The sequence below is a fragment of the Paractinoplanes abujensis genome (genome assembly GCF_014204895.1).
In the GTDB taxonomy this organism is placed as follows: Bacteria; Actinomycetota; Actinomycetes; order Mycobacteriales; family Micromonosporaceae; genus Actinoplanes; species Actinoplanes abujensis.
In genome coordinates this window covers 6,130,345-6,591,717 of the sequence record NZ_JACHMF010000001.1, presented here as the reverse complement: position 1 = coordinate 6,591,717, position 461,373 = coordinate 6,130,345, and the positions used below count along the sequence as shown (strand labels likewise).

At 70.4% G+C, this 461,373-nt stretch carries 416 protein-coding genes, 2 tRNA genes, 2 pseudogenes and 5 riboswitches (2 of these 425 cut by a window edge); of the genes and pseudogenes, 246 read left to right on the top strand and 174 right to left on the bottom strand.

Annotated features, from left to right (window positions below):
- The 3 genes from BKA14_RS30155 to BKA14_RS30145 form a co-directional block, all read right to left on the bottom strand.
- Positions 1–118, bottom strand: partial view of a hypothetical protein gene (locus tag BKA14_RS30155; protein WP_184954186.1) — the 5' portion only. 116 nt of this gene lie to the left of the window's left edge; only the first 118 of its 234 coding nucleotides appear in the window; it begins with the start codon at positions 116–118; its stop codon lies beyond the left edge, outside the window.
- A 62-nt stretch (positions 119–180) separates the two neighbouring features.
- Positions 181–609 (bottom strand): large conductance mechanosensitive channel protein MscL, encoded by a 429-nt coding sequence (gene mscL / locus BKA14_RS30150; protein ID WP_184957044.1) that lies wholly within the window; start codon positions 607–609, stop codon positions 181–183.
- Positions 610–723: 114 nt separating this feature from the next.
- Positions 724–1,077, bottom strand: coding sequence for an STAS domain-containing protein (locus BKA14_RS30145; RefSeq protein WP_184954185.1), 354 nt, complete (start codon positions 1,075–1,077; stop codon positions 724–726).
- Positions 1,078–1,237: 160 nt separating this feature from the next.
- On the opposite strand from BKA14_RS30145, the gene BKA14_RS30140 reads away from it, so the two are divergent.
- Genes BKA14_RS30140 through BKA14_RS30115 form a run of 6 tightly spaced genes read left to right on the top strand, consistent with a single transcriptional unit; the run spans position 1,238 to position 6,799 of the window.
- Positions 1,238–2,086 carry an STAS domain-containing protein gene (locus BKA14_RS30140; RefSeq protein WP_184954184.1) on the top strand — a complete coding sequence of 283 codons (849 nt, stop codon included), beginning with the start codon at positions 1,238–1,240 and terminating at the stop codon, positions 2,084–2,086.
- A gap of 1 nt (position 2,087) precedes the next feature.
- On the top strand, positions 2,088–2,507 hold the full coding sequence (locus tag BKA14_RS30135) for an STAS domain-containing protein (RefSeq protein ID WP_184954183.1): 420 nt from the start codon (positions 2,088–2,090) through the stop codon (positions 2,505–2,507).
- Positions 2,504–2,908 carry an anti-sigma regulatory factor gene (locus BKA14_RS30130; RefSeq protein ID WP_184954182.1) on the top strand — a complete coding sequence of 135 codons (405 nt, stop codon included), beginning with the start codon at positions 2,504–2,506 and terminating at the stop codon, positions 2,906–2,908. Before BKA14_RS30135 ends, BKA14_RS30130 begins: the two co-directional genes overlap by 4 nt.
- Positions 2,905–3,936 (top strand): ATP-binding SpoIIE family protein phosphatase, encoded by a 1,032-nt coding sequence (locus BKA14_RS30125; RefSeq protein WP_184954181.1) that lies wholly within the window; start codon positions 2,905–2,907, stop codon positions 3,934–3,936. Before BKA14_RS30130 ends, BKA14_RS30125 begins: the two co-directional genes overlap by 4 nt.
- Positions 3,933–5,273, top strand: a complete 1,341-nt coding sequence (locus BKA14_RS30120; protein ID WP_184954180.1) for a sensor histidine kinase — start codon at positions 3,933–3,935, stop codon at positions 5,271–5,273. The genes BKA14_RS30125 and BKA14_RS30120 overlap by 4 nt, the downstream gene beginning before the upstream one ends.
- Entirely contained in the window at positions 5,270–6,799 is a 1,530-nt protein-coding gene (locus BKA14_RS30115) for a SpoIIE family protein phosphatase (RefSeq protein WP_184954179.1), read from the top strand. The genes BKA14_RS30120 and BKA14_RS30115 overlap by 4 nt, the downstream gene beginning before the upstream one ends.
- An 82-nt stretch (positions 6,800–6,881) precedes the next feature.
- Here the strand turns inward: BKA14_RS30115 and BKA14_RS30110 are convergent, their stop codons facing one another.
- Entirely contained in the window at positions 6,882–8,960 is a 2,079-nt protein-coding gene (locus tag BKA14_RS30110) for a S9 family peptidase (protein WP_239093431.1), read from the bottom strand.
- Between the two features lie 170 nt (positions 8,961–9,130).
- Here BKA14_RS30110 and BKA14_RS30105 point away from each other — a divergent pair, with 170 nt between their 5' ends.
- The gene (locus BKA14_RS30105) at positions 9,131–10,249 is read left to right on the top strand and encodes an FAD-binding oxidoreductase (RefSeq protein WP_239093430.1); all 1,119 of its coding nucleotides are present in this window, start codon (positions 9,131–9,133) and stop codon (positions 10,247–10,249) included.
- A gap of 365 nt (positions 10,250–10,614) precedes the next feature.
- On the opposite strand, the gene BKA14_RS30100 is transcribed toward BKA14_RS30105, so the two are convergent.
- Together BKA14_RS30100 and BKA14_RS30095 are read right to left on the bottom strand one after the other, a co-directional pair.
- On the bottom strand, positions 10,615–11,226 hold the full coding sequence (locus tag BKA14_RS30100; protein WP_184954177.1) for a dihydrofolate reductase family protein: 612 nt from the start codon (positions 11,224–11,226) through the stop codon (positions 10,615–10,617).
- Positions 11,227–11,630: 404 nt separating this feature from the next.
- A complete protein-coding gene (locus BKA14_RS30095; protein WP_184954176.1) occupies positions 11,631–13,718 on the bottom strand; it encodes a SpoIIE family protein phosphatase in 2,088 nt (695 codons plus the stop codon).
- A gap of 63 nt (positions 13,719–13,781) precedes the next feature.
- Here BKA14_RS30095 and BKA14_RS30090 point away from each other — a divergent pair, with 63 nt between their 5' ends.
- Positions 13,782–18,188 (top strand): HAMP domain-containing protein, encoded by a 4,407-nt coding sequence (locus BKA14_RS30090; protein ID WP_184957042.1) that lies wholly within the window; start codon positions 13,782–13,784, stop codon positions 18,186–18,188.
- A 22-nt stretch (positions 18,189–18,210) separates the two neighbouring features.
- Positions 18,211–18,759, top strand: a complete 549-nt coding sequence (locus BKA14_RS30085; protein ID WP_184954175.1) for a response regulator — start codon at positions 18,211–18,213, stop codon at positions 18,757–18,759.
- 7 nt (positions 18,760–18,766) lie between these two features.
- Here the strand turns inward: BKA14_RS30085 and BKA14_RS30080 are convergent, their stop codons facing one another.
- From BKA14_RS30080 to BKA14_RS30070, 3 genes are read right to left on the bottom strand one after another with little or no spacing between them, the layout of a single operon-like run.
- Entirely contained in the window at positions 18,767–19,114 is a 348-nt protein-coding gene (locus BKA14_RS30080; RefSeq protein ID WP_184954174.1) for a thioredoxin family protein, read from the bottom strand.
- A complete protein-coding gene (locus BKA14_RS30075) occupies positions 19,087–19,479 on the bottom strand; it encodes a MerR family transcriptional regulator (protein WP_184954173.1) in 393 nt (130 codons plus the stop codon). The genes BKA14_RS30080 and BKA14_RS30075 overlap by 28 nt, the downstream gene beginning before the upstream one ends.
- A gap of 58 nt (positions 19,480–19,537) precedes the next feature.
- Positions 19,538–19,864, bottom strand: coding sequence for an STAS domain-containing protein (locus BKA14_RS30070; protein ID WP_184954172.1), 327 nt, complete (start codon positions 19,862–19,864; stop codon positions 19,538–19,540).
- A gap of 146 nt (positions 19,865–20,010) precedes the next feature.
- Between BKA14_RS30070 and hemL the strand changes: the two genes are divergently transcribed.
- The 6 genes from hemL to ccsB are packed head-to-tail and all read left to right on the top strand — an operon-like array spanning position 20,011 to position 25,957.
- Positions 20,011–21,360: a glutamate-1-semialdehyde 2,1-aminomutase gene (hemL, locus tag BKA14_RS30065; RefSeq protein ID WP_184954171.1), complete on the top strand. Its 1,350-nt coding sequence runs from the start codon at positions 20,011–20,013 to the stop codon at positions 21,358–21,360.
- Positions 21,357–22,013: a histidine phosphatase family protein gene (locus BKA14_RS30060; RefSeq protein WP_184954170.1), complete on the top strand. Its 657-nt coding sequence runs from the start codon at positions 21,357–21,359 to the stop codon at positions 22,011–22,013. The genes hemL and BKA14_RS30060 overlap by 4 nt, the downstream gene beginning before the upstream one ends.
- Positions 22,010–22,570: a TlpA disulfide reductase family protein gene (locus BKA14_RS30055; RefSeq protein WP_184954169.1), complete on the top strand. Its 561-nt coding sequence runs from the start codon at positions 22,010–22,012 to the stop codon at positions 22,568–22,570. Before BKA14_RS30060 ends, BKA14_RS30055 begins: the two co-directional genes overlap by 4 nt.
- Positions 22,570–23,370, top strand: a complete 801-nt coding sequence (locus BKA14_RS30050) for a cytochrome c biogenesis CcdA family protein (RefSeq protein WP_184954168.1) — start codon at positions 22,570–22,572, stop codon at positions 23,368–23,370. Before BKA14_RS30055 ends, BKA14_RS30050 begins: the two co-directional genes overlap by 1 nt.
- Complete coding sequence (resB, locus tag BKA14_RS30045) at positions 23,367–24,989, top strand: cytochrome c biogenesis protein ResB (protein ID WP_184954167.1); 1,623 nt, start codon at positions 23,367–23,369, stop codon at positions 24,987–24,989. The genes BKA14_RS30050 and resB overlap by 4 nt, the downstream gene beginning before the upstream one ends.
- Positions 24,989–25,957: a c-type cytochrome biogenesis protein CcsB gene (gene ccsB / locus BKA14_RS30040; protein ID WP_184954166.1), complete on the top strand. Its 969-nt coding sequence runs from the start codon at positions 24,989–24,991 to the stop codon at positions 25,955–25,957. Before resB ends, ccsB begins: the two co-directional genes overlap by 1 nt.
- On the opposite strand, the gene BKA14_RS30035 is transcribed toward ccsB, so the two are convergent.
- A complete protein-coding gene (locus tag BKA14_RS30035) occupies positions 25,958–26,854 on the bottom strand; it encodes a hypothetical protein (RefSeq protein WP_239093417.1) in 897 nt (298 codons plus the stop codon). It lies immediately after the preceding gene.
- Positions 26,855–26,968: 114 nt separating this feature from the next.
- On the opposite strand from BKA14_RS30035, the gene BKA14_RS30030 reads away from it, so the two are divergent.
- From BKA14_RS30030 to BKA14_RS30000, 7 genes are read left to right on the top strand one after another with little or no spacing between them, the layout of a single operon-like run.
- Positions 26,969–28,429, top strand: coding sequence for a menaquinone biosynthesis decarboxylase (locus tag BKA14_RS30030; RefSeq protein ID WP_184954165.1), 1,461 nt, complete (start codon positions 26,969–26,971; stop codon positions 28,427–28,429).
- The gene (gene mqnP / locus BKA14_RS30025) at positions 28,426–29,322 is read left to right on the top strand and encodes a menaquinone biosynthesis prenyltransferase MqnP (RefSeq protein WP_184954164.1); all 897 of its coding nucleotides are present in this window, start codon (positions 28,426–28,428) and stop codon (positions 29,320–29,322) included. The genes BKA14_RS30030 and mqnP overlap by 4 nt, the downstream gene beginning before the upstream one ends.
- Before the next feature lie 31 nt (positions 29,323–29,353).
- Positions 29,354–29,866 (top strand): SigE family RNA polymerase sigma factor, encoded by a 513-nt coding sequence (locus tag BKA14_RS30020; protein ID WP_184954163.1) that lies wholly within the window; start codon positions 29,354–29,356, stop codon positions 29,864–29,866.
- Positions 29,847–30,896: a hypothetical protein gene (locus BKA14_RS30015; protein WP_184954162.1), complete on the top strand. Its 1,050-nt coding sequence runs from the start codon at positions 29,847–29,849 to the stop codon at positions 30,894–30,896. Before BKA14_RS30020 ends, BKA14_RS30015 begins: the two co-directional genes overlap by 20 nt.
- A gap of 40 nt (positions 30,897–30,936) precedes the next feature.
- Positions 30,937–31,461: a SigE family RNA polymerase sigma factor gene (locus BKA14_RS30010; protein ID WP_184954161.1), complete on the top strand. Its 525-nt coding sequence runs from the start codon at positions 30,937–30,939 to the stop codon at positions 31,459–31,461.
- Positions 31,448–32,602, top strand: a complete 1,155-nt coding sequence (locus BKA14_RS30005; RefSeq protein ID WP_184954160.1) for a hypothetical protein — start codon at positions 31,448–31,450, stop codon at positions 32,600–32,602. Before BKA14_RS30010 ends, BKA14_RS30005 begins: the two co-directional genes overlap by 14 nt.
- A 16-nt stretch (positions 32,603–32,618) precedes the next feature.
- Positions 32,619–33,257, top strand: coding sequence for a UbiX family flavin prenyltransferase (locus tag BKA14_RS30000; RefSeq protein ID WP_184954159.1), 639 nt, complete (start codon positions 32,619–32,621; stop codon positions 33,255–33,257).
- On the opposite strand, the gene BKA14_RS29995 is transcribed toward BKA14_RS30000, so the two are convergent.
- On the bottom strand, positions 33,230–33,505 hold the full coding sequence (locus tag BKA14_RS29995; protein ID WP_030442123.1) for a BldC family transcriptional regulator: 276 nt from the start codon (positions 33,503–33,505) through the stop codon (positions 33,230–33,232). The two genes, BKA14_RS30000 and BKA14_RS29995, sit on opposite strands and share 28 nt — an antisense overlap.
- 212 nt (positions 33,506–33,717) lie before the next feature.
- On the opposite strand from BKA14_RS29995, the gene BKA14_RS29990 reads away from it, so the two are divergent.
- Positions 33,718–34,167 (top strand): Lrp/AsnC family transcriptional regulator, encoded by a 450-nt coding sequence (locus BKA14_RS29990; RefSeq protein ID WP_133873606.1) that lies wholly within the window; start codon positions 33,718–33,720, stop codon positions 34,165–34,167.
- Positions 34,168–34,229: 62 nt separating this feature from the next.
- Here BKA14_RS29990 and BKA14_RS29985 read toward each other — a convergent pair whose 3' ends face one another.
- The 3 genes from BKA14_RS29985 to BKA14_RS29975 all read right to left on the bottom strand — a co-directional run bounded on the left by BKA14_RS29985 (position 34,230) and on the right by BKA14_RS29975 (position 37,592).
- A complete protein-coding gene (locus BKA14_RS29985; RefSeq protein ID WP_184954158.1) occupies positions 34,230–34,880 on the bottom strand; it encodes a putative glycolipid-binding domain-containing protein in 651 nt (216 codons plus the stop codon).
- A gap of 89 nt (positions 34,881–34,969) precedes the next feature.
- Positions 34,970–36,907 (bottom strand): DEAD/DEAH box helicase, encoded by a 1,938-nt coding sequence (locus BKA14_RS29980; protein WP_239093415.1) that lies wholly within the window; start codon positions 36,905–36,907, stop codon positions 34,970–34,972.
- 298 nt (positions 36,908–37,205) lie between these two features.
- A complete protein-coding gene (locus tag BKA14_RS29975) occupies positions 37,206–37,592 on the bottom strand; it encodes a hypothetical protein (protein ID WP_184954157.1) in 387 nt (128 codons plus the stop codon).
- A 793-nt stretch (positions 37,593–38,385) separates the two neighbouring features.
- On the opposite strand from BKA14_RS29975, the gene BKA14_RS29970 reads away from it, so the two are divergent.
- Positions 38,386–38,796: a hypothetical protein gene (locus BKA14_RS29970; protein ID WP_184954156.1), complete on the top strand. Its 411-nt coding sequence runs from the start codon at positions 38,386–38,388 to the stop codon at positions 38,794–38,796.
- A gap of 15 nt (positions 38,797–38,811) precedes the next feature.
- On the top strand, positions 38,812–39,201 hold the full coding sequence (locus BKA14_RS29965; protein WP_184954155.1) for a hypothetical protein: 390 nt from the start codon (positions 38,812–38,814) through the stop codon (positions 39,199–39,201).
- Between the two features lie 584 nt (positions 39,202–39,785).
- On the opposite strand, the gene BKA14_RS29960 is transcribed toward BKA14_RS29965, so the two are convergent.
- Positions 39,786–41,486 (bottom strand): C40 family peptidase, encoded by a 1,701-nt coding sequence (locus BKA14_RS29960; RefSeq protein WP_239093413.1) that lies wholly within the window; start codon positions 41,484–41,486, stop codon positions 39,786–39,788.
- Positions 41,487–41,764: 278 nt separating this feature from the next.
- Between BKA14_RS29960 and BKA14_RS29955 the strand changes: the two genes are divergently transcribed.
- From BKA14_RS29955 to BKA14_RS29930, 6 genes are all read left to right on the top strand, one after another.
- Positions 41,765–42,433, top strand: a complete 669-nt coding sequence (locus BKA14_RS29955; RefSeq protein WP_184954153.1) for a hypothetical protein — start codon at positions 41,765–41,767, stop codon at positions 42,431–42,433.
- Between the two features lie 25 nt (positions 42,434–42,458).
- On the top strand, positions 42,459–42,887 hold the full coding sequence (locus BKA14_RS29950; RefSeq protein WP_184954152.1) for a hypothetical protein: 429 nt from the start codon (positions 42,459–42,461) through the stop codon (positions 42,885–42,887).
- 14 nt (positions 42,888–42,901) lie between these two features.
- Positions 42,902–43,213, top strand: coding sequence for a DUF4229 domain-containing protein (locus tag BKA14_RS29945; protein WP_184954151.1), 312 nt, complete (start codon positions 42,902–42,904; stop codon positions 43,211–43,213).
- Positions 43,214–43,254: 41 nt separating this feature from the next.
- Positions 43,255–43,312, top strand: a riboswitch (cobalamin riboswitch).
- Between the two features lie 133 nt (positions 43,313–43,445).
- Positions 43,446–44,381: an ABC transporter substrate-binding protein gene (locus BKA14_RS29940; RefSeq protein ID WP_184954150.1), complete on the top strand. Its 936-nt coding sequence runs from the start codon at positions 43,446–43,448 to the stop codon at positions 44,379–44,381.
- Entirely contained in the window at positions 44,378–45,451 is a 1,074-nt protein-coding gene (locus BKA14_RS29935) for a FecCD family ABC transporter permease (protein WP_184954149.1), read from the top strand. Before BKA14_RS29940 ends, BKA14_RS29935 begins: the two co-directional genes overlap by 4 nt.
- Positions 45,451–46,212, top strand: coding sequence for an ABC transporter ATP-binding protein (locus BKA14_RS29930; protein ID WP_184957039.1), 762 nt, complete (start codon positions 45,451–45,453; stop codon positions 46,210–46,212). Before BKA14_RS29935 ends, BKA14_RS29930 begins: the two co-directional genes overlap by 1 nt.
- Here BKA14_RS29930 and BKA14_RS29925 read toward each other — a convergent pair.
- The 5 genes from BKA14_RS29925 to BKA14_RS29905 form a co-directional block, all read right to left on the bottom strand.
- Positions 46,209–46,958: a VOC family protein gene (locus tag BKA14_RS29925; protein ID WP_184954148.1), complete on the bottom strand. Its 750-nt coding sequence runs from the start codon at positions 46,956–46,958 to the stop codon at positions 46,209–46,211. The genes BKA14_RS29930 and BKA14_RS29925 overlap by 4 nt on opposite strands.
- Before the next feature lie 50 nt (positions 46,959–47,008).
- Positions 47,009–47,749 (bottom strand): ABC transporter permease, encoded by a 741-nt coding sequence (locus tag BKA14_RS29920; RefSeq protein WP_184954147.1) that lies wholly within the window; start codon positions 47,747–47,749, stop codon positions 47,009–47,011.
- Between the two features lie 61 nt (positions 47,750–47,810).
- On the bottom strand, positions 47,811–48,695 hold the full coding sequence (locus BKA14_RS29915; protein ID WP_184957303.1) for an ABC transporter ATP-binding protein: 885 nt from the start codon (positions 48,693–48,695) through the stop codon (positions 47,811–47,813).
- Positions 48,696–48,705: 10 nt separating this feature from the next.
- The gene (locus BKA14_RS29910; protein WP_184954146.1) at positions 48,706–49,020 is read right to left on the bottom strand and encodes a winged helix-turn-helix domain-containing protein; all 315 of its coding nucleotides are present in this window, start codon (positions 49,018–49,020) and stop codon (positions 48,706–48,708) included.
- Positions 49,017–49,649 (bottom strand): transporter, encoded by a 633-nt coding sequence (locus BKA14_RS29905; RefSeq protein WP_184954145.1) that lies wholly within the window; start codon positions 49,647–49,649, stop codon positions 49,017–49,019. Before BKA14_RS29905 ends, BKA14_RS29910 begins: the two co-directional genes overlap by 4 nt.
- A gap of 319 nt (positions 49,650–49,968) precedes the next feature.
- Here BKA14_RS29905 and BKA14_RS44415 point away from each other — a divergent pair, with 319 nt between their 5' ends.
- Positions 49,969–50,394, top strand: a complete 426-nt coding sequence (locus tag BKA14_RS44415) for a GNAT family N-acetyltransferase (protein WP_239093412.1) — start codon at positions 49,969–49,971, stop codon at positions 50,392–50,394.
- A gap of 34 nt (positions 50,395–50,428) precedes the next feature.
- Here the strand turns inward: BKA14_RS44415 and BKA14_RS29895 are convergent, their stop codons facing one another.
- Entirely contained in the window at positions 50,429–52,432 is a 2,004-nt protein-coding gene (locus BKA14_RS29895; RefSeq protein WP_239093410.1) for a HelD family protein, read from the bottom strand.
- A 188-nt stretch (positions 52,433–52,620) separates the two neighbouring features.
- Between BKA14_RS29895 and BKA14_RS29890 the strand changes: the two genes are divergently transcribed.
- From BKA14_RS29890 to BKA14_RS29870, 5 genes are all read left to right on the top strand, one after another.
- A complete protein-coding gene (locus BKA14_RS29890) occupies positions 52,621–53,217 on the top strand; it encodes an ArsR/SmtB family transcription factor (RefSeq protein WP_184954144.1) in 597 nt (198 codons plus the stop codon).
- Positions 53,218–53,260: 43 nt separating this feature from the next.
- A complete protein-coding gene (locus BKA14_RS29885) occupies positions 53,261–54,481 on the top strand; it encodes an MFS transporter (protein WP_184954143.1) in 1,221 nt (406 codons plus the stop codon).
- Positions 54,478–55,329: a menaquinone biosynthetic enzyme MqnA/MqnD family protein gene (locus tag BKA14_RS29880; protein ID WP_184954142.1), complete on the top strand. Its 852-nt coding sequence runs from the start codon at positions 54,478–54,480 to the stop codon at positions 55,327–55,329. The genes BKA14_RS29885 and BKA14_RS29880 overlap by 4 nt, the downstream gene beginning before the upstream one ends.
- A 58-nt stretch (positions 55,330–55,387) precedes the next feature.
- A complete protein-coding gene (locus BKA14_RS29875; RefSeq protein ID WP_184954141.1) occupies positions 55,388–56,848 on the top strand; it encodes an LPXTG cell wall anchor domain-containing protein in 1,461 nt (486 codons plus the stop codon).
- Between the two features lie 62 nt (positions 56,849–56,910).
- Positions 56,911–57,747, top strand: coding sequence for a class I SAM-dependent methyltransferase (locus BKA14_RS29870; protein ID WP_184954140.1), 837 nt, complete (start codon positions 56,911–56,913; stop codon positions 57,745–57,747).
- On the opposite strand, the gene BKA14_RS29865 is transcribed toward BKA14_RS29870, so the two are convergent.
- A complete protein-coding gene (locus tag BKA14_RS29865; protein WP_184954139.1) occupies positions 57,736–58,623 on the bottom strand; it encodes an AraC family transcriptional regulator in 888 nt (295 codons plus the stop codon). The two genes, BKA14_RS29870 and BKA14_RS29865, sit on opposite strands and share 12 nt — an antisense overlap.
- A gap of 115 nt (positions 58,624–58,738) precedes the next feature.
- Between BKA14_RS29865 and BKA14_RS29860 the strand changes: the two genes are divergently transcribed.
- A complete protein-coding gene (locus BKA14_RS29860; RefSeq protein ID WP_184954138.1) occupies positions 58,739–59,512 on the top strand; it encodes an SDR family NAD(P)-dependent oxidoreductase in 774 nt (257 codons plus the stop codon).
- Between the two features lie 3 nt (positions 59,513–59,515).
- On the opposite strand, the gene BKA14_RS29855 is transcribed toward BKA14_RS29860, so the two are convergent.
- Positions 59,516–60,469 carry an aldo/keto reductase gene (locus BKA14_RS29855; protein WP_184954137.1) on the bottom strand — a complete coding sequence of 318 codons (954 nt, stop codon included), beginning with the start codon at positions 60,467–60,469 and terminating at the stop codon, positions 59,516–59,518.
- Positions 60,470–60,622: 153 nt separating this feature from the next.
- On the opposite strand from BKA14_RS29855, the gene BKA14_RS29850 reads away from it, so the two are divergent.
- The gene (locus BKA14_RS29850) at positions 60,623–62,212 is read left to right on the top strand and encodes a beta-1,3-glucanase family protein (protein ID WP_184954136.1); all 1,590 of its coding nucleotides are present in this window, start codon (positions 60,623–60,625) and stop codon (positions 62,210–62,212) included.
- Between the two features lie 358 nt (positions 62,213–62,570).
- Complete coding sequence (locus BKA14_RS29845) at positions 62,571–63,224, top strand: Type 1 glutamine amidotransferase-like domain-containing protein (protein WP_184954135.1); 654 nt, start codon at positions 62,571–62,573, stop codon at positions 63,222–63,224.
- Here BKA14_RS29845 and BKA14_RS29840 read toward each other — a convergent pair.
- The 3 genes from BKA14_RS29840 to BKA14_RS29830 form a co-directional block, all read right to left on the bottom strand.
- The gene (locus BKA14_RS29840) at positions 63,170–63,649 is read right to left on the bottom strand and encodes a cytidine deaminase family protein (protein WP_184954134.1); all 480 of its coding nucleotides are present in this window, start codon (positions 63,647–63,649) and stop codon (positions 63,170–63,172) included. The genes BKA14_RS29845 and BKA14_RS29840 overlap by 55 nt on opposite strands.
- A gap of 513 nt (positions 63,650–64,162) precedes the next feature.
- Complete coding sequence (locus BKA14_RS29835) at positions 64,163–64,993, bottom strand: SWIM zinc finger family protein (protein ID WP_184954133.1); 831 nt, start codon at positions 64,991–64,993, stop codon at positions 64,163–64,165.
- A 1-nt stretch (position 64,994) separates the two neighbouring features.
- Positions 64,995–68,033, bottom strand: coding sequence for an SNF2-related protein (locus BKA14_RS29830; protein ID WP_184954132.1), 3,039 nt, complete (start codon positions 68,031–68,033; stop codon positions 64,995–64,997).
- A 424-nt stretch (positions 68,034–68,457) separates the two neighbouring features.
- On the opposite strand from BKA14_RS29830, the gene BKA14_RS29825 reads away from it, so the two are divergent.
- The 19 genes from BKA14_RS29825 to nuoN all read left to right on the top strand — a co-directional run bounded on the left by BKA14_RS29825 (position 68,458) and on the right by nuoN (position 89,234).
- Positions 68,458–69,195: a TetR/AcrR family transcriptional regulator gene (locus BKA14_RS29825; protein ID WP_184954131.1), complete on the top strand. Its 738-nt coding sequence runs from the start codon at positions 68,458–68,460 to the stop codon at positions 69,193–69,195.
- A gap of 33 nt (positions 69,196–69,228) precedes the next feature.
- Complete coding sequence (gene mqnC / locus BKA14_RS29820) at positions 69,229–70,470, top strand: cyclic dehypoxanthinyl futalosine synthase (RefSeq protein ID WP_184954130.1); 1,242 nt, start codon at positions 69,229–69,231, stop codon at positions 70,468–70,470.
- A gap of 281 nt (positions 70,471–70,751) precedes the next feature.
- Entirely contained in the window at positions 70,752–71,447 is a 696-nt protein-coding gene (locus tag BKA14_RS29815) for a demethylmenaquinone methyltransferase (RefSeq protein WP_184954129.1), read from the top strand.
- 57 nt (positions 71,448–71,504) lie between these two features.
- The gene (locus BKA14_RS29810) at positions 71,505–71,774 is read left to right on the top strand and encodes a hypothetical protein (RefSeq protein ID WP_184954128.1); all 270 of its coding nucleotides are present in this window, start codon (positions 71,505–71,507) and stop codon (positions 71,772–71,774) included.
- Between the two features lie 98 nt (positions 71,775–71,872).
- Positions 71,873–73,168 carry a geranylgeranyl reductase family protein gene (locus BKA14_RS29805; protein WP_184954127.1) on the top strand — a complete coding sequence of 432 codons (1,296 nt, stop codon included), beginning with the start codon at positions 71,873–71,875 and terminating at the stop codon, positions 73,166–73,168.
- 70 nt (positions 73,169–73,238) lie between these two features.
- Positions 73,239–73,604, top strand: a complete 366-nt coding sequence (locus BKA14_RS29800; RefSeq protein ID WP_184954126.1) for an NADH-quinone oxidoreductase subunit A — start codon at positions 73,239–73,241, stop codon at positions 73,602–73,604.
- Positions 73,605–73,610: 6 nt separating this feature from the next.
- Complete coding sequence (locus BKA14_RS29795; protein WP_184954125.1) at positions 73,611–74,282, top strand: NuoB/complex I 20 kDa subunit family protein; 672 nt, start codon at positions 73,611–73,613, stop codon at positions 74,280–74,282.
- Positions 74,279–74,974 carry an NADH-quinone oxidoreductase subunit C gene (locus BKA14_RS29790; RefSeq protein WP_184954124.1) on the top strand — a complete coding sequence of 232 codons (696 nt, stop codon included), beginning with the start codon at positions 74,279–74,281 and terminating at the stop codon, positions 74,972–74,974. The genes BKA14_RS29795 and BKA14_RS29790 overlap by 4 nt, the downstream gene beginning before the upstream one ends.
- On the top strand, positions 74,971–76,296 hold the full coding sequence (locus BKA14_RS29785) for an NADH-quinone oxidoreductase subunit D (protein ID WP_184954123.1): 1,326 nt from the start codon (positions 74,971–74,973) through the stop codon (positions 76,294–76,296). Before BKA14_RS29790 ends, BKA14_RS29785 begins: the two co-directional genes overlap by 4 nt.
- Positions 76,296–77,375, top strand: coding sequence for an NADH-quinone oxidoreductase subunit NuoE (nuoE, locus tag BKA14_RS29780; RefSeq protein ID WP_184954122.1), 1,080 nt, complete (start codon positions 76,296–76,298; stop codon positions 77,373–77,375). Before BKA14_RS29785 ends, nuoE begins: the two co-directional genes overlap by 1 nt.
- The gene (nuoF, locus tag BKA14_RS29775; protein WP_184954121.1) at positions 77,372–78,688 is read left to right on the top strand and encodes an NADH-quinone oxidoreductase subunit NuoF; all 1,317 of its coding nucleotides are present in this window, start codon (positions 77,372–77,374) and stop codon (positions 78,686–78,688) included. Before nuoE ends, nuoF begins: the two co-directional genes overlap by 4 nt.
- A complete protein-coding gene (locus BKA14_RS29770) occupies positions 78,688–81,171 on the top strand; it encodes an NADH-quinone oxidoreductase subunit G (RefSeq protein WP_184954120.1) in 2,484 nt (827 codons plus the stop codon). The genes nuoF and BKA14_RS29770 overlap by 1 nt, the downstream gene beginning before the upstream one ends.
- Positions 81,168–82,535 carry an NADH-quinone oxidoreductase subunit NuoH gene (gene nuoH, locus BKA14_RS29765; protein ID WP_184954119.1) on the top strand — a complete coding sequence of 456 codons (1,368 nt, stop codon included), beginning with the start codon at positions 81,168–81,170 and terminating at the stop codon, positions 82,533–82,535. The genes BKA14_RS29770 and nuoH overlap by 4 nt, the downstream gene beginning before the upstream one ends.
- A 1-nt stretch (position 82,536) precedes the next feature.
- Positions 82,537–83,184, top strand: coding sequence for an NADH-quinone oxidoreductase subunit NuoI (gene nuoI, locus BKA14_RS29760; RefSeq protein WP_184954118.1), 648 nt, complete (start codon positions 82,537–82,539; stop codon positions 83,182–83,184).
- The gene (locus BKA14_RS29755) at positions 83,184–83,927 is read left to right on the top strand and encodes an NADH-quinone oxidoreductase subunit J (protein WP_184957036.1); all 744 of its coding nucleotides are present in this window, start codon (positions 83,184–83,186) and stop codon (positions 83,925–83,927) included. The genes nuoI and BKA14_RS29755 overlap by 1 nt, the downstream gene beginning before the upstream one ends.
- Positions 83,924–84,223 carry an NADH-quinone oxidoreductase subunit NuoK gene (nuoK, locus tag BKA14_RS29750; RefSeq protein WP_184954117.1) on the top strand — a complete coding sequence of 100 codons (300 nt, stop codon included), beginning with the start codon at positions 83,924–83,926 and terminating at the stop codon, positions 84,221–84,223. The genes BKA14_RS29755 and nuoK overlap by 4 nt, the downstream gene beginning before the upstream one ends.
- Before the next feature lie 12 nt (positions 84,224–84,235).
- Entirely contained in the window at positions 84,236–86,161 is a 1,926-nt protein-coding gene (nuoL, locus tag BKA14_RS29745; RefSeq protein WP_184954116.1) for an NADH-quinone oxidoreductase subunit L, read from the top strand.
- A complete protein-coding gene (locus BKA14_RS29740) occupies positions 86,158–87,699 on the top strand; it encodes an NADH-quinone oxidoreductase subunit M (protein WP_184954115.1) in 1,542 nt (513 codons plus the stop codon). Before nuoL ends, BKA14_RS29740 begins: the two co-directional genes overlap by 4 nt.
- Positions 87,700–87,701: 2 nt before the next feature.
- Positions 87,702–89,234: an NADH-quinone oxidoreductase subunit NuoN gene (nuoN, locus tag BKA14_RS29735; protein WP_184954114.1), complete on the top strand. Its 1,533-nt coding sequence runs from the start codon at positions 87,702–87,704 to the stop codon at positions 89,232–89,234.
- Between the two features lie 111 nt (positions 89,235–89,345).
- On the opposite strand, the gene BKA14_RS29730 is transcribed toward nuoN, so the two are convergent.
- The gene (locus BKA14_RS29730; protein WP_275412400.1) at positions 89,346–90,380 is read right to left on the bottom strand and encodes a polyprenyl synthetase family protein; all 1,035 of its coding nucleotides are present in this window, start codon (positions 90,378–90,380) and stop codon (positions 89,346–89,348) included.
- A 156-nt stretch (positions 90,381–90,536) separates the two neighbouring features.
- Complete coding sequence (locus BKA14_RS29725) at positions 90,537–91,724, bottom strand: MFS transporter (protein WP_184954113.1); 1,188 nt, start codon at positions 91,722–91,724, stop codon at positions 90,537–90,539.
- Positions 91,725–91,876: 152 nt separating this feature from the next.
- Here BKA14_RS29725 and BKA14_RS29720 point away from each other — a divergent pair, with 152 nt between their 5' ends.
- Both BKA14_RS29720 and BKA14_RS29715 read left to right on the top strand, forming a co-directional pair.
- Positions 91,877–92,671, top strand: coding sequence for an IclR family transcriptional regulator (locus BKA14_RS29720; RefSeq protein ID WP_184954112.1), 795 nt, complete (start codon positions 91,877–91,879; stop codon positions 92,669–92,671).
- Between the two features lie 88 nt (positions 92,672–92,759).
- Positions 92,760–93,479: an anti-sigma factor family protein gene (locus tag BKA14_RS29715; protein ID WP_184954111.1), complete on the top strand. Its 720-nt coding sequence runs from the start codon at positions 92,760–92,762 to the stop codon at positions 93,477–93,479.
- A 15-nt stretch (positions 93,480–93,494) separates the two neighbouring features.
- Here BKA14_RS29715 and rarD read toward each other — a convergent pair whose 3' ends face one another.
- From rarD to eccE, 4 genes are all read right to left on the bottom strand, one after another.
- Positions 93,495–94,436, bottom strand: a complete 942-nt coding sequence (rarD, locus tag BKA14_RS29710) for an EamA family transporter RarD (RefSeq protein ID WP_184954110.1) — start codon at positions 94,434–94,436, stop codon at positions 93,495–93,497.
- Between the two features lie 51 nt (positions 94,437–94,487).
- Positions 94,488–94,925 carry a GNAT family N-acetyltransferase gene (locus BKA14_RS29705; RefSeq protein WP_239093406.1) on the bottom strand — a complete coding sequence of 146 codons (438 nt, stop codon included), beginning with the start codon at positions 94,923–94,925 and terminating at the stop codon, positions 94,488–94,490.
- A 59-nt stretch (positions 94,926–94,984) separates the two neighbouring features.
- The gene (locus BKA14_RS29700; RefSeq protein ID WP_184954109.1) at positions 94,985–95,365 is read right to left on the bottom strand and encodes a phage holin family protein; all 381 of its coding nucleotides are present in this window, start codon (positions 95,363–95,365) and stop codon (positions 94,985–94,987) included.
- Positions 95,366–95,470: 105 nt separating this feature from the next.
- Positions 95,471–97,312 carry a type VII secretion protein EccE gene (gene eccE / locus BKA14_RS29695; protein ID WP_239093404.1) on the bottom strand — a complete coding sequence of 614 codons (1,842 nt, stop codon included), beginning with the start codon at positions 97,310–97,312 and terminating at the stop codon, positions 95,471–95,473.
- A 257-nt stretch (positions 97,313–97,569) separates the two neighbouring features.
- On the opposite strand from eccE, the gene BKA14_RS29690 reads away from it, so the two are divergent.
- The 4 genes from BKA14_RS29690 (at position 97,570) to BKA14_RS29670 (ending at position 102,500) form a co-directional block, all read left to right on the top strand.
- Positions 97,570–97,962 carry a WXG100 family type VII secretion target gene (locus tag BKA14_RS29690; RefSeq protein ID WP_184954107.1) on the top strand — a complete coding sequence of 131 codons (393 nt, stop codon included), beginning with the start codon at positions 97,570–97,572 and terminating at the stop codon, positions 97,960–97,962.
- Between the two features lie 19 nt (positions 97,963–97,981).
- Entirely contained in the window at positions 97,982–98,278 is a 297-nt protein-coding gene (locus BKA14_RS29685; protein WP_184954106.1) for a WXG100 family type VII secretion target, read from the top strand.
- A gap of 341 nt (positions 98,279–98,619) precedes the next feature.
- A complete protein-coding gene (locus tag BKA14_RS44410; RefSeq protein WP_239093402.1) occupies positions 98,620–102,138 on the top strand; it encodes an SseB family protein in 3,519 nt (1,172 codons plus the stop codon).
- Positions 102,135–102,500, top strand: coding sequence for a UCP033725 family protein (locus BKA14_RS29670; protein WP_184954105.1), 366 nt, complete (start codon positions 102,135–102,137; stop codon positions 102,498–102,500). Before BKA14_RS44410 ends, BKA14_RS29670 begins: the two co-directional genes overlap by 4 nt.
- On the opposite strand, the gene BKA14_RS29665 is transcribed toward BKA14_RS29670, so the two are convergent.
- From BKA14_RS29665 to acs, 3 genes are all read right to left on the bottom strand, one after another.
- Positions 102,497–103,420 (bottom strand): alpha/beta fold hydrolase, encoded by a 924-nt coding sequence (locus BKA14_RS29665; RefSeq protein ID WP_184954104.1) that lies wholly within the window; start codon positions 103,418–103,420, stop codon positions 102,497–102,499. The genes BKA14_RS29670 and BKA14_RS29665 overlap by 4 nt on opposite strands.
- A gap of 93 nt (positions 103,421–103,513) precedes the next feature.
- Positions 103,514–104,011 (bottom strand): hypothetical protein, encoded by a 498-nt coding sequence (locus BKA14_RS29660; RefSeq protein ID WP_184954103.1) that lies wholly within the window; start codon positions 104,009–104,011, stop codon positions 103,514–103,516.
- A 100-nt stretch (positions 104,012–104,111) separates the two neighbouring features.
- Positions 104,112–106,097, bottom strand: coding sequence for an acetate--CoA ligase (gene acs, locus BKA14_RS29655; protein ID WP_184954102.1), 1,986 nt, complete (start codon positions 106,095–106,097; stop codon positions 104,112–104,114).
- 214 nt (positions 106,098–106,311) lie between these two features.
- On the opposite strand from acs, the gene BKA14_RS29650 reads away from it, so the two are divergent.
- Positions 106,312–107,043: a Fic family protein gene (locus tag BKA14_RS29650; RefSeq protein WP_239093400.1), complete on the top strand. Its 732-nt coding sequence runs from the start codon at positions 106,312–106,314 to the stop codon at positions 107,041–107,043.
- A 69-nt stretch (positions 107,044–107,112) separates the two neighbouring features.
- On the top strand, positions 107,113–107,586 hold the full coding sequence (locus BKA14_RS29645; RefSeq protein ID WP_239093398.1) for an SCO5741 family PH domain-containing membrane protein: 474 nt from the start codon (positions 107,113–107,115) through the stop codon (positions 107,584–107,586).
- Between the two features lie 404 nt (positions 107,587–107,990).
- On the opposite strand, the gene BKA14_RS29640 is transcribed toward BKA14_RS29645, so the two are convergent.
- Positions 107,991–108,800 carry an HAD family hydrolase gene (locus tag BKA14_RS29640; RefSeq protein ID WP_184954100.1) on the bottom strand — a complete coding sequence of 270 codons (810 nt, stop codon included), beginning with the start codon at positions 108,798–108,800 and terminating at the stop codon, positions 107,991–107,993.
- Positions 108,801–109,139: 339 nt separating this feature from the next.
- Positions 109,140–109,502, bottom strand: a complete 363-nt coding sequence (locus BKA14_RS29635; protein WP_184954099.1) for an STAS domain-containing protein — start codon at positions 109,500–109,502, stop codon at positions 109,140–109,142.
- 216 nt (positions 109,503–109,718) lie between these two features.
- Here BKA14_RS29635 and ssd point away from each other — a divergent pair, with 216 nt between their 5' ends.
- The 7 genes from ssd to BKA14_RS29600 all read left to right on the top strand — a co-directional run bounded on the left by ssd (position 109,719) and on the right by BKA14_RS29600 (position 114,443).
- Positions 109,719–110,789: a septum site-determining protein Ssd gene (ssd, locus tag BKA14_RS29630; RefSeq protein ID WP_184954098.1), complete on the top strand. Its 1,071-nt coding sequence runs from the start codon at positions 109,719–109,721 to the stop codon at positions 110,787–110,789.
- Positions 110,786–112,009, top strand: coding sequence for a TadA family conjugal transfer-associated ATPase (locus BKA14_RS29625; RefSeq protein WP_438861914.1), 1,224 nt, complete (start codon positions 110,786–110,788; stop codon positions 112,007–112,009). The genes ssd and BKA14_RS29625 overlap by 4 nt, the downstream gene beginning before the upstream one ends.
- Complete coding sequence (locus BKA14_RS45245) at positions 112,006–112,725, top strand: type II secretion system F family protein (RefSeq protein WP_184954097.1); 720 nt, start codon at positions 112,006–112,008, stop codon at positions 112,723–112,725. Before BKA14_RS29625 ends, BKA14_RS45245 begins: the two co-directional genes overlap by 4 nt.
- The gene (locus BKA14_RS29615; RefSeq protein WP_184954096.1) at positions 112,722–113,462 is read left to right on the top strand and encodes a type II secretion system F family protein; all 741 of its coding nucleotides are present in this window, start codon (positions 112,722–112,724) and stop codon (positions 113,460–113,462) included. Before BKA14_RS45245 ends, BKA14_RS29615 begins: the two co-directional genes overlap by 4 nt.
- Before the next feature lie 116 nt (positions 113,463–113,578).
- On the top strand, positions 113,579–113,707 hold the full coding sequence (locus BKA14_RS29610) for a DUF4244 domain-containing protein (protein WP_221478191.1): 129 nt from the start codon (positions 113,579–113,581) through the stop codon (positions 113,705–113,707).
- Entirely contained in the window at positions 113,704–114,063 is a 360-nt protein-coding gene (locus BKA14_RS29605) for a TadE family type IV pilus minor pilin (protein ID WP_438861913.1), read from the top strand. The genes BKA14_RS29610 and BKA14_RS29605 overlap by 4 nt, the downstream gene beginning before the upstream one ends.
- Positions 114,060–114,443, top strand: coding sequence for an Rv3654c family TadE-like protein (locus tag BKA14_RS29600; protein ID WP_184954094.1), 384 nt, complete (start codon positions 114,060–114,062; stop codon positions 114,441–114,443). Before BKA14_RS29605 ends, BKA14_RS29600 begins: the two co-directional genes overlap by 4 nt.
- Before the next feature lie 31 nt (positions 114,444–114,474).
- Here the strand turns inward: BKA14_RS29600 and BKA14_RS29595 are convergent, their stop codons facing one another.
- The gene (locus BKA14_RS29595) at positions 114,475–116,793 is read right to left on the bottom strand and encodes a DEAD/DEAH box helicase (RefSeq protein ID WP_184954093.1); all 2,319 of its coding nucleotides are present in this window, start codon (positions 116,791–116,793) and stop codon (positions 114,475–114,477) included.
- 132 nt (positions 116,794–116,925) lie between these two features.
- Between BKA14_RS29595 and BKA14_RS29590 the strand changes: the two genes are divergently transcribed.
- From BKA14_RS29590 to topA, 6 genes are all read left to right on the top strand, one after another.
- Positions 116,926–117,282, top strand: a complete 357-nt coding sequence (locus BKA14_RS29590; RefSeq protein WP_184954092.1) for an STAS domain-containing protein — start codon at positions 116,926–116,928, stop codon at positions 117,280–117,282.
- Complete coding sequence (locus tag BKA14_RS29585; protein WP_184954091.1) at positions 117,279–117,719, top strand: ATP-binding protein; 441 nt, start codon at positions 117,279–117,281, stop codon at positions 117,717–117,719. Before BKA14_RS29590 ends, BKA14_RS29585 begins: the two co-directional genes overlap by 4 nt.
- 274 nt (positions 117,720–117,993) lie before the next feature.
- Entirely contained in the window at positions 117,994–120,327 is a 2,334-nt protein-coding gene (locus BKA14_RS29580; protein WP_184954090.1) for a sodium-translocating pyrophosphatase, read from the top strand.
- 91 nt (positions 120,328–120,418) lie between these two features.
- Positions 120,419–120,949: a hypothetical protein gene (locus BKA14_RS29575; protein WP_184954089.1), complete on the top strand. Its 531-nt coding sequence runs from the start codon at positions 120,419–120,421 to the stop codon at positions 120,947–120,949.
- Position 120,950: 1 nt separating this feature from the next.
- Positions 120,951–121,826, top strand: coding sequence for a hypothetical protein (locus BKA14_RS29570; RefSeq protein ID WP_184954088.1), 876 nt, complete (start codon positions 120,951–120,953; stop codon positions 121,824–121,826).
- 239 nt (positions 121,827–122,065) lie between these two features.
- Entirely contained in the window at positions 122,066–124,894 is a 2,829-nt protein-coding gene (gene topA, locus BKA14_RS29565; protein ID WP_184954087.1) for a type I DNA topoisomerase, read from the top strand.
- Here the strand turns inward: topA and BKA14_RS29560 are convergent, their stop codons facing one another.
- Entirely contained in the window at positions 124,895–126,196 is a 1,302-nt protein-coding gene (locus BKA14_RS29560) for a D-arabinono-1,4-lactone oxidase (RefSeq protein ID WP_184954086.1), read from the bottom strand. It lies immediately after the preceding gene.
- A 114-nt stretch (positions 126,197–126,310) separates the two neighbouring features.
- On the opposite strand from BKA14_RS29560, the gene BKA14_RS29555 reads away from it, so the two are divergent.
- Positions 126,311–126,940 carry a TetR/AcrR family transcriptional regulator gene (locus BKA14_RS29555; RefSeq protein ID WP_184954085.1) on the top strand — a complete coding sequence of 210 codons (630 nt, stop codon included), beginning with the start codon at positions 126,311–126,313 and terminating at the stop codon, positions 126,938–126,940.
- A 4-nt stretch (positions 126,941–126,944) separates the two neighbouring features.
- On the opposite strand, the gene BKA14_RS29550 is transcribed toward BKA14_RS29555, so the two are convergent.
- A complete protein-coding gene (locus BKA14_RS29550) occupies positions 126,945–128,150 on the bottom strand; it encodes an amino acid deaminase/aldolase (protein ID WP_184954084.1) in 1,206 nt (401 codons plus the stop codon).
- A gap of 192 nt (positions 128,151–128,342) precedes the next feature.
- Here BKA14_RS29550 and tmk point away from each other — a divergent pair, with 192 nt between their 5' ends.
- The gene (tmk, locus tag BKA14_RS29545) at positions 128,343–130,589 is read left to right on the top strand and encodes a dTMP kinase (RefSeq protein ID WP_438861950.1); all 2,247 of its coding nucleotides are present in this window, start codon (positions 128,343–128,345) and stop codon (positions 130,587–130,589) included.
- A 14-nt stretch (positions 130,590–130,603) separates the two neighbouring features.
- On the opposite strand, the gene BKA14_RS29540 is transcribed toward tmk, so the two are convergent.
- The 4 genes from BKA14_RS29540 to BKA14_RS29525 are packed head-to-tail and all read right to left on the bottom strand — an operon-like array spanning position 130,604 to position 135,837.
- Complete coding sequence (locus BKA14_RS29540; RefSeq protein ID WP_184954083.1) at positions 130,604–131,866, bottom strand: CHAT domain-containing protein; 1,263 nt, start codon at positions 131,864–131,866, stop codon at positions 130,604–130,606.
- Positions 131,863–132,162, bottom strand: coding sequence for a hypothetical protein (locus tag BKA14_RS29535; protein WP_184954082.1), 300 nt, complete (start codon positions 132,160–132,162; stop codon positions 131,863–131,865). Before BKA14_RS29535 ends, BKA14_RS29540 begins: the two co-directional genes overlap by 4 nt.
- Positions 132,159–134,309 (bottom strand): hypothetical protein, encoded by a 2,151-nt coding sequence (locus BKA14_RS29530; RefSeq protein ID WP_184954081.1) that lies wholly within the window; start codon positions 134,307–134,309, stop codon positions 132,159–132,161. Before BKA14_RS29530 ends, BKA14_RS29535 begins: the two co-directional genes overlap by 4 nt.
- Positions 134,310–134,316: 7 nt before the next feature.
- The gene (locus BKA14_RS29525; RefSeq protein WP_184954080.1) at positions 134,317–135,837 is read right to left on the bottom strand and encodes a hypothetical protein; all 1,521 of its coding nucleotides are present in this window, start codon (positions 135,835–135,837) and stop codon (positions 134,317–134,319) included.
- 585 nt (positions 135,838–136,422) lie between these two features.
- On the opposite strand from BKA14_RS29525, the gene BKA14_RS29520 reads away from it, so the two are divergent.
- Entirely contained in the window at positions 136,423–136,896 is a 474-nt protein-coding gene (locus tag BKA14_RS29520) for a hypothetical protein (protein WP_184954079.1), read from the top strand.
- 381 nt (positions 136,897–137,277) lie between these two features.
- Here BKA14_RS29520 and BKA14_RS29515 read toward each other — a convergent pair.
- Positions 137,278–137,354: transfer RNA gene (locus BKA14_RS29515), tRNA-Thr, on the bottom strand.
- Positions 137,355–137,498: 144 nt separating this feature from the next.
- Here BKA14_RS29515 and BKA14_RS29510 point away from each other — a divergent pair.
- Entirely contained in the window at positions 137,499–139,160 is a 1,662-nt protein-coding gene (locus tag BKA14_RS29510) for a metallophosphoesterase (RefSeq protein WP_221478183.1), read from the top strand.
- Here BKA14_RS29510 and BKA14_RS29505 read toward each other — a convergent pair.
- On the bottom strand, positions 139,157–139,993 hold the full coding sequence (locus tag BKA14_RS29505) for a PSP1 domain-containing protein (RefSeq protein WP_184954077.1): 837 nt from the start codon (positions 139,991–139,993) through the stop codon (positions 139,157–139,159). The genes BKA14_RS29510 and BKA14_RS29505 overlap by 4 nt on opposite strands.
- 162 nt (positions 139,994–140,155) lie before the next feature.
- On the opposite strand from BKA14_RS29505, the gene BKA14_RS29500 reads away from it, so the two are divergent.
- Complete coding sequence (locus BKA14_RS29500; protein ID WP_184954076.1) at positions 140,156–141,946, top strand: hypothetical protein; 1,791 nt, start codon at positions 140,156–140,158, stop codon at positions 141,944–141,946.
- Between the two features lie 568 nt (positions 141,947–142,514).
- On the opposite strand, the gene BKA14_RS29495 is transcribed toward BKA14_RS29500, so the two are convergent.
- The 3 genes from BKA14_RS29495 to BKA14_RS29485 are packed head-to-tail and all read right to left on the bottom strand — an operon-like array spanning position 142,515 to position 143,837.
- A complete protein-coding gene (locus BKA14_RS29495; protein ID WP_184954075.1) occupies positions 142,515–143,123 on the bottom strand; it encodes a hypothetical protein in 609 nt (202 codons plus the stop codon).
- Entirely contained in the window at positions 143,123–143,509 is a 387-nt protein-coding gene (locus BKA14_RS29490) for a hypothetical protein (protein WP_184954074.1), read from the bottom strand. The genes BKA14_RS29495 and BKA14_RS29490 overlap by 1 nt, the downstream gene beginning before the upstream one ends.
- 1 nt (position 143,510) lies before the next feature.
- Entirely contained in the window at positions 143,511–143,837 is a 327-nt protein-coding gene (locus BKA14_RS29485; RefSeq protein ID WP_184954073.1) for a YbaB/EbfC family nucleoid-associated protein, read from the bottom strand.
- Positions 143,838–144,000: 163 nt separating this feature from the next.
- Here BKA14_RS29485 and BKA14_RS29480 point away from each other — a divergent pair, with 163 nt between their 5' ends.
- Positions 144,001–145,194, top strand: coding sequence for a DNA polymerase III subunit delta' (locus tag BKA14_RS29480; RefSeq protein WP_184954072.1), 1,194 nt, complete (start codon positions 144,001–144,003; stop codon positions 145,192–145,194).
- Positions 145,195–145,319: 125 nt separating this feature from the next.
- Here BKA14_RS29480 and BKA14_RS29475 read toward each other — a convergent pair whose 3' ends face one another.
- Both BKA14_RS29475 and BKA14_RS29470 read right to left on the bottom strand, forming a co-directional pair.
- Complete coding sequence (locus BKA14_RS29475) at positions 145,320–145,862, bottom strand: type 1 glutamine amidotransferase domain-containing protein (protein WP_184954071.1); 543 nt, start codon at positions 145,860–145,862, stop codon at positions 145,320–145,322.
- A gap of 42 nt (positions 145,863–145,904) precedes the next feature.
- Positions 145,905–146,363, bottom strand: coding sequence for a DUF2231 domain-containing protein (locus BKA14_RS29470; protein WP_184954070.1), 459 nt, complete (start codon positions 146,361–146,363; stop codon positions 145,905–145,907).
- Between the two features lie 618 nt (positions 146,364–146,981).
- Between BKA14_RS29470 and BKA14_RS29465 the strand changes: the two genes are divergently transcribed.
- The 5 genes from BKA14_RS29465 (at position 146,982) to BKA14_RS29445 (ending at position 149,821) form a co-directional block, all read left to right on the top strand.
- Positions 146,982–147,434: a DUF6232 family protein gene (locus tag BKA14_RS29465; RefSeq protein WP_184954069.1), complete on the top strand. Its 453-nt coding sequence runs from the start codon at positions 146,982–146,984 to the stop codon at positions 147,432–147,434.
- Between the two features lie 146 nt (positions 147,435–147,580).
- A complete protein-coding gene (locus BKA14_RS29460) occupies positions 147,581–148,522 on the top strand; it encodes a helix-turn-helix domain-containing protein (RefSeq protein ID WP_184954068.1) in 942 nt (313 codons plus the stop codon).
- A 54-nt stretch (positions 148,523–148,576) separates the two neighbouring features.
- The gene (locus tag BKA14_RS29455; protein WP_184954067.1) at positions 148,577–148,771 is read left to right on the top strand and encodes a DUF397 domain-containing protein; all 195 of its coding nucleotides are present in this window, start codon (positions 148,577–148,579) and stop codon (positions 148,769–148,771) included.
- A gap of 241 nt (positions 148,772–149,012) precedes the next feature.
- Entirely contained in the window at positions 149,013–149,216 is a 204-nt protein-coding gene (locus BKA14_RS29450; protein ID WP_184954066.1) for a DUF397 domain-containing protein, read from the top strand.
- Positions 149,217–149,272: 56 nt separating this feature from the next.
- Entirely contained in the window at positions 149,273–149,821 is a 549-nt protein-coding gene (locus tag BKA14_RS29445; protein WP_184954065.1) for a DUF6226 family protein, read from the top strand.
- On the opposite strand, the gene BKA14_RS29440 is transcribed toward BKA14_RS29445, so the two are convergent.
- Complete coding sequence (locus BKA14_RS29440) at positions 149,775–150,893, bottom strand: geranylgeranyl reductase family protein (RefSeq protein ID WP_184957029.1); 1,119 nt, start codon at positions 150,891–150,893, stop codon at positions 149,775–149,777. The two genes, BKA14_RS29445 and BKA14_RS29440, sit on opposite strands and share 47 nt — an antisense overlap.
- 43 nt (positions 150,894–150,936) lie before the next feature.
- On the opposite strand from BKA14_RS29440, the gene BKA14_RS29435 reads away from it, so the two are divergent.
- From BKA14_RS29435 to BKA14_RS29415, 5 genes are all read left to right on the top strand, one after another.
- A complete protein-coding gene (locus BKA14_RS29435; RefSeq protein ID WP_184954064.1) occupies positions 150,937–151,497 on the top strand; it encodes a sugar O-acetyltransferase in 561 nt (186 codons plus the stop codon).
- Complete coding sequence (locus BKA14_RS45240) at positions 151,494–152,063, top strand: TetR/AcrR family transcriptional regulator (protein WP_184954063.1); 570 nt, start codon at positions 151,494–151,496, stop codon at positions 152,061–152,063. The genes BKA14_RS29435 and BKA14_RS45240 overlap by 4 nt, the downstream gene beginning before the upstream one ends.
- Entirely contained in the window at positions 152,060–153,310 is a 1,251-nt protein-coding gene (locus BKA14_RS29425; RefSeq protein ID WP_184954062.1) for an MFS transporter, read from the top strand. Before BKA14_RS45240 ends, BKA14_RS29425 begins: the two co-directional genes overlap by 4 nt.
- A 488-nt stretch (positions 153,311–153,798) precedes the next feature.
- Positions 153,799–154,038, top strand: a complete 240-nt coding sequence (locus tag BKA14_RS29420; RefSeq protein ID WP_184954061.1) for a hypothetical protein — start codon at positions 153,799–153,801, stop codon at positions 154,036–154,038.
- Between the two features lie 15 nt (positions 154,039–154,053).
- Positions 154,054–154,587 carry a GNAT family N-acetyltransferase gene (locus BKA14_RS29415; RefSeq protein ID WP_275412401.1) on the top strand — a complete coding sequence of 178 codons (534 nt, stop codon included), beginning with the start codon at positions 154,054–154,056 and terminating at the stop codon, positions 154,585–154,587.
- Here BKA14_RS29415 and BKA14_RS29410 read toward each other — a convergent pair.
- Positions 154,577–155,065, bottom strand: coding sequence for an NUDIX domain-containing protein (locus BKA14_RS29410; protein ID WP_184954059.1), 489 nt, complete (start codon positions 155,063–155,065; stop codon positions 154,577–154,579). The two genes, BKA14_RS29415 and BKA14_RS29410, sit on opposite strands and share 11 nt — an antisense overlap.
- A gap of 13 nt (positions 155,066–155,078) precedes the next feature.
- Positions 155,079–155,981 carry a non-homologous end joining protein Ku gene (ku, locus tag BKA14_RS29405; protein WP_184954058.1) on the bottom strand — a complete coding sequence of 301 codons (903 nt, stop codon included), beginning with the start codon at positions 155,979–155,981 and terminating at the stop codon, positions 155,079–155,081.
- A 96-nt stretch (positions 155,982–156,077) separates the two neighbouring features.
- On the opposite strand from ku, the gene ligD (BKA14_RS29400) reads away from it, so the two are divergent.
- From ligD (BKA14_RS29400) to BKA14_RS29380, 5 genes are all read left to right on the top strand, one after another.
- Entirely contained in the window at positions 156,078–157,028 is a 951-nt protein-coding gene (ligD, locus tag BKA14_RS29400) for a non-homologous end-joining DNA ligase (protein WP_184954057.1), read from the top strand.
- On the top strand, positions 157,018–157,923 hold the full coding sequence (gene ligD / locus BKA14_RS29395; RefSeq protein ID WP_184954056.1) for a non-homologous end-joining DNA ligase: 906 nt from the start codon (positions 157,018–157,020) through the stop codon (positions 157,921–157,923). The genes ligD (BKA14_RS29400) and ligD (BKA14_RS29395) overlap by 11 nt, the downstream gene beginning before the upstream one ends.
- 154 nt (positions 157,924–158,077) lie before the next feature.
- The gene (locus BKA14_RS29390; protein WP_184954055.1) at positions 158,078–158,218 is read left to right on the top strand and encodes a hypothetical protein; all 141 of its coding nucleotides are present in this window, start codon (positions 158,078–158,080) and stop codon (positions 158,216–158,218) included.
- 73 nt (positions 158,219–158,291) lie between these two features.
- The gene (locus BKA14_RS29385) at positions 158,292–158,636 is read left to right on the top strand and encodes a PadR family transcriptional regulator (RefSeq protein WP_184954054.1); all 345 of its coding nucleotides are present in this window, start codon (positions 158,292–158,294) and stop codon (positions 158,634–158,636) included.
- The gene (locus tag BKA14_RS29380) at positions 158,633–159,034 is read left to right on the top strand and encodes an HAAS signaling domain-containing protein (RefSeq protein WP_184954053.1); all 402 of its coding nucleotides are present in this window, start codon (positions 158,633–158,635) and stop codon (positions 159,032–159,034) included. The genes BKA14_RS29385 and BKA14_RS29380 overlap by 4 nt, the downstream gene beginning before the upstream one ends.
- On the opposite strand, the gene BKA14_RS29375 is transcribed toward BKA14_RS29380, so the two are convergent.
- Both BKA14_RS29375 and BKA14_RS29370 read right to left on the bottom strand, forming a co-directional pair.
- Entirely contained in the window at positions 159,031–160,692 is a 1,662-nt protein-coding gene (locus BKA14_RS29375; protein WP_184954052.1) for a DNA repair helicase XPB, read from the bottom strand. The genes BKA14_RS29380 and BKA14_RS29375 overlap by 4 nt on opposite strands.
- A 122-nt stretch (positions 160,693–160,814) precedes the next feature.
- Positions 160,815–163,244: a helicase-associated domain-containing protein gene (locus BKA14_RS29370; RefSeq protein WP_184954051.1), complete on the bottom strand. Its 2,430-nt coding sequence runs from the start codon at positions 163,242–163,244 to the stop codon at positions 160,815–160,817.
- A gap of 288 nt (positions 163,245–163,532) precedes the next feature.
- Between BKA14_RS29370 and BKA14_RS29360 the strand changes: the two genes are divergently transcribed.
- Together BKA14_RS29360 and BKA14_RS29355 are read left to right on the top strand one after the other, a co-directional pair.
- A complete protein-coding gene (locus tag BKA14_RS29360) occupies positions 163,533–164,156 on the top strand; it encodes an HAD family hydrolase (RefSeq protein ID WP_275412399.1) in 624 nt (207 codons plus the stop codon).
- A gap of 50 nt (positions 164,157–164,206) precedes the next feature.
- Positions 164,207–164,593 (top strand): cold-shock protein, encoded by a 387-nt coding sequence (locus BKA14_RS29355; protein WP_184954049.1) that lies wholly within the window; start codon positions 164,207–164,209, stop codon positions 164,591–164,593.
- Positions 164,594–164,599: 6 nt separating this feature from the next.
- Here BKA14_RS29355 and BKA14_RS29350 read toward each other — a convergent pair whose 3' ends face one another.
- The 3 genes from BKA14_RS29350 to BKA14_RS29340 form a co-directional block, all read right to left on the bottom strand.
- Positions 164,600–165,412, bottom strand: coding sequence for a 1,4-dihydroxy-6-naphtoate synthase (locus BKA14_RS29350; protein ID WP_184954048.1), 813 nt, complete (start codon positions 165,410–165,412; stop codon positions 164,600–164,602).
- A gap of 71 nt (positions 165,413–165,483) precedes the next feature.
- Complete coding sequence (locus BKA14_RS29345; RefSeq protein WP_184954047.1) at positions 165,484–166,110, bottom strand: futalosine hydrolase; 627 nt, start codon at positions 166,108–166,110, stop codon at positions 165,484–165,486.
- Positions 166,110–168,080 carry an MFS transporter gene (locus tag BKA14_RS29340; protein ID WP_184954046.1) on the bottom strand — a complete coding sequence of 657 codons (1,971 nt, stop codon included), beginning with the start codon at positions 168,078–168,080 and terminating at the stop codon, positions 166,110–166,112. Before BKA14_RS29340 ends, BKA14_RS29345 begins: the two co-directional genes overlap by 1 nt.
- Before the next feature lie 87 nt (positions 168,081–168,167).
- On the opposite strand from BKA14_RS29340, the gene BKA14_RS29335 reads away from it, so the two are divergent.
- Positions 168,168–169,016, top strand: a complete 849-nt coding sequence (locus tag BKA14_RS29335; RefSeq protein WP_184954045.1) for a DUF3027 domain-containing protein — start codon at positions 168,168–168,170, stop codon at positions 169,014–169,016.
- Here BKA14_RS29335 and BKA14_RS29330 read toward each other — a convergent pair.
- Complete coding sequence (locus BKA14_RS29330) at positions 169,007–169,219, bottom strand: DUF2530 domain-containing protein (RefSeq protein WP_184957027.1); 213 nt, start codon at positions 169,217–169,219, stop codon at positions 169,007–169,009. The genes BKA14_RS29335 and BKA14_RS29330 overlap by 10 nt on opposite strands.
- Positions 169,220–169,353: 134 nt before the next feature.
- Between BKA14_RS29330 and BKA14_RS29325 the strand changes: the two genes are divergently transcribed.
- The 4 genes from BKA14_RS29325 to BKA14_RS29310 all read left to right on the top strand — a co-directional run bounded on the left by BKA14_RS29325 (position 169,354) and on the right by BKA14_RS29310 (position 173,229).
- Positions 169,354–170,817, top strand: a complete 1,464-nt coding sequence (locus BKA14_RS29325; RefSeq protein WP_438861912.1) for an NCS2 family permease — start codon at positions 169,354–169,356, stop codon at positions 170,815–170,817.
- A 71-nt stretch (positions 170,818–170,888) separates the two neighbouring features.
- Positions 170,889–171,335, top strand: coding sequence for a MarR family winged helix-turn-helix transcriptional regulator (locus BKA14_RS29320; RefSeq protein ID WP_184957026.1), 447 nt, complete (start codon positions 170,889–170,891; stop codon positions 171,333–171,335).
- Between the two features lie 68 nt (positions 171,336–171,403).
- Entirely contained in the window at positions 171,404–172,720 is a 1,317-nt protein-coding gene (locus BKA14_RS29315) for an MFS transporter (RefSeq protein WP_184954043.1), read from the top strand.
- A gap of 59 nt (positions 172,721–172,779) precedes the next feature.
- A complete protein-coding gene (locus BKA14_RS29310; RefSeq protein ID WP_184954042.1) occupies positions 172,780–173,229 on the top strand; it encodes a hypothetical protein in 450 nt (149 codons plus the stop codon).
- 341 nt (positions 173,230–173,570) lie between these two features.
- Here BKA14_RS29310 and BKA14_RS29305 read toward each other — a convergent pair whose 3' ends face one another.
- Positions 173,571–174,221 (bottom strand): DUF4241 domain-containing protein, encoded by a 651-nt coding sequence (locus BKA14_RS29305; RefSeq protein WP_184954041.1) that lies wholly within the window; start codon positions 174,219–174,221, stop codon positions 173,571–173,573.
- A gap of 326 nt (positions 174,222–174,547) precedes the next feature.
- Here BKA14_RS29305 and BKA14_RS29300 point away from each other — a divergent pair, with 326 nt between their 5' ends.
- Complete coding sequence (locus tag BKA14_RS29300; protein WP_184954040.1) at positions 174,548–175,357, top strand: metallophosphoesterase; 810 nt, start codon at positions 174,548–174,550, stop codon at positions 175,355–175,357.
- Positions 175,358–175,684: 327 nt separating this feature from the next.
- On the opposite strand, the gene BKA14_RS29295 is transcribed toward BKA14_RS29300, so the two are convergent.
- The 4 genes from BKA14_RS29295 to BKA14_RS29280 form a co-directional block, all read right to left on the bottom strand.
- The gene (locus BKA14_RS29295; RefSeq protein ID WP_239093425.1) at positions 175,685–176,278 is read right to left on the bottom strand and encodes a 2'-5' RNA ligase family protein; all 594 of its coding nucleotides are present in this window, start codon (positions 176,276–176,278) and stop codon (positions 175,685–175,687) included.
- Between the two features lie 107 nt (positions 176,279–176,385).
- Positions 176,386–177,468 (bottom strand): septation protein SepH, encoded by a 1,083-nt coding sequence (gene sepH / locus BKA14_RS29290; RefSeq protein ID WP_184954039.1) that lies wholly within the window; start codon positions 177,466–177,468, stop codon positions 176,386–176,388.
- Between the two features lie 253 nt (positions 177,469–177,721).
- On the bottom strand, positions 177,722–178,849 hold the full coding sequence (serC, locus tag BKA14_RS29285) for a phosphoserine transaminase (protein WP_184954038.1): 1,128 nt from the start codon (positions 178,847–178,849) through the stop codon (positions 177,722–177,724).
- Complete coding sequence (locus BKA14_RS29280) at positions 178,846–179,952, bottom strand: citrate synthase 2 (RefSeq protein WP_184954037.1); 1,107 nt, start codon at positions 179,950–179,952, stop codon at positions 178,846–178,848. The genes serC and BKA14_RS29280 overlap by 4 nt, the downstream gene beginning before the upstream one ends.
- A 210-nt stretch (positions 179,953–180,162) precedes the next feature.
- On the opposite strand from BKA14_RS29280, the gene pdxH reads away from it, so the two are divergent.
- The 7 genes from pdxH to BKA14_RS29245 are packed head-to-tail and all read left to right on the top strand — an operon-like array spanning position 180,163 to position 185,965.
- Positions 180,163–180,789, top strand: coding sequence for a pyridoxamine 5'-phosphate oxidase (gene pdxH, locus BKA14_RS29275; RefSeq protein WP_184957024.1), 627 nt, complete (start codon positions 180,163–180,165; stop codon positions 180,787–180,789).
- The gene (locus BKA14_RS29270; protein WP_184954036.1) at positions 180,786–182,087 is read left to right on the top strand and encodes an MFS transporter; all 1,302 of its coding nucleotides are present in this window, start codon (positions 180,786–180,788) and stop codon (positions 182,085–182,087) included. The genes pdxH and BKA14_RS29270 overlap by 4 nt, the downstream gene beginning before the upstream one ends.
- 10 nt (positions 182,088–182,097) lie before the next feature.
- Positions 182,098–183,018, top strand: a complete 921-nt coding sequence (locus BKA14_RS29265) for an aldose 1-epimerase family protein (RefSeq protein WP_184954035.1) — start codon at positions 182,098–182,100, stop codon at positions 183,016–183,018.
- Between the two features lie 6 nt (positions 183,019–183,024).
- Positions 183,025–183,639: a nitroreductase family protein gene (locus BKA14_RS29260; protein ID WP_184954034.1), complete on the top strand. Its 615-nt coding sequence runs from the start codon at positions 183,025–183,027 to the stop codon at positions 183,637–183,639.
- A 56-nt stretch (positions 183,640–183,695) separates the two neighbouring features.
- On the top strand, positions 183,696–183,989 hold the full coding sequence (locus tag BKA14_RS29255) for a type II toxin-antitoxin system VapB family antitoxin (RefSeq protein WP_184954033.1): 294 nt from the start codon (positions 183,696–183,698) through the stop codon (positions 183,987–183,989).
- Entirely contained in the window at positions 183,989–185,155 is a 1,167-nt protein-coding gene (locus tag BKA14_RS29250) for an acyl-CoA dehydrogenase family protein (RefSeq protein WP_184954032.1), read from the top strand. Before BKA14_RS29255 ends, BKA14_RS29250 begins: the two co-directional genes overlap by 1 nt.
- Before the next feature lie 42 nt (positions 185,156–185,197).
- The gene (locus BKA14_RS29245; RefSeq protein ID WP_184954031.1) at positions 185,198–185,965 is read left to right on the top strand and encodes a DUF4230 domain-containing protein; all 768 of its coding nucleotides are present in this window, start codon (positions 185,198–185,200) and stop codon (positions 185,963–185,965) included.
- 68 nt (positions 185,966–186,033) lie between these two features.
- Here the strand turns inward: BKA14_RS29245 and BKA14_RS29240 are convergent, their stop codons facing one another.
- Positions 186,034–186,216 carry a PspC domain-containing protein gene (locus BKA14_RS29240; protein ID WP_438861911.1) on the bottom strand — a complete coding sequence of 61 codons (183 nt, stop codon included), beginning with the start codon at positions 186,214–186,216 and terminating at the stop codon, positions 186,034–186,036.
- A 235-nt stretch (positions 186,217–186,451) separates the two neighbouring features.
- Between BKA14_RS29240 and BKA14_RS29235 the strand changes: the two genes are divergently transcribed.
- From BKA14_RS29235 to BKA14_RS29205, 7 genes are all read left to right on the top strand, one after another.
- A complete protein-coding gene (locus BKA14_RS29235) occupies positions 186,452–188,284 on the top strand; it encodes a DUF5941 domain-containing protein (RefSeq protein WP_184954029.1) in 1,833 nt (610 codons plus the stop codon).
- Entirely contained in the window at positions 188,281–190,434 is a 2,154-nt protein-coding gene (locus tag BKA14_RS29230; protein WP_184954028.1) for a bifunctional glycosyltransferase/CDP-glycerol:glycerophosphate glycerophosphotransferase, read from the top strand. Before BKA14_RS29235 ends, BKA14_RS29230 begins: the two co-directional genes overlap by 4 nt.
- Before the next feature lie 133 nt (positions 190,435–190,567).
- A complete protein-coding gene (locus BKA14_RS29225) occupies positions 190,568–191,869 on the top strand; it encodes an ABC transporter ATP-binding protein (protein ID WP_184954027.1) in 1,302 nt (433 codons plus the stop codon).
- Positions 191,870–192,003: 134 nt separating this feature from the next.
- A complete protein-coding gene (locus BKA14_RS29220; RefSeq protein ID WP_184954026.1) occupies positions 192,004–192,864 on the top strand; it encodes a hypothetical protein in 861 nt (286 codons plus the stop codon).
- A gap of 91 nt (positions 192,865–192,955) precedes the next feature.
- Positions 192,956–193,426, top strand: a complete 471-nt coding sequence (locus tag BKA14_RS29215; RefSeq protein WP_311776116.1) for an ATP-binding protein — start codon at positions 192,956–192,958, stop codon at positions 193,424–193,426.
- A gap of 103 nt (positions 193,427–193,529) precedes the next feature.
- Positions 193,530–194,270 carry an HAD family hydrolase gene (locus BKA14_RS29210; RefSeq protein WP_184954024.1) on the top strand — a complete coding sequence of 247 codons (741 nt, stop codon included), beginning with the start codon at positions 193,530–193,532 and terminating at the stop codon, positions 194,268–194,270.
- 58 nt (positions 194,271–194,328) lie between these two features.
- Entirely contained in the window at positions 194,329–196,692 is a 2,364-nt protein-coding gene (locus BKA14_RS29205; RefSeq protein ID WP_184954023.1) for a glycoside hydrolase family 65 protein, read from the top strand.
- A gap of 61 nt (positions 196,693–196,753) precedes the next feature.
- Here BKA14_RS29205 and BKA14_RS29200 read toward each other — a convergent pair whose 3' ends face one another.
- Positions 196,754–197,785, bottom strand: coding sequence for a coiled-coil domain-containing protein (locus tag BKA14_RS29200; RefSeq protein WP_184954022.1), 1,032 nt, complete (start codon positions 197,783–197,785; stop codon positions 196,754–196,756).
- A 3-nt stretch (positions 197,786–197,788) separates the two neighbouring features.
- Positions 197,789–197,921, bottom strand: a riboswitch (cyclic di-AMP (ydaO/yuaA leader).
- A gap of 211 nt (positions 197,922–198,132) precedes the next feature.
- Positions 198,133–198,269: riboswitch (cyclic di-AMP (ydaO/yuaA leader) on the top strand.
- A 3-nt stretch (positions 198,270–198,272) separates the two neighbouring features.
- Here BKA14_RS29200 and BKA14_RS29195 point away from each other — a divergent pair.
- A complete protein-coding gene (locus BKA14_RS29195) occupies positions 198,273–199,325 on the top strand; it encodes a coiled-coil domain-containing protein (protein ID WP_184954021.1) in 1,053 nt (350 codons plus the stop codon).
- A 26-nt stretch (positions 199,326–199,351) separates the two neighbouring features.
- Here the strand turns inward: BKA14_RS29195 and BKA14_RS29190 are convergent, their stop codons facing one another.
- Together BKA14_RS29190 and BKA14_RS29185 are read right to left on the bottom strand one after the other, a co-directional pair.
- Entirely contained in the window at positions 199,352–200,125 is a 774-nt protein-coding gene (locus tag BKA14_RS29190) for an ABC transporter ATP-binding protein (protein WP_184954020.1), read from the bottom strand.
- Entirely contained in the window at positions 200,118–201,014 is an 897-nt protein-coding gene (locus BKA14_RS29185) for an ABC transporter permease (RefSeq protein ID WP_184954019.1), read from the bottom strand. The genes BKA14_RS29190 and BKA14_RS29185 overlap by 8 nt, the downstream gene beginning before the upstream one ends.
- Positions 201,015–201,193: 179 nt before the next feature.
- Between BKA14_RS29185 and BKA14_RS29180 the strand changes: the two genes are divergently transcribed.
- Together BKA14_RS29180 and BKA14_RS29175 are read left to right on the top strand one after the other, a co-directional pair.
- The gene (locus tag BKA14_RS29180) at positions 201,194–201,790 is read left to right on the top strand and encodes a TetR/AcrR family transcriptional regulator (RefSeq protein WP_239093393.1); all 597 of its coding nucleotides are present in this window, start codon (positions 201,194–201,196) and stop codon (positions 201,788–201,790) included.
- 87 nt (positions 201,791–201,877) lie between these two features.
- The gene (locus BKA14_RS29175; protein ID WP_184954017.1) at positions 201,878–202,210 is read left to right on the top strand and encodes a hypothetical protein; all 333 of its coding nucleotides are present in this window, start codon (positions 201,878–201,880) and stop codon (positions 202,208–202,210) included.
- Between the two features lie 3 nt (positions 202,211–202,213).
- Here BKA14_RS29175 and BKA14_RS29170 read toward each other — a convergent pair whose 3' ends face one another.
- Complete coding sequence (locus BKA14_RS29170) at positions 202,214–203,452, bottom strand: MFS transporter (protein WP_184954016.1); 1,239 nt, start codon at positions 203,450–203,452, stop codon at positions 202,214–202,216.
- A 73-nt stretch (positions 203,453–203,525) separates the two neighbouring features.
- Between BKA14_RS29170 and BKA14_RS29165 the strand changes: the two genes are divergently transcribed.
- Both BKA14_RS29165 and BKA14_RS29160 read left to right on the top strand, forming a co-directional pair.
- The gene (locus BKA14_RS29165) at positions 203,526–204,527 is read left to right on the top strand and encodes a LacI family DNA-binding transcriptional regulator (RefSeq protein WP_184954015.1); all 1,002 of its coding nucleotides are present in this window, start codon (positions 203,526–203,528) and stop codon (positions 204,525–204,527) included.
- Positions 204,528–204,558: 31 nt separating this feature from the next.
- The gene (locus tag BKA14_RS29160) at positions 204,559–205,110 is read left to right on the top strand and encodes a hypothetical protein (RefSeq protein WP_184954014.1); all 552 of its coding nucleotides are present in this window, start codon (positions 204,559–204,561) and stop codon (positions 205,108–205,110) included.
- Between the two features lie 31 nt (positions 205,111–205,141).
- On the opposite strand, the gene BKA14_RS29155 is transcribed toward BKA14_RS29160, so the two are convergent.
- Complete coding sequence (locus BKA14_RS29155; protein ID WP_184954013.1) at positions 205,142–206,698, bottom strand: GGDEF domain-containing protein; 1,557 nt, start codon at positions 206,696–206,698, stop codon at positions 205,142–205,144.
- A gap of 54 nt (positions 206,699–206,752) precedes the next feature.
- On the bottom strand, positions 206,753–207,466 hold the full coding sequence (locus BKA14_RS29150) for a TetR/AcrR family transcriptional regulator (protein ID WP_184954012.1): 714 nt from the start codon (positions 207,464–207,466) through the stop codon (positions 206,753–206,755).
- Between the two features lie 88 nt (positions 207,467–207,554).
- On the opposite strand from BKA14_RS29150, the gene BKA14_RS29145 reads away from it, so the two are divergent.
- The gene (locus tag BKA14_RS29145) at positions 207,555–209,207 is read left to right on the top strand and encodes an MFS transporter (protein WP_184954011.1); all 1,653 of its coding nucleotides are present in this window, start codon (positions 207,555–207,557) and stop codon (positions 209,205–209,207) included.
- Here BKA14_RS29145 and BKA14_RS29140 read toward each other — a convergent pair.
- Together BKA14_RS29140 and BKA14_RS29135 are read right to left on the bottom strand one after the other, a co-directional pair.
- On the bottom strand, positions 209,204–209,614 hold the full coding sequence (locus BKA14_RS29140; protein ID WP_184954010.1) for a rhodanese-like domain-containing protein: 411 nt from the start codon (positions 209,612–209,614) through the stop codon (positions 209,204–209,206). The two genes, BKA14_RS29145 and BKA14_RS29140, sit on opposite strands and share 4 nt — an antisense overlap.
- Positions 209,608–210,081, bottom strand: a complete 474-nt coding sequence (locus tag BKA14_RS29135; RefSeq protein ID WP_239093390.1) for a cysteine dioxygenase — start codon at positions 210,079–210,081, stop codon at positions 209,608–209,610. Before BKA14_RS29135 ends, BKA14_RS29140 begins: the two co-directional genes overlap by 7 nt.
- Before the next feature lie 1,201 nt (positions 210,082–211,282).
- Here BKA14_RS29135 and BKA14_RS29130 point away from each other — a divergent pair.
- The 3 genes from BKA14_RS29130 to BKA14_RS29120 all read left to right on the top strand — a co-directional run bounded on the left by BKA14_RS29130 (position 211,283) and on the right by BKA14_RS29120 (position 213,796).
- Entirely contained in the window at positions 211,283–212,380 is a 1,098-nt protein-coding gene (locus tag BKA14_RS29130; RefSeq protein ID WP_239093388.1) for a neprosin family prolyl endopeptidase, read from the top strand.
- 187 nt (positions 212,381–212,567) lie between these two features.
- Positions 212,568–213,089 (top strand): sigma-70 family RNA polymerase sigma factor, encoded by a 522-nt coding sequence (locus BKA14_RS29125; protein WP_184954007.1) that lies wholly within the window; start codon positions 212,568–212,570, stop codon positions 213,087–213,089.
- Positions 213,086–213,796 (top strand): anti-sigma factor family protein, encoded by a 711-nt coding sequence (locus BKA14_RS29120; protein ID WP_184954006.1) that lies wholly within the window; start codon positions 213,086–213,088, stop codon positions 213,794–213,796. Before BKA14_RS29125 ends, BKA14_RS29120 begins: the two co-directional genes overlap by 4 nt.
- Here BKA14_RS29120 and BKA14_RS29115 read toward each other — a convergent pair whose 3' ends face one another.
- The 6 genes from BKA14_RS29115 to BKA14_RS29090 all read right to left on the bottom strand — a co-directional run bounded on the left by BKA14_RS29115 (position 213,797) and on the right by BKA14_RS29090 (position 224,782).
- Positions 213,797–214,810, bottom strand: coding sequence for an ABC transporter permease (locus tag BKA14_RS29115; protein ID WP_184957023.1), 1,014 nt, complete (start codon positions 214,808–214,810; stop codon positions 213,797–213,799).
- Positions 214,811–214,812: 2 nt separating this feature from the next.
- Positions 214,813–215,781 carry an ABC transporter permease gene (locus tag BKA14_RS29110; protein ID WP_239093387.1) on the bottom strand — a complete coding sequence of 323 codons (969 nt, stop codon included), beginning with the start codon at positions 215,779–215,781 and terminating at the stop codon, positions 214,813–214,815.
- Positions 215,771–217,294, bottom strand: coding sequence for a sugar ABC transporter ATP-binding protein (locus BKA14_RS29105; protein WP_184954005.1), 1,524 nt, complete (start codon positions 217,292–217,294; stop codon positions 215,771–215,773). The genes BKA14_RS29110 and BKA14_RS29105 overlap by 11 nt, the downstream gene beginning before the upstream one ends.
- Positions 217,295–217,358: 64 nt before the next feature.
- Positions 217,359–220,097, bottom strand: a complete 2,739-nt coding sequence (locus tag BKA14_RS29100; protein ID WP_203722655.1) for an AbfB domain-containing protein — start codon at positions 220,095–220,097, stop codon at positions 217,359–217,361.
- Between the two features lie 145 nt (positions 220,098–220,242).
- Complete coding sequence (locus tag BKA14_RS29095) at positions 220,243–221,325, bottom strand: ABC transporter substrate-binding protein (protein ID WP_184954003.1); 1,083 nt, start codon at positions 221,323–221,325, stop codon at positions 220,243–220,245.
- Between the two features lie 160 nt (positions 221,326–221,485).
- Positions 221,486–224,782 (bottom strand): ATP-binding protein, encoded by a 3,297-nt coding sequence (locus tag BKA14_RS29090; RefSeq protein ID WP_184954002.1) that lies wholly within the window; start codon positions 224,780–224,782, stop codon positions 221,486–221,488.
- Positions 224,783–224,977: 195 nt separating this feature from the next.
- On the opposite strand from BKA14_RS29090, the gene BKA14_RS29085 reads away from it, so the two are divergent.
- Together BKA14_RS29085 and BKA14_RS29080 are read left to right on the top strand one after the other, a co-directional pair.
- Positions 224,978–225,601 carry a helix-turn-helix transcriptional regulator gene (locus tag BKA14_RS29085; protein WP_184954001.1) on the top strand — a complete coding sequence of 208 codons (624 nt, stop codon included), beginning with the start codon at positions 224,978–224,980 and terminating at the stop codon, positions 225,599–225,601.
- Between the two features lie 16 nt (positions 225,602–225,617).
- A complete protein-coding gene (locus BKA14_RS29080) occupies positions 225,618–226,646 on the top strand; it encodes a S66 peptidase family protein (RefSeq protein WP_184954000.1) in 1,029 nt (342 codons plus the stop codon).
- A 21-nt stretch (positions 226,647–226,667) separates the two neighbouring features.
- On the opposite strand, the gene BKA14_RS29075 is transcribed toward BKA14_RS29080, so the two are convergent.
- Entirely contained in the window at positions 226,668–228,152 is a 1,485-nt protein-coding gene (locus BKA14_RS29075) for an MFS transporter (protein WP_184953999.1), read from the bottom strand.
- Between the two features lie 237 nt (positions 228,153–228,389).
- Between BKA14_RS29075 and BKA14_RS29070 the strand changes: the two genes are divergently transcribed.
- A complete protein-coding gene (locus BKA14_RS29070; RefSeq protein WP_239093383.1) occupies positions 228,390–229,406 on the top strand; it encodes an NADPH:quinone reductase in 1,017 nt (338 codons plus the stop codon).
- Here BKA14_RS29070 and BKA14_RS29065 read toward each other — a convergent pair.
- The 6 genes from BKA14_RS29065 to pseB are packed head-to-tail and all read right to left on the bottom strand — an operon-like array spanning position 229,384 to position 235,628.
- Complete coding sequence (locus BKA14_RS29065; protein WP_184953998.1) at positions 229,384–230,397, bottom strand: PseG/SpsG family protein; 1,014 nt, start codon at positions 230,395–230,397, stop codon at positions 229,384–229,386. The two genes, BKA14_RS29070 and BKA14_RS29065, sit on opposite strands and share 23 nt — an antisense overlap.
- Before the next feature lie 2 nt (positions 230,398–230,399).
- Positions 230,400–231,125, bottom strand: a complete 726-nt coding sequence (locus tag BKA14_RS29060) for a cytidylyltransferase domain-containing protein (RefSeq protein WP_184953997.1) — start codon at positions 231,123–231,125, stop codon at positions 230,400–230,402.
- Positions 231,122–232,618 (bottom strand): class I SAM-dependent methyltransferase, encoded by a 1,497-nt coding sequence (locus tag BKA14_RS29055; protein ID WP_184953996.1) that lies wholly within the window; start codon positions 232,616–232,618, stop codon positions 231,122–231,124. The genes BKA14_RS29060 and BKA14_RS29055 overlap by 4 nt, the downstream gene beginning before the upstream one ends.
- The gene (locus BKA14_RS29050) at positions 232,615–233,475 is read right to left on the bottom strand and encodes a hypothetical protein (protein WP_184953995.1); all 861 of its coding nucleotides are present in this window, start codon (positions 233,473–233,475) and stop codon (positions 232,615–232,617) included. Before BKA14_RS29050 ends, BKA14_RS29055 begins: the two co-directional genes overlap by 4 nt.
- A gap of 3 nt (positions 233,476–233,478) precedes the next feature.
- Positions 233,479–234,597 carry a DegT/DnrJ/EryC1/StrS family aminotransferase gene (locus tag BKA14_RS29045; protein ID WP_184953994.1) on the bottom strand — a complete coding sequence of 373 codons (1,119 nt, stop codon included), beginning with the start codon at positions 234,595–234,597 and terminating at the stop codon, positions 233,479–233,481.
- Positions 234,597–235,628 (bottom strand): UDP-N-acetylglucosamine 4,6-dehydratase (inverting), encoded by a 1,032-nt coding sequence (gene pseB, locus BKA14_RS29040; protein ID WP_202993944.1) that lies wholly within the window; start codon positions 235,626–235,628, stop codon positions 234,597–234,599. The genes BKA14_RS29045 and pseB overlap by 1 nt, the downstream gene beginning before the upstream one ends.
- Before the next feature lie 142 nt (positions 235,629–235,770).
- On the opposite strand from pseB, the gene BKA14_RS29035 reads away from it, so the two are divergent.
- From BKA14_RS29035 to BKA14_RS28995, 9 genes are all read left to right on the top strand, one after another.
- Positions 235,771–236,016 carry an acyl carrier protein gene (locus tag BKA14_RS29035; RefSeq protein ID WP_184953992.1) on the top strand — a complete coding sequence of 82 codons (246 nt, stop codon included), beginning with the start codon at positions 235,771–235,773 and terminating at the stop codon, positions 236,014–236,016.
- Entirely contained in the window at positions 236,009–236,746 is a 738-nt protein-coding gene (locus BKA14_RS29030) for an SDR family NAD(P)-dependent oxidoreductase (RefSeq protein ID WP_184953991.1), read from the top strand. Before BKA14_RS29035 ends, BKA14_RS29030 begins: the two co-directional genes overlap by 8 nt.
- Positions 236,743–237,972, top strand: a complete 1,230-nt coding sequence (locus BKA14_RS29025) for an AMP-binding protein (protein ID WP_239093381.1) — start codon at positions 236,743–236,745, stop codon at positions 237,970–237,972. Before BKA14_RS29030 ends, BKA14_RS29025 begins: the two co-directional genes overlap by 4 nt.
- Positions 237,969–239,006, top strand: coding sequence for a LuxE/PaaK family acyltransferase (locus BKA14_RS29020; RefSeq protein ID WP_184953990.1), 1,038 nt, complete (start codon positions 237,969–237,971; stop codon positions 239,004–239,006). The genes BKA14_RS29025 and BKA14_RS29020 overlap by 4 nt, the downstream gene beginning before the upstream one ends.
- Positions 239,003–240,190, top strand: a complete 1,188-nt coding sequence (locus BKA14_RS29015) for an acyl-CoA reductase (RefSeq protein ID WP_184953989.1) — start codon at positions 239,003–239,005, stop codon at positions 240,188–240,190. The genes BKA14_RS29020 and BKA14_RS29015 overlap by 4 nt, the downstream gene beginning before the upstream one ends.
- A gap of 5 nt (positions 240,191–240,195) precedes the next feature.
- On the top strand, positions 240,196–242,538 hold the full coding sequence (locus tag BKA14_RS29010) for a hypothetical protein (RefSeq protein ID WP_184953988.1): 2,343 nt from the start codon (positions 240,196–240,198) through the stop codon (positions 242,536–242,538).
- Between the two features lie 65 nt (positions 242,539–242,603).
- Positions 242,604–243,938 carry a sensor histidine kinase gene (locus tag BKA14_RS29005; protein ID WP_184953987.1) on the top strand — a complete coding sequence of 445 codons (1,335 nt, stop codon included), beginning with the start codon at positions 242,604–242,606 and terminating at the stop codon, positions 243,936–243,938.
- Positions 243,939–243,950: 12 nt separating this feature from the next.
- Positions 243,951–244,595, top strand: a complete 645-nt coding sequence (locus tag BKA14_RS29000; RefSeq protein WP_184953986.1) for a response regulator — start codon at positions 243,951–243,953, stop codon at positions 244,593–244,595.
- Positions 244,596–244,666: 71 nt separating this feature from the next.
- On the top strand, positions 244,667–246,838 hold the full coding sequence (locus tag BKA14_RS28995; RefSeq protein ID WP_184953985.1) for an MMPL family transporter: 2,172 nt from the start codon (positions 244,667–244,669) through the stop codon (positions 246,836–246,838).
- On the opposite strand, the gene BKA14_RS28990 is transcribed toward BKA14_RS28995, so the two are convergent.
- Complete coding sequence (locus tag BKA14_RS28990) at positions 246,835–247,470, bottom strand: GNAT family N-acetyltransferase (protein WP_184953984.1); 636 nt, start codon at positions 247,468–247,470, stop codon at positions 246,835–246,837. The two genes, BKA14_RS28995 and BKA14_RS28990, sit on opposite strands and share 4 nt — an antisense overlap.
- 399 nt (positions 247,471–247,869) lie before the next feature.
- Between BKA14_RS28990 and BKA14_RS28985 the strand changes: the two genes are divergently transcribed.
- Together BKA14_RS28985 and BKA14_RS28980 are read left to right on the top strand one after the other, a co-directional pair.
- Entirely contained in the window at positions 247,870–248,709 is an 840-nt protein-coding gene (locus BKA14_RS28985; RefSeq protein WP_184957019.1) for a hypothetical protein, read from the top strand.
- On the top strand, positions 248,709–250,574 hold the full coding sequence (locus BKA14_RS28980; protein ID WP_184953983.1) for a class I SAM-dependent methyltransferase: 1,866 nt from the start codon (positions 248,709–248,711) through the stop codon (positions 250,572–250,574). The genes BKA14_RS28985 and BKA14_RS28980 overlap by 1 nt, the downstream gene beginning before the upstream one ends.
- Positions 250,575–250,610: 36 nt before the next feature.
- On the opposite strand, the gene pseI is transcribed toward BKA14_RS28980, so the two are convergent.
- A complete protein-coding gene (gene pseI, locus BKA14_RS28975) occupies positions 250,611–251,639 on the bottom strand; it encodes a pseudaminic acid synthase (RefSeq protein ID WP_184953982.1) in 1,029 nt (342 codons plus the stop codon).
- Positions 251,639–252,091, bottom strand: a complete 453-nt coding sequence (locus tag BKA14_RS28970; RefSeq protein ID WP_184953981.1) for a GNAT family N-acetyltransferase — start codon at positions 252,089–252,091, stop codon at positions 251,639–251,641. The genes pseI and BKA14_RS28970 overlap by 1 nt, the downstream gene beginning before the upstream one ends.
- A gap of 170 nt (positions 252,092–252,261) precedes the next feature.
- Between BKA14_RS28970 and BKA14_RS28965 the strand changes: the two genes are divergently transcribed.
- Together BKA14_RS28965 and BKA14_RS28960 are read left to right on the top strand one after the other, a co-directional pair.
- The gene (locus tag BKA14_RS28965; RefSeq protein ID WP_184953980.1) at positions 252,262–254,523 is read left to right on the top strand and encodes a putative bifunctional diguanylate cyclase/phosphodiesterase; all 2,262 of its coding nucleotides are present in this window, start codon (positions 252,262–252,264) and stop codon (positions 254,521–254,523) included.
- Entirely contained in the window at positions 254,516–254,962 is a 447-nt protein-coding gene (locus tag BKA14_RS28960; RefSeq protein WP_184953979.1) for an NUDIX hydrolase, read from the top strand. Before BKA14_RS28965 ends, BKA14_RS28960 begins: the two co-directional genes overlap by 8 nt.
- On the opposite strand, the gene BKA14_RS28955 is transcribed toward BKA14_RS28960, so the two are convergent.
- The 3 genes from BKA14_RS28955 to BKA14_RS28945 form a co-directional block, all read right to left on the bottom strand.
- Positions 254,930–255,100, bottom strand: coding sequence for a hypothetical protein (locus tag BKA14_RS28955; protein WP_184953978.1), 171 nt, complete (start codon positions 255,098–255,100; stop codon positions 254,930–254,932). The genes BKA14_RS28960 and BKA14_RS28955 overlap by 33 nt on opposite strands.
- Entirely contained in the window at positions 255,082–255,561 is a 480-nt protein-coding gene (locus BKA14_RS28950) for a hypothetical protein (RefSeq protein ID WP_184953977.1), read from the bottom strand. The genes BKA14_RS28955 and BKA14_RS28950 overlap by 19 nt, the downstream gene beginning before the upstream one ends.
- A gap of 104 nt (positions 255,562–255,665) precedes the next feature.
- A complete protein-coding gene (locus BKA14_RS28945) occupies positions 255,666–257,903 on the bottom strand; it encodes a putative bifunctional diguanylate cyclase/phosphodiesterase (RefSeq protein WP_239093379.1) in 2,238 nt (745 codons plus the stop codon).
- Between the two features lie 265 nt (positions 257,904–258,168).
- Between BKA14_RS28945 and BKA14_RS28940 the strand changes: the two genes are divergently transcribed.
- The 7 genes from BKA14_RS28940 (at position 258,169) to BKA14_RS28905 (ending at position 265,358) form a co-directional block, all read left to right on the top strand.
- Positions 258,169–258,930 carry a DeoR/GlpR family DNA-binding transcription regulator gene (locus BKA14_RS28940; protein WP_184953975.1) on the top strand — a complete coding sequence of 254 codons (762 nt, stop codon included), beginning with the start codon at positions 258,169–258,171 and terminating at the stop codon, positions 258,928–258,930.
- A 56-nt stretch (positions 258,931–258,986) separates the two neighbouring features.
- The gene (locus tag BKA14_RS28935; RefSeq protein ID WP_184953974.1) at positions 258,987–260,339 is read left to right on the top strand and encodes an ABC transporter substrate-binding protein; all 1,353 of its coding nucleotides are present in this window, start codon (positions 258,987–258,989) and stop codon (positions 260,337–260,339) included.
- The gene (locus BKA14_RS28930; protein WP_184953973.1) at positions 260,340–261,269 is read left to right on the top strand and encodes a carbohydrate ABC transporter permease; all 930 of its coding nucleotides are present in this window, start codon (positions 260,340–260,342) and stop codon (positions 261,267–261,269) included.
- Entirely contained in the window at positions 261,266–262,081 is an 816-nt protein-coding gene (locus BKA14_RS28925) for a carbohydrate ABC transporter permease (RefSeq protein ID WP_184953972.1), read from the top strand. Before BKA14_RS28930 ends, BKA14_RS28925 begins: the two co-directional genes overlap by 4 nt.
- Positions 262,078–263,067 (top strand): zinc-dependent alcohol dehydrogenase family protein, encoded by a 990-nt coding sequence (locus tag BKA14_RS28920; protein WP_184953971.1) that lies wholly within the window; start codon positions 262,078–262,080, stop codon positions 263,065–263,067. The genes BKA14_RS28925 and BKA14_RS28920 overlap by 4 nt, the downstream gene beginning before the upstream one ends.
- 53 nt (positions 263,068–263,120) lie before the next feature.
- The gene (locus BKA14_RS28915) at positions 263,121–264,659 is read left to right on the top strand and encodes an APC family permease (protein ID WP_184953970.1); all 1,539 of its coding nucleotides are present in this window, start codon (positions 263,121–263,123) and stop codon (positions 264,657–264,659) included.
- A gap of 390 nt (positions 264,660–265,049) precedes the next feature.
- Positions 265,050–265,358, top strand: coding sequence for a hypothetical protein (locus BKA14_RS28905; RefSeq protein ID WP_184953969.1), 309 nt, complete (start codon positions 265,050–265,052; stop codon positions 265,356–265,358).
- 4 nt (positions 265,359–265,362) lie between these two features.
- On the opposite strand, the gene BKA14_RS28900 is transcribed toward BKA14_RS28905, so the two are convergent.
- On the bottom strand, positions 265,363–265,896 hold the full coding sequence (locus BKA14_RS28900; RefSeq protein ID WP_184953968.1) for a hypothetical protein: 534 nt from the start codon (positions 265,894–265,896) through the stop codon (positions 265,363–265,365).
- A 93-nt stretch (positions 265,897–265,989) separates the two neighbouring features.
- Here BKA14_RS28900 and BKA14_RS28895 point away from each other — a divergent pair, with 93 nt between their 5' ends.
- Positions 265,990–266,427 carry a MarR family winged helix-turn-helix transcriptional regulator gene (locus BKA14_RS28895; protein ID WP_184953967.1) on the top strand — a complete coding sequence of 146 codons (438 nt, stop codon included), beginning with the start codon at positions 265,990–265,992 and terminating at the stop codon, positions 266,425–266,427.
- A gap of 1 nt (position 266,428) precedes the next feature.
- Here BKA14_RS28895 and BKA14_RS28890 read toward each other — a convergent pair whose 3' ends face one another.
- On the bottom strand, positions 266,429–267,028 hold the full coding sequence (locus BKA14_RS28890) for a TetR/AcrR family transcriptional regulator (RefSeq protein WP_184953966.1): 600 nt from the start codon (positions 267,026–267,028) through the stop codon (positions 266,429–266,431).
- 80 nt (positions 267,029–267,108) lie between these two features.
- On the opposite strand from BKA14_RS28890, the gene BKA14_RS28885 reads away from it, so the two are divergent.
- From BKA14_RS28885 to BKA14_RS28865, 5 genes are all read left to right on the top strand, one after another.
- Positions 267,109–268,323, top strand: coding sequence for an MFS transporter (locus tag BKA14_RS28885; RefSeq protein WP_184953965.1), 1,215 nt, complete (start codon positions 267,109–267,111; stop codon positions 268,321–268,323).
- A gap of 86 nt (positions 268,324–268,409) precedes the next feature.
- Complete coding sequence (locus BKA14_RS28880) at positions 268,410–270,029, top strand: alpha/beta hydrolase (protein ID WP_184953964.1); 1,620 nt, start codon at positions 268,410–268,412, stop codon at positions 270,027–270,029.
- Between the two features lie 237 nt (positions 270,030–270,266).
- On the top strand, positions 270,267–270,854 hold the full coding sequence (locus BKA14_RS28875) for a TMEM165/GDT1 family protein (RefSeq protein WP_184953963.1): 588 nt from the start codon (positions 270,267–270,269) through the stop codon (positions 270,852–270,854).
- Positions 270,855–270,864: 10 nt separating this feature from the next.
- Positions 270,865–271,809 (top strand): cyclase family protein, encoded by a 945-nt coding sequence (locus tag BKA14_RS28870; RefSeq protein WP_184953962.1) that lies wholly within the window; start codon positions 270,865–270,867, stop codon positions 271,807–271,809.
- Positions 271,810–271,898: 89 nt separating this feature from the next.
- A complete protein-coding gene (locus tag BKA14_RS28865; RefSeq protein ID WP_184953961.1) occupies positions 271,899–272,591 on the top strand; it encodes a tetratricopeptide repeat protein in 693 nt (230 codons plus the stop codon).
- A gap of 3 nt (positions 272,592–272,594) precedes the next feature.
- Here BKA14_RS28865 and BKA14_RS28860 read toward each other — a convergent pair whose 3' ends face one another.
- Genes BKA14_RS28860 through BKA14_RS28850 form a run of 3 tightly spaced genes read right to left on the bottom strand, consistent with a single transcriptional unit; the run spans position 272,595 to position 275,394 of the window.
- On the bottom strand, positions 272,595–273,638 hold the full coding sequence (locus BKA14_RS28860) for a lysylphosphatidylglycerol synthase transmembrane domain-containing protein (protein WP_239093377.1): 1,044 nt from the start codon (positions 273,636–273,638) through the stop codon (positions 272,595–272,597).
- Between the two features lie 32 nt (positions 273,639–273,670).
- Positions 273,671–274,870, bottom strand: coding sequence for a TolB-like translocation protein (locus BKA14_RS28855; RefSeq protein WP_184953960.1), 1,200 nt, complete (start codon positions 274,868–274,870; stop codon positions 273,671–273,673).
- Positions 274,867–275,394: a SigE family RNA polymerase sigma factor gene (locus BKA14_RS28850; protein ID WP_184953959.1), complete on the bottom strand. Its 528-nt coding sequence runs from the start codon at positions 275,392–275,394 to the stop codon at positions 274,867–274,869. The genes BKA14_RS28855 and BKA14_RS28850 overlap by 4 nt, the downstream gene beginning before the upstream one ends.
- 363 nt (positions 275,395–275,757) lie before the next feature.
- Here BKA14_RS28850 and BKA14_RS28845 point away from each other — a divergent pair, with 363 nt between their 5' ends.
- Both BKA14_RS28845 and BKA14_RS28840 read left to right on the top strand, forming a co-directional pair.
- On the top strand, positions 275,758–277,047 hold the full coding sequence (locus BKA14_RS28845) for an NAD(P)/FAD-dependent oxidoreductase (protein WP_184953958.1): 1,290 nt from the start codon (positions 275,758–275,760) through the stop codon (positions 277,045–277,047).
- Positions 277,048–277,148: 101 nt separating this feature from the next.
- Positions 277,149–277,871 carry a LamG-like jellyroll fold domain-containing protein gene (locus BKA14_RS28840; protein WP_184953957.1) on the top strand — a complete coding sequence of 241 codons (723 nt, stop codon included), beginning with the start codon at positions 277,149–277,151 and terminating at the stop codon, positions 277,869–277,871.
- A 36-nt stretch (positions 277,872–277,907) separates the two neighbouring features.
- Here the strand turns inward: BKA14_RS28840 and BKA14_RS28835 are convergent, their stop codons facing one another.
- Genes BKA14_RS28835 through BKA14_RS28825 form a run of 3 tightly spaced genes read right to left on the bottom strand, consistent with a single transcriptional unit; the run spans position 277,908 to position 283,063 of the window.
- Entirely contained in the window at positions 277,908–279,758 is a 1,851-nt protein-coding gene (locus BKA14_RS28835) for a fibronectin type III domain-containing protein (protein ID WP_184953956.1), read from the bottom strand.
- Positions 279,759–279,816: 58 nt separating this feature from the next.
- Complete coding sequence (locus BKA14_RS28830; protein WP_184953955.1) at positions 279,817–280,935, bottom strand: hypothetical protein; 1,119 nt, start codon at positions 280,933–280,935, stop codon at positions 279,817–279,819.
- A 7-nt stretch (positions 280,936–280,942) separates the two neighbouring features.
- Positions 280,943–283,063, bottom strand: a complete 2,121-nt coding sequence (locus tag BKA14_RS28825; RefSeq protein ID WP_184953954.1) for an alkaline phosphatase family protein — start codon at positions 283,061–283,063, stop codon at positions 280,943–280,945.
- 126 nt (positions 283,064–283,189) lie between these two features.
- Here BKA14_RS28825 and BKA14_RS28820 point away from each other — a divergent pair, with 126 nt between their 5' ends.
- Positions 283,190–284,404: a glycoside hydrolase family 18 protein gene (locus BKA14_RS28820; protein WP_239093375.1), complete on the top strand. Its 1,215-nt coding sequence runs from the start codon at positions 283,190–283,192 to the stop codon at positions 284,402–284,404.
- Here BKA14_RS28820 and BKA14_RS28815 read toward each other — a convergent pair whose 3' ends face one another.
- Positions 284,405–285,250 carry an SDR family NAD(P)-dependent oxidoreductase gene (locus BKA14_RS28815; RefSeq protein ID WP_184953953.1) on the bottom strand — a complete coding sequence of 282 codons (846 nt, stop codon included), beginning with the start codon at positions 285,248–285,250 and terminating at the stop codon, positions 284,405–284,407. It lies immediately after the preceding gene.
- A 24-nt stretch (positions 285,251–285,274) separates the two neighbouring features.
- Here BKA14_RS28815 and BKA14_RS28810 point away from each other — a divergent pair, with 24 nt between their 5' ends.
- The gene (locus BKA14_RS28810; protein ID WP_184953952.1) at positions 285,275–286,231 is read left to right on the top strand and encodes a Dyp-type peroxidase; all 957 of its coding nucleotides are present in this window, start codon (positions 285,275–285,277) and stop codon (positions 286,229–286,231) included.
- Here BKA14_RS28810 and BKA14_RS28805 read toward each other — a convergent pair.
- The 4 genes from BKA14_RS28805 to BKA14_RS28790 all read right to left on the bottom strand — a co-directional run bounded on the left by BKA14_RS28805 (position 286,228) and on the right by BKA14_RS28790 (position 288,676).
- Positions 286,228–286,854 carry an HAD-IA family hydrolase gene (locus BKA14_RS28805; protein ID WP_239093373.1) on the bottom strand — a complete coding sequence of 209 codons (627 nt, stop codon included), beginning with the start codon at positions 286,852–286,854 and terminating at the stop codon, positions 286,228–286,230. The genes BKA14_RS28810 and BKA14_RS28805 overlap by 4 nt on opposite strands.
- A 66-nt stretch (positions 286,855–286,920) precedes the next feature.
- Positions 286,921–287,571: a hypothetical protein gene (locus BKA14_RS28800; RefSeq protein WP_184953950.1), complete on the bottom strand. Its 651-nt coding sequence runs from the start codon at positions 287,569–287,571 to the stop codon at positions 286,921–286,923.
- A gap of 52 nt (positions 287,572–287,623) precedes the next feature.
- Positions 287,624–288,283, bottom strand: a complete 660-nt coding sequence (locus tag BKA14_RS28795; RefSeq protein WP_184953949.1) for a DedA family protein — start codon at positions 288,281–288,283, stop codon at positions 287,624–287,626.
- Between the two features lie 42 nt (positions 288,284–288,325).
- Complete coding sequence (locus tag BKA14_RS28790) at positions 288,326–288,676, bottom strand: DNA polymerase ligase N-terminal domain-containing protein (RefSeq protein WP_184953948.1); 351 nt, start codon at positions 288,674–288,676, stop codon at positions 288,326–288,328.
- Positions 288,677–288,745: 69 nt separating this feature from the next.
- Here BKA14_RS28790 and BKA14_RS28785 point away from each other — a divergent pair, with 69 nt between their 5' ends.
- Together BKA14_RS28785 and BKA14_RS28780 are read left to right on the top strand one after the other, a co-directional pair.
- Positions 288,746–289,933, top strand: a complete 1,188-nt coding sequence (locus BKA14_RS28785; RefSeq protein ID WP_184953947.1) for an MFS transporter — start codon at positions 288,746–288,748, stop codon at positions 289,931–289,933.
- A 23-nt stretch (positions 289,934–289,956) separates the two neighbouring features.
- Entirely contained in the window at positions 289,957–291,558 is a 1,602-nt protein-coding gene (locus BKA14_RS28780) for a glycoside hydrolase domain-containing protein (RefSeq protein WP_184953946.1), read from the top strand.
- A gap of 273 nt (positions 291,559–291,831) precedes the next feature.
- Here BKA14_RS28780 and BKA14_RS28775 read toward each other — a convergent pair whose 3' ends face one another.
- Complete coding sequence (locus BKA14_RS28775) at positions 291,832–292,647, bottom strand: RNA polymerase sigma factor SigF (protein ID WP_184953945.1); 816 nt, start codon at positions 292,645–292,647, stop codon at positions 291,832–291,834.
- Between the two features lie 337 nt (positions 292,648–292,984).
- On the opposite strand from BKA14_RS28775, the gene BKA14_RS28770 reads away from it, so the two are divergent.
- From BKA14_RS28770 to BKA14_RS28760, 3 genes are read left to right on the top strand one after another with little or no spacing between them, the layout of a single operon-like run.
- Positions 292,985–293,398 (top strand): ATP-binding protein, encoded by a 414-nt coding sequence (locus tag BKA14_RS28770; RefSeq protein ID WP_184953944.1) that lies wholly within the window; start codon positions 292,985–292,987, stop codon positions 293,396–293,398.
- Between the two features lie 29 nt (positions 293,399–293,427).
- Positions 293,428–293,763, top strand: coding sequence for an STAS domain-containing protein (locus BKA14_RS28765; RefSeq protein ID WP_184953943.1), 336 nt, complete (start codon positions 293,428–293,430; stop codon positions 293,761–293,763).
- A gap of 9 nt (positions 293,764–293,772) precedes the next feature.
- Positions 293,773–294,996, top strand: a complete 1,224-nt coding sequence (locus tag BKA14_RS28760; protein ID WP_184953942.1) for an SLC13 family permease — start codon at positions 293,773–293,775, stop codon at positions 294,994–294,996.
- 149 nt (positions 294,997–295,145) lie between these two features.
- On the opposite strand, the gene BKA14_RS28755 is transcribed toward BKA14_RS28760, so the two are convergent.
- Together BKA14_RS28755 and BKA14_RS28750 are read right to left on the bottom strand one after the other, a co-directional pair.
- On the bottom strand, positions 295,146–296,069 hold the full coding sequence (locus tag BKA14_RS28755; RefSeq protein WP_184953941.1) for an intradiol ring-cleavage dioxygenase: 924 nt from the start codon (positions 296,067–296,069) through the stop codon (positions 295,146–295,148).
- 450 nt (positions 296,070–296,519) lie between these two features.
- Positions 296,520–298,070, bottom strand: a complete 1,551-nt coding sequence (locus BKA14_RS28750) for a cation:proton antiporter (RefSeq protein WP_184953940.1) — start codon at positions 298,068–298,070, stop codon at positions 296,520–296,522.
- Between the two features lie 44 nt (positions 298,071–298,114).
- Positions 298,115–298,215, top strand: a riboswitch (ZMP/ZTP riboswitch).
- An 18-nt stretch (positions 298,216–298,233) separates the two neighbouring features.
- Here BKA14_RS28750 and BKA14_RS28745 point away from each other — a divergent pair.
- The 3 genes from BKA14_RS28745 (at position 298,234) to BKA14_RS28735 (ending at position 303,445) form a co-directional block, all read left to right on the top strand.
- Positions 298,234–299,658 (top strand): glycine hydroxymethyltransferase, encoded by a 1,425-nt coding sequence (locus BKA14_RS28745; protein ID WP_184953939.1) that lies wholly within the window; start codon positions 298,234–298,236, stop codon positions 299,656–299,658.
- 68 nt (positions 299,659–299,726) lie between these two features.
- Positions 299,727–300,797 (top strand): L-dopachrome tautomerase-related protein, encoded by a 1,071-nt coding sequence (locus tag BKA14_RS28740; RefSeq protein WP_239093372.1) that lies wholly within the window; start codon positions 299,727–299,729, stop codon positions 300,795–300,797.
- A 20-nt stretch (positions 300,798–300,817) separates the two neighbouring features.
- Positions 300,818–303,445, top strand: coding sequence for a DEAD/DEAH box helicase (locus BKA14_RS28735; protein WP_184953937.1), 2,628 nt, complete (start codon positions 300,818–300,820; stop codon positions 303,443–303,445).
- Here BKA14_RS28735 and BKA14_RS28730 read toward each other — a convergent pair.
- Complete coding sequence (locus BKA14_RS28730) at positions 303,442–304,281, bottom strand: fumarylacetoacetate hydrolase family protein (protein ID WP_184953936.1); 840 nt, start codon at positions 304,279–304,281, stop codon at positions 303,442–303,444. The genes BKA14_RS28735 and BKA14_RS28730 overlap by 4 nt on opposite strands.
- A 53-nt stretch (positions 304,282–304,334) precedes the next feature.
- Here BKA14_RS28730 and BKA14_RS28725 point away from each other — a divergent pair, with 53 nt between their 5' ends.
- From BKA14_RS28725 to BKA14_RS28715, 3 genes are all read left to right on the top strand, one after another.
- Entirely contained in the window at positions 304,335–305,099 is a 765-nt protein-coding gene (locus BKA14_RS28725) for an IclR family transcriptional regulator (protein WP_184953935.1), read from the top strand.
- A gap of 142 nt (positions 305,100–305,241) precedes the next feature.
- Positions 305,242–306,672, top strand: a complete 1,431-nt coding sequence (locus tag BKA14_RS28720; protein ID WP_184953933.1) for an extracellular solute-binding protein — start codon at positions 305,242–305,244, stop codon at positions 306,670–306,672.
- Complete coding sequence (locus BKA14_RS28715; RefSeq protein ID WP_184953931.1) at positions 306,669–308,591, top strand: ABC transporter permease; 1,923 nt, start codon at positions 306,669–306,671, stop codon at positions 308,589–308,591. Before BKA14_RS28720 ends, BKA14_RS28715 begins: the two co-directional genes overlap by 4 nt.
- A 4-nt stretch (positions 308,592–308,595) precedes the next feature.
- Here the strand turns inward: BKA14_RS28715 and BKA14_RS28710 are convergent, their stop codons facing one another.
- The 3 genes from BKA14_RS28710 to BKA14_RS28700 all read right to left on the bottom strand — a co-directional run bounded on the left by BKA14_RS28710 (position 308,596) and on the right by BKA14_RS28700 (position 311,445).
- A complete protein-coding gene (locus BKA14_RS28710; protein WP_184953930.1) occupies positions 308,596–308,925 on the bottom strand; it encodes an immunity protein CdiI family protein in 330 nt (109 codons plus the stop codon).
- A 652-nt stretch (positions 308,926–309,577) separates the two neighbouring features.
- Positions 309,578–310,813: a L,D-transpeptidase gene (locus BKA14_RS28705; RefSeq protein WP_184953928.1), complete on the bottom strand. Its 1,236-nt coding sequence runs from the start codon at positions 310,811–310,813 to the stop codon at positions 309,578–309,580.
- A gap of 140 nt (positions 310,814–310,953) precedes the next feature.
- Entirely contained in the window at positions 310,954–311,445 is a 492-nt protein-coding gene (locus tag BKA14_RS28700; RefSeq protein ID WP_184953926.1) for a metallophosphoesterase family protein, read from the bottom strand.
- A 372-nt stretch (positions 311,446–311,817) separates the two neighbouring features.
- On the opposite strand from BKA14_RS28700, the gene BKA14_RS28695 reads away from it, so the two are divergent.
- Positions 311,818–314,046 carry a discoidin domain-containing protein gene (locus tag BKA14_RS28695; protein ID WP_184953925.1) on the top strand — a complete coding sequence of 743 codons (2,229 nt, stop codon included), beginning with the start codon at positions 311,818–311,820 and terminating at the stop codon, positions 314,044–314,046.
- A gap of 117 nt (positions 314,047–314,163) precedes the next feature.
- On the opposite strand, the gene BKA14_RS28690 is transcribed toward BKA14_RS28695, so the two are convergent.
- A complete protein-coding gene (locus tag BKA14_RS28690; RefSeq protein WP_203722652.1) occupies positions 314,164–315,138 on the bottom strand; it encodes a LacI family DNA-binding transcriptional regulator in 975 nt (324 codons plus the stop codon).
- A 131-nt stretch (positions 315,139–315,269) separates the two neighbouring features.
- Between BKA14_RS28690 and BKA14_RS28685 the strand changes: the two genes are divergently transcribed.
- Genes BKA14_RS28685 through BKA14_RS28675 form a run of 3 tightly spaced genes read left to right on the top strand, consistent with a single transcriptional unit; the run spans position 315,270 to position 318,098 of the window.
- Positions 315,270–316,304 carry a substrate-binding domain-containing protein gene (locus tag BKA14_RS28685; RefSeq protein WP_239093371.1) on the top strand — a complete coding sequence of 345 codons (1,035 nt, stop codon included), beginning with the start codon at positions 315,270–315,272 and terminating at the stop codon, positions 316,302–316,304.
- A 1-nt stretch (position 316,305) separates the two neighbouring features.
- Positions 316,306–317,328, top strand: coding sequence for an ABC transporter permease (locus tag BKA14_RS28680; RefSeq protein ID WP_184953923.1), 1,023 nt, complete (start codon positions 316,306–316,308; stop codon positions 317,326–317,328).
- The gene (locus BKA14_RS28675) at positions 317,325–318,098 is read left to right on the top strand and encodes an ATP-binding cassette domain-containing protein (protein WP_184953922.1); all 774 of its coding nucleotides are present in this window, start codon (positions 317,325–317,327) and stop codon (positions 318,096–318,098) included. The genes BKA14_RS28680 and BKA14_RS28675 overlap by 4 nt, the downstream gene beginning before the upstream one ends.
- Positions 318,099–318,138: 40 nt before the next feature.
- Here BKA14_RS28675 and BKA14_RS28670 read toward each other — a convergent pair whose 3' ends face one another.
- Entirely contained in the window at positions 318,139–318,357 is a 219-nt protein-coding gene (locus BKA14_RS28670) for a hypothetical protein (RefSeq protein WP_184953920.1), read from the bottom strand.
- Positions 318,358–318,643: 286 nt separating this feature from the next.
- Between BKA14_RS28670 and BKA14_RS28665 the strand changes: the two genes are divergently transcribed.
- Entirely contained in the window at positions 318,644–319,777 is a 1,134-nt protein-coding gene (locus BKA14_RS28665; RefSeq protein WP_184953918.1) for a hypothetical protein, read from the top strand.
- Between the two features lie 4 nt (positions 319,778–319,781).
- On the opposite strand, the gene BKA14_RS28660 is transcribed toward BKA14_RS28665, so the two are convergent.
- Positions 319,782–322,751 (bottom strand): trypsin-like peptidase domain-containing protein, encoded by a 2,970-nt coding sequence (locus BKA14_RS28660; protein WP_184953917.1) that lies wholly within the window; start codon positions 322,749–322,751, stop codon positions 319,782–319,784.
- An 8-nt stretch (positions 322,752–322,759) separates the two neighbouring features.
- On the bottom strand, positions 322,760–323,227 hold the full coding sequence (locus tag BKA14_RS28655) for a CU044_2847 family protein (RefSeq protein WP_239093423.1): 468 nt from the start codon (positions 323,225–323,227) through the stop codon (positions 322,760–322,762).
- Positions 323,228–323,390: 163 nt separating this feature from the next.
- Between BKA14_RS28655 and BKA14_RS28650 the strand changes: the two genes are divergently transcribed.
- A complete protein-coding gene (locus BKA14_RS28650; protein ID WP_184953915.1) occupies positions 323,391–324,113 on the top strand; it encodes an NUDIX hydrolase in 723 nt (240 codons plus the stop codon).
- Positions 324,114–324,180: 67 nt separating this feature from the next.
- Here BKA14_RS28650 and rhaI read toward each other — a convergent pair whose 3' ends face one another.
- From rhaI to BKA14_RS28620, 6 genes are read right to left on the bottom strand one after another with little or no spacing between them, the layout of a single operon-like run.
- A complete protein-coding gene (rhaI, locus tag BKA14_RS28645; RefSeq protein WP_184953913.1) occupies positions 324,181–325,347 on the bottom strand; it encodes an L-rhamnose isomerase in 1,167 nt (388 codons plus the stop codon).
- Positions 325,344–325,676: an L-rhamnose mutarotase gene (locus BKA14_RS28640; RefSeq protein WP_184953912.1), complete on the bottom strand. Its 333-nt coding sequence runs from the start codon at positions 325,674–325,676 to the stop codon at positions 325,344–325,346. The genes rhaI and BKA14_RS28640 overlap by 4 nt, the downstream gene beginning before the upstream one ends.
- A gap of 5 nt (positions 325,677–325,681) precedes the next feature.
- Positions 325,682–326,758, bottom strand: coding sequence for a rhamnose ABC transporter substrate-binding protein (rhaS, locus tag BKA14_RS28635; RefSeq protein WP_239093367.1), 1,077 nt, complete (start codon positions 326,756–326,758; stop codon positions 325,682–325,684).
- A gap of 22 nt (positions 326,759–326,780) precedes the next feature.
- Positions 326,781–327,770 carry an ABC transporter permease gene (locus BKA14_RS28630; RefSeq protein WP_184953910.1) on the bottom strand — a complete coding sequence of 330 codons (990 nt, stop codon included), beginning with the start codon at positions 327,768–327,770 and terminating at the stop codon, positions 326,781–326,783.
- The gene (locus tag BKA14_RS28625; protein ID WP_184953909.1) at positions 327,763–328,785 is read right to left on the bottom strand and encodes an ABC transporter permease; all 1,023 of its coding nucleotides are present in this window, start codon (positions 328,783–328,785) and stop codon (positions 327,763–327,765) included. The genes BKA14_RS28630 and BKA14_RS28625 overlap by 8 nt, the downstream gene beginning before the upstream one ends.
- A gap of 34 nt (positions 328,786–328,819) precedes the next feature.
- Positions 328,820–330,508: an ATP-binding cassette domain-containing protein gene (locus tag BKA14_RS28620; protein WP_239093364.1), complete on the bottom strand. Its 1,689-nt coding sequence runs from the start codon at positions 330,506–330,508 to the stop codon at positions 328,820–328,822.
- Between the two features lie 285 nt (positions 330,509–330,793).
- Here BKA14_RS28620 and BKA14_RS28615 point away from each other — a divergent pair, with 285 nt between their 5' ends.
- A complete protein-coding gene (locus BKA14_RS28615; protein WP_184953908.1) occupies positions 330,794–331,828 on the top strand; it encodes a LacI family DNA-binding transcriptional regulator in 1,035 nt (344 codons plus the stop codon).
- 820 nt (positions 331,829–332,648) lie between these two features.
- Here BKA14_RS28615 and BKA14_RS28610 read toward each other — a convergent pair.
- The 4 genes from BKA14_RS28610 to BKA14_RS28595 form a co-directional block, all read right to left on the bottom strand.
- Complete coding sequence (locus tag BKA14_RS28610; protein ID WP_184953907.1) at positions 332,649–333,059, bottom strand: roadblock/LC7 domain-containing protein; 411 nt, start codon at positions 333,057–333,059, stop codon at positions 332,649–332,651.
- 114 nt (positions 333,060–333,173) lie between these two features.
- Positions 333,174–333,794, bottom strand: a complete 621-nt coding sequence (locus tag BKA14_RS28605) for a hypothetical protein (RefSeq protein ID WP_184953906.1) — start codon at positions 333,792–333,794, stop codon at positions 333,174–333,176.
- 5 nt (positions 333,795–333,799) lie between these two features.
- A complete protein-coding gene (locus BKA14_RS28600; RefSeq protein WP_184953905.1) occupies positions 333,800–334,246 on the bottom strand; it encodes a hypothetical protein in 447 nt (148 codons plus the stop codon).
- Positions 334,243–334,614 carry a hypothetical protein gene (locus BKA14_RS28595; RefSeq protein ID WP_184953904.1) on the bottom strand — a complete coding sequence of 124 codons (372 nt, stop codon included), beginning with the start codon at positions 334,612–334,614 and terminating at the stop codon, positions 334,243–334,245. The genes BKA14_RS28600 and BKA14_RS28595 overlap by 4 nt, the downstream gene beginning before the upstream one ends.
- A 410-nt stretch (positions 334,615–335,024) precedes the next feature.
- Between BKA14_RS28595 and BKA14_RS28590 the strand changes: the two genes are divergently transcribed.
- From BKA14_RS28590 to BKA14_RS28555, 8 genes are all read left to right on the top strand, one after another.
- A complete protein-coding gene (locus BKA14_RS28590) occupies positions 335,025–337,055 on the top strand; it encodes a bifunctional aldolase/short-chain dehydrogenase (RefSeq protein WP_184953903.1) in 2,031 nt (676 codons plus the stop codon).
- Positions 337,055–338,380: a rhamnulokinase gene (locus BKA14_RS28585; protein WP_184953902.1), complete on the top strand. Its 1,326-nt coding sequence runs from the start codon at positions 337,055–337,057 to the stop codon at positions 338,378–338,380. Before BKA14_RS28590 ends, BKA14_RS28585 begins: the two co-directional genes overlap by 1 nt.
- Before the next feature lie 4 nt (positions 338,381–338,384).
- Positions 338,385–339,122 (top strand): (Fe-S)-binding protein, encoded by a 738-nt coding sequence (locus BKA14_RS28580; protein ID WP_184953901.1) that lies wholly within the window; start codon positions 338,385–338,387, stop codon positions 339,120–339,122.
- Positions 339,119–340,528, top strand: coding sequence for a LutB/LldF family L-lactate oxidation iron-sulfur protein (locus tag BKA14_RS28575; protein WP_184953900.1), 1,410 nt, complete (start codon positions 339,119–339,121; stop codon positions 340,526–340,528). Before BKA14_RS28580 ends, BKA14_RS28575 begins: the two co-directional genes overlap by 4 nt.
- A 92-nt stretch (positions 340,529–340,620) precedes the next feature.
- Positions 340,621–341,214 (top strand): LutC/YkgG family protein, encoded by a 594-nt coding sequence (locus BKA14_RS28570; protein WP_184953899.1) that lies wholly within the window; start codon positions 340,621–340,623, stop codon positions 341,212–341,214.
- Positions 341,211–342,626, top strand: a complete 1,416-nt coding sequence (locus tag BKA14_RS28565; protein WP_184953898.1) for an L-fucose/L-arabinose isomerase family protein — start codon at positions 341,211–341,213, stop codon at positions 342,624–342,626. The genes BKA14_RS28570 and BKA14_RS28565 overlap by 4 nt, the downstream gene beginning before the upstream one ends.
- Before the next feature lie 45 nt (positions 342,627–342,671).
- Positions 342,672–343,463 (top strand): SAM-dependent methyltransferase, encoded by a 792-nt coding sequence (locus BKA14_RS28560; RefSeq protein WP_184953897.1) that lies wholly within the window; start codon positions 342,672–342,674, stop codon positions 343,461–343,463.
- Positions 343,464–343,473: 10 nt separating this feature from the next.
- Entirely contained in the window at positions 343,474–344,037 is a 564-nt protein-coding gene (locus tag BKA14_RS28555) for a DUF1707 SHOCT-like domain-containing protein (RefSeq protein ID WP_239093362.1), read from the top strand.
- Positions 344,038–344,079: 42 nt separating this feature from the next.
- On the opposite strand, the gene BKA14_RS28550 is transcribed toward BKA14_RS28555, so the two are convergent.
- Together BKA14_RS28550 and BKA14_RS28545 are read right to left on the bottom strand one after the other, a co-directional pair.
- Positions 344,080–344,781 (bottom strand): LamG domain-containing protein, encoded by a 702-nt coding sequence (locus tag BKA14_RS28550; protein ID WP_239093360.1) that lies wholly within the window; start codon positions 344,779–344,781, stop codon positions 344,080–344,082.
- Positions 344,782–344,785: 4 nt separating this feature from the next.
- Positions 344,786–345,931: a hypothetical protein gene (locus BKA14_RS28545; protein WP_184953896.1), complete on the bottom strand. Its 1,146-nt coding sequence runs from the start codon at positions 345,929–345,931 to the stop codon at positions 344,786–344,788.
- Positions 345,932–346,014: 83 nt separating this feature from the next.
- Here BKA14_RS28545 and nhaA point away from each other — a divergent pair, with 83 nt between their 5' ends.
- From nhaA to BKA14_RS28525, 4 genes are read left to right on the top strand one after another with little or no spacing between them, the layout of a single operon-like run.
- A complete protein-coding gene (gene nhaA, locus BKA14_RS28540; protein ID WP_184957011.1) occupies positions 346,015–347,190 on the top strand; it encodes a Na+/H+ antiporter NhaA in 1,176 nt (391 codons plus the stop codon).
- Positions 347,191–347,226: 36 nt separating this feature from the next.
- Positions 347,227–349,149, top strand: coding sequence for a putative bifunctional diguanylate cyclase/phosphodiesterase (locus BKA14_RS28535; protein WP_239093359.1), 1,923 nt, complete (start codon positions 347,227–347,229; stop codon positions 349,147–349,149).
- Entirely contained in the window at positions 349,146–350,024 is an 879-nt protein-coding gene (locus tag BKA14_RS28530) for an ABC transporter substrate-binding protein (RefSeq protein ID WP_184953895.1), read from the top strand. The genes BKA14_RS28535 and BKA14_RS28530 overlap by 4 nt, the downstream gene beginning before the upstream one ends.
- Positions 350,025–350,070: 46 nt before the next feature.
- Positions 350,071–353,130 (top strand): M4 family metallopeptidase, encoded by a 3,060-nt coding sequence (locus tag BKA14_RS28525; protein ID WP_184953894.1) that lies wholly within the window; start codon positions 350,071–350,073, stop codon positions 353,128–353,130.
- Here the strand turns inward: BKA14_RS28525 and BKA14_RS28520 are convergent.
- The 5 genes from BKA14_RS28520 to ahcY are packed head-to-tail and all read right to left on the bottom strand — an operon-like array spanning position 353,127 to position 359,432.
- Positions 353,127–354,704: an ABC transporter permease gene (locus tag BKA14_RS28520; RefSeq protein WP_184953893.1), complete on the bottom strand. Its 1,578-nt coding sequence runs from the start codon at positions 354,702–354,704 to the stop codon at positions 353,127–353,129. The genes BKA14_RS28525 and BKA14_RS28520 overlap by 4 nt on opposite strands.
- Positions 354,701–355,597, bottom strand: a complete 897-nt coding sequence (locus BKA14_RS28515; protein ID WP_184953892.1) for an ABC transporter ATP-binding protein — start codon at positions 355,595–355,597, stop codon at positions 354,701–354,703. The genes BKA14_RS28520 and BKA14_RS28515 overlap by 4 nt, the downstream gene beginning before the upstream one ends.
- Complete coding sequence (locus BKA14_RS28510; RefSeq protein WP_184953891.1) at positions 355,594–356,199, bottom strand: TetR/AcrR family transcriptional regulator; 606 nt, start codon at positions 356,197–356,199, stop codon at positions 355,594–355,596. Before BKA14_RS28510 ends, BKA14_RS28515 begins: the two co-directional genes overlap by 4 nt.
- Before the next feature lie 44 nt (positions 356,200–356,243).
- Positions 356,244–357,908 (bottom strand): Na+/H+ antiporter, encoded by a 1,665-nt coding sequence (locus BKA14_RS28505; protein WP_184953890.1) that lies wholly within the window; start codon positions 357,906–357,908, stop codon positions 356,244–356,246.
- Between the two features lie 48 nt (positions 357,909–357,956).
- Positions 357,957–359,432, bottom strand: a complete 1,476-nt coding sequence (ahcY, locus tag BKA14_RS28500) for an adenosylhomocysteinase (protein ID WP_184953889.1) — start codon at positions 359,430–359,432, stop codon at positions 357,957–357,959.
- Positions 359,433–359,711: 279 nt separating this feature from the next.
- On the opposite strand from ahcY, the gene BKA14_RS28495 reads away from it, so the two are divergent.
- From BKA14_RS28495 to BKA14_RS28480, 4 genes are all read left to right on the top strand, one after another.
- Positions 359,712–361,064: a HAMP domain-containing protein gene (locus BKA14_RS28495; RefSeq protein ID WP_184953888.1), complete on the top strand. Its 1,353-nt coding sequence runs from the start codon at positions 359,712–359,714 to the stop codon at positions 361,062–361,064.
- 291 nt (positions 361,065–361,355) lie between these two features.
- Positions 361,356–362,345 (top strand): LacI family DNA-binding transcriptional regulator, encoded by a 990-nt coding sequence (locus tag BKA14_RS28490; protein WP_184953887.1) that lies wholly within the window; start codon positions 361,356–361,358, stop codon positions 362,343–362,345.
- An 81-nt stretch (positions 362,346–362,426) separates the two neighbouring features.
- The gene (locus tag BKA14_RS28485; protein WP_184953886.1) at positions 362,427–362,756 is read left to right on the top strand and encodes a YciI family protein; all 330 of its coding nucleotides are present in this window, start codon (positions 362,427–362,429) and stop codon (positions 362,754–362,756) included.
- A 4-nt stretch (positions 362,757–362,760) separates the two neighbouring features.
- Positions 362,761–363,894, top strand: a complete 1,134-nt coding sequence (locus BKA14_RS28480; RefSeq protein ID WP_184953885.1) for an RNA polymerase sigma factor — start codon at positions 362,761–362,763, stop codon at positions 363,892–363,894.
- Here BKA14_RS28480 and BKA14_RS28475 read toward each other — a convergent pair.
- The 5 genes from BKA14_RS28475 to BKA14_RS28455 form a co-directional block, all read right to left on the bottom strand.
- A complete protein-coding gene (locus BKA14_RS28475) occupies positions 363,874–364,566 on the bottom strand; it encodes an SDR family NAD(P)-dependent oxidoreductase (RefSeq protein WP_184953884.1) in 693 nt (230 codons plus the stop codon). The two genes, BKA14_RS28480 and BKA14_RS28475, sit on opposite strands and share 21 nt — an antisense overlap.
- 11 nt (positions 364,567–364,577) lie before the next feature.
- Positions 364,578–365,798, bottom strand: a complete 1,221-nt coding sequence (locus tag BKA14_RS28470; protein ID WP_239093357.1) for an EAL and HDOD domain-containing protein — start codon at positions 365,796–365,798, stop codon at positions 364,578–364,580.
- Between the two features lie 7 nt (positions 365,799–365,805).
- Entirely contained in the window at positions 365,806–367,020 is a 1,215-nt protein-coding gene (locus BKA14_RS28465; protein ID WP_184953883.1) for a CehA/McbA family metallohydrolase, read from the bottom strand.
- Positions 367,021–367,104: 84 nt separating this feature from the next.
- Positions 367,105–368,298: a CehA/McbA family metallohydrolase gene (locus BKA14_RS28460; protein WP_184953882.1), complete on the bottom strand. Its 1,194-nt coding sequence runs from the start codon at positions 368,296–368,298 to the stop codon at positions 367,105–367,107.
- 39 nt (positions 368,299–368,337) lie between these two features.
- Positions 368,338–369,177, bottom strand: a complete 840-nt coding sequence (locus BKA14_RS28455) for a hypothetical protein (RefSeq protein ID WP_184953881.1) — start codon at positions 369,175–369,177, stop codon at positions 368,338–368,340.
- Between the two features lie 135 nt (positions 369,178–369,312).
- On the opposite strand from BKA14_RS28455, the gene BKA14_RS28450 reads away from it, so the two are divergent.
- From BKA14_RS28450 to BKA14_RS28440, 3 genes are all read left to right on the top strand, one after another.
- Complete coding sequence (locus tag BKA14_RS28450) at positions 369,313–371,301, top strand: glycosyl hydrolase family 28-related protein (protein WP_184953880.1); 1,989 nt, start codon at positions 369,313–369,315, stop codon at positions 371,299–371,301.
- A gap of 105 nt (positions 371,302–371,406) precedes the next feature.
- On the top strand, positions 371,407–372,294 hold the full coding sequence (locus tag BKA14_RS28445) for an NAD-dependent epimerase/dehydratase family protein (protein WP_239093355.1): 888 nt from the start codon (positions 371,407–371,409) through the stop codon (positions 372,292–372,294).
- A gap of 36 nt (positions 372,295–372,330) precedes the next feature.
- On the top strand, positions 372,331–373,758 hold the full coding sequence (locus BKA14_RS28440) for an aminotransferase class I/II-fold pyridoxal phosphate-dependent enzyme (RefSeq protein ID WP_184953879.1): 1,428 nt from the start codon (positions 372,331–372,333) through the stop codon (positions 373,756–373,758).
- A 12-nt stretch (positions 373,759–373,770) separates the two neighbouring features.
- Here BKA14_RS28440 and BKA14_RS28435 read toward each other — a convergent pair whose 3' ends face one another.
- On the bottom strand, positions 373,771–374,097 hold the full coding sequence (locus tag BKA14_RS28435; RefSeq protein ID WP_184953878.1) for a Uma2 family endonuclease: 327 nt from the start codon (positions 374,095–374,097) through the stop codon (positions 373,771–373,773).
- A gap of 124 nt (positions 374,098–374,221) precedes the next feature.
- On the opposite strand from BKA14_RS28435, the gene BKA14_RS28430 reads away from it, so the two are divergent.
- Both BKA14_RS28430 and BKA14_RS28425 read left to right on the top strand, forming a co-directional pair.
- Positions 374,222–374,785 carry a hypothetical protein gene (locus BKA14_RS28430; RefSeq protein WP_184953877.1) on the top strand — a complete coding sequence of 188 codons (564 nt, stop codon included), beginning with the start codon at positions 374,222–374,224 and terminating at the stop codon, positions 374,783–374,785.
- A complete protein-coding gene (locus BKA14_RS28425) occupies positions 374,775–375,479 on the top strand; it encodes a beta/alpha barrel domain-containing protein (protein WP_184953876.1) in 705 nt (234 codons plus the stop codon). The genes BKA14_RS28430 and BKA14_RS28425 overlap by 11 nt, the downstream gene beginning before the upstream one ends.
- Before the next feature lie 851 nt (positions 375,480–376,330).
- On the opposite strand, the gene BKA14_RS28420 is transcribed toward BKA14_RS28425, so the two are convergent.
- A complete protein-coding gene (locus BKA14_RS28420) occupies positions 376,331–379,315 on the bottom strand; it encodes an AAA domain-containing protein (RefSeq protein ID WP_184953875.1) in 2,985 nt (994 codons plus the stop codon).
- Between the two features lie 1,753 nt (positions 379,316–381,068).
- On the opposite strand from BKA14_RS28420, the gene BKA14_RS44390 reads away from it, so the two are divergent.
- The 6 genes from BKA14_RS44390 to BKA14_RS28395 all read left to right on the top strand — a co-directional run bounded on the left by BKA14_RS44390 (position 381,069) and on the right by BKA14_RS28395 (position 384,743).
- Positions 381,069–381,203, top strand: coding sequence for a hypothetical protein (locus BKA14_RS44390; RefSeq protein WP_260416581.1), 135 nt, complete (start codon positions 381,069–381,071; stop codon positions 381,201–381,203).
- A gap of 464 nt (positions 381,204–381,667) precedes the next feature.
- On the top strand, positions 381,668–382,273 hold the full coding sequence (locus tag BKA14_RS44385; RefSeq protein WP_239093353.1) for a glycine-rich domain-containing protein: 606 nt from the start codon (positions 381,668–381,670) through the stop codon (positions 382,271–382,273).
- Positions 382,274–382,413: 140 nt separating this feature from the next.
- Entirely contained in the window at positions 382,414–383,154 is a 741-nt protein-coding gene (locus BKA14_RS28410) for a phosphotransferase (protein ID WP_239093351.1), read from the top strand.
- A 174-nt stretch (positions 383,155–383,328) separates the two neighbouring features.
- Positions 383,329–383,404: transfer RNA gene (locus BKA14_RS28405), tRNA-Arg, on the top strand.
- A gap of 74 nt (positions 383,405–383,478) precedes the next feature.
- Complete coding sequence (locus BKA14_RS28400; protein WP_239093349.1) at positions 383,479–384,027, top strand: SigE family RNA polymerase sigma factor; 549 nt, start codon at positions 383,479–383,481, stop codon at positions 384,025–384,027.
- Positions 384,024–384,743, top strand: a complete 720-nt coding sequence (locus BKA14_RS28395; RefSeq protein WP_184953872.1) for a hypothetical protein — start codon at positions 384,024–384,026, stop codon at positions 384,741–384,743. Before BKA14_RS28400 ends, BKA14_RS28395 begins: the two co-directional genes overlap by 4 nt.
- A gap of 54 nt (positions 384,744–384,797) precedes the next feature.
- Here the strand turns inward: BKA14_RS28395 and BKA14_RS28390 are convergent, their stop codons facing one another.
- Positions 384,798–385,514, bottom strand: a complete 717-nt coding sequence (locus BKA14_RS28390; protein WP_184953871.1) for a hypothetical protein — start codon at positions 385,512–385,514, stop codon at positions 384,798–384,800.
- 115 nt (positions 385,515–385,629) lie between these two features.
- Between BKA14_RS28390 and BKA14_RS43320 the strand changes: the two genes are divergently transcribed.
- Positions 385,630–386,190 carry a response regulator transcription factor gene (locus tag BKA14_RS43320; RefSeq protein ID WP_203722648.1) on the top strand — a complete coding sequence of 187 codons (561 nt, stop codon included), beginning with the start codon at positions 385,630–385,632 and terminating at the stop codon, positions 386,188–386,190.
- Here BKA14_RS43320 and BKA14_RS28380 read toward each other — a convergent pair.
- The 4 genes from BKA14_RS28380 to BKA14_RS28365 are packed head-to-tail and all read right to left on the bottom strand — an operon-like array spanning position 386,150 to position 392,280.
- Positions 386,150–387,487, bottom strand: a complete 1,338-nt coding sequence (locus BKA14_RS28380) for a helix-turn-helix domain-containing protein (RefSeq protein WP_184953870.1) — start codon at positions 387,485–387,487, stop codon at positions 386,150–386,152. The genes BKA14_RS43320 and BKA14_RS28380 overlap by 41 nt on opposite strands.
- Before the next feature lie 4 nt (positions 387,488–387,491).
- The gene (locus BKA14_RS28375; RefSeq protein ID WP_184953869.1) at positions 387,492–389,135 is read right to left on the bottom strand and encodes an ABC-F family ATP-binding cassette domain-containing protein; all 1,644 of its coding nucleotides are present in this window, start codon (positions 389,133–389,135) and stop codon (positions 387,492–387,494) included.
- Positions 389,136–389,142: 7 nt separating this feature from the next.
- A complete protein-coding gene (locus BKA14_RS28370; RefSeq protein WP_184953868.1) occupies positions 389,143–390,393 on the bottom strand; it encodes an MFS transporter in 1,251 nt (416 codons plus the stop codon).
- 33 nt (positions 390,394–390,426) lie between these two features.
- On the bottom strand, positions 390,427–392,280 hold the full coding sequence (locus tag BKA14_RS28365; RefSeq protein ID WP_184953867.1) for a YcaO-like family protein: 1,854 nt from the start codon (positions 392,278–392,280) through the stop codon (positions 390,427–390,429).
- A 287-nt stretch (positions 392,281–392,567) separates the two neighbouring features.
- Between BKA14_RS28365 and BKA14_RS28360 the strand changes: the two genes are divergently transcribed.
- A complete protein-coding gene (locus BKA14_RS28360) occupies positions 392,568–394,385 on the top strand; it encodes an MBL fold metallo-hydrolase (protein ID WP_308441607.1) in 1,818 nt (605 codons plus the stop codon).
- 83 nt (positions 394,386–394,468) lie between these two features.
- A complete protein-coding gene (locus BKA14_RS28355; RefSeq protein WP_184953865.1) occupies positions 394,469–396,058 on the top strand; it encodes a multinuclear nonheme iron-dependent oxidase in 1,590 nt (529 codons plus the stop codon).
- 256 nt (positions 396,059–396,314) lie between these two features.
- On the opposite strand, the gene BKA14_RS28350 is transcribed toward BKA14_RS28355, so the two are convergent.
- Positions 396,315–399,203: an EAL domain-containing protein gene (locus BKA14_RS28350; RefSeq protein ID WP_239093346.1), complete on the bottom strand. Its 2,889-nt coding sequence runs from the start codon at positions 399,201–399,203 to the stop codon at positions 396,315–396,317.
- Between the two features lie 340 nt (positions 399,204–399,543).
- Between BKA14_RS28350 and BKA14_RS28345 the strand changes: the two genes are divergently transcribed.
- On the top strand, positions 399,544–401,157 hold the full coding sequence (locus BKA14_RS28345; protein WP_184953863.1) for a chitinase: 1,614 nt from the start codon (positions 399,544–399,546) through the stop codon (positions 401,155–401,157).
- Here BKA14_RS28345 and BKA14_RS28340 read toward each other — a convergent pair.
- Genes BKA14_RS28340 through BKA14_RS28330 form a run of 3 tightly spaced genes read right to left on the bottom strand, consistent with a single transcriptional unit; the run spans position 401,154 to position 405,080 of the window.
- Positions 401,154–401,522 (bottom strand): cell division protein CrgA, encoded by a 369-nt coding sequence (locus BKA14_RS28340; RefSeq protein ID WP_184953862.1) that lies wholly within the window; start codon positions 401,520–401,522, stop codon positions 401,154–401,156. The genes BKA14_RS28345 and BKA14_RS28340 overlap by 4 nt on opposite strands.
- Positions 401,519–402,328, bottom strand: coding sequence for an ATP-binding cassette domain-containing protein (locus tag BKA14_RS28335; RefSeq protein WP_184953861.1), 810 nt, complete (start codon positions 402,326–402,328; stop codon positions 401,519–401,521). Before BKA14_RS28335 ends, BKA14_RS28340 begins: the two co-directional genes overlap by 4 nt.
- Entirely contained in the window at positions 402,318–405,080 is a 2,763-nt protein-coding gene (locus BKA14_RS28330; RefSeq protein WP_184953860.1) for an ABC transporter permease family protein, read from the bottom strand. Before BKA14_RS28330 ends, BKA14_RS28335 begins: the two co-directional genes overlap by 11 nt.
- 122 nt (positions 405,081–405,202) lie before the next feature.
- Between BKA14_RS28330 and BKA14_RS28325 the strand changes: the two genes are divergently transcribed.
- Positions 405,203–405,961 carry a DUF899 domain-containing protein gene (locus tag BKA14_RS28325; protein ID WP_184953859.1) on the top strand — a complete coding sequence of 253 codons (759 nt, stop codon included), beginning with the start codon at positions 405,203–405,205 and terminating at the stop codon, positions 405,959–405,961.
- On the opposite strand, the gene BKA14_RS28320 is transcribed toward BKA14_RS28325, so the two are convergent.
- A complete protein-coding gene (locus BKA14_RS28320; RefSeq protein WP_184953858.1) occupies positions 405,954–407,675 on the bottom strand; it encodes an ABC transporter ATP-binding protein in 1,722 nt (573 codons plus the stop codon). The genes BKA14_RS28325 and BKA14_RS28320 overlap by 8 nt on opposite strands.
- Positions 407,676–407,736: 61 nt before the next feature.
- Here BKA14_RS28320 and BKA14_RS28315 point away from each other — a divergent pair, with 61 nt between their 5' ends.
- The 3 genes and pseudogenes from BKA14_RS28315 to BKA14_RS28305 all read left to right on the top strand — a co-directional run bounded on the left by BKA14_RS28315 (position 407,737) and on the right by BKA14_RS28305 (position 409,601).
- Entirely contained in the window at positions 407,737–408,306 is a 570-nt protein-coding gene (locus BKA14_RS28315; RefSeq protein WP_239093345.1) for a TetR/AcrR family transcriptional regulator, read from the top strand.
- A gap of 109 nt (positions 408,307–408,415) precedes the next feature.
- Positions 408,416–408,988, top strand: a pseudogene (locus tag BKA14_RS28310) (leucine zipper domain-containing protein); the annotation flags it as partial.
- A 43-nt stretch (positions 408,989–409,031) separates the two neighbouring features.
- Positions 409,032–409,601, top strand: a complete 570-nt coding sequence (locus BKA14_RS28305) for a hypothetical protein (RefSeq protein ID WP_184953855.1) — start codon at positions 409,032–409,034, stop codon at positions 409,599–409,601.
- Between the two features lie 27 nt (positions 409,602–409,628).
- Here BKA14_RS28305 and BKA14_RS28300 read toward each other — a convergent pair whose 3' ends face one another.
- The 3 genes from BKA14_RS28300 to BKA14_RS28290 form a co-directional block, all read right to left on the bottom strand.
- Entirely contained in the window at positions 409,629–410,375 is a 747-nt protein-coding gene (locus BKA14_RS28300; protein WP_184953854.1) for an ATP-binding protein, read from the bottom strand.
- 130 nt (positions 410,376–410,505) lie between these two features.
- Entirely contained in the window at positions 410,506–412,287 is a 1,782-nt protein-coding gene (locus BKA14_RS28295; RefSeq protein WP_184953853.1) for a sensor histidine kinase, read from the bottom strand.
- Positions 412,284–412,976: a response regulator transcription factor gene (locus BKA14_RS28290; RefSeq protein WP_184953852.1), complete on the bottom strand. Its 693-nt coding sequence runs from the start codon at positions 412,974–412,976 to the stop codon at positions 412,284–412,286. Before BKA14_RS28290 ends, BKA14_RS28295 begins: the two co-directional genes overlap by 4 nt.
- Positions 412,977–413,068: 92 nt before the next feature.
- On the opposite strand from BKA14_RS28290, the gene BKA14_RS28285 reads away from it, so the two are divergent.
- The 3 genes from BKA14_RS28285 to BKA14_RS28275 are packed head-to-tail and all read left to right on the top strand — an operon-like array spanning position 413,069 to position 415,937.
- A complete protein-coding gene (locus BKA14_RS28285; RefSeq protein ID WP_184953851.1) occupies positions 413,069–414,118 on the top strand; it encodes a peptidoglycan-binding domain-containing protein in 1,050 nt (349 codons plus the stop codon).
- Between the two features lie 26 nt (positions 414,119–414,144).
- The gene (locus BKA14_RS28280; RefSeq protein WP_184957005.1) at positions 414,145–414,777 is read left to right on the top strand and encodes an ABC transporter ATP-binding protein; all 633 of its coding nucleotides are present in this window, start codon (positions 414,145–414,147) and stop codon (positions 414,775–414,777) included.
- A complete protein-coding gene (locus tag BKA14_RS28275) occupies positions 414,774–415,937 on the top strand; it encodes an ABC transporter permease (protein WP_184953850.1) in 1,164 nt (387 codons plus the stop codon). The genes BKA14_RS28280 and BKA14_RS28275 overlap by 4 nt, the downstream gene beginning before the upstream one ends.
- Here BKA14_RS28275 and BKA14_RS28270 read toward each other — a convergent pair.
- Positions 415,934–416,518 carry a hypothetical protein gene (locus BKA14_RS28270; RefSeq protein ID WP_184953849.1) on the bottom strand — a complete coding sequence of 195 codons (585 nt, stop codon included), beginning with the start codon at positions 416,516–416,518 and terminating at the stop codon, positions 415,934–415,936. The two genes, BKA14_RS28275 and BKA14_RS28270, sit on opposite strands and share 4 nt — an antisense overlap.
- Before the next feature lie 218 nt (positions 416,519–416,736).
- The gene (locus tag BKA14_RS28265) at positions 416,737–417,519 is read right to left on the bottom strand and encodes a polysaccharide lyase family 7 protein (protein WP_184953848.1); all 783 of its coding nucleotides are present in this window, start codon (positions 417,517–417,519) and stop codon (positions 416,737–416,739) included.
- A gap of 124 nt (positions 417,520–417,643) precedes the next feature.
- On the opposite strand from BKA14_RS28265, the gene BKA14_RS28260 reads away from it, so the two are divergent.
- A complete protein-coding gene (locus tag BKA14_RS28260) occupies positions 417,644–418,084 on the top strand; it encodes an SRPBCC family protein (RefSeq protein ID WP_184953847.1) in 441 nt (146 codons plus the stop codon).
- Here the strand turns inward: BKA14_RS28260 and BKA14_RS28255 are convergent.
- From BKA14_RS28255 to BKA14_RS28245, 3 genes are all read right to left on the bottom strand, one after another.
- Positions 418,074–418,784, bottom strand: coding sequence for an NAD-dependent epimerase/dehydratase family protein (locus BKA14_RS28255; RefSeq protein WP_184953846.1), 711 nt, complete (start codon positions 418,782–418,784; stop codon positions 418,074–418,076). The two genes, BKA14_RS28260 and BKA14_RS28255, sit on opposite strands and share 11 nt — an antisense overlap.
- 116 nt (positions 418,785–418,900) lie before the next feature.
- The gene (locus BKA14_RS28250) at positions 418,901–420,028 is read right to left on the bottom strand and encodes a Gfo/Idh/MocA family protein (RefSeq protein WP_184953845.1); all 1,128 of its coding nucleotides are present in this window, start codon (positions 420,026–420,028) and stop codon (positions 418,901–418,903) included.
- A gap of 9 nt (positions 420,029–420,037) precedes the next feature.
- The gene (locus tag BKA14_RS28245; RefSeq protein WP_184953844.1) at positions 420,038–420,628 is read right to left on the bottom strand and encodes a copper resistance CopC family protein; all 591 of its coding nucleotides are present in this window, start codon (positions 420,626–420,628) and stop codon (positions 420,038–420,040) included.
- Between the two features lie 127 nt (positions 420,629–420,755).
- Between BKA14_RS28245 and BKA14_RS28240 the strand changes: the two genes are divergently transcribed.
- The 10 genes from BKA14_RS28240 to BKA14_RS28195 all read left to right on the top strand — a co-directional run bounded on the left by BKA14_RS28240 (position 420,756) and on the right by BKA14_RS28195 (position 432,228).
- A complete protein-coding gene (locus BKA14_RS28240) occupies positions 420,756–422,054 on the top strand; it encodes a DedA family protein (RefSeq protein WP_184953843.1) in 1,299 nt (432 codons plus the stop codon).
- Between the two features lie 6 nt (positions 422,055–422,060).
- Positions 422,061–423,245, top strand: coding sequence for a sensor histidine kinase (locus tag BKA14_RS28235; protein WP_184953842.1), 1,185 nt, complete (start codon positions 422,061–422,063; stop codon positions 423,243–423,245).
- Entirely contained in the window at positions 423,233–423,877 is a 645-nt protein-coding gene (locus BKA14_RS28230) for a response regulator (protein ID WP_184953841.1), read from the top strand. Before BKA14_RS28235 ends, BKA14_RS28230 begins: the two co-directional genes overlap by 13 nt.
- A 117-nt stretch (positions 423,878–423,994) precedes the next feature.
- Complete coding sequence (locus BKA14_RS28225) at positions 423,995–424,711, top strand: ABC transporter ATP-binding protein (RefSeq protein WP_184957004.1); 717 nt, start codon at positions 423,995–423,997, stop codon at positions 424,709–424,711.
- Positions 424,712–424,716: 5 nt separating this feature from the next.
- Complete coding sequence (locus BKA14_RS28220) at positions 424,717–426,867, top strand: ABC transporter permease (protein WP_184953840.1); 2,151 nt, start codon at positions 424,717–424,719, stop codon at positions 426,865–426,867.
- 16 nt (positions 426,868–426,883) lie between these two features.
- Positions 426,884–428,260: a M14 family zinc carboxypeptidase gene (locus tag BKA14_RS28215; protein ID WP_184953839.1), complete on the top strand. Its 1,377-nt coding sequence runs from the start codon at positions 426,884–426,886 to the stop codon at positions 428,258–428,260.
- 88 nt (positions 428,261–428,348) lie between these two features.
- The gene (locus BKA14_RS28210) at positions 428,349–429,359 is read left to right on the top strand and encodes an iron-siderophore ABC transporter substrate-binding protein (RefSeq protein WP_184953838.1); all 1,011 of its coding nucleotides are present in this window, start codon (positions 428,349–428,351) and stop codon (positions 429,357–429,359) included.
- A gap of 6 nt (positions 429,360–429,365) precedes the next feature.
- On the top strand, positions 429,366–430,391 hold the full coding sequence (locus BKA14_RS28205; protein WP_184953837.1) for a FecCD family ABC transporter permease: 1,026 nt from the start codon (positions 429,366–429,368) through the stop codon (positions 430,389–430,391).
- Entirely contained in the window at positions 430,388–431,419 is a 1,032-nt protein-coding gene (locus BKA14_RS28200) for a FecCD family ABC transporter permease (protein ID WP_184953836.1), read from the top strand. Before BKA14_RS28205 ends, BKA14_RS28200 begins: the two co-directional genes overlap by 4 nt.
- Positions 431,420–431,421: 2 nt before the next feature.
- Positions 431,422–432,228: an ABC transporter ATP-binding protein gene (locus BKA14_RS28195; protein ID WP_275412398.1), complete on the top strand. Its 807-nt coding sequence runs from the start codon at positions 431,422–431,424 to the stop codon at positions 432,226–432,228.
- A gap of 19 nt (positions 432,229–432,247) precedes the next feature.
- On the opposite strand, the gene BKA14_RS28190 is transcribed toward BKA14_RS28195, so the two are convergent.
- The 3 genes and pseudogenes from BKA14_RS28190 to BKA14_RS45610 form a co-directional block, all read right to left on the bottom strand.
- Positions 432,248–432,487 carry an Rdx family protein gene (locus tag BKA14_RS28190; RefSeq protein ID WP_239093343.1) on the bottom strand — a complete coding sequence of 80 codons (240 nt, stop codon included), beginning with the start codon at positions 432,485–432,487 and terminating at the stop codon, positions 432,248–432,250.
- A 50-nt stretch (positions 432,488–432,537) separates the two neighbouring features.
- Positions 432,538–432,702: a BBE domain-containing protein gene (locus BKA14_RS45615; RefSeq protein ID WP_369076728.1), complete on the bottom strand. Its 165-nt coding sequence runs from the start codon at positions 432,700–432,702 to the stop codon at positions 432,538–432,540.
- Between the two features lie 323 nt (positions 432,703–433,025).
- Positions 433,026–433,424, bottom strand: a pseudogene (locus tag BKA14_RS45610) (FAD-binding oxidoreductase); the annotation flags it as partial.
- A 232-nt stretch (positions 433,425–433,656) separates the two neighbouring features.
- Between BKA14_RS45610 and BKA14_RS28180 the strand changes: the two are divergent.
- On the top strand, positions 433,657–433,992 hold the full coding sequence (locus BKA14_RS28180; RefSeq protein WP_184953835.1) for a hypothetical protein: 336 nt from the start codon (positions 433,657–433,659) through the stop codon (positions 433,990–433,992).
- Here the strand turns inward: BKA14_RS28180 and BKA14_RS28175 are convergent.
- Positions 433,989–435,425: a DHA2 family efflux MFS transporter permease subunit gene (locus BKA14_RS28175; protein WP_239093341.1), complete on the bottom strand. Its 1,437-nt coding sequence runs from the start codon at positions 435,423–435,425 to the stop codon at positions 433,989–433,991. The two genes, BKA14_RS28180 and BKA14_RS28175, sit on opposite strands and share 4 nt — an antisense overlap.
- Before the next feature lie 77 nt (positions 435,426–435,502).
- On the opposite strand from BKA14_RS28175, the gene BKA14_RS28170 reads away from it, so the two are divergent.
- Positions 435,503–436,186, top strand: coding sequence for a TetR/AcrR family transcriptional regulator (locus tag BKA14_RS28170; protein ID WP_275412397.1), 684 nt, complete (start codon positions 435,503–435,505; stop codon positions 436,184–436,186).
- On the opposite strand, the gene BKA14_RS28165 is transcribed toward BKA14_RS28170, so the two are convergent.
- Positions 436,176–438,092 (bottom strand): hypothetical protein, encoded by a 1,917-nt coding sequence (locus BKA14_RS28165; RefSeq protein ID WP_184953832.1) that lies wholly within the window; start codon positions 438,090–438,092, stop codon positions 436,176–436,178. The two genes, BKA14_RS28170 and BKA14_RS28165, sit on opposite strands and share 11 nt — an antisense overlap.
- A gap of 88 nt (positions 438,093–438,180) precedes the next feature.
- On the opposite strand from BKA14_RS28165, the gene BKA14_RS28160 reads away from it, so the two are divergent.
- Positions 438,181–439,368 (top strand): MFS transporter, encoded by a 1,188-nt coding sequence (locus tag BKA14_RS28160; protein ID WP_184953831.1) that lies wholly within the window; start codon positions 438,181–438,183, stop codon positions 439,366–439,368.
- 831 nt (positions 439,369–440,199) lie between these two features.
- Here BKA14_RS28160 and BKA14_RS28155 read toward each other — a convergent pair.
- Positions 440,200–440,736, bottom strand: coding sequence for a class I SAM-dependent methyltransferase (locus BKA14_RS28155; RefSeq protein ID WP_184953830.1), 537 nt, complete (start codon positions 440,734–440,736; stop codon positions 440,200–440,202).
- 133 nt (positions 440,737–440,869) lie between these two features.
- Here BKA14_RS28155 and BKA14_RS28150 point away from each other — a divergent pair, with 133 nt between their 5' ends.
- From BKA14_RS28150 to BKA14_RS28140, 3 genes are read left to right on the top strand one after another with little or no spacing between them, the layout of a single operon-like run.
- Positions 440,870–441,439 (top strand): TetR/AcrR family transcriptional regulator, encoded by a 570-nt coding sequence (locus BKA14_RS28150; protein ID WP_184953829.1) that lies wholly within the window; start codon positions 440,870–440,872, stop codon positions 441,437–441,439.
- 54 nt (positions 441,440–441,493) lie between these two features.
- Entirely contained in the window at positions 441,494–442,498 is a 1,005-nt protein-coding gene (locus tag BKA14_RS28145) for a zinc-dependent alcohol dehydrogenase (RefSeq protein ID WP_184953828.1), read from the top strand.
- 4 nt (positions 442,499–442,502) lie between these two features.
- Positions 442,503–443,696 carry an NAD(P)/FAD-dependent oxidoreductase gene (locus BKA14_RS28140; RefSeq protein ID WP_184953827.1) on the top strand — a complete coding sequence of 398 codons (1,194 nt, stop codon included), beginning with the start codon at positions 442,503–442,505 and terminating at the stop codon, positions 443,694–443,696.
- On the opposite strand, the gene BKA14_RS28135 is transcribed toward BKA14_RS28140, so the two are convergent.
- On the bottom strand, positions 443,693–444,592 hold the full coding sequence (locus tag BKA14_RS28135; protein ID WP_184953826.1) for a LysR family transcriptional regulator: 900 nt from the start codon (positions 444,590–444,592) through the stop codon (positions 443,693–443,695). The genes BKA14_RS28140 and BKA14_RS28135 overlap by 4 nt on opposite strands.
- Before the next feature lie 70 nt (positions 444,593–444,662).
- Here BKA14_RS28135 and BKA14_RS28130 point away from each other — a divergent pair, with 70 nt between their 5' ends.
- Complete coding sequence (locus tag BKA14_RS28130; RefSeq protein WP_184953825.1) at positions 444,663–445,025, top strand: YybH family protein; 363 nt, start codon at positions 444,663–444,665, stop codon at positions 445,023–445,025.
- A 15-nt stretch (positions 445,026–445,040) separates the two neighbouring features.
- Here the strand turns inward: BKA14_RS28130 and BKA14_RS45235 are convergent, their stop codons facing one another.
- Positions 445,041–445,712, bottom strand: coding sequence for a LysM peptidoglycan-binding domain-containing protein (locus tag BKA14_RS45235; protein ID WP_184953824.1), 672 nt, complete (start codon positions 445,710–445,712; stop codon positions 445,041–445,043).
- A 1-nt stretch (position 445,713) separates the two neighbouring features.
- A riboswitch (cyclic di-AMP (ydaO/yuaA leader) is annotated at positions 445,714–445,857 on the bottom strand.
- A gap of 168 nt (positions 445,858–446,025) precedes the next feature.
- Between BKA14_RS45235 and BKA14_RS28120 the strand changes: the two genes are divergently transcribed.
- Positions 446,026–447,264, top strand: a complete 1,239-nt coding sequence (locus tag BKA14_RS28120) for a saccharopine dehydrogenase family protein (RefSeq protein WP_184953823.1) — start codon at positions 446,026–446,028, stop codon at positions 447,262–447,264.
- 130 nt (positions 447,265–447,394) lie between these two features.
- On the opposite strand, the gene BKA14_RS28115 is transcribed toward BKA14_RS28120, so the two are convergent.
- Entirely contained in the window at positions 447,395–448,030 is a 636-nt protein-coding gene (locus tag BKA14_RS28115) for a TetR/AcrR family transcriptional regulator (RefSeq protein WP_239093335.1), read from the bottom strand.
- 202 nt (positions 448,031–448,232) lie between these two features.
- Here BKA14_RS28115 and BKA14_RS28110 point away from each other — a divergent pair, with 202 nt between their 5' ends.
- From BKA14_RS28110 to BKA14_RS28100, 3 genes are all read left to right on the top strand, one after another.
- Entirely contained in the window at positions 448,233–448,841 is a 609-nt protein-coding gene (locus tag BKA14_RS28110) for a GNAT family N-acetyltransferase (protein ID WP_184953822.1), read from the top strand.
- Positions 448,842–448,884: 43 nt separating this feature from the next.
- Positions 448,885–449,952: a DNA glycosylase AlkZ-like family protein gene (locus BKA14_RS28105; protein WP_184953821.1), complete on the top strand. Its 1,068-nt coding sequence runs from the start codon at positions 448,885–448,887 to the stop codon at positions 449,950–449,952.
- Positions 449,953–450,124: 172 nt separating this feature from the next.
- Positions 450,125–450,472, top strand: coding sequence for a DUF3040 domain-containing protein (locus BKA14_RS28100; RefSeq protein WP_308441605.1), 348 nt, complete (start codon positions 450,125–450,127; stop codon positions 450,470–450,472).
- 371 nt (positions 450,473–450,843) lie between these two features.
- Here BKA14_RS28100 and BKA14_RS28095 read toward each other — a convergent pair whose 3' ends face one another.
- From BKA14_RS28095 to BKA14_RS28075, 5 genes are all read right to left on the bottom strand, one after another.
- Positions 450,844–452,082 (bottom strand): bifunctional glycosyltransferase family 2/GtrA family protein, encoded by a 1,239-nt coding sequence (locus tag BKA14_RS28095; RefSeq protein WP_184953819.1) that lies wholly within the window; start codon positions 452,080–452,082, stop codon positions 450,844–450,846.
- Positions 452,083–452,213: 131 nt separating this feature from the next.
- On the bottom strand, positions 452,214–454,376 hold the full coding sequence (locus tag BKA14_RS28090; protein WP_184953818.1) for an ArnT family glycosyltransferase: 2,163 nt from the start codon (positions 454,374–454,376) through the stop codon (positions 452,214–452,216).
- Between the two features lie 83 nt (positions 454,377–454,459).
- A complete protein-coding gene (locus BKA14_RS28085) occupies positions 454,460–455,593 on the bottom strand; it encodes a 3-deoxy-7-phosphoheptulonate synthase (RefSeq protein ID WP_184953817.1) in 1,134 nt (377 codons plus the stop codon).
- Positions 455,594–455,715: 122 nt separating this feature from the next.
- Positions 455,716–457,233, bottom strand: a complete 1,518-nt coding sequence (locus BKA14_RS28080) for a sensor histidine kinase (protein WP_203722636.1) — start codon at positions 457,231–457,233, stop codon at positions 455,716–455,718.
- Position 457,234: 1 nt separating this feature from the next.
- Positions 457,235–457,972 (bottom strand): response regulator transcription factor, encoded by a 738-nt coding sequence (locus BKA14_RS28075; protein WP_239093333.1) that lies wholly within the window; start codon positions 457,970–457,972, stop codon positions 457,235–457,237.
- Positions 457,973–458,102: 130 nt separating this feature from the next.
- Here BKA14_RS28075 and BKA14_RS28070 point away from each other — a divergent pair, with 130 nt between their 5' ends.
- On the top strand, positions 458,103–458,348 hold the full coding sequence (locus BKA14_RS28070; RefSeq protein ID WP_184953815.1) for a hypothetical protein: 246 nt from the start codon (positions 458,103–458,105) through the stop codon (positions 458,346–458,348).
- 101 nt (positions 458,349–458,449) lie between these two features.
- On the opposite strand, the gene BKA14_RS28065 is transcribed toward BKA14_RS28070, so the two are convergent.
- A complete protein-coding gene (locus BKA14_RS28065; protein ID WP_184953814.1) occupies positions 458,450–460,627 on the bottom strand; it encodes a hypothetical protein in 2,178 nt (725 codons plus the stop codon).
- Positions 460,628–460,757: 130 nt separating this feature from the next.
- On the opposite strand from BKA14_RS28065, the gene BKA14_RS28060 reads away from it, so the two are divergent.
- Both BKA14_RS28060 and BKA14_RS28055 read left to right on the top strand, forming a co-directional pair.
- Complete coding sequence (locus BKA14_RS28060) at positions 460,758–461,132, top strand: tetratricopeptide repeat protein (RefSeq protein ID WP_184953813.1); 375 nt, start codon at positions 460,758–460,760, stop codon at positions 461,130–461,132.
- Positions 461,129–461,373, top strand: partial view of a Smr/MutS family protein gene (locus tag BKA14_RS28055; protein ID WP_133873293.1) — the 5' portion only. The gene runs 40 nt beyond the window's last position; 245 of the gene's 285 nt are visible here — the first part of the coding sequence; the start codon lies at positions 461,129–461,131; the stop codon falls past the right edge of the window. Before BKA14_RS28060 ends, BKA14_RS28055 begins: the two co-directional genes overlap by 4 nt.

The window sequence follows — 461,373 nt, the reverse complement described above, 5'->3', positions numbered from 1 at the left end:
CTTCGGCCCCGCCCGCGCGCTGCTCCACGTACCACTGGTCGCCGCTGACCCGCAAGTAGACGTCCTTGCGGGCCGAGCGGCCCCACTTGCCGTTCCACCAGTGTTTACGCTGCTCCATCGGGGCAGCGTATCGAACATCTGTTCGAGTGGTGCGGACCGGGGATGATCTTTTCTAGAAAGTCACTGCTGGTGGCGCCCGGGCGTGTCGCCGTACCCGCGGTTCTGGCCCTGCTGGGCCACCAGCGCGTCGCGGATCTGGGTCAGCAGCACGATGTCCTCAGCGGGGGCCTTCGGCGGCGGCTCCTCACCGCGGCGACGACGCTCGGCCAGGATGTTCAGCGGCAGGACGACGAAGAAGTAGAGCACCGCGGCGGTGATCAGGAACGTGATCAGCGAGTTGAGGAACGTGGCGTAGTCGAACGGGACCTTGTTGACCGTGAAGGTGCCGGCGCCGACGCCGGATCCGCCGCCCATGAGCTGGATCAGGGGTTTGATGAAGCCGTTCGTGAAGCCGGTCACGACTCCGGTGAACGCGGCACCGATCACGACGCCGACCGCGAGGTCGACGACATTGCCCCGCATGATGAAGTCTTTGAAGCCCTGGAAGATCTTGTTCACGAAGCTCTCCTGCGCGCGCCCTGAGGAATCTTTACGGCCGCAGGTGCCCACGACCGGTCGGCGACAAACTACGCCGATCGGGACGACCCTGGAAGGGCGTGGGGGTCAGTCGAGCGCGGGCTCCTGAGCGCTGACCGCCTCGTCGACCGAGGGATAGGTGCGCAGCACCTCGACCAGGCCGCTGACCTCGAGAATGCGCAGAACTCCGCGCTGCGGGGCGGCCAGGCGGACCGTGCCGCCGGCGTCGTCGGTGCTGTTCTTGGCGCGGACGAAGACCGAGAGCCCGGTGGAGTCGCAGAACGACACCTCGGCCAGGTCGAAGACCAGACGGGTGCGCCCCTTCTCCAGCAGGTCGCTGATCTGGTCCTGAAGCTGTGGCGCGGTGGCCATGTCGAGCTCGCCCGCGACCGACACGACGACCATGTCGGCGCGCTGTTCCGTTTGTACCGTCAGAGACATTCAGGACCTCCAGTTATGAGCTGAACGGTACTCCAAGAGGTATGCCGCCCGCAGAACGGGGAACCCCCCGGGCCGGTTATTTGGCTCGCGGCAAGTATTTGACCTCGCGATGGTAAAGTCCCGCCCGTTGCAGGCACGACTCAGGTATCAGGAGGCAGCGGTGACGCTGAGCGCGGATGAGGCGGCCCGCTTCGCCACACTGCTCGAGGAACATGAAGAAGTCCTGGTCACGGCCTGGACCGACCGGGTGGCGACCTCGCTGCGCGGCCGGCTGAGCCGCGCCGAGCTGCAGCGGCAGACCTCCGAGCTGAGGCGTGCCTTCGAGCAGGCGCTGGCCGGCTCCGCTCCGGATCTGGGCGCCGAGTCCGCGGGTGAGTTGCGGGCCCAGCTGGCCGAGCTCTCCGCGACCCGGGCCCGGCAGGGTTTCAGCACCACCGAGACGGCGGTGAGCGTGTTCGCCCTCAAGGAGGCGGTGCTGGGCGTCCTCGACGACAACGACGCCACGATGCTGCGGGATTACGTGGCCTTCTCCTCGTTCGTCGACGAGGCGGCGCTGTTCACGTTCGACAGCTACGTCCGCGTACGGGAAGAGTTGATCGCCGATCAGGCCGAGCAGTTGCTCGAACTGTCGACGCCGGTCGTCAAGCTCTGGGAGGGCGTGGTCGCCGTCCCGCTCGTCGGCACGCTCGACTCGGCCCGGGCCCAGGTGGTCATGGAGCGGCTGCTGCAGACGCTGGTCGACACCGGCTCGCCGTACGCGATCATCGACATCACCGGCGTGCCGGCCGTCGACACCCAGGTCGCGCAGCACGTCCTCAAGACCGTGGTGGCCGCGCGGCTGATGGGCGCCGACTGCATCATCTCCGGCATCCGCCCGCAGATCGCTCAGACGATCGTCGCTCTCGGCATCGAGTTCGGCGACATCGCCACGAAGTCCTCGCTGGCCGACGCCCTGCGCTACGTGCTGGCGCAGACGGGCAAGGTACCGACCGGCAAGAAGGGCCGCTGACGTGGAACGGGTTCCGATCCTCAAGATCGGCGACATCCTCCTCGTCTCCATCCAGATCGACATGGAGGACCAGGTCGCCCTGCAGTTGCAGGAGGACCTGGCCGACCGGATCGTGGCGACCGGCTGCCACGGCGTGATCATCGACATCAGCGCGCTCGACATCGTCGACTCGTTCGTCGGCCGGACGCTGGCCACGATCGCCGCGATCTCGAAGGTGCTCGACGCCGACACCGTGGTGGTCGGCATGCGCCCGGCGGTGGCCATCACCCTGGTCGAGCTGGGGCTGTCGCTGCCCGGCATCCGCACGGCCCTCAACGTCGAGCTCGGCATGGAGCTGCTGGCCCGCGAACGCAGCGAGGACGACGAGGAGCCGGCGGACGAGGGTGACGACATCGAGACACCCGCGGTAACCACGCCGTGAACGACCAGGCCCAGCGGATCGAGGTCGTGTCCGACCAGGACGTCGTTCGGGTCCGCCAGCTCGTGCGTTCGCTCGCCGTCGCGGTGAAGCTGTCGCTCGTCGACCAGACCAAGCTGGTCACCGCGGCCAGTGAGCTGGCCCGCAACACACTGGTCTACGGCGGGGGCGGCTCGGTCGAGGTGGCTTCCGTCGACAACGGCCGGCGTAAGGGCATTCGTATTGTTTTCGCCGACCGGGGGCCGGGCATCGCGGATCTCGACCTGGCCTTCACCGACGGCTACACCACCGGCGGCGGGCTGGGGCTGGGCCTGAGTGGGGCGCGGCGGCTGGTCGACGAATTCGACATCGAGACCGCCGTCGGCGAGGGTACGAGCATTACCGTGACCAAGTGGTGCCGATGAGCGGAGACGCGGTGGCGTCGCTACCCGAGGGGCTTCTCGACGCGGGAGTCTGGTTCCGGGTGGAGGCCGCCCCGACTGCTTCCGCCGTACGGCGGCAGGCCGAGCGCCTGGCCATCGAGCTGGCATTGCCCGAGCGCCGCATCGCCGACCTTTCCATCGTGGCCGCTGAGGCCGCCGGAAACTTGGTCAAGCACGCCGACCAGGGCGTCCTGTTGCTACGCCCGGTGCGTACGGGTGGTCAAGCCGGCGTCGAGATCGTCGCGGTGGACAGCGGCCCCGGCATGGCTGACCTGGCGCATTCCTCCAGCGACGGGCAATCCACAGCGGGCACCCTCGGTATCGGGCTGGGCGCCATCACCCGGCAGGCCACGTGGTGTGACATCCACTCCGTGGCGGGCAGGGGCACCGTGCTCACCGCTCAGGTCTGGCCCGCCGACCCGCCTGCCCCTTTCTGGGCGGCCGGACTGACCCGTCCGCTCACCGGGGAAACGGTCAGCGGAGACGCATACGCCGTGCGCGATGCCGACGGCCGTCGCCAGGTGATGATGTGTGACGGGCTGGGCCACGGCGGCCTGGCCGCAGCAGCTGCCTACCAGGCGGTCCGTGCGTTCACCGACGCCCCGGCCGTCCCGCCGGCCGCCGTGGTCGAGATTTTGCACCGCAAGCTCAATCACACCCGGGGCGCCGCCGTCGCCGTCGCGGAGCTCGACCCCGACGCGGGTCTCGTCCGCTACGCCGGCCTGGGCAACATCACCGGCACCGTGATCTCGGCGTACGGGCCGCAGCGGGGCATGGTTTCGCTGCCCGGGATCGCGGGTCATCAGCGCCGCCAGATCCGGGAGTACGACTATCCGATCGCGCCCGACGCGATTGTGCTCATGCACTCCGACGGCGTCGCCGATCGCTGGAGCCCGGCCGACTACCCGGGGCTGATGACCCACTCGCCGTTGGTGATCGCGGCGACTGTGCTGCGCGACGCGGGGGTGCGTCGCGACGACGCCGGTGTGCTAGTGGCTCGGTTGCCATGATTGAGCAGCCGCTGCTGAAGATGCGGCTGCGCGTGCCGCAGGACGTCTTCCTGGTTCGTCAGCTCGCCCGGGAGGTGGCCCGCGAGGTAGGTCTGGAACAGCAGGACCAGACCCGCATCGGGACCGCCCTGAGCGAGGTGAGCCGGGTGGTGCTGAGCGGGGACGCCGATACCGATGTGACGTTCGCAATCGGTCCCGAAGGGGTATCCACGGTTTTACGGGTGTCGGTGGAACGTCCAGGGATCGAGGCGGTCCGGCTCCGCCACGAGTTGGGACATGTCGGCCGCCTGGTGGACAAGATGGAGGTCGAGGACGGTGCGAACGGTACGGTCGTCTGGATGGCTCGACGTCTGCCCGCAAGCGCATCGCGTCTGACCCCGGAACGGCTGGAGGAGATCCGTGCCGGGTTGGCCCGTCACGTCCCGGGAAGCCCGTTGGACGAGCTGAACGTGCAGAATCAGCAGTTGATCGCCGCGCTGGACGAGGTGCGGGCGCAACGCGACGAGTTGGCCCGGCTCAACGCGGAGCTGGAGGAAACCAACCGGGGCGTCATGGCCCTCTACCACCAGCTCTCCGAGGAGCTGGAGGAGACCAACCGCGGCGTGGTCGCGCTGTACGCCGAGCTCGACGAGAAGTCCGAGCAACTCGCCGCGGCCAGCGAGGCCAAGAGCCGGTTCCTGGCCAATGTCAGCCACGAGCTGCGGGCCCCGGTGACCGCGGTCATCGGGCTCAGCCGGCTGCTGGGCGACGAGTCGTCCGACCCCCTGACCACCGAGCAGCGACGTCAGGTCGACTTGATCCGCGGCTCCGCGAGCGACCTGCTGACGCTGGTCAACGACCTGCTCGACCTGGCCAAGGCGGAGGCCGGCCGGATCGAGCCGCAATGGGAGCAGGTCGACCTGAAGGCCGTGTTCGGCCAGCTCCGGGGCACGTTGCGACCGCTGGCGACCCGGCCCGAGGTCGACTTCGTCGTCGACGAGCCGGCCGTGGCCACGATCCGCTCCGACGAGGTGCTGCTGACCCGGGTGCTGCGCAATCTGCTGACCAACGCGCTCAAGTTCACCGCCGAGGGCGAGGTGCGGCTGACCGTGCGCCCGGCCGACGACGATCTCGAGTTCGCCGTGACCGACACCGGCACCGGCATCCCCGTCGAGCTGCACGAGCGCGTGTTCGAGGAGTTCTACCAGGTGCCCGGCAGCAAGGCGCTCAGCGGCAAGGGCACCGGGCTCGGTCTCCCGTACGCACGCCGGCTGGCCGGCATCCTGGGCGGCGCGCTGCGGGTCGACTCCACTCCCGGCGAGGGGAGCACCTTCACCCTGAGGCTGCCGTCGTCATGAGGAAAGAGACGGTCCTCGTCGTCGACGACAGCGCGACCAAGCGTTATCTGCTGGTCAGCTGGCTCACCCGGGCCGGGTTCACGGTCAAGCAGGCCGAGACGGGCGGCGAGGCGCTGAGCATGCTGCCGGGCTCCGACGTCGAACTGGTCGTGCTCGACGTCAAACTGCCCGACATGAGCGGTTTCGACGTCTGCGAGAAGATCAAGACCGATCCCGCGTACGGGTCCCTGCCCGTCGTCCACGTGTCGGCGCACGCCGTCGACGTCGTCGACCGCACCCAGGGCCTGAATCGCGGCGCCGACGCGTACCTGGTCGAGCCGATCGAACCCGACGAGCTGATCGCCACCGCCCAGGCCGTGCTGCGGTACTACTCGGCTCGGCGGCGCGCCGAGTCGCTGGCCGCGCGGATGGTGCGGCTGGCCGAGGCCACGCTGGCCATCAACACCTCGGACACCCTCCCGGCCCTGCTCGAGGCAGCCGCGACCGGCGCGGTGGAGATCTTCGGCGGGCCCGTGGTGGTGCTGGCCGAGGGCGCGGAGGGCAAGGGCATCGCGGCGGCGGGCGCGCCTCCGGCCGTACGGGAATGGGCTTTGCCGGAGGAGACGGTCGCTGTCGGGTCGCTGGTGCGCACCGATGACGCCGCCGCGTGGGCCGGTGTCGAGTGGCCCGAGGGTGAATCGGTGGCGGTGGCCGCGGCCCGGCTCCGCCACGACCGCCCGCCGGTCTATGTGGCTGTGCCCTCCAGCAGCCAGAACCCGGGCTTCCCGGTGCTGCGGCAGCTGTCCCAGACGGTGGCCGCCGCGGTCGAGGCGCAACGCTCGTACGACGAGGAGCACCGGATCGCGGTCACCCTGCAGCGCAGCCTGCTGCAGTCGCATCTGCCCGACGTGCCCGGCCTGGAACTGGCCATGCGCTACGAACCGGCCGGCGCGCAGACCGAGGTGGGTGGCGACTTCTACGAGCTCACGATGCTCGACGGCCGGCTGCTGGTGGCCATCGGCGACGTGGCCGGCCACTCCCTGCACGCGGCCACGGTGATGGCCGAGGTGCGGCACGCCGTACGCGCGTACGCCGTCGAGGGGCACCCGCCGGGCCGGGTGCTGACGCTCGTCAACAACTTCATGCGGACCGTGCTGCCCGCCGACTCGGCCACGATCTGCCTGCTGACGCTCGAACCCGCGACGGGTCAGGTGCGGATGGCCAGCGCCGGTCACCTGCCCCCGCTGCTGCACACCGCCGAGGGCGTACGGTTCCTGGAACCGCACGGGCCGCTGCTCGGCATCAACGCGCCCCGTCCCGCCGACCTCGAGTTCGTGCTGCCGGCGGGCGGGACGCTCGTGCTCTACACCGACGGTCTGGTCGAGCGGCGCGACGCCGACATCGACGTGGGCCTGGAGGCGCTGGCCACCGCGTCCGGCACGGTCGAGCCGAGCCTGGACGCGTTCTGCCGGCGCCTGATGACCGAGCTCGGCGGCGCCGGGCCACAGGCCGACGACATCGCCGTCGTCGCCCTGCGCCGCCGATAGGGCTCAGTAGATCCCTGAGTACTGCTGGAAACCGGAGCCGACCACGGCGTTGTAGCCGAGCCGGCACGAGGGCCCCGCGGAGCTACGCGCGCTGCAGCACGTCGAGCACCCAGGCCAGCACGAACGCCTCCTCGCGCCAGGAGTCGTAACGGCCGCTGGGACCGGAGTGCCCGGCGCCCATCTCGGTCTTGAGCAGGTAGTCACCGTCGGGGGCGACCGCGCGCAGCCGGGCCACCCACTTGGCGGGCTCGTGATAGAGCACGCGGGTGTCGTTGAGCCCGCCCATGACGAGCAGCCGCGGATAACTCACCTTCGCGACGTTCTCGTACGGGCTGTAGCCCTTCATGTAGGCGTAGACCTCGGCCGACTCGATCGGGTTGCCCCACTCCTCCCACTCGGTGACCGTGAGCGGCAGCGAGGGGTCCAGGATGGTGGTGAGCGGGTCGACGAACGGCACCTCGGCCACGATGCCCGCGAAGGCCTCCGGGGCCAGGTTGGCGATCGCGCCCATCAGCAGGCCGCCGGCCGACGCGCCCCGGGCCACCAGCAGCTCCGGCGACGTCCAGCCGCTCCGGCTGAGCGACTGGGCGCACGCCACGAAGTCGGTGAAGGTGTTGCGTTTGGTCAGGGTCTTGCCCTGCTCGTACCACTGGCGGCCCATCTCGCCGCCGCCGCGGATGTGCGCGATGGCGTAGACGACGCCCCGGTCGAGCAGCGACAGGCGCGGGATCGAGAAGTACGGGTCGATGCTGGCTTCGTACGACCCGTAGCCGTAGAGCAGCATCGGCGCCGGGCCCTGCTCGCGCACGCCCTTGCGCGCGACGATCGAGATCGGCACCTTCGTGCCGTCGGGGGCGGTTGCCCACTCGCGGAACTGCTCGTAGTCCTCCGGGTTGTAGCCGCCCAGCACCGGCTTCTGCTTGCGCAGCACCATCGAGCGGGTGTTGAGGTCGACGTCGAACACCGAGCCGGGCGTGATCATCGACGTGTATCCGATGCGGACGGTCGCCGTGTCGTACTCGGGGTTGTCGCTGAGGCCCACCGCGTAGAGGGGCTCGGGGAACTCCATCTCGTACGAGTCGGTGCTGCCGTCGGTGATCACCCGTAGCCCGGTCAGCCCGGCCCGCCGCTGCGAGATCACGATGTGCCTGGTGAACGCGTCGACCGACTCGAGGCGGGTGCCCGGCTCGTGCGGGATCATCTCGACCCAGTCGCCGGGGGCGTCGGCCGACGTCCACGAGAGCGCGAAGTCCTCCGCGTCGCGGTTGTGCAGAATGAGGAAACGGTGGCCGTGGTGCTCGATCGAATACTCCACGCCCTGCACCCGCGGCGCGATCACCAGAGGCTCGGACGTGGGGGAGTCGGCCGGCAGCACGCGCACCTCTGACGTGATCTTGCTGCCGGACTCGATGACGATGAACTTCTCGCTGCGGGTCAGGCCGACGCCGACCCAGAAGCGCTCGTCCGCCTCCTCGTGGACGAGCACGTCCTCGCTCGCCGGGCGGCCGACCGTGTGCCGCCAGACCCGATACGGCCGCCAGGCGTCGTCGACGGTGATGTAGAACAGCGCGCTGCCGTCGGCGGACCAGGCCGACCCGTACGACGTGTCGGGCACCTCGTCGGGGTAGAGCTCACCCGTACGCAAGTCCTTGATCCGCAGGGTGAAGCGCTCGTCGCCGCTGTAGTCGGTCGAGTAGGCCAGCAGGTTGCCGTCGACGCTCACGTCGAATGCGCCCAGGGCGAAGAAGTCGCTGTCGCCGGCCAGCTCGTTGCCGTCGAGCAGCACCTGCTCACCGGGCTGATCGGTGGTCGACGGCGGATCGGTCCGGCCCGGCTCGACGGGGACCCGGCACTGGATGCCGTACTGCCGGCCCTCGACTGTGCGCGTGTAATACCAGTAGTCGCCCTTACGCGACGGCACGCTGAGGTCGGTCTCGAGGGTGCGGCCCTTGATCTCGTCGAAGATCGTGCCGCGCAGGCCGGCCAGGTGGGCGGTCGCCTTCTCGGTCCAGGCGTTCTCCGCCTCGAGATAGGCAGTGGTGCGCGGATCCTTCTTGTCGGCCAGCCAGGCGTATTCATCGGTCACGGTGTCGTCGTGAAAGGTGCGCTCGCTGGGCACCTGAGCGGCCGAGGGCGGGCTGTCCGGAATCTGGATCGTCACGCGCCCTAGGTTACCGGTCCGGTTTCCCCACCTTCCGGAGTTCTTGCGCTCGCAGACCGCGCTTGTTCGAACACGTGTACGATATGCCAGAGTGGACGATCTTCGGACCGTTCGATCAGCCGCCGTCGACGTTGGGGAATCGGGCTGTGCCATCGCCTTCGCAAGATCCAGTGCTCGCCGCGCTTGTGGACATCTGCGGTCCGGACTACGCGCGCACCGCCCGGTCGATCGACACGGTCAGCGGGCGCCGGGCCGGTCACGTCGCGGTGCCGGCCACGGTCCGTTCGGTGGCCGACGTGCTGACCATCGTCGCCGAGCGCGGTCTGAGCGCCCTCCCCCGGGGCAGCGGTTCCAAGGTTGACTGGGGTGTGCCCCGGCCCGGCGTCGACGTGCTGATCGACACCGGCCGGCTCAGCGGCATGTGGAATCACCAGGTCGGGCAGGCCACGGCCGAGGTCGCGACCGGCACCCCCGTACGGGCTCTGCAAGCGGCACTGGCCCTGCAAGGTCAACGGCTCCCGGCCGACCCGCCGTCCCGCACCGCCACGGTCGGGGGCATGCTCGCGGTCAACGAGTCCGGCCCGCTGCGCTACCGGTTCGGCACCCCGGCGGAATACGTGAACAGCGTGGCCTACGTCGATCGCGGCGGCCGTGTCGCCGAGTCCGACGGGGAGGACGGCCGGCCCGGTCTGGCCGAGATCGACGGCGTGATCACCGCGGCCACACTGCGCCTGGAACCGTTGCCGCAGGCCCGCCGCTGGGTCGGCGTCGCCGTGCCCACACCGCTGCAGCTGGGCAAACTGGTCGGCGCGGCCGAGGAGCTCGAGCCCAGCGCGATCGAGGCCGACCTGCCCGCCGACGGTCAGGGCGGCACGCTGGCCGTGCTGTTCGAAGGGCAGGAAGCTGCCGCCGTCGACCAGGCGTCCCGGCTGGCCGCGGCGTGGGGTTCCGGCGCCGTGGTCACCCCGATCGCGCCGCCGTGGTGGGGTCTCTATCCGTTCCGCCGCGACGACGTGGCCCTGCGGCTCTCGGTCTCCGCGACCGACCTGCCGGCGGCGCTGTATGCCCTGAGCGACACGGTCGGTGGGCCGGTGCCGGTGCGCGGCTCGGCCGGCCTGGGCAGCGTCCACGCGGTGCTGCCGGGCACACTGCCGCCGTCGCGCCTCACCGCGATCGTCGAAAGCGTTCGCCACGTGCTGCTGGCCCGCAACGGCCGGGCCGCGATCGTCGCGGCCCCACCCGAACTGGCCCACGAGGTCGAAATGGCGGGCCGCTACGAGTTCTTCTGACGGCCTCCGCGCCGCGTCTTCCCTGCGCGTGGCCAACCCCGGCTTTTCCGCGCGTGGTCAACCCGGCCTTCCTGAGCGCGGTTGACCCGGCTTCCGCGCGGGGGTGATCTGGCTTACTGCGCGCGGTTGACCCGGCTTCCGCGCGGGGTTGATCTGGCTTACCGCGCGCGGTTGACCCGGCTTCCGTGGGGGTGTTCGTCCGGCTTCCGCGCGGGGTTGATCTGGTTTACCCGCGCGCGGTTGACCCGGCTTCCCGGCGCGATAGTTCGTCCGGCTTTTCCGCGCATGATCAACACCCCTCCTCGCATGATCAACCCGAGGGGGCGGTGAGCGGGCGGCACTGAGGCAGGCCGGCCGGCGGCGGGTCAGTGCAGGACGGCGTAGCGGTGCTCGGTGGCGGCCGGGTGGCGGCCGGGGACGGGCTCGCTGCCGACGGCGTAGGTCAGGTAGGCGAAGCGGCCGATCTGCGCGGTGCCGGTCAGGGCCAGGTGCTGGGCGGTCAGGTGGCGGGGCAGCAGGGGAGCGCCGCCGCCCAGCACCACCGGGGCGATGCCCAGGATGATCTCGTCGAGCAGGCCCTGGTCGACGAACTGGCCGACCAGGTCGCCGCCGCCCACCAGCCAGACGTTCTTGCCTTTGGCGGCCACCAGCATCGCCTCGTGGACGCGCTTCACGTCGCCGCTGACCATGAAGACGTTGGCGTCGGGCACGAGCGGCAGTTCACGGTTGGCGAAGACCCAGCACGGGATGTCGCCGTACAGGTCGTGCCAGTTCTGCGGCTGGGCCAGCACGTTGTCGTTCTCGAGCACCCACTCGTAGGTGGTCGCGCCCATGGCGAACGCGCCGACACCCGCGAAGAAGCCGCCGAACGGGTTCTCGTTGCCGCCGTCGACGTCGAAGAGCCACTCCAGCGAGTTGTTCTCGTCGGCGATATAACCGTCGATGCTCGTCGCCGTGTAGTACTGAGTTTTCGCCATGACAAACACCATGCCACGAAATAAACGCAGAAAAGGGGCGAATCGGAGGGCTTGGGTCGGGGGTCACGAGCCGGGAGGTCGGACGTTTTCACGGGCCCGGCGGCGCGGGTCGGGCTGGGAAGCCGGAGAGCGCGGCGGCGGTTGGGCTGGGGAGGTGGAGGGCGCGGCGGCGGTCGGACCGGGAGGACGAGAGCGCGGCGGCGGTCGGACCGGGAGGACGAGAGCGCGGCGGCGGTCGGACCGGGAGGACGAGAGCGCGGCGGCGGTCGGACCGGGAGGACGAGAGCGCGGCGGCGGTCGGACCGGGAGGACGAGGGCGCGGCGGCGGTCGGACCGGGAGGACGAGGGCGCGGCGGCGGTCGGACCGGGAGGACGAGAGCGCGGCGGCGGTCGGGCGGAGGTGGTCAGGCGTCGTTGCGGAGGACCAGGATCGCGATGTCGTCGCGGGGTTCCTCGACCGAGAAGTTGATCGTGGTGGAGCGGAGGCGGGCCGCCATGACTTCGGCGGAGTAGCCGGCCAGGGGGCCCGCGGCGTCGCGCAGGCGGGCGGTGCCGAAGAGTTCGCGGCCGCGGCGGCGTTCGGTGACGCCGTCGGTGTAGAAGATCAGGGAGTCGCCGGGTTGGAGGCGGACCGCGACGTCGGGTGAGGTGATCGATTCGAGCAGGCCCAGCGCCGTGCCGCCCTCGCCCACGAACGCCGTCTTGCCGTCCGCGTGCACCAGCACCGCCCGGTCGTGGCCGGCCAGGTGCAGGCCCACGTCGAGCACACCGCCCTGGGAGCGGGTCACCGAGGCCATCGCCAGCGTGCAGTAGCGTCCGCCGCCCCGCTGCACCAGCGTCTTGTTGACCCGGCAGAGGATCTCGACCATGGGCTTGCCGTCGTCGACCAGGATGCGAATCACGTCGCGGACCAGGCCGGTCACCGTGGCCGCCTGCACACCTTTGCCCGAGACGTCGCCGACGACCACGATCCAGCTGTCGGGACCTGCGGGCACCACGTCGTAGAAGTCGCCGCCCACCTCGGAGCCGGTCGGCACGTATTCCGCGGCGAACCCGATGCCTTCGACCTTGGGCAGCGCCGGGGGCAGCAGGGAGGCCTGAAGCGTACGGGCGACCTTGTGCCTCTCGTCGTGGATGCGCGCGTTGTCGATGGCCAGGGCCGCGCGCCGGGCCACGTCTTCGAGCACGTTGACCTCGTCGGCGTCGTGCCGGATGCGGTGGTGGCGGCCGACGGCCAGCGTGCCGAGCCGGGTGCCCCGGGCCACCAGCGGCACCGCGAACCCTTCGGTCGGCGCGCCCAGCATCACCTGTGTGCCGAGGCGGGAGGCCTCTTCGAGCCGGGTCAGGATCGAGTCGGGCCCGGTTTCGGCCAGGGTCTCGTGCAGCTGCGGAAGCGCGGACTCGTCGGTGTGGGTGGCCGCCGCGAGCTGCAGCCGGCCCCACGCGTCGGTCGTGTGCACCGCGCACCACTGGCCGAGCCGGGGCACCACCAGCTGCGGGATCAGCGCCATGGTGAGGTTGACGTCGAGCGACTGGGCGAGCAGTTCGCTGGCCTCGGCCAGGAAGGTCAGCCAGGTCTGCCGGCGCAGGTCGGTGCGGCGCAGCCGGTCGTTCTCCAGATGGAGCGAGAAACGCTCGGCGACCAGGGTGGCCAGCGGCTGGGCGAAGCCGATGGGGGAGGCGTCGAGCTCGAGCTCGCCCGAGTAGGGCCGCTGGACGGTCAGCGGCACCCGGATCGTGTCGGCGTCGTCGCGCGGGGCCCGGCCGTAGCGGGCCAGCAGGTGGCGGCCGCCGCCGTCGCCCCGGTCGAGCCGGATCACCCCGCCCGCCGCACCGGTCAGCCGGGCCAGCTGGGCCAGCAGGTCGGCCGCGAACTCGGCCACCCCTTCCTCGGAGTGCCGTTCGGGGTTGACCTGCAGCAGCATCGTGAGCGCGCCGACGCTGGGCGTGTCGTCCTCGATCACTGTGGCCACGGCCGGCACCACCGCGCCGGCCCGGTCGGTCGCTTCGGCTTCGAGGCGGAACCACACGCCTTTGCCGGTGCCTTCGTGCACGGTGCCCCACCGGCTCGCGAAGTGGTCGACCAGCAGCAGGCCGCGTCCGCGTTCGGCGACCTCGCCGATGTCCACGCTTTCGTTGCGCGGACCCACGGCCAGTTGCTCGACCGGGCCGGGCGCGAAGTCGGTGACCGTCACGGTGAGCCCGGTGGTGTCGGCGCGAACCTCTATGTCGAGCTCGGTGTTGGCGTGAACCACCGCATTGGTGGAAAGCTCGGTGGTCAGCAGCAGTGCCTCGTTGAGGAGGGATTCGAGCCCCGCCTCCTCGAGGACCGAGCGCACCAGCGCGCGTGCAGCGGCCGGGGTCCGCCGGTCGTTGGGCAGCCGGACGCGCCGGACGAGCCCACCCGCCGGGGTGTCCGAGATCGCATCGGCCACTGACACGCATGCATCCTCTCCTGTAGGTGGGCCCGTGCACAAAGTCGTCTCTCGCATTGACCCGGTCGAGCGAGAGAGGATAGGGAGCCCACGCCGGATGGACAGCGAGTGAGGACCAGCATGACCGCGGCCAAGGAAGCCAGCGTCGGCATGCCCGACGACACCGCCGTGCTCGGTGAACTCGCCGAGGCTCTGCGGCGTGTTCGCCGTGGCGATCTCAAGGTTCGGCTGCCCCGCCGCAGCGGGACGGCCGGTGAGGTCGCCGATGCGTTCAACGAAGTGGTGTCGCTGCAGGAGCGGCAAAATCTCGACCTGCGCCGGATCAGCCGCATCGTCGGCCGCGACGGCCGGCTCACCGAGCGACTCGACGACGAGGGTCTCGACGGCGCGTGGGCCGACAGCGTCCGGTCGGTGAACTCGCTGATCGACGACCTGGGCCGGCCGACCACGGAGATCTCCCGGGTCATCGTCGCGGTGGCCGAGGGTGACCTCTCGCAGCACATGGCGCTGGAAATGGACGGGCGTCCCCTTCGCGGTGAATTCCTGCGCATCGGCCGCACGGTCAACACGATGGTGGATCAGCTGTCGTCGTTCGCCGACGAGGTGACCCGGGTGGCCCGCGAGGTGGGCACCGAGGGCGAGCTGGGCGGTCAGGCCGACGTACGCGGGGTCGCGGGCACCTGGAAGGACCTGACCGACTCCGTCAACACCATGGCCTCCAACCTCACCCATCAGGTGAGATCCATCTCACAGGTTGCCACCGCGATGGCTCGCGGCGATCTGTCCCAGAAAATCACGGTCTCCGCCCGCGGCGAGGTGGCCGAGCTCTCCGACACGATGAACGGGCTGACCGACACCCTGCGGCTGTTCGCCGAGCAGGTGACCCGGGTGGCCCGCGAGGTGGGCACCGAGGGCAAGCTGGGCGGCCAGGCCGAGGTGCCCAACGTGGCGGGCACGTGGAAGGACCTCACCGACTCGGTGAACTCGATGGCCTCCAACCTGACGAGCCAGGTGCGCAACATCGCCCAGGTGTCGACGGCGGTGGCCAAGGGCGACCTGTCGCAGAAGATCACGGTGGCCGCGCAGGGCGAGATCCTGGAGCTCAAGGACACCGTGAACACGATGGTGGACCAGCTGTCGAGCTTCGCCGACGAGGTCACCCGGGTGGCCCGCGAGGTCGGCACCGACGGCCGGCTGGGTGGTCAGGCCCAGGTGCGCGGCGTCTCCGGCACGTGGCGCGATCTCACCGAGAACGTGAACCAGCTGGCCGACAACCTCACCGACCAGGTCCGCAACATCGCCCAGGTGTCGACGGCGGTGGCCAAGGGCGACCTGTCGCAGAAGATCACGGTTGACGCCCGCGGCGAGATCGCCGAGCTCAAGAACACCGTGAACACGATGGTCGACCAGTTGTCCAGCTTCGCCGAGGAGGTGACCCGCGTGGCCCGCGAGGTGGGCTCGGAGGGCAAGCTCGGCGGTCAGGCCCAGGTCAAAGGCGTTTCCGGTACGTGGCGCGACCTCACCGACAACGTGAACTACATGGCGTCGAACCTGACGAGCCAGGTCCGCAACATCTCGTCGGTCACCACGGCGGTGGCCAAGGGCGACCTGTCGCAGAAGATCACGGTCGACGCCCGCGGCGAGATCCTGGAGCTCAAGTCGACCGTCAACACCATGGTCGACCAGCTGTCGAGTTTCGCCGACGAGGTCACCCGCGTGGCGCGTGAGGTGGGTACGGAGGGCAAGCTCGGCGGGCAGGCGCAGGTGCGGGGCGTGGCCGGCACGTGGCGCGACCTGACCGACAACGTCAACTCGATGGCCTCCAACCTGACCGGCCAGGTGCGCAACATCGCCCAGGTGTCGACGGCGGTCGCGAAGGGCGACCTGTCGCAGAAGATCACGGTCGACGCCCAGGGCGAGATCCTGGAGCTCAAGAACACCGTGAACACGATGGTCGACCAGCTGTCGTCGTTCGCCGACGAGGTCACCCGCGTGGCCCGCGAGGTGGGTTCCGAGGGCAAGCTGGGCGGGCAGGCGCAGGTGCGGGGCGTGGCCGGCACATGGCGCGACCTGACCGACAACGTCAACTACATGGCCTCCAACCTGACGGCCCAGGTGCGCAACATCGCGTCGGTGACCACGGCCGTGGCCAAGGGCGACCTGTCGCAGAAGATCACGGTCGACGCCCGCGGCGAGATCCTGGAGCTCAAGGACACCGTCAACACGATGGTCGACCAGCTCTCCAGCTTCGCCACCGAGGTCACCCGGGTCGGCCGCGAGGTCGGTGTCGAGGGCAAGCTGGGCGGCCAGGCGCAGGTCAAGGGCGTTTCCGGTACGTGGCAGGACCTCACCGACAACGTGAACCAGCTCGCCTCGACGCTGACGATCCAGCTGCGTGCGATCGCCGAGGTGTCCACCGCCGTGACCCGCGGTGACCTGACCCAGAGCATCGCGGTCGAGGCGCAGGGCGAGGTCGCCGAGCTCAAGGACAACATCAACCAGATGATCGTCACGCTCCGCGAGACGACCAAGGCCAACGCCGAGCAGGGCTGGCTCGACTCCAACCTGGCCCGCATCGGTGGCCTGCTGCAGGGCCAGCGTGATCTCGGCGAGGTCTGCCGCATGATCATGACTGAGGTCACCCCGCTGGTGGACGCTCAGCTCGGCGCGTTCTTCCTGGTCGACAACGAGCAGGCGGTCATGCGGCTGCGGCTCGCGGCCTCGTACGGCTATGTCGCCCGCAACCACGAGGTGACCTTCGGGCCGGGCGAGGGCCTGGTCGGCCAGGCCGCCGTCTCGCGCCGCACGATCCGGGTCCGGGCCACCCACGACGGCATCCTGACCATGCGCTCGGGGCTGATGTCGATGCCGCCGAACGACCTGGTCGTGCTGCCGGTGCTGTTCGAGGGCGAGATGCTCGGCGTGATCGAGTTCGCGTCGGTGGCGGCGTTCTCGGGCCTGCATCTGACGTTCCTCGAGCGGCTCGTGTCGACGATCGGCGTCGCCCTCAACACCATCCAGGCAAACCGCCGTACGGAGGAATTGCTCTCCCAGTCCCAGCGGCTGGCCCGCGAGATGCAGGATCAGTCGGCCGAGCTGCAGCGCACCAACGCCGAGCTGGAGGACAAGGCCCAGCTGCTGAGCGAGCAGAAGGCCAACATCGAGACCAAGAACCGCGAGATCGAGCAGGCCCGGCGGGGCCTGGAGGAGAAGGCGCAGCAGCTCAGCCGGGCCAGCGCGTACAAGTCGGAGTTCCTGGCCAACATGAGCCACGAGCTGCGCACCCCGCTCAACTCGCTGTTGCTGCTGGCCCGGCTGCTGGCCGACAACAACGACACCAACCTGACCGAGAAGCAGATCGAGTTCGCCCGCACGATCCACAGCGCCGGCTCCGACCTGCTCTCGCTGATCGACGACATCCTCGACCTGGCCAAGATCGAGGCGGGCCGGATGGACGTCGAGCCCGACCAGGTCGACTTCGAGGGGGTCCGCAGCTACGTCGAGCAGGCGTTCGCGCCGCAGGCCAACGAGAAGAACCTCGAGTTCCGGGTCTGGCTGCAGCCGGGGCTGCCCGAGTCGATCCTCACCGACACCCAGCGGCTCCACCAGATCTTGCGCAACATGCTGTCCAACGCGGTCAAGTTCACCGACAGCGGCTCGGTCACGCTGAGCATCTTCGGCGCCCCGCCCGAGACCGACTTCGAGGTGCCCGCGCTGGCCGCGGCCCGGCAGGTGATCGCGTTCGCGGTGACCGACACCGGCATCGGCATCAGCGACGAGAAGCTGGCCATCATCTTCGAGCCGTTCCAGCAGGCCGACGGCACGACCACCCGCAAGTACGGCGGCACCGGCCTGGGCCTGTCGATCAGCCGCGACCTGGCCGCGCTGCTCGGCGGCACGATCGTGGTCTCGTCCCGGCCCGGTGAGGGCTCGACGTTCACGCTCTACATGCCCGACGCGCTCAGCGCCGAGGCCATCCCGCCGCTGAGCCTGCCCACGCTGCCCACCAGCACGGTCGTGGTGCAGCCGGCCCCGGCCCCGATCGACATGCCACTGATGGAGATGCCGGTGCTGCACCAGAGCCCCGCGCTCGAGGGGCACGTGGTGAGCCCGGCCAGCCGGCAGCTCGACGGCGCGACCGTGCTGATCGTCGACGACGACGTGCGCAACGTCTTCGCCCTGACCAGCGCGCTGGAGATGCACGGGCTCAACGTGCTGTACTCCGACAACGGGGTCGACGGCGTACGGCTGCTGGCCGAGCACCCCGAGGTCGACATCGTGCTGATGGACGCGATGATGCCCGACCAGGACGGCTACGAGACCACGCGCGGAATCCGGCGCAATCAGCGCTTCCAGGATCTACCGGTAGTCTTCCTGACGGCGAAGGCGATGCCCGGCGACCGGGAGTCGGCGCTCGCGGCCGGCGCCAGCGACTACATCACCAAGCCCGTCGACCTCGACGAGCTGATCGAGCTGATGGCCCGCTGGGTCAACGCCGACAAGACCACGGAGCCGGATCTGGGCTGATAGGTCCACGGAGGGGAGCACAGTGGCGGAGCGCGCGAAGGCCCTGCTGGTCGACGACCGCAAGGACAACCTGCTCGCCCTGGAGGCCATTCTCCAGGGCCTGCCGGTGACCGCGGTGGCGGTCGAGAGCGGCGAGGCGGCGCTCAAGCAGCTGCTCACCGACGACTTCGCGGTGATCCTGCTCGATGCCCAGATGCCCAACATGGACGGCTTCGAGACGGCCGGGCACATCAAGCGGCGCGAGCGCACCCGGCACGTGCCGATCCTGTTCCTCACCGCCGCCGACCGCGACGCCCAGCTCGCTCTGCGGGGCTACGCGGTCGGCGCGGTGGATTATCTGACCAAGCCGTTCGACCCGTGGGTGCTGCGGGCCAAGGTCAGCATCTTCGTCGACCTGTGGAACAAGACGCAGCAGCTCAAGGCCCAGTCCGAGGCGTCCCGCGAGCGCGAGTCGCAGTGGCAACGGCTCACCGACACGGTCGACGAGGCGGCCCGGGTGCTGCGGTCCGGTGGCGACAACGCGGCCGCCGAGGCGCTGGCCCTGCTGGAGAAGGCCCGCTGGGGCACCTAGGGCCTGGTCAGACGTTCGCGTACGGGGTGAGGACCTCGGCCAGCACGTGCCGTAGCACCGATTTCGGGCGCGCTCCCACGAGTGTCCTGGTCACCGAGCCGTTCTGAAAGATCAGCAGGGTCGGCAGGGAGAGGATCCGGTGCGCGCGGGCCGTCTCCGGGTTCTCGTCGGCGTTCAACGTCGTGATCAGCAGCCGCCCGGCGAACTCGGGCTGCAGCTCGGCCAGCGTGCGCGCCATCGGCCCGCAGGGTGGGCACCACTCGGCCCAGACGTCGACGGCGACCGGGATCACCGATCCGCGTACGGCCTCGGCAAAGGTGGCATCGGTCAGGGCGGGCAGATCTGTGTCTGGCATAGCGGCGACTCCCGTTGTTCGACGGCGTGGTCCAACTGGGTGCGCAACTGCTGCCGGAGCTCGGTCAGCTGCCCGATGTAGCCGTCCACTTCGGCCAGCTTACGGCGCAGCACCAGCACCGAGTCGGGGCACACGTGACCCGACTCGTTCCCGGCTCGCAGGCACGCGACGAAGGGACGGATGTCCTCGAGGCCGAAACCGGCCGCCAGCAGCGAGCGGATCTCGTGCACCACGCGCAGCTCGGCGTCGTCGTACTGGCGATATCCGTTCGCGTCACGGCCGGCCTGCACCAGCCCGTGCTGCTCGTAGTAGCGCAGCGTGCGCGTGCTCGTGCCGGCGCGCGAAGCCAACTCCCCGATCAACATCCCGGTGCCCCCTCGTCGTCATCCGACGGTAGGCATTGACACCGGCGTCAAGGCAACCTCAGGCGGTGCTGCTGATCATCAGGGCGCTGCGCAGGCCCGTGATGTCGAGCACTCGCAGCAGGAAGTCGCCGACGTTGGCCAGGGACAGGACGGAGCGGGCATGCTGGGCCTTGCGGCTGAGCACGACGAGGGTGCCAAGACCCTGGGAATCGCAGAAGGTGACCCCGGCCATGTCCAGCACGATGCGGGCCGGTGGCTCGGTCAGCACCTCGTTGACCAGCGTCGACAGGTTGGTGACCGTGAGCACGTCGATTTCCCCGGCGAGGTGGAAGGTGACCTCGTCGGGTGCGTGCTCAACCGTGATCGACAGCTCGGGTCGTTCCACTCGGTCAGCCTATCGCCTGTGCGCATGTTCGGCCTGTTGGGCTCGACCGTATCGGGGCGATCCCGACATCACCGATTGCTGCTTTCGACCATCGGAGGGTGATGTGAGGAACCCTCTTGAGATTCTTGCCGGACCGCGCTGACACAATGGGAGCCGCTGTGACCACCTCATACCGCGCCGAGGGCCTCCCCTACCCGGAGGACGCCCCGGTCTCTCAGGCCCTGTTCGACCGCGCCCAGGCCATCGTGCCGGGCGGGGTCAATTCACCCGTGCGTGCGTTCCGAGCGGTCGGCGGCACGCCCCGATTCATGGCGCACGGCAAGGGCCCATGGCTCACCGACGCCGACGGCCGCCGCTACGTCGACCTGGTCTGCTCGTGGGGCCCGCTGATCCACGGCCACGCGCACCCCGAGATCGTCGCCGCCATCCAGGCCGCCGCCTCGCTCGGCACCAGCTTCGGCACCCCCACCGCGGGCGAGGTCGATCTGGCCGAGGAGATCGTCCGCCGCACCGCCGTCGACGAGGTCCGCCTGGTCAACTCGGGCACCGAGGCCACCATGACGGCGATCCGGCTGGCTCGCGGCTACACCGGCCGCTCCAAGATCGTGAAGTTCGCCGGCTGCTATCACGGCCACGTCGACGCGCTGCTGGCCGCGGCCGGCTCCGGGGTGGCCACCCTGGGCCTGCCCGACTCGCCTGGTGTCACCGGCGCGGCGGCCGGCGAGACCATCGTGCTGCCGTACAACGACGTCGCCGCCGTCGAGCAGACCTTCCGCGAGCAGGGCGGCGAGATCGCCGCGATCATCACCGAGGCCGCGGCGGGCAACATGGGCGTGGTCGCCCCGCGCGACGGTTTCAACCAGCGGATCGCCGAGATCGCCCACGCGGCGGGCGCCCTGCTGATCGTCGACGAGGTGATGACCGGTTTCCGTGTCTCGGCCGGCGGCTGGGCCGGGCTCGACCCGGTCGACGCCGACCTGTTCACCTTCGGCAAGGTCATGGGTGGTGGGCTGCCCGCGGCGGCGTTCGGCGGCCGTCGCGAGATCATGTCGCGGCTGGCCCCGGCCGGCCCGGTCTATCAGGCCGGCACGCTGTCGGGAAACCCGCTGGCCTGCGCGGCCGGGCTCGCCTCGCTGCGGCTGGCCGACGACGCGACGTACAAGCGGCTCGACGAGCTCTCGGCCACCGTGGGCGCGCTCGCCTCCGACGCGCTGACCACCGCGGGCGTCCCGCATCGGCTCTCGTTCGCGGGCAACATGTTCTCGATCTTCTTCACCGAGTCCGAGGTGGTCGACTACGAGTCGGCCAAGACTCAGGACGCGGGCGCGTTCAAGGGGTTCTTCCACGCGATGCTGGCGCGCGGCGTCTACCTGCCGCCGAGCGCCTTCGAGTCGTGGTTCGTCTCGACCGCGCTCGACGAACAGGCGCTCGAGCAGATCGCTGCCGCCCTGCCCCACGCGGCGCGGGCGGCCGCAGCGGGGGGAGCAGCAGCGTGAGTGAACCGACGAGGACGACCGTGCACGTGCTGCGGCACGGCGAGGTCTTCAACCCCAACAAGATCCTGTACGGCCGGTTGCCCGACTTCCATCTGTCGGAGCTCGGCGTGCAGATGGCCAAGGCGGCGGCCGAGGCGCTGGCCGAGCGTGACATCACGCACGTGGTGGCCAGCCCGCTCGACCGGGCGCAGGAGACCGCGGTGCCGATCGCCGGCGAGTTCGACCTCGAGATCGCCACCGACTCGCGGCTGATCGAGAGCGCCAACTACTTCGAGGGCAAAAAGGTGTCGGTCGGCGACGGCGCGCTCACCAACCCCCGGCACTGGTGGGTGCTGCGCGACCCGATCACCCCCTCCTGGGGCGAGGCCTACCTGGTCATTGCCCAGCGCATGTTTGCCGCTGTGCAGGCGGCCCGGGTCGCCGCCGAGGGGCACGAGGCCGTCTGCGTCTCGCATCAACTGCCGATCTGGACGCTGAGGCGCTATATAGAGAAGAAGCGTCTGTGGCACGACCCGCGCCGCCGGCAGTGCGGCCTGGCCAGCCTGACGTCGTTCCGCTTCGAGGACTCCAAGGTCGTCGGGATCGACTATTCCGAGCCCGCCGCCCACCTGGTGGCCCTCTCCGCGACTGCCAAGACCGCCAAGGGAGCTTGACCATGCGCCGCCTCGCCGCAGTCCTGGCCACCGCCGCCGTCACGGCCGGTGTCCTAGCCGGATGCGGAGGGGAGAACTGGACCGACAAGTGCGCGACCGTCAACGGCGTGGTGGAGTGCGCGCCCGACAAGCGCACGGCGGTCAAGCCGGTCAGCGGCGAGCTGCTCGACGGCGGGTCGTACGACCTGAGTCAGGACAAGGGCAAGGTCGTGGTGGTCAACTTCTGGGGGTCGTGGTGCGCGCCCTGCCGGGCCGAGGCCGACGACCTGGAGAACACCTACCAGGCCACCAAGGACAAGAACGTCACGTTCCTCGGGGTCAACTCGCGTGACGACAAGGACGCCGCCCGCGAGTTCGAGCGGGGCCGGGTGACCTACCCGAGCCTCTACGACTTCGAGGGCAAGATCGGCCTGCAGTTCGACGGGACCAGCACGGCCATGCCGTCCACGCTGATCATCGACCGGCAGGGCCGGATCGCCGTCGCGATCCGGCAGGCCACGACGCTGACGCAGCTCAAGCCGCTGGTGGAAAGGGTGGCCGCGGAGGGGACCGGCTGATGGGCGAGAGCTTCGCCGGAATCGCCGGCACCGGACCTCTGCTGCTGGCGATCGGGGTGGCCGCGCTGGCCGGTCTGGTCAGCATCCTCTCCCCGTGCGTGCTGCCGCTGCTGCCGGGCTATCTGTCCTATGTGACGGGCCTGGCCGGTTCCGATCTCGACAACACAGATGACACGCCCCCTTCCGGCGGCGGTGTGCAGACCCTGACCCGGTCAAGGGTGGCCGGCAAGGGCCGCGTGCTGGCCGGAACGAGCCTTTTCGTGCTCGGCTTCACAGTGGTTTTCACCCTGCTCACGACGGCGGTGGCCAACCTCACCTTCCTCGTTCGCCATACCGACGTGCTCAACATCGTGCTGGGCGTCCTGATCATCGGGCTGGGGGTGGCGTACCTGGGCTGGATCCCCGGTCTGCAGCGCGAGGCCCGCTTCACCCGGCTTCCGGCCGCGGGCCTGCTGGGCGCGCCGGTGTTCGGGGCGATCTTCGCGTTCTCCTGGATCCCCTGCGTGGGCCCGACGCTGGGCGCGGTCATGCTGCTCGCCTCGACGACCGGGCAGACCGACCGCGCCGTGATCCTCGCGGTGGCGTACAGCCTGGGTCTGGGTCTGCCGTTCGTGCTCTTCGGGCTTTTCTTCCGCAAACTGCTGGGGGTCTTCCGCGCGGTCCGCCGCAACAGCCGCTGGGTCACCCGGATCGGTGGGGTGCTGCTCATCCTGGTCGGGCTGGCCCTGGTCACCGGCGGGTGGGACCACTTCATGGTGTGGCTCAAAGTCACCTTCAGCTTCGGGGAGACCCTGCTGTGACCGTCACCGAGGAGCGCCGGGCGCCCGCGTCGACGCCACCGCCCCGCCTGCCCCATCGGCTCTGGGCGCTGCTGCGCAACTCGTGGCGGCAACTGACCAGCATGCGTACGGCGCTGGTGCTGCTCTTCCTGCTGGCGATCGCGGCCATCCCGGGCTCGGTCTTCCCGCAGCGCTCGGTCAACGCGGAACGGGTCTCGCAGTATTACCAGGCCCACCCCGATCTGGCTCCCTGGCTGGAACGGCTGGGCGGTTTCTCGGTCTACGCCTCGCCCTGGTTCGCCTCGATCTATCTGCTGCTGTTCACGTCGCTGATCGGCTGTGTCGTGCCGCGGCTGCTCGACCACGTGCGCGCGCTGCGTCAGGCCCCGCCGGACGCACCCAAGCGGCTGGACCGGCTGCCCCAGAGCTCCCCGCGGTGGTCACGGGCCGGCGCGCCGGCCGAGGTGGCCCGCGGCATCGCCACCGGCCTGCGCCGCCGCCGGTTCCGCACCAAGCTGCGGCAGCGCGAGGACGGCAGCTGGACGGTCTCGGCCGAGAAGGGCTACCTCAAGGAGACCGGCAACCTGCTGTTCCACACCGCCCTGCTGGCCGTGCTGATCGGCGTGGGGTTCGGCCACTGGTACGGCTGGCACGCCAACCGGATCCTGATCAGCGGCAACGAGCTGGGCTTCTGCAACACCCTGACCCAGTACGACGACTCCACCCTCGGCCCGCGCGTGCACCCCGCCGACCTGCCCGACTTCTGCCTGCGGCTGAGCGACTTCGACGCCTCGTTCCAGGACACCGGCCAGCCCAAGAGCTTCTCGGCGACGGTGCAGGTCAGCCAGGACAACGGCCCGTACGAGACCCGCAAGTTCACGGTCAACGACCCGCTGCGGCTCGACGAGGCGAACGTCTACCTGCTCGGCCACGGGTACGCGCCGGTCCTGAAGTACACCGACCGCTACGGCGTCGCACAGACCAAGGTCGTGCCGTTCCTGCCGATCGACGCCATGCAGACCAGTGAGGGCGTCGCGCAGTTCCCCGACGTCAACATCGACCCCAAGACCGACAAACGGGACCCCGCGCTGCAGGTGGGCTTCGAGGGGATGTTCCTGCCGACCGCGCCCACCGACGGCACCGCGCGCTCGATCTTCCCGGCCGAGAACAACCCGATGCTCTACCTCAGCGCGTACCGCGGCGACCTGGGGCTCGACGTCGGCACACCCGGTTCGGTCTACTCGCTCAACCAGTCGCAGATCGCGAGCGGCGACCTCAAGAAGGTCAGCGGAGACCGGCCGTACGCGCTCAAGCTGGGCGACACGTGGACCCTGGAGGACGGCAGCAAGCTCGAGTTCATCGGCACCCGGCCGTTCGCCACGCTGTCCATCCGGCACGACCCCACGCAGACGCTGGCCCTGGCGGGCGCGGTGATCGGGCTGCTCGGCCTGATGCTCTCGCTGGGCGGTCACCGGCGGCGGGTGTGGTTCACCGTGCAGGAGAATGCCGGCCTGACGGGTTCGCCCGCAGAGTCCGGCGGTACGTTGGTCACGGCCGGTGGCCTGCCGCGCACCGACTATCCCGGTTTCGCAGACGAGTTCAAGGCCCTGGTGAAAGCCGCCGAGGAAGGAACGCCCTGATGGCGGAGTTGTCGAATCAACTGATGGCGGCGGCTGTCCTGCTCTATCTGGCCGCGATGATCTGTTACGCGGGGGAGTACGCGTTCGGCAAGCGCAGCCGCATCGGCCGCGCCGCCGTGCGCCCGGCCAGGCAGCTCGTGGGCTCGGGAGCCCCGGTCGACGAGGTCCCGGACGACGTGGAGCCGCCCGTCACCACGAAGCGCGACCGCGGCGAGCTGGTCGGCCGGATCGCCGTCGGACTCAACGTCGTCGCCGTGCTGCTGCATCTCGGCGGCCTGGTCACCCGCGGTGTCGCGGCCGACCGGATGCCGTGGGGCAACATGTACGAGTACATCCTGGCCACCACGTTCATCGCCTCGGCGGTGTGGATCGGCATCGTGCTCGCCCGCCCGGCCGTGCGTCACCTGGGCCTGTTCGCCGCGCTGGCGCTGGTCGTCATGCTCGGCGCGGCCAGCATGATCGCCTACACCCCGGTCGGCCCGCTGGTGCCCGCGCTGCACTCGTACTGGTTCATCATCCACGTGTCGACGATCATCATCGGCTCCGGCATCTTCCTGATCGGTGCCGTGCCGGCCGCGATGTTCCTCATCCGCGACGGGTACGACCAGGGCAAACGCAAGTTCCCGTACACGCTGGGCAAGCACGTGCCCAACGCGGTCGCCCTGGAGCGTCTGACGTTCCGCCTGCACGCGTTCGCGTTCCCGCTGTTCACCTTTGGCGCGCTGATCGCGGGCCCGATCTGGGCCGAGGCCTCCTGGGGCCGCTACTGGGGCTGGGACCCCAAGGAGGTCTGGGCGTTCATCTCCTGGATCGTCTACGCCGGTTACCTGCACGCCCGGGCTACACCCAGCGTCAAGCGCCGGGTGGCGACCTGGATCGCGCTGGTCGGCTTCGTGACCATGCTGATGAACCTCTTCGGCGTCAACCTGTTCTTCGAGGGCCTGCACTCGTACGCCAACGCCGGCTGATCAGGCCCGGCCCGGGCGGTCGCAGTCGCCGGCCGTCCAGGTGTCGTAACGGGTCAGCCAGTCCAGGCAGAACCCGCCGGCCAGCTCCCGGCGGGCCGGGTCGGAACCGGTCAGCGTGGGCACGTCGTCGCGCCAGAAGCGGGTCGGCCCACCGCCGCCCGGCTGGAGCCGCACGTTGTCGACGGTCACCGGCGGCACGTCGATCCGGCCCGGGCGGCTCGGGTCGACGTGCACCTCGACGTACTGCTCGATCGTCGCGGTGGCGCCGAGCGGCAGCCGCTGGGCGGTGAGCAGGTTCCACCGGTTGCCCCACCACAGCCACGCGCTCCACACGCCGTCGGAGTCGGCGTGCAGGTCCAGCCACACCTTCTCGCCCGGCCGCACCGCGTACTGGTGATAGAACTGCCACGTCTTGGTGTTGGTGTTGAACGTGTAGATCTTCTGCTTGCCCGCGTCGGCCCAGCCCGTCTCGGCCCAGCCCGCCTCCAGCCACGCGATGGTGCCGCGGCCCATGTTGCGCTTGACCATGAAGCGGGCGGCGACGAAGTCGTACGTGCGGGACCGGATGGAGCCGTCGACGACCGTCATCCGCCCGGAGACGCCGGCCCATTCGCCGCCGGTGTTGGCGCCCAGGTGGTGGTAGCCGCTCGGGGTGAAGCCGGGCTCGCCCCGGCGGGCGATCCGCGCGCCGGACTCGAGGATGTGACCCGTGGCCCGGCAGGCTCCCGGGCTGGCCGGTCCGGCCGGGTGGACCGGGGGCCGGGTCGACTTCTTTGCGGGCGGGCAGGCCGGCAGCTGTGTCCGAGGTCCGGGCGCCGACACGGCGGGGCTCGCACCGGCCAGGGCGGCGATCAGGCCTGCCATCGCGCACCACAGCACCGCGTTCCGGATCTTCACCTGCACCTCGCCTGCCGCTTGGGAATACCGCTCACTCAACGCGAATCGGACATCGTGAGTGACGGTGATCGCCCGCGCGCGGAATTGTCGGAGGGGTGCGCGAGACTGGTTGTCATGGCGCCTCGTGGGTTTCCCTATGAAGATCTGCAGAGCTTTCTCGACGCCCTGGAGGCGGCCGGAGAGTTGCGGAGGGTGAGCGTTCCGGTCGACCCCACGCTGGAAATCAGCGAAGTGGTGACACGCACCGTTCGCGAGGGCGGCCCGGCCCTGCTGTTCGAGCGGCCCACCCGCGGCTCCATGCCGTTGGCGATCAACCTCTTCGGCACCGAAAAGCGGATGGCGATGGCCCTCGGGGTCGAAAGTCTTGACGAAGTGGGCGACCGCATTGGTGCGCTGACCAAACCGGAGCTTCCGGTCGGTTGGTCCGGCATTCGCGAGGGCCTGGGCAAGGTGCTTCAGCTCAAGTCGTTGCCGCCTCGCAAGGTCAAGACGGCGCCCTGTCAGGAGGTCGTGCTCTCCGGCGACGAGGTCGACCTCGGCCTGCTGCCCGGCCTGCAGATCTGGCCCGATGACGGCGGCATCTACCACAACTTCGGGCTCACCCACACCAAGCACCCCGAGACCGGCAAGCGCAATCTCGGGCTCTACCGCCTGCAGCAGCACTCGAAGAACACGCTCGGCATGCACTGGCAGATCCACAAGGACTCCACGGCCCACCACGCCGTGGCCGAGCGGCTCGGGCAGCGCCTGCCGGTGGCCATCGCGATCGGCTGCGACCCGGTGGTGAGCTACTCGGCGAGCGCGCCGCTGCCCGCCGACATCGACGAATACCTGTTCGCCGGCTTCCTGCGGGGTGAGCGGGTCGAGATGGTCGACTGCCTGACCGTGCCGCTCCAGGTGCCGGCTCAGGCCCAGATCGTGCTGGAGGGTTATCTGGAGCCCGGTGAGCGGCTGCCCGAGGGCCCGTTCGGCGACCACACCGGCTTCTACACCCCGGTCGAGCCGTTCCCGGTGCTGCACATCGAGACCATGACCATGCGGAAGAAGCCGATCTACCACTCGATCATCACGTCGCAGCCGCCGCAGGAGGACCACGGTCTGGGCAAGGCCACCGAGCGCATCTTCCTGCCGCTGATCAAAATCCTGATCCCCGACATCGTCGACTACGACCTGCCGTCGGCCGGCGTCTTCCACAACTGCGCGATCATCTCGATCCGCAAGCGTTACCCCAAGCACGCGCAGAAGGTGATGAACGCGGTCTGGGGTGCCCACTCGCTGGCGATGACCAAGCTGGTCGTGATCGTGGACGAGGACTGCAACGTCCACGACTACAACGAGGTCGCGTTCCGCGCCTTCGGCAACGTCGACTACAGCCGCGACCTGCTGCTCACCGAGGGCCCCGTCGACCACCTCGACCACGCTTCCTACCAGCAGTTCTGGGGCGGCAAGGCGGGCATCGACGCCACCCGTAAGCTGCCGGCGGAGGGCTATTCGAGAGGCTGGCCCGAGGAGATGACGATGACGCCCGAGGTGATCAGCCTCGTGGACAAGCGCTGGAAGGAGTACGGCATATGACAGCGGTCGCGGCGGTGCCCGAGAAACCCGGCAAGGTCAAGGCGTTCCTGCGCCTGGTCGCGATCGAGCACTCGGTGTTCGCGCTGCCGTTCGCCTACCTGTCGGCCTTCGTCGCGCTCGACCGGCTGGGCACCGGCGTCCACTGGCTCGATCTGCTGCTGATCACTGTCGCGATGGTTTCCGGCCGTACGTTCGCCATGGCGGCCAACCGCATCCTCGACCGCAAGATCGATGCCCTCAATCCCCGGACGCAGAACCGCGAGCTCGTCACCGGCGCGGTCTCCTTGCGCACGGCGTGGACGGGCGCCGCGGTCTCGCTGGTCGTGCTCTTCGCCGCGGCCGGCCTGCTCAACCCGCTCTGTCTCGTGCTGTCGCCGCTCGCCGTGATCCCGCTGGTGATCTATCCGTACGCCAAGCGGTTCACGAACTTCCCGCACTACGTGCTGGCCCTGGCCCAGGCGGTGGCCCCGGTCGGCGCCTGGCTCGGCATCACCGGCACCTTCGACGGCTCCGGCCCGGCCTGGCTGCTCGGTGTCGCCGTCGGCCTGTGGATCGGCGGCTTCGACATCATCTACGCCTGCCAGGACGTCGAGGTCGACCGCAAGATCGGGGTGCATTCCACCCCGGCCCGGTTCGGCGTCCGCACGGCCCTGCACATCTCCACCGTCACTCACGTGGTGACCTTCGCGCTGTTCGTCTGGTTCGGCCAGGTGGTGGGTCTGAGCTGGCTCTGGTGGGTCGGCCTGGTGCTGACGGCGGCCGCGTTCATCTATCAGCACATCGTCGTCACGCCGAACGACCTGTCGAAGGTCAACCGGGCCTTCTTCACGGCCAACGGCTTCGTTGGCATCGCGCTGTTCGTCTTCGCCCTGCTCGATCTGATGCTGTTGTAACGCCGGCCCCCGTGCCGTCCGTCTAACTCAGGTGAGTGACAGAGACGCCGAGTTCCGGGACTTCGTGACCGCCCGGCTCGACCCGCTGCGCGCGCTCGCCTACCTGACGTGCGGCGACTGGCAGGTGGCCGAGGACGCCGCCGTCACCGCCCTGAGCAAGCTCTATCTGCGGTGGGGCAAGGTCGACCACCCCGAGGCGTACGCCCGCACGATCGCCGTGCGGGCGGCCATCGACGAGACCCGGCGGCCGTGGTGGCGACGCGAACAGTCGCACGGCGACGCCCTGCCCGAGCTGCCGGTGGACGGCGAGCAGCACGAGATCGACGAGCGGCTGCGGATCCGGCAGGCCCTGAGCCGGTTGCCGGTGAAACTGCGTGCGGTGCTGGTGCTGCGCTATCTCGAAGAGCTGAGCGTGCAGGAGACGGCGGCCGCGCTTCGCTGCCCCGAAGGCACGGTGAAGGCGTACACGTCGAGGGGCCTGGAGGCGTTGCGGGAAATCCTGGACGAGCGGAAGGAGGGGCGACGTGCGTTCCGACATGGGTGAACTGCTGGACGAGGCCGCGCGGGGGGCACCGCCGTTGCGCCACGACGCCGACTCCGTGCTGCGGGCCGGCCGGGGAAGGAAGCGCCGCCGGAACGCGAGCTGGGCGATCGCGGCCGTGGTGGCGGTGACCGCCGCGATCGGGGTGCCCCAGCTGGCCCGCCGTGAGCAGGCGCATCCGGTCACGCCGGCGCCGGTCCCGACCGTAGTCACCACGCCGGCCCGGGGCGCGCTGATCCCGTTCGTCACCCGCTTCCAGGGCTACGAGGCGGCGGGCTTCCGGGTGGCTGATCCCGAGGCTGTGACCACGTCGTCGACCGAGGCCACGGTCTCGTTGGCCGCCAGCAGGCGGAGCGAACGGATGGGGCTGGCGGTTTACGGGCCGGGCACCGACCCGGTGGCCCGCTACCCGGGTGCGAAGATCACCGCCGCCGCCCCCATCAACGGCCGCCGGGCCTTCTTCCTACAGCCGGCCGGGGCCGGTGACCGGGATCGCTTCCTCTTCTGGGAGTACGCCGACGGGCTCCTCGCGCGGCTGGTGCGGGCCCGGACGGAGACTTCGGACCTCGACATGCGCAAGGTGGCCGAGGGGTTCCGGCTGGGCCCGGAGAGGCCGGTGACGGTCCCGTTGCGGCTCGGCTATGTGCCCGCCGACTATCGGCTGGTCGGTGTCTCCGGCCCGCACCGGAACGTGCTTTTCGAGCATGTGGATCGGGCGGCTGCGCGGATGGCGACGCCCGACCACGACCGTGACGTCCGGTACACGGATACCATCCACAAGGATCTGTTCGTCCAGTTGATCGGCGCCTCCCCGGGCACCGATCCGGACCCGGCCCGGGTGACGTGCAAGTTCGACAGTTGCTTCCGCACGGTGGCCGGCGGCCGGTATCACCTCATGGTCGGCGGCGGCCGCGGACTGGCGGACAACCGCCGGATGCTGGAGTCGATCACCATGGCCGACTTGAACGACCCGGCCACCTGGATCCCGATCAACCAGGCCATGCCCGAGTCGGTTCAGCTGCGGGTGCCGTGACGGGTGTAACCGTTCCTCGCATGGGCTCCGTCTAACCCGCGTGAGCAACCACGAGGCCGAGTTCCGGGAGTTCGTCGGGGCGCAGATAGAGTCGCTGCGCGGGCTGGCCTACCTCACGTGCGGCGACTGGCAGGTGGCCGAGGACGCCGTTCTCGCGGCCCTGGCCCGGCTCTACGTGAAGTGGGCGCGGGTCGACAACCACGACGCCTATGCCCGTACGGCGGTGGTCCGTGCGGCGATCGACGAGACCCGCCGGCCGTGGTGGCGGCGCGAGCAGTCGCACAGCCACGCCATGCCCGACGTCCCGGCGCCCGATGTGATCCCGCACGCCGACGACCGGGTGCACCTGCGCCGGGCGCTCCTGCAGGTGCCGGTGAAACACCGGGCCGTGCTGGTGCTGCGGTTTCTGGAAGGGCTCAGCGTCCCGCAGACCGCGGCCGCGCTGCGCTGCCCCGAGGGGACGGTCAAGGCGTACACGTCCCGGGGCCTCGAGACCCTGCGCGGCATCTTGGGCGTCGAGCCCGATCTCGACGAGCGGACGGAGGCGCGCCATGAAGCTGTCTGACCTGCTGGAGGGAGCACCTCCGGCGCGATACACCGTCGACGACTTCGTCGCGGCGGGCCGCCGGCGCAAGCGGCGCCGGAACGCCGGGTGGGCGATCGCGGCCGTGGTGGCGGTGGCCATCGCGATCGGGGTGCCGCAGATCCTCACCCGGCCTCAGGCGCATCCGGTCACGCCCGCGCCGACGCCGACCCGGGCCCTGAACCGGCTTTTCCAGACCTATAAAGTCGGGCCGCTCACGGTCGGCGACCCGGAGTGGGTGGGGGTCAACAACCAGACCACCTACATCGGCCGGGACCGGCCGCCAGGCCGTCCGCTGCGCGCCGTCGGCATCCTCGACGTCTACCGTCCCGGCTTCGAGCCCCCGCGCACCTGGACGGAGAAGGTGACGCCGACCGCCCCGATCGGCGGGCGGCCGGCCTTCTTCGCCTCCGCCCGGCCGGGTCCGGACAACGGGATCTGGAAACCGGTGCGGGTGCTCGTCTGGAAGTACGCCGACAACGCGACGGCCGTGGTCACGGCGTACGACCGGTATCTGGGTCTCAGCGAAGCCGAGATGCGCGCGGTCGCGGCCAGGTTCGCGCTGCAGGCCACGCCGCAGCCGATCCGCCAGCGCTACACCGTGGGCTGGACACCGCCCGGTATGCGGCTGGCCGCGGTCGAATACTCGATGCGGGGCAACGCGTCGGTGGTGTTCGTGCCGGACAAGGCGAGCACCCGTTTCGTCAGCACCGCACTCGACCACCAGACCGCCGGGTTCCTCTACAACCTCGACACGAAGAACCGGAACTTCGGCCCGGTCGCGGTCCCGCCGGACGGGATGGTCATCGACGTCATGAGCGGCGGGAGCAGCGAACGCGGCCCGGATCCGGAGTGCGGGCCCAACGAATATCAGGACGTCTTCGCCACTGATGCGTCATGGTCGAGGCAATGTCGCGTGCAGGCCGAACCCATTCCCACCGACAGATCGGGCAGCCTGTCCAACGGGATGATGATGACCGTCCGCGCCGGTGATGCGGTCTCACTGGATCAGTTGCGACAGGTCGCGGCGTCGATCCGCCCGGTCGGCCCGCCCGAACGAACGGATTCGTGGACGCCGTCGGTGGAGGCCTTCCCCACTTCCGCCCAACTGCCGCGCGACTAGGGGGCACACTTGAGGCATGCGTGAACCGTGGGTCGTCGGTGTCTCTGGAGCCTCGGGCACGCCCTACGCCAAGGCCGTGCTGACCGGGCTGCTGGACGCGGGCGAGGCCGTCGACCTGGTGATCTCCAGGGCGGCCCGGCTCACCATTCTCGACGAGACCGGCGCCACCGTACGGGATGCGCACTGGAAGGACGACGTCGGCGCGTGGCTGGGCCGCGACCTGGGCGACCTCACGTACTGGCCGGCGGGTGACCTGGCGGCCGGGCCGAGCAGCGGCTCGTATCCGGCCCGGGGCATGGTCGTGGTGCCGGCCAGCACAGCGGCGTGCGCGGGCATCGCCATCGGGCTGTCCAAGGATCTGCTGCAGCGCGCGGCCGAAGTGAACCTCAAAGAGCGCCGACGCACGGTCATCGTGCCGCGAGAGACGCCGGTTACTCGCAGTCACCTGGAGCACCTGATCGCCCTGCACGACGCCGGAGCGGTCGTGCTGCCCGCCAGCCCCGGGTTCTACGGCTCCGGGGCGCAGGCCACGGCGCAGCAGCTCATCGACTTCATCGCGGGCAAGGCGTTGGACGCCATGGGTGTGGAGCACACGCTCCTGACCCGGTGGAAGGGCGAACTCAATGCTCAGCGCAACCCGTTGGGCGGGCCGTAACCCATGCCCGGGTTCGTCGGACCCGCGTTGCGTGGGCGGTTGGCCGCGTCGTCCTCGCGCATCTCCTCGACCACGCCGTCGCCCTCGAGCAACGCGCGCACCTCGGATTCACGGAATCGACGATGGCCACCCGGCGTGCGAATGCTGCCGATACGTCCGGCTGCGGCCCATCGCGTGACTGTCTTCGGGTCGACGCGGAACAGCGCGGCCACCTCGCCTGGTGTGAGCAAGCGATCTCCAGTGTCCACAGCCCCCTCCTCGCGTCGGTCAGTTGGAGCGGCCGTGATCACGGTGAGTGTCGGCGTGCTCGATCGGGACGTAAAGCCATTAGAGCATTGCCCCGGAACCGAGTCCCTGGAATGCGGAAAAAGCCCTAATTGCGACAGTGATCGTTATCCTGCCGCCCATTCGTCGCTACCGGGCGTGAGTGGCGTTCTGCCACCCGTTTAGGGTCATCACCATGGACTCCATCGACCTACGGCTGATCGACCTGCTACGGGACAACGCCCGCTCGTCGTACGCCGAACTCGCGCGCAAGGTCGGGCTCTCCGCGCCGGCCGTGCACGAGCGGGTGGGCAAACTCGAGGCGGCCGGCACCATCCGCGGCTACCGCGCCGAGGTCGACCACGAGGCGCTGGGGCTGGGTGTGACCGCGCTGATCGGCATCATCGAGGACTCGGGCGCCGACACCGACGACGTGCTGGCCGCCGTGCGGGCCATGCCCGAGGTCGAGAGCTGCTACTTCATGGCCGGTGTGGAGTCGTATCAGCTGACCGTGCGGGTCGGCACGATCGCCGAGCTGGAACAGCTCATCGTGCGCATCAACCGCACGCCCGGCGTCGCCTCCACCCGTACGGCCATCGCGCTCTCGACGAAATGGGAGAACCGCCCGCAGCCCGGCATCGGCTGAACTTCCGCGTTCCGGCCCGCGGGCATCGACGATCGGGCACCCTGAGGAGGCTCGTACGTCGCTCAACCGGCCCGCTGCGGACCCGGGTCACCCGCCCGCGCCGCCAGGCCCGGATAGTCCACCACGAAGCCGTCCTCGTCGATCGACAGGTCGGCGCTGAACGTCTCGTTCGCGAACCGCACCCGGCCCGCGCCGAGCGCGGTGTAGATCTGGTCGGCCTGCACCACCTCGAGGCTCGGCAGCAACACCCAGGCCACGCTGAGCCGATGCGCGACACCGATCTCGTCCCCGGCCGCCGTGTGCAGCCCGAGCCGGCGGATCGGCAGCGTATTGGTCAGCGGGGAACCGCCCAGATCGACGTCGAACGCCCCGTACAGCAGGTCGGGATCCTCGGTGCCGGGCAGGCCCGCGCCGGCGTGACCGGCCGACGAGAGCACCTTGTCGAGGTCGCCCCGCTCGGCCGTCGTGACCCGCCAACGGCCCGCCGCCAGTTCGAGGCGCACCCCACGGCTCCAGCCCGCGCCCTCGGCCGAGACGTCGAAGAAGCCGGTGGCCCAGTCGGGACCGGTGCGCAGCTCGTAGCGGCAGGTGTAAGGGATCGGGTCGACCGCGAGCGCCGTGCCGCTGGCGTAAAGACCGTCAGCCGTGTCGGCCAGCACGTGCTCGGAGCCGGCGGTGTCCTTGCGTTGCCAGAACAACGAGGAGGGCAGCATGCCTCCTGTCTACCCTCGCGGCCCCGCGGTGAAAAGCCGAACGCCCGGCACCTCCACGTGAGGGCCGGGCGTTCGTTTGCTGCCGTACGTCAGTAGCTGCGCGCCGGGCGGGCGGTGCCGAAACGGCCCGAGGGGCCCTCACGACGGTCGTTGCGCTGGTTGGTGTCGCGCCGGAAGCCACCGGTGCGCTCGCCGTTGCGGCCGAAACCACGCTCGCCGCGCGGGCGGTCACCCTGGCCGCCGCTGTGGCCGCCGCCGAAGCCACCGCGGTCGCCGCCGCTGTAGCCACCGCGGTCGCCGCCGGCGTAGCCACCGCGATCGCGGTCGCCGCCGAAGCCGCCCCGCTCGGGACGGTCACCGTACGAACGCTGAGGACGGTCGCCGTAGCCCCCGCGCTCCGAGCGGTCGCCCGTCGGGCGGTCGCCGTAGGAACGTTGCGGACGGTCACCGGCGGGGCGGTCGTCGAACGAACGCTGCGGACGGTCACCGTAGGAACGCTGCGGACGGTCACCACGCGGGCGGTCACCGTACGAGCTGCGCGGGCGGTCGCCGTACGAACGCTGCGGGCGGTCGCCGAAGCGGCCCCGCGGCCGGTCGCCACGCTCGCGGCGGGGCTCCGGCTCGTCGACCACAGGCACACCGCTCGGCTCGCGGGCGCCGGTGATCTCGATCAGCTTCTCGTCGCCGTTGCGCACCCGCGTCTCGGCGGGAGCCACACCGGCCTTCGACATCATGGCCTGCGTGCTGCGGCGCTGCTTGGGCAGCACCAGCGTGACGACCGCGCCGGACTCGCCGGCCCGGGCGGTGCGACCGGCCCGGTGCAGGTAGTCCTTCGGGTCCTTGGGCGGGTCGACGTGCATCACCAGCGAGATGCCGTCGACGTGGATGCCGCGGGCGGCCACGTCCGTCGCCACGAGGACGCTGGTGCGGCCCTCCTTGAACTCGGCGAGCGTGCGCGTGCGAACCCGCTGCGTCTTGCCGCCGTGCAGGCCACCGGCCCGGACGCCGACCTGCCGCAGCTGCTCGACCAGCCGGTCGACGCCCATCTGGGTGCGGGCGAAGACGATCGTCTTGCCGGCCCGGTTGGCAATGGCCGCGGCGATCGGGAACTTGTCGTGCGGCGGGATCAGCAGCAGGTGGTGATCCATGGTGGACACGCTGGCCTCGGCCGGGGCCGTGGAGTGCGTGACCGGGTCGTGCATGAACCGCTTGACCAGCGCGTCGACGTCGCCGTCGAGGGTGGCCGAGAATAGCAGTCGCTGCGCGTCCGCCGGCGTCTTGGCCAGCAGCTCGGTGACCTCGGGCAGGAAGCCCATGTCGGCCATCTGGTCGGCCTCGTCGAGCACCGTGATCTCGATGTCGTCGAGCTTGCAGGCGCCCCGCTCGATCAGGTCACCGAGGCGGCCGGGGGTGGCCACCATGACCTCGACGCCACGGCGCAGCGCGTCCATCTGCCGGTCGTACGGCACGCCGCCGACCGCGGTCTTCAGGAAGACGCCGACCGAGCGGCCCAGCGGCATCAGCGCGTCGGCGACCTGCATCGCCAGCTCACGGGTGGGCACCAGGATCAGAGCCTTGGGGTGGTGCGGGCGAGCCCGGCCGCCCTGGGCCACGCGGGCCAGCAGCGGCAGACCGAACGCCAGGGTCTTGCCGGAGCCGGTCTGACCGCGGCCCAGAACGTCCCGCCCCGCCAGCGCGTCGGGCATGGTCGCGGCCTGGATCTCGAACGGCGTGGTGATGCCCTCACGGCTGAGGACGCGCACCAGCTCGGCCGGCAGGCCCAGCTCGGCGAAGGTCGGCACGGCGACGGGGGCCTCGGCGGGCTCCTCGGTCTCGTCGGACACAGTCTCGTCGGCCGTGATCTCGGCGGCTGCGGTCTCGACGGTTTCGGCCTCGGCGGCCGGGGTGTTCACGGCCTCGGTCTCGACAGCCGCGGTCTCGGCGGCGTCGGTCTCGGGGGTCTGCTCATCGGTGGAACGGGGCTCGAAGACGGACGGGAACGTGCTGGCATCAGCGAAAGTGGTCAAGAGAACCTCTCTACGGGGGCGCATGCTCGCGAATGGCCCGCCGCGGCTACCAGGAGCCGGCTGCTGTAAAACCCGCAAGAACGCCCGTGGCGTGCGCCGCAAGGGCACGCCGCGTCAATAACTGTCATAAGTGTACGGCTCAACGTTTTGCGCGCCGACCGCATTCCACGCCGGTAGTGGGCAGGCTCACCGCACAAGTGACACGCGGCACGACACCCCGGAGGCGCAAACCCGACCAGCTTAGGGTCACTCAGCGCTACAGACAAATTTCCCGGTACGGGTCACAGTCCGCCCGCGACTACGAGAAGACCCCGCCGATCCAATCGCTGAACGAGCTCCCCGCGGTCAGCAGGAACACGATGCTCACCGTCACGAGCAGGCCCAACACCACCAGCATGGCGATCGCGACCTTGAGGTTGCTGCGCTTGCGGTCGACGACCTCGTCGTGCCAGCCCTGGGCCAGGATGTGTCCGGTAAGTGACCCGGAATTCTCCACAGGGTTGGTGGAAACGGGCATTGTCGTGTCGATCGTCTCGTAACCGCCGGTGCCGTAAAGGGTGCCCGGCTGCATCTGCCGCGGTACGGCCACCGTCGGCTCGGGGTCGAAACCCGGTGGGTACGCGGGGGCGCCACCGGCCTGCGGGGCCGGGCCCGTCGTCGTCGAACCCTTGACCGTCGAACCCACGGCCGTCGGACCCGACGAAGCCGGGGCCGTCGAAGCCGGCGTTGTCACCGGCCCCGGCCGCGTCTCGGGCTCACCGAACGACCGAGGCGAAGTCGCACCGAACGGCGCGGTCTTCGCATCCGCCCCGACGACCCCGAACGGAGTGGTCGCGGCGGGCGAACGCCCACCCGTCGCGGGCGGCACGGTGTACGACGGCAGCCCGCCCTGGATCATCGGCGGCGGCGGCACGATCGGCTGCGGCGGCCCGGGCACCGGACTCGGCCCGGGCGGCCCCGGAACCGGACTCGGCCCGGGACCGGGCGGAACCGGCGACGGGTCAGGCCCCGGCGGCACAGGCGAAGGACCCGGACCCGGGGGTGTCGGCGCCGGGCCAGGCCCCGGCGGAACCGGACCGGGCGGCGTCGGGCTGGGCGCAGGGGGCCGGCCCGGGCCGGGCGGCGTCGGCGCGGGGCGGGGAGCCGGGTTCGGGAACGGGCCCGGAGTCGGCGCCGGGAACGGGCCGGGCGCCGGCGGGGCCGGGAACGGGTCCGGTGGCTGGATCGGGTCGGGCTGCCCCGGCGCGGGGCTGGTCGGCTCCGGCCGCGACGGCGGGACCGGCACCGGAGCGGGCCGCTGCGGCTCGCCGGGCTCCGGTTCGCCGGGTTCGGGCCGGCCGGGCTCGGGGTCGGTGGGCGGCGGATCGCCGGGCTCGGGCCGCGACGGCTCGGGCTCACCCGGCTGCGGCTCGGCGGGCTTCGGCTGATCGGGCCGCGGGTCGGACGGCTTGGGGTCACCCGGCTCCGGCGTCGGCTCGGTGGCCCGCGGAACCGAGACCCCGGTCGGCGGCGGCGTGACCCGGGCTCGGGCGACAACCGAGCGGCTCCCCTGCCCGGCCTCGGGCGGCGCGGATGCGGGCTTTACCGCGGCCGACGCCGACGTAGCCGGCGAAGTCGACGCGGCCGAAGACGACGCGGCGGCCGAAGCAGACGTGGCCGACGAAGCCGGTGTGACGGGCGACGCTGGTGTGGCAGGCGACGCTGCTGTGGCCGGCGATGCCGGTGTGGCCCGCGACGCTGGTGTGGCGGGGGATGCTGGCGTGGCGGCGGATGCCGGCGGGGCCGATGTGACTACCGGGGCTGAAGGGACGGCCGAGACCGGGGCGGAGGCGACCGCGGTGGGCTTGACCACTTTGGCGCCGGCGTCCTCAGCGGACTTGCGGCCGTAGAGCTTGGCTTCGCCCGTGCCCCAACCGGCGGCGCGGGCCGCGCCGGCCGACTCGGGGCTGATCGAGCCGGGCACGGTGGCCCGGGCCGCGCCGGTGCCCAGCGTGGTGGGCAGGCGCCGGCTCTCGCCGTCGACCCGCTCGGGCACCAAGTCGGATGCGGGGCTGACCGGCCGGGCCGACCCGACAGCCCTGCTGCCCGCCGGAGCGCCCGAGGTGGGAGCGCTGGACAGGGGAGCGCCGGAGGACCGTTCGGAGGTGTCGGAGTCAGGTGTCGCGTCGCCGGAGGCGGGGGAGCCAGGAGTCGCGTCGCCGGAGGTTGAAGAGTCAGAGGCCGGGTCACCGGAGGCCGGGCGGCCGTATGTCGAGCTCCCCGATGTCGAGCCGCCGGATGTGGGGCGGCCGTAGGGCGGGCTGTCAGGCGTCGGGCTGCCGGGAGTCGGGCCGTCGCCGTCGGATGTGGTGCTGCCGGGGGTCGAGCTGCCGGATGTGGGGCGGCCGTACGTCGAGCCGCCGGGGGTCGGGCCGCCGGAGCCGAGGCTGCTGAAGAGGGGCTTGGGTGCTTCGGCGTCCGACGAGGGGGAGCTGGAAGCGTCGGAGGCGGGGGCCGCCGAGACCGGCGCCGAAGCCTTGATCGTGCCGGAGGCGGGTTGCGGGGCCGCCCACAGGGCACCCGGGGCGGGCGGCGGTGGTGGCGCGTATCCGTCCTGGTCGCCCGCGAGCGGCCGCGCAGCGGGCGGCTTCATGCCGTCGCTGTCCGGTGTCGCCTGCCGCTCGTCCATGGATCCTCCCGACCGCCGCGTGCCGACGGGTTCGGTCGTCGGGCGCTGACCATAACCGTGCCATATCCGTGCGCGTCAGCACACCCGGCATCAACCGGACCATGCCCTCGGCCCGGCACTGACCACCGGAAAGGCGAAATTTGAACGCCCGCGGTTGATCACCATCCGGACCGGGACGACCGAAAGGGACTATCGGGGACCGACCGCCTGTCAGGAGCCGGAAGCGGACGCTGAGGCCGTCCGGCTGCTCGGCGACTCGGCGGCGGTGGCCGAACTCGTCTTGCTCGGCGTGTTGGTCGCGCTGCTCGTGTTGGTCGCGCTGCTCGAGTTCGAGCCGCCCGAGTTGGAGCCGCCGCCCGACGGTGAGCTGCCGGAGTTGGAGCCGCCCGAGTTGGAGCCGCCGCCCGAGGGTGAACCGCCGCCGGTGCTCGACCCGCCGCCGTTGGACGGCGGGTTCGTCGTGGCCGGCGGGTTGGTGGCGGGCGGCGGGTTGGTCGCCGGAGGCGTGGTGGCCGGCGGAGTGGTGGCCGGCGGGGTAGTGGCCGGTGGTGTGGTGGCCGGCGGCGTCGTCGCGGGAGGCGTCGTGGCCGGCGGAGTGGTGACCGGCGGGGTCGTGCCCGGCGGTGGGGTCGTCTTGGGCGGCGTGGTGGTGCCGGGCGCGGTCGTCCGGGGCGGCAGGGTCGGGATGTTCGGCGGCGTGGTCGGCCGGCCCGGGGTACCGGGGTTGCCCGTCGGGTCGGGGTCGGGCGCGCCCAGCTCGGGACCGGGCACGATGCCTTCGATCGAGCCGAAGATGCGGGTGGCCTGGAACAGCCGCGACCAGCGGACCGGCGTCAGGCGCACGTTCAAGCCGGTGCGCGGGGCCTCGACCATCATGCCGTTGCCGGCGTACATGGCGACGTGGTGGATGCCCCGCCAGCTGTTCGAGTGGCTGAAGAACAGCAGGTCACCGGGGAGCAGCGAGTACCGCGAGACGACCTTGTTGCGGGTCTGCCAGTACTGGTCGCGGGAGACGCGAGTCAGCTGGAAACCGACCGAGCGGTACGCCGCGTACATCAGGCCGGAGCAGTCGTACTCGTCCGGGCCCTCCTCGGACCACACGTACGGGTCGCCACGCTGGGCGAGGGCGAACTGCAGCGCCTGCAGGGCCCGCGTGTCGGCGCCGCGGCCCGCCTCGGCGCCGGCCAGGTAGTCCTGCCCGAGGGCACTGTCGACCCCGGCCTGGCTGGCCTCGGCCGCGGCCAGTTCGTCGGCGTGAGCGAGCTCGAGGCGCTGCTGGGCGGCCTGCTTCTGGGTCAGGGTGCTGTTGAGCTTGGTGTATTTCGCGGCCAGTTCGGTGTAGCGCGTGGCGCTCAGCGACTGCTCGTCGAGGGCCAGCTGCGTGGTGATCTGGGCCAGCTCGATCTGGCGGGCGATGGCCTGCCGAGTGTCGTCGCCGCGCTGCAGACGGGCCAGGTCGCCGAGGCCGGACAGCCCGCCGAGCCCGCCGGGCGGCGCCGCGGCGGCGTCGATCACGGCCTGGGCGGCTGCTTCGGAGGCGGCCGTCTGCGCCTGTTGCAGCACCGTGGCCGCCTGCTTCACCTTCTGCTCGGCCGCGGCTCGCTGGTCACGGGCCAGGTCGCGATCCTGCCCGACCACGATGAGCTGGTCGCCGAGGGTCGCGATCGCGTTGCGGCCCTTCTCGATCTGCTGCAGCGCCGGGCTGGCGGCGGCGCCGGCCAGCGACGCGGTCGGAGTGGGGGTCGGTGCCTTCTGACCCGGGAGCGCGAGGGTGCCGAGCGCCATCGGCCGGGCGCCGACGTCGGGCACCGTCCGGCTGAGCAGGTCTTGCGGCGCGGCGGCCGGGTCGGCCAAAGCGGGCAAAGGCTGGAAAAGGGCAGCGATGGTGGCGGCGACGGCAGAAATCACCACAGGGCGCCACCATGGACGCGCGCTGCGTGATCGCCGGACCCCAACTCGTGCTGTCGCCATGTGCTCCCCGTCCGCCGCGACGCCGGGCGCCGCATGCCGTTCCCCCTAAAGGCATACCTCACACTGAACACACCTGTCGATTGATCGAAGGTGAAAGAAGGCTGGGAATCCGGCTAACAACCGCGTGACCTGCACCTCCGCCACGAGCGGGCAAATCAAGATCATCCAGGGCGGGGACGTACCCTCGACGGCGAGGCGGTGGAGAAGGGGTGCGACACATGGATGCCGGACGCAAGCGCGAGCTCGAGACCAAGGTCTATGCGGGCGAGCGGCTCACCCGGGAGGACGGCGAGGCGCTCTTCGCGTGCGACGACCTGGCGTGGCTGGGCCGGCTGGCCCACCACCGGCGCACTGAGCTCAACGGCGACCGGGTGATGTTCGCGGCCGACCTTGATCCCGCGGCCGAGCTCGCCGGTGAGTCGGCGCTCGCGGCCCTTCTTCCGTACGGGAAGAACGACGACCACAAGCAGCGTGTCGACCGCCTGATCGGGCTGCGCGAGCAGCAGGACGCGACGGGTGGCCTGCTGGTGCTCATCCCGGTGCTGCACCAGCCCGAGTCGGGCGACCACACCGAGACGGCGGCGCCCGCGGAGTCGCTCAAGACGTTCGCGGTGGCCCGGCTGCTGGCCGACAACGTGCCGCACGTGAAGTCGCTGTGGGCCAACCACGGACTGTCGGTGGCTCAGCTCACCCTCAACTTCGGCGCCGACGACCTCGACGGTTCGCTTGCGGACGCCGGCGTCACCCGCGACGACCTGCTCGAACTGATCTGGGACGCGGGTTTCCGGCCGGTCGAGCGGGACGCGCGCTACGAGGTCGTCCGCGAGCACGACCAGGCGCCCGCGCTGGCCGCGCGACGCAGCGAGCCGCAGCAGGTCTGGGCCTGAGCCGAGCGCGTAGTCTGCACTTGTCATGACGGACACGAAGAGCGAGCGCCGGCCGCGCCGCGACCCCAGTGGACGCCTGGCCACCATCGGTGACCTGATCGGCACCGCGCTGGCCGGGCTGGTGACCGGGGCCGTCCTGCTGCTGATCCTCGAGGCGATCCTGTCGCTGACCCGGGTGTCGGAGTTCGGCGACACCAGCGGCTGGCTGGCCATCATCCTGCCGGTGTGGCTGTTCGTCGAGGAGTTCCGGGCCGAAGGCTTCGGCGCCTCGCGCGTGGTGGTCGCGCTGCTGGGGGTCGGTTTCGCGGTGGCCGGCGGCATGACTGTCGCCGGGCTCGCCGCAACCCAGTTCCCGACCCTGGTCAGCGGGCTGGCCGGGGCCGCGGGCTTCACCGTCGTCTATTGCCTGATCTGGTTCTACGGCCTGCGCTGGCTGAACGACCGTGCGGGCTGATTCGGAGTGAAGAGATGAGTCCCGCGATCAAGTACACGCTCGGGCGGGTCGGCCTGTTCGCCGTCGTCCTCGGGCTGCTCTCGTTCTTCCCGCTCAACCTGCTGGTCGCGGGCATGATCGCGATCGTCGTGTCGGCCGTCGCGTCGTACTTCCTGCTCGCCAAGTGGCGCAACCAGATGAACGAGCAGCTGGTCAGCGTGGCCAGCCGCCGCTCGGCCGAGAAGGCGCGGCTGCGGGCCGCCCTGGCCGGCGACGAGGAGGCGGCCGCCGAGGGCGACCGGGCCGGGGCGAACAGGGTGGAAGAGAAGCCCGCCGACCGCACGTGACCCCGCGGTGGGTTAGCGTCGGAGGGACCGCGTTCAGCGAAGCCGGTGCGAGTCCGGCGCTGTCCCGCAACTGTGTGGCCCGGTAAGGGCCGAGCCAGGTCGCCTGGACGCCGGTCGCGAACCAGCGCTCCCGGGGAGGGGCGCCTCGCGGACGGACCGCCCCCCGAGGCCTCGTCGGCGAAGCACCCGGCCGACGACCGTCGGCATCGCACCCGGCCGACCGGAGGACCTCATGAAACGCGTGCTCACGGCTGCCTTGGCGGCCACCACCCTGCTCGTCGCGGGCGCCTGCGGCGGTAACGACGACACCACCGAACCCTCGGGCACCACACAGTCGAGCGCGTCCGCCGCCGCTTACCCCGTGACCGTGGGCGACCTGACGCTGGACCAGCAGCCCCAGAAGATCGTCTCGCTGAGCTCGACCGCCACCGAGATCCTTTTCGCGATCGGGGCCGGTCCCCAGGTCACGGCGGTCGACGACCAGTCGAACTATCCGGCCGACGCGCCCAAGACCGACCTGTCCGGGTTCAAGCCGAACGCCGAGGCGATCGCGGCCAAGGACCCCGACCTGGTGATCCTGTCCAACGACATCGACAAGATCGTGTCGCAGCTGGACAAGCTCAAGATCCCGGTGTTCGTGGCCTCGGCGACGACCGACCTCGACGGCACCTACCAGCAGATCGGGCAATTCGGCAGCCTGACCGGGCACACGGCCGAGGCGGACGCGCTGAGCGCGAAGATGACCGCGGACATCGACAAGATCGTCAAGGACGTGCCGCCGCGCAGCACGCCGCTCACCTACTACTACGAGCTCGATCCGACCCTCTACAGCGTCACGTCCAAGACGTTCATCGGCTCGATCTTCGCGAAGTTCGGTATGACCAACGTGGCCGATGCCGCCGACCCGGACGGCGCCAAGGGCGGCTATCCCCAGCTGTCGCAGGAGTCGCTGGTCAAGTCCGACCCCGACACGATCTTCCTGGCCGACAGCAAGTGCTGTCAGCAGTCGCCGCAGACGGTGGCCGCGCGCAAGGGCTGGAGCACGGTCACCGCGGTGAAGAGCAATCAGATCTACGCGCTCGACGACGACATCGCCTCCCGCTGGGGTCCGCGCACCGTTGACCTGGTGCGTGCCATCGCCGACGCGGTGGCCAAGATCCCCGCGTGACGGCGACGCTCCCTCGCCCCGTACGGCCGGCCGGCCTGCGCGCCGGTTGGCTGGCCGGTGGGGTCGTCGCGGTGCTGGTCGCGCTGATCGCCGGGCTGGCGTTCGGATCGGTGTCCTTGCCGCCCGGTGGCGTCGCGATCGAACTGCTCAACCTGATCCCCGGTGTTCACCTGCACAGCGGCCTGACCGAGCGTGAGGTGGCCATCCTCACCGAACTGCGGCTACCCCGAGTGGTGCTCGGCCTGCTCGTCGGCGGCCTGCTGGCCCTGGCCGGCGCGGCCTACCAGGGTGTCTTCCGCAACCCGCTGGCCGACCCGCATCTGCTCGGGGTGGCGGCCGGCGCGGGCCTCGGGGTCACCGCGGTGATCGCGCTGCGGGCCGGGGCCACCGGCGACGCCACGGCCGACCTGCCGATCGGGGTGCCGGTCGCGGCGTTCGCGGGCGCGTTGCTGGCGGTCGCACTGACCTGGCTGCTCGGCGCGGCCGGGGGCCGGGACCGCTCGCCCGCCACGCTGATCCTGGCCGGGGTGGCGGTGTCGTCGTTCCTGGCCGCCGGACAGACCTACGTCATGCAGCAGAACGTCGACACGCTGCGCGAGGTCTACTCCTGGCTGCTGGGCCGGCTGGCCACCGCGGGATGGCACGACGTGTTGATCGTCCTCCCGTACGCGGTGGTGACCGCAGTGATCGTGCTGGCCCAGCGGCGTGAACTCGACGTGCTGACCGTCGGTGACGAGGAGGCGAGCGGTCTGGGACTGCACCCGCAGCGCAGCCGTTACCTGCTGATCGTGGCGGCCTCGCTGGGCACCGCGGCCGCCGTCTCGGTCTCCGGCCTGATCGGCTTCGTGGGCATCGTCGTCCCGCATATCATGCGCCTGCTGGCCGGGCCCAGCTACCGCTCGATCCTGCCGCTCTCGGTCCTGTTCGGCGGGGCGTTCCTGGCCCTGGCCGACCTGCTCGCCCGTACGGCCGGCGGTCAGGCCGAGATCCCGATCGGGGTGGTCACTGCGTTCTTCGGTGCGCCGTTCTTCATCGTCGTGCTGCGCCGCAGCCGGGCGGGCACGTCGTGATCAGCGCGCGGGATCTCCGCGTACGGCTGGACGGGAATCTGATCGTGGACGGCGTCGACCTCGACGTGGCCCGCGGCGAATGGGTCATGGTGATCGGCCCCAACGGCGCGGGGAAGTCGACGGCGTTACGTGCGATCGGTGGTCTGCTGCCGTTCACCGGCCGCGTCGAGCTGAACGGCCGGCCGGTCGACACGCTGCACCGCCGCGAGCGCGCGAAGACGATCGCCACGGTCAACCAGACGCCCACGGTCCCGCCGGGTATGCGGGTGCTCGACTACGCGCTGCTCGGCCGCACGCCCTACATCCCGCCGCTGGGCCGGGAATCGGCCGCCGACCTGGCCGCCGTTCAGGAGGTGCTGGAGTCGCTGGACGTGGCGCAGTTCGCTGGGCGGCGGCTCGAAACGCTCTCGGGTGGTGAACGGCAGCGTGTCTTCCTGGCCCGGGCGCTTGCTCAAGGCGCGGGCATCCTGCTGCTCGACGAACCCACCAGCGCCCTCGACATCGGCCACCAGCAGGAAGTGCTCGAACTGATCGACCGGCTGCGGGCCGAGCGGGGGCTGACCGTGCTGGCCACGATGCACGACCTCTCCGTGGCCGGCGAATACGCCGATCGCATGGTGCTGCTGGCCGAGGGGGCCGTGGTGGCGGCGGGGACGGCCCGCGAGGTGCTGACCGAGGAGAACCTGGCCAAGCATTACCGGGTGCGGGTGCGCATCATCGAAGGCGAACACGGTCCGCTGGTGGTGCCCGTACGGGGTTAGCGGTTGCCCGCGAGAACCGCGAACCAGCCGCCCTGCGCGTCGGCCAGCACGGCGTACCGGCCGATCGGAAGGGACGTCGGCGGGCGCACGACCGCGCCGCCCAGCGCCAAGGCCCGGTCGGTCGCCGCGTCGCAGTCGGGCACCGCGAAATAGACCGTCCAGTGCGGACCGACGTCGTCGTGCCACTCCTCGGGGAGCATGGGCTGGATGCCGCAGACCGGCGTCTCATGCACCTTGGCCACCACGTACGGGATGCCCGACATCGAACTGTTGCGGAACTGCCAGCCGAACACCGCCTGGTAGAACGCCATCGAGCCGTCGAGGTCGCGCGTGTTCAGCTCGTTCCAGGTGAGCGCGCCCGGCACGTCGAACAGCTCCGCGCCGCGCATCGTGCCCGGCTCCCACACGCTGAACGGCGCGCCGCCGGGGTCGAGGAAGGCGGCCATCCGGCCCTGGTCCTGCACGTCGAACGGGGGCACCAGCACCTTGCCGTCGGCCGCGGCGACCCGGGCCGCGACCCCGTCGGCGTCGTCGGTGCCGATGTACGTGCTCCAGGCGGTGGGCTGACCCACCCCGTAGAGCGGGCCGGCGCCGGCCACCGGCCGCCCGTTGAGCAGGAACGTGATGTAGTCACCGGCGATGTCCGACGTCCACCCGAACAGCGCGGTGTAGAACCTTTCCGCGTCCACGGGGTCGGCGGTGCCGAGATCGACCCACGTAGGTGATCCGGGAGTCGATGGGGTCATTGCCGAATCGTTGCACCGCGCACCTTTGGACGGGCTTAAGTGTCGTTGTTCTAGCTGAACCGCCGACCCTCGTCGCGTCGATAGGCCCATACGGCCACCCAACCTAGGGCGATCGTCCAGCCCACAAGCGCGGCGATTGCCCCCAAATCGGAGGGAAAGTCGCCGACGGCGGCCCACATGAGCCGGGCCGCGCCGCCGGTCGGCAGGTAGGGCGCGAGGTCCTCGACGAAGCCGGGCGCCAGGCCGGGACCGGTCATCAGGCCGCCCAGGAACGCCAGCGGGAAGAACAGCAACTGGGCGACGACGATCGCGGCCTTCTGCGGCATCGCATAGCCGATCGCCAGTCCCATCAGGATGAACGGGATCGCGATGACCACCACGGTGCCCGCGGTCAGCAGGAACTGCGCCGGCGTCACCGTGGCCTCGGTCAGGAACGCCGCGATGAGCACGACCGGCAGCAGCGAGACGAACATCAGCGTCAGGCCGGCCAGGATGCGCCCGGCGAAACGGGGCAGGGCGCCGGCGGGCAAGGAGCGCACGTACGGATCCCAGGGTTGCGCCCGGTCCTCGGAGACGCCGACACCGTGTTGGAACAGGTTGGTCGACATCACCGAGAACGTGATCATCGAGGCGGTCGCGGCGGTGGCGTACTCCGCGTTGTCCCCGACGAACGGCACGACGAACGCCAGCATCGCCGCGGACGGGAAGAAGGCGCTGCCGAACAGGGCGATCGGGATGCGGGCGGTCTCGAGCAGCTGAAACTTGGCGTGCGTGAACGCGAGGGTGGTCAATCAGAACTCCAAGTCTTCAGTCCGCTCAAAGGGGCGGCTGGTTGGGGTGGTCGGACGGGCCTCAGGCGGCGGTGGGGGCGTGGTCTTCGGTGATCGTCAGGAACGCCTCCTCCAGCGAGGTCGGGCGCACCTCCAGATGAGCGAAAGGCACCTCGTACGCGACCAGGTCGCGCACCAGGCGGTCGGCGTCGGCGGTCAGCAGGTGCAGCCGGTCGCCGTCGCGCTCGGAACTCGCGATGCCGGGCAGGTCGGGCAGCGAGCCGGCGAGGTCGAGACTGACCCGGTGGACGGCGACCAGACCGCGCACGGCCTCGACGCTGTCGTCGGCCAGCACCCGGCCACCCCCGATCACCACCACCCGCCGGGCCAGCGCCTCGATCTCCTCCAGGTAGTGGCTGGTCAGCACCACCGTGCCGCCGCCGGCCTGGAAGGAGCGGATGCCGTCCCACAGGAACCGGCGGGCCTGCACGTCGAGCCCGGTGGTGGGCTCGTCGAGGAACACGATGCGCGGCCGGCCGACGAACGCCAGCGCGACCGCGACCCGGCGCTTCTCCCCGCCGGACAGGCCACCGGTCTGCCGCCGGACGAGCTCGGACAGCCCGAACCGGTCGAGCAGCTCACCCTTGGGCAGCGGATCGTCGTAGTGAGCGGAGACGAAATCGACCACCTCGCCGACCCGCAACGAGGCGGGCAGCCCGGTCTCCTGTGGAGTGACGCCCAGGTGGCGGCGGCTCTGCGGCAGCCGCGGGTCGCCGCCGAGCAGCTCGACCGTGCCCGCGGTGGGCCGTCGCAGGCCGGTCAGCAGGTTGACCAGGGTGCTCTTGCCGGCTCCGTTGGGGCCGAGCAGGCCGACCAGCTCACCCGCCTCGACCTCGAAGGTGACGCCGTCGAGGGCGAGCTTGTCGCCGTAGCGGCGGGTGACGTCGAGCGCGCGGGCCAGGATCACGACTGTCCTCTCAAGGGTTGAGCAGCGCGCGCAGCGCCGCCGTGTAGTCGTCGAAGGCGAGCCGGCCGCGGCGGGTGAGCCGGACCAGGGTGGCCGGGGTGCGGCCCTGGTGGGTCTTGGTGACCTCGACATATCCCGCGTCCTCGAGCTTGCGCAGGTGGACGGAGAGGTTGCCGGCGGTCATCCGCAGCGACTCCTGCAACTGCGGGAAGGTGACGCGGTCGTCCTCGCGCAGCACCGAAAGGGCCGAGACGACGCGCAGCCGGGCCTGGGCGTGGATCACCGGGTCGAGCTCGGTGACCAGCGGTTCGGAGTTGTCGCTCATCGCAGGCGCAGCCAGCCGATCAGGCCGGCCGCGATCATGCCGCCGCCCCCGGCCACGGCGACGATCAGCGCGTGCCAGCCCGGGCCGATCAGGATGCCGGCGATGTTGACGACGCTGGTCCAGGCGCCGAGGACGAACATGTCGCGGTCGTTCCAGATCGCGGCACCGGCCATGTGGAGCGCGCCGGTCAGCGCGACCATGCCGCCGGCCCACAGCAGGCCCGCCTTCTCCTCCGGCAGCACGTCGCTGAACTGCGCGAACAGGATCGAGAAGGCGGTGAACGCGACCGACCAGCTGACGCCGTACATCGCGCCCTGGCGGGTGCTGGGCCCGGAGATCCGGCGGCTGACCCGGCTGCCCGCGAAGCCGGTGGTGATGCCGGCCGCGACCATGAGCAGCGCCAGGACGAGCAGCGGCAACCAGTCGGGCAGGTCGACCAGGACCCGGCCGTCGGGGCCGAAGCGCAGGAAGAACAGCGTGAAGCCGACGAGCCAGGCGATGCCCCACGGCCAGAACATCATGCGGGGGTCGGGCGAGAGGTCACGGCCGAAGTTGTGGCGCTCGCGCTCGATCAGGGCCAGGGACTCGGCCGGGTCGAGCGGAGGGGCGTCGTCGTCGATCGGGGTCATGCAAAGAACTTTACCGCACAAAGTCAAAGAAGTTTGTGCCATAAAGTTGACGGGTGGGCGGGCGGGCCGGCCGCGGCGTCGGCACGTGGCGGGTCGAGTCGCGTCGGGCTCTGGCGGGGCGGTTCGACGGGCCGGGCGGCGGTTGACGGAGCGCGTCGGATTGGGGCGGGTCGTGGCGGGGCTGGGCGGGGCAGGTCGTGGCGGGGCGGTTCGACGGCCGGGGCGGCGGGCGACGAGACGGGTCGGGCTGTGGCGGGGCGAGGTGGGCCGGGATGGCGGCGGGGCGGCGTGGTCGAGGGCGGCGGATACGCTCGGGGGCGTGTCCAGTGTGATCGTGGGGGCGGCCGAATCTTCGCAGCTCAGTGATGTTCTGCGGTTTTGGCTGACCGCCGCTGAGAACGAGGGGCGGCCTGCCGACACGCCTGCCGCCCTGGCTGCCCTGCACCTGCGCGATCCCGATGCGCTGATCGTTGCGCTCGACGGTGAGCGCATCGTCGGCACTGTGATCGCCGGGTGGGACGGGTGGCGCTGCCACCTCTACCGGCTCGCCGTTGCCCCCGATCGGCGTCGCGAGGGCATCGGCGCGGCCCTGGTCGAGGCGGCCGAGCGACGCTTCCGGGCCCTCGGTGGCACCCGGGTCGACGCGATGGTGCTCGACGGCAACGAGCGGGCCCACGCGATCTGGGCCGCGCGCGGCTACCACCGGCAGGACGACTGGTCGCGCTGGGTCAAACCGCTGCGCTGAGCGGCATGGAAGACGGGGTCAGAACGGAGCGGGGTCAGGCCGCGGTGTCGAGCGGCGAGGGCAGTGGTTTCGCGTGGATGACCGAGAGCCGGGACACCGCGCGGGTCAGCACGACGTAGAGCCGGTTGAGACCGCGCGGTTCGGCGGCGACGATGTCGGCCGGTTCGTGCACGATCACGTGGTCGTACTCGAGGCCCTTGACCATCGTGGCCGGCACCACCGTGACCCGCGCCTCGGAGTCGACGTCGTCGGCTGTCGCGTGGTCGACGCCGGCCGCTGTGAGGTGGCCGCGCAGCCTTTCGACCGCCGCGTCGGCTGCGATCACCGCCACCGAGCCTTCGTGGGTCAGCGCCGCGGTCACCTCGGCCAGGGTCTCGGTGTCCAGGTCAGACGGGTCGGCCACGGGCGTCAGCACCAGATCGCCGTCGCGGCGCAGCGACACTGCCTCGGGCACGTCGACGCCGAGCGCGGGCAGCAGGCGGTTGGCCAGTTGGACCACGGAGGCCGGCACGCGGAACCCGACGGTCAGCGGCACCACCACGGCTTCCGGCTTGCCCAGGTGGTTCAGCGTCTCGCGCCATTCGGCGGCGGCCCACGGCGCGGTGGCCTGGGCCAGGTCGCCCAGCACGGTGATCGACCCGTGTTCGCTGCGCCGGGCGATCGCGCGGGCCTGCATGGGGGAGAGGTCCTGGGCCTCGTCGACCACCACGTGCCCGAAACTGGTCTCGCGTTCCAGCAGCCCGGCCGCCTCGTCGATGAGCACCAGGTCGGCCGGGCTGAACTTGGCCGACTTGACGGTCTTGGGCGGCTTGGCCCAGCGGACGGCAGCACGTTCCTCGTCGGTGAGCAGACCCTCGGGCGGGTCGGTGAGCACCTCGGCCACCAGCTGTTCGGGGGTGACGGCGGGCCACGCGGCCTCCAGGAACTCGGTCACCGGGCCGATCTTGCTCATCTTGCGCAGCCAGCCCTCGCTCGGTGAGTTGCCGGTGCGATATTCGGACTGCCGCTGCAGGAGACCGACGACCCGGGCCCGTACGCGGTCCCGGCCCACCCCGTACGGGAGGCCTTCGCGCCGTGCCTCGTCGACGATGCGCCGCAGCGGTTCGGCGTCGATGCGCCAGCGGTACGAGCCGTCCGACACCATGATCGGCTCGGTGGGTTTGGTGAGTTTGCGCCAAAGCGCCCGGTGCAGCACGGTGGCCATCCGTACGTCATTCTTGACCAGGGCCGCGGCCGGGGTGTCGACGGCCCGCACCGGCGTCCGCGCGACCAGTTCGTCCACGGTGGCCTGCTGCACCTCGACCTCGCCGAGGGCGGGCAGCACGGCCGAGATGTACGACAGGAAGGCCGTGTTGGGCCCGACGATCAGCACGCCCGAGCGTCGCAACCGCTCCCGGTGCAGGTAGAGCAGGTAGGCCGCCCGGTGCAGGCCCACCGCGGTCTTGCCCGTGCCGGGGGCGCCCTGCACGCAGATCGAGTCGGTCAGTTCGGCCCGGACGAGTTCGTCCTGCTCGGGCTGGATGGTGGCCACGATGTCGCGCATCGGCCCGACGCGCGGGCGTTCGATCTCGGCGGTCAGGATGCGGCTCGTGGTGCCCAGTTCCTCGCCGCGGTCCAGGTGCTCGTCCTCGAAGCTGGTCAGTTCGCCTTTGACGAAACCGAACCGGCGGCGGGTGGCGACGCCCTGCGGGTCGCGCACGCTGGCCCGGTAGAAGGAGCGGGAGAGCGGGGCCCGCCAGTCCAGCACCATCGGCTCGCCGGCGTCGTCGGTGACGTGCCGGCGGCCCACGTGGTAGGCGGCTTCCTCGATGTCCAGGCGGCCGAAGAAGAGCGGGGTGGTGGGGTCGTCGGCGAGTTCCTTGACGCGGCGGGCCATGTGCCGCCCCAGCTGCTCGGCGGTGTAGGCGTCGCCGGCCACTTTGTCGCCGGTCGAGAAGAGCGCCTCGGCCCGGCCCCGCATGCGGGCGAGCGCGGCGCGTGACGCGGCGAGGTGGTGTCGTTCGGCGGTGAGTTCGGTGTCCAGGTCGAATGCGGGCACGGTGCATCCTCGGGCCGGTGTTGCCTCGTCTGCTCGCGTGTCCGAGGGGCTCAGGTCGCCCGTCGGCGCGGGAGGACGTCCGCTGCGGTGCATGCTCACCACGGCCGTCAAGCGGCCGATTACGTTACGCCACCGGAGCCGCCGCCTCCACCGAATTACCGGCGCGCGGACCCGTGAACAATGAACGCATGACGGATCAGCAGGCGCGGAGCGGCAGGGTTCGGATCACGGATCCGCAGGTCATGCGGGCCTTGGCCCATCCGGCCCGGATCGCGATCGTGGAGCATCTCAACAGCACCGGGGCCGTCATCACCGCGACCGAGTGTGCCGAGCTGGTCGGTCTGTCGCCCAGCGCGACCAGCTACCACTTGCGTGAGCTGGCCAAATACGGGCTGGTGGAGCAGGCCGAGAGCCGGGGCGACGGGCGGGAACGGGTCTGGCGGAGCACCAGTTCGGGCCTGAGCATCGACGCCGACGGGATTGATCCGGAGACGACCTCGGCCCGGGCGGCCCTGGTCGACATCTTTCTCGAGCGTGACATGGAGCGGGCCCGGCAGTTCGTCGGGCAGGCCGCGGCCGAGCCGGAGGAGTGGCGCGACATCTCGACCCTGAGCAGCCACCAGGTGCTGCTGACCGCCGAGGAGCTGCGCGAACTCAACGACAAGATCGGCGCCCTGATCGAGCCGTTCCGGGTGCGCCGGCGTCAGGAGGAGGAGCCGCCGCCGGGGGCGCGCCGGGTGCAGATCAACTACATGGCGTTTCCGGACGACACGACGAAAGGCTGACCGCCTCTGGCGCGTACCAGATGTGAAGGATTATTTTCAAAGTATGTCCTTCACATCTGGCGTGACGCGGTGGCGGGACGTCTACGTCGTCGCGGGGTCGCGGGCCGTGTCGGTCTGCGGCGACTTCCTGGCCGCCACCACCCTGGCCCTCGTCCTGCAGCAGAGCGGTCACGGGGGCCTGGCCGTCTCGGGGCTGTTGCTGGCCGCGAGCCTGCCGCTGGCCCTGCTGGCCCCGATCACCGGGCGGCTGGCCGACCGCGCCGACAGCCGGACGGTCCTGACCGTGGTGCCGCTGCTGCAGGCCGGGGTATGCCTGGCCCTCGCCTTCACCGGGCACCCGGTCGCGATCATCGGGCTGGTCGCGCTGCTGGCCTGCGGGCTCGCCTTCACGCAACCGGTGACGGCGGCCCTGCTGCCCGAGATCGCCCACCCGGATGATCTGGCCAAGGCGAGCGGGCTGAGCCAGACCGCCGGCAACATCGGCATGCTCGTCGCGCCCGCCCTGGCGGGCATCCTCGTGGGCCGGTCGGGGGCCCGGGTGCCGCTTCTGCTCGACGCGGCCAGCTATCTCGCGCTCGTGGCGGCCGCGCTCACCCTGCGTACGCGAAGGAAGGGTGAGAAAAGCCGGGAAGCGCCGCTCGCTCGGTGGCGGCTGCGCGACGACCGGACCCTCACGGTCATGGTCGGCGTGCTGGCCGCCACGATCGCCGGGGTCAGCATGATCCAGGTCGTCGAGGTGTTCTTCATCCGGGACACGCTCGGCGCCTCGACCACCCTGTTCGGCTTCGTCGCGGCGTCGTGGACCGTCGGCATGCTGGCCGGGAACGTGCTCTTCAGCCGGGTCCCGCCGCGCCGCATCACCGTGCCCGCGGTGCTGCTGGTGACCGGAGGCTCGTGCCTTCCCCTGCTGCTCGGCGCGGCCGTGCCCGGACCGTACTGGCTGATACCGCTGTGGATCGCCGGGGGCGTGTGCAACGGCGGCATCAACGTGTTCACCATGGTGATCGTCGCGGGCCGTACGCCGTCCGCCGCCCGGGGCCGGGCCTTCGCCGCTCTCAACGCCGCAGTGCAGGGCGCCGGAATGATCGGCCTGCTCGTGGCGGGCCCGCTGGTCGAGACGGCCGACCCGCGGCTGCTGATGGCCGTGGCGGGCGCGTTCGGCCTGATCATGACCCTGGTCAGCGTGCCGCTGGTGCGACGTGAGCCACCATCGGATCCGCACATGAGCGGTTCGCCGCCGGGGCGGGATAGCGTCGCAGCATGAGCGACAGCGCCGGTCGGCCCCGGGTCGGGCACATCCAGTTTCTCAACTGCCTCCCGATCTACTGGGGTCTGATGCGGTCCGGCGCCCTGCTCGACGTCGACCTGCGCAAGGACACGCCTGAGCGGCTCAGCGCCCAGCTCGTCGCGGGCGACCTCGACATCGGGCCGATCACGCTGGTCGAATATCTGCGGCACGCCGACGAGCTGCTGTTGCTGCCCAACCTCGCGGTCGGCAGCGACGGGCCGGTGCTCAGCGTCAACCTGATCTCCACCCGGCCCCCGGCCGAGCTGGACGGGCGGCCGGTCGCGCTCGGCTCCACCTCCCGTACGGGCGTGATGCTGGCCCAGATGCTGCTGACCGAGAAGTACGGCGCCGAGCCGGAGTACTTCCGCTGCCCGCCCGAGCTGACCCAGATGCTCATCGAGGCCGACGCCGGCGTGCTGATCGGCGACCCGGCCCTGCGCGCCATGTACGAGGCGCCCCGCTCAGGCCTGCAGGTGATCGACCTGGGCCAGGCCTGGCGCGACTGGACCGGGCTGCCGATGGTGTTCGCGGTCTGGGCCGTCCGTAAGGAGTTCGCGGCCGCCCACCCCGGCGTGGTCAAGGACGTGCACGAGGCGTTCCAGCGCTCCCGCGACCTCTGCCTGGGCGAGCTCGACGAGGTGGCCGCCGCGGCCGCCCGCTGGGAGCCGTTCGACGCCGAGACTCTGGCCACCTATTTCCGCGCGCTCGATTTCTCGCTCGGCGAGCGGCAGATCGCCGGGGTAAGGGAGTTCGCCCGGCGTGCGGCGGCTCGCGGTGAGGTGCCCCCGTTGCCCGTGGAAGGCCCGCTTTTCGCCGAAGTTTGATCTTCGGATGAACGGTCCGTACGCTCCCGCTTCTCTGAAGAGAAACGGGGACTTGTTCATGCGCCGACTCGCACTTCCGGCGGCCCTTGCGGCCGTCGCCCTCGGTGGTCTGGCGGCCCCCGCTCAGGCCGCCCCCGAGGCGCCCCAGCCGCTGGTCGGCGTGATCCTGCCCGAGCAGATCGCCGTGATCGAGGGGCAGACCAAGACCATCCGGGCCGAGGTCATCAACGCGGGCGACGCGCCGGCCAAGAACGTGGTCGTCAACTTCGGCAACGTCGACAAGTCCCTCGCCCTCACCCTGCCGGCCGGTTGCGCCGCCACCTCGTGCCCGGTCGGCGACCTCGCCCCCCAGGCCACCAAGGTGCTCACGCTCAAGGTGGCAGTGACCGGCGACGCGCTGGCCGCCACCTTCGAGGTCGAGACCAGCACCTTCTCGACCGAGGTGACCGTCGTGCGCTCCGCGGGCGGCGTCGACCTCGAGATCGAGCCGATCGCCGGCCTCAAGCTGGGCCGTGGCCAGTCGGCCGAGCTGCCGATCGTCGTGCACAACGCCGGCTCCGAGGCCGTCGACTCGGTCGGCATCGTGGTGCTGGGCGAGCGGGGCCTGACCGCGCTCGGCGACTACCGCAACTGCCTCGACCTGGGCGACATCGACGACGAGCTCGGCGAGGACGCCGGCGTGGTCTGCAAGTTCGACGAGACGTTCGAGCCCGGCGCCACCTTCGAGGTGCCGGCGGACACCCCGCTCGCGATCAGGGTCGACAAGAACGCGGGCGGTCCCTACACGTACAGCGGGGCCGTGCTGGCCGTCGGCGTGAACGACGCCGACGCCGCGCTGCTGGCCCGGAAGAAGACCGGCAAGGTGCTCACCCTGGACGCCCTGCGCAAGACCGCGGACGTCACCGACGGGGATGCGCCCGAGGACATCAACGACGAGGACAACAGCGCCTTCTTCAGCGTCAAGGTCGGCAAGTCGGTCGCCGACATCGCCGCCCTGGGTGCGACCGTCGACGGTTCTGAAGTGGACTTCGCGGTCGGCCTGCAGAACAAGGGGCCCACCACCCTCATCCCGGGCAACGACGACTTCACCTGGTTCCCGAGCGTGCGGGTCACGCTGCCGGCCGGCCTGCGGCTGACCGACGTCGACGTCAACTGCGTGCCCGGCTCCGGGGCCGTCGAGTGGGACTTCGAGAGCGCCGGAACAGTGGACGGCCTGGTCTACACCTGCTTCCCCGAATACGGCGCGACAGTGGGCGAAACCGTCAAGTTCGCCTTCGCGGGCACGATCACCGCTGACGGCACGGGCTCGGTCGTGGTCGACGGGGGCGTGCAGGACACCAACGACGCCAACGACAAGGCCGCGATCGTGCTGACCTCGGCCTCGGGCGGGCAGGGGGGCGGCCTTCCGGTCACCGGCGCGCCCGCGGGCTGGGTCGCGCTGGGTGGGGCGGTGCTGCTGCTCGCGGGGGCGGTGGCCGTCTTCGTCTTCCGCCGCCGGCGCGTGGTCACGACGCTCTAGAACGCGCGGGTCCGCGGGCGGATACGTCCGGGTTGCGATGGGTTGCTAGCGTCCGACGGATCATGAAGAGTCCCGACTTCGACGGGCACGAACGGGCCCGGTGGTCCGGGCGGGCCCGGGCCTACGACCGCAGCTTCGCTCGCCTCTGCGCGCACCCGGCCGAGACGCTGCTGGATGCCGCGGGCGTCGACAAGGGGCACCACCTGCTGGATGTCGGCACGGGCACGGGCACAGTGGCCGCCCTGGCGGTGGCGCGCGGGGCCTCGGTGCTGGCGGCGGACGCCGAACCGTCGATGCTGGAACTGGCGGCGGCCCGGCTGCCGGCCCGGACCACGGTGCTCGCGACGCTCCCGGTGCTGCCCTTCCCGGCGCGATCGTTCGACGCCGCGGTGGGCAACTTCGTGATCAACCACGTGGGCAATCCGATGGCCGGGGTGGCCGAGATGGCCCGGGTGACGCGGACCGGCGGCCGGGTGGCGGTGACTCTCTGGCCCACGCCGGCGCCGACTGCTCAGCGGCTGTGGGGCGAGGCGTTCGACGCGGCGGGCGCGGAACGACCCGCATCTATGCCCCGGCTCGAGGCGGTCAACGACTTCGCCCGTACGGAAGCAGGTCTGTCCGCTCTGCTCGAAGAGGCCGGCTTGCGCGGGGTCATCTGCGAAACGGTGTCGTGGACGCTGCGCATCGACCCGGACGACTGGTGGGCCGGCCCCGCGGCGGGGCTGGGCACCGCCGGACTGATCCTCGACCACCAGCCGCCGCCCGTCGTGGCCGAGGTGCGGGCCGCGTTCGACGAGGTCACGGCTCCTTATCGGACGGAGGATGGGAAGCTGGCGCTGCCGGCGGCGGCGTTGCTGGCCTCCGGAGCGGTGACCGGCGGCCCACGGCTACGGCACTGACACGGCGGCGGCCGGGGCGGCGCGCAGGTGGGCCGCGTCACGGCTCGGGGGCAGACCGAACTGGCGGCGATATTCGCGGCTGAACTGCGACGGGCTGTCGTAGCCGACCCGGTGGCCGACCCCGGTGACGTCGTTGGGCCGGGTGGCCAGCATCAGCCGCGCCTGCTGCAGGCGGATCTGTTTCTGGAACTGGATCGGGCTCATCGCGGTGACCGCCTGGAAGTTGCGGTAGAACGCGGAGACGCTCATGCCGACCAGGCGGGCCACGTCCTCGACGCGAAACGCCTCCCGATAGTGGTCACGGATCCACTGCACGGCCCGGGCCACGTGCGCGAGGCTGCTGTCGGCCAGACCCAGATGCCGTACGGTCGCACCCTGCTCGCCGGTGATCAGCCGCCACAGGATCTCGCGCCTGATCAGCGGGGCCAGCACGGGGATGTCACGCGGGGTCTCGAGCAGCCGCAGCATCCGCACCGCGGCGTCGACCAGCTCGGCCGGGGCGTCACTGACCGCGATCGCCGACGGCGCGCCAGTGGCCGGCGGCAGCGACCCGGCGGGGGCCTGGAGCAGCAGTTCGGCGATCTCGGCGGGGTCGAGCAGCAGCCCGAAACCAAGCGCCGGCGCCTCCGTGTAACACCCCGTGACCGGCAGATCGACCGAGGCCACCAGGTATTGCCCGGCGCGGTACTCGAAGATGCGCTCGCCCAGCGCCAGCGTCTTGGCACCCTGGGCGATGAGCGCCAGCACGGTTCCCGACATCGAGGCACTGTTCTCGTACGCCCGGGTCGCCTTCCCGATCAGCACGCCGTCGACGGCGGTGGACGCGTCACTGCGGGCATGCCGTTCCAGCAGCCCGCGCAGCTCGTCCAGTGACACCGGGCCTCCGAGAGGATCAGGCAAGTATCGGCGAGCCTCATTCTACCCCGTACGTCTGCTGGCTGGTGACATGGAAAGCGAGCACATGACGCCGTACGGGAAGAGGGGTTGAATCATGCGAGTCGCAGTGGTGGTCGGAGGCAGCTCGGGGATCGGTCAGGCGGCGGCGGTTGAGCTGGCGCGGCGGGGGGCAGGCGTGATCGTCACCTACAGCGGCAACCCGGCGGGCGCGAAGGACACCGTGGCCGCGGTCGAGCGCGAAGGCGGCACGGCCGTCGCGTTCCGGCTCGACGTCGGGCGCACCGAGGAGTTCCCCGCCTTTCGCGAGCAGGTCGTCTCGGTGCTGCGCGAGAAGTGGCAGCGCGAGACGTTCGACTACCTGGTCAACAGCGCCGGGTTCGGCGGCATGGCGATGTTCGAAGACGTGACCGAGGAGCTGTTCGACCGGTTCCTGCGGGTGTTGCTCAAGGGGCCGTACTTCCTGACCCAGACGCTGGTGCCGCTGCTGACCGACGGTGGGGCGATCGTCAACGTCAGCAGCAGCTCGGCCCTTCCGACCGGGTCGGCCGATGTCGGCTACACGGCCTACGCGGCGATGAAGGGCGGGCTCAACGTGTGGTCGCGGATGCTGGCCAAAGAGCTCGCCGTACGCGGGATCCGGGTCAACACGGTCTCGCCCGGCCCGACCCGCACCCGGCTCGCGGACGCCGACGGCGTGGTCGGCTTCGACGCGTACCCGGAGGTCATTCCGATCCTGGCCGGGCAGACCGCGCTGGGCCGGCTCGGTGAGCCCGGCGACGTGGGGGTGGCGATCGCGGCACTGCTGGGCGACGAGAGCCGGTGGATCACCGCGCAGAACGTCGAGGTGTCGGGCGGATTCGGCCTCTGACGCCTACCCCAGCACTCGCTGCAGCGCGATCACGTCGTCGGCCGTGAGCTCCCAGCTTCCGGCGGCGGCGTTCGCGTGCACCTGCTCGGCGGTCGTGGCCCCCGCGATCACGCTGGTCACGGCGGGCTGGGCGGCCAGGCCGGCGATCGCCACGTCGAGCAGGCTGCGCCCGCGCTCGGCGCCGAACGCGGTGAGCGCCTCGATGGTGTCCCAGTCGGCGCCGTCGACCCAGCGCTGATAGCGGGGCAGCGAGAGACGCGTGCCCGCGGCCGGCTTCTCGTCGCGGCGATACTTGCCGCTGAGCAGGCCCGAGTCGAGCGGGAAGAACGGCAGCAGGCCCAGCCCGAACCGCTCGCAGGCGGGCACGACCTCCTTCTCCACTTCGCGGTGGAGCAGGCTGTACTGATTTTGCGCACTGATGAACGGGGTGAGGCCGCCGGCGTGCGCGGTCCAGTCGGCGTCCGCGATCTGCCAGCCCGCGAAGTTGGAGTTGCCCAAATAGCGCACCTTGCCCGACCGCACGAGGTCGTCCAGGGCGGCCAGGGTCTCGTCGATCGGGGTGAGCGGGTCGGGCTCGTGCATCTGATAGAGGTCGATGTAGTCGGTCTCGAGCCGGCGCAGGGAGGACTCGACGGCCCGCACGATGTAGCGCCGCGAGCCGCGGGCGCCGAAGTCGTTGCCGTTGAGCCGGCCCACGTCCAGGCCGAACTTGGTGGCCACGACGACCTCGTCGCGGCGACCCTTGAGGGCGGCGCCGAGGCACTCCTCGGAGGCGCCCGGGTTTGTGCCGTAGCGGTCGGCCGTGTCGAACAGCGTGATCCCGGCGTCGAAGGCGGCGTCGACGACCTCGCGGGTGCCGTCGGCGTCCAGCTTGCGGCCGAAGTTGTTGCACCCGATGCCGACCACGGAGACGACCAGGCCCGAGGTGCCCAGCCGGCGATAGCTCATCTCGCTCATGAGCACGACCCTATGCCCGTTCGTGCCGACGTTTGCCCGGGACGCCGTCCATCGGCGCGCATCTATTGACACAAGTCCGAAACAAAAAGGACTCTTTCCTGAGAGCGCTCTCCACGATCCGTCCGTTCCCCCCTGAAGCGGAAGGTGTCCCCCGTGCGTACCGTCCTCAGAGCCTTGGCGGCGCTGGCCCTGACCATCCCGGTCGCGGCCGCGGTGTCCCCGCCCGCGGCCCAAGCCATCGGCCCCAACCTGCTGCCCGTCACCGTCTCCAACAACACCGGACGCGGCGACGCGGTCTACCTGTACGTCATCGGCATCCAGCTGTCGTCCGGCCGCCTCGGCTACGTCAACCAGGGCGGCACCTTCACCGCGTGGAGCGGCGGCGCCAATCCGCCCGCCCCCGCCCCCGACGTCGCGATCAACGCGGCCGGCAACGGCGGCTCGACGACAATCAACTTCCCGCGTGGCTTCTCCGGCCGGGTCTACTTCTCGCTCGGCCAGAAGCTCAAATTCTTCCTCACCCCGGACGGCCTGGTGCAGCCCGCGCCGTGGGCCGGCGGCGACGCCAACCGGGACATCCTGTTCGACTGGAGCGAGTTCACCTACAACGACTCCGGGCTGTGGCTCAACAGCTCGCAGGTCGACATGTTCGCCGTGCCGCACGCGGTGTCGGTGACCGGGGCCAACGGCGCCTCCCGCCGTACGGGAGACCTGGTCGCCAACGGGCGTGACAACATCATCAACGCCATCCGCAACGCGGGCCTGGGCAGCACGGTCTACAGCCGCTCCGACGGCACGGTGCTGCGCGTCCTCGCCCCCGGCAAAGCGGCCGGCGCGGGCCTGATGAGCAGCACCTACCTCGACCCGTACATCGCGTCGGCCTGGAACGCGTACACCGGCAAGAATCTGACCGTCGTGCCGTTCGCCGACCAGCCCAACACGCGCTACACCGGGCGCACATCGGGCAACGTCATGCGTTTCACGAACTCGTCGGGCGCGCAGGTGGCGTCGTTCAACCGCCCGTCCTCGGCGTCGGTGTGGGGCTGCGACGGCGACCTGCCGGCCCCCAACGACCTGGTCGTCGGACCCATTTCCCGTACGTTGTGCGCCGCGCTCAACCGCGGGACGCTCGGCACCATCGACACCCAGCCGAGCACCAACGCGGCCGACTTCTACAAGAACAACCCGACCAACGTGTACGCCAAGGCCGTGCACGCCAACATGCAGGACGGCAAGGCCTACGCCTTCGCCTTCGACGACGTCGGCGCGTTCGAGTCCCTGGTGCACGACGGCGACCCGCGGTCGGCCGGCATCCACCTGACCCCGTTCACCGGCGGTGGCGGCCCGACCGAACCGCAACCCACCGGCGTGCCGGTGATCAGCTCGCTCAACAACAAGTGCATCGACGTGCCGAACGCGAGCTTCGTCGACAGCGCGCCGCTGCAGATGTGGGGCTGCAACAACTCCAGCGCCCAGAAGTGGACCTTCACCGGGGGCACGCTGCAGGCCGGCGGCAAATGCATGGACGTGCAGGCCGCAGGCACCGCCAACGGCACGGCGATCCAGCTCTACACCTGCAACGGCACGGCGGCCCAGCAGTTCGTCCTGAGCGCGGCCGGTGACCTGGTCAACCCCCAGGCCAACCGCTGCGTAGACATCAAAGAGGTAAACCCGAACGACGGCGCACGCCTGCACCTGTGGGACTGCGTCGGCGCCGCCAACCAGAAGTGGCGCAAGGGCTGAGCATTTCGTTCCGGGCGGCCCCACTGCAACCCGCAGTGGGGCCGCCCCTTCGTCTCTCGCCGCCCCCTGCCGCACCTGTCTGCCGTCCGCAACCCCTGCGCTGCGGCCCTTCTCGCGCTGCACCTCTTGCCGTGCTGCATCCCTTGCGGCGCTGACCTCTTGCCGTGCTGCATCCCTTGCGGCGCTGACCTCTTCTCGTGCTGCATCCCTTGCGGCGCTGACCTCTTCTCGCGCTGCACCCCTTCTCGCGCTGCACCCCTTCTCGCGCTGCACCCCTTCTCGCGCTGCGCTTCCCTCTTGTCGCGCCCTTCCGCAAATGCGCTTGTGGTCGCCGTGCGGTGGATGTCAGGTTGAGCGGGTGATCTTCCTAGGTGGCGGGGGCAGCGAAGCCGACGAGGCGAGCCTGTGGGACGAGGTTTTCGTCGAAGGCCGGCGGCTCACGGTGTGGCCGCATGCGATGCCACGCGACCGCTGGCCCCAAGTCGAACAGTGGTTCCGGGCGGCGCTTTCCCCGCGCGGCACCTTCGTGATCGACGTCGGCGACGCGGGTCTGCAGCAGACGGACGTTCTGGTTGTTCCGGGCGGAAACACGTATGCGCTGCTCGCAGCGACACGCGACATGCTGCCCGCGTTGCGTCCGTTCCTGGAGCGCGGCGGTCACATCTACGGTGGCAGCGCGGGCGCCATCCTGCTGGGCGCCGACATCGACATCGCCGGCATCCTCGACCTCAACGACCTCGGACTGACCGAGACCGCGGGCGCCGACCTGCTGACCGGGCACGTGGTCTACCCGCACTTCACCGCCGACCAGGCCGAAACCGCCGCCCGCTGGGCCGCCGACCACGACGTCGCCGTGCTGGCCATCCCCGAGACGGCCGGCGTCATCATTGACGGCGGCAAGGCCCGCAATGCCGGCCCCTCTCCCGTCCGGGTCTTCACTCCCAGCGGAAACAGGACCTATTCGGCCGGCCGGGAATGGCCACTGTGGTCAGTGAACAGCGCAGGGTCGTAGGGCTGCGTGCCGGACGCGGCATCCCAGCGGGCGGCGAGCGGCATCAGATCGGTGATGGCCACACTGCGGAGGCCCTGCTCGGTGGGCAAAATGACGCGTATGCCCGGGTGGTAGTCGAGCAAAATCTGGCGATCGCGACCACACGGCCCGACCGGCCCCCGTCCCTCGTTACCGACCGCCACGATCGTCGAGAACTCCCGTCCACCTGACGCTCGCGCATTGCCCAGAGCCACCAATTCGGCGCAGGGCCCACCGAGGGAGTGGTAGATGTTGATCCCGCCGTACATGCGCCCGTCAACACCCCGCACGGCTGCACCCATGGTGTGCACGCCCGTCTCGCCATCGGTGTTCGCATCCACGATCCGCCTCGCGAACTCGATCAACTCCCGATCGTCCGCGGTCAGTTCACGCACAGGAATCGCCACCCCGCGATCCTAGGGCCGCTACGACGAACTCACGCCCACATAGCCCCGAGCCCACCCACGCAGACCTGGGTCCGCCACGCCCGAGCCGCACCGCTGCGCCCAAACCGAGCGGCGCCGAGCAAAGCCGTGCCGCTGCGCCCAAGCCGAGCCGCGCCGAGCAAGGCTGCGCCGCCGAGCCGAGCCGAGCCGAGCCGAGCCGAGCCGAGCCGCGCCGAGCCGCGCCGAGCCGAGCCGCGCCGAGCCGAGCGGAGCCGCGCCCAGCCGCGCCGAGTAAGGCTGCGCCTGCTGAGCCCGCTGAGCCGCGCCGAGCCGCGCCCAGCCCCGCCGAGCAAGGCTGCGCCGCCGAGCCGAGCCGAGCCGAGCAAAGCCGCGCCCCAGCCGAGTGGCGCCGGGCGGCGCCGATCTGTCCCGCCTGCGCCGACCCGCGGCCAATCGCGCTGGTCCTGTCAACCTGCGGCGAACGGCGGCGCAGGAGCCGACCTGTGCCAACTCGCGCTGGCCCGGGCCGGGCCTTCAGCTCTCTGTGGGGGTGGCCAGGTCTCGGTAGGCGGGGCGCAGCAGGTCGACCAGTGGGATGTGCCGAACGCGGATCTGGGGGGCGTCCAGCGCGCGCAGCAGGAGTTCGGGGGGTGCGGTGATGCGTGACGGGCGTTCGCGGAGGCGGCTCAGGCTGATCGCAGGGGTGTAGAAGTCTGTCAGGTGTTCCTCCAATGGGGACTCGGGCACGGCGAGCGGGTCGACGGGCGGGGTCGGTTCGGGTGTGCCGCGCAACGAGTCGAGCAGTGCCTCGCGTGGGCGTCCGCGCCACGCCAGCACCAGGAACGGGTCGTTGTCGAACGCCTCGGCCAGCACGTAGAGCACCGCGGAGCCGTGTTTGCAGGGCACGCTCCAATCAGGACAGCTACAGCGGATGTCGAGCCGGTCGGGGAAGAGCGGGGCCTCGTGCGCGGCGAACAGGTCGACGATCTCGCGCGGCATTTCACCCGCCAGCAGCGCCGCGCGATAGAGGGCCTGTGCACCGAGGGCCTCCAGCAACTCAGTCCACTGTGCCTCGTCGAAGGCCGCGATCTCGATCGTGACCTCGTACGGCTGGGGTCGTGAACCTTGCACCCGGCCGGTGACCCGGCCCGCGGTCAGTGCGAAGTCCATCACCTGGCCCTTGCGGGCATAGCTGCGGCCCCGCGCGAGCCGGCCGCCGTCGCAGATCTGTTCGAGCACGTCGACGAAGCGCCGCGACCACCAGCTGTCGCCGATTTTGCCGCGTTTGGCCCTGACTGCGATGCCGCCTTCGACCTCGATCGGCCGTGCGCCCTCGAAGAACCGTCCATTGGGGTCGATCGGCATGTCAGCGCACCGCCGCCGGGTCGAGCGCGAACAGTTCGCGCAGTTGGTCGGTGTCCAGGTCGGTGATCCAGTCCTCGCCGGTGCCGACGACCGATGAGGCGAGCGCCTTCTTCCGCTCGATCATCGCGTCGATTTTCTCCTCCAGCGTCCCCGTGCAGATGAACTTGCGAACCTGCACGTTGCGCGACTGTCCAATGCGGAAGGCGCGATCGGTGGCCTGGTCCTCGACCGCCGGGTTCCACCACCGGTCGAAGTGGACGACGTGGTTGGCCGCGGTCAGGTTGAGCCCGGTGCCGGCGGCCTTGAGCGACAGCAGAAACAGCATCGGCTCGGCATCGGTCTGGAACCTTTCGACCAGCTCGTCACGCTTGGGCTTCGAAAGTCCACCGTGGAGCCACAGCACCGGCCGGTCAAGGTGGGCCGCCAGATAGGGCTGCAGCATCGAGCCCCACTCCGCGTACTGAGTGAAGATCAGCGCCTTGTCGCCGTCCTCGATTATCTCTTCGGCGAGTTCCTCCAGGCGGGCCAGCTTGCCCGAGCGGCCGGGCAGCCGGGTGCCGTCCTTGAGCAGGTGGGTGGGGTGGTTGCAGACCTGCTTGAGCTTGGTCATCGCAGCCAGCACGTTGCCCCGGCGCTGAATGCCCTCGCTGCTCGAGATCGCGTCCATCATGTCCTCGACGACCGCCTGGTAGAGCGTCGCCTGCTCGGGTGTGAGCGAGCACCAGACCTTCATCTCGTTCTTTTCGGGCAGGTCCGAGATGATCGTCTTGTCGGTCTTGAGGCGGCGCAGCACGAACGGGCCGGTCGCTCTTTTCAGCGCGGCCGCGGCGTCTTCGTCCTGCCTTGCCTCGATCGGCTCCTGGAAGCGGCGGCGGAACCGCTTGACCGGTCCGAGCAGCCCCGGATTGCAGAAGTCCATGATGGACCACAGTTCGGCCAGGTGGTTTTCGACCGGCGTGCCGGTGAGGGCGAGACGCGTGCGGGCCGGGACCGAGCGCACGGCCTGCGCCTGCCGGGTGCCACTGTTCTTAATGGCCTGCGCCTCGTCGCACGCAACTCGTCCCCAGTGGATACTGCGCAGCGCCTCGAGGTCGCGGACCGCCGTGCCGTACGTGGTCAGCACCAAGTCGGCGTCGTGCACGGCGGCGTCGAAGTCTTCGCCGCGCTGTCGGGTGCCGCCGTGATGCACATAGACCCGCAGGCTAGGCGCGAACCGAGCGGCTTCCTTCTGCCAGTTGCTGACCAGTGACATAGGACAGATGAGCAGGGTCGGCGCCACCGTCGCCGCCGGGTCGGCCCGCTCGGTCAGCAGCAGCGACAGAGTCTGAGCCGTCTTGCCCAGGCCCATGTCGTCGGCGAGGATGCCGCCGAGGCCCAGTCGGGACAGGAAGTGCAGCCACGAAAGGCCGCGCTCCTGGTAGGGCCGGAGCGCGCCCTGGAAGCCGGCCGGGGTCGGGACGGGGGCCAGGCGTTCGGCGGCTTGGCCGGAGAGCAGATCGCCCAGCATCCCGTCGGCGTCGACCTCGACCAGCGGCAGATCTTCCTCGCCACCGTCCACCACCTGTTGAAGAACCTCGCCCGCGGTGAGCTCGCCCTCCCGGCGCTTGCCGACGGCCTTGAGGGCGGCCTTGAGTTGACGGTCGTCGAGCTCGACCCACTGCCCCCGCACGCGCACCAGCGGCACCTTGAGCCGGGCCAGTTCGGCCAGCTCCTCCGCGGTCACCACCCCGTCACCGATCACCAGGTCGAGCTTGAAGTCGACCAGATCGTCGAGCCCGAACCCGGAGTCGGCGACCGCCCGCGACGAGCTGCCCTTCTTCGACTTCGAGCGGGTGGTCAGCTTGAGCCCGACGCCCTTGCGCCCGGCCCAGGCCGGCAGTTGCACCCCGAATCCGGCCGCCTGCAGCAGCGGGGCGGCCTGCCGGAGGAACTCGTGCGCCTCGCCGGTGTCGATCTCGAGCGCCGCCGGTTCCTGCTCCCGCAGGGCGAGATGCAGCAGCGGGAACAGCCGGACGGCGCGGCCCAGCCCGGCCAGCAGCGTCTCGTCAGGCCGGGGCGGCAGGCCTGGGAACCGCCCGCCGGCCCACACGTCGGCCGCCGCCAGATAGAGGCTCGGATCCTCCGACGACTGCAGCGCGAACTCCAGCCCCCACGCGTCGCTGCCCGGCTCGGGCTCGCTGAGCCGGAAACTGACCCGGATCGGCCCGTTGGCCTCGTAGGCCGCCCGCAACCACTCGTTTAGCGCCTCGCGCAGCTCGCGCTCCTCGGCGGGCCTGGCGCCCGGCAGTGCGGGGTCGGCCGCGGTGAGCGCCGCGATCCATCGGTCGGGCAGCGGGCCCTTGGGGCCGGCCCGGTGTCCGAGCAGGATCCGCTCGGGCATGACCGCCCGGGCCGCCCCGTCGACCAGGGCGGCCAGCGCGTCCTGCAGGGTGTCGGCCACTCCGGAGCCGGTGGCCCGCACCACAGCGGGCATCGCGGTGGCGAAATCGCGATAGGTGGCAGCGTCGGCGCCGGTGACGACGGCGCGCCAGCGGGCGGTGGCCACGCCGGCCTCCGTCACCAGTTGCGGCAGCATCCGGCCGCGGCGGGCCAGGTCGCAGGCGTGCGCGGCCAGCACGCTGAGATAACGCAGCGACGAGCCGGCCAGCCAGGGACCGGCCGGGTCGGGCTCGCCCAGCGCGGCCAGGGCGCCCAGAGCGGCGTCACCCGGCAGCAGCAGAACCGGCACCGACCACTCGGTCAGCCGGGCGCCGCGGCCGGTCGACTCCATCCCGGTGTCGGGGGAGGGGAGTGGGCCTCGGGCCGAGCTGGGCAGCCGGAGCGTCAGTGACCCCGCGGTGGCCTTGCCCAGCGCATCGCGGACGTCGTCGGAGGTCTCGGCCAGTTCGGCCAGCAATGCCCCGGCGCCGGGCGCGAACGGATGCGGCCGCTGCCGCGCCCGGGAACCGGTCGCCGACGGCAGATCTGGATCTTCGGCCCAGAGCGCGAGCTGACCCGGCCGGTCCGTGCCCGGGACCCAGCCGCCATGCACGACGAGCACACCCACCCCCTGAAAGAACGCATCGAGACTAACGACCCTGGCCCGCGGAAACGACTCACGACTCGACGGCCACCGCAGGCACAGCGGCTCGGCTCGGGCCAAGGCTCTGGCGGTGACGGGCCGGGACGGGGGTGGAGGGGGCGGCCGGTCATGGGCCAAGGGGGTGGCGCGCGGGCTGCGACGCCGCAGGCCCCGGGTCGCGAGCACGTCCAGCAGCCGGACGAGGGTCGAAGCGGTTCTGGGGGTGAAGCCGACCTCCGGTAACTCCTCCCAGGGGCGTGCGCCTCGAAACCAGGGGCGTGCGCCTCGAAACTGAGGGCGGCGGCGGGTTCGGGGAGGCGCGTACATGGAAAGGTTCCTTAGGCCGAAGCAGTAGAGCTGTACGCCGTACACAATACGACGTACAAGAAAGGAGTGCCAACCCGTGGCCGAGGCCAGACACACCATTGATCTGCTGTGGTTCCCCGACGCGGTGGAGAAGCGGCGGGGCCGCCGCCAGGGCCTGAGCGTGCCGCAGGTAGTCGAGACCGGCATCCGGCTGGCCGACGGCGAGGGCTTGGAAGCGGTGACGATGCGCCGGGTGGCTCAGGAGCTGGGCGTCGTGCCGATGACGCTCTACACCTATGTGCCCGACAAGGCGACGCTCCTCGAGCTGATGCTCGACCGGGTCTACTTGGCCATGGCCAGGGTCGAGCGGCCGGAGGAGCCGTGGCGGGCCCGGCTGGCCGCGATCGCGGAGGAAAATCGCCGGCTCTACGCCGAGCACCCGTGGGCGGCCGAGATGCCCGCCGGCCGGCCACCGCTGGGCCCGGGGCTGATGGCGAAGTACGAGCACGAGCTCAAGGCGTTCGAGGGGTGCGGGCTCGACGACGTGACCACCGACGCCGCGCTGACCTTCCTGATCGGCTTCGTGCAGTCCTCGGCCCGGGCCGCCGGCGTCGCCGCAGCTCAGGAAGGCACCGACGCGCAGTGGTGGGAGGTGAACAGCGCTCGGCTCAGCGTCGTCCTCGACGAACGGGCCTATCCCACTGCCGTGCGCGTCGGTGCCGCCGCCGGAGCCGCGCAGGGCGCCGTGATCAACCCCGACCAGGCGTACGGCTTCGGTCTGGAACGGGTCCTCGACGGGCTCGGAGTGCTCATCGCCACGCAACCCGCCGACTGACGACCGGGCAGGCGGGGACGTAATCTCGACAATGTGACGGCGAACCCGGAGATCGACAGCATCCTGCAGCGAGCCGCTGACGGCGGGCGGATCACGCCCGAGGAGGCGCTGCTCATCTACACGGAGGCGCCGTTTCACGCGCTCGCCGAGGCCGCCGACACGGTGCGCCGTCGCCGCTATCCCGACGGCATCGTGACGTACCTGATCGACCGCAACATCAACTACACCAATGTGTGCGTCACCGCGTGCAAGTTCTGCGCCTTCTTCCGTGCCCCGAAGCACAAGGAGGGCTGGTCGCACCCGATGGAGGAGATCCTGCACCGCTGCGGCGAGGCGGTCGATCTCGGCGCCACCCAGGTGATGTTGCAGGGTGGTCACCACCCCGACTTCGGCGTGGAGTACTACGAGGAGCTCTTCTCCTCCGTCAAGCAGGCATATCCGCAGCTCGCGATCCACTCGATCGGCCCCAGCGAGATCCTGCACATGGCCAAGGTCTCCGGCGTCTCGATCGAGGAGGCGGTCGTCCGGATCAAGGCGGCGGGTCTCGACTCGATCGCCGGGGCCGGCGCCGAGATGCTGCCCGACCGCCCGCGCAAGGCGATCGCTCCGCTCAAGGAGAGCGGCGCTCGCTGGCTCGAGGTGATGACGGTGGCGCACCGGCACGGCCTCTCGTCGACCGCGACGATGATGATGGGCACCGGCGAGACGCACACCGAGCGCATCGAGCACATCCGCATGATCCGTGACGTGCAGGATCTCGCGGTCGCCAACGGCTATCGCGACGACGCGGTCGAGACCAGCCACGATGTGGGTGGGTTCCGGGCGTTCATCCCGTGGACCTATCAGCCCGAGAACAACCACCTCAAGGGCCGCACCCAGGCCACGACCATGGAATACCTGCGGTTCCTGGCGATGTCCCGGCTGTTCTTCGACAATGTGCCGCACCTGCAGGCGTCCTGGCTGACCACCGGCAAGGACGTCGGGCAGCTCTCGTTGCACCTGGGCGTCGACGACCTGGGCTCGATCATGCTGGAGGAGAACGTGATCTCCTCGGCCGGCGCCCGGCACCGGTCGAACCTGCACGAGCTGATCTGGATGATCCGCACCGCCGGCCGCACGCCGGCCCAGCGCGACACCCTCTACCGTCACCTGGCGGTGCACCACACCCCGGCCGACGACCCGATCGACGAGCGCGTGGTCTCGCACTTCTCCTCGATCGCGATGCCCGGTGGCGGCGCCGGCCGCGCTCAACTCCCCCTGGTCGAGGCCAAATAGACGTACCGCCATTGACCGTTCGGTCAGGTGCCCCTCCCCAAAGTGTGGAGGGCGGGTATCTCCTTCGTAACGAGGCTCGTGAACCTCTGTTGCAGGTGTTGCACGCAAGGTTACGTTGCCTGCGTAAGGCCTGAGAACTTCCTGACGCAGAGCCGGGGATCAATACCGGTGATGGTCGCGGACCCGACCGATGGCGGTCGTATATATAACGCACAAGGAACCGGGCGGGATGGGTCACCATCCCGCCCGATCTGTTTGTGCGGGGTGGCAGAGTTGTCAGGGTGACACGCGCAGATCTGGACAAGCAGCCGCACGAGGTCGCCGAGATGTTCGACGGCGTGGCCGAGCGGTACGACCTGACCAACACAGTGCTCGCCTTCGGCCAGGACCGTGGCTGGCGCCGCGCCACCCGCGCGGCCCTGGCCCTGCGGCCGGGGGAGCGGGTGCTCGACGTGGGGGCGGGCACCGGGATCTCCACCGAGGAGCTGGGCCGCTCGGGCGCGTTCGCGGTGGGCGCCGATCTCTCCACGGGCATGCTGCGGGCCGGCCGCCGGGTACGCGCCGAGGTCCCACTGGTCGCCGGGGACGCGCTGAAGCTGCCGTTCGCCGACGAGACGTTCGACGCGGTCACGATCTCGTTCGCGCTGCGCAATGTCGTGGAGGTGGAGGGTGCGCTGCGCGAGCTGGCCCGGGTCACGCGGCCCGGCGGGCGGCTGGTGATCTGCGAGTTCAGCAGCCCGACGTTCGCGCCGTTCCGCACCGTCTACATGCAGTATCTGATGCGCTCGCTGCCGGTGGTAGCCCGTGGCGTGTCGAGCAACCCCGAGGCGTACGTCTATCTCGCCGAGTCGATTCGCGCCTGGCCCGACCAGGCGGCCCTGTCGGCGCGCATCGCCGCGGCGGGCCCGTGGAGCCGGATCGGCTGGCGCAACCTGACCGGCGGCGTCGTGGCCCTGCATCGGGCGACGAAGGCCTAAAGAGGGATAAAAACGGCTTTCGCCGCGAAACGGTAGAAGGCCTGTTTGGCTCGGGTTATGACGACCTTCGGGCATCTCGAAGACACGGACATCGACATCGCGATCGACGAGCGTGACGCCGGCGAGCGCCGCGGCATGGAGCTGGCCACCCGCCTGCGTATGGTCGCCGCCGAGGATCCCGACCTGGCGCAGGAACTGGTGGACAACCTGATCGTCGCGCTCGACAAGGCGATGGGCGGCAACTTCCGCGAGTTCCTGGAGGGCGAGGCGCGGGAGGCCGCGGACAGGGTACTCACCTCGGGCAATTCACCCAGCCGAAACAGTTAGGTTCCCCTAACCCGAACGACCTTCGATGGCCGTCCTAGACTCCGACTTGGGCATGCTTGTGAACTGTTTCACGAGCTGCTGCGAGACGGAGGTGTGGTGTGAGCAACCAAGTACCATCCGGGCGAATAGCCGACGAGGCTGATGTCATCGTCGTCGGCGCGGGTCCGGGAGGATCGGCGGCGGCCTATCACATGGCGCGGCACGGGCTCCGAGTCCTGCTGCTGGAGAAGACCGAGTTCCCGCGCGAGAAGGTCTGCGGCGACGGGCTCACCCCGCGTGCCGTCCGCCAGCTGGTGCGGATGGGCGTCGACACCTCCGAGAAGGCCGGCTGGCTGCAGAACAAGGGCCTGCGGGTGATCGGCGGCGGCGTACGGCTGGAACTGGACTGGCCCGATCTCGCCAGCTTCCCCAACTACGGTCTGGTGCGGACCAGGCTCGACTTCGACGACATGCTGGCCAAGCGGGCCGTCGAGGCGGGCGTCGTGCTGCACACCAACACCAACGTCACCGGCCCGGTGCTCGATGACGACGGCCACGCGATCGGCGTGACGGCCAAGGTGGGCCCCGGCAAGGAGCCCGTCGAGTTCCGCGCTCCGCTGGTGATCGCGGCCGACGGCGTCTCCGGCAAGCTGCCGATCGCGATGGGCCTGACCAAGCGCGACGACCGCCCCCTCGGGGTTGCCGTGCGGCGCTATTACCACTCGCCGGTGCGCGCCGACGACGACTACCTCGAGTCGTGGCTCGAGCTGCGCAGCGCCTCCGACCGCGAGCGCCTTCTCCCCGGGTACGGCTGGATCTTCGGCATGGGGGATGGCAGGGTGAACGTGGGCCTCGGCATTCTCAACAGCTCGAGCGCGTTCGGGAAGACCAACTACCGCGCGATGCTGACCGACTGGCTGGCCGGGACGCCGGCCGACTGGGGCATGCGGGACGAGTCCAACGCGGACGGGCCGATCCTGGGCGCCGCGCTGCCGATGGGCTTCAACCGGGTGCCGCACTACACGCGCGGCCTGATGCTGGTCGGCGACTCCGGCGGCATGGTCAACCCGATGAACGGCGAGGGCATCGCGTACGCGATGGAGAGCGGTGAACTGGCGGCCGAGGTCGCGGTGCAGGCGCTCGCCCGTCCGGCCGGCGCCGATCGTGAGCGCGCGCTGCGGGCCTATCCCACGGAGCTCAGTCTCCGATTCGGCGGCTATTACCGTCTCGGTGGCGTATTCGTGAAGTTGATCGGCAACCCTCACATCATGCGGATTGCCACGAAGCACGGCATGCCGCATCCGACGCTGATGCGATTCGTTCTGAAACTGCTGGCCAACCTCACGGACCCGCGCGGCGGCGACAGCATGGACCGGATCATCAACGGCCTGACCAAGGTCGCGCCGGCCGTATGAGTACCCCGCGGCCGACTCGAACAATTCGGACTAATAGTGTGAACCAGCTAATAGTCGACCTGGAGACACGATGACGATCAACCCATACGTCCCGATCGTCGGGTTACTGATCCTCGGCGCGCTCTTCGCGTTGTTCTCGGTGTCGATCGCCCCGATCGTCGGCCCGCACCGCTACAACCGCGCCAAACTCGACGCGTACGAGTGCGGCATCGAACCGGCCCCGCAGCCGGTCGGCGGTGGCCGGTTCCCGGTCAAGTTCTATCTGACCGCGATGCTCTTCATCATCTTCGACATCGAGACGATCTTCCTCTATCCGTGGGCGGTCGCCTTCGGGCAGCTGGGCCTGTTCGGGTTCGTCGAGATGGTCCTCTTCATCGTCACCGTCTTCATCGCCTACACGTATGTGTGGCGGCGCGGCGGACTCAACTGGGACTGATGCGTCATGGGTATCGAAGAGAAACTCCCCGCGGGGATCCTGCTCACCTCCGTCGAGAAGGTTTCGAACTGGGCGCGTAAGTCCTCGTTCTGGGGCGCCACGTTCGGCCTGGCCTGCTGCGCGATCGAGATGATGGCCGCCGGCGGTCCGCACTACGACCTGGGCCGCTGGGGCATGGAGGTCTTCCGGGCCTCGCCCCGCCAGGCCGACCTGATGATCGTCGCGGGCCGGGTGAGCCAGAAGATGGCGCCGGTCGTCCGCCAGATCTACGACCAGATGCCCGAGCCGCGCTCGGTGATCTCGATGGGCGTGTGTGCCTCGTCCGGCGGCATGTTCAACAACTACGCGATCGTGCAGGGCGTGGACCACATCGTCCCGGTCGACATCTACCTGCCCGGCTGCCCGCCGCGGCCCGAGATGCTGATCGACGCCATCCTCAAGATGCGCGAGAAGGTCATGGCCGCGCCGCTCGGCCCGAACGGCAAGAAGATGCTGGAGGCCCGCAAGGCCGAGGGCAAGATGCCGATCGTGGCCCCGGGCGCGATGCCGTCGTCGTACCGGGTGGACAAGGCCCGGCGGGCCGAGTGGACCCAGGCGGTCAAGGAAGGCCGCGAGGAACAGCTGCGCATCGAGAACTGGATGAAGCTGCAGCCGCACCTGCGGGAGGACGGCAAGTGAGCATCGAACCCAGCAGCCCGGAAGGCGCCAACCTCGGCGCCCCGGCCCAGACCCCGGCCAGCCCGCAGAAGGGCATGTTCGGCATCACCGGCACCGGCGACGTCTCCGGTTTCGGCGGCCTGGTGCGGCACCGCCCCGAGGCCGGCGGCAGCCCCAAGCCGTACGGGGGCTACTTCGACGAGGTCACGGACGCGCTCGAGGAGGCCTACCCGGGCTTCGCCGACGCGATCGAGAAGGTCGTCGTCGACCGTGACGAGCTGACGCTGCACATCAAGCCCGAGCGGATCGCCGAGGTCGCGCAGATCATGCGGGACGACGAGTCGCTGCGCTTCGAGCTCTGCTCCTCGGTCTCCGGCGTGGACTACCTCAACAGCGACGCCCGCCGCCTGCACGTGACCTACCACCTGGCCTCGATGACCTACCGGCGCCGCGTGCGCCTCGAGGTGGCGGTACCGGCGGGCGGCAGCGTGCCCAGCGTGACCAGCGTCTACCCGACCGCCGACTGGCAGGAGCGGGAGACGTACGACATGTTCGGGGTGATCTTCACGGGTCACCCGAACCTGACGCGGGTGCTGATGCCGGACGACTGGGAGGGTCACCCGCAGCGCAAGGACTACCCGCTCGGCGGCGTGCCCGTCGAGTACAAGGGCGCCGAGATTCCGCCTCCTGACCAGCGGAGGGTCTACCAATGACACAGTCCGGATACGCAAGCGAGCGGGAGACCACCGAGGGCCGCGTCTTCACGGTCACCGGCGGCGACTGGGACACCGTCACCGGCAGTGTCGACCCGCTGAGCAACGAGAAGATCGTCGTCAACATGGGTCCGCAGCACCCGTCCACGCACGGCGTGCTGCGGCTGGTGCTCGAGCTCGAGGGCGAGACGGTCACCGACGTCCGCCCGGTCGTGGGCTACCTGCACACCGGCATCGAGAAGAACCTCGAATACCGCAACTGGACCCAGGGCACGACGTTCGTGACCCGCGCCGACTACCTGGCGCCGCTGTTCAACGAGGCCGGCTACTGCCTCGCGGTCGAGAAGCTGCTGGGCATCACCGATCAGATCACCGAGCGGGCCAACACGATCCGGGTGCTCTTCATGGAGCTCAACCGGATCTCGTCGCACCTGGTGTGGCTGGCCACCACGGGCATGGAGCTCGGCGCCATCTCGATGATGCTGTACGGCTTCCGCGAGCGTGAGTACATCCTCGACATCTTCGAGGAGACCAGCGGCCTGCGGATGAACCACGCGTACTTCCGCCCGGGCGGCGTGGCGCAGGACATCCCGGAGTCGGCGATCAAGAAGATCCGTGACTTCCTGGTCTACCTGCCCAAGAAGCTCAAGGAGTACGAGGCCATGCTCTCCGGCCAGGTGATCTGGCAGGAGCGTACGCAGGGGGTGGCGGTTCTCGACGTCACCGGCTGCCTCGCGCTGGGCGTGACCGGCCCGGTGCTGCGCTCGGCCGGGCTGGCCTGGGACCTGCGCAAGACGATGCCGTACTGCGGGTACGAGAACTACGAGTTCGACGTGCCCACCGCGACCACCGCCGACGTGTGGGGCCGCTACCAGGTACGGCTGGCCGAGATCCGCGAGTCGCTCAAGATCGTGGAGCAGGCGCTCGACAAGCTGCGCCCGGGCCCGATCTTCATCGCCGACAAGAAGATCGCCTGGCCCGCGCAGCTGGCCGTGGGCCTGGACGGCATGGGCAACTCCCTCGAGCACGTGGCCAAGATCATGGGCCAGTCGATGGAGTCGCTCATCCACCACTTCAAGCTCGTGACCGAGGGCTTCCGGGTGCCGCCGGGCCAGGTGTACGTCGCGATCGAGCACCCGCGTGGCGAACTGGGCGTCCACGCCGTCTCCGACGGTGGCACCCATCCCTACCGGGTCCACATGCGGGACCCGAGCTTCGTGAACCTCCAGGCCATCCCCGCGATGGCCGAAGGTGCGCTGCTGGCCGACGTGATCGCCGGCGGCGCGTCCCTGGACCCCGTGATGGGTGGGTGTGACCGTTAATGACTGACACTGAATCCCCCAACCGGCTTCGCCGTACTGCGAATGATGGTTTAGAGGTGGATTTCTCCCCCGCCGCCGCTCCCCTGGCCGAGAAGCTGCTCCCCGCGGCGCTCGAGGTCATCGCTCGCTACCCGGCCGACCGCAGCCGTTCCGCGCTGCTGCCGCTGCTCCACCTCGTGCAGACCGAGGAGGGGTACGTCAGCCCGAACGGGGTGGCCTTCTGCGCCGAGATCCTCGGCATCAACAAGGCCCAGGTCGGCGCGGTCGCCACGTTCTACACCATGTACAAGCGGCGCCCGACCGGTGAATACCTGGTCAGCGTCTGCACCAACACGCTGTGCAACACCCTCGGCGGCCAGGAGGTCTACGACCAGCTGTCCGAGCACCTCGGGGTGGGGCACGACGAGACCACGGCCGACGGGCGGATCACGCTGGAGCACGCCGAGTGCCTGGCGGCCTGCGACTACGCGCCGGTCGTGACGGTCAACTACGACTTCGCGATCGACGAGGCCACCCCGGAAGCGGCGGTGGGCCTGGTCGACCAGCTGCGCAACGGTGAGCGGCCCACGCCCAGCCGGGGTGCGCGCATCTGCTCGCTCAAGGAGATGCAGGTCCAGCTGGCCGGGTTCGCCGAGCCGCGCGAGGGTGCCGTCGCCGACGGAGTGGCCGGAGCGCCGACCCTGCGCGGTGTGACGCTGGCCCAGGAGCACGGTATCGCGGTCGCGAACTTCAACCCGGACACGCCGATCACCAAGACCAAGCCGGCCCCGCGCGAGGAAAGCCGTACGGACAGCCGCGGCAAGGTCGCCACGGTGGTCGACAAGGTCAAGAGCGCCGTCAGCAGCGTCACCCCCGGACACGCGGGCAAGACGACCCACGCCGGTGACGTCAAGGATCCCCAGACCCGTACGGCGGAACAGCGCAACCCCGACGCCGGCACGCCTGACAAGACCGGGACGGCCGACGCGAAGCAGCCTGTGCCGTCCAACCCGGCCGAAGCCGCCGGCACCGCGTCCAACCAGCCTGCCGGTGACGGCAAGCCGGCCGGGGACACCGCCCGTACCGAGGAGGCGAAGTGACTCAGCCACGGCGTGAGGTTCTGCAGAAGCTGACCCCGGTCCTCACCAAGCGCTGGCTCTCGCCGGACGCCTGGAAGATCGGCACCTACGAGCGGCTCGACGGCTACGCCGCGCTGCGCAAGGCGCTCGACGTCCACCCCGACGACCTGATCCAGCTGATCAAGGACTCGGGTCTGCGCGGCCGCGGCGGCGCGGGCTTCCCGACCGGTCTCAAGTGGGGCTTCATCCCGCAGGGCGACGGCAAGCCGCACTACCTCGTGATCAATGCGGACGAGGGCGAGCCGGGCACCTGCAAGGACCTGCCCCTGATGACGTACGACCCGCACTCGCTGATCGAAGGGGCGATCATCGCCTCGTACGCGATCCGCGCGAACCGGGCGTTCATCTACATCCGCGGCGAGGCCGTGCATGCCGCCCGCCGCCTGCGCAACGCGGTCGAGGAGGCCAAGGCCAAGGGCTACCTGGGCACGAACATCCTGGGCTCGGGCTTCGACCTGGAACTGGTCGTGCACAGCGGCGCCGGCGCGTACATCTGCGGCGAGGAGACGGCACTGCTCGACTCGCTCGAGGGTTTCCGTGGCCAGCCCCGGCTGCGCCCGCCTTTCCCGGCCGTCGCGGGCCTGTACGCCAGCCCCACGGTGGTCAACAACGTCGGCACGATCGCCTCGGTGCCGTACATCGTGCTCGGCGGTCCCGACTGGTGGAAGAGCATGGGCACGGAGAAGTCGTCCGGCCCGATGATCTACTCGCTCTCCGGCCGCATCGCCAACCCCGGCCAGTACGAGTGTGGTCTCGGCATCACGCTGCGCGAGCTGATCGAGCTGGCCGGCGGCATGAAGCCGGGGCACAACCTCAAGTTCTGGACCCCCGGCGGATCGTCCACGCCGCTGCTCACAGCCGAGCACATTGACACCCCGATGGACTTCGAGGGGGTGGCCGCGGCCGGGTCGATCCTGGGCACCACGGCCATGCAGATCTTCAGCGATCAGGACTGCCCGGTCTACTCGACGTGGCGGTGGCTGGAGTTCTACCACCACGAGTCGTGCGGCAAGTGCACCCCGTGCCGCGAGGGCAACTACTGGATGGTGCGCACCTACCGCCGGATCCTCAGCGGTGAGGGAACGTACAAGGATCTCGACACCCTGCAGGACACCGCGGACAACATCTTCGGCCGGTCGTTCTGCGGTCTGGGCGACGGCGCCGCGACTCCGGTCATGTCGACGCTCAAGTTCTTCCGCCAGGACTACCTGGACTACATCGAGGGCCGGACCGCTCCGCGGCTGTCCGCCAAGGCTCTGGTTGGAGCTCACTGATGACGGACGTAGCCAAGAAGACCGACACCGTCACGCTCACCATCGACGGCATCGAGGTCACCGCCGAGAAGGGTGAGCTGGTCATCCGGGTCGCCGAGCGGATGGGCATCGCGATCCCGCGGTTCTGCGACCACCCGCTGCTGGCCCCGGCCGGCGCGTGCCGCCAGTGCCTGGTCGACATCGAGGGCCAGCGCAAGCCGGTCGCCTCGTGCACCCAGACCGTGGCCGAGGGCATGGTGGTGCGCACGCAACTCACCTCCGAGGTCGCGGCCAAGGCGCAGGGCGGCGTGATGGAGCTGCTGCTGGCCAACCACCCGCTGGACTGCCCGACCTGCGACAAGGGCGGCGAGTGCCCGCTGCAGAACCAGGCGATGACCAACGGCCGGGCCGACTCGCGCTTCCACGAGCACAAGCGCGAGTACGAGAAGCCGATCCACATCTCCAGCCAGGTGCTGCTCGACCGGGAGCGCTGCATCCTGTGCCAGCGCTGCACGCGGTTCTCGGAGGAGATCGCCGGGGACAAGTTCATCGACCTGATGGACCGCTCGTCCGGCGAGCAGATCAACGTCTACCGCGACGACTTCTTCGGCGGCGCCGGCACCGGTGACGGCCAGGTCGGCGAGGGTGCGGGCGACGTCGCCTTCAACTCGTACTTCTCCGGCAACACGATCCAGATCTGCCCGGTCGGCGCGCTCACCGGCGAGCAGTACAGGTTCCGGGCCCGCCCGTTCGACCTGGTCTCGACGCCGACGGCGTGCGAGCACTGCGCGGCCGGCTGCTCGATGCGGGCCGACCACCGCCGTGGCAAGGTGCTGCGCCGCCTGGCCGGTGACGACCCGGCGGTGAACGAGGAGTGGAACTGCGACAAGGGTCGCTGGGGCTTCCAGTACCAGGTCGCCACCGATCGGATCATGAACCCGCTGCTGCGCGACGCCGAGACCGGCGAGCTGCGCGAGGTGTCCTGGAGCGAGGCCCTGCTGGCGGCGGCCGAAGGGCTCGCCGCGGCCAAGGGCAACGGCGGCGTCGGGGTGCTGACCGGCGGCCGGCTCACGGTGGAGGACGCGTACGCGTACGCGAAGTTCGCCCGGGTCGCCCTCGGCACCAACGACATCGACTTCCGGGCCCGGCCGCTCAGCGCCGAGGAGGCCGACTTCCTGGCCGCCTCCGTCGCGGGCGTCTCCGACGTCACGTACGCCGATGTCGAGAACGCCCCGTCGGCCGTGATCGTCGGGCTCGAGCCCGAAGAGGAGTGCCCGATCCTCTTCCTGCGGCTCCGCAAAGCTCACGGTCGCAAAAAGCTGCAGGTCACCGCGGTCTCGCCGTTCCTGTCGCGGGGCTTCGAGAAGCTCGGGGCCACGCTCGTCGAGGCGGTGCCCGGTGACGAGGCCCGCCTGCTGGCCGGTGACCCCGCGCTCGCCGCCGCGCTCGCCGCGCCCGGCGCCCTGCTGATCGTCGGCGAGCGTCTGGCCACCGTGCCCGGTGGTCTGTCGGCCGCGGCCGCCCTGGCCGCCCGCACCGGCGCCCGCCTCGCGTGGGTGCCCCGACGGGCCGGTGACCGTGGTGCGATCGACGCCGGCTGCCTGCCCAACCTGCTGCCCGGCGGCCGCCCGGTGGGCGACCCGGCGGCCCGCGCCGAACTCTCGCTGGCCTGGGACGTCGAGGCCGGCGGCCTGCCCAGCAAGGCGGGCCGCGACACGGACGGCATCATCGCGGCGGCGGCCGCTGGTGAGCTCGGGGGCCTGCTGGTCGGCGGCGTCGACCCGAGCGATCTGTCCGACCCGCGGCTGGCCGAGCAGGCGCTCGACAACGCCGGCTTCGTGGTCAGCCTGGAGATCCGGCACAGCGCCGTCACCCGCCGGGCCGACGTGGTGCTCCCGGTCGCCCCGGCTGCCGAGAAGTCCGGCACCTACCTGAACTGGGAGGGCCGGCTGCGGTCCTTCGGCACGGTGCTGCCGAGCACGGCGATGACCGACGGCCGGGTGCTCGAGGCCATCGCCGCGCTGACCGATGTCACGCTGGCCACTGGCGACGTGATGACGATCCGTCGCGAGCTGGGCGCGATGCCGCTCAGCAAGGCGGCCCGCCCGGCGGCCCCCGCGACCGCGGGGTCGGCACTGCCCACGCTCGGCGAGCACGAGGCTGTGCTGGCCACCTGGCGTCAGGCGATCGACCAGGCCTCGCTGCTCGAGGGCGACGCGGCGCTGGCCGGCACCGCGCGGCCGCCGGTCGTGCGGATCGGCAAGGCGCAGGCCGAGGCGCTCGGCGTGGTCGACGGGGACGCGGTCACCGTCGGCACCGACCGCGGCGCGATCACCCTGCCGGCCGCCGTCACCGACCTGCCGGCCGGCGTCGTGTGGCTGCCCACCAACTCGCCCGGGTCGACCGTCGGTCGCAGCCTCGGCGTGACCGCGGGCGCGGTCGTCCGGCTCTCGGCCGGGCGCGGCGGCCCGATCCTCGCGTCCTCGTCGGAGGTCAAGGCATGAAAACGTCGATTCTCGCGGCGCACGCCGTGGATCCGACGCTGCAGACATTCGAAGACACCGTCTGGTGGATCACGCTGATCAAGCTGTTCGGCGTCTTCGTCCTGCTGCTCCTGTTGACGCTCTTCACGATCAACTATGAGCGCAAGGTCGTGGCCCGGATGGCCGTGCGGCCCGGCCCCAACCAGGTCGGGCCCAAGGGCTGGCTGCAGAGCCTCACGGACGGCGTCAAGCTGCCGTTCAAGGAGGAGATCATCCCGAAGACGGCCGACAAGGTCGTCTACTTCATCGCACCGGTGATCTCGGCGACGGTCGCCTTCACGGCGTTCTCGGTCATCCCGTTCGGTGGCGTGGTCAACATGTTCGGTCAGCAGACCGCGCTGCAGCTCACCGACGTGCCGGTCTCGGTGCTCGTGCTGCTGGCCTGCTCGTCGATGGCGGTCTACGGCGTCGTGCTGGCCGGCTGGGCCTCCGGCTCGACCTACCCGCTGCTGGGCGGTCTGCGGTCGAGCGCACAGATGATCTCGTACGAGGTCGCGATGGGTCTGTCGATCGTCGCGGTGTTCATGACCGCGGGCACGATGAGCACCTCGCAGATCGTGGCCGCGCAGGCGCACGGCAACCCGGTCAACCTCTTCGGCTGGGAGGTGACGACCCCGAGCTGGTACGCGGTGCTGCTGCTGCCCAGCTTCGTCATCTACTGCATCGCGGCCGTCGGCGAGACCAACCGCGCGCCCTTCGACCTGCCCGAGGCGGAGTCCGAGCTGGTCGGCGGCTTCCACACCGAGTACTCCTCGTTCAAGTTCGCGCTGTTCTTCCTGGCCGAGTACATCAACATGATCACCGTCTCGGCGTTCGCCACCACGCTGTTCCTCGGTGGCTGGCGGGCCCCCTGGCCGATCACGTGGTTCTGGGAGGGCGCGAACTCCGGCTACTTCGGCCTGATCTGGTTCTTCGCCAAGGTGCTGCTGCTGCTCTTCGGCTTCATCTGGTTGCGGGCGACCCTGCCCCGCATGCGCTACGACCAGTTCATGCGCTTCGGCTGGAAGGTCCTCATCCCGGTCAACCTGGTGTGGATCCTCTTCCTGAGCTACGTCAAGGTCGCCAACAACGAGCTCTCCGAGCAGGCCAAGTGGTTCTCGATCGTCGGCATCGTGGTCGTGATCCTGCTGATCGCCATGCTCTGGCCGGCCGCCCGCAAGCCGAGGCAGCTCTCCATCGAGGAGGAGTTGGCCTCCAGACCGCCGGGCAGCTTCCCGGTGCCACCGATGGATCTACAGGTTCCCCCCAGTCCACGGGCCCGCCGGGCCGTGGCCGAGCGTGCCCCGGCCACGGTCGGGTCTCCTGAAGAAACCAAGGAGGTGTGACGTGGGTACGTTCACCGGCTCCTTCAAGGGCTTCGGGGTGACCTTCGCGCACATGTTCCGCAAGGTCATCACGACCGACTATCCGTTCACACCGCCGACGCCGGCGCCGCGCTACCACGGGCGGCACATCCTCAACCGGCACCCGGACGGCCTGGAGAAGTGCATCGGCTGCGAGCTGTGCGCCTGGGCCTGCCCGGCCGACGCGATCTATGTCGAGGGCGCCAACAACACCGACGAGCAGCGGTTCTCGCCCGGTGAGCGCTACGCCGGCATTTACCAGATCAACTACGCCCGTTGCATCTTCTGCGGGCTCTGCATCGAGGCCTGCCCGACCCGTTCGCTGACCATGAGCAACGAGTACGAGCTGGCCCGCGACAGCCGGCAGGACCTGATCTTCACGAAGAAGGAACTGCTGGCCCCGCTGCTGCCCGGCATGGAGCAGCCGCCGCACCCGATGCGCCTGGGCGAGACCGACAAGGACTACTACGTCGGCGCGCTGACCAACCCGGGCACCTCGGCCGGAGCGGAACGGGCCCCGTGGTCGGAGGCGGGCACGCAGGACGCGGCCACTGCCGCCGACGCCGACGCCCGGCCCGAGACCGCGGGCACGCTGCGCCGTCCGGGCCAGTCCGCGAAGGAGGCCGTGTGATGGACCACGTGTCCACCGGCGAAGCGGTCGCTTTCTGGATCCTCGGCTCGCTGGCCGTGATCGGCGCGCTCGGCATGGTGATCGCCCGCAACGCGGTCCACTCCGCCCTGTGGCTGGTCCTCACCATGCTGTGCCTGGGTTTCCTGTACGTGGTCAACTCGGCGCCGTTCCTGGGCGCGGTGCAGATCATCGTCTACACCGGCGCGATCATGATGCTGTTCCTGTTCGTGCTGATGCTGGTCGGCCGGGACGCCTCGGACTCGCTGATCGAGACGCTCCGCGGCCAGCGGGTCGCCGCGATCCTGCTCGGTGTCGGCCTGGCCGCGCTGATCGGCGCCGGTCTGGCCCGCTCGCTGGGCGACGTCCCGGCGATCGGGCTGACCGAGGCCAACGCGGACGGCAACGTCCAGGGCCTGGCCTCTCTGCTGTTCACCCGGTACGTCTTCGCCTTCGAGGTCACCTCGGCCCTGCTGATCACCGCCGCGGTCGGCGCGATGATCCTGGCGCACGTCGAGAAGGCCAAGGAGGACGCGGTCGACCAGGTGACCCGTATGAAGGAGCGGTTCCGGCCCGGCAACTACCCCGGTCCCAAGGCCGGTCCCGGCGTCTACGCCAACACCATGTCGGTCGCCGCCCCCGCGCGGCTGCCCGACGGCAACGGCGCCGAGCGCAGCATCTCGGAGATCCTGCCGATCCGCGAGCTCACCGCGGACGAGGCGGCACCGAAGGGAACTGAGAAGTGACTCCCGAGTATTACCTGGTGCTGGCGGCAATCCTGTTCACCATCGGCGCCGCCGGGGTGCTCGTCCGCCGCAACGCGATCGTGCTGTTCATGTGCATCGAGCTCATGCTCAACGCCGCGAACCTGGCCCTGGTCACCTTCAGCCGGATCAACGGCAGCCTGGACGGCCAGATCATCTCGTTCTTCGTGATGGTCGTCGCGGCCGCCGAGGTCGTGGTGGGTCTCGCGATCATCATGTCGATCTTCCGTACGCGGCGCTCGGCGAGCGTCGACGACGCGAACCTTCTGAAGTACTAAAGGGGCCTTCACGTGGAACCAACAGTGGAGTACGCCCACGCGACGGGGGCGTTGAGCGGCATCTGGCTGCTCATCGCCATTCCTCTGGTCAGCGCCGCGATCTTGCTGCTCCTGGGCAAGCGGGCCGACAAGTGGGGGCACTGGCTCGGCGTCCTCGCGGTGGCAGCCTCCTTCGTGCTTGGGTTGATCTTCTTCTTCAGCCTGCGCGGCCTGGACGCCGAACAGCGCTCGGCCGAGCTGAGCCTGTGGGACTTCATCGCCGTCGGCAATCTGCACGTCGACTTCGGGTTGCTGTTCGACCCGCTGGCCGGCGTGTTCGTCCTGCTGATCACGGGCGTCGGATCGCTGATCCACCTGTACGCGGTCGGCTACATGGAGCACGACCCGGGCCGGCGGAAGTTCTTCGCCTACTTCAACCTCTTCGTCGCGGCGATGTTGCTGCTCGTGCTGGGCAACAACTACGTGATGCTCTACTTCGGCTGGGAGGGCGTGGGTCTCGCGTCGTACCTGCTGATCTCGTTCTGGTACACGCGGCCGTCCGCGGCCACCGCCGGCAAGAAGGCGTTCCTGATGAACCGGGTCGGCGACGCCGGCCTGGCCATCGGCATCTTCATGATGTTCGCCACGCTCGGCACCACCCAGTACGACGAGGTCTTCGGCAACGTCAGCGCGCTCAGCTCGACCACTGTGCTGATCATGGGCCTGCTCCTGCTGCTGGGTGCGGCCGGTAAGTCCGGTCAGTTCCCGCTGCAGGCCTGGTTGCCCGACGCGATGGAGGGCCCGACCCCGGTCTCGGCCCTGATCCACGCGGCCACGATGGTGACGGCGGGCGTCTACCTGATCGCCCGCTCCAACGCGATCTTCACCGCGAACACCACGCTGCAGACGGTCGTGGTCAGCGTGGGTGCGCTCACGCTGCTGATCGGCTGCATCATCGGCGCCGCCAAGGACGACATCAAGCGGGTGCTGGCCTGGTCGACAGTGAGCCAGATCGGCTACATGTTCCTCGGCGTCGGGCTCGGCGGCGGGGCGTACGCGCTGGCGATCATCCACCTGCTGGCGCACGGCTTCTTCAAGGCCAACATGTTCCTCGGGGCCGGCTCGGTCATGCACGGCATGCACGACCAGGTGGACATCCGGCGCTTCGGCGGCCTGCGCAAATACATGAAGTGGACCTGGCTCACCTTCATGATGGGCTGGCTCGCGATCATCGGTATCCCGCCGCTGTCCGGTTACTTCTCCAAGGAGCCGATCATCGCGGCGGCCTTCGAGCGCGGCGACTGGACGTCCTGGCTGTACGGCATGGCAGCCCTGCTCGGCGCCGGCTTGACGGCGTTCTACATGACCCGCCTGTTCGTGCTGACGTTCCACGGTCCTGAGCGGTACACCGAGGACAACAAGCATCCGCACGAGTCGCCGTTCATCATGACCGTGCCTCTGATGTTGCTGGCCCTCGGCTCGATCGGCGCCGGCTGGCTCATGTCGACGTCGGTTCCCGGCTGGCTCGAGCCCGTCTTCGGGGCCGAGGAGGCGCACCACGAGGCGGTCATCCCGCACACGCTGATCCAGATCCTCGGCATCGTGGTCTCGGTGGCCGGCGCGGCTCTGGCCTGGGCGATGTTCCGCCGGGGCACGGCCCTGCAGGAGCAGCCGGCCGGTGTGGTCGTCACCGCGGCCCGCCGCAACCTCTACACCGACGCGATCAACGAGGCGGTGTTCGAGCGGCCCGGCATCTACCTGACCCGGGCGCTGGTCTACCTCGACAACAAGGGCATCGACGGCGTGGTCAACGGCATCGCGGCGGGGGTCGGCGGCAGTTCCGGCCGGCTCCGCAGGCTGCAGACCGGCTTCGTCCGCTCGTACGCACTCTCGATGCTCACCGGTGCCGTCGTAGTCGTCGGCGCCTTCCTCGCGATCCAGCTTGGGTGGTTGGCGTGAACGACTTTCCGTTTCTGTCCATCCTGACCCTGCTGCCCCTGGTGGGCGCCATCGCGGTGGCGTTCATCCCGCGGGCCAAGGCCGAGCTGGCCAAGACCGTGGCCTTCGTCTGGTCGCTGGTCGTGCTGGTGCTCAGCGTCTTCATGTGGATCGCCTTCCAGGTCGACGGCGACCGGTTCCAGTTCCGCGAGTCGTACGCCTGGATCCCGTCCTGGGACGCCCGGTTCACGTTCGCGGCCGACGGCATCGCGCTGGTCATGCTGATGCTGATCGCGATCCTGTTCCCGGTCGTGATCCTGGCTTCCTGGAACGACGTGGAGAAGACCAACCGCTCCGCCCCGGTCTACTTCTCGCTGCTGCTGGCCTTCGAGTTCACGATGATCGGTGTCTTCGCGGCCGCCGACGTCTTCCTGTTCTACGTGTTCTTCGAGGTCATGCTCATCCCGATGTACTTCATCATCGGGTCCTTCGGCGGGCCGCGCCGCCAGTACGCGGCGGTCAAGTTCTTCCTCTACAGCCTGGTCGGCGGTCTGTTCATGCTGGCCGCAGTGATCGGGCTGTGGGTGGTCGGCGGCAACACGTTCGACTGGGCCAAGCTGGCCGAGGCGGCCGGGTCGATCGACCAGAACACCGCGCGCTGGCTGTTCCTCGGCTTCTTCGTCGCGTTCGCGATCAAGGCGCCGTTCTTCCCCTTCCACACCTGGCTGCCGGACGCCGGTGGTGCGGCCCCGGCCGGCGCGGCCGCGCTGCTCGTCGGCGTGATGGACAAGGTGGGCACGTTCGGGATCCTGCGCTACTGCCTCTCGCTGTTCCCCGAGGCTTCGCGCTGGTTCGCCCCGGCCGCGCTGGTACTCGGGGTCATCGGGATCATCTACGCCGCGCTGCTCGCGGTCGGTCAGAACGATCTCAAGCGCCTGGTGTCGTACACGTCGATCGCGCACTTCGGCTTCATCGGCATCGGCATCTTCGCGTTCACCAGCCAGGCCGGCACCGGCTCGGTGCTCTACATGGTCAACCACGGTCTTGCGACCGGCCTGCTGTTCATCGTGGTCGGCATGTTCGTCGCCCGTCGCGGCTCCAACCTGATCAGCGACTTCGGCGGCGCCGGCAAGCTCGTCCCGGTCCTGGCCGGGGTGTTCTTCTTCGCCGGTCTGGCGTCGCTGGCGCTGCCCGGCACGGCGCCCTTCATCAGCGAGTTCCTCGTGCTGATCGGCACCTTCACCGTGCACCCGGCGTACGCGGTGGTGGCCACGGCCGGCATCATCCTGGCCGCCGCCTACGTGCTCTGGATGGTGCAGCGCACCACGCAGGGCACCCTCAACCCGGCCCTCGCCGAGGTGCCGGAGATGAAGAAGGACATCACGCTTCGCGAGAAGGTCGTGGTGGCCCCGCTCATCCTCTTGATCATCCTGCTCGGCTTCTATCCCAAGCCGGTCACCGACGTGATCAACCCGGCCGTCCAGGCGACCATGCAGGACGTCAACGTCGAGGATCCGGGGCCGACGGCGGTCGTCGCTAACGAAAGGGTGGCGCGCTAGCCATGGAGGACCTGAAACTACCCGGCATCGACTACGGCGCGCTGTTGCCGATGCTGATCCTCTTCGGGGCGGCCTGCGTCGGCATCCTGATCGAGGTGTTCACGCCCCGCCGGACCCGCCACCCGATCCAGCTGGGCCTCGGGTTGGTCGCGATCGTGGCGGCGTTCGTGGCCGTGGTCGTGCAGCACAGCACCCGCAAGATCACGATCGGCGGCGCGGTCGCCATCGACGGCCCCACGGTCTTCCTGCAGGGCGCGATCCTGGTGCTCGGCCTGGTCTCGCTGATGCTGATCGGTGAGCGCTCGGTCGAGCGGGGCGGCCCGTTCGTCTCGCAGGCCGCGATCACGGTGGGCTCGCAGAAGGACCTCAAGCAGGCCGGCGACCAGCCCGGCATGACCGAGGTCTACCCGCTCACGCTGTTCGCGCTGGGCGGCATGATGCTCTTCGTCGCCGCCAACGACCTGCTCACGATGTTCATCGCGCTCGAGGTCTTCTCGCTGCCGCTGTACCTGCTGTGCGCGCTGGCCCGCCGGCGTCGTCTGCTCAGCCAGGAAGCCGCGCTCAAGTACTTCCTGCTGGGCTCGTACGCCTCGGCGTTCTTCCTGTTCGGCGTGGCGCTCGTCTACGGCTTCGCGGGCGGCATCTCGCTCGGCCAGGTGCACGACGCCGTGGTCAACCCGCAGCGCAGCCAGATCCTGCTCTACGCGGGCCTGGCCATGATCGCGATCGGCCTGCTCTTCAAGGCGGCCCTGGCCCCGTTCCACGTGTGGACGCCGGACGTCTACCAGGGCGCCCCGACCCCGGTCACCGCGCTGATGGCCGCCGTCACCAAGGTCGCGGCGTTCGGCGCGCTGCTGCGCATCCTGTACGTGGCCTTCGACGGTGTGCGCTGGGACTTCCAGCCCGTGCTGGGCGCCATCGCGGTGCTCACGATGCTGGTCGGCGCGGTCCTCGCGGTCACCCAGACCGACATGAAGCGCCTGCTGGCCTACTCGTCGGTCGCCAACGCGGGTTACCTGCTGGTGGGCGTTCTCGCGCTCAACGAGGAGGGCCTCAGCGGCACGATGTTCTACCTGGTGGCGTACGGCTTCTCGGTCCTCGCCGCCTTCGGCATGGTGACCCTGGTGCGGGACGCCGACGGCGAGGCCACCCACCTCGCCCGCTGGGCCGGCCTGGGCCGCAAGAGCCCGCTGTTCGCCGCGACCTTCACGTTCATCCTGCTGGCCTTCGCCGGTATTCCGCTGACCAGCGGTTTCACCAGCAAGTTCGCGGTCTTCGGGGCGGCCGTGGAAGGCGGCCAGACGTGGCTGGTCATCTTCGGCGTGGTCACCAGCATGCTGCTGGCGTTCCCTTACCTGCGGGTCGTCGTCATGCTGTGGCTCTCCGAGCCCGGTGAGTCGACGCCGACGGTCTCGATCCCGGGTTTCCTCACGTCGGCCGCCCTGGTCATCGGGGTGGCCGCCACGTTCGCCCTGGGTGTGGTGCCCGCCCCGCTGATCGACCTGACGCGGGACGCGGCGCAGTTCGTCCGCTGACCTGGCAAGGAAAGACCCCCGGCTCCGCGGAGTCCGGGGGCTTTTTCGTGCGCCGGCTCAGCTGGTGCGCTGAGCTCAGCTCGTGCGGTCGGTTCAGCTCGGGCGGTCGGTTCAGCTCGTGCGGTCGGCAATGAAGTCGCAGAGGCCTTCGAGAGCCCGCTTGGGGTCGCCCGCGGGCAGCGGAGCCAGGGCCGCGCGGGCCTCCTCCGCATAGGAACGCACGGTCTCGCGGGCCTTCTTCATGGCGGCCGACTCGCGTAGCAGCGTGAGCGCCTCCGCGTGCCGCTCGTCGTCGGTGATCGGGCCGCCGGCCAGCAGCTCACGCAGCCGCCCGGCCGACGCGTCGGTGTCGTCACCGGCCAGCGCGTAGAGCACCGGCAGGGTCGGCACGCCCTCCCGCAGATCGGTGCCGGGGGTCTTGCCCGACTGCACCGACTCGGAGGCGATGTCGAGCAGGTCGTCGGAGAGCTGGAACGCTATACCGATCGTCTCGCCGTAGCTCGCGAGGGCCTCGACGAACTCGGCCGGGGCGCCCGAGAACAGGCCGCCGAACCGGGCCGACGTGGCGATCAGCGACGCCGTCTTCTCGGTGATCACGTGCAGGTAGTGCTCGATCGGGTCGCTGCCGCGGGGGCCCACCGTCTCGGCGATCTGACCGTGCACGAGCCGCGCGAACGTGCGCGCCTGCAGGTGCACAGCCTCGGGGCCGAGCGAGGCCGCCAGATCGGCCGCCTGGGCGAACAGGTAGTCGCCGACGAGGATGGCCACCGAGTTGCCCCAGCGGGCGTTCGCGCTCGGGGCGCCACGCCGCTTGGGAGCCTCGTCCATGACGTCGTCGTGATAGAGCGTGGCCAGGTGGGTGAGCTCCACCACGTTGGCCGCGGCGATGATCTCGGGTGCGGACGGGTCGCCGAACTGCGCGCCCAACGCCACCAGCATCGGCCGGAACCGCTTGCCACCCGCATCGGCCAGATGCCGCGCGGCCTCGGCCACCAGCGGGTCGGCGCTGGCTACGTTGGCCCGCAGCGCCTCTTCGACGGCGGTCAGCGTCGCCGACACCGACGCATCGACCGCGGGATCGATGTCGAGGCCGAGCGACGACAGCGTCATATCACCGGTGCTCACCACGCTTTCACGATGCCACATGGGTCCGGCGAGTTCGGCCTCAGGGTGTCGCGCGGCCCGGGTCCTCGCCGGCCCTGTCGTCGAGCGGTCCGAGCGCAGGCCGTGCGGCTCGCGTCCTCACCAGCTCCGGCGCCGAGCGGTCCTGGTTCGGGGCGGGTGGCGTGTGGTCAGGCCGGCTCATGAGGCTGGGCTGTGGCGGCGCAGCAGGTGGCTGCCCAGAAGCATCGCGCCGGCCGAGGCGAGCATGGCGCCGGCCGCGGCGAACCACATCGTCGGGTAGTTCGTGGTCGTGGCCAGGCTGCCCAGGGCGAGCGGCCCGACGCAGCCCCCGGCGTACACCCCGGTCTGCGTGATCGACGTGGCCGCGGCCGGGGCCCGGGGATGCAGCCGGACCACCGCGAAGTTCATCAAGCCGGGCCACGACCAGCCGAAACCGAAGCCGAGCACCACGCCCGCGACCAGCGGCACGCTCCCCGGCACGGCCAGCAGGGCCAGGCCGGCCGCCCCGGTCAGCAGCAGGCCGGCGATGACCGCGATGGTCCGGTCGGGGCGGCGGTCGGCCAGCCAGCCGCCAAGGAGGCGCGCGACCACGCAGACGGCACTACCGAGGGTGAGGGACAGACCGGCCGGACCCGGAGAAATACCGCGAGCTACCGCCGAGTCGACGAGAAAGGTGCCCAGCGCGTTGGCCGAGGCGGCGGCGAGGGTGGCCGCGACGCCGACGACGATCAGCGCCCCCGTGGCCCGTTTGGCCGGCTTGGTCGCCGAGTGCCGGGCGGTGGCGGCCTCGGCCGGAACGAGCAGGAGGGCCGACGCGGCCAGCGCGGCCATGAAGACGAACGCCCACCGCCAGCCCAAGGTCAACGCGATCGCCGGCACCGCGGCCCCGGACAGCAGGGTGGCGACGGGGATGGCGGCCTGTTTGATGCCGAACGAGAGACCCTGCCGGTGTGGCGGCACGTGCCGGGACAGGGTTGTGTTGCTGGCCAGTTGACCCATCGCGTTGGCCCCGGCGCCGAGCGCCAGGATCGCGATGAGACTCCACAATGTATCTGCGAAGGCCGCTACACCCAGCAACGAGGTTGCGGCGAGGACGATCCCGGCCCGGGAGATCGGCGTGGGTCCGTAGCGTTCGACGAGCCGGCCGGCCGGGATGGAGGCGAGCGCGCTCGCGCCGAAGTACGCCGACACCGCGAGTCCGAGCCCGGCCGGGCTGAAGGCGAGCTCGTCGCCGATCTGCACGGCGAGCCCGCCGACGAGAAAGATCGGGATGCTGACCGCGATAGTCGTCGTCAGTGCGAACGTGGACGCCCGGTACGCGCTGGTCGGCGTGCTCGGCTGAGGAAAGATCCTGAGCTTCGCCATTACTCGCAGACTAGGCCGACAGAATGCATCCGTGCGCTCAGAGTGCTAATGACCACACGCCTCGTGCAAATCGATCGTGATCCACATGGTTTTGGCATTCCCTCGGCGGAAGATTATTCATATGGTGTAAGTCCCTGGCGTCGGAGGTAGCTGTGCGCGACCCCCTGGCGGAGCCGTCCGACCTGATTCGGAGCGTGTCACGCGCCCTGCGCGTGCTCGAGTCGGTCGGCCGGGCACCCCGCGGACTCACCGTGAAGCAGATAGCGCGACGGTGCGAGTTGACCGTCGCGACGACGTACCACCTTGTGCGCACCCTGGCCTACGAGGGTTACGTGATCCGGCGTGAGGACGGCACGTACATCGTGGGTCTGGAGATCGCGGACAGGTACCGGGAGCTGGTCTCCGCCTTCCGGGGGCCGCCCGCGGTGGGGGAGGCGCTGCGGCGCGCGGCGCTCGACAGCGGTTACAGCCACTACTTGGGCCGGTTCGTCGGCGGCCGGATCGCCGTGACCGCATCGGCTGAGGGCGCCCGCTCGCCGTTCATCGACGACATGTCACCCGGCTTCGACGAGGGCGGCCACGCGACCGCGCTGGGCAAGGCCCTGCTCGCGACGCTCACTCCCGATCAGCGGGCGCGCTATCTGCGCGACTACGGCATGCGGGCGTTCACCCCGGCCACGCTCACCACCGCCGAGGCGCTCGAGGCCGACCTCGCCGCCGGTGAGCGACGGGGCATGCAGCTCGAGATGGGCCAGTTCCGGCAGGGCCTGGCCTGCGCGTCGGTGCTGGTCATCGCCGATCGCGACATCGAGCGCAGGCTGGTGCTGGCCTGTGCCCTGCCGGCCGCCGAGATGCTCACCTCCGCGCGCGTCGTGCGGGCGAAGCTGACCGCGGCCGCCCGCAACGTCGCCGAGGCGCTCTCCGCGGGCGAGTCCGCGACGGCCTGACTTGCGGACCTAAGACTCCGTTGAACCTCCGGCGCATTCCTCCCGTAAGACAGGTTGCAAGGGGGACATCGGCGGAGGGTGGTGACGGGTGCACTGCGAGCACGAGCACGAAGACGGGGCGTATGTGCTGGGTGCCCTGTCGCCGGCGGAACGAGCGGCGTACGAGGGGCATCTCGCCACGTGCTCGTTCTGTCGCGAGGCCGTGGCTGACATCTCGGCCCTGCCCGACCTGCTGTCCCGGCTCGACGCGAAGGAGTTCGCGAAGCTCCTCGACCCGTCACTGACCAGCGGCGACGGTCACCCCGGGGCCGCCTTCCGCGACTGGGCGACCAGCGAGTGGCAGACGTTGGCGCCCGACGCCAAGCGCCGCAAGAAGGGCAAAGCTTTCCGCGTACGGGTTCTGAGCACCGCCGCCGCGGCCGTGCTCGTGGCGCTGATCGGCGTCGGCGTGTTCGCCTGGACCCGGGACAACGCGGCTCCGGCGGCCCCACCGGCCGGTCCCGCCGTCGCGATGACCGCGATGCAGCGGTCGTCGCCGGTGTCCGCCTCGGTGCGCCTGACCAGCACGCCCGGTGGCACCAGGGTCGAGCTGGTCTGCTCGTACAGTGCCGAGGCCAAGAAGCCGGCCACTTTCCGCATGATCGCCTACGGCCCCGGCGGGCAGGACGATCAGATCGGCTCCTGGAAGGCGACGCCGGGCGCGCAGTTCGAGATGAACAGCGTGACCCAGTTCGGCGGCGACAGCCTCTCCCGGCTCGAACTGGTGCAGCACGACGGAAAGGTGCTGCTCGCCTACGACGTCCCCTGACCTTCTGATTCCAGGTCAGCGGGGTGGCAGGGTGGTGGCCGACTCGGCGGTGGCGGCCGTCGGGTCGGCCGCCGTCTCCTTGCGACGGGGACGGCGGCGCAACGCGTCGACCGTGAAGATGATCAGCGCGACCCATACGAGGGCGAAACCGGCCAGCCGCGCCGGGGGCATCGGCTCGTGGTAGATCAGCAGACCCACGGCGAGCTGCAGGATCGGCGCCACGTACTGCAGGATCCCGATGCCCACCATGGGCACACTGTTGGCCGCCGCCGCGAACAGCAGCAGCGGCAACGCGGTGGCCAGACCCGAGAAGACCATGAGCACGGTGTGCGTGGCCGAGACGTGCCCGAACTCGGCGTCGCCGGCAGCGGTGAGCCAGGTGATGTAGGCCAGGGCCGGGAGCGCCAGCACCGACGACTCGACGAACAGCCCCTCGGCCGGGGGCAGTGACATCCGTTTCTTGACCAGGCTGTACGTGCCGAAGCTGCCCGCCAGGAGCAGGGCGATGTACGGCAGGTGGCCGTAGTCGATGGTCAGCACGGCCACCGCGAGGGCACCCATGCCGACCGCGACCCACTGCAGGGCGCTCATCCGTTCCCGCAGCACGGTCACGCCGAGCAGCATGATGACCAGCGGCGTGATGAAGTACCCGAGTGCCGTCTCGACGACCCGTTCCGAGTTGACGCCGTAGATGTAAGAACCCCAGTTGACGCCGATCAGCAGGGCCGCGAGGGCGAGGCCGCCGAGCAGCTTGGGCGAGCGGATCAAACGCTTGAGGAAAGCCCAGTTCCGCATGGCCGCGAGCAGCAGACTGACGAAGACCACCGACCAGACGATCCGGTGGGCCAGAATCTCCAGCGGTGACGCCGGCTGCAGGTGCTTGAAGTAAATCGGAAAAAATCCCCACAACCCGTACGCCGCGAGGCCGTAGAGATATCCGCGCCGCTCGTCGCTCATGCCCTCACCGTAAGGTTCCGGGCGCGTTTCGCTCCTTGCGTATGGCCGACCTCACCGCTGGGCCCGCAGGTCGCACTCCATCCAGCGGCCCGGCTCGACCTCGGTGAAGCCGTGCGGCGCGTACACGGCGTGCGCGTCCCGGGTGATCAGCAGGAAGCGGTTGAGCCCGCGGGCGGCGTAGTGGTCGCGCAGGTGCCGTACCAGCCAACCGCCGAGGCCACGACCCCGGTGGGCCGGATCGACGTAGACGTCGCACAGGTAGGCGAAGACCGCCCCGTCGGTGACGACCCGGGCCACCGCCACCTGAGCGCCGTCGCGGTCATAGATCCCGTACGCCTCGGAGCCGTCAAGGGCCGCCCGCATCTGCTCGAGGGGACGGCCCATGGCCCAGTACGCGTCGGTGGACAGCCACCGATGCACGGTGGAGACGTCGATGCGCTCCCGTGCGGAGCTCAGCTCGTATCCGTCGTCGTGAAGTTCGTGCAGCACGAGACCGAGTCAAGCGGCAGGGTCGCCTGTCCGCCAGCGGATTCCGGCCTCGCGGAACATCAGTCGTCGCCGTCGGGGACGAGCATGTTGAGCAGCCAGCTCACGACACCCACGAGCAGGGCGCCCAGCACGGCGCTGGGCCAGAACTCGTCGACGTGGAACGGCAGATCGAACTGGCCGGCGATCCAGCTGGTCAGCATGAACAGCGCGCCGTTGACGACCAGAGCGATCAAGCCGAGCGTGAGCACGTAGAAGCCGCAGCCCACGACCTTGATGATCGGACGCAGCACCGCGTTGATCACGCCGAAGATGACCGCCACGATCAGCAGCGTGATGATCTGTTCCGACACCTTGTCGGTGGTCAGTTCAATGCCGTCGATCAAGACGGTGGCCAGCCACAACGAGAACGCTGTGATCAGAAGCCGAATGATGAGGCCCATGGCCCGGAATGGTGCCACGATCATGCCACTCGCGGCCGCGACACTCCCCGAGTTGGTCCCTGTCGTTGCACTCAACAGGTCATATCGACTACGGCCGCTGGCCGGTCAGCGGCCCGGCGGACCCACCAGCTGGGTCTCGATGGGGGTGTGGGCCAGGGCCGCCCAGCGAACCGCCCGCCGGTTGACCACGCCCACCATGTCGGGCCGGATTCGCGTCATCCACTGAGCCACTTCGCCCAGGCCCAGGGCCCCACCGATGAGCGTGGCCTCCTCGGGACGCAACGGCTGGAGGATCAGCAGGTCCGCCCGGGAAGCCACGTCGACGTCGGCGGCCGAGAACTCGTCGCGCACCACGAGCGTGGCCTGCCAGCCCTCGCCCGGACGGTTGTCGGCGCCGACCGGGCCGATGTCGACCACGATCAGCAGCGGGTGCAGGGCCGAGCCGGGCGCGATCTCGATCGGGCGGCCCGGCGGCACCACGGCGATCGACTCGCCGGGAACGGCCGCCCCGCGGACGAACGGTTCCCACGCCCTCGGCCGGGCCGTCTGCACGACCACGCGGGCGCCCACGGCCATCGCCCGCAGGGCCACCAGCTGGGCCGCCCGAACGCCGCCGACCAGCAGCGCCCTGGTCTGCTCGGGGCGGAACAGCCGGATCACGACCGGGCTGCCGTGGCGGTTACGCCCGAGCATCAGGCCCGACGTGCCGACCGGCAGGTGCAGGCCGTCGAGCAGCTCGGCCGGCTGCACGCCGTCGGCCGGGAGGCCGGGCACCGCGCTGGGCCGGCCGCCCAGCGGCAGCGTGGCGAACAGTCCCTGCAGGTGTTCGCCGTCGAGTCGTTGCGCGCCGGCCTGCTCGCCGGAGAGCAGCTTGCGCAGTGCCTGGGTAGCGACGCCGAGCGCGGCCGGCTCGGGCGCGGCCAGCCGGATCGTCATGTCGAGGGGAGTGGGACCGTGCGCCGCCTGCGGGCCGGCCGTCAGCGACACGGTCGTCGCGGCCGCGGGCAGCGTGAGCAGACGGGAGACCAGCCGCCGGGACGTCTCGACGCTCGGGTCGGGCCAGCGCCGCAACCGGAACGTGGTCTGCGCCAGGCCACCGACCCGCAGGGCGGGCCACGTCTCCTGCGCCGACCCGGCTCCGTCGTCATGGGCCAGCTCGGCGATGACGCGCAGCGCGGCCGCCTCGCCGAGCGGGCGCGCGGGCACCGCGGACAGCCGCCGCACCAGCTTGCGCACCAGGCCGGAGAGCGAGCGCCGCAGCTCGTCCTCCGACCAGCCCTCGGCCCGCAGCACCCGCACGGCGAGCAGCGCCCGGCTGTGCCCGAGCAGGCGGCCCTCGGTGAGCTGGCGGTAGGAGTTGGCCGGGGTGCCCGCGCCGGCCCGCAACGACGGTGCCGGCGCGCCGGTCAGCAGCAGCTGGATCAGCACCGGGGGCAGCTCGGCCTCGGCCGAGGGCAGCAGCGTGGCGGGCGACGGCAGGTCGGGCGACTCCTCGGTCAGCAGGCCTGCCGGGTCGCCCAGCTCGAGAACGGCAGTGAGGCCGTGACCGTCGACGACGACCGCGGCCGGATCGCCGGCCAGTTCGGTCTGCTCGACCCGGGCGCCGGGGGCGAGGAAACGCAGCAGCGCCGCCGGGTCGGTGTCGACCGGGGCGGAGTGGCGGCGGCCGCCGAAGCGCAGGGCGATGCCGAGCCACTCGAACGCCCACCGCCGGTTGAGCCGCAGCCACGTCAGAGCCAGGACGACAAGGGCCAGAACGGAGCCGGCGACGAGGCCGATCGGGCCGTTGACCGCACCCAGCGCCACGGCCACCGCGGCGACCTGGGTGGCCACGAGCTGGCCGGTCCGGATGCCGAAGAACCGTCCACGTCGGAGCGGCTGCCGGTTGACCCTGGGCAATGGCTTCGCGGGGCCGGACAGCTCGCGGTAGTCTCGATCGCCGGTCACGCCGACCGTCACGTTCCACCGCCCTTCCCCGCATTTGTGCTCGTGCGGCGCCTATCGTATGGGCTTCCGGCCATCGGCGGGGCACCCTGTGGACAACCGAGAGTTATCCACAGGTCCCGATTCGGGACTGTCGCGGCTTGACGAGTTTCGCTACGGTCGGCGACATCAAAACAGAGTAGTCGGCCGCTCACGGCCCGCCCCCCGTTGCTTGTGGTCAGGGGTTAGCCTGGTGGCCAGCGTCGATATGTCGCAGGTGAATGATCACCGTCCGTTCACGACGGATCGCGACACGGTCGGCGAACCGAACGAGAAAGCGGGGTGACTTCCGGGTGGCCGGATCAACGCAGGTAACACCGGAGGAGATGGCAGCTGCTGCCACCAACTTCGACAACGTCAACCAGGGACTGCAGCAGATGCTGTCCCGGCTGATGACCGAGCTGTCGCAGCTGAACGGCGCGTGGAAGGGCATGGGCGCGGCGGCTTTCGAGCAGGTAAAGGTGCAATATGAGGCCGACCTGAAGAAGCTCAACGCGGCCCTGGCCGACACCGCGGAGTCGATCCGCGTGTCCGGCACCGGCTACAGCTCGACCGACACCGACGCTGCCAGCCGCGTGTCCGGCTCCGGCGGCAACTTCTCGCTGCCGCTCTGACCCGGGGGAGACAAAAGACATGGCAAACGACGGAGTTCTGCTCGTCAACTTCGAGGCCCTCCGTGGAGCGGGTGGCCACATCGCGAAGGCTGTCAGCGCGCTGCAGCAGCAGCTCGGCGACCTCGAGCGTGACTCGAAGCGACTGGTCGACTCGTGGGACGGCGAGGCGCAGCAGGCCTACTACGCGCGTCAGGAGGCGTGGCGGACCGCGGCCAACGACCTGACCAGCATCCTGCAGAACATCAAGGGCGCCGTCGACCAGTCGGCCGACGACTACGTCAACACCGAGAAGCAGGCGACCTCGCGCTTCCAGTGAGCGCGGCCCCTGCCGCAGCCCGTGAACGGCCGGACCAGTCGGACGACTGTCCCGGCCGTTTCGCCTGTTCCGGTCAACCCGTACGACCGTTTGGTCCGTTCTTGCGAAGGTTGTTGTCGCTCGAACGCGTACTGGACCATCTGGGCGATACGGCTACGATCAGTTGTTGATTGATCGCCTCACGCGACCGAAACGGTGTTCCGGAGAGCATTCGGACGCATACTTAGGGCTTCGACCACCCGCTTTACTCATCCGCGTACCGCCGCCCATTGTGATCGTGGCCTGACCTTGTAGGTTGTACGCGTTGAGATGGCCGCGTCGCACGGTGGGGAGAGGTGGACGTGTCCGAGTGGGAGCCGGCTACGGACGCCGAGGTCGCTATGCGCGATGCTCTGCGCACCGACGACCAGGAGTCGTACTTCCGTATTCTCGCCGGCGTCGACCTGCTCTTACCGGTGTCCGCCGACGCGCTCGCGGGTCTCGCCCCGCTCGGCTGGGGCACCTGGAGCACCGGTGGCCGCACCCACGTGCTGGCCTTCACGTCGACGGCCGCCCTCCAGTCCTGCCTGGCTGACTACACGGGCTCGGCCCGCCGCGTCCCCTACGCCGAGCTGGCCAACACCTGGCCCAATCTGGAGTGGTGGCTGGCGGTCAACCCCGGTCTGCCGATCGAGGGCTACCTACCCGCCTGGTTCGTGGCCCAGCTCTCCCGCGGCGACCTGCGGCTGCCCACCCGCGGTCCCGGCCGCGCCGACTCGACTCCCCCGTCCGGCAAGATGCAGGACCTGCAGGCGGCGGCGATGGCGGCCAACGCGGCCGCCGCCCAGAAAGACCAGGAGGCGGCCCGGCCCGGCGGCCCCACCCACGAGGGTGCCCCGATGACCGCGGCCACGGGGGCCTACCCGCAATACCCCGGCGCGGCCGCCGCTTCTTCCTACGGTCAGGCCCCGGCCGCATACGGGCAGGCCGCCGCGGCTTCCTACGGCGGCGCCTACGCCCACACCCCGGGCGAGCCCCCGGCCAGCGAACTTCCCAGCCGTACGCCCGCAGGTCAGCCCGCCGGTCTGCCCACCCGCACACCGGCCCCCGAGCAGGCACCGGCCGGCGGCCTGCCTGCCCGCACCCCCGCCTACGGTCCGGGCGGCGATCAGTCGCCCGGCCTCCCGGCCCGCACCCCCGCGGCCTATGGCCAGGGCAGTGGCGACGATTCCCCGGCCCGCTACGGTCAAGCCGCCGAGCAGGCGCCCGGCCTGCCCGCCCGCACACCCGCCTACGGTCAGGCCGCGGATCAGACGCCCGGCTTGCCTACCCGCACGCCCGCCTACGGGCAGGCGCCCGGCCTGCCTACCCGCACGCCCACCGACGGTCAAAGCGGCGGTCCGGCCGCCGAGCCGAGTGGTGGGTTGCCCACGCGGTCACCGTCGGCCCCGTTCGGCCAGGCCGCCGGGCAGGCGCCCGCCGGTGGTCTGCCCACGCGCGGCCCCGCCGCCGCGTACGGTCAGCCCGCGGCCACCGCTCCCGCGAGCGCCCCGCCCGCGAGTGGCCAACCCACGTACGGCCGCCCGGTGAGCGCGCCGCCCGCCTATGGACGACCGACCAGTCCGGCTGCCTCCGGTCACTCCTCGGTGCGCCCGGGCCAGCCGTCCTCGGCAGCCGACGCCTTCAACCGGCCCGCACCGAGCCCCGGCGGCTTCGGCCAGCCGGTCGGCGCCCCGGATAGCCCCGGTCAGCCCGGCGGTTTCAGTCAGCCTGGCGGCCCCGGTCAGCCCGGCGGCCCCGGTCAGCCCGGCGCCTACGGTCAGCCTGGTGGCGCAGGTCAGACCTCGGCGGCCCCCGCATCGCCCGCCGCACCGGCGTCGCCCGGTGAGCAGGTCGGCCCCGGTGGCCTCCCGGTCCGCACGCCCAGCACAGTGCTGCCGAGCGGCCTGCCCGCCCGCACCCCCAGCGCCGCCCCCACCTCTGGCCTGCCCGCGAGCGCCCCGCCCGCGTACGGTCAGCCCTCAACGGCCTTTAATCAGCCTGCGTCGGCTCAGCCTCCGGCGGCTTTTGGCCAGCCTGCGTCGGCTCAGCCCCCGGCGGCCTTCGGTCAGCCCGCGTCGGCTCAGCCCCCGGTAGTGCCGTCGGCCTATCAGACCCCGTCCGTCCCGCCCGCCGGTGGCCGCCCCGCCGTGGGCGAGGACCCGCGCGGCCCGCTGCAGGACCCGGACGGCGCGCTGCCGGTCCGCACCCCCATGGCGCAGACCCCGCCCGCACCCGACAACTTCAGCCCGCACGATCCCGAAGAGACGCCGTTCAACCCGAATTGGTCGGCGTCGGCTGCGCCCTCGCGTCAGGGGTCCAGCGCCCTGGCCGATCTCCCGCGCCGTCAGCCGTCCGGCGGCGGCGCCACCGGTTTCCCGCAGGGTCCGGCGTCCCCGCAGGCAGGCGGGGCGCTTCCGCCCATCTCCGCACCCCCGGCCCCGGCGAGCCCAACCGCGTACTCGGCCCCGGCGAGCCCAACCGCGTACTCGGCCCCGGCGAACCCCGCCGCGTCCTCGGCTCCGGCGAACCCCGCCGCGTCCTCGGCTCCGGCGAACCCCGCCGCGTACTCGGCTCCGGCGAGCCCAGCGGCGTATTCAGCCCCGGCGAACCTCACCGGCCGCCCGGCCATGGCTCCCGGGTTGCCGAGCGAGCCCAGCCCCGGTTTCGGCACGCCGCTGCCCCGCCGTCAGGCGACTTCGCCGTCGGATTCCCCGGTCGGCCTCACGTCTTTCCCGGCGTTCCAGACCAAGTCCGACGCCCCGGCCGCCACCCCGCCGCCGGTCATCCCCGGTTCACCCGGCAGCGACCGCCCGGCCCGGCTCGGCGCCCAGCCGCCGTTGGAGACCCGTCCGGCGTCGCCCGTCCCGCAGGGCCCGCCGCGCGAGGCCTTTGTCCCGGCCAACGACGTCGAGCAGGATCTTTTCGACGCCGCGAGCGCCCACAACACCGACTCTTTCCTGTCCACGCTGTTGCTGGCCACGGTGCTCGTGCCGGTGGCGGATCACTCGCGGCCGGGCAGTTCGCCCGGTGAGTCGGGCTTCGCCTTCCGCACCGAGCAGATCGCGGGCGAGACTTTCCTGGTCGTCTTTACCAGCCGCGACCGGCTCGCCGAGCATTTCTCCGAGCCCACCCGTACGGTCGGGGTGCGCTTCTTCGAGCTGATCCGTAACTGGCCCGACCCGGCCTGGTCGTTCGCAGTCAACCCGGACGGCCCGATCGGCGCGAAGTATCCCGGTCCGCAGGTGATCGCGCTGGCCAGCTGGGCCGCGGAGTCGGGTCTGGGCCATGACCCCGACGGCCCGGTCGAGGACGTCGCGCCGGTGCCCGCGCCCGAGCCCGCCAGCGACGACAAGCAGCACGCCACGGTCATGCAGAAGACGCTGCCGCCCGACCAGGTCGACTATTACCTGGAGCGTGGCTACGACCGGGTGGCCGGCTTCGTGCACCGCGCGACCGAGGTCGAGCATCTGCGGACGCCGGCGGAGCTGCTCGGCGCGCTGGGTTTGAGCTACGACACGTCGACGCACCAGCCGGACGCCAAGGAGGCCCACGTGCTGCGGTGGCCGGCGTATCGTCCGAGCCTTTACCGCATCCCGTACGGCGGTCAGAACGAGCAGGCGCTGCGCGCGATGGACGGCTGGGTCATCGAGCGCGCACCGTTCCGGGGCAACGGTTTCGCTCCCGGCGAGGGCCGCGACGTCATCGCCGAGTTCAAGGTGGACAGTGTCCGGCTGCCGCACGGCGCGCAGCTGTGGCGGATCGACGCGGACGGCAACGAGCGCATGATCGCCATCTTCGACAACGACGGTCCCGTGTGGCGCCGGGTGGGTGAGCAGTGATGCGTGACGGCTACGTGGTGGCTTGGCAGGGCCGCGAGTACGACGCCGCGCCCGACGGTGACAATGTGCGGATCTATCGCACCGATCCGGCTGACGGCTTCGACGAGGTGCGCCCGGGTCGTTACGTGCGGGTGCTGACCCCCGAGGAGTACGACGAGCTGATTTATGTGCGCACCACGTGCACGTGGCGGGGTGCCCCGTTCGTCGTGCTGGCCGAGGCCAACGCGTGGCTGCGTGTCGAATACACGGGTGGCCGCGCGCCGATCGCCCGCCAGCTCGGGCTGGAGGAGTTCGACTTCGGCGTCTATCAGGGCTGGGCGCCGCTGAGCGAGGTCTCCGACTTGGGTGAGCAGCGCATCTAGTTCGATTTGAGCCAGCGCAGCACTTCGCCGGTGACCACGTCGGTCGCCTCCTGGTGCAGGAAGTGCCCGGCTTCTCCGATCAGCCGCCACTCGTACGGCGCGAGCACGTAACGGCCGGAGCCTTGCGCCGTGCGGGGCAGGGTGGCCGTGTCGAGCCCGCCGTGCAGCTGCAGGGTGGGCGTGATCAGGGGTTTCTGCATCAGCTTGACGAACCGGTAGCCCTGCAGGCGCAGGGCACTGCGAAACACCCAGCGGTACGCCTCGAGCGCGCAGAACGCGGCTTGCGGGATCTGCATGGCCTCCCGGCAGCGGGCCACGTAGTCGGCGAACTCGGGTGTCTCCCTCCACTGCGGACCCGTCCAGCCGGTCATCAGCTCACCCACCAGCGCGGCGTCGTCCCGGGTGAGCACGTGTTCGTAGCGCGGCACCTGGAAGCGCAGGGCGGAGGAGGAGGCGGCGAACTGGCCGCGCGGGTCGGCGAACAGGGCCGCGCGCAGCCGCAGCGGGTGGGCCGCGCCCAGCACGACGAGCCGGTTGACGAGTTTCGGGTGGAAGGCGGCGGCGGCCCAGCCGATCATGCCGCCGGCGCCGGCCCCGACGATCGTCGCGTTTCGCTCGCCCAGGGCGCGGATCAGCCCGGTGACGTCGGCGGCCATCGTGTAGCCGTCGTAGCCGCGCGGGGGTTTGTCGCTCGCGCCGTAACCGCGCAGGTCGATCGCGACGGCTCGGAAGCCCGAGTCGGCGATGCGGGGGAGCACGTCGTGCCAGGCCCACCAGAATTCGGGGAAGCCGTGCAGGAACAGGACCAGCGGGCCGGTGCCGGCCTCCACGACGTGGAAACGGCTGCCGTTGGCGCCGACGAAGCGATGGGTCCACGGCCCGTCATCCAGCACGCACGACTCGTCCACCCGACCGCCCATGGCCTCCAGCCTAGGCGTTCGCGTCGAGCGAAGCCGCGCCGCGGCGGCAACCACCCCGCGACTGACGTGCGTCGGTGGTGATCGGGACGTAACTCAGTCGGTGCCGATCATCACGCGGTCGAGCGTCGCCGGCTTGCCGGAGCCGCAGTCGACCGGGGTCTTGCCGGGTGTGATGCGGGCCTGCACGCGGTCGCCCTTGGCGATCGGCACCGGCTTCTTCGAGTAGACCGACCAGGCCACGCCGTCTTCGCTCGTCAGCCCGTAGCAGGGGCCGGAGCCGCCCTTGGTGACGGTTGCGGTGATCGAGCCGACGCGCAGCGCGGAGAGGTCGGGGGCGGCCACACCGGCGGGTCGGCTCGGCGGCGGCAGGGGTGAGGCTTCGCTGTCGGCGGGCTGCCCGGCCGGGGTGGGATTGCCGCCGGTGGTGCCGTCGGCGGGCTGCGCCGCGCCCGGGGCGACGGAGGCCGAGGAGCCCGGCACGACGCCGGAACCGACGGCCTGGGCCTGGTCGTCGCCGTCGCGTGAACAGCCGCCGACCAGCAGCAACGCCAGCGCCAGGGCGCCTGCGACACCCGCGGTGGACCTGACCATGACTCGCACCCCCGTGAACCGAACACGCGGTCGTCCGGGACCGCGGCGCAAAGCGTAGCGGTTTCACGTCCCGTACGGGGGTGCGGAGTCAGGCCGGCCGTCAGTCCTCGGACTTGCCGGTGTTCATGCCCTTCGAGATCAGGTCCATCACCGCGGAGTCCTGCAGCGTGGTGACGTCGCCCAGCGAGCGGTTCTCGGCCACGTCCTTGAGCAGGCGCCGCATGATCTTGCCGGAGCGGGTCTTCGGCAGCTCGGGAACCAGCATGATCTGGCGGGGCTTGGCGATCGGGCCGAGCGTCTTGGCCACGTGGTTGCGCAGTTCGACGTTGAGCTGTTCGCCCGCCTCGCCCTCGGTGTCCACATTGCCCCGCGGGATCACGAACGCCACGATGGCCTGGCCAGTGGTCGGGTCGGTCGCGCCGACGACTGCCGACTCGGCCACCGACGGGTGCGAGACCAGCGCCGACTCCACCTCGGTGGTCGAGATGTTGTGACCCGACACCAGCATGACGTCGTCAACCCGGCCGAGCAGCCAGAGCGCGCCGTCGTCGTCCTTCTTGGCGCCGTCACCCGCGAAGTAGATCCACTCGTCGCCCGTGCCCGCCCCGGCGCCGAAACGCGACCAGTACGTGTCGATGAAACGCTTGTCGTCGCCCCAGATCGTGCGGAGCATCGACGGCCACGGGTCGCGCAGCACCAGGAAACCGCCGCCGCCGTTCGGCACCGACTGGGCCTGGTCGTCGACCACGTCGGCGGTGATGCCGGGCAGCGCGGTCATGGCCGAGCCGGGCTTGGTCGCGGTCACGCCGGGCAGCGGCGAGATCATCACGCCGCCGGTCTCGGTCTGCCACCAGGTGTCGACGATCGGGGTGCGGTTGCGGCCGATGTTCTCCCGGTACCACATCCAGGCCTCGGGGTTGATCGGCTCGCCGACGCTGCCCAGGACGCGCAGCGAGGACAGGTCGTACCCCGCGGGGATGTCGTCGCCCCACTTCATCATGGTGCGGATCAGGGTGGGCGCGGTGTAAAGGATCGAAACCTTGTACTTGTCGACGATCTGCCAGAACCGGTCGCGGCCCGGGGTGTCCGGCGTGCCCTCGTACATGACCTGGGTGGCGCCGTTGGAGAGCGGGCCGTAGACGATGTAGGAGTGGCCGGTGACCCAGCCGATGTCGGCCGTGCACCAGTAGACGTCGGTCTCGGGCTTGAGGTCGAAGACCGCGTTGTGCGTGTACGACACCTGGGTCAGGTAGCCGCCGGTGGTGTGCAGGATGCCCTTCGGCTTACCGGTCGTGCCCGAGGTGTAGAGGATGAAGAGCGGGTGCTCGGCGTCGAACGGCTGTGCCTTGTGTTCCGGGCTGGCCTGCTCGACCGTCTCGTGCCACCACTTGTCCTTGTCGGTCCACGCGACGTCCTGCCCCGTGCGGCGGACGACGAGCACGTTCTCGATGCTCGGGCACTGGGCGACGGCCTCGTCGACGGTGGGCTTGAGCGCCGACGGCTTGCCCCGCCGGTAGCCGCCGTCGGCGGTGATGACCAGCTTGGCGTCGGCGTCCTGGATGCGGGTGGAGAGCGCGGAGACTGAGAAACCGCCGAAGACCACGCTGTGGGTGGCGCCGACGCGGGCGCAGGCCAGCATCGCGACGGCGGCCTCGGGGATCATCGGCAGATAGATGGCGACCCGGTCGCCGGCGCCGACGCCCAGGTCCGTGAGCGTGTTGGCGGCCTGGCTGACCAGCTTGAGCAGCTCGGCGTAGGTGATCGTGCGGGTGTCGCCGGGCTCGCCCTCCCAGTGGATGGCGACCTTGTCGCCCCGGCCGGCCTCGACGTGGCGGTCGACGCAGTTGTAGGCGATGTTCAGCTCGCCGCCGACGAACCACTTCGCGAAGGGCGGGTTGGACCAGTCGAGCACCTGGTCCCACGTCTTGCTCCAGGTGAGGCGCTCGGCCTGCTGGGCCCAGAACGCGAGACGGTCGGTGGCCGCCTCCTCGTAGGCCTCCGCCTTGACGTTGGCGGCCGCAGCCAGCGCTTCAGGCGGCGGGAACTGTCGACTCTCCGATGACAGGTTCGCCAATGTCTCGCTCATGAGGGCGGCTCCTCTTCACTGCTGACCGGGGCTTCTTTGTTGCACACTAGTTGCGCCGAATAGGCACCGGCGAGGTCTGTGGACAACAGAACGCCGGATGGCGTCATGACCGCGCCGGATGACACTTGTGTGCTTGATACTGCGCGAATCTTGCCAGTTCTGAGCCCGTTTGTGCAGCCCATGTTTCGCCGGGTTTACCGGCTACCGTGTTCTCGTGGATCCACTAGCCCCGCTTCTTGACCTTGCCGATGTTGCTCCCGCCCTGGCCGAGGCTCGTGAGCGCGTCGACGCGGCGATGCGGCACCGGGCCCTGCGCCGGCACGGCGGTCAGGTGGCGGCCGAGGCCAGCCTGCGCGCGGCCGTCGCCAGTGCCGCGCTCGAAGGCAGCGTGCACGACCTCGACGACGTACGCGGGGGGACCGTCACCGATCCCGTGCTGCAAGGCGCCCTGCGGGTGGCCGAGGGCGTCGGCGGGCTGGTCGACCTGTGGCCCCGCGCGCCCCGCCAAGTGCTGGCCAAGCTGCACGTGCTGGCCGCGCGGGGCGCCGTGCCCGCGGCCGACCTGGGCCGGCTCACCGGCGAGGCCGAGCGTGTCGACATGCTCGCCGGCCTGGTCGCGGGCAATGACCGTACGCCCCCGCTGCTGCTCGCCGCGGTGGTGCACGCCGAACTGATCACGCTGCGCCCGTTCGCCGGCCCGGCCGGGGTCGTGGCCCGGGCGGCCGCCCGCCTGACCCTGATCAGCCGCGGATTCGACCCGCGGGGTTTGGTGGCCGTCGAGGTGGGGCACCAGAAGCGCGAGCCGGAGTACGTCGGTTCCGCCGGTGCGTACGCCACCGGCACCCCCGACGGAGTGCGGTCCTGGCTGCGGCACTACGCCGAAGCGGTGTCCGTGGCCGCCGGCGAGATCACCACGATCGGTGACAATGTGCTGGCGACCGTATGACCGTTTGTTGAACTGTGCGTTTGTGCTTACAGCCGAGGCGATGACCGATCGCTTCTAGACTTCAATGTCGTGGAGACGTGGGAGCGGCCTTACACGCCCGGAGCCGGACGCTGGCTGGTCATCGGCTGGGAAGCCTTCGCCCTGGCCCTGCTGGCCTGGAGCTCGATCGAGACGTTCGGACTGGGCTGGCACGGCGTACGGCTGGTGACCTGCGCCCTCGCCGTCATCTGGGTGATCGGCGCGTACCGGATCCTGCAGATGGGCGCCTACGTGAGCCCCGAGGGTCTGCGCATCCACGGACTGCTGCGCTCGCGGACGATTCCGTGGGACGAGATCGCCCACGTGCGGCTGCACGAGGTCAGTCACCGGATCGGTCCGTGGCGGATCCCGAGCGGGCTGACCGTGCTGATCGAGCGGCGCGACGGCTCGACGGTCGACACCGAGCTGTGGGCCCAGGGAGTCGACTTCCACTCGCGGCCCAAGGTCTTCCGGGCGGTCTATCGCGAGCTCCGCGAACGGCACCGGGCCGCGCTGAACGCCTGAGAAGTTCAGAGCCGGCGTCCCGCTGTGGGGCGCCGGCTGCTGCGCGTCCGGACCGGGTTATCAAGCGTGCACCTGGGTCGTTGTCGCCGGTCCACAGCCTCGCGGCTCCTCAAATGGAGCCCAGGGGGCCGCGGTCCCGTCGCAACGTGCCTGCCGTGGCTGATCGCGCGTGGGTTCCCGGTGGCCGTGCACGAAATCCGCTGCCTGCTGGCCGGAACCGGCCCCTCCGCTACGAACCTCGCTCGTTCTTTCTACGCCCGTCGCCGCATGATCGCCAGGGCTTCAGCCCGGCAAATCTGGCTTTCGGCATTAGTCAGACCAAAGGCATTCGTGCAGCTCACTGAGGTTGCGCGGAGCGGCGCGAGCACCCGCCGCAACGCGCAGAGATACGCATCGTGGGCGGCTCAAGCCGTACGGGAGAAGGTCTTGATGCGGCGGTGGCGGGCGTAGATGGCCAAACCGATGGCGGCCCCCACGCCCACCCCGAGGGCGGCGGCCGCGACCGGCACCGCGGGCCGGTCACGCAGGCGCTGACCCAGCGGGATCGGGTGACGGAACTCGAGGATGGGCCACTCGTTCTCGACGGCGGAGCGGCGCAGGGCCCGATCGGGATTGACCACGCTCGGGTGGCCGACCGACTCGAGCAGGGGCAGATCGCTGCTGGAATCGGAGTAGGCATAGCAGTCGGTCAGGTCGTAACCGCGCTCGGCGGCCAGCTCCCGCACCCCGACGACCTTGCTGGGACCGGCCGCGTAGAACTCGACCTCGCCGCTGTAACGTCCGTCCACGATGCTCATGCGGGTGGCGATGATGTCGGTGATGCCGAGCAGCGCGCCGATCGGACGCACCATCTCGTCGCCCGAGGCGGAGACCAGCACGACGTCGCGACCGGCGGCCTGATGCTCGGCGATCAGGGTGGCGGCCTCGGCATAGACGTACGGGTTGATGAGCTCGTCGAGAGTCTCGGCGACGATCTGCTGCACCTGCTCGACCCGCCAGCCCTTGCACAGCGCGGCCAGGTAGTCGCGGGTGCGCGCCATCGCCTGCTCGTCGGACCCGCCGCCCAGCCGGAACATCAGCTGTGCGTAAGCAGACTTGACCATGTCGCGGCGGCTGATCAGGCCGTCACGGTAGAACGGCCGGCCGAAGGCCAGCGCGCTGGACTTGGCGATGACCGTCTTGTCGAGGTCGAAAAACGCGGCACTGAGGCCCACGGGCGGCAAGTGTAGTCGCAAGTGGTTCATCGCCGTCGCCCGCGACGCGCGCGGTCGTTCGGCTCGTGACAGCCCGTGAATTCGGTCAGACGGGCAGCAGTATCGCACTCAGTTACAAGTCGGCACTCGACTGCGCTGCTTCTGTGAGGCATGCTTGTGCTGTTGCGATCGGGATTCATGTTGTGACGGTCGCGCCCCACCACTCAAGAACCCTCGGTGATTGCGCCCCCCGCGATCACCGAGTCGATTCGGCTCGACCCCCCCGGAGCCGAATCCTCGGACGGCCCCCGTCTCCCCCGACGGGGGTCGTTCCCTTAACTTCGGCCCCGACCAAGGCTCTCAGGCCCCGGTGGCCTGCGTCTGCTCGGCGGGTTCGGCCTCAGCCGGCTCGCCCAACCCGAAGAAGTCGCAGAGACCGGTCACGTCGAGCACGCGGCGAAAAGCCGGCGTGGGGTTGACCACGAGGAAGCGGGCTTCGATCGCGGTGGTGGCACGATAGCCCTCGATCAGGGCGCCCAGGCCGGTGGAGTCGATGAAGGTGGCGCCCCGCAGGTCGACCCGCACGACCGGCGGGGACCACTCGGAGACGGCGTCGCGCACACAGACGGCCACCTCGTCCGCATTTGAGAAATCGATCTCGCCACTGACGGACACGACGGCAGTGCCGTCGGCGTCGAGCGAACGATTGATCGAACTTTCCATGCCAACCCCATTGGTTCGTGTCCGGTCCAACATACCCAACGGGCGCCTCTTCCACGCGTCGCGTACGGCCCGGCTTCCATAGCAGATCGATCAGACGAGAACGCGATATCCACAGGCTCGCCGGTTGTCCACAGCCGGGCCCGGTCGTCCTGGCCGCGGCCACGGCGGGCGGCGAGGGTGGGCGCCACAACCGCCGCCCCGCGCTGGAGACCGCAGATGCCCGTTGCCCGCCTGCCCCTCGTCGTCACCTCCGACCCCGACCTGCTCGACGACCTGCTGCGCCTGGCCGCCGCCGGTGGCACCGAGATCGACGTCGCTCCCGACCCGGCCGCGGCCCGCCCCCGCTACGGCACCGCCCCGCTGGTCCTGATCGGCGCCGATCAGCTCGACGCGTGCCTGCGGGCCCGGCTGCCCCGCCGCTCCCGGGTCGCCGTCGTCGGCCGGGGCGAGGTCGCCGAGACGATGTGGAAGGCGGCGAACGCCCACGGCGTCGAGCACATCGCCGAACTGCCCGTCGCCGACGCCTGGGTCGTCGACCGCTTCGCCGAGCAACTCGACCAACCGGTCGGCCGGGTGCTGGCCGTGATCGGCGGCCGCGGCGGCGCGGGCGCGAGCACCCTGGCCGCCGGGCTGGCAACGACCGCGACCGCCGCCCGGCACCGCACCCTGCTGATCGACGCCGACCCGCTCGGCGGCGGGCTCGATCTGATGTTCGGGTGGGAACGGCGCGACGGTCTGCGCTGGTCCGCGCTGGCCGAGGCGGGCGGCCGGGTCGACCCGCCCACCCTGCTGGAGGCGCTACCGCATCAGGGCGACCTCGTCGTGCTCTCGTTCGATCGCGACACGACGCCGCTCGTGCCGGCCGAGGCGATGGGCGCGACCATCGACGCCGGTCGCCGGGCCCGCGACGTGATCGTGGTCGACCTGCCCCGCCGACTCGACGACGCCGGGGTGCTGGCGCTCGAGTGCGCCGACCAGGCGGTGCTGATCGTGCCGGCCGAGGTGCGGGCGTCAGCGGCCGCGGCCCGGATCGCGCGCACGGTCCAGGCCCACCGCCGCGAGCTGTCCCTCGTGGTGCGGGGGCCGGCCCCGGGCAAGCTCAAACCGCGGGAGATCTCGGCCGCGCTCGGGCTCCCGCTCATCGGCACCCTGCGACCCGAACCGGCGATCAGCCAAGGCGCCGAACGAGGGCTGCCGCCGGCCGTCGAAGGCAAGGGCCCGCTGGCCGACCTGTGCCGGCGGTTGCTCGGCGACCTGCTGGCCGGTTCCGCGGCGGTGGCGGCGTGACGGCGTACGCGGGTCTGGGCAGCCGGCTCGCGGCCTCGGCCCCGGCTGTGGCCGACCGGGTGCGGCACCGGTTCGCCGTCGACGGCGGCGAGGCGACGCCGGCCGCGGTCGTGCACGCGGTGCGCAGCGAGTCCGACGCCGCGGCGCTGGGTGACACGGCGGTGCTGCGCCTGGCCGACCGGGTGCACGACCAGTTGGTCGGGGCCGGCCCACTGGCCCCGCTGCTCGCCGACCAGCAGGTGACCGACGTGCTGGTGAACGGGCTCGCCGTCTGGGTCGACCGTGGCGACGGCCTGCGGCGGGCCCCCGTCGTGCTGGGCAGCCTGGAAGAGGTGCGCCGGTTGGCCCAGCGGCTCGCCGCCGCGTGCGGCCGGCGACTCGACGACGGCCAACCCTACGCGGACGCCCGTCTGCCCGACGGCACCCGCCTGCACGCTGTGCTGCCCCCGGTCGCGACCGACGGTCCCTACCTGTCGTTGCGCACCTTCCGGCAACGGCCGTTCCGGCTGAGCGACCTGATCGAGCACGGCACCGTCCCGCCGACAGCGGCCCCGGTGCTCGAGGCGATCGTCGCCGCCCGGCTGGCCTACCTGGTCGTCGGCGGCACCGGCAGCGGCAAGACGACCCTGCTGGCCACGCTGCTGGGCATGGTGCCGCCGACCGAGCGGATCGTGCTCGTGGAGGACGCCGCCGAGTTGCGCCCCCTGCACCCACACGTGGTCGCTCTGCAGGCCCGCACGGCGAACGTCGAGGGGGCGGGTGCGGTCGGGCTGACCGACCTGGTGCGGCAGGCGCTGCGCATGCGCCCCGACCGGCTGGTCGTGGGGGAGTGCCGCGGGGCCGAGATCGTCGACCTGCTCGGCGCGCTCAACACCGGGCACGACGGCGGGGCGGGGACGCTGCACGCGAACGCCCCGGCGGACGTTCCGGCCCGGCTCGAGGCGCTCGGGCTGCTCGGCGGGCTGCCCCGGGCCGCGCTGCACGCCCAGGTGGTGGCCGCGCTGCAGGTGGTGCTGCAGGTCCGGCGCACGGATCGGGGCAGGGTGCTCGAATCGGTGAGCGTGCTGCTGCCCTCGGGGGAGCATCGGCTGGCCACCGTGGTGCCGGCCTGGCAGCGCTTGCACGGCGCCGGGCCGGGCTCGGGGGCGCTGGCGCGCATGCTGGCCGTCCGTGGAGTTGCCGTGCCCGCGGTGCTGACCCCGCCGGTGGTGGCGCCGTGAACGGGGGACCGCTGTTGCTCGTGGCGGGGGCGCTCGTCCTGGTGCTGCCGAACCGGCGGGTGCGGCTGCCCCGGGTATCCGTTGTGACCGTCGCGCGCCGGGTTGCCGTCACGGCCGGCCGGTCGCCGCGGCAGGCGGTGGCCGGTGGGGTGACGGTCGCAGTGCTGGCGGGGCTGCTCGCGGGTGGTCCGGCGGGGGCCGCGATGGCCGGAGCCTATGCGGTTCTTCTGGGACGGGCCGTGATGCGGCGGTCCCGGCGGCGGCGGGCGGGGGCCGAGCGGGCGGCGGCGCTGGACGCTCTGGCGGGACTGGCGGCCGATCTGCGGGCGGGGTTACCGCCCGTGGCAGGGCTTCCCTCGGCGGCGGAAGCCCCAGCCGGTGACCGGCTGCGGCGGCTGATGGGCTCGGTGTGGCGTCTCGCCGAACGCACCGGCGCGCCCGCGGCCGACCTGGTCGAGCGGATCGAGGCCGACGCGCGCGCCGCCGACCGGGCTGGTGCGTCGGCCCGGGCCCAGGCGGCCGGGGCCCACGCCACGGCCATGCTGCTGGCGGCGCTGCCGGTGGCCGGCCTCGCGCTCGGAGCGGCCATGGGCGCCGACCCGCTGCGCGTGCTGCTGCACACCCCGCTCGGCGCGGCCTGCGGGCTGACGGCGGTGGTGTTGCAGGCGGGCGGCCTGCTCTGGTCCGAGCGGCTCGTCGGCGGGGTGACCCGATGACCGCGCTGTTGCTTGTGGCGGCGGCGTTCGCGCTGGTCGTCACGCCGGTGGCCGGCCGGCGGGGCCTGACTCTGCTGCGGCCGGGCCCGCGACGGCGGTTGAGTTTCCTGCGGCCGGTCCCGGAGCAGACCTCGGTCGCCGGCTCGCGGCGGCTGCGGATGCTGCTGGCGGTCCTGGCCGGGCTGGCCGTCACGGGCTACCTCGGCACCTGGTGGGGCGTCCTCCCGGGCGTCGCGGCCGGGGTGGGGGCCGAGCGTTTCCTGCGACGGCGCGAACCGGCCCGCGTCCGCCAGGAGCGCCGGGCCGCGGCGGCCGACCTGCCGCTCGGGGCCGACCTGCTGGCGGCGGCGCTGCGGGCGGGCGCGCCGGTCGACGGGGCAGCCGCCGCGGTGGCCGACGCTCTCGACGGGCCGCTGGGCACCCGGTTGCAGCGGACGGCCCGGTCGCTGGCCCTGGGCGCGGCCCCGGCCGAGGCGTGGGGGCACCTCGACGGGGTGCCGGGCGCCGACCGGCTCGTCGCCGCGGCCGTGCGCACCAGCGCCAGCGGCGGTGCCCTGGCCAAGGCGCTGGGTGGGCTCGCCGACGACCTGCGGGCGGACCGGACGGTCGCCGTCGAGGCGGCGGCGCAGCGGGCCGGCGTTCTGATCGTGCTGCCGCTCGGGCTGTGCTTCCTGCCCGCCTTTCTGCTCGCCGGGCTCGTCCCGGTGCTGATCGCGGTCCTCGGGGACGTGCTCTGACCCCCGGACCATCGGACCGGCCGCGGGCCGGTCAGCCAACCCAACTGAAGGAGAACCACGTGCGCAAACTGATCGCGAACTTCGCGCGGCTGCGGGCCGAGGCGGCCGACGCCGGCATGAACACGGCCGAGTACGCCGTCGGGACACTGGCGGCGGTCGCGTTCGCCGGGATCCTCTACAAGGTCCTGACCGGCTCGGCCGTGATGGCGGCCCTGACCGGTGTCATCGGCCGGGCGCTGAAGTGATCCGGCGCCGGCGGCCCGGTCGCGACCGGGGAGCGTTCACGGCCGAGCTCGCGGCCGGGCTGCCGGCGCTGATGCTGCTGCTCCTGACCGGCCTGGCGATGGTGTCGGCGGTGGCGGCCAAGGGCCAGTGCCTCGACGCCGCCCGCGAAGCGGCCCTGGCCGAAGCCCGCGGTGACTCCGGTGCTGCGGCGGGGGTCCGGGTGGCCCCGGCGGGCGCCACGGTCGAGGTGGGCGGTGACGGCGAGATCGTGACGGTTCACGTGCGGGCGCGTTTCCGGGTGCTGGGCGCGCAGTTGCCCGCGATCACGGTCGAGGGGTCGGCGACGGCCGCACGCGAACCGGAGCCGGTGCTGTGAGAGCCGGCGGAGCTGGTGCCGGTGCCGGGAAGGACCGCGGGGCGGCCACGCTTCTCGTCCTGGCGATCGGTTTGGTGCTGGTCCTGGCGGGCGTCTTCGGCGCGAGCGTGGGCGCCGCCCGGGTCGGCCGTCACCAGGCCCGCACGGCCGCCGACCTGGGCGCGCTGGCCGGCGGCGTGCAGGCGGTCTTCGGCCCCGGAACGGCGTGCGCCCGAGCCGCCCGCTTCGTGACGGCCAACGACGGCCGCCTGACGTCGTGCGTGGTCGAGGGCCTGGACATCGTCGTCACGGCCGAGGTCGAGGTCCGCGTCGCCTTCGGTTTCGGCGGCCGAGCGGTGGCCACAGCCCGGGCAGGCCCGGTCTACGCGCTGCCGGAATGACATGGCCGGCTCGAGCGGGGCGGAGCCGAGCTCAGTTCGACTCGGCCAGGGCGGCCAGGACCGTGTCGAGGACCTGGACGGCGCCCGGTTTGTGCAGGGGGTTGTTGCCGTTGCCGCACTTGGGGGACTGGACGCAGGACGGGCAGCCGGTTTCGCAGGTGCACGCGGCGATCGCTTCGCGGGTGGCGGCCAGCCAGTCGGCGGCTACCGCGTAGGCGCGTTCGGCGAAACCGGCGCCGCCGGGGTGGCCGTCGTAGACGAAGACTGTGGGGGCCTCGGTGTCGACGTGGTTGGCCGTGGAGAGACCGCCGATGTCCCAGCGGTCGCAGGTGGCCATCAGCGGCAGCAGGCCGATCGCGGCGTGTTCGGCGGCGTGCAGGGCGCCGGGGACGTCGGGCGGTTCGACGCCGGCCCGGTCGAGGGCCTGGGGAGAAATCGTGAACCAGACGGCCACGGTGCGCAGGTCGCGGACGGGCAGGTCCAGGGGCCTGGTGTCGAGCACTTCGCCGGTGGCGATGCGGCGGCGCTGGTAGGAGACGACCTGGCTGGTCACTTCGACGTCGCCCAGGAACAGGCCGACCGGGCCGGCGCTGATGTGGTCGCGGATGCCCAGCACGGCCACGTCGGTGACGTCGCGGGCCTGGGTCGTCCAGTCGGGTTCCTCGTGGTGCACCAGCGCGATCGCGTCCTCCAGGTCGAGGTGGTCGACCAGGTAGGTCGCCCCCTGGTGCAGGTAGACCGCGCCGGTGTGCAGCATGACGTGCGACGACGTCTGGTCGACAGTGCCCAGCAGGCGACCCGTCGACGCCTCCACGATCGAGACGGGAGCGCCGCCCGCGCCGCGCAGGTCGACGTCGGGGCGGCCGGGGTGCGTCCAGTACCAGCCCGACGGCCGTTTCCGCAGCGCGCCCGAGGCGGTCAACCCCTCGACCGCCGACACGGCAGCTGCCCCGAAAAGGGACATGTCGGCCGCCGTCAACGGCATCTCGGATGCGGCACAGCACAGCTGCGGTCCCAGCACGTACGGGTTGGCCGGGTCGAGCACTGTCATCTCGACCGGCCGGCCGAACAACGCCGCCGGATGGTGCACCAGGTACGTGTCGAGCGGATCGTCCCGTGCGATCAGCACCGCCAAGGCCGAGCCCCCGTCGCGCCCGGCCCGCCCGGCCTGCTGCCAGAGCGACGCCCGCGTGCCCGGGTAGCCGCAGATCAGCACCGCGTCCAGCCCGACCAGGTCGACCCCCAGTTCGAGCGCGTTGGTCGAGGCCAGTGCGAGCAGTTCGCCCGTGAGCAGCGCGCGTTCGATCTTGCGGCGGTCCTCCTTGAGGTAGCCCGCTCGATACGCCGCGACGCGATCGCCCAGGCCCGGCACGGCCTCGTCGAGCGAGCGCCGGGTCATCGTCGCGACCACCTCGGCCCCGCGGCGTGAGCGGATGAACGCCAGGGTGCGGGTGCCCGCCACCACGGCGTCGGTGAGCAGCTCGGACGTCTCGCTGAGGGCGGACCGTCGTACGGGGGGAAGGTCTGGCTCCTCGGGCGGGAGCAGCGGCGGCTCCCACAGCGCGAACGTGGTCGCCCCGCGGGGCGAGGTGTCCTCGGTCACCGCGGTCACGGGCAGGCCGGTCAGGCGCGACGCGGCATCGGCGGGGTCACCGGACGTGGCCGACGCCAGCACGAACGTGGGCGAACCGCCGTACCGGGCGGCGAGCCGTCGCAGCCGGCGCACCACGTGCGAGACGTGCGAGCCGAACACCCCGCGGTAGGCATGACATTCGTCGATCACCACGTACGCCAGGCGGCGCAGGAAGGTGGCCCAGCGTGCGTGGCCGGGCAGCATGCTGTGGTGGAGCATGTCGGGGTTGGTCAGCACCAGCCGGGAGTGCTGCCGGATCCACTCGCGTTCCTCGCGGGAGGTGTCACCGTCGTACGTGGCCGGCCGCACCCCGTCGATGCCCAGTTTGGCCACCGCGCGCAGCTGGTCGGCCGCCAGCGCCTTGGTCGGCGAGAGGTAGAGCGCCGTCGCCCGCGGGTCGTCGAGCAGCCGTGTGAGCACCGGCAGCTGATAGGCCAGCGATTTGCCCGAGGCCGTGCCCGTGGCCACCACGACGTGGGTGCCCGCGGCGGCCAGTGACGCCGCGGCGGCCTGGTGTTCCCACGGCTGGGCGATGCCGTTCTCGGCCAGGGCGGCGATCACGCCCTGGGCCGCCCATGCGGGCCAGGGGGCGGTCTTCCCCGTACGGGCGGGAATCTGCTCGACGTGGGTGATGGGGGAGTCGGTCGCCGGGGTGCGGGCCCGCAGTCGCTGCAGCAGTTCGGCGGGGCCGTAGGCGGTCGACGTCACGCCGGCCACTGTGACACCCGAATGGCGGGAACCTCAAACGGGTACCACGGTGGAGCCGGACGTCGGCCGATTGCCGGTCGATGGTTAGATTCGCTGGGGAGATCGGCCGTCAGTCAGCGTGCCCCGCAGGGAGGAGGAGCGATGGAGCTGTCCCTTGCGACCAGGACCGTCGCCGAGCACACGGTGCTCGAGGTTGGCGGCGAGGTCGACGTCTACACGGCTCCGAGGTTGCGTGAGCGCCTCGTGGAGCTGGTCGACTCGGGGGTGCGCAGCGTCGTCGTCGACCTCGGCGGGGTGGAGTTCCTCGACTCCACCGGCCTCGGTGTGCTGGTCGGCGCGATGAAGCGGCTGCGTGTGGCGAACGGGCGGTTCAGCCTCGTGTGCTCCAAGGAGGCTCTTCTCAAGATCTTCCGGATCACGGCGCTCGACCAGGTGTTCCCGATCTTCCCCACGATCGAGGCGGCCACTGCAGACAGCGACGGCAGCGCGACTTCGTGATGGCGACAGTTCGGCTGTCCTTCTCTCCCGCCCCCGTGCACGTTCGTACTGCACGGCTGGTCGGTGTTGCGGTGGCCCGGCGCGCCGGGGTCGCCGAGGAATTGCTGGACGAGGTCCGGCTGGCGATCGGTGAGGCCTGCACGCGCGCCGTCGCCCTGCACAACCAGTACGGTCTGGCCGATCTGGTGACCGTCGAAATGTCTGATTCGGAGGCCTACTCCGTACGGGTCATCGACCACGCCCCGATCGAGGCGAGTGTCGGCCTGGCGAAACTGCCGCCCGACGAGCTGGCTGACGAGTCGCTGACCGACGAGGCGCTCACCACCGGCGTGGGTTTCGCCCTGCTCGCCGGATTCGTCGACGACCTGCAGGTACGCCCGGTCGAGGACGGCCTGGGCACCGAAGTGCGGATGGTGTGGCCCGTTCGGCGACGCTGAGCGGTCTTAAAACAAACTGGACAAATCCGCGACGATATCAACCTCCGTCCATACCCCGGCAGCCGCCTGCTAACACAGCGGCAAACATCACCACGACACGGCTGAACTCAGGTGTGACCAGCACCACGATCGGCCGATACAGTACGCGAGTTATCAGCTACTGCTCCTGGTCCCGCGGCCGCGGGACCCAGTTGTCGTTTCCCCTTGGACGGGGATGCGCCCGGGTGGTCACGTCCGCCGCAACCGGGCGCGGTCGGTGTACAGGAGGACATTGATGTCCGGGACCTCATTAAGCGGTTCTAACGTCACATTTGTCATCGTCGCCCTGGTCTTCGCGCTCATCGCGCTGGGCTTCGCGGCGATGTTCGTCCAGTCGGTTCTCAAGGCCGGCCGGGGCACGAAAAACATGCAGGAGATCGCCGGAGCCGTCCAAGAAGGCGCGTCGGCCTACCTGTTCCGCCAGTTCAAGACCCTCGCCATCTTCGTGGTGATCGCGGTCGTCCTGCTCTTCCTCCTGCCGGTGCACGACACCGACAACGAGGTCTGGGTCAAGATCGGACGCTCGCTGTTCTTCATCGTCGGCGCGGTGTTCAGCTCGTTCATCGGCGGCGCGGGCATGGCGCTCGCCACCCGGGCCAACCTGCGGGTGGCCGCGGCGGCGGGCGAGAACGGCGGTCGCGAGACCGCGATGGGCATCGCCTTCCGCACCGGTGGTGTGGTCGGCTTCCTCACCGTCGGCCTGGGCCTGTTCGGCGGCGCGCTCGTCGTGCTGATCTTCCGCGGCGACGCCCCGACGGTGCTCGAGGGCTTCGGTTTCGGCGCCGCGCTGCTGGCCATGTTCATGCGGGTCGGCGGCGGCATCTTCACCAAGGCCGCCGACGTCGGCGCCGACCTGGTCGGCAAGGTCGAACAGGGCATCCCCGAGGACGACCCGCGCAACGCCGCGACGATCGCCGACAACGTGGGCGACAACGTCGGTGACTGCGCCGGCATGGCGGCCGACCTCTTCGAGTCGTACGCCGTGACCCTGGTCGCCGCGCTGATCCTGGGTTCGGCGGCGTTCGGTCAGGACGGTCTGATCTTCCCGCTGATCGTGTCGACGGTCGGTGTCGTCATCGCCATCCTGGGCGTCTTCATCACCCGGCTGCGGCCGAGCGACCGCAACGGTCTCACCGCCATCAACCGGGCGTTCTACATCTCCGCGGCCGTCGCCGCGGTCGCGGTCGCGGTGGTCAGCTTCGTCTACCTGCCGTCCACGTTCCAGGGCTTCAACGACGAGGGCATCGCGGCCGACATCCTGGCCAGCGGCAAGGACCCGCGCTGGATCGCGGTCGGCGCGGTCGTCATCGGCATCGTGCTGGCCGCCGCCATCCAGGCGCTGACCGGCTACTTCACCGAGACCAACCGGCGCCCGGTGCAGGACATCGGCAAGTCGTCGCAGACCGGTGCGGCCACCGTCGTGCTGGCCGGCATCAGCGTGGGCCTCGAGTCCGCGGTCTACTCGGCGCTGCTGCTCGGCGCCGGCGTGTTCGGCGCGTTCCTGCTGGGTGGCTCGTCGCTCACCCTGTCGCTGTTCGCCGTCGCGCTCGCCGGCACCGGCCTGCTGACCACCGTCGGCGTCATCGTCGCCATGGACACCTTCGGCCCGATCTCGGACAACGCGCAGGGCATCGCCGAGATGTCCGGCGACGTCGACGAGAAGGGCGCGCAGATCCTGACCGAGCTCGACGCGGTCGGCAACACCACCAAGGCCATCACCAAGGGCATCGCGATTGCGACGGCCGTGCTCGCCGCGACCGCGCTGTTCGGCTCGTACACCAACAGCCTGGCCACCTCGCTGGCCGACGCCGGGGTCGACCCCGGTCAGGTCGGCAACGAGATCCTCGGCCTGCTCAACATCGCCAACCCGCGCAACCTGGTCGGCCTGCTGGTCGGCGCGGCCGTGGTGTTCCTCTTCTCCGGCCTGGCCATCAACGCCGTGTCCCGTTCGGCGGGCGCGGTCGTCATGGAGGTCCGCCGCCAGTTCCGCGAGTTCCCCGGCATCATGGACCGCACCCAGCGGCCCGAGTACGGCCGCGTGGTCGACATCTGCACCCGGGACGCGCAGCGCGAGCTGCTCACCCCCGGTCTGCTGGCGATCATGGCGCCGATCGCCGTCGGCTTCGGCCTCGGCGCCGGTGCGCTCGCGTCCTACCTGGCCGGTGCGATCGGCACCGGCACGCTGATGGCGGTCTTCCTGTCCAACTCCGGTGGGGCCTGGGACAACGCCAAGAAGCTGGTCGAGGACGGCAACTTCGGCGGCAAGGGCTCCGAGGCGCACGAGGCCACGGTCATCGGCGACACCGTGGGTGACCCGTTCAAGGACACCGCGGGCCCGGCCATCAACCCGCTGATCAAGGTGATGAACCTGGTCTCGCTGCTGATCGCCCCGGCCGTGGTGGCCTGGAGCATCGGCAACGACCAGAACAACCCGCTGCGCATCACGATCGCGATCGTGGCCGCGGCGATCATCGCCGGCGCGGTGGTCTGGAGCAAGCGCAAGCCCATCTCGATGGGTGACGACACCCCCACCAACAGCTCCACGCCGACCGAGAAGGTCACCGCCTGAAGCTGATCGACACCGATGCGGGGCACCTGGCCGAGCCGGGTGCCCCGCACCATAGATGAGGTTGTCGGACCATGCCCGTACGCTGCTTCCCATGCGCCCGGCCCGACCCCTCGTTCTGCTTGTCGTTCTCGCGCTCGCCACATCCCTCGCCGCCTGTTCCTCCTCGCACAGCGCCCGCGCCTGGGCGGCCTCGGTGTGCACCACTCTCGAGCCGTGGCGCAGCGAGATCGGCTCCCTCACGACGCGCACCCAGCAGCAGATGGACACCGCCACCACCCCCGGCCAGGCCAAGGAAAACCTGATGCGACTGTTCGGCGGGGCGGCCGACGCCAGCGAGAAGGCGCGGGCCGGGGTGGTCAAGGCCGGGGTGCCCGACGTCGACGACGGCGAGCGGATCGCCGACGGTTTCAGCGGATCGCTGGCCGCCACGCGCGATGCCTACGCGAAGGCCAGGAGCGGGATCGAGGTGCTCCCGACGGCGCCCGCCCAGACCTTCTATCAGCAGGTCTCCCAGGTCGTGCAGCAGTTGCAGACCGACTATCAGGCGAGCGGCCTGGACACCAGCAAGCTCAGCTCGAGCGAGCTCAAGGCCGCCTTCGACGAAGTGCCCGAGTGCCGGTGAGATGACCGAGACGGGGTGGCCGCTGATCCCGCGCGAGGTGCTGCCCGCGCCGGTTCCGGCTGCCAAACGTCCCTCGGCCCCGCGCGCCGACCCGCCGCCGTCGGAGGCCGGGCGTCAGCTGCCGTTCTTCGGGGCCGAGACCATCGAGCCGTCGCCCGCCGACCTGGCGGGGTTGCTGGCCGGGCCGGGGGTGCTGGGGCGGATGGGCGGCACGGCCCGCGTGCTGGTGCCGGTCGATGCCGCCTGGCGGGTGCACGTGCTGGTGGCCGAGCTCGTCATCCGGGGCCTGGTGGTCAACTGGCGGCCCCTTCAAGATCAAGACCCTTCCCCCGTACGAGATGTCGTGTATGCGCCGTTGGAGGACGACGCGATTCCGGAGCTCGACGGCGACGCCGAAGGTCCGGCGCAAGCCACCAAACCGGAAATGTCCGACGAGCCGACGGAAAGCGTACCGGACGACGAGCCCGTCCTCGATGGGCGAGCCGAGCCCGAGACCGTCTCTGACGAGGAGGAACCCGAGCCGCCCGGCCCGCGGTTCGAGGTTCTCACCGCGTACTCCCGCCGGTTGAACGGTCTTGCTCAGGCCTGGCCTCAGGCGGCTTCACAGCTCTTTCTCAGCGGCCCGCGGTTGCGTCTCTGGGTGGCCGCGGCCGGTGAGCCCGTCCCGGGTGGTTACGCGCTCGGCCTCGACCCCGCCAAGGACGTCACGGAGATCGATGCCGCGCTGGTCCGGGCCGGTCTGGCCGGGCGTGTCAGCGACGACGGCCGGCGCTACCTGATCGCCGGCAAGAGGCGGGTCAAGCGCCTCGCTGAGCTGGTGGGGGAGCGCCCCGCGGCGGCCCCCGAAAGCCTCTGGCCCGGCGGCGCGGCTGCGTGATCTTCCTGGATTGTGTGCGACACGACAGCAGGTTCCCGGTGTACGGTGTCGCCGTCGGAGGCATACGGTGGCCGGACCGTTACCATCCGACTCCGGGCCTGCCGGGGAATGTTGACTCATCCGGCGCGTTACGTTGAAAGTCTGTGTTCAGCCGAGGCTCAGCCCGACCGAGGCGGAAAGCAGAAGGCGAAACCCCCGAATGAGGGCGGAACGCGTGAGTGTCGAAGTTTGGGAGTGCCGTGCCGAGTGACACCAGGACGACCCGTCTGGTCATCGTCGAGTCCCCGTCGAAGGCCAAGACGATCGCCGGTTATCTGGGCCCCGACTATCTGGTCGAGGCCTCCATCGGCCATGTCCGCGATCTGCCCAAGAATGCCGACGAGGTGCCCGAGCAGTACAAGGGTGAGTCGTGGGCACGGCTGGGCGTCGACGTCGACAACGGCTTCCACCCGCTCTACGTGATCTCGGCCGATCGCAAGCAGCAGATCGCCAAGCTGAAGAAGCTGGCGAAGGAGGTCGACGAGATCTTCCTCGCCACCGATGAGGACCGCGAGGGCGAGGCCATCGCGTGGCACCTCCTCGAGACGATCAAGCCCAAGGTCCCCGTGCACCGGATGGTCTTCCACGAGATCACCCGGCCCGCGATCCAGGCCGCCGTGGCCAACCCGCGCTCGATCGACCAGAACCTGGTCGACGCGCAGGAGGCCCGCCGCATCCTCGACCGGCTCTACGGCTACGAGGTCAGCCCGGTGCTCTGGAAGAAGGTCATGCCGAAGCTCTCGGCGGGCCGGGTCCAGTCCGTGGCGACCCGCATCGTGGTCGAGCGCGAGCGTCAGCGCATGGCGTTCCGCACGGCCGAGTACTGGGACATCAACGCCCTGCTGGCCGTCCGGGGCGAGGTCGACGGCCCGCGCCAGTTCGGCGCCACGCTGATCGCGCTCAACGGCGACCGGATCGCTACCGGCAAGGACTTCGAGCCCACGACCGGCAAGCTCAAGCCCGGCGCGGCCGTCACGCAGCTCGACGAGAGCGGCGCCCGCGGGCTGGCCGCCCGGCTGGAGGGCCAGGAGTTCACCGTCGTCCGGGTCGAGGAGAAGCCGTACCGCCGCCGGCCCTACCCGCCGTTCATCACCTCGACGCTGCAGCAGGAGGCCGCGCGCAAGCTGCGCATGTCGTCGGCACAGGCGATGCGCACGGCCCAGCGCCTCTACGAAGAGGGCTACATCACCTATATGCGTACCGACTCGGTCAACCTGTCGGAGACGGCCATCGCGGCCGCCCGCCGGCAGATCGCCGAGCTCTACGGCGAGCGCAGCGTGCCGCCGGAGCCCCGCCACTACAAGGGCAAGGTCAAGAACGCGCAGGAGGCCCACGAGGCGATCCGGCCCGCCGGTGACACCTTCCGCACCCCGGCCGAGCTGGCCGGGGAGCTCTCCGGTGACCAGTTCCGGCTCTACGAGCTGATCTGGCGCCGCACCGTCGCCTCGCAGATGACCGACGCGGTCGGCAACTCGGTCTCGGTGCGCATCCGGGCTGTCTCCACCGCGCAGGAGGAAGCCGACTTCGGCGCCACGGGTAAGACGATCACCGAGCCGGGCTTCCTCAAGGCGTACGTCGAGTCCTCCGACGACGAGAACGCGGAGGCCGAGGACGCCGAGCGCCGCCTGCCCAACCTCGTCAAGGACCAGCCGCTCGACGCGGACGAGCTCAACCCGGCCGGTCACCACACCAGCCCGCCCGCCCGGTACACCGAGGCGTCGCTGGTCAAGGCGATGGAGGAGCTCGGCATCGGCCGCCCCTCCACGTACGCGTCGATCATGCAGACGATCCAGGACCGCGGCTATGTGGAGAAGCGCGGACAGGCGCTGATCCCCACGTTCATCGCGTTCGCCGTGGTCAACCTGATGGAGCAGCACTACCCACGCCTGGTCGACTACGGCTTCACCGCCGCGATGGAGAACGACCTCGACGGCATCGCGGGCGGCGACCACGCCTCGCTCGACTTCCTGACCTCGTTCTACTTCGGCAGTCAGACCCCCGGGGCCGACGACGAGATCGCCAAGGCGGGTGGCCTGCGCAAGATGGTCACCGAGAACCTCAGCGCCATCGACGCCCGCCTGATCAACTCGATCCCCCTCTTCGACGACGAGGAGGGGCGGCACATCGTGGTGCGGGTCGGTCGTTTCGGGCCGTACCTGCAGCGTCAGGTGCCCGGTGCGACCGAGGAGCAGGCGAACGACAAGGCCAACCGGGTCTCGATCCCCGAGGGGGTCGCGCCCGACGAGCTCAACCCCGAGAAGGTCAAGGAACTCTTCCTCGGCGGTGGGGGCGAGCGCAGCCTGGGCGACGACCCGCAGACCGGCGAGCCTGTGCTGATCAAGTCGGGCCGGTTCGGGGCGTACGTGCAGAGCGGCGAGCGGCGCGGGTCGCTGTTCCGGTCGCAGACGCCCGAGACGCTCACCCTCGACCAGGCGCTCCAGCTGCTCAGCCTGCCCCGCGTGGTGGGCAAGGACCCCGAGGGCGCCGAGATCATCGCCAAGAACGGCCGGTTCGGGCCCTACGTGCAGCGCGGCACCGACTCGCGCTCGCTGGCGTCGGAGGATCAGCTGTTCACGGTCACCCTCGACGAGGCGCTGGCGCTGCTGGCGGCCCCGAAGACCCGGGGCCGGGCCGCGGCCAAGCCGCCGCTGCGGGAGATGGGTCCCGACCCGGTGACCGAGAAGCCGATGGTCATCAAGGACGGCCGGTTCGGGCCGTACGTGACCGACGGCGAGTACAACGCGTCGCTACGCGGCGACCAGACGCCCGAGAATCTGACGATCGAGCAGGCGTCGGAGATGCTGGCCGAGAAGCGGGCCAAGGGTCCGGCGCCCAAGAAGCGCGCGGCCAAGAAGGCCCCGGCCAAGGCAGCCGCGGACGCGCCGGCCAAGAAGACGGCGGCCAAGAAGGCGCCCGCGAAGAAGACGGCCGCCAAGAAGGCCACCCCGGCCAAGAAGACCGCGGCCGCGAAGAAGGCGGCGCCGGCCAAGAAGACGGCGCCCGCCAAGGCCGCGGCCACTTCCGAGTAATCAGGCCCCGAGCACCCGGTCCAGGTAGTCGTTGGTGAAGACCCGGGCCGGGTCGATGCGGTCGCGCACGGCCACGAAGTCGTCGAACTTCGGGTAGACCGGGCGCAGGTCCTCGGCCGTACGGTAGTGCAGTTTGCCCCAGTGCGGCCGCCCGCCGAGCGGCCGGCAGACCGCCTCGAACGCCCGGAAGTAGGGCTCGTAGGGTGCGCCGGTGAACTGGTGCACCGCCACGTACGCCGACTCGCGGCCGTAACCGTGCGAGAGCCACACGTCGTCGGGGCCGGTGAACCGCACCTCGACCGGGAACTGAACCTTGAACGGCAGCCCGTCGATGATCCGCGGCAGCGCGTCGAGCACCTCGGGCAGCGCCTCCCGCGGGATCTCGTACTCCATCTCGGTGAAGTGCACCCGCCGCGGCGTGCAGAAGACCCGGTCCGAGCGCTCGGTGTACGTGCGGGCGGTGAGCGCGCGCGCCGCGATCGACTGCACCGTGGGCACGATCGCCGGGACCCGCCGGCCGAGGTTGCAGACGCCCTGCCAGACCGTGTTGGCCAGGAACTCGTCGTCCATCCAGCCCCGGAAGCCGGACAGCGGGCGGTCGTTCTCGGCCACCTTGTTGTTGCGTTTGAGCTGCGCCCGGTCGGTGTACGGATACCAGTAGAACTCGACGTGCTCGTTGCTCGGGATCCACTCATCGAGACCGGCCAGCACGTCGGTCAGGGCCATCGGGCGCTCGTCGGCCAGCAGCGTGAACGCCGGCACGCAACGGAGAGTCACCTCCACGAGGATGCCCAGTGCGCCCAGCCCCAGCCGTACCGCGGGGAAGATCTCGTCGTTCTTCCCGACCTCGAGCACCTCGCCGGCCGCGGTGACCAGCTTCACGGCCTCGACACAGGTGGCCAGCGTGCAGTGGTTCTCGCCGGTGCCGTGCGTGCCGGTGGAGATCGCGCCGGAGATCGTCTGTGCGTCGATGTCGCCCAGGTTGGGCATGGCCAGACCGTGCTGGGCCAGCAGTTCGTTGAGTTTCCAGAGCGGCATCCCGGCCTGCACCGTCACCAGCGGGCCGTCGACCGAGACGAGATCGGTCAGCTGGTGCAGGAGCATCCGCTGGTCGTTCGCGACCGCGATGTCGGTGAACGAGTGACCGCTGCCGACGACCTTGACCCGGCGTCCGGTTTCCGACGCCTCCTTGACGTGGCCGACGACCTCGTCAACAGTGCCAGGGGTCAGGACGTCGACAGCGAGTGATTGCTGGTTGCCGCCCCAATTGATCCAGCGACGGGCGTTCCGGGGGGTAGTCATTCAGCCTTTGTCCTCCGTACGAGCGGACAGACCCACCGCGCGTCCCGTCGATGCGCCTCGCTCGTTGATCCGAGTAACGTTCCGATTATCACTGCTGAGAGGGAGTGGCGACGCGTGTCGACACCAACCGTCACCACCGGGCCGCTGCGGCGTGTCCCGGTGCAGGGCAGAAGCGTTGCCCGGGTCCAGCGCATGCTCGACGCCTGTGCCGAGCTCGTGGACGAGGTCGGCTATGAGGGCCTGACCACGACGCTTCTGGCCGAGCGGGCCGAGGTCGCCATCGGCTCGGTCTACCAGTTCTTCCCCGACAAGAGGGCGATCGTCCAGGCGCTGGCCATGCGCAACATGGATGCGTACCTGCAGGGCCTGTCCGACCGGTTCGGCAGCGAGACGTTCGCCCACTGGTGGGACGGCGTCGACGCGGCGATCGACATCTTCATTCACATGCACCGCTCGGTGCCCGGTTTCCGCACGCTGCACTTCGGTGACGTGGTCGACGTGCACCTGCTCGACGTCGAACGCGACAACAACGCGGTCATCGCCGAGCGCCTGGCCGAGCTGCTGGTCGACCAGTTCCAGCTGATGGACCGGCAGCGGCTGCGGTTCTCGCTGGAGATCTCGGTGGAGGCGGCCGACGCGCTGATCAAGCTGGCCTTCCGGCGCGACCAAGGCGGCGACGAGGCCGTGCTGACCGAGGCCAAGGCGCTGATCCGGGAGTATCTGCACCGGCACGTGACGAACTGAGAGATCAGCCGAGCCAGGCATGACCTTCCCCTCGGTACGTCGGGGCCGGCGTCGCTGACTCGCCGTCGACCAGCTGCAACTCGTTGACGTGCTCGCACAGCTCGCCGGCCTTGGCGTGACGGAACCAGACCCGATCGCCGGGCCGCAGCGTGTCGGCCACCGCGCCGACCAGCGGGGTCTGCACCTCGCCGGGCCCCTCGTCGGCCTTGAACTTCAGGCCCGCGGGCAGCCAGGGTGTGGGCTGCCGGGACGTCTCGGCCGGTCCCGAGGCGATCCAGCCGCCGCCGAGCACCGTGGCGATCCGCGGCGCCGGGCGGCGCACGACGCTGAGCGCGAAGAACGCGGCCGGGGTGGGGCGCCACGCCGAGTAGGCGTCGAACAGCGTCGGCCCGTACAGGCCGGAACCCGCCGTGACCTCCGTCACCATCGGGTCGGCTCCGGTCGCGGCCACGCTGCCCGTGCCGCCCGCGTTCACGAATTCCAGATCGGCGTGCTCCCGTACGGCGGCCACGGCCTCACCCCGCCGGCGGACGATCTCGGGGAACGAGCGCGACTGCATCAGGCGGATGGCGCGGCCCCGCAGGGCCTGCCCGGGCGGCAGGTCACCCAGGCCGGCGATCTGCGCCTCGTACGACATCATCCCGACCAGCTTGAAACCGGGCCGCGCGGTGATCCGGCGGGCCAGCGCCGACGCCTGACCGGCGGAGTGGACGGGGGAGCGGCGCACCCCGACGTGCAGGGCGGCCGCCGGGCGCCACGAGGAGTCGAGATCCAGACACAGCCGTACGGCGGGGCGGTCGCCCGGCGGAGTGACCTGATCCACCAGATCGAGGTGGGACGGGTGGTCCACCATGATCGAGATGGCGTCGGCCAGCTTGGCGTCGGAGGTCAGTTCGCGCAGCGCGGTGCGGTCGGCAGTCGGATACGCCACCAGCACGTCATCGGTCAGGCCGGTGCGCACGAGCCAGATCGCCTCGGGCAGCGTGTACGCCATCACACCCTGCCAGCCGGGCCTGGCCAGAACGCGTTCCAGCAGCGTCCGACAGCGCACCGACTTGCTGGCCACGCGCAGCGGCTTGCCCTGGGCGCGCGCGGCCAGTTGATCGGCGTTGTCGTCGAAGGCCGCCAGGTCGACGGCCGCGACCGGCGTCTCGAGGTGCGCGGTGGCCCGGTCGAGCCGCTTCTGCAAAGCCTTGCGGTCATCGATCACGCCCGCACCGTATCGCCGTCACTAGCAATGCGAAAGCTCTTCACTTATTCGATACCCGAACGTGGGTAAACCGGCGGCTGCGAGCCGCCCGATAGAGTGCACCCTGCAGTAATCACGGGAGGTACGGCCATCGACACCGAAAAGCGGGAATCCGGCCCGGTCGACTTGTCCGGCGCGGCGGCGCTGCGCTCGGTGCTCCGCATCCGGCCGTTCCGCCGCCTCTGGCTCGTGCTCGGCCTCGCCTCCTTCGGCGACTGGATCGGTCTGCTGGCCACCGGCATCTTCGCCGCGGCCCAGTTCGACAGCAGTGTCGGCCAGGGCGCCGCGTTCGGTGGCACGATCGCCGTCCGCCTGCTGCCCGCCCTGCTGCTGGGCCCCATCGCGGGCGTCTTCGCCGACCGGTTCGACCGGCGCTACACGATGGTCATCACCGACCTCATCCGGTTCGTCTTCTACGGCTCGATCCCGCTGGTCCCGCTGTTCGGCGGCTCACCCGGCGTGACCGTGGCCTGGGCCACCATCGCCACGTTCATCGGCGAGACGATCACGCTGATCTGGATCCCGGCCAAGGAAGCCGCGGTGCCCAACCTCATCCCGAAGTCGCGGATCGAGGTCTCCAACCAGCTCACGCTCGTCACCACGTACGGCATCACGCCGATCCTGGCCGCGCTCGCGCTCTCCGCCCTCACCGCGGGCATCCAGCAGTCCGGGGCCACCCTGCCCGACTGGGCCCAACCCGTCCAGATCGCCCTCTACCTCAACGCGATCTCCCGGCTGGCCACCGCGATCACCGTGTTCTTCGGCATCAAGGAAATCGGCGGCAAGAGCGCGGAACGGCAAGAGGCCGCCCAGCAGCAGAGCATGACCCGGCAGTTCCTCGACGGCTGGAAATACATCGGGACCACCCCCCTCGTCCGGGGTCTGGTGCTCGGCATCTTCGGCGCGTTCGCGGCGGGCGGCGTGGTGATCGGCGCGGCCAAGACGTTCGCGACCTCGCTGGGTGCCGGTGAAGCGGCGTTCTACCTGCTCTTCGGCACGATCTTCATGGGCTTGGCGGTCGGTATCGGCCTCGGCCCCATGATCATCCGGGATCTGTCCCGCCGCCGCTGGTTCGGCATGAGCATCGTGCTGGCCAGCGGCTCGGTGATGTTCCTGGGCGTCGCCTTCCACCTGTCGATGGCCCTGGTCGGCGCGCTGCTCGTGGGCGCCGGGGCGGGCATGGCGTTCCTGGCCGGCACCACACTGCTCTACGGCGAGGTCGACGACGCCGTACGGGGGAGGGTCTTCGCCGTCGTCCAGATCGGCGTACGGATGGTGCTGCTGCTGGCCATCACACTGTCCGGTTTCCTCGTCGGCCTGGGCAGCTCACGCCGCGTCGACCTGGGCGCGGTGCACTTCGACGTCTCCGCGACCCGTGTGCTGCTGCTGGTGGCGGGCGCGGTCGGCGTGTTCGTCGGCATCGGGTCGTTCCGCCAGATGGACGACAAGCGCGGCGTGCCCGTGCTGGCCGACCTGTGGGGCTCGCTGCGCGGCCGCCCGCTGGCGCCCGACGAGCAGTTCGTGCGCAGCGGCGTCTTCGTGGTCTTCGAAGGTGGCGAAGGCGCGGGCAAATCGACCCAGGTCACCCGGCTCGCGGCGCTGCTGCAGGCCGAAGGCCGCGACGTGGTGGTCACCCGCGAACCCGGCGCCACCGACGTCGGCGCGCGCATCCGCCACCTGGTGCTCGACAAGAGCGAATCCCCGTCGCCCCGGGCCGAGGCCCTGCTCTACGCGGCCGACCGCGCCCACCACGTGGCCACCGTCGTCCGCCCCGCCCTGGCCCGCGGCGCCGTCGTGATCAGCGACCGGTACGTCGACTCGTCACTGGCCTACCAGGGCGCCGGCCGCACCCTGCCGGTTGCCGAGATCTCCTGGCTGTCGTCGTGGGCTACCGGCGGCCTCAAACCCGACCTGGTCGTGCTGCTCGACGTCGACCCCGGCGTCGGCCTCAACCGCGTCGACTCCCGCGGCGAGGGCACCGACCGTCTGGAAAGCGAATCCCGCCCCTTCCACGAACGGGTCCGCTACGCCTTCCTCGACCTGGCCGCCGCCGACCCGAAGCGCTACCTGGTGCTCGACGCGGCCCGCCCGGTCGACGACATCACCACCGCGGTCAGCGAACGACTCACCACCCTGCTGGGCGCCACCGAGCCCTCGCCTGCCCCGGCCTCGACCGATCTGCCGCCCGGTCCCGATCTGCAGGCTCCTGATCTGACCGCTCCGGTCAACCGCCGGGTCGGCCCCGACGACCGCCGGGCCGACCTCACCGGTCTCGCGAATCCGTCAGCCGAGCCGCCCCACCGGGCCGACGGCCGCGACGAGGAGCCGCCGCTCGAGGAGATGGCGGAGCTGATCGGCATCAACGACGACGACACCCCCGACGACCACCGTCGCCACTGATCGACCACGATCGCTCACGGCCCGGGCGGGTAGAGAGTCGGCGTATTGTGCTGGCCGGCGAGGTCGGGGCGGCTCAACAGATGGGCGCAGCCCCGGGCGAAGGCATCCGGCACCGGGCTTCCGGCAAACAGGCTGAGGTAGAAGCCCACGCTGAACTCGACGGCCGCGGTGTCGAGGATCCGGGAGCGCATGCCCACGACGTGCCCGACGTGGGGGACGAGGTTCCGCGCCAGGCGTTCGCTGTAGCAGGCGTTGAGGATGACGCAGCGCAACGTCTTGCTGTGCAGGCTGAACAGCGCGGCGAGGCCCTCCGGGGTGACCTCGGTGCTGCGTCCGTTGTTGTCCTCGATGTGCAGGTTCCCGTCGCGGTCGCCGTGACCGGAGAAATGCACGACCGCCGGCTCATGATCGACAAGCGCCTGGCTGATGTCGTCGAAGCGAACCGCCAGCGCCGGTTCGATCCGATACCGGTCACGGTGCCGGGCCAGTTGAAGCCGTTCCTTGACCCGTCGCATCTCGTCGTCGGATCGCAGCGGCGGCAGGTCGCGCGGGTTCGCGGCCAGATAGAGGATGGTTTGGCCCTCGGCGATCGCCGGCGTCGGCTGCACGGTCACGGTGAGCACGTCCTCCTGAGTGCGGGTGGCAGGTCTTCCGCTGCCGTCGCGGTAGGCGTAAGTGGTGCGGACCTTGATCGGCACATGCCGACCGGCCTCCCCCGGATTGACGTGAAAGGTGAACCGGGCTTTCGCGTCGGCGCCGAGAGCGGGAATCCTGGACCGCTGGACGGGCTCGGCGAACGGTCCGGTGACCGCCATCGTCACGTCCTCCAGCGCGATCCCGGCGCCGTTGGACACCAGGATGCTCAGCCTGTCCCACGTGCCCAGGCCCAGGCGCGGGGTTTCGCAGACGACGCCGAGCCGACCGGACGGCTGCCTGGTGATCACCGCCGCCGGTGCGGCCCGCACCGACAGGCCGACCCGCAAGCCGGTGACGCGGACCGGTTCGTCGTTCTCGTCGCGATAGGAGAAGTTGACGCCCACCAGGTCGAATGGTCCCGCGGTCCGCGCCTGCACGGTGATCTCGTGAACGTGGTCGCGGCCGGCCGGCAGCGTGGAGAGCACCACCCGCTCCTTGCCGTCCAGAAGCACGATTCCGGGCGGCAGACCCACCTTGAACACCATGTCCGTGCAGGGCCCGGTCCCGGTGTTGGCGAACCTGATCGACAGCAGTGACCGTCGCTCGGCAACCACGTCGCCGGTCACGGAGACTTCGATCATGTCCGGGCCGCCTGCTGGGGGAACCGGACCGGCGATGCCGGCTCGGCCCAGCCGTGCCGCTTCTGGGCGGACTTGTGGAACCGATCCGAGCAGTTGCGGCAGTGCATGGCCGGCTGCGGACCTGTTTCTCGTGAGACCGGCTCTACCAGCGACACCAGTGTCGCGGGCCCGGCAAAGGCGTCGTCGGCCGCGACGACCCAGCCGTGTTGCTCACAGACCGGCATGCCGCAGTGATGGCACAGGAAGATCTGCGGCTCGTCCAGGTCCTCGCCGTTGATACCGCATTTGACGGTCACTGTGGTCCTCCCCGTGCGTCGCGCTCCGCGTCGATCCCGGCGATGATCTGGCGATAGGTCTCCTCGGAGATCCGTCCCATGACCACCGCCTCTTCGGCTGCCCGCCGGCGGCGGTCAGCGACCTCGGTGGGGTCGGGCTGGACATCGACGATGCGGGGCGGCACCGCGTCGACCGGCCTCGGCGCGCCGCGCTCGCGCCACGGTTCGTCGGCCGGTTCGAGCACCTCACCCATGAGGGCGTCGTCCTCCGCCGCACCGATGGCGTAGGCGCCGTCAACCCGGCCGGCTCGACCGGCCAGCAGACGACCGACCCGGTCGTGCAAGCCGATCCAGGTGTCCTCGATCCGCTTGAGCAGTTCGTCCCCGCCTCCGTCCGGTTCCATCACGACGCCGTCCGGTCCCGCGCCGTCCGGGCCGACGAGGGTGCCCAGCGCGTAGGCGCCCTTGACGCTCACCTGGGCGACGGTCTTGCCGGTCAGCACCCCACCCGAGCCGGACTCCTCTCCGCGCAAGTTGATGTCGAAGTCGATCGGGAACACGCCGGAATACAGCCGGCCCGTGATGTCCCAGACCCGGTTGACCACGTTGGGCCGGCCGTCATCGCGGAACGGCAGGTGTTCCACGACGCTCTTGACGTAGTAGTTGTCCGCGCTGATGGCATTGGTCAGCTCCGCGACCGTACGAGGGTCGGGCACCACACCCGGGAACTCGTCAGCCCGGTTCCGGCCGTAGGCCACGTCATCGGGCCGGTTCTCGTCCGGCACCACCCGTACTTCTTGGTAACGCAGCGACCGAATACTGACGTCGAAGGTCACCGACACCTTCGTCTGCGTCGTGACCTGCGGCTGGACGCCCTGGCCCCCGCCCGGCAGGTGGACGGCGACGCCGGTGGCGCCCGACAGCAATCCATTGAACGTCGCCTCGACGGTCCCCGACAGCGTCAGCCTGCTCCGCTCGTCGCCGGACGGCCCGGCGCCGTCGGGACCCGGCGTGGGCGGGACCTCCCGGATCGGCCGTTCGAACCGAAGCCCCAGGCTGAGGCTGCCCGCCTTGGTCGAGGGCGTGGGAAGGTGCTGCCACCGGACCAGTCGGCGGTCGCCGTCGCGGCCGGTCTCCACGCCGGTGGGCCGGGCCCCGTCGACATCGCCCCAACCGGGCGGGACCCGCAGCTCGATCAGGTCGAACCCGGCCAGTTCGAGCTGCTCCCCCTCCGGGCCGAGCCCGGCCCAGTGCAGATCGAGCTCCATGGCGCGCCGGTCCGACGACGGCACCAGCGACGGGACGATCCACAGCGGAATCTCCGACGGCTTGCGTCCGTCCTGCACCTCGTAGTCGACCGTGACGGTATGCGCGCGATGCTGCAACTCCGGGTCGGTGGGAAACAGGTCATGTTCGTAGGCGGGCCCGTCACCGAGCGAGATGCCGGCACCCCCAGCGAGCACCTGCGGCTGCCCCGCCCGGAACGCCAGCCCGGCCGAGCCCTGCAGCAGGAGAAACCCGGCCGTGAACTCAACCGGCTCGTTCGGCGGCACCTTGAACTTCCGGTGATACGCCTGCAGCGCGGTGTAGCCGTCGTTGGCCGACATGTCGACCTTCAGCGTGCCCGTGATGCTCTCCACCGAGGCGGTGTACTCGTCCTTCTCGAGCCGGACGTACCCGGTCAGCCGTTCGACCACGTCGACCGCGTTGACCTGGGGGACGAGCGGCAGCGGGGGACGGGGGTGCTTGTCGGCCTCCCACCGGTGGTAGCCGATTTCTCCTCCGGCCACGAGGATGCCGAGCAGCAGCAGGATCAGCCCGACGGAGGCGGAGGCGAAGAGCAACAGGAAGCCGAGGACGGCGGCGGCTGCCCCGGCCCCGACGATCCGCCACCGCAGGCCCCGGACCAGATGGTCGTGCTCCTCGCAGTGGTACACGGCCTCTCGCAGGCTGCTGCCGAGATGCAGACCGGCGAACTCACGGCTGACCGCCCGCGCCTCAGCCCCACCGCTGGGCTTACGCACCCGTACGCCGTCCTGGCTCAGGACGAGCGGCGTATGGTCCTCACACATCGGCCGCCGGCAGTGGTGGCACACCGAGAAGACCGCGGCGCTACCGCACTCGTGACAGCGCACCCGGGGCGCGCGGTCCACTAAGACCTCGGTCATGACCTGCTCACTTCCTCGACGTCTGCTGAAAGCGGAACCGCTCGCGCAGCGTGAGCTGCAGAGCGTTCATCTCGCGGGTCAGCTCCTGGTGGTTCACGGGCAACGTGCCCAGCACGGAGATCTTGAGCTGGCCGCTCTCCTTGTCGCCCCGGATCTTCACCCGGCTGTCGGTCAGGATCTGCTCACGCGCAAGCCGGGTTCGCCTGCCCTCCACCGCGACCAGCAGGTACAGCTCGTCCGGCCCGTGTCTTCGGGTCGCCATGAGCAACCAGCTGGGAGCCGGCGAATCGGGGGACGGCTCGGAGCCGGGCGGCTGCACCTTCACGGCCTTGAACCCGGCATTGCTCAGCACGGTCAAGATGTCGGTGATCCGCTGCTCCTCCGGGATGACGTCGTCAAAGACGAACTGCTGGTACGGCGAGAACTGTCGCGTGGCGAAGACGTCATCCGGGTAGATCGTGGCGTGCACGTTCAGCTTGGTGGCCGCCTCGGGGCGCCGCGCCTGCCGGCCGGTGGCGTCGAAGACCCGTACGTCCAGGCCAGACAGCAGGTAGTGGGGGATCTCCACCTCGGCCTCGACCCGGAGTTCCGGCTGCTGGAAGAGCTCAGCCGGATGCCCGATCTTCAGGAGGACCAAGACCTCGTGGACGCTGCGCAGAGTGCCCCGGCTCTGCTCGCCGGTTCTCGCCACCTCCGGCACCCGTACGTCCTGCCACTCCAGCCGTCCCTTGGCCGGGTTGTAGCGGACCGGAACCTGTGTGATCGAAGGCTGACCGGCGTTCTGCCCGGGTTTGGACATGTACAGCTCCGTGCTGCGCACCGAGGTCAGCGCCGGCCAGGCCAGGGACATGTGCCTCACCACGGGTTTGGGGCCGGTCGTGTACTTGATCGGCAGTGTGATCCGCACGGTGATGCGCAGCAGCAGTTCGCTGTCGAAGCTGGCCTGTTGCCGGAGCCGCTCGATGATCTTCGACGGTTCCTCCCGCGCCTGGATCACACTGTCCAGCACGGTCCCGAACGCGTCCGACATGCTGTCCGGGTCGTCCAGCTCGACATCCAGCTCGATCGGGTAGAGCGCCGGATTCGCCAACTGATAGTCGTAGGTGATGCGACATGCCCGCCGGTCACCGGTGAGCTCCAACGTCCCGTCGGCCGTCGAGACCGGGACCGTCAGCGGCACCGCGCCGGTCGTCCCGTGCGAACGCATGCTGGGCAGGAGCCCGCTCGTCCGGGTGTGCTCGGAGATCAGCAGGTGCCCTATGGTCGCGCGCTGATCACCGGCCGTCGCCGGTTGCGGGCCGAGGACGTGCTGCACGTCGGCGACGGCCTGCCGTGAGAAGTGCTCCCGTCCGTCGTACGGGACGGTGATCTCGATCCGGCCGGTGCCGTCGCCGGCCTGCCGGAGCGACTTGCTCTTGGAGATGTCCTGCTCCACCGTGTAGGTCTCGGTCAGCTGGACCTTGCTCGGCGTCGCCCGGGCGTACAGCGTGCTGTCGCCGCGCGGTCGCCGCGCCTTCAGAATGGACACGTCAGCCTCCAACGATCGCGTCAGCGAGCCCAAGCGGCACCCGATCAGCCGCCGCACCCTTGTCTGACGGACGGGAAACCCGCCGGCCCGCGGCCCCTCGGCGGTGGAAGATGTAGAACAGGCAAAACCCTGCCGCTCGCATGGTCAGTTGCAGACGCGCAGTGCGGGCCTGCTCGACCAGCACGGCGTCCACCCCTTCCGGCGTGGGATGAATGGTCTTTCTTGCGGCCCCACGCCTCCTGCTTCAGCTCGGATTGTCAGAGTTCGCCGCCGAGAAGTAAATCGCTCCACGGTCCGGGAGTGGGCGCGTACGCGTCGAGCCGGGACGCCGCGAAATTGTCGATCCTCTTTCGATGCCTCGCCGGTGCCGAAAGTGATTGGGTGCTCGGCCAATGAGACGGCGGACGCGAGCAATTTTCTCAACACGCCATTCTCTCTGGAAATGGACAGAACTCGACTCGGTGACGTCTACTGAACAGCGGACTGCCCTAAATCAAGGACGAGGACCCAGGCGAGATGGTCTACCAAACCGAACCGCAGAGCATGTCAACTGCGAAGGAAAGGGCTGAGCGGGTAGATGCTCGCTTGAAGATGTGGACGGCAGTTCTCGGCTGCTTGACGGCGTTGTTCGCGCTGCTCGCCGGGGTGTTCGTCAAGAAGAACGACACCGCCACCAGCAAGGTCGACACCACGCAGGCGCAGGTCAAGGTTCTGGCCAGCAAAAACGCGGATCTGGAGGCTGACAGCGCTCGCAAGGATGCGAAGATCACGAAGCTCGAAGCTGATCTCGCCGCAGCATCGAGCGAGACCTCTGCTGACGAGAGCACCTCCGCTGACCCTGAGCCGCCAGCCGTTTTCCATAAGGGTCCGTTGACACTCAAGCCTGCGGTGTACGCCGACTTGGACGCCACGCCGGAGGATCCTCAATGGCGGGTGGCGGACATCGGTCGGGACGACTTCGACGTAATTTTCGACGGCGACGAACTTCGTACCGACACTGTTCGCGCCAGTGCGATGCTGATTGATCCGAACGGGAGACGTACACCGTCGCCAAGGTAAAACGAGCGAAGACTCTGTGTGTTATCACCAGTACGGGCAGATACTCCGTACTTCACATCAAGTCGGTCAGTAATGAAGCAATCGCTTCCGATGTCACCACTTATGCGAAAAGCGGAGACTGACGTGAAGGTGGCGTGACGAGAGCCGATCGTCTTCGCTGTGTCATTGGCCGACGCTAACCGCCGGATGGAGGAAGAGCAGCCGGGGGTGGGTTGCGGTCCTGTGCCGGCTCGGCGAGCCGGTGATGTGGCTGAGGTTTGCCGGGTCGAGGGCAGACCGGCTCGACCGGCCGCTCGGCCGGGTGCGGACCACACGGCTCCGGACACCGTCGCCCGACCTGTTCAAAAGAAGAACCCCAGGCCGATGACCTGGGGTTTCTCGTGGAGCCGCCTGACGGAATCGAACCGTCGACCTACGCATTACGAGTGCGTCGCTCTAGCCGACTGAGCTAAGGCGGCAACGAGAAATAAGTGTACGGTATCCGTCCCGGGCGCCACGCCGGGGGCCACATATCGGTGGGCGGGACTAATGTTCCCCGCGTGACCGACGATCACCCCAAGCTTCCCCCCACGGGTCAGGTCGTGCCGCGCCGGCCCGGCAGCATGCAACCGCGCGAGCTCGGGTTCACGCCGCAGCGGCCGGTCGGCTGGCTGGCCCCGTTGTTGCTGCTCAGCACGGGTCTTCGGGCCCTGCTGGCCACCCTCTTCGGCGCCTATCTGGACAAGCGCGAGCTGCAGAACGCGCTCGACGGCGGCTGGTTCGACCATTCGCAGACCGAGGACGGCGAGCTCTGGCTCGATTACGTGGCCGACCTGGGCGACGGCTTCGACGCGACGTATTCGGTGGCCTACCTGCTGGCCCAGCCGAGCCTCGAGGTCGGCGGGGCCACCTTGCCCCGGGGGCGGCTGCTGCTCATGGGTGGCGATCAGGTCTACCCGCTGGCCAGCGGCGACGGTTACGAGAGCCGGATGAAGGGCCCCTACCGCGCCGCGCTGCCCGAGCCGCCGGCCGGGTCGGCGCAGCCCACCCTGTTCGCGCTTCCGGGCAATCACGACTGGTACGACGGGCTCACCGCTTTCATCCGGCTCTTCGCCCGCCGCAAGGACGGCCACATCGGCGGCTGGCGCACCGAGCAGCGCCGCTCCTACTTCGCAGTCAAGCTGCCGGCCAACTGGTGGCTGTTCGCGATCGACGAGCAGTTCGGGGCCTACATCGACGATCCCCAGCTGCAGTATTTCGAGCAGGCCGCCCGGCATGTCGGCCCGCAGGATCGCGTCATCCTCATGACTCCGTCGCCGAAGTGGGTCAAGTCGGTCGGCAACCCCGAGGAGTACGACGCGATCGACTACTTCATCCGCAAGATCCTCGACCCCCGGGGCGCCACCACGCGGGTGCTCGTCTCGGGCGACCTGCACCACTACGCGCGTTACAGCGACCCCGAGCGCGAGCTGATCACGTGCGGCGGTGGCGGCGCCTATCTGGTCGGCACGCAGAACCTTCCGGACGAGCTGATCGTGCCGCAACCTGACACGCTGACCCGCAACCGCAGCGTCAGCCGCCCGTACGCGTTCCGCAAGTCCTATCCGGACGCCAAGACCTCGCGGAGTCTCGGCTGGGGCGTGTTCCGGCGGGTTCCGACGCGCAATCCGGGCTTCGTCACGATGCTCGGCATCATCCACGTGCTCACCATGCTGGCCATGGCGGGCGCGGCGGCCGGCAACGCGGGCATTGTGGCCCGGCTGTTCAGCATCCCGTTGACGGTCATGCTGGTGCTGATCATCGCGGGGTCGGTGGCGTTCGCCCAACCTCCCAAGGCCGACAAGCCCGGGCACGCTCGACATTGGATCGCCGGCCTGCTGCACGGGTTCGCCCACATCGGACTGGCCGCGGGCGGCACCTGGCTCTGGCTGAACCTCCCGTTCCACGACTGGACGTGGCCCGGCCCGCTCGTGGTGGCCGCGGTCGTCTACGGCCCGGTCATCGGGTTCCTGGCCACCCAGCTGACCGCGCTCTACCTGCTGATCGCCTCGTTCGCCGGCGTCAACGTCAACGAGCTCTTCGCCGGCCAGGGCATCGAGGACCACAAGAGCTTCCTGCGCCTGCACATCGCCCGCGACGGCAGCCTGACGATCCACCCCGTCGCCGTCGACCAGATCTGTCGCAAGTGGACCCCTGACCCCGGCGGCGCCGCCGACACCTCGTGGCTGCACCCCGGTGAACCCCTGACCCCCCGGCGCATCGAGGAGCCGATCAAGATCCGTTAGTTGTAGTGCTCCTCGTGGGCCTGGCGGGGCCCGCAGACCGAGGCCCGGCTGCACGAGCAGCGGGAGCCGTCGGCGTCCATCCGCACCACCACGGCGTCCTTGGGGACGCTGTGCGCCACGACCCGGCCGTCACCCTCGGGCGTCGTCACCCGGCTGCCGATGGCGGGCGCCGAGGCCTGAAACTTCTGATACAGCGGGTGCTCGTATTTGAGGCAGCACATCAGTCGGCCGCAGGCGCCGGAGATGCGCAGGGGATTGAGCGGCAGGTCCTGATCCTTGGCCATGCGGATGGTGACCGGCTCGAAGTCGGTCAGGAACGTCGCGCAGCACAGATCGCGGCCGCAGGAACCGATGCCGCCCTGCACGCGGGCGGAGTCGCGGGCCGAGAGCTGCCGGAGCTCCACCCGGCAATGCAGAGTGGCGCCCAGATCCCGTACGAGGGAACGGAAATCGACCCGGTGCGGCGCGGTGAAATAGATGGTCGTGCGGGCGCTGCCGGCGCCGGTCGGGTCGAGCACGTGATCGACGGCGACGACTTTCATCGGCAGCTCATGCGCCTTGATCAGCTTTTTGGCGGCGACCTTGGCCTCCGCCTTGCGTTTGCGCAGCAGCTCGTCGCGCCGCAGATCGTTGTCGTCGGCGAGCCCGGCCACCTTCGGGAAGCCCGACGTGTCCTCGCTCACCCACTGCGCCGCCCAGACGCACTCCGCCACCTCGGGGCCGTCGTCCGTGGGCACGAGCACACGGTCGCCGACCTGGGGCGTGAACTCGCCCGGGTCGAGGTAGTAGAGGCGGCCGTACCGGTTGAAGCTGACCGCGCACAGCATGCCCATGGCCACCACCCTACGACGCCGAGAACGCCGTAACAAATGTCGGTTTTGGGCTACCCGTCGGGGTTGTCGCATAGATGTATCGCAACCGTCCGAATCGACCTTCGTTGGGCAGACCCGTAGACGCCGCTGACCCGCGGCTCATCTGAGGGAGGGAACTGCCACATGACGCCCGCCAGGTCGCTGGCCGCCAGTGTCGTCGCGCTCGGATTCGCGAGCGCCCTCACCGCACCGCAGCCCGCAGCCGCGGCGCCCACGTCCTGCGAGCAGGCCGAGAACTTCGCGGCTCAGGCCGGTGCCGAAATCCTGCGGATCGACAAGCTCGACGTGCACGCACCCGCCGGGCCGCGCCCGAAGGCACCGGAACGCGGACGCGCCGAGAGCACGGCCGCGCGGGTATTGAGCGGCGACGACTCGGTCATCCCGGACCCCGCGGACAGCGACACCCTGAGCGAGGGCATCGGCCTGACCGCGACCGGGGCGCTGGGCTACCTCGGGATCACGCCGAAGCCGGGGCCGGGGGGCGCCGGTGCGGTTCCGCCGGGCCGGAGTGGGCTGGCGGGTGACCTGGCCGAGCGGGGTGGGGCCGTGGTGGGTGGTCTGACCGGAGGTGTGGGAGGTGGGGAGCCGGCGGACTCGGATTCCGACGGCGACTCCGGCTCCGGTACGGATAAATCGGGCGGTTCGCGGACGGACGGCTCGGGTGATGGCGGCTCACGGGGAGATGGCTCACGAGCCGACAAACCGCGGGCGGACGACGACTCGGGGGCCGACGACGACTCGGTGGACACCGACGACTCCCAGAGCGACGGCGAGCAGGTCTCCGACAAGCGAGCGCGCGCGACGCTGTCCGCGGCCACGGTGGGCGAAGCCCGTACGGCAATGATCGCGCGGTCCAAGGTCGCGTCGGCCGCGTACGCCCGGATGCTCGGCGGGTCGAAAGACGCGGCCCTCGCTGAGCCGTTGCTGCAGCAGGCGCCGCCGACCCACACGAAGGGCGCCACCCGCTCGACCCCGGCCACGAAGGCGGGTCCGTTCCGCCTCGGAGACGGCCGGCTCGGCGCCCACGCCCAGTGGGACAGTGGCATGGCGTGCGGCCGGGCCTCGGGCGAGACGGGCCGCGCCGACACCTCCCTGCAGAGCCTCAGCGTGCTCGGCCGCGGCCGCAGCGCGCTGGTCCGGGTGCTGGGCACGATGACGAGCCGCGGCACCACGGCGATCGAAAACCATGACGACCAGGCCCGTACGGTGGCCCGGTCGACCATCACCGCGGGGCGCATCGAACTGGCGGGCGGCAAAGTCACCGTACGGGTGCTGCGGGCGCCTGCCCTCGAAGCCGCCATGTCGGCCGCGGACGGCGGCAAAGTCGCCTACCGTCCCGCGGTCGTCGAGGTCTCCGGCGAGGGCCTGCCCACCAAACGACTGGAAGCCGCGGGTGACCACGTCGAGTTCGCGCTGACCCCCAACCAGCGCGCGATGGAATCGGCCCCGGTGACCGAACTCGGCCGGCTGTGCCAGGCGAAGCCGCTGCCCGTGCCCGGGGTGCCGGGCCTGCCGCCGGTGGCCACCCCGGAGCCGGAGTCGGCCCCCCTGCCCGCCAAGGGCATCCGGGTGCGGGTCTCGCTCGGCGACGTGCGGCACGCGATCAAGGGCCACGCGATCGCCGCCCGGGCCGCCGCGATCAAGGTCTCGGTCTCCCAGGCGGGCGACCCCCAGGGCAGCGGCCACGGCAGTTACGGTGGGCGGCCCAAGGTCGCGCTGAGCATGTCGCTCGGCGTGCTGGAGGCGGCCGCGGTGTCGCCCGAGGGCCCCGCGGTCTCGTCGGGCGGTGGCGGCGGCGGTCTCCCGGTGACCGGCCCCCGGCTCGACCGGATCGCGATGACCGGCGGCGGCCTCCTGCTGGCCGGAATCGGCGTTGTGCTGTTCGGCCTACGCCGGCGCCGCCCCCACTCGTGATCACTCGGGTGTGATCACGCGCGGGCGGCCTCCCGGCCTCGAACCTGGGGGCCGCCCGCTTTCACTGCCGGCCCCTTCCGCTGGCTCGGCTGCCAGCCCGCACCCACCCGTTTTCCTCACGCGGCCGCTTCCTCGCCCACCCAATTCCTCTCACCAGCCCCGCTTCCCTCACCCGCCCCGCTTCCCTCACCCGGCCGCTTCCCCTCACGCGGCGGCTTCCCCTCACGCGGCGGCTTCCCCTCACGCGGCGGCTTCCCCTCACGCGGCCGCTTCCCCCGCCGAGGCCCAGCACTGGCCAGGCGGATAAGCGGAGTGGCGAGGGCGGATACCGGAACCGGGTCGGCCGGATGGAGGCATGTCGATCTCCTGATGGATGAGTCGGACCCGAACGGTTGTCCCTTCCTGGTCCGCCGAGCGGCCGGAAGCCCGCCCGGCCCCGAGACATCCATCGACAAGTAGCGTTGAGTATTCCCATACCTGCGGGGGGTGCAGGAGGACGCGGCGTCGCATTCGGAGTTCTTTCCGGTTATCCGAATGCGGCGCCGCGTCCATGTGCGCAAGCGGAAGATCACAGCGGAATCGGATCGGCCAGCTGCCGCGATCCTTCGAGCAGGTCTTCGGCCTCGGCGTAGTCGTCGGCGATCACGCGCAGCACGTGGGCCGACAGATCGGCCGCGGCCACCGTCTCGGCGGAGGTGGGCGGAAAACTAACGGGCCCGGTCAGCGTGAGCGCCTCGGCCGAGGTCAGGGCGTCGGCCAGCGTGGAGGCCAGGTTGTCGCGGGCGCGGATCATCCAGTCGTGCAGGGCCGCGGCCAGGTCGGCGGTGGCCTCGAAGCGTTCCTCCAGGCTGTCGGGGCCGCCCGAGAGGTGCGCGGCGGTGCGGCGGCGCTGATCGTCGTACGCGTCGGCGGCCTCGCCCTCCCACTCGTCGGGCGCGGGCAGCGCGGCCGCGCCGGCACAGACACGGGCGCCCGCCCGCAGCTCCGGTTCGGCCTCGGCCAGCGCGGCCGGACGCAACTCAGCCACCGCTCGAGCGGCGTCGGCGGGCATCAGGCGCACGCGTCGAAGATGCCCCCACACGGGGTGGCCGGGTGGTGCCCCGGCCAGCTCGAGGACGTCTTCGGCGCGGCGCAGCAGTGGTATGGCGGAATCGAGCACCTGGTCGAGCCGGTCCATCACATCTCCCGGGTGAAGCGGCGCTGGACCGCCTCGTCAGTCTCGGTGTAACTCCGCTGTGTGTCCCGCACCGAGTCGGCCATCGCGACCAGACGGGCGGCCGCGGACGATGCCTCGTGCGCCCGGGCTGCAAGCGCGGCGGCCCAGCGCTCGTGCAGGGCGCGCCCCAGCCGGCCCGGCCGACCCGAACCCTCGGCGACACCCCGACCCGACTCTCCGGCGACCAAGCTCGGCCCACCCGCGCTCGTGACTTGACCGCGAGCGTGGGCCAGGGCGGCCGGCGCCGCGGCGAACGCGTTCGGTGCCGCTTCGAGGGCGGGCAGCTCGCGGGCCAGCGCGGTCAACCCGTCGGCGGCCCGCTCGAGACTGTCGGCCAGCCGGTCCATCTCAGGCCTCGCCCAGCGGGCGCAGCTCGCCGAAGATCTCGTCGTGCAGCTTGGCGCGGGCCCAGCGGGCGGCCTCGGCGGCGTTGGCCACCGTGGCCTGGAGCTCGCGTGAGAACTCGACCGGCTGCCGATGCTGGAGCCCGCCATGAATCTGGATGTCCGTTATCTGGCCGGATGCCGTCACCGTGACCTCGATCGAGTCGTCGGGTGAGTGGACCGAGACCTGGTGGGCCTCGACCGCTCGTTCGTAGTCGCCGCGCAGCTGCTCGACACGTCGATGCCTCTCGATGGCTTCGCTGATCCACGCCTCGTCGATCTCACGGGCCATACCGAGGCTCCTAACCGTGTGTCAACGCGCCGTCGCGCACCGGGACCAGAACGTACCCGGAAGAGTGATGCCTTCGCTACGCCGAGATTTCCACTGTGGATAACTCCCGGTCCTGTGGATGACGGCTGCTGTTTTGTCGGGGGCGGGCAATACCATCGGTGCCGTGAGTGACGTCTTCGCCGATCTGGTGGGTCAGGACGAGCCCGTGGCCACGCTGCGACAGGCGGCGTCGGCCGCGGCTCGGGTCGTCGCCGGTGAGCAGGTGGCCGCAGGCGCGATGACCCACGCCTGGATCTTCACGGGCCCGCCCGGCAGCGGCCGTTCGGTGGCCGCGCGATCCTTCGCGGCCGCGCTCGAGTGCGAGCGCGGCGGTGTCGGCTGCGGCGAGTGTCACGGCTGCCACACCACCCTGGGCAAGACCCACGCCGACGTCCGCTTCGTGGTCCCCGAGGGCCTCTCTATCGGCGTCAACGAGATGCGCGCCTTGGTGCTGCGGGCGGCCAGCGCGCCCTCGGGCGGCCGGTGGCAGGTCGTCGTCATCGAGGATGCCGACCGCCTCACCGAGCAGGCGGGCAACGCGCTGCTCAAGGCGATCGAGGAGCCACCGCCGCGCACGGTCTTCCTGCTGTGCACGCCGTCGACCCATCCCGACGACATCTCGGTGACGATCCGCTCGCGCTGCCGGGTGGTGGCGCTGCGGCAGCCGCCGGCCGATGCGGTGGCCGAGGTGCTCGTCCGCCGTGACCACATCGCGGCCGACGTCGCCGCGTGGGCCGCGGCCGCGTCGCAGGGGCACGTCGGGCGGGCCAAACGCCTGGCCAACGACACCGAGGCCCGCGGCCGGCGCGAGGCGGTGCTGTCGGTGCCGCGGCGGCTGACCGGGGTCGGGGCCTGCTTCGAGGCGGCCGGCGCGCTGATCAAGGCGGCCGAGGCCGAGGCGGCGGAGCAGCTGGTCGAGACCGACGCGTCCGAGCGCGCGGCCCTCGAGCAGGCGCTGGGCGCCGGCGGCACGGGCCGGGGCGCGGCGGGCGCCATGCGCGGCGCGGCCGGCCAGCTGAAAGATCTGGAACGCCGGCAGAAATCGCGGGCCACCCGCTCGAAACGCGACGCGCTCGACCGGGCCCTGGTCGACCTGGCCGGCTTCTATCGCGACGTCCTCGTCACCAACATGCGCGCTCCGGTCGGCGTGGTGCACACCGATGTGGCCGCCCAGTCCGAGGCGGCGGCCGGCAAGTGGTCTCCGGAGAGCGCGTTGCGCCGGTTGGAGGCCGTGCTGGCCTGCCGCAAGGCGATCGATGAAAACGTCAAGCCCGAGATCGCCGTGGAAGCGATGATGCTCAGCCTCTGGCGCGGCTGACCCCGCCTCGCCGCTGGGCCGATGCGACGCGGCCGTGGAGAAGCCTGGGCGGCGCGCTCCACAGCCGTCGTCCGATGCAAAAGCCCAGGTCCGATGACCTGGGCTTTTGTTATTTGGAGGCGCAGTCAGGCCTTGCTCAGGGCGCCCACGAGCTTCTCGCAGAATGCCGGCAGATCGTCAGGCTTGCGGCTGGTGATCAGGTTGCCGTCGGTGACGACCTGCTCGTCGACCCACTTAGCGCCGGCGTTGGTCAGGTCGGTGCGCAGGCTGGGCCAGCTCGTCAGGGTGCGGCCGTCGGCCACACCGGCCTCGATCAGCGTCCAGGGCGCGTGACAGATGGCGGCTACCGTCTTGCCGGACGCGACGAACTCCTTCACGAAGGCGACCGCGTCAGGATTCGTACGGAGGAAATCGGGGTTGGCGACACCGCCGGGGAGCACAAGCGCGTCGTAGTCGGCCACCGAAGCGTTCTTGATCGGCTTTTCGACCTTGTATTTTCCGGCCGGATCCATGTGATTGACGGCCTGGATCTCGTCGTCGTTGATCGATACGAGTTCGGCCGTGCCACCCGCCGATTCGACCGCCTTGCGCGGCTCGGTGTATTCGACCTCTTCCACACCGTCGGCGGCCAGGAAGGCGATGCGCTTGCCGGTTATCGAGGTGGTCATGAGGGGCCCCTTCTCTGCGGTGGAGGAGGGCGCCGGAACGCCCTAGTAGCCGCGATTCCCGACTGCGGCGCGGGCAAACGCCGGAGTGCGGCCGTTGGCCAGTTCGCCGCTGAACCACGCGCCGAAACCGCTGATCGCCAGGGCCAGCAGTTCGAGCAGGAACAGACCGACGCCGGCCTGCCGGTCGGGGTCGCCGACCCGGACCATCAGGATCACGGCGAAGAGGAAGAGCACACCCATGTTGAGCAGGACGCGCAGCACGCCGATGCGCTTGGCGTCGGGGCGGCGGACGAACGCCACGTCGATCGCGCCGGCGATGGTCGCGGCCACCCCGCCCACCAGGCCGGCCACGATGTTCCAATACGCCAGCGAACCGACGATTGCCGGTGCTCCCAGAAGATTGGCCACGTCGAAAATGACGGCCATCACGAACAGGCCCAGGGGGAACATCACCAGGATTGGCTGCACCGCCTGACCCGCGATCTTGAGTCGGCTCTCCATGCGGGTTATCGCCCTTCTACCTGCGGCTTCACAGATTCGAGGTTGGCATCCGTCGCTGAGCTACCCGGTCGGTTCGTCAATGAAACGCCACAAGGTGGTCAAGTGGCGCACGCTACTCATAGGTCACTCAGCTTAGACGCAATCTGCAACATGGCAGATTGATGCGTAGCGGACAGCCTGCAGGCATGCTTCACTACAAGTAGAGCAACAAGGGCGGAGTTCGAGGGGAGCACGGTAGGCAGCGGCACCCGGCGGCAACCGGGTGCCGTTCTTGCCTCTGCGGGCGTTCACTGTGGTCTTGAAGGTTCGTAGTCTTCAACGACTGAGACGGTTCGACGTCGCCCTCTAGCGCCATCCTGAACTCGGCACCGCGTCCCCGCAAGAATCGGGGGGCAACGAATGCGCCATCAGGAAACGCTTCACACGTACGTGATCCGGATCGTCGGCCGTGTCGGTTCCCAACCCTGCGCCTCGTCGTCGGCCGCCGATCGTGGGGTGCGCATGTGACCTTGGTAAACCCGGACTTGTGCGCAATCTGCTACATAGCAGAGTGACGGGTAGCGACTTGTTCCGGGCCGTGCTGTACTTCCGGTAGAGCAGCAAGGGGAGGAGCGCTCGATGAGCAGACGCCTCTATTACCGTGGCCCCGGAGCCGTGGTCACCGACGAATTGTTCATTCTGCGGGGCACGCCGTTGAAGAGTTACGCCGTCGGCGATCTCCGCAATGTCGGCGTGATGCGATCCCGTTCGACGCAGTTCTCTCCGGTCGCGGTGCTCGCGGTCGCCGCGGGCACGGTTGCCGTTGTCGGCGCCGGCTGGACCCTGCTGGCTCCACCTACCGCGTACGCGATCGCTCTGCTGGCCGTGCTCGTCCCGCTGATCTGCGTCGTCCCCTCGATGGTGCGGCGCGGTGGCCGGGCGTGGGAGTTGCACGCAATCTATCGAGGGTCCGACGTAGTGCTGTACTCCAGCTTCGACGAACGTGAGTTCAACCAGGTCAAACGGGCCTTGCGGCGCGCCATCGAGAACGCCCGGCCCCCGGAGAGGGGACTTGACCTGGCGGTCGCTTGATCTTCAACAATCACCTGACCCCCACGTCGGTCATCTGGTAGTACGGACGTTAGGATATGCGCGACCTCGCGGTCTGCCATCTGGCATTCCGCGAGGTAGCAGTTTGATGCGCTCCGTGTTCCAGCCACTTCAACGATGAAGGACCGATGGCCGAGGGCGATTCGCCTACGATCGCGCGCCTACGAGTACGCCTCGCAGTTCGCGAGGCGCGTGAGGCGTCCGGTCTGACGCAGGCTGACGTCGCCGAGGCGATGGAGTGGTCGAACAGCAAGGTGATAAGGATCGAGAACGGTGACAACACCATCTCGATCAACGATCTCAAGGGTCTGCTGACCCTGCTCGGCGTCACCGACAAGGACCACATCGACGCGCTGCTGGCCGATGCCCGGGTGGCCCGCCGGCGGCAGCAACCGGTCAAGGCGTGGTGGCAGGAACCGCGCTTCCGTGAGCAGATGACTGACGATCTGCGCCGCTTCGTGGAGTATGAGGCCGAGGCGTCCGAGATCCGGTCGTACAACATTCTTTATGTGCCCGGGCCGTTGCAGACCCCCGAATATGCGACGGCGCTCACCCGGATGTGGCAGGACGAGAGAAGCGAAAGCGAATCGCCCCGACGCGGCGGCTTCTCTCAGGAAAAGGTCGCGGCACTGGTGGAGGCCCGGCGCTTGCGTCGTGAGGGGATGCTGAGCCGGCTCGACTCGTTGAAATACCTGATTCTGTTCGACGAGTCGGTGTTGTTGCGCCCGGCCGGTGGGCCTGCCGTTTTCGCCGCTCAGCTCCAGCAGATCGTCGAGCTGAGCGCGCGCGGCATGTTCAGGCTGCGCATGCTGCCCTTCGACCTCGGCACCGCCATCGCCAACAACGGCACCTTCGACCTGCTCAAGGTGGGTACGGACCGGGCCGGCAGCGAAGTCATGTATCGCGAGAACGGCCCGCACGACGAGATGGTCGAGAACCGGGACGAGACCGCGCGGCATCGCAACCGCTTTGACCAACTGTGGGAAGTCGCCCGCAATGAGGGCGACACAATCGCCTTCATTGAGGAGCGGCGAGCAATATTTCTTGGCGCGGAATCTCCGAACTTGTGAGGTCGAGCAACATGAAAATCAATGACTAAGCCGTACTAGAAACAGGAGAAACACATGGGTGAGGTCGTGTCGCCTCAGTGGCGTCGGAGCAGCCGTTGCACCGGTGGGAATTGCGTGGAAGTGGCCAAGGTCGAGGGGGGCTATCTCATCCGGGACAGCAAGAACCCCGACCTGGCGCCGCATTCGTTCACCGAGGCGGAATGGCAGGCGTTCGTCGCCGGCGTGAAGGCTGACGACTTCACCTTCTGACGCACATGAACCGCCGTCTCGCGCGATTCATTCGCGCGGGACGGCGACAAAACGGTAGCCGCGCATGCGTGGCTGGCGCCCGTGCGTGCTCTGCAAAACGGGCGAAAGCCCTCAATACGGGTGAAAACTAGCGCACTTTTGGTAGATAGAGCGCATAGCACGCGAGGCCACAGTATTCATTCCTGCCGTGCCTGTAACCGGTCGCCTACCGTGGGATCTGGGAACCGGCACGGAGGTGCACATGGAACAGAGAAACGACAGGCCGAAGTGGTATCGCTCGACCCGTTGCTCCGGAGGAACCTGCGTCGAGGTCGCCCCCGCGCAGAACGGCAACGTCCTGATCCGCGACTCGAAGGATCCGGAAGGCCCGGCGCTCAGCTTCACCGAGGACGAGTGGCTGGCGTTCGTGGCCGGTGTCAAGGCGGGTGACTTCTCCTTCAGATGAGGGGAAGCCGGCGGAAGCGCTGGTGGGCTGCCGGCCGAGGGCGGCATACTGCGCTGGTGAGGGCTGACCCGCACGCCGCTCGCTTCGCCGTTCTGCATGACGCGGCCGAGGCGCTGCTGGACGAGCTGGCGGAGCGTTACGTGGTCGACCGCCGCGAGAGCAAGGAGCTGCTCGGGCCGGCCGATGCCCTGGTGCGCATGGAAAGGCTCATGCCACGCACACCCGCGGCCGCGCCCCTCGCCATCGCCTTCACCGAGACGCCCGGCCTCGCCCTGCGTCTCGGCCGCTGGTGGGCCGAGACCCTGCCGATGTGTGCCTGCGAGGTCTGCGACGAAGACCCGGCCCGGCTGGTCGACACCCTCCGCACGCAGGCGTCGGCCCTGATCGAGGGGAGCCTGTGGGAGCGCGTGCGGCGCGGCGTCGGCGGTTCCTGGTTCGAGAGCCGCTTGATCGGCGTGGGCATCAACGCCCGTCGCGAGGGGCCGCTGACCAGGTGGGATGCCCGTGAGGCGCGCCGCAGCGGGTTCGCCGCGGCCGTGCAATGGGCGCCCTGGCCGCTCAAGCCCGGAACAGAGCGAGCAAAGCCCGTACGCCGGGACGTCTGATCACGCGGGCCATCGAGAGGTCCCCGCGGCAGAACGTCTCGAACGCGCGCCAGCCCAGCGGCGTCGCCATGGCCAGATGCACGACGCCGGGCAGGCGGGAGAAGCCGCCCAGCAGCCGCCGGCCCGCGGACATCTCGGGCGCCAGCTCGGCGCGCACCCGACGTTCGTACGCGGGAAGGTCGTTGAACTGCGAGCCCGCCCAGTCGCCGGAGCGCAACGCGTAACTGATGCCCTCACGGGTCCACGGCTCGAGCAGGCCCGCGGCGTCGCCGGTGACCACCACCCGGCCCCGGCGCAGGGGCGCGTCGGGTCGCCGGCACCGCGTCAGATGCCCTGAATCGCGCACGACCGGACGATCACTCAGGCCGAGCCGCCGCACGAAGTCGGTGAGATATTGCTTCGTGGCGGCGCCGTTGCCCTTGGCCATGATCACGCCGACCGTGAGCTCGTCGTCCTTGGGGAAGACCCACCCGTACGAACCGGGGAACGGACCCCAGTCGAGCAGGACCCGCCCGCGCCACGCCGCACGGTCGGCCTCGGTCGCGGCCAGCTCCACCTCGAGGCCCAGATCCTGCTGCTCGAAGGTGACGCCCACGTAGCGCGAGGTGATCCCGGCCGAGCCGTCCGCGCCGATCACCACGCCCGCCGTGATCTGCTCGCCGCCGGCCAGCGTGACGGTCGCGTACGCGTCGTTCTGGTCGATCGAGCGGACCTGCGTGTTCTGCCGGACCGTCGCGCCCGCCCCGGTGGCCGCCACGAACCACGCATGATCGAAGTCGTCGCGCCGGACCAGCGACAGGAAGGGCCGGCCGGACGCGTGGCGGGTGAACGAGCGCTTCCCGTCGCGGGTGAAGGTGAGCGAGGTGATCCGATCGCGGGCCGGCACGGAGATGTGCGGCGACGCGTACGCCAGGGAGGTGCCGATCAGGCCGCCGCCGCAGGTCTTGTAGCGCGGATGCTCGGCGCGCTCGAGGACGATTGTGCGCGCCCCGGCCGCGGCCGCCGCCCGCGCCGCCGACAACCCGGCCGGTCCGCCGCCGACCACCGCAACATCCCACGCCGGCTCAGCCATCACGCGGGGGATTCTAGCCAGGATGTTATGTACGCTCGTACGCATGACCACGATGCGCGAGCGGATGCTCGCGGGTGAGCTGTACCGGGCCGACGACCCCGCCCTGTTCCGCGACATGGAACGCGCGGCGGCGCTCTGCCACCGGATCGACCACGCCGACCCCGCCGACCACGCACTGCGCCGCGAACTGCTGACCGAGCTGCTCGGTGGTCTGGGCCAGGACACCGAGATCCGGCCGCCGTTCCGGTGCGACTACGGCTATCAGACCTTCATCGGCGCCCGGACGTTCGTGAACTTCGGGCTCGTCAGCCTGGACGTGGCCACCGTCACCATCGGCGACGACGTGCAGATCGGCCCCAACGTGCAGCTGCTCACCCCGTGGCACCCGGTCGCCGCGGGCCCCCGCCGCGACAAATGGGAGGCGGCCTCGCCGATCGTGATCGGGGACAACGTCTGGCTCGGCGGCGGCGTGATCGTGCTGCCCGGCGTGACGATCGGCGACAACACGGTCGTCGGAGCGGGGGCCGTGGTCACCAAGGACCTGCCACCGAACGTGGTCGCCGTGGGCAACCCGGCCCGGATCATCCGGCAGGTCGAGCCGTGACCGCCGTCCCCGCCGCCCGGTCGCCGCGCCGCTACGACCCCGACCGGAAGAGCCGGATCATCGACGCGGCCATCGAAGTGATCGCCGACCACGGCGTGGCCGGCACCACCAGCCGGCGCATCGCAGCCGCCGCCGACGTGCCGCTGGGCTCGATCACCTACCACTTCGACAGCGTCGAGGACCTGCTCGAACAGGCCTTCCGGCGGCACGCGGAGCAGATGTCCCCGCGCTACGAGGCCCACTTCTCCGACGTGACCGACCTGGCCGGGTTCGCCGACGCGGTGACCGACCTGATTCACGACGGCGCCGGCGGGAACCACAAGGACTGGGCCGTGGCGTACGAGCTCTACCTCGCGGCGCTGCGCGACCCCGCGTTGCGCAGCGTGACCGAGGCCTGGATGCGCCGGTCACGGGCCGTACTGGAGAAATTCGTCGACCCGGTCACCGCCCGGGCCGTCGACGCGCTCAACGAAGGCCTGGTCATGCACCTCATCCTGTCCACCGCCACGTTCGACCGGGCCGACACCCGGACGATCGTGGGCCGTTTCCTCGGAGTCCCCGGATGACCGTCGTCGTTCCGGAGGTGCGGGCGGCCACCCGTGCCGTCTATGCAGCGTTCATCCTGGCCGGGGTGGCCGCGGCCAGCTGGGCCTCGCGCATCCCGCAGGTGCGCGACGAGCTCGGGCTGACCCCGTCCCGCCTCGGCCTGGTGCTGCTCGCGCTGGCCGCCGGCTCGATCGTCTCACTGCTGATCGCCGGGCAGATCGTCGCGCGCTTCGGCTCCAGCCGCACCGTCGCCACGATGGGCGTGCTGCTCGGCGTGGCCATGTTCTCGATCGCGATCGGCTACGAATTCGGGGTCGTGCCCGTCGTGATCGGGCTGTTCGGCTTCGGGTTCGCAAACGGCGCCTGGGACGTGGCCATGAACGTGCAAGGCGCCATCGTCGAACGCAGGCTGGGCAAGGCGATCATGCCGCGCTTCCACGCGGGATTCAGCGTCGGCACGGTCGCGGGCGCCCTGGCCGGCGCGGCCGCCGTCGCGCTCGGGCTCTCGGTCACCGTGCACCTGGCCGTGACCGCCGTGCTGATCGCGGTCGTGGTCGTCTTCTCCGTACGGGCTTTCGTCCCCGACGACGCCGGCCCGGTCCCGACCGTGACGCCCTCCGATCCCACGATGATCGCCTCCAACCCGCCCGTGGTCACCAAACGTGATCGCTTCCGGAACGCCGTCTCCACGTGGCGCGAGCCGCGCACCATCCTGGTCGGGGTGTTCGTGCTCGCGTTCGCCTTCACCGAGGGCGCCGGCATCGACTGGATCAGCGTCTCGATGATCGACAGCTACGGCACGTCGGCCGCCGTCGGCACGCTGGCCTTCGCGCTGTTCCTGAGCGCCATGACCGCCGGCCGCTGGTTCGGCCCGGCACTGCTCGACCGCTACGGCCGCGTCCCGGTCGTGCGCGTGCTGGCCGCGGTGAGCCTCGGTGGGCTGGCGCTCTACATCCTCGGGCCGGGCGCTCCGTACGCCTTCCTGGGCGCGCTGCTGTGGGGGTTGGGGGCCTCGCTGGGCTTTCCCGTCGGCATGAGTGCGGCCGCCGACGACCCGGCCCACGCGGCCTCCCGGGTCAGTGTGGTCGCCTCGATCGGCTACTGCGCCTTCCTGGGCGGGCCGCCGCTGATCGGCTTCCTGGGCGACCACATGACGGTGAAGAACGCGCTGGTGGCGGTGGCCGTCCTGCTGATCGTGTCACTGACTCTGGCGGGCGCGGTCAAGCCACTGCCCGAGGCGTCCCTCGAAGAGGAGCGCCTGGGCTGAGCCCGCTGGTCGTGTTGGCTGTGAGCCGCGGTCGTGCTGGCTGGGAGCCTTGGCCCTGCTGGCTGGGAGCCCCGGTCGTGCTGTCTCGAAGCCGCGGCTGTGCTGTCTGAGAGCCGGAACGCCCGCGTCGGCGGCCCGGAAGCGCCCGTGCCGCCGACCTGGAGCACCCCTGGCGGGGGGGCGACCTGGAGCACTCCGGCCTTGGAGCACCCCGCGCTGTGAGCATGCCGGCCCTGGGTCGTCTGTCGGCTCGAAAGCGCGCCCCCGTCGGCCGCCGGCAGAAAGGACGTTGTGGGCTCCACCGCCCGGAGCTGCGATTTTGGCGTTTGCGTTGTCCACAGTTCGGAGTTGTCCACAGGCAAGAGGCGGCGGTCAGGTGAAGATCGGCAAATCCCACTAAAATGGCCGAGGGTGGGGGTCCCCCGGTAGGGCGGGCCCCCTTCAGGGTTCTATCAGTCGTATATGGGGGTTTTGTGGCGAGGCCGCAGATGAGCATGGCGAACAGCGGGGGCGCCGACGAGCCGGGCGACCGTATGCCGGCCCACGAGTTCGGTGTGGTGACCGCCGACGGGCGTTGTCCCACGTGCGGCAAGGTGGTTACCGACGTCAATGCGGAACCGCTGGACTACGTCGAACATGAGGACGGCACAATGACTGTTCTCTCGGTGGTGTTCGTGGTGCTGCCGTGCGGTCACGACTTCAGCCGCGAGGTGCGGAACGCCGGATAGGACACGGGGGCGGGCATTGGACGCGTACGGGGAAAGGTCCGGCTGCGGGCCATGGGCGTGGACGATGCCGAGGCGCTGTGGCGGTGGAATCACGACGCCGACGTGATGCGCTGGATGGATGAGGGCTACGCGGAGACTGTGGCCCAGGTGGCCAAGTGGCTCGAGGAGCGGCCGCCCAACGCGTACGGGGATGTGTTGTTCGGCGTCGAGGCCGAGAAGACGCTGATCGGGCTCGTCCGGCTGCACGGGGCCGAGCCCGAGGTGGGCCTGGCCGACATGGACATCTATCTCGGCGAGAAGGACTTCTGGGGTCGGGGTTTCGGCACCGACACCGTCCGGGCCGTCTGCCTGTACGGGTTCCGGAAGATGCGCCTGCGCAAGATCACGCTGACCGTGGCCGCCGAGAATGTCAGTGCTCAGCGGGTGTATCGCAAGGTCGGCTTTGTCGAGGAGGGGCGGCTGCGCGGCACGTTCCGCGATGCGGAGGGCCGGTGGGCCGACAAGCTCACGATGGGCTTGTTCGAGAGCGAGCTGACGCCTACTTCATGACCAGGCGGCCGGTCGCCTCGAACTGGGCCAGGTCGGCCAGCGTCTCGTCGATCACGAACGATTTGGGGCCGGGCAGTGCGTCGAGCGGGAAGAAGCCGGCGTCGACGGATTCGTCGGTCTGGCGCAGCAGTTCGCCCTCCCACGTGTGGATCCGGAACGACATCAGGATCTGCTGGTAGGTGTGGCCGTAGTCGTTCGTGTACGTGTAGGCCGTGTAGAACGCGAACGGCGTGAGCGACGTGGCCCGCAGCCCGGTCTCCTCCCAGGTCTCGCGGATCGCGCACTCCTCCATGCTTTCGCCGAGCTCCATGGCCCCGGCCGGGATGGCCCACCGATGGTTGTCGGAGCGCTGGATGAGCAGCAGCCGGTTCTGATCGTCGAGGATCACCCCCCGCGCCCCGACGAACAGAATCGTGTCGGTGTCGCCGATGCTCGCCCGCACCTTGCCCAGATAAGACTCAGCCCACGTCAATCCCACGGGCCAACTTTAGTCATGCCGACTTCTTGACGGCCTTCTTGGCGGGCGTGGCTTTCTTCGCAGCGGCGGTGGCCTTCTTGGCCGGGGCGGCCTTCTTCTTCGCCGCCGGGGCCGGGGGAGCGGCCGGCGCATCCTCGCCACGCGCCTTCTTGGCCCGCTCGACCGACGCCTTGAGGGCCGCCATCAGGTCGACCGCCGCCGCCGGGGCCTCCTCGGCCTCTTCCGGCTGCACGATCTCGCGGCCTTCGACCTTGGCGTCGATGACTTCCTGCAGCGCGGCCCGGTAGTTGTCGGTGAACTCGTCGGCCTTGAAGCTCCCGGCCATCGAGTCGATCAGCGAGCTGGCCATGGCGAGCTCGGCGGGCCGGGTCTCGATGTCCTCGTCGAGGAAACCGAAGTCCGGCGTACGCACCTCGTCGGGCCAGAGCATCGTGTTGAGCACGAGGACGTCGTCGTGCACGCGCAGGGTGGCCAGTTGCTCCCGCTGCCGGATCGCGATCTTGACAATGGCGACCCGGTCGGCGTCCTGCAGCGCGTCGCGGAGCAGCACGTACGGCTTGGCCGCCTGGCCCTCGGGTTCGAGGTAGTACGCCTTGCCGAACAGGATCGGGTCGATGTCGTCGGCCGGCACGAACTCCAGCACGTCGATCGCGCGGGACGTGGTGAGCGGCAGGTCGGCGAAGTCCTCGTCGGTCAGGATGACCATTTCGCCGCCGCCGATGTCGTAGCCCTTGGCGATGTCGTCGTAGCTGACCACTTCGCCGTCGATCGAGCAGGTGCGCTGGTATTTGATCCGGCCCCCGTCGGTGCGGTGCACCTGGTGGAACCGGATGTCCTTCTCCTCGGTGGCCGAATACAGCTTCACCGCGATCGACACCAGCCCGAAGGAGACCGCGCCCTTCCAGATCGCCCGCATGTCCCCTCCAACGTCAGCCGACAAAGAAAAGCCCTGATCAGAATCGCATCACTGAGACTCCTGCGTAAGGTGTTCGTCCCTGCCTATGGTGATCGGGTGCCCGGTGCGCCGCTGTCTCCCATGCTCGCGACCTCGGGCGCGCTGCCGGTCGGGCCGGGGTGGAGCTACGAGTTCAAGTGGGACGGGGTCCGGGTTCTCGCGCTCTTCACCGAAGGTCCACCCGACCTGTTCGCGCGCTCCGGAGCGGTCGTCACGGCGGCGTACCCGGAGATCGCTGACCTGCGGCTTCCCGGCGGCACGCTGGTCGACGGCGAGATGGTGGTGCTCAACGCGGCGGGCCGGCCGTCGTTCACGGCGCTGGCCGAGCGCATGCACGTTCGCGAGCGGCACCGGGCGGCCCGTCTGGCGGTGAGCCTCCCGGTCACGTACATGATCTTTGATCTGCTTTTCCACGCCGGTGATGATCTGACTGGGCTGCCATATCGGGCGCGTCGCGAGCGGCTCGAGGAGCTGGGGCTGGCCGGGCCGCGCTGGATGGTGCCGCCCTCGTTCGGCGACGGGCCGGCGACCGCCGACGCCGCCCGCGAGAACAGCCTCGAGGGCGTGGTGGCCAAGCGCGAGGATTCGGTGTACCTGCCGGGCTTGCGCTCGCCCGACTGGGTCAAGGTCAAGTTCGACCGTACGGGCGACTACGTGATCGGCGGCTGGCGGGCCGGGGCGCGCAAGCTGGGTGGCCTGCTGGTGGGTGTGCCGACCCCGGACGGGCTGGCCTTCCGCGGCCGGGTCGGCGGGGGCATCGGGGCCGCCGCCGAGCGGGAGCTGCTGGCCGCGCTGGAGCCGCTGGCCCAGCGCGACTCGCCGTTCAGGGCGGGCGCGGTGCCGCGCGAGGATTCCCGGGGCGCCCGCTGGGTACGACCTGAGCTGGTCGTCGAGGTGCGCTACGGCAACCGGACTCCGGACGGGCGGTTGCGTTTCCCCCGGTTCCTGCGTTTGCGTTACGACAAGTCTCCCAAGGAGTGCGTGGAGGAGGACGAGGATGGCCGGTAGCCGGCTGCCCGTCACGATCGACGGGCGCGACCTCGAGCTGTCCAACCTCGACAAGGTGATGTATCCGGCCGCCGGGTTCACCAAGGGCGAGGTCATCGACTACTACACGCGGATCGCGCCGGTCATGCTGCCGCACCTGGCCGACCGCGCGGTGACCCGGATCCGTTTCCCCAACGGCGTCGACGGGATGCACTTCTTCGAGAAGAACAAGCCTGGCGGCACACCCGACTGGGTGCGGCTGGAGACACTGCCGGTGCCGGGCTCGACCAAGAGCCGCGAGACCATCGACTTCGTGGTCGTCGACGACCTGCCCACCCTGGTCTGGCTGGCCAACCTGGCCGCGCTGGAGTTGCACACCCCGCAGTGGCGCATCGGCCAGCATCCCGACCTGCTGGTGGTCGACCTCGACCCGGGCGCGCCGGCCGGCCTGCGGGAGTGCAGCGCGGTGGCGGTGCTGATGCGTGACCGGCTGGGCGACGACGGCATCGACGCCTATCCGAAGACCTCCGGCAAGAAGGGCATGCAGCTGTGCTGCCCGATCTCGGGGACGCAGGACTCGGAAACCGTTTCCCGGTACGCGAAGAGGGTCGCCGAGGAGCTGTCGTCGATGGTGCCCGCTTCGATCACCGCGAAGATGGCCAAGGCCGTACGGCCGGGAAAGGTTTTCATCGACTGGAGCCAGAACAACGCGGCCAAGACCACGGTGACGCCCTATTCGCTGCGGGCGCAGGCGGTGCCGACCGCCTCCACGCCGCTGACCTGGGACGAGGTCGAGGCCGTGGCCACCGGCGCCGAGGAGCCCCGGCACTACCGGTCGTCCGATGTGCTCGATCGCATCGAGAAGCACGGCGATCTGATGGAACCGCTGCTGACCCCGGGACCCCCGCTGCCCTGATATTGATCTGTATTGCCGCCGTGAACAGGGTGGGCATGGCCGTGGGGGCGGCAGTTCTGGCTTTGCTGACGACGGTGGGGGCGGCGCCCGCGCAGGCGGCCGAGGCGCTCAGTTACACGCTCTCGCCAGCGTCGAGCTGATCGTCAACGGCAAGGTGGTCGCCCGTTACACCACCGCCGCGTACGCGTTGTCGCTCAACACGGCCAAGTGCGGCCAGACGGTCAAGGCCGCCCTGCGCGCCTACGAGCGGGCCGGCAACGTGACCACGACGGCCACCCGCACCTGGCGCCGGTAACACCGAAGGCCCCCGATGCGTCGGGGGCCTTTCTCGGTGGACCTACCTTGCGTCGCAAGGTACTGTGTGGCGCATGGCAGATGTCTCGCAGTTGGCGACGAGTCTGCGCCGCGGCACGCTCGAGTTCTGTGTCCTCTCCCTGGTCGAGACCGAGGACAGATACGGCAACGAGATCGTCCGCAGGCTGGGTGACGAGCCCAACCTGGCCGCCGGCGAGGGCACGATCTATCCGCTGCTCTCGCGCTTGCGCCGGTCGGGTTGGCTGGAGAGCAAATGGGTCGAGTCCCCGAGCGGCCCGCCGCGGCGCTACTACGGATTGACCTCGGACGGGCGTTCCGCGCTCGCCCACTTCCGCACCGAATGGGTGTCCTTTCGGCAGACCGTCGACCGTCTTGTGGGAACCGGTGAGGCAGCATGAAGACCAGGCAGAACGACGTCGTCGCGGAGTACCTGCGCGAGATCGACCAGCGGCTGGCCGGCATCCCCGTGCTGCAGCGGCGCGAGTTGCTGGCCGACCTCGAGGCGCACATCGCCGCCGAGCGGGCCGAGCGCAACCTGGCCGGCGAGGGCGAGCTGATCGAGGTGCTCGAGCGGCTGGGCAGCCCCGAGGTGGTGGCCGCGGCCGCCCACGAGGAGGCCGGCACTCAGCCGCGCCCACCCGCCCCGCCGCGCGGCCGGCGGCTGTGGCCGTGGATGGTCGCCGCCGCCGCCGCGCTGGCAGTGCTGGTTGTGTGTACGTTCTTTTTGTTCTTCGCGCAGACCAGCAGCCATGAGGAAGGCCCGGCGGTCGGCCCGCCCGCGGTCGAGCCCAGTTAGTCGATCTGGGGCAGCGCCGGGCCGAGGATGTCGTCGGCGTCGACGATCGTGTAGGCGTAGCCCTGCTCGGCCAGGAAACGCTGGCGGTGCGCGGCGTACTCGGTGTCGATCGTGTCGCGCGAGACGACCGTGTAGAAGTGCGCCTGCCGGCCGTCCGCCTTGGGCCGCAGCACCCGGCCCAGGCGCTGTGCCTCCTCCTGACGCGAACCGAAAGTGCCCGACACCTGGATCGCCACCGCCGCCTCGGGCAGGTCGATCGAGAAGTTGCCGACCTTCGACAGCACCAGCGTGCGCAGCTCACCGGCGCGGAACGCGTCGAACAGCCGTTCCCGCTCCTTGTTGGTGGTCGAGCCCTGCACGATCGGGGCGTCGAGGTACTCGCCGAGCTGGTGCAGCTGGTCGAGGAAGCCGCCGATGACCAGCACCGGTTCGTCGGGGTGCTTGTCGACCAGCGCCTTCACCACCGGCAGCTTGGTGCGCGCGGTAGCCGCTACGCGGTAGCGCTCCTCGGCCTCGGTCACCGCGTACGCCATCCGCTCGGCGTCGGTGAGCGTGACCCGCACCTCGACGCACTCGGCGGGCGCGATCCAGCCCTGGGCCTCGATGTCCTTCCACGGGGCGTCGTAGCGCTTGGGGCCGATCAGCGAGAACACGTCACCCTCGCGGCCGTCCTCACGGACGAGAGTGGCGGTCAGCCCGAGCCGCCGGCGCGCCTGCAGGTCGGCGGTGAACCGGAAGATCGGCGCGGGCAGCAGGTGCACCTCGTCGTAGACGACCAGGCCCCAGTCGCGCGCGCCGAACAGGTCGAGGTGGGTGAACGCGCCCCCGCGGCGGGACGTGAGCACCTGGTACGTCGCGATGGTGACCGGGCGGATCTCCTTACGCTCGCCCGAGTACTCCCCGATCTCCTCCTCGGTGAGCGACGTGCGCGCGATCAGCTCGCGCTTCCACTGCCGGCCGGCGACCGTGTTCGTCACCAGGATCAGCGTCGTGGCCTTGGCCGTGGCCATCGCGGCCGCGCCGACCAGCGTCTTGCCGGCGCCGCAGGGCAGCACCACCACGCCCGAGCCGCCCGCCCAGAAGCCGTCGACCGCCTCCTGCTGGTAGGAGCGCAGGGTCCAGCCGTCCTCGGCCAGGCTGATCTCGTGGGCCTCACCGTCGACGTAACCCGCCAGGTCCTCGGCGGGCCAGCCCAGCTTGAGCAGCGCCTGCTTGAGCCGGCCGCGCTCGGACGGGTGCACCACGATGGTCTCGTCGTCGATCTTGGCGCCGAGCATGCCCGCGAGCTTCTTCGACTTGGCCACCTCGACCAGCACGATCTTGTCGAGGCCGCGCAGCACCAGCCCGTGACCGGGGTCGTTGACCAGCTGCAACCGGCCGTACCGGTCCATCGTCTCGGCCACGTCGACCAGCAGCGCGTGCGGCACCGGATAGCGCGAATACTTGATCAGCGAGTCGACGACGCTCTCGGCGTCATGACCCGCGGCCCGGGCGTTCCACAGGCCGAGCGGGGTCAACCTGTACGTGTGTACGTGCTCCGGCGAGCGTTCCAGCTCGGCGAACGGAGCGATGGCCATCCGGCACGCCTGCGCGTCCGGGTGGTCCACCTCCAGCAGAAGAGTCTTGTCGGACTGGACGATCAGAGGTCCGCCGCTCACTGAAACACCCTTCGAAGAGCTCTAACCGACCCTCCAGTCTGACACGGAAACCGGGCAACCTTCCGGCCCCGCAGCTCGTTGATCTAGAGGCCGCACGCGTACGGGGGCGTGCGGCCCACCCTTCACGCCTCCTCGTCGGGCACCGCGGCGGTGATCCGGTGCAGCGCGAACGTGTGCAACGTCTCGGTCCGCTCGTCCTCCGCGCGCAGATAACCCGCGCTCAGCGACACCGGGCGCACCAGGCGCGACAGCGTCGCCCCGTGCGAGTCGACATACCCCACCCAGACCCGGACCTTTTCCCGTACGGCCTGCTGCAGCACCGCCATGGCCTGCCCGTGCTGCTGCACCGAGGTCAGCCCGGGCACGCTCTGCCCGTTGGCCGCACGCACGGTCGTCGGGGCCCGGCGGGCCGCCCGGGTGGCGATGTCGCCCCGCCGGATCTGCTCGACCACCCCGGCCAGTCGTGGCCCGGCCAGCACCGGCGGCCCGGCCTGATCGGCCAGCCGGGAGGCCACCGACGTACGGGTGGGGGCTCGCCGCACCTTGGGCCGGCTGAGCACCGCGGCGCCGCCGGCGTCCTCGGCCACCGGCGCGAAGCCGGCCTCCCGCAGCGCGCCCAGCAGCCGGGCCACCTGCAACGGGCTGACCAGCACAGTCGGGGCGATCTGGCGCAGCCCGAGCGGGCCCATCCGCTTGTCGGCCAGCACCTCGGCCAGCAGCGCCTCGTCGTCGCTGCGCAGGTAGGAGCCGGCCGAACCGGCCCGCAAGCCGCCGTGCTTACGGGCGGCGTCGTCGATCATGTAGGTCAGCGTCTGGGGCACCGGGGTGCGCGACCGCCGCTTGAACAACGAGTGCAGGTCGGCGGCCGTGTAACCGACGTCGAGCGCGCGGCGCACGCTGGCCGGGGTGACCCGGAACACGCTGGCCCCGCCGGCCGACTCGGGCTCGGCGACCACGTCGAGCTCGCCCGCCAGCTCCGGCTCCGGCGGGCCGGGCACCACCACCGACAGGTCGGCCTGCACCAGCACGTGATCGACCGGGGCCGGGAGCAGCGTGTCCAACGTCCGGACGGCGTCGTCGCGAGGCTCACCCGGGCCCGGCCGCACACCCAGCGGGTCGGTGTCGGCGACCTCGACGTCCTCCAGCAGCAGGCGCCCGTACGAGGTGATGGCCCCGAGCGCCGAGACGCCGAGCAGGGCGGCCCCGGCCAGGGCGTCGCGGTGGGCCGCCTCCCGCCCGCGGGAACGCCGCGGGGTCTGCCAGGCCAGCAACCCCAGCACCTCGTCGACCTGCGGCGCCGTGCCCGGCTTGAGGTCGGCCAGCACGAGCAGGGCCTCCCGCCGGGCCTGCGGGGCGCCGGCGCGCTCGGCGTCGGGGGCGAGCGCGTTGATCGGGCGGTCCCGGTCGTCGCGCCGGCCCACCAGGCCCGGCTGCCGGGTCATGGCGAGCCAGGCCCGGGCCAGCGCCGTCCAGCGCTGGGCGATGCTGAGCGCCCGCCACAGGTCGTAAGCGCCGGTGGGCAGGAAGGTCTCGTCGACGCCGCCACCGGCCCGGCTCACGGTCACCGAACGGCCGGAACCGCCCACGTCGGCCTCGCCGAGCAGACCCGCCGCGTACGAGACCTCGATCAACAGCGCCGCCCCGGGCTCGTCCAGGCCGGCCGCCCGGGCCAGCCGCTTGAGATCCCGTACGCCCAGACCCCCGGCCCGCAGCACCGGCGCGGGCTCGGCCGCGAGCGCCTCCAGCAGCGCCTCCGTGCTGCGGACGGCCTCCATGACCTGGCCCGCACCGGCCGAGTCGACCGATTTCGGGTCACGCGCGGCGCCCTCGGGGATGGGCGGGAACGGCCGCAGCGCGCCCAGCGGACCGGTGTCGCGCCGCAGCAGCATGCCCACCTCGCGGGGCAACTCGACCAGCTCACCGTCGGCGCGCGGGGCCCGCCCGGCCTCGCTGATCGGCACCAGCACGTGGTTGTCGACCAGCCACTGCACGGGCTCGGCGACCGCCTCACGCCGCAGCGCCCCGATCGGCGGGCCCGCGGCGAGCCGGTCGAGCACGGCCCGCGCGCCGGGTGGGGCGGCCAGGACCGTACGGCGGAGCTTGGCCTTGTCGGCGCAGAGGGCCGCGGCCTGCGGGTCGAGATAGTCGGCGGGGCGGCCCAGACCGGCCGGATAGGGCGACGTGACCTCGTCGATCGCGCCCACCAGCTGCAGGGCGTCCTCGCTGCCGTAGAGCAGGAACCGCACCCGGAGGCGGTCGATTGCCACCCGGACGTCGTCCGGGGCGACCCCGGTGGCCAGCTCTTCGATGGCGTCGACCGAGGTCAGGGCCGTTTCGGCGGAGCGGCTGAGCCGGGCCGCGTCGAGCACGTGCAGCGTGAACTCGTCGAGCCCGTCGAGGCAGCGCGCGACCGAGCCGCGGGACTGGGCCCGCACGGCGAGCGCGGTGATGTCGGCCGGCACGGGCACGACGAGGTCGGGCCGCAGCTGGACGAGCGCGCTCAGCGCCTCATCGGTCAGCGACCGGAGTTGATCGGCGAATGTGGTGGCCATCGTGTTCAACGCTAGCGGTCATGGGACGATATTGAGGTGTCCGGCTTGGCCGCGACACCGATCTGTACGGACGCTGAAGGGGACATCTGTGGCCGCGAAGAACAAGTTGCCGGGTACCGCCGTCGAGGGAGGCGCCGGTCCTCGCCAGACGCAGCCGGTCGACATGAAGGGTCACATGGACGTCTCCGAGATCCTCTCCGACCGGGCCGCCGCGCCGTCGCCGTTCGGTGACGACCAGACCTTCCCGCTGCCGGTCGGCGAGCTGAAGTACATCCCGTCGACCCCCGCGTGAGTAGTGCGGTCGGGTTCGACCTGGACATGACCCTGATCGACTCCCGGCCCGGCATTCACGCCGCCTACCGGGCGCTGACCGAGCGCACCGGCGTCCCCGTCGACGCCGACCTCGCGGTCACCCGCCTGGGGCCGCCGCTGCGCACCGAACTCGCGCACTGGTTCCCGGCCGACCAGGTCGAGGAGGCGGTCACCACCTATCGCGCGCTCTACGTCGACTACGCGATCACCCCGACCGTGCCCATGAAGGGCGCGGTCGAGGCGCTGGCCGCCGTGCGCGAGCTGGGCCTGCGTGTTGTGGTGGTCACATCGAAGCTGGGCCGGCTGGCCGCGCTGCACCTCGACCACCTCGGGCTGGTCGCCGACGAGCTCGCGGGTGATTTGTTCGCCGAGGGCAAGGCGGCCGCGCTGACCGAGCACGGCGTGCGCTGGTACGTCGGTGACCACGTGGGCGACATGGTGGCCGCGCGTACGGCCGGGGTGCCCGGGATCGGTGTGGCCACCGGGCCGTGCACGCCCGACGAGTTGCGCGGCGCCGGAGCGGCGTACGTGCTCGGCGACCTCACCGGGCTGCCGCCGCTGCTGCGCCGGATTGCAGTTGGGTCCGGGCCCACCGCTTAAGTAGCCTTGCGGTGAGCGGTTGTAACCAATGAGTGAAGTTGAGGTCAGCGGTGCCCACGGGTCGAGTGAAGTGGTATGACGCGGCGAAGGGATTCGGCTTCGTCACCAGCGATGAGGGCGGCGACGTGTTCCTGCCCAAGGGCGCGCTGCCGGCCGGGGTGGCCGAGCTGAAAACGGGTCAGCGGGTCGAGTTCGGCGTGGTCGACAGCCGCAAGGGCGCGCAGGCGATGGGGGTCAAACTGATCGACGCCCCGCCGTCGTTGTCCGAGCTGCGCCGCCGGCCGGCCGAGGAACTCCACAGCATGGTCGAAGACATGATCAAGGTGCTGGAGTCACAGGTGCAGCCGGGGCTGAGCCGCGGGCGGTATCCCGACAAGCGCGTCTCGCAGAAGATCGCACAGCTTGTGCACGCGGTCGCGAAAGAATTCGAGGCCTGATATTTCCTAGAGGAACGGCTTCACAGCAGGCGTGAGACCCGCCGCTGCCGCACGCTGCAACAGGGCGTCGGCGGCGGCGAGTCCGTCTCGGCCCAGCTCCAGCGTGAACTCGTTGACGTAGAGATCGATGTGCTGCTGGACGACCTCGGGCTCCATCTCCTGCGCGTTGGCCAGCACGAACTCGCGGCTCGCGTCGGGGTTGGCCCAGGCCATGCTGACCGAGTTGCGGATCCACTCGGTGGCCTCGGCCGGGTCGACCACGCCCTTCCTGGCCAGGATCGCGCCCAGCGGGATGGGCAGGCCGGTATCGGACTCCCACCACTCACCCAGGTCGGCCAGCGCGTGCAACCCGTGCCGCTGGTAAGTGAAACGGGCCTCGTGGATGACCAGGCCGGCGTCGAACCGGCCCTCGGCCACCCCCGGCATGATCTGGTGGAACGGGACGACCTCGATGCGACCCGGCGCCCGGTCGGCCGACCACAAACGGAACAGCAGATAGGCCGTCGTGCGGTCACCTGGCACCGCCACCGTCTTGCCGGTCAGGTCGACGCCCGGCTCACGGGTCAGCACCAGCGGCCCGCAGCCCCGGCCCAGCGCGCCCCCGGTCGGCAGCAGCTCGTAGTCGTCGAGCAGCCAGGGCAGCGCCGCATAGCTGACCTTGACCAGGTCGAACTCGCCACGCTCGGCCGCCGTGTTGGTCACGTCGACGTCGGCGAAGGTCAGATTGACCTCAGGGGTGCCGGGGATGAGCCCGTGCACGAGAGCGTGGAAGACGAACGTGTCATTGGGGCACGGAGAGACCGCGAGAGAGAGCGCCACGGAGTCCACGCTAGACGCGCCCACCGGTCATCGTGCGTCACGACGGGTGTCTCTCATCCCACACGGTGAAGTTATCCACAGGCTATCCACAATGCCGCGGAAGCTGTGGACAACGCTGCGAAGGCCTCTTTGAGCCGCCACTGCGCACGGTCTCGCGGGCCGATCGGGTTGGAAATGCTGCGCAGCTCGGCGAAGGGAAGCCCGTGGGCGGCGACCGCGACCCCGTAGCCCTCCATCGCCTCGGCCACAGCCTGTGGATAACTGCGGGCCAGACGCTCGGCCGTGGCGGCGGTGCCGGTGACCGTGCTCAGGGTCACGACGTCGCCGGGGACAGCGGTGGGCAGCGCCTCGGTGAGCGACTTCACGAGCGCGGGGTCGCCGGGGATCACGCCCGAGCCGAAACCGAGCTCGTCGACGGTCAGGAAGCCGTCGGGGGTCTCCGCTCCCAAATCGGCCGCGATGCTGCGGACGCCGATCACGACGGAACCGACGGCTGCGCGCCCCACGAAGCCGCCCGCGATGCCGGCCGAGATGACCGCCCGATAGCGGCCGGTGGCCAACAGGCGCGCGGTGCCGGCGGCCGCGGCAGCTGGGCCCACACCGACCGGCTCGACCACCACATGGCCGGGATCCGCGCCGGCCCGCACAGCTTCGGCCTCGGCGGCCACAGCCGTGACCACGAGCAGGGGCAAAGTCATCAGTTGCGGTCTCCGTGGCCGTTGGTGGGGTGGTCGGCCGACGACGGGCGATAGACGTGGAAGCCGGGCGGGGCCGGTGCCGGGTCCGGCTGCGGGGCTGCAGGCGGCTCGGGGGAGCGTGCGGGCGGGGGAGGCGGCGGCTCGGAGGCGGCCTTCTTGTCCTTGCGGCGGGCGAACCAGCCCTTCTTGGGCTCACCCAGATCGACCTTGGTGGGCGGCTCGGTCCGCGAGCGGCCGGCCGGGCTGGAGGGCTCGCCGCGCGTGTGGTCGACACGAGTGGTGGGCTCGCCGCGCGTGTGGTCGGCACGAGTGGGCGGCTCGGTCCGCGGGTGGTCGGCGCGGGTGGTGGGCTCGCTCCGCGGGCGCTCCGTGCGGCCGGCGCGGGTGGGCTGGTGGGGAGGTGTGGCCGGGCGGTTCGGGGGGGTGTTGTTGGCGCGCGTACGGGACGGCACCGTGGGGGCCTCGGGCCACGGGTCGGTGGGCTCGGCCGAGGGGGCGCTCCACCGGGAGTCGTGGCGGGTGGGCGGCTCGTCCGGGGCCGGGGCGCGGGACGGGCCGCCGGGGGCGCCGGCGTGGGCGGGTTCCGTTTCCGGGGCGGGTTCAGGGGTGTCGGCGCGGCCGCTGAGGCGTTCATTGTGGAGGCGGGTCGCGATGTAGGCGGCCCGGCCCGCGGCCACCACTGCCAGCAGGGTGGCCAGGGCGACGCCGAGGCGGCCGGGGAGCGGGATGATGCCGATGCCGCCGCCCAGCACCCAGGCGATCATCAGGACCGTTTCGGAGTGGGAGAAGGCGCTGGCCCGCAGGCGTTCGGGGACGCGTTCCTGGATGGTGGCGTCGACGGCGAGCTTGGCGATGCCGCTGAAGACGGCGACCAGCAACGCCAGCAGGGTGACCATGAGCAGGCTGTAGAAGAGCGTGGCCAGCACGCCTACGGCGGCCACCACGGTCAGGCCGGCCGACTGCAGCGCGAGCGGGCGCCGGATGCGCAGGCGGGTGCCGACGGCGGTGGACAGGAAGGTGCCCACGGCCAGCGCGCCGCCGATCAGGCCGACCGCGCCCTGGCGGCCGATGTCGTTGCCCAGCACCGTCGTGGCCAGCTGGTCGGCCATGATCACGAAGGCCAGGAAGAGCAGCGTGAAGCCGTACAGCAGGCGCAGGCTGGCGCTGCCGATCAGGGTCGAGATGACCAGCGCGCCGGACAGTGGCCGGTCCTCGCCGCGGCCCAGGCGCAGCATCGTGCGCCACGGGCGCGGCACGGCCTCGGGCGGGTCGGAGTCGGCACGCGGGGGCAGGCGCAGCGACACCACCATGCCGACGATGAAGATGATCATCGCCACGCGCAGCGGCCACTGCGGGCCGAACTTGAAGGCGAGCAGGCCCACCGGCGCCACCACGGCCCCCGCGAACGTGCCGTAGACGCTGGCCCGCGCGCCGACCTGGGACAGGCCGACCCCCTCGGGCAGCAGCCGGGGCACGGCGGCCGACCGGGCCACCCCGTACGCCCGGGACAGCGCAAGCACCCCGAAAGCCGCCGGATAAAGGCCCCAGCCGAACAGGTGATCGGAGATCACATAGGCCAGGAACGCCCGGCCCAGCATGGTGACCGCCAGCGCGTACCGCCGGCCGTGCCGGAAATGGTCGAGCAGCGGGCCGACCACGGGCGCCAGCAGCGCGAACGGCACCATCGTGATGAGCAGGTAGAGCGCCACCTTGCTGCGCGCCTCGCCCAGCGGGACGTTGAAGAAGATCGTGCCGGCCAGACCGATCGCGATGAGCGTGTCGCCGGCGCAGGAGAGGGCGTGCAGGTCGAAGAGCCGGATCATGCCGGTCTCGTTGGCGGCGCCCCGGGCCCGGGCCGTGCCGACCCGGCGGGTCGCCCACGCTCCACCGCGCACGGAGCCTCGCACCAGCAGGCGGGCTGCCTTGACGCCGGTGCCGACGGTGCGTCCGAGGGTGGGAAGCAGCGGCATGGCACCCATCCTGACTGATCCGGGCCAGTGCTGTCCCGTTCCGTGACGGTCGGAATCCGGGGGAGTCGGTGCGGAACCCGCGCTCGCGTGGGGGACAATGGATATGTGACGACTCGGACCACCACCCGCGCTGCCCGCCTCGACCAGGTTTGTGCCGATGCGGTCGGCGTCGCACGTGGTGCGATCACCGATGTGGACCCGGCCGACGTGGGCGACCACCTCGAGGCCATCGCCGAGGGCGACCGGGTCGTGACCCACCTCTTCGAGAGCCACCTCGCGGGCTATCGCGGCTGGCGCTGGGCCGTCACGGTGACCCGGGTGCCGCGCAGCCGCCACGTCACCATCTGCGAGACGGTGCTGCTGCCCGGCCCCGACGCGCTGCTGGCCCCGGGCTGGGTGCCGTGGAACGAGCGGCTGCAGCCCGGCGACCTCGGTGTGGGCGACCTCATGCCGACCGCCCCCGACGACGAGCGCCTGGCCCAGGGTTATGTGCTGAGCGACGACCCCGCCGTCGAGGAGGTCAGCTGGGAGCTGGGCCTCGGCCGCTCCCGGGTGATGTCCCGCGAGGGCCGCATCGACACCGCCCAGCGGTGGTATGACGGCGAGGCCGGTCCGGAGGCGCCGATCTCGGTGGCCGCCCCGCGCAACGCCCGCTGCGGCGCCTGCGGGTTCTACCTGCCGCTGGCCGGCTCGATGCGTTCGATGTTCGGTGTCTGCGGCAACCTCTACGCGCCCGACGACGGCCGCGCGGTGAGCGCCGACCACGGCTGCGGGGCCCACTCCGAGGCTCTGCTGGGCGCGCCCGAGCAGCAGACGCCGCCGGTCGACGAGCTGCCCACGGTCTACGACGACAGTGAGGTCGAGTCAGTAGCGGTCAGCCGCGGTCACGGCTCGGTCGAGGAGAGCGAGCCGGCCGAGGATTACGGTCACAGCTGAGAGGTCACCCGAAACTCGGGGTGACTGAGCAGCCGGCGGCGCTTGCGATGCCGGTCGTGCACGATCATCGTGATCAGGCCCGGGATGCCGCAGAGGAAGCCGGCCACGCAGATCTGCAGCCATCGGTCGGGGCCGTCGGCCAGCCACACGATCAGGGCGGCGACGGCGAAAGCGGCCAGCCCGCCGACCGCGAACGGGACCATGGGTGGGTCCAGCGGTTCGATTCGGGGCTTCGGTGTGGTCACACCGACAGGATAGGTCCGGGGCGATCATTGCGGCGTCCCTGTGACGGGCCCGACACAGCCTGGTTTTGCGCAGGTCATCGACGGCTGAGACCATGCCCGCGAAGTTTCCTCGTGATCCTGGAGAGGGCCGCATGACCGCCGCAACCGATACCCGTACGCCCAAGAATGGTTTTGATCGGTTCTTCGAGATCTCGGCGCGGGGTTCGACCCTGGGCCGGGAGGTTCGCGGTGGCCTGGCCACCTTCTTCACGATGGCCTACATCGTGGTGCTCAACCCGCTGATCCTGGGCAACGGGGTCGACGGCGACGGCGCTCAGCTGGCCATCACCGCCCTGGCCGCGGGCACCGCCCTGGTCGCCGGTCTGATGACGATCCTGATGGGCGTGGTGGCCCGCTTCCCGCTGGCGCTGGCTGCCGGCCTCGGGGTGAACGCATTGGTCGCGTACGAGATCGCCCCCGAGATGACGTGGGCCGACGCGATGGGCCTGGTCGTGATCGAGGGTGTGCTGATCGCCATCCTGGTGCTCACCGGCCTGCGCACGATGGTCTTCCGCGCCGTGCCGACCCAGCTCAAGACGGCGATCGGCGTCGGCATCGGCCTGTTCCTGATGATCATCGGGCTGGTCGACGCGGGCTTCGTGCGCCGCATCCCGGACGCGTCCGGCACCACCGTCCCGCTCGAGCTCGGCGTCGGCGGCAAGCTGTCCACCTGGCCCACCGTCGTCTTCGTGGTCGGCCTGCTCTTCACGCTGGTGCTGTTCGTCCGCAAGGTGCGCGGCGCGATCCTGATCGGCATCCTCGGCAGCACCGTGCTGGCGATCATCGTGGAGGCGATCGCGCACCCCAAGGGCTGGTCGTTGAACACCCCGAAGCTGCCCGAGAAGATCGTCAGCTCGCCCGACCTGTCGCTGCTGGGCCACTTCAACGTGCTCGACTCGTGGTCGCGGGCCGGCTGGCTGGTCGTCGTGATGTTCATCTTCACGCTGCTGATCACCGACTTCTTCGACACCATGGGCACGATGGTCGCCGTGGGGCAGGAGGGTGAGCTCCTCGACTCCGAGGGCATGCCCCCGCGTACGAAGGAAATCCTGCTCGTCGACTCGGTGGCGGCCGCGGCCGGTGGTGCGGCCAGCGTCTCCAGCAACACGTCGTACATCGAGAGCGCGGCCGGCGTCGGCGAAGGAGCCCGTACGGGTGCCGCCAACCTCGTGACGGGCGTGCTCTTCCTGCTCGCGATGTTCCTGGCCCCGCTGGTCTCGGTGGTGCCGTTCGAGGCCGCGTCGACCGCGCTCGTGGTGGTCGGCTTCCTGATGATGACCGCCGTGAAGCAGATCGACTGGGCCGACTACACGATCGCCGTGCCCGCGTTCCTGGCCATCACGTTGATGCCGTTCACCTATTCGATCTCCAACGGCATCGGCGCCGGGATCATCACCTACGTGCTGCTCAAGGCGGTCACCGGCCGGGCCCGCGAGGTCCACCCCATCCTGTACGGCGTGGCCGCGCTCTTCGTCCTCTACTTCTTGCGCGGTCCGCTGGAGACTTGGATCCTGTGACCTGCGGTGACTGAGGTCATGCACGTTTCGAATGTCGTTAGCCATGCTCATTAGCTAGGCTAAGAACCGTGATGGAGTGGCCCGTGGTGGCGGATCGAGGCACAGCCGATGAGCTGGCCAAGGCCCTGCGCGAGTCGATAATGCGGCTGAACAGGCGGGTCCGGCAGGCCCGCCCGGTCGGTGATCTCACCTTCAGCCAGCTCTCCGCGCTGACCAGCCTCCAACTGGCCGGCGCGCTGACCCCGCGCGAACTCGCCGACGTCGAACGTGTCCAGCCCCCGACGATGACCAAGATCGTCGGGAAGCTGGAGGAACGTGGCCTGGTCGCGCGGACCCCGCACCCGACCGACGGCCGGCAGGTCATCCTGTCGGCCACGGAGCAGGGACGGGCCGTGCACGCCCAGTTCGAGCAGGCGAGAAACGAGTGGCTGGCCACGCAACTGGCCGACCTGACGCCCGGCGAACGGGAAACCCTGGCCCAGGCCTCCGAGATCCTGCAGAAGATCTCCCGCGCCTGAGGGTTTCGGCTACGCGGCGCTTCGTCACGTGACGATGACGCGTACGACCGAACAGGAGGCACAACCGCGTGCGGTCCGTGCTGAACACCACTTTCCGGTCCCTCAGGGTTCGCAACTACCGGCTCTTCGCCACCGGCCAGCTCGTGAAGCTGGTCGGCGTGTGGATGATGTTCACCGCCCAGGACTGGCTGGTGCTCGACCTGTCCGGCAACTCACCCAGCGCCCTCGGCCTGGTGACGTCGCTGCAGTTCCTGCCGGTTCTTTTGCTGACCCTGTACGCGGGGAAGCTCGCCGACCGTTTCGACAAGCGCCGGCTGCTCGTGATCGCCAACGCCGCGTTCGCGCTCACCGCGGTCGGCCTCGCCGTCATCGTCGCCTCGGGACATGTCCAGCTCTGGCACGTGTTCCTCTTCGCCGGCCTGCTCGGCATCGCCAACGCCGTCGAGACCCCGGTCCGCCAGGCGTTCGTCTCCGAACTGGTCGAGTTGCGGCTGCTGCCCAACGCGCTCGCCCTCTCCGCGGCCACTTTCAACACGGCCCGGATCGGTGGACCGGCCCTGGCCGGCGTCGCGCTCGCGCTCTTCGGCACCGGCCCGGTCTTCCTGATCTCCACGGTCGTGGCGATCGCCCCGATCTTCAGCTACACCGCCATGCGCGCGGACGAGCTGAGGCCGGCCGCCCGGCAGGCCAAGAAGGACGCCCGCATCCTCGACGGCCTCCGCTACGTGGGCCGCCGCTCCGACCTCGTGATGCCGATCGCCCTGATGTTCGTGGTCGGCATGATCGGCTTCAACTTCCCGGTCACGCTGGCCGCGCTGGCCAAGATTGACTTCAACGCCGGCCCGTCCACCTTCGGCCTGCTCACCACCGCCCTCGCGGTCGGCGCGCTCGGTGGTGCCCTGGCCGGCAGCGCCCGCCGGGCCCGGCCCAACGCGTACATCGTGATCGGTGCGGCCATCGCGTTCGGCGCCCTCGAATTCGCGGTCGGCTTCGCCCCCAACTTCGTGGTCGCCATGCTCGTGCTGGTCCCCACCGGGTTCTTCTCGATCTATCTGGCCCAGGCGGCCAACCACCGGGTGCAGATGGGCGTCGACCCCGCCTACCGTGGCCGCGTCATGGCCCTCTACGTGCTGGTGTTCCTGGGCACCACGCCGATCGGGGCGTCGCTGGCCGGCTGGTGGGGCGAGCGTTTCGGGGTCGCGTCGAGCATCTCGGGCGCCGGGGTGGTCTGCTTCGTCGCCGCCGTGGCCGCGCTGATCTGGCAGCTCCGCTCGAACGGCGAGCGGATCGAAATGACCCTGCGCCCCCGTCCGCGGCTCACCTTGGTGCCGCCGGTCGCGGCTTCGGCTCCGGTCGTACAGGAGAAGCTTCCGACGGCCGCCTGACGGGTATTTGGCAGGAAACCCTATTCCGGTTCGGGCCTGTTCCCCTCTAGCGTCAGTGCGTGGCCCTCGCGCACATTGCTGTGCTCACGGCGGCGCTCGTTCTCCCCCTGACCGTTCCGTACGCGGTGGCGGTCACTCTGCGGCGAGACGAGTTCCGCCGCAGACGTGCGCGGGCCGACTGCCCGGCCCAGGCGCGTGCACTGACCTGCCTCGACCGCGACATCCGGGAGTTCGACCCGGCGACTGCGCTGGCCCGGCTCGGGCCGCCCCCGATCGAATGGCTGGCCCAGGACCTGCGCCGCCTCGACCGCCAGCGCCGCGGCGGCACCACCGTCGAATCCGGCCTGCTGCAGGCGGCCGTGCTCCGCGCCTACGACGAGCGGCTCTGCCTGGCCTGCGAATGCCTCGGCCTACCGGAAAACTTGAAGCCGCTCGACGGCCTCGACCGGGAGATCGAACGCGTACGGGTGGAGGGCGCGCTCGAGGCGGCCGGCCTCACGCTGCGCTGACCGAACACCGGCTGGCAGTCCCACGCTCTTCGTCCGCGCGGGTGTACTTCGGCGCGACGGACTTCGAGATCGAGTTCGTCGACGCGGCGGGGTCTCGCTGTCGTGGCTTGTTGACGCAGTGCTGGGCGGTGGCGTTCGAGGAGTCGCCACCGATACGCGGTGCGGTCGGTCACGGGGACGGAAGCACTTCCCGGGCGGGTGGTGGTCGGCGACCACGGACCGGCACGTCGATGTCCGTCCGGAGCTGGGCGTTCCGCCGGCTCGACCAGCGCTGGCTCACCGAGCTCTCACCCGCATCACCATCGGCCGTCACGGATTCGTGATCGCCCCACAGCAGCGGATCACACCTTCGCAGCCGACTCCGGGATCACCATGAAATCGGTGACGAAGGCGGTGACATGACCGTCGGCGGCACGTCCGACGAAGGTGGGATAGACCCCGTCACCCCACCCGGAGCTGACAGTGATCACATTCGCTTCAGTGGCCTCATCGGTGATCGCGTCAATGGGCGCCGGAGCAGCCGGAACTTGAGGCGGGATATACACGTCGTCCAAGCGGTCGAAGTCCCAATCCGCTAGCGCTCGCACGGCCACCAGATCAGCCAGAGTGCCGACTCCCGCATCGACGGGGTAACCGAAGAACCCGTCTGGCCCCAGATCAGCCAGATCTTGGCCCTCAGTCACAGCAAGCTCCCACCGCATCGTCGGCTGCGCACTGACAACCAACTGCAGCGCGACAGTGCGAATGTCCGTTCCGCTTATGCCCTGGTGAATCGACGCGACCCACGCGCGCAACTCATACCGACCCGGCGGAACCGTCACGATGAAAGGCAGCACCTCGCGGGCATCCGTCAGCGGGTCGCATCCGACGATCTGTCCGCTCGGTGCCGTCACCACGCCGACCAAACGGTCTTCGATGACGTACTCGGCACCCTCGCGAACGACACGGCTGCCACTTTTCAGCAGCACCGAAAAGTCGGGCAAATAAGACACGCTCACTCTCCCGGTCGCGCACTGGCCTCAGGCTTCAGCCTGCATGTGATCATGCCGCACTCGCTGCAAAATCCGAACAGACGAGACCCTCCAGCCTGAGAAGAACCGCCTGGCGGCCCGCCCAGCGAGACAGAGTTCACTGGCGCAAACCAGCGGTCGCCCGTTCCCCATCGCCATGGACAAAGGTCATTGGCAAAGGACACCGACTTTCGGCCCGCCCCTGGATGACCCGGACATGCGCTGCCTCCGAACAGTCGCCGCGGATGCGAGGGCGGCGCTGATCCGCATCGATGAAATCTGTGGAGCGCAGCCGATAGGGTGCGCACATGATCGCTGATCGAGCGCCGTCGCCGTTGTTCGTCGCCGCCGACATGCACGGTCATCGGGCGGAGTTCCGCGAAGTGTTGCGCGATGCCGGCCTGATTGACGTCCGTGGGCAGTGGTCGGGGCAGGACGCCCGGTTGTGGCTGCTGGGCGACTACGTCGATCGTGGACCCGACGGTATTGGTGTGATCGACGATGTTCAGCGGCTGACGGCGCAGGCCGCCCGGGCCGGTGGCACGGTGGGCGCGCTGGTCGGTAATCACGAGGTGCAGCTGATGGCGGCGCATCTCTTCGGCACCGCCCCGGTGCCCGGCTGGGATCAGGTGGACGGTTTCCGAGGCGGCTGGCTGCGCTTCGGTGGGCAGGACACCGACCTTCGCCGGCTCAGCGACGCCTGCGTCTCATGGATCGTTTCGCGGCCGGCCATGACGGTGGTCGACGGTCACCTCCTGGTGCACTCCGACACCACCGCGTACCTCGAATTCGGCGACACCGTTCCCGATGTCAACATGGCCGTGGCCGCCGCCTTCGCCAGTCGTGACATCAGCGCCTGGGCCGAATTCTGCCGGCGCATGAGCGACCGCGGCGCGTTCCGCGACAGTGAGCTCGCCCAGCCGGAGGATTCCGTCAGTACGATGCTGCGGACATACGGCGGCTCGACACTCGTGCATGGGCACAGCACACTGACCAAGCACTTCGGCGTAGCGCCCGGGGAGGTGTGCGAACCCCTGCGATATGCCGCCGGCCGGGTCATCGCCATCGACGGTGGCGTATATGAAGGCGGTCGAATCCTGCTCACGCGCCTCCTCTGAGGTTGTCGGGCGGGCCGGGGGCACCGCATCGGACACGCCGCGTCGAGGTCGACGTCATGCGTTTCTATCCGCGAGGCCGACACGCGACGGCCTGTCGCGAACATCTGGCGCCCGAACTCCAACTTGCGAACGAAGCCAGCCCTCGCGCTGCGCCGTCCGGGGCCGGTATTGCGGCGCTGGTCGAGGCCGACCCGCGCTGCCTTGTCCAAGGCCGGCTTCGCGGCGTTCTTCGGGCCGGTGTCGCGGTGTGTTGCTCGGCGCCCCTGGTATCGCCGTGTGTTCGGTGTCGGTCTGGCGCTGCGCTGGGTCAGAGTGGCCTGCGCGGGGTCAGAGTGGCCACGTCGCCAAGCGCTCGTAGCGACCGTCCGCGCTCTGTACCAGGGAGAACTCGGTTACCGGCCACGGCGTCCCCTGATAGCCCGCCAGAGCCCGCCGCAGCGCCGGATCCGGGTGGTAGGACACCGTCAGATGCGGGTGGAACGGCCGGTCGTCACTCGGGAAGCCGCCCAGCGTCAGCGCATCCCGGAGGCCCTCGCGCAGCTCGCTCAGTGCGGCCAGGTCACCGTCCACCCCGGCCCAGCAGGCCGAACCGAATCGTCCACCGCCGGCGAACCGCAGCTCCAAAGCTTCCGAAGGCGGCAAATCGCCCAATAGTGCGGCGATGCGCTCAGTGGTGGCGCGGCCGGAGGGCGAGGCTGAGTCGGTGGGTGCGGCGTGCTTGGAGGGCGAGGCTGAGTTGGCGGGCGTGGCGTGCTTGGAGGGCGAGACCGAGTCGGTGGGTGCGGCGTGCTCGGAGGGCGAAGCTGAGTCGGTGGGTGCGGCCGGGCCGGAGGGTGTGGCGTTGGAGGGTGCCGTGGCAGTCCGGCCCGCAGCGGCGGGCGCTGCGGGCGGCGGGTCCGTGACGGTGCCGAGGAAGACCAGCGTGACGTGCCACTTTTCCAGCGGTGTCAGGCGGGATGCCGGGGGCAGGGCGGCGCGTAGCGGGTCGAGGGCTGACCTCGGCGGGTAGACGGCGACGAAGAGGCTGGTCAGGATGACTCGCGGGCGGCCGGGCCGCCGCCGAACAGGACGTCGTCCCAGCTGGGGAGGCGCTTGCGGGGCTTGGCCTCGTCGGTTTCGGCGGGCTGCTGCTGGCCCTGGCCCACCGTGCGGCGGGGGCGGAGGACGGCCAGCGAAGGCACGGCCGGCACCTCCTTGGGCAGGTCGGAGTCTTCGTCGAAGGCCGAACCGGCGCCACCGCCGAGCAGGGCCGCGGCTCCACCGGCGACCGGGCGGCGCGGAGTTTCGGCGGGGCCGGCGTCGAGGCTGCGGCTGCCCGCGGACGGGCTGAGCGGACGGTCGAGCGACGCCAGCAGCGCGTCGCGGCCGGCCCGGATCGGGTCGCGCACCGGGCGGGCCGCAGGGGAGTCGGCGGGCAGGCCATGACCGCCGCGTGTGGGCTCGGCCGAGCGCGAGGGGCCGGGCAGGCCGTGACCGCCACGCTCGGTGAACGCTCGCTCGGGGGCGGGCTCCTGCCCGAGGATCTGGGTGGGCCGCTCGGCGCACAGGTATTGCGCCATGTCGTCGTGCGGCGAGACGACCTGGCGTCCCTTGTCGAGATCCCAGATGGCCTGCGCGGTCGCCTTGCCGGAGGGCCAGGTGGCGACGATGCGCCACGTGCCGTCGTCGCGGCGGTAGGCGTCCCACGAGATCTTCTCGGTGTCGATGCCGTGCTGGGCCAGGCGGCTGTCGACCACTTCGGCCAGCGGGGCCCCGGAGTCCGAGGTCTTGAGGCGGGTGCGGCGGGCGTGCTGCGCCAGCATGGCGCGCTCCTGCAGCACCGGACCGGCGTAACGCAGCACCCGGTCGACCGGCACGCCCGCGATGCGGGCGACCTCTTCGGCCGACTCACCGGAGCGGATGCGGGCCTGGATGTCGCGCGGGGACAGCGACGGCTGGGCGTCGGGGGCCATGACCGCGACGGCTGTGCCCGGTGACACCGGGTGTCCGTCGTGGCCGATCGCACCGGAGACCCGGTCGTCGATCGGAAGCGCCAGGAGCCGGCCGACCTCGTCGGCGAGCACCATGGCCTGGCCGTCCTCGGAAAGGGCGACGAAGCGTACCGGCCGCATGCGTTGCCTCCGTCCCGTCGCTCTCTAAGATCTGCCCGGTGGCCTGTGCTCGGCGAGAGTCAGCCACTCAAGCGCGTTTCGGAACACGGTACGCGTCTTGGTCACCTAATGGTGGTAAGCCACGCCAGTCAAGTTCGCTGAGCTGCGATGATCTTGAAAATTCAGAACCTTCAACTGCGGTCGTACGGGTCGTGGGTGACTAAGAGCACTTGGACTGAACAGTGCCCGACGGCGCGGCCGACTGCAACTCCGATCACCCTCCGAGGCGCTCGGCCACGTAATCGATGCACGCCGTCAGGGCGGCCACATCGGAGGGCTCGACCGTCGGGTAGAGCGCGACCCGCAACTGGTTGCGGCCGAGCTTGCGGTACGGCTCGGTGTCGACCACGTCGTTGGCCCGCAGCACCTTGGCGATGGCCGCGGCGTCGACCCCCTCGAAGTCGATCGTGGCCACGGCGGCCGAGCGCAGGGCCGGGTCGGTGACGAACGGGGTCGCGTACGGGGATCGGTCGGCCCAGTTGTAGATCGCGGCGGCGCTCTCCGCGCTCCGCTTCACGGCCCAGGCCAGGCCGCCCTGCGCGTTCATCCAGTCGAGCTGCTCGGCGGCCAGGAACACGGTGGCCAGGGCGGGCGTGTTGTACGTCTGCTCCAGGCGGGACTGCTCAATCGCGGTGACCAGGTCGAGGAACTGGGGGATGTAGCGGCCGCTCCGCTTGATCTCGAAGGCGCGCTCGATGGCGGCGGGGGACATCAGGGCCAGCCAGACGCCGCCGTCCGACCCGAGGGCCTTCTGCGGGGCCAGGTAGTAGACGTCGGTCTCGCGCAGGTCGACGTCGAGGCTGCCGCCGCCGGAGGTCGCGTCGGTGAGCAGCAGCGCGCCCTCGTCGGCGCCCGCGACGCGGCGGACGGGCACGGCCACGCCGGTCGACGTCTCGTTGTGGACCGAGGCGTAGACGTCCACCCCGGCCTCGGCGGTCAGGTAGGCCGCCTGCCCACCGGGGGCCTTGTGCACTGTCGGGTCGGCCAGGAACGGCGCGTCGGTGACGGCCTTGGCGAACTTGGCCCCGAACTCGCCGAACTCGGCGAACTGCGCCTTGTCGCGGACGAGCCCGAAGGTCGCCGTCTCCCAGAAGGCGCTGGTGCCGCCGTTGGACAGAACGACCTCGTAGCCCTCGGGCATCGAGAAGAACTCGGCCAGGCCGCGGCGCAGACGGGCCACCTGGTCCTTCACCGTCTTCTGCCGGTGCGACGTGCCCAGGAAGGTGCGGGACACCGCGGACAGCGACTCGACGCCCTCGGGGCGCACCTTGCTCGGGCCGGAGCCGAAGCGTCCGTCGACGGGCCTGATCGTGTCGGGGATCCGGATGTCAGTCACGGTCAAACATTATGCGAGAGCTCGGCCCAGCCTTCGACCTGCTGCGGCTTACGCGGGGCCGGTCCCACATAGCGGACCGTGGGGTGCACGACCCGGCCCAGGCGTTTCTGCTCCAGCACGTGCGCACTCCAGCCGGCCACCCGGGCGCAAGTGAACATCGAGCTGAACATGTGGCCCGGCACCTCGGCGAAGTCGAGCACGACGGCCGACCAGAACTCCACGTTGGTGGGCAGCGGCCGGTCCGGTTTGCGGGCCTGCAGTTCGGCCAGCGCGGCCCGTTCGAGTGCGACGGCCACCTCGTAGCGCGGGGCGCCCAGCTCGCGGGCGGTGCGCTTGAGCACGTCGGCCCGCGGGTCCTCGGCACGGTAGAGCCGGTGCCCGAAGCCCATCAGCCGCTCGCCGCGGTCGAGGACCTCACGCACGTACGACTCGGCGTCGCCGCTGCGTTCGACATCCTCCAGCATCGTGAGCACGCGGGCCGGGGCGCCGCCGTCGAGCGGGCCGGAGAGCGCGCCGATGCCCGACGAGATGCAGGCGGCCACGTCGGCGCCCGTCGAGGCGACCACACGGGTGGTCAGCGTGGAGGCGCTCATGCCGTGCTCGGCGGCCGAGATGAAGTAGGCGTCGACGGCCTTGACGTGGCGCGGGTCGGGCTCGCCCCGCCAGCGGCGCATGAACCGCTCGACGATCGTCTCGGCCTTGTCGATGTCCTTCTGCGGGACGGCGGGCAGGCCCAGCCCCCGGGCGGCCTGGGCGACGAAGGAGAGCGCGGTCACCGACACCCGGGCCAGGTCGCGCCGGGCCTGCTCGTCGCTGATGTCGAGCAGCTGGTCGAGCCCCCAGTACGGCGCCAGCATCGCGACCGCCGACTGCACGTCGACCCGGATGTCGCCGGAGTGCACCGGCACCGGGAACGGCTCCGCCGGGGGCAGCCCCGGGCCGAACCGTCCGTCGACGAGCAGCCCCCAGACGTTGCCGAACGAGACCTGACCGATCAGGTCCTCGATGTCGACGCCGCGATAGCGCAGCGCGCCGCCGGCCTCGTCGGGGTCCGCGATCTCGGTCTCGAAGGCGACGACGTCCTCGAGCCCGGGCTTGAAGTCGGTCACGACCCTCCCTGCGTACGGGAATGCTGTAGGTGTTTCATCTTGCTCGTCAGGTAACGGCGGGTCGACACCCCGCGATGTGCTCTCCGTGACACCCATACTCACCGACCTGACGGACGGCCCGAGGCGACTTAGGGTCGTTTGCGGTGCTAACGACTTCCTCACCCTGAACTTGGAGCACTCGTGACCGGAGAGCGGCCGTCGCCCGCGAGCATGCGGCGTGACTACACCGAGCGGGGCGCCCTGCTCGAAGCCGAGCTGGCGGCGGACTGGCGCACCCAGTTCGCGGCCTGGTTCGACGAAGCGGTCGAGTTGGGCCTGCCCGAGCCGAACGCCATGATCGTCTCGACCGCGACACCGGAGGGCCGGCCGAGCGCACGCACGGTGCTGCTCAAGGAGTACGACGAGCGCGGTTTTGTGTTCTTCACCAACTACGAGTCGCGCAAGGGCTCCGAGCTCACCGCCAACCCGTACGCGAGCCTGGTCTTCCCGTGGTTTCCGATCCAGCGCCAGGTGCTGGTGACCGGGGTGGCCGAGCGGGTGAGCCGGGCCGAGACCGAGGCGTATTTCGCCTCCCGGCCGCGCGGTTCGCAGCTGGGCGCCTGGGCCAGTCCGCAATCGTCGGTGCTGCCGGATCGCGCGGCGGTCGAGGCGGGGCTGGCCGCGGCTCAGGAGCGGTTCGGTGACGGCCCGATCCCGGCCCCCGGGCACTGGGGCGGCTTCCTGGTCGTGCCCGAGACGGTCGAGTTCTGGCAGGGCCGGAGCAGCCGGCTGCACGATCGGCTGCGCTTCGTCCGTACGGGAAACGGGTCCTGGGCCGTCGAGAGGCTCGCGCCGTGAGCCAAAAGGTGGCCGAGCGCAAGTCTTGGGTCATCGACATCCGCCCGCTGCGTGTCACCGCCTACCGGCGGATGTGGGTGGGCAACGGCGTCTCGTTCTTCGGGTTCCAGTTCACGTCGGTGGCCGTCCCCGTCGAGATGTACGCGATCACCAACTCGTCGGCCTGGGTGGGCCTGCTCGGCATCGCCGGCCTGGTCCCACTGCTGATCTTCGGGTTGTGGGGCGGCGCCGCGGCCGACGTGGTCGACCGGCGCAAGCTGTTGCTGGCCAGTTCGATGCTGGCCTGGGTGGCCACCGCCGGGCTGCTCGTGCAGGCGCTGTTCGCGGTGAACAGCGCCTGGCTGCTGCTCGCGCTGACCGCCGTGCAGTCGGCCGGCTTCGCGATCAGCTCACCCACCCGGCAGGCGATCATCCCGCGGATCGTGCCGGCCGGGCTCGTCCCCGCGGCCAACACGCTGGCCTACACGACGACCACGGCCGGTGGCGTGCTGGGCCCGCTGGCGGCCGGCCTGATCTTCGCGGTCGCCGGCACGGGCGCCGGCATCACCACGGCCTACCTGGTCGACGCGGTGCTCTTCACGATCTCGTTCTGGGCCACCTGGAAGCTGCCGCCGATCCCGCCGGTCGAGCACGAGCCGGGTGAGGAGCGGCCCACGGCGGGCCTCAAGGGCATCATGGTCGGGCTGAAGTTCCTGATCACGCAGCCGGTGCTGCTGCTGTCGTTCGGTGTCGACATCATCGCCATGGTGTTCGCCATGCCACGGGCGTTGTTCCCCGAGGTGGCGGCCGACCGGTTCGGCGGCGACTGGGCGGTGGGCTGGCTGTTCGCCGCGATCGCGATCGGCTCCGTGCTGGGCGGGCTGACCTCGGGCTGGATCGGCCGGGTCAAGCGGCAGGGCGTGGCACTGGTGATCGCCGTGGTGGCTTGGGGCATCGCCATCGGGTTCTCCGGCCTGGCCCACAGCCTGTGGCTGATGGTGCTGCTGCTGGCCGTGGGGGGCGCGGCCGACCTGGTCAGTGCGGTCTACCGGCAGTCGATCCTGCAGGTCTACGCGCCGGACCGGCTCCGCGGCCGCCTGCAGGGCGTGTTCACGGTGGTCGTGGCCGGTGGCCCGCGTCTGGGCGACCTGCGGGCGGGAGCCACGGCCGACCTCACGTCGCCCGCCGCGTCGTGGGCCGGCGGCGGGTTCGCGGCGGCCGGCCTGGCGGTGGTGCTCGCAGCCGCCTTCCCGGCCCTGCTCAGGTACCGCCCGCCCACGATGCAAGCCGCCGGTACGGAGGACGACGACAACCGATAATGTCCAAGCCATGACGAGTGTCGTAGCCGCGCAGTCCGGCACCCAGTGGTCCATCGAGGCGGACGGGCAGAGCGCCGTCGTCGTGGAGGTCGGCGGAACTCTCCGCGATTACTCCGCGGGCGACGTGGCGGTGCTCGACGGCTTCGGGACCGACGAGCTCTCCCCGGCCTCAGCCGGCCAGATCCTCGCGCCCTGGCCCAACCGCATCCGTGACGGGCAGTACACGTTCGAGGAGCAGTCCTACCAGCTCTCGCTGACCGAGCCGGCCCGGCACAACGCCATCCACGGCCTGGTCAACTGGAGCCGCTGGACGCTGGTCGAGCAGTCCGCGTCGGCGGTGACCGTCGAGCTCGAGCTGCCCGCGCAGGTCGGCTACCCGTGGTGGCTGACCCTCCGGTCCACCTGGTCGGTCTCGGCCGACGGGCTGCGCTGCGACGCCGAGGTCGTGAACAACTCGGCGTCGAACGCGCCCTGGGGCTACTCGGTCCACCCGTACGTGCAGCTGCCCGGCGTGAGCGTCGACGACACTCTGCTGCACGTTCCGGCACGCAAGCGGATCACGGCCGACGCCCGGCTGCTGCCGATCGGGGCCAACGCGGTCGCCGGCACGGAGTACGACTTCACCGAGCCCCGCAAGATCGGTGACCTGGTGCTCGACACCACGTTCGGCGACATCACGCACGACGCCGACGGCATCACCGAGGTGACCATCGCCGACCCGTCCAGCGATCGCAAGGTCGTGGTCTGGGCCGACGACAAGTTCAAGTACTGGCAGGTCTTCTCGGGCGACACGCTGCACGGCGAGCGGTTCCGCCGGTCACTGGCGATCGAGCCGATGACCTGCCCGCCCGACTCGTTCCGCACCGGGCGCGACCTGATCGTGCTGGCCCCGGGCGAGCGCTGGACGGCCTCGTGGGGAATCCGGGGCTGACGTCTCGTGGAGTTCGACGACGTGCTGCGCAAGCGGCGGATGGTGCGCAGCTACGACCCCGATCGCCCGGTCCCGCCCGAGATCGTCGACAAGATCGTGCGGCACGGGCTGCGCGCCCCGAGCGCCGGGTTCTCGCAGGGCTGGAGCTTCCTGGTGCTCACCGAGCCGGCGGATCGCGACCTGTACTGGTCGTCGACCGCCGCACCGGACGGGGACGGCGCGCCCGACGACTGGCTGGCCCGGATGCGGACCGCGCCGGTGATCATCGTCTGCTTCTCCAACAAGTCGGTCTACCTCGAGCGGTACGCCCAGCCCGACAAGGGGTGGACTGATCGGGACGAGGCGCGCTGGCCGGTGCCGTACTGGGACATCGACACCGGCTTCGCCGCGCTGCTCATGCACCTCACCGCGGTCGACCAGCAGCTGGGTTCCTGCTTCTTCGGCATCCCGGTGCCGGCGATCGACGGGTTCAAGGACGCGTTCGGCGTTCCGGCCGAGTTCAACCCGATCGGCGTGCTCACCGTGGGCTACCCGGCACCCGACAAGAGGTCTCCGTCACTCAAGCGCGGGCACCGTCCGGTGGACGATGTGGTGCATCATGGCCGATGGGCCGCGTCGTGATAAGGCTAGGCTGGCAACGCTGTGCGGTATGACAGGTTCGGAGAGGGGGATCGGCCGTGATCTTCAAGGCGGTCCGGGACGGAGCCCCGTATCCCGATCACCACACCACGCTCAAGGCGTGGGCCGAGATCCCGCCGAGGCCGATCCGGCTGGCCGATCTGATCACCACCAAGCGTGAACTCGCGCTGGACAAGCTGCTGGCCGAGGACTCGACGTTCTACGGCGACCTCTTCCCGCACGTCGTGGAGTATCAGGGCGCCCTCTACCTGGAGGACGGCCTGCACCGCGCGCTGCGGGCGGCGCTGCAGCAGCGCAATCAGATCCACGCCCGCGTGCTGGTGGTCGACTGATGACCGCCCCGCTCGACCTGCTCGACGTCGACACGCTGCTCAGCGACGAGGAACGCGACATCCGCGAGGTGGTCCGCCGCGTCGCCGACGACCGGGTCCGCCCCGAGGTTGCCACCTGGTACGAGACGGGCAGCACGCCGGTCCGCGAGCTGGCCCGGGAGTTCGGGAAGCTGGGCCTGCTCGGCATGCACCTGACCGGTTACGGCTGCGCCGGCGCCTCCGCCGTGCAGTACGGGCTGGCCTGCATGGAGCTCGAGGCGGCCGACTCCGGGGTCCGCTCGCTGGTCAGCGTGCAGGGCTCGCTGGCGATGTACGCGATCTGGAAGTTCGGCTCGGAGGAGCAGAAGCAGCGCTGGCTGCCCGGCATGGCGGCCGGCGAGCTGATCGGCTGCTTCGGCCTGACCGAGCCCGACCACGGTTCCGACCCGGCCACCATGTCGACCCGGGCCCGCCGCGACGGCAACGACTGGATCCTCGACGGCGGCAAGATGTGGATCACCAACGCGCCGCTGGCCGACGTGGCCGTGATCTGGGCCCGCGCCGAGGAGGGTGTGGTCGGGTTCGCCGTGCCGACCGACACGCCCGGATTCTCGGCCCGCGAGATCAAGCACAAGATGTCGCTGCGTGCCTCCAGCACGGGCGAGATCAGCCTCGACGGCGTGCGGCTGCCCGAGGCGGCCCGGCTGCCCGAGGCGCGCGGGCTCAAGGCGCCGCTGTCCTGCCTGACCGAGGCCCGGTTCGGCATCATCTGGGGCTCCCTGGGCGCCGCACGAGACTGCCTGCGGGTGGCGATCGACTACGCGACCACGCGCGAGCAGTTCGGCCGGCCGATCGGCGGTTTCCAGCTGACCCAGGCCAAGCTGGCCGACATGACGCTCGAGCTGCAGAAGGGCTTCCTGCTGGCGTTGCACCTGGGCCGGCTGCGCGACTCCTCGGGCGCGCTGCGGCCCGAGCAGGTCAGCGTGGGCAAACTCAACAACGTGCGCGAGGCGATCGCGATCGCCCGCACGTGCCGGACGATCCTCGGCGGCAACGGGATCAGCGGGGAATATCCCGTTATGCGCCATGCGAACAATCTGGAGAGCGTCCTCACGTACGAGGGAACTTCCGAGATCCATCAACTGGTCATCGGGCAGAAGCTGACGGGTTTGAACGCATTCGCCTGAGCGTTCGCTGCGAATGTCGCACCCCCCTCGTACCGTGAAGTCATGGCCAAGTCACCGGACGTCTCCTCCGACGTCACGCCGACTGTCGACGAGCCGACGCGGGAGTACGAGACCGCGCCGGCCCAGCCTCCGGCCTCGCCGGAGCCGCCGCCACCGCCCAACCGGGTCGGTGGCTTCGCCCGCCTGCTGATCTTCACGTTCTTCGTCTTCGCGCTGATGGTCGCGGCCTGTCTCGGCCTGCGCGCGGTCAACGTGCTGCCGGGCTTCGACAACCCGTTCTCCGACAAGACGACCGACCGCAGCCAGCCGGTGCTGCTGCAGTCGATGCGCGACCTCAGCCGTTACGTGGCGGCCGACGGCACCTTCCAGGTGATCGTCGACCTGCAGGACAACAAGGAGAACATCCCCGACTTCCTGGTCAACCGGCGCACGCTGTTCGTCGGTTCCGGCACGGTGGAGGAGTACGTCGAGTTCGGCTCGCTGGCCGACGACGCCCTCAAGGTCGACCAGGAGAAGAACACGGTGACGATCACCCTGCCGCCGCCGCAGCAGGGCACAGCCAACCTCGACATGCAGAAGAGCTATGTCGTGGCCGAGGAGCGCGGCCTGTTCAACCGCATCGGCGACGCCTTCCGCAGCGACCCGGGCAAACAGCAGCAGGTCTATGCGCTGGCCCAGCAGCGGATCACCGAGGCGGCCCGGGCCAGCGGCCTCGACGAGCGCGCCAAGCAGAACACGGAACGCATGCTGCAGAGCCTGTTCACGCGTCTGGGCTATCAGACGGTCACGGTCACGTTCAGCTCTCCGTAAGAAGAACCGGACGCCGCCGGCCCGGGGGCGGGGTGGCGGCGTCCGGCGTTTTCAGAACCGCTTCGCGGTCACTCGTTGGGCAGCATCACCCAGAGGATCAGGTAGATCAGGAACTGCGGGCCGGGAAGCAAGCAGGAGATGACGAAGATCAGCCGCATGATGTTCGGCGAGACGCCGAAGCGGCGGGCCAGGCCGGAGCAGACGCCGGCGATCCAGCGGTCGTTCCGGGGGCGAGCGAGACGGCGAGTCACTGTCACTGCACTCCTTCACTAAGGTTCCCGGCTGTGCGCCGGTTCATGTACTCAACGGTAGGGACGCGGTGACTGTCCGCCCTCGGTCCGCAGGTGGATTCAGGGGCCCGGGCTCCCGTAAGGGTGACCCGTACCCGCGTAGGTTCCGCTGTTAACCTGAGTGCCGATTTCCGGCTGCCGGGCGTTGACTCGCGGCCGGTTGAGCGACGCATGTGGAGGCAGCGGTGAGCACCAGGTGACGCTGGCCGTCCTGCTCGCGAGCCCCGGCACCGCCCTCGATCCCGCCGACGCGGCCCGGCTCTCCGGGGAGTTGTCCGACGCCTTACGGGCCGCCGGTGCGAGCAGCGTCGAGAGCGGCCCCGAGGCGCTGCGCGAGGTGGCCCGGCGGGCTCAGGAGCCGGTGCTGGTCTGCGCCGACAACCTGGTGGCGCACCCCAGCCTGCTGTGGATGCTGGCCACCGAGCCCGCCGGCCGCACGACCGCCCTGGTGATCCCCGACGCCACCGGCGACCTGCGCGAGGACCGGGGCAAGGTGCTGCCGGCGAGCGACGGGGGCAATGTCCGCTACGGCGGCGCGATCTGCGTGGCCCCGGCCGACCTGCCCCGGCTGGCCGAGGTGGCCGAACGGGCCGAGAAGGATCTGCTGCCCGCGCTGCTCGAGGCCGGGCTCGTGCCCGTCGCCACCCCGTTGCGCCTGCTCAAGGCCGACCTGGTGCACGACACGGCCGAGCTGATCCGGGCCCGCGAGCAGGTCGCCGCGGTCGACGAGGACAAGGCGCGGCTGCGGATGGCCGTGAAGGAGAAGGACGACTTCTTCACCACGTATTTCGTGAGCACGTGGTCGCCGCTGGTCACGAAAGCCTCGGCCCGGCTCGGCCTGACCCCGAGCGGCGTCACGGCGATCTCGGTGCTGTTCGCGGTGGCCGCCGCGCTCGCGTTCTGGCAGGCCTCGCGCCCCGCCATGATCGTCGGCGGCATCCTGCTCTACCTGGGTTTCGTGCTCGACTGCGTGGACGGTCAGCTGGCCCGCTACACCCGGCGGTTCGGGGCGTTCGGCGGCTGGCTGGACACGATGGCCGACCGGGCCAAGGAGTACGCGGCGTACGCCGGCCTGGCCGCGGGCGCCGAGCGGATCGGGCTGCCCTACGCGTGGCCGCTGGCCGTCACGGCGATAGTGCTGCAGACCGTCCGGCACATGACCGACGCCTGGTACGGCGCGCTGCACGACGAGGCCGCCGCCCATCCCCGCCCGCAGGCCGCCGGGGGAGTGGGGGCCCGGCTGAGCGCGGCGTCGACGCGGGTGCAGGGCGAGACGGGCTCGGTGGCGTACTGGCTCAAGCGGATCGTGGTGTTCCCGATCGGGGAGCGCTGGGCGCTGATGGCCGTGCTGGCGATCTTCACGAACGGGCGAATCGCGCTGGCCGCCATGGTCGGCTTCGGGCTGCTCGCGATGGCGTACACGCTGGCTCTGCGCTCGTTGCGGGCGCTGAGCATGAAGGTCGGCGTGCTCGACAAGGTGGACACCCTGCGGTTCCGCGACGACGGGCTGCTCGTCCGGGCCGCCCTGCCCGCCCCGCTGGCCTTCGCCGGGCTCGCCGCGGTCGCCTCGCTGGCGCTCGTGGTGGCGCTGCTCGCCGGGTGGTTCGACCCGCCCGCCAAGATCGCGCTGGTCGTCACGACCCTGCTCGTGCTCGCGGCCGGGCTGTCGGCCCGGGCCCGGCACGGCGGCCCGCTCGACTGGCTGATCCCGGCCGCGCTGCGCGCCGCCGAGTTCGGGATCATCGTGGCCGCCGGGCTCTCCGGCTCGGTGCCGCCGCCCGTGGTCTACGTCCTGATCTTCGCGCTCACCCTGCACCACTACGACCTGGTCGCGCGCATGGAGAAGGCCGCGCCCGAGGGCCGGCCCCGGCGCGCCGTGCTGGGCTGGGAAGGTCGTGTGGCCGTGGTGGCGGCGGGCGCCGTGGCCGGCGTGCCGACCTGGGTGATGGCCGGTCTGGCAGTGTTCGTGGGGGGCACGTTCCTGGTCAACGCGATCGCCGACTGGCGGACAGGTGGCACCCGCTCGTGACGTTCCTGAGCATCGTTCTGCCCGTCTACAAGGTGCAGGGCTACCTGCGGCAATGTCTCGACTCGCTGCTGAGCCAGTCGTTCACCGACTTCGAGGTGGTCGCCGTCGACGACCGCTCGCCCGACTACAGCGGCGCGATCCTGGCCGAGTACGCCGCGCGCGATCCCCGCGTACGGGTGGTCACCGCACCCGAGAACCTGGGTCTGGGCCGCGCCCGCAACCTGGGCCTGGACCACGCCACCGGCGAGTACGTCTGGTTCGTGGACTCGGACGACTGGCTCTCGCCCGGCTCCCTGGCCGCGGTGGCCGCCCGGCTTCGCTCGACCGGGGCCGACCTGCTGATCGTCGGCTGGGACAGGGTGCACTGGGACGGCCGGGTGCAGGCCGGCACCGCGGGCCGGGCGCTGGCCGAGGCGCCCGAGGTCTTCTCGGTCGAGCAGTGGCCGCGGGTGCTCAACATCCTGCACGTGGCCTGGAACAAGGTGGTCCGGCGGGAGTTCCTGCTGCGGCTCGGGTTCGTCTTCGAGGCCGGGTGGTACGAGGACGTCTCGTTCTCCTTCCCGGTCATGCTGGCCGCGCCCCGGATCAGCACCCTCCCGCGGACGTGTGTGCACTACCGGCAGCGTCGCACCGGCGCGATCACCCGGACCGTGGGCGACCGGCACTTCGAGGTCTTCGACCACTGGGACCACGCGATGGCCCTGGCCACCAAGTACGCCTCGCCCACCGACGAGGTGCGCGGGCTGCTCTTCCGCCGGATGATCTGGCACTTCCTGCGGGTGCTGCGGCACGACGCCCGGGTGCCGCGCGATTCGCGGGCCCGCTTCTTCGCTCGCATGCACGAGATGTACGCGAAGTACCTGCCGCCCGCGGGCTATCCGATGCCCGGCGGCGGCGAGGGCGTGCGCTACCGGATGGTGAGCCGCGGCTCCTACGGCCCGATGCGGCTGTTCGACTTCGCCATCGGCCGGGCCCGTCGCGCGAAGCGGCTGGTCCGGCGGGCCGGTGGGGTCGTCAAGCGCCGGGCCCGGCAGGCCGTGGGTCACCTCTACTACCGGGCCCAGCTGCGCCTGCCGGTCGACCGGCAGCTCGCGCTCTACGCCGCCTACTGGTATCGCGGAGTCGGCTGCAATCCGGCCGCGATCGCCGGGAAGGCCGCCGAACTGGCCCCGGGCGTGCGGCACCTGTGGGTGGTGAGCCCGGCGCGGGCGGCGTCGCTACCTCCCGGCACGGAGCACGTGGTGGCGGGCACGCTGCCGTACTACCGCGCCCTGGCCCGGGCCCGCTATCTGATCAACAACGTCAACTGGCCCCATCGGATGGTCAAGCGACGGGGCACCACGCACGTCATGACCCATCACGGCACCCCGCTCAAGAAGATGGGCGCCGACCAGGTCGATCACCCCGCGGGCGTACGGGATCAGGACTTCCGCGGCCAGATGCGGCGGGCCGACCGCTGGGATTTCAGCCTGACCGCCAACGCGCACACCACGATCGCCTGGGAGTCGGCCTACCCCACCTCGTACGAGACGCTCGAGGTGGGTTATCCGCGCAACGACCGGCTGGCCCGGGCCACCGCCGCCGACAGCGCCGCGGTCCGCGACCAGCTCGGCATCCCGGCGGGCCGGCGCGTCGTGCTCTACATGCCGACCCATCGGGAGTGGCTGCCCGCCGGGCACCAGGTGCTCGACGTCGAACGGCTGGCCCAGGTGCTCGGGCCGGACACGACGTTGCTGGTCCGCAAGCACTACTTCTCGGCCGATACCGAGCTGCCCACCGGCGGCACCGTCGTCGACGTCTCCGAGCATCCTGTGGTCGAGGACCTCTACCTGGCCGCCGACGTGCTGCTCACCGACTACTCATCGGCGATGTTCGATTTTGCGGTACTTGATCGCCCGATCGTCGTGTTCGCGCCGGATTGGCCGGTCTATCGCGATGTGCGAGGCACGTATTTCGACCTGCTCGCCGAGCCGCCCGGTGCGGTCGCGACCGACTTCGTCACGCTGTCCGATCTGTTCCGCAGCGGGGCTTACGCGGACGAGACGGCCCAGGTCGCGCGGTCGGCGTTCCGCGAGCGCTTCTGCTACCTCGACGACGGCCGGGCGGCCGAGCGCGTCGTACGGCGAATCTTCCTCGACGAGAAGGCGTAACCAAGCGCTTACACAGCGCAAATGGCCTGTTCACCCGATGGCGTGACATCGATACTCCTCGTCAAATTAGGCCGATCGCCGGCCGTCGTGGGACCGGGATCACATTGATGGTGCCCGGCAGGGGAGGTAGACGGTGTCGACCGTCTCGCTCAAGGACGTTACGAAGGTGTGGCCCGACGGCACGATTGCCGTCAACAACGTCAGCCTCGACGTCGACGACGGTGAGTTCTTGGTCCTGCTCGGGCCGTCCGGTTGCGGGAAGTCCACGATTCTCCGCATGATCGCCGGGCTCGAGGATCCGACCGAGGGCGACATCCTCCTCAACGGCGACCCGGTCCTCGAACTCGCGCCCCGTGACCGCAGCATCGCGATGGTCTTCCAGGATTTCGCGCTCTATCCGCACATGACCGTGGGCGACAACATCGGCTTCCCGCTCAAGCTCTCGGGAGTCGAGCCGGCGCCGCGCGGCGAGCGGGTCGGCGACGTGGCCGCCGCGCTGGGGATAGGGGATGTGCTGCGGCGCAAACCGAGCCAGCTCTCCGGCGGGCAGCGCCAGCGGGTCGCGATGGGCCGCGCGATCGTCCGGCGGCCGGGCCTGTTCCTGATGGACGAGCCGCTCTCCAACCTGGACAGCGGGCTGCGGGCGGAACTGCGGGCCGAGATCTCCAGCCTGACCCGTGAGCTGGGCGTGACCACGATGTACGTGACGCACGACCAGGCCGAGGCGCTGACCATGGCCGACCGGGTCGCGATCATGCGCAAGGGCGTCCTGCAGGACGTGGGCACGCCGACCGAGGTGTACGGGCGGCCGGCCACCCTTTACGTCGCGGCGTTCCTGGGCGCGCCCCGGATGAACCTGCTCGAGGCGGCCGTCTACGTGCACCTGGAGCGCTACATCGAGCTCAACTTCGGCGAGCAGTCGCTCTACCTGCCCTGGAACGACATCCGGGCCCGCGCGGTGGCGCACTACCACGGCGAGCGGATCGTGGTCGGGATGCGGGCCGAGGCGCTCACCCCGGTTGCGCCCGATCAGCCGGGGGACGTGCTGCGCGGCCGCATCCGCTATCTCGAGCACCACGGGCACGAGTCGCTGGCCTATCTCGACATCGGCGCCACGGCGATCGTCGTCGACGAGATGGGCACTCGCGCGCGCGACGACGCGGAGCCCGCGGGGGGCGCGCTCAAGCGGTTCGGCGGCGCCCTGCAGCGCCTGACCGGCCGCGGCTCGGGCACCGCGGTCAAGACCCGCGAGCCCGATTCGCCGAGCGTGCTCAACGACCCCGGGCGCCATCACCGCCGACCGGCCGAACTGGGCGTACGGCTGGCGCCGTACCCGCCGGTCTCGCCGGGCCATCCGCTCTCGGTCGCGGTGAAGATGGACGCCCTGCACTTCTTCGACGAGCGCGGCGATCGGATCGACGTCGGCTGGCGCTGACCCCTCGCATCACCCGAAAGGCCCGCGCGTGAGCGCGGGCCTTTCGGAGTTTGTGTCCATGGCGTACCGTTCCGCCCACACGTCGGTGCGATGGCGTATCGACGATACGGACCCGACCTGCAGGAGGTAGGAACGTGGCGAACGCGTCCGGGCTTCTGGTAATCGAGCGCATCCTGCGCGACCGACAGGGCATCTGGCAGCAGATCGTGGAGGATCGTGAGCTGCCCAAACTCACTGGCCAGATGCTGGTCAGCTCGGTGGTGGCGCTGGCCGTCTACGGCGCCGTGCTGGGCTCCTTCCACAGCGTGCTGATGGCACTGACCTCGGCGGGCAAGCTGCCGCTGCTGTTCCTGGCCACGCTGACCATCTGCCTGCCCACGCTCTATCTCTTCAACCTGGTCTTCGGGGCCCGGTTGTCCATTCGGCAGTCGTTGTCGCTGGTGATGGTCGCGCTGACCGTGACCGCCATGCTGGCGCTGGCGTTCGCCCCGATCAGCCTGTTCTTCCTGATCACGGCGAACGACTACTCGTTCTTCAAGCTGCTCAACGTGGTCATCCTGGCCCTGTCGGCGCTGGTCGGGCTGCGGTTCCTGACCGGTGGCATGCGGGTGCTCAACGAGCACGGGCTGCTCGCCCCCAAGGTGGCTCCCGCTGTTCCGGCCGCTGATCCCGCTGTTCCGGCGGTCGAGCCCGCCAAGGAACTCGTCACCGCCGGGGCGGCGAACGGGGCCACTCCGGCGCCCGCCCCCGTGCAGATCCCGCCCGCGTACGGGCCGCAGCCGCTGCGTCCGCAGCCGCGCCCGCCGGCGCAGCCGACGCCGCCCAGCATGACCCTGCTCTACATCTGGATCCTGCTCTTCGGCTTCGTGGGCACGCAGCTGGCCTGGACGCTGCGGCCGTTCTTCGGCAGCCCGGAGATGAAGTTCAGCCTGTACCGGGACATCGACGGCAATTTCTACGCCGAAATTTTCCGGACGATCGCCGACCTCTTCTGATTTCGGACACCCAATATCGTGGACGCGTGGTGCCACTACGGTGGCACAGCGCGTAGGCTGCACCACGGTGGAGGAAATAGTGCGACAGGGTGTGCGACCGGCTCCGGGCGCGGAGCCGGCGAAGGCTGGTGTCTCGCCGACGGTCCTGGCCGAGCCGGTGCCCGCAGCGCCCGGCCGGCTGCTCGACCGCCGTTTCGGGCGCGACGAGATCACCCTGGTCCGGCACGAGGTGTCGGCCCGGCTCACCGCGGCCGGTCTGGGCGGCGACCGGCTGGCCGGTTTCGTGCTGGCGGTCAACGAGATCGTCACCAATGTCGTGCTGCACGCCGGTGGCAGCGGGCGGGTGCTGCTCTGGCTGGCCGGCGGCTCGGCCTGGTGCTCGGTGACCGATTCCGGTCCCGGCATTCCCGCACACCTGACAACTCCAGAGATTCCCGAGGCGTACGAGGTGGGTGGCCGCGGCATCTGGCTCGCCCACCAGCTGTGTGACGAGGTCACCGTGGCGACGGGCCCGATCGGTACCACGATCGGGTTGCGGATCGTGCTCGCCACTCCGGCCTGACACGAGCCCGCAACAGCACTTTGAACCGCTGGTAAACCCGCCGTAGGAATGTGAAGCGGCCCTTCCGGGCTCATGGGTGTCCGGGTGCGGCTACATTGGGCGCGTGCTCGGACTACCTCCTCAAGTAACCGCATGCCTTTTCGATCTTGACGGCGTGCTCACGCAGACCGCGCTTGTGCACAATGCTGCGTGGAAGCAGACGTTCGACACCTTCCTCGAAGCGTGGTCGGCGCAGCACGGGCAAGCGTTCGTGCCGTTCGACCCCGGCGCCGACTATCACGACTACGTCGACGGCCGTCCACGCGCCGATGGTGTTCGCACCTTCCTGGCCTCTCGGAACATCACCCTCCCCGAGGGCACCCCGGATGACGGTCCCGACCAGCAGACCGTGAACGGCATCGGCAACCGCAAGAACATCCTCGTCCTGCAGAAGATCAAAGAGGGCGCCGTCCAGGTCTACGAAGGATCGGTCGACTACCTCAAGGCCGCCAAGGAAGCCGGGTTGCGCCGGGCCGTCGTCTCGGCCAGCGCCAACTGCAAGGACGTGCTGGAGGCGGCGGGCATCGCCGACCTCATCGAGGTGCGCGTGGACGGTGTGACCGCCCGTGAGCGCAAGCTGCCGGGCAAGCCCGCACCCGACACGTTCCTCTACGCCGCCGAGCAGCTCGGCCTCCCGCCGGAAAGCTGCGCCGTCTACGAGGACGCCCAGGCCGGGGTGGCCGCGGGCCGGGCCGGCCAGTTCGGGATCGTGATCGGGGTCGACCGGGTGGGTCAGACTCAGGCGCTTCTCGACAACGGTGCCGATATCGTCGTCACGGACTTGGCCGAACTCCTGACGCGCTGAGCACGTATCAGCGTTTATATCTTCAAGTCTTTTCCTTGCTCATTCGAGAGGCACCACCGTGATCCGTGAACGGGCTTATCCCGTGGACCCGTGGCACATCCGCGAGACGCGGCTCGACCTGGACCTGCTGGCCCAGTCGGAGTCGGTCTTCGCGCTGGCCAACGGACACATCGGGATACGCGGAAACTTGGACGAGGGCGAGCCGCACGGCCTGCCGGGCACCTACCTGAACTCGTTCTACGAGCTCCGCCCGCTGCCGTACGCGGAGGCCGGCTACGGCTTCCCCGAGTCCGGCCAGACCATGGTCAACGTGACCAACGCCAAGCTCATGCGGCTGCTGGTCGACGACGAGCCGTTCGACGTGCGCTACGGCGAGCTGCGGTCCCACGAGCGGGTCCTCGACCTGCGGGCCGGCACGCTCGAGCGGACTGTCGAGTGGGTCTCCCCGTCGGGCCAGGCCATTCGCGTCCGCACCGTGCGCATGGTCTCGTTCACCCAGCGCTCCGTCGTGGCTTTCCTGTACGAGGTCGAGCCGCTCGACGGCCCGTCCCGGCTGATCCTGCAGTCCGAGCTGGTCGCCAACGAGCAGCTCCCGCCGATGAGCAAGGACCCGCGCGTCGCCGCCGTGCTCGACCACCCGCTGCAGTCCGAGGAGGTGCTCGAGCAGCGCACCGGTGGCCTGCTGGTGCACCGCACCAAGGCCAGCGACCTGCGCATGGCCGCAGCCATGGAGCACCTGATCGACGCGCCCGGCAAGCACGCCGTCACCACCGAGGGCCACCCCGACTGGTTGCGCACCACGGTGGCCTGCAAGCTCGAGCCGGGGCAGAAGCTACGCGTGGTCAAGCTGGCGGCGTACGGCTGGTCCAGCCACCGCTCGCTGCCCGCCGTGCGCGACCAGGTCGGCGCGGCACTGGCCAGCGCCCGGCTGGACGGCTGGGAGGGCCTGATCGAGGCCCAGCGCGAATATCTGGACGCCTTCTGGGACCACTCCGACGTCAAGGTCGAGGGCGACCCCGAGGTGCAGCAGGCCGTCCGCTTCGGCCTCTTCCACACGCTCCAGGCGGGTGCGCGTGCCGAGCAGCGGCCGATCGGCTCCAAGGGCCTCAGCGGCCCCGGCTACGACGGCCACACGTTCTGGGACGCCGAGACCTTCGTGCTCCCGGCGCTGACCTACACGCAGCCCTCCGCGGCGGCCGACGTGCTGCGCTGGCGGCACTCCACGCTCGATCTGGCCCGGGAGCGGGCCCAGACGCTCGGCCTGCAGGGGGCGGCCTTCCCGTGGCGCACGATCCGCGGGCAGGAGTGCTCGGCGTACTGGCCGGCCGGCACTGCGGGCTTCCACATCGGTGCCGACATCGCCGACGCCGTCCGCCGCTACGTGCAGGCCACCGGCGACTACGACTTCGAGCGTGAGGTCGGCCTCGAGCTGCTGGTCGAGACGGCGCGACTGTGGCGCTCGCTGGGCCACCACGACCGGCACGGCCGCTTCCACATCGACGGCGTCACCGGCCCCGACGAGTACACCGCCGTGGTCAACGACAACATCTACACCAACCTGCTGGCCCAGCAGAACTTCCTGGCGGCCGCCGACGCTGCCAAGCGCCACCCCGACCTGGCCCGCAAGCTGGGCGTGGACGACGAGGAGACGGCGAGCTGGCGGGACGCGGCGGCCGCGGTGCACATCCCGTACGACCGGGAGCTCGGCGTGCACCAGCAGTCCGAGGGCTTCACCCGGCTGCAGGAGTGGGACTTCGAGAACACCCCGCCCGAGGCGTACCCGCTGCTGCTCAACTACCCGTATTTCGACCTGTACCGCAAGCAGGTGGTCAAGCAGGCCGACCTGGTCATGGCGATGTACATCCGCGGTGACGCGTTCACGCCGGAGGAGAAGGCGCGCAACTTCGCCTACTACGACGCGCGTACGGTCCGGGACTCGTCGTTGTCGGCCTGCGTCCAGGCCGTGCTGGCGGCCGAGGTGGGTCACCTGGAACTGGCGCACGACTACCTGGGCGAGGCCGCCCTGATGGACCTGCACGACCTCCACCAGAACTCGCGGGACGGTCTGCACATCGCCTCGCTGGCCGGCACGTGGATCTCGCTGGTGGCCGGTCTGGGCGGCATGCGCGACTTCAACGGGCAGCTGTCGTTCGCCCCGCGTCTGCCCAGCCGCATCAACAACCTGGAGTTCTCGCTGCTCTGGCGCGGGCTGCGGCTGCGGGTGAACGTGACCGCCGACGAGGTGACGTATTCGCTGCGCAACGGCGGCGGCTCGGCCCGCCTGGTCGTCAACCACCACGGCAAGGACGTGGAGGTCACCCAGGTCAAGCCGGTGACCGTGCCGATCCCGCCGGCGCACCCGGTCGGCCCGGCCCCGAGCCAGCCGGTCGGACGCGCCCCGGTGCGGCGCATGACCAGCTGACGCCTGGCATGGAAGAAGGGCCCCGGGGTTCACCCCGGGGCCCTTCTGCGCAGGTCTGTCGTCAGAGCATCGACACGTGCACGTGGTCGGTGTGGTCGCTCGGACCGCTGTACGACTTCCAGCCGCTGGCCGGGAACCAGATCTGCTTGTACCAAATCACGTAATAGATGCCGAGCTTGTCGGCATTACGCACCAGGAAAGCCATCAGGTTGTTGCCGTACGTGCGGGTATCGGCATTGTGGGCGGGTGCGAAGCCGCGCTTCTGCAACGACCAGTCGCAGGCCCGGCCCTTCGGGTGCTCGAACGGCCCGCCGTTGCGGTGACAGCCGACGAACCGATTGAAGCCGGCCTTCTTCACCTCTTTGTACATGTGCATTGTGCGGGCCGTCACGCAGCCACTCGTGGTCTCGTCCTGGACGTTGCAACCCTCGGGCGAGAAACCGCCGTCGGAATTGCGCGGCGCGGGAGCAGCGGCCGGCGATTTGGCCAGCACGATGCCGTGGGTGAGGCTCTCGCCGCCGACCAGCGCGAGCGCGTCGTTGGCCGCCTTCTTCTGCTTGCTCATGGCCACGAGGTTGGTCTTACGCTTCTTGACCTCGGCGTCGAGCGCGGCTTTCTTGGTGTTGACCTCGTTGATGACCTTGTTCAGCTCGGCCAGCTTGCGGTCCTGCATCGCGTTGATCTCTTCGAGCGAGACCGCCTTGGCCAGGAAGTCGTCGGAGTTCTGGCTGCCCAGCAGGAAGCTGGCCGCCCCCAGGTGGCCAGTTCGATACTGCTGGCCGGCGATCGCGTTGACCTCGGGGAGCAGCGCGAGACGCTTGCCTTCAGCCAGTCTGATCTCCTTGGCGAGCCGCCTCTGCTCGGCTGTGGATTTCGTCACGGCGGCCTGGGCCGCGACGAAACGCCGGTTCGAGGACTCGATCACATCGTCGAGGGTGGCGTTCTTGCCCACCGTGTCACCCGCGCTGCCCTCGCTCGGAGCGGTGTCGTCGCCGGGCTCGGCCAGCGCCGGCGAGGAGGGCACGGCCAGGAAAGACAGGGCCACGATCGGCGCCAGGGCAAGCATCAGCCACCGGCGGGGTCGTACGGTCAATGCAGTTCCTTCCGGTAAACCGCCGACCGGGTTAGCTGACGGGTTCGGGACGGAAGCGATCCCTACCGCTTGCGCGGATGCACCCCACTGACCTGGTTCCCCGGCTCGCCTCGCGGCGATTGGGCGGTGGTCTGCCGGCACCTCGGGGGCGGCGCCACGGCGGCAGAACCGGCGGCTAGTTTACCCGAGAGTTCGCGCTCCTTCAGGACCAGAGAATGAGCAATTTAGTAGTCACTCGAACACATTCTGTAATTGCCGTGACGGGGCGTCGCCGGTGAAATGCAGCGCGTGTGATAACTGTCGATCTCGTGATGAAGTCGGTATGGTCGGGGCGGTCTCCACCCCCAAGGAGACCGCCGCCTAATCGCCCTGCCGGGCGAACCGGGGAACCAATCTTTCCGGGGTGAATCCGCTAACCAGCGGTAGGGATTACTTCCGTCCCGAACCCGTCAGCTAACTCGGTCGGCGGCCGACGGAAGGAACAGGTGTGCGGCACAAGACTGTCCGGCGACGAACGGCGGCCCTGCTGGCCCTGCTCGTCGCGCTCTCCGGGCTGACCCTGGCGGTGGCCGGACCGGCCGCCGCGGCGCCGGGTGACAACGGCGACGACGGCGAGGGCGCCCCCAAGTCCCTGATCCAGCAACTCGAGGCTGCCTCCAAGGGCTTCGTCGAGGCCAAGGAGGCCCTGGCCCGCTCCAAGACCCGGCAGGCCCAGCTCGCCGCCAAGCTCAAGGAGCTCGACGCCGACCTGGCCCCCCGGCAGGCAGCCATCGACGAGATCATCCAGAAGTCGTACCGGACCGGCCGGCTCGGCCCGATGACGGCGCTGCTCGGCGCCGAGTCGGGCGGCGGCTTCCTCGACCGCGCCGAGACGCTCGAAACGGTTGCGGTGCGCGAGAACCAGGTGGTGGCCGACCTCAAGGCCACCCGTGACGGCCAGCGGAAGGCCAAGCTGGCCATCGACGCCGAGGTGCGCAAGCAGCAGGGGCACGTCAACACGATGGCCAAGCGCAAGGTGCAGGCCGAGAACGCGCTCAAGGCGGCCAACACCGGCGGCTCGGACCGGACCGGCGAGGACGCCCCGGAGTCGACCGACGGCGGGTCCAGCGACAAGGCCACCCCCGCCCCGCGTAACAAGGACGGCTCGCTGCCCGACGAGAGCTGCTCCGAGAACGATCCCACCACCAGCGGCTGCCTGACGCCGCGGACCCTGCACGCGCTCAAGCAGGCCCAGGCGGACGGCTTCACGCGCTACGTGGCGTGCTTCCGCGAGCAGAACAGCGGCGAGCACCCCAAGGGGCAGGCGTGCGACTTCGCGGCCGAGAAGAAGGGTTTCGGCGGCGTCGCGTCGGGTGGTGACAAGACGTACGGGACCAACCTGGCCAACTACTTCATCAACAACTCGGACCGGCTGGGCGTGCTCTACGTCATCTGGTTCAAACGCATCTGGTTGCCGTCCAGCGGCTGGAAGGCGTACTCGAGGGGCAACGGCGACCCCTCGAGCGACCACACGAACCACGTGCACTTGTCGGTCAGGTAAGTCCCCGGAGTGCGAGACCTACCCACCTACTTGTTGACGTAGGTCTCGTACTCCTTCATCACGTCCTCGGTCGGGCCATCGGCCCGGATCACGCCGGACTCCAGCCAGATGGTGCGCTCGCACGTGTCGCGGATCGACTGCTCACTGTGGCTCACCAGGAAGACCGTGCCGGCTTCCTTGCGCAGGTCACGCACCCGTTGCTCGCTGCGCTTGCGGAACTTGGCGTCACCGGTGGCCAGCGCCTCGTCGATCAGCAGCACGTCGTGCTTCTTGGCCGCGGCGATCGAGAAGCGCAGCCGGGCCGCCATGCCCGACGAATACGTCTTCATCGGCAGTGAGCTGAAATCGCCCCGGTCGTTGATGCCGGAGAACTCGATGATGCCGGCCGCTTCCTTCTTCACCTCGGCCGGTGACATGCCCATGGCCAGGCAACCCAGCTCGACGTTGCGCTCGCCGGAGAGCTCGTTCATCAGCACCGCGTTCACACCCAGCAGCGACGGCTGACCAGCCGCGTAGATGCCGCCTCCGCGCTCGACCGGGAGCAGCCCGGCGATCGCCCGCAGCAGCGTCGACTTGCCCGAACCGTTGGTGCCGATCAGGCCGATCGCCTCGCCCTTGTAGGCCACGAAGCTGACGCCCTTGACCGCGTGCACCTCCCGTACGGCGGCGCTCTTCTTGCCCGTGACGATGCGCTTGAGGCTGGCCAGCGGCGTGTTCGCGCCCGGCGCGACCGAGCCGTAGATGCGGTAGACGATGTGCGCGTTGTCCGCGATGACGGTGGGTTCCCGAGTGTCAGCCACGGCCGTAGCCCTTCTCTCCGCGCCAGAAGTAGACGTAACCCCCGAAGCTCACCAGCGCCGTCCAGATCACCGCCTGGATCCACAGCAGCGGCGCCGGCTGCGCCAGCTCGACGTTCTCCATCAGTGCGTGCCGGACCAGCTCGATGAAGATCAGCAGCGGGTTGGCCTCGACCAGCGCGAGCTGCCAGCCGTGCAGCCGCTCGGCGAAGAACGTCACCGGGTAGAGCACTGCCGACCCGTACATCCAGATCCGCAGGATGTAGGGGATGAGCTGCCGGATGTCGGTGACCTTGGCGATCAGGCGCGACGTGAACAGGGCCAGCCCGGCGTTGAACAGTGTCTGCAGCAGCAGGGCCGGAAGCAGCAACAACCACTCGACAGTGATCGGCTCGCCGGTGGCCAGTACGATCGCGACGAGCACGACCACCGAGGCCACCATGTTGCGCACCTCGACCAGGGTGACCGCGATCGGCAGGCTGGCCCGGGGGAAGTGCAGCGCCCGGATGAGTGCCATGTTGGCCGTGATCGACTGCGAGCCCGCCTGCACCACCGTCTGGGTGAATCCGAAGATGAAAACACCGGCGCAGAGGTACGCGATGAAGTTGTCCACGCCCTGCTTGGTGTTGATCAGAACACCGAAGATCACGTAGTAGACGCCGGCGTTGATCAGCGGGGTCAGGAGCTGCCAGACAACGCCCAGCTTGGTGCTGCCCAGCGACGCGCCCACTTTCGCGTTGGCGAAGGCGGCTATGAAGTGCCGGTAGGACCAGAGGTGCCTGGTGTATTCCGGCAGGCTGGGCAGGCGCCCTGCCTTGGTCAGGCCGCTCCGGCGGGCCAGCTCGGTGAGCGATGGCCCGGTATCGGAGTCGGCAACCGCCGTCTGAGCCATGGGGTGGTGCTCCGATCTCGTCGGCCCGTGCGGGGAACCGGGCCCTGGTTCTTTAGGCGAGAACACTCAATCAGCATGTCAAGCCTCGGCCGATGGAACGGCTTCGTATCGACGTGCCGGGAAGGTTATCCGACCGAAGGGCGGAACGCAACCGTAACGTCCTGGCGTATAGTGATTACGTGGCGACAGCAAAGCGTGCACCCGCCGGGGCGGCGGTGCTCCGGACCGACATCACCGTAGCGATCCGCGACGCGGTGATGTACGAGCTGGCCGAGGTAGGTTACGGCCGGCTCTCCATCGAGGCCGTGGCGCGCCGCGCCGGCGTCGGCAAAACCGCGATCTACCGCCGCTGGAGCAACAAGCTCGAGATGGTGCTCGAAATCGTCTCCGACGTGGCCGGCCGCAGCGTGCCGCTGCCCGACACCGGCAGCTTCGCCGGCGACCTCCAGCTGATCATGATGATCGTGAGCCGGGCCCTGCAACACCGGATCGCCTCCCAGATCATTCCTGACCTGATGGCCGAGGCCGCCCGCAACCCGCAGATCGCCGAGACCCTCCAGACGGCCCTGCGCACCCACCAGCAGGCCGTCGGGGAAAAGCTGGTCGGCCAGGCTGTGGCCCGCGGCGAACTGCCCGCTGACACCGACCCGGACGTCGCGGTCGACCTGATCCTCGGCCCGCTCTACTGGCGGCTGGCCGTCTCGCGTTCCAAGCCCGACCCGGAATACCTCGAGAAGCTGATGACCGCGGTCACGGCCGCGCTGCGCCACAGCTGAAAACAACCCGGTCGCACCGGACGGCCCGGTCGGGTCGGCGGTGAACCTGCCGAAAGTAGGGGCTCCACCATTTCCGCGGGAGCTGCCATGCGCTACGAGCACGTCGACACCACCGATCTGGACGCCGGTGCGCTTCTGGCGCTCGCCGTGGGCCTCGTGCCGGGCGACACGAACACCCGGCCGGTCATGACAGCTCCGGTCGGCTCCTGGTCGAGCGCGGATGGCGCGGTTCGTCTGGAAATCAAGACCGACGGAACGTACGCGGGAAAGGTCCTCGGTCGCAAGCGCCCGGCCCGCGGCACCTACCGGCTCGAGGACGGCCTGCTGACCCTGAGCGACGTCTCCGGCCTGCACACGCCGGTGCGCGTGGGCGACGGCATCCTGGAGATGGCCGGCCACCGACTCGGGCGTGCCGCCTGAGGCTCAGGCGGCGGCCGGCTCCAGCTTGGTGGCTTCGTCGGTGACCGGGTCGCGGCGGTCCAGGCGGAAGCTCAGGACGGCCAGCAGCAGCCCCGTGGCGGCCAGCAGGACGCCGATCCAGGCGGCGGACAGGTAACCCCAGCCGGCGGCGATGGTGATGCCGCCCAGGGCCGCCCCCGCGCTGTTGGCGATGTTGGAGGCGGACTGGTTGACCGCCGCGCCCATCAGTTGGGCCCTGGGGGCCACGGCGATCAGGCGGGCCTGCAGCGCGGGGCCGATGAACAGGGCCGCCGCGCCGACCAGGAACACCGCCGCGAACAGGCCGATCGGGTTGCGGGCGACCACGCCGAACAGGGCGACCGTGGCGATCATGGCGGCGAAGCCGAGCAGGATGCTGCGGCGCAGGTTGCGGTCGGCCGCCACGCCGCCCAGAGCGTTACCGACCGTCATGCCGATGCCCATCACGGCCAGGACCCAGGGCACGTACGACTCGGGCAGGCCGGTCACGTGGGTCGTGACGGGGGCGATGTAGCTGTTCACGGCGAAGAAACCGCCGAAACCGACCGCGGCCACCGCGGCCGCCAGCCAGACCTGGGGGGAGCGGAAAGCGCCCAGTTCGGCCCGGGGCGAGCCGTCCGCCGCGGGGGCCACCTCGGGCACCGTGAACAGCACGAAGAGCAGCGTGAGGGCGAAGACGCCGGCCACGGCCAGGTAGGCCATGCGCCAGCCCGCGGCCTGTCCGAGGCTGGTGATCAGCGGCACGCCGAAGACGTTGGCCGCGGTGAGGCCGCTCAGCACGACCGCGAAGCCGCGAGCCTGGCTGCCGGGGCCGAGCATCGAGGCGGCGAGCAGGCCGGCCGCCCCGAAGTAGGCCCCGTGGGCCAGCGCGGCGACGAACCGGCCGGTCAGCACCAGGCCGAACGTGGGGGCCAGGGCCGAGGCGACGGTGCCGAGCAGGAACAGGGCCAGCAGACCGAGGACAAGCCGGCGGCGGGGCATGCGCGCGGTCAGGGCGGCGATCGTGGGCGCGCCGACCACCACCCCGAGGGCGTAAATCGTGATCATCCAGCCGGCCGTGGCCACGGCGTCGGGTGCGGAGCGGGCGTACGCCGCCGGCAGCAGGTCGCGGGCCAGGTCGGGGAGCAGGCCCATGGCGACGAACTCGGTCAGGCCGAGGCCGAAGCCGCCCAGGGCCAGGGCGAGCAGGGCCGCCCAGCGGCGACCGGCGGTGAGGTTCTCCACGCGATCGACTCTAGAACGTTCTAGTTGCATCAGTAGTAGAACGTTCTAGTCGTCACAGGTAAATTCTCCGGACATGACGGTGGGGGAGCGGCGCACGACGCTGGCCGACGTCGCGGCCGAGGCCGGAGTCTCGGTGGCGCTGGTCTCGATCGTGATGCGGGACGCGCCGGGCGCCAGCGCCGCCACCCGGGAACGGGTGCTCGAGGTGGCCCGCCGGCTCGACTACCAGCCCGACAGCCGGGCCCGGCTGCTGCGCAGCGGTCAGAGCCGGCTGCTCGGCGTCGTCTTCGGGGTGCAGCATCCGTTCCACGACGACCTGCTCACCGGGCTCTACGACGCGGCCGAGCGGATCGGCTACGAGCTGACCCTGAGCGCGGTCACCCCGCGCCGTGACGAACGTACGGCGATCTCGGGTCTGCTGCAGGACCGGTGTGCGGCGTTGGTGCTGCTCGGGCCGCAGATCCCGGCGAGTGAGCTGGCCACGCTGGCCGGGCGGCTGCCGGTGGTGGCGATGATGCGCGCCGTGCGGCAGCGGCAGGTCGACGTGGTGCGCACCGACGACGCCCGGGGCATGCATCTGGCCGTGGACCACCTGGTCGCGCTGGGGCACCGGAACATCGCGCACGTCGACGGGGGGCGCTGGCTGGCCTCGGCGGAACGGCGGCAGGGCTATCGCGACGCCATGCGGCGGCACGGGCTGGAGGCGTACGGGAAGGTCGTGAACGGGGGTTTCGGCGAGGAGGACGGGGCCCGGGCGGCGCGGGAACTGCTGACCGACCCGCCGACCGCGGTGACCGTCTTCAACGATCTGGGCGCGACCGGGCTGCTCGACGTGCTGCGACGCCACGGGCTGGCGGTGCCCGGCGACATCAGCGTCGTGGGCTACGACGACAGCAGTTTCAGCCGGCTCGCGCACATCGACCTGACCACCGTCGCGCAGGACATCGAGACGATGGCCACGCTGGCCGTGGCGCGGGCCGTGGAGCGGATCGACGGCACCCGCATCGCCCACCGCGAGATGGTGATTCCACCCCGTCTGGTGGTACGGGGGACGACCGGCCCCGTGCCGGGCTAAGCGCGTCCCCTTTCGCGCCGAAGGGAGGGGTATGCGCCGCGGACCGGTCCTCGTCGTGATGCTGCCGTTCCTGTTGAGCGCCTGCGGGAGCGGTTCGACGCCGTCGGGCAGCGCGAGCCCCACCGCCGCCGACGGCCCGGCCTGGGTGAACGTCGAGCCCGGCCGGCCCACGTCGAGCGCGGTGAGCAAATACACCGGGACGCCCCGGCCCGGGCTGCCGCCCGTGTCGTTCCTGCCCACGAGCTCGGCCTGCGCGGTGGCCTGGAACGAGGACGTGGGCCGGGTCTTCATCCCGATGATCGTGACAGTAGGGAGGGGCTCGCTGACCGTGCAGTGGCCCAACCGGTTCGGCAACCGCTACCGGGTCGCCGCCGTGCCGCAGGAGCTGGTCAGTGGCGCCCAGCCCGAGCCGCAATGGCAGACGGTCACCACGGGTGCCGAATGCACGGCCGGCACGACGATCAGCGGTCTCAAGTCCGGGGCCGCGTACGTGGTCTGGCTGGACGCCCCGGACACGCCGCGCGGCCTCGACGGCTCCCGCGGCCTCTACAGCGGCCGCTCGCAGATCGTGCAGCCGAACTGAGGCCTGATTGACAACCGGGGCGGCAGCGAGGCTAGGACGCGATCGTGTTGCGGCCGCTCCACTTGGCCGCGTAGAGGCGGTCGTCGGCCTCGCGGAACAGCGTCTCGCCGGACATCCCCTGGCCCAGCTCGGCCAGGCCGACGCTCACGGTCAGGCGTACACCGGGCACGATGTCGGTGCGGGCCACCGCGGCGCGGATGCGCTCGGCCACCTCCCGGCCCACGGCCAGGTCGCCCTGCAGGAAGACGGTGAACTCGTCGCCCGCGTAGCGCACCGGGATGTCGTCCTGCCGGCAGTGCGCGCGCAGGATCCGGGCCACTTCGCACAACGCCCGGTCCCCGGTGGCGTGGGAATACGCGTCGTTGATGGCCTTGAAGTGGTCGACGTCGACGATCAGCAGCACCAGCGGCCCGGACACCCGGCCGCGGTCGATGTGCTGCATCAGCAGGTCGAAGCGGCGCCGGTTGTCGAGGCCGGTGAGCGGGTCGCGCAGCACCTCGCGCTCGGCCCGGGCCCGGGCCGCCTCCGACTCCTCGCGCTGCCGGGCCTGGCGCAGCATGGCCAGCCGTTGCTCGCGCAGCCGCCACAGCTCGCGGGTCTGACCCTCGACCACGTCGAACATGTCGCGCGCGGCCTGTCCGTCGTCGGTGGCCAGCGCGGTCAGGGCCAGCTCGAACCGGATGATCGGCTTCTCGTCGGGGCTGGGACCGAACCCGCACAGCTCACGGGCGGCCACGAACTCCGTACGGGCCTCGACCAGGTTGCCCTGGGCACGCAGGCTGACGCCGAGGGCGAGATGGGCCATCCGGGCGTACCGGTAGTTCTCGGCCTGCCGCAGCGGCATCACGGCCTCGCGCGCGAGCTTCTCGGCCGGGATCACGTCGCCCAGCTTGGCCAGGGCCAGGGCCAGCATCGCGACCGCGACCACGTCGTCGGGGCGCTGCTCGACCTGCTGCCGGGTGATCTCGGCGCTGCGCCGCAACCGCGCCGTGGCCTCGTCGGGCCGGCCCACGTGAGCCAGCCGCAGACCCCAGTGCAGCAGGGTGGCCGCGTGCACCAGCCGGAAGCCGGCGTGGGTGACGGTCAGCCGGTCGTACGTGGTCGCGGCGATCTCGTACATCTCGGCAGCCGTGGCCGCCTCGGCGAACGAGCACAACGCCGAGATCCGCCGTTCACCGTCGGTGTAGGGCCGGTCGAGCAGCACGGCAGCGCGGGCCAGGCGACCCATGCCGGGGAAGTATCGTCCGCCCAGGACGTCGATCTGGGCCAGGTCGCACAGCGTCTTGGCCTCGCCGAGCACCGACCCCGCGGCCCGGTGCAGCCGCAGCAGCCGCTCGCCGAGCTCGACCGCCTCGGACAGCCGTCCCATGTAGAGATTCGCGTACATCTGGCCCTGCACCAGGAACAGCACCGAGCGGTCGTCACCGACGGCGTGTGCGATGGCCAGGTAGGCGTCGGCGGCCTCGAGCGCCTCGTGACCGTGGCCGGTGTTGGCCAGGCGGTGCACCCGGCGCGCCAGCAGGTGCAGCGGCCCGAACACGGTGACCGGCACCGGCAGCCGCGCCCCTGTCGCGATCTCGCCGTCCATGGTCCCAGTATCAACATGGGACGGTCGATCACCTACTAGGGATATCGACGGATCTCAGGACTCGGATGTCGCGTACTTGTCCAAACCGTCCACCAGCAGTTCCAGGCCGAGCTCGAAGCGGGCTTCCGGACCCCCTCCGACCAGCGCCTCCGCGTGCTGGACGACGTTCGGATAGACCTCGGCCGGTATTTCGCGCAGATATTCGAGATATCCGGCGCTGACCGTGTCGATGAACGTCTGTTTACCCGCGCCTTGCGCCTGCCGCCGCCAGATCGAGTATTCGTACGCGTCGGCCGTGATGTAGAGAAAGATGCGGTCCATCGCCCACGAGGCGATCCGGGGCGGGATGCCGCCGGCCAGCATCATGCCGAGCATCGCGTCCGAGATGTGCAGCGCGTTGGGGCCGCTCGGAATCGTCGCCAGCGCGGCGCGGGCCAGGTCGTTGTGCGCCACCATGGCCGCGTGCCCGGCCCGGGCCAGCTGCTTGACCTGCTCCTTCCAGCGTGGCGGGTCGAGCTCGGGGATGTCGACGAGCCCGCACATCTCGTCGAACATCAGCTGGAGCAGCTCGTCCTTGTTCGCCACGTGGGCGTAGAAGCTGGCCGGGCCGGTGTCGAACTCGGCCGCGAGCCGCCGCATGCTCACCGCGTCGATACCCTCGGCCTGCACCAGCCGAAGTGCCGTACGCACGATTTCTTCCCTGGTCAGCGGGGTCTTCGAGGGCCGCGCGCGGCGTCGGCGGCCGGGTGGCCAGTTCAGCTCAGTCATCGCCAGCAAAACTACTTTGACGCGAACGCCGTTCGCCAGTAGAACGGTGTTCGTAACCAACGAACACCGTTCGTCCCAAGGGAGTGAAATGGACGCCGTGCTCGAGCACGCAGCGGAACAGCGGACGCCGTACCGCTGGCGCTGGGTCGCGCTCTTCGTGATCCTCACTGTCGAGGTGATGGACCTCCTCGACGCGCTTGTCACCAACATCGCCGGGCCAGCCATCCGGGCCGAGCTCGGCGGGTCGATCAGCCTGATCCAGTGGCTCGGCGCCGCCTACACACTGGCCATGGCGATCGGTCTGCTCACCGGCGGCCGCCTGGGCGACATCTTCGGCCGGCGCCGGCTGTTCCTGATCGGTGCGACCGGCTTCACGCTCGCGTCGCTGGGCTGCGGCCTGGCCCAGACCCCGGGGCAGCTGATCGCCGGGCGAGCCGTCCAGGGCCTGTTCGGCGCCGTGATGCTGCCGCAGGGCCTCGGCATGATCAAGCAGATGTTCACCCCGGCCGAGCAGGCCAAGGCGTTCGGCGCGTTCGGTCCCGTGATGGGCCTGTCGTCGGTCGGCGGCCCGATCCTGGCCGGGTGGCTGGTCGAGGCCGACTTCTTCGGCTCCGGCTGGCGGATGATCTTCTTCATCAACCTGCCGCTGGGCCTGTTCGCCGTCCTCGGGGCGCTGAAGTTCCTGCCCGAGTTCAAGAGCGAACGGGCGCCCCGCCTCGACTGGCTGGGCGTGGCGCTGGCCGCGGCCGGCGCCTTCCTGCTGCTCTTCCCGCTGGTGCAGGGGCGCGAGCTGGGCTGGCCGACCTGGTGCTTCGTGCTGCTCGCGGCGGGCCTGGTGGTCTTCGGCCTGTTCGCGATCTACGAGAGCCGCCGGGAGCGGCGCGGGCTCGACCCGCTGGTCACGCCGAGCCTGTTCCGCAAGCGCGCGTTCAGCGGTGGGCTCGCGGTCGGCATGGTGTTCTTCGCCGCGCTCATCGGCACCGGCCTGATCTTCACCTTCTATCTGCAGATCGGGCTGGGCTACTCGCCGCTCCAGGCCGGCCTGACCACACTGCCGCAGGCGCTGGGCACGGTCGCCGGGTTCGTCGCCGCGGGCTCCGGGCTCAGCGAGCGGTTCGGCCGCAAACTGCTGCTCACCGGCACGGGCGTGATGATGGCGGGCACGGCCGGTTTCATGCTCACGGTGTGGCTGGCCGGTTCGTCGATCACCCCGTGGCGGCTGATCCCGGCCCTGGTGCTGATCGGCGCGGGCATGGGCCTCGCGATGGCGCCGTTCTTCAACATCGTGCTGGCCGGGGTCGACACCGAGGAGACCGGCTCGGCCGCCGGGGCGTTGACCTCGGTGCAGCAGCTCGGCGGCGCGTTCGGCATCGCGGTGCTGGGCACGATCTTCTTCGCGCTGCTGCCCGGCCAAGTCACGTCGCATGTGGACGACTCGTCGGCCGAGTTGCGTTCGGTGCTCACCACGGCCGGAGTGCCGGGCGACCAGCAGCTCGAGACCGGGCGGGGTCTGCGGGCCTGCCTGCGCGACCGGGTGGCCGAGGACGACCCCGACGTGACGCCGCCCAGCTGTCAGGCGTCCTCGCCGGGCGGGCCGGAGCTTCAGGCGTACGCCGGGCAGCAGGTCCGGGCCGGCTTCCAGGACGCGACGATCCTGACCACCGGGGTGTCGTTCCTGCTGCTCGCGCTGGCCTTCGGGTTGTCGTTCCTGCTGCCCCGGCGGGCCCGTCCGGAGAGTTAGGCCGGGCCGGCAATCGTGGGCAGTCCGGCGTCACGCCACGCGGCGAAGCCGCCCACGAGGTCGGTGGCCCGGGCCAGGCCCAGGTCTTGCAGGGCCACCGCGGCCAGGCTGCTCGTGTAGCCCTCCTGGCACGTCACGATCACCTCGAGTGCGTAGCTGTCGGCGAAGGGCAGCCGGGCGTCGCTGCGCGGGTCGAGCCGCCACTCCAGCACGTTGCGTTCGATGATCACGGCGCCCGGGATCTCGCCGAACTGGGCCCGCTGGGCGGCCGGGCGGATGTCGACCAGGACCGCCCCGCGAGCCATCGCGGCCGCCGTCTCGGCCGGGCCCACCCGGGTCAGCCGGCTGCGGGCGTTGGCCAGGATCTCGTCGATGCCCAGCGAGCCGGGCGGGGCCACGGTCACCATTGCGCGCCGGCCCGTTCGACCTCGAGCACCTCGAGGCTCGCCGCCCCGATGCGGTATTTGGTCATCGTGGTCAGGGCCGGGCCGTACACGTGCACGCTGACCGCGGGCCGCGGTGACCGGTTGGTCATGCGGTGGACGTGGTGGGTGCCGAACCGGCGGCCGGCCCCCTCGCCCAGCTCACGCGACGTCACCCGGGGCGCGTGGCCCGGCGTGACGGCCACCGTGTCCTCGGTGAGCGAGCCGCTGAAGACGTGGAACGCGCCGGCCGAGCCGCCGTGGTCGTGCCACTCGGTGCCCTGGCCGGGCAGCCAGGTCAGCAGCCACACCTCGTGGTCGTCGGCCACGTGCAGGCGGTGATACCAGCGGTCGACCGGGTTGTACCGGGGCGCGACCGGCCACTCGTCGGGCGCGGCGGCGAAACGGCCGGCGATGGCGAGGTGGTCGAGACGGGTGTCGACGGCGGTCACGGGAGCTCCTCCGTTTGCATACATTGCCTATCAGTCCTATAGGTTTACCGCCACAATGCTGTCCAGGGTAACGGAACTCGCACAGTTAGGGGCGGGAAGTCAGCCGATCAGGGTCATGCACGCGCCGTAGGGGCGCGGAAACGCTGGTCAGCTGGGACAGCAGGCGCTGGCGCAGCGCGCCAGATCGATCGCCAGGTCGGCGATGAGAGGGATGCCCATCCGCTGCATGGTCAACATGCTGGCGGGTTGTGGGTGTGATCGTCAAACGTCTTTCGTTATGTGGGAGCTTTTCTCGCCTTTTGATCGTCGCTAGCTGGGCGCTGCTCGGCCGCTCGGCCCGGCACGGCTTATTGCCCCTGCCGCACGCATGATCCGGGGTGTTGTCGCCGGGCCGGGTGGCGTCGGCGAGACCGCCGACAGGAGCTCGGCGTTTCGCGCCGCGACTTCTTACCAGCGCAGACCCGGAGAAGGCGTGCCCTCGCCGCTTGACGGAACCCGTACGGACCCCCGGGCCGCCCGAGCGGGATGGAGATCGCGGCTCCCGAAGAGGCGGGAAGCCGGGTTGTCCACAAAGGGTTTGCCGGGTTCGGGCCGGGCGAAAGCGGAGTCGCCGGCGTTCGCGGTGCTGGTCGCGCCGCTGTGCGTCGGACTGGCGGGGGCGCGCCGTGTCGCGGGCGATGAGCGTCACGCGGCGGCGGGCTGTCTCCTGTCGCGCGTGTCGCGTGGCGGTGCGCTCGTTTGTGCCCCGCGTGACTGACTCCGGGTCGGGTGGCGGACCGCCTGGAGATTTGCCCCGGGTTTTGCGTCAAGGATCGATTTGCGCGCTGCCGCGTTCTCATTTGACGACGGCGCGAGTTCGATTTGCGCCCTTTGGTAGGCGTGGCGTGATTGGCGCCCCCGAGGCTCGGCTTCATGATCGCGTGCCTGCTTCTACGGTGGACCTGAAAGAAGCTCAGCGCGGTTAGCCTCTTTCTTGGCAATTGATCGACTACGCCCTCCGGAGTCGTGTCGATACGCTCCGTCAGCGAAATGCGCCGATGGGTCACCGGATCGGCTCAGCGCCTCAGCCGTTAAGGCGGAAATCGAACTGAGCAGGGGCTATGGGATTGAGAAAGCTATATGGTGACGTCGCCGCCGAGAACCGGTGCCGGAGGCCACCTCGCCCGCTCCCTCCGAACCCCCGATCAACGAGGACGGACAAGTGTTGAAGTCACGCCGCGGTCTCTTGGCCGCCGGCCTTGCGATTGCCGTAGTCGGCGCCATCGGCGTCGTCTCCACGGTCAACGCGGGTGCCGACCAGATCGAGAGCGCGCCCGAGGTCAGTGCCTCGGCCGACGCCCCCGATGCGGCCGGCGCTGACGCCCCCAACGCGACCGATGGGCCTCTCATCAAAGAACCGCCCGTGCTGCCCTGGGGTGAACGCCCCCGGAAACTGAAGCGCGGCGCGAACGGCGCCACCAGCAGGACGCTGCGGGCTCAGGGCCTGTCCGCCGCGCCGGCCGACGCGAACGGGTCGGTGATCCCGGTGCCGGAATACGGGCCCAAGGGCCGCACCGGCAAGAGGTCCGTTCTCAAGACGGACACGACCGACGCCGTGCCGCCGAAGCCGTTGGGCCTCAAGGCGCCCGAAAGCAAGGTCAACTTCATGTACAACGTCGGCTCGCAGAGCGCCGACACCGCCGGGGTCTACGCCAACGTCACGATCGGCAAGCCCGAACTCGACCGCGACGACTATCACACGCTGGCCGAGATCGCGCTGCAGTCGGCCGACGAGAAGCAGATCGTCGAGGTCGGCTGGACTGTCGACCGCGTGGTCAACGGCGACGACGACCCGCACCTGTTCGTCTTCCACTGGGTCAACGGGGAGCCCCAGTGCTACAACGGCTGCGGCTGGGTGCAGGCCGACGGCGCGATCAAGCCGGGCGCCACCCTGACGTACGGGGTCACCAAGAAGTTCGGCATCCAGTACTACGACAAGGGCTGGTGGGTCGCCTACGACACCGAGTGGATCGGGTATTTCCCCGAGGAGATCTGGAACAAGCAGGGCGTGAAGTTCAACCGCTCCGGTCTGGTTCAGGTCTTCGGTGAGGTCGCCGCGTCCGCGTCGAAGTCCGTCACCTGCACCGACATGGGTAACGGCACCCTGTCGGCCAAGGAGAACGCGGCTCGGGTTTCGAGCGTCTCGTTCATCGAGGGCCCGACGGTCGACATGTTCATCCGCAGCACAGCCGAGAAGACGTATCCGATCGCGCCGATCTCAGCCAGATCTTTCCGGTACGGGGGTCCGGGAGACTGCTGACCGCCTGGCGCGGTGTTTGACGCGATGCCCGGTCCCGGCGAGGGGGACCGGGCATCGTCCTTTATTGTGCCCAAGGCACGCCAGCCGAGCGGGAGCCGAGTGAACGCCCGGCGTGCCGGATCGAACCGAGTTCACCGTCACGGTGTAGAACGTGGTGGCGAACCGGAGTTCGAGAAGGCGGGCGCGGATGAGGCGACGGGTAAGTCCCGACGAGGAGCTGATGACCGCGCTCTACACGGAGCACTATGCGGTTCTGCTCAGCTTCGTCCTGCGCTATGTGCATGACCGGCATCGCGCCGAGGACCTCGTGCAGGAGACGTTGCTGCGGGCCTGGAAACACATCGATCACCTGGACCCCGATCCGGGCCGGATCCGCTCCTACCTGCTGACCATCGCGCGCAACGTGGTCACCAACGCGTGGCGGGCCGAGCAGCGCCGGCCGCATCTGATCGCCGACGAGGCCGCGGTGAACGCGATGCCGTCGGCCGACAACGTCGACGAGATGGTCGAGGGCTGGCTGGTCGCCGAGGCGCTGGAGCGGTTGTCGGCCGACCATCAGGCGGTGGTCAAGGCCATGTACTACGAGGGGAAGAGCGTGGCCGACGCGGCCCGCCAGCTCGAGGTGCCGGAGGGCACGGTCAAGTCCCGGGCCTACTACGCCGTGCGGGCGTTGCGCACGGTGTTCGAGGAGATGGGGGTGCTGCGGTGAGCACCGACCACGATGAGCTGCACCGGCTGCTCGGTGGCTACCTGCTCGGTGGTCTCGACGAGGCCGACACCGAACGGCTCGACGCCCACCTGCGCGACTGCGACCGTTGCCGCGAGGAGCTGGACCGGCTGGCCGCCGTGCCCGAGCTGCTGCGCCGCCTGCCCGACGCGCATCGGGAGGAGCCGGGGGTGGCGGCCGCCCCGGTCAGCATGTCGGCCCGCCCCAGCCAGGACAAGATCGACAATCTGCTGCGCCGCATGCGGGCCGAGCGGTCCCGGCAGAGCCGCATGGCCGGTTTCCGCTGGCTCGCCGCGGCGGCCGTGGTGCTGGTGGCGGTGGCGATCGGTTTCGGTGTGCTGCGCGGCAACCGGGAGGACCGGCCGCCGCAGGTGCTGCCGAGCCCCGAGCTGGTGACCGCGCGGTTCCTGCCGGCCGAGGGCAGCGGCATGGCGGGCCAGGCGGTGCTCACGCCCAAGACGTGGGGGGTCTCGGTGGCGCTGGACGTCAGCAAGCTGCACGGCGCGGGCCCCTTCCACTGCCAGGTCCGGAACGCGTCCGGCCTGGTCGAGCAGGCAATGGTGTGGGGGCCCACGCCGAGCGGCAACGCCAAGGTGATCGGGGCGAGCTCGATCCAGCTGCGCGATGTCAGCCGGATAGAGGTCCAGGATCACGACGGCCACGTGCTGGGCACGGCCGACCTCAAGTGATCAGGTGACTCTGCGGAGCCGGGCCAGGTAGGTCTGCACCACCACGACCAGGGCCAGGAAGGCGCCGCTGATCACCTGCTGCCAGTTGCTGTTGAGGTTGCCGACCTGGTTGATCAGGTTTTGGATCACGCCCAGCAGCAGCACGCCCGCGATGGTGCCGGCGATCGTGCCCGCGCCACCGGTGAGCAGCGTCCCGCCGATCACCACGGCGGCGATCGCGTCGAGTTCCATGCCGACGCCGAGCACTGTCACGCCCGAGCCCAGCTTGGCCGCGTTGATCGCCCCGGCCAGCCCGGCGAGCAGGCCGGACAGGACGTAGACCCAGACCTTCGTACGGCGGACCGGCACGCCCATCAGGCTGGCCGCGTCCTCACTGCCGCCGACCGCGTAGACCGAGGCGCCGAACCGGCTGCGGGCCAGCACCACGATGCCGATCAGGACCAGCGCCGCGACCAGCCAGACCTGGTAGCCGATGTCGAGGAACGAGCCGTTGCCCAGCTTGCGGAACGCATCGCTCTGCACCAGGTAGGTCTCGGAACCCTCGGAGCTGATCGCCCGCATGAGCCCGCGCGCGCCCAGCAGGGCGGCCAGCGTCACGATGAAGGGCGCCATCCGGGTGTACGCGATGATCACCCCGTTGGCCAGTCCGATCGCCCCGCACACGGCCAGGGGCAGCAGGAACGCGGCCAGGACCCCGTACTGCGAGGCCCACGCGGCCAGCACGCCGCCGAGCACGTAGAGCGAGCCGACCGACAGGTCGATGCCGCCCGTGATGATCACGAAGGTCATGCCCAGCGCGATCAGCATCGGCGGCGCGGCCGCGACCAGGATCGTCGCCGCGTTGTCGAAGCTGCGGAAGTTGGGGAAGGTCGCGAGCGCGATCAGCACCACGACGACGAGCACGGCCAGGGCACCCTGCCGCTGCACGGTGCCGACGATGCGGTCGGTGCGCTCGGCCTTGCGGACGTCCTCGGCGACGATCGCCGGGGTTTCCGGTCCCGAGACGTTGGTCATGGTCACCGGGTCTTCCTCTCTCGGGCCACGTAAACCGCGATCAGGATGATCACGGCCTGCACCATCTCGGTGGTGGAGGGCTGCAGGTTGTGCTTGATCATCGTGGCGATCACGAGCTGCATGAGCAGGGCGCCGGCCACGGTGCCCAGCACGCGCACCTTGCCGCCGGTGAGCGGGGTGCCGCCGACGACCACTGCGGTGATCGCGGACAGCTCGATGAGCAGGCCCACCGAGGACGCGTCGCTGGACTGGATGCGGGCCACCGAGAGCAGACCGGCGATCGAGGCGAGCACCGCGCAGACGACGTAGACGGTGATCAGCACCCGCTTGACCGGCAGACCGGCCAGCTCGGCGGCGGGCCGGTTGCCCCCGATCGCCAGCAGCCGCCGGCCGAAGACCGTGCGGCGCACCACGAACCCGACGACCAGCACCATCAGCGCCGCGATCCAGACCAGCACCGGGATGCCGAGCAGGTCGCCCGAGCCGAGGTAGAGGAAGTCGGCGTTGCGGATGTCGACGAGCTTGCCCTCACTGATCACGACGGCCAGCCCGCGCCCGCCGACGAACAGGGCCAGTGTGGCGACGATCGGTTGCAGGCCGACCCGGGCCACCAGGATGCCGTTGATCAGGCCGACCGCCACCCCGGCCAGCAGGGCGACCAGGATCGCGGCGACCACCCCGTACCCGAGATAGAGCGGGATGAAGGCGGCGGCCAGGGCCATCACCGAGCCGACCGAGAGGTCGATGCCCTCGGTGCCGATGACCAGAGCCATACCGAGCGCCACGATCACGATCGGCGCCACCTGGATCAGCTGGATGCGCAGGTTGCTCCAGGTCGCGAAGTACGGCGTGAAGAAGATGTTGTAGACGACCAGCAGGACGATCGCGGCGTAGACGCCGTACTTGGGCAGCCAGGCCCTGATCCTGGCCGCGTCGACGACGGGCCGGGTGGCCATCGTTTCAGTGCTCACGGGGGGCCTCCGTTGCGATGGTCGACATCAGGTCCTCGGTGGTGACCTCGGCGCCGGTCAGGGTGCCGACCACCACGCCGTCGCGCAGCACCACCACCCGGTCCGAGCCCTCGATCAGCTCCTCCGCGTCCGACGAGACCAGCACCACGCCGAGGCCCTCGGCGGCCAGTTCGTCGATCAGCGACTGGACCTCGGCCTTGGCCCCGACGTCGATGCCGCGGGTCGGCTCGTCGAGCAGCAGCACCTTGGGGCCGGTGGCGAGCAGCCGGGCCAGCAGCACCTTCTGCTGGTTGCCACCGGAGAGGTCACCCACGGCCTGGTCGGGGCTGGACGCCTTGATCCGCAGCCGCTTCATGTACTTGTCGACGATCTCGTCGATCTTCGCGTCGGAGACGAACCCGCCGCGGGAGACGCGGGGCAGTACGGCCAGGGCGATGTTCTCCCGTACGGAGAGGCCGGGCACGATGCCCTCGGCCTTACGGTCCTCGGGCTGCACGGCGACGCCGGCCCGCACCGCCCGTACGGGGGTGGGTTTCTTCAGCTCCTTGCCGTCCACCTCGACCGTGCCGCTGTCCAGGTGGTAGGCGCCGCCGACGGCCTTGACGGTCTCGCTGCGGCCCGCCCCCAGCAGCCCACCCAGCCCGACCACCTCGCCGGGGCGCACGTCGAAGGTCACGTCGTGCAGCTTGTGGCGACTGTTGAGCTCGCGCACCCGCAGCACCGGCGCGGCCTGCTCGTCGCCGGTGGCCGACCCGGAGAACGCGGTCGCGCCCTCGCGCCGGACCTCGGCCATGTCCCGGCCCAGCATCAGCGAGACGAGCTTGATGCGTTCGAGGTCGGCCAGCTTGCCGGTGTGCACGAGTTTGCCGTCGCGCAGGATGGTGACCGCGTCGCAGATCTCGTACAGCTCGTCGAGGCGGTGGCTGACGTACACGATGCCGATGCCCTTGGCGTGCAGCTCGCGGATGACACCGAACAGGGTCTGCACCTCGCGCGGCTCGAGCGACGACGTGGGCTCGTCCATGATGACGACCTTGGCGTCGATCATGACGGCCCGGGCCAGCGCGACCATCTGCTGCGCGCCCAGCGCGAGCGTGCCCAGCTGGCGGCGGACGTCGGTGGTGACGCCGTAGCCGGCCAGCACCTCGCGGGCCTCGCGGTCCATCCGGCCCCGGTCGATGAGCCCCAGCGCGTTACGCGGCTCGCGGCCCAGGAAGAGGTTCTGCGCCACGCTCATCAGCGGGACGAGGTTGACCTCCTGATAGATGGTGGAGATGCCGGCCCGCTGAGCGTCCATCGGGGTGCCGAACTGCACCGCCTCGTCCTGGTATCTCAGCTCGCCGCCGTCCGGCTTGTAGACGCCGGTGAGCACCTTGATCAACGTGGACTTGCCGGCGCCGTTCTCGCCGACGAGCGCGTGCACCTCGCCCGGTTGCAGTGTGAAGGAGACCGAGTCGAGGGCGCGGACGCCCGGAAATATCTTGGAGACGTCGACGACTTCCAGCAACGCCATGCAGTGGCTCCTCAATCGGTGCCGGGCCGGGTGGTCAGGGAACCACCCGGCCCGGCGGTTGTGGCTACCCCAGCGGGGCCGCGTTGTTCCAGGTCACGTCGGCGTTGTAGCTGCCGGCGCTGTCCCATGTGTTGCCACCGCCGTTGGTGGCGATGTAAACCGCTTCGCCGTAGTGGCGCCAGTAGTAACCGGGATAGTTGAGTGATTCGAGCGAGACGTTGCCCGATCCGCCGTTGAGGCCGGGCTGGGCGCAGAACGTGGCGTCCTGCTGGAACGTCGCGCTCCCGTCGTTGGTCGCCTTCTGCAGCCGGTAGCCGGCGTGCCGGAGGAACTGACCGGGGTAGTTGACCGACTCGAACGTGTAGCAGCTGTTGTCGGCCAGACCGGTGCGGACGATCCACGTCGCGTCCTGCCGGTCGACCTGGGCGCTCGACGCCGAGATGACGTCGGTGCGGGCCAGGTTGTCACGGTGCCGCAGATAGCGGTTGTCGTAGCCGGTCGTGGTGACCCGGAACGACCGGCTCTGACCCACGGTCAGGTCGGCCCCGCTGCGCCACAGGGGCAAGCCGACGGCCCAGGTGGCGTCGTCGTTGAACGAGCCGCCGGTGCTCGCCTCGACCCACACCTGCTCGGCGCGGTGGCGCAGGTAGCGGCCGGGGAAGTTGGCCGACTCGAGCGACGTGCCGCCGCCGGAGAGGCCGGGCCGGGCGCAGAAGGTCGCGTCCCCGGCGAAGGACCCGCCGTTGTTGGCCTCGCGATACACCCGGGAGTCGCGGTGCCGCAGGTACTGCCCTGGGAAGTTGCGCGACTCGAACGAATAGCAGGAGGCGTTGGACAGGCCGGGCCGTACGTAATAGGTGGCGTCCTGCCGGTCGGTGGTCGAACTCGACGTGGTGATCACGTCGGTGCGGGCCGCGCCGTCCGCGTGCCGCAGGTAACGGTTGGTGTAGCCGGGCGTGGTGACGCGCAGCGAGGCGGGCCGGTTGAGCGAGAGCGTCGTGCCGTTGGCCGCACCCAGGACCCGCGTGTTGACCTCACGGACGCGGGCGAAGTCCATCTTGCGGATCTGCCGGTCGTACGTGAAGAAGCCGTTGAGCTCCTCCTCCACGTCGGTCGGCTCGGTGTAGACGGAGCCGGACAACCCGTTGCCGTTGATCAGGTCGACCATCCGGCTCGTGATCTGCACGTAGCGGCTGGTCAGGGCGTTGGAGTCGGGCAGCCACTCGTACGCGAACTTGCCCGTGGTCGGCCACTCGTGCCCGGCGACGCGCAGGCCCAGGCCGCCGTACTCGCCGTTGACCACGAAGCGGGTGGCCGTCGGCGGGCGGGTGATGCCGGGGCCGACGTACATGTGGTCGTCGATGACGTCGCCGTTGCCCGGGTCAGGGTCGGAGTCGCAGCAGTTGGAGCCGGAGTTGTGGTTGACCATCCGGGTCGCGTCCCAGCTTTTGACCAGATCGGCGATCCGGCCCGCGTCGTATTCGCCCCAGCCCTCGTTGAAGGGCACCCACTGCACGATCGACGTGATGCCCTTGTGCTCGTCGATCATCTCCTTGAGTTCCTTCTCGAACCGGGTGCGTCCCACCGCCGACGGCTCGCGGCCACTGGCCAGTGCGGGCATGTCCTGCCAGACCATCAGGCCCAGCCGGTCAGCCCAGTAGAACCAGCGGTCGTTCTCGACCTTGATGTGCTTGCGCACCATGGTGAAGCCGAGTGCCTTCTGCTGTTCGAGGTCGAAGCGCAGGGCGGCGTCGGTGGGTGCGGTCGAGATGCCGTCGGGCCAGTAGCCCTGGTCGAGCGTGCCCAGCTGGAAGACGAACTTGCCGTTGAGCGTCGGGCGCAGCACCCCGCCCAGCATCGCCTTGCCCAGCGAGCGCATGCCGAAGTACCCGCCGACCGCGTCACCACTGGCCAGCGTGACGCGCAAGTCGTACAGGAAAGGATCGTCGGGGGTCCAGAGGCGCGCGTTGGGCACCGGGATCCGGAACGACGAGCCGACCGTGCCGGTGGCCGAACCGACGACCGTGCCGCCGTTGAGCACCTGCGCGGTGACCTGCTGACCGCCCGCGTTGGCGGCCTGCACGACCAGGTCGAGCCCTCCGGCCGGCACGTTGGGGGTGGTGTCGAGCCGGGTGATGCGGGCCGAGTTGGTCGGCTCCAGCCACACCGTCTGCCAGATTCCCGAGTACGGCGTGTACCAGATGCCGCCGCGGCTCAGGCGCTGCTTGCCGACCGGGATGTCCTGACCGTCGGTGGGGTCCCAGACGCCGACGATGATCTCGTTGCTGCCGCTGCGCAGCGCGCTCGTGATGTCGTACGAGAACTTGTCGTAACCGCCCTCGTGAGTGCCGAGCAGCGTGCCGTTGACCCACACCTTGGACTGCCAGTCGACGGCGCCGAAGTTGAGCTGCACGTTCCGGCCCGACCAGCCGGCCGGGACGGTGAACGTGCGGCGGTAGTACGAGTAGTCCTGACGCCGCATGATCCCGGAGAGCGCGCTCTCGATCGGGTACGGCACGAGGATCTCCTCACCGAGGGTCTGACCCGTCGGCGGAGTGTTGATGTTCGACGCTCCGGCGAACTGCCAGATGCCGTTGAGGCTCTGCCAGTCGGTGCGGGTCAGCTGGGGGCGGGGGTACTCGGGGAGCGGGTTGGTCGTGCTGACCTGGTTGGTCCACGGGGTGGTCAGCGGGGGCGTCTTCGGGACGAACGCTGCTGCGGGCGAGGCGGTGACCACTAAGCCGGCGCAGGCCGTGAGGGCCGCGACGGCGAGGGCGAGAAGCCTCCGGGGATGTGCAGTCACGTTCTCTCTCCTTCGAAAGAGTGAGCCGTGCGGGGATGCACACATACTGACGTGATCGCACACGAGCCAGCAATAGACGAACTTCTATGTTTCTTGCCTGCGCGGAAATGCCCGGATGGCCTCGTTCGCCACCCGGGCCCGTCGCTCAGTAAGCGGAGCTGATGTCCGTCTTGGCGTTGTCCGTGCCGTATTGGCGGTCCTGGATGATGATGTCCTGGCCGACCGGCTCACCGCCGAAGAACTTGGTCGCGGTCTCGAACGCGAGGGGGCCGAAACGCGGGTTCGACTCGATCACCGCGGACGCCCAGCCATCCACAATGGCCTGCACTGCGCCCTTCGTGCCGTCGATCGACACGACCTTCACGTCACCGGCCTTCTTGGCGGCACCCTTGAGTGCGGTGATGGCGCCGAGCGCCATCTCGTCGTTCTCGCCGTAGATGCCGTTGATGTCCGGGTTGGACTGCAGTAGTTGCTCGGTGACTTTCTGCCCTTCCTCGCGCGAGAAGTTGCCCGTCTGTTCGAAGACGACCTGAATGTCCGGCGCGATCTTGGCGATCTGGTCCTTGAAGCCGCTCGTCCGCAGCGTGGTCACGTTGTTGCCGGGCGAGCCGAGCAGGATCGCGACCTTGCCCTTGTTGCCCATCGCCTTGGCCATCTCGTCGGCCGCGCGCTTGCCCTGCTCGGCGAAGTCCGACCCGATGAAGGTCAGGTAGTCCTTGCAGGCGGTGGCGTTGATCTTGCGGTCGATCGTGATGATCGGAACCTTCTTGGCCGACGCCTTGGCGAAGACGGAGTCCCAGCCGTCCGAGTTGAGCGGGGCGATGACCAGCAGCTGCACACCCGAGTCGATCATCTGCTCGACGTCGCTGATCTGCTTGTTGAACTGCGAGTTGGCGTTGGTCGTGGTGAGGCTGGTGATGCCCAGCTTCGCCGCCTCGTCCTTGATGGACTGCGTCTCGGCGATGCGGAAGGGGTTCGCCTCCTTCTCCGACTGCGAGAAGCCGACCTTCGCCGTCTTCAGGTCGATCTTGGTGCCGCCGTACTGGTCGAGCGTGCACGTCGGACCGCCCGCACTGGCCGACTGCACGACCTGGGCGCCGGCCGAGGGGGCGGCCGCGCCGGACGATGCCGTGCCGTCGTCCTCGGACTTCGCGCAGGCGCTGAGGAAGAGAAGGGCCGCACCGAAAATCGCGGCCGCCGGCCGCCAGCGGCCGGGGGAAACGCTCATGACAGAGCTCCTTAGTGGTGGATGTGACACCGGGGAGTAACCACCTGGAAACACATTCACGCACTATCGAACTTTTTCTGTCAAGGCATGAGCGCAGAGCCGCGCAATAACGAACGTGTATCAAAACCTTCGATACGCGAAACCGGCGCTCCGAACAGGATCAAACCATGGATGTCGATGTGCGCGCGACGTCCCAGCGCGCCGACATCGAGGCGAACAAGCGCCGCGCCTCCTCGGGACGCTCCCCGCTGAGCAGCGCGGCGTCCTCCAGCGCGGACGCCAGCTCGAGCACCCGGCCGACTTTGCGATAGTGCGCGGCGGCGGCCCGGGCCGGGGCCGGATCGCCCAGCAGCAGCGCCTGGCAGCGCAAGTTGGCCGCATACGCCCGGGCCGGCCGGACCTCGCGCGCGGCCTCGGTCGCGCAGATCGTGGCGGCCCGCTCGGCCACGTCCGGACGTCGCTGCCGCTGGGCCAGCCGCAGCACGTCGGGCAGCCATTGGTGGCGCAGCATCATCGGCGCGTACGCCGGTTGCAGCAGCGGGCCGAGCAGATCGAGCGCCTCGGCCGGCCGGTCCTGCTGCTCGGCCGCCAGCGCCCGCGCGACCAGCAGGAAGTCGCAGTTCTCGCGCTCGGCCTCGCTGGCCGGCACGGCGTCGGCCGCGCCCAGGTGGGCCGCGGCCAGATCGGGGGCGTCGCGGTGCAGCGCGATCAGGGCCGCCACCCCGTGCACCAGCATCGTCACTGCGCCCGGTTCGCGCCGGCCGTGGAACGTCACGCCCGGACCGTCCTCGGTGACCGCGCCGACCTCGGTCAGCGCCTCGTCCCACCGGCCCAGCCAGTAGTCCTGCACCGCCGCCGCCACCTGCAAGCCGGCCGGCGCGGTGCGCAGCGTCTCCTGGGCCTCGTCGAGCCGGTCGAGATTTTGCAGCGAGAACAGCCGGTTGTCGAGCAGGTCGACGTAGGTGTCGGCCAGCGCCGGTTCGTCCCGCACCACCGCGAGCGCCCGGTCCACATGCTCCAGCGCGCGTTCGTGATCACGCCGGATCGAGCTGGTCAGCCAGATCGTCTGCAGGGCGAACGCGGTCTCGTAGGGCTGACCGGCCGCCTGCGCCTCGTCGTGCACGGCCCGCGCCCGCCGCTCGGCCGCGTCCAGGTCGTCCAGGTCGCCACGGCGGATGTTGGCCAGCAGCACCCGGTGCCGAGTCCGCCAGATCGCCGGGACCCGCTCGTCGTCGGCCGCGTCGCGCAGCATCGCCACGGCCTCGGCCGTCTCGCCGCGGCGGTGGCGCATCGTGGCCAGCAACTGCCGCATCTCGGCCCGGTCGCCCGGGTCGGCGGCCAGGCTCATCGCCTCCTCGGCCTGGTTCATCGGCGTGCGGCCCTGCCGGAACTCGAGCCGGACCAGGGCGACCAGCAGCACGCCGCGCTCCTCGGCCGACGGCAGCTCGGTGGCGAGCGTACGGCGGATCAGGTCGCCCGCGATCTGCGGCGCCCGGCGCACCACCGCCGCGTGGTGGGTGACCAGCCAGTTCAACACCCACGAGTCGACCACCGGGGCCGACGCGTTGAGCTGCTCGGCGACCCGGGTGAGCGGGCTGCCCCCGGCCGCCAGCACCTCGGCCGCGTGCCGGTGCAGACCCGCGCGCAGGGCCGGCGGCACGCTGGCGACCAGCGCCTGCCGCAGGAACGGGTGCCGGAACGCCAGGTCGGTGCCGCTGTCCACCAGCACGGCGGCCGCCAGCGCCTCCTCCAGCGCGTTCACCAGGTCGAGCGCCGAACGCCCGGTCACCGCCACGACCTCGCTGACCGAGAACTCCGACCCCAGCAGCGCGGCCAGCCGCAGCACCTCGCGGGTCTCGGGGGAGAGCACGTCGAGCGCCGCGTGTACCGCGTCGAGCAGGGTCTGCGGCGGGTCGACGGTCACCTCGGGACCGATGTCGGCCCGCCCGCCGCTGATCTCGACCGCGTCCCGCTGCCGCAGCGCCGCCACCAGCTCGCGGGCGAAGAGCGGGTTGCCGCCGGAGCGGGCGGCGATCGCGCGCAGATTTTCGCCGGGCGGGGCCCCGACCAGGGCGGCCACCATGCGGTCGAGGTCGGCCGGGGCCAGCGGGCCCAGATCGAGCGGCATGCGCTGGCGGGCCAGGACCTTGCGGCGCAGATCAGCCTGGTGCGTGTCGGGCCGGGCCGCCGCGACCAGCAGCAGCGGCAGCTTGCCGACCAGGCCGAGCAGCCGTTCCCAGACCCGTACGGTGGCGCTGTCGGCCCACTGCATGTCGTCCACGACCAGCACCAGCGGGCCGGCGGCGCAGGCCGAGCGCACGGCGGCCACGATCTGGTCGTCGACCGGCTCGGCCCCCGTGCCCAGGCCCAGGGCCCGCGACAGCACCTGCAGCGGCACGCGCGAGCCCAGCTGGTCGGCCGCGCCCCAGGCGACCCGGCAGCCGAAGCGGGCGGCGTCGGCGAACGCGTGGGTGAGCAGCTCGGTCTTGCCGATGCCGGGCTCGCCGGAGATCCACACCGCGTTGCCGGTCCCGGCGGCGACCGCGCGCACCAGACCACGAAGATGATCAATCTCGGCCACCCGGCCCACCCATGAGCGGGCGCCCAGACCGTCGCGCAACGCCTTGGCGATCGGCGTCGGCACCACCGTGCGCTGCTCCTGGCCCGGGCGACCCGGGCCCGCCTCGCGATCGCCGGACCCGGAGAGCAGTTGCCGCTGCAACGCGCGCAGCGCCGGGCCCGGCTCGATGCCCAGCTCGGCGACGAGCGTGCGGCGGGCCGTGCGGAACGCCTCCAGCGCCTCGCCGTGCCGCCCGGCCCGGTGCAGCGCGCGCATCAGCAACTCGTGCAGGGGCTCGTGCAGCGGATGGTCGCGGACCAGCGCGGTCAGCTCGGCGACCAGCCCGTCGTCGCCACCGGCCTCGAGGCGCAGCCGGGCCCGCTGCTCGGCCGCGGCCAGTCGCAGCTCGGCCAGCCGTTGCCGATCGAGCTCGAGGAACGGGCCGGCCAGGGTCGCGTACGCGTCACCCCGCCACAGGGCCAGCGCCTCGTCGAGCCGGGCCACCGCGCCGGTCGCGTCGCCCGCCGCGAGCAGCTCGGCCGCGGCCGTCCGCAACCGCTGGAACCGGGCCGAGTCGAGGTCGCCGGGCTCGACCCGCAGTTGGTAGCCGCCCGACCCGGTGCTCAGGTGGGCCTGACCGAGCGCGCGGCGCAGCCCCGAAACGTACGTGTAGATGCTGCCCACGGCGGTGACCGGCGCCGAGTCGCCCCAGATCGCGGTGATCAGCTCGTCGCGCCCCACGACCCGCCCCGCGTGCGCGGCCAGCACCGCGAAGACCGCCCGCTGCCGAGCCGGCCCGAGTTCGACCTCGCGCTCGTCGATCCAGGCACGCACCGGCCCGAGCACGCTGACGCGCACGTTCGCCACGTGTCCTCCCGGGTCGGTTGCTGTCAACATTGAGGGAGACGGGCCGGGTGTCAATGGATAACACAAACCGCACGGACGGGCACTCATGAGCCGTCGTCCTTCCGCACTGCCACCGGCCTCTGCTGAACTGGTTCATCGGCCACCGGTGTGCGATGAAGAATCCGTGAAGGTTCCCTGAAGGCCCGTTTCCGACACTGACTTCCCTGACGTAGTGGGGAGGCAGCCATGGAACAGACCCGGGTCGCTGTGCAGGCGACGGACCCGCTCAGTCACGCCGGTCTCGCCGCGTTGCTCCAGTTCCGCGGTGACCTCACGGTGTTGCGCAACGCCCAGCGGTCCGAAGCCGACGTGCTGGTGGTCGCGGCCGAGCGGCTCAGCACCGAGGTGGTGGCCACCCTGCGCCGGGCCAACGCGGAAACCACCGCGCCGGTCGTGCTGGTGGTGTCCGAGATCGACGAGGGCGATCTGCTGACCGCGGTCGAGTGCCGCGTGGTGGCGATCCTGCCGCGCGGGGCGGTCTCGGCCGACCGGCTGGCGCACAGCGTCAAGGCCGCCGCCTGCGGGGGTGGGGTGCTGCCCCCCAACCTGGTCGGCGAACTGCTCAAACACGTCGAGCGGATGCAGCGCGACGTGCTCACCCCGAACGGGCTGAACGCCTCGGGCCTGACCCCGCGCGAGATCGACGTGCTGCGGCTGATGGCCGACGGCTTCGACACCAACGAGATCGCCGGCAAGCTCTGCTACTCGGAGCGGACCGTCAAGAACGTCATCTACGGCGTGACGCACCGGCTCAAACTGCGCAACCGGTCCCACGCTGTGGCATATGCGCTTCGGGCCGGGATGATCTGAGAGTTGGATCGGGAGCATGGACGCTCCCGCCAAACTCCAGCCCGGCGACCGCGTCGCCGTCGTCTCACCCTCGTGGGCCGGCCCCGGGGTCTATCCCGCCACCCACGAACGGGCCCTGCGCCGCATCCGCGAGGACCTCGGCCTCGAACCGGTCGAGTTCCCCACCACCCGTACGCCCGGGGCGCCCGCCGCCGACCGCGCGGCCGACCTGATGGCCGCCTACGCCGATCCCACGATCCGGGCCGTGTTCGCCTCGATCGGCGGCGACGACCAGATCACCGTCCTGCCGCACCTCGACCCGGCGCCGTTCCGGGCCGACCCCAAGCCGTACTTCGGCTACTCCGACAACACCAACCTGCTGAACTGGCTGTGGACGCACGGCGTGGCCGGCTATCACGGCGGCTCGACGATGGTGCACCTCACCCGCCGCCTGCACCCCGCCCACCTGACCTCGCTGCGAGCCGCGCTCTTCGAGACCACCGATCTGCCGATCACCGAGGTGGCGGAGTTCAGCGAGGAGGAGTCCGACTGGGCCGACCCGGCGTCGCTCGACACACCGCAGCCCACCGTGCCCAGCCCCGGCTGGGTCTGGCACCAGCCCGGCTCGGTCGTGACCGGCCCGACGTGGGGCGGCAACCTCGAGATCCTGCACTGGAACCTGGCCGCGGGCCGGTGGATCCTGCCCGCCGAACGCTACGCCGGGTCGATCCTGCTGCTCGAGACGTCGGAGGAGATGCCACCGGCCGTCGAGGTGTTCCGGATGCTGCGCAACGCGGGCGAGCGCGGCCTGCTCCAGCAGTTTCCGGCCGTGCTGGTGGCGACGGCCAAGGCGGCCGTCTTCGGTGCGCCCGCGCCGGCCGGGGAACGCGCCAGGTATCGCGAGGACCAGCGGGCGGCAGTGCTCAAGGCGCTGGCCGTCTACAACCCGTCAGCCATGGTCGTCTTCGGGATCGATTTCGGACATACGGCGCCGCAGTGGATCCTTCCGTACGGGGGCCGCATGACAGTCGACGGACCGAACCGGACCATCACCGCGCACTTCTGACCGACTCCCGAGTCTGCACGGTCACCGCGCACTTCTGACCCCTTCCGGGGACTGCACGGGCGGCGCGCACGGGTCGCAGAACGAGCGGGCCGGGGTGTGCGCGGGCAGCCGGCGCGGCACCAGCAGGTAGGCCAGCAGGGCGCCCGCCACCATCAGGCCCGCGCAGATCAGCATGGTGTTGCGATACACCGGGTGAAGCTGGCCCGCGTCGGTCAGGTTGCCGCCGCCCAGCCCGGCCGCCAGCGGCAGCACCGCTACCGAGAGCAGACCGGCCGCCCGGGCCACGGCGTTGTTGACCCCGGAGGCGATCCCCGCGTACGAGTCCTCGAGCGCCCCCAGCGCGGTGGCGGTCAGCGGGGCCACGAGCGTCGACAGGCCCAGCCCGAAGATCACCACCGCGGGCAGCACGTCGACCCAGTAGCCGGCGCCGGCGCCGATCCGCGACATCATGACCAGGGCGACGGCGCAGATCAGGGGGCCCACGGTCATCAGGATCCGCGGACCGGTGCGCTGCGACAACGCGCCCGCGCGGGCCGAGAGCACCAGCATCAGCGCGGTCAACGGCAACAGCGAGATCCCGCTGGCCAGCGGCGTGAAGCCGGCGACGACCTGCAGGTTGACCACGAACAGGAAGAACACCCCGCCGTTGGCCGCGTAGACCAGGAACGTGACCAGGTTGGCCCCGCTGAACGCCTTGTTGCCGAAGATCCGCAGCGGCAGCATCGGGTGCGGCGACCGCCGCTCGACCAGCACGAAGGCGACCATTCCGCCGGCGCCGAGCGCCAACGAGAGCAGCACCATCGGGTCGCCCGGCCCGTGCTCCGGCCAGGCCGTGAAGCCGTACGTCAAACCGGCCAGCCCGGCCGCGCCGGTGAGCACGCCCGCATAGTCGATCTGCCGGGCCGCCGCCGCGTTGCGCGACTCGGGCACGTGCTTGGCCGCGATCAGCAGCACGATGAGGGCCAGGGGCACGTTGATCAGGAAGATGTACCGCCAGTCGCCGATCTCGACCAGCCAGCCGCCCAGGAAAGGGCCGATCGCGCCGCCGATGCCGCCCAGCCCCGACCACGCCCCGATGGCCCGCGACCTGTCCTCGGCCGCGAACGACGCCTCCAGGATGGCCAGCGCACCCGGGGTGAGTAGGGCGCCGCCGATCCCCTGGAGAACCCGCGCGGCGATCAGCACCTCGACGTCGGGGGCGAGGCCGCACAACAACGAGGCAAGCGCGAACCAGGAGACGCCGAGCAGGAAGATCCGCTTGCGGCCGTAGCGGTCGCCGAGGGACCCGCCGAGCAGGACCAGCGAGGCCAGGCTGAGCGCGTACCCGTTGACCGTCCACTGCAGGCCGGCGGCGTCCGAGCCCAGGTCACGACCGATCTCCGGCAGCGCGATGTTGACAACCGTGGAGTCGATGAAGGCCAGGCTGGAACCGAGCACGGTGGCCAGCAGCACCCAACGCCCCGCGGGCGTGCTGTACCGCACCGGCGCCCCAGCAGTGAGATCCATGCCGCGACCCTAACCCTGTGTGCCGACCACAGGGTTCCGCCATGCGACTGCTCTTGACCGGGCCGACCATCTCCGGCTTCGACCGGGTGACTCTCCGAGCACACAGTCGAGCTGGACGAGCGGGCGTCCGGAGGCGCTCGGCTCAGGATCGGCGGTCCGCACCCACCACCCCGCCGGGACATCTTGACCTTGATGTTGATCTTCGTGGGTCGGGGGGAACGTGAAAGGGTGGGATGCATGATGCGTGCAGCCGTCTTCACTGAGCCAGGTCCCGCGTCCGTTCTGCAGATCACCGAGCGGGATCTGCCGCCTGCCGGGCCTGATGAGGTGCGGGTGCGGATCGTTCTGTCCGCCGTGAACCCGACCGACACCGGGACCCGGGCCGGTAAGGGCGTGCCCGACGGGGTCAAACCGCCGCGGGTGCCGAATCAGGACGGGGCCGGCATCGTGGACGCGATCGGGGACGGGGTGACCGGGCTCGAGCCGGGCGATCACGTCTGGGTGTGGGACGCGGGTTACGGCCGGGAGAACGGCACCGCGCAGGAATTTGTGGTGCTGCCCCGCCGTCAGGTGGTGCGGATGAACGACGACGTGCCGTTCGAGGTCGGAGCCGACCTGGGGATTCCGGCTTTGACCGCGCACCGGTGCCTGACGCTGGCCAGCGACGGCCCGGCCCGGCTGGAGCCCGGCGCCCTCGACGGCCGTACGGTGCTGGTGGCGGGGGGTGCGGGTGCGGTCGGCAACGCGGCGATCCAGCTGGCCAAGTGGTCCGGGGCGACCGTGCTGACCACCGTCTCGTCGAAGGAGAAGGCCGAGCTGGCCGCGGCCGCGGGGGCCGACACGGTGATCAACTATCGGGACGAGGACGTGGCCGCGCGCATCCGCGAGGTCAGCGAGGGCGGCCCGAACATCGTGGTCGAGGTCAACACCGACAACCTCCCGCTCGACCTCGACGTGATCGCCCCCAACGGCAACGTCGCCATCTACGTCGCGGGCAAGGTCGCCATCCCCAGCTTCAAGGCGATGCTCAAGAACGTCAGCCTCGACTTCGTGCTGACCTACACGACCTCGGCCGAGGAGAAGGACAACGCGGTGGCCGCCGTGGCCGAGGCCGTCAACGCCGGCGCCTTCCGGGTGGGGGAGGACGCCGGGCTGCCGATTCTGCGCTACCCGTTCGAGCGGATCGCCGACGCCCACGAGGCCGTCGAGCAGAACGCCGTGGGCAAGGTCGTCATCGAGGTGACGCAGCCTTAGCCAGCAGCGCGTCGGCCACCCGCTCCACGCCGCGGCCGTCCACCGCCGACCAGGCCCGCTGGGCCAGTTCGGTGCGGGCGGCCGCGTCGGTGAGCAGCCGCTCCAGCGTGTCGACGGCGTCGACGCCCAGGTGGCCGAGCCGGCCCAGGCCCGCCCCGTAGCCGCGGGCGATGGTCCGGTCGTAGCCGAGGATCTGGTTGTCGACCACCCAGACCAGCGCGGCGGGCAGGCCGAGGCAGAGCAGCTCCCACGTCGACGTGCCGCTCGCGCTGACCGCCAGGTCGGCCTCGGCCAGCAGCTTGGGCAGGTCGTCGGTGGGCGCGATGATGTCGAAGCGCTGGCCCTCGGCCGGCACCACGGCGTGCAGCTCGTCGCGCAGGCTTTCATCGGCCCCGATGATCGTGGCGTCGAACCGGGCCCCCGTCTGGGCCAGCCGCACCGCGATCTCGGGTGCGGCCCGGTAGGCGTCGGTCCCGCCGAAGAAGGCCACGACCTTGGGCGTACGGGCGTCGGTGTGCACCGGCGGCGCCGCGGGCCGCAGCGAGCGCACCGAACTGCGGAACAGCGCGTAGTCCAGCCCGGCCAGGCCGAGTGCGCCCGGCACGTCGATCGCCGAGTCCAGATTCTGGTCGACGTAGATGTCGGCCGTCTGCCCACGGAAGTCGCCGTCGACGATGGCCAGCACGGGCCGGCCGGTCGCCCGGACCGCGGCCGAGTGCTCCGGCGGCAGCGTGTACGAGTCGACGACCAGCGCGTCGAGTTCGAGCTCGTCGGCCGTCGCGACCAGGGCCGCGGGGTCGGCCGGGGGCGGCCGCCAGGGCAGACCGCGCTGGGTGAGCTGCGACTCGGCCCACGCCACGCCGCCGAGGTCGCTCAGGAAGACGACCACGACGCCGCGGGCGACCAGTTCCTCGGCCAGCGCGACGCACCGGACGAGATGCCCGACGCCGGTGCGCGCACCGGCGTCGCAGCGGATACCGACGATCGTCACGGTTACGCCTGCACCAGGGCCTTCTGCAGGACGTGCGCGTTGAGCTCGATCAGGTCGGGTCGGCCGGCCAGCCAGTTGGCCAGCTCGCGCACCGAGATCGGTTCGTCGCCGAAGTGGCCGACGATCGCCTCGATGAGCTTCCAGTCGTCCTCGGTGTCGAGCGTGAGACGCAGGTGCGACAGGTCGGGCTGCATGGTCAGCCCGATCACGTCGAAGTCGTCGGCGTGCGTGTAGATGTACGACGTCACGTGCGTGCGGTGGTGCTCGGTGGCCAGCGCGTCCACGGCCCGCAGCACCGGCGTGCGTACGACCTCGACGTCGAGGCCCCGAGGCAGCGTACGGGTGATGGACGTGGTCATGTAGTCGACGCCGGACGCGGTGAACACGCGGTGGGCCAGCGCGACCAGGTGCGGGTCGAGCAGCGGGCAGTCGGCCGTGAACCGCATGACGACGTCGCTCTCGTGCTGGTCGAGAACGCCCAGGAACCGGGTCAGCACGTCGTCGACCGGGCCCCGGGTGCACGGGATGCCGATCGCGGCGCACTCGGCCACCACGGCGTCGTCGGCCGGCTCGATCGTGGTCGCGACGACCAGGGTGTCCAGCACACCGCTCTGCTGAGCGGCCCGGATCACACGCTCGAGGACACTGCGGCCGCCGAGTTTGCGCAGCACCTTGCCGGGGAGGCGCGAAGAGCCCATCCGGGCCTGGATGATGCCGAGGGTTGTCATTTAAGTCCTTTTCGAAGGCGGTTCCGTGCCTTGCGGGCTACCCCATAGCCGATCTTTGCAACGCGGAAGCTCACCGTGCCGCTGAAAATGGCGGCCTGCTTGCGGAGCTTGTTGAGTTCCTTGTCCCGCTTGTTGAGCTCGCGTTCGTACCACTGGGCGCGGGAGGTCGCGTCGGCGATCTGCCGGCGCAGCGCGCGCAGCTGCTCCTCGTGCTCGCGGCGGGAGTCGGGCAGGGGGATGTCGTCCTCCGCCGGGACGGGCGGGACGGCGTCGGGCAGGCCCGCGGCACCGTGGAGGACCGAGGTGAGTGTGGCCAGATCGGTGGCGGCGGGCCAGGGATGGGCGTAGCCCCCACCGAGGAGCGTCTGTGCGAACCGGCGGATCACGTCGGTCTGCGGGGGAATGCTGGGGTCGAGCACTGCGAAGGCGTCGTGGTGGACTACGACGTTGTCGGCGGTGGTTTCGGGCCGCGCGGCGGCCCAGCCGGTGAGCAGGCGCCGCAGGAGGGGCAGGTCGTGGCGGAGGGCCGCGCCGAGCAGCAGCTCCTCGAGCAGGCGGCCGACGGGCAGCGGCCCGTTGAGCACGCCGGCGTCGCCGATCAGAACGCGCCGGACCCACGTGCCCTCGGGGCCGGGCGCGATCTCGACCACGGAGTCGTCGCCGGCCAGCACGGGCGGCAGGGCCAGCGCGGCCGCGGGACGGGGCGCGCGGTGGGCGACGACCAGCCAGGAGGCGGCGAACTCGGGGCCCAGCCCGCCCCGGACGGCCGCCGCGGCGAGCCGGCGGGGGTCGCTGAGCACCGCCTTCTCCACGTACGCGGAGCCGACCGCGCTCGCGGCCACGGCGGCCAGCACGTCGGTGGGGCCGTCCTGCAGCGCGTTGGGCGTGGCGATCAGCGTGGGCGACTCGGGCACCGGCCAGGCCGAGCCCAGCCAGTCGATCGCGAGCCCCTCGGCCGACAGTTTGCCGGCCAGCCGGGTCGGGTTGCCGGGCTTGGTGTCGAACTCGCCCAGCGGCCGCCACGCGCTGTCGGTCTGGGCCGAGGTGTGCGTGCTCGGGTCGACCAGGCGGTGCACGCCCAGTTCGTTCTCGACGGCCAGCAGCAGCGTGCCGCCCGGGCGCAGGACGCGCTTGAGGGCCTGCAGGCTCGCGGCCCAGTCGAGCTGCTCGTCCTCGACCGAGCAGAGCCGGTCGAGACCGTCCAGGGCGACCACCACGTCGTATCTCTCGGCGACCGGCAGCTTGGCCAGCGTGCCGCAGAGGACGGTGAGGCCGCGGGCGTCGAGCTCGATCGCCTCGGGCTCGGAACGCACCAAACAGGTGACGCTCGCCCGCTCGGCCAGCGCGTCGATCAACTCGTCGGTGTGCGGGCCGGCCACCAGCACGTCGGCGCCGGGCGGGAGCTGCCCGGCCAGGTAGCCGAACAGGGCGCCACCGGCGCGCGGGCGGTCCTCGGTGAAGGAGGGCATCTCACCCCCGATCATCTCGATCATGCGGGCACCTCTGCTCGTGACTCAGCGTCAGCGGAGTCGGCAGTGTAGTACGCCGTCCACCCCAGCATCGCGCGCAGCTCCGCCGGTGACGCCAGGTAACCGTCTCCCAACTCGCTCAGGGCCGACGCGCGGGCGGCCACCGGGTCGAGGTGCTTGCCGTGCAACTCGGGCCAGCTGCGCCGGACCCGGTCGGCGGTGGGCCGGTGCTCCTTGTCGAGATGCATCGGGTCGCCGTAGACCGCGCCCTCGCAGCCCGCCGCGATGCCGTGGAAGATCGCGCTGCTCAGCCTGTTGGACGCCACCCGCTTGTGCCGGCGCAGCTCGATCAGCTGGTTGTCGAGGAAGTCGATGTCGGTGTCGCGCCACTGGTAGCCGCGGTAGCCGTGGCAGATGACCCGGCCGTACTTCTCGTACGAGGCGCGCACGGCGTCGTTGCGGAACTCGTGCCAGTAGAGACAGAAGGTCACCGGGCCGCCGCGCTCGGTCTCCATGATCTCTTCGACCTGGCGCTCGTGGTCGCCCGCGATGTGCTGGCCCTCCCAGCCGTGGAAGGGATACCAGATCGTGCCCTCACGAGGGGCCGGTGTCGGGTCGGGTCGCATGGTCAGCAGGTAGAGGAACGGGGCGCCGACCACGGTGGCCTGGCGGCGCCCCATCGACCAGGCCCGGCGCCGGGTCTGCTCGGAGTAGACGAAGATGGGCCGGCCCGGCACGTAGGGCGTGCCGGCGCCGAGCCCGTCGACCACGTTCCACCCGTGCTGCAGGTAGCCGTTGATCCGGGGCGGATGCTCCCGATCTAACCCGCAGTACTCGGCCAGGATGTGTGCGTGGCCGTAGAAGTGGTTGGCGTGGTGCACCCGCTAGCTCCCGAGGATGTTACGCAGCGTCTCCACAACGCGGTCCTGATCGGCGTCGGAGAGATCGACGAAGAGCGGCAACGATAGCTGTTCAGCGTAGAAGGTCTCCGCCACGGGGCACATGCCCCGCTGATAGCCCAGGTCGGTGAAGACGGGATGCCAGTACACCGGGATGTAGTTGACCTGCACGCCGATCCCGGCCTCGCGCATCCGCTCGAAGACCTCACGCCGTCGACCGTCCAACACCCGTACGGGATAAAGGTGACGCAGCGGGTCGACGCCCTCGCGCTGGATCGGCAGCCGGAGCCCGGGCACGTCGGCCAGCAGCTCGTCGTAGCGCGCGGTCAGCTGCTGCCGACGGGCCTTGAACGCGGCCAGCCGCTTGAGCTGCGAGCTGCCCAGGGCGCAGAGCACGTCGGGCAGCCGGTAGTTGTTGCCGAACTCGTGCACCTCGTAGAACCAGGCGCCCTCGTCGGGGTGGCGCAGATTGTCGCGGACCACGCCGATCGTGCGGAACGTGCGCGCCCGCTGGAGCAGCTCGGGCCGGATCGACGCGACGGCGCCGCCCTCGGCAGTGGTCATGTTCTTCGTCGGGAAGAACGAGAACGTCGTCAGGTCGGCCAGCGTGCCCACCGGGCGGCCGTGCACGGTCGAGCCGATCGAGTGCGCCGCGTCGCCCACGAGCACCGCGCCCACGCCGTCCGCGATCTTGCGAAGCGCGTCGTAGTCGGCCGGGTGGCCCGCGTAGTCGACCGCGCCGATCGCCTTGGTGCGCGGGGTGACCGCCGCCTCGACCGCGGCCGGGTCGATGTTGGCCGTCTCGTCCTCGATGTCGGCAAAGACGATCTTGGCGCCCAGCAGCGACGCGGCCGAGGCCGTGGCCACGAACGTCATCGGGGTGGTGACCACCTCGTCGCCCGCCGTCACGCCGGCCGCCGCGTACGCGGTGTGCAGCGCGGTCGTGCCGTTGGTGACGGTGACCGCGGGCGCGCCGGCGACGGCCTCGATGTCGGCCTCGAACTGCGCGACCCGGGGCCCGGTGGTCAGCCAGTCACTGCCCAGGGCGGCGACCACCGCCTCGACGTCGGACTGGTCGATCGACTGCCGCCCGTACGGCAGCATCAGTTCTCCTCGAGCAGCTTGCGCATGTCCTCGACGGAGAGCCAGAGGTCGTTGTTGTCGGAGCGGTAGTTGAAGCCGTCCGCCACCTCTTCGCCGCCCTCGGGGGTCTCGTAGCCCCAGCTGGCCACGACCGGCTGCACCACGTAACGGTCGGGGAAGCGCAGCGTGCGACGGCTGTCGTCGGAGGCGATCATCTCCTCGTGGAGCTTCTCGCCCGGCCGGACGCCCATCTCGTGGGTGGCCGAGTTCGGCGCCACGGCCTCGACCAGGTCGAGGATGCGCATGCTGGGGATGCGGGGCACGAACAGCTCGCCGCCCTGCATGGTGTCGAACGAGTCGACGACGAACTTCACGGCCTGGGGGAGCGTGATCCAGAAACGGGTCATCCGCTTGTCGGTGATCGGCAGGCTCTTGCCCTCGGCGGCGAGCTTGCGGAACAGCGGGACGACCGATCCGCGGCTGCCCATAACGTTTCCGTAACGGACCACCGCGAGGCGGGTCGGGTGGGTGGCGGCGTAGTGGTTGCCGGCGATGAAGAGCTTGTCGGCGACGAGCTTGGTCGCGCCGTACAGGTTGATCGGGCTCGACGCCTTGTCGGTGGAGAGCGCGACGACCTTCTTGACGCCCTTGTCGATCGCGGCGTCGATCACGTTCTGCGACCCGTTGATGTTCGTCTCGACGAACTCCGACGGGTTGTACTCCGCGGTGTCGACCTGCTTGAGCGCGGCCGCGTGCACCACGTAGTCGATGTTGTGCATGGCCCGCTCCAGGCGCGCCTTGTCCCGGATGTCACCCAGGAAGAAGCGCAGCCGCGGGTCATCACCGAACATCTGCCGGACCTCGTACTGCTTCAGCTCGTCCCGGGAGAACACGACGATGCGCTGCGGGTCGAGGTGGGTCAGGGCGTAGTTGAGAAACGCCTTCCCGAACGACCCGGTGGCACCGGTGACCAGGATCGATGATCCGCTGAGTACAGACACTTTGATTTTCTCCCGGGGGGTGGGACAGGACGCAGTACGAGCCGGAAGCATAACCAGCCGACCAGCAGATTTCTGAGTCAACCCGAAACGCAAACCTTAGTTCACCTGGTGTTCAGCTAGCATTGCCCAGCAGTTAACCGCGTGCGACGAGGTTAAGAATCCTCTGTTCACCCAGCCCCTTTGGAGAACCCCTGTGAGTGACCTGCAGAGACTGCGCGAGGCGTTCCGCACCGCACTGGACCTTCCGGCGGACGCGCCCGTGGACGACCTGCAATACCAGGACAACGAGAAGTGGGATTCCCTCGCTCACATGTCTCTGGTGGCCGCCATCGAGGACGAGTTCTCCGTGATGATTGACACAGACGACGTCATCAACATGTCGAGCTTCGCCGAGGCGACCCGAATTCTCGGCAAGTACGGAGTGAACTTCCATGAGTGACCGGGTGGCCCTGGTGACAGGCGCCTCCCGCGGAATCGGTCGTGCCACCGCCACGCGTCTCGCGGAGCGAGGGCACGACCTCGTGCTGCACGGCCATGGCGCCGATGCCGTGGCCGCGGTCGCCGAGGAACTCGCCGCCAAGTATGGCGTGACCGCGGTCAGCGGCCACGGTGACATTGGTGACCCCGAGACGGCCAAGGCACTCGTCCAGCTCGCCTTCGGCACCTTCAAGCGCCTGGACGCGCTGGTCGTCAACGCCGGCACGCACGCGGCGGGCATGCTCGGCATGACCGACGACGCCACGATCCAGCGCCTGTTCGCGGTCAACTCGGCCGGCGCGGTCTACACGCTGCGCGGCGCGGCCCGCCTGCTGGCCCGGGGCAAGAGCCCGGCCGTGGTCCTGGTGTCGTCGATCACCGCCTCGCGCGGCATCGCCGGTCAGGCCGTCTACTCGGCCTCCAAGGCCGCCGTGGCCGCGCTGGCCAAGTCGGCTGCCAAGGAGCTCGGCAAGCAGGGCATCCGGGTCAACGCGGTCGAGCCCGGCTTCATCGCCACCGACATGCTCGACACGCTCGACGAAAAAGGCCGCGAGGAGCGCATCGCCGACACGGCGCTGGGCCGGCTGGGCGAGGCCGACGAGGTCGCCGACGTGATCGCGTTCCTCCTCTCCGAGCAGGCCCGGTTCGTGACCGGCCAGGTGCTCGGGGTCGACGGAGGACTGACGCTGTGAATCTGCTCCACCCCGGTGCCCGTGTGATCGACGCGGCCACCGGCGAGACGCTGACCGAGGACATGATCGAGGCGGCGGCCGCCGCCCTGGCCGACGAGCCGGGCGGGGTGGTGTTCCACCCGTTCGAGACGACCCTGCCGGCGATCGCCCGCTATCTGGCGGCGTTCCGGCTGGGCCGTCCGATCGTGCTGCTCGACCCCGACGGCGACCACACCGCCCTGATCGAACGGTTCAGCACCACCGAGGTGCACCCCGACCTGGCGCTGCTGCTGACCACGAGCGGCTCCACCGGCAACCCGAAGCTCGTCCGGCTGAGTGCGGATGCCGTACGGGCTAACGCCGCGGCCATCGCCGAGGTGCTCGACATCACCGGGGACTCGGTGGCCGTCACGACGCTGCCGCTCTTCTACTCGTACGGGATGTCGGTCCTCAACTCGTATCTGCTGACCGGGGCCACGGTGGTGCTCGAGCGCACCGGCATCATGCAGCGCGACTTCTGGACCGCGGTGAACGAGCACGGCGTCACGTCGATGGCGTTCGTGCCCTCGCAGTACGAGATGCTCCGCCGGCTGCGCTTCGACCCGGCGAAATACCCCACGCTGCGCACCCTGACCCAGGCCGGCGGGCGGCTGCGCACCGACCTGGTGACCGACTTCGCGCAGCGAATGGCCACCGTCGGCGGCCGGCTCTACGTGATGTACGGCCAGACCGAGGCGGCGCCCCGGATGGCCACGCTCCCGCCCGAGCGGCTGGACGAGAAACTCGGCTCGGTCGGCCTGGCGCTGCCCGGCGGCGCGTTCGCCGTCGAGGACGACGAGATCGTCTATCGCGGGCCCAACGTGATGATGGGCTACGCCGACACCGCGGCCGATCTCGCGCTCGGCGACGTGCAGGGTGGCGTGCTGCACACCGGTGACCTCGGTCGCATCGACGACGAGGGCTTCCTGTTCATCACCGGCCGGATCAAGCGGATGGGAAAGGTCTTCGGCGTCCGGATCAACCTGGACGACGTCGAGAAGAACTTCCCGGTCACCGCCGTGGCCGGCGACGACAAGCTGGTCGTCTTCGCCGAGGGCATTTCGGACGACGAGGCACGCGGCCTGCGCACCAAGATCGCCGAGTGGCTCGGGACACATTTCTCCGGCGTCGTAGTGCGTAGTGTTGACGCGCTGCCGTTGCTACCCAACGGCAAGATCGACTATCGGGCGCTGGAGTCTTCGTTGTGAGTGTCTTCACCCTGCCTCAGGCGGCGAAGGAAGAGGTCCTTCTCAAGGAGCTCTCCGCGCTGACCGAGCATCACCGGGAGAACTGCGAGCCGTACGCGCGGATCCTCGCCGCCTCGGGCTACCAGCCGGCGAACTCCGTCGCTCAGCTGCCCTGGCTGCCCGTCCGGCTGTTCAAGAACCTCGAGCTCAAGAGCATCCCGGACGACGAGGTGTACAAGGTCCTCACGTCCAGCGGCACCACCGGGGCCGAGGTCAGCAAGATCTACCTCGACAAGGCGGCCGCGGCCGAGCAGACCCGCAAGCTGGGCGCCACCGTGCAGAGCGTGCTCGGCCCCAAGCGGCTGCCGATGATCCTGGTCGACACCAAGGCGATGCTGAAGGACCGCAAGTCGTTCAGCGCCCGCGGCGCCGGCGTGCTCGGCATGTCGAACTTCGGGCGCAACCACGTCTGGGCGCTCGACAACGAGGGGCACGTCGACGTCGAGGCGCTGCGCGGCTTCCTGGAGCAGTACGGCGACGAGCCGTTCCTCATCTTCGGCTTCACCTACCTGGTCTGGCTGCACCTCTACGAGGTCGCGCGGGACAACGGGCTCGACCTCAGCAACGGCATCCTGATCCACTCGGGCGGCTGGAAGAAGCTGGTCGACCAGGCCGTCTCGCCCGAGGAGTTCCGCAACCGGCTGGCCGCCGTGGGCCTGACCAAGGTGCACAACTACTACGGCATGATCGAGCAGATCGGCACGATCTTCCTCGAGGGCCCCACCGGCGGCTCGCTCTACTGCCCCGACTTCGCCGACGTGGTGATCCGCGACCCCGAGACCTGGGCCGAGCAGCCCGTGGGCAAGCCGGGCCTGATCGAGGTCATCAGCACCCTGCCCACCTCGTACCCCGGCCACGTGCTGCTCACCGAGGACCTCGGCGTCGTGCACGGGGTCGACGACGGCGACTGGCCGGGCAAGCGCTTCTCCGTGCTCGGCCGGCTCCCGCGGGCCGAGGCGCGCGGGTGCTCCGACACGTACCGGGAGGCGGCGTGATTCAGTATCGCTTCGGCGTCGAGGGCGACCTGACCGCCCCTTCGGACGACCGGCTCACCGTCGGCGACCCCCGGGTCATCGACTTCCTGGGCAAGGTGGCCCGCAAGCTGCTGGCCCCGGCCGTGGCCCGGCGCCACCCCGAGCTGGGCTCGCTCGGCTTCTTCCTGCGCCCGGCCGAGCTGCACCGCACGGTCGAGCACATGCGCTCGGGCAACGCGCTGGTCTTCCCGCGCGGCAACGTCTTCCACATCCCGCCGGCCAACGTCGACACGATCTTCGTGTATTCGTGGGCGCTGTCCGCGCTGGCGGGCAACCACAACGTCGTCCGGATCTCGGAGCGCTCGGCCACCGCGGCCGACACGATCCTGGGCGCGCTCAACGAGGTGCTGGCCGACGCCGACCCGGTGATCGCCCGCACCCAGCGCATGATCACCTACGGCCGGGACGACAAGGTCACCGCCGCCCTCAGCCAGTGGGCCGACCTGCGGGTCATCTGGGGCGGCGACTCGGCAGTGGAGGCGATCCGCAAGCACCCGCTGCGTCCCTCCGCCCGTGACCTGACTTTCCCCGACCGTACGTCGTGGGCCGCGCTCTCGGCCGACGGCTGGCGCGCCGCCGACCCGGCGAAGAAGCGCGCGGCGGTGCTCGGGTTCACCAACGACTCGTACTGGTTCGACCAGGCCGCCTGCTCCTCGCCGCGCACGGTCTTCCTCGTGGGCGAGAACACCGGCGACGTCCGGGCGGAGTTCATCGACCTGCTGCTGGGCATGGTGGGCGAGCGTGGCTGGGAGATCGACGCCGCCATGGCCGTCGAGAAGCGCGTCAACGCGTACGGGATGGCCGCGACCGGCGCGATCTCGGCGATGGAGTTCCCGGCGAACTCGGTCACCGCGATGTCGCTGATCACCGTGCCCGACGCGCCCCGCCGCTGGATCGGCGCCGGCGCCTTCCCGTTCGCCGAGGTGGGCTCGCTGCTCGACCTCGTGCCCGCGATGAACCGGCAGGACCAGACGTTCAGCCACTTCGGGTTCAACCGCGAGCAGCTGAACGAGTTCGCGCTGGCCCTGGGCGGGCGCGGGGTCGACCGGATCGTCCCGTTCGGTCAGGCGCTCACCTTTGGCTCGATCTGGGACGGATACGACCTCCCGCGCGAATTCACCCGGTTGACGACTCTCGTAGAGTGACGGCCGTGCTCGATACCGCCGAGGCGCCGCCCGCACCGCAGCCCTCGGCGGCACCCCAGCCGCGTCCGGCCCCGGTCCGCCGCCGCCTGCGGTGGCCGCTGGCCGTGCTGCCCTGGATCTTCCCGGCCGTCGCGCTCGTCCTGGCCCTGCTGAACACGGGCGTCGAGGGTCGCGACATCGCGCTCTACGCGTTCTACTTCGCGGTCGACATCGTGCTGCCCGGCACCCTCGTGTATCGGCTGCTGCGCGGCAGCCGCGGCAACGTGCCCGAGGATCTCGGTCTCGGCGCCGCCACCGGCCTGCTCCTCATGCTGGGCGGCTGGGCGCTGTGCGCGCTGCTCGGCACCCAGGTGTTGCTGCCGTGGTGGCCGGCGCTGGTCGTGGTGCCGTTCCTGGCCGTGCCCAAGCTGCACCGGCACTGGCGGGTGAGCCGGCCCCGGCCGCTGCCGCTGCGCTGGTCGTGGATCGTCGCCGCCGGCTTGGTGCTGCTGGTCGGCGCGGAATACCCCGCCTGGACGGCCACGCCGCTGCCGCCCGCGGGTGGCGAGATCTATCAGGACCTCTGGTATCACCTGGCGCTCGTGCACGAGATGACTCGCTCGATGCCGTTCCAGGTGCCGCAGATGGCCGGCGACACGCTGACCTACCACTACCTCTCCGACGCGGACATCGCCACGGCCAGCATGATCACCAAGATCGACCCGGCCGTGGTGCTGCTGCGGCTGTGGATCGTGCCGGTGTCCGCGGCCGGGCTCCTGGTGCTGGCCGCGCTGACCCGCACGCTCAGTGGCACATGGTGGGCGGGCGCGCTGGGCGGGACGGCCGGGGTGCTGGGCCTGCCGCTGCTGCTGGGGTCGGCCACCACTGCGCTGGGCGTCAACCCGGTCAGCTTCTACAGCCCCTCGCAGGTGTACGCGATCCCGCTCCTCGCCCTGCTGGTCATCCTGGCCGTCGACGTGCTGCGCGGCCGTCCGCTCGGCTGGTCCTGGCTGCTGGTCTTTCCCCTGGCCCTGGCCTGCGCCGGCGCCAAGTCGAGCACCCTGCCGCCCCTGCTGGCCGGGCTGCTCGCCGCGGTGGTGCTGGTCGTCTTCCGGCACCGGCGCCGCCTGCTGCCCACGCTCGCGCTGCTGGGGCTCACGGTGGCGGCGGTGGTGCTCGGTTTCCGGCTCTTCGCCGGGGGCGGGGCCGGCACGCTGGGCTTCCAGCCGCTCGCCATCCTGTACTGGGTGGTGCCGTATCGCCAGACGATCGGCTACCAGGACGTCATCGACAAGAACATCCTCATCCCGTACGGGGTGGAGCACACGGGCACGGCGGGCCGGGCCTTCATCGCCGGGCTGCTGATCTGGTGGCTCGTCATGCAGGCTCCGCGCATGCTGGCCCTGGCCGGGGTCGTCGCCCGGCCCACCCGCACCGAGCCGGCGATGTGGCTGCTGGCCGGCATGACCGGGGCCGGGGCCGGGGCCACCTTCCTGCTCTGGCACCCGTCGGCCAGCCAGATCTACTTCTACATGAGCGCGGCGCCGTTCGGCACGGTCGCGGTCGCCTGGCTGATGGCCGCGACCTCGCGCAGCTGGCGGCCCGTGCTGGCCGGGATGCTGGCCGGTGGCGTGTGGGCGCTGATCGCCCCGCAGATGTATCCGCCGCCGGTCGACCGGGTGATCCGCTGGGCCCTCGTCCTGGCCGAGCCCATCGTCCGCACCACGATCATCGCCGTCGGCGTGGCCGCGATCGCGCTGATCCTGCGCCGCGTCTTCACCGGCCGCACCCCCTGGCGGGCGTTGCCGGCCGGAATCCTGGCCGCGGTGCTCGGGGCCGGCCTGATCGGCGGCGCCCAGCGCCAGTTCCAAGAGGTCGACGCGGCCCTGTCCGGCGTGCCCGCGCCGGTCGAGGAGAACCCCGGCAAGATCCTCGAACCCGAGGAGATGCAGGCCGCGCAGTGGCTGGCCGCCAACACCGGCCGCGACGACGTGGTGGCCACCAACGTGCACTGCACGCCGATCGACTGGACCTCCGGCTGCGACTCCCGGGCGTTCTGGGTGGCCGGGCTGGGCGGACGCCGCACGGTCATCGAGAGCTGGGGCTACACCGACGCCGCGCTGGCCCTGGACGGCGTGAACGGTGAGCGCTACATGCGGCAGCCGGCCCCCGACTACGAGCGTTACGTGCTCAACGAGAAGGTCTTCGCCAACGGGCAGGAGGCCGACATCGCGGAGCTCAAGCGGCTCTACCACGCCAAGTGGCTCTTCGCCGACGACCGCGTGGCCGGGGTCGTGTCGCCCAACCTGGCCCAGGTCGCCGACGTCAGGTTCACTGCCGGTCCGGTCACCATTTACGAGTTGCGCTGACGCCTAAGGTGGGGTTAACCCTACTGTCGATCGGGCGGCGGGCAGGATCGGAACGGGGAGCGCCGATGCCTAGCGTCAACAGCATGATGACGTACGCCTCCCCGCCCACCCGCTCCCCGCTGGTTCGCCTCGCGCGCCAGGTCGGCATCGACACGCAGTACGTGCTCATCGGCTTCCCGCTCGGCCTGCTCACCGTGACGCTGTTCATGACGCTGTTCTTCACCGGGCTGGGCACGCTGATCATCTGGGTCGGCCTGCCGATCCTGCTGGCCACGCTGATGACGGCCCGCGGCTTCGCGACGCTGGAGCGGGCCCGGATCGGCCCGGTCTTCGGTCAGAAGATGCCGCACCCCTATTACAAGCAGGCCCCGGCCGACGCGGGCGTGCTGCGCAAGACCCTGGTGCCGCTGACCGACGGGCAGGCCTGGCTCGACATGGTGCACGGGATGTTCCGCTTCATCCCCAGCACCATCGCGTTCAGCCTCGTCGTCACCTGGTGGTCGGGCGCGATCGGCGGCCTGACCGTGCTGCTGTGGGACTGGTCGATCCCGCGCCCGGAGGAGAACACCGACCTGCCCGAGCTGCTCGGCATGGGCGACGGCACGGCCACCCGGCTGATCTTCTACTTCGCCTGCGGTGTCTTCTTCGCCGGCACGCTCTACCCGGTCGTCCGGGGCGCCGCGCTGCTCGAGGCGTTCTTCGCCCGCGGCCTGCTCAACGGCGTCAACGACCTGCGCGAGCAGGTGGCCGAGGCGAACGCCGCCCGCGAGGTGGCCCAGCAGCAGAAGGCGGCCGCCGTCTCGGCCGAGGCCACCGCGCTGCGCCGGCTCGAGCGCGACATCCACGACGGCCCTCAGCAGCGCCTGGTGCGCCTGGCCATGGACCTGGGCCGCGCCGAGCAGCAGTTCGCCACCGACCCCGAGGCCGCCCGGGCCACCGTGGCCGAGGCCCTGACCCAGACCCGCGAGACGCTGGACGAGCTGCGCGCGCTGTCCCGCGGCATCGCCCCGCCGATCCTGGTCGACCGCGGGCTGCAGGCCGCCCTGACCGCGCTGGCCAGCCGGTGCACCATCCCGGTCGACCTGGACGCGCCGGTCGCGGAGCGGCTCGAGCCCGCGCTGGAGTCGACGGCCTACTTCGTGGTGGCCGAGGCGCTGACGAACGTGGCCAAGCACAGCTACGCCAACGAGGTGCAGGTGAGCGTCCGCCGCAACGTCAGCGGCCTGCTCGTCTCGATCGCCGACGACGGCGTGGGCGGCGCCAGCGTGGCCAAGGGGCACGGCCTGGCCGGGCTCGACGACCGGGTGCGGGCGGCCGGCGGGGTGCTGGACGTCGACAGCCCGGCCGGGGGAGGGACGAGGCTCACGGCCGCCCTCCCCGTGGCCACAGCCGGGATCTGACAGCATGACCCCATGCGAGTGGTGATTGCCGACGACGCGGTGCTGTTGCGTGAGGGACTCGTCAGGCTCGTCGAGGAGAACGGCCACACCGTGGTGGCGGCCGTCGGCGACGGGCCTTCCCTCGTGTCCGCGATCGCCGAGCACAAGCCGGACGTGTCCATCGTGGACGTCCGCATGCCGCCCTCGCACACCGATGAGGGGCTCCGGGCCGCGGTGGAGGCGCGCGGCCTGGTCCCCGGCACCCCGATTCTCGTGCTCTCCCAATACGTCGAGGTCTCGTACGCCGACGATCTGCTGGCCGACCGCCTGGGTGCGGTCGGTTATTTGTTGAAGGACCGGGTGTCCCAGGTCGCCGAGTTCCTCGACGGGCTGCGCCGGGTCGCCGGGGGCGGCACTGTCCTCGACCCCGAGGTGGTCAGCCAGCTGCTGGTCCGCCGGCGCCGCGACGACCCGCTGCGGGCGCTCACGCCGCGCGAGCGGGAGGTGCTCGGGCTGATGGCCGAGGGCCTGTCCAACGCCGCGATCGCCCGCAAGATGGTGGTCACCGACGGCGCGGTCGAGAAGCACGTGCGCAACATCTTCACCAAGCTCGCCCTGCACCAGGACGAGGAGCAACACCGCAGGGTCATGGCGGTGCTGGCCTACCTCCAGGGGTAGGGCTAACACCACCACCGATACGCGGGTCAGCGGTATCGATCGGAGCGGCCGCTCTTCATAGCGTCATTGCCATGGAGAGCCCCGGAAAAGTCAAGGGAATCGCGGCCCGCGCCGCGTTGTGGAGCGCCCGCCATCGGACGCTCGCGATCCTCGGATGGATCGCATTCGTCGTCGCCGTCACCGTCCTGGGCGGACAGTTCGGCCAGATCGAGGCCACGAACGCCGACCAGGGACACGGCGACACCAGGAAGGCCGACCAGATCGTCGAGGCGGCCGGCTTCCCGGAGCGGCCGGCGGGCGAGATGGTCATCGTGCAGAACCGGGCGGGCGCCGATCGTACGGCCGCCGTCACCGAGGTGACCGCCGCGCTGAAGAAGACCCCGGACGTCGTCGACGTGCAGAAGCCGATCGTGTCGCCGGACGGCCGTTCCTCGCTCATCCCGTTCGCGATCGCCGGCGATGCGGAGGACGCCGCCGACCGCGTGCAGCCGTCGCTCGACACGGTGGCTCGGGTGCAGGCCGCGCACCCTGACCTTTACATCGCCCAGGGTGGCGACGCCAGCGGCGACAAACTGATCGGTGACAAGCTCGACAAGGGCCTCAACACCCTCGGGATGCTGTCGATCCCGGTGACGCTGGGCATCCTGCTGGTCGCATTCGGTGCGGTGGTGGCGGCGCTGCTGCCGGTACTGCTGGCGATCATGGCGGTGGTCGCGGCGATGGGTCTGCTGGCTTTCGCGAGCCACCTGGCGCCCACGGTCGACACCACCGCGCACGTGATGCTGCTGGTCGGCCTGGCTGTCGGCGTCGACTACTGCCTGTTCTACATCCGCCGGGAGCGCGACGAACGCCGCAACGGCGCCGACCCGCACCGGGCCCTGGTGATCGCGGCGCAGACGTCGGGCCGCTCGATCTGGATCTCCGGCCTCACCGTGATCGTGGCCATGGCGGGCATGTTCTTCACCTTCGACGCCACGTTCGTCAGTTTCGGGGTGGGCACGATCCTGGTCGTCGCGACGGCAGTGCTCGGCTCGCTGACCGTTCTCCCAGCACTGCTCTCGGCGCTGGGCGACAAGGTCGACGCGATCAAGATCCCGGGCCTGTACCGGCGGCGCAGCGAGAGCCGCGTGATCAACGGGTTCCTCGGGCTGGTGCTGGCCAAGCCGCTGATCTCGGCCGTGCTGGCCGTGGGCGCGCTGGCCGTGCTGGCCGCCCCGATGCTCGACCTGCGCACCAAGGGCGAGGGCATCGAGGACCTGCCCGCCACCACGCCGATCGTGCAGGCGTACAAGGCCATCGGCGAGGCCTTCCCCAGCGAGACGTCGCCGGTGGAGGTCGTGGTCGAGGCGCCGTCGGTGCGGACGCCGCAGTTCGAGGCGGCCGTGGCCCGTCTCCGGGCCGAGGTGGAGGCGAGCGACGGCCGGTTCGTGGGACCCGTGGAGGCGCGGATCAACCCGGCCGGCACGGTCGCGGTGGTCTCCCTGGGCATGGCCGACAAGTCCGACTTGGGGCAGCTGCGCGAGACGATCGTCCCGGCCGCCTTCGGTTCCTTCCCGGCCCTGGTCACCGGGGCGGCCGCGGGTGAGGCCGACTTCAACGCCCGGCTCGACGCGAGTATGCCCTGGGTGTTCGGCTTCGTGCTGGGGCTGGCTTTCCTGCTGCTGCTCGTCTCGTTCCGGTCGGTCGTGGTGGCCGTCACCGGGGTGGTCCTCAACCTGCTCTCGGTGGCCGCCGCGTACGGAATGCTGGTCTTCGTCTTCCAGTACGGCCACTTCGAGAGCCTGCTCGACTTCCAGGCCGCGGACGGGATCATCAACTGGATGCCGTTGTTCCTGTTCATCATTCTGTTCGGGCTCTCGATGGACTATCACGTGTTCGTACTCAGCCGGATCCGTGAGGGGCACGACCGCGGCCTGCCGACGCGGCGGGCGGTGCGCGAGGGCATCGGCCGTACGGCCGGCGTCATCACGAGCGCCGCGGTCGTCATGGTGGCGGTGTTCGCCCTGTTCGCGACCCTGCCGCTGACGTCCACGAAGCAGCTCGGCATCGGTCTGGCGGCGGCGGTGCTGCTGGACGCGACGATCATCCGGGTCGTCCTGCTGCCGGCCGTGATGGCGCTGCTGGGCGAGAAGAACTGGTGGCTGCCGAAGTGGCTGGGCTGGCTGCCGCAGATCGCCCACGAGCCGCCCGCCCCGGCCGGCGCCGCCCGCGACGAGAAGGAGCGCGAGCTGGCCGCGGTCTAAGGCCCGACGTGCAGCAGCAGCTCCGCGCCGACCGGTCGGTAACCCGCCGACTGGAAGGCGCGGATGCTGCGTGCGTTGCCCGCGGCCTGCTGCGACCAGACCACCGCGCCGGGCGGGATCAGGTGGCGGGCGGCCAGGGCCAGTGCGCGGCCGAGGCCCCTGTCGCGCACCTGCTCGTCGACCTCGATCGAGACCTCCCAGCGGCCGGCCACGCCTTGCCCGATCGTCAGGACGCCGCCGGCCGCCGTCCAGGTGCGCACGTCGTCGCGGCGACTCAGCGCCCGGCGTACGCGGGGATGGTCCTGGCTCTGCTCGGTGATCGGGAGCGGCGGCGGGCCGGGCAACGCGCCCGCCACGGTCAGCAGGTCGATCGTGTCGGTCGTGCGGCCGGTGCGGGCGAGCAGCGCGGCCAGGAAGGCCGGGTTCATCGTGGCCGCTAGCGGATCACTGTGCGTGGCCGCGATCGTCGCGCGGATCCACTCCGGGTCGTCGTCCAGAAAGATCACCGTGTGTGCGGTGAAGGCCAGCACTCCGGCGTCGCGGGCGCTGGGCTGAGGGACGATCGTGGTGCCACCGTCGGGCTCGGGGAAGTCGCCCGTGGCGGCCCCGTCCAAAATCTTGGCCAACTCCATCCTGCGATCCTCCTACGGAGGGACCAGGGTCAGGCATGACCGGGGCGGACGTGGCGGCGTCCACCCCGGCCGGCCTGGAGGCGTCCACTGTAGGCGACGATATTGAGAGGTGCTCAACACCTGGGCAAGTTACGGGCAGATCGGGTGATGTGCGACACACGGAGGTCCACCCCGAGGTGCCCTCAGGGGTGCTGTTTGCTGGTAAGTTGCGGACATTTCGGCCGCACGGCTCGCCGTTCCGACCGGGGAACGATTCCCTAACGGTCCGAGCGGAACTTAACCTTGAGTGGTACCTTTCGGCGTCGACTTGACGGGCCGCGGCACGGCCAGGCCCGGAAATTTCGCGCGCCCGAGCGAACCGAGATGGCGGCGCACCAGCAGCCGGCGATGGACGAGGGAATGCATCACGCCAACTATCACTACGGTCACGCCCACCTGTTGGCCCGCTACTGCGATCTGCCCGATCCGCTGCACCCGCCCCGCCTGCAGGGCTACCTCCAGCACGGCTGGAACATGGGTGACGGCCTGGCTCCGGGCACCCCGTTCGTAGACGGCAGCAAGATCTTCGTCTGGTCCGAGGAGACCCGGCGCCGCTCCTGGTCGCAGGGCCGCCGCGACGTCGTCGTGGTCGGCGCTCCCTTCGCGTACCTGCTGGAGATGGAGCCCGAGCCGGCCGACGCTCCCGAGCCCGAGGGCACGATCTTCTACCCGTTCCACGGGTGGGAGGGCCAGCAGATCAGCGGTGACCACCAGAAGCTGATCGACGAGGTCAAGCGGGTCGAGACCGGGCCGGTCACCGCCTGCCTGTACTGGAACGAGTACAGGATGAAGAGCGTACGGAAGATCTACGAGAACGCCGGTTTTCGGGTGATCTGTCACGGCTACCGCGGTTTCTGGTGGCGTGACCACAACCGCGAGTTCCTGGTCGGCCAGCTCAAGGAGTTGCGCCGCCACCGCCGAGTAGTGTCGAACCGGCTGTGCAGCGCCGTCTGGTACGGCGCTCTGGCCGGCCGGGAGGCCGCCGTCTACGGCGACCCGATGGTCCTTGACAACGCTGACCCCACCTTCGGTGGCGAGCCCCGCCTGCGCCGGCAGTGGCCCGAGCTTTATGGGCACCACACCGACAACGCGGTGACCCACGCGCTGGCCCGCCAGCAGCTGGGTGCCGACGAGTTGGCCCATCCCGACGAACTGCGCGCCATCCTGGGCTGGCCCGCTTCCACAGAGAGGGTGAAGTGATGTCGGAGCGCTCCGCTGCCCTGCTTCCGAACGAGGGTACGGACTTCGCCGCCGCGCTCGCGGCGCCGCCGGTGAACAACCTGCGGCGCATCGGCGGCGAGATGTTCGCCTGGAGCGACCGCGACCCGCAGCGCAGCCAGTCGCTGCCGCGCGGCGCCGTCCTTCGCCACCTGCTGCGCCGATACGCGGGCCCCGGCCGTACGGTGCTGGTCGCCGGCCCGCACAGCGAGGAGGTCGTGACCGCGCTGGCCGACACCGGTGCCTCGGTGTCCTGGCTGCTGCGCTCGCTGATCGACGCCGAGGACGCGGCCCGCGGCAACTCGCGGATCACCGTGCTGGCCGGCGCCGCGGTCAAGCTCGACGCGGCCGAGAAGTTCGACCTCGTGGTCGCGGCCGACGGCGTCGACCGGCTCAACTCGGCCGAGGGCGAGCAGATGACTGCCGCCCAGCTCATCGACCGGCTGGCCGAGGCCGTACAGCCCGACGGCGTGCTGCTGCTCATGCACGACAACCGGCTCGGCGTGCACCACACCGTGCGTCTCGAGCCCGGGGCCAAGGAGCGGCTCGACTCCGACTGGTACAACACCGATGACGAGAACGACACCCAGCGGCCGGCCTCGCAGGAGCAGCTGGCCGCCCGGCTGGCCCAGTCCGGCCTGACGGTCGCCGCCTCGTACGCCGCGTTCCCCGAGCCCGCCGCGCCCACCGTGCTGGTCGGCGAGGGCCTGCTCGGTGAGGTCGCCTCGCCGCTGCGCCCGCGTCTCGGCACGGCGCTGTCCCAGGCGTTCGCCGGCGCGTTCCGCGGCCGCCCGGTCCTCAGCGACCCCCGCCGCCTGGTCAACCGCGCGCTGCGGGCCGGCGCCGAGGGCACGGTCGCCCCGGCTTGGCTGGTCATCGCGCGCGGCCCGGGCGAGGCCCCGGCCGTCGACCGGCACCAGCTGCTGATCGGCGACGCCCGCGGTTCGTTCGCGTACGAGGTGACCTCGGCCGACAGCCAGGTGCGGACCACCGTCCTGGAGCCGCTCGAGGGCCCGATCGAGCGGGAAGGCCTGCGCCGCATCAGCGAGCCCCAGGCCCCCGGGGCCGACGTCGGCTATGTGCTGGAGGAGCGCCTGGAGCACCTCGCGGCCACCAGCAACCTGCGCCAGATGCGGATCGAGCTGGCCCAGTACGACACCTGGCTGCGCGCGCAGGCCCAGGACGGACTGCTCAGCGGCCCGGCCGCCGTGGCCGGTCTAGCCGACGTCTTCGTCACCGAGAGCGGCCCGGCCCTGCTGCCCACGAACTGGGAGCCCATCGAGCCGGTGGCGCTGGAGACGGCCGAGATCCGCGCGGTCTGGTCGTTCGCCGTCCAGCTGATCACGTCGGGTCAGCCGCACCCGTGGCCGATCACCTCGAACGCGGTCGACCTGACGGCCACGATCCTGGGCATGGTCGGGCTGGGCATCGACGCCGACAGCGTGCGCGCCGCGGTCGAGCTGCACGTGCGCCTGGAGACGGCGGAATTCGGCCTGAGCCTTTCCGACCAGCACGACCGGCGGCTGCAGCTGCTGGCCGTCTCACCCGGCTCGGCCGCGGTCGACGTGGCCGGCTTCCGCGAGCTGACCGAGGCGCTGTGGCGCCAGCGGTACGAGGCGAGCCACCTGCTGGCGATGATGGACTGGACCGAGCAGATCATCAAGTCCCGGGACCTGCAGGTCAGCAAGATGGACTGGGAGGTTCAGTTCTACAAGAAGACCTGGGCCGGCCGGTTCCTCTGGATCTCGCGCTGCGCCTACCGGGTGATCATGCGCGACGGCCGGAAGTTCCTGCGCGGACGCCGGGCCCGCAAGGCCGCAGAAGCGCAGGCCAACGCAGTACGGTGAGGTTCGGCCCCGGGGGACGCCCCCGGGGCCGTTCCTTTAGATGAGGTCCCAGCTCAGCGGGGTGCCCTTGGCCGCGTCGGCCGTGAAGGTACGCCCCATGACCAGGCCGATCGCGTCGGGCTCGAGCCCGCCGGTGGGGCGGATGGACCGCACGTTCTCGGGCGTGACCTGGTCGCCCGCCTTGACGTCGGCCACCACGTAGAGCGACCGGCGGAACCGCAGGCCTTCCTTCTCGGCCTCGGTCGGGCCGATGTGCGTGGTGCCCAGCGCCTGCCAGGCCCGCTCCGTCTCGATGCGCATGGCCTTGAGCTCGGCCGGATCGAGCGAGAAGGCCGAGTCGACGCCGCCGTCGGCCCGGTCCATCGTGAAGTGCTTCTCGATCAGGCAGGCGCCGAACGCGACGGAGGCGATCGGCACGCCGATGCCGTGCGTGTGGTCGCTCAGGCCGATCGGCCGCTCCAACATCTGGGCCAGCACCGGGATGCGGCGCAGGTTGGTGAATTCCGGCGGCGCGGGATACGACGCGGTGCAGCTCAGCACCGTGATGTCGGTGGCGCCGACGCCCTCGGCGGCCTCGACCGCGGCCGCGATCTCCTTCACCGAGGCCATGCCGGTGGAGATGATGATCGGCTTGCCGGTGCTCGCGGCCAGGCGGATCAGCGGCAGGTCGGTGATCTCCGAGGAGGCGATCTTGTAGAGCTCGGCGTCGAGCTTCTCGAGCAGTTCGACCGCCGTACGGTCGAAGGGGCTGGAGAACGGCGTGATGCCGCGCTCGCGGGCCCGCTCGAAGATCGGCTGGTGCCAGTCCCACGGGGTGTGAGCGCGCTCGTACAGGTCGTACAGGTACGCCTCACTCCACAGCTCGTGACCCTTGGAGATCTGGAAGCGCGGATGCTTCACGTCCACGGTCATGGTGTCGGCCGTGTACGTCTGGATCTTGATGGCGTCCGCGCCGGCGTCGGCCGCCGCGTCGACCAGCGCGAGCGCCCGGTCGAGGGAACCGTTGTGGTTCCCGGACATCTCCGCGACGATGTACGGCCGCTTGTCGGGCCCGAACTTAGTCATTACTTCCCTCTCTCCGTCCAGACGACGGTCTTCATCTCGCCGTCGACGAGCCGTTCGTAACGCCGCGTCTCCTTGAAGCCGAAGCGGCGGTGGAGCGCGAGCACCTGCTTGTTGTCGGCGAGCGTCTCCCCGCCCAGGGTCTCCAGGCCGAGTGGGCCGAACGCGTACTCCACGGCTTCCTTCTCCAGCCGCATCCACGCCGCCAGCAGCCCGTCGCCCAGGCCGGCCACGTCGAGGTAGAAGGACCAGGTGTTCTCGTTGAAGATCACGACGCCGGCCGGGACACCCCGATCGTCTTCGTAGATCAGCACATCACGCCAGCGCTTTTCCCACCACTTCGCGTGCTCCTCGGGCTTGATCTCGTGCGTGGTCAGGCTCACGGCACGCACCGACTCGTGGTTGCGCCAGGGCAGGATCAGGTCCCGTTCGGCGTAGGTCGCAGGTCGCAGCACAGTGACAAAGTATGGCCGCCCGGCGACCCGTTCCGCCGGGGACCTCGGTCACAGCGCGATTCCTCACCCTCGCCGGCCGCCGGGGACCTGGGTCACAGCGTGTTTCCTCACCTTCGCCGCCCGCCCGCCGATCACTGGAGAAGCAATTTTCTCGGCGAGAGGCGGACCGGATGGGCGTGCTCAGGACCCGGCCCGGCCGGCCACTCGTCGCCGCCGGCGCTCTCCTGCTGTTCACGCTGGTCGCAGTGGTGCTCAACGCGATCACCCCGGTGATTCCCTGGGTGTTCCTCTGGCTGCCCGGCGTTCTCGGCGCGGTGGTGCTGGGCGTCGACAGCCTGCGGACCGCGCGCACCGAGCACCTTCCGGCTCAGGTCCGGCGGTTCTGGGGCCACATCGCACTGGTGTGCGTGCCGGTCGGCCTGGGCAACGCGGCCCAGGCCCATCACATGCTGACCGCACCCGACCCGGCCCGCGCGGGCGCCGGGGCCGGGCAGCTCGTGTTTCAGGGCATCGCCGTCGTGCTCGTCATGTACGCCCTGCTCCGCCTGCCGTTCGGCCAGCAGTCCCGAGGCGAGTTGTTCCGGGTGGTGCTAGACGCGAGCACGGTGATGCTGGCCTGCGCCGTCTTCCTGTGGCACTTCTCGGCCCGGTACGCGATCGAGGACGGCGACCGCGGGATGCTGATCCCCTCGCTGGCGCTCAGCCTGCTCGCGCTGCTGGCCGTGTTCGCCGTCGCGAAGTTCCTGCTGACCAGCCACACCCACATGGCACCGGGCGCCCTCCGCATGATCGGCGTCGCGGTGGCCATCGGCGCGGTGGGGCCGGTGCTGCGCCCGCTGTTCCTGCCGCTCGACCCGCACCTGTTCCCCGACATGATCGACCTGCCGGGGCTGTTCTTCTGCGCCGTGCTCGCCACCCACCGGCAGCGCAACGCCCCCACCGGGCCGCTGCGCGGGGCCAGGCCGGTCCGCCGGCGCCCGTTCAGCTTCCTGCCGTACGCCGCCGTCGCCGCCGTCGACGGGCTGCTGCTCGCGGTGGTCTGGAACGAAGGCAGCAGCGACCGTCGCATCGTGGTGGTCGCGGCCGTGCTGCTCACCGCCGTGGTCGTGGTCCGCCAGATCACCGCCTTCCAGGACAACGGCCGTCTGTTGCGCCGCCTCGACCACGGCGCCACCCACGACGCGCTCACCCAGCTGCCCAACCGTGTGCTCTTCCACGAGCGGCTGCGCCGGGCCGTCGAAGCCGCCGACGGCCGGCCCGTGGCGGTCGCGCTGATCGACCTCGACGACTTCAAGGAGGTCAACGACACCCTCGGACACGAGGTCGGCGACCAGCTGTTGATAGCGGTCGCGCAGCGCCTGAACAGTTGCGTACGGGCCGAGGACACGGTGGCCCGGCTGGGCGGCGACGAATTCGTCGTGGTGCTCGACGGGGCCGACCCGGAGGCGGCCGACCTGGCCGCCGAGCGCATGATCGAGGCCCTGCAGGCGCCCGTCCTGGCCGATGGGCACGAGCTGCCGATCCGGGCCAGCATCGGCATCGCCGACGGCCGTGCCGGCGACGACCCCAGCGTGCTGCTGCGCCAGGCCGACATCGCCATGTACGCGGCCAAGGCCATCGCCGGCACCGCCTCGCTGCACTACGAGCCCGAGCTGGGCGCCGCCTCGGCCGGACACGCCGACCTGGGCGCCGACCTGCCCGGCGCGATCCGCGACGACCAGCTGTTCCTGCTGTTCCAGCCGATCGTCACCCTCGACGAGGCCCGCCGCGTGCTGGGTGCCGAGGCGCTGGTGCGCTGGGCCCACCCGGAACACGGCACGCTGGCCCCGGACGCCTTCATCCCGGTCGCCGAGCGCACCGGCCTGATCGTCCCCCTGGGCCGCTGGGTGCTGCGGGCCGCCCTGAGCCGCCTGGCCGCCTGGCCCGCCGGCACCGCCCTGAACATCAACATCTCGGCCCGCGACCTGCGCGAACCCGACTTCGCCCCGTACGTGGCGGGTCTGCTCGCCGAATACGGGATCGCCGCGGGCCGGATCACCCTCGAGATCACCGAGTCGATGCCGGTCGACCCCCGCGAATCCCGGGCCGCGCTGAACGACCTGCGCGAACTCGGCGTCAAGTTCGCGCTCGACGACTTCGGCACCGGCAGCTCCACGCTGAGCCTGCTGCACGACGTGCCCGTGGACGAGGTCAAGCTGGACCGCTCGTTCGCCCAGGCCCCGCCGGGCGGCCGGATCACGGTCGCGGCCGGCGTGGCCCACCTGGCCCAGGCGCTGAGCCTGCACGCCGTGGCCGAGGGCGTCGAAACAGCCGACCAGGCGGCCCGGTTGCGGGCGCTCGGCTACCGGGCCGCGCAGGGCTACCTGTTCGCCCGGCCCATGCCCGCCGCCGACTTCGAGGCCCTGCTGCCCTTATCTTCGGCTCATGGATAGCGTTCACCGCCCCGCCGCCCGGGTGATCTGCTTCGACGCCGACGGCCGGGTGCTGCTGATGCATTGGCGCGACCCGCACGACGGCACCGAGATCTGGGAGCCACCCGGCGGCGGCCTCGACGAGGGTGAGACCCCGCTGCAGGCGGCTCGGCGCGAGCTGGTCGAGGAGACCGGGCTCGACCCCGGCCGCGTCGGCGACCACTTCGTCGACGTGAAGCGCCACTCCCGCTGGAAGGGCCGCCTCTACACCGGCACCGAACAGTTCTTCGCCGCCCGCTACGCCACGCCGTCGCCGCCCCTCTCCCGCGACGGGCTCCTGCCGTACGAGGTGGCCGAACTGATCGGGCACGCCTGGGTCACGCCGGCCGAGTTCGCGTCGCTGCCCGGCCGCCTGGAGCCGCCCGAACTAGAGGCGATCATCCCCCTCCTGATCTCGTAGGTAGCTCGTCAGGTAGGTCAGGGAGCCGGCCCGATCCGCGCCCGGCTCGTGCGGCCGCCGCAGCTCGTCGACGTGGATCGCCACGTCGGCCAGCATCCGCCACAGCCGGTAGAAGGCGATCAGGTCGGGCAACACCACCCGCCCGGTCTCGCGCTCGTACCGCCCCAGCAGCGCCGCAGGACGTTCCCCGGGTGCGGCTCGCCGTGGGTGACCAGCCAGCCCGCCGGGTCGCCCGCGGCGCCGGCCAGCCGGTCGAATGCGGCGAGCCATCCCCGGACCAGCCCGGCCCGCGGGGCCGGCACCTCACGCGCAGGCTCCGAGTAGGGCCCGCCACTCCACGGACCGCCCAGGTCGTCCAGCGCCGCCTCGAGCCCCGCCCGCCCGGGCAGCCGCAAGTCGGTCCGGAGCGTGATCGCCGCGCCCGGCGGTGTGGCTCGGCGCAGGGCGATCAGCAGGTCGAGCACCCGCTCACGCTCGGCGGGAGGATGCGGCCCGAAATCGCCCGCCACCCCGTCCACCAGTGGATGTACCGACAGCGTGTGCCCCGGGGCGAGCCGCCGGGCCGCCCTGCCGTCGAGGGCCGGCACCGGCGCGAACACGAAGGGAAGGTCGAGGGTCGCTCCTGCATGCCGAGCATTCTGAGACCCGACGAGCAGGGTTGGGGGCGACCGGAAGGAGCGGCTGGGATGCGGAGAGGCCGACGTCAGTCCGAGGGGAAGAGGAGTCCGTTGAGCGCTGTGTCGGTCAGCGGTTCGGCGAAGTAGTAGCCCTGGCCCATCTCGCAGTTGCCGCCGGCCAAGGACGTCAGCTGGCCGGCGTGTTCGATGCCCTCGGCGACCGTCGACAGTTGCAGGGCTCGGCCCAGCTGGATGATGCCGTGGGTGAGGGCGGCCGCGGTGGGTTCGTCGACCACGTCGTCCACGAAGGACTTGTCGATCTTGATGATGTCGACCGGGAAGCGGCGCAAGTAGGCCAGGGACGAGTAGCCGGTGCCGAAGTCGTCGATGGCCAGGCGTACGCCCAGGGCCTTGAGTCCGTTGAGCCGGTGCAGGGTGGCCGGGCGGTGGTCGACCAGCAGGGACTCGGTCAGTTCGAGCACGAGCTGGGCGGGCGGCAGACCGGCGTCGGTCAGGGCCGATTCGACGGTCTGGATCAGAGCCGCCTGTTCGAGCTGCACGGCCGAGAGGTTGACGCTCACGGACAGCGGCGGACCGGAGCGGCGCGCGTTCCATTCGGCGACCCGGCTGGTGGCCTCGCGCAGCACCCATTCGCCGATCGGCACGATCATGCCGGTTTCCTCGGCGAGCGGGATGAAGTCCATCGGCGGCACGATGCCGCGTTCGGGATGGTTCCAGCGGATCAGCGCCTCCACGCCGGTGATCTCATTGGTCTGCAGGCGCACGATGGGCTGGTAGCGCAGCTCGAACTCGTGGCGCACGACGGCCCGGCGCAGGTCGGCCTCCAGCGCGATGTGGGCCTGGAACGCCTCCTGCATGGTCGGCTCGAACACCTCGTACCGGTCCTTGCCGAGCTTCTTGGCCTGATACATCGCGAGGTCGGCGTGGACCATGAGCACGGCCCCGGCGTGTTCGCCGGGGCGGCTGAACGCCACGCCGATGCTGGAGCTGATGAAGGTTTCCGCGCCGAGCAGGTCGAACGGTTCGCGCAGGGCGGCCAGGATGCGGTCGGCGATGGGGGTGGCCTCCTCAGCGCTGTGCACGCCGGGCAGCAGGACGGCGAATTCGTCGCCGCCGAGGCGGGCCGCCGTGTCGCCTTCGCGCAGACAGGCCTGTATGCGCGTGGCCACGCCGGTGAGCAGGGCGTCGCCGGCCGCGTGACCGAGCGAGTCGTTGACGACCTTGAAGCGGTCGAGGTCGACGAAGAGCACGGCGCCACCGAGGCCGGCCGGGCTGAGGGCCTCCTCCATGCGGGTCTGGAACAGGGCCCTGGTGGCCAGGCCGGTGAGCGCGTCGAGGAAGGCCTGGCTCATCGCCTCCTGGGTACGCGCGTCGGTCAGCGCGAGGCTGAGGTGGTCGGCGAACGCCTGCACGATTTCGCGGGCCGGCTTGTCCCAGTCGCGCCGGGACGTGAACGACCCGACGGTGATGCTGCCCACGGCCTGCCCGTTCTCGCGCAGGGGAGCCGCCATGATCGACTTGAGGCGCGCGGCGGCCATGGGGGAGAGGGCGATCGGTGAGGTGGCGTAGTGCTCGACCGCGACCAGTTCGTCGCCGAGGATGGCCAGGCCGGAGACGCCGCCCGCGGGCAGCGGGACATGCTGCAGCGTGGCCTCCACCTCGGGCGGGAGCCCGGTCGAGGCGACGATGCCGGCTCGTCCGGGGTCGTCCCGGTCGACCAGGTTGATCGTGACCAGGTCGACGCCCAGCAGGTCGCGGACGGCGGTGACGACCATGTCGAAGATTTGCGGCACGGGGGTCCGGCGGCCGATCGCGCGCTGGACGCCGCCCAGCTCCTCGAAGACCCGGCGGCCGTGGTCGAGGTAGCCGAGCAGCCGGCCGTTCTCCTCGGCGTACCGGCGCTCCGACTCGATCACGTGCAGGGACTGCAGGCTGAGTTCGAGGACGCGGGCCATGCCGCGCAGCAGGCAGACCTCTTCGGCGCTGAACGGGCCGCTGATCCGGCCCAGCACGAGGACGCCGGGGCTGGTGCCGGTGATGGTGGCGAACGTGACCGCGTACCGGCCGTCGCCCAGGTCGAGGGTGGCGCGGCGGCCGACGGCGATCTCGGCCAGCGTGTACGCGGGCACCTCGTCGGCGGGCAGCCCGATCGTGGCCACCACCCCGCCGTCGATCATCAGCACGGCGACGTCGGCGTCGAGGGCGCGGGCGGCACATTCCACGGCAGCGTGATGCGCGGCCGGTCCGGCGGGGCCGTCGGCCACCGCGGACAGGAACTCGGTCAGTTGATCCGTCGCAAGCACGCGTTGAAAGTCGGCCCGCATGGGCCCGATCTGAGGGAAAGCCGGTCCGCCCGAGTTCACACGACCGGTCACGATGTGGTCATCATTTCCCGGCAAACGGTCAAGCGATATGGGGTTTTGATCTTACTTTGAGGTGATCTTGCTCGGTCTTCGCGACCGGGCAAACGGGCAAGTAAACAACGAAGTAGCGGGGCTTGTGATGGAGGCCACAGGTTTCTCCGGTGTTACAAATAGGTCGGTCAAACGAGGGCGGAGGTGACGGGAATTGAATGCGGACGAGCGGCAGCATCAGATCGTCGCGCTGGCCCGCCGGCACGGAGAGGTCGAGGTCGGGAAACTCTCGGCCGAACTCGACGTCTCGGCCGAAACAATTCGCCGTGACCTGCGCCTGCTGGAAAAGCACGGGCTCATCCGGCGTACGCACGGTGGTGCGTACCCGGTGGAGACCGCCAAGTTCGAGACCGACCTCGCGATGCGGACCATTCGCGGAGTTCCCGAGAAACGACGGATCGCGGCCGCCGCGGCCGGCCTGATCGGGGACGCCGAGACGATCTTCATCGACGAGGGTTTCACGCCGCAGCTGATCGCCGAGGCGCTGCCCAACGACCGTCCGCTCACGGTGGTGACCGCGTCACTCAACACCGCGGCCTGGCTGGCCGCGTCCTCGCCGGCCACGGTGCTGCTGCTCGGGGGCAGGGTGCGGGGGCGCACGCTGGCCACCGTCGACCACTGGGCGGGCAACATGCTCTCCGGTTTCGTGATCGATCTGGCCTTCATCGGGGCCAACGGCATCTCGCGGGAGGTCGGGCTGACCACGCCCGACCCGGCCGTTGCCGATGTCAAGGCGCGGGCAGTCGCGGCGGCCCGGCGCCGGGTCTTCGTCGGTATTCACACCAAATTCGGCGTCCGCACATTCTGCCGATTCGCCGAGATATCTGATTTCGAGTCACTGGTCACGGACACCGCATTGCCGGTTTCCGAGGCGAACCGCTATTCCCGGCTCGGGCCGCAGGTCATCCGGGTGTAAACGCACAGTTGTAAAACTCCCCACTCGCCGTTTTCGAATAAAACGGAGGTTCCACCGTGTCCAAAAAACTAGCTGCGGCGGCGGCCGTCGGGCTGCTGGCCTTCACGGCTGCCTGTTCGGGCGCCGGCTCGACCACCAGCGGCGGCGGCGACGCGGCCGACAACACCATCACGGCCCTGATGGTCGGCAACCCGCAGATGGAGGACATCCAGAAGCTGACCGCCGACAACTTCACCAAGCAGACCGGGATCACCGTGAAGTTCACGATCCTCCCGGAGAACGAACTGCGCGACAAGGTCACCCAGGACGTCGCCAACCAGGGCGGACAGTACGACGTGGCCACGGTCGGTGCGTACGAGGTGCCGATCTGGGCCAAGAACGGCTGGCTGCACGAGGTCTCGACGCAGGCCCAGGCCGATTCCGCGTACGACGTGAACGACCTGATCAAGCCGATGGTGTCGTCGCTGAGCGGTGAGGACGGCAAGCTGTACGCCGCCCCGTTCTACGGCGAGTCGTCGTTCCTCATGTACAACAAGGAACTCTTCGACGCCAAGGGCCTCAAGATGCCCGAGAAGCCCACCTGGGCCCAGGTCGCCGACTTCGCCGCCAAACTGGACGACAAGGGCAAGGGCGTCTCCGGCATCTGCCTGCGCGGCCTGCCCGGCTGGGGAGAGCTGTTCGCGCCGCTGACCACCGTCGTCAACACGTACGGGGGCACCTGGTTCGAGAAGGACTGGACTGCGAAGGTCGACTCGCCCGAGTTCAAGGAGGCGACGAACTTCTACGTCAATCTGCTCAAGCAGCACGGCCAGCCCGGCGCCCCGCAGTCCGGCTTCACCGAGTGCCTCAACACGTTCGGCCAGGGCAAGGCGGCCATGTGGTACGACGCCACCTCGGCCGCGGGCACCCTGGAGGACCCGAACGCCAGCAAGGTCGCCGGCAAGGTCGGTTACGCGTACGCCCCGGTGAACAAGACCGAGTACTCCGGCTGGCTGTGGACGTGGGCGTGGGCCATGCCCAAGACCACCAAGAAGGCCGACGCCGCGTGGAAGTTCATGTCGTGGGCGACCAGCAAGGAGTACGAGAAGCTGGTCGGCGAGAAGCTCGGCTGGTCGCGTGTCCCGTCCGGCAAGCGCACCTCGACGTACTCGATCCCGGAGTACAAGGAGTCGGCCAAGGCGTTCGCCGATGTGACGCTGGGCTCGATCGAGCACGCCGACCCGACCAACCCCGGTGTGCAGCCGCGGCCCGCGCTCGGTGTGCAGTTCGTCGGCATCCCCGAGTTCGCCGACCTCGGCACCAAGGTGTCGCAGGAGGTGAGCGCGGCCATCGCCGGCAGCACGACTGTCGACAAGGCGCTCGCCGACGGTCAGAAGCAGGCCGATGATGTGGCGAAGAAGTACAAGTAAGTGACTGTCACGGTAGCCCGGCCGGACAGGCGGACCCAGCCGCCTGTCCGGCCCACCAAGGGCGGAGCCAAGGACCGCTGGGTACGCCGGGCGCCGCTGCTGCCCGCGCTGATCTTCGCCATCATCGTCACGCAGGTGCCGTTCCTCTACACGATCTATCTGTCCACCACGAGCTGGAACGCGCTGCGCCCCGGGGACAAGCCGTTCGTCGGGTTCGACAACTACGTCACGGTCCTCTCCGACTCGCGCCTGCGGTCGGCGCTGGTCAACACCGTGGTCCTCACGGCCGGCGCGGTGATCTTCTCGCTGATCCTCGGCCTGCTCTTCGCGCTGCTGCTGGACCGCAAGTTCCTCGGCCGCGGCATCGTCCGGACCATGCTCATCACCCCGTTCCTGGTGATGCCGATCGCCGCCGCGCTGCTCTGGAAGCACGCGCTCTTCAACCCCACGTACGGCCTGATCAACGGCGTCTTCGGCGGCTCGACCGACTGGGTCTCGTCGTATCCGAAGGCGGCTGTGATCACCACGCTGGTCTGGCAGTGGACGCCCTTCATGATGCTGATCCTGCTGGCCGGCCTGCAGTCGCAATCGCACGAGGTGCTGGAGGCGGCCAAGGTCGACGGGGCCAACGCGTGGCAGATCTTCCGCCGGATGACGATCCCGCACCTGCGGCAGTACCTGGAACTGGGCGCGCTGCTGGGCTCCATCTACCTGGTCAACACGTTCGACGCGATCTTCAGCATCACGCAGGGCGGCCCCGGCACGGCGACCACCAACCTGCCGTACGAGATCTACCTGACCATGTTCCGCAAGTTCGAGTACGGCGAGGCCTCCGCGGCCGGCGTCATCGTGGTGATCCTGACGATCATCGTCGCCACCTTCGCGCTGCGCGTCATCTCGAGCCTGTTCAAGATGGAGGAGAACCGATGAGGGCCCGCCTCCACAACTCGATCTGGGGCGTGGTCGCCTGGATCGCCGGGATCATTTTCGTCTTCCCGGTCATCTGGATGGTGCTGACCAGCTTCAAGCAGGAGAATGTGGCCGCGACCAACCCGCCGAGCTGGTTCTTCGCGCCCACCCTGGCCCAGTACACCCAGGTCTTCGACCGCAACATCACGCCGTTCCTGCTCAACTCGCTGATGGCCAGCGTCTTCTCGACGATCCTGGTCGTGCTGCTGGCCACCCCGGCCGCGTACGCCCTGTCGTTGCGTCCGGTGGCCAAGTGGAGCGACTCGCTGTTCTTCTTCATCAGCACCAAGATGATGCCCGCCGTGGCCGCCTTCCTGCCGGTCTATCTGCTGGTCAAGCACTTGGGCATGCTCGACAACATCTGGACGATGGTCATCCTCTACACGAGCATGAACCTGCCGCTGGCGGTCTGGATGATGCGCTCGTTCCTGCTCGAGGTGCCGCGCGAGGTGCTCGAAGCGGGCGAGGTGGACGGCGCGGGCCTGCTCACGTCGATCCGCAAGATCATCCTGCCCATCGTCAGCCCGGGCCTGGCCGCGACGGCGCTGATCTGCTTCATCTTCGCCTGGAACGAGTTCTTCCTGGCGGTCAACCTGACCGCCACTGCTTCCGGCACCTCGCCGATCTTCCTGGTCGGGTTCATCTCCAGCGAGGGCGCGTTCCTGGCCCGGCTCTGCGCGGCCGCGACGATCGTGTCGCTGCCCGTGCTGATCGCCGGCTGGGTGGCGCAGAACAAGCTGGTCCGCGGCCTGTCGATGGGAGCCGTCAAGTGAAAGCAGCCGTCGTCGTCACGCCCGGCACGATCGCCGTCGAGGACGTGCCGGACCCGACGCCCGGCCCGACCGACGTGGTGGTCAAGCCGGCCGCCGTCGGCATCTGCGGCACCGACCTGCACATCATGGACGGCGAGTTCGCCCCGGCGTTCCCGATCGTGCCCGGTCACGAGTTCGCCGGCGAGATCGTCGCGGTCGGCTCGGCGGTCACCGGCTACGCGGTCGGTGACCAGGTCGCGGTCGACCCGTCGCTGTACTGCGGCTACTGCTACTACTGCAAGCGGGCGCGGGGCAACCAGTGCGAGAACTGGGGCGCGATCGGGGTGACGGTCAGCGGCGGCGCGGCCGAGTTCGTGTCGGCGCCCATGGCCAACCTGTTCGCGCTGCCGAGCCACCTCGCGGCCGCGGACGCGGCGCTCATCGAGCCGCTGTCCTGCGCCGTACGGGGCTTCGACGTGCTGCCCCGGGCGATGGCCACGTCGTACTTGATCTACGGGTCGGGCACGATGGGCCTGATGATGCTCGAGCTGGCCAAGCGGGCCGGGGCCGAGTCGGTGTCCATCGTGGATCTCAACCCGGCCCGGCTGGAGACGGCGCGGACGCTCGGGTGTTCGGCCGCCACCACGTCGGCCGACGACCTCGACGCGCCCCGCGGCTGGGACGTCGTCATCGACTGCACGGGGGCCGAGGCGGCGATCAAGGACGGCCTCGGGCGGGTCGGTCGTGGCGGCACGTTCCTGCAGTTCGGGGTGGCCGGCTACGACGCCCGGGTGGCCATCGAGCCGTACGAGATCTATCGGCGCGAGATCACCATCACCGGCTCGATGGCGGTGCTGCACAGCTTCGACCGGGCCGGGCAGATGCTCGCGGCCGGCGTGCTCGATCCGTCGGTCTTCGTCAGCCACCGATTCCCTTTGTCCGGCTATGCGGAGGCTCTCGGGCAGTTCCGGGCCGGCGTCGGCCGAAAGATCCTCATCGAACCGTGAGTGAACCCTTACGGCCAGTTGTCAGGTAGTCACTCTTCAGATCAAATAGAGGCGTGCGTACGACCCTTGCTCCGGGCCGTCTCGGCGCGGCCGCGGTCGCGTTCTTCGCGCTCGCGGCCACCGCGCCGATCGCCGTACTGATCAACGTGGTGCCCGCCGCCTACGCCGTCGGCGGCGGGCCGCTGGTCCCCCTGAGCTTCCTGGCCGTCGGCCTCGTCCTGATCTGTTTCGCGGCCGGCTGGTCGGCCATGGCCAACCGTGCGCCCTTCGCCGGTGCGATGTACACCTACGTCACCCGCGGCCTGGGCCGCCCGGCCGGCACCGGCGCGGCCTGGCTCGCCCTCGCCTGCTACCAGAGCATTCAGCTCGGCCTCTACGGCATGATCGGGGTCGCCGCCGCGCCCCTGCTGCGCAGCTGGTTCGGCATCGGCGCCGAGTGGTGGATGGTCGCCGCGGCCTGCTGGTTCCTGGTCGCGCTGTGCGGCCCGATCCGCTCCGAAGTGGGCAGTGGCCTGATCGCCCTGCTGGTGCTGGCCCAGGTCGCGGTGGCCGCCGGGTTCACCGCGGCCAACCTCATCGACCCGGCCGGTGGGGGGCTCACCCGCGCCACCATCCTGCCCGCCGACCCCGGCCACCTCGACACGACCACCCTGGGGCTGCTGCTCGCCGTGGCCCTGCTGGCTTTCGCCGGCTTCGAGACCACAGGCCCGTACGCGGAGGAGTCGATCCGGCCCCGGCGCGACCCCGGCCTGGCCACGTACGCCGTGGTGGCCACCCTTACCGTCCTGCTGGCCGCCGCCTCGTGGTCGATGAGCGCGGCCGCCGGGGCCGAGCGGATCGCCGAGTTGTCCGGCGCCCGCGGCTCCGAGCTGCTGTTCGACCTGGCCGCCGAACGCCTGGCCCCGTGGGCCGTCACGCTGGGCCGGATGATGCTGCTGACCGGCCTGTTCGCGGCCGCGCTGGCACTGCACCAGGCGATCGCGCGGTACCTGTACGCCTTGGGCCGCGAGCGGGTGCTGCCGGCCGGGCTGGGCCGCACCGCCTCGCGCACCCTGGCTCCCCGCGCGGCCTCGCTGACCCAGTCGGCCGTCGCCGCGCTGCTGCTGGCCGGGGCGGCGGGGGTCGGGGTAGCCGACCCGCCGCTGACCGGCCGGCGCCTGGTGATCGCGGGCGGGCTCGGTCTTCTGGTGCTTCTGCTGGTCACGTCCGTGGCCGCCCTGCTGCACCTCAACCAGGTGCCCGACGGCGAGGGCGCCTGGACCCGCTTCGTGGCGCCGGTGCTGTCCACAGTGGGCCTGGGCGCGGTCGGCTACCTCGCCTTCCGTGACCTGGGCGCGCTGCTCGGCGTACGGGGAGAGGTCTGGGTCCTGCCCGTGGCCCTGGCTGTCGTGGCCCTGCTGGGGGTGGTGCACGCGCTTGCGCTGCGGGGCGCCCGGCCGGTGATCTATGCGGGCATCGGTCAGGGCGGCGCGCCGGTGGTGGTCACGCCGAAACTCCCGCTGCCCCGCGAGCCGGAGGAAACGGAGAAGACGCCCGATCCGCAGGAACCTCGGGAGCCGGGCGCGCACCGGCCCGAGCGAGTGAAGCGCTGAGATGCGCGCGCCGGATCCGCGACCCGAGAGGGCACGGATCCGTGCGCTGGGCATGGATCCCGCGACCGGGCGGTTCCGGCCCAACGAGTCCGAGACGGCCGTACGGATCGAGGTGGAATTGGGAGTACGTCTGACCCGGGCCGCACCCGGGTGCCGGGCCGACTGGATCGACCAGGGCGGCCTCTCGTACGACGCGGTGGGCCCGTTCGCGGCGCACCGTTTCGATCAGCAGTGGGCGCGCTTCTCGCAGCAGATCGTGCTGCATCTCAAGAAGGCGGACCTGGTTCCGGTGGACGTCTCCCTGTTCACCGCCGACCAGGTGGCAAGGGTGGAAAGGTTCGTGGCGGAGCGAGGCTTGGCACCGCGTGTCTTCATACTCGGGCGGCGAAAATGGCGTCTCTCATCATGGTCCGGCCGGGCCGGGACTGGCAGTCGACCGGTGGTCTCTTCGAGTGGACGCTGGAGTTCCTCATCCCGCGCCTCGACGACCACAAGACGGCCGACTGGCTCCGCATGGTCGTCGCGGAGGAACTCGGCAGCCTGTGGATCCCCGACCTGCCCGGCCCCGGTCAGGAGGAGATCTACAAGCTGCTGCGTACGGGCGTCGTCGCGGCCGCCCGGGAGCAACTCCCGGACGGCCCGGGCAAGGGTGACGCGCTCGCGCAACTTCGCGAACTCGTGGCGCTGACCTGGGACTGAGGCTCTAGGCGAAAAACTCCTGGATCTGGGTCAGCGTCAGGTAGCCCGGCTGTTCGGGCTCGCGTGCCGCCTCGGGCAGCCGCTTGGCCGTGACCGGCACGTCCGGCGCGTCGGTGGGCAGGCTCGGCATCGGCGGGGTGGGCGGCAGCGCCGGGAGCATCAGGGCCTGACGGATCACCTCGAACATCGCGCGCACCTCCTCGGCCGCGGCGCGGGTGGTGGCCGCGGGCGGGGTGCCGGCCGGCAACGCGCAGGTGAAGTTCGCCCACAGGCAGTCGTCCAGGCGGCGGATGTCGGCGCTGGGCCGCAGGTGGTCGAGCCGCCCCTCCGCGACGATGCCCAGTTCACAGGCGGACAACCCGGTCTGCTGCCACCAGGAGAGCCAGCCCGGGTCGGCGTCGAGGGTCCGGGCCACGTGGCGCAACGCGACGACGTACTCGCGCGGGGCCCGTCCGCCGCCGGTAGTGGTGCCCAGATGCGGGCGCAGCCAGGAGCAGGCGTCGACGTCCGGGCCGTGGTCGAGGGTTTGCTCGTCCATGACTGCATGGTGACATTTCGTCCGTTGTGCGTCTGCCCGACGGCCCGGCACGTACGGGGGAACCGCATTTCATAACCCTGATATGAATTAGGGGTGCAGCCTGCCCCCAGCATCACGGACGCCGACGCCGCCATCGCCGCGGGGTTCGAGCGCTTCTACGAGACGCTCCGCCGGCTCACGCCGCGCGGGCCGCTCAGCCTGACCGCGGCCTCGACGCTGCGCCGGCTCGAGCGTTCCGGACCGCACCGCCTCAGCGAGCTCTACGCCCCCGAGGGCATCAGCCAGCCCGCCATGACCCAGCTCGTGACCCGCTTGGAAAAGGAAGGTCTGGCCGAACGCACTGACGACCCCACCGACGGCCGCGCCGTGGTCGTCAGCATCACCGAGGCCGGCCGGGCCGCCGTGGCCCACCGCCGCGCGGTCCGCGCGGCCGCCCTGTCCGAGCTGCTGCGGGGCCTGACCCCCGAGGAGCACGAGGCCGTGATGGCCGCCCTCCCGGCCCTGGAGAAGCTCAGCGACCTCGCCCTCTGAGTCAGAGCGTGGCCGCGGCCAGGAGGGCGGCGGCGACGGTGCGGGCGGTGTGGGCGGCCTGCGAGTTCTTGTCCATGCGGGCCCCGGCCGAGGCGCCGTCGTAGAGGATGACCAGCTGGTCGGCCAGGGTGGCCGGGTCGTGGGCGCCGGCGTCGCGGGCCAGTTCGTAGAAGAGGCCCTTGGTCCAGGCGCGGTTGGCGTTCGAGACCTCCTCGACCGGGCCGCCGGCGGGGGATTCGGCGCTGGCGTTGTAGAAGGGGCAGCCTCGGAAGCCGGGCGTACCGGCCAGTTCGGCCAGCACCTCGAACACACCGAGCAGGCGGTCGCGGGGGTCGTCGTAGGCCTCCAGGCCGGCCAGCAGCCGGGATCGGCGTAGCTTGTGCCGGCCCTCCAGGTAGGCCCGGACCAGCTCGTCCTTGCTTCCGAAGGTGCTGTAGAGCGAGGCCTTGGCCACGCCGGCCCGCTCGATGATGCGGTCGATGCCGACGGTGTGCACGCCCTCGGCGTAGAACAGTTCGTCGGCGGCGGCCAGCAGGCGGTCACGGGCTGAGGCCTTACGGGGAGCGGGAACGCTGGTGGCGGTGGGTGACGCAGCGGACATGCCGTTGACGGTACCAGACAGATCTGTCTAGTCTCGGGCTCGACACGCCAGTAGACAGACCTGTCTGTTAAGGGGTTCTCGTGACCACCCTCACCCAAGCCGAACCGGCCCTGCGGCACCGGCGGCTGTCCCGCCCCGTCGCCTTCGCCGCGATCGCCGCGATCTTCGTGACGTTCGCCGCCGCGTCCGCCGCGCCGTCCCCGCTCTACGTGGTGTACCAGCATTTATGGGGCTTTTCGGCAACAACCCTGACGGTCATCTTCGCGGTGTACGTCGTCGGGCTGATCGGCTCGTTGGTGATGTTGGGCGCCCTCTCCGACCACATCGGCCGCCGCCCGGTGCTGGCCGCTGCGATCGGGCTCGAGGCGGTGTCGCTGATCCTCTTCCTGACCGCCGGCGACGTCTCGATCCTGCTGCTGGCCCGGCTGCTGCAGGGCATCGCGACCGGCGCCGCCATGACGACCCTGGGCGCGGCCCTGGTCGACCTCAACCCGCCGCACGCCCCGGGCCGGGCCGGTCTGATCAACGGGATCGCACCCGTCGCCGGGCTCGCGATCGGCGCCCTCGGCTGCGGCGCGCTGGTGCAGTACGGTCCCTCGCCCACCCACTTCGTCTGGGCGTTGCTGCTGGCCGGCATGGTGCTGGCCGCGATCGTGGTGGCCCGGATCCCCGAGACCTCGGCCCGCCGCCCCGGTGCCGCCGCCTCGCTCGCGCCCCGGCTCGGTGTCCCGGCCCGGCTGCGCGCCGACGTGCTCGCGCTGGCGCCGATCATCGTGGCCAGCTGGGCCATCGGCGGGCTCTACCTCTCTCTCGGGCCGTCCGTCGCGGCCGGTGTGTTCGACCTGAGCAGCCACCTGATCGGCGGCCTGGTCGTCACGCTGCTGTGCGGCACGGGCGCCCTGACCTCGTACGCGCTGCGCAAGGTGACCACCAGGCGAGTGCTCACCATCGCCGGGAGCCTGCTGACCGTGGGCGCCGTGATCAGCGTGACCGGTCTGGAACTGGGCAGCGCCGTGCTGGCCGCGACCGGCACCGTGCTCTCGGGGATCGGGTTCGGCGCGTCGGCCCTGGCCTCGTTCGGCACCCTGGCCGTCCTGGCCGCGCCGCACGAGCGTGGGGAGCTGTTCGCGGTCGCGCTCGTCATCGCGTACGTGGCCTTCAGCGTCCCGGCCGTGATCGCCGGTTTCGCCGCCACGTCCGCCGGTCTGCACGACACCGCCCTCGTCTACGGACTGGTCGTCGCCGCCCTGGGAGCGGTCGCCCTGGTGGCCCAGCGAATCCGTACAAACGGCTGAAAAACCGGTCGCCCCGGCGTGGACGGCCCCTCATGCCGCCGTCCACGCCTCACCATATTGGGGCGAATCGGACACGAGAGGCTGGCATGAGACGACTACTGGCGGCGGCCACGACGATCGCCTTGGTGGTGATCGGGGTCCCGGCGAGTGACGCGCGGGCCGCGGACGATCGAGGTGTGGAGACGGACCGGACCGCGCGAGCGGCCCGGACGATCAAATGGAGCTCGTGCACCGAGCCCGCCCTGCGGACGCACCAGGCCCAGTGCGGCTTCGTGAGCGTCCCGCTGGACCACTCCGACCCGAACGGCAAGAAGATCCAGATTGCCGTGTCCCGGATCAAGCACACCGTCCCGGACGCCAAGTTCCAGGGCGTCATGCTGGTCAACCCGGGCGGTCCGGGCGCCAAGGGCCGCGGCCTGTCGGTGCTGGGCTCGCTGGTGCCCAAGCAGGCCGGGGCGGCGTACGACTGGATCGGTTTCGACCCCCGCGGTGTAGGGGCCAGCAAGCCCGCGCTGAGCTGCGACAACGACTACACGGGATACAACCGCCCGGCGTACGTGCCGACCACGGCGAAGCTCGAGAAGACGTGGCTCAAGCGGGCCGAGGGCTACGCCAAGGCGTGCGCCAAGTCAGGTGGTGAGCTGCTCGGCCACCTCAAGACCCTGGACACCGTACGGGACATGGATCTGATCCGGTACGAGCTGGGCGCGCGGCAGATCAACTTCTACGGCTTCTCGTACGGGACGTACCTGGGCCAGGTCTACGCGACCCGCTACCCCGAGCGGGTGCGCCGGATGGTGCTCGACGGCGTCGTGAACCCCGCGCGCGTCTGGTACGACTCGAACCTCGACCAGGACCTGGCCTTCGACCGCAACATCCAGGTCTACTTCGGCTGGCTGGCCAAGCACCACCGGGTGTTCCGCCTCGGCAAGACCACCCGCGAGGTGCGGCAGCGTTTCTACGCCGAGCAGAAGCAACTGATCCGCCGGCCCGCGGGCGGGGTGATCGGCCCGGCCGAGCTCACCGACATCTTCCTGCAGGCCGGGTACTACACGTTCGGCTGGAACGACATCGCCCGGGCCTTCAGCGACTGGGTGCGCGAGGGCGACGCGAGCGGGCTCAAGCGCCTGTACGACACGAACAACCCGCAGGGCAAGGACGCCGACAACAACTACGCGGTCTACCTCGCCACCCAGTGCACCGACGCCCCCTGGCCCACGAGCTGGACCAAGTGGACCGCGGACAACTGGCAGGTGCACCGCAAGGCGCCCTTCGAGACCTGGGCCAACGCCTGGTACAACGCGCCCTGCCGGACGTGGCCGGCGCCCAGCGGGATCCCGGTCACCGTCTCCGGTGAGACCGTCCCGCCCGTGCTGATGGTCAGCGAGACGCTGGACGCGGCGACCCCGTTCACCGGCGCGCTGGAGGCCCGCAAGCGGTTCCCGCGCTCGGTGCTGGTCGAGGGGGTCGGCGGCACTACGCACTCCGGTTCGCTCTACGGCAACCGGTGCGTGGACGACACGATCGCCGACTACCTGGCCTCGGGCCGGCTGCCCGAGCGGCAGGACGGCGAGCGCTCCGACAAGCGCTGCTCGCCGATCGAGCCTCCCGAACCGGTGGCCGCGGCGACGGCCGACACCAAGGCCAAGCGGGCGCCGGTGCCCGCCGCACGCCTGGAGATGCAGAAACTCATCGCCGGACGGTGATCACGCTCACGGCCCCTGCCCGCGGGCGGGGGCCGTTGGCTATGCTCGTTCCCGCGAAGGGGAGTAGTTCCCAATGTCGCGGTCGACATACTGACCCTTGATCCTTGAGGGTCCGGCCGCGCGGCCTTTCACTCAAGGCGAGCGAGACCTTCGACCATGGCTGCTGAGAAGCGGCCGGGTCGAGGTCGCCCTGAGCCGCTTCTGCCCGGTCCGCTCGGATACCGGGAGAACATTTCTGTGGAAGGCTTCCTCGTCGCGACGGCGGTCAGTTTCGCCGTCATCTTCGTGGCCGAGCTGGGTGACAAGTCCCAGCTCATGGCGCTGACGTTCGCGACCCGCTTCAAAACCCTCCCGGTGCTGATCGGCATCACGGTGGCCACCGCGGTCGTGCACCTGGTGTCGGTCGGCATCGGTTACGGCCTGGGCGCGACCCTGCCCACCGGCTGGATCAACCTGATCGCGGCCCTGGCCTTCCTCGCCTTCGGCGCCTGGACGCTGCGCGGCGACAAACTGACCGACGACGAGAAGACCAAGGCCGAGCGCAGCACCGGTTCGGCCATCCTGGCCGTGGGTGGCGCCTTCTTCCTGGCCGAGCTGGGCGACAAGACCATGCTGGCCACCATCACCCTGGCCACCCAGTACGGCTGGTTCGGCACGTGGCTGGGCTCGACGGTGGGCATGGTCGCGGCCGACGCGCTGGCCATCGTCGTGGGCCGCATGCTGGGCCGGCACCTGCCCGAGAAGGCCATCAAGTACGGCGCGGCCGCGCTCTTCGCTATCTTCGGCATCTGGTTGCTGATCGAAGCGATCATCGAACTGCGATAGGGGTCTTGCCGTGCGGCAGTACCGGGCCGAGTTGAACGCCGACGTCACCTTCACCACCGGGGGTCGCCTGCAGGCGCAGGGCCTGCGGGTGGACGTGCCGCACCTCGACGTGACCGAGGCCGACCTGGTCACCCTCCTGGTCGGCGCGCTCGGGCTGCGTGACGTCGAGCGGGTCGCGCTGAGCGGGATCCGGACGTTCGCCGAGCCGGCGCCGACCGGGGTGCCCGCCGCGCCCCGGCTGCGCTTCGTCGAGCTCAGCCACGTGATCTCGGACGGCATGACCACGTATCCGGGCATGCCGTCGCCCGTCATCACGGCCCACCTGACCTGGGCCGACTCGCGCCCGCGCTATGCCGAGGGCACCGAGTTCAGCCTCGACAAGATCGAGATGGTGGGCCAGACGGGCACCTACCTCGACGCGCCGCGGCACCGCTACGACGGCGGCACCGACCTGGCCGGGATGCCGCTGGAACGGATGGCCGACCTGCCCGCCGTCGTCGTGCGCACGGCCGGCAGCGGACGCCGGGCGGTCACCGAGGACGACCTCGAGCCGTACGCGGTGGCCGGGCACGCCGTGCTGCTGCACACCGGCGGCGACCAGGGCTGGGGCACCCCGGACTACGGCCTCGACGCGCCCTACCTGACCGGCGCGGCGGCCGCGCTGCTGGTCGAGCGGGGCGCGGCCCTGGTCGGGATCGACTCGGTCAACCTGGACGACAACACCGACGCGAGTGCGGGCGAACGGCCGGCCCACACCGTGCTGCTGGCGGCGGGCATCCCGATCGTCGAGCACCTCACCGGCCTGGAGAACCTGCCACCGCACGGCGCCCGGTTCACCGCCGCGCCGCCCCGGATCGTGGCCTTCGGCACCTTCCCCGTACGGGCGTACGCCCAGGTCCCGTACGAGGAAGCGCACGACCGCACGCGCTCGGCGGGCTGGCTTCCCACCCGCTGATCCGATCTGGCCGAAAGCCCTCATTCCGCGCCCGAATGCGCCGATTATTCTGATGTGACCGCCAACCGCCCGCGGACCGGGGACCGCCGATGACGGAGCGGCCCGTCGCCACCCCGGCCGAACCCGACCAGCTGCCGCCCCCCGCCGCCCCGCGCGCCTTCAACGGCCCCACCGAAGTGGCCATCGCCCAGGCGGCCACGCTCTTCGAGCAGCTCGACATCGAACGGGCCGTGGCGACCCTCGAACCGGCGTTGCGGGCCGACCCCGGCGCGATCGAGGGCTGGATTCTGCTGGCCCGCCTGCGGCTCGCCCTCGACCAGGCGCCGGCCGCGCTGGAGGCGGCCGACCAGGCCATCCGGCTCAACGCCAACGACCCGCGCCCGCTCGCCCTGTCGAGCCGTGCGCTCACCGTGCTCGGGCGGCACGAGGACGCGGTCACCATGGCCTACCGCGCGGTCATCGCGGAGCCCCGCAACGCGCTCTGGCACGACCGGGTGGCGTGGGCGCTGCTCGCGGCCGACCGGCAGATCGCCGACGCCGAGCAGGCCGCCCGTACGGCTATCGGCTTCGACCCGACCGAGGCGCACTACTACTACACCCACGGCGTGACGCTGGAAGCCCTCGGCCACACCGACCAGGCCCGCCAGGCGCTGCTCACGTCGCTGCGGATGGAGCCGGAGAACCCGGTCGCGCAGCACCACCTGGCCGTGCTCAACGGCGAGGCCGAGCGTCCGGCCCCGACCCGGAAGCGCGGCTGGCGCCTGTTCGGCCGCAAAGGCTGAGATCTAGAGCCGCTCGCCGCGGTGCTTGTGCCGGATGGCCAGCCAGACCAGCCAGCCCAGGCCGATGATGAACCCGAAACTGATCAGGCGGTAGAGCACCACCGCGGCCACCGCCAGGGCACTGGTCAGGCCGCTGGCGACCAGGCCCAGCACCAGCGCCGCGTCGACCACTCCGAGCCCACCGGGCACGATCGGCACACTGGCCGCGGCCATCCCGGCGCAGTACGCGATGACCAGGCCCACCGGGTTGATCCCGCCCGCGCCCACGGCGACGCAGCACAGCCACAGGCAGAGCGCGTCGAACAGCCAGTTGAGCAGGGCCAGCACGACCGCCACGGCAAAGTTGGCCGGATGCACGCGCACCTCACGCAGCTGTTCGACGAAGCCCACCAACCGGTCGTGACCGTGCCCGGGCGGGCGCCGGCGCACCCGGTTGACCCCGCCCAGCACGGCCCGCACCGGGCGGTCCAGCAGTTGCGGATGCTCGGCCAGCTGGCGTACGCCGAAAGCGACCACCACGGCGGCCACGGCGTACCCCACGAGTGAGTGCCAGCTGCCGGTGTTGCGGGCCAGCAGACCACCGACCGCGCCGATCACGACCAGCGCACCGGCCGACAGCACCCCGCTCAGCGCGATGCACCACGACGCCACCGCCGGGGACGCCCCGAACCGGCGCAGCTGCTGGAAGTTGAACGTCGTGGAGAAGACCGGCCCGCCGGGCAGCGTGGCGCTCAGCGAATGGGCCGCGTACGCGGTCGCGACGTGCCGCTTGATGCTGACCTTGGTGCCGGCCCCGCGCAGCAGGGCCCGCTGCATCCGGGCGTACGTGCCCATCGAGGCCAGCTCGGCGGCGAGCGCGGCGGCCACCCAGTTCCATTGCGGCGTGCGCAGCTGGGTCAGCGCCTCGACCAGGGCCGACCAGCCCAGCACCAGCTCGGCGCCGAGAACGACCACGACGATGGCGGCCACGGTCGGCCCGCGTCGCCACCACGGCGGCGCCCCGGTCGTGGGCCGGGCGGACTGCTGCTGCACGGCCATTGCCCCCATGCTCGCACTTCCGCCGGTGCGGCGCGGCCCGATCAGCGGGTGTAGGCGAGCAGGTCGAAGTCGCGGACGGAGGGCGGCTCCTTGGCCTGCACCCGCAGCGTGTTGTCGGAATCGAACAGCGACAGCAGTCGTTTGCCGTCGTTCTCGGTGCGCACCAGCAGGTTGCCGTCCGGGTCGAAGACCGCGCCGACCACCGTGCCCGCCACCGGCAGCACCGCCAGGTCACCGGTCGCCGTGTCGACCACCGCGTCCGCCGTGTCCGTGCCCGTGGTGCTCTCACCGGTCGTCTGCAGCGGCACGGTGACCCGGCGCCCGGTGGCGTCGACGCTGGTCGGCTTGCACGCGGCCAGGCCGTCCGGGTTGTCCTGGGGCTGCGTGTCGCCCAGCACCGGCACGCTCGTGCTCGTGCCGGCGTCGCCGTCGGCCACCTTGAGCCCGCAGTGCGACGTCGCGTAGACCAGCGTGCTGCCATCGCCCGACCAGCGGAAATGCTGACCAGAGGCGAGGCCGTCGGGCAGCGGCGTGATCGCGCCCGACTCCAGGTCGAGCACGCTGGGGGCGGAGGTGGCGACCAGCAGCCGGCTGCCCTCGGGCGACCACACCGGCGCCTGATCGGCCGCGACCACGTCGGTGGCCACCTGCTTCGACTCGCCACCGGACTCGTTGACCAGCAGCTTGCCGTCCGACACGTACGCGATGCGATAGCCGTCGGGCGAGATGCCGACCGAGGAGGGCGCGTCGGCCAGCACGACTTCGCTGGTACCCCGGGTCGGCGACATGCGGATCACGTCGGGATCACCGTCGTGCTCCCGATAGAAGACGTGGCCCGGCAGATCGGAGAGCGTTCGCGACTTCGGTTTGGCGGTCTTGGTCTGCTTCGGTGGTTTGCTGCCTTCGCGAGGTGGGCGCACCGGGGCCCCGGCCAGATCGCCGGGCGAGCCGGTGGGGGAGGCGCCCGCGGGGGCCGGGGAGGCCGGCTTGGACGGCGCGGGCGAATCGGCCGACTGCGCCCCGGTGGCGACCGGGATGTTCTCCTCCCGGCCCCGCGGCATCTGCCACAACCCGCTGGCCAGCACCACCAGCACGGCCATGGCGGCGCCGGTGCCGACCGCGGCCTCCCGGCGGCCGATCCGGCGGGAACGGTTGATCGCCCGCTCGTACATGTCGGTGGGCTCGGCCACCTCGGCCAGGTCCTGCAGCGAGGCCCGGAGCCGGTCGTGCTCGGCGGTCATCGTCCCGCCTCCGGCACCTCGGTGAGCACGCTCAGATCGGGCAGCAGGGAACGCAGCCGGTCGAGCGCGCGGGCGGTCTGCGTCTTGACCGTGCTGACCGAGACGCCCATCAGCTGGGCTGCCTCGGCCTCGGTGTGATCCTCGAAGAACCGCAGCACGATCACCGCGCGCTGCTTGGGGCTCAACGTCAGCAGGGCCCGGCGCAGCACCAGCCGCTCGACGGTGGTGTCGGCGTGATCGTCGGCGCCGGGGCGGGAATCGGGCTCGAAATCGGCCGGGAAGACCTCGGCGACCTTGGGACGGCGCCAGAACGACACCTGCGCGTGATACATGACCTTGCGGGCGTACGCCTCCGCGTTCTCCGTGCGTTCGAGGCGCTGCCAGGAGCGATGTGTGCGGGCCAGCGCCTCCTGCACGAGATCCTCGGCCAGGTGCTGATCGCCGGTCAAAAGGTACGCCGAGCGCAACAATGCGTGCGTCCGCGTACGAACGAAATGCGCATAGTCGGCCTCACGGGCGTCCATTCGAAGGTGTCCGTTCGAGGTGTCGAGGGAGACGTGAGAATACCCAGGCGGCTCAAGAACCGCACTGCCGGTCACGTCGACCCCTCTCCACCCTCGGACGCACCGGGCGATGCCACCCCGTGTGGGCACCGGCCAGGTAATTCACCGCGCGATGCCTCCCCGTGTGGGCACCGACCGGCGCATGACAAGACGCCGGAACATCGATTGTTGGACGACAACCGTTCGGCCGAATTTGCGGGTCGTCCGAACGGTCAACCGCGGCGATGTCGCGGCCCTCACACCGGAGGGTGCGCGTTTTCGGTAGCGTCGGTGGGCATCGGTCTGAACGGTGGGCGTCGTGCGCGCCCGGAACGGAGGACCCGCATGGCACGCCCCCGCATCGTCATCGTCGGAGCCGGGTTCGCCGGTTTCACGGCAGCCCGCAAAATTTCCCACCTCGCCCGCGGCGGCGCCGAGATCGTCGTCGTGAACCCCACCGACTACTTCCTCTATCTGCCGCTGCTGCCCGAAGTCGCGGCGGGCATCCTGGAGCCGCGCCGGGTCACCGTGTCGCTGCAGGCCGCCCTGCCCGGTGTGCGGCAGATCCTGGGTGAGGCCGACGGCTTCGACCTCGACAACCGCCGTATCACCTATCGCGACCCCGAGGGGCGGTCGGGCTCGATCGGCTACCACCGTCTGGTGATCGCGGCCGGCAGCGTCAACAAGCTGCTCCCGGTGCCCGGCGTGACCGAGTGGGCGCACGGCTTCCGTGGCATCCCGGAGGCGCTCTACCTGCGCGATCACATCACGCGCCAGATCGAGCTGGCCGTCAACGCGCCCACCGAGGCGGAGCGGCGGGCCCGCTGCACCTTCGTCGTGGTCGGCGCGGGCTACACCGGGACGGAGGTGGCGGCGCAGGGTGTGCTGTTCACCGACGAGCTCACCGCGCAGCGTCCCGAGCTGCGGGGCCAGGTGCGCTGGTTGTTGCTCGACACGGCCGACCGGCTGCTGCCGTCGCTCGACGAGCGCCTGAGTGCGGCCTCCGACGAGGTGCTGCGCCGGCGGGGTGTCGAGCTGCTGTTGCGGACGAGTGTGCAGGAGGCCACGGCGGACGGCGTGCATCTGTCCACCGGGGACTTCGTGCCGACGCGCTCGCTGATCTGGTGTGTCGGGGTGCGGCCCGATCCCGTGGTCGAGGGTCTGAAGCTGCCGCTGCGGGACGGCCGGATCGTGGTCGACGAGTTCCTCACCGTGCCCGATTATCCGGACGTGTACGCGATCGGCGACGCGGCCGCGGTGCCCGACCTGACCCGGCCCGGCGAGATCACCGGGATGACTGCGCAGCACGCCGTGCGGCAGGGCGCGGCCGTGGCCAAGAACATCGCGGCGTCGTACGGGCAGGGCCGGCGCCGGCCGTACCGGCACTACGACCTCGGGTTCGTGGTCGACCTGGGCGGGCTCGACTCGGCCGCGAATCCGCTCGGCGTGCCGGTCAAGGGGTTCCCGGCCAAGGTGGTGACCCGCGGCTATCACCTGCTGTCGATGCCGGGCAACCGGGTGCGGGTGGCGGCCGACTGGGTGCTCGACGCCGTGCTGCCGCGCCAGGGGGTCCAGCTCGGACTGGTGCCGGGCCGTGCGGTGCCCCTCGACAGCGCCTCCCCCGAGCGTCCGTGACGAGCCCGTACGGCAATGTAGTCCGTTCGGGCTAACGGGATCGCCCGGTCGGCCGGAGGTTTGCCGATCCCAGCAAAGGGTTCACAAGCCATAATTCGGTCATGGGATCTTGTTGGCTCGGCGCGTCAGTGGTTGTGGCGCTAGTGCTGGCCGGTGCGGCCCCCGCGGCCGCCGAGAAGGAGAGCGGAACGCCGACTCTCATGGCCCACTACGCGTTCAACGGCGGCTCCACCTCCATCCTCGACGAGTCGGGCCGCGGCCACACCCTGCGGGTGATCTCGGGGCACGGCGGAACCGTCCGTCCGGTGACGCACGGCCAAGGCGCGGCCCTGCTCTTCCCGCCGCGCTGCCTGCGCCAGGTCTGCCCGCACGTGGCGCTGCAGACGCCGTCGACCGCCGACCTCAACCCGGGGCGGCGCGACATCTCGTACGGCGCCGACGTCTACCTCAGCCCCACGCAGACCAGCAAGGGCCAGAACGTGATCCAGAAGGGTTACTCGACCCGGGGCAGCCAGTGGAAGCTGCAGATCGACGGGGCCGCCGGCCGGCCCAGCTGCGTGCTCGTCGGGGACCGGTCGCCGCTGATCCGGCTGGCCACGAGCGCGGTCAGCGTGGCCGACAACCGGTGGCACCGGATCCGCTGCGCGCGCGTCGGTGGCACGCTGTCGGTCTGGGTCGACAACGTGCTGCGTGGCCGCATCGGCATCCCGCCGCGGCTCTCGGTGACGAACAACCGGCCGATGAGCATCGGTGGCAAGGGCGCCTACGCCGACAACGACCAGTTCAACGGCGCCCTTGACAACGTCTGGGTCCGCGTCGGCTAGCGGGCGGCGCCCCACCGCGGGGGCGCCGCACCGCGGTCAAGGCATCGGCGGACCGGGGTCGATGCGGACGTCGCGTTGCATGCCCGTGGAGTAGCCGAGCAGGTCGACGGTCTGGAAGACCACCGTGCGGCGGTCGACTGCACGGCGCACCTGAATGTTCAGCTGCTGACACTGCGGGACCTGGACGGTGAGCCGGGCGTTGATCAGGAGCGGGCCGAAGTCGTGGGTCTGATTCCCGAGCGCGTCCCAGACACCGACGACCAGAATGTCCGGCCGGTTGTTGAAGAAGGAGACCGATTTCACCAACGGCACCGTGGTCGGCTCCTGGTCGAGCCGGACCGTCCGGGTGGTTTTGCGACCTGCGGAGTCGTACGCGCTGAGCACGTAGGTCTCGTTCCCGTCGGTGTTGCCTCCGGGCGCCTCGCCGTTCCACAACCCGCCGCCAGCCTGGCCGGCCCACTGCGGAGCGCCGTTGCGGGTGATCTCGGCCCGTACGGCGCCGACGATCCGGAACGACAGCCGGGCGTCGACCTTCTTGCAGGCCCGGGCCGTGGCCGGACCCGCGGTGAACGCCTCGATGACCGGGGCGCCGGTGGTCCAGGCGCTGGCCCGTCCGGCGTCCTGGTCGGTCACCTCGACCGCGCCGGTCTGCACCGGCTTGACCAGCACCTCGTACGACGTGACGGGCTGAAGACCGCTTACCGTCGCGGTCCGGGAGCCGGTCCCGGCATACGAGGGAAGGTCGATGATCTTGTTTTTGCCGCCGCCGCGCGCCTCCAGCCGGTAGCCGGTCTCGGTGGCGGCCTGATCGGTGAAGGCAAGCTCGATCGACGTGTCGGTGACACCGGTCACCCGCACGTCGGTGGGCGCGGGCGGCGCCGGCTGCAACCGGCTGTACGAGCGGCAGCCCAGGTAGGCATGGTCGCCCAGCCCGAGATTCCAGCCCAGCGCGCACACCTCGTGAACACCGTCGGCCGCGTCGACAGTCATCTCGAATCCGTTACGCGACCCGTCCGGGCGCGGACGGTCGGCGGTGGTGGTGCGCAGATACTTCCCGTCCACCCCGATGTCGACCAGGGTGCTCGTCGTGGGCTGATCCGGGTCGACGGCCCAGCCGGCGATCCGCACCTGGTCGCCGGTGAGCACGACCGAGTCGACCCCGCCGTACGGGTTGTGCCGCACGGTCCAGGTCTGGCAGCCCAGGCTGGTGGCCCGGGCCGACAGGCAGATCCGGTGCTCGCCCTCGGCGCCCTCGGGCACGGTGAGCGTGAAGCCATGGTCTCCCCCGTACGCGGGGTGGGCGGAAGCCACGTCCGCGCGGGGAAGATTCGCGCTCATCTGCGGCCCCGGCCGGCCGTCGACCTCGGCCGTGACGGTCACCGGGCCGGTTGTGCCGGGGTCGATGGCCCACCCCGCCAGCTGCACGCTGATGCCCGACCGGACCGGGGCGCCCAGTGCGCCGAACGGGAGGACCGGCACCGGCCAGGTGCGGCAGGCGATCGTGATCCGCCGGGTGGTCGGCGGGTCGGCCGTGGTCAGGCAGACACGACTGCCCGGCTTGGCCGCGACGACACCGTCGAACCCGTGGTTGTCGTGGCCCGGGTACGGCTTGTCGGCCATCAGCTCACCGGCGAGCACGTCGTCGACGCTTACGCGCACCGGGAGGGCGGCCTCGTCGGGGTCGGACGCCCATCCGGTCAGGCGGATACCGGCCGGCACCCGGGTGATCGAGTCGAGCCGGCCGGTCGGCGGCCCGTCGTTGGGCGACGGGCAGTCCGGCGGTGGTTCCGGGCTCTGGCACGGCCCGACGGCGTACGCCGGGCCTGCCGGAACGACCAGCGCACTCGCGGCGAGGACGACCGCCGCGAACAGAGAGGTGAGTTTCATGCGGCCATCTCGCCACGGCCCGCTTAGCAATCGCTTGCGGTCCACTTAAGAGCATGGATCAGAAGGCGGCGAAGCGCCGCCGGTCCCGCCCGTCCACGGTCGTGAAGTCACCGCCGGCCTCGATCGTGCCGGCCACCCGATTGACGCTCAGCACCCGCACGCCGATCACCCCGTTCGCCTTCGGCCCCCACGAGGTCAGCTGCCCCTGGGCCGTCACCGCGGCCAGCTTGAGCCGCGGCCGGGAGCCGTCCACACAGCCGCCCTTGACGCCGTTGCGCTCGGTCAGGCAGGCGTTGTCGAAATGCCCGCCCACGTAGGTGACGCCGCCCGTGGTCGCGATCGCCGCCGCGTCCCCGTCGAACACCCGCTGCCAGCGCAGGGCCCCGGTCCAGCTGTAGGCGATGGCCCGGCCGCCCCGCCCGGCCGTGGCCACGTGCACGCCGGTCGGGTCGAGCGCGATGGCCCGCACCTCGGCCGGCACGCGGGGCCGGAAAGCCGGGTCGACGGCCCCGCTGACGCCGTTGACCGAGGCCAGCCTCAGAGTGCCCTTGACCGCGCCGACGAAGTGGAAGCCACCGCCCAGGAAGACGCGTGGACCGGTGACCGCGAGCGCGTGCACGGTGTCGTCGGCGACCGGCCGCCAGCGGGCGTCGAGCTTGCCGGTGGCCAGCGAGAACGCGGCCAGGTTGCCCCGCTGTTCGCCGGTGACGCGGGTGAAGCTGCCGCCGAGGTAGAGCCGGCCGTTGCCGGTGGCGAGCGCGTACGGCGTACCGGAAAGGTTGTGGCGGAAGGACCGCACGGCGCCGCTGGTGGGGTGGATCCGGGCCAGGGAGTCGCGCGGCTCGCCGTCGACCGCGCGGAAATCGCCCGCCGCGTAGACGCTGTCGGCGGTCGCGGCCAGCGCGCGCACCACCCCGTCGGCGCGGGGCGACCAGTCGAGCAGTTTCCCCGTACGCGAGTCGAAGGCGGCCAGCCGTTCCCGCGGGAAGGTACGCCCGTTCACCGTCGCGGTGGTGAAGGTGCCGCCCACGTAGGTCGTCGCGCCGCGGTGAGCGATCGCGTAGACGCCGCCGTTGAAGGCGGGCGCGGAGGAGCGTGCCGTGGGGCTCACTGCGGGGGCGGCGGCCGCCGGCAGGAGCACGGCGGCCAGGGCTAGGACGAGCGACAGTCGCGGCACAAAGTGCCTAACCGTCGTGCGTCCGGGAAAGTCTCGGCGAGTCCGGCGAGTCCGGCGAGTCGAAGATCTTTTCTTGGGCCTCGCGTTCCAGGTGCAGCACCTCGTCGGCCGCCGCGGTGCGGGTCCGCAGCCCGAGCATGGCCAGCCATTCGACCAGCTGGTGGTGCACGGCGTCGGGCCCGTCGAGCTCGGCCTCGGTCGTCGGCCAGCGGGCCGGGTGCACCAGCACGGCGTCGGTCTGCCAGCCGCCGAGCCCGCCGTGCGAACCGACCAGCTCCTCGAACGCGGCCACCTCCTCGGTCACCGGGTCGACGCAGCTGATCAGCACCAGGTCGCCGACGTGCGCGGCCTCCTGGTGCCGCAGCAGGTCGTGCCGGGCCCGCGGTCCGTACGGGAGCAGGGGGTCGATGCCCCGCACCACGCCGTCGCGCAGCGAGTGGCTGCCGGAACCGCCCAGCGCAACCGGTCCGTCCTCGTCGCGCACGATCACCAGACCGATGCCCGGATGGGCGACCAGCCCGTGGATGAGTCGCGGATACACGCGGTCGATGGCCGCCCGGTCGAGCCGCCGCCGGAACTTCGTCAGGTAGACCAGCGACAGGTTGCCCGACGAGACCACGAGCAGCGGGGCGACCGGCGCTTCCTTCTCCGCCGGTGGTTCGCCCTCGGCGGGCTCGTCGACGGCCTCCGCCTCGTCGCCCGCCGAGAACCGCTCGACCACCTCGTCCAGGCTCTCGTTGTAGCGCTGGCGGAAGGTCGCGCCCTGGCTCTGCCCGTGGTCGGACAGCACCACCAGGTGGTACCGGCGGGCCGCCTCGGGGGCGAGCCGTTCCAGCACGCCGAGCATGCGGTCGAGGCTCTCCAGCTGGCGCATCGACTCGGGGCGGGCCGGGCCCGCGTGATGCGCGACCTCGTCGTAGTCGACCAGGTCGCAGTAGATGGCCGGGGCGCCGCGGGCCATCTGCTCGGCGATCAGCGACACGTTCACGTCGCGCAGCAGCATCGACGCCGGGCGCAGGGCCAGGAACGCGCCCGACCGGCTGACCCGGGGCTGCAGGTTGCGACGGCGCTGCAGACGGGCCTGGTGCAGCTCGGTGATGACCTCGCCCACGCCGAGCACGAGCGCGCGGGTGAAGCCGTACGGGGAGGCCATGAACGCAGCCCAGCCGCGCGCGGACCGGCCCGGCAGCGCCGCGTGGCTGACCGTGAGCAAGTTGACCGCCGCGTCGCCGCTGAACGCGTTGCCGATGCTCACCCCGCCGTCGCGCAGCAGTCCACGGCCGTCGCTGAGCCGCGGCTCGAGGATCGCGGCGTCGCGCGGCCGGTTGGTCACCATCAGCTTGCCGGTGTCCTTCTCGAACCACCGGAACGCGGGGATCTGCCGGGTCGCGCCGTGCAGGATGCCGGCCTGCGACGCGGGCGTGGTCGACGGCAGACCGGTGTGCCAGCCGCGCATCGTGTGGCTGCCCGAACGCAGCCAGTGACCCAGCGTGGGCAGGTTGCCGGCCCGCACCGCCCAGCGCAGCACCGGCTCCGACAGCCCGTCGAACTGCACCATGATCAGGCCCGGTTCGGACCCCGGCCGGGGGCGGCGGAACGTGAGGAACGGGCCCCCGGCCAGGCGGGCCTGCCGCCGGCGCACACCGCGCATCAGCCGCCGGGCCTCGCGCACGAACGTGTCATCGGTGCCGCTGTCGGCCATCCAGTCCACGATCGCGGCGAACACCACGGCCAGGATCGCGGTGATCACCAGCGAGGGCAGACCGGTGATCCGTTCCGCCGGGTCGATCTCCAGCGCGACCACGATCACCACGACCTGGGCGATCACCCCCAGCAGCATCGCGCCCCAGCCGCCCAGCGCGGTGACGCCGAGCAGCAGCAGCGGGCGCAGCACGGCGCCGACGCCGGCCACGATCGCCACCAGGCCCAGCGTGTCGACGATGTCGTTGCTCTCGACACCCGGCATCAGCCACAGGGTGACGGTGAGCACGACGAAGGTCACCAGCGCGCTGCGCAGCACCGCCTGGAGCCGGTTGAGGATGCGGCGCCAGCTCAGCAGGGCGCGCAACTCGGCCCGCCAGCTGCGGAGCAGGGGCGCGGACGAGGGCTCGTGGGGGCTGATGGCCACCGGGAAACGATCGCACAGCCGGAGCGCGCGGTGGACGACGGTGCCGCGAATCACCCGGCCCCGGCGTTACACCCGGACGAGTGATCACTTGTGGCCCGGTGGTCCCGTCCGGATAGCTTCGGAGCGGTGCGCGCCCGATTCGTCTTGATCATCCTTATCCTGCTCGGTCTCGCCGCCTGCGGGGCACCCGACGACGAACCCGCCCCCGCCCCGGCCGCCCCCAAGGTGGTCGGCTACTTCACCGGCTGGGGTGTCTACGCCCGCGACTTCCAGGTGAAAGACCTGGACACCAGTGGGGGCGCCAAGGAACTGACCCATCTCCTGTACGCCTTCGGCAAGGTCAGCGGGGGCCGATGCACGGCCGCCGACCGCTGGGCCGACTACGAGAAGCCGTTCGAGGCCGGGCAGAGCGTGGACGGCGTCGCCGACGCGAAGAGCGATCCGGCCCGCGGCAACATCGGGCAGCTGCGCCGCCTCAAGGCCAAGCACCCGGGGCTCAAGGTGCTGTGGTCGTTCGGCGGCTGGACCGGTTCGGGCGGGTTCACCCAGGCCGCCCGCGACCCTGAGGCCTTCGCCCGGTCGTGCCGCGAACTGGTCGCCGATCCGCGCTGGGCGGGCGTGTTCGACGGCATCGACGTGGACTGGGAATACCCCAACGCGTGCGGGATGAGCTGCGACAAGAGCGGACCGGAGGCGCTGGGCCGGATGCTGGGTGCGTTGCGTACCGCGTTCGGCCCGCAGGCGGTGATCACGGCGGCGGTGCCCGGCGACTCCTCGAAGCTGGACGCCACCGACTACCGGACCGCGGCCGAGCAGGCGACCTGGTTGAGCGCGATGACGTACGACTACTTCGGGGCCGGCGGCGAGGATGTGCGCAAGGTGCAGAAGACCGCGCCGCATTCGCCGCTCACCGCCTACCCGGGCATTCCGCGTGAGACGTCGACCGCGTCGGCCACCGTGGACAAACTGCTCGCCCTGGGCATCCCGCCCGCCAAGATCCTGCTCGGGATCGGCTTCTACGGCCGCGGCTGGGCGGGTGTGAGCAGCGCCGAACCGGGCGGGGCGGCGAGCGGACCGGCCACCGGGCGCTACGAGAAGGGGCTCGAGGACTACGAGGCACTGGTCGAGCGCTGCCCGCCGACCGGCGTCATCGGCGACACGGCCTACGCCCACTGCGGCGAGCAGTGGTGGTCCTACGACACCCCGGAGACGATCGGGACCAAGATGGCGTACGCCCGGAGCAAGTCCCTCGGCGGCGCGTTCGCGTGGGAGCTCTCCGGCGACACCACCTCGGCCGACCTGCTCACCGCGGTGTCGAAAGGCCTGACCGGCGCGTCCTAGTCAGTCGCCTTGCAGTTTCTTGACCGTTGCCAGCCGCTGACTGATCCGCCAGTAACGGGTCGGGGTGAGCCGGGCCAGCAGGTCGGCGCCCTTGGCCACACCCCCGATGACCAGCCGGGGTCTGCGGTCGTGGATCGCGGCCACGATCTGTTTCGCCGCCTCCTCGGCCGGCATGGTCAGGGCCCGCTCGGCGAACCGGCGGGCCTGGGCGACCTGCCGGCCGTCGGGGTCGCCGCCGCTGACCCGGGCATTGGCCGCGATGTTGGTGCGGATGCCGCCGGGATGCACGACCGTCACGCCGACCCCGCGCGGCTCCAGCTCGTGGCGCAGCGCGTCGGTGAATCCCCGCACGGCGAACTTGGACGTCACGTAGGCCACCTGCCCGGCCGGGGCGATCAAGCCGAACAGGCTCGACACGTTGACCACGTGCGAGCCCGGCCGGGCCAGCAGCTGCGGCAGGAACGCCTTGGTCAGCCTGATCACGGCCATCAGGTTGATCTCCAGCAGCCACTCGAAGTCGGGCATCGCGTTCTGCTCGAACTCGCCCATCAGGGTGACGCCGGCGTTGTTGACGAGCAGGTCCACGCCGCCGTGGCGGGACGCGACCTCAGCCGCCAGGTCGAGCCGGTCGCCGCCGTCGCTCAGATCGATCTCGTACGTCGTCACGTCCGCCGCGCCGAGCTCCCGCGCCGCCGCGGCCGCCCGGGCCAGCCCTTCGGCGTCCCGGTCGACCAGGACCAGCACCGATCGTCGCCGCCCGAGCTCGAGGGCCAGGGCCGCGCCGATGCCGCTGGCGGCCCCGGTGATCAGACAGGTCCGGCCGGCGAAGGCGAACGGAGCGCTCATGCGTCTGACCCTAGACTGCGGCCCATGACTGCGCCCCGCTCCGTCGGCCCGATCGTCGAGTCGCAGGCCGTGCTGGCCCCGCTCACCGACGCCGCGATCTTCCTCGTGGCCACCGTCCGCCCCGGCGGCGAGGCGGCCGTCCGCGAGCTGCTGGAGGATCTGAGCGGCCTGCAGCGCACGGTCGGGTTCCGGCTGCCCGCGGCCCAGCTCTCCTGCGTCACCGGCATCGGCTCCGACCTGTGGGACCGGCTGTTCACCGGGCCCCGCCCGGCCGAGCTGCACCGCTTCCGGGCCTGGAAAGGTCCCCGGCACACCGCGCCGTCGACCCCCGGTGACCTGCTCTTCCACATCCGGGCCGGGCAGATGGACGTGTGCTTCGAGCTGGCCGCCAAGATCGGCGAGCGGCTGCGCGGGGCCGGCGACATCGTCGACGAGACGCACGGCTTCAAGTATTTCGACGAGCGCGACCTGCTCGGCTTCGTCGACGGCACCGAGAACCCGACCGGCGCCAAGGCCCACAGCGCGGCCATCGTCGGCGACGAGGACAAGCCTTTCGCCGGTGGCAGCTACGTAATGGTGCAGAAATACGTACACGACCTGGAAGCCTGGAATGCGCTCAAGGTCGAGGAACAGGAGGCGGCGATCGGGCGCACCAAGCTCGACAACGCCGAGATCCCGGACGACGCCAAGGCGCCCAACTCGCACCTGGCCCTCAACGTGGTCGAGGACGTGGACGGCAACGAGCTCAAGATCCTGCGCGACAACATGCCGTTCGGCTCGGTCAAGGACGGCGAGTTCGGTACGTACTACATCGCCTACGCCGCCACGCCCGACATCCCCGAGCTGATGCTGCGCCGGATGTTCCTCGGCGAGCCGTACGGCACGTACGACCGGATTCTCGACTTCTCGACCGCGCTGACCGGCTCGCTGTTCTTCGTGCCGACCGCCGGCTTCCTGGACGACCTGCCCGACGCGCCCTAAGCGAGCAGTGCGGCCAGGTCGGCCAGCGTGTTCAGCCGCAGGTCGCCGTCGAGCCCGCGCAGGGCCGCCGTGTGCGCTCCCGCGGCCCGGCCCGCCTGCAGGCCGACCTCGGCGTCCTCGACCACCAGGCAGTCGGCCGGGTCGACCCCGAGCAGCTCGGCGGCCCGCCGGTAACCCTCCGGGTCGGGCTTGCCGGCCGCGATGTCGTCGGTCGTCACCAGCACCGGCGCGACGATCCCGGCCGCGTTCAGCCGGGCCTTGGCCAGCCGGGTGTCGGCGCTGGTGACCACGGCCCAGGGCAGGCCGTTACGGGTGAGCTGCAACAACAGTTCGCGGGCACCCGGCGTCGGGTGCACGTCGGAGAGGTCGTCGTACTGCAGCTCGAGCTGGCGGGCCGACGCGACCACCTGCGCGGCCTCGTCCAGGTGCGGCAGCAGCTTCCGGACGGTCGTGGCGCTCGGGCTGCCGTGCGCCATCTCGTACGCCTCCTGGCCGTCCACCCCGTACTCCGAGGCCCAGGCCAGCCACGACCGCAGCACGGCCCCGTCGGAGTCGACCAGCGTGCCGTCCATGTCGAACAGGATCGCTCGCACGGTGGTCACGTCGAAGCTGGACTCGGGCACGAAAACCTCCATCGGGCGCGGAACAGCCCTCAGCCTAGAAGGTGAGGGCCGTTCCTTGAGAGGCGATCAGGCGGTGCGCCGGCTCGGGGCGCGTCGCCGGGCCGGAGTGGCCGCGGGCGGCGTCTCGGCCGCGGTGGTGGTCTTGCGCGGGGCCCGGGTGCGCGGGGGAGTGGCAGCCGACGCGGCGGCCTTCCGCGCGGTCGAGCGGGCCGCGGTGGCGCGGGCCGTCGGCGGCTCGATCGGCTGCTCGGGCGCGAGGGTCTGCTCCTCGGGCGCCTGCTCCTCGGGCGCCTGCTTGTCGGACTGCTCCGCGGGCGCCTGTTCGGGCTCCTGCTCGGCCGGCGCGGGCGGGACCACCGGAGCGGCCGCTGACGCGCGATCCTTCTCCTTCTCGCGCCGGACCAGATCGGCCAGCACGCTCTGGCCGTACTTCTCCTCGAGCGAGGCCGCCTTGCTCTGGGCCTTCTCGGCGCGGTTCACGGCCTTCTTGTGTGCCTTCTCCAGGCGGTCCTTGTCGCGGGCGTGGGTCTTGAGGGCCCGCTTGAGCCGCTTGGCCTCGGCCTCGGCGTTACGCAGCGCCTGCGTCTGCTGCCGGATGAGGTCGGCGTTGGTCCGCAGCCGGTTCTCCAGCTCGGTGACGGTCGTCTTCGTCCGGGTAGCCGCCTCGTGGGCCACCGCGGACTGGTCCCTTCGGCGTTCGAGCTGCTTGGTGCTCACGGGAGTCTCCTTTCCTTACCTTCGCCCTACCCGGGCTCGGCCCGCGCAATCGTCAGGAGGTGGTGTCCTCCGCCAGTTCCTTGCGGGCCCGCCGGCGGCGGATGTGCCGCACGTGCAGCGTGATGTACGTCCCCACGGCCAGCACGACCAGCGGGATCACGACCCACATGTAGCGGTGGGCGTGCTCCAGGATCGTGACGAGGTGGGTGCCGAAGAGATAGGCGACGGTGGTCCAGACGCCCACCCACAGGGCGGCGCCGATGGTGTTGTAGAGCAGAAACGTGCGCCACGGCATCGCCGTGATGCCGGCGATCACGCCGTTGAGCTGGCGCAGCCCGTCGATGAAACGGGCCACGAGCACAACCCGGCCGCCACGGCGGGCGAAGAAGCCCTCGGCGCGGGCCAGCCGTTCGGGGGTCAGGAAGACGTAGCGGCCCCAGCGCAGCGCGAGCTTGCGGCCGCCGCGCACCCCGATCCAGTAGCCGATGTTGTCGCCGAGCACCGCGGCCACGAACGAGATGGCGGCGACGGCGACGATGTTCATCCGGCCCGCGCCGGCGTAGATCGACGCGGCCACCATGATCGTCTGGCCCGGCGCGGGCACGCCGAAGCTCTCGACACCGATGATTCCGGCGATGGCGAGATAGCCCCAACGATCGAGGATCGGGGCGACTCCGTCCAGGAGTCCGGGCAGATCGGCTTGAGGTGGCATCGGCTCAACCGTAGCCGGGCCGGGCTGGATCAAACCTGGGAGTCACTGCTGCGGCTGGTCCTTTGTGCGGAGGAGCAGCCAATTGACCCCGTCGGTGTGAATCAGCGCGTACCGGTGTGACCCGTCCCGGCCGTGCAGGGTGAAGACGAACCGCTTGTCGTTGCGGTCCTCTTGCTCCCACCAGCCGATGTCCGCGATCGATTTGTCCGAGTCGGTGTAGGTGAGGTGATCGAGATCGTGGTCGGGCACGGCCACCGCGAGCCGGTTCTTTCCCGATTCCGTGGGCAGCCCGCGCGGCACGGCCCACGAGCGCAGCACGCCGTCCTCCTCCAGCCGCAGGTCGAAATGAGGCCGGGGCTTGCGGTGGTCGTGCAGGACGAATGCGGGACGCACCTCTCGTACTGTAGGCGGCCCTTTGTTCAGGGTGTTGAAAAAGACGTCCGTCACTGTGAGAGTGATCGGATGGCGTCGCGGTCAGGTCTCGCGCTCGCGGCCCTGGCCGTCGGCACGTTCGCGCTGGGCATGACCGAATTCGTCATCACCGGTCTGCTGCCCGACATCGCCGCCGACTTCGCCGTTACGATCCCGGCCGCGGGCCTCCTGATCTCCGCGTACGCCCTGAGCGTGGTGATCGGCGGCCCCCTGCTCACCGCCCTGGTCGCCCGGCGGCCGCGCAAACCGGTGCTGATCGCCCTGCTCGGATTCTTCGTCGCGGGCAACCTGATCTCGGCCGTCGCCCCCGCGTACGGACTGATGATGGCGGGACGGATCGTGGCCGCGCTCTGCCACGGCTCGTTCATCGGCATCGCCACGATCGTGGCCGGTGACCTCGTGCGTCCCGAACGGCGCAGCAGCGCGATCGCCGCCATGCTGAGCGGCATCACGCTGGCCAGCGTGGCCGGGGTGCCGCTGGGCACGCTGCTCGGCCAGCAGTTCGGGTGGCGCGCCACCTTCTGGGCGATGGCCCTGCTGGGGTGGGTGGCCGCGCTGTCCACCTGGGCCTTCGTGCCGGCCGGCGGGGGCGCGGCGGGCGCCCGGGCGCAGTGGGGTGCGTTCCGCAACGTGTCGGTCTGGCTGGCGCTGGGCATGACCGCGCTCGCCTTCGGGGCCGTCTACGCACCCTTCACGTACGTGGCCCCGCTGATGACCACCGTGGCCGGGTTCGGCTCGGGCGCACTGCCCTGGCTGCTCGTGCTGTTCGGGCTCGGGCTGGTGCTGGGCAACGTGATCGGGGCCCGCGCGGCCGACCACCGTCTGATGGGGACGATCGTCGGCGCGTCCGTGGCCATGCTGATCGTGCTGGTCGTGTTCGCGTGGACGGCCCACTCGCGGGTGCCGGCCGCGGTAACGCTGTTCGCGCTGGGCGTGGTCGCCTACGCCACCGTCCCCGGGCTGACGACCCGGGTGATCACGGCGGCCGACGACGACGGACAGAACCTGATCGTGTCGTCGGCGGCGGTCTCGGCCTTCAACCTGGGCAACGCGGCCGGGGCCTACCTGGGCGGCCGGGCCATCGCCGTGGGCTGGGGATACGACTCGACACCGCTGGTCGGGGCGGCGATGGAACTGGGCGCGCTGGGCCTGGCGGCGGCACTGGTGCTGACCGGCCGGGCACGACAGAAAGTCCGTTCGGTGGTGGCGGTCCAGTAAGCGGGTTGCTTTGCTGGGCCGTCATGTCTCGACTGCCCGCGCGTCCGCGCCTCTCCCCTCGCAAGATCGCGATCGGCGCGCTCGTCGCCGCCGTCGTGGCCGGGATGTCGTCGTTCGCGCTGACCCGGGCCGACGCCGCGACCTTCTCGACCGTCCAGCCGGGCAGCTTCACCGGTGAGGCGTTCGACGCCTGCACGGCCCCGCCGAGCGCCTCGATGAAGGCGTGGAAGGCCAAATCGCCGTACAAGGCGATCGGCATCTACATCGGTGGCGTCAACCGGGGCTGTGCCCAGCCGCAACTCACCGCGGCCTGGGTCAAGGAGCAGGTGCAGGCCGGCTGGAAGCTGCTGCCGCTCTACGTGGGACCGCAAGCCACCTGCACGACCATCGGCGGCGGACGCAAGCTGATCGACAACGCGACCGCCGGCACCCAGGGCCGGGTCGCCGCGTCGGACGCCGCGGCCCAGGCCCAGGCGCTCGGGCTGGCCCGCGAGAGCGTGCTCATCTACGACATGGAGTCGTACCGGATGGACGACGCCGCCTGCCGCCAGGGCGTGCTCGCGTTCATGAACGGCTGGACGGCCCGGCTCCACGACAACGGCTACTTCTCCGGCTTCTACTCCAGCGTCGCGTCGGGCGTCGCCGACCAGGTGGCCAGCTACGCCAAACCCGGCTACACCCGGCCCGACTATGTGGACTTCGCCCGCTGGGACCAGAAGGTCACTCTCACCGACCCGCTCATCCCGGCCACGGCCTGGCCCGGCAAGCGGCGGATGAAGCAGTACCGCGGCGGCCACAAGGAGACGTACGGCGGCGTCACGATCAACATCGACAACGACTACGTCGACTTCGCGCCGCTGCCCCGGACAAAATCGGGCGACGTCACCGGCAACGGCTGGTCCGACGTGCTGGGCCGGTCGGCGACGGGCTACCTGTCGGCTTTCCCCGGCAACGGCTCGCTGGTCGACACCAACCAGCGGCGCACACTGGGCGCCGGCTTCGGCGCGATGAACGCGATCGTGCGCATCGGCGACCTCAACCGGGACGGCCGCGAAGACGTGATCGCCCGCCAGACCAACGGTGACGTGTGGTTCCACCCGGGTACGGCCACCGGTCTGGGCCCGCGCAAAAAGGTCGGCGCGGGCTGGCAGAAGATGCGCGAGATCACCGCGATCGGCGACCTCACCGGCGACGGTTACCCCGACCTGCTCGCGGTCTCCCCGGGCAACCTGCTCTACCTGTACGCCGGGCGGCCCGGCACCAAGCTGGCCAACGCCCGCCTGGTCGGCGCCGGCTGGGGCGACAAGACCGAGCTGGCCGGCGCGGGCGACTTCAACCGCGACGGCCTCCCCGACCTGGCCGCCCGCCTGACCACCGACGGCCGGCTCTACCTGTGGACGGGCCGCAAGGGTGGCTTCACGGGCAAACGCCTGGCCCTGGGCGTCACCGGCACCGACCTGCGCGACCTGATCAGCGTGGGCGACTTCGACCGCGACGGCTACCCCGACCTGGCCGCCGTCGAAAAGTCAACAGGCGCCCTGGTGCTGCTGGGTGGCACCGGCTCCACCCTGCGGGCCCCGTTCCGCCTCGCCACCGGCTACGCCGGCATCAAGCCCCTCGCCTGAGTGGATTGCTGCAGGCTGACGAGGCGGTCAGCGTCTTGATCACCAGATGACTCCGAACCTGCGGAAGAAGGCAGTCACCTTCGGCTGAAGACCGTGCCCGCGTCAGGTCCTGGGTGATTCGCAGCCTTCTGAAGGCGGGAATCCGGCGATCGGGACTGGACACCCTCCTGGGTGCGCTGCGGGAGGTCATCGAAAAGCATGGCGCTGACTCGGACCGGTTCGAAAGCACTCGTGGCCGGCCCGAACCGGGCCGGCCACGAACGACTGTGGGGCTTACAGGGTGTCGCTGGCCAGCTGGCCGCGCAGCTTGGTCAGGGCCTTGGTGAGCAGGCGCGAGACGTGCATCTGGGAGATGCCGATCTGGTCGGCGATCTGCGACTGGGTCAGGTTGCCGTAGAAGCGCAGCGTCAGGATCTTCTGCTCGCGCTCGTCGAGCGTGGCCAGCGCGGGGCCGAGGGCCACGCGGGTCTCGGCCAGCTCGAACTCGGAGTCCTCACCGCCGAGGGTGTCGCCCAGCTCGGTGGTGCCGTCGGCGCTGATCGGGGTGGAGAGCGACGTGGCGTTGTAGGCCCGCGCACCTTCCAGGCCTTCCAGCACGTCTTCCTCGGTGACGCCCAGGTGGGCGGCGACGTCGGCCACTGTCGGCGAGCGGCCGAGCGAGTGGGTCAGCGTGCTGTTGGCCTCGGTGATCGCGAGGCGCAGTTCCTGCAGGCGCCGCGGCACCCGCACCGACCACGTGCGGTCGCGGAAGTGGCGCTTGATCTCGCCGATGATGGTGGGGATGGCGTAGCCGGCGAAGTCGACGCCGCGCTCGGGGTCGAACTTGTCGACCGCCTTGATCAAGCCCACGGTGGCGGTCTGCACGAGGTCGTCGGTGGGCTCGCCGCGGCCCGAGTAGCGGTGGGCGAGGTGACGCGCGAGCGGCAGCCAGGCCTCGATCGCCCGGTCGCGCAGTGAGGCGCGGGACGGGTGGCCGGCCGGCATCGCGGCCATCGCGTTCAGCAGCTCGGCGGCGCTGTCGACGGGCGCGGTGGCCGCGGCCGGAAGCGTCTCGGCCGGCGTCGTGCTGGTGGTCTCGGTGACGGTCATGTCAGTGGTCCTCCCTGGCACCTGTTCCGGAGAGCCCGGTCCCTGTGTTGCTGGACCCGGTCGGTCGGGTGTCCCTATCTGCAGGCTGACAGTGATCGATGCGATCTCCGTCAGCCGCACACACTTGGCCGTTCGGTTATGACCAACCTAGCCGACAAGGCCAGGAAAGACTAGCCGAAAGTATGAGTTACTTTGCGTGATAGCAAATATACGGAGAGGATCTTGCTCCGGGGCTCACGGCGGTCGATGTGCGGTCGGGAAGGATTAAGCCGTCCGGTCTCTCTGGTGACCCGCACGGGCCAGTGTCAAACCAAGACGGCAAGGAAAGATGGAAGACATGTCCGCGTTGCGCCCTCTGGCTCCCCATCCGGAGGCGGCCGAGCTGCGCCGCTGGAAGCTCGACTCGTTCGGCGAGCTCCGCGATTTACGGGCTGCGCTGCGCGAGGCCATCAAGCACCACACCGACGAGACCGACGACCTGTTCGACAGGATGGCGGTGGTCGCGACCGAGCTGGCCACCAACGCCCTGCGGCACGGTCTGCCGCCCACCGAGGTGGTGCTGCTGCGGCACGACGAGCGACTCATCCTCGATGTCGCCGATCACGATCTGGGAACGCTCCCAGAGATAGCGGCCGACCGGCCGCTCGGTGCCGGTGGGCTCGGACTGCAGCTCACGAAGACTTTCGCCATCGACGTCGGCTGGTATCGAACCGATCTCACGAAGCACGTCTGGGCGAGCTTCCCGAGCTGAATCCCGGTAGTCCTGGTAGAAATGCGCCCGTGGCGGATTACTACCAGATCGGCCAGGAGCGTGCGGCCGACCGACCCGCGACCGTCCTGCGCCCCAGCGGCGAGCTGGACATCAATGCGCGTGACGAGCTGCGCACCGCGATCATCGACGCGCTGACCGAGCACGAAGACGTGACGGTCGACCTCGCCCGCGTCACGTTCATCGACTCCGAGGCGCTCGGTGCGCTGATCGACGGCTTCAACGCGGCCGTCGCGGGCAACGCGACCTTCCGGGTGGTCGGCGCGACGGGCTCGGTGGCCCGTGTGCTCACCGTCTCAGGCTCCCAGGCCGTTTTCGACAGTGCGCTGGAGACGCCCGACTCGTAACCTGCGGCGGTGTCACTGATCATCGCGGCGTCTTTGCTGGCCACAGTGCTGGTCTTCGCCGTCGTGCGCCCGCGCGGCCTGCCGGAGGCGGTCGCCGCCGTGCCCGCCGCCGCCCTCGCGATCGCGTTCGGCCTGGTGTCGTGGGACGACGCGGTGGCCGAGTTCCGCGAGCTGGGCCCGACGGTCGGCTTCCTCGCGGCCGTGCTCGTGCTCGCGCATCTGGCCGGTGAGCACGGCGTCTTCCGGTACGCCGGACGGGTCGCGGCCCGGATCAGCCGGGGCGACCCGCCGCGGTTGCTGGCCGCGGTCTTCGTCACGGCCGCCCTGACCACCGCGTTCCTCAGCCTGGACGCTACGGTGGTGCTGCTGACCCCGGTCGTGCTGGCCACGGCGGCTCGCGTCGGCGCCCGCGCCCGTCCGCACGCGTACGCCTCGGCCCACCTGGCCAACTCGGCGTCGCTGCTGCTGCCCGTGTCGAACCTGACCAACCTGCTCGCCTTCGCGGCCAGCGGCTTGACCTTCCTCGGCTTCACCGGGCTGATGACGCTGCCCTGGCTGGCCGTGATCGTCGTCGAGTTCCTGGTGTTCCGCCGCTTCTTCCGCGCCGACCTGGTGGCGCGCGAGGAGCCGAGGCCTGACGGCGGCAACGGCCCGCCGCCGCGGTACGCGCTGATCGTGCTCGCGGTGACCCTGATCGGCTTTGCGGTCGTGCACCCGCTGGGTGTGCACCCGGCCTGGGTCGCCGTGGCCGGCGCGGTCCTGCTGGCCGTGCCGCGCCGGGTCGGCCCGCGCACCCTGATCCGCGAGGCCAACCTGCCTTTCTGCGCCTTCGTGCTGGCCCTGGGTGTGGTGGTGCTCGCGGTGCAACGGCACGGCCTGGAGCGGTTCCTCGGCGCCGTCGTGCCCGATCACGCCGACCTGCTCGGCCTGCTGGCCGTCGCGGCCCTGGCCGCGCTGCTGGCCAACCTGCTCAACAACCTCCCGGCCACGCTGGCCCTGCTGCCCGTGGTCGAGGCCAAGCCGGGACTGTTGCTGGCCATGCTGATCGGGGTCAACGTCGGGCCCAACCTGACCTACGTGGGCTCGCTGGCGACGCTGCTGTGGCGGCAGATCCTGCACACCCACGACGCGGCGCCCGACCCGCGCGACTTTCTCAAGCTCGGTGTGCTGACCGTGCCGCCCGCGTTGGTGGCGGGCGTGCTGGCGCTGTGGCTGAGCCTGCGGATCGGCTGAGAGAGCAGGAGCGCACCCTCGCCGCCGCGCCGGTATCGGTCCGGGGAACGGCCGAGGTGATCCGGTGGGGGATTCGGCGGCGGGGTGCGTCCGACGAAGTCAGTCTTGTCGATACGTGTGTTACAGGCAAGTAAAACTGGTTACGGAACTCAGCGGCTCGGCGGGGCGCCGCCGGGTCCGCCCCCGCCGGGCTGGGAACCGCCGCTGGGCGTGGTCGAGGTGTCCACCTTCACGGTCAGCGTCACGGTGAACCCGCCCGAGACGTCGCCCGAGACCGCGCCCGTCTGCAGGGCGGCCTCGTCGTCGCCGAAGACGTTGTCGGACGACAGGCTGATCTGGCTCAGGTTGCTCACCGAGGACGAGTAGCCGGTGGTGGCGTAGACCTTGTCGCAGACATCCTTGGGCAGCGCGACCTGCGAGGTGGCGATGGCCTTGGCCGAGTCGGTGATGTCGGCCTGGCCGGGGTAGACCTCGAAGTGGATGTGCGGCCACCGGCCCGAGTAGCAGGCCGGGAAGATACTGGTGAACTTCACCCGGCCCGAGTCGTCGGCGATCTGGACCCCGCGCAGGTAGTTCTGGTCGGTCACACCCTCGCTGTAGAGCGAGTAGCGGCCCTCGCGGTCGCAGTGCCAGACGTAGACGGCGACGTCCTTGAACGGTGCGTCGTCGTCGGCCATGTCGAGGATCGTCAGCTCGAGGGTCATGGGCACGCCCTGGGCCGTTCCGCTCGCCGTGCCGAAGCTCGACCGGATGTCGCTGCGGACCACGCCGCTCTCCTCGAGCACGTCGGGCCCGTTCGACCCGTCGCCGGGGTAGGGGCCGGCGGTCTCGTCCGGGATCTCGCCGGTGGCCGCGGCCGAACTCGCCGCTGTGGTCGGCGACGAGGACGTGCTGGAGGAGTTGCTGCCGCAGGCGGCCAGCCCGAGCACCGCGGCGCCCAGCCCGAACCCGCGCAGCACGTGCCGCCGGCTGGCCAGCGTGCCCAGGTCGAACCCGAGCCCCTGGTCGACGACCTCCTCGTCGGGCCGGGGGAGCAGTCGTCCCTGGTAAACCGGTCCGGTGTCCTGTGCCATCGCTTCGCTCCTCGTCGGGTTGCCGCACGCTGGAAATTCACCGTAGGTCCGGTTCTTGTGCGTGCGCTTTGAGTTCGCTGTCCGTCGCCCCTGCGTGACAGGTTCGCGTCCGGGGATGGTTGATGCGCAGGTCAGGCCGCGCTGCAGAGTCTCGAGTCAGCATGGAGTGCCGACCCGGCCGCCTTCGCCGAGTGCTTCGCTGCGCCGTGCGTCGACACGACATCGCCCGGAGCAGATCAACCTGGGTCCGGGCGAGTTGTCCACAGTGTTGCGTTATCCACAGGCATCACGACGAGGCGTCGCTGCGCCGCTAGCCTGGCGACCCGATGCGATGGCGCTGAGACCGGGGTGGGGGTCACTTGGGCGGGGCCCTCACCCCCTTGCCTCGGTCGGGCCGGGGCGGTCGTCCGGACGGACCGGCAAGCGACAACAGGTGAGCCGCGCGTGGCCCTAGTCGCCGGTGTGGCGGGCGGCCTGGCGCAGGTCGACGTCCTCGATCAGCTCGCGGGCGATCTCCTCGGGCAGCACCCGGTCGCGTACGGCCTTGCCCAGCGCCAGCCGCTGGGCCTCGAAGGACGCGTCGACGTCGGCGGCCGGCTGTGATGCCGCCTCGGCCGCCAGTTCCCGGCCGCGTGCGCGCAGCCGTTCGGTCTCGGCCCGTTCGGCGGTCACGTCGATGTTGAGCTTGCGGGCCAGCCAGCCGATAGTCGTGCCCTGCAACAGCAGTGTGCCCAGCGTGACGAACAGGGCGATGGCCTGGATGGCGTCGCGACCGGGGAACTCCTGGCCCGACGCGGTGTGCTCGGGGATCGAGGCGGCGGCGGCCAGCGTGAGGATGCCACGCATGCCCGTCCAGCCCACCAGCACCATCTCCTTGGTGGTGGGCGCGGGCAGCGGCACCCCGCCCCGGCGTTCGTGCCGTTCGCGCCAGCGCTGGTAGCGGGCCCGGAAGTAGACGTCGGACTCGGCCCGGCGCTCCGTCCCGATCTCCTTGAGCCGCCAGCGCCCGAAGATGACGAACACGCCGGCCAGCCGCAGCACGATCGCCGCGACCAGCAGGACGGCCGCCGCCACCAGGGTGCGGGCCAGTCCCGGGTTCTCCGACTCGGCCAGTTCCGCCAGCACGAACTTCAGCTGCAGGCCGATGTACGCGAAGACGAACGTCTCGAGCAGGAAGTCGAGCACCCGCCAGACCTGTTCCTCCTGCAGCCGCGTCCGGTAGCCGCCCGGGTACTGATGTTGCGGGTCGAGCGTCAGGTTCACGCTGATCGAGAAGGCGGCCATGACCACGGCCAGGATGCCCGACGCGTGCACCTCCTCGGCGGCCAGGAACGCCGTGAACGGCACGAGCAGCACCAGTGACGTCTCGAGCGTCGGGTTCTGCAGCCGTTTGCGGATGCGCAGCGCGCCGTAGGCGAACAAGGCGCCGATGCCGAGCCCGATCGACGCCGTACGGAGAAACTCCAGGAACCCACCCGACCAGGTGGTGTGCTCACCGTTGACGGCGGCCACGGCGATGCTGAACAGGGTCAGCGCGGTGGCGTCGTTGACCAGGCTCTCGCCGGTGAGGATCGTGGTGGCCCGTTGCGGCAGCCCGATCTCGTCGCCGTGCGAGACGGTGGTGATCGTGTCGGGTGGGGCCAGCACCGCGCCCAGCACGAAGGCGACCGACAGCCCGAGCGTGGGCAGCAGCCACGACGACAGGAACCCGAGCGCGCCACAGGTGACCGCGACCAGCAGGACGCCGAGCGCCCAGATGGATCTGATGTTGGCCCCGAAGTTGGCGAACGAGGCGCCGCGGGTGGCCGAGTAGAGCAGCGGCGGGATGACGATCGCGAGGATGACCTCGCTCTCCAGCTCGAGGCGGGGCACCCCCGGGATGAACGACGCGGCGGCCGCCAGCACCACGATGATCATCCCTGGCTCGACCCCGCGGCGTCGTGCCATGGACGAGACGAAGATGCCCAGGCCGATGATGAGCAGGATCTGCACGCCGTTCACGATGATCAGGCTAGTGCCCGGGTCCGGCCCGCCGGGTATGCTCACCGACGGGCCGTGACTGGCGCGTCAAGGTGGTCAACCATCGGGGAGCGGCTCCGACGCCGAGCAGATCGGCGACGACCTGCCGTGCGCCTGGGCCTCTGCACAGTGATAGAGAGGTCCCATGTCCGAGCTGAACGCCGAATCCACCGCATTTCGCTCCGCCCTCGACGTGGTCCGGTCCGTCGAGCCGCGCATCGCCGACGCCATCGCCAAGGAGCTGACCGACCAGCGCGAGTCGCTCAAGCTGATCGCGAGCGAGAATTACGCCTCGCCGGCCGTGCTGCTCGCGATGGGCAACTGGCTGTCCGACAAATACGCCGAGGGCACGATCGGGCGCCGCTTCTACGCGGGCTGCCAGAACGTCGACACGGTCGAGTCGATCGCCGTCGAGCACGCGAAGGCCCTGTTCGACGCCCCCTACGCGTACGTGCAGCCGCACTCCGGCATCGACGCCAACCTCGTGGCCTACTGGGCGATCCTGGCCGACCGGGTCGAGGTGCCGTACCTGCAGAAGTTCGAGAAGCGTCAGATCAACAACCTGACCGACGCCGAGTGGGCCGAGCTGCGGCAGGCCTTCGGCAACCAGCGCATGCTGGGCATGTCGCTCGACGCGGGCGGCCACCTCACTCACGGCTTCCGGCCCAACATCTCGGGCAAGATGTTCGACCAGCGCTCGTACGGGGTCGACCCGGCCACCGGGCAGATCGACTACGCGGCCCTGCGCGAGACGGCCCGCGAGTTCAAGCCGCTGATCATCGTGGGCGGCTACTCGGCGTACCCCCGGAAGGTGAACTTCGCGACCCTGCGTGAGATCGCCGACGAGGTGGGCGCGACGTTCATGGTCGACATGGCGCACTTCGCCGGTCTGGTCGCGGGCAAGGTGTTCACCGGCGACTTCAGCCCGTTCCCGCACGCGCACATCGTCACCACCACCACGCACAAGTCGCTGCGCGGCCCGCGCGGTGGCGCCGTGTTCGCCCAGCCCGAGCTGTCCGAGCAGGTCGACCGGGGCTGCCCGATGGTGCTGGGCGGCCCGCTGGCCCACGTGATGGCGGCCAAGGCGATCGCGTTCGCCGAGGCCCGGCAGCCGTCGTTCGCCACCTACGCCCAGCAGATCGTCGCCAACAGCCAGGCGCTGGCCGAGGGCCTCACCAAGCGGGGCGTGCAGCTGGTCTCCGGCGGCACCGACAACCACCTGGTGCTGATCGACGTGCACCCGTTCGGCCTGACCGGTCGCCAGGCCGAGCAGGCCCTGCTCGACTCGGGCGTGGTCACCAACCGCAACGCGATCCCGAACGACCCGAACGGCGCCTGGTACACCTCGGGCATCCGGGTCGGCACCCCCGCCCTGACCTCGCGTGGCCTGGGCGTGGCCGAGATGGATCAGATCGCCGAGCTGATCCACACGGTTCTGGCCGGCACCACCCCCGACGCCACGTCGAAGGCCAAGTTCCACCTCGACCCGGCCGTCTCCGACCGCGTCCACAAGCAGGCGGCCGAGCTGCTGGCCGGCTTCCCGCTCTACCCCAGCGTCGACCTGGGCTGACCGACGTCCTGAGGCTCCAGGTCCGTCCTGGAGCCTTAGGGCTCGCCTCCGCGGGTATGCGGCGCGGCGTGAGCGATCAAACCCTCGAAACCGTCCACCTCTTCAAGGCCGGCCCGATGCCCACCGGGGTCGCCGTCTCCCGCAACGGCCGCATCTTCGTCAACTTCCCCAAGTGGGGTGACGACGTCCGGTACACGGTGGCGGAGATCCGCGACGGCGAGCCGGTTCCCTATCCCGATCTCGACTGGAACACCCCGAACGGCGACGCCGACCCCGAGGCGCTGGTCTCGGTGCAGAGCGTGGTCGTCGACCCGGCCGACCGCCTGTGGATCCTCGACACCGGCAGCCCGATGTTCCAGCCCACCGAGCACGGCGGCCCCAAGCTGGTCTGCGTCGACCTGACCACCGACCAGGTCGTCCGCACCATCCTGTTCGACCCGGACGTCGCCCTGCCGACCACCTACCTCAACGACGTGCGGTTCGATCTGCGCCGTAACGCCGCCTTCATCACCGATTCGGCCGATCAGGGGCCCAACGGCCTGATCGTGGTCGACCTGCACACCGGCCAGGCCTGGCGGCGGCTGCACGACCACCCGTCGACCAAGGCGCTGCCCCCGGCCGACATGCTGCCGATCGTCGAGGGCCGGCCGTTCCTGGAACGGCCGAAGGACGGCCCGCCGAGCCCGGTCACGATGGGCGCCGACGGCATCGCGATCGCCGCCGACGGGTCGCGCGTCCACTACTGCCCGCTGATCTCGCGGCGCTGGCACAGTGTCTCCGCCGACGCGCTGTTCGACCGGGGGATGAGCGACGCCGACGTGGCCGCCACCGTCGTCGACGAGGGCGACAAGGGCGGCGGCTCGGACGGGCTCGAGACCGACGACCAGGGCCGGTTCTACCTCACCGACTGGGAACACCGGGCGGTGCTGCGCCGCAACACCGACGGCTCCTTCGAGACCCTGGCCCACGACCCGCGGCTGCTCTGGCCGGACACGATGGCGGTGGCCGACGGCTACGTCTACGTGACCGCCAACCAGCTGCACCGCCAGGCCAAATACCAGCAGGACGAGGATCGCCGCGAGTACCCGTACGCGTTGTTCCGCATCCCGATCGACGCCGGGCCGGTCGCGCTGCGCTGACGGCGGTAACCTCGGGCGCGATGGTGCCGTCGCGTGTGCTCGAGGTGCTGGCCGAACTGGCTCCGGCGGGGAACGACCGTGAGCTGGACGTCAGCCGGGGTGGCCCGCTGATCTGGCTGGACGACGCGGAGAAGGTCGGCCGTACCAGGGAGGCCAACCGGCTCGCCGCGATCGGGGCGCTGCACCGGGAGGAAAGGCCGCTGCGCCGCGGCTGGGGGTTCCTGGTCGGGCGCACCGAGGTCGAGGGCAAGCCGCGCAAGATCCGGGTGCCGTTGCTGAGCCAGCCCGTGCAGCTGGAACGCGGACTGCTCGGCTACCGCATCGCCCCGGCAGGCGACGTCGAGATCACGCCGCTGATCGCCGACCGCGCGCTCGCGGCCGCGCTGGAGGCGGCGCCGGGGGTGGCCGGGCCGGGCTGGCTGGAGGCGACCGGGAGCAAGGCGTGGCTGTGGTCGGCCGCCGAGGCGACCGGGCTGCCGGTGGACGCGCTGGCCACCGGGCGCCGCGCTCCCGACGACCGGGTCGTGCTGGTGCCGGAGCCCGCGCTGTTCGTGGTGCGGGACGTCTTCGGGGCCGGTCTCGCCGACGGCCTGCGCAGCTGGGCGGGCCGCGACCTGGCGGGCACGGCCCTGGCCGCGCTCTACGACACCTGTGCGGAGTCCGAGGAGGACCATGCGGACGTGGTGTCGCCGCTGCCGCTGAGCGAGGCGCAGGCGGAGGTGGTGCGCCGGGTGCGCACGGCCCCGATCACCGTGGTCTCGGGGCCGCCGGGCAACGGCAAGAGCCACACCGTCGTCGCGGCCGCGCTCGAGGTGGTGCACCGCGGCGGGTCCGTGCTCGTGGCCACCCAGTCCTCGCATGCCGCGGAGGTGCTGGCCGGGCTGCTGGGCCGCTATCCGGGGCCGGTTCCGGTGCTGTTCGGTGACGCGGCGCGGCGGGAGAGCCTGGCCACCGAGCTCACCGCCGGCCTCGACGGCGGCGCGACCGACGACGACCTGCGGGCCGACGCCGAGGCGGTCCGGTGCGCGCTTGCGGCCGTACGGGAACTCCGGTCCGAGGTGACGGCGGCGCTCGAGCTCGAAAGGCGGGCGGCCGAGCTGCCGGAATGGCAACCCCGGCTCGCGGGACTGGCCGCCGAGGTGCCCGGTGCCTTTCGCGACGGCGTCGACGTGGACCGGGTCGTAGCCCGGCTCGACCGGGGTGGACTGGCCCGCTGGTGGACGTTGCGGCGGATGGGATCAGCCGAACACGTAAGGGATGCTCTGGCCGCGGCCGCCGCCCAGCGCGCCGCCGCCCACCTCGCCGCGACCGGCGGCACCGACCTCGAACCGCGGTGGGCCGCCCTGCACGAGGCCGAGGACGCGCTGGCCCGTGCGACGGGTGAGGCCATGCGCCGCGGTGCCCGCAGTCGACGTCGCTGGGACCGGGCCGCCCGCCGGGGCGTCGCCGACCTGGCAGTGGCGCTGCGAGCCGGCCGTAACCGCCGCCGCGAACTGCTGTCCACAATCGACGCCGGGCCAGTGGTACGCGCTCTCCCGCTGTGGATCGGCACGGTCGCCGACGTCGAGGACCTGCTGCCCGCCGCGCCCGGGCTGTTCGACCTGGTGGTGCTGGACGAGGCCTCCCACGTCGACCAGGTTCGCGCGGCTCCCGTGCTGGCCCGGGCCCGCCGCGCGCTTGTGGTCGGCGACCCCCGCCAGCTGCGGTTCGTCTCGTTCGTGAGCGACGTCGACGTGGCCGAGGTGCTCGCGCGGCACGAGGCCGATGAGCGGTTGGACGTACGCCGGGTCAGCACTTACGACCTGGCGGCGGGCGCGTCCCCGGCGACCTGGCTGGCCGAGCATCACCGCAGCGTGCCGCACCTGATCGGCTTCCCGGCGCGGCGCTTCTACGGCGACCGGCTCGACGTGCTGACCCGGACGCCGGCCAGCGAGCACGCGGACGCGATCGACGTGATCCACGCGTCGGACGAGATCGCCGCGGTGCTCGCCGCCGTCGAGAAGGAAGCGGCGGCCGGACCGCGCGGGATCGGCGTGATCTCACCGTTCCGGCCCCGGGCCGACGCGCTCGAGGCGGCGCTGGTCGAGGCCTACCCGGTCGAACGGATCGAGGAGCTGGGGCTGCGCGTGGGCACAGTGCACGCCTTCCAGGGCAGCGAGGCCGAGGTCGTGATCGTGTCGCTGGGTCTGAGCCCGGACGACCCGCCCGGCCGCCGCCGCTTCGTGGCCGACCCCAACCTGTTCACCGTGATGGTGACCCGGGCCCGGCGCAAACTCGTGGTGGTGACGGCGCTGGACCGGCCCGGCGGTCTGCTCGGCGAGTTCTTCGCGTACGCCGAGACCCCGCCCACGGCCACCCAGCCGGACATGTCGGCGGCGCCGGGCTGGGCCGCGGAGCTGGCGACCGAGCTGCGCCGTCTGGACGTGCCGACCCGGCCCGCGTACGCCGTGGGGCGCTGGACGATCGACCTCTGCATCGGCCCGCCGGAGGACCCTACCGGCATCCTGTGCGCGCCCCACCCGGACGGCCCCGAGGCCCACCTGAACCGCCGGCGCGCCCTGACCCAGGCCGGTTGGCGGTTGCAGGACGCCTTCGCGAGCCGCTGGAACGGTGACCCCCGACGGGCCGCCCTGGACCTGACCAGCTAGATCGACACGACCGGGTTGGTCAGCGTCCCCAGCGCCGCCGAGGCGATCTCGATCACGTCGCCCGGCTGCGTGGTGAAGCCGGGCTCCGGCACGACCCCGGTGCCGGTCAGCAGGACCGCGCCGGCCGGGAAGCTCAGCGCCCGGAACAGCCACGCCGCCAGGTCGTCGAAGCCGCGGGCCATCGCCGCCGTCGAGGTCGTGCCGGTGAAGACCGCCCGCCCGTCCCGCAGGATCCGCAGCCCGACCGGGATCGGGCCCGGCTCGACCGCCCACGCCGGCACGATGGCCGGGCCCAGCGCGCAGGAACGGTCGTAGACCTTGGCCTGCGGCAGGTAGAGCGGGTTCTCGCCCTCGATGGACCGGCTGCTCATGTCGTTGCCCAGGGTGTATCCGAAGATCTCCCCGGCCGCATTGAGCACCAGGCCGACCTCGGCCTCGGGCACGTCCCACCCGGAGTCGGCGCGGATCCCCACCGCGTCGCCGTCGCCGACCACCCGCCACGGGCTGGCCTTGAAGAAGATCTCCGGACGGTCGTTGTCGTAGACGTGGTCGTACAGCGAGCCGTGCCCGGATTCCTCCTTGCGGCCGTCCCGGCTGCGCAGATACGTGACTCCGGCCGCCCACACCTCCTGCTCGTCGAGCGGTGGTAGCGCCTGTCCACCGGGCCGTTCGCCGGTGGCCTCGCGGGCGGCGGCCTCGATCGTGGCCCGGGCCTGGTCGAGCGGCTGGGCCAGCAGGTCGGCCAGGGTGCCGTCGAGCTCGTGCCATCCGTCGCTCGTGTGCACCGCCCACCGCGTCGCCGAGCCGGTCCGCAGGTGGTGAAGGGATATCGCCATTCGATCATCCTAGGTTTGTGAGGTGCGGAAACAGGCCGGATACCCTCGTCGGCATGGCCCGCGTCGTACCGGCGGTCGTCCGCGCGCTCGATCTGCTCGAGCTGTTCCTGGACCGCCCCCAGTTGTCGGCCCGCGACGTGATGGAGCGGCTCGACCTGCCCCGCACCACCGTGCACGAGCTGCTCGTCACCCTGGTGGAACGCTCCTACCTGATCCCGGTGCCGGGCCAGCCGGTGCAGTATCGGCTCGGCATGCCGCTGTTCCAGCTGGGTGCGGCGTTCGCCGGCCGGCTCGACCTGGTGCGCGAGGCCCAGATCGTCACGCGCGAGGTGGCCGCTGCCTGCAACGAGGCGGTGCACGTGGCCGTGCTCGACGGAGCCGACGTGATCTACCTCGTCAAGGTCGACAGCACTCATCCCGTACGGATGGTGTCCGCGGTCGGGCGGCGGTTGCCGGCCCACTGCACCGCGGTCGGCAAGGTCCTGCTGTCCGCTCTTGATCGGGCCACATTGGACGGCGTGCTGGCCAAGGGCGTGCTGCCCGGCATGACGCCGGAGAGCATCACCGATCCGGACCGTTTGCTGACCCAGCTCGAGGCCGTACGGGCGGAGGGCGTCGCGGTCGACGTCGGCGAGTCCGACACCGCCATGCGCTGCGTCGCCGCCGGGGTCCGCGACCATGCCGGCGTGGTCATCGCGGCCATGAGCGTCTCCGCGCCGATCATCCGCTGGACCCCTCAGGCGCACGAGGAGTGGACCGCGCTGGTGCGGGACGGGGCCGCCACACTCTCGGCCCGCATGGGTCACTCGGCCCGGTAGCCCACTTTCCGTTCCTGGCCAAAAGCCGCATCGAGACATTGACACCCTTCGTGAGGGTCCTCTACCGTCGCGTCCACTCTAGACGAAATTTCGAACACAGTTCGATATCTCGAACAGTGATGGGGCGAAGGAGGCGAATGTCATGGGGGACAAGACGTCGTGGTCCCGGCGCGACTTCCTGGGGATGGGGGTGGGCGTGCTCGGCGCGGCCGGCCTGGCCGCATGCGGCGGCACCTCCTCGTCGACCAGCAGCGGGCAGGCGGAAGTGCCGAAGGAGCTGCTCGACGCGGCGGCGTCGCTCAAGGGCTCCGCGATGGGCCTGCTGTCGCAGAAGCTGTATTCCACGGCGGCCAACGAGGCGCTCGACAGCTCGATCAAGAAGTTCGCCGACGCCACCGGAACGAAGATCGAGAACAGCTTGGTCCAGGCCGACGCCGGCGACGTCGTGGCCAAGATCGACGCCGAGGTCAAGGGTGGCGTGGCACGCGACCTGGCCTTCATGACCGATTCGCGGTTCATCGCGCAGTTCCACGCGCTGGGCGACCTGGAAGACGTGACCGACGTCGTGAAGGCGCTGACCGCCGTCTACGGCGAGCCCTGCGCGGAGGCCAAGAACTTCTGCGTGTTCGACGGCAAGTGGTACGCCATCCCGTACCACTTCATCGGCATCGGCTCGTTCCTGCGCAAGGACTGGATGCAGGAGAAAGGCATCGCGCCCAAGGACGTGTACTCCTGGGAGGAGCTGCGCGACCTGTGCCTGGCCATCTCCGACCCGGGTAAGCGCCGCTTCGGCTGGGGCATGACGGTCAACCGCTCCGGCGACGGCAACGGGATGATCGAGGCGCTGATCAACTCGTACGGCGGGGCCATCGCCTCCAACGACGGCCGGAAGGTCACCTTCGACTCCCCGGAAACCGTGCAGGCGGTGACCTTCCTGGGTGACATCTACACCAACCCCAAGTTCAAGCCGATGCTGCCACCCGGAGTGGCCAGCTGGACCGACACCAGCAACAACGAGAACTGGCTGGCCGGGGTCCTCGGCTACACCCGCAACAGCTTCAGCGTCTACGCGGACTCCCGCACCAAGAAGAACCCCGTGTACGGCAACACCCACGTCTTCTCGGACTGCATCGGACCGGCCACCGACAAGTCGCTGCTGCTCGGCCAGTCCCAAGGCTTCGTGGTCTTCAAAGGCGCCAAGAACCCCGCGCTGGCCAAGCTGCTCGCGCAGTACCTGGTCAGCGCGCCCGCACTGGTCGGGGTGTCGAAGGAAGCGCCCGGCCTGGTCATGCCGGCCTGGGAGAAGGTCTGGGACGCCGACCCGTACTTCACCGGCGGCGACCCGGCATTCCCCATGGTGCGCACCATGTCCCAGCAGCCGTTGCCACTGTCCACCAAGAACGGGCTGACGTTCCCGCAGAAAGCCAGCGCCGGTCAGCAAGCCGTCGTTGCCGCCTACGTCCTCACCGACATGATGCAGCAGGTCGTGCAGGGCGCGGCGCCCGCGCAGGCCGTGACGGCGGCCCACGCCAAGATGGTGCAGATCTTCGCCCAGCAGGGGCTGCCGCAGTGAGGTTGATCGTCCGCGAGCCCGGGCCGGGCTCGCTCACCACGACCCAGCGGCGTCTGGGGCGGGACTGGCGGCTGGCCGCGCTGTTCCTGACGCCCACGGCAGTGCTGGTCGGCGCGCTGGTGCTCGTGCCGATCGTCAGGTCGATCATCACCAGCACCACGGAACGGCACGGGTCGGAAAGCGTGTTCGTCGGTCTCGGCAACTACCTGGCCCTGGCCGGCGACGACCAGTTCCGTACCGGCGTGGTCAACTCGTTCGTCTTCACCGCCTACGCCGAGATCTTCAAGGTGGTGCTGGGCCTGGCCGCCGCCCTGCTGCTGCACAACCTGCGGCGGGGCCGGGCCCTGCTGACCGGGCTGCTGCTGGTGCCGTGGGTGGTGCCGACGGTGGTGACGGCGTTCAGCTGGCGCGCGCTGCTCGACCCGATCTTCGGCAGCGTCAACACTCTGCTCACCGACTCGGGCCTCGGGCCGCTGCTGGCCTGGTCGCACCTGGTCGACAGCTGGCCCGCGGGCTGGCTGTCCGACGCGTCACTGGCCATGCCGTCGGTCATCCTCGTCAACGTGTGGAAGGGGGTGCCGTTCTTCACCGTCTGCTTCCTCGCCGGTCTCAAAGCCATACCCACCGACCAGTACGAGGCGGCCACCATCGACGGCGCCTCGGCGTTGCAACGGTTCCTGCACGTGACCCTGCCCGGCCTGCGTCACGTGATCACCGTGACGGTGACCCTGTCCTCGATCTGGACGTTCAACAACTTCGACCTCATCTGGCTGCTGACCCAGGGCGGCCCCGGCGACGTGACCGCGCCCTACGTCCTCGTGGCCTACTCGAAAGCGATCCTGCAACTCCAGTACGGGGCCGGGGCAGCGGTCACCCTCGTCATGCTGCCGATCATCGCCGCGCTCGTGTTCTTCCTCGTCCGGTTGCTGCGCCAGGACGCCGACGTCAAACCGAGCCGGATACCCCTGTGGCCCTTCGCCGTGCTGATCACCGGTCTGCTGGCGTGGGCGTCACCGCAGATCTTCTGGAAGGCGGCCCTGATCCTCGCGGTGATCCTGCTGATCGCGGTGGCGGTCGGCCGGGTCGTTTCCAGCGGCCACCGTACGGCCTCCGTCGTGTCCGGCATCGCCCTGACCGGGCTGCTGGCCTTCGTGCTGGGCCCCATGTACTGGATCGCCGTCACCGCCTTCAAAACCGAAGGCCAAGTCGTCGCGCGCATCAACGACCTGTGGCCCACCCCCTGGACCTGGGAGCAGTTCGGCGCCCTGTTCACCAACCAGCCCTTCGGCCGCTGGTACCTCAACACCCTGATGGTGTCGGCCGCGTCCACGATCGTCGCCCTGATCTGCGCCGTCCTGGCCGGCTACGCGCTGGCCCGCCTACGGTTCCGCGGCGCCCAAGGCTTCACCGTCACGGTCCTGCTGACGTACGTGATGCCGGGCGCGCTGCTCTTCATCCCGCTGTACCAGCTGCTCATCGGCGCACGACTGACCGACTCGCTGTGGTCGCTGGTGGTGACCTACCCGACCTTCACCATCCCGTTCGCCACCTGGCTGCTGGCCGGCTACTTCTCGTCGATCCCGGCCGACCTGGAGGAGGCCGCCCTGGTCGACGGCTGCTCCCGCATCCAGGCCTTCGGCCGCGTCGTGCTGCCCCTGGCCAAGCCCGGACTCCTGGCCGTCGCCCTGTTCACCCTGACCAACGCCTGGAACGAGTTCCTGTTCGCCTTCGTCTTCATCACCAAGGACGAATACAAAACGCTCCCGGTAGGAATGCAGTCAATGATCGCCGGCGACGTCGTCCCCCAGGGCCAACTAGCCGCGGCGTCCCTGCTGGTCAGCATCCCCGTGGTCATCATCTACGCCTTCGGCCAGCGCTTCCTCACCGAGGGCCTCACCGCAGGCGCAGTCAAAGGCTGACCCATCACTTGTCGACCGTGATGTCCCGGCCCACCCGGAGATCGAAATAGCTGACGGCGTGGCCGAGCTCGCTCACCAACCGGCGGGCCAGAGTCTCGCCGCGAGCCGCGAAGGCGACTTCCGCCGCGGGCTCGGCAAACCCGGAAGCGACCGGGTCATCGCGGTCGAGCGTCCGGTCGTATTCGTCGGCCCAGCTCATCAGAGCCGCGGCGAGCTCCGGGCTGATCGGGAGCAGGCCGGGATCGAGATTTGACACCTGGTCCGCGTCGCGCCGCCAGAGCGGATAGCTCTCGTAGTCGGCCATGAGCCGGACGTCCTCGAAGTTAGCGGCCAACAGAATTCGCCCCCACGATGAAGCCATGGGATCCCACCGAGACGGCGAGCTTATACGTCTTTCCCTCGAACAAGACCTCGTAGATCGGCCGGGTGCGTTGCGCACCGATCTGAGTTCCCTCAGTGACCGCCGCGAAGACCAGGCTGCCGACTTTCTCCAGCGGGACACCGACGTTGGCGAAGTCGTCGGCATGCCGTTCGGTGATGTGGGGTCAGCCCCGCCCGGCTGTTCCCGTTCTCCAGGAAGACGATCTCTCCGGCGCCGTTCCGGCCGATAGCGACGATGTCCTCGGCGTTGTGCTTGATCTCCCGATCACCCAACTCGTCGAGTAGGGACTGCCGGCTCGTCCCCGACGCGGGCGGCGAAGCCGCCTCGCCCGATCTCGACGCCCCGAGGTGCCCGTCGATCGCGGTCTCGTGGACTTGCTCCTGCGCTTGCGCGATGTTCGCCGGCTCGTGAGGCGAAGGTGAGCCGGTGGACCCGTCCGGACGCGCGGGAGGTGGCGGCTCGTCACCCTCTCCGCCTTCGTGCGCGCGCGGGCGGCCGGTCATGTCTCGCGACGGTAGCAATTTCCCTCCACCGCTGAGGGCGGACGGCGTTGCGCGTACGTGGGATCTGCTCTGTGACGAACGACGGGGGCGAGACCGGTCGGTCAGGTGTCGCGGCCGTACTTGTCGAAGGGGACTGTCCAGTCGCCCAGGCCGTTCCAGATGGGGAGGTCTCGGGGGCTGTTCGTGACGTCGACGATGTCGCCGATCAGGAAGTTGTTGTAGACCCACTTGGCGTCGGCCGTGCTGAGGTTGATGCAGCCGTGCGATTTGTTGGCTCGGCCCAGCGAACCGTTCCACGGCGCGGCGTGCAGGTATTCGCCGGAGTACGTGATGCGGGTGCAGAACTCGATGTTCTCCGACACGTAGTAGTTCGGGTCTTTCGGGTCGGTGACGCCGTAGGTCGCCGAGCTCATTGTGTGTTTGCGCTTCTTGCCCAGCACGACGTGCGGGCCGCCGGCCGTCCAGTAGCTGATGCGCTCGCCGTTGGCGCCGGTGGTGCCGCCGCCCTTGCCGAGGCTGCTCTTCATCGTGCGGACGAGTTTGCCGTCGATGTAGACCTTCGTCATGTGGGTGCGGTTGTCGCTGATGGCGATCAACTGGCGGCCGATGCGGAACGTCGTCGACGCGTCCTTGGCCCCGTACGTGGTCTTGCCCAGTTGGACGCCGAACGCCTTGACGGTGACCTCGATCTTCGTGCCGGCGGTCCAGTATTTCGCGGGCCGCCAGTGCACGGTTTTGTCGTCGCGCCAGTAGAACTTGCCTTTGACGGCGGGCGACGTCTTGATCTCGATCGCCTTCTCGGCCGCGTTCTTGTTGACGGCCTTGCTGAAGTGGACGATCACGGGCTGTCCGGCGCCGTACGTCTTGCCGTCCTTGAGCGCGACCATGGAGTTGGCCTGGAAGGTGACCGTGGCCGTCTTTTCCGGCTTGAGCGTGGTGAAGCTGCTCTTTTCGGTGCTCGTCGTGCCCGCGCTGTCGGCGGCGGTGACGGTGACGGTGTATTTGCGCCCGTAGGCGAGGTCGCCGGTCGACTGCCAGGTTCCGTCTTCCTGCATGGTGCCCGCGATTTTGGACTTGCCCGCGGTGACGACGACCGATTGCAGCTTGCCGTCGGTGGCGCGGACGACGATCGGCTTGATCGGTGACGCGCCGGTGTTCCCGTTGGCCGGCGTCACCGTCAGCTTCACCGGCGCGGCGACTGTCTGCTTGCCGTCGTCCGCCGTGCCGACCCAGCTGCCGGCGCCCCCGTTGCCTTTGCCGCTGCCGGAACACCCGGCGGCCGCACCGGCCGCGGCAACCCCGATCGCGCCGATGATCACCTTGCGTCGCTGAATCATGACTCTCACATTCGAGGGATGCCGACCGGCGCCGTCCGGGGCCTGCCTATAGAGACGTAGCAGGACGCGAAAACGTTGCACCTTCATCGAAGGGAGATCATGGTGACAGATGAGGATCCCGCCCGACAGACCGAACCGGTCTAGAGCGCTATCAGCCGTACGTCTGTCAGTTCGCCGTTTCGAATCTCGGCGATCTGGTAGGTGCGGTGGGGCTGGCGGCGGCGGTCCGTGGGTGAGCCCGGGTTGAGCAGGCGCAGGCCGGAGGCGGCGGTGGTGTCCCAGGGGATGTGGGAGTGGCCGAAGACGAGCAGGTCGAGGTCGGGGAAGCGGGCCGCCATGCGTTCGGTACGGCCGGTGGACTGGCCGGTTTCGTGAATCACCGCCAGGCGCAGGCCGTCCAGGTCGGCGTGGGCGATCTCGGGGAGGCGGGACCGCAGGCCGGGGCCGTCGTTGTTGCCGTAGCAGGCGATGAGCCGGTTCGATCGGGTCTCGAAGGCGTCCAGTGTGGCCTCGTCGACCCAGTCGCCGGCGTGGATGACGACGTCGGCCGCGTCGATGTCGGCCCAGAGGGCGGCGGGCAGGTCGCGGGCCCGCTTGGGCAGGTGGGTGTCGCTCGTGAGGACCAGACGCACCGGGACAGCGTAGGCAGGGAAGCGCTTTCCGTGATGCGGCGGTTCAAAGATCACCCGAATTGCCTGGTTCGGGAGTTTAATCAAGGCGTGGCGGAACCGGTTCCGAGGTCTTCGTTATCAAGCCCTCAGAAGATCGAACGGGCATCCGCCGTACGGGATTGACCTGGCACTTTGCCCGAAAGGGCAGCGCTCCGGCGAAGATTTCGGGCGCAAGACCGGCCCGGTTCCGGAACCGTGTTCATCTATGGACAGCTGATGAACGCGTCCATAGCGTCGATCGCGGGGGAGCGCTCTCCAAACACCCGTGAGGAGAGTCCGGTCTTCCCTAGGGCGCAAGAGTCCCCCTTGCGCATCCCCGCCCAAGGAGAAGCAATGACCATCCCCGTCTCCTCCGCACCCGAGCGGAGGCGCTCCCCCTGGCGATTGGCCGCGGTCAGCGGTCTCATCGCCACCGTCGTCGCGGGTTATGCCGCGGCCACCGCAGGCGGTGCCAGTGCCGCCGAAACCCTGCTCTCGCAGGGCAAACCGGCCACCGCGTCCTCCACCGAGGCGGCCGGCGCCTACCTCGCCTCCGAGGCCGTCGACGGCAACGCCGGCACCCGCTGGGCGTCGGCGTTCAGCGACCCGCAGTGGCTGCAGGTCGACCTGGGCAGCTCGCAGGCGATCAGCCGGGTCGAGCTGAACTGGGAGACGGCCGCGGCCAAAGCCTTCCAGATCCAGGTCTCCGACAACGCGAGCAGCTGGACCAGCATCTACTCGACCACGACGTCGACCGGCGGCAACCAGAACCTCACGGTCAACGGCACCGGCCGGTACGTGCGCATGTACGGCACCCAGCGCACCACCGGCTACGGCTACTCGCTGTGGGAGTTCAAGGTCTACGGCGGCGGTGGCACCACACCCCCGACCACGCCGCCGCCGACCACGCCCCCGCCGACGGGCGACCCGATCCCCGGCGGCGGCAGCCTCGGCACCAACGTGGTCGTCTTCGACCCGTCGATGTCGAGCGCCAGCATCCAGGCGCGGGCCGACCAGATCTTCGCGCAGCAGGAGACCGCGCAGTTCGGCACCGGGCGTTACGTGCTGGCCTTCAAGCCGGGCACCTACAACAACCTGAACATCCAGGTCGGCTTCTACACCTCGGTCGTCGGACTCGGGCAGAACCCGCAGGACGTACGGATCAACGGCGACATCACCGTCGACGCCGGCTGGTTCCAGGGCAACGCCACCCAGAACTTCTGGCGCAGCACCGAGAACCTGTCCGTACGGCCGGTCAACGGCACCAACCGCTGGGCCGTCTCGCAGGCCGCGCCGTTCCGCCGCATGGACATCCAGGGCAACCTGAACCTGGCCCCCAACGGCTACGGCTGGGCGTCCGGCGGCTACATCTCGGACTCGCGCATCACCGGGACCCTGGGCCAGTACTCGCAGCAGCAGTGGTTCACCCGCAACAGCGCGATCGCCTCGAACACGAACGCGGTGTGGAACCAGACCTTCGTCGGCGTGCAGGGGGCCCCGGCCGCCAGCTACCCGAACCCGCCGTACACGGTCATCCCGACCACCCCGGTGATCCGCGAGAAGCCGTACCTCTACCAGAACGGCAGCGACTACGCGGTCTTCGTGCCCAGCCTCAAGACGAACAGCACTGGCGCGTCGTGGGTCAACGGCAACACCCCCGGTACGTCGATCCCGCTCTCGCAGTTCTACGTGGCCAAGCCGGGTGACACCGCCGCGCGGATCAACCAGGCGCTCGCCCAGGGCCTGAACCTGATCTTCCAGCCCGGCATCTACCACATCAACCAGACGATCAACGTGACCCGGGCCAACACCGTGGTGCTCGGCCTCGGCTACGCGACGATCATCCCGGACAACGGCGTCACCGGCCTGCAGGTGGCCGACGTGGACGGCGTGAAGATCGCCGGCGTGCTCTTCGACGCGGGCACCACCAACTCGCCGAACCTGCTGGTGATCGGGCCGTCGGGCAGCAGCGCCAACCACGCCGCCAACCCGACGACGGTGCAGGACGTGTTCTTCCGGATCGGTGGCTACATCGCCGGCAAGGCCACCAACAGCCTGCTGATCAACAGCAACAACGTGATCGTCGACCACATCTGGGCCTGGCGCGGCGACCACGGCAACGCGGGCACGATCGGCTGGACCATCAACACGGCCGACCACGGACTGATCGTCAACGGCAACGACGTCACCACGTACGGGCTGTTCGTCGAGCACTACCAGAAGGACGAGGTGATCTGGAACGGCGAGCGCGGCCGCACGTACTTCCTGCAGAACGAGCAGCCGTACGACCCGCCGTCCAACGCCGCGTGGCGCAGCGACGCGCTGGGCTACCCGGCGTACAAGGTCGCCAACACGGTCCAGAACCACGAAGCGTGGGCGATGGGCAGCTACGCGTTCTTCAACGCCAACCCGAACGTCCACTCGGCCAACGGCTTCCAGGCCCCGGCCAACGGCGGCGTGAAGCTCCACAACATCTTCACGATCTCCCTGGCCAGCGGCACGATCGACCACGTGGTCAACAACATCGGCGCCCCGGCCCAGGCCAGCAACGTGACCCCCTCCACGGTCACCAACTTCCCCTGACAGATCTCTTCCGATGAGGGCGGCGCCGCGGGTCCTCCCGCGGCGCCGCTCTGTCACGGGCGGTGACCTGCCACAGCGCACTGACCGGCGCGGATCCCCGAACGGCAACCGGCCGGTCTAGAGTTCGCCCGAGCCGCGGGGGATCAGGGTGGTGGGGATGCGGATCTCGCGGGGTTCGCCGGCGTAGCCGTCGATGCGCTCGAACAGGGCCAGTGCGGCTGTCTCGCCGATGCGGGACGGGTCCTGGGCGACCACCGTGACGGGTGGGTCGAGCAGGTCGGCCAGGGGGAAGTCGTCGAAGCCGGCCAGGGCCACCGCATGCTGGCGGTCGAGGCGGCGCAGAGCCCGTACGGCTCCGATCGTGACCGTGCTCTGTGTGGTGAAGAGGGCCGTGGGCGCGTCGGGGCCGCGCAGCATGGCTACGGCGGCGGCGCAGGCGGCGGTCGGATCGTGCAGATCGTGCACTGCCGGGCCGGCGCGACGGCCCAGGGCCCGCTGGTAGCCAGTGTAGCGTTCGCGGGCCGTGGACAGCCGCCGGTCGCCGCCGAGGAAGCCGATCCGGTGGTGGCCGTGGGCGATCAGGTGGCGTACGGCGCCGGCCGCCCCGGAGATGTTCGTCGAGATCACCGTGTCGCCGGGGGCGCCGGTGGGGACGCGGTCGACGTAGACGACCGGCATGGTGTGCGGGTCCAGGTCGGCGCCGCTGGGGGCCAGGATGAGACCGTCCGTCTGGCGCTCCGCGAACGCCGCGGCCAGCGCCCTCTCCCGTACGGGATCATGGTCGAGGCTGCCGGTGAGCACGTGGATGCCGCGGGCGCGGGCCTGGTCCTCCACGGCCCGGTGCACGGCCGCCGAGAACGGGTGCGAGACGTCGTCGAGCAGGACGCCGATCGTACGGGTGCGTCTGTCGTTTCTGCGTAGCATGCTCGCGCCCAGATGGGGGCGGTAGTCGAGCGACTCGACGGCCGCGTGGACGCGTGCGGCCAGGTCGGGAGCGACCGTCGTCTCGCCGTTGACCACCCGGGACACCGTCTTGAGGCTCACCCCGGCGGTGCGAGCCACGTCGTTCATGGTCGGCCGATGGTCCACCATTCATCTACTCCTGTCGATGTTGATCACTGTGCGCAACATCTTGGAAACTCATTGTTGACACGGACTCAAGGCGGGCGTCTACTGCGAGACAACGTTGTCCCTCGATTCGCTAAATCGGTTTTGGAGGGAACATGCACTTAGTAGGAAGGATGCTGGCCGCCGGCTGCGTGGTGACCCTCGTGCTCGGCACGGCCGCCGCCTGCAACCGAGGTTCCGGCGAGGACGTCGTCGGTCTGATCACCAAGACCGACACCAACCCGTTCTTCGTCCAGATGCGCAAAGGCGCCCAGGGTGCGGCCCAGCAGCAGGGCGTCGAGCTGCAGAGTTTCGCCGGCAAACAGGACGGCGACAACGAGGCCCAGGTGCAGGCGATCGAAAACCTGATGTCGTTCGGCGCCAAGGGTTTCCTGATCACCCCGAACGACTCGAAAGCGATCGTGCCCTCCATCGACAAGGCGCACGAACTCGACATGCTGGTCATCGCGCTGGACACGCCGGTCGACCCGCCCAACGCGGCCGACGCCACCTTCGCGACCGACAACTATCAGGCCGGCAAGCTGATCGGGCAGTGGGCCAAGGCCAAGTTCGCCCGGGACGGCAAAGAGGCGAAAATCGCCATGCTCGACCTCAATGCCAACCAGGTCTCCGTCGACGTCAAACGCGACCAGGGTTTCCTCGACGGCTTCGGCATCGACATCGGCGACCCCAACCGGATCGGCGACGAGAACGACCCGCGCATCGCCGGCCACGACGTCACCGACGGCGCCGAGGAGGGCGGGCGTACGGCGATGGAAAACCTGCTGCAGAAGGACTCGTCGATCAATCTGGTCTACACGATCAACGAGCCCGCGGCGGCCGGCGCCTACCTGGCCCTGCAAGCGGCGGGCAAGGAGAAGGACACCGTCATCGTCTCGATCGACGGCGGCTGCCCCGGAGTCGACAACGTGTCCAAGGGGATCATCGGGGCCACCTCGATGCAGTTCCCGCTCAAGATGGCGCAGCTGGGCATCGACGCCATCGCCGCGTACGCCAAGGACGGCACCCGCCCGCAGGCGACACCGGGCAAGGACTTCTACGACACCGGAACCCAACTGATCACCGACGACCCGCAGGCCGGCGTGGAGGCGAAGGACTCCGCGTGGGGCAAGCAGAACTGCTGGGGTTGACATGGCCACGACCACCACCGCACCCGCCGACTTCGACGTGCGCAAGAACGACTCGCTCGGCCTGCGCATCCAGCACCTGTTGCACTCGAATCCCGTACTGGGACCGCTGGCCGTTCTCGTCGTGGCGATCATCGCCTTCTCGATCGTCAACGGCCGCTTCCTGACCGCCACCAACCTGTCGCTGGTGCTTCAGCAGGTCACCGTCATCGCCACGCTCGCCCTGGGGCAGACGCTGATCATCCTGACCGCCGGCATCGACCTGTCCGCGGGCGCCATCGCGGTCTTCTCGTCGATCCTGACCGCCACGTTCTGTGTGGACGCCGGGATGCCCGGGATCATCGCGCTGCTGCTCGGGTTCGCCTGCGGCACGGCGATGGGCGCGATCAACGGCTTCCTGGTGACGCGGATAAAATTGCCACCGTTCATCGTCACCCTGGGCACGCTGACGATCTTCTTCTCGCTCAACTCGGTCGTGAGCAATTCCGAGACCGTACGGGGAACCGACATGCCCGGCCTGATGACCTGGACCGGTGACTCGATCCCGCTCGGGAACTTCCGGTTGACGTACGGGTCGATCATCATGCTTCTGCTGTTCGCGTTCTTCTTCTACGCACTCGCGAACACCGCGTGGGGCAAACACGTCTACGCCACCGGTGACGACTCCGAGGCGGCGCGGCTGGCCGGCATCCAGACCGGCCGGGTGCTGTTCTCGGTCTACACCGTGGCCGGCCTGCTCTACGCGATCGGCGGCTGGATCCTCATCGGCCGGCTCGCCTCGGCCAGCCCCAACGTCGGCGTCGAATACAACCTCGACTCGATCACCGCCGTCGTGCTCGGCGGCACCAGCCTCTTCGGCGGCCGCGGCAGCGTCATCGGCACCCTGATCGGCGCGCTCATCGTCGGCGTGTTCCGCAACGGCCTGCAGCTGGGCGGCGTCGAAGTGGTCTGGCAGGGCTTCGCGATCGGCCTGCTGGTGCTGGTCGCGGTCTCGCTCGACCAGTGGATCAGGAAGGTGAAGACGTGACCACTCCGGTTCTGCAGGCGAAAGGCCTGACCAAACGGTACGGCCGGGTCGTCGCGATCAACGGCAGCGACCTCGAGCTGTACCCCGGCGAGATCCTCGCGGTCATCGGCGACAACGGCGCCGGCAAGTCCAGCCTGATCAAGGCGCTTTCGGGCGCGCTCGTCCCCGACGAAGGCGAGATCCATCTCGACGGGCAACGAGTCACTTTCCGTACGCCGATGGATGCGCGCACGGCCGGCATCGAAACCGTGTACCAGACCCTCGCGGTGGCGCCCGGCCTGGACATCGCCGACAACCTGTTCCTCGGCCGCGAACAGCGCAAATCCGGCCCGCTGGGCTCGGTGTTCCGGATGCTCGATAAAGGCCACATGCGTTCCGAGGCCAAACGGCACATGAGCGAACTCGGCGTGGCCACACTGCAGAACATCGGTCAGGCCGTCGAATCGCTTTCCGGCGGCCAGCGGCAAGCGGTCGCGGTGGCCCGGTCGGCCGCGTTCGGCAGCAAAGTGGTGATCCTCGACGAGCCGACCGCGGCGCTCGGCGTCAAAGAGGGCAACCGGGTGCTCCAACTGATCCGCGACGTCCGCGACCGCGGCCTGCCGGTCATCCTGATCAGCCACAACATGCCGCACGTGTTCGAGGTCGCCGACCGCATCCACATCCAGCGGCTGGGCCGGCGAGCCACGGTGATCACCCCGAAGTCCCACTCGATGAGCGAGGCGGTGGCCATCATGACCGGCGCCGCCGAACCCCCACCACCCACAGCCTGAGCCTCGCCACGGCCGGCGCCCCCTCCCGGGTGGGCGCCGGCTACTTCTTTTTCTTGCCCTTCTTGTCATCGGAGAACAGGGCGCCGAGCATGACGTTGTCCCGCTCGTTCGCAGCCTCCCGGGCACTCTTCGGCTCCTTGACGGCAACCTTCCAGAAGACCGCCACGATGACCGCGATCCAGGCCCACCAGGGAATGCCTGATTCGGGCCCGAAAAGAGCCTTCGTCACGGTCGACGCGGTGTCGAGATATTGCTCCATCCTTGGTTCCTCCGTTCGCAGAAAGTCGGCCCTGTGATCGGCCACCGCCCGCCTCGCCTTAGCACTTCGCGCGCGGCGGTTGCCGGGAACCTGTGCGGGCGCTGCCCTGACGGGTGATCACCCGTTGACACTGCGCTGTATCAGTTGTTACATCGGTCCTTCCCGGACGAGAGCGCGAGGCCTGCTCATGACGGACAGCGGCGACTACGACTTCTCGGTTTTCCTGAGCGACGTCAACCTGCACGTGCCGATCGAGTTCTCCGAGCGGGAGGACCTGCGTTCCCGTGTGCTGATGACCGCGGTCCAGGCCGAGCCGCTGATCATCGCCGACTCCCACTCGCTGAACAGTCCGATGCTGCGGTCGTTGTTCGCCGAGGCGAACGGTTCGCGTTTCCGCAGCACCGATCTGGGAGATCTGCTGCGCCGGGGGGACATCCGGATCTCCCGCCGGGACACGTTGAACGAGACACCCGTGACGTCTTTCCGGCAGATCCAGGCCGACCATCGAGAGCGTGAGGTCGTCAACGTGCCGCCGGACTCGTACGGCGACTGGCTCGACGAGGTGACCGACGGGCACGTCATCGAATTTTCGCTGGACACCGTTGCAGCCAACTTCAAAAAGGGCCTTCTGGCGCGGATCGAGCAGCGGCTGACCCGCCTGTCGGACGGAACCCCCGACGCCTACAGGCGGGTTCTGGCGACGATGCGCGACTGGGCGGAGGACCAGCCGGTGGTCTTCTACAAGTCGGTCCGTAAGGAGTACGAGCGCCTCCTCGCGGGCGAGAATGCCGACCGCAACACCGTCGAAGCGACCGACTTCGTAGAGCGCGCAGCCAGCGCCGCGTACCACGTGGCCGTGCCGATGGCGATCGCCATCGCGGTTTCCGGACCGCGCAACGACGACCTCGTCGACCTGCCGCCCTGGATCTCGACGACGAACAGCACGTCGATCGCTCCCAGCCTCATCAACGACACCGTGTGGCAGCACATCCCGGTCGAGGCGGTCACCGAGATCCTGGACCTGGGTTCACGGCAGACGATGCTGAGAGAACTGGCCGAAGCCAAGCTCGCCGGCAACGCTCCGGTCGAGCCGCTGGTGGGCAGCTTCGTCGCCTTCGCCGACGACCTGCACGACATCGTCGAAGAGACCTTCGCGGGGGATTCTGCGCGCGATGAGGAGGTGCGCTACTCGATCGTCGGCGCCGACCTCAAGGCCGAGATCAGCGCTGTCCGGGACGAAAGCAACGGTGCCAGCGGAGTACGTCTGCACGCTGCGGTGTCCGGCAGCCGGACTCTCTTCGACAACCTGCACATGCCCGTCCTGGGAACGAGTAGTGGCTCCTACATCGACCAGGACGACCGATCGGCGACGCCCAACACCAGGGTCATCGCCGGCATGGGCATCACCGTGGGCGACTGACTGGTCAGTTCCGCCGATCCAGGCGCGACTCCAGCACAGCCTCGATGCGGCGCAAGTACTCCTCCAGTTCGGGCTCGTCGACCGGCGACCAGCGGCGCAACACCTGCCGTGCCTGCATCACGTCCGTTCGCGCCGCGAGCAGGAATTCAGTCGCACTCGGCTTGCCTTCCCGCTGGTCCCCGGCGCCCTTGTGCAGCCGGATGTACGCGCGTTGGCTCAGTGCCCGCACCAGATCGGCGGCGTATGCCGACGGCGACTCGCGGAAGAGCCCGGCCAGGATGGCGACGCTCTTACCGCTCTCCGACAGCGCCTCGTCCATCCGGCCCAACCCGTCGAGGTCGTCGGCGACCTGGGAATGCGCAGCCGCTCGGGAGCGGCGTGGCCCGTTCTCGCCGTACAGGAGCAAGGCTCTGCGCCCGTGTCGCAAGGCCTGTCGCGAACGTTGCCGGACCGAAAACAGGATGTCCTGATTGTGCAGGACGTCCGCCAGTGCGATCTCGCTGTCCCGGCCGAGTTTCTCGAACTCCCTGATGGCGATCTCGCCGTTGATCAGGGCCTCACCGATGGGTCCGTCGCCCTCCTGCCGCGCACGCTGCGCCTTCACGTGCCGCAGCAGGAAAAGCGCCCGATCCCCGTGCAGGCGGGCGAACGTTGCGGCGTGGCGGCCGCCGCGGGCCTGGAGCACCCGGCACTCGTTGATCGCATTCTGGTTCGTGCTCAGTGCCTCGTCCCGACCCAGGTGGTATTGGTGCAGGCTCAGCTTGCGCCACCACGAGATTCTTCGCGACAGGCTGTGGTCGTCCGTGCCGGGAGTGGCGTCGGCCTGGCGCTGCAGGACGACGACAGCCACGGGCGACAGGCCGCGCCCGTCGTCCGGAAGGTGCTCCTCGACCAAGGGCAGCACATCCAGGTCGCCGTCCTCGACCGCGGCAGTGAGCAGCCTCACGAGTGGCGCCATGTGGGGTATCTCGCCGCAGATCCGCGTGAGCGCCGGCAACAGCTCGCGCGGATGTCCGGCCAGAAGTGTTGCCAGGGCTGCATCGATCCGGCTGTGCGCGACATCGCTGGCCGTGTCAGGCGCGGCACGGGCCCGGCAGATCAGCCGCAGACTCAGGAGGACGTCGGCGCCGTCGCCGATGAGGACCGCGGCCAGGAACGCGCACAGCGTGGACTCGTCCAGATTCCGGCAGACGTGCCTGAAGACGATCTCGGCAAGCCTGTCGGGAGTCAGTGCGGCGGGGTGTCCGTCCGCGGCGACCGGATACAGATCACGCAGATTGTCGATCTCGCGCGGATCCGGTGCGCCTAGAGCCAGCGCGGCGCGGTTCATGACTTGCCGGAAGAGGTCGTCGTCGGTGGACGGGACGAGCGTAGGTATCAGCAGCCACGCTTCGGCAGTCGTCAACAGGATGGTGATCGGTCCGGAACCGGCCTTCGGCCGACTCGCTTTCTTCGGCGGCGGCGCCCGTAACTGATAATCGGCATCCTTCAACTTCCGCGCCCAGTATCTCAGCTGATGCCGGCGGATGGTCTCCAGCGGGTCCTTATCACCGCGATAGTCCTGCCCGTAGCCCGGGAGGGCCGAGAGGACCTCATCGGCCGCGATCGCGTAGAGGTCCAGTGTGGTTCCGGCCGAGATGTCGCGCGGCCACAGCGGCTCCGCTTCCGTCGCCACGCCCAACCGGGAAGCAAAAGCACGCCATGCGCGCGACAGCACAGCCGGTGCGTCCGGCAGCATTCGCGGCAGCAGAATCGGTGGCTCCTGCACCGATCGGATCCACTGAGCGAACTCGCTGTCCTCGATGTCGATGCTGAGGAACTCGTCTTCGAACCGGTCCGGATCGTTGCGTGACAGCAGCACGACTCGAGCGGTCACGCGGACAGTGGCGGATGACGCGTCCAGCGCGTCGCGAACCTCCTGCAGGATCGCCGCGACATCCGGCCCACGGTGTTCGGCGTCGTCCACAACGACGCAGATCTGCAGCTCCCGTTCCAAGGCCTGAGCCAGGGTCCGGAGCCACTCGGCGTCGCGGAACGACGGACGCAGAATGCCTGCCACCCACCCGTGCCCGCGCAGGCGATCACACAGCTCGTGCGCGACGCGGTTCTTTCCGGTACCCGAGCCGGCGGAGACCAGCCTGACTACCGTTCGGCTGTCGGCGTGGCACCACGTCAGCAAGTCGTCCAGCTCGGCCATCGGCTCGAAGGGCGTCACGCCGGTGTCCGGATCCAGCAGGTTGGCCGGCGTGATCTCCGCGGGCGGTTCGGTCGGCCGGAAGAGTTCTTGCTGGACGCGGTCGGCATCCGCCGCGACCAGCCGCCAACGATTGCCCAAGGGGTTGGCCTCGGCATTGTGCTGGAACCAGCTCGGCGGGGTGTGCTCGGCGGTCAGGGGGATCATCCAGCCGCCGGTCGGTACCTTCGCTCCGTACTGCACCTGCGCCTGTGCCCAGGCGGCCGCCTTGACGACACCGCGCACCCGGCCGCTGCGCATGTCGATCACCGGGCTTCCGCTCATGCCGAGGTCGAGCGTTCCACCCCCCAGGCCGATCAGGCTGTCCCCGGTCATCGAGACCACGAGCCGCTTGGTGATCATCTCGAGGCGCTCGGGGCCGGCCGCCACGTACGCGAGGTCGAAGGTAGGCACCCGTACCTCGCCCAGACCTGCGATGTCCCGGGCATCGGTGAAGGGCGGCCCCAGCAGCACCGGCTCCGCCTCGAGGGTCGGAACAGTCAGTTCGGCGAGGTCGGGCCAGGGCCACTCCGGACTTTCGGTGCGTTCCGCGGGGTAGCGCCGCACCGTGCACGCGTGCGGTTCACCGGCGAACCAGACCTGGACGTTCTCCTCGGCGACATGGGCGTTGGTCACCACGAGGCCCGGCGCGACGACGAAGCCGACCCCGAGGAACTGGTCGCGGTTCCGGCGGATCTGGACCAGGGAGCGGCGGCCCAACTCGTCAAGTGCCGTCGGCATCGGTCGCGTCAGCCGTCCGTGCCGGACGTTGACTGCTGGTCGCTGTTCCGATCGTCATCATCCTGGTCGCCCTCTGCCGGGGCCGGCGCGGCTTTGCCGGCGGCGGCCTGGCCGAGGTCCCACTCGAGGCGGATGAGCAGGGACGTCTCACCGCCGACCTGGCCCAGCACCGGAGTTACCAGATCGGGGGACTTGGCCACCAGCTTGACGCCCATCTCCAGGGTGACGCGGTCGGGAAGCAGCGTGTCGACGTCCTGCAACTGGGAATGCACCCATCGGGTCATGGCCTTGACGGTGGGAGTCGTGCTCAAAGCCGCGCGCCGGTCGCCGCGGAACCAGTCACCGAAGGCGGCGTCGCTGCGGCCGCCCGGGGCGAAGTCGCCGTTGGGCTCGATGGTCACCTCGACCGGGATCGTTGTGCCGTCACCGAGGTCGATCTCGACGATGTCGCGGTTGGGCGGTAGAGCGCCGTCCATGCGATCCACGGGGCCTCCTCAAGGTGGGAACCCCATAAGTATCAGTCAGTGTGTCCACAAGTGATCGCACAACGAGTAAGAGTCGGTGCTCCGACAGTCCAGAGGGATCGGACCGATCGGCCAGGTGTTCTAGGCTGCCGGTACGAGCCTGATGGAGGACGACTTGAGCACAGACGACGCCATCCGCGCTGCTCGCCGCGCTCAGCGGCTGGCCCGCTACGACGAGCTCCGGGCCGAGCGCCCGGCCCTGTTCGCCAATCCCGAGGGGGCCGCCTACGAGATCGTCTTCGACTCGCAGGTGCAGGAAGAGGTGGCCAACCGGTCGGCGGCCAAACTGCGCGAGCTGGGGCGGCCCGAGGAATACGGCGACATGGGCGTGATCTACGAGGACGCCTTCTTCATCGCCCTGCGGGACACGGTGCGGTTCCGCGACGGATACACGGGTCCCTATATCCGTTGGGTGGCGCAGGCGCCCACCGAAGGCGCCGTCGTTCTGCCGATCTTCGGTGACGGCCGGATCCTGTTGACCCGCCAGTTCCGGCATCACATCCGCGACTGGCAGTGGGAGACGCCACGGGGGTTCGCCGAGCCCGGCGACAAGGGGCCGGAGACCGCCATCCGGGAGTTGCGGGAAGAAATCGGCATCACCGCCGAGAAGGTGGAGTTCCTGGGGCGGCTGGTCGACGACAACCCGTGCGAGCTGTGGCTGGCCCGTCTGGACATCGACTCGTACGCCGTCCTGCCGGACGGCGCCACGATCGAGGGCATCGACGAATTCCGCCTGGTGACCGTCGACGAATTACGTGATCTGATCGCGTCCGGAAAGGTCGGCGACGGCGGGCTCTTAGCCGCCTATGCCATTGCCACAGCTCGCGGCTTGCTCTGATTCGGCTGCTCCGGCGCGTCGGCCCCGTGGGTCATGAGAGATCCGCGGGGCCGATTCGAGGAAAGGATCAGGCGCCCCAGCCGGCTTGGGTGCCGCCTACGCGGTCGGCGATGATTTTCTCGTCGTAGCCGCTGGCCTTGTAGGCCGCGACCGGGTCGGGGTCGAGGCCGGCGTCGGCGCGGACCTCGGCCAGCAGCGGGCGGACGTCGGTGTTGTAGGCGTCCATGAAGACCGCGTTCGCTTCCAGCACGTCGCCGGACTGCTGGGCCCTGGTCAGGGCGTCGCGGTCGACCAGCAGGGCCTTCGCGGTGGCTTCCTGCACGTTCATGACCGAGCGGATGATGGCCGGGATCTTGCGCTCGATGTTGTGGCACTGGTCGAGCATGAAAGCGATCCCGTACGCCGGGTCGAGCGCGCCGCCGCGGACGATTTCGTACATGATGCGGAACAGTTGGAACGGGTCGGCCGCGCCCACCATCAGGTCGTCGTCGGCGTAGAAGCGGCTGTTGAAGTCGAACGCGCCGAGCTTCTTCTGGCGCAGCAGGAACGCCACGATGAACTCGATGTTGGTGCTGGGGGCGTGGTGTCCGGTGTCGATGCAGACCGTGGCCCGTTCACCGAGTTCCAGACAGTGCGCGTACGAGGTGCCCCAGTCCGGCACGTCGGTGGCGTAGAAGGCCGGCTCGAACAGCTTGTATTCGAGCAGCAGACGTTGGTCGCCGGTGAGCCGGTCGTACGCCTCGCGCAGCGCCGCGGCCAAGCGGTCCTGGCGGTCGCGCAGGTCGTCCTGGCCGGGGTAGTTGATGCCGTCGGAGAACCACAGCTTCAGGTCGCGCGAACCGGTCTGGTTCATGATGTCGATCGCCTCGAGCAGGTGATCGGTGGCTTTGCGCCGGATACCGGCGTCGGGGTTGGTGACCGAGCCCAGCTTGTAGTCGTCGTCCTGGAAGACGTTCGTGTTGATCGCGCCGATCTCCACCCCCAGGTCCCGCGCGTACGAGGTCAGGGCCGCGTAGTCGTCCACCTTGTCCCACGGGATGTGCAACGCCACCGCGGGCGCGACGCCGGTGAACCGGTGCACCGTGGCGGCGTCGGCGATCTTCTCCTCGGGCGTACGCGGCACTCCCGGCTGGGCGAACACCTTGAAACGGGTTCCCGAGTTGGCGTAGGCCCACGACGGGGTCTCGATGCGCTGTGCCGTCAGGGCGCGCTTGACGGCGGCGAGGTCGGTCATGAGGTCTCCTGAGAATCGGAAAGGTGGAACACCTCGGTGAGCAGCGGGAACCCTTCGTCGTTGGGCCCGCCACCGGCGAAGAACTCCGCCATTTCCGCTTGCCACCTGGTGTTGACGTCCAGCGCCGCCATTGCCGCCTGGGACGCCTCGAGGTCGTCCGCTTCGACGTAGCCGATCAACAGCCCGTCGTCGCGGAGGAAGAGGGAGTAGTTGCGCCAGCCGGTGGCCCGGAGTGCGTCCTGCATCTCGGGCCACACGGACTGGTGCCGCTCCACGTACTCCGTCATCCGCTCGGGGCGGACGTGAAGCTGGAAGCAATAACGGGGCATGGCTGTCAGAAGTTGAACTGGTCGATGTTGTCCTTGGTGAACTCGGTCGGCGGGCCGAGCACGATCTCGCCGTCCTTGCCGATCGTGTATTCGCCGAGCTTGCCCGCCTTGAACTTCTCGCCCTCGGCGCCGGTGATCTGACCCGAGGCCATGGCGGCGCCGGCGAACGCGGCCAGGTAGCCGATGTCGGCCGGGTTCCAGAGCGCGAACTTGGTGACGGTGCCGTCCTTGACGTACTCGCGCATCTGGTTGGGCAGGCCGAGCCCGGTCACGGCGACCTTGCCCTTGTAGCTGGACGACGAGATGTAGCGCGCGCCCGCCGCGATGCCGACTGTCGTCGGGGCCACGATGACCTTGAGGTTCGGGTACGACTGCAGCAGTCCCTGGGCTTCCTGGAAGCTCTTCTGGTCGTCGTCGTTGCCGTACGCGACCTTGACCAGCTTGAGCTTGGCGTAGTCGGGCTTCTTGAGCTCTTCCTTCATGACCTCGATCCAGGAGTTCTGGTTCGTGGCGTTCGGGGTGGCCGAGAGCACCGCGATCTCGCCGCCGTCGGCGCCGGCCTGCTCGAGCGCCATCTTGGCCAGCGACTCGCCGATGCCCTGGGTGGTGGCCTGGTTGATGAACGCGTCTCGGCAGTCCTTGGAGGCGTCCGAGTCGAACGTGATGACCTTGATCTTGGCCGCGCGGGCCTGGTTGAGCGACGGGCAGACCGCGTTGGGGTCGTTGGCCGCCACCACGATGACGTCCTGCTGCTGCTGGATCAGTGTGTTGATGTAGGACACCTGCGACGAGGCGGACGCGTCGTTCGGGCCGACCAGCTTGTACTCGCCCTTGAGCTCGTCCACGGCGACCTTGCCGCCGCCGGTTTCGACGTCCGAGTACGGGTTGTTCAGCTGCTTCGGCAGGAAGGCGATCTTCAGGCCTTCCTTGATCGCCGCGTTGGGGTCGGCGGCCGCGGAGGCCTGCGTGCCGGAACCGCTGTTGGTGTTGCTGTCCTTGGTGGTGCCGCCACAGGCGGTCAGACCTGCGACGAGCAGTGCGGCGGAAGTAACGGACAGTAACGTCCGGGGGGAGCGAAGCACTGTGTACTCCATTCACTCAGGGCTATCGGGAGGCGGCTTGCCGCAGCCTGCGGCGCTGATAATTTCCGCGTACGGCGGTGGTGATGTTCGGAAGCAGCACGGAGAGCACGAGCAGGGAGCCCGTGACGATGTTGAGCGCCTGCCCGGAGACGTCCTCCAGGCGCAACGCGTTCTGCAGCGCGGTCAGCAGCACGACACCGGCGAGAACACCGGGCAGGCTGCCCTTTCCACCGAAGATCGAGACGCCGCCGAGCAGGACGGCCGCGACCACGGCGAGTTCGAGACCCGAGCCGTTGTCGGCCCGGGCGCTGGAGTAGCGCAGCGTCCACAGCACACCGACCAGGCCGGCGACCGCGCCACTGACGACGTAGAGCCAGAATTTCGTACGGGCGACTCGGATCCCGGAGAAGTGGGCGGCCTGCGCGTTGGCGCCGATGGCGTAGAGCGAGCGGCCGAACGGGGTGGCGTGCTGCACGATCCCGAAGAGGAGCGCGAGCACCACGATCAAGATCAGGACATTGGGTACGGCGCCGCCACCGATGGTTCCGGTGACCCAGCCGGTGTAGTTCCACGGGAAGTCGGCCACCGCGCCGTCGCCGAGCACCACGAAGGCGAGACCGCGGTAGAGGGCCAGCGTGCCGATCGTGACCGCCAGCGAGGGCAGGCCCAGGCCGGTGATCAGGAAGCCGTTGACCACGCCGCAGATCGCGCCGATCACGACGCAGAGCGGGATGATCGTCTCGATCGACAGGCCCTGGTTCCACAGCCAGCCCATCATCGAACTGGTCAGGCCGAGCGTGCTGGCCACCGACAGGTCGATCTCGCCGGTCACGATGATCATCGTCATCGGCAGCGCGATCAGGATGATCGGCAGCAGGTCGAGCACCATGAACGTGAAGTTCCGGCTGGTGCCGAAATTGTCCACGCTCAACGACGCGATGATCAGCACCAGCACGGTGAGCACCAGGATGATGCTGTCCCAGCTGGTCAGTCTTTTCCGGGCCTCAGACATGGGCGTCCCTCTTCCGCAGGCTGCGGGCGATGCGGACCGCGACCAGGCGGTCGGCGCAGATGGCCAGGATGATCAGCGCGCCGACGATGGCCTGCTGCCAGAACTGGTTGATGTCGAGCACCGCCAGGGCGCTGCCGATCACCGTGAGCAGCAGGGCGCCGAGGGCCGCACCCCAGACCGAGCCGCTGCCGCCGAAGACGGCCACGCCGCCGACCACGACCGCGGCCACGACGTTGAGCTCCATGCCGGTGCCGGCCGCGGCGTCGACAGTGCCGAACCGGGCCGCGTACAGCACCCCGGCCAGCCCGGCCAGCGCGCCGCTGAGAACGAACGCCCCGAGCAGGTTGCGGGCGACCTTGATGCCGGCCAGCTCGGCCGCGGCGGGGCTCGACCCCATCGCGTACAGCTCCCGCCCGACCCGGTAGTTGCGCATCATCAGCGAGCCCGCGCCCACCACGACCAGCGCGATCAGCACCAGCCAGGGGATGCCCAGCAGGTTGTCGTTGGCGAACGTCAAGAAGTGCCGAGGCAGCTCGTCCGCGTTGACCTGCGAGCCGCCGGCCCACGAATACGTGATGCCGCGGTAGATGTAGAGCGTGCCCAGTGTGACGACGAGCGCGGGCACCTTACCGAAGCGTACGAGAACGCCGTTGACCAGGCCGGCCACCGCGCCCACGGCCAAGCCGGCCAGCAGCGCCACGATCATCGGCAGGCCCGGGTTGGTGCTCATCATCGTGGCCACGGTGAACGCGCTGATGCCGAGCACCGAGCCCACACTGAGGTCGATGTTCCGGGTGATCACCACGATCGCCTGGCCGGTGGCCATGACCGCGAGGATGGCCGTGTTGAGCAGGTTGTCGCGGATGCTCTGACCACTCAAGAAGCGGGGGTTGTCGATCGCCGTGTACGCGATGAGCAGCGCCAGCGCGAGCACAATGCCCAGCTCGCGCGTCCTGAGCAGGTTCTTGGGCTCGAACCGCTTCGCCGCGGGAGCCTCGAGCGAGGTCGCCGTCATGCTGAGCCTCCCGGGCCCGTTCCGGTGCGGCCGGTCATGCCGCGACCTCCTGTCCCATGGCCGCGTACATCACGGACTCCTCGGTTGCCTCAGCCCGGGTGAGCTGGGCGGCGACGCGGCCCTCGCGCAGCACCACGACCCGATCGGCCATGCCCAGGACCTCGGGCAGCTCCGACGAGACCATGACGACCGCCAGGCCGTCCGCCGCGAGCGACGACATCAGCCGGTGCACCTCGGCCTTGGTGCCGACGTCGATGCCGCGCGTGGGCTCGTCGACGATCAGCAGCTTGGGCCCGGTGGCCAGCCACTTGGCCAGCACGACCTTCTGCTGGTTGCCGCCCGAGAGCGTGCCCACGGCGTCGGAGAGCCGGCCCAGCTTGGTCTGCAACTTGCGGGTCCAGGTCTCGGCGGCCGCGCGCTCGCTGCCGCCGAACAGCAGACCCAGCCGGGCCAGCTTGCGGGCGCGCGGCAAGGTCACGTTGCGTTCGATCGACAGGTCCATCACCAGGCCCTGCTGACGGCGATCCTCGGGCACAAGAGCCATCCCGGCGGCCATCGCGGCGCGCGGATCCCCCTTCCTGAGACGCCTGCCGTGCACCTTGACAACCCCGCTGTCGTACGGGTCCACGCCGAACACGGCCTGCATGACCTCGGAACGGCCCGCGCCCACGAGCCCGGCCAAGGCGACGATCTCTCCCGCCCGTACGGAAAAGGAGATCTCTCGGAAAACGCCCTCGCGGGACAGGCCCTCGACCTCGAGCACGACCTCGCCCGGCTCGACGTCCTGCTTGGGGAAAAGCGCGCTCAGGTCACGCCCGACCATGCGCCGGATCATGTCGTCGACGCTGAGGTCGGCGACCAGCTCGGTGGCGACGTGCTTGCCGTCCCGCATGATCGTGACCCGCTCGCACAGGGCAGTGATCTCCTCGAACCGGTGCGAGATGAACATGATCGCGGCGCCCTCGTCCCGCAGCGACCGCACCACCGCGAAGAGCCGCTCCACCTCGACGGCGGACAGCGCGGCGGTCGGCTCATCCATGATCAGCACCCGGGCCTCGGACGACAGCGCCTTCGCGATCTCGACCAGCTGCTGATCGGCGATCGACAAGCCACGGGCCGGACGCGTCGGGTCGAGCGGAACACCCAGCCGGCGGAACAGCCGCTCGGCGTTGGCGTGCATCTCCTTGCGATCGATCTGCCGCAGCTTGGTCAGCGGCTGGTTGCCCATCGCGATGTTCTCGGCCACTGACAGATCGGGGAAGAGGGTCGGCTCCTGATAGATGACGGCGATGCCGGCCGCCTTGGCGTCGGCGGGGCCGGCAAAATCCACGTCGACGCCGTCGACCCGCAGCGTGCCGGTGTCCGGACGGTGGACGCCGGCCAGCATCTTCACGATGGTGGACTTGCCGGCCCCGTTCTCACCGACCAGCGCATGGGCCTCGCCGGGGTGGAGGGGGAAGGTGACCCCTTGCACGGCGGCGACCGCGCCGAAGGACTTGGTGACGTTCTGAACCTCGAGTCGCGCGGGCTGCTGGGGGCGCGCGGGGTCGTTCTGGGGCGCGGGCTGCGGGGTGCGCGCGAGATCGTTTTGGGGCGCTGGCTCCTGGGAGCGCGCGGATTCATTTTGGGGCGCGGGCTGCTGGGGGCGCGCGGGGTCGTTCTGGGGCGCGGGCTGCGGGGAGCGCGCGGGGTCGTTCTGGGGCCGGGCGTTTGCCTCCGCCACGAGCCACCTCCACGTCGCTTGTGGGAACAATACTTGAAATGTTTCAATAGCTGTTGAAATGTTTCATGAGCGGTGAGACGAACGTAGGTGGCCCCGATCACACCTGTCAAGCGTTGGCCAGAAACGTTGTGGAAACACGGCCGTCGCGCGACCGTCCAGTGCCGTAAGATGCGGCTTCAACGTTTCAAAGACGGCGCGGCACGGCGCGGCCGGGGCTCGTCCCGGCGGCCGACCTGGTAAAAGTTTGCGATCCCCGGCCCGCTACACCCCGCTCAGGAGGTCTTGGTGCTGAACGGCAGGACGCCGTCCGTCAAGGATGTGGCCGCGGCCGCCGGTGTCTCGCTGGGCACCGTCTCCAACGTGATGAACCGCCCCGAAGTGGTGAGCGCACGCACCCGTGAGCGGGTCGAGCGGGCCATGGCCGAGCTGGGTTTCGTACGCAACGAATCAGCCCGCCAGTTGCGAGCCGGCACGAGCCGCACCCTGGCGTACGTGATGCTCGACGGCACCAACCCGTTCTTCCACGACGTGGCGCAGGGCATCGAAAACGCCGCCGAGGACGCCGACTTGTCGCTGTTCATCTGCAACAGCAACAGTCGCTCGGCCCGCGAAGAGGTGCACCTCGACCGGCTGCTCCAGCAGCGGGTGCAAGGCATCCTGATCACCCCCGTCGACCCGGCCGCGGCCCACCTCGACGAGCTCTCCCGGCGCGGCGTCCCCCTGGTGATCGTCGACCGGGTGCGCGGCGCCGACAGCTGCTGCTCGGTCTCCGTCGACGACGTGCTGGGTGGCCGCATCGCGGTCGAACACCTGGCCGAGCAGGGGCACACCCGGGTCGCTTTCGTGGGCGGCCCCGACTCGCTGGGCCAAGTGGGGGAACGTCTGCAAGGCGCCCGCGAGATCTGGCAGTCACTCGGCCGCGACCCCGACGACCTGATCTACCTGCCGACCGAAGCGCTGACCGTGGCCGAGGGCCGTTCGGCGGGGGAGCGGCTGGCCGGCCTGCCCGCGCGGCGCCGCCCCACGGCCGCGTTCTGCGCCAACGACCTGCTCGCGTTGGGCCTGCTGCAACAAAGCATCGGGGCCGGCCTGCGCGTCCCCGACGACCTGGCCATCGTCGGCTTCGACGACATCGAGTTCGCCGCGGCGGCCGCCGTGCCGCTGACCTCGGTCCGCCAGCCCCGCCAGGAACTGGGCCGCGCCGCGGCGCACCTGGTATTGGACGAGGCCACAAACCCGGATCACCGGCACCAGCAGCTGCAGTTCACGCCGGAACTGGTCGCCCGCTCGTCCACGGTCAGCCGGGGGCGCGCCCTCTGAACGGCGGCCCGGCTCCTGCCCGCCGTCGATCGCGCCTCAGGCCGGTTCGCCTGTCGGTGATATTCGCCTGCGTCCGGCTTGCGCTTTTGTCCGGCTTGCATCTGTCGTCCAGCTCGTGTCCACCGAGCTCATCGCCACCGACCAGGTCCTGCCCGCCGATCAGGTCGTGCCCGCCGACCAGCTCCTGCCCGCCGGCCGGTTTCCGGCGGCCGGGGTCGCCCGCCGCCCTGTCGCTCGTTGGCCAGTACCTGTACGCCCGACCCGCTGTCGGTCCTACCCGTCCGCGCCTGTCGCCTACCAGGCTGCTTCTATCCGTTAACCAGCTCTACCCGCCCACCAGCTTCGCCATCGGCCGCCTTTTCGGTTGGCCCGCTCAGCTTGCGGGCCCCTCAGCTCGCGGCCTGCCCTGCTGCTGGCCCGCCTGCTCATCGGCCCGCCCACTTCGCCCGCTCCGCAGCTCGTGGATCGACGAGGCGCAGGCGGTGAGCTCTCGGACGGCACGGGTCCCGGTCACCCACCACCAGTCGGCCCGTTCGATCGCCGGCCCCGCCTGCTGGTGCGCAGCCGGTCGAGCGCGTCTTCAACGTCCGTGTCCCGCCGTGGCGGAGCGGGCAACCAAAAAGGCCGCGGCGTCCCGAAACGCCGCGGCCTGGGCATAAGCCAGTTCGCGTTATCCACAATCCCGGGTTGTCCACAGGCTGACCGCTGTCGGCGCCCGTTGATCAGCGGGTTCCGGGATAATGGGCAGTGGCGGTGGACCCCCGTGGAGGGTGGGCCATATGCGGGGCCGAGCCGAGCAAGATCGGCGGCGGGGCCGGGGCTAGCTGAAGTAGCCCGACGGTTCCACGGTCTGGATGCGGAGCAGGCTGCCCAGTCGGGTGGTGACGGGGCGCGCCTCCAGGTGCAGGCGGGCGATGTTCAGCCCGCTGTCGCCGATCACGGCCAGCAGGGCGAGGTCGCCCACGGCGTAGACGGACAGGTAGCCGCCCTGGTTGCGGATCGTCACTTCTTGGAACGTGCCCTGGTTGAGGGCGGCCCCGCAGGTGCGGCTGATGCCGTGGGCGCCCGCGGCCAGGGCGGCGATGTCGTGAGGTTCGGGGCCGGCCACGGTGTCGTGCAGGATCAGCAGGCCGTCGACTCCGGCGATGACGCAGCCGCGTACCCCGGTGACCTGGTGCCGCAGGGCAGCGATTTCGGCGCGGACGGCCTGGAACGGGTCGGAGGGTTGCACGTCTTTCTCCAGGTGTGGGGGGCCTGCGGAGGGGGTGGAGCGGTCTTACGATGCGCAGAGAAGCGGTGCGCAAAAAAGCGGCGCGCACAAGGACGCCCGGCACGCGGTGCGGAGTTACAACGCGCGGAGGGCGACCAGCACGCGGTCCAATACTGCATCGTCCGTCACGTACGGGCGGCCGAGCAGACTGAGCAGGTCTGAGGCTTCTTCGTCCGTCTCGGGCTGGTCGAGACGGTGTCGCCGGGGCAGTAGTCCTTCGGGGGTGTCGGGGACCTTGATGGCGTCGCTGAGGTCGACGGTGCCGCCGCCGAGGTCTCGGGGGACGAGGGTCAGGTCGAGCGAGGAGCCGAGCGCCGGGGTGCCGTCGGTGGGTGCGGGGGCCAGTTCGCGGGCGTACGCCGCCAGCATGGTGCCGAACTCCCGCCGGGCCATCGCCAGGTTGGCGCCGGCCCGGCGCAGGGTCAGGTGGGCGACCAGCGGCAGGTCCGAACCCACCAGCCGTACGACGTGGAAGGCGTCCGCGCTGGTGAGCAGGATGTCGCTGAGCTCGTCGCCGCCGTTTCCGTCCAGCAGCACGAGACCGGCCGCCGCCGCGGCGAGCGTGACGGCGGCGGCGGACTCCTGGTCGGTCGGCGCTGTCTCACCCGCCCACCACAGCACTCTGGGACCGTCGGGGTCCAGCAGAGACACCGCGTGGGCGCCGGGGATGCCCAGCGCCTCCGTCAGCGGCGGCACGATCATCAATTGAGGCCGGCGTCCAGCTGCTTCATGACGAGGCGGGACTGCGTCAGGATCATGCCCGTGTTCGCGGTCTTGCGGGCGACCACGACGGCGGCGATGTCCTGGTTGTAGCTCCGCAGGAAGACGTGTACGTGCGAGTCGCTCTGCGCCATGAATTCCTGGAAGTAGTGGCGGTCGTCGAGCACGCCGTAGCGGGCCTTGAAGATGTCCTCGATCATGACCACGTTGCGCCCCTGGAACAGGTCGAACGTGGCTGCGGCGAGCAGGTCCAGCACCTCGCCGGGGTGCTCGTCGAGCGTGTCCGCGGCCAGGAGCATGCCGGTGGACATGTCGACCAGGCCGGCGCCGACGCACTCGGGCACCTGGGCGCGGAACTGCTTGACGGCGTCGCCGATCAGCTGGGTGGTGCTTCGGATGCCGAGTCCGGTGTCGTCAACGGCTGTCATACGTCGAGCTCCGATTCGATCTTACGCAGCTGGTGCCGGGCCAGGCCCAGGTTGGCGCGGTTCTTGTTCAGCGCCAGGTAGAGGAAGAACGCCTCGTTGCCGCGACCCTGGAGCAGGCGGATCAGGTGGTACTGGCTGTCGAGGGTGATCAGGATGTCCTCGATCGAGTCGGCCAGGCCCAGCATTTCGAGGGTGCGTACCTTGGCCCGGATCACGTCGGTGTTACCCGCGGCGGCGATGTTCATGTCCATGTTGAGGCCGCCGCCCATGACACCGAGCGTCAGGCCGCTGGTGTAGTCGACGAGGGCAACGCCGATCGCGCCCTCGATCGTCATGGCTTCCTTGAGGGAAGTCTCGATGTTCGCCATTTTTCTTCCTCCTTCTCGTGTGCCGTCACTATCGGTCACGAGGTCGGGACCCGTGAGGATTATCGGCGCCAACCTTGGCACGACGGGCAGGCGTTCAGCAGTGATGAGGCGAGCAATCCGCGCAGGTCAAGCCAAAGATCGCGGTCCCCTGATCGGACGACCCCTTCGGGGGTCGGCCGAACGGCACGGATGTGACCGTTTCGTCCGATGGACACGATGCATCATCTCGAACTGAAACGGAGTGGCGCAACGGTTCGGGGCCTTTCGCGTACTCCCGGGCCATGTGCTGTATAGCGCCTGTACGACGGCTGGGAGAGCTGAGCATCTTGACCACCAGTGGTGCCGGGCCGTAACCTGTCGGCAATCAATGAAACGTTTCACGACGCCGCGAAAAGAGCGCGAAGGACACCATGACGAACCCCGCAGTGCGTGACCTCCTCGAGCGCAGCAACCGGCTGGGCGCCGACCCGCGCAACACCAATTACGCAGGTGGCAACACCTCGGCCAAGGGCACCGAGACCGACCCGGTCACCGGCGAGCCGGCCGATCTGTTGTGGGTCAAGGGCTCCGGGGGCGACCTCGGCACCCTCACCGAGAACGGCCTGGCCGTGCTCCGCCTGGACCGGCTGCGGGCCCTCACCGGCACCTACCCGGGCGTCGAGCGCGAGGACGAAATGGTCGCCGCGTTCGACTATTGCCTGCACGGCCGGGGTGGCGCGGCCCCGTCGATCGACACCGCGATGCACGGCCTGGTCGAGGTCGCGCACGTCGATCACCTGCACCCCGACTCGGGCATCGCGATCGCCACCGCGGCCGACGGGCCGGCGCTGACCAAGGAGATCTTCGGCGACCGGGTGCTGTGGGTGCCGTGGCGCCGGCCCGGCTTCCAGCTAGGGCTCGACATCGCCGCCGTGCAGAAGGCCAACCCGCAGGCCATCGGCGTCGTCCTGGGCGGGCACGGGATCACGGCGTGGGGCGCGACCAGCGAGGAGTGCGAGCGCAACTCGGTCGAGATCATCGAGCGGGCCGCGCGCTATCTGGAGCAGAACGGTCGCCGCGATCCGTTCGGCGCTGCGGTCGTCGAATCGCTGTCCAAAACGGAGCGGGACGAGCGGGCGGCCGCCCTCTTCCCGGTTCTGCGGGGTCTCGCGTCCACCGATCGCGCGCAAGTCGGACACTATACGGACAGTGACGTCGTGCTCGACTTCGTGAACAGCGAGCGCCTCGGCGAGCTGGCCGAGAAGGGCACCTCCTGCCCCGACCACTTCCTGCGCACCAAGGTCAAGCCGATGGTGCTGGACACCGCGCCCGGCGCCCCGCTCGACGAGGTCGTGGCCCGGGCCAAGGAGCTGCACGAGGCGTACCGCGCGGACTACCGCGGCTACTACGACCGGCACGCCACGGCGGACAGCCCGGCCATCCGCGGCGCCGACCCGGCCATCGTGCTGGTGCCCGGCGTGGGCATGTTCTCGTTCGGGGCCAACAAGCAGACCGCGCGGGTGGCCGGCGAGTTCTACGTCAACGCGATCAACGTGATGCGCGGCGCCGAGTCGGTGTCGACGTACGCGCCGATCGACGAGGCCGAGAAGTTCCGGATCGAGTACTGGGCGCTCGAGGAGGCCAAGCTTCAGCGCATGCCCAAGCCGAAGCCGCTGGCGACCCGGATCGCGTACGTGACCGGTGGCGGCTCGGGCATCGGCCGCGCGATCGCCCTGCGCCTGGCCGCCGAGGGCGCTTGCGTGGTCGTCGCCGACCGGGACGCGGAAGCCGCGCAGCGGACAGCGGACGAGATCGGCGGCAGCGACGTCGCCCTCGCCGTGACCGCTGATGTGACCAGCGCCGACTCGATCAAGGCCTCCCTGCGGGAAGCGGTCACCACGTTCGGCGGCGTCGACCTGGTCGTCAACAACGCCGGCCTGTCCATCTCGAAGCCGCTGCTGGAAACGACCGAGCAGGACTGGGACCTGCAGCACGACGTGATGGCCAAGGGCTCGTTCCTGGTGTCCCGCGAGGCCGCCCGCATCCTGGTCGCGCAGGGCCTGGGCGGCGACATCATCTACATCTCCAGCAAGAACTCGATCTTCGCCGGGCCCAACAACGTGGCGTACGGCGCGACCAAGGCCGACCAGGCCCACCAGGTGCGCCTGCTCGCGGCCGAGCTGGGGGCTTACGGCGTACGGGTCAACGGCATCAACCCGGACGGTGTGGTGCGCGGGTCCGGCATCTTCGCGGGCGGCTGGGGCGCCAAGCGGGCCGCGGTCTACGGCGTGCCGGAGGAGAAGCTGGGCGAGTACTACGCGCAGCGCACCCTGCTCAAGCGGGAGGTGCTGCCGGAGCACGTGGCCAACGCGGTGTTCGCGCTGACCGGGGGCGACCTCACCCACACGACCGGCCTGCACATCCCGGTCGACGCCGGCGTGGCCGCGGCCTTCCTGCGGTGATGAGGACCTTCGCCGCGGTCGACCTCGGCGCGTCCAGCGGGCGCGTCATGGTCGGCCGCGTTCACGACAAAGGCCTGAAGCTGGAGGAAACGCATCGGTTCGCCAACGAGCCGGTGCGCACCCGGAGTCTGCACTGGGACATCTTGGGCCTCTATCGCGAAGTGCTGAAGGGAATCGAGAAGGCGGGCCCGGTCGACAGCATCGGGATCGACTCCTGGGCGGTCGACTACGGCCTGCTCGACGCCGGCGGTGCATTGCTCGGCAATCCCGTGCACTATCGCGACAGCCGCACCGACAATGTGCGGCTCGACATCTCCGACGAGCAGCTGTACGAGATCAACGGCCTGCAGAAACTGCCGTTCAACACGATCTATCAGCTGGCCGCCGCGCAGGAGACGCCGCAATTCGCGATGGCCCGGCAGATGCTGCTCATCCCCGATCTGCTGGCCTATTGGCTGACCGGCGAGATCGGCGCCGAGTACACCAACGCGTCGACCACCGGGCTGCTCGACGTGCGTACGCGGGAATGGTCTGCGCCTTTGACCTCGGGGCTGGGACTGAGCCTGCCGCCGATCCGCCGACCGGGCGAGACGATCGGCGAGTACGAAAAAGCGAAAGTCGTGGCGGTCGGCTCGCACGACACCGCGTCGGCGGTCGTGGGGGTGCCCGCCGACGGGGAGAACTTCGCATACATCTCGTGCGGCACGTGGTCGCTGGTCGGGCTCGAACTGACGCACCCGGTGCTCGGCCCGGAATCGCGGAAAGCCAACTTCACCAACGAGGGCGGCGTCGACGGCACGATCCGTTATCTGCGCAATGTGATGGGACTCTGGCCGCTGCAGGAATGCATGCGCGAATGGGGTTCGCCCGACATCGGTGACCTGTTGCGGCAGGCGTCGCGGGAGAAGCCGGTGCTGATCGACATCGACGACCCGGCCTTCCTGCCGCCCGGAAACATGGCCGAGCGCGTCGCCCGGGCGGCCGGGTTGCCCGCGGACACCAGCCCGGCCCGGCTGACCCGGTGCATCGTGGACAGTCTGGCGCTGGCTCACAAGAAGGCAGTGGAGCAGGCCCAGGAGCTCTCCGGCCGGCACGTCGACGCGGTGCACATCGTCGGCGGCGGCGCCCGCAACGAGCTGTTGTGCCAGCTCACCGCGGACGCCTGCGGGCTGCCGGTGCTGGCCGGCCCGGTCGAGGCCACCGCGCTCGGCAACCTGCTGGTGCAGGCGCGCGCGGCCGGGGTGATCGAGGGCGACCTGGCGGCGCTGCGCTCGGTTCTGCGCGACACTCAGCAGGTGGTCCGGTACAACCCCGCAGGGAGGTAAACCGGTGCGTATCGCGTTGTTCGCGACCTGTCTGGCCGACACGATGTTCCCCGCGGCGGCCAAGGCGACAGTTCAGTTGCTCGAGCGGCTCGGCCACGAGGTCGTCTTCCCGCCCGAGCAGACCTGCTGCGGCCAGATGCACGTCAACACGGGCTATCAAAAAGAAGCCCTTCCCCTCGTACGCCGATATGTGCGCACGTTCGAGCCGTGCGACGTGGTGGTGGCCCCCTCGGGCAGTTGCGTGGGCTCGATCCGGCACCAGCACGCGACGGTCGCGCGACAGGCGGGGCAGGAAGGGCTGGCCGCGCGCGCGGAGGCCGTCGCCGAGCGCACGTACGAGCTGTCCGAGCTGCTCATCGACGTGCTCAAGATCGAAGACGTGGGCGCCTACTACCCGCACCGGGTCACCTATCACCCGACGTGTCACTCGCTGCGCGTGCTGCGGGTCGGCGACCGCCCGCTGCGGCTGCTGCGCCAGGTGCGCGGGCTCGACCTGGTCGAGTTGCCGCAGGCCGAGCAGTGCTGCGGGTTCGGCGGCACGTTCGCGGTCAAGAACGCCGACACGTCGACGGCGATGCTGGCCGACAAGATGCGGCACGTGCTCGACACCGGCGCCGACGTCTGCACGGCGGGCGACGCGTCCTGCCTCATGCACATCGGTGGCGGACTGTCCCGGCTGCGTACGGGCGTGCGAACGGTCCACCTGGCGGAGATCCTGGCGAGTACGGAGGCGACGGCATGAGCACGCACGCACCCAAAGGCGTGGGGCATCTGCGCGGCGACCGGCCCTTCCCCGCGGCGGCCAAGGTCGCGTTGGCCGACCCGCAGCTGCGGCGCAACCTGCAGCACGCCACCACCACGATCCGCGGCAAGTCGGGCCGGGTGATCGCCGAACTGCCGGACTGGCAGGAACTGCGCTCGGCGGGTTCGGCCCTCAAGGCGTACACGATGGCGAATCTGCCCCGGCTGCTCGAACAGCTCGAGGAGCGCGTGACGGCCGCGGGCGGGGTGGTGCACTGGGCGGCCGACGCCGAGGAGGCCAACCGGATCGTCACCGAGCTGGTCGCGGCGACGGGCGAGAAACGGGTCATCAAGGTCAAGTCGATGGCCACTCAGGAGATCGGGCTCAACGAGGCCCTGGAGGGCGCCGGGATCACGCCGGTCGAGACCGACCTGGCCGAACTCATCGTGCAGCTCGGGCACGACAAGCCGTCGCACATCCTGGTGCCGGCGATCCACCGCAACCGCTCCGAGATCCGCGAGATCTTCCTGCGCGAGATGCCCGGGGTCGACCCGGCGCTGACCGACGATCCGCCCGAGCTGGCCGGGGCGGCGCGGCGCTACCTGCGCGAGACGTTCCTGTCGACCAAGGTGGCCGTGTCCGGCGCGAACTTCGGCGTCGCCGAGACCGGCACGCTGGCGGTGGTCGAGAGCGAGGGCAACGGCCGGATGTGCCTGACCCTGCCCGACACGTTGATCACCGTGATGGGCATCGAGAAGGTCGTCCCGGCCTGGCAGGACCTCGAGGTGTTCCTGCAGTTGCTGCCGCGCGCGTCGACCGGCGAGCGGATGAACCCGTACACGTCGATGTGGACCGGGGTGACGCCGGGCGACGGGCCGCAGAACTTCCACCTGGTGCTGCTGGACAACGGGCGTACGGCGGTGCTGGCCGACGAGGTGGGACGGTCCGCGCTGCACTGCATCCGCTGCTCGGCCTGCCTCAACGTGTGCCCGGTGTACGAGCGGACGGGCGGGCACGCGTACGGCTCGGTCTATCCCGGCCCCATCGGCGCGGTGCTGTCGCCCCAGCTCACCGGCGTCGAGGACAACGCGTCCCTGCCGTACGCGTCGTCGCTGTGCGGCGCCTGCTTCGATGCGTGCCCGGTCAAGATCGACATCCCGTCCATCCTCGTGCACCTGCGTAACCAGGCCCCGCATCCGCGCTCGGAGAAGACGGCGATGGCCGCGGCGGCGTACACGATGGACCACCCCAAGCTCTACGAGCGGGCGCAGCGGGCGGCCAAGGCGGCCAAACTGCTCGGCCGGCGCGGGCGGGGGTTGCCACCGCCACTGAACGGGTGGGCGGCCAGCCGTGATCTGCCGGAACCGCCGGCCGAGACGTTCCGGGACTGGTGGCGAGGACGATGAGCAGCGGCGGCGGGCAGCGGTGGGGACGATGAGCAGCGGCGGCGAGCGGCGGTGGGGACGATGAGCAGCGGCGGCGAGCGGCGGTGGGGACGATGAGCAGCAAGAACCTGATTCTGCGCCGGATCCGGGAGGCGCTCGGCGAGAACCCGTCCGAGCCGGAGGTGCCGCGGGACTACCGTCGCGGCGAGGCCCCCGTCGATCTTGACTTGCTGGTCGAGCGCTTGGTCGATTACCAGGCCGTCGTCCACCGCACGGCCGATATTTCCGGCACGATCCGCGAGATCGTCGGTGACGGCCAGGTCGTCGTGCCGCCCGGAGTGCCCGACGAATGGCTCGCGGTCCGATTCATCCGGGACGACGGCCTGAGTCAGGATCAGATCGCCGCCGCCGACGGCGTGGTCACGGCGGCCGCGGTGGCGGTGGTCGAGACCGGCACCGTCGTGCTGGACGCCGGAGAGGATCAGGGCCGCCGCATCCTCTCCCTCCTGCCCGACCTGCACATCTGCGTGCTCCGCGCCGATCAGGTGGTGGCGAGCGTGCCCGAGGCCGTGGCCCGCCTGACCCCCGGCCGCCCGCTGACCTGGATCAGCGGCCCGTCGGCGACCAGCGACATCGAGCTCAACCGCGTCGAGGGGGTGCACGGCCCCCGCCATCTCCACATCGTCCTCGTCCAGGAGGCAGCATGATCCTTACCCCGAAACCCCGCCGGAAGATCCGTATCGGGCTGGTGGCCGGTGGCCTCGGCACGTACTGGCCCCAGTTCCCGCACCTGCTGCCCCAGCTGCAGGAGTCCGCCCGCTACGTCTCCGAGCGTTTCCAGGAGATGGACGCCGAGGTCACCGACGTCGGGTTCATCTCGGACGCCCAGGAGGGCACGGCCGCCGCCGAGCAGCTGCGCCGGGCCGACTGCGACTTGATCGTGCTGTTCCTGACCACCTATCTCACCTCGTCGATGGTGCTGCCGATCGCCCAGCGGGCCGGCAGCCCGGTGCTGGTCATCGACCTGCAGCCGACCGAGAAGATGGACCACGCCTCCTTCGACACCGGCTCGTGGCTGGCCTACTGCGGGCAGTGCCCGGTGCCCGAGGTGGGCAACCTGTTCCGCCGGGCCGGCATCCCGTTCCGCTCGGTCACCGGCTGGCTGCGGCAGGAGTCGGCCTGGGCCCGCATCTCGCAGTGGATCACCGCCGCCCGCGTACGGGCGGCGTTGCGCGAGGCCCGGCACGGCCTGATGGGTCACCTCTATCCGGGCATGCTCGACGTCTCGACCGACCTGACCCTGCTGCCCACCACGTTCGGCTCCCACGTCGAGGTGCTCGAGTTCGACGACCTGCGCGAACGCACCCTCGCCGTCAGCGACGACGAGGTGGCCGAGCGGATGGACCTGGCCCGCAAGATCTTCGTGCTGGACGACTCGGTCAACGAGGACGACTTCGCCTGGGGCGCCCGTGTCTCGGTCGGGCTGGACCGGCTGGCCGACGACTTCGACCTGGACAGCCTGGCCTACTACCACCGCGGGCTGGCCGGCGAGCAGCACGAACGGCTGGGCGCGGGCATGATCCTGGGCGCGTCGCTGCTGACCGCGCGGGGCATCCCGGCCACCGGCGAGTACGAGCTGCGCACGACCGTGGCCCAGCTGGCCACTCAGGTGGCCGGGGCGGGCGGATCCTTCTGCGAGATCCAGGCTTTGAACTTCGAGGACAACGTGGTCGAGATGGGCCACGACGGCCCGGCTCACCTGGCCGTCAGCGCGAAACAGCCGCTGCTGCGAGGTCTCGGCGTCTATCACGGCAAGCGCGGCTGGGGTGTCTCGGTCGAGTTCGACGTACGGCCGGGGCCGGTCACCCTGCTCGGGCTGGGCCAGGACCGGGACGGCTCGCTGTCGTTCATCGCGGGCGAGGGCACCGTGGTCGACGGCCCGCTGCTGGCCATCGGCAACACCACGAGCCGGGTCGACTTCGGCCGCGACCCCGGCGAGTGGGTCGACGACTGGAGCGCTTCGGGGGTCGGTCACCACTGGTCGCTCTCGCTCGGGCACCGCGCGGCCGACTACAAGGCGGCGGCCTCACTGCTGGGCATCGATTTCCGGCAAGTTTGAAACCGGTCACCCATAAATTGATCCACTTTGGATTAGAATCCGGCGATGGTCGACGAGACGCGAGTGCATTCCGCCCGCCGCTACAACTACTGGCTCGGCGGAAAGGACAACTTCGCCGTCGATCGTGAATCGGGCGACCTGATCGCCAAGAACTTCCCGACGATCCGGATCACCGCGGTCGAGAACCGGGGCTTCCTCCGCCGCGCGGTCACCCACCTCGCGGCGGAGGCCGGCGTCCGCCAGTTCCTCGACATCGGCACCGGCCTGCCCACGGCCAACAACACGCACGAGGTGGCCCAGCGCATCGCTCCCGACGCGCGGATCGTCTACGTCGACAACGACCCGATGGTGCTGGTGCACGCGCGCGCGTTGCTGACCAGCACCCCCGAGGGGCGTACGGCGTACATCGAGGCCGACCTGCGCGACCCCGGGAAGATCCTGGCCGACCCGGCCCTGCGCGAAGTGCTCGATCTGCGGCAGCCGGTGGCGGTCATGCTCATCGCGGTGCTGCATTTCATCGAGGACACCGGCGAGGCCGCCCGCATCGTGCGCACGCTGCTCGACGCGTTGCCGTCCGGCAGTTTCGTGGCCATCAGCAACGGCACGGCCGACTTCGCCGACGAGCAGACCCGGGCCCGGTTCGCCGCCCTGATGGCCCGGGGTCAGCTCGACGCGTTCGTGCGCACCGCCGACGAGGTCGGGGTGCTGGTCGAAGGGCTCGAGGTGCTCGAACCGGGGATCGTGCCGGTCAGCGAGTGGCGCGCCGACGAGGAACCCGGCCCGCGGCCGACACCGGCCGAGGTCGCGGTCTACGGCGTCGTGGCCCGCAAGTCCTAGGATTCCTCCGGTGACCACTCCGATGCGCGTGCCGCCGTCCGAACCCGAGCGCGAGCGCGCCGCCGAGCTGCTGCAGCGGGCGGCGGGCGACGGCCGGCTGACCCTGGAGCAGTTCAGCGTGCGGGTCGGCGCGGTCTGGGCCGCCGACACCCCCGACGAGCTGGCCCGGGCCACCGACGGGCTCGACCAGACCCCGATCGTCGGCTCGGCCAGCACCGTCGACCAGGTCGTCACCGTCTTCAGCGAGAACAAGCGCCGGGGCCGCTGGCGGCTGCGCACGCCCCGGCTCAAGGTGTTCACGATGTTCGGCGCGACCGAGCTCGACCTGCGCGAGGTGCTCACCGGCGCCGACGTCATCGAGATCGCCGGCACCAGCCTGTTCGGCGAGTTCAAGGTGATCGTGCCCGAGGGAGTCGAGGTCGACCTGAGCGGCACGGTCGTCTTCTCGAGCCGCAACATGCACCTGGCCGCGGTGCCCCGGGTGGCCGGCACACCCGAGGTCCGCATTCACCTGACGAGCTGGTTCAGCAACGTCGAGGTCGTCTCGAAGCCCTACAAGCTGCCGCCGGCCTAGGGTTCGGCCCAGCCGCGTTCCTGACCTGGCTGGGCGGCACACCTAGCCGATCTGCACCCAGACGTCGTCCAGCATGCCCTGGAACTGGTCGTTGTCGGCGAACGAACCCTTGCCGCCGAGGCTGAACGGGATGTGGTTGCTGACCGACAGGTCGGCCGGCAGGGTGGCCCGGCCGCGCACCACGTCGTCGACCAGGATCGTCAGGCGGGTGCCGCGGCGCCGGCACTCCAGGTCGTGCCAGCGGTCGTCGGCGACGCCCACGCCGCTGATCGCCGCGTGGATGTCGGGCCGGCGGTCGTCCACCAGCACACAACTGGGCCGGCCGGCCAGCCCGTCGATCTGCAGCTTGTACTGGCTGCCCCGTACGGAGTAGCCCTTCTGCATCACGTTCTCGCCCTTGGTGGTCTGGTCGGCGGCCAGCCGCACCGACGCGCCGAACCGGATCGGCCGCCGCCCCGGGTTGAGCTGCGCGGTGGTCGGCGCACGCAGGGCGATCCGCGGGCAGGGCTCCTGGGCACACGGCGGTGGGAAGACCAGTGCCTTCCCGCCGTTGCGGGCGACCGTGCCGAAGGTGCCGCCGTTGCGGCTGACCGGGGTCAGATCGTGGCCGTGCCCGCTGACGTCGGCCAGCGGCGACGGCCCGTCGAAGGTGTAGCGGACCGTGCTCTCCGGCTGCGCCGGGGCCGCGGTCGCCGTGCCCGCGACGAGCAGGGCCAGGGAGCTGAGCAGAGCGTGTCGCAACACCGGATCAGCCGAACGACGCGTAACGCCGCTGCGCCTGCCCGCCGATCGTGGTGAAGTCGCCGCCCGCGGCCACCGTGCCCCGGTCCGGGTTCACCGCCAGTGCGCGCACGCCGATCACGCCGTTGGCCTGCGGCGCCCACCGGCTGAGCGAGCCGTCGCGCTCGACCGCGGCCAGTTTGACCCGCCGCACCGAGCCCGCGTCGCATTCGCCGTTGTCCGCGTCGTCGCCGTTCGCGCAGGCCCGGTCGAAGTGGCCGCCCACATACGCGACGCCGTCGAGCACCGCGACGGCCTGCGCGTCGCCGTCGAAGACCCGGGTCCAGCGGTTCTGCCCGCCGGTGGAGTACGCCGCGGCCCGTCCGCCCGCGCCGCCCATCGCCGCGTAGACGCCGGAGTTGTCGACGGCCAGGGCGTGCACGAGCGCGGGGGCCGAGGCGCGGAAGCCCCGGTCGACCTCACCGTCGCCGGCCCGCACCGCGGCCAGCCGGCGGGCGGTGCTCACGCCGTTGGTCCGGTGGAAGCTGCCACCCAGATAGACCCGGTTCCCTCGTACGGCGAGAGCGTTGACCAGCCCGTCGGTGCGCGGGGTCCAGTCGTCGTCGACCCGGCCGTCAGCCAGCGCGAAGGCCGCCACGTTGCCCCGGTCGTCGCCGTCGACCTCGCTGATCGTCCCGGCCGCGTACAGGCGGCCGTGCCCGACGGCGAGCGCGCGCACACCGCCTTCGATGCTGTGCGCGAACGCGCCGGTCTCGCCCGAACCCGCGTCGATCCGGGCGATCGAGTCCCGCTCCTCGCCGTTGACCTCGTCGAAGTCGCCGCCCACGTAGACGTGGCCGGGGACGACGGCCAGGGCCCGTACGGTGCCGTCGGCCGACGGGGCCCAGTCGAGCAATTCGCCGGTGCGCCCCGAGAAGGCGGCCAGCCGGTTGCGGGTCACCGTGCGCCCCTCGATCGTCATGCGGGTGAAGGAGCCGCCGACGTAGACCGTGTCGCCGCGGTACGCGATCGCGTAGACCGATCCGTTGAACGACGGCGCCGTCCGGGCCGCGCTCGCACCGACCACGGCCAGGGCGGGCTGGGCGGTGACGCCCACCGCGAGGGCCGCGGCGCCGGCCACGACAGCCCGGCGGACATGCTCTGAGATACGCACGCCGTGTCAACGCGGCACGCACCGGAACGGCAACGCGATTTTCGATAGGGTGGGTGACGGTGTGCCGGGAAGTCTGGTCGGCGATCGCTTCGCCGACCCTGGAGACGCCCGTGCTCACCCGCCTCGCCGCTGCCCTGCGCAGTGACACCACCGCCGGCTTCCTTCTGCTGGGCGCCGCGTTCACTGCCCTCGTCTGGGCGAATTCGCCGTGGTCGGGCAGTTATCACGCGATCGCGCAAGCCGATCTCGGGCTGACCGTCGCGAAGTGGGCCTCGGACGGGTTGCTGGCGATCTTCTTCTTCGTGGCCGGCCTCGAACTCAAGCGCGAACTGGTCATGGGTGACCTGCGGGATCCGCGCAAGGCCACGCTGCCGGTCGCGGCCGCGGTCGGCGGCATGATCGTGCCGGCCGTGCTCTACACGGTGATCAACCTGGTGGGCGGGGGTGACGGCCTGCGCGGCTGGGCGATCCCCACCGCCACCGACATCGCGTTCGCGCTGGCCGTGCTGGCCGTCGTGGGCCGCAGCCTGCCGCCGGGCCTGCGGTTGTTCCTGCTCACCCTGGCCGTGGTGGACGACCTGCTGGCCATCGCCGTGATCGCGATCTTCTACACCTCCTCCCTGCACGTCGTCGCGCTGCTGCTCAGCCTGCTGCCGATCGCGGTGTTCGGGTTCCTGACCCAGCGGGGCGTCCGGGCCTGGTGGGCCCTGCTGCCCCTGGCCGCCGCCGCGTGGGCGCTGATGCACGAATCCGGGGTGCACGCCACGGTGGCCGGGGTGCTGCTGGCCTTCACCGTCCCGGTCCGCGAACCCGCGGCGGCCGAACGTTTCGAGCATGTCTGGCGGCCGATCTCGTCCGGCGTCGCCGTGCCCGTCTTCGCGTTCTTCGCGGCCGGGGTGACGGTCGGCGGCGACTTCGGGGCGGCCCTGCTCGACCCGGTCACGGTCGGCATCGTGGTGGGTCTCGTGGCCGGCAAGACCGTCGGCATCACCGGCGCCACCTGGCTCGTGCAGCGCTTCACCCGGGCCGAACTCCCGGCCGGGGTGTCCTGGCTCGACCTGCTCGGCCTGTCCGTCCTGGGCGGGATCGGGTTCACGGTGTCGCTGCTGATCGGCGAGCTCGCGTTCGGCGCTGCTCCCGAACCCAAGGTCGGCGTGCTGCTGGGCTCGCTGATCGCGGCCCTCGGCGCAACCGCACTGCTCCGCACCCGTGACCGGCACCACCGGAACTCTCAAGACGCCCGGGGCGCCGTCGATTAACTCGCCGTGTGGCGACGCGGATCAACCAGGGCGGGTGTGCGGACGAGCACGCGTCTGTTCGCCGCGTACGCCGTGGCCAGCCTGGTGCCGATCGGGACGCTGGGCGCGGTGATGCTGCACGGCACCGCCGAGGACGCCCGGCGCTGGGGTCAGGACCAGGGCCGCGCGCAGGCCGCCGTGATCGCCGAGATGGCTGTGGCGCCCGCGCTGGCCGAGGCCGACCTGGCCGCCGGGCTCACCACCGAGCAGCGGGACCGGCTGCAGCGTGCCACCGACCTGGCCATCTACAACGACTCCGTGCTGCGGCTGCGGGTCCGCGGCTTCACCGGTCAGGTGGTCTTCTCGGACGACGGCACCACCGCGGGCGGGGTCTCGATCAGCGACCCCGCGTTCCGGTCCGCCGCCGCCGGGCACACCGAGGTCGGCCTGCTGAGCGCGCCCGAGGCGCCCGCCGGTCAGGTCATCCGGGTGCTGCAACCGATCGTGGCCAGCGCCTCGGGCCAGTCGGTGGGGGTGCTGGAGCTCTACCTGCCGTACGAGCACATCGCGGCCCGCCTGCACGAGCAGAACACGGTCACCTACTGGCGGCTGGGCGGCGGCCTCGGGCTGCTCTACCTCGTGCTCGGCCTCATCTCCTGGTCGACCACGCGCTCGCTGCGCCGTTACGCCCAGCGGCAGGCGCACGAGGCGCTGCACGACGCGCTGACCGGCCTGCCCAACCGGGCCGCGTTCCACGAGCGGGCCCGCGCGGCGGTCGCGCCCGACGGCGAGCCCGGCGCCATCGTGCTCGTCGACCTCGACCGGTTCAAGGAAGTCAACGACACCCTCGGCCACCACGCCGGCGACGAGCTCCTCGCGGTCGTGGCCGGCCGGCTGCGGGCGGGGCTGCGCCCGGCCGACACCCTGGCCCGGCTCGGCGGCGACGAGTTCGCGCTGATCCTGCCGCGCAGCGACGCCGCGACCGTACGCGAGTTGCTCGACGCGCTGAGCGCGGCGCTGGCCACCGAGGTCGTGCTGGACGGGGTGCCGTTGAGCATCGAGGCCAGCTTCGGTGTCGCGCTGTATCCCGAGCACGGTCACGAGGTCGGCGAGCTGCTGCGCCGGGCCGACGCCGCGATGTATCACGGCAAGCGCGGCTCGGCCGACATCGTGGTCTACGCCGGCGAGGACATGGCGCACCCCACCCAGTGGCTGGTCGTGCAGGCCGAGCTGCGGCACGCGCTGGCCCGCGACGAGCTCGTGCTGCACTACCAGCCCAAGGTGGACCTGCGTTCGGGTGCCGTGGTCGGGGTCGAGGCGCTGGTGCGCTGGCAGCACCCGCAGCGGGGCCTGCTGCCGCCGTCGGAGTTCCTGCCCGCCGCCGAGCAGTCCGGGCTGATCGAGCCGCTGACCGCCTGGGTGCTGCGGCGAGCACTGGCCGACCAGGCCGCGTGGACGGCCGCCGGCCGCACCTGGGACGTGTCGGTCAACGTCTCGGCGCGCAACGTGGAGAAGCCCGGTTTCGCCGACTTCGTCTCGGGCCTGCTGGCCGGGCACGGCACCGCGCCGCACCGGCTGCTCCTCGAGATCACCGAGACCGCGCTGGCCGCCGACACCCGCCTGGCCGAGCAGGCGGTGATCGACCTGACCGCCCGCGGCATCGGCATCTCGGTCGACGACTTCGGCACCGGCTACACCAGCATGTCGCAGCTGCGCGGCCTGCCGATCGCCGAGGTCAAGATCGACCGTACGTTCGTCAAGGACGTGCTGGACGCGCCGCCGAGCCAGGCCATCGTCCGCGCGGTCATCGCCCTCGCCCACGGCCTGGGCAGCCGCGTCACCGCCGAGGGGATCGAGACGCCGGAGGTGGCCGACTGGCTGCGCCGGGCCGGCTGCGACGAGGCCCAAGGCTATCTGTACTCGCGCCCGGTGCCCTGGGCCGAGATCAAGACGTACGAGATCACCGGAGCCGTATCGTGAAACGTGTCCTGCTCGCCGCCGTCCTGCTCGCCGCCGTGGCCGGATGCGCCGCGCCGGCCGGAACGGCAGCCGTGCCGACCAGCGACGGAGGCATCGCGGTCGACCAGGCGCTGCACGACAGCCTGCCCGAGAGCATCCGGGCCCGCGGCACGATCCGCTTCATGACCGACGCCAGTTACGCGCCGATGGAGCAGTTCGCGGCCGACGGCCGTACGATCATCGGTTTCTCACCCGACCTGGCCAGCGCGCTCGGCTCGGTGCTGGGCGTCCAGGCCGAGATGGTGCAGGGCGACTTCCACACCGCGCTCGACGACCTGGCTGCCGGTCAGTACGACGGCGTGCTGTCCTCGATGAACAACACCGCCGAGCGGCGCAAGAAGGCCGACTTCGTCGACTACTTCACGACCGGCACGGCGATCATCGTGCAGCGCGGCAACCCCAAGGGCGTCACCGGCTTCCGCTCGCTGTGCGGCCTGGTGGTGTCGACCGAGCGCGGCACCGTGCAGGCCGACCTGCTCCACAGGTCGCAGCGCGCCTGCGGCGCCAACCCGATGACGATCAAGCTCTACAAGACCAACGCGGACGCCCTGGTCGAACTGCGCACGGGCCGCGCCGCCGCCGTCCTCAACGACTTCCCGCCCGCCGCCTACCTGGCCACTGACACCCGCACCAAGGCCTTCTACCAGCTGGCCTCGACCACCCAGTACGAGCCGGGCCTGTTCGGCATGGCGTTCGCCAAGAACTCCCCGGAGCTGCGCGACGCCGTCCAGGCCGCCTTCGACGAGCTGGTCCGCACCGGCGTCTACACCGAGCTGCTGCAGCGCTGGGGCATCGGCAGCGGCGCCATCACCACGGGCAGCGTCAGCGGCACCTGATCGTCTATTGTCCTTGCCGTCATCAATATTGACGGGGGACAAATAAATGTCGGTCAGGCGCAGCCACGCCCGGATCATCATCGCCACGGTGGCCGCCGCGGCCCTGATCGGGGCGGGCACCTACGCCGCGGTGTCGTCGCCCTCGTCCCCGTCCGGCCAGGCCCAGGCGCCGGAGACGGTTGCGGCCGGGCGGCCGACGCCGGTCCCGTCGCGCGCACCGGCCGAGGCCGGCCGGTCCACCCCGCCCGCCGCCGAGCCCGCGCAGGTCGACGCCGCGGTCAAGGTCGTCCGCGCCAACAAGAAGGTCGTTCGGGCCGTCGCGGGCGAGAAGTACCAGGCGCGCGACGTCGTGGCCGACCGGGACGGTGACCGGCACGTCCGCTTCGACCGCACCTGGAACGGCCTCGACGTGCTGGGCGGCGACTTCGTCGTGCACACCAGCGGCTCAGGCAAGCTCACCGGCGCCACTGTGGCGCAGGACGCGGCGATCGACGTCCCCCGCAAACCCAAGATCTCGAAGGCGGCCGCCGTCAAAGCGGCCAAGCAGAAGCCGGCCGAGGCCCGGCTGGTAGTCGACGCCCACGCGGGCCGGCCCGCTCTGGCCTGGGAAGTGACAGTCGCGGACCGCCGCGTGGTGATCGTCGACGCCACCACGGGCAAGACCCGGCGCACGTACGAGCTCGTGCACGCGGCCGACACGTCGACCGGGCACGGCCTGCACAACGGCGACGTCAAGCTGTCCACCACCCGTACGGCCGAAGGCGCTTTCGACCTGACCGACCCGGACCGGGGCGGCAGCTCGACGCGGGATGCGCTGAACAGCACCGCCTCGCCCACGGAGGCCAACTCGCGGGCGTTCACCGACGCCGACGACGTGTGGGGCGACGGCACGATGGCCGACCGGGCCACCGCGGGCGCCGACGTGCACTACGGCCTGGCCCGCACGTGGGACTACTTCGCCGGCACGTTCGGCCGCGCGGGCGTCGCCGGCGACGGCAAAGGCACCACCGCGTACGTGCACCACGACGTCAACGAGGCGAACGCATCCTGGAGCGACCTCTGCGCCTGCGTGATGTTCGGTGACGGCGACGGGAGCCGCAAACCGTTCACGTCGCTCGACATCGTCGGCCACGAGCTCGCGCACGGGGTCACCTTCCGCACCGCCGATCTGGTCTACGAGGGGGAGTCGGGCGGCCTGAACGAGGCGACCAGCGACATCTTCGGCACACTGGTCGAGTTCGCCGCGAACAACCCGGCCGACGAGCCCGACTACCTGGTCGCCGAGATGACCGGCCCGGAGCCGCTGCGCCGGATGGACGAGCCCACCCGGGTCGGCCGCTCGGTGTCGTGCTGGACCCCGACGATCAAGGACCTGGACGTGCACCGCTCGTCCGGCATCGCGAACAAGTTCTTCTACAACCTGGCCGTGGGCAGCGGCACGACGCAGTGGGGCAGCAGCTCCCCGTGCGGGGGTGCCGCTCCCGTCACCGGCATCGGCAACGACGCGGCCGGCGCCATCTGGTATCGCGCGCTGACCACCTACATGGTCTCCAGCACCGACTTCGCCGGCGCGCGCACGGCCACGCTGCAGGCGGCCACCGACCTGTACGGCGCGGACAGCCCCGAGCGGTCCAGTGTGCAGGCCGCGTGGCTGGCGGTCGGCGTGGACGGCTCGGGCACCCTGCCGCCGTCGACGACCGCACCCGTGATCGACCCGGTCGAGTTCGCGACGGGCCACATCGGCACGGCGGTGCAGCTTCAACTGACCGGCCGCGACCCGCAGGGGCAAACCGTCGTGTGGTCGGCGTCCGAGCTGCCCACCGGCCTCACGATCACCCCTGAAGGCCTGATCAGCGGCACGCCGACGGTCAAGGTCCGGGCGTCCGTGCGGATCGAGGCCACCGACCCGGACGGCAACCGGACCAGCCTCACGCCGGCGCCCTGGTACATCAAGGGGCCGCCGGAACCGATCTCGCCGCTGCCCGCCTCGCACACCTTCAACGTCGGCGCCGAGGTCTCGTTCCTCGTCCGCTTCGACGACTATCCCGACTATTACCTGAACGACCGGCAGCCGGTCACCGTGGAGACGACCGGGCTGCCCGACGGGCTGACCGCCACCGCCGCCCCGGAGCCGGGCATCCCCTTTATGACCAGGGTGACAGTGCAGGGCACGCCGACCCGGGAGGGCACCGGGACGTTCCGATACACCGTGACCGACGACGACGGCGAGACGGCGGTCTTCGCCCAGCCGTACACGGTCGCGCCGCCGGTGCCGCCGGTGACACCGACGGGTTATGTGCAGCCCACCGACTCCGACGGCACGGTGTTCATCCGCTGGGACTCGGCCCCCGGCGGTCCCACGGTGACCGGCTACGTCGTGCGGATCACGCCCGGCTCGGAGCGGGTGCTGCCGGCCACGACCACCACGCTCACCGTGCCCGGACTCGACCCCGGGCGGACGTACGAGATCGGCATCCGGGCGCGTGGCAACCGGGCCGACAGCGCCGAGAAGATCCTGAAGCTCGAACCGTCCGGGGCCGACGTGACGATCTCACCGCCGTCGCTGATCGCCGGTTACGCCAACCCCGTCACGCTGACCGGCACGGTCACCCCGGCCCCGGCCAACGCCGCCACGGTCGTGGTGGAGCAGAAGGCGGCCACCGCGACGACGTGGACACAGGTGGCTCAGATCAAGGCGGACGCGACGGGAGCGTGGACCCACACGGTGAACCCCACCGTGACGACGGCCTACCGGGCGTCGTACGTGCCGGCCCGAACGGGGTTGTGGCGCGCGACGTCGCCCACGTCGGCGATCACGGTCCGCTATGCCGTCACGGCCACCCCCAGCACCACGTCGACCACGGCCAACAAGACGGTCACCTTCACTGGCACGGTCCGCCCGGCCACCTCCGGCGTGCAGGCCAGCCTGCAGCGCTACACCGACGGCGAGTGGGTGACCATCCAGAGCACCCAGATCACCGCGGCCGGCAACTACTCGATCGCCCGCGCCTTCGCCCGCGGCACGTGGACCCTGCGCGTCGTGGCCACCGGCGGTGGCACCAACGCGTACGGCTTCACCCCGTCGATGAGGCTCACCGTCAGCTAGTCAGGGATGTTGCGGCGGCGCACACCGGCCAGACCCACTGCCGTCAGCGCCGCCGCCACGACCACCAACGTCACCAAGGGCAGGGCCGAAAGGTCACCGCCGGGCAGCTTGGGGATGTGGGTGAACGGGGACAGGTCGAGGAACCACTGGTCGAGCTGGAGGGTCTGGCCGACCAGCAAGATCAGCAGGCAGAGCGCGGGCGCCGCCCAGGCCACCGCGGACAGGCGGGGCACGAGGCCGAACGCCAGCACCGCGAGCGCGGCCAGCACCCACACCGCGGGCAGCTGCACCAGCACACCGCCGACGATCTCGCCCGCGTCACCTTCGGGGTAAGCGAGCGCGGCCGTCGCCCCTTCCGCCGCCAGCACCACGGCCGGGCCGAGCAGCGAGAAGAACAGGTGCGCGCCGGCCCACGCGTAACGGGAGACGGACGTGCTGAGCACCGCCTCGGCGTGCCCGGTCTGCTCCTCGTCGCGCAGCCGCAGCGTGGCCTGCACGGCGTAACAGGCCGCGATCAGCCCCACCACGCCCGCGAGGCCCGCGAAGTAGCTGTCGACCAGCGCATCCGAGCCGCCGAGACGGGCGAAGATCTCGCTCAGCCCGGCGTTGTCGGACGCGATGTCGAGCACGCTGCCGCCGACCCCACCGAAGACCAGGCCCAGCAGCGCGAACCCGGCCCCCCAGCCCAGCAGCAGGCCCCGGTGCAGGCGCCAGGCCAGCCCGAACGGCGTGCCCAACCCGGGTGGGGCCGACGCCGGGCCCAGCCGCGCGGGCAGCAGACCGGCCCCCAGGTCGCGCCGGGTCAGCAGCAGCCCGGCCAGCCCGGCCAGGCCGGCCACGGCAACGAGCGCCGCCGCGGCCGGCCGCCAGTCGTTCACCCCGTACGGGAAGAGGTGTTGCACCCAGCCGATCGGCGAGAGCCAGCTCAGCCACGCGAGCGACCCGTCGCCCAGAGCCGAGACGTCGCCGCCGACGCGCAGCACGAAAGCGGACGCGAGCGCCATCAGCCCGATCGTCCGGGCCCCGCGCGCACTGCCGGTGAGCTGGGCCGTCACCGCACCGGCCCCGGCGAAGACGCACCCGGCCAGGGCCAGCTCGGCCCCGAAGGCGAGCGAACCCGCGGCCGGCAGGCCCTGCCCCATCATCGCCGCCGTCAGCACCAGACCCAGCAGCACGCTCGCGGCGCACGTGGTGATCAGCGCGGCCGCCAGCTGGGCGTGCCGGCCGACCACGGCCGCGCCGACCAGCTCGGTGCGGCCCGACTCCTCGTCGGTGCGGGTGTGCCGCACCACCGCGAGCAGCGCACACAGCGCCACCAGGACGGGCAGGAAACCGGCCCGCCAGGCCACCAGCTCACCCAGCGACGAGCCGTGCAACGGCCCGTACAGGGTGACGAAACCCGCGTTGCCCGCGCCGACCTGTGCATACTCGGCCCGCTGGGCCGCTGTCGGAAACAGCCCCTCGAACGAGGCGACGTAACCCGCGGGGACGAGCCCCAGCAGGATCACCCACAGTGGCAGGACGACGCGGTCACGGCGCAGGATCAGCCGGATCAGCTTGCCGGTGCCGGTCATCGCTGCTCGTCCTTCTGATACTGCCGCAGGAACAGCTCCTCCAGCGACGGCGGCTGGCTGACCAGGCTCCTCACCCCGACCTCGACCAGGGTCCGCAGCGCCGGTTCAAGGGCGTCGGTGTCGACGTCGAAGCGCACCCGATCGTGATCGAGCCGGAAGTCGTGCACCCCGGCCAGCGAGGCCAGCCCGTCCGGCGGCCCGGTCAGCTCGGCCTGGATGGTCGTGCGGGTCAGGTGCCGCATCTCGGTCAGTGTGCCGGTCTCGACCGTACGGCCGTCGCGGATGATCGTCAGCCGGTCGCACAGCACCTCGACCTCGGCCAGGATGTGGCTGGAGAGCAGGACCGTACGGTCGCCGCGCCGTTTCTCCTCCAGGACGACCTCGCGGAAGACCTCCTCCATGAGCGGGTCCAGGCCCGAGGTCGGCTCGTCCAGGATCAAAAGCTCCACATTGGACGAAAGGGCCGCGATCAGGGCGACCTTCTGCCGATTGCCCTTGGAGTACGTGCGGCCCTTCTTGCGCGGATCGAGCTGGAAGCGCTCCAGCAACTCCGCCTTGCGCCTCGGGTCGAGCCCGCCGCGCAGCCGGCCGAGCAGGTCGATCACTTCGCCGCCGGTCAGCGCGGGCCACAGCGTGACGTCACCCGGCACGTACGCGAGACGTTTGTGCAGCTCGGTCGCCTCGGTCCACGGGTTGCCGCCGAGCAGGCGGACCGTCCCGCCGTGGTGCCGGGCCAGACCGAGCAGGATGCGGATGGTGGTGGTCTTGCCAGCCCCGTTGGGACCGAGAAACCCGTGCACCTCGCCCGTACGGACGTGCAGGTCGAGCCCGTCCAGGGCGGTGACCTTGCCGAACCGTTTGACGAGCCCCGTCGCTTCGATGGCCTCGGTCATGATGCGTCCTCCCCGGCGGCGATCCGGTCGATGGCGGCCCGAGCCTGCAGGGCCTGCGCTTCGGTGATGAGGGGTTGCGAGAACACGTCGAGCGAGGCCCGCAGCATGCGAGCCCAGCCCTCGCGCTGAGTGACGTCGACGCCGAGTGCCCGCGACATGAGGTCACTCATCGTGAACAGCGACATCTTCATCACGGACAGCGCCGCGACGAAGGCCCGCGCATCTTCGACCTTGAGATCCGTGGTGGCGAGCCAGCTTTCGCCGAACTCGAGCATGCGGTCGAACATCGCGGTGCCGGCGGGTGAGCCGTCCAGGATGGAGCGGATGAGATAGCTCTGGAGCAGCCGGGTCCGCGGCGTGAAGCCGTCCAGGGAGGAGAACTCGGTGAACTGGCCGCTGACTTTGGTCAGCTCGTGGAGCGCCCACTCGTCGCAGGCGTCACGCAGCCCCTCCTTGGAGCCGAAATGGTGACGCAGCAGGCCGGATGACACGTCGGCCTGCTGCGCGATGTCGCGGATCGTCGCGCCCTCGACGCCACGCTCCGCGAAGAGCTCGATGGCGGCGTCACGGATGCGGGCACGGGCGGTCAGATCGCTACTCACATGTGTAGGTTACTACACACGTGTGTAGCGAACGTGCCACGTTTTCAGGCGCGGCCCCGGTCGGGCAGCAGCCGCTCCTCGTGGTCGAGCTCCCGCTCCAAAATGCGCAGACCCTCGTCGTTCAAGTTGCCCGCGTCACGCCAGCGCAGCAACTCCTCGCGCTGCGCCTCGATCACCTTGCGCCGCACCATCAGCGCCGCCTCGTACTGCGGGGACACCGGCACCTCGTCCGACTCCGCCTTCTCGAGCATGTCCAGGCGGCGGCGGTACCGCTCCAGCCGCACCTCCAGCTGCTTACGCATGTGTTCGATGGCGACGTCCTCGACGTGGTCGTGCTGCTCCTCCTGGATCTCGTCGAGCCGCACCAGGGCCGCCTCCACCGACGCCGACCGGGCCTCGTTGCGCTCCCGGGCCTCGTCGGTCTTGTTGGCCCGCAACCCCAGCCACTGCACCAGCGGAGCAAACGTCAGACCCTGACCCAGCAGCGTCACCAGCACCACCACGAACGCGCAGAAATGCAGCAGGTCGCGCTGCGGCACCGTCTCGGGCAGCGTGAAGATGGCGGCCAAGCTGATCACGCCACGGGTGCCGGCCCAACTTAGCGCCGTCACCTCCTTGCCGGTGAGCGCCTTCTCCCGCATGCGTTCCTTGCGTGCCGGGTCAGCCGAGTCGTCCTCGCCCATCGGGTCACCACCCAGACGCATGTGCAGCGACCGCGGCAGCAACTGGGTCAGGATCAGCCACAGCGGGCGCAGCACAAGCGTCACCCCCACCGTGACCGCCACCGCGATGACGACGGTCGAGGTCTCGTACTCGCTCAGACCCTCCACCACCGTGGGCAGCTGCTGACCGATGAGCAGGAAGACCAGGCCCTCGAGCAGGAAATCGACCAGCCGCCAGACCGCGGTGGTCTGCAGCCGGCTGGCCGCCACACTGTGCCGCGACGAGTCGTGCCCGATGATCAGACCGGCGATGACGACGGCCAGCACACCCGAGACGTGCACCGACTCGGCCAGCACGTACGCCGCCAGGGGAGTGGCGAGCGAGATCGCGTTCGCGGTGAGCGGGTCGTGCCGCAGATGCCGGAGATAACGGACGATGTACGCCACCACGATGCCGGCAACGACACCGCCCGCCGCCATGATGAAGAACTCCAAGGTGGCGGACGGGAACGAGAACCCGTCCCCGTCGGTGGCGGCAATCGCCACAGTCAGAATCGTCAGCGCGGTCGCGTCGTTGAGCAGACCCTCGCCCTGGATCAGGGTGATCATCTTGGGCGGCAGCCCGGCACGGCGGCCCACGGCCAGGGCAGCCACCGGGTCGGGCGGGGCCACGGCGGCGCCGAGCGCGATCCCGGCCGCGAGCGTCGCCCCGGCCACGAACAGGTTCATGCCGACGCCGATCAGCAACGCCGTGGCCAGCACGAGCAGGACCGACAGGCTGACGACCGTACGCATGTGCCGGCGGATATCGAGCAAGGACGCGTCCAGCGCCGCGCTGTAAAGCAACGGCGGGATCACATACGTCATGATCAGCTCGGGTTCGAGCTCGACGTTCGGCCCCGGCAGCACCGCGTACGTGATGCCGACGATCGTGAGAAGAGCGGCGGCCGGCAAGCCCGTCTTCTCGGCGACCACCCGGATCGCCACGATCACGCCGACGGCGGCCAAGATGAAGAGCAGGGATTCCTCGACGTGCACGGTGAACATCTTTCCCTGCCCGGCCCCACCGATGAGGCCGGGCGGGGAAAGCAGTTGTCAGTAGCGGTAGTGCTCCGGCTTGTACGGGCCCTCGATGTCGACCCCGAGGTATTCCGCCTGCTTCTTGGTGAGCGTGGTCAGCCGAACACCCAAGGCGTCGAGGTGCAGCCGGGCCACCTTCTCATCCAGATGTTTCGGAAGAACGAACACCTGCTTCTCGTACTCACCCGGCTTGGTCCACAGCTCGATCTGCGCCATCACCTGGTTGGTGAACGAGTTCGACATCACGAAGCTGGGGTGGCCGGTCGCGTTGCCCAGGTTCATCAGGCGGCCCTCGGAAAGAACGATCACGGAGTGACCGTCCGGGAAGCGCCACTCGTGCACCTGCGGCTTGATTTCAACCTTATCGATTCCGGGGACCTTGGCCAGGCCCGCCATGTCGATTTCGTCGTCGAAGTGGCCGACGTTACCGACGATCGCGTTGTGCTTCATCGCCGCCAGGTGCTCGGCGGTGATGATGTCGGTGCCGCCGGTGGTGGTGATGAAGATGTCACCCTGAGCGATGACGTCTTCCAGGGTAGCGACCTGCATGCCGTCCATCGCGGCCTGCAGTGCGCAGATCGGGTCGATCTCGGTGACGACCACACGGGCGCCCTGACCCCGCAGCGTCTCCGCCGCGCCCTTACCGACATCGCCGTAACCGCAGACCACGGCCAGCTTGCCGCCCAGCATCACGTCGGTCGCCCGGTTCAGCCCGTCGACCAGCGAGTGCCGGATGCCGTACTTGTTGTCGAACTTGCTCTTGGTGACCGCGTCGTTGACGTTGATCGCCGGGAAGAGCAGCGTGCCCTCCTTGGCCAGCTTGTAAAGCCGGGCCACACCGGTCGTCGTCTCCTCGGTCACACCCCGGATGTCGGCCGCGACCCGGGTGAACCGCTGCCCGTCCTGCGCGAGGCTGCCGCGCAGCGTCTCCAGGATGATCCGGTACTCGTGGTTGTCGTCCTCGGTGGCCTGCGGCACCGCGCCGGCCGCCTCGAACTCGACACCCTTGTGCACCAGCAGGGTCGCGTCGCCGCCGTCGTCGAGAATCATGTTCGGGCCCAGGCCGTCACCGAAGTCGAACAACTTCATGGTGGCCCACCAGTACTCGTCCAGCGTCTCGCCCTTCCAGGCGAAAACGGGGACGCCGACCGGCTTGTCGACGGTGCCCTCGGGGCCGACCACAACCGCGGCGGCCGCCTCGTCCTGCGTCGAGAAAATGTTGCAGGACACCCAGCGCACCTGCGCGCCCAGCGCCACCAACGTCTCGATCAGCACGGCGGTCTGCACGGTCATGTGCAGCGAACCCGCGATCCGGGCCCCGGCCAGCGGCTTGCTGTCGCCGAACTCCGCACGCAGCGACATCAGGCCCGGCATCTCGTGCTCGGCCAGCCGCAGCTGGTGCCGGCCCGCCTCGGCCAGGTTGATGTCGGCCACCGCGAACTCGACCCCGTTGACCGAGGTCAGGCGGCTATTGGCAAGATCGGTGCTCATACGAGGGGTCTCCTCCCTCATCAGGAGGCGCCCTTGGCTACAGAAACCCGGGCCGAGCGTGGCGGAGACCAGCCGAAGACAGTCACCGTCGCAGCGCCTCTCGACGCGGGCAGGAACTAGTTTAGCCGTTCGGCCGGCCGTCGCGGTCCTGTCCCACCTATCGGCACCATTGCCCTTCGCCAGGCCGTCCCGATCTTCCCGGCTGCTCGTTGCTCCACTAGCCTCGCCCTTGCCCCCGCACTTCACGCCGCCGTCGTCCCCGAGGAACCCGCCCCGGCCATGAGGCTTCGCACCCAGCTGACGCTGACCGTCACCGCACTTGTCGCGCTCGTGGTCGCGCTGGCCGGGCTGCTCATCGTCGTACGGATCGACCATCGCGACCGCGACGACCTCGACCGCGTCCTCGCCGCCCGCGCCGAACAGGTACGCGCCGCCGCGCAGAAAAACGGGTCCCTGCCCACCGACGGCAGCTTCGCGATCCGCCTCATCCAAGGCGGAGAAATGCTCAAACAAGTCGGGTCGTCCGCCGGATTCCCGATGCCGGCGAAAGACGGCTACTCGACGGTGAGCTCCGGAGACGACGAATGGCGGTCCCTCGCGCAGACCCTGCCCACCGGGGGGCAACTCCAGATTCTGATGAGCCTGGACGACCTGTCCGAGCAGCACACCGATAACGTGCTGGTCGTGGATCTGCTGGTACTGCTCGCCGCCGTCCTGAGCGCGGCCGGGGTGTGGTTCGCTACCGGGCTGGTGTTGCGGCCGTTCCAGCGGTTGCTGGGGGCCGCCCGGGAGCTGGACCCGGCCGACCCGGGGCAGCGGTTGCCCGAGGTGAAGAGCCCCCGTGAGGTGGCTGAGCTGACTGACGCTCTGAACGATCTTCTTTCTCGGGTGCGTTCCTCATCTCCCGCCACCCCCGCCGCCGCCTCCTTCGCTGGAACCGATTCGACCACCACGTCCGAAGCCGCCGCGGCCCCCACGGTCGAGATCCGCGCGCTCAAGCCCCGGCACGCGTCCGATGAGTCGCCCACTCACCCCGGCGACGAGTCGGCCACCCGGCCCGCGCAGAGCACCCCCGGCACGGCCCCAGCACGCCACGACTCCGCGACAGCCCCGGCGCCTGCTGACACCGCTGCGACCCCGGCGTCCACCGGCTCCGCGACAGCCCCAGGGTCCGACTTTGCGCCGGCCTCGGCGTCCACCGGCTCCGCGACAGCCCCGGCGCCCACCGATCCCGCAGCAGCCCCGGCGCCCACCGATCCCGCAGGAGCGCCGGCGCCCACCGGCTCCGCTGCCGCCCTCGGACCCGCCGATCCCCCAGCAGCCTCGGCCTCAACCGGTCCCGCGACAGGCCCGGCGCCTGCCGACCCGGCGACAGTCCTGGTGCCCGGCGCATCCACTGCAGCTCCAGCGCACGCCGCGCCCGAAGCCGTGCCCACCGGCTCGCCGGCCCCGGCATTTGCCGCCATCTCCCCGGCCGTGGCCGAGTTGCGCCCGAGCCTGGTCGACATGGGCGCCCAGCTCGATCAGCTGCTCGACAACCCGGAGATGCCGGCCACCCAGCGCCACCTCATCCTGGCGCTCATGGCGGACGAGCACCGCCGCATGACCGCTCTGATCGACGGTGACGCGTGACCAGTCGCGCAATGGGCTGACCAAACATCAAAGTCCTTCCATAAGCCCTCAGAAACCCCTCATGCTGTCCGGTGAGGGGCCGGATCCTTGCCGGTGCGAGGACGCTACCGCTCGCGCAACCTCGCCGCGGGCCCTGTGGATAACTCGTATCTGCCTGTGGATAACCCGGACCCGCGATGCGTGTCTCGGCGTAGGGTGACCCCGTCCCTGCCCTGGGTGGCGGGGGGTGGCGGTGGGAACACAGGAAGAAAACCGGCAAATCCGGCGGGCTGGCCGAGGGAGGGAGCGGGCGTGAAGCACCCCTATCGGATCCGCGAGATCGCCGCTCAGGCCGGGCTCAGTCAGGCGACCGTCGATCGGGTGCTGCACGGGCGGGGCGGGGTGCGGGAGAGCACCGTTCGCGAGGTGCATCAGGCCATCGCCGCGCTGGATCGGCGGCAGGAGGAGAGCCCGCTGCCGTCCCGGGTGTTCCCCGTCGACCTGGTGGTGCGTGATCGGGTGCGGGCCGAGGCGGCGTTGCGGGCCGAGCTGGCGGGGTTGCGGCCGGCTGTGATCAGGCCACGCTTCCACTCGGCGGCCGATCCCCTGGCCGCGATGACCAAGGTCGCCCGATCGCGGTCGCAGGGGCTGATCCTGCAAGCGGCCGAGACACCGGAGCTGGTGGAGGCGATCGGGCGGCTGGAGATCCCGGTGGTCACGCTGGGCACCGACCTGCCGGCCAGTAAGCGGGTCGCGCATGTGGGTCTTGACGAGCGTGAGGCGGGCGCGACCGCGGCCTATCTGATCGAGCAGTGGCTGGCCGACCGCGCGGGAGTGGTTCTGGTGCTGGCCGGCGAGCAGAACGTCAAGGCGGCGAGCCCGGCCCCGGACGAGGCGACGACCCAGGAGCGGGTCGCCGGTTTCCGGGCCGAGTTGACGTCGCGGGCCCCCAACCGGCGGGTGCTGGTGGCCGCGCCGTCGAAAGCGCGGGAGGAACTGGCGGTCACCCCGTCAGTGCGCGCAATCTACGACCCGGGCGGCCGGGACGCGTCCGGCGTGGTGGCGGCTTTTGCGGCGGCGCGGCGCAACTATGACGTCTTCGTGGCGCACGACTTGGACGACGACAAGGCGGAGCTGCTGCGCGTGGGCCGGCTCTCCGCGGTCCTGCATCACGACCTGCGGGCCGACCTCCGGCTGGCCTGCCTCGCCGTCCTGCAGGCGCTGGGCGCGTTGCCGGGGCCGGTCCGGTCGGCGCCGGCCGGCGTTCAGGTGATCACCCCGCTGAACATTCCGATGAAATAAGAGAGCGGAGCTGTCCGGATCGGGGTTCGGCCGTTCGTCACCGGAGTGACAGGCTGACCGAGCCGAATCGAGGAGACAGCGATGAAGTACATGATGTTCGTCTGCAGCGACCCCGAGCCCGAGACCGACGACTCCCGGGTGCCCGACATCGAGGTGTGGGTGGCCGAGAACGACGCCGCCGGGCGCCGCGTGACCGGGAACGTGCTGGCCCCGCCGAGCGCGGCCACGACCGTACGGGTGCGGGGTGGTCAGACGATGCTCACCGACGGCCCGTTCACCGAGACCAAAGAGGTGATCGTGGGTTTCGACATCCTCGAGTGCGCCGACTTGGACGAGGCGATCGCGGTCGCCGCCGCGCATCCGATGGCCCATGCCGGGCGTATCGAGCTGCGGCCCTACGCCGACCTCTGAGCCGATGGACGCCGTCGCGCAGGCCCACCGGGAGCACTGGGGTCGCATCGTCGCGACCCTGATCCGGGTGACGGGGGATTGGACGCTGGCCGAGGACTGCGCGCAGGACGCGCTGGCGGTCGCGCTGGAACGGTGGCCGCGCGACGGTGTTCCCGGCAATCCGGGCGGCTGGTTGGTGACTGTCGCCCGGAACCGGGCCCTCGACCAGATCAGGCGGGCCGCCGTCGAGCAACGCAAGCTGCGGGAGGCAGTGATGATCGAGCCGCCGCACGACGACACGGACGACCGGCTGAGCCTGATCTTCACGTGCTGCCATCCGGCGCTCGCGCTGGAGGCCCGGGTGGCGCTCACCCTGCGTACGGTGGCCGGGCTTTCAACGGCCGACATAGCGCGCGCCTTCCTGGTCACCGAACCTACGATGACCAGGCGCATCACCCGGGCCAAAGCCAAGATCGCGCAGGCGCGCATCCCGTACCGGGTGCCGGAGGGTGACGCGCTCGGTGAGCGGCTGCCGGGTGTGCTGGCGGTGCTCTATCTGCTGTTCAACCGGGGCTACGACGGCGAGACGGTGCTGGCCGACGAGGCGATCCGCCTGACCCGCATGCTGGCGGGGCTGATGCCGGGCGAGTCCGAGGTGGCCTCGCTGCTCGCGTTGTTCCTGGTGCAGCATTCGCGGCGGCACGCCCGGCGCGATGAGCGCGGTGACCTCGTCCCGTTGGACCGCCAGGACCGTACGAGATGGGACCGCGCGGCCATCGCCGAGGCGCTGGAGATCCTGCTGCGGACACCCATCGAGGGCCCGTACGCCCTGCACGCCCGGATCGCCGCCGGTCATGTGGGTGCGGAGTCGGACTGGCGGTCGATCGCGCTCTGGTACGACGAACTGGCCCGGGTGCAGCCGACCGCTGTCGTCGAACTGAACCGGGCGGTGGCGCACGGGTATGCGTACGGTCCCGAGGTAGGTCTGGAAATGCTACCGAAACTGGATAATTATCCCCTGGTCACAGCCGTCGAAGCGGATCTCACAGCGCGCGCGGGCCGCCCGGAGGACGCAAAGAGGCTCTTCCGCCGGGCGGCCGCGGAAACCCCCGACGGGCCGGAAAGAAGGGCCCTGCTGTCACGCGCCGACGAGCTCTAGCACCGTCCCGCCGGCCCCGGCCCGCAGCAGCCCGAGTGCGGCCGCGACAACTTTGGACGGCGGGATCAGCGGGGCCGCCTGCGCGCGCTCCTCGGGCGACATGGCGGCCAGTTCGGCGTGCGCGCGGTCCAGCCCGATCCAGTTGGGCACCAGGCACGTCACCCGCGTGCCGCCGATCCGGTCCGGGGCGCCCAGCGCCGTGGTGAACCGGATCAGCCCGGCCTTCGCCGCGCCGTACTCGGGGGAGCCGTACGGGGTCTCCTCCGACCCGGCCGACGAGGCGATGTTGACGATCGCGCCGCCGCCCAGCCGGGCCATCGGGGCCAGGGCCAGCTGGGTCAGGTGCATGGGGGCGCGCAGGTTGAGGTCGAGGGTGCGGCCCCACGCCTCGGGCTCGGCGTCGGGGAACTGCACCCCGGGCGTCCAGCCACCGGCGTTGTTGATCAGCACGTGCGGACCACCGGCCTCGACCGCCCGCGCGATCAGGGCTTCGGCCTCCGCGCGGGAGGTCACATCGCAGCGCACGGCCGTGCCGCCGGTCAGCCGGGCCGTTTCCGCGGCCGCGGCGGCGTCGACGTCGGCCGCTATGACGTGCAGACCGTCCTCCGCCAGGCCGGCCGCGAGGAAACGGCCGAGCCCGGAACCGGCCCCGGTGACAATGGCGATGTTCATCGCGGATGAACTTACGCGGCGGCCAGCCGGTTCGAGGCGTCCAGGGCCCGCGTCGACCACCGCACGGCGTCCATGTACTGCGGGGCCAGGTCGAAGGTGCCCAGCTCACCCCGCTCGTACGAGTCGACGGCCCGCAGCACCTGCCCGAGCCGCCCGCTGCCGGTGGTGAGCGCGGCCGCCACCGCCGGGGCCAGGGGGAACTGCTCGGTCATGGCGGCCGGCGGGATGCCCAGCACCGCCGCCACCCCCGTGATCACCCCGGCCATGAAGGCCGCGTCGGGTGCGGCCCCGAACCACTGCGCCACGTTCTCGCACAGCCGGGCCCGGGTCAGCACGCCCAGCATGTGTTCCTCGGTGGCCCCGCCGACGTCGTCCAGCACCATGAGCATCGCCCACTGCCTGATGTGTTTGAGGCCGACCATCACGACGGCCTGCCGCACCGAGGAGACCCGGTTGGCGTGGCCCGCGGCGACGGAGTTGCTGGCCCGCAGCACCCGCAACGACAGGGCCGGGTCGCTCGCGATGATCGAGACGATGCGCGGCATGTCGGCGTCGGGGGCGCTGAGCGCGTTGACCAGCTCGAGCCGACGCAGCCGGGACGGGGACAGGCTGGACGCGGTCAGCACCTGCGGGCGGCTCAGGGCGTACCCCTGGCGCAGTTCCATGCCGTAGTGGTCGGCCAGCGCGACCTGCTCGTCGGTCTCCAGCCGTTCGGCCACGAGCTGGATGTTCGGGAACTGCCGCACGGCCGCGACCACCTCGTCCAAGTGGCTCAGGTCGCCGTCGAGAAGATCGAGTTTCACGTACGAGGCCAGGCTGAACAGCTGCTCGTGCCCGGCGCCCCAGACGAAGTCGTCCAGGGCGATCCGATAACCGGCCTCGGCCAGCTTCGTGATCCCGGCGATCACCTCGTCGTCCATCTCGACCGTCTCCAGCACCTCCAGCACCACCTGGGCCGGACCGAACGGCAGCGGCAGCTCCCCGGCGAGGAACTCGCGGGTCAGGTTGATGAAGCAGAACCGGTCGCCCGCGACTTCGTTGATGCCGAACTCGGTGAACGCGTTGATCATGACGGTGCTGGTCGCGTACGTGTCCTGGCGGCCCGCCGCGACCGCCGCCATGCTGCCCCGGAAGAGCAGCTCGTAGGCGATGACGTCGCCGTGCACATCGAAGATCGGCTGACGACCGACGTGCACCAGCTGGGTGCCGTCCGCGGACTCCGATGATCTCACGGGCTGCCTATCGGCCGGACGGGTGCCGAGTTGATGTTTTGGCCGGGACGGATCCGCCGGTCAGCCACCACGGGCTGGAGTAGGCGAGGCCGAAGTCGTTGCAGGCGTGCCCGGCCGGGCCGGGTGCCGGGTTGTCGCGGCTCGGGTCGGCGATCCGCAGCACCACCCAGTCGCCCTCGGCCACATCGAGCGGCACGGTGAACGTGAGGATCTTGCCCGACTCCAGCTGCCGCATCTCGACCACCTCGGGCACCGAGGTACCGGGCCGCAGCACCTGCACGTTGAGCGGACCGGCGAACTCGGGACCACGGTCGAGGTCGACGCGGAAGGTCACCGCGCGCTTGGCGATCGGCAGACGACCCCCCATCCGTACGCCGTCGGCCGTGGCGTCCAGGCGCAGCCCGCTGACCCGGCTCGCGAAGAACCGCCGGGCCCGCATCGCGGCCAGCACCCCGGAGCGGGAGTTCTTGGTGACCCAGAGCCCCGTACGGCCCTTGCCCTCGTCGTGCCCCCAGTCGAAGCCGTGCTCGTCGGCCACCCCGCTCAGACCCGTCCGCCAGCCCGCGTTGAGGCAGGCCACCAGCGGCGAGCTGAACTTCGGGTAGCCCTCGAACAGGTAGTCGTCCTCGTTGTTGAACATTTCCAGCGCGACCATGTGGCCGGCCACCCGGGCGTCGTACGCGAACTCGTCGAACCGTTCCCGCTGCCGCCCCGGATGGTTGAAGCTGGCCACGCCGTCGGTGCCGGCCAGCCAGTCGTACAGGGTGGAGATCTTCTTGACCCCGCCCGCGCCCAGGAACGTGTCGGTGCCCCACACGTTGACGTGCCCGAGGTGCGAGTGCGACCACTCGAAGCCGCGCAGCGACGTGTAGGTGCCGGACGCGTGGGCCTGATCGGTCAGCTCACCGATCTGCTTCCACTTGGCCGTGGTGATCCCGGTGAAGCCCGAGTCGGTGGCGTGGTCGGTGAGCGCGGCGACGTCCATCCCGGCCTTGCGCATCGACGCGTAGGCCAGTTCAGGTTCGCCCATGCCGTCCGACAGCAGGGTGTGGTTGTGCAGGTCGGCGTGCACGAGGGTGGTGCCGCGGCTGATCCGCGACGCCCGTCCGGCCCCCGTACGCGGTGCGGCCTGCGCGCCGGGCGCGGAGCCCAGCACGAACAGGCCGCCCGCCCCGGCCAGCAGGGAACGGCGGGAAACATGGTGTCGGTGGCCTGGGGTCACCCGTGGAGCATGTCAAGGCCGCAGGCGTTGATCAGGCGAATCGCGCAACCATCACCGCAGGATTGCCCGTATGAGGTCGCCCGTTCAGCTGGTCAGCCACCACGGGCTGGAATAAGCGACGCCCCAGTCGTTACACGGGTGACCCGAAGGCCCCGGCGACGCGTTGGCCTGCGTCGAGTCGGACACGCGGAGCACGACCCACGAGCCGTCCGCGACGTCGAGCGGCACCGTGAACTCGGTGGTCCGCCCGGCCGTCGTGTCGATCACCTCGACCACCTCGGGCGCTCGCGTGCCGGGCCGCAGCACCTGCAGCTTGAGCGGCTTACCGGCCCACTCCGGGCCCCGGTCCAGGTCGACGGAGAAGCGCACATCACCCCGGGCGAAAGGCAGCGAGCTGCCCATCCGTACGCCGGAAGCCGTCGCGTCGAGCCGCAGCCCGCTCACCCGCGTGGCGAAGAACCGCCGCGCCCGCATCGCCTCCAGCACCCCGTTGCGGGTGTTCTCGGCGACCCACAACCCCGTACGGCCTTTGCCCTCGGGGAAGCCCCAATTGGTGCCGTGCTCGTCGGTCACACCGGTCAGGCCCGTACGCCAGCCCGCGTTGAGGCACGCGTTGAGCGGCGAACTCTGCCCGCTCGACCAGCCGTCGAACAGGTAGTCGTCGCCCCGGTTGAACATCTCCAGACCGACCATCTGATCGCGCAGAGCCGCATCATACGAGAAATCGTTGAACCGCAGAACCTCGCGGCCCGGGTGGTTGAAGCCGCTGATGCCGCCCGAGCCCTCGATGAAGTCGTAGAGCTTGCCCATGCTCGACGAACTGCCCAGGTCGGTGAAATTGCCGCTGTACCAGACGTTGACGTGCCCGAGCAGCGGATGCGACCACTCGAAACCGCGGATCGCCGTGTAGACGCCGGGGTCGTTGGCGGCGTCGGCGAGCTGCCCGGCCCGCCGCCACTCCGACGACGACAAGCCTTCGATCGCGAACAGCGTGGTGTGATCGGTCAGCGCGGCCACGTCCAGGCCGGCCTCCCGCATCGAGGCGAACGCGTTGGCCGGGTCGCCGTCGCCGTCCGACATCAGCGTGTGGTTGTGCAGGTCGGCGTGCACCAGCGCGGTGCCCTGCGTGATCGCCGACGCGCGCGAGGCGCCCGGTGCGGTGGGGGCGTTGAGCGTCTTGGCCCGGGCGCTGCCCGGGGTGGCGGCCAGCACCAGCAGGCCGCCGGACGCGGCGATCAGGGAACGGCGGGTCAGGTGGTCGTGCTCATGGGCGGTCATGCCCCCGAGCATCGCAAGAAAGTGACAGCGATGGATGTCTCATCGGTGAACGGTGGCCTGCCACAGGCTGTCGTCCCCGGCCAGCAGCAGCGTGGTGCCGCGCTCGGCCACGGCGACCGGCTGGACGGGGGTGTTCTCGGGGTCAAGCCTGATTTCCCGTACGCCCGTTTCCGACGCGGCCGTGGCCCACTGCCCGTCCTCGACGACCCAGGCAGCCGGTCGCTGGTCGGCGGATGTTCCCGTGACCAGCCAGCCGCCGTCCGGTCGCGCCCGTACGTCGTCGGCCGCCGTACCCGCGGCGTTGAGCTCGCTCAGCGTGAACGTCAGGCCGTCCGGTGAGAACCACGCGGCCGCCCCGCTGCTGCGGATGCCGGCGATCGCGAACCCGTGCGGGCCGGCCGCGATCGGTCCGACCCCCACGGCCTCGTCGCCGCCGTACGTCTCGAAGGGCGCGGCGTTCTCGGCCATGCGCCCATCCGTTCCGAGGCGCCACGTGCTGACCCGGGGGTTGCCGTGTGCGCCGCCGGGGACCGCCCCGACCATGGCCACCTTGCCGTCCGCGCAGGCCACGCTGCGGATGATCTGCTTCGGGCCGTAGTAGCTGGTGGACAGGGGAGCGAATCGGACCGCCGTCCAGGTGCCGCCGGGGCCGCCGGTCCACGCGGCCGGGCGAGCCGCGGCTGCCGCTTGTCCGTCGCTCCCCGCCGGGCTCAGCACTCCGCCGACCGCCCACCACGTGTCGCCGCAGTCGGCCACGTCGCGCAGCACCACCTTGCCGTCCGCGGGCAGATCGATCTTGGACCAGGTCGGCTCTTGCTCTGGTTTGCTGCAAGCGGCGATCAGCAGCGCGACGGCGATGAAAGAAAACGAGCGCCTCACGAAACCACCGAGCAATCTGCCGAAAACTATGGACTGAACCTTGTGGACTGCGTCACAGCAATCTTATGGTCACTCCACCCCGATCGGCGCCCGTCCCGCCACCGGGAACGCTCCCCTCACGAAAGAGCCTCGTCGATGCCTTCGTCCCGGATATTGGCGGCCCTGACCGCCGTCGCCGCGATCTCACTCCTGCCGGCCCCCGCCGTGGCCGCGCCCGCCACCGCCACCCCGTCCCCGGTCACCCGGGCCGCTCTCGACCCGTCGCTGGTGGCCGGGCGAGGCGCCGCCGTGTCGTTCCTCGAGCAGGAGGCCGAGAAGGCCAGAACCACCGGCACGGTCATCGGTCCCGGCCGCGCGGCCTACACGCTGCCCGCCGAGGCCTCCGGCCGGTCCGCCGTCCGCCTCACCCCGGGCCAGTACGTCGAGTTCACGCTGCCCAAGACGGCCAACGCGATCACCGTGCGCTACAGCATCCCGGATGCCCCCGCCGGTGGCGGCCTGACCGCCCCGCTCGCCGTCAAGGCCGGCGGCGCCTCCCGCACCATGACGCTGACCTCGCAGTACTCGTGGCTCTACAACCAATATCCGTTCACCAACGACCCGAACGCCGGCCTGCTGCACCCCGACTGGTGGATCGCCGAGTGCGCCTGCGTGCCCGCGCAGACCACGCCCGCGCCGGTGATCAGCAAGCCGTTCCGGCCCAGCCACTTCTACGACGAGCAGCGCCTCCTGCTGGGCCGCACGGTCGCGGCGGGGGAGAAGGTGCGCCTGACCGCGTCGTCGGCCGTGCCGTGGACGGTCATCGACCTGCTCGACTCCGAACTGGTCGGACTCCCGTACGTCAACCTGGTGGCGGCGAACGTGCTCGCCTTCGGCGCCGACCCGACCGGAAAACGTGACTCGGCCCCGGCCTTCGACAAGGCCATCGCGTTCGCCAGGAAGACCAAGCTCAAGGTGTACGTGCCCCCGGGCGTGTTCCAGGTCAACCGGCACATCCTGGTCGACGACGTGACGATCGAGGGCGCCGGCAACTGGTACACGATCCTCAAGGGCCGCGAGGTCGCGCTGCCGGCGCCCGCGCCCGACGGCTCGGTGCACACCGGGGTGGGCTTCTACGGCAAGTCCGCGGCCGACGGGGGCAGCCGCAACGTGCACCTGTCCGGATTCGCGATCCAGGGTGACGTACGGGAAAGAATCGACACCGACCAGGTGAACGCGGTCGGCGGGGCGATGAGCGACTCCACGATCAAGGGTTTGCACCTGCAGCACACCAAGGTCGGCCTGTGGTTCGACGGGCCGATGACGAACACCCGGGTCGAAGGAAACATCATCGTCGACCAGATCGCCGACGGTCTCAACTTCCACACCGGCGTCACCAACTCGGTGGCCCGCAACAACTTCCTGCGCAACACCGGCGACGACGCGCTGGCCATGTGGGCCGAGAAGACCACCAACGCCGGCAACACGTTCGACCGCAACACCGTGCAGACCCCGGTGCTGGCCAACGGCATCGCGATCTACGGCGGCAAGGACATCACCGTCTCCGGCAACCTGATCGCCGACCCGATCCGCGAGGGCAGCGCCCTGCACGCCGGGTCGCGGTTCGGGGCCGAGCCGTTCGCGGGCTTCGTGAAATTCACGAACAACACCGCCGTACGGGCCGGAACGCTCGACCTGAACTGGAACATCGGGCTCGGCGCGCTCTGGGTCTACGCGCTCGACCGCAGCATCGAGGCCGACATCCAGGTCACCGGCGACCACTACCTCGACAGCACGTACAACGCGATCATGATGGTCTCCGAGTGGGCGGTGAAGGACCTCTACGCGGTGCCGAACGCCCACTTCAAGGACATCAGGGTCGACGGCACCGGCACGAGCGTGCTCAGCGCGCGGGTCGCCGGGGGCGCGTCGTTCGAGAATGTCGACGCCCGCAACGTCGGCGCCGTCGGGATCAACAACTGCGGCAGCTTCGGCTTTACCCCGGCCGGCTCCGAGTTCACCGTCACCGACCGTGGCGGCAACGACGGCGGCTGGCTCGCGCCGTGGCTGCTCCCCAACACGATCACCTGTGACGACCGGCCCCCGGTGGTGGCCCCGCCCGCGCCGTCACCCTGGCTACCCTGACCGGCTCGCCCTCCCGATCGATCGCCCGCCTCACCCGACGATTCGGGTGGGGCGGGCCTGCCTTGGTAGCCTCTTCGACTGGAGTCTTCAGTCGGGAGAGGTGCGTTGAGTCAAACACTGCTGGTCACCGGTGGTGCCGGATTTGTCGGGTCCGCGCTGATCAAGTCCCTGCTCACGGACTACCCGGCGGCCGCGGTGGTGTCGCTCGACAACTACTTCACCGGCGTCCCGGAAAACCACGTCAATGACCCCCGGGTGACCTACGTCGACGGCTCGACTGCCGACCTGGCCAAGATCTGGGCCGACCGCGGCCTGCCCAGCCCCGAGATCGTCTTCCACCTGGGCGAATACTCGCGGATCGTCACCTCGTTCGAGGATCACGACCTGACCTGGGACTTCAACCTCCTCGGAACCAAAGAGGTGGTCAAGTTCGCGTCGGCCAACGGCTCCAAGCTGATCTACGCGGGCTCGAGCTCGAAGTTCGGCAACGACGGGCAGGACGAAAACCTCAACCCGTACGCGTGGACCAAGGCCAAGAACATCGAGTACATCAAGAACTACTCGAGCTGGTACGGGCTGGACTACGCGATCACGTACTTCTACAACGTCTACGGCCCCGGCCAGATCACCAGCGGCAAGTACGCCACGGTGATCGGCATCTTCGAAGACAAATACCTCAAGGGCGAGCCGCTGCCCGTGGTGTCGCCGGGCACGCAGACCCGCGACTTCACCCACATCGACGACATCGTGCGCGGCATCGTCCTGGTCGCCCAGAAGGGCCACGGCGACGGCTACCTGCTCGGCGCCGGCCACGAATGGCCCATCCTCGAGGTGGCCAAGATGTTCGGCGTGCCGTACGAGCTGACCCCCGCACTGCGCGGCGAGCGCACCCGCGGCCAAGCCGACAACGGCAAGGCGGCCGAACTCGGCTGGACGGTCGAGCACAGCCTGCCCGACTACATCGCCTCGTTCGTGGCGGCCCACCCACGCTGACGTTTGGCGCAGCTCAACCTGGGGATGCGGCGCGCCATGGATCAGCGGCGCACCCCCGTACTGGAAGCGATCGAACAGTTCCGCGAGGACGGCACCTACTCCTTCGCGCTCCCGGGACACCGGCTCGGCCAGTCGCTCGACGACCGCACGGCCGCCGTGCTCACCCGCGGCGCCTTCGAGGCCGACGTGATCTTCGCAAAGGAGGCCGTCTCCGAGGCCGAGGCCCTGATGGCCGACGCCGTGGGGGCCCGGCAGGCGGTCTTCACCACCTGCGGCTCGAGCATCTCGATCCACACGGCGCTGCTGACGGTCACGGGCCCCGGCCAACGCGTGCTGGTCGACCGCAACGTGCACAAATCGGTGGTCGCTTCGCTCATCCTGGCCGGCGCCGACCCGGTCTGGCTGCGGCCGCGCTGGGACCACGAGAACGGGATCGCCCACCCGGCCGCCGCGGCCGACGTCGCCGAAGCCCTGCGCCGCGACCCGGCCATCGCGGCCGTCCTCATGATCACCCCGACCGAGTACGGGACCGGCGCCGACGTACGGGAAATCGCCCGGATCTGCCACCGCCGCGGCCTCCCGCTGATCGTGGACGAGGCCTGGGGCGCGCACTTCCCGTTCCACCCCGACCTGCCCACACCGGCCGTCCAGGCCGGCGCCGACCTGACGATCCAAAGCTTGCACAAGGCCGACGGGGGTTTGTGCCAGTCTTCGGTGATCCTGCTCGGCAGCGACCGCGTAAACCCCGTCGACCTGCGGCTACGCCTGGACCTGATCACCACGACCAGCCCGTCCGCGCTGCTCTACGGCTCGATCGACGGTTTCCGCCGCCGCATGGTCTCGGAAGGCCGCCAGCTCCTCGACGCGGCGCTGGCCCGAGTCAATTATTTGCGCGCCCGCCTGGCCAAGATCCCGTCGCTCACTGTCATGGACGAGACGATCATCGGCCACGACAGCGTCGCCGAATGGGACCCGCTGAAACTCTCCGTCGACGTCTCCGCCCTGGGCATCAGCGGCTACCAGGCGGCGGACTGGATGGCCACCGAGGCCCGCCTGCTCGTCCAGCTGGGCGACGCCCGCCGCGTGATCTGCTCCCTGACCTACTCCGACAACGACGCCGCCCTGGACCGCCTGGCCGACGCCTTCGAACGGCTGGCCACGTCCCCACCCGCCCCCGACCGCCCCGCCCCCGCGGTGCCACCCCTGCACGAACTGGACCTGGACCAGGCCATGAACCCGCGCGAGGCGTACTTCGCCCCCACCGACCAGGTCGAAGATCCCGCAGGCCGCATCTCCGCCGAAATGATCAGCCCCTACCCGCCCGGCGTCCCCGCCATCCTCCCCGGCGAACGCTTCACAACGGCGGTAGTCGACTACCTACGCGCAGGCCACGCGGCCGGCATGACCACCCCCGACGCCTCCGACCCCACGTTGCGCACCTTCCGCGTGGTCTCCACTAGCTAGCCCGGGCGGGGTTTACCTAATGCCCGGAACCGTGGTGATCAGCCAGGCAAAGGGCTGCGGGCCGTTCAGTTCCAGCTCGTACTCACCGGCGTCGTTGAGCGTGTGCCGATGCACTGTAGTGGCGCCGTCCCGCTCGATGAACCAGTAACGCGGGATCCCCGCGTTGGCGTACTCCGCTTTCTTGATGATCCGGTCGACGACCTCGGAACCGCCGGACACAACTTCGACGGCGAGCAGCAGACCGGCAGTCCCCGCGCAACTGGATCGGGCCGAACTCGGCGGCATCTCCTTGGCCCACACCATCAGATCCGGCACCCAGGTGCCGACCCTTCGGCTCAAGGTACCGGCCTGTCCGAACCGCCGCACCGACCATCCGGCGGATAGTCACCTTGTGCGCCTAGATTGTGGCGTTCGGTCACTACGATGGCGCATTCACACTGCTCGTTGCCTGGTCGGGGGATTGATGGCACCGCCGAAACCGCGTGGATCGCCCGGCAAGAGTGAAGGCGCCGACGGAGCGTCGCCGATACCCACACCCCATCCGGCTGCCGGCGGCATGGTGTCCCAGGAAAACATGGTGGCCACCACGTTGGCGGCGGGGGAGATCGGCCGTGACCGCGCGTCCACGAGCGGCGGGCAGAGCACTGACGGCGACGCCACGCTGAGTGCTGCGCGCCCGAACCGCGACAGTCCACAAGCGTTTGTAGACAACATCGTCAGCAACCCAAGATCTCTTGCGGGGCAGTCAGCGCACGATATCGCCGACCAGTTCACCGCCGCGGGTTACCAGGTGCGGGTCGATCAAAGCACCAAGAGGGGCACATCGCAGCTGTCGCAGCAGGTGCGCATCGAGGGCCATCCGGAGATCGCGAACATCCAAGTGCATCCAGGCGGAGGGCGGCACACGCCGACGGGGTCGCCGTACTGGAAGATCTCCACCTCGACTCAGGGCAGGATCTGGGTCATCCCGAACGACTTCCGGGGTGCGGACGAGTTGAGTGGAAACGTGGTGCGTTATGACGACTGACCTGATCAAGGTGGATCGGATCCGCTCGGCGGACGAAGCTGTCACCCTCGAAAAAGCTGGCGCCGGCCTGATCGGGGTCGACCTGACACCCGATCCCCGCTTCGGGGACGGCCGGGAGATCACCGTGGAGACGGCCGAGGAAATCAGCCGCAGGTTGTCGAGTGCCTCTTTGGTGCCGGTGCTCGATCTCAACGACGATCCGGCACATGTCTTGAGGATCGTGCGGGCCGTACACGCTCCGCTCGTGCAGTCCGCGCGACGGGCCATTCCTGGTGCCGACCTGCGAGCCCGGTTGAAGGGCGCCGGCATCGGAATCGTGTACGGCGGCATCGAGATCGCCCACGACGACGACCCGGGCTGGATCCTCAGCGACTTCACCGACACGGACGACCTGGAGGTCGCGTACTTCCAAGCCGACGTCCTGCCGGAGTACCGCGACTCATGGGCTTTCCTGCGCGACCGGTCACCGGAGTACGAGAACGAGTTCCAGATCACGGACCTCAACGGTCTTGCCGCGGCTCACCCCCTGCTGATCGGTCTGAACTTCGCACCCGACAACGTGCACGAAATCGCGGCGGCACTTCCACGCGTGTCCGGCCTGCGGTTCACGCTGGCCGACAGTGCCCGCCGCGGCGGAGTCCGCTCCCACTCATACGCCGAAACGCTCAGTACGTTGCAAGCCTTAAGTAGGTGACCGAACAATGGCCGAAGGCCCCTCAGTCGATGTCGAAGAGATCCGTGCGAACGCGGCCAAGGTGGACGCGTTGCGACAGCGGGTGGAAACACTGAGGCCGCGAGCGCAAGCATCGCCGCGCCGCCAACGACGCGGCTCTCGGGTTGCCCCGCGGATGAACAGCAGGCGTTCTGAAACGGCGGCACCAGCGCTGATCTCCGGCGGCACCCACCAGCGGCGAAGCGGCTGGGCAGCGCCCGTAGAGGCCGCCCGGACACCCTTGCGAACGCCCCGGCGGCTCAGGAACAGAGCATCGGTTTCCTAAGCGGACAGGTCTTTCGCCCCATGCGATCTACCTGCGGAAACATACTTCACGAGCCCTGCTATTGCGGCGAGCTCGCTCGCCCTGTGCTCCATGGGTCGAGCTATCGACCTCAAGCGTTAAGTCGACTTCAGACCTTCTGATCCGTAGACAGCGCCCCAATCAGAAGAGCTCAGGCGCGTCAACTTCAAGCTCACCACTGCCCGCTTTGCCAGAATCATATACATCTTCGATCGTCCAGCACGGCGTCTCATATAGCAAGATAGATGATGCCTCTAGCGATCCGCAGCGGGCTCCACGCCGATTCATCGACAGTGCGCATGACCGCGTTTCCCCGCCTGCCCTCAGTCAACGGTGATTTCAAAGTAGTCATGCATTCCTACGGTCTGTTACCGAAGCGATCCAGCACAGTTGACGGTGTAGTAGCGCGTCGGGCGCGGCCGAGCCATCGCCGCCAGAGTGCGGCAGATCGGTGATTATCTGAGAGGCTTCTGGTTGAGGTGCCGTCATTGCTTTCTCGCCCGTCGTTGCCGGTCTGCGTTGTCGGATATCACGAGGTGCTGTTGCGCTTGAGTGGGGCTGAGCCGGCGCGATTTCGGCCGGTGCGTTCAGGAAACTCCAGTGTCTGCGGGCACGGTTCACCGTTGATCATTCGACCGCAGTACCAGAGCCAACGCCGATCGGGTGACCTCCCAGCTTCTTTGGCCTCGGTCATGGTGTTGCCGCAGGTCTCGCAGCGTGGTGGGTTACGCATCTGGTTGGCCAGCTCGAAGGACAGGATCTGGCGCGCGAAGCGGGCGCTGTCGATCTGGATCATCACTTCGTGGCGGCCCTCTGCCGGTCGACGAGGGTGCGAGAGGATGTTCATGCTGCCGACGAAAGTCCACCTTAGGTCCACGACGACGATCTTCTGGTGCATCTTGTGCACCAGAACGACATGGGGCAGCCGCGCTCGTAGGGCGTTCAGTGTTGCCCGCACCTCAGCGTTGATCTCTTTCTCTGGCAAGGCCATGACGCGGACCTCGACCCCACGGGCGTGAGCGGCGACCAGGCTGTCCTGCAGACCCAAGGAGTGTTTGCCGACCCAGGGGCTCCACATCCATACCGACGACGCGGCGCTGTCGACGCGCTGCTGGACCTCGGCGGTGATCTGCTTCTCGTCGTACATTCCGACAAGCCGTATGTACGGCTGGAGCGCACTCCACAGGTCGTGGTGAACGGTTTCCTCGACTGGCGCGTGGGCCTCGTCGATGCCGAGGAGGTCGCTTGCGAGGACACGTTGGATCGTGCCGGCGTCAATCATGTGTCGCAGTGCGCCAAGAGGGCCGCTGCCGCGGCGCCTTATTGCTGCGCCGTCACCGATGAGGTAGAGGCGTTGTCGGGCCCGGGTCGTCGCGACGTTGAACAACCGTAGCCCCTGCAACTTCCATGCGTCGGAGCCGTGAGCGCCTTTGGCTACCCATCCCCTGCCGTCCTCGACCATGTCGAACACGACGATGTCGCACTCGCGGCCTTGGAAGGTGTGTGCTGTGCCGACTTCGATCGCTGGGCCGCACGCGGATTCGGCCAGCAGTTCCTGCGTCGTTTCTGCCTGCTCTTTGTAAGGGGTCACGATGCCGACGGACCCATCACGGGGGTGGTGGTACTCGGCGAGAGCTCGAGCGATGAGCGCGCCGATCGGCCACGTCCCGGCGACAGCGTCGGGACGCGCCCGGCGTATGCCACTGAGGGCTCTGCCGAGGCCGTCGGTGTCGACGAGCACGATCTCGCAGGTCTTCGGGTTTTTGGCGGTCAGCAGTCCGCGGTATGCGACCCGGTTGGCTAGCTCGGTCAGTTCCCGTCCGAAGCGCCATTGCTCGGTCAGAACCACGCAGCCGGGTTGCTGGGACGCGGTTGCGGGATCAGTCAGTCCGAATATCTCGAAGCAGTCTCTGGTGTAGACGGCCTTGATTAGATCTTCTTTGGGCAGGCTCGGATCGACGAAGGGTCCGTTTTGCAGGTAGTCCCCGAGCAGCGTGGCGCCGGTACGAGCAGCTTTCACCGCGAACATGAGTTCGGGCAAGCTGGCTGCTGCGGCCTCGTCGACGATGACAATGTCGAACGCCGTGGCCGCGATCATCTTCTTGAGCGTCAGCATGCTGAGCGTCGTCGCGATGACGGCGGCCTCGGCGATGAGCGCGGCTTGCATACCGGGTCGCTTGTCTGCCAGGTCGGTCACGAGGCGGTCGTGCTGTGTTTGGCACTCGCGGATCTTGCGGTCGCACTCGGCAGCGGACTGCCGCAATACGGATAGCTCTTCGTGCAGCTGCGGCAGGCCGCGCACTTCCGCCTCACTGAGCAGTTTCAGATCTTGCTCGGAGGGCTGTGCTGCCGCAGCGGCGATGTTCAGTCGCTGCCGAACCGTGGCCAGGGCTTCGGCTGCGGCTTCTTTGGCCCGGGCCGCTGTGCTTTGGTGCAGCTCGGCATGTGCGGCCCACTCGTGGGCTTGGGCAATGGTGGCTGCCTGCGCTTGGACGTAAAGGGCATGGGACACCTCCACGCCGGCCTGCCGTAACCGGGCTTCCGCAGCGGTCCGCTCCGTCCGTTTGGCGTCCAGTTCGCGCTCGGCGCGGTGGGCGGCACCGCGGGCCTGCCGGCGGCGCATCGCGGACATCGCCCGCGACAATCCGGTGGTGCGTTCCTCCTCAGCCAACCCCTGCGCTGCTTGATCCCGGTCGTGTCGAGCTATGCGCTCATAGACCATGGCGACGAGCAGATGCGCCAGGAGTTCGTCGGCAGTCGCTTGCTTGAGGTTGCCCTCCGCCTCAGCGGCATGCAGAGCCGCTGCCTGTACCTGGGCGGTCAGCTGCTGCGCTCGGTGCTGATTGTCCCGCCGCGCCTGGCGGCGTCGATGCTCGCTCGGGTCGAAGCCCGCCAGTTTAGCCTCCGAATCGGCGAGCCGGCGCTGCGGATGATTGCTCTGCAGCTCCGCGATACTGTCCTCTAGACGGCTTAGGCGCGCCAAGGCGGTGCGTTGACGAGCTTCGACCAGCCGGTTAAGCGAGACTCGCTCGTCACGGGCTACCGCGGTGATGCGGGGAGTACCGACTCGGATCACTCGGCCGGCGGTGGGGGCAAGGCGGTTGATAATGCCCTCGACGGCATTGTCGACCGCCACGTTGGTGTTCGATACGAGTAGCACTCGCTTTCCCGCGGTCATCAGGCGTTCGATGGCGTTGACGATGACATGGGTTTTCCCGGTGCCCGGCGGGCCCCACACAACCTGCAATCCGGGAGCGCAGCAGGCGTCGGAAGCGCGTTGCTGTGCGGCGTTGAGCCGTGGGTCGCATGGCCCAGCCGGCGGTAAGGGATCCAGTCGCTGCTGATCGAAGCGGTGGACGAGATTGACCGGTGCGAGCGCGCTCAGCCCCTCAAGCACTGCCGTACGCGAGGCGCGAAGATCCATCGCTGGAACCCAGAACGACAATCCCTGAGTCGGTGCGCCAGACTGGGTCCGTACCCGAAGAACGCCGTCCACGACTTCGCTGTCGATCACGGCGAAGCTTCGCTGCTCGGGACCCTCCTGTGGCGCCAAGCATGCGCCATCCAACCGGTCAAGATCGCCAGGATTGAGGCGGGCACGGAGACGGTACCAGCCCTCACCTCTGGGGCCGTCTGAGTCGACTCGGCCTCGGAGGACGAATTCAGAAGAAGGCTTCAACGTGCGCTGCGCCGCTTGACGAACTGCCGCAATCACGTCGTTCAGTGACGCCATGAAACCTCCCCATGACGTGCAGTAATTGAAGCCTCCTGAAGGTAAACGTGAATCGCGAAAAGATCTGTCGTTGATCCGACTATCAACGTCGATATGCCCTGGCCCAACCGCCGGCGCACCAGGTTGCGAGTTGATCTGCGATTCCTCCGGCATGCAGTCGGTCCGCTGCGGTACCGAGGCGCCGGCGGATCTCCTCATCCAACCGAAGTCGGGCGTCGGCGGCCTCACCGATGCAGGCGAGCGTGACCAGGACCAGTTCGTCAGTTAGTCGTACTCGCTGGCGGCACAGCTGTGCCCGAAGACGCCGACGAGGAGCTCACGAACGTGGCGGATCACTTCGTTCATCGCATGGATTTGCTCGTTAGGACCGCTCACGAGCTGCTCAACCAGTCGAGTAGATCGCCTGAACGTCCAAGCCCTCGATTTCAGAGGCATCTGCGCACGCGTATAGGGGCCGTAGCGGTATCGGCGTCGCCGTCATGGCAGAGCCGTCTCAGTGCGTCGGCGGGCACATGGATTCGCACCCAATCGCGTGGGTGAACGGCGAGTGTTACCACCTCCGCAGTGTTCCCGCGCCACGGTGATAACCGATCATGGAGACGATGCAGCGCATCACGGCGGGTTTGGTTTCGTCACGAAGCTGCTCGTCACCGAGTTCCCGCAGGATCGGCAGCCCAGCTCCCGCTACGTGGCGTCCTCGCCGCCGACGAGGGCGGCGGCTCGTCGAAGACCTCACGAGTCGGCCGCCGATACAGCGCGAGCAACGATGGCTGTGGCGCGTCATCGTCGCCGATCTCGCGCCGCGCCAGCCGCAGCATGCCCAACCTGCTCGGCACAGCGAGACACCTGACCACGATGCCGGGGTACGCCGCCGTGATTTCACCGGGATAGGCGCACCAGGGTGCTTCATCTTCGATGGGGCCGGATCCCGGTCGTGCACAGTGGGCTCCTCGTCAGGCATGACTTGCAGCAGTCGCAGCGGGAGGCAAGCCGCGACGGTTCGCCTGGTCCGGAGACTGCCTGCCGCGGCACAGTCGGGACAGTGCCATAAGAATACGTGGAGTGATCATGTGGCTGGAGCGCGCCGGTGTGCCGATCTGAGTATCCCATCGGTAGACGTGAACAGCTTCGGCGCACTTCAAGCGCTTGATCAGCAACTTTGCACTATGAGATCGAAGTGAGTGGCGTCAGAAATGTCGTACGGCCGTGTCATCATGCATCGTCGCCTATCACTACTTGATCACGGAGAGTAGATCATGCCGCACGTCTCCGGGCACTACCGTAACGGCCGGTGGGTCCGTCCGCACTACCGACGAAGCACCCCCAGGGCCGTCCGCAGCGCCGGAATGATTCGCGTACGCGGCCACCGCCGCGACGACGGAACGTACGTCCGATCCCACCTGCGCAACGCCGCCCCGACCCCCACACCGACCTCGATCAACTCAGACTGGGACTGGCTGGGCTACCTAGCCATGTTGCTGTTCGTCTTGTGCCTCATCGGCGCTATAACACAGGCGTAAGGAGTCCTGCGACCATGCCGTTCGTCAAACCGCATACCCGCCAGGGCAAACCCGTCAAGAGCTACTACCGGCTCAACTCAATCTGGAACTTCTGGTTCGGCTTCCTGCTCATGCTGCTGCTGTTCGCCGTCGTCAGCAAAGGAAACTAGCAACGCCGTCCACCAGGCCTCGAGTGCTTAACCGGCTACGCCAACCGCCCCTCTCCCCAGCGAGAGGGGCACGGTGCTCGAAAGCCGACCGGGTGGCAAGCGCCGACAGTGGCGCCTGGGATCCAACTCCGGCAGATGATCAATGTCGATAAGCTCAGAGTTGGCTCACCTTCCCCTCGCGGTTAGGGCACGACGGCGCACATCGATGGCCCGAGCTTCGTCGTCCGCCGTCGGAACGGCTGCGGCCCGCTTTCGAGGTGGTAGAGAGCGTGGCGGTTGAGGTCGTAGCGCTCCAGCGATCCACTCGCCTCAATGGTTCCTTGCGTGGCCCCAGACGTCAGCGCAATGATCATTTCCGCGTCGGCTGACGCAACAAGGCTTGAACTACGGGTGGCGAACACATACTGACGGCTGCCACGCAGTCCGCGGAGCCGCTCAATGAGATACTCCTCGATCCAGGGCGCGTGCAGCGCGTCCTCTGGCTAATCGATGATCAACGGTTCAGCACCATCCGCCAATGCGATGATCAGGATGGCGGTGCATTTCTGGCCGTGCGCGAGCCGTTCGATGTGCTCGTACTCTCCTTCGCCGCGCTTGCGGAACTCCACCGAGAGCCCGTCGAGAAGCTCGAGCTATTCCTGCTGCCCACGGCATTGGCCGATCGACTCGTCGCCCGAATCGCTTCCGAGCATCCTGAACTACCCGAGGGCATGCCTGACCGCATCATGGGCCAGACGGTGGCCTTCCTGGAGGCCTGCGCGACGGCGACGGAGCCGATCGGGCCGAGCGAGCTCGTCGACATCGGTTGGCACACGTTCATTCTGTACACCCACGAGTACGCCGAGTTCTGCAATCGGATCGCCGGACGGTTCATTCACCACGTGCCCGACGAAAGTCCGACAGGTGACGAGTGGCCGACTGTGCCGGAGGCCAGCGCGGCAACGCTGGCGGTCACGGTTGCCGCTATGCGTAAGGCCGGGTGCGTGGTCGACCCGGAACTGTGGTCGATGACCGCAGCGTCCGACTGCACCCAATGTCACGCCGGGTGCCACGACAGCCCGATGCGTTAGCGGGCAGTTCGCGGCTGGGGACGTACGCTCTCCCCAGCCGCGAACGTGAGGAGCCCGCATCTGTGCCTCGCTATCCATGGCACGAACTGCCGCCTGCTGTCCGAGCAGAGATAGAGAACTGCACCGGCCCGATCGTTCAGGTGACACCTGTCGAGACCGGGGTGATCTCCGACGTCGCGGTCGTTCTGGGCACCAGCACCGGCCGCTTCTTCTGCAAGGGCGCCGCTGCCGGCAATCCCATGGGTTGGATGCATCGCAACGAGGCCCGGATAAACGCCTGCCTCCCGCCGCCACTGCCTCGATTGCGCTGGCAGGTCGAACGCGACGACTGGCTACTACTCGGATTCGAGTACGTCGCCGGCCGGCATCCTGATCTCGCCCCGGGCTCGTCCGATCTGCCGGCAATGGCCACCGCTTTGAGCGCGATGGCTTCCAAGCTCACGCCGTGCCCCGCAGTCCGAGTGCAGCCGGCCACCGTTCGATGGGCTGATCACATTCCGGCCGAGATGGTTGACGGGGACACACTGATTCACACGGACGTCACTCCGTACAACTTCCTTCTGCATGACGGCGGCGTAACCCTCGTGGACTGGTCGATGCCATGCCGAGGGGCCGCCTGGATCGACACCGCTCTCATGGTCATTCGACTGGTTCGTGCCGGCCACAGCCCCGAGCAAGCCGAGGGCTGGGCCGGCCTGGTCCCCGTCTGGTCAGCCGCTCGCCGCGAGGCCGTCGATGCTTTCGCCGCCGGCATTGCCACCCTGAGCCGCGAACGCGAACAGCAACGGCCGTCTGCCAGTCACCTCGGCCCGCTCGCTGACGCGGCCGCTTGGTGGAGTCGTTACCGGTCGAAGCCGCGCGCCGGGGCACGTCGTGCGTGAGGTACCCCGACGACGCTGCTGCAGTATTCGTTCCGACCGTCGCTCGACACGTGCTCCGAGCAGGGATGGGATCGCTCCCATGTGTGCACGGGGGGTCGACGGGAATGGTCGGGCAGCGCCAGGGACGCCTGGGCACTACCGTGTCTGCCCTGGTAGGTAGGATGTAGGCCGCAGGCCCTCGTAGCTCAGGGGATAGAGCATCGGTTTCCTAAACCGTGTGTCGTAGGTTCGATTCCTACCGGGGGCACCACCGAAGTCCGGGTTGCTGGGTGATCCCATCATGGGGCGATGCAACCTGGCTCGAACGCGAATCGTCATCGGGGTGTGAGACGAGACAGCGGCTCGGGTGGGTCCGAGCGAGACGAGCAGTTCCACGCGTTTGTGGTCAGCCGGCGACCTCGCCTTCTCCACACGGCGACCCTGCTGACGGCGGGTGACGTCCACCTGGCCGAGGATCTCGTTCAGGCGGCGCTGACGAAGCTGTATGTCGCCTGGCCGGCTTTCCAACGTGCGGACAACCCGGACGGGTATGTGCGTCGGGTGCTGGTCAACGCGTTGATCGACGAGAAGCGGCGGATCTGGCGGCGCCGGGAGCAGACCATGGCTGTGCTCCCCGACGTCCCCAGTGTTACGTCTTCCGGCGCTGGCCCCGCCGGTGAGGCCGTGAGGCAGGCGCTTCGCGAGCTGCCGCCCAAGATGCGGGCGGCGGTTGTCTTCCGTTACTTCTACGACCTCGATGTGGCAGCGACAGCGGACGCGCTGAGCTGCTCGGAGGGCAACGTCAAGAGTCAGACCGCCCGGGGTCTGGATCGTCTCCGTGCCGCGCTGCACCAGGCGCAAATCACCTTTCTCAGCCAGGGAGCCACCCCATGAACGACCTTCGTGACCACTTCGAGGAGATCGCCGGGCCGATGCACGCCGTTGACAGCAAGCAGGTTGAGGCCGACCTGACCCGGGGCCGCCGGGCGTTGCGCCGCCGCCGGGCCGTGCAGGCTGTGGCCGGGTCGGCGTTCGGTGTCGCCGCGCTGGCCGCCGCGTTCGCGGTCGCCACCAGCGGCGGCACCCCGGCCGTGCCCGCCGACAAGGGCACCGCCAGCGTCGCCTCCGTTCAGCTTGTCGCTTACAAGGGTGAGCAGCCGAAGGGCTTCACCGTCGACAAGGTGCCGGACGGCTGGTTCGTCCAGGCCAGCGAGCAGGGTTACTTGACGGTCGCGCCCGACAAGGCGAAGAACCCGGGGCCGGACGTCAACCCGTCGACCGACCCGGTCTACGACAAGGACTCGTTCGCGGACAAGATCGTCATCATGCTGGAGTCGAAGGATCAGAGCGGTCCGTCGCGCGCGGGCAAGACGGTCAAGGTCGGTGACAAGGAGGGTGTCCTCCTCAAGAGCCTGCAGGGTGTGACCCCCGACGGTCTCGTCCCGCCCGCCCCCGGCGGTGACACCGGCTCGGAGCTTTGGATCAAGCAGCCGTCCGGCGTTTACCTGATCGTTCAGGTTTGGCAGGGTCTCGGTCTCACCGAGGCCCAGATCGTCGAGCTGGGGGCCGGCGTTCACGTGCACAAGGACGCCGTTCAGGGCGTCGGCTGACCCTTACGCGTCAATGGCGGGGCTCGCGGCGGTAAATCGTCGCGGGCCCCGTCGTCACAGCGACTCGTGGGCGGCCCGTAGTGCGGTGATCCGGTTCCGGTGGGCCGCCGCCCGCCATTCGGTGACTTCTTTGATGAGGACGTCGAGTTGGCGTTGCAGTCCTCTTATCGATTGCTCGGCGAGGGGGCCGGCCGTGCGTAGCCCGGTCGTGTCGGGTGCGGGAACGTCCATTCCCGCGCGTTCGATCAGCCGGCGCACTCGCTGCGCATCTTCCCGGAGCGCCGCCACCACCTCGGCGAGCCGCTGCCGCCCGAATTCGGCTTCGTGCCAGTCCTGCTTTGGCGTCTGGGCCGGCTCGGCCTGCGTGGACACGATCCGGAAGCGCATGTCTTCGCAGGCTTTGAGTGCTTTGTCGCAGGCCCGTACGGCGTCCACCCGGGCTCGGTAACCGGCGTCGTCCTCCAGCAGCATCGGCTCCAGCAGCGAATCGACCCGCTCGGCGTATTTCTCGTATTGGGCTCGGGCTTCGTCGCGCGCCTTGGCGGCGACGTTGCGCGTTTTCCGGGAGCGCCGGTATTGCTGGGCCCGTCCTTCGTCGACGCTCAGCACGCCGCCGAACAAGCGGTCCCGCCAATCGGTGTGTGTGGTCGACTCGGCCTGATCGCGTTCGGCCTCGGCCAGTTCCGCCTCGGCGGCGGCCAGGTCTCGCCGGGCCCGCCGTAGCAGGGCGACGTGGGGAGCCAGCAGGGTGCGATCACGGTCGCTCAGCACCCCTCCAGCATGACGTCCCCAGGGGTGGGGGTGTGACCCCTACGCCGTGACAAGCGCGTTGACTGGGGGTCACGAGTGCTAGTTATGCTTTCGGCACCTTCGGGAGGAGAGTGCTGTGATTCGGGTTGGGATTGTTGACGATCATCCGGTTGCGTTGCTCGGGTTGCGTGGCGCTCTGGAGGTTGCTCTCGACATCAGCGTCGTGGTCACTGCCTCCGATGTGGAGGGGGTGCGGGTGGACGAGCTCGATGTGTTGCTGCTCGACCTGCATCTCGCCGATGATGTGCCGTGTTTCCCGGCGGTGCGGAGGCTGGCCCCGAGGGTGCCGGTCCTGCTGATCTCGGCCGTGGACGATCCGGAGACGGTGCAGGCGGGGATGGCGGCGGGGGCGTCCGCGTTTCTGCACAAACGGGGGCATCCGCAAAGTTACATCGATGCGGTGCGCCGCGTGGCCACTCCGGCCGAACCTCGCAGCAATCAGGTGCTCTCGCCGCGGGAGCAGTCGATCGTCGGGCTGGTCGCGCAGGGGTTGACGCATGAGCAGATCGGGCGGCGGCTGCTGATCAGCAAGCACACCGTGGACACCTACGTGAAGCGGGCCCGCACGAAGCTGGGCGCGGGCAACAAGGCCGACCTCACCCGGGCCGCGCTGACGTACGCGCGGATCGCGGCCTGACGGGCGTGGGCCACGACACCACGCCGAGGCTGTCGGCCAGCGCGCGGTAGGCGGCCAGCGCCCGTGCCGGCTCGCCCGCGGACTCCCAGGTCTCGGCGAGCTCACGCCACAGTTCCGCGACCCGGCGGCGGTCGCGGGCGCCGGCGACCAGACCTTCCGCCGTACGGAGGTCGTCCTCGCCGGCCAGGCCCTGAGCGATCAGGGCGCGGCCGCGCAGCAGGTGGGCTCGCGCCCGGTCGACGGGTAACGAGTCGAGCGACGGGAACGCCTGCGCGGTCCGGGCCAGTGACTCCTCGTAGGAGCCGCGCATCAGCAGCAGCCGGGCAAGGTGCAGGTCGCAGCGGGCCAGGTCGACGTCCGCGCCCACCTCGGCCAGGGTGGTGCGGGCCTTGAACAGCAGCGACGCGGCCCGGTCGAGGTCCGGCGGGTCGGTGCGCAGCAGCAGCCAGCCCAGCACCATCCGCAGGCGGGCCAGGCCGTGTTCCTCCATCGTCTCGCCGAGCAGGCCCAGCGCGCGTTCGGCCAGCGTGATCGCGAGCCGGCGGCGGCCCTCAGCCTCGGCGACCAGACTGGCGTTCCAGTACGCGGAGCCTTTGGCCCGGTGTGTGCCGTGCTGTTCGGCGCGTTCGATCACTTCGGTGCTCAGCAGGCGGGCCCGGGTCAGGTCGCCGCGGTCCCAGTAGCAGCCGACCAGTGTGGTGGCCAGGCGGACCTCGTCCTCGGTGCCGCGCAGGCCCAGCCGGGCCGCCTCGGCCAGCGCTTCCTCCCCGTACGTGATGCTCAGATCGACGTCGCCGGCCTCGCGGTACATCCGGCAGCGCGCGTTGAGCAGCACGAGCAGGGTGGGTTCGCCGAACCGGTCGGCCCGCGACTCGGTGATCAGCGGCTCGATCGTGGCCAGCGCCTCGGGTAGCTCGCCGCGCAGCTCGAGGGCGCGCGTGACCCCCCAGGCGGCCCGGAACCGCACCGACGGCACCGCCGCGTCCTGCAGCTCACGGAAGGAGCGCAGCGCGTCGTCGGTCTGCCCGTTGGCCAGGCTGAGGTCGGCGTACCGTACGGCCAGCTCCTGCTCCTGCAGTGCGGCGGTGTCGACGCCCGTTTCGAGGTAGTCCACGCTGGTGCCCAGCCGGCGGGCGAGTTCGGAGAGCACTTCGCGGTCGGGGATGCGTTTGCCGGCCTCGATCAGGGACACGTAGCTGGCCGACACGAGTGAGCGGGCGAGTGTCGTCTGGCTCAGCCCGCGCTGGATCCGCAGGGTGCGTAGCCGTTCCCCCATGCCGTCGGTCAAGGCCCCCACCTGTTCAAGAGTAGAGCCGGTGGGAGAGGGCGGCGACGTCGACGGTCCGGTCGACCCGGATGCCGCGGGCCAGGGAGCGGTCGTGCGTGACCAGCAGGACCGTGCCGCCGAACTCGGCCAGCGCCGCCTCCACCTGTTCGACCGCTTCGATGTCGAGGTGGTTGGTCGGTTCGTCGAGCACCACGCAGTTGACCGCGCGGGCCTGCAGCACGGCCAGTCCGGCGCGGGTCCGTTCACCCTCGGTGAGCCGGTCGGCCGGGCGCAGGGCGGTGTCGCCGCCGAGCCGGAACTTGGCCAGCAGGGTGCGCGCGTCGGTGGGGGTGAGCGCCGTGGCCGCGCACACGATGTCGGTGGCGCTGCGGCCGCCGGTGAACAGGCCGCGGGTCTGGTCGATCTCGCCGACGACCAGTGCGGGGGCCGCGATCCGGGTGCCTTCGTCCAGGTCGAGCCGGCCGAGCAGCGCGTTGAGCAGGGTGGTCTTGCCGATCCCGTTGGGGCCGGTGAAGCGGATGCGCTCGCCGCCGAGCACGGTCAGGGTGAGCGGGCCCAGCCGTACGGCGCCCCGGCTGATCACGGCGTCGCGCAGCTCCAGCGCGACCCGGCCCGCGGCGGGGGCTTCGGCGATGCTCAGCCGCAGCCGCCATGGTTCCCGTACGACCGGGGGCGCGGAATCTTCGAGCCGGGACAGTTTGCGCTGCGCGGTGGTCGCGGCGGACCCGGTGTTCTGCGCGCCGGCGATGCCCGCGGCCTTGCGGAACTTGTCGCCGTCGGGCTGGCGGCGCGGGTTGAGCGCCTTCTGCTCGCCCTGACGGGCCCATTCCCGTTTGGTCCGTGCGGTTTCGGTGAGCTTGCGGTGCTCGCCGGCGTAGTCCTCCTGCGCGCGTACGGCCGCGGCCCGTCGCGCGGCGCGTTCCGCCACGTAGCTGTCCCAGCCGCCGTGATACTCCTGCGCGGTGCGGGTGAACTCGTCCAGCTCGACGACCCGGTCGACGGTGGCGGCCAGGAACGCGCGGTCGTGGCTGACCAGCACGATCCCGGCCGGCGACCCGGTCACGTACGTCTCCAGCCGGTGCAGGCCGTCCGTGTCGAGGTCGTTCGTCGGCTCGTCGAGCAGCAGGATCTCGGGCTGGGCCAGCAACACCGAGGCGAGCGCGAGCCGGCCCAGCTGTCCGCCGGAGAGCCGGTCGGCCGGCTGTTCGGGGTCGACGATGCCGAGTTCGGTCATCAGCGGCCCGACCCGGTCGTCGAAGTCGGCCGCCCCGAACGCGAGCCACCGGTCGAACGCCTCCGCGTAAAGGTCGTCGGCGCCGCGCTGCCCGTCGGTGAGCGCGGCGGTCGCGGTTTCCAGTTCCTCCCGTACGGCGGTGACCCCGGCCCGCCGTGCGATGTACCGCACCGCGGTCTCGCCCGCCCGGACCTCGCGCCCCTGGGGCACGAACAGCACCCCGGCCGACGCCGGACGCCGCACGACCTGCCCGGTCTCGGGGGTCAGCTCGCCCGCCAGCACCCGCAGCAGGGTCGACTTGCCCACCCCGTTGGGCCCGATGACGCCAGTACGGGAACCCTGCTCGACGCCGATCGTGACGTGGTCGAGCACCGTGGTCCCGCCGTAGAGGACTGTCGCGTCGACGCAGCTGATGCTGGTCATCGGGCTCCTAACGACCGGCGGGCACGGGGACGGGGGCGTGGGCTCCGGAACTGGCGAGCCGGGCCACGCCGGGAACCGCCAGGACCGCGTACGTGGAAAGCAGCAGGACTACGGCCGCGATGCCCGCCACCGGGGCCAGCCCGGCCTGGCCGACCACGAAGGGGACCAGCGCGAGGGCGATCGGCTGCAGGGCGAAGCTGGCCGTCGACTCCACCGAGAACACCCGGCCCTGGATCTCGTCGGGGAACTCCCGTTGCAGGGCGGCGTACCAGAGGATGAAGAAGACGGCCACGCCGGCTGAGCCGGCCAGCCCGGCCAGGCACAACGCCCACAGCGGCACCTCGACGGCCAGGAACAGCGGGGTCAAAGTGCACAGGGCGAGGGCGTGCATGGCCCACCAGCCGGGGCGCGCCGGGCGCAGTCGGCCGCCGGCGAGCGCGCCGAGCACCGAACCGACCAGCGTGGCCGCGCTGACATAGGCGTACGCGCCCGGGCCGTAACGCTCCTGGGAGACGAGCGGCACGAGGATCGCGTTCGGGGCGAACAGGAAGAACACCTGCACCGTGCCCTGCAGCATCAGCACCGCCACCCAGGGCCGCCGGACGACCTCGCGGATACCGGCCCGCGTCTCGCCGACCAGGTCACGCCAGGCCGATCCGGTGCCGGCTGCGAGCACCCGTACGGCGGGCAGGCGCAACCAGAGCAGGGTGGCCAGCGACACGGCGAAGGTGGCCAGGTCGACCGCCAGCGCCCGCTGAGCCGGCCCGGCGGCCAGCAGCACCCCCGCCAGCAGGGCCCCGACCAGCGAACCGATCCGTTTGGTGGCGGACTCCAGGCTGAGCGCGGTCTGCCGGTTCGGCTCGGCGACCAGCTGGGCCAGCGCGGCCCGGTGGGCCGGTTCGTAGAGGGCGGCCCCGGCCCCGGTCAGCACGGCGGCCAGCCACAGCAAAGGAAGCGGGCCGTCCGGTCCGAACAGCAGGAAACCAGTGATCCCGACCAGGCGCAGCACGTCGGCCACCGCCATCACCAGGGTGCGCGAACAGCGGTCGGCGATAGTGCCGCCGAGCAGCAGCAGCCCACCCATCGCGGCGGCCTCAATCGCGAGCACCACGGCGAACACCTCGGTGCCGCGGGGCAGCAGCAGCGCGGGCAGGACCACCAGCGTCAGCGCGTTGCCGACCACGCTGGTGACCTGACCCGCCCAGTACGCCACGAAGCGCCGGTCCCGCAACAGCGTTCGCAGTTCACTCGTCACCATCGGCTCGCACTGCCCCCATCCTGTTTCGTGTGTTCAGCCAAGCGGATGCGGCCACCAGCCGTCCACTTCGATCTCCGGCCCGAGCAAGCGCGCGATCCGCTCCCGGAAGGCGTCCGAGGGTGTGCAGAAGTCCACCGTCAGCAGGTCGTCCGAGGTGGCCCGGTGAACGAACCACGCGTCCGGATCGGGGCCCTCGGCCGACAGATCCTCGACGGTGACGACCGATCGCAGCGCGCCGAGGTCGACCGGCGGGTCGTCGTCCGCGGTCGCGGCCGGGCCCGCGGTGAGGAACGCCGTGAGTTCTTGTGGCACCTGCCGGTGGGCGAAGCGCGCCTCGTGGCCGGCGGGCGAGGTGAGCTCGCCGGGCATCGGGTCCTCATCCCGGAACGCACCCTCGGACCGCAGCACGACCCGGTAGAACAGCGCCTTGGCCAGTTCGCGGAGCGCCGAGTCGACGGCCTGGGAACGGCGTCCGGCCGCTCCCGAGCCGATCAGCACGCCGCCGTGGCCGGCCCCGCGGGCCACCGCCATGACCGCGGGCACCCCGAAGCGGGGATCGGTCATGTCGGTGAGCACGAGTTCGGCCCCGGCCTTGCGGCACAGCCCAGCGACGGCGCGGGCCAGCGCGGTGGCCGGTCGGGGCAGCACCTCCGGAGCCGCACGGCGGAACCACAGGCGCATGAAGCAGTGTCGTTCGTAGAGTTCGAGCACGGCCGCGTCGCTCGCCGCGCCCGGCCGGACGTGGGCCGCCATGCCGTTGCTGTTGCCGAGCGGGCGGGCGCTGCCGACCAGGGCGGTGCGCTCGGCCAGCTCACCGGTGGCACGGGCCAGGGCCGTGGGCAGGCTGACGTCCACGCCGTAGCCGCTCTCGCGCTCACCTTCCGGGTTCCGCGCACCGAACGTCTCGGCGTAGTAGAGGGGAGTGCCACCGACCAGCACGCAGCGCACCTGCTGCCCGTGCAGCCAGACCGGGGCCGGCTCGGCCGCGAGCACGCCGATCGCGTACAGGGGGACGGTTCCCGGTTCGAGGTGCAGCCGGCGGGCCACGGCCAGGTCGTCGAACCCGCCGAACGGGCGGCAGCGCAGACCGGCCTCGGCCAGCATCTCGATCAGGGCCTGGGCGGCGTGGCCGGCCTCGAGCAGCGTGTAGCGATAGCCGCGCTGGCCGTACTTGGCGGTGACGTCGGCCAGCCGGCCGACCAGCCAGAACCGGGTGCGGACGGCGGCCAGGGTGGGGTCCAGGGCCAGCTCGCCGGGCGCGGGCGGCTCGGCCCTGCGCTCGGTCAGCCGCAACGGGCTGCCGGTGGCCGTACGGAAGACACTGCCCGTCCCGGTGACCTGCTCGCCGACGAGTTCGACCGGGTAGAGCGCGCCGGCCGAAGGGTAGAGCCGGCGTTCGGGGTCGTGGAAGGCGCGCATGACCGCGTCGAGCACGCCGGGGTCGACCGGGGGCGCCGCGTCGTCGAGGTGATCGAACGGGGCGAAGCTGCGCGGGCGGCGGGCCGGGGACTCGAACGCCTCCGGCGGCGAGGCCGGCAGGAACCGGCGGGCGACCGCCCGGCGCTGATATTCGAGCAGGTCGTCGGGGCTGTAGAGCAGGCCCTCGTTGAGCGGCATGGACGAGCGGTCGTGCAGCTCAAGGGTGTCGCGGTGCGGCTCGTGCGAGGCGACCTGCACCATTTCGTACCGGCGCAGGAGGTCCACCGTACGGGTGGGAAGTGACGACCGGGGCAGGGGGCCGGACAGCAGATCGAGCAGCGTCCGGCGGTGCTCGGCACTCGGCACGCGCACGGCGAGGCGGCACCGCGGGCCGGTGAGGTGCACCCGGGACTGCTCGACGGTGACCGTGACCGCGGGCCGATAGCTGATCCACTCCTGGTTGTTCATGACCCCTCCGTGGTCGCGCCGGGCCACCGGCCCGCCCCGGGACGGACCCGGGGCAGGCCGGTGCTCGGCTACGCGGTCGTGCCGGCGCCTTTTACTGGCAGCGGGAGTTGGCCGGGGCGATACGGCCGGGGTTCTCGAAGGTCTCGACCTCCTCGATGGTGATTTCCTCGTCCTGCTCGAGCTCGACGGCGACGACGGGCTTCTCGGCCATGATGGTTCCTCTCGTTGATTCCGCTGCGGCCGGTTGAGCCGCTGCCAACAATCAACCATTCGGCGAGCGACCCGTCATGTCCCCGATTCAAGGGACTGCTGCAGTGTCCGTCGTCGATGCGATAGTCGCTGCAATCACCAGTTCGATACGGGGAGAGTGCGACATGCAACCGTGGCGGATAACCCGCGTACAACACACGTGTTTCGTCATGGACGCCGGATCCGGGCGGGTCGCGGTGGACCCCTCGCTCGACTATTTCGGCAATCTGTGGAGCCCGAAAGGACAGAACGATCGGGCGGTCACCACGCTGCGCGGTGTGGACGCGGTTGTCGTCTCCCATTCCCACGTCGACCACTTCCACGTGCCGACACTTCTGCAGCTCGACCGCGATACGCCGATCGTGCTGCCCGAAGCCGACCTCGACGCGCGTTTTCCGATGTCCGGGGAACTGAAGGAACACGGGTTCACCGACATCCGGTTCCTGGGCGTCGACCGGCCCGCCGCGGTGGCCGGCTTCGAGATCAGCGCGGTCGCCGCGTGCGAATCCATCGAGGGCATCCCGCAGCAGTCACTGCTGTTCGCCGCGGGTGGCCTGCGAGTGCTGCACGGGGCCGACACGCTGGAGGACTTCGCCGGTTACGCCCGGCTGGCGGCGCAGGGCCCGGTCGACGTGGCCCTGCTCCCGCTGAACTGCAGCTTCAACTTCCGGGCCCTGCGCAACCAGATGTCGCCCGCCACCTTCCTGCGCAGCGTCGAACTGCTGAGCCCGGTGGTGGCCGTGCCGCTCGGCATCAACGAGGGCACCCGCCGGGCCCAGACCGCGCTCGACGCGCCCTGGTTCCCGCACAGCGAAGCGCTCTACACCGACCGGTTCCTGCTCTCGCACGCCCCGGCCGGCACCAGCGTCGAGCCCCTGGCCGACGGGCAGACGTTGCTGCTGGAACGGGCCGCGGACGGCGCCGTGACCTGGCGCAGCGAACCCGAGCCGACCGGGGCCGACCTGTCCGCGGCCGGCGTCGAGATCGCGATGGGCCGGTTCTGGTCGCTAGCGCTCGACGTGCACCGCCGCGACCGGCATTACTTCGGTCTCAACCTGACGCGCAAGTTCCCGCAGTGGCGGGACAGCTGGCTGGAGTGCCGCGACCGGCTGGAGGCGCTGCTGCCCGAGTGGGCCGAGCACCTCACCGACGCCCTGGGCCGGGCCTCCCGCCGCTACTCGACGCTGCCGGTGCTGATGCACTTCCCCGACACGGTCGACTTCCTCGAGGCGCGGGGCGACGACGTCGCCGCGCTGGTGATGCAGTCGCTCTACCTGCTCGACCCGGACGTGGCCGAGCACGACTACCTGCAGCGGATCTACGACGTGTTGAGCTACCGGGTCCGCGACGACGCGGAGGCGCTGTGGCGCTGCCATTTCGAGTACGCCCGCTGGCTGCAGACGCGGCAGGCCGCCAAACAACCGAACCGGCCCGCCGATTTCAGCCCCGCGGCCGAACAGGGATGGCTGCGGCGCCAGATCGACGCCGACCTGGACGCGGCCGATTACGCGCATCCCCGGATCAACCCCATTTTCGGCCCGTTCGAGGGAACACCCGAATTCCTGCGTCAAGGTCCCTCGGGCGAAGACACCCTGACCTTTTATCTGGTCGACCGGAACGACGAGCGCATTCGTACGTCGGTCAAGATCTTCTCCCGTACGTCGGCCGCACTCGTGCGCGCGATCGAAGCGTCCCGGGGCCGCAAGACGATCACCGCGATCTGCGCCGAGACCGGGGCCGGCATCGACGAGTTCCGCCGGCTCTACGAAAGCATGCTGGCCTTCACGCCCTATCTGATGGACACCCATTGGCTGCCCAGCGAGACGCTCGCCTGGGAACCCCACTTCACCCGCTGAAAGGAAATCGCCATGTGGAACATCGACGACGACCCCTCGAGCCTCATCTTCGATCCGTTCGGCACGCCCCCGCGGTCGCTGTGATGTTCGGCCCCGACTATTTCGCCGGAGTCGCCCGGCGCGGCCTCGGCCTCGGCGTCAACCCGTCCGACTTCCACGACACCTACCTGGACGCCGAGCCCGGTCGCGTCGACTTCTTCGAGGTGACCGCCGCCTCGGCCCGCCATCAGGGCCGCCTGGCCTACACCGACGTGCAGGAGCGGCGCCGCCGGCCGGAGGGTTTCTTCCGGCGCAGCGCGGCCGACCTGGTCGCGTTGGGCCGCGACGTGCTGGTGCACAGCACCGACCTCAACCCGGTCTATCCGGAACCGGTGGCACCGGCCGACCTGCGCGGCCTCAACACCCTGCTCACCGACAGCGGATCGCCGTGGGTCACCGAGGACCTCGGCGTGTGGCTGATGAGCGAACGGCACGTCTACCCCTACTTCACGCCGTTCCCGTTCGACGAGACCACCCTGGCCACGACGATCGGCAACGTGCACGCGCTGCACGCCAACCTGCCCGTGCCGTTCAACGCGGAGTTCCCGCCGTGCGAGGTCATCACCGGCCGGATGCACGCCTTCGACTTCTTCGCCGACCTGGTGACCGAGACCGGCGCGGGCATGTGCGTCGACGTCGGGCACGTGCTCAGCTACCAGCTCGCCCGCGGTGTTTCGCCCCTGGCCGACCTGCACCGGCTGCCCTGGTCGCACATCACTGAGATCCACGTCGCCGGCGGCGGCCTCGACCTGCACGACTTCGGCCTGCGCTACGACGACGCGCACGGCGACGCCCCGATCATCTCGGTCTGCTTCGACCTGATCGACGCGATCGTCGAACACGCGCCCAACCTGCGGGCCATCGTGCTCGAAGTGTTCGGCGCCCGCCGGCCCGCCGAGGCGCTGTCCACCCTGGACACCGTGCGCGACCGGCCCAGCGTGGCCGCCTGGCTGGCCGGGCAGCCGCGCGGCCCCCGGTCACGGACGGCCGACGCCGGCCGCAGCCGGTCCCGGATCGTGGCCACGTTCGACGCGCTGCACGGCGGCGCCCCGGTCGACGGTGAGCGGCTGGCCGAACTGGGCGAGCCGATGCTGTCCGGGTTCGCCGTGGCCGAGCAGGACCGGTGGGAGTTCCACCGGCGGCAGCGCCTGCAACTGCACGGCGCCACCGTGGCCGGCTACTTCCCGCTGACCACCAAATGGCTGCTGCACCGCGACGGGCTCACCGAGCTGGACCTGTTCGAGCGGATCGTGCCCGCACTGACCGGTTCCGACGTGGCCCTGCACGAAAAGGTGCACGCCGCGTTCGCGCTTCAGGTCACCGCGGACGCCGCCGACACGACCGGCGCGGAGATCTATCGCCTGGAATCGTGGATGAACAGCTGCGCCGTGGAGGGCGACGCCGACCAGCGCGCCGACTTCAAGGTCAGCCTGCCCGCCCTCCTGGAGGCGATCAGGTCGGAGACGCTGGGCGCCGAGGACTTCCTCCGCCCGTACGGGGTGTCGCTGCGACACAAAGGCGACTGCCGTTTCGCGGCGGCCGCGGAGAACCGGGTGCTCGTCGAGGCGACCGCGCTGGCCGCAGTGGACCTGGGCGACGTGCCCGGCCGGGCTGTGTGCTGCAGCGGCGAATAGACGACCGGTTCGGCGGCCGCCGCGCCGCCGAACCGACGTCCCGTCGTCAGCAGCACGGATGCTCCCCGAGCAGCGCAACCACCGAACCGTGCGAAACGGTGACGGCGGCCAGCAGGACGAGAACCAGCAAACAACCGGCGGCGATGTCCAGAAAACGTCTCATGGACTCACCCTGGCAACGGCATAGATGCCCGGCAATCCCTGCTTTCACCCCCTGTGGGGTCACCCCGAAAACCCCTACATGACGGCGATAGCGTTACCAGCCGCCCACGCCGGTCAGGACTCTTTCTACCGGGACCGGTTTGCCCAGGTAGAAGCCCTGGCCGAACGGGACGCCGCAGGCCACCAGGGCGTCGCGTTGGGCTGCTGTTTCGATGCCTTCGGCGATCACCGTGCAGCCGTGCTGGTCGGCGAACTGGACGAGCGCGCGGATCGCAGCCTGGCGGGCGCCCGAGGTCTCGATGCCGGTGATCGAGTTCAGGCCCAGTTTGAGGAACGCCGGGCGTACGTGTTCGACCAGCGACAGCGTCTCGTAGCCGGCGCCCAGGTCGTCGACGGCCAGCCGGACGCCGCCGCCCAGCCGGGCCACCTCGGCCGCCTCCGCGTCGCCGGTCTCCAGCACCAGCGGGCGGCGGGACCCGGCGAGCAGTTGCGCGAGTTCGTGCGGGTGGCGCAACAGGTCGGCGGTCGCGTTGACCGACAGCCATGTGCCGTTGGGCAGGGCCGCCGACGATGCGATGGCGGCCTGGATGAGGGCGGCGTCGAGCGCGATGTGCACGCCGCGCTGGGCGGCGGACGCGAGGGCCTCGCGCGGGTTGCTGCCGTCGGCGAAGCGGGTCAGCGCCTCGTAACCGACGACATGGCCGTTGATCATGTTGTAGACCGGCTGGAAGACCGTGAAGAAGCTGAACTCCTCGAACGCGTGCGCCTGCGAGGCCGATGACGAGGCGGCCTTCCAGTCCCCGGTCTGGCTGCGCTGCAACCGCACGGTGGTGTGGCCGGCATTCGATCCGGTCTCGTGCCGGTAGTGGAGCACCTGGGCCCAGTCTCCGGCCCCGGCGGTCGGGACGGGGGGCGCGGCCGCCTTCTTCTTGGTACGCCGTTTGCGGGTCCGTTTGGGCGCCACCGGGCGCACCAGCCAGTTGCGCAGGTGGGTGAAGAGGTCGACCACCGTGTTGCCCGGACCGACGAACGCGATCATCGCGTACAGGGAAAGGGTCAGGTTGAGCACCGCGAACACCATGTTGTTCCACAGCTGGTGCTCGATGTCGACGTAGATGGTGTAGACGCACAGCGCGATCAGCGCCAGCGGGAGGATCAGGTAGCTGGTCGCCGCCGTCGTACGGTTGCGGACTTTCGGCGTACGTTTGAACGCGCTTTTCTCGCCGGTGAGCAACTGCAGCAGCGAGGCGATGCTGCCCGACAGGTTGACCGGCAGCAGAATCAGGTTGAAGCCGTAGATGCGCAACATGTCGGAACGCTTGTAGCCGAGCTGTTTCAGGTCGGCCGCCATCATGAAGAAGTACGGCACCGAGATGAGCAGCAGAATCGGGTTGAGCAGTTCGTTGTTGAACGGGTAGGCCAGCATCACGACCAGGCACACGGAGCTCCAGAAGATGGAGGCCATGTAGTTGACGCGCAGGAAGTACTCGCCGAAGCGGTTCTTGTCCTCGCGTTTCGACTTCGCCCGGAACTGGTCCTTCAGGCGGGACAGGATGAGCAGTCCGCCGTTGGCCCAGCGCTGCCGCTGAATGCAGAGCGAACCGAAGTCGGGCGGCGTGGCGCTGTAGGCCAGCCGTTCGGGGTAATTGTGCAGCAGCCAGCCCCGCACGCCGAGGTCGATCGTCGATTCGGTGTCCTCGATGACCGTACGGTCCTGGATGTACCGCTTGATCTCCCAGTCACCCTCGTACGAGGTCTCGCAGATCTCGTCGAGGGCTTTCTTGCGCAGCACGGCGTTCGCGCCGACCCAGAACGTGGCGCCGTAATGCGTCATGCCCTGGTGCACGATGTATTGGATGTCGGTGGTGGCGCCCGAAATGCGCTCGATGCGCGTGGCCGAGCCCGGATAGGCCGAATACGGCGTCTGCGCGACCGCGTGATGCGCGAACGCGCCCTGTTCGAGCAGGTGCACCAGGCGAAGCGCGTATTCGGGCAGCAGCACACTGTCCGCGTCGAGTGTGAGCACGTAGTCCGGGTTCGGCACGACCAGGTCCGCGCGGTTGGGGCCGGCCGTCACCAGCGCGGTGCCCAGCGGCGTGCTGACCTCCTGGTAGGCGCCGCCCATGAGCCCGATGTAGCTGTTCAGGTTCATCGCCTTGTTGGGCTCGTGCGACAGCGACACGTACTTCTTGCGCTCGAAGCTGGTCACCTGCACGTCGAAGATCGCCAGCAGCCGCTTGTAGAACTGGTTCATCCGCGCGATCGGTAGCGCGACCTGCTCGTCGGCGCCTTTGTTGAGCGCGCCCGCGATCTGGCCCAGTTCGGCCGCGAGCGGGTTGACGATGTGCTCGACGAAGAACGAGTCGGTGTGGTCGACGATCTCCTGCCGGGCGCCCAGGTCGTACAGCCAGTCGGAGGCGTACCGGTATTCGTCGGCCAGCCGGTGCATGTCCTCGATCATCACCAGGTAGCCGCCGCGGATGCGCACCTGCTCGTCGAAATACGCGAAAGCGTTCGAGACCCGATAGAACGGGACCTTCAGTTCGCCCTCGATCTGGCCGGGCAGCGCGCGGGCGGCCAGCAGCATGTCCCGTGCGGCCCGCGTTCTGGGCGCGCGCGGGTCGTCGATCAGCAGCGTCACCCGCAGACCCGGGTATTCCTGCAGCGCCGCCGACAGCAATGTCGTGCGGTTGGTGCGCTCATCCTCCTGATAGGACGGCACCAGGACGTGTACGGACGGCATTTTCCCGCCGCCGATGAACTCGTCGAGCATGACGCGCGGCGCCCTTTGATGACCGCGGGCGCGATAGAAATAACCGATTCGCGTAATGAGGTACGCGGTGGCCGAAGCGGCCAGTCCGGTGACCACCAACATGTACACGATCGCCTCGATCGCCAGCCGCACCGAATAGGCGTGACCCGCGATGAACTGCTGAATGATCGTGTATGTGATGTAGCACGCCCAGACCGTGATCGTCACCACGATCGCCAGCCGGCCCCGGGTGATCCTGCCTTCGGAGACCGGGGGCGGAACGATCGGGTGAGGGTCCGTCCGCCGGTCGGCCCCCCATTGGCGCTGGGCGTCCCGTTTTCCGTGGTCCGCCGATGTGCGTGGCATGCGTGTCTGGGCCTTTCGGTGCGATTTGCGGCGACACCGCGCGGCGATGTCCGCGGAATTGTGAACCCCCGATCCCGCTTTGCCGGTCGGGATTACGGCCGAAAGAACAGTCCCTCGCGCCCCACCGGTCTCGTCCTTTCACCCGATCGTGAAAGCGGCTCCGGTAGGCCAGCGTGTGGCGACTCGAAAAATCGAAAGGGCTTTCATGGACCGCGCCACACCCGTAGCCGTGCGGCCCGATTACGACCCGCTCGCGGACCCCCTGGCCGACCCGGACTGGCAGGAACCGGAGCAGCCGCGGGCCCGGCTGTCGTGGACGCGTCTGGGCCTGCTGGTGCTCATCCTCGGCCTGCTCGGGGCGGGCGGCACCCTCGGAGTGATCCACCTGCGCAACACCGCGGGCCCGACCGCGAAGTCGTGGGCCGTGCCGTACGTCGACGTCACGCTGACCCCGACGTTCCAGTTCCAGGACCCCACCGCCAACCCGGCCAACGACGTCGCGCTGGGCTTCGTGGTGGCCGACCCCAAGAACGCCTGCAGCCCCAGCTGGGGCGGCGCCTACACGCTGGACGGGGCGGGCAACCTGCTCGAACTCGACCGGCGCATCGCGCAGCTACGGCAGGCCGGCGGCGACATCACGCTCAGCCTGGGCGGGCTGAACAACTCCGAGCTGGCCGTCGCCTGCACGGACGAGGAGCGGCTCACCGCCGCGTACCGGGACCTGGTCAAGCGGTACGACGTGAAGACGCTCGACCTCGACATCGAGGGCACAGCCGTGGCCGACCAGGCCTCCCTGCAGCGCCGGGTGACCGCGGTGGCCGCCGTGCAGAAGGAACGCGCGGCCGCCGGCAAGCCGCTCGCCGTGTGGCTGACGCTGCCCGTCGCGCCGAGCGGGCTGACCGAGGACGGCGTCGGTGTGGTGCGCGGCATGCTCGAGGGCGGCGTCGCACTGCGCGGCGTGAACGTCATGACGATGGATTTCAACAGCGGCGAAGCCCGGCCGGACATGCTCGCGCTGAGCACCAGCGCGCTCAACGGCACCCACAAACAGCTGTCCGACCTCTACCTGCCCCTCGGCCAGAAACTGACGTCGCCGCAGGTGTGGTCGCGGATCGGGGCCACCCCGATGATCGGCCAGAACGACGTCGACGCCGAACGCTTCACCCTGGACGACGCCGCTGGTCTGGCCCGCTTCGCCGTCGACAACGGCCTGGGCCGGGTCTCCATGTGGTCGATCAACCGCGACGCCCCCTGCCGCGGCACGTTCGCCAACGTCGTCGTCCACTCCAACACGTGCAGCGGCGTCGACCAGGACGCGCTGGCCTTCTCCAAGGTCTTCGCCGGTCTGCCCGGCAAGGCCGCGGGCAGCGACAACTACGACTCGGTGGAGATCCCCAACCGGGCCGCCACCGTCGACGACCCCAAGACCAGCCCGTACCCGATCTGGCGGATGACGGCCATGTACGCGGGCGGCTACAAGGTCGTCTGGAAGGGCGTCGTCTACGAGGCCAAGTGGGCCAACTCGGGCCAGGACCCGGCGGCCGCCCCGCCCGCGGGCACCCAGAGCGCGTGGTCGGTGATCGGCCCGGTCAGCCCGGTCGAGAAGGCCCCCCGCCCCGTCCCGGTGGTGACCGGCGTAACCGACCCGTGGACAGCCGGCCCGATCTACCGCCGCGGCGACCGTGTCCTGTTCGGCGGTCTCCCGTACGAGGCCAGATGGACCACGAAGGACGAGGCTCCGTCGATGGAATTCCCCGTGGACGCGGACGACCCGTGGAAGCCGCTCTTCACCATCCCCGGCGAGCCCCGGACCAACTAGGGATCGTCGCGGCGGGTCAGGTGGAGCAGGATAGCGCCGGCCGTGATCGGCACCAGCCCGGCCGCCAGAGCGCCGAGGCCGACGGCGAAATTGCCGCGTCCCCACGACTCCACCGGATAGCGCTGCTCCGACAGGGAGTAGAAGGTAAGCCAGGCCGCTCCCAGGCACAGCACGAAGAAGCCCAGCACCAGCAGGAGAATCCCGATGACGAGGGTGAGCGAGGAGCGGCCGCTGGGGGCGGTTCCCGTTTCCCGCACGACTACACCGCGCACGTCGTCCGCGGTGAGGCCCAGGCGGCGGGCGATGGACCCGACGGCTTCGCCGGCGGCATAAGCCGCGATGACTTCGTCCTCGTGGCCCGTCATGCCGGTGGGCGCAATTCGACGTGATCGTCGACGACCGTGACCACGGCCCGGCCGTCGGGGAACAGCGGAAGAGCCTCCTCGGGGAGCTGCAGCCGGCCCAGGCCGTCGATGGCGACCGTGCGGTCCTCTCCGGCGCTGTGTTCGCCGGAGAGGACGCCGTGGCGCAGGCGCAGGACCGTGTCGGAGGCGGCGATCGCGCGGGCGTCGTGCGTGGCGATGACGACCGCGCTGCCCGCGGCGGCCCGGGCGCGCAGCAGGCGCAGGACCAGGGCCGCCGACTCGTCGTCCAGTTCGGCGGTGGGTTCGTCGGCGATCAGCAGCGACGGCGGGCCCACGCCGGCCGCGGCCACGGCCAGCCGTTGTTGTTCGCCGCCGGACATGATGCCGGGGTGGGCGGTGGCCCGGGACGTCAGCGAGACCTCGGCCAGGGCGGCGTCGACGTCGACCTTGACCCGGCGCAGCTGGGCGATCTGAGTGATCTGACCGCGCGCGTCCAGCTGGGGGAACAGGCTGTGCGTGGGGCGTTGGGCGACCCAGCCTATTTCGCGGCGGCGCAACCTCTGCAGGTCTCGGCGGGACAGCGAGGAGACCAGGCGGCCACGATGGCGCAACTCGCCGCCGGCGGGCCGTTCGCGCAGGGCCAGCACGGCCAGCAGCGTGGACTTGCCGCTGCCGGACGGGCCGGTGATGGCGCTGACCCGGCCGGACACCACCGACACGTCGACGCCGCGCAGGGCCTGGGTGGGGCCGGTCCGGGCGGCGTACAGCTGAAGTAATTCGCGCCCCACGAGCAGGTCAGTTGTCACGGTAGGCCTCCTCCTCGAGACCGGGCGAACGGGCCGCTGTCATCAAGACTGCCAGCACCGTGGCGACGGCCGCAGCCCCCGCGGTGATGGCGAGGCCGGTCGGGGTGAGCTGGAACGAGAACGCGGGCAGCAAACCGGGCTGGTCGTCGAGCAGCCGTCCGCCCAAGGGGATCAGCGCGGCCACGCCGGCCACGGCGAAGGCGAAGGAGAGCACGGCCAGCAGGACGAATTCCACCGTACGGGCGCGGCGCACCCGGGCGCGGCCCAGCCCGATCCGGGACAGCATCAGGTCGGACGGGCGGCGCAGCACGGCGGTGCGCTGGGCGTAGATGCACAGCGTCAGGATCGCCAGCAACGCCAGGTAACCGGCGATGGCGAGCTGATAGCCCCGGGCCCGGCTCGTGGCGACGTAGGCGCCGTCCTCGCGCAGCTGGGCCGCGGTGTCGACGCGTTCCGGCTGCACGCCCTTGGGCTCGGTGACGGCCAGGAGGCCGGGCTCACCGGCCGAACTCCACAGGTAGGTCTGGATCACGAACATGGGCGAGCCGAGCTCGGTGCGCGGCACCAGCCGGGGGTCGTCCACGCCGAGCAGGGCGAACATCGGGTCGGCGGCCACCACGTACATCGGCCGCCCGCGCATGCCGGGGAAGGCGTTCACCCGCTCCGCAATCATCAGGTTCTCGGCGTTGAAACCCAGCGTCACCCGTACGAGGGGGACGTCAGCGGTCGAGGGATCGGCCACGACGATCGCGCGGGGCATGCCGTCCACGTCGGCGGGCTGGGCGGCCAGCGCGGCCACGGCGGCGCGGGCCGCGGCCAGATCGGGTCCGTTGCCCCACAAGGCGACGTCCCGGAAGCGCGCGGGGTCGATGACCAGCAGGTCGCGCTGGCCGTCGTCGAGTGGCGTGGTGACGTCCGTACGCCACACCGCCGTGCTGTCCGGCGGCAGAGGCGGCACCCGTACGCCGGGGACCAGCCCTTTCGGCGCCACCCGGTTCGGGATCTCCGGAGGTGCGGTCGGCGCCTGGTCGTCCAGCTCCCACGACCCGTTCACCTTGGCGACCGCCTCGGCCCCGGCGGCCACGGCGATCCGGTCGTCGGCCGACAACTCCGTGGAGTGCAGGGCGGACAGCGCGAAGAGCAACATGCCCAGCCCGGCGGTCACCACCAGAACGGCCAGCCGCCGCTCGGTGCCGCCCGACTCGAGCCGCCGGCGGGCCAGCCACACGACCACCCGCGAGGGCGCGGACGGGATCTTGCCGCCGCCGCGGAGCAGGGTGGGCAGCCAGCCGGCGAACACCCCGGCCGCGACGAGCACCAGCAGCGGAACGAGCAGATCGACCCCGCGTACGCCGTCGGCCTGGGACAGCCCCGCCGCGGCGACCAGCGCCACAATGATCAGGATCGGACCCCACGGGATGGGGCGCTTCGCCATGGCGGGCGGAGCCGGCCGCACCCGCCGGGCCGCCGCGGCCGCACCCACGACCGCCACCAGAAGCACCCCGGCCCCGGCCGCGCCCGCCGCGGTCACCGCCGCCGGTTCCAGCGACTCGCCGATCGTGCCCGGCGGCCCCAACCGCTCGACCAGCTGCCAGGCGACGAGCCAGCCCAGCCCCGCCCCGGCCGCCGCGGGCAGCAGGTTCTCGAGCAGCCAGAGGCCACCCACGGAGATCGGCGACATGCCGACGGCGGCGGTGTGGCGCAGCTCCCGCTCGCGGCGGCGCGCCGACAACAACGCCACGGCCAGCACCGAGGCCAGCCCGACGCCGATCGCCGCCCACTCCACGGGCCGGGTGCGCTGCCGCACCGTCCCGGTCGTGGCCTGCGCGGTCGCGACGATCCGGCCGATCCCACTGGCGAAGTTGAGGGCCAGCGGATCGTCGCCGTCGGACGGCCGCACGGTCGCGTAATAGCGCCGCTTGTAGTCGATCTGCGCGGCGGTGCGCTCGGCCTCGCTGAGCGTGACCCCCGGCTTCAGCGCGGCCTCGACCGCCCACAAGATCTGATCGTCCACGGACTTGGCCAGGCGCTCGACAGTCGCCACGTTGCCGACCAGCAGGTACGCCGGCAGAGTGCGGTATTCGGTGTCGCCGGGAGTGTCGCCGGTGCGCAAGGCCCACTTCGTGCTACCCCGCGGATCGGCCGGCAACCGCCCGCCCCGGTCGACCGCGTAGACACCGCTGACGGTCGCCGTCGCCCGTTTCGGCTCCCCACGGTTGCCGACCACCACAGCCAGCACGATCTCGTCACCCGGCCGCGCACCCAACTCCTCGGCCATGGGCTGCGGCAGCCACACACCGTTGTCGCCAACCGCCTTACCGACCGCGACGAGCTCCTCGGCCGGACTACCCACGGCGAACAGCCGCCCGCGCTCGGTCCTGCCGTGCGCACTGACCGTAGAACCCCAGAACCTCGGCTTGGCCAGCTCGGCCCCGATCGACCCGCCCGTCAGGTCGGGCTCGGTCAGGCCGTCCACAGTGCGCAGATCCTCGATGACCTTCTGCTGGTCGAGGCTGTCCGGCCCCACGTTCGCCGACAGCCGCACGACAGCCGCGTCGTTCTGCCGGGCCGTGGCCGGAATCTGCTCGCGCCGCACCTCGAAAGCCGCGTTGTCGGACGCCTCGGCAAACATCGGCCCGGCCGCCGCGGCCGCCGCCAGCACGAGAAACGCGCACAGCGTCAACGCCGTCCAGGCCCGCTGCCGCACCCCACCCACCAGCGCCGCAACGGCCAGCCGATCCCCGGACGCCATGAGCCTCCTCAGGCCGTGAACCCGCAAAGCCGATCGCTGCTGAAGCTATCCGATTGGTCGCGCTCCCACGACCCCGTACCGAGCGCGGCGCAAAATCCGGGAACCAGGTTCGACGTGTCGGCATGGATGAGACGCATGCTTTGCCCGCGGTGGTGTCGCGCGACGAGTGGTTGCCGGCTCGGAGGGAACTGCTGGCCAAGGAGAAACAAGCGCTCCGGGCCAAGGACGAACTGAACACCGCCCGGCGGATGCTGCCCATGGTCAGGGTGGACAAGGACTACCGGTTCGAGGGGCCCGACGGGTCCGTGACACTGACCGACCTGTTTCAAGGGCAGCGGCAGCTGGTTGTCCAGCACTTCATGTTCCACCCGGACTGGGCGGAAGGCTGCGGCAGCTGTACGGCCGCAGTGGATGAGCTTTCCGAGGGGCTGCTCCGGCACTTGCGGGCCCGCGGCACCACGTACGCCGTGATCGCCAGGGCGCCGTGGGGCAAGCTGACGGCGTACGGGAAGAAGCGGGGCTGGAGCGTTCCGATGTTCTCGTCGTTCGGGTCGGAGTTCAACTACGACTTCAATGTCACGATCGACGCTGCGAAGGCGCCGGTTCAGTTCAACTATCGGGGACCGGAGGAGCTGCGGGCGGCCGGGTTCGAGTGGATGCTGAACGAGGACGAGCAGCCGATGGAGCAGCCGGGAATGAGCTGCTTTCTGCGCAGCGGTGACGACGTCTTCCACACCTACTCGACCTACGGGCGAGGGACCGAGCAGACCGGTGGGGCGTACGGGATCCTCGACATGACCGCCCTCGGCCGCCAAGAGGAATGGGAGGAGCCGAAAGGCCGCCCCGAAACGCGGCGCGGCCCGGTTCCGGACTTCAGCTGACCGAGCCGGCCGCCGACGGGACGGCGATGCGCAGCGCCTCGACCAGGCCGCGGTAGAGGTCGTCGGACTCGAGGAGGGCCTGGTGGGTTCCGGTGGCGCGGACACGGCCGCGGTCGAGGACGATGATGTGGTCGGCGTCGATCACCGTGGACAGGCGGTGGGCGATCGTCACGACGGCCCCGGTGGCGGCCCGGTCCCGTACGGAGGATTGGACCGCGGCCTCCGTCAGGGCGTCCATCTGGGCCGTGGCCTCGTCGAGGAGCAGGATCGCGGGGGTGCGGACCAGCGCGCGGGCCAGGGCGATGCGCTGGCGTTCACCGCCCGAGAGTTCGGCGCCGGAGATCGGGGTGTCGACGCCCTGCGGCAGGGTGGCGACCTTGTCGGCCAGGTTGACGCGGGCCAGCACGGCCGCCAGTTCCTCGTCCGACGCTGTGGGCCGGCTGAACAGAATGTTCTCGCGGATGGTGCCGGGGACCACCGGGGCCTCCTGTTCCACGTACGCCAGTTCGGCCCGGATCTCGCTGTGGGTGAGCGCGCGGTAGGGCCGGCCGTGCAGGTAGATCTCCCCCGTGTCGGGGTCGAGGAAGCGCAGCAGCAGCGAGAACAGCGACGTCTTGCCGGCCCCGGACGGTCCGACGATCGCGGTGTGGCCGCGCGACGGGATCGTCAGGGTGACGTCGTCGAGGGCCGCCGGACCGTCAGTCGTGTAGTTCAGACTCACGCCCTGCACGGACAGGACGGGCGCGTCGGCGACCCGTGAGCCGGGCGCAGGGGTGGAAGTCTCCGGCGTCATGGCGTAGACCTCGCTGATCCGGCGGGCCGCGGCGATGCCGGACTGCAGGGCCGTCACGTTGTTGGTGAGCTCACCGATCGGGCCCATCAGCTGAAACGCGTACAGCAAGAAGGCGATCAGGCTGCTGACCTCGAGCAGACCGGCGTCGGCCCGCCACGCACCCACGCCGAGCACCGCGATGATGGCCAGCGAGACGCCGCTCCAGGAGACCGTCCACACCCAGGCCGCCCGGCGCGCCGCCCGGATGTTGAAGGCCGCGGCCCGGCGCGCGTCCGACTCGATGCGCTCACCTTGGCGCTGCTCGGCCCGGCTGGCCTTGACCGTACGCATGGCGCGCAGCGTGCCTTCGAGCTCGCCGCCGAGGTCGCCCACCGCGTCCTGCGCCGCCTTCTGCGATTTGCTGATCGTCGGCAGCAACAGGGCCATGACCGCGCCCACGATCGCGACCGCGGCCAGCGTGCACAACAGCAGCACGAGGTCGAGCGTGCCCATCAGCACCAGCGTCGCGACGAAGGCGAGGGACGCGTTGATCAGGCCGACGATGCTCGACGAGGCCTGGTGCAGCAGGCCCGGGTCGGCCGTGACCCGAGTGACCAGTTCGCCGGTGGGGCGGCCGGTCAGCTCGGCCAGCCGGGCCCGGAAGTAGCGCTGGATCACCGAGAGCCGCGCGTCGAGGACGACCTGCTCGGCCAGGGTGCCCATCAGGATCCACTGCCAGAGCCCGATCACCGAGCCGATCACCACCAGCACCAGCAGCAGCGTGATCGGGCCGGTCAGCGCGTCGCCGGTGCCGAGCGTGTCGATGATCCGCTTGGTGGCCAGTGGTGCGGCCAGGTTGGCGGCGTTGGCGATCAGGCCCAGGACCAGCCCCAACACTAGAACTCGGAAGTGCGGGCGGAGGAGGCGCAGCAGAATCTGCATGATTCGTAGTGGAACACATGTGTTCCATTGCGGGCAATGCCAATTCCCGTAGAGTGTGGCCGTGACCTCCGGCATCAAGAACCGCACCCGGCAGGCGATCCTCGATGCCGCGATCGGCCTGCTGGCTGAGAACCCCGGTTGCTCACTCGGCGACATCGCGGCGGCGGCCCAGGTCGGGCGCACGACGCTGCACCGTTACTTCGCCGAACGGGCCGACCTGCTGGCAGCGGTCGCCGTCGAAGGCGGGCAGCGCCTCGTGCGCGCGTCACAGCTGGCCGAGCTCGAACGGGGCACCGGCGGCGAGGCTTTGCTGCGGCTCTGCCGGGAGTATTTCGACCTCGGCCCGCTGCTGTCCCTGATCTTCAGCGAGCAGGGCGGCGAATGCTGGGAGACACAGGACGAGACGTCGCTCAACACGGTGATCGAACGCGGTCGCCGCGACGGCTCGATCGACCCCGTGCTGCCGGCCGACTGGGTGCTCAACCTGCTCTGGTCCCAGCTCTACGCGGCGTGGTCCTATCTGGGCGAGCGCCCCGATGCGTCCCGCCACCACGTGCTCGACCTGCTGACCCGCACACTGACCAACGCCCTCCGCCCGGCCCAGCCCGTACGGGATAGAGACCTGACCTAAGTGTTCTCTCCATGGACGTTGGTAACGCGGCGGAAGCCCTGAAATAGGTGAGGACCTCCGGGTGAGGTGGAGCTTGCGACAGCACCACACCACCACCCAGGAGGTCCTCGTGCCCCACGCTAACGCCCCGTTGACCGAACTCGGCCGAGTGCGGCTGGCCCGGTGCGTCGTCGAGGACGGCTGGCCGTTGCGCCGGGCCGCGGACCGGTTTCAGGTCGCCGTGACCACAGCGAAACGGTGGGCCGACCGCTACCGAGCCGAAGGGCCTGCGGGCATGACCGACCGATCCAGCCGGCCACACCACAGTCCGAACCGCACCCCGGTCCCGGTCGAACGCCGCGTCCTGCAGCTACGCCGTCAACGGCTGGGACCGGCCCGGATCGGCTGGCGTCTCGGCCTGCCCGCGTCGACCTGCCACGCGATCCTGCGCCGGGCCGGCGCCGCCCGCCTGACGGATCCGGACCGGGCCACCGCCGAACCGATCCGCCGCTACGAACACGCCGCCCCCGGCGACCTGATCCACGTCGACGTCAAGAAACTCGGCAACATCCCCGATGGCGGCGGCTGGCGCACCCAAGGCCGTGCCCAGGGCAAACTCAACCGCACCGCCACCGCGTGGCACACCACCGATAGCCGTGGCGGTGCCCGGCTCGGTTACGCCTTACTGCACACCGCCCTGGACCTAGCCCGTACGAGGTGAGGGCGAGCGAGGGCATGATGGATACATGACGGCGCGATACGGCGTGGACAGCCCGGATGATCGTGACCGAGCGGGCCATGCCCGCGATGACGCGGCCGAGGCGCGGGATTCCGCCGCGCAGGGTCGTGACCGTGACGCCTGCGCCCGTGACCAGTCCGCGACCACTCGCTCGGAGTCCAGGCAGGCGGCGCAGCAGGCCGAATCCGATCGGCTGTGGCAGGCGCAGCTTCGCGACCGTGCGGCGGCCAAGCGCGCCGAAGCTGCGCAGCGCCGGGAACAAATGGCCGCCGAGCACCCACCCGATCCGGAGCAGCTGCTCATCTTGTGGGAACAGGCCACGGTTGACCGCCGGGCCGCAGCCGCCGACCGCGAACAGGATGCGGCCGACCGCGAGTCGTTCCGCGACTACCTCGATGAGGTACGGCGCGAGCAGGCCGCGGCAGCCGGTGACCGGGCGTCCGCTGAACGTGACCGACACGCCTCGGCCGCCGACCGAAACGCGTCGAGAGCCGACCGCGCCGCCGCCGATGCCGTCCGCCAGCAAGCTGCCCTCGAACGTGCCATCGACGAGTCCGCCGATCGCCGTGACCGGTGAAAGCCGGCCGGGAACTTTGTCGGCGCGTCACGAGTGGTCGCGCGGCCGGTCGAGTACCGACCACACCACCTTCCCGGTCGGCAGCGGCGTCGATCCCCATGCGGCGGAGAAGGCGTCAACCAGGGGGATACCCCGGCCGCCCACGTGGTGCGGATTCAACGGCCGTCGGACGGCGTGCTCGGCTGAACCGTCGGTGACGGCGATGTGCAGATGACACAGCTGCAGCCGCACTCTCATCGAGATCATGGTGCGAGCGTGCACGACCGCGTTGTTCACCAGCTCGGTGCCGACGAGCGTGGCCGAGCCGATCAGGTCGGGTTCGTCCCAGCGCAGGCAGGCCTCGGTGATGACATCCCGAGCCCGTCGCGCAGCCCCGAGAACCGGCAGCATGTTTTCGGTAATAGTCGGAACGGCGGCCCGAACGGCCGTCCGGCCCGCGGCAACGCTGGTGAACAACAGCCGCGGATTCAGCACGTCGGCCGAGAGAAGTGGTGCCACCGCCGCGGACGGTGCGCACACCAGCACCCGGACGTCGGGCCACCGTCGCGCTTCGTCCATGATCCTGGTGAACACCGTGACAGCGGCGGCAGTGGCCACCGAAAGTGCCCTCGCATCGATCAGCATTCCGGCCCGATGACGCCGCGACAACTCCATGACACCCGCACGGAGCGACTCTCCGGAGATTTCGTCCAGCGTCCCGGCGACAACGAGCACCAGAAGGCCGTTGTGGGTCTCGAGGGACCAGGTCAGTGGTGCTTCCGAAACGGGTGCCACAGCGCGCACTCCCAGCTGGACGGCTGTGCGGAGTCACAACGTGACGGTGGACGACCTCCGGATCGAACTCGCCGGTCCCCGAATCGGCCCGTTGACTTCCCCATCTGCAGGCAAGGAAACGCTTGACCAATCAGCGGAACGTGATCGTGAAGAGTGTGCCGCGGCCGAGCTCGCTTTCGACGGTGATGGTGAAGTGGTGGGCGTCGGCCAGTTTGCGGGCTATGGCCAGGCCCAGGCCGCTGCCCCCGGTGGCCCGGCTGCGGGATTCGTCGGCGCGCCAGAAGCGGTCGAAGATGCGTGGCAGATTTTCCGGCGCGATGCCGACGCCGGTGTCGCGCACGGTGATGGCCGTGGCGTTCGCGCCGACCGTGACGGTGCCGCCCGCGGGGGTGTGGCGGATGGCGTTGGAGAGCAGGTTGCCGACCAACTGCCGCAGCCGTACGGGGTCGGCCGTGACGACCGGGTCGCCGTCGACCTCGATCGCCACGTCCACGCCGTTGGCCGCGCCGCGGTGACTGTCGACCACCTGGGTCAGCACGTCGCGCAGGTAGATCGGCTCGGGGTGGATGCGCAGCGTGCCCGCGTCGGCGGCGGACAGGTCGCTCAGGTCGTCGATGATGTGCTGCAGCAGGACTGCTTCTTCGTGCAGCAACGTGAGCAACTGCGCGTCGGTGGGGGCCAGGTCGTCCTGCGCCGCCTCCAGCCAGCTGCGGATGTTCGTGAGTGGCGTGCGCAACTCGTGCGCGACATCGCTCACCATCGCGCGGCGCTGGGCTTCGGCCCGGTCGCGGCGGTCGGTGCTGTCGTTGAGCGCGCGGGCCAGCCGGCCGATCTCGTCCTTGGTCGACACCGCGGCCGGCATCTGCCGGTCGGCCGAGTCGGTGAGCGCGCGCAACGGCCGCACCAGCCGGCGGCCGACGAGCACCGTGACCACGATCGTGGCCAGCAGCACCGCGCCGGTCACGGCCACGATCCGCACGGTGTTCTCCTCCGACAGCGTGAAGGGGTCGGGGTCGGAGCGCGGGTCGGTGACGAAGAGCAGCGCGGGCGGGGCCACGTACGGCTGCAGGATCGCGCGCCGGGCCTTCTCGACGCACTGGTCGACCCGGGAGGCGTCGGCCGGCCCGACCGCGGCCTCGACGGGTGACAAGTATCCGGCCGTGGGCCGGGGCACCCGCCGGTCGCCGGCGGCCTTGGCCACGTACGTCGAGAAGTCCGGCCGCACGTAGAGCTCGAAGACGCGCGCGTCGAGTTTGAGGCAGCGGGCGACGGGCCGGGACAGGGCGCTCAACGCCTTCTCCTCGCTCTTGGTGACGAACGAGTCCAGCTCCGCGCACCCCGAGTCGAAGATGCCGGGCGGCCGCGCGGTCACCACCGGCCGCCCGCTCGGGGAGTTGCCGATGATCCCGTCCAGCCCGGACTTGCGCAGGCAGGCCACATCGCTCTGGGCCACCCGGAGCAGGGCCGCGCGGTCGGCCGCGGGCACCCGGAACGGACCCACTGCCCGCGGGTCGATCCGGCTGCTGCCCCCGGTCAGGCTGAGGTCCAGGTTGAGCGGGTCGACCACCGCCGAGGGGCGGGCCGTGTGCAGCGACGGACCGGGACCGGAGTCGACGATCACCGCTCGATCGTCGGTCATCAGGGTGATCCGGCGGCCCAGTTTCTGCGCCCGTTCCTGGATCAGCTTGGGCGCGCCCGTCCAGTCGGCGTGTGTGGCCGCGTACTGGACGAGCATGTCGTACACGCCTTTGTCGTCGGCGAGCGCGCGACCCTGCTCCTGACTGATCGCCCGGGTGGCCGTACGGACGGCGAGCCACGCGGTCGAGGCGATGCCCGCGATCGCGATCAGCACCGACGTGACCAGCAGCCGGGTGACCAGGCTGTGCCGCAGCGGGACCCGGCCGCGGCTCACGGGGTGCCCGGGGCCAGTTTGTAACCGACGCCGTGGACCGTCAGCAGATGCACGGGCCGGCGCGAATCAACTTCGATCTTGCGGCGCAGGTTCATCACGTGCACGTCGATCGTGCGTTCGGTCGAGCTGCGGTCGATGCCGCGCGTGTGATGCAGCAGCTGGGCGCGGGTGAACACCCGGTCCGGTTGTTCGGACATCGCGGCCAGGATCGCGAACTCGCCGCGTGTGCACTCGATCGGCTCGCCGTCGACCAGAACCTGATGCCGGCCCGGCTCAACCGTGATGCGTCCGATGTGCCGGGCCGTCGACGAGATCATCGGAGCAGCGGGGGCTCGCCGCAGCAGCGTCCGTACGCGGGCCATCAGTTCGCGCGGGCTGTACGGCTTGGTCAGGTAGTCGTCGGCGCCCAGCTCGAGCCCGAGCAGCAGATCGTCCTCGGTCGTCCGGGCCGTGAGCATCAGGACCAGCACGTCCGATTCCTGACGCAGTGTCCGGCACACCTGCAACCCGTCCATCCCGGGCATCATCACGTCGAGAACGAGCAGGTCGGGGCGCAGCCGGCGGGCGCTGTCGAGGGCCGTGCGGCCGTCGTGCACCACCACGGCCTCGTGACCCTCCGCGGTCAGGTAGCGGCGAACCACCTCGGCCTGCCGGGGGTCGTCGTCCGCGACCAGCACCTGTGCGCACATGGCGGCGATGATAAAACCGCCCCGCACATGTGATCGCTGGTTTCCGCGATACCTGACGGTTTCCTAACGAACCCCCGCCACTCTCGTTCGCCATGTGGAGACGATGGTTGGTCACGTGTGTCGTGCTGGCCGGTGCGGCCGCCGGCGCGACGTACGTGGCGACCCGGCATCAGGCCGGGCGGGAACCGGTGGCCCGCGAGACGGTGGCGGTCGAGACGGTCGCGCTCGAGCGGCGGACGCTGTCCACGGTCACGTCGCTGCCGGGTGCTCTCGGCTTCGGCGCTGCCCGCCCGCTGACCGGGCACGCCGAGGCCACCGTGACCTGGCTGCCCGCCCCGGGCACCACCGTCCGCCGCGGTGACCAGCTGTTCCGCGCCGACGACAAGCCGGTGCCGCTCTTCTACGGCGGCCTGCCGCTCTTCCGGCCGATAGCCGCACCCGGCATGAAGGGCCGCGACGTGCGCATCATCGTCGACAACCTGCGCGCGCTCGGCTACCGCACCGGCCCGCAGCGCAGCCGCGAGGAGGGCGAACTCACCCCCGGCCTGATCGCGGCGGTCAAGCGCTGGCAGAAGGACCTGAAGCGGCCGGTCACGGGGACGATCGCGGTGGGCGACATCGAGGTGCAGTCCGGAGCCGTACGGGTGGAGACGATCGCCGTGCAGCCGGGCTCACCGGCGAATGCGCAGCTGATGACCGTCACGTCGACCCGCAAGGTGATCACCGTGGCGGCCCAGCCGGCCGACGCCGCGGCCATCCGCCGAGGTGGTCACCTCACCGTCAGCCTGCCCGACGACCGTACGGCAAAAGCTCGGGTCCTCTCCGTGGGCCGCGATGTCGCGTCGGCCGACGCGGGCGCGACCGACGGCCCGCCGAAGCTGACCGTCACCATCGTGCTGGACGACCCGGCGAGCGTGGCCACGTTCGACACGGCCGAGGTCGAGGTGAACTTCCCCGGGCGTACACGTAAGGACGTCCTGACGGCGCCGATCGAAGCGCTCGTGGCCCTCAGCGAGGGCGGCTACGCCGTGCAGGGACCGAACGGGCTGGTCGCCGTGAAGACCGGCATGTTCGCCGACGGCCGGGTCGAGGTCACCGGCGCGGGCCTCGACGAGGGCACCGAAGTGGTGGTCGCGTCGTGAGCGTGCTGTCCGTGCGCGACGCGAGCATGGTCTATCCGGGTGGCGTGACCGCGCTGGCCGGGGTCACCCTCGCCATCGAGGCCGGTGAACTGGTGGCGGTCGTCGGGCCCTCCGGTTCGGGCAAGTCGACGCTGCTCAACATCATCGGCACCCTCGACCGGCCCACCTCGGGCAGCGTGGCCGTCGCCGGGCAGGACGTGGCCCGGCTGCGCGACCGGCAACTCTCCCGCCTGCGCGCCCGCGAGATCGGCTTCGTCTTCCAGCAGTTCCACCTGACCGACGGGTTGAGCGCCGTCGACAACGTGACAACCGGGCTCCTGTACGCCGGGACGCCGCGCCGCCGTCGTCGGGAACTGGCACTGCAGGCGCTGACCCGGGTCGGTCTGGGGCATCGCGCGAGTCACCGCCCGCAGCAGCTGTCCGGCGGCGAACGGCAACGCGTCGCGATCGCCCGCGCGCTCGTCAACGAACCGTCGCTGGTGCTGGCCGACGAACCGACCGGCGCCCTGGACAGCGCGAACGGGCAAGCCGTGCTCGGTCTGCTGCGCCGGCTCAACGACGAGGGCACCACCATCGTCGTGATCACCCACGATCGCGACATCGCGGCGTCGATGCCGCGGCAGATCGAGATCCGTGACGGGCGGGTGGTGCGGTCATGAGCCCGATCGACGTGCTCGACCTGGGCTTGCTGGGGCTGCGGACCCGGCCCGCGCGGGCGGCGTTGTCGGCGCTGGGCATCGCGATCGGTATCGCCACCATGATCGTCGTGACCGGCATCCCCGCGTCCAGCCAGGCCGCTCTGCTCGACGAACTGAGCGCGCTCGGCACGAACACGCTGCAGGCCACGGCCGTACCGGATCAGGAGCCGCCGACCCGCATCCCCGAGTCGGCGGTCGAGATGGTGCGCCGGATCGGCCCGGTCACCGCGGTCAGCGCCGTGGCCAACACCCATTCCCTCGTACGGCGTAACGACCGCATGCCGGCGAGCAACGGCTCGGGGCTGACCGTGCTGGCCAGCCGGCTCGACCTGCTGCCCACGATCAACGCCCGGCTGCAGTCCGGTTCGTGGCTGAACGAGGCCACCGCCCACTTCCCGGCCGTGGTGCTCGGCTCGATCGCGGCGGCCCGGCTCGGTGTCGCCGCCCCCGGCCCGCAGGTGGTGATCGGCGAGACCCGGTTCACCGTGGTCGGGATCCTGGCCACCACGCCACTCTCACCCGACGTCGACCGCTCGGTGCTGGTCGGCTGGGAGGCGGCGCGCGATGTGCTCGGCTTCGACGGGCACCCGACCGTCCTCTATGTGCAGTCGGAGGAGGACCAGCTCGAAGAGGTGCGCGGGGTGCTGGCCGAGACGATCTATCCGGAACGGCCCGGCCGGGTGAACGTGACCCGGCCCTCCGACGCGCTGGCGGCCAAGCGGGCCACCGAGAGCAGCTTCTCGGTGCTGTTCCTGGCGCTGGCCGCGGTCGCGCTGGTCGTCGGGGGTATCGGGGTGGCCAACACGATGGTCGTGGCCGTGCTGGAACGGCGCTCCGAGATCGGGCTGCGGCGCGCCCTGGGCGCGACCCGGGGCCACATCCGGCTGCAGTTCCTCACCGAATCGGTCGTGCTGGCCACGATCGGCGGGCTGGCCGGTTCCGGGCTGGGGCTGGCCGCGACGATCGGCTACGCCTCGTGGCAGCACTGGCCGCTGGTCGTGCCCGTGGAGGCGGCCGTGGCCGGGGCCGGGGGAGCCGTCGTGATCGGCGTGCTCGCGGGGCTCTATCCCAGCGTGCGCGCCGCCCGGCTCACCCCGACCCAAGCGCTGGCCACCGTCTAGTTCTTCGCCGCGACTTCGCGCTCGCACTCGGGCGCGAGGTCCATGCCCATGGTGATCGAGCGGCGGTCGTTCTGGTCGCCGCCCAGCGCGTAGCTGAGCCCGTCCTCGGCCACCTCGACGTACTTGACGCCCTTGTTCTTCAGGCACTTGACCACCGCCACGGCGAAGTCGCGGGCCTCCGGGTTGGCCGGGTCCTTCTCCCACGGGGGCAGCGGATAGAACTGCGCCTCGCAGACCCGGTACGCCTCGTCCATCGCCTCGGACGCCGGGCCCACCGCCGGGGCCGCGGCATCCGAGACCGCCTTACGCTTCAGGTCGTCCGGGGCGTAGCCGCGTTCCTTCAGACATTTGTTGTACGGCCCGAGCATCGCCTCGAACTCCTCGGGCGTGGTGTCAAGCCGTTCCCGCGGGCGTTGCGCCGCCTTCTCCGCCTTCTCCGTCTTTTGCGGCGCCGCGCTGGTCAACGTGGCCACCTTGGCGTCGCCTTCCGTCTTACCGCTGCCGCTGCCGCTGCCGCCCGCGCACGCCGACAACGCCGTGAGCGCGACCGCCGCGACCACCAACGCCTGACTTCTCCGCATGGAACACGCCTCCCTGTCCGCCGCCCCGGCGCGCTGTTGCCCCGTTGCGAACGGCCAGCCTCCCGGCCAGAAGTCAGGAAGCTGTCAGATTTCCCAAGCGGTATGGCCCTCCACGAGGCGGCCACAGGCCGCGCTCGCAGAGCGGACCCGGCCCGGGCACCGCGCTCCCCGTCCGGCGGCGCGCTCCTGCCCGGGCAGCGCGGCTTCCAGTCGTACGGTCAGTTGTGGGTGATCGAGAGGGCGTAGAACTTCACCTTGGCCCCGTTGGTGGTGCTCTCCGAGGATGACTGGTTGTACGAGCCGGCCTTGAAGTACTGCTTGTACGGGTTGAACGACGACGGGATCGTGTAGGTGGTGCGGTTGCCGTTGATGGTCAGGCCGGCCTTGTTGCCCGTGACGTTGATGACGTAGGTCCAGCGCTGGCCGAGCGGCACGTTGCCCAGTTTGTGCAGCGTCTGGCCGTCGGTGGGGCTGCGCTGCTGGCCGAGGTAGATGTCGCCGTTGGCCCGGTAGTAGAGCTCGAGCAGCGGCTTGGTGGAGCTGCCGCCGGTGCCCAGTTTGACCTGGCCGACCGCCACGTTCTTGGTCACCGAGACGACGCGCAGGTCGGCACTGAGGGTGTGGTTGCCGGCGAGCGGCCAGTCGGCGGCCGAGCCGTTGGCGTTCATCTCGCGCAGTTCCGAGCGCGCGTATTTGGAGTTCGGCGTGGTCACGCCCTTCTCCGGCGCCCAGAAGGTCATCGAACCGTCGTTCTTGTCGGTCCAGAAGTACGCCGGGTTGGTGTAGCCGTTGGCGCCTTTGAGCCGGGCCGGAGAGATCGTCTCGGGGCTGCCGGGGGAACCGATGGGCAGTTGCAGCGACCAGACGGAGAGGTTGAAGTTGCCGCCCGGGGCGACGGCGGGGTTGAGGGCGGCGGCGTGGGCGTTGGTCACGCCGAGCAGGCCGAGACCACCGGCCACCACTGTGGACAGGGTCGCGGCGAGCAGGGTGCGCTTCTTCATGGGGGATACTCCGTTTGCCTCAGGGGGATTGGCAAGACGGTTAACAATAAAGACTCCTGTCGATAGAATGTCAATGGATGCGCTGGTCAGATTTTTACAGCGCCTTGAAAAAAGGATCGGGCCTATGCCGACCGACCGGTTCAGCGAGACCGTCCTCCTGGCCGCCCCGCCCGCGACCCTCTACGCCCACCTGCTCGACCCGCACAGCTACATCGGCCTGTCCCCGCTGGTCGTGGCCGTCCGCGACATCCGGCACGCCGCGGGCACCACCACGTACGTGGCCGTCGAGCGCTTCCGGTTGGGCCCGCTGCACTGGGACAACCGCATCCGGGTCACCCTGACCGCCGAGATTCCCGACGTACGCCTGATCAGCCACGTGGTCAGCCCCGGTGCGGTCCGCCTCACGGCCACCGTCGACCTGGCCGCCACCCCCGACGGCGCCACCTCCCTGACCGAGGCGATCGAGGTCAGCTCACCGTCGCTGCTGCGCGGTTTCGTCGTCAAGCAGACCAGTTCCGTCCAGCGCAGCCGGCTCGCGGAACTGGCCCGGCGCTTCAACCGGTGAGCGCCCCGCCGACCAGGCGATGCTCGTCCCGGCTCCAGTCCGGCGCGTCGATCGGCCAGTCCGCCGCGTCGTCCCGCGGCTCGTAGCCGATCGCCGTCCCGCCCGCGGTGGAGAACCAGCGGTCCGCGTTGGCCGAGACACCCCACACGACGTGCCACCCGTCGGCCCGCAGCGACGCCGCGACGAGCCGGGCCGCATCGTCGGGAGAGAGCCACAGCGCCCGGTGCCGGGGTTCGCGCGGTGCGGGGAAGCAGGCCCCGATCCGCAGGCAGACGACGTGCAGCCCGTAGCGGTCGTGGTACATCCGGGCCAAGGACTCCGTGGCCGCCTTGCTCCAGCCGTAGTACGTGTCCGGCCGCGGCGGCACGTCGTCCGGCAACCCGCCCGGCCCGGCCTCCTCGCGCGACCAGTAGCCGACGGCGTGGTTGCTGGAGGCCAGCACGACCCGCGGCACCCCGTTACCGACCGCCGCCCGCAGCACGTTCTCGGTGCCCCGCACGTTCACCGACAGCACCTCGTCGAACGACCCCCGCCCCGCGATCGCCCCCAGGTGCACGATCGCCTCCACGTCCCGAGCGGCCGCCCTGGTCGCGTCCGCGTCGGTGACGTCGACCGGCGTGACTCGCCACGGCAGCGTGAGCCTGTCCCGCAGCATCCGTCCGATCCGCCCGGACGCGCCGGTCATCAGAATCTCCGCCATACCCGGGGAAGTACCCGCGGGAGTGTCGCTTCCACCCGCCAGCCAGTGGGGACGGCCGGGCCGAAGACCACGCTTCCTTCCCGGACCGCGCGGCGGCTGCTGCGCACGGGTCGTCGCTAGGGCAGGTTCACCCAGGCCCCGCTCCGGGCCGATTCCTCCATGGCGTCCAGCGCCTCGGCCGCCCGCACGGCGTCGGTCAGAGTCGCCCCGTACGGCTTTCCGTCGGTCACCGACCGCAGGAAGCGCGCGGCCTCGATCACCTTGAGGTCGTCGTAACCCATGGGGATGCCGGCGCCCGGCTGGAACGCCCCGAAGTCGCCGTCGAGCGGCCCGACGAAGAGGGTGCGCACCGGTTCGTCCTGATAGGCCGGGCCGGTGGCGACACCCAGCTCGCCCATCCGGCGGAAGTCCCAGAAAAGCGCGCCCTTGGTGCCGTGAATCTCGAAGCCGTAGCTGTTCTGCTCGCCCACCGCGACCCGGCTGCAGTCGAGCGTCACCCGCGCCCCGGAGCTCATCCGCAGCAGGCTGCCGAACCAGTCGTCGTTCTCGACCGGCCCCGGTTCGCCGCTGCCGCGTTCGTGACCGGCCGTGGCGGCGGTCGGGCGCGGCCGGTCCGGGATGAAGATCGCGGTGTCGGCGACCAGTGAGCCGATCTCGCCGAGCAGGTGGCGCACCAGGTCGACGCCGTGCGCGCCCAGGTCGCCGAGCACGCCGTTACCGCCCCGGGCTCGCTCGAAACGCCAGCTCAGCGCGCCGTCGGGATGCGCCGCGTAGTCGCTCAGAAACCGGAACCGGGCGTGTGTGACCGCCCCGATCGCACCGCTCGCGATCAGCTCGCGGGCTTTCTCGACGGCGGGCGCGTTCCGGTAGTTGAAGCCGACCGCTACCTGCCCCGGGCCGACGATCGCGCGGGCGTCGCCGGCGGTCAGCCCGACCGGTTTCTCGATCCAGATGTGCTGCCCGGCCGCCGCGAACGCGCTGCCCATCTCGCGGTGGAGGAAGTTGGGGGCGGTGATGCTGACGGCCTGCACGCGGGGGTCGCCGACGAGGGTCCGCCAGTCCACGGCCGGCTCGTCGAAACCGTACCGCTGGGCGGCCTGCTCGGCCCGCCCCGGCACGTCGTCGGCCACGGCCACCAGCCGGACGGGGCCCAGGCCCGGATAGTGGTGGGGGACCCGCGCATAGGCCTGCGCGTGCACCCGCCCCATCCAGCCGAACCCGACAACCGCGACGCTGATGCCCATCGACGGAGCTTAACCAGCCTTGCGGTGCCGGGCGAAGAGGAAGCCGCCGAAGGCCAGCAGGGCCACGACGATCGCGCCGAGGATCAGGTACGTCCCGGTGTTGCTGTCGTCCGACTCGGTGGAGGCGAGGTCGGTGGTGGGGGCCGGTGCGGGGGCGCTGCTGGCCGGGGGCGCGACCTGGACCAGGGACTCGTCGGGAGCCGGGGCGGGCGCGGTGGTGGGCGCCGCGGTGGCAGCCGGGTCGGCCACGGTGAACTTGTACGATCCCTTGACCGTGTGCCCGTCAGTCGAGACCACCTGGTAGGCCACGGTGTAGGCCCCGTTGGCCAGGGCGTCGAACGTGATCGAGCCGGTCGCCCCCTCGACCTTGGGCTCCGAGGTCTCGATCTTCGCGGGGCCGGCGAGCGTGATCGTCGTGTATTCGGGGTTGAGCTTCTGCAGGAACTTCAGCTTGACGGTGGTCGGGGCCTTCTTGACCGTGGCCCCCTTGGCCGGGGTGGCCTCGGCCAGCGCGTTGTGGGCGAGCGCCGGCGCGCCGGGCAGCAGCACCGCCGCCATCGCGGCCAGGGCGACGAGCAGGCGGGTCACGGGCTTGGTCATGGTCACAAGGTCCTTCTGTCCGATGCCGGGGAGTTGTTGGTCGCTGCCACCGGCGGGAAAGTTCCCGGACGAGCTTAGGGGAATCTCACCGATACGCCTGGGGTGTGCGCGTTCATAGTCTGCGGGCGTGGCTTTCCTCGATGCCCTGCCCGCCGGGCTGGCCCTCGCGGTGGTGGCGGCGCTGGTCGCGGCCGAGGCGGCTTTCCTCGCCGGTCTGGTGCTGCCGTCGGCGACCGCGCTCGTGGCGCTGGGCCTGCTCGCCAACGAACAGGTGGTGGGCATTGTTCCGGCGGCGCTGGTGGCCGTGGCGGCGGCACTGATCGGTGGCACCGGGGGGTATGTTGCCGGGCGGCGGCGCGGGCCGCGGTCGCGCTGGGTCAGGGAGCGGCACTGGCAGCGGGCCGAGCGGATCTTCGAGCGCTACGGCGGCCGGTCGGTTTTCTTCGGGCAGTGGGTGGCCGGGGCCCGGACGCTGGTGCCCCGCTTGGCCGGGATGAACGGGGTGCCGTACCGGAAGTTCGTCGCCTTTCACACTCCCGCCGCGGCCGGTTGGTCGCTGTGGCTGGTGCTCGGCAGCTATCTGGCCGGCGCCTCCTACGACGTGCTGGCCGCCCGCGCGGGGCGGGCCGGGGGCGCCCTGGCCGTGCTGACTGCCCTGCTCGTCGCCCTCGTGCTGGCCGGCCGCTGGCTGGGCACGCATCCGATGCGGGTGCCCGACTGGCCCGTCCTGATCGGCAACGGCGCCGCCCGCGTGCTGACCAGCCTGTCCGCGCTGGTGCTGTGCGCCCTGTTGCTGATCTTCGTCATGCCGCTGATCGTCGAGTTGAGCGGCCTGTCCGCGGCCGACGACGCGGTCGCGGCCTGGGCTCGTGGCCAGTGGACCTCCGACGGTTACCGGTTCGCCCTCGAGCTGGCCACCACGGTCAGCCCCGAGATCCTGCTCGGGGTGGCCGCCGTGATCGCCCTGGCCCGGGCCTGGTGGCGGCGTACCGGTCTGGTCGACGGCCTGGCCCCGTTGCTGCCCCTGGCCGTTCTGACGCTGGTTCTCCTGATCGCCGTGCCGCCCTCCTGGCAGGGGCCGCCCGACGTGTTCTTCCCGTCGGCTGCCGAATACGAGGGTCCGCTGCCGTTGACCGCCGCCGCTCCGGCGCTGGCTGCGCTGGCCTCGACGCAGACGGCTCAGCTGGCCGCCGTCGTCGGGTTGCTGACCTGGGTGTCGACGCGGCGTTTGCCCTGGCCGCAGCGGGTGGCGGGCGGCACCCTGGCCGCGGCCGGGGTCGTGCTCTGCGCCGGCTCGTGGGTTTATCTGGGCTGGAGCCACCTCAGCGAGACGATCGCGGCGGTGCTGCTGGGCGGCGCCTGGGCGGTGCTCAACGCGGCGATCTGGGCGTCCCGGACCCCGAGGCGCACCCATGTCCTAGTGTGACGGGCTATGCGCCGCCGTGTGCACGCCCTCATCGACGCCCTGCAACGGCTGCTCGGCGGCTTCGGCACGGCGTTCCTGGCCCTGGGCACTGTCTTCTGGCTGGTCATCGTGGCGCTGTTGTGCCCGGTGGGCCTGGGGTTGCTGCTGATCCCGTACGCCCGGAGGGCCGTCCGCTCGGTCGCCGACCGTGAGCGGGCCCGGCTGTCGCGCTGGGGCCCCGAGGTGCTGGGCCCGGTGTCCGACGGGTGGAGCCGGCGCGAAGTGCTCTGGCTGGTCGAGCACGCCACCGTCGGGTGGTTCCTGAGCGCGTTCGGCCTGATCTTCCCCATCTCGGCGCTGCAGGACGTCATCTTCCCCTTCTACTGGTGGCTCGTCCCGCCCAATTCCGTCCCCGGCCCCGTCTGGTGGGAGGTTCACAGCCGATCTGACGCGCTCGTGGTGGGCCTGTACGGGCTGGGCTGGGTGCTCATCGGCCTCTACCTCGCGCCCAAGCTGGCCCGCGCGCAGGCCTGGCCCGGCCGTCGCCTGCTGGCCCCGCCGCCCGGCACCGACCTGTCGTTGCGCGTGGCCGAGCTGACCGCCACGCGGGCCGCGGCGCTCGACGCGCACGCCGCGGAGCTGCGCCGGATCGAGCGTTCGCTGCACGACGGCGCCCAGAACCGCCTGGTCGCGGTGAGTGTGCTGCTCGGTGCGGCCCGGCGCGCGGTGACCCGGGACCCGGCGTCGGCGGGCGAGATGCTCGACCGCGCTCAGGACGCCGCCGAGCAGGCGCTGGCCGAGCTGCGCACCGTCGTACGGGGCATCCTGCCGCCGGTGCTCGACGGCCGGGGGCTCGACGGCGCGCTGGCCGGCCTGGCCGGTGACTCGGGGGTGCCCTGCCGGCTGGACGTGCGGCTGTCCTGCCGGTGCGCGGCGTCGGTCGAGGCGACCGCCTACTTCGTGGTGGCCGAGGCGCTCACGAACATCAACAAGCATTCCGGCGCGACCGCGGCCACCGTGACGGCCCGGATCGACGAGCAACGGCTCATGATCACGGTCGAGGACAACGGCCACGGCGGCGCCGACGAGCACAACGGGTCCGGCATCGTCGGGATCCGGCGCCGCGTCGAGGCGTACGACGGAAATCTCACCCTGACCAGCCCGGCCGGTGGGCCGACGACGATGCGAGTGGAGCTGCCGTGCGGATCGTGATCGCCGAGGACGACGCGTTGCTGCGTGAGGGCCTGGCCCTGCTGCTGCGGGCCGAGGGGCTCGACGTCGTCGCGACGACCGACGGCCCGGCCACGTTCCTGGCGGCGGTCGACGAGCACAAACCGGATGTGGCGATCGTCGACGTGCGGATGCCGCCGACCCACACGGACGAGGGCATCGTGGCCGCGGTCGAGGCCCGGCGGCGTCTGCCCGGCCTGGCCGTGCTCGTGCTCTCGGCGTACGTGGAACAGGCTTTTGCCACGGATCTGCTGGCCGGCGGCGCGGAAGGGCTGGGCTATCTGCTCAAGGAACGGGTGGGCCGGGTCGAGGAGTTCCTGGAGGCGCTGCACCGCGTGGCCGAGGGTGGCACGGCCGTCGACCCCGAGGTGGTGGGGCTGCTGCTGTCCCGCAACCGCGCGGACAACGGCCTGGACCGGCTCAGCCCGCGCGAGCGCGACGTGCTCGCGCTGATGGCGGAGGGGCTGGGCAACGTGGCGATCGCCGAACGGCTGGTCGTCACCGAGGGCGCCGTGCACAAACACATCCGCAGCATCTTCGCCAAGCTCGACCTGGCCCCGAGCGACCGGGCCGACCGGCGGGTGACGGCGGTGCTGCGCTACCTGGAGGTATAGCCTGCTGTACCCCGAACTGGGCAGCTGCCTTCATCGATCTTGACCACTGCGAAAACTACCGTTTCCGGTGTCAGCGAAGACCTCGCACGCACACCGAGAGGCGCAGTGATGGACGACATGGTCGCGGTCCGGGTCGAAGGGCTCACCCGCACGTACGCCACCGACGGGCAGCAGGTCGTGGCCCTGGCGGGGGTGGACGCCGCGTTCGCCCGCGGCACGTTCACCGCCGTGATGGGCCCCTCCGGCTCCGGCAAGAGCACGCTGCTGCAAACCGCCGCCGGCCTCGACCGCCCCTCCGCGGGCCAGGTCTGGATCGGCGGCACCGAGTTGTCCGAACTTTCCGAGACCAAGCTGACCGAGCTCCGGCGCGACCGCATCGGCTTCGTCTTCCAGGCCTTCAACCTGATCGGCGCGCTCACCGTCGAGGAGAACATCCTGCTGCCGTCGAAGCTGGCCGGCACGCGGCCGGATCGGCAGTGGGTGGCGAGCGTGGTCGAGCGGGTCGGCCTCACCCCGCGCCTGTCGCACCGCCCGGCCCAGCTCTCCGGCGGTCAGCAGCAGCGTGTCGCCATCGCCCGCGCCCTGTCCGTACGCCCCGACGTGGTGTTCGCCGACGAGCCGACCGGTGCGCTCGACACCGAGACCGCGGCCGAGGTGCTCACCCTGCTGCGGTCGATGGTCGACGAGTTCGGCCAGACCGTGGTGATGGTGACGCACGACCCGGTGGCCGCGTCCTACGCCGACCGGGTGCTCGTGCTGGCCGACGGCCAGATCGTCCGCGACCTGCCGCAGGTGGGCGCGGAGAAGATCGCCGAGCTGCTGGCGAGCCGGTGACCACGATGATGAAGCTTGCTCTGCGCCTGCTGCGGCAGCGCCCCGGCACGTCCCTGGCCACCCTGGTCGCCCTGGCCGGCGGCGTCATGATCCTGATGTCCCTGGCCGTGTTCGTCGAGTCGGGTCTGCGCTATCAGCCCGAACCCCAGAAGTACGCGGCGGCCGACGTCGTGGTCGCCCACCGCCACATCGAGATCTCCACCAAGGAGTTCGACGGCGAGGTCATCGTCTCGCAGGTGCCGCTGCCCGAGGGCAAGGTGCCGGCCGGGCTGGCCGACAAGATCCGGGCCGTGCCGGGCGTGACCGACGTCCAGGCCGACCCGCAGGCCGTCGCGGTCAAGGCGTCCCCGGAGGCGATCAAGCAGATCGACGCTCTGGCCGAGGAGGCCGGTGTCGAGGCGTACGCCGGCGCGGAGCGCGGCTGGGCCGAGGGGTCCAGCTCGATCGAGGCCCGCTCGCTGCTGCTGGAGGCGGGCGGCGCGTTCGGCGGCTACGTCGTCATGCTGATCGTCTTCGTCGTGGCCGGCACCGTGGGCCTGTCCGTCCGGCACCGCCGCCGCGACCTGGCCCTGCTGCGTGCCGTCGCCGCCACCCCGCGCCAGGTGCGCACCCTGGTCGTCGCCGAGGCGGCAGTGGTGGGCCTGGCCTCGGCCGTGATCGGCGTCCCGGCCGGGCTGTGGGCCACCGCCTGGACGCACGACGAGCTGGTCACTCGGGGTTTCCTTCCGGAGAGCTTCCCGATCGCCGACCCCGCCCTCGCCGCCGCCGTGGCAGTGCTGACCACCCTGTTGATCGCGGTGGGCGCGGCCCGGATCGCGGCCCGCCGGGTCGCCAAGATCCGTCCGGCCGAGGCGCTGGGCGAGATCGCCGTCGAGCCCCCGCGCGGTGGCCGCGTCCGGCTCGCCTTCGGCCTGTTCACGCTGGCCGGGGCGGGCACGTCCACCTTCTTCACGGCGGGCACCACGGGCACGACCGCGATGGCCGCCGCCGTCGGCATGCTCTACCTGTTCGTCATGGCCGTCGCGCTGCTGGCACCCTGGATCAACGCGTTCGCGGCCCGGCTGCTGGCACCCGTGCTGCGAACGGTGTGGGGGGTCTCGGGCGAACTGGCAGCGGCCAACCTGCGAGCCAACGCCCGCGGCATGGCCGCCGTGCTCAGCGCGCTGGTGCTCTCGGTCGGGTTCGGCGGCTCGGTCTGGTTCCTGCAGGACAACCTGCAGCGCCAGACGATCACGCAGAGCCAGGACGGTCTGCTGGCCGACCGGGCGGTGACCGCGCCCGAGGGCCTGCCCGCGTCCACCGCCGACCGGGTGCGCCGCACCGGGGGCGTGCAGGCGGCCACCGGCGTGCAGCACACGTCGGTGGTGGCGCGGATCTTCGACGGGGCCGAGCCGGTGGTGGCCCGCGCGGTCGAGCCGGCCCAGCTGGCGTCCACGATGGACCTCAAGGTGCGCGAGGGCAGCCTGGCCGGGCTGACCGGTGACACGATCGCGGTCTCGGCCCTGCAGGCGTCGTCCTCGGGCTGGAAGGTCGGCGACGTGGCCGAGATGTGGCTGGCCGACGGCACCCCGGTCAAGCGCACGGTGGTCGCGATCTACGACCGCGGGCTGGGCTTCGGCGACGTGGTGATGCCGTACGTGTCGGGGCCGTACGACGAGATCCTGGTCCGCACCGACGGGCACGCCGACCGGGCGCTCGCCTCCCTCGGGCAGGTGCGCACCGCCGGCGAGCTCACCGGGCAGCTGAGCCGCGACCTGGCCATCAGCGCCTGGCTCAACAAGCTGCTGATCACGGTGATGGTGGCGTACGCGGCGCTCGCGGCGGGCAACACGATGGTGATGGCGGCCCTGGCCCGCGGCCGGGAGCTGGCGGTGCTGCGGCTGGCCGGTGTGACCCGGCGTCAGGTGCGGCGGATGGTCAACGCCGAGCAGGTGGGGCTGCTGGGGGCGGCCCTGACGGTCGGTGTGGTGATCGCCGGGATGACGCTGGTGGCGGTCGTACGGGCGCTGACCGGCACGCTGGTGCCCTACGTGCCGCCGCTGGGCTGGGTGGTCGTGCTGGGTGGGGCGACCGCGCTGGCCCTGGTCACGACGATCCTGCCGGTGAGCCGGCTGCTGCGGATCCCGCCCGTACGAGCAGCGGGCACCAAGGAATAGCGGGGAGGATGGCGGGATGGACACCCTCCCCGCCTGGCTCCTGGCCGAGATCGACACCGTGCCTGCGTACGAGGCCTTTGCCGGGGTCGACGAACTGCACGCCGGACTGCGGCGGATCGCAGAACGTCACCCCGGCGTCGCCTCGTTGCGCCGGTGCGGCAGTTCCCGGCAGGGCAATCCGCTCTGGTGCCTTTCCCTGGGCGAAGACGACGACCGGCCCGAGGCGCTCGCGTTCGGGCTGCCGCACCCCAATGAACCGATCGGCGGGCTGACCGCGCTGCACCTGGCGGAGCGCCTCTGCGCCGACAGCGAGCTGCGGGAACGGCTCGGGCACACCTGGCGGATCGTGGACTGCGTGGACCCGGACGGGCTGCGGCTCAACGAGGGCTGGCTGAGCGGCCCGTTCACCCGCAGCCACTACGCGCGCCACTTCTATCGGCCGGCCGGGCGTGACCAGGTCGAGTGGACGTTCCCGATCAACCACGGGGAGGCGTACTTCGACGAACCGATCCCCGAGACGCAGGCGCTGATGCGGCTGATCGACGCGCACCGGCCCGCCCTGGTCGCGTCGCTGCACAACAGCGAGCTGGGCGGGGCGTACTACTGGATGAGCCGCGCCGAGCCGCCGCTGCACCCGATCCTGCAGGGCATTCCCGGCCACCTCGGCATCCCGCTGGACCGGGGCGAGCCCGAGGCGCCCGACCTCGAGCTGCTCGGCGACGCCATCTACGAGGCCACGCCGCTGGCCACCGTCTACGAGCGCACGATGGCCCGCAAGCAGCCGTGGATCTTCGAGGGCGGCAGCACGACCTGGTACGCCGAGCGGTGGGGGGCGCTGATCCTGGTCAGCGAGCTGCCGTACTGGCTGGATCCGCGGGCCGGGGACACGTCGGACGCCGGGACGACGTACGCGCAGGCACTGGCGGCCAATGCCGTCGCGCTGGCCGACCTGGGGGAGTTGCTCACCCGTACGCTCGCAGCCGTCGAGAATTGCCTGATCGCACCGTCTTCGCCGTACTGGCGGGCCGCGCGCTTCTACGCCACGGTCGTCGAGGGTGCGGCTCACGAACGGCTCGCACGCAGCAAGGAGCCCACGTCGCAGCGGCCGGCCAGCGTGGCCGAGGCGAACTCGCTGGAACTCAACTTCCACGAATGGCGGCTGCGCTACGGCGGGATCCTGCTCCGGGCGCTGCGGGGCGAGGCCGCGGTGGGCAACGTGCGAGCGGCCCTGCGCCTCGCACTGGCCGAAGTGGAACGCCGCTACGACGACTGGGTGGCCGAGGACGCGCGGGTAGCCGAACTCGACCCGATCGAGATCCGGCGTCTGGTCGGGGTGCAGTATGCGGCCACCATTGCGGCCGCCGCCCATTTGTCAGGTCGTTTGCAATTGTGACCTGCGTGGCTCTGACTTGCGGATAGGGTGATTGTCGTTAGGTTAGGCTCACCTTTGAAGATCATGTTTTAGGATCATGGAGCCTGTGATGCGACTTCCGTTTTCCCGCGCCGGCCGGCTGCTGCCGGTCGCCGTTCTAAGCGCCGTCGTGGCCCTAACGGGCTGCTCGACGACCGGCACGGAGGACGACAACGCCGCGCCCGAAGCGGGATCGTCGGCCGCGTCCGCCTTCCCGGTCACCATCGCCACCGCGTTCGGTGACGTCACAGTGAGCAAGCAGCCCGAGCGCGTGGTGGCTCTGGGCTGGAGCGACGCCGACGTCGCGCTCTCGCTCGGCGTGCAGCCCGTGGGCGCGTCGGACTGGCTGGCCTTCGGCGGCGACGGTCAGGGCCCGTGGAACGCCGGCAAATACACGACCGCGCCCGAGATCCTGGGCACCCTCGAGCTCGACATGGAGAAGGTGGCGGCCCTCAAGCCCGACCTGATCCTGGACACCCGCGGCAGCGGCGACAAGGCCCGGCACGACTCGCTGGCCAAGCTCGGCGTCCCGGTGGTCGACGTCCCCAAGGGCGGCGAGATGTATCTGACCACGTGGGAGCAGCAGCTCGACATGATCGGTAAGGCGCTCGGCAAGCAGACCGAGGCGGCCCGGCTCAAGACCGACCTGGACGCCAAGTTCACCGCGGCCGCCGCGGCCAACCCGGGCTTCAAGGACAAGACCGTCGCCGCGGTCGCCCGCACCGGCGACGGCTGGGGCGCCTACGTCACCGGCGACGGCCGGGTCGACTTCCTGACCAAGCTCGGCTTCCAGAACGCCCCGGCGATCGAGGCGCTCAAGAAGGACTCGTTCTACATCACGCTCTCCAACGAGCAGCTCGACCTGGCGAACGCCGATGTCACCGTCGTCTTCCTCATCCAGGCCACGCTCGACCAGGTCAAGGGCGACAAGCTGTTCCAGGCGGTGCCGTCGGTCAAGGCCGGCCACGTCGCCTACATGGACGACAAGGACATCTCGAACGCGTTCTCCAGCTCGTCCGTCGCGGGCCTGTCCTACGCCGTGGACAAGGTCACCCCGTTGCTGGCCGCCGCCGCCGGCTGACCGGAAGTGCCGGACACGGACATCCGGCACCGCAGGGCCGCCGTGCTCACCACCGGACTGGTGGTGATCGCGGCGGCCCTCGCCGGAGCCGCGCTGCTGAGCCTCGCCGTCGGAGCCCGGGCCGTGCCCTTCGGCACGGTGCTGCACGCCCTCGTGAACCCGGACCCCAACTCCACCCTCGACCTGATCGTGACCGAGTCCCGCGTCCCCCGGACGATCGTCGGCCTGCTCGCCGGCGCCGCCTTCGGGCTGGCCGGCGCGGTGATCCAGGGTGTCACCCGCAACCCGCTGGCCGACCCCGGCATCCTGGGCGTCAACGCCGGGGCCGGGCTCTTCATCGTCATCGCGATCAGTTTCTTCGGCATCACGAGCCTGACCGGCTACGTCTGGTTCGGCTTCCTCGGCGCCGCGATCACCTCGGTGCTCGTCTACACGATCGGGTCGATCGGCCGCGGTGGGGCCACCCCGGTCAAGCTGGCCCTGGCCGGCGCCGCGGTCACGGCCGCGCTGGTCTCGTTCACCACCGCCGTGCTGATCACCGACGTCGACGCGTACGACCAGTTCCGCTTCTGGCAGGTCGGCTCGCTGGCCGGGCGGGGCACCGACGTCGCCGTGCAGAGCATCCCGTTCCTGATCGCCGGGGCCGCGCTGGCCCTCTACTCGGCCCGCGCCCTCAACGCGCTCGCTCTGGGCGACGACGTGGCCACCTCGTTCGGCCAGAACGTGATCGTGGCCCGGCTCGTCGCGGCGGGCGCGGTCGTGCTGCTCTGCGGCACGGCCACCTCGATGGCCGGGCCGCTGGTCTTCATCGGACTGGTCATCCCGCACATCGCGCGCGCGATCACCGGCCCCGACCACCGCTGGCTGCTGCCCTACTCGATGCTGCTGGCGCCGCTGTTGCTGCTGATCGCCGACGTGATCGGCCGGGTCGTGGCCCGGCCCGGCGAGGTGCAGGTCGGCATCGTCACCGCGATCATCGGTGCGCCGATCTTCGTGGCCATGGCCCGCCGCGAGAAGCTGGCCGAGCTGTGAAGGGCGGGGTGGTCGCGACGACCCGGCGCCGCGAGACGGCCCGGGCCCGTACGGTGGCCGGTGCGTTGCTCGCCGGTGTGCTCGCGATGTTCCTGCTGACCCTCTCGTACGGCGATTTCCAGATCTCGCTGCCCGACGTCGTGCGCTCGCTGCTCGGGCAGACCACGCCGGCCGGGGTCGACTACGTCATGCACGACTTGCGCCTGCCCCGGGCCTCGGTCGCGGCGCTGGCCGGACTGGCCTTCGGGCTGGCCGGGGCGATCTTCCAGCAGCTGTTGCGCAATCCGCTGGCCAGCCCGGACGTGATCGGTGTGAGCCAGGGCGCGACCACCGCGGGCATCGTGACGGTGCTGGTGCTCGGGCTCGACGGCGGCCTCGTCGCGGCGGCCGCCCTGACCGGCGCGCTGCTCACGGCCCTGACCATCTACGCGCTCTCGTGGCGCAAAGGGGTCGGCGGCTACCGCTTCATCCTGGTCGGCATCGGCATCGGCACGGTGCTGACCAGCATCACCTCCTACATCCTGACCCGCTCGGACGTGAAGATCGCGGCCGAGGCGATGATCTGGCTGACCGGCAGCGTCAACGGCCGCACCTGGCCGCAGATCGTCCCGCTCGCCGTGGCCCTGCTGATCCTGCTGCCGCTCGCGTTGATCCTGGGCCGGGTGCTGACCGGCATGCAGCTCGGGGACGACCTGGCCACCGCCTTCGGCGTACGGGTGCAGGGGAGTCGTTTCGCGCTGCTGATCGTGGCCGTGTGCCTGGCCGGCATGGCCACCTCGGCGGCCGGACCGATCGCGTTCGTCGCCTTCATGTCGGGGCCGATCGCCGCGCGTCTGGTCGGCGGCGGACGTCCCGTGCTGCTCCAGGCCGCCCTCGTCGGCGCCCTGCTGGTGCTGGTGTCCGACTTCATCGGATCGCACCTGCTGGGCTCCCGGCAGTTCCCGGTCGGCGTCGTCACCGGCGTGATCGGCGCCCCCTACCTGCTGTGGCTGCTCGCCACGGCCAACCGCTCCGGCCGAGGAGGCTAGACGTGCCCTTGGATCTGCAGGCCGAACGGCTGTCACTGGGCTACGGCGAGCGGACGATCGTCCGCGACCTGAGCCTGCACCTGCCCCGGGGCAAGGTCACGATCATCGTCGGGCCCAACGCGTGCGGGAAGTCGACCTTCCTGCGCGGCCTGGCCCGGCTGCTGCCGCCCGCGTCGGGCCGTGTGCTGCTCGACGGCAAGTCGATCCACTCGACACCCAGCCGCGAGGTCGCGCTCGAACTGGGCATCCTGCCCCAGGGCCCGATCGCGCCCGACGGGATCACGGTCACCGACCTGGTCAGCCGGGGCCGGCACGTGCACCAGGGCTGGTTCCGGCGGTGGAGCAGCCAGGACGACGACGCCGTGACCGCGGCCCTGACCGCCACCGGCACGCTGCCCCTGGCCGCGCGGCCGGTCGACGAGCTCTCCGGCGGCCAGCGGCAGCGGGTGTGGATCGCGATGGCGCTGGCCCAGCGTACGGGGATCCTGCTGCTCGACGAGCCGACGACCTATCTCGACATCAGCCACCAGGTCGAGGTGCTGGACCTGCTGACCGACCTCAACGAGGCCGAGGGCACGACCGTCGTGATCGTGCTGCACGAGCTCAACCTGGCGTTCCGCTACGCCGACCACGTCGTCGTGATGAAGGACGGCGCGGTGGTGACGGCGGGCGACCCCAACGAGGTGCTCACCGAGCAGATCATCGCGGACGTGTTCGGCATCCGCTGCAAGCTCGTCGACGACCCGGTCTCGAACACCCCGATGATCGTCCCGATCGGCCGGCACCGGGTAGGAGTTCAGGAAGCCTGACGTCCGGAATCCGGGATCGCTAGCCCTTGCCGGCGTTGTCGGTGTGGCCCAGTGAGCGGCCGGGCGCGATCCGGTCGCGCACCAGCCGCTTCACCTCCGGCAGTTCGGGGAAGCCGCCCTGCTCCTTGCGGGACCAGAGCAGCTCGCCGTCGAGGTGGATCTCGAAGACGCCGCCGGTGCCCGGCACCAGCGCGACTTCACCCAGCTCCTTCTGGAACGTGGTGAGCAGCTCCTGCGCCGTCCACGCGGCCCGCAGCAACCAGCGGCACTGCGTGCAATATTCGATCTCCAACCGGGGTGTCCTCACAATCAGCCAGTATGCGCCGGGGCGATGTTGTGGTTGATCCGGAACGTGTTGGCCGGGTCGTAGCGCCGCTTGACCTCGTGCAGCCGTCGGAGTAGGCGAGCGCGACGGTCCCGGGATCGGTGTCGCCGGCGAACATGAAGTTGAGATACCGGCGGGCGGTCGACCACGGCTGGAGGGCCTCGATGACGGCTTGCTGGTAAGCGTCCAGTTGCGGCCAACTGCCCACGGCCGCGACGAAGAAGCTGAACCGCGCTTCCTCCCGGTTGCCGACCGCGTTGGGGGTCCGCGGCGGGCGGCCGAGCGCGCCGCCGAGGTGCCGGATCTCGGCCATGACCAAGGGCGAGTCCGAGGGCAGGAACAACCCGCCGCCGTAGAAGGTGGCGATCGGGAACAAGGCGAACTCCATCGCGACCACCACGCCGAAGTTGCCCTTGCTGCCGAGCAGCGCCCAGAACAGCTCGGGATCACTGTGCGCGGTTACGTGCCGTAGCTCTCCGTCAGCCGTCACGACGTCCAGCGACCGTACGTGGTCGGCCGCGTATCCATATTTGCGACCGAACGGGCTGAGGCCGCCACCCAGCGTGTAGCCGATCACCGAGACGGTCGGGGAGGAGCCGTTCAGCGCGCCCAACCCCACCGTGGCGGTCTGCTCGATCAGCTCGGCCCAGCGCACTCCGGCCTCGACCCGGGCCGTACGGGTGGTCTCGTCGACGGTCAGGCCGGTCATGCGACGCGTGGTGATCAGCACCGATCCGGCCGACGGGGTGGTGCTGCCGTGCCCGGAGCCGAGCACCGCGACCGGCAGCCCGTGCGCGGTCGCGAAGCGGACGGCGGCCTGCACGTCGGCCGGGCCGGCGGCGCCGACCAAGACGGCCGGCGCGTGCTGCACGGTCAGGTTGAAAGTGGACAGTTCCGACGCGTACGCGACGTCGTCCGGGGTGAAGACGATGACGTTCTTACGCAGCTCGGCGAGCGCGGCGTTCACTGTGGTGGACCTCTCTGATGTGCTTCCCGGGGTGCCGGGCTGAGGTCCATGAGGCCGGATCGCGATCGACGGAGAGTTGACAAAACATAGTCGCGCCGGTCGGCACCCGGTTTGATGGATCGAGACCGTCGAGCGGTTGCGGGACGAGCTGGACCACCCCGTCGTGGTGCACGGCGACTGCCACCGGGTCTACGAGCCCCTCGAACGCCGCCTCGACGAGGTGCACGCCGACCGGCCCCGGGCCGTCGAGGCGTTCGAGCTCGGCACCCTGCTGGGCGAGCGTGAGGTGGCCCTGGCTGACGTGGCCACCCTGCTCGGCCTGCCCGATATCGAGGCCGAGCACCTGATGGACGACCTCGTCGACGCCCACCTGCTGCAACCCGTCGGCTTCCGGCGGTATCGCTACCTCGGCGTCGCGCGCCGACTCGCCCAACGCCGGCTCGCCGCGCGCACGACGACAGCCGGGGTCTAAGCGGGCTCCAGCACCTGCTGCTCGTCGGCGGTGGTGGGCTCGTCGGCCGGCTCGACCGAGCGCAGCGCCCACAGGGCGATCGGGATGCCCACCGCCACCAGGGCGGCCGCCACGACCAGCGAGAACTGGTAGCCCTCGAGGTAACGGTGCAGCTCGGAGCCGGTGGCCGCGTTCGATCGGTTGGTCAGGACGGCGCCCAGGATCGTGATGCCGAGCAGGCCGAACACCTCACGGGAGACGTTGAGCATGCCCGAGGCGATGCCGGCCCGGGCCGCGGGCAGCGCGCCGACGACCACGTTGTTGAGCGGCACCAGCATGCCGCCGCCGACGCCGTAGACCAGGAACCACGGCAGCAGGTCGAGGTAGGTCGTGCCCTCGCCGAACGACGAGATGCCCGCGACCGAGACGGCCATCAGCGCGAGCGCCGCCGCCACCGTGCGCGCCGCGCCGAACCGGGCCTCGAGCCGCGGCGCGAGCGTGGCCATCACGGCCATGACCAGCGCCATCGGCACGAACGCGGCGCCCGCCCCGGTGGGCGAGAAACCGAGCACGTTCTGCATGTAGATCGCCGTGTAGAAGTAGATGCCGAAGACGCCGAACGCCCACAGCCCCATCGCGAGCAGGCCGCCGGTGAAGACCCGGAGGCGGAAGAAGCTGAGGTCCATCATCGGGTTGGCCGAGCGGGCCTCGATGACCACGAAGGCGAGTGCCCCGGCCGCGGCGACGGCGAAGCCGGCCAGGATGGCGCCGCTGGTCCAGCCGCGCGACTCGCCCTCGATCAGGGCGAACGTGAGGGCGAAGAGGGCGAGCGAGGAGGCGGCCAGGCCGGGCAGGTCGAGACCGCGGCTCGTGCCGCGCCGGCCGGCCGGGATGCTCAGCAGCCCGACGACCGCGGTCGCGACGCCGATCGGCGCGTTGATCAGGAAGATCCAGCCCCAGGAGGCGTGCTCGCTGAGCCAGCCGCCGGTCAGCGGGCCGAAGGCCAGCGCCAGCGCGCCCACACCGCCCCAGATGCCGATCGCCGTGGCCCGTTCGCGGGCGTTCGGGAACAGTTGCGTCAGCAGCGCCAGCGAGGCCGGGGTGAGCAGGGCCGCCCCGACCCCCTGCACGGCCCGGGCGCCGATCAGCATCTCCTGATTCTGCGCGAGGCCGGCGACCACCGAGGCCACGGTGAAGACGGCCAGACCGCCGAAGAACACGCCGCGCATGCCGAGCACGTCGGCGATCCGGCCCCCGGCCAGCAGCAGGCCCGCGAAGACCAGGATGTACGAGCTGGCGATCCACTCCAGGCCCTCGATGCTCAGCTGCAGGTCGCGCTGGATCGAGGGGAGGGCCACGTTGACCACGTTGTTGTCGAGATAGGTCATGAAGGTGCCCAGGGCGACCGCGACGAGCGCCCACCACCTGCGATTTGTCTGCGCTGCTACTACCACCGAATCCCCCTCTACAACGTCCATGTACGTCGTACATGTACCGCGTATATGACACCTGTACGTTGTATGGTTGTCAAGTGGCAGCAGAACGACTCAGCCGGGCGACGGTCGCCGAGGCAGCCCTGCGACTCGGCGACGAGCAGGGGCTGGAGGCGGTGACGATCCGCCGGCTCGCGCAGGAGCTGGGCGTCACCCCGATGGCGCTGTATTGGCACTTCAAGAACAAGGACGAGCTGTTCCTGGGCGTCGTCGACCACGCCTTGGCCGACGTCCGGGCCGACCGCAGCGCGTCCGATCCGTGGCCGGTGCAGCTGCGCTCGATGGTCGAGTCGCTCGTCGCGGCCATGCGGCGGCACCCGATCCTGCCCGACCTTCTGCACCAGTCCGACAAGGCCCGCGCCACCAGCTTCAGCCGGGCCACCGAGGACACGCTGGTCCTGCTCACCCAGGCCGGGTTCACACCGCAGGAGGGCTACTGGATCGGCAGCCATCTGCTGCACGGTGTGATCGGCCTGGTGCACGCGCAGGTCGAGACGCCGCCCAGCAACGGCGGGATCGGGGTCGACGAGTGGCGGCGGATGCGACGGATCGAGCTCGAATGCCTGCCGATGGACCAGTTCCCGATGATGGTGCAGATCGGGGCGACGTACGCGGAAGAGCCCGACCCCGAGCGCTACTACGCGTTCGGGATCGAGCTCCTGATGTCCGGCGTCGAGGCGATGGCCCGCGGCCGCTCGGCGGCCCGCCCGCTCAGTTCGTGAACGTGAAGTACTGGTAGTTGCCGTAAGTCGTGGCGTTCAACGTGTCGCCCGACTTGGCGTACAAATAGATCGCCCGGATCCGGTACTTGATGCCGGCCGTGTGCGTGCCGGAGAGCTCGTTGTACAGGTTGCCGTACTCGTTGATCTCGAAGTAACCGGCCTGCCAGACCCTCCACTGCTGCCCGTTGAAGTATTCGAGCTGCAGGTAGACCCGGCGCCCGGGCACGGCCGGGCTCTTCGTGGTGATGTAGGGATTCACCGACTTGCGCAGGTGGTGGTAGGACACTCCGCCGATCTTGGCGACCTTGTACGCCCGGGCGATCGACGTCGTCACGCTGGTCCGGGCGGAGACGGTCACCTTGGCCGTACGGGCGGCGGTGAACAGGTCGCCGCGGTAGACCGCCGAGAAGGTCGTGTTGCGGGTGACCTTGAACGTGGCCGTGACGAAACCCCGGCTGTTCGCGGTGGCCTTGCGGACGAGCCGGTTCGCCTGGTCGGCGCCGAACGGGTCGGCCCAGATCTCGACCACGCGGCTGGAGTGGGCCGGGCCCAGCTTGGCGGTCAAGGTCACCGTGCTCCCGTACGCCAGGACGCCGCTGCCGCCCCGGGTCAGCGTCAGAGTCGTGGCCTTGGTGGTGCCCACGCCGAACGACTTGGTGACCGTCGCGGCGGAGTGGTCGCCGTTGCCCGCGAACGTGACGGTGTAGGTCACCGTGCCCGCCCGGGCCGGCTTGTCGGAGATCGTGAACTTGCCGTTGGCCGGGACTGTCGCCGGCCCGACCTTGCGGCTGCCGGCCGCGTCCTTACGGGTGATCACCATCGGCAGCCCGGCCGGGATCGACCCGGTGAAGGCGCCGGTGACCGTGACCGTCTTGCCCAGCTCGACCTTGGCCGGCACGGTCAGCTCGACCTTGGTGGCCAGGACGGCCGGGTCGCCGAAGATCTGCAGGTCGAACTGGCCCGCCTGGCCGGTGACCCCGAACAGGCGCGGACCGTCGGGCTGCCAGGCCAGGGCGCCCGGCTGCAGGACCCCGGCCGTCTTCACAGTGAACTGCTTGCTCGCGGTGGCCGAACCGGAGGCGAACACGGAGACGGCCTTGCTGGTGCCGATCGCGACGTTCCCGGTCGGGGCCACGGCTACCGCGTTGTTGTCGGCGGCCGCGGTGTAGCTCTGCAGCGTGCTCAGGTCGGCCGTCCTCAGCGCGCGGGCCAAGTTCTGGTTGCCCGCCACGAGCAGGCGGCCGGCGCCGAACGCGAGGGCCTTGGCCTGACCCGCGCCCGCCTGCGCGGTGACGACGGCCGGGGTGTCGGCCGCGACGTTCACCACGGAGACGGCGCCTCCGGCGGCAGCCGGGTCGGTGGCCGCCAGCAGATCGCCCTCGCCGGTCAGCACCGGCGTCTTGGTGAAGCTGGTCGCGACGGCGTCGGGCACCAGGTCGGGCTCGTCGCCGCTGCGGTCGAGGCGGCCGATCCCGCCGTCCGCCTCACCGAACCAGATGCGGCCGCCGGCCCGGGCCAGGGAGACGGGGCGGACGTTGCCGGACGCCGTGAAGGTCTGGGTCGGGGTGCCGCTCTGATTGAAGACGGCGATCGCCTTCGCGTCGGGCAGGGCGGCGAGGACGTCGCCGTCCTCCTCGTCGAGCGCGAGCCCGGCGATGCCCGGCAGCTTGTCGACCGTCTTCTGCACCACACCGGCGTAGTTGGTGGTGATCAGCTTGCCCCCGGCCGGGTCACTGATGAAGATCAGCTTGCTCTTGGGGTTGACCACGATGTCGCCGAACGAGGCGATCGGCAGCGGGGCCGTCAGGTCGACGGCGTGGGCCGGACCGGAAACGCTCAGAACGAGCGCGGTCGACCCCGCGACGAGGACGGCGGACAGCGCTGCGCGAACGATCCGATTCGACACGCAGCGCATCGTAAAGGCGCAGGCCCCGTGGGTTGATCATACGAACGGACCCGGATTTCCGTCGTACCTCCCCGATAGCGTCGGCCACATGGAATCGAGTCGTCCGCGGGCCTGGGTCGCCCTGGCGGCGCTGTCGCTCGGCGCCTTTCTGTACGTGACGGTCGAGACCCTGCCGATCGGTCTGCTGGCGGCCATGGCGGGCGACCTCGGCGTCAGCGAATCCACCGTCGGCCTGCTCGTCACGGCGTACGGGTTGGTGGTCGTGGTGGCCACGGTGCCGCTGGTCCGGCTCACCGCCGCCTGGCCCCGCCGCCGCCTGCTCGTGCTGCTGCTGGCAGTCTTCGCCGTCGCCACGGCCCTGTCCGCGCTGGCCTCCAGCTATCCGTTCCTGCTGGCGGCCCGGGTCGTGATCGCGCTGAGCCAGTCCGTCTTCTGGGCCGTGGTCACCCCGGCCGCCGCCGGTCTGTTCCCACAGCATCTGCGCGGCCGCGCGCTGTCAGTGGTGTTCGCCGGCAGCTCCGCCGCGCCGCTGGTCGGCGTGCCGCTGGGCACCTGGCTGGGTCAGCAGGCCGGCTGGCGGCTGCCGTTCCTGGCCCTGGGCGCGCTCGGAGTGCTCATCCTGATCGTCGTGCTGGCGCTGCTCCCCGAGACCCCACGCGGCGCAAGCGACGCCGACCGCGGCACCGCGCCCGACGCCGGCCGCTACCGCACGCTCGTCGTGGCCAGTGCGCTCGCGGTGTGCGGGGCCTTCACCGCCTTCACCTACGTCGACCCGTTCCTGACCAGGGTCAGCGGCCTCGACCCGGCCGCCCTCGGCCCGATCCTGGCCCTGCGCGGCCTGGCCGGCCTGCTCGGCGTGCTCGTCGCCGGCCTGGTCGTGGGCCGCTGGGGCTGGCAGAGTCTGCTGGCCGGCACTGCCGTCCAGACCGTGACGCTGGCCGTCCAGTTCGCCTTCGGCCCCGACCAGCTGACCGCCGTCATCTCCACCGCGGTGGCCGGTTTCGCCCTCTCCGGCATCGCCTCCATCCTCGGCACCCGGGTCCTGGAGGTCGCCCCGGCCAGCACCGACATGGCCGCCGCGGGCACGTCCACGGCCTTCAACGTCGGCATCACAGCCGGCGCCCTGCTGGGCAGCGCCCTGCTCACCGGCAGCGGCCCCCGATCAACCGCCCTGGCCGGCGCCGTCCTGTCCGCGGCGGCCGTGCTGGTCGTCCTGGCCGAACCCCGCCTGTCCACCGCCCGCCGCTCCGCACAGATCCCGCAACCAGCCCCCTGACCGCCCGCTCCTTCCCGACCTCGCGTTTCGCCTTTCACCCGCCTGGATTCGCCTTACTGCCGCCCCGGAGCCCTTTCTGTCCGCCTTGATCAGCGCCCATCCGAGCCGCCTCGGCTTCGGCTGCCCCGCGCCCGCCGCGCCCTCGGCGGTGCCGCGCTGCCTCGCCTTACCCGTCGCTGCCCGCCCGCCTCGCTCGGCCTCACCTCGCCCATCGCGTGCCGCCACGCTCAGCCTGGCGTTGCGCGTCGCGCTGTCCGGCCCACATCGCTCGCGCTTCCTGAGCCGCGCTCGCCACCTCGCGCTCCGCGGCTCCGCGCAGCCTCGCCGCGCTGGTGCGTGCCGCGGAGCCTCGTCTCGCCCGTGCGCGCCGCGCTGCCCTGAGCCTCTCTTCCTGCGCCGCGTGCTCTTCCCGCGCCGTGCCCGTCGCCTCGCGCCCTGCGGCGCGCCGCCCGCCTTGCCGGTCGCGTGCTGCTCCGCCCCGCCCCGCCTCGCGCTGCCCCCGCCTCGCGCTGCCCCGCCTCGCGCTGCCCCGCCTCGCGCTGCCCCGCCTCGCGCTGCCCCGCCTCGCGCTGCCCCGCCTCGCGCTGCCCCGCCTCGCGCTGCCCCGCCTCGCGCTGCCCCGCCTCGCGCCGCCCCGGTTGCCCGCGTTTGTCGCGCCGCCATACGGTGGCCGCGCTGGTCACGTCCGCTGCCCGGTCTCACGCTGCCCCGCGCAATCCCGGTTGCCCATGTTTGCCGCATCGCTCTGCGGTGGCCGCGCCACGCTGCCCCGCCGCCCCGCGTTGCGCCGGCCGCCCCTGGCCGGCGGGAGGCTGGTCGGCCCGGGTGGGTTCAGCCGGTCCGGGCGGTCAGGCGGGCGATCACGGGGATCGGCCAGCGGGTCAGGCGGACCGGCTCCCGCCGTACCTCGGCGAATTCACGCTCGGCGGCCCGCCGGGCCCGGCCCAGGCTCCAGCGCACGTCGTAGATCCAGAGCCGCCCACCCGGCCGTAACACCCGGCGCAGTTCACGGATCCCCGCGTCCACATGCGACCAGTGGTGCTGGCTCAGCGACGAGACGATCAGGTCGAAGCTCGCGTCGGGGTAGGGGAGCGCGGCCACGTCGCCGACCGTGTAGGTCGCCCGGCTGTCCCGGCTCCGGGCGAATTCGATCATCTGGGGGGACAGGTCGACGCCGTCGATGGTCCAGGTGGGTTCGGCTGCGGCCAGGGCGCGGGGGATCCGGCCCGGTCCGGTTCCCACGTCGAGAACTCTCGTGCTGTCCGGCAGGCCCACCTGGCGCGCGTCGGCCACCACGCGGTCGTAGAGCTTGCCGCCCAGCCGGAGGGCGTGCCGGTCGTACTGCTCGGCGTGCGTGAACGTCTGCATGATCGGCTCCTGGATATCGAGTACGTTTCCGAACATCGTGTTCGGTTACCGTGAGAGGGGTCAACGGGCGGAATCGCGACTCCGTTCCGTTCCGCACACAATCCGGAAAGTGCCCGGAAAAGCGGGAGGCGAGATGGCGACATCGGACGACCGGCGGGTCCGGCGGACGCGGGCGGCTCTGCGTGAGGCCCTCGTCGAGCTCGTCGTCGAGCGCGGCTATGACCGCGTCACGGTGCGCGACGTCCTGGATCGGGCCGACATCGGCCGGTCGACGTTCTATGCGCACTATCGCGACAAGGACGCGCTGTTCGCGTCCTGCTTCGAGGATCTGCGGGACGACCTGGAACGGGAGATGCGCCGGCTCGACGGCGGGCGTCCGGGTGGCACGCCGGGCGACCCGGTCCGGCCGCTCAGCGTGATCTTCGAGCACGCGTACCGGCACCCGCGGATTTATCGCGCGGTCGGCACCACGCACCTGCACCAGATGATCGTCGAGGTGATGCGGGATCACCTCTGCACCCACGACGGCTTGCGGCTGCCCGTCGAGGTGGTCGCCGAGTACCACGCCGCCGCGCTTGTCGGCATCCTCGGCTGGTGGGTGCGTTCCGGCTTCCCGCACGCCCCGGTCGAGATGGCCGGCATGATCCGTGAATTGACGAGCGGCGGCATGACACGCGCTACCGGCAGCACCCCCGCTGCGTGAGCGCTGTCAGCGGCATCACGGCCGTGTGATCGCTTCAGGCGGCAGACTGTCGGCATGCGCGCATTCGTGATCACCGGGCCCGGCCGCTCCGAGGTCGTCGAGGTGGATCCGCCCGTTGCCGGCCCCGGTGAGGTGGTCGTCGACGTCGAGCGGGCCGGTGTCTGCGGCACCGACATGGAGTTCCTCAGCGGCGACATGGCCTACCTGGCCAGTGGCGACGCCACGTACCCGGTGCGCATCGGCCACGAGTGGAGCGGCGTGGTCTCGGCGGTCGGCCCCGAGGTCGACCCGGCGTGGCTGGGCAAGCGGGTCACCGGCGACACGATGCTCGGCTGCGGTCACTGCGCCCGCTGCCGCAACGGCCGCCAGCACCTGTGCGCCGACCGCTACGAGATCGGGATCCGGCACGGCTGGCCGGGCGCGCTGGCCGAGAGCCTGCCCGTGCCGGCCAAGGCCCTCTTCGAGCTGCCCGACGCCGTCGACCCCACACTGGGCGCCCTGGTCGAGCCGGGTGGCAACGCCCTGCGCGCCGTGCGGGCGGCCGGCCCGCGCCCGGGCGCGCCGATCCTGATCATGGGGCCGGGCACGATCGGCCTGCTCGCCGCCATGTTCGCCCGGGCCCGCGGCGCGAACGTGCACCTGCTCGGCGCCACCCCGGAGTCGCTCGCCTTCGCCCGCGAGCTGGGCTTCACCGACGCGTGGACGCGGGCCGACCTGCCCGCGGTGCCGTTCGACGCGATCATCGACGCCACCAACGCGCAGGACCTGCCGGCGTTCGCGGTCGACCGCGTCGAGCCGGGTGGGCGGGTCGTCGGCATCGGTCTGGCCGGCGAGCCGTCCCTCGTGGACACCCGCCGGATCGTGCTCAAGGACCTCACGGTCGCCGGTGTTCTGAGCGCGTCGGGCGGGCTCGGTGAGACCATCGAGACGTACGCCTCGGGGGCCGTTGATCCTCGACCGCTGGTGGCCGAGACGGTCGGGCTGGAGGAGGCGGCCGAGGTGCTCGCCGGGCGGCGCAGCGGATCGGCACCGAAGATTCACATCGACCCGCGAGGATGAGGCTATGACCTACGTTGTGGTGGGCGGCGGCCTGGCTGCCGCCAAGGCGGTGGAGACGCTGCGGGACGAGGGCTTCACCGGCCCGATCACCCTGATCGGCGCCGAGACCGACCGGCCGTACGAGCGTCCGCCCCTCTCGAAGGGTCTGCTGCTCGGCACCGATGAGCCCGGCGGCGTCTTCGTGCACTCGGTGGATTGGTACGGCGAAAAGGCCGTCGACCTGCGGCTGGGCACCACTGTCACCGCGATCGACCGTGCCGCCGAGGTGGTGCGGCTGGCCGAGGGCGACGAGATCCCGTACGGGAAACTCTTGCTCGCCACCGGCGCCAGCCCGCGCCCGCTGGCTGTTCCGGGCGGAGAAAGGGCCCTCCTTCTCCGTACGCTCGAGGATTCGCTCCGTATCTCGGCGGCCATCACCAGCGCCACCCGGGTGGTGGTGGTCGGCGCGGGGTGGATCGGTCTCGAGGTTGCCGCGGCCGCCCGCAGCCGTGGCGCGCAGGTGACCGTCGTGGGGTCGGGCGCGCTGCCGCTGCAGAAGGTGCTCGGCGACGAGATGGCCCAGGTCTTCGCCGACCTGCACCGGGCCCACGGCACCGAACTCGTGCTGGGTACTCGCGTCATCGAGGTCACCCCGGCTGAAGTGGTGCTGGCCGACGGTCGCCGTCTGCCGGCCGACGTGGTGATCGCCGGCGTCGGCGTGAACCCCAACGTCGCCCTGGCCGACCACGCCGGTCTCGCGGTCGACGACGGCGTGCTCGTCTCGTCGAGCCTCGCCACCAGCGATCCCGACATCTTCGCGGCCGGCGACATCGCGCACGTCGACCACGCCTTCCTCGGGCGGCGGGTGCGGGTCGAGCACTGGGACGTCGCCATCCACACCGGACAGGCCGCGGCCCGGGCGATGCTCGGTCAGCCGGTCGCGTACGACCGTCTGCCGTATTTCTTTACCGACCAGTACGACCTCGGCATGGAGTACACGGGGTTCGCCCCACCCGGCGCGGAGGTGGTCGTCCGCGGTGATCTCGGCGCTCGCGAGTTCATCGCGTTCTGGCTGGTCGACGGCCGGGTCGCGGCGGGTATGAACGTCAACATCTGGGATGTGGCCGACCGGATCGGGGAGTTGATCCATTCGCGGGCCGTGGTCGACCGGAAGCGGCTGGCCGATCCGGGCGTCGAGCTGGCCGACCTCGCCGCTTAGGGGTTCGTCAGAGGGCTTGCTCCGGTGGCGAACGCTTCGCGCAGGTGCGGGAGCAGGGCAGCCAGTGCGGGACTGACCCGTGGGCGCCAGGTCAGGGTGAGCAGGGCGGGGATCCGTACGGGATCAATGGGAATGGTTTTGAGCTGCGGAAACGCGGTCGCCATGGACTCGCTGAGCACGCCCAGGCCGAGGCCGCGCGACGCCAGCTCGGCCACTGCGCCCGGCGCCGACGCGACCAGCACCACATTGGGGAACAGGCTCGCGGCCAGGCACGATTCGTCGAGCACGGTGCGGACGCCGGTGCCAGCGGGCAGAGTGACCAGCGGATGCGCGACGAGCTCGGTCAACGGGATGCGGTCGAGGCGGGCCACTTCGGAGTCGGCGGGCGCCATGGCGGCCAGACCTTCGCGCACAATCACCTGCGACTCCAGGTGTTGCGGAGGTTCGCCGGCCACGCCCACCAGGGCCACGTCCACCGTGCTGACCCGCACACCCGCGACGAGCCGGTCGGAGTTGTCCTCGATCAGGTCGAGCTCGATCGCCGGATGCTCGCGGCTGAAGGCGGCCAGCGCGGCGAACAGCGGCTTGACCTCGCATCCGGTCACCATCCCGACCGTCAGCTGTCCTCGCACGAGCCCCCGCACCTCGTCCACTGCCTGCCGCAGACCGGCGGCGGCCTCCAGGGCTGCTTTCGCGTACGGGAGGGCGGCCGCACCCGTCTCGGTGAGGCGGGCGGTGCGTCCCGAACGGTCGAACAGCGGCGCTCCGATCTCGTGCTCCAGCGCCTTGACCTGCGAACTCACGCCGGACTGGGTGATGCGCACGCGTTCGGCGGCCCGGGTGAAGTTCGCCTCCTCGGCCACGGTTACGAAGTACTCCAGCTGACGCAGTTCCATAACTCCCAATGCTAGTTCCCATAAGAACTATGCGTTGGACTTGTCGACCCGGCCGGAGCAAGGTGGACGCATGACCGAACGCGAGAAGGCCAACCGTCCCGAAGACCTGACCCGCCTCTTCGTTGAGCGTGCCAACGCCAAAGACGCCGAAGGGCTGGCTCTGCTCTATGAGGAAGACGCGGTGATGGCCTATCCGCCCGGCCGCCAGACCGTCGGCCGGGCCGCGATCCAGCGGCTGTGGGAGGAGGCTCTGCCGCACATGCCGTCCTTCACGCCCGAGGAGCCGTTGCCCACGCTGATCAGCGGCGACCTGGCCCTGACGTCGACGCCGCCGAGCGACGGTGCCGGCGCCCGGGCCCAGGTGGTGCGTCGTCAGCCTGACGGCACATGGTTGCGTGTCCTCGACCAGCCGGAATTCGTCAACCCGGCCTGAGGCGACCGGCGTCTGTCACAGCGCGAGCGGCTGACCGGGATAGATCCGGTGCGGGCTGCTGAGCACGTCGCGGTTGAGGCGGTGCAGGGCGCGCCAGCCGCCGGGATAGTTCGTCCGCTGGGCGATCACGGCCAAGGTGTCTCCGGCGCGCACGATGTAGACGCGTTTCTTCGCACGGGTAGGCGTCGAGCGGGTGACCGAGCCGGCTGTCGCGGTGGCTTGTGCAGTCGGTGCGTCAGTGGTTGTTGCTTGAGCCGTTGCCGCCGCGGCTGCTCTGTCAGCGCGGGCCTCGGCGAGTTGGGCGGCTCGATACTGCCTGGTCGACGAGGCTCGACGGCCGCATGTGGGCCAGGCCCCCAGGCCCTGGCCGTCGCGCACGCGTTCGGCGATCGCGATCTGCTCGGTCCGGCTGGCCTGGTCGGCGGTGCGAGCGAACCGTGACCCGCCGTAGGCGCGCCAGGTGCTGCGGCTGAACTGCAGGCCGCCGTAATAGCCGTTGCCCGTGTTGATGCTCCAGTCGCCGCCCGACTCGCATTCGGCGATGGCGTCCCAGTTGACCTCGGCCGTGGCCGCGGGTGCGGCGGCGGCCGGCGTGGTGGCGATCGGCCCGATCAGAGAGGTGATGCCGGTGACGCCCGCGGTGGCGATGGCTAGTGCGGCGCGGGCAGATGGACAGACTCGTGCCATGACATGAACCCTCCACGCCTGCGAGGTCAGCTGTCGGGTTCGGGCTGAGGTGCCCGGCCGCGTGGTGTGGCGGCTTCACCCCGAGGCGCGCGGACGCGCCGAGGAACGTGGGTCCCCCGCTCCATGCCGTTGAGGTTCGTCCCGTCGGGCGGCGGCAGGACTCGGCGTTCCGCCCGCGGTGTCCGCGCAGCGCGGACAGGGCCGGCTCTGAGGCCGTGAAAGACCCCTCACCAGCCGGATCGATAGAGGAACAAACGGCTTGAGACTAAACCGAACGAGCGGTTGGCGGAGCGCTGATGCAGAATCCAGAACCATGACCGATCGAGCCAGGGATCACGATATCGTCGTCTACGGCGCCTCCGGGTTTGTCGGCGCGGTGACCGCCCGTTACCTCGCCGAACACGCGCCGGAGGGCACGCTTCTGGCCCTGGCCGGGCGCTCCGAGCCGCGCGTGGCCACCGTCCGCGACAAGCTGGGCGTCGACTGGCCGATCATCGTGGCCGACGCCGCCGACACCGAGGCACTGGCCCGCCTCGCCGCCTCGACCCGGGTCGTGGTGACGACAGTGGGGCCGTACCTGAAGTTCGGCCAGGCGCTGGCCCGGGCGTGCGCCGAAGCCGGCACGGACTACGTCGACCTGACCGGCGAGGTGGTCTTCGCCCGGCGGAGCATCGACGCCAACCACGAGACGGCCGCGCGCACAGGCGCCCGGATCGTGCACTCCTGCGGTTTCGACTCGGTCCCCTCCGACCTGGGCGTCCACGTCCTCGCGCAGCAGGTCGCGGCCGACGGCGCCGGGGAGCTCACCGACACCACGATGGTCGTGACCAGCATGCGGGGCGGGGTCAGTGGCGGCACGATCGACTCGATGCGCCAGCAGCTCGACGCGGTCAAGAACGATCGCGGCCTGCGCCGGCTGGCCGCGAGCCCCTACTCGCTCAGCCCCGACCGGGCCGGCGAGCCCGACCTGGGCCGGCAGAGCGACGTCGCCACCGTGCGCGGCGCCGACGTGGATCCGACGCTGCGCGGCACGCTCGCGCCGTTCTTCATGGCGTCGTACAACACCCGCGTCGTCCGGCGCAGCAACGCCCTGCTCAACTGGCGCTACGGACGCCGCTTCCGCTATCGCGAGCTGCTCAGCGTCGGGGCGTCGTCCCTTTCACCGCTCGTGGCAAACGGGGTCAAGGTCGGCTTCGGCGCCCTGGTGGCGGGCATGATGCTGCCGCCGACCCGGTTCGTGCTGGACCGCCTGCTGCCCAAACCGGGCAATGGCCCGAGCGAGCGGGCGCAGCGGGAAGGCCACTTCACCTTGGACTTCTTCACCACGACGACGACCGGCGCCCGCTACACGGCCCGTTTCCGGGCCAAGGGCGACCCGGGGTACGCGGCGACCGCGGTCATGCTCGGCGAGTCGGCGCTGGCCCTGGTGCACGATCGCGACGCGTTGCCGGCCTCGCCGGGCGGCGTGCTGACCCCGGCCACGGGCCTGGGCGACGCCTTGGTGACGCGCCTGCGGGCGGCCGGAGTGGAGATCACGGCTCGTCGCCTGTGACGGCCGGTTTCGCGGCTCGCGCCGCCGGGATGTTCCGGCTGGTGGATGGCGCCGCCGGATGTGGCCGGCTGGCAGATGGCGCGGCCGGGAGCAGGCGGCTGGGCGATGGCGCCGCCGGATGCGGGCGATTTCACAGGACGGCTGCTCTGGTGGTGAGGGCCAGGGCGATGCCGGTCAGGTGGTCGGCGAGGCGGTCGGGGTCGCCGACCATGTCGTGCGAGATCCAGTCGATGATCACCTCACTCAGGCCCGCCACCAGGGCCAGGAGCGTACGGTCGTAGCCGCTCTGGTCCTGGGGCCGGCCGCCGGCACGCCGCAGCACGGCCGCGACGAACTGGGCGTCCTCGCGCAGCACGCCGCGTCGCCGCGTCTCCATCCGGGGAGCGTTCACGTAGATCACGCGGGCGCTCTCCGGGTTGCTCTTCAGCATGTCGACGAGCGTGTGCAGAGCCGGCCGGAACAACTCCTCCAGCGTGGCCGGCCGCTCGGGGATCGCCGCGGCCACGCCGCGCAGCAACCACTCGTTCTGGTCGCGGTTCACCTTGAGCAGCAGGTCCGGACGATCGTCGAAATGCTCGTAGAAGTACCGTTTGGACACTTTTGCACCGGCGCAGATGTCGGCCACGGTGACGTCGTCGTAGTCGCGCGTCCCGAACAGGTGCACCGCCGACGCCATGATCCGCGCGCGCCGCTCGTTGGACCGCTGCTCGCGAGATCTGCCGGCGTACGTTTCGCCGCGCCGGGTCGTCGTGGTCTGTTCCTCCACGGGGTCAACGTTACGACTTCACCGATCAACGCACCCGGTAACCCTCCACATTGGGCAGAGGAGCCCTCAAGATCCGTGCATCATCCCGCGAACGCGCTGCGAGCGATAGCGGCTATCCGACGGTGACGGCATGACCAATCACTCATGGGCTTCATATCCTGCGCTACTGGCCGCAACCGGTCCTTAAGGGCAGGATTCAATCATGGCCGCCAGCCGTCTGCCCTATCCGCTCACACTGACGGGGGACGGCATCATCCTGCGCGAATGGCGCGCCGACGACCTCGACGACCTGGTCCGCATGCTCGACGAGCCCGAGATCGCCCGCTGGTCACCGATGCCGTCGCCGTTCGACGTCGAGGCCGGCATCGCGTACCTGAAGCGCTGTTATCAGAATCGCGTCGGCGGCCGGCGGATCCAGCTCGCGATCACCACCGATGGTTCGCGCCCGCTCGGTGAGGTCACGCTGTTCGGGGTCGACCTCGGGCTGAAGGAGGCCGAGCTGGGCTATCTGGTCGACGCGGGGGAGCGCCGGCGTGGGCTCGCGTCGGGCGCCCTGTCCCTGCTTTCCTCGTACGCGCAGGGCAGTCTGCACCTGAGCCGCCTCCTGCTGCGCATCGATCCCGGTAACGTCGGCAGCACGGCTGTGGCCCGGCATTGCGGTTACCGGCTCACCGGTGAGCCGCCGATCCTGCAGGAAGGCCCGCACGGTTCCAGCCGCCTCGACACGTGGGAGCTGGTGGAACGGCAGCCCGACACCCGTCGCGACCGGCTGAGAAATGTCGCCTCCCGGCGGTACCGTCGTCGCACCTGAGATTCCTGGGGGTGCCGTGGTCAACGTCGACCGTGCCCGAGCAATGGCCTATCGAGTCGCCGCGCTGGGGTTGGCCGAGCGCGGTTCGGTCCGGCCCGCCGACCTGCCCGTTCTCGCTCTCGGCGTGCAGGAGTACACGCCCGGCTCGGCCCAGGTCGCGCTGGCCGCCCGCACCGGCGCCGCCCTCGCCGACCCTCGGCTGATCACCGTCTGGGCCACGCGCGGGGCGCCCCACCTGCATCGCCGGGCCGACCTGGCGGCGCTGGTCAAACAGTTGTGGCCGATCAGTGACGCCGACGCGTCGGCCCGCATCAAGAGTGGTCAGATCCCCGACGGCGGGAAGCTCGGCATCGAGGCCTTCCGGGCCACCGCGGCGGCGTTCCGCGAGGTGGTGCACGAGCCGATGCCGCGCGGCGAAGTGAGCACCGAGGTCAGCAAGCGGGTGCCCGCGGCCCTGACCTATGACTGCCGCAGTTGCCAGGCCCGGCACATCGCGGGCAACGTCTGGCAGCATTCCGGGCTCGCGGGCGGGGTCGAGGTGCTGTCGCGCGGCCGCGACGCGATGCTCGGCCCGCTGCCCGAGGCGCCGCCGATCCCAGCCGGAAATGCGGGAATCGCCGAGCTGATCCTGACGTATCTGCGGTTGCTGGGTCCGGCCGGTCCGCTCGAGGTGGGCAAATATCTGGGCAGTTCGACGGCCGAGATGAAATCCGTGTGGCCCGGGGATCGGCTGACACCGGTCACCGTGGAGGGTCGCAAGGCGTGGCTGCCCGTCGAGGCGATCGACGAGCTGAAGTCGGCCGCGAGCCGCGATGGTGTCCGCTTCGTCCCGCCGATGGATCCCCTGCTGCAGGCCCGCGACCGTGACGTGCTGGTGCCCGACCGCGAGCGGCAGAAGGAAGTGTGGCGAACCCTGGGCAACCCGGGCGCCCTCCTGATCGACGGCGAGGTGGCCGGGGTGTGGCGCGCGAAGATGTCGGGCAAGCGGGTCGACCTGACCGTGACGACGTTCGACACAGTGCCGCCCGCCCGCCGCAAACAGGTGGAGAAGGAGTCGTTCGAGGTCGCGCGGGCTCGCGAGGTGCCCGAGGCCAGGGTCGCCTTCGAGTGATCACCGCCGGGCTTCACCCGTGGCCGGCGGCCCACCCGTGGGGAGCGATTTGCGGGCGTTCGGGCTGGTCGGAGTGCTCCCGGTCCCGGCCGGAGGGCCGCGGAGAATTCTGGAGGTATCCGAAAGGCAACACGTGAGTAACAATGGCATTGATCGGAGTGCGTGCCGTTCGATGGGGCGTGGCCGCGACCCGACCGGAGGTGGCGACATGTTGAGCAGGGAAGACAGCCGACGTCTGGCGCAGTTGGAGCGTCAGCTGAGGCGTGATGACCCAGAATTCTGCGCCCGCATGACCAGCGGCCGCCTCGAACCACCCCGCCCCAAACGCCCGTCTTTGTCGCTGATTTTGACCGCAGTGGTCATCTGGACCGCCGCCGTCATCCTCGGCGTCCTCGGCTGGTGGATCGCCGCCGCGGCCGCCGCCTTCTGCGCCATCTTGGTGATCGCCGCGGCCCTGCTCCGCCGCCCACCGGGCCGCCCCCGTCGCATCACCCCCGACCAACTCCCACCGGAGCACTGACCCCGCTTCGCCCACACCACCGACGTCAAGCCGCGCCCGGACCGGACACGACCGCGCCGACGTCGTGCTGCGACCGTGTTGAGCCACGACCGGGCTTATTACTGACTGGCTGGTTACGTCCGCGCCGCGCCCTCGGCCGGCCGGCGACATGTTTGCTGCGGGCGGCCGGCTTTGTGTGGATCAGGGGCGAGCCGTCTCGCCTCCCCATGTGGACATATGCCGAAAGTCGTTCAGGAGGTCCGCGAAGAAGGCTCTGCAGGGACGCGAGAAGGAGTGTCTTGAGGAGCGAGCGGGGTGTGTTCGGGTTGGTTGGGTGCAAAGGTGAGGCGGCGTTCGCGGACTGGACGGCGGTCGCAAAAGGTGGCGCGGGGCTACGTCGTGGCGTGGGCCGTGGCTCGGCGGGAGCGGAAGACCCAGAGCCGGAGCATCAGGAAGCGGACCGCGGTGGCCAGCAGGTTGGCCACGATCAGGACGGCCAGTTCGACCGGTTTGGCCGGGGCGGTGTGCAGGGCGTCCAGCAGGGCCAGGGCGCCGCTGGTCAGGCCCAGGCCCACGGCGAAGACGAGCAGGCCTTGGGCCTGGTGCCGCCACGCGCCGTCGGTTCCTCGTACGTTGAAGGTCAGGCGGCGGTTGGCTGCCGTGTTGGCGATGGCCGTGGCCAGCAGGGCCAGCAGGTTGGCGGGTTGCGGGTTCAGGCCCAGGCGCAGCAGGGCGTACAGGGCCAGGTAGGCCAGTGTGCTGGCCGCCCCGATGGCGGCGAAGCGGATGAGCTGACCGGTCAGGCCGGCCGGCACCCCGGTGACCGGCAGCGGGTTGCGGCCGAGTTGTTCGCGCAGTGTGGCCAGGGGGAGGCGGCCCGCGCCGAAGGCCCGTAGCAGGCGGGCGATCCCGCGCAGGTCGGCCATCGCTGTCGAGACGATGTCGACCCGGCTGTCGGGGTCGTCGATCCAGTCGACCGGCACTTCGTGGATGCGCAGGCCGGCCCGTTCGGCCAGCACCAGCATCTCGGTGTCGAAGAACCAGCCGGTGTCTTCGACCATCGGCAGCAGCTGTGCGGCGACGTCGGAACGGATCGCCTTGAAGCCGCACTGCGCGTCGGAGAAACGGGCGGACAGGGTGCCGCGCAGGATCAGGTTGTAGCTGCGCGAGATGAACTCCCGCTTGGCGCCGCGCACCACCCGGGAACCGCGGGCCAGCCGGGAGCCGATCGCCAGGTCGGAGTGGCCGCTGATCAGCGGGGCGACCAGCGGCAGCAGCGCACCCAGATCGGTCGACAGGTCCACGTCCATGTAGGCCATGACCGCTGCGTCGGAATGTGTCCACACGTGTTTCAGCGCGCGGCCGCGGCCCTTCTCCGGCAGGTGCACCCACTCGACCTCGGTCAGTTCACCGGCCAGCCGGCCGGCCACTGACGCCGTCGAGTCGGTGCTCGCGTTGTCGGCGATCGTGATGCGGAATCGGTACGGGAAGTGTGCCGCGAGGTAGCCGTGCAGCCGTCGCACGCACGGCTCGAGGTCGATCTCCTCGTTGTAGACCGGGACGACCACGTCGAGCACCGGGGCGTCGAAACGGGTCGCGGCCGCTGTGGGCGAGGGCTGCGTCGTGTTCATGACACCACGATGATCGCCGTGGCTAAGCGCGTTTTGTGGCCGGCCTGTGCGCCCACTGTGAGCCTGTCCGAGGGCAAAGCAAACGGCCGGTTCCCCGTACGGGAAACCGGCCGTCAGAGGAAGCGATGTGATCAGGCGGTGGTGCCGCCGGCGGACTGGCTCAGGTCGTAGACAGTGGTGTTGCCGACGGTCTGGGCCGTGAAGTTCTCCGAGATCCAGGACGCGATCTCCGAGCTGGCGCTGCTGCCACCCGAACTGCGGCCGCCGAAGCCACCCCCGCCGATGAAGTAGTGGATCTTGCCCTCGGCCACGTACTGCTGGAACTGGGCCAGCGTGGGGGACGGGTCGCTGCCGTTGAAGCCGCCGACCGCCATCACCGGGTCGCCGGTCGCCAGCTGGTAGCCCGACGCGCTCTGGGAGCCGACCGCGGCCGCGACCCAGGTGTACTGGTCGGCGTTCGCCTCGAGCAGAGCCTTCATCTCGTCGCTGACCGTGGCCGCGTCGAGCAGGCCGCCCATGCCGCCGCCACGCATCCCGCCGCCGCCGTTGCCGCCGGGGAAGCCGCCGCCCTGAGACGTCCCACCCGGCGAGGTGCCGCCCTGGGGCCCGCCTTGCGAGGTGCCGCCCGGGGCGCCGCCGTTCTGGCCGGTGCCGCCGGGGAAGCCCTGGCCACCGCCCGGGAAGCCCTGCCCACCGCCCGGGAAGCCCTGCCCACCGCCCGGGAAGCCCTGCCCACCGCCGGGGAAGCCACCGTTGCTACGCCCGCCGCCACCGCGGAAGCCGCCGCGCCCGGGCCCGCCGCCGAACCCGCCCGTGGTGGCCGGCCCGGCCGAGGGAATCGAGCCGGTGTGCGCCTCGGAGGCGGTCTGCACCGCGTACGCCGCCGGTCCGGCCAGCACCGCGGCCAGCGAGACCCCCGCCGCCAGCGCCGCGACCCGAGCCGGCAGCCGCAGCGCCCCGAGCAGCGCCACCGCGCCCGTCAGACCGCCGATCAGCACGACCCAGCGCAGCCAGGGCAGGAAGTCGGGGCTGAGCCCGAGCAGGTGGTAGGACCACCAGGCCGTGATGGCCACGGTCGCCGCGAGCGTCACGGCGGCCACCACGGTGCGGCGCCGCGCCCAGAGCAGGGCCACGCCCATGCCGACCACCGCGCCGACCGCCGGGGCCAGCGCCACCGTGTAGTACGCGTGGAAGATGCCCTGCATGAAGCTGAAGACCAGCCCGGTGATCAGCAGCCAGCCGCCCCAAAGGATCAGCCCGGCCCGCTGCCGGTCGGTGCGCGCCCGCCGGGCCGTGATCACCAGACCCGCCACCAGCACGATCAGCGCCGCCGGGAGCAGCCACGAGATCTGACCGCCTTGCTCACTGTCGAACATACGGGTCAGGCCGGTCGAGCCCCACATGCCCCCGCCGCCGAAGCCGCCGCCCCCACCGCCGACGCTGCCGGTCTCGTCGCCGTTGAGCCGGCCCAGGCCGTTGTAGCCGAGGGTGAGTTCGAGGATGCTGTTGTTCTGCGAGCCGCCGATGTAGGGCCGCATCGAGGCCGGCACCAGTTCGACGATCGCGATGTACCAGCCGGCCGAGACCACCACGGCCAGGCCCGAGAGCAGCAGCTGCCCGATCCGCTTGCCCAGCTTGGGCGGCCCGGCGATCAGGTAGGCCAGCGCGAACGCGGGCACCACGAGCAGGGCCTGCAGCATCTTGGCCAGGAAACCGAACCCGACGAAGACGCCGGCCAGCACGATCCACTTGGTGGAACCGTTCTCGACGGCCCGTACGGTCGCATAGGCCCCGGCCACCATGAGCAGCACGAGCAACGCGTCCGGGTTGTTGAACCGGAACATCAGCACCGCGATCGGCGTGAGCGCCAGCACCGCGCCCGCGAGCAGGCCGGCGGCCGGGCCGTACCAACGCCGTACGGTGGCGAAGAGCAGCCCGACGCTGGCCACGCCCATCAGTGCCTGCGGCACGAGGATGCTCCAGGCGTTGACGCCGAAGATGCGGGCCGACAGGGCCATCACCCACAGCGAGGCGGGCGTCTTGTCGACGGTGATCGAGTTGGCCGCGTCGGAGGAGCCGAAGAAGAACGCCTTCCAGCTCTCCGAGCCGGCCTGCACGGCGGCCGAGTAGAACGCGTTGGCCCAGCCGTTTCTGCCGAGCCCCCAGAGGTAGAGCACACCGGTGGCCACCAGCAGCGCGATCAGGGCCGGACGCACCCAGGCCGGGGTGGGCGCGGGGGCACGGGGAGGTACATCCTGCGCCACCGGCGGCGGGACGGGCAACGTCGTGGTCATCGAGGCTCTCCACAGAAAAGCGGATATTTACCTCGACCAGATTCGGCGCCCGCCCTGTCCCGCCGTTATGCCAAGCCTGTGCTCTAGCTGTGAGTCGCGCGCCGCTTGGCCGAGGCGGTGGCCAGGCGCTCCAGCACCTCGACGGTCGGCTCCCAGCCCATGCACGCGTCGGTCACCGACTGGCCGTACGTCAGCGGCCCGCCCAGGTCCTGCCGGCCGGGCACGAGGAAGCTCTCCAGCATGACGCCGCTGATGCCGCGCTGACCGGCCTCCATCTGCTGCGCCACGTCGTCGGCGACCACGGGCTGGCGCAGGTGGTCCTTGCCGCTGTTGCCGTGCGAGCAGTCGATCACCAGGCGCTCCGGCAGGCCGGCCGTGCGCAGCAGGTCCAGCGCGTGGGCCACGTCGGCGGCGCTGTAGTTGGGCTTGCCTCCGCCGCCGCGCAGCACGAGGTGGGTGTCCGGGTTGCCGGTGGTGTGCAGGATCGCCGGGGTGCCGGAGTAGTCGATGCCGGGGAAGACGTGCGGCACGGCGGCGGCGTGGATCGCGTCGATCGCGGTGGAGATGCTGCCGTCGGGGCGGTTCTTCATCCCGATCGGCATCGACAGGCCCGACGAGAGCTGCCGGTGCACCTGCGACTCCACCGTCCGGGCACCGATCGCGCCCCAGCTCACCGTGTCCGCGATGTATTGCGGGGTGATCGGGTCGAGGAACTCGACGGCGGTCGGCAGCCCCCGGCCGACGATCTCGAGCAGCAGCCGCCGGGCGATCCGCAGTCCGGTGCCGACGTCGCCCGTGCCGTCCAGCGCCGGATCGTTGATCAGGCCCTTCCAGCCGACGGTGGAGCGCGGCTTCTCGAAGTAGACCCGCATCACGATCAGCAGGTCGTCGGCGAAGCGCTCGGCCGCGCCGGACAGCAGCGAGGCGTACTCGCCGGCGGCGGCGGGGTCGTGCACGGAGCACGGGCCGACGACGACGAGCAGCCGCGGATCTCGGCGGTTGAGCACGTCCTCGACCTGGCGGCGGCCCTCCAGCACGGTGTCGTGCAACTCGCTCGTCAGCGGCAGCTCGTGGTGCAGCAGCGCGGGGCTCATCAGCGGGACGACGGCCTCGATGCGCTGGTCACGAACGCGCTGAACCTCGGGGGCAGTCACGGTGTTCTCCACTTCTGCGCCGGCCCCCACCCTGAGAGCCGGCAAACAAAAAGGCAGCGACATCGTGTCGCTGCCCGGGCCGGCTCTGGCGTGGTGTCTCAGACGATGGTCATGGCTGAGGCACCGGCGGGAGCCGGCCTCGTAAACCAATAGAACGTCTGAGTCACGTCGGACAGCATAGCGCCTCAGGTCGCGGGCGGAGCTATTTGCGCGAACTGCTCAGCTGATGAGACGGACAGCGGCAGGACGACCGTGAAGACGGTGCGGCCGGGAACGCTTTCCACGGCGACGTGACCCTGGTGGGACTGCACGACGGCGTGCACGATCGACAGGCCGAGCCCGGTGCTGCCGGCGGCGCGCGAGCGGGAGCTGTCACCGCGGGCGAACCGCTCGAAGATGTGCGGCTGCAACTCGTACGGGATGCCCGGACCGTTGTCGGTGACGCGCAGCACGGCCGAGCCGGATGTCGAGCTGACTCCGACCGTGACGGTTGTGCCCTCGGGGGTGTGCGTGCGCGCGTTGGCCAGCAGGTTGGCCAGCACCTGATGCAGCCGCGCGCCGTCGCCGATCACGACGACCGGCTCCTCGGGCAGGTCGAGCTGCCAGGAGTGGCGTGGCCCGGCGGCGTGGGCGTCGCTGACCGAGTCGACGACGAGCATGGTCAGGTCGACCGGGTCGTGCGCGAGCGGCCGGCCGGCGTCGATGCGGGCCAGCAGCAGCAGGTCCTCGACCAGGCCGGTCATCCGCTTGGCCTCGGACTCGACCCGGTTGAGCACGTGCGCGATCTCGTCGGGGACGGTGGCCCGGCTGCGCCGGCTGAGCTCGGCGTAGCCGCGGATGGCGGCCAGCGGCGTACGCAGTTCGTGGCTGGCGTCGGCGACGAACTGGCGGACCTGGGTCTCGCTGGCGTGCCGGGCCTCGAGCGCGTTGCCCACGTGGTCGAGCATCTGGTTGAGCGCGGCCCCGACCTGACCCACCTCGGTGCGCGGGTCGGTGTCGCGTTCGGGCACACGCTGGGCCAGCCGCACCTCGCCGCGGTCGAGCCGTAGCTCGGAGACCCGGGTGGCGGTGGCCGCGACCCGGTCCAGCGGGGCCAGGGTGCGGCGCACGATGAGCGCGCCGGCCCACCCGGCGATGCCCAGCGCGATCAGCACCGCGCCCCCGGTGACCAGGGCGACCCGCAGCAGTGTGAAGTTGGTGTTCTTGAGCGAGAGCGCGGTGACCCGGATCGTGCCCTCGTTGGTCGTCTCCGAGACCACCCGGTACGACCCGTAGCCGTCCAGGCTGACCGTCGACTTCTCGCCGTCGACCGGAACGGCCAGCAACTGCGCGTTGGCGACGTCGGTGAGCGTCTTGTAGCGGGTGTCGGGGAAGCCCTCGGTGTTCGTGAACGCCTCGACCATGCCGCCCTCGATGTCGCTCACGCCGGTGTAGGTGATCGTGATCGACCCGGGTTCGGCGCCGCGGTAGGGGTGGGTGTCGTCGAACGGGAACATGAACTTGCCGCCGCCCGGTCCGGGCCGGCCCGCCGTGTCGAGCTTGGCGTCGACCTGGGTGTAGAGCGTGTTGCGGAGGAAGAAGTACGCGGTGCCACCGACGGCCAATCCCAGCACCGTGAGCAGCACCATGATGATGGCCACGATCCGGGTGCGCAGCGGCCAGCCCGCGGGGCTGCGCCAGCGCGAGGGGTGCGTCCAGGTCATCTCAGTCGGCGGGCTTGAGGACATAACCCGCCCCGCGCATCGTGTGGATCATCGGCGCACGGCCGGCGTCGATCTTTTTGCGCAGGTACGAGATGTAGAGCTCGACCACGTTGGCCTGCCCACCGAAGTCGTAGTTCCACACCCGGTCGAGGATCTGGCTCTTGCTCAGCACCCGGCGCGGGTTGCGCATGAGGTAGCGCAGCAACTCGAACTCGGTGGCGGTCAGCGTGACCAGGTCACCGCCGCGGCGCACCTCGTGGCTGTCCTCGTCGAGGCTCAGGTCGCCCACGATCAGCTGCGAGTCGGTGCGCATGGGGGAGTGACCCATCCGGCGCATCAGGCCGCGCAGCCGGGCCACGACCTCCTCCAGGCTGAACGGCTTGGTCACGTAGTCGTCGCCGCCCGCGGTCAGGCCGGTGATCCGGTCCTCCACCGAGTCCTTGGCCGTCAGGAACAGCACCGGCACCTCCGGCGTCTCGCCCCGCAGCCGGCGCAGCACCTCGAGCCCGTCGATGTCGGGCAGCATCATGTCGAGGACGACGGCGTCGGGGCGGAAGTCGCGGGCGGTGCGCACGGCGGTCTGCCCGTCGCCCGCGCTCCTCACGTCCCAGCCCTCGTAGCGCAGCGCCATGCTGAGCAGCTCAGCCAGCGTCGGCTCGTCGTCGACCACGAGGACCCGGACGGGACCCCCGTCGGGCCGGCGCAGGTCGGTGCTGGGATCTGAGTTCGCCATCGTCATGCCCTTACTTTCGCGGGCCACGCTATGCGGTTCCTTTCCCGTCCCTGTGTACCACCTGTGAACGGCTTACACAGTGACGGCATCGAAATCGCACAGCCGTCTGACACCGTACGCCGGGAGGGTGTTGACCATGACGCAGATGACGAAGCACCTGACGGCAGGCTGGTCGCGGCGCACCGGACTGGCCGCGCTGGGGGCCGCGATCGCGATGGCCGCGACCTTCGGGCCGGGCACGCCGGGCACCACCCGGCTCGGCGCGAGTGAAGTGGCCGGCTACGCGACGGTGACCGCCGCCGACACGATCACCGCGACGTCCGTGCTGGCCGGTGGCGCCGCGGCGGGGCGGGGCGTGTCGAAGACGCACGAAAGCGTATAAAACGCCGGGCTACCCCCAGCCGTACCGGCCCGGACGAAACCCGATGTTGCTGGTGGTAGCGGGTGTCCTGCTGGTCGCGGGCGGGGTCGGCCTGGTGCGGCTCAGCCGGCGGTCGTAGCGAGCGCGGCGTCGCGGAGGCGGGCCGCCCCCTGCTTGATCCGCTCGGCGTAGTACGGCCGCGTCCAGTCCGTCCACTTGACCTGCCCGGCCGTCTGGTCGGTGCCCGAGGCGGTGAGCGACACCGTCACGCCCGGACTGATCTGAGTGGTCAGCTTGCCCTTCTTGGGCACGGCGACCCGGTGCGCCGACGGGTCGGCGAAGCCCAGCATGGCCCACGGCACCCGGACGGTCAGGTCGTCGCCGTCGAGGTGCCACAACGCCCGGCTGTCGGCCTCGTCGTCGTCCGGGTCCCAGGTGCCGTGCCGCAGCTGCCCGGCGTTCTGCAGCTCGACCGGCAGCTCGGCGCCGATCCGGGGCACGGTGACGGCCCGGTTGACGACCAGCTCGAAGGGCTTCCAGCCGGTGGGGGCCGGGCCGCGTTCGCCCGCGGGCACCGAGAAGTCCAGCTGCATCGGGTCGATCTGATTGCGGACGTACGCCTGCCCGCTGTGCCCCACCAGGTTGAGCGCGAAGACGGCGTCGGGCCGGCGGTCAGCACTGCCCGGCATCGGCGCGCCGGTCACCCCCGGCAGTACGTCGAAGCTCACCAGCATGGTCCCTGGCGGGGAGTCCCCGAGTTTGATCCTCAGGTTCAGGTACGCCTCGTCCACCTGCGCGTCGACACCGGTCGCAGGCCACCCGTCCGAGTCGAGCAGGTGCTGCTCCCCGGCGTCGGGACTGCCCTGCGGGTCCATCGCGAGCACGCCGAAGCCCTGCTCGTTGGTCAGCGGGTCGTGCCAGAGCTGGCGGCGCTCCGGGTCCTGGGCGCCGGCCGTGTTCCACGTGTAACGCCACCACTCGTCGGCCCAGCTGAACACGAAACCGGCCCCGAGCCCCTGGTCGTGGATCAGGCGCAGCAGGTCGGCGTTGATCCGCATCGCCTCCTGCTCGCTGTGGTCGCCCTGAGTGCGGCCCAGGGGCGCGTTGTGGGCCGAGCCGATCGACGACGGCACCCCGAACTCGGTGATCAGGGTGGGCATCGTGGAGTGGTGCCGGCGCAGGTCGGCCAGATATCCCGCGTACGGGTCGCGCTGCCCGCCGAACTCGTACGCGAGCAGGTCGGGCTCGTGCCGCAGGAAATCCGGATAGAACGGGTACGCGTGATAGCTGGCGAAGGTCCCGGCCGGCCAGTCCGCCGTGGGCAGCACATGGTTGGCGTCCAGCCCGACCAGGTCCTCCTGCTTCAGCGGTTCCTCGGGGTGGCGCAGCGGGTCGGTGGTGGGCCAGTTCACGAAGGCGATCGGCTGGCTCACCCCGTGCCCGGCGACGAACCCCGCCAGGTCGTTCATCCGCGCGGCGAGCCAGCGCTCGGTCGGCGTCGACTTCGGGGTGTTCCGGAAGTACTTGCCGCTGAACCGGGGCACGTCGGCGTTGCGCTCGTCCGAGGCGACGGCCGCGGCCGGGTCGATCTCGTCGCCCACGATCCAGCCGGCCAGCCACGGCGTGACGTCGGTGGTCCAGGTGCCGCCGGCCCGGCCGGGCACCGTCGTACGGCGGTAGTCGCCCTTCACCACCTGCGCGGCGGCCTGCAACTCCTGCCGGAACGCGGTGGTCACCCGCTTGTCGAACAGGTTCTTCTTGGCCACGTACGTCTGGTCGGGCAGCGCGACGCCCTGCATCAGATAGAGCGGACGGTCCGGGTTGGCCACGTTCCACGCCGCCAGCTGGTCGTAGAACGCCGGCGGGTGGATCTGGTAGATCCGCACCACGCGCAGGCCCAGCCAGCTCATCCCCGCGAACCAGGCCCGATACTGCGCGGCCGCGATCGCCCCCTCGCCGGGCAGGTGGCCGGGAGTGGTGTCGCCCAGGTCGACGCCGGGCAGGAAGGTGCGGTCGCCCCCGGCCGTGTGCAGCACAAATTCCTGCCCGTCGGCGCCGGCCACCATCCGCAGGCCGCCGGCCTCGCGCGGCGCGGCCGCCCACGAGGTGCCCTGCGGCGGCGACGGGATCTCGTTCATCCCCGCGATCAGGAAGGCGGGCGAGTCCAGTTGGGGCGCCGCCGCGCCGCCCGCGAGCAGTGCGCACAGGCCGAGCACGAAGACGCCGATCATGGACGCCCGGAACCGCCCGAATCGCGGACGGGCCGGTGCGGTCACGAGATGGCTCGGAAAGTCCCCCACGCAGGCATTGTCTGACGGCTGAGTTGCTGTATGGGCGGTTTTGTCGGGAAGCTTGGATCATCGGAACACTCGCCGTTGGCGCGTTGTTGTGCCAGCGTTGGGTAGCCGGCGCGAGCGTGGGGAGTGACACGTGGATCTTCTCGAGGAGTACCGCAGGGCCACCTTCTTCTTCGAGTCCGGCGACCCTCTCGGGGCGGCCAAGCTGCTCGAGCCGATAGTCGAGGCCGAACCGCACAACGCGGCCGTGCGCCAGCTGCTGGCCCGGGCCTACTTCAACTCGGCCCAGCTGGGCCGGGCCGAGGCCCAGCTGCGCGAGCTGGTCGAGCGTGACCCGTCCGACCACTACGCGCATCACGTGCTCGGCCGCACACTGGAGCGGGACGGTCGCTTCCGCGAGGCGCTGCCCCACCTGCGGCTGGCCGCGGCGATGAAGCAGCATTCGGACTACGAGGACGCATTGCACCGGGTCGAGCAGTGGCTCGGCAAAGCAGAGGACACCCCGTGAAACTCAAGCTCGACCTGCACGACATCTTCAACAAGGGGCAGGAGATCGACCGTGCGCTGCGCGGGATCATCGACGAGGCCGTGCAGAAGAAGGCCAGCACTGTCGAGATCATCCCGGGCAAGGGCAGCGGCGCCCTGAAGAAGAAGGTGCTGCGCTTCCTCGACCAGAAAGAGATCAAGCAGCTCTACCACCGGGTCGAGAAGGACGGCGACAACTGGGGCCGGCTCTTCGTGCACTTCCG

What these genes read in the sequence shown, in the direction of transcription:
- BKA14_RS29500 (WP_184954076.1), top strand. Translation starts at nt 140,156, where the DNA reads ATGACGCCCGCCAGGTCGCTGGCCGCCAGTGTCGTCGCGCTCGGATTC.
- BKA14_RS28305 (WP_184953855.1), top strand. Translation starts at nt 409,032, where the DNA reads ATGACGGCGCGATACGGCGTGGACAGCCCGGATGATCGTGACCGAGCG.
- BKA14_RS29070 (WP_239093383.1), top strand. Translation starts at nt 228,390, where the DNA reads ATGATGCGTGCAGCCGTCTTCACTGAGCCAGGTCCCGCGTCCGTTCTG.
- BKA14_RS28835 (WP_184953956.1), bottom strand. Translation starts at nt 279,758, where the DNA reads ATGAAACTCACCTCTCTGTTCGCGGCGGTCGTCCTCGCCGCGAGTGCG.
- BKA14_RS28590 (WP_184953903.1), top strand. Translation starts at nt 335,025, where the DNA reads ATGACGAACCCCGCAGTGCGTGACCTCCTCGAGCGCAGCAACCGGCTG.
- BKA14_RS28485 (WP_184953886.1), top strand. Translation starts at nt 362,427, where the DNA reads ATGAAGTACATGATGTTCGTCTGCAGCGACCCCGAGCCCGAGACCGAC.
- BKA14_RS28860 (WP_239093377.1), bottom strand. Translation starts at nt 273,638, where the DNA reads ATGGGGGCAATGGCCGTGCAGCAGCAGTCCGCCCGGCCCACGACCGGG.
- BKA14_RS29570 (WP_184954088.1), top strand. Translation starts at nt 120,951, where the DNA reads ATGACCGAGACGGGGTGGCCGCTGATCCCGCGCGAGGTGCTGCCCGCG.
- BKA14_RS28525 (WP_184953894.1), top strand. Translation starts at nt 350,071, where the DNA reads ATGTCGGTCAGGCGCAGCCACGCCCGGATCATCATCGCCACGGTGGCC.
- BKA14_RS28450 (WP_184953880.1), top strand. Translation starts at nt 369,313, where the DNA reads ATGCCTTCGTCCCGGATATTGGCGGCCCTGACCGCCGTCGCCGCGATC.
- rarD (WP_184954110.1), bottom strand. Translation starts at nt 94,436, where the DNA reads ATGAGCGACGAGCGGCGCGGATATCTCTACGGCCTCGCGGCGTACGGG.
- BKA14_RS28265 (WP_184953848.1), bottom strand. Translation starts at nt 417,519, where the DNA reads ATGAAGAAGCGCACCCTGCTCGCCGCGACCCTGTCCACAGTGGTGGCC.
- BKA14_RS29575 (WP_184954089.1), top strand. Translation starts at nt 120,419, where the DNA reads ATGCGCCCGGCCCGACCCCTCGTTCTGCTTGTCGTTCTCGCGCTCGCC.
- BKA14_RS28120 (WP_184953823.1), top strand. Translation starts at nt 446,026, where the DNA reads ATGACCGATCGAGCCAGGGATCACGATATCGTCGTCTACGGCGCCTCC.
- BKA14_RS28095 (WP_184953819.1), bottom strand. Translation starts at nt 452,082, where the DNA reads ATGAACACGACGCAGCCCTCGCCCACAGCGGCCGCGACCCGTTTCGAC.
- BKA14_RS28395 (WP_184953872.1), top strand. Translation starts at nt 384,024, where the DNA reads ATGAACGACCTTCGTGACCACTTCGAGGAGATCGCCGGGCCGATGCAC.
- BKA14_RS29320 (WP_184957026.1), top strand. Translation starts at nt 170,889, where the DNA reads ATGGAGTGGCCCGTGGTGGCGGATCGAGGCACAGCCGATGAGCTGGCC.
- BKA14_RS29770 (WP_184954120.1), top strand. Translation starts at nt 78,688, where the DNA reads ATGACGGACGTAGCCAAGAAGACCGACACCGTCACGCTCACCATCGAC.
- BKA14_RS29245 (WP_184954031.1), top strand. Translation starts at nt 185,198, where the DNA reads ATGGCCAAGTCACCGGACGTCTCCTCCGACGTCACGCCGACTGTCGAC.
- BKA14_RS29325 (WP_438861912.1), top strand. Translation starts at nt 169,354, where the DNA reads ATGCCCGCGAAGTTTCCTCGTGATCCTGGAGAGGGCCGCATGACCGCC.
- BKA14_RS29425 (WP_184954062.1), top strand. Translation starts at nt 152,060, where the DNA reads ATGACCGTCGTCGTTCCGGAGGTGCGGGCGGCCACCCGTGCCGTCTAT.
- BKA14_RS28795 (WP_184953949.1), bottom strand. Translation starts at nt 288,283, where the DNA reads ATGCCACCTCAAGCCGATCTGCCCGGACTCCTGGACGGAGTCGCCCCG.
- BKA14_RS29250 (WP_184954032.1), top strand. Translation starts at nt 183,989, where the DNA reads ATGACCGCCCCGCTCGACCTGCTCGACGTCGACACGCTGCTCAGCGAC.
- BKA14_RS28215 (WP_184953839.1), top strand. Translation starts at nt 426,884, where the DNA reads ATGGACACCCTCCCCGCCTGGCTCCTGGCCGAGATCGACACCGTGCCT.
- ssd (WP_184954098.1), top strand. Translation starts at nt 109,719, where the DNA reads ATGCCCGTTGCCCGCCTGCCCCTCGTCGTCACCTCCGACCCCGACCTG.
- BKA14_RS29475 (WP_184954071.1), bottom strand. Translation starts at nt 145,862, where the DNA reads ATGACCACCTCGATAACCGGCAAGCGCATCGCCTTCCTGGCCGCCGAC.
- BKA14_RS29435 (WP_184954064.1), top strand. Translation starts at nt 150,937, where the DNA reads ATGACCACGATGCGCGAGCGGATGCTCGCGGGTGAGCTGTACCGGGCC.
- BKA14_RS28345 (WP_184953863.1), top strand. Translation starts at nt 399,544, where the DNA reads ATGGACCGCGCCACACCCGTAGCCGTGCGGCCCGATTACGACCCGCTC.
- BKA14_RS29855 (WP_184954137.1), bottom strand. Translation starts at nt 60,469, where the DNA reads ATGAGCGAGATGAGCTATCGCCGGCTGGGCACCTCGGGCCTGGTCGTC.
- BKA14_RS30120 (WP_184954180.1), top strand. Translation starts at nt 3,933, where the DNA reads ATGATTGAGCAGCCGCTGCTGAAGATGCGGCTGCGCGTGCCGCAGGAC.
- BKA14_RS28735 (WP_184953937.1), top strand. Translation starts at nt 300,818, where the DNA reads ATGGTGCCGTCGCGTGTGCTCGAGGTGCTGGCCGAACTGGCTCCGGCG.
- BKA14_RS29505 (WP_184954077.1), bottom strand. Translation starts at nt 139,993, where the DNA reads ATGGGCATGCTGTGCGCGGTCAGCTTCAACCGGTACGGCCGCCTCTAC.
- BKA14_RS28845 (WP_184953958.1), top strand. Translation starts at nt 275,758, where the DNA reads ATGGCACGCCCCCGCATCGTCATCGTCGGAGCCGGGTTCGCCGGTTTC.
- BKA14_RS29910 (WP_184954146.1), bottom strand. Translation starts at nt 49,020, where the DNA reads ATGAGCGACAACTCCGAACCGCTGGTCACCGAGCTCGACCCGGTGATC.
- BKA14_RS28075 (WP_239093333.1), bottom strand. Translation starts at nt 457,972, where the DNA reads ATGACGATGGCGAACTCAGATCCCAGCACCGACCTGCGCCGGCCCGAC.
- BKA14_RS29060 (WP_184953997.1), bottom strand. Translation starts at nt 231,125, where the DNA reads ATGACAACCCTCGGCATCATCCAGGCCCGGATGGGCTCTTCGCGCCTC.
- BKA14_RS29090 (WP_184954002.1), bottom strand. Translation starts at nt 224,782, where the DNA reads ATGTTGACAGCAACCGACCCGGGAGGACACGTGGCGAACGTGCGCGTC.
- BKA14_RS28570 (WP_184953899.1), top strand. Translation starts at nt 340,621, where the DNA reads ATGAGCAGCAAGAACCTGATTCTGCGCCGGATCCGGGAGGCGCTCGGC.
- BKA14_RS29450 (WP_184954066.1), top strand. Translation starts at nt 149,013, where the DNA reads ATGGAACAGAGAAACGACAGGCCGAAGTGGTATCGCTCGACCCGTTGC.
- BKA14_RS28585 (WP_184953902.1), top strand. Translation starts at nt 337,055, where the DNA reads ATGAGGACCTTCGCCGCGGTCGACCTCGGCGCGTCCAGCGGGCGCGTC.
- BKA14_RS28780 (WP_184953946.1), top strand. Translation starts at nt 289,957, where the DNA reads ATGTCTCGACTGCCCGCGCGTCCGCGCCTCTCCCCTCGCAAGATCGCG.
- BKA14_RS28925 (WP_184953972.1), top strand. Translation starts at nt 261,266, where the DNA reads ATGAGGGCCCGCCTCCACAACTCGATCTGGGGCGTGGTCGCCTGGATC.
- BKA14_RS29860 (WP_184954138.1), top strand. Translation starts at nt 58,739, where the DNA reads ATGCGAGTCGCAGTGGTGGTCGGAGGCAGCTCGGGGATCGGTCAGGCG.
- BKA14_RS30115 (WP_184954179.1), top strand. Translation starts at nt 5,270, where the DNA reads ATGAGGAAAGAGACGGTCCTCGTCGTCGACGACAGCGCGACCAAGCGT.
- BKA14_RS28375 (WP_184953869.1), bottom strand. Translation starts at nt 389,135, where the DNA reads ATGACCAGCATCAGCTGCGTCGACGCGACAGTCCTCTACGGCGGGACC.
- BKA14_RS28090 (WP_184953818.1), bottom strand. Translation starts at nt 454,376, where the DNA reads ATGACCACGACGTTGCCCGTCCCGCCGCCGGTGGCGCAGGATGTACCT.
- BKA14_RS28280 (WP_184957005.1), top strand. Translation starts at nt 414,145, where the DNA reads ATGGTCTATCCGGGTGGCGTGACCGCGCTGGCCGGGGTCACCCTCGCC.
- BKA14_RS28595 (WP_184953904.1), bottom strand. Translation starts at nt 334,614, where the DNA reads ATGGCGAACATCGAGACTTCCCTCAAGGAAGCCATGACGATCGAGGGC.
- BKA14_RS29140 (WP_184954010.1), bottom strand. Translation starts at nt 209,614, where the DNA reads ATGGTGACCGTGGCCCCGCCCGGCTCGCTGGGCATCGACGAGATCCTG.
- ccsB (WP_184954166.1), top strand. Translation starts at nt 24,989, where the DNA reads ATGGCGGAGTTGTCGAATCAACTGATGGCGGCGGCTGTCCTGCTCTAT.
- BKA14_RS28890 (WP_184953966.1), bottom strand. Translation starts at nt 267,028, where the DNA reads ATGTCCGCTGCGTCACCCACCGCCACCAGCGTTCCCGCTCCCCGTAAG.
- BKA14_RS28250 (WP_184953845.1), bottom strand. Translation starts at nt 420,028, where the DNA reads ATGGGCATCAGCGTCGCGGTTGTCGGGTTCGGCTGGATGGGGCGGGTG.
- BKA14_RS28290 (WP_184953852.1), bottom strand. Translation starts at nt 412,976, where the DNA reads ATGTGCGCACAGGTGCTGGTCGCGGACGACGACCCCCGGCAGGCCGAG.
- BKA14_RS28355 (WP_184953865.1), top strand. Translation starts at nt 394,469, where the DNA reads ATGTTCGGCCCCGACTATTTCGCCGGAGTCGCCCGGCGCGGCCTCGGC.
- BKA14_RS29560 (WP_184954086.1), bottom strand. Translation starts at nt 126,196, where the DNA reads ATGACTACCCCCCGGAACGCCCGTCGCTGGATCAATTGGGGCGGCAAC.
- BKA14_RS28520 (WP_184953893.1), bottom strand. Translation starts at nt 354,704, where the DNA reads ATGACCGGCACCGGCAAGCTGATCCGGCTGATCCTGCGCCGTGACCGC.
- BKA14_RS28960 (WP_184953979.1), top strand. Translation starts at nt 254,516, where the DNA reads ATGGATAGCGTTCACCGCCCCGCCGCCCGGGTGATCTGCTTCGACGCC.
- ahcY (WP_184953889.1), bottom strand. Translation starts at nt 359,432, where the DNA reads ATGAGCACCGATCTTGCCAATAGCCGCCTGACCTCGGTCAACGGGGTC.
- BKA14_RS28070 (WP_184953815.1), top strand. Translation starts at nt 458,103, where the DNA reads ATGACGCAGATGACGAAGCACCTGACGGCAGGCTGGTCGCGGCGCACC.
- BKA14_RS29590 (WP_184954092.1), top strand. Translation starts at nt 116,926, where the DNA reads ATGGAGCTGTCCCTTGCGACCAGGACCGTCGCCGAGCACACGGTGCTC.
- BKA14_RS28135 (WP_184953826.1), bottom strand. Translation starts at nt 444,592, where the DNA reads ATGGAACTGCGTCAGCTGGAGTACTTCGTAACCGTGGCCGAGGAGGCG.
- BKA14_RS28330 (WP_184953860.1), bottom strand. Translation starts at nt 405,080, where the DNA reads ATGGCGTCCGGGGATCGGCTGGCCGTTGCGGCGCTGGTGGGTGGGGTG.
- BKA14_RS28480 (WP_184953885.1), top strand. Translation starts at nt 362,761, where the DNA reads ATGGACGCCGTCGCGCAGGCCCACCGGGAGCACTGGGGTCGCATCGTC.
- BKA14_RS30100 (WP_184954177.1), bottom strand. Translation starts at nt 11,226, where the DNA reads ATGGCGAAAACTCAGTACTACACGGCGACGAGCATCGACGGTTATATC.
- BKA14_RS28235 (WP_184953842.1), top strand. Translation starts at nt 422,061, where the DNA reads ATGCGCCGCCGTGTGCACGCCCTCATCGACGCCCTGCAACGGCTGCTC.
- BKA14_RS29785 (WP_184954123.1), top strand. Translation starts at nt 74,971, where the DNA reads ATGACACAGTCCGGATACGCAAGCGAGCGGGAGACCACCGAGGGCCGC.
- BKA14_RS28505 (WP_184953890.1), bottom strand. Translation starts at nt 357,908, where the DNA reads ATGTTCACCGTGCACGTCGAGGAATCCCTGCTCTTCATCTTGGCCGCC.
- BKA14_RS29660 (WP_184954103.1), bottom strand. Translation starts at nt 104,011, where the DNA reads ATGGTCAGGTCCACCGCGGGTGTCGCAGGCGCCCTGGCGCTGGCGTTG.
- BKA14_RS28320 (WP_184953858.1), bottom strand. Translation starts at nt 407,675, where the DNA reads ATGCAGATTCTGCTGCGCCTCCTCCGCCCGCACTTCCGAGTTCTAGTG.
- BKA14_RS28880 (WP_184953964.1), top strand. Translation starts at nt 268,410, where the DNA reads ATGAGACGACTACTGGCGGCGGCCACGACGATCGCCTTGGTGGTGATC.
- BKA14_RS29940 (WP_184954150.1), top strand. Translation starts at nt 43,446, where the DNA reads ATGAAACGCGTGCTCACGGCTGCCTTGGCGGCCACCACCCTGCTCGTC.
- BKA14_RS29540 (WP_184954083.1), bottom strand. Translation starts at nt 131,866, where the DNA reads ATGATCGAAGTCTCCGTGACCGGCGACGTGGTTGCCGAGCGACGGTCA.
- BKA14_RS29725 (WP_184954113.1), bottom strand. Translation starts at nt 91,724, where the DNA reads ATGGCGAAGCTCAGGATCTTTCCTCAGCCGAGCACGCCGACCAGCGCG.
- BKA14_RS29330 (WP_184957027.1), bottom strand. Translation starts at nt 169,219, where the DNA reads ATGGTCCCGTTCGCGGTCGGCGGGCTGGCCGCTTTCGCCGTCGCCGCC.
- rhaI (WP_184953913.1), bottom strand. Translation starts at nt 325,347, where the DNA reads ATGACCGACCTCGCCGCCGTCAAGCGCGCCCTGACGGCACAGCGCATC.
- BKA14_RS29690 (WP_184954107.1), top strand. Translation starts at nt 97,570, where the DNA reads ATGATCACCGTCCGTTCACGACGGATCGCGACACGGTCGGCGAACCGA.
- BKA14_RS30005 (WP_184954160.1), top strand. Translation starts at nt 31,448, where the DNA reads ATGAAGCTGTCTGACCTGCTGGAGGGAGCACCTCCGGCGCGATACACC.
- BKA14_RS29300 (WP_184954040.1), top strand. Translation starts at nt 174,548, where the DNA reads ATGATCGCTGATCGAGCGCCGTCGCCGTTGTTCGTCGCCGCCGACATG.
- BKA14_RS28130 (WP_184953825.1), top strand. Translation starts at nt 444,663, where the DNA reads ATGACCGAACGCGAGAAGGCCAACCGTCCCGAAGACCTGACCCGCCTC.
- BKA14_RS29005 (WP_184953987.1), top strand. Translation starts at nt 242,604, where the DNA reads ATGCCTAGCGTCAACAGCATGATGACGTACGCCTCCCCGCCCACCCGC.
- BKA14_RS29955 (WP_184954153.1), top strand. Translation starts at nt 41,765, where the DNA reads ATGGATGCCGGACGCAAGCGCGAGCTCGAGACCAAGGTCTATGCGGGC.
- BKA14_RS28360 (WP_308441607.1), top strand. Translation starts at nt 392,568, where the DNA reads ATGTCCCCGATTCAAGGGACTGCTGCAGTGTCCGTCGTCGATGCGATA.
- nuoE (WP_184954122.1), top strand. Translation starts at nt 76,296, where the DNA reads ATGACTGACACTGAATCCCCCAACCGGCTTCGCCGTACTGCGAATGAT.
- BKA14_RS29085 (WP_184954001.1), top strand. Translation starts at nt 224,978, where the DNA reads ATGGAACAGACCCGGGTCGCTGTGCAGGCGACGGACCCGCTCAGTCAC.
- acs (WP_184954102.1), bottom strand. Translation starts at nt 106,097, where the DNA reads ATGAGCGAGACATTGGCGAACCTGTCATCGGAGAGTCGACAGTTCCCG.
- BKA14_RS30125 (WP_184954181.1), top strand. Translation starts at nt 2,905, where the DNA reads ATGAGCGGAGACGCGGTGGCGTCGCTACCCGAGGGGCTTCTCGACGCG.
- BKA14_RS29460 (WP_184954068.1), top strand. Translation starts at nt 147,581, where the DNA reads ATGGCCGAGGGCGATTCGCCTACGATCGCGCGCCTACGAGTACGCCTC.
- BKA14_RS28460 (WP_184953882.1), bottom strand. Translation starts at nt 368,298, where the DNA reads ATGACCGCCCATGAGCACGACCACCTGACCCGCCGTTCCCTGATCGCC.
- mqnP (WP_184954164.1), top strand. Translation starts at nt 28,426, where the DNA reads ATGACAGCGGTCGCGGCGGTGCCCGAGAAACCCGGCAAGGTCAAGGCG.
- BKA14_RS28275 (WP_184953850.1), top strand. Translation starts at nt 414,774, where the DNA reads ATGAGCCCGATCGACGTGCTCGACCTGGGCTTGCTGGGGCTGCGGACC.
- BKA14_RS28495 (WP_184953888.1), top strand. Translation starts at nt 359,712, where the DNA reads ATGAGGCTTCGCACCCAGCTGACGCTGACCGTCACCGCACTTGTCGCG.
- BKA14_RS28775 (WP_184953945.1), bottom strand. Translation starts at nt 292,647, where the DNA reads ATGACCGTCACCGAGACCACCAGCACGACGCCGGCCGAGACGCTTCCG.
- BKA14_RS30075 (WP_184954173.1), bottom strand. Translation starts at nt 19,479, where the DNA reads ATGTTGATCGGGGAGTTGGCTTCGCGCGCCGGCACGAGCACGCGCACG.
- BKA14_RS28900 (WP_184953968.1), bottom strand. Translation starts at nt 265,896, where the DNA reads ATGGACGAGCAAACCCTCGACCACGGCCCGGACGTCGACGCCTGCTCC.
- BKA14_RS28725 (WP_184953935.1), top strand. Translation starts at nt 304,335, where the DNA reads ATGGCCCGCGTCGTACCGGCGGTCGTCCGCGCGCTCGATCTGCTCGAG.
- BKA14_RS28160 (WP_184953831.1), top strand. Translation starts at nt 438,181, where the DNA reads ATGGAATCGAGTCGTCCGCGGGCCTGGGTCGCCCTGGCGGCGCTGTCG.
- BKA14_RS28720 (WP_184953933.1), top strand. Translation starts at nt 305,242, where the DNA reads ATGGGGGACAAGACGTCGTGGTCCCGGCGCGACTTCCTGGGGATGGGG.
- BKA14_RS29665 (WP_184954104.1), bottom strand. Translation starts at nt 103,420, where the DNA reads ATGGGCGGTCGGGTGGACGAGTCGTGCGTGCTGGATGACGGGCCGTGG.
- BKA14_RS29455 (WP_184954067.1), top strand. Translation starts at nt 148,577, where the DNA reads ATGGGTGAGGTCGTGTCGCCTCAGTGGCGTCGGAGCAGCCGTTGCACC.
- BKA14_RS29380 (WP_184954053.1), top strand. Translation starts at nt 158,633, where the DNA reads ATGAAGACCAGGCAGAACGACGTCGTCGCGGAGTACCTGCGCGAGATC.
- BKA14_RS45235 (WP_184953824.1), bottom strand. Translation starts at nt 445,712, where the DNA reads ATGGCACGAGTCTGTCCATCTGCCCGCGCCGCACTAGCCATCGCCACC.
- BKA14_RS29755 (WP_184957036.1), top strand. Translation starts at nt 83,184, where the DNA reads ATGGACCACGTGTCCACCGGCGAAGCGGTCGCTTTCTGGATCCTCGGC.
- BKA14_RS29885 (WP_184954143.1), top strand. Translation starts at nt 53,261, where the DNA reads ATGTCCTTCACATCTGGCGTGACGCGGTGGCGGGACGTCTACGTCGTC.
- BKA14_RS29160 (WP_184954014.1), top strand. Translation starts at nt 204,559, where the DNA reads ATGCGCCGCGGACCGGTCCTCGTCGTGATGCTGCCGTTCCTGTTGAGC.
- BKA14_RS28600 (WP_184953905.1), bottom strand. Translation starts at nt 334,246, where the DNA reads ATGACAGCCGTTGACGACACCGGACTCGGCATCCGAAGCACCACCCAG.
- BKA14_RS29875 (WP_184954141.1), top strand. Translation starts at nt 55,388, where the DNA reads ATGCGCCGACTCGCACTTCCGGCGGCCCTTGCGGCCGTCGCCCTCGGT.
- BKA14_RS28440 (WP_184953879.1), top strand. Translation starts at nt 372,331, where the DNA reads ATGGATCAGCGGCGCACCCCCGTACTGGAAGCGATCGAACAGTTCCGC.
- BKA14_RS30050 (WP_184954168.1), top strand. Translation starts at nt 22,570, where the DNA reads ATGGGCGAGAGCTTCGCCGGAATCGCCGGCACCGGACCTCTGCTGCTG.
- BKA14_RS28685 (WP_239093371.1), top strand. Translation starts at nt 315,270, where the DNA reads ATGCACTTAGTAGGAAGGATGCTGGCCGCCGGCTGCGTGGTGACCCTC.
- BKA14_RS28085 (WP_184953817.1), bottom strand. Translation starts at nt 455,593, where the DNA reads ATGTCGCTGCCTTTTTGTTTGCCGGCTCTCAGGGTGGGGGCCGGCGCA.
- nuoN (WP_184954114.1), top strand. Translation starts at nt 87,702, where the DNA reads ATGGAGGACCTGAAACTACCCGGCATCGACTACGGCGCGCTGTTGCCG.
- BKA14_RS29185 (WP_184954019.1), bottom strand. Translation starts at nt 201,014, where the DNA reads ATGGCTCAGACGGCGGTTGCCGACTCCGATACCGGGCCATCGCTCACC.
- BKA14_RS28100 (WP_308441605.1), top strand. Translation starts at nt 450,125, where the DNA reads ATGGGGCGTGGCCGCGACCCGACCGGAGGTGGCGACATGTTGAGCAGG.
- BKA14_RS28850 (WP_184953959.1), bottom strand. Translation starts at nt 275,394, where the DNA reads ATGGACGCCCGTGAGGCCGACTATGCGCATTTCGTTCGTACGCGGACG.
- BKA14_RS28630 (WP_184953910.1), bottom strand. Translation starts at nt 327,770, where the DNA reads ATGTCTGAGGCCCGGAAAAGACTGACCAGCTGGGACAGCATCATCCTG.
- BKA14_RS29030 (WP_184953991.1), top strand. Translation starts at nt 236,009, where the DNA reads ATGAGTGACCGGGTGGCCCTGGTGACAGGCGCCTCCCGCGGAATCGGT.
- BKA14_RS29890 (WP_184954144.1), top strand. Translation starts at nt 52,621, where the DNA reads ATGACGGATCAGCAGGCGCGGAGCGGCAGGGTTCGGATCACGGATCCG.
- BKA14_RS29000 (WP_184953986.1), top strand. Translation starts at nt 243,951, where the DNA reads ATGCGAGTGGTGATTGCCGACGACGCGGTGCTGTTGCGTGAGGGACTC.
- BKA14_RS28810 (WP_184953952.1), top strand. Translation starts at nt 285,275, where the DNA reads ATGACTGCGCCCCGCTCCGTCGGCCCGATCGTCGAGTCGCAGGCCGTG.
- BKA14_RS29080 (WP_184954000.1), top strand. Translation starts at nt 225,618, where the DNA reads ATGGACGCTCCCGCCAAACTCCAGCCCGGCGACCGCGTCGCCGTCGTC.
- BKA14_RS28285 (WP_184953851.1), top strand. Translation starts at nt 413,069, where the DNA reads ATGTGGAGACGATGGTTGGTCACGTGTGTCGTGCTGGCCGGTGCGGCC.
- BKA14_RS28905 (WP_184953969.1), top strand. Translation starts at nt 265,050, where the DNA reads ATGGCGTCTCTCATCATGGTCCGGCCGGGCCGGGACTGGCAGTCGACC.
- BKA14_RS29795 (WP_184954125.1), top strand. Translation starts at nt 73,611, where the DNA reads ATGGGTATCGAAGAGAAACTCCCCGCGGGGATCCTGCTCACCTCCGTC.
- BKA14_RS28990 (WP_184953984.1), bottom strand. Translation starts at nt 247,470, where the DNA reads ATGGAGTTGGCCAAGATTTTGGACGGGGCCGCCACGGGCGACTTCCCC.
- BKA14_RS28270 (WP_184953849.1), bottom strand. Translation starts at nt 416,518, where the DNA reads ATGCGGAGAAGTCAGGCGTTGGTGGTCGCGGCGGTCGCGCTCACGGCG.
- BKA14_RS30090 (WP_184957042.1), top strand. Translation starts at nt 13,782, where the DNA reads ATGACCGCGGCCAAGGAAGCCAGCGTCGGCATGCCCGACGACACCGCC.
- BKA14_RS29150 (WP_184954012.1), bottom strand. Translation starts at nt 207,466, where the DNA reads ATGACTGAGCTGAACTGGCCACCCGGCCGCCGACGCCGCGCGCGGCCC.
- BKA14_RS28430 (WP_184953877.1), top strand. Translation starts at nt 374,222, where the DNA reads ATGGCACCGCCGAAACCGCGTGGATCGCCCGGCAAGAGTGAAGGCGCC.
- ku (WP_184954058.1), bottom strand. Translation starts at nt 155,981, where the DNA reads ATGCGGGCGATCTGGAAGGGCGCGGTCTCCTTCGGGCTGGTGTCGATC.
- BKA14_RS29945 (WP_184954151.1), top strand. Translation starts at nt 42,902, where the DNA reads ATGAGTCCCGCGATCAAGTACACGCTCGGGCGGGTCGGCCTGTTCGCC.
- BKA14_RS29165 (WP_184954015.1), top strand. Translation starts at nt 203,526, where the DNA reads ATGACGGTGGGGGAGCGGCGCACGACGCTGGCCGACGTCGCGGCCGAG.
- BKA14_RS28575 (WP_184953900.1), top strand. Translation starts at nt 339,119, where the DNA reads ATGAGCACGCACGCACCCAAAGGCGTGGGGCATCTGCGCGGCGACCGG.
- BKA14_RS29265 (WP_184954035.1), top strand. Translation starts at nt 182,098, where the DNA reads ATGACGAGTGTCGTAGCCGCGCAGTCCGGCACCCAGTGGTCCATCGAG.
- BKA14_RS28515 (WP_184953892.1), bottom strand. Translation starts at nt 355,597, where the DNA reads ATGACCGAGGCCATCGAAGCGACGGGGCTCGTCAAACGGTTCGGCAAG.
- BKA14_RS28260 (WP_184953847.1), top strand. Translation starts at nt 417,644, where the DNA reads ATGCCGACCGACCGGTTCAGCGAGACCGTCCTCCTGGCCGCCCCGCCC.
- BKA14_RS29880 (WP_184954142.1), top strand. Translation starts at nt 54,478, where the DNA reads ATGAGCGACAGCGCCGGTCGGCCCCGGGTCGGGCACATCCAGTTTCTC.
- BKA14_RS29580 (WP_184954090.1), top strand. Translation starts at nt 117,994, where the DNA reads ATGTCCGGGACCTCATTAAGCGGTTCTAACGTCACATTTGTCATCGTC.
- BKA14_RS29800 (WP_184954126.1), top strand. Translation starts at nt 73,239, where the DNA reads ATGACGATCAACCCATACGTCCCGATCGTCGGGTTACTGATCCTCGGC.
- BKA14_RS29700 (WP_184954109.1), bottom strand. Translation starts at nt 95,365, where the DNA reads ATGGGCCTCATCATTCGGCTTCTGATCACAGCGTTCTCGTTGTGGCTG.
- BKA14_RS28245 (WP_184953844.1), bottom strand. Translation starts at nt 420,628, where the DNA reads ATGACCAAGCCCGTGACCCGCCTGCTCGTCGCCCTGGCCGCGATGGCG.
- BKA14_RS28655 (WP_239093423.1), bottom strand. Translation starts at nt 323,227, where the DNA reads ATGGACGGCGCTCTACCGCCCAACCGCGACATCGTCGAGATCGACCTC.
- BKA14_RS29055 (WP_184953996.1), bottom strand. Translation starts at nt 232,618, where the DNA reads ATGATCGAGATGATCGGGGGTGAGATGCCCTCCTTCACCGAGGACCGC.
- BKA14_RS28995 (WP_184953985.1), top strand. Translation starts at nt 244,667, where the DNA reads ATGGAGAGCCCCGGAAAAGTCAAGGGAATCGCGGCCCGCGCCGCGTTG.
- BKA14_RS28475 (WP_184953884.1), bottom strand. Translation starts at nt 364,566, where the DNA reads ATGAACATCGCCATTGTCACCGGGGCCGGTTCCGGGCTCGGCCGTTTC.
- BKA14_RS28140 (WP_184953827.1), top strand. Translation starts at nt 442,503, where the DNA reads ATGACCTACGTTGTGGTGGGCGGCGGCCTGGCTGCCGCCAAGGCGGTG.
- BKA14_RS28705 (WP_184953928.1), bottom strand. Translation starts at nt 310,813, where the DNA reads ATGATTCAGCGACGCAAGGTGATCATCGGCGCGATCGGGGTTGCCGCG.
- BKA14_RS29115 (WP_184957023.1), bottom strand. Translation starts at nt 214,810, where the DNA reads ATGACCAACGTCTCGGGACCGGAAACCCCGGCGATCGTCGCCGAGGAC.
- BKA14_RS28255 (WP_184953846.1), bottom strand. Translation starts at nt 418,784, where the DNA reads ATGGCGGAGATTCTGATGACCGGCGCGTCCGGGCGGATCGGACGGATG.
- BKA14_RS29495 (WP_184954075.1), bottom strand. Translation starts at nt 143,123, where the DNA reads ATGGACCGGCTCGACCAGGTGCTCGATTCCGCCATACCACTGCTGCGC.
- BKA14_RS29485 (WP_184954073.1), bottom strand. Translation starts at nt 143,837, where the DNA reads ATGGCCCGTGAGATCGACGAGGCGTGGATCAGCGAAGCCATCGAGAGG.
- BKA14_RS29510 (WP_221478183.1), top strand. Translation starts at nt 137,499, where the DNA reads ATGCAACCGCGCGAGCTCGGGTTCACGCCGCAGCGGCCGGTCGGCTGG.
- BKA14_RS29440 (WP_184957029.1), bottom strand. Translation starts at nt 150,893, where the DNA reads ATGGCTGAGCCGGCGTGGGATGTTGCGGTGGTCGGCGGCGGACCGGCC.
- BKA14_RS29925 (WP_184954148.1), bottom strand. Translation starts at nt 46,958, where the DNA reads ATGACCCCATCGACTCCCGGATCACCTACGTGGGTCGATCTCGGCACC.
- BKA14_RS29530 (WP_184954081.1), bottom strand. Translation starts at nt 134,309, where the DNA reads ATGACCGAGGTCTTAGTGGACCGCGCGCCCCGGGTGCGCTGTCACGAG.
- BKA14_RS29370 (WP_184954051.1), bottom strand. Translation starts at nt 163,244, where the DNA reads ATGGCCACCACATTCGCCGATCAACTCCGGTCGCTGACCGATGAGGCG.
- BKA14_RS29385 (WP_184954054.1), top strand. Translation starts at nt 158,292, where the DNA reads ATGGCAGATGTCTCGCAGTTGGCGACGAGTCTGCGCCGCGGCACGCTC.
- BKA14_RS29155 (WP_184954013.1), bottom strand. Translation starts at nt 206,698, where the DNA reads ATGGACGGCGAGATCGCGACAGGGGCGCGGCTGCCGGTGCCGGTCACC.
- BKA14_RS28770 (WP_184953944.1), top strand. Translation starts at nt 292,985, where the DNA reads ATGTCCGCGTTGCGCCCTCTGGCTCCCCATCCGGAGGCGGCCGAGCTG.
- BKA14_RS29145 (WP_184954011.1), top strand. Translation starts at nt 207,555, where the DNA reads ATGGACGCCGTGCTCGAGCACGCAGCGGAACAGCGGACGCCGTACCGC.
- sepH (WP_184954039.1), bottom strand. Translation starts at nt 177,468, where the DNA reads ATGCGGCCGGTACGCTTCGTCGCCCTTTCCGAGGACGGCCAGGCCATG.
- BKA14_RS30080 (WP_184954174.1), bottom strand. Translation starts at nt 19,114, where the DNA reads ATGCCAGACACAGATCTGCCCGCCCTGACCGATGCCACCTTTGCCGAG.
- BKA14_RS29095 (WP_184954003.1), bottom strand. Translation starts at nt 221,325, where the DNA reads ATGAGCGTTTCCCCCGGCCGCTGGCGGCCGGCGGCCGCGATTTTCGGT.
- BKA14_RS29470 (WP_184954070.1), bottom strand. Translation starts at nt 146,363, where the DNA reads ATGGAGAGCCGACTCAAGATCGCGGGTCAGGCGGTGCAGCCAATCCTG.
- BKA14_RS28755 (WP_184953941.1), bottom strand. Translation starts at nt 296,069, where the DNA reads ATGGCACAGGACACCGGACCGGTTTACCAGGGACGACTGCTCCCCCGG.
- BKA14_RS28855 (WP_184953960.1), bottom strand. Translation starts at nt 274,870, where the DNA reads ATGACCGCCGAGCACGACCGGCTCCGGGCCTCGCTGCAGGACCTGGCC.
- BKA14_RS29905 (WP_184954145.1), bottom strand. Translation starts at nt 49,649, where the DNA reads ATGACCCCGATCGACGACGACGCCCCTCCGCTCGACCCGGCCGAGTCC.
- BKA14_RS28815 (WP_184953953.1), bottom strand. Translation starts at nt 285,250, where the DNA reads ATGAGCGCTCCGTTCGCCTTCGCCGGCCGGACCTGTCTGATCACCGGG.
- BKA14_RS28980 (WP_184953983.1), top strand. Translation starts at nt 248,709, where the DNA reads ATGTCGGAGCGCTCCGCTGCCCTGCTTCCGAACGAGGGTACGGACTTC.
- BKA14_RS28565 (WP_184953898.1), top strand. Translation starts at nt 341,211, where the DNA reads ATGATCCTTACCCCGAAACCCCGCCGGAAGATCCGTATCGGGCTGGTG.
- BKA14_RS28105 (WP_184953821.1), top strand. Translation starts at nt 448,885, where the DNA reads ATGGCCTATCGAGTCGCCGCGCTGGGGTTGGCCGAGCGCGGTTCGGTC.
- BKA14_RS30000 (WP_184954159.1), top strand. Translation starts at nt 32,619, where the DNA reads ATGCGTGAACCGTGGGTCGTCGGTGTCTCTGGAGCCTCGGGCACGCCC.
- BKA14_RS29950 (WP_184954152.1), top strand. Translation starts at nt 42,459, where the DNA reads ATGACGGACACGAAGAGCGAGCGCCGGCCGCGCCGCGACCCCAGTGGA.
- BKA14_RS28210 (WP_184953838.1), top strand. Translation starts at nt 428,349, where the DNA reads ATGCGACTTCCGTTTTCCCGCGCCGGCCGGCTGCTGCCGGTCGCCGTT.
- pseI (WP_184953982.1), bottom strand. Translation starts at nt 251,639, where the DNA reads ATGACTAAGTTCGGGCCCGACAAGCGGCCGTACATCGTCGCGGAGATG.
- BKA14_RS29340 (WP_184954046.1), bottom strand. Translation starts at nt 168,080, where the DNA reads ATGCCGCTGCTTCCCACCCTCGGACGCACCGTCGGCACCGGCGTCAAG.
- BKA14_RS28370 (WP_184953868.1), bottom strand. Translation starts at nt 390,393, where the DNA reads ATGGTGACGAGTGAACTGCGAACGCTGTTGCGGGACCGGCGCTTCGTG.
- BKA14_RS29810 (WP_184954128.1), top strand. Translation starts at nt 71,505, where the DNA reads ATGACGACCTTCGGGCATCTCGAAGACACGGACATCGACATCGCGATC.
- BKA14_RS28680 (WP_184953923.1), top strand. Translation starts at nt 316,306, where the DNA reads ATGGCCACGACCACCACCGCACCCGCCGACTTCGACGTGCGCAAGAAC.
- BKA14_RS29635 (WP_184954099.1), bottom strand. Translation starts at nt 109,502, where the DNA reads ATGGAAAGTTCGATCAATCGTTCGCTCGACGCCGACGGCACTGCCGTC.
- BKA14_RS29730 (WP_275412400.1), bottom strand. Translation starts at nt 90,380, where the DNA reads ATGTGGCATCGTGAAAGCGTGGTGAGCACCGGTGATATGACGCTGTCG.
- hemL (WP_184954171.1), top strand. Translation starts at nt 20,011, where the DNA reads ATGGGAGCCGCTGTGACCACCTCATACCGCGCCGAGGGCCTCCCCTAC.
- BKA14_RS28155 (WP_184953830.1), bottom strand. Translation starts at nt 440,736, where the DNA reads ATGCAGACGTTCACGCACGCCGAGCAGTACGACCGGCACGCCCTCCGG.
- BKA14_RS28785 (WP_184953947.1), top strand. Translation starts at nt 288,746, where the DNA reads ATGGCGTCGCGGTCAGGTCTCGCGCTCGCGGCCCTGGCCGTCGGCACG.
- BKA14_RS30095 (WP_184954176.1), bottom strand. Translation starts at nt 13,718, where the DNA reads ATGCGAGAGACGACTTTGTGCACGGGCCCACCTACAGGAGAGGATGCA.
- BKA14_RS28745 (WP_184953939.1), top strand. Translation starts at nt 298,234, where the DNA reads ATGTCCGAGCTGAACGCCGAATCCACCGCATTTCGCTCCGCCCTCGAC.
- BKA14_RS29985 (WP_184954158.1), bottom strand. Translation starts at nt 34,880, where the DNA reads ATGCTGCCCTCCTCGTTGTTCTGGCAACGCAAGGACACCGCCGGCTCC.
- BKA14_RS28730 (WP_184953936.1), bottom strand. Translation starts at nt 304,281, where the DNA reads ATGGCGATATCCCTTCACCACCTGCGGACCGGCTCGGCGACGCGGTGG.
- BKA14_RS28325 (WP_184953859.1), top strand. Translation starts at nt 405,203, where the DNA reads ATGGATGAGACGCATGCTTTGCCCGCGGTGGTGTCGCGCGACGAGTGG.
- BKA14_RS29610 (WP_221478191.1), top strand. Translation starts at nt 113,579, where the DNA reads ATGAACACGGCCGAGTACGCCGTCGGGACACTGGCGGCGGTCGCGTTC.
- BKA14_RS28110 (WP_184953822.1), top strand. Translation starts at nt 448,233, where the DNA reads ATGGCCGCCAGCCGTCTGCCCTATCCGCTCACACTGACGGGGGACGGC.
- BKA14_RS28640 (WP_184953912.1), bottom strand. Translation starts at nt 325,676, where the DNA reads ATGCCCCGTTATTGCTTCCAGCTTCACGTCCGCCCCGAGCGGATGACG.
- BKA14_RS29990 (WP_133873606.1), top strand. Translation starts at nt 33,718, where the DNA reads ATGGACTCCATCGACCTACGGCTGATCGACCTGCTACGGGACAACGCC.
- BKA14_RS30030 (WP_184954165.1), top strand. Translation starts at nt 26,969, where the DNA reads ATGGCGCCTCGTGGGTTTCCCTATGAAGATCTGCAGAGCTTTCTCGAC.
- BKA14_RS28660 (WP_184953917.1), bottom strand. Translation starts at nt 322,751, where the DNA reads ATGCCGACGGCACTTGACGAGTTGGGCCGCCGCTCCCTGGTCCAGATC.
- BKA14_RS29870 (WP_184954140.1), top strand. Translation starts at nt 56,911, where the DNA reads ATGAAGAGTCCCGACTTCGACGGGCACGAACGGGCCCGGTGGTCCGGG.
- BKA14_RS29420 (WP_184954061.1), top strand. Translation starts at nt 153,799, where the DNA reads ATGAGCATGGCGAACAGCGGGGGCGCCGACGAGCCGGGCGACCGTATG.
- nuoH (WP_184954119.1), top strand. Translation starts at nt 81,168, where the DNA reads ATGAAAACGTCGATTCTCGCGGCGCACGCCGTGGATCCGACGCTGCAG.
- BKA14_RS28080 (WP_203722636.1), bottom strand. Translation starts at nt 457,233, where the DNA reads ATGACCTGGACGCACCCCTCGCGCTGGCGCAGCCCCGCGGGCTGGCCG.
- BKA14_RS28670 (WP_184953920.1), bottom strand. Translation starts at nt 318,357, where the DNA reads ATGGAGCAATATCTCGACACCGCGTCGACCGTGACGAAGGCTCTTTTC.
- BKA14_RS28965 (WP_184953980.1), top strand. Translation starts at nt 252,262, where the DNA reads ATGGGCGTGCTCAGGACCCGGCCCGGCCGGCCACTCGTCGCCGCCGGC.
- BKA14_RS28865 (WP_184953961.1), top strand. Translation starts at nt 271,899, where the DNA reads ATGACGGAGCGGCCCGTCGCCACCCCGGCCGAACCCGACCAGCTGCCG.
- BKA14_RS28340 (WP_184953862.1), bottom strand. Translation starts at nt 401,522, where the DNA reads ATGACGGGCCACGAGGACGAAGTCATCGCGGCTTATGCCGCCGGCGAA.
- ligD (WP_184954056.1), top strand. Translation starts at nt 157,018, where the DNA reads ATGGCCGGTAGCCGGCTGCCCGTCACGATCGACGGGCGCGACCTCGAG.
- BKA14_RS29075 (WP_184953999.1), bottom strand. Translation starts at nt 228,152, where the DNA reads ATGGATCTCACTGCTGGGGCGCCGGTGCGGTACAGCACGCCCGCGGGG.
- BKA14_RS28225 (WP_184957004.1), top strand. Translation starts at nt 423,995, where the DNA reads ATGGTCGCGGTCCGGGTCGAAGGGCTCACCCGCACGTACGCCACCGAC.
- BKA14_RS28220 (WP_184953840.1), top strand. Translation starts at nt 424,717, where the DNA reads ATGATGAAGCTTGCTCTGCGCCTGCTGCGGCAGCGCCCCGGCACGTCC.
- BKA14_RS30145 (WP_184954185.1), bottom strand. Translation starts at nt 1,077, where the DNA reads ATGTCTCTGACGGTACAAACGGAACAGCGCGCCGACATGGTCGTCGTG.
- BKA14_RS28840 (WP_184953957.1), top strand. Translation starts at nt 277,149, where the DNA reads ATGGGATCTTGTTGGCTCGGCGCGTCAGTGGTTGTGGCGCTAGTGCTG.
- BKA14_RS29465 (WP_184954069.1), top strand. Translation starts at nt 146,982, where the DNA reads ATGAGCAGACGCCTCTATTACCGTGGCCCCGGAGCCGTGGTCACCGAC.
- BKA14_RS29615 (WP_184954096.1), top strand. Translation starts at nt 112,722, where the DNA reads ATGACCGCGCTGTTGCTTGTGGCGGCGGCGTTCGCGCTGGTCGTCACG.
- BKA14_RS29345 (WP_184954047.1), bottom strand. Translation starts at nt 166,110, where the DNA reads ATGACTTTGCCCCTGCTCGTGGTCACGGCTGTGGCCGCCGAGGCCGAA.
- BKA14_RS28365 (WP_184953867.1), bottom strand. Translation starts at nt 392,280, where the DNA reads ATGAACAACCAGGAGTGGATCAGCTATCGGCCCGCGGTCACGGTCACC.
- BKA14_RS29835 (WP_184954133.1), bottom strand. Translation starts at nt 64,993, where the DNA reads ATGCCGATCGACCCCAATGGACGGTTCTTCGAGGGCGCACGGCCGATC.
- BKA14_RS28695 (WP_184953925.1), top strand. Translation starts at nt 311,818, where the DNA reads ATGACCATCCCCGTCTCCTCCGCACCCGAGCGGAGGCGCTCCCCCTGG.
- BKA14_RS28145 (WP_184953828.1), top strand. Translation starts at nt 441,494, where the DNA reads ATGCGCGCATTCGTGATCACCGGGCCCGGCCGCTCCGAGGTCGTCGAG.
- BKA14_RS29045 (WP_184953994.1), bottom strand. Translation starts at nt 234,597, where the DNA reads ATGCTGCCGTACGGGCGGCAGTCGATCGACCAGTCCGACGTCGAGGCG.
- BKA14_RS29105 (WP_184954005.1), bottom strand. Translation starts at nt 217,294, where the DNA reads ATGGCGTTGCTGGAAGTCGTCGACGTCTCCAAGATATTTCCGGGCGTC.
- BKA14_RS28985 (WP_184957019.1), top strand. Translation starts at nt 247,870, where the DNA reads ATGCATCACGCCAACTATCACTACGGTCACGCCCACCTGTTGGCCCGC.
- BKA14_RS28560 (WP_184953897.1), top strand. Translation starts at nt 342,672, where the DNA reads ATGGTCGACGAGACGCGAGTGCATTCCGCCCGCCGCTACAACTACTGG.
- pdxH (WP_184957024.1), top strand. Translation starts at nt 180,163, where the DNA reads ATGCGGCGTGACTACACCGAGCGGGGCGCCCTGCTCGAAGCCGAGCTG.
- BKA14_RS29685 (WP_184954106.1), top strand. Translation starts at nt 97,982, where the DNA reads ATGGCAAACGACGGAGTTCTGCTCGTCAACTTCGAGGCCCTCCGTGGA.
- BKA14_RS29175 (WP_184954017.1), top strand. Translation starts at nt 201,878, where the DNA reads ATGCGCTACGAGCACGTCGACACCACCGATCTGGACGCCGGTGCGCTT.
- BKA14_RS28625 (WP_184953909.1), bottom strand. Translation starts at nt 328,785, where the DNA reads ATGACGGCGACCTCGCTCGAGGCTCCCGCGGCGAAGCGGTTCGAGCCC.
- BKA14_RS28150 (WP_184953829.1), top strand. Translation starts at nt 440,870, where the DNA reads ATGGCGACATCGGACGACCGGCGGGTCCGGCGGACGCGGGCGGCTCTG.
- BKA14_RS29125 (WP_184954007.1), top strand. Translation starts at nt 212,568, where the DNA reads ATGAGGCGACGGGTAAGTCCCGACGAGGAGCTGATGACCGCGCTCTAC.
- BKA14_RS29490 (WP_184954074.1), bottom strand. Translation starts at nt 143,509, where the DNA reads ATGGACCGGCTGGCCGACAGTCTCGAGCGGGCCGCCGACGGGTTGACC.
- BKA14_RS28690 (WP_203722652.1), bottom strand. Translation starts at nt 315,138, where the DNA reads ATGGTGGACCATCGGCCGACCATGAACGACGTGGCTCGCACCGCCGGG.
- pseB (WP_202993944.1), bottom strand. Translation starts at nt 235,628, where the DNA reads ATGCTTCCGGCTCGTACTGCGTCCTGTCCCACCCCCCGGGAGAAAATC.
- BKA14_RS44390 (WP_260416581.1), top strand. Translation starts at nt 381,069, where the DNA reads ATGCCGTTCGTCAAACCGCATACCCGCCAGGGCAAACCCGTCAAGAGC.
- BKA14_RS28425 (WP_184953876.1), top strand. Translation starts at nt 374,775, where the DNA reads ATGACGACTGACCTGATCAAGGTGGATCGGATCCGCTCGGCGGACGAA.